General features: G+C 37.8%; 408 protein-coding genes, 25 tRNA genes, 12 rRNA genes, 5 pseudogenes and 1 riboswitch (2 of these 451 only partly in view). Of the genes and pseudogenes, 180 read left to right on the forward strand and 270 right to left on the reverse strand.

Annotation, left to right across the window (positions count from 1 at the left end; all coding sequences use genetic code 11):
- The 8 genes from OZX61_RS09585 to rdgB all read left to right on the forward strand — a co-directional run.
- On the forward strand, positions 1 to 1,637 hold the 3' portion of the coding sequence (locus OZX61_RS09585; protein ID WP_277094667.1) for a TonB-dependent siderophore receptor. Its footprint begins 610 nt before the window's first position; the window shows 1,637 of its 2,247 coding nt (coding positions 611-2,247); its start codon lies beyond the left edge, outside the window; it ends in the stop codon at positions 1,635 to 1,637.
- Between the two features lie 54 nt (positions 1,638 to 1,691).
- Complete coding sequence (locus OZX61_RS09590; protein ID WP_277094668.1) at positions 1,692 to 2,375, forward strand: Fe2+-dependent dioxygenase; 684 nt, start codon at positions 1,692 to 1,694, stop codon at positions 2,373 to 2,375.
- A 26-nt stretch (positions 2,376 to 2,401) separates the two neighbouring features.
- Positions 2,402 to 3,490: an alpha-hydroxy acid oxidase gene (locus OZX61_RS09595; protein WP_277094669.1), complete on the forward strand. Its 1,089-nt coding sequence runs from the start codon at positions 2,402 to 2,404 to the stop codon at positions 3,488 to 3,490.
- 188 nt (positions 3,491 to 3,678) lie between these two features.
- A complete protein-coding gene (gene leuA / locus OZX61_RS09600; protein ID WP_195772080.1) occupies positions 3,679 to 5,373 on the forward strand; it encodes a 2-isopropylmalate synthase in 1,695 nt (564 codons plus the stop codon).
- An 83-nt stretch (positions 5,374 to 5,456) separates the two neighbouring features.
- Entirely contained in the window at positions 5,457 to 6,623 is a 1,167-nt protein-coding gene (locus OZX61_RS09605) for a homoserine O-acetyltransferase (RefSeq protein WP_195772081.1), read from the forward strand.
- On the forward strand, positions 6,623 to 7,216 hold the full coding sequence (gene metW, locus OZX61_RS09610) for a methionine biosynthesis protein MetW (RefSeq protein ID WP_195772082.1): 594 nt from the start codon (positions 6,623 to 6,625) through the stop codon (positions 7,214 to 7,216). Before OZX61_RS09605 ends, metW begins: the two co-directional genes overlap by 1 nt.
- Positions 7,213 to 7,806 carry a tetratricopeptide repeat protein gene (locus OZX61_RS09615; RefSeq protein ID WP_195772083.1) on the forward strand — a complete coding sequence of 198 codons (594 nt, stop codon included), beginning with the start codon at positions 7,213 to 7,215 and terminating at the stop codon, positions 7,804 to 7,806. Before metW ends, OZX61_RS09615 begins: the two co-directional genes overlap by 4 nt.
- 129 nt (positions 7,807 to 7,935) lie before the next feature.
- A complete protein-coding gene (rdgB, locus tag OZX61_RS09620) occupies positions 7,936 to 8,559 on the forward strand; it encodes an RdgB/HAM1 family non-canonical purine NTP pyrophosphatase (protein ID WP_277094670.1) in 624 nt (207 codons plus the stop codon).
- 4 nt (positions 8,560 to 8,563) lie between these two features.
- Here rdgB and OZX61_RS09625 read toward each other — a convergent pair whose 3' ends face one another.
- Positions 8,564 to 9,436: a permease gene (locus tag OZX61_RS09625; RefSeq protein WP_277094671.1), complete on the reverse strand. Its 873-nt coding sequence runs from the start codon at positions 9,434 to 9,436 to the stop codon at positions 8,564 to 8,566.
- Positions 9,437 to 9,602: 166 nt separating this feature from the next.
- Here OZX61_RS09625 and OZX61_RS09630 point away from each other — a divergent pair.
- From OZX61_RS09630 to msrA, 14 genes and pseudogenes are all read left to right on the forward strand, one after another.
- Positions 9,603 to 9,743 (forward strand): annotated as a pseudogene (locus OZX61_RS09630) (Sec-independent protein translocase subunit TatA); the annotation flags it as partial.
- Positions 9,744 to 9,809: 66 nt separating this feature from the next.
- Positions 9,810 to 10,208 (forward strand): Sec-independent protein translocase protein TatB, encoded by a 399-nt coding sequence (gene tatB, locus OZX61_RS09635; protein WP_277094672.1) that lies wholly within the window; start codon positions 9,810 to 9,812, stop codon positions 10,206 to 10,208.
- Positions 10,205 to 10,975 carry a twin-arginine translocase subunit TatC gene (gene tatC / locus OZX61_RS09640; protein WP_195772088.1) on the forward strand — a complete coding sequence of 257 codons (771 nt, stop codon included), beginning with the start codon at positions 10,205 to 10,207 and terminating at the stop codon, positions 10,973 to 10,975. Before tatB ends, tatC begins: the two co-directional genes overlap by 4 nt.
- Before the next feature lie 88 nt (positions 10,976 to 11,063).
- Entirely contained in the window at positions 11,064 to 13,244 is a 2,181-nt protein-coding gene (locus tag OZX61_RS09645) for a PhoX family phosphatase (RefSeq protein ID WP_277094673.1), read from the forward strand.
- 160 nt (positions 13,245 to 13,404) lie between these two features.
- Complete coding sequence (gene lgt / locus OZX61_RS09650) at positions 13,405 to 14,220, forward strand: prolipoprotein diacylglyceryl transferase (protein ID WP_195772090.1); 816 nt, start codon at positions 13,405 to 13,407, stop codon at positions 14,218 to 14,220.
- A gap of 75 nt (positions 14,221 to 14,295) precedes the next feature.
- The gene (locus OZX61_RS09655) at positions 14,296 to 14,658 is read left to right on the forward strand and encodes a hypothetical protein (RefSeq protein ID WP_195772091.1); all 363 of its coding nucleotides are present in this window, start codon (positions 14,296 to 14,298) and stop codon (positions 14,656 to 14,658) included.
- A 482-nt stretch (positions 14,659 to 15,140) separates the two neighbouring features.
- A complete protein-coding gene (thyA, locus tag OZX61_RS09660; RefSeq protein ID WP_195772092.1) occupies positions 15,141 to 15,983 on the forward strand; it encodes a thymidylate synthase in 843 nt (280 codons plus the stop codon).
- Positions 15,980 to 16,495, forward strand: a complete 516-nt coding sequence (locus OZX61_RS09665) for a dihydrofolate reductase (protein ID WP_277094674.1) — start codon at positions 15,980 to 15,982, stop codon at positions 16,493 to 16,495. Before thyA ends, OZX61_RS09665 begins: the two co-directional genes overlap by 4 nt.
- A gap of 22 nt (positions 16,496 to 16,517) precedes the next feature.
- Positions 16,518 to 17,582 (forward strand): DUF4105 domain-containing protein, encoded by a 1,065-nt coding sequence (locus OZX61_RS09670; RefSeq protein WP_277094675.1) that lies wholly within the window; start codon positions 16,518 to 16,520, stop codon positions 17,580 to 17,582.
- A gap of 149 nt (positions 17,583 to 17,731) precedes the next feature.
- The gene (locus tag OZX61_RS09675) at positions 17,732 to 18,526 is read left to right on the forward strand and encodes a ChbG/HpnK family deacetylase (RefSeq protein ID WP_277094676.1); all 795 of its coding nucleotides are present in this window, start codon (positions 17,732 to 17,734) and stop codon (positions 18,524 to 18,526) included.
- A 3-nt stretch (positions 18,527 to 18,529) separates the two neighbouring features.
- Positions 18,530 to 19,471: a glycosyltransferase family 2 protein gene (locus tag OZX61_RS09680; RefSeq protein WP_195772096.1), complete on the forward strand. Its 942-nt coding sequence runs from the start codon at positions 18,530 to 18,532 to the stop codon at positions 19,469 to 19,471.
- A gap of 11 nt (positions 19,472 to 19,482) precedes the next feature.
- Positions 19,483 to 19,863 (forward strand): GtrA family protein, encoded by a 381-nt coding sequence (locus tag OZX61_RS09685; RefSeq protein ID WP_277094677.1) that lies wholly within the window; start codon positions 19,483 to 19,485, stop codon positions 19,861 to 19,863.
- A gap of 7 nt (positions 19,864 to 19,870) precedes the next feature.
- A complete protein-coding gene (locus OZX61_RS09690; RefSeq protein ID WP_277094678.1) occupies positions 19,871 to 21,508 on the forward strand; it encodes a glycosyltransferase family 39 protein in 1,638 nt (545 codons plus the stop codon).
- A gap of 113 nt (positions 21,509 to 21,621) precedes the next feature.
- Complete coding sequence (gene msrA / locus OZX61_RS09695) at positions 21,622 to 22,140, forward strand: peptide-methionine (S)-S-oxide reductase MsrA (RefSeq protein ID WP_277094679.1); 519 nt, start codon at positions 21,622 to 21,624, stop codon at positions 22,138 to 22,140.
- Between the two features lie 34 nt (positions 22,141 to 22,174).
- On the opposite strand, the gene OZX61_RS09700 is transcribed toward msrA, so the two are convergent.
- The 5 genes from OZX61_RS09700 to OZX61_RS09720 form a co-directional block, all read right to left on the reverse strand.
- The gene (locus tag OZX61_RS09700; RefSeq protein WP_195772100.1) at positions 22,175 to 22,579 is read right to left on the reverse strand and encodes a biopolymer transporter ExbD; all 405 of its coding nucleotides are present in this window, start codon (positions 22,577 to 22,579) and stop codon (positions 22,175 to 22,177) included.
- Complete coding sequence (locus OZX61_RS09705) at positions 22,579 to 23,175, reverse strand: MotA/TolQ/ExbB proton channel family protein (RefSeq protein ID WP_277094680.1); 597 nt, start codon at positions 23,173 to 23,175, stop codon at positions 22,579 to 22,581. Before OZX61_RS09705 ends, OZX61_RS09700 begins: the two co-directional genes overlap by 1 nt.
- A gap of 39 nt (positions 23,176 to 23,214) precedes the next feature.
- Positions 23,215 to 23,985, reverse strand: a complete 771-nt coding sequence (locus OZX61_RS09710) for an energy transducer TonB (RefSeq protein ID WP_195772102.1) — start codon at positions 23,983 to 23,985, stop codon at positions 23,215 to 23,217.
- 310 nt (positions 23,986 to 24,295) lie between these two features.
- Positions 24,296 to 25,564, reverse strand: coding sequence for a dicarboxylate/amino acid:cation symporter (locus tag OZX61_RS09715; RefSeq protein ID WP_195772103.1), 1,269 nt, complete (start codon positions 25,562 to 25,564; stop codon positions 24,296 to 24,298).
- A 116-nt stretch (positions 25,565 to 25,680) separates the two neighbouring features.
- Entirely contained in the window at positions 25,681 to 26,556 is an 876-nt protein-coding gene (locus OZX61_RS09720) for an acyl-CoA thioesterase II (RefSeq protein ID WP_195772104.1), read from the reverse strand.
- 279 nt (positions 26,557 to 26,835) lie between these two features.
- Between OZX61_RS09720 and plsB the strand changes: the two genes are divergently transcribed.
- Entirely contained in the window at positions 26,836 to 29,406 is a 2,571-nt protein-coding gene (plsB, locus tag OZX61_RS09725) for a glycerol-3-phosphate 1-O-acyltransferase PlsB (protein ID WP_277094681.1), read from the forward strand.
- Positions 29,407 to 29,450: 44 nt separating this feature from the next.
- Here plsB and OZX61_RS09730 read toward each other — a convergent pair whose 3' ends face one another.
- Positions 29,451 to 30,254 carry an NAD-dependent epimerase/dehydratase family protein gene (locus tag OZX61_RS09730; RefSeq protein WP_277094682.1) on the reverse strand — a complete coding sequence of 268 codons (804 nt, stop codon included), beginning with the start codon at positions 30,252 to 30,254 and terminating at the stop codon, positions 29,451 to 29,453.
- Between the two features lie 18 nt (positions 30,255 to 30,272).
- On the opposite strand from OZX61_RS09730, the gene recG reads away from it, so the two are divergent.
- The gene (gene recG / locus OZX61_RS09735) at positions 30,273 to 32,318 is read left to right on the forward strand and encodes an ATP-dependent DNA helicase RecG (RefSeq protein ID WP_277094683.1); all 2,046 of its coding nucleotides are present in this window, start codon (positions 30,273 to 30,275) and stop codon (positions 32,316 to 32,318) included.
- 70 nt (positions 32,319 to 32,388) lie between these two features.
- On the forward strand, positions 32,389 to 32,919 hold the full coding sequence (locus OZX61_RS09740; RefSeq protein WP_277094684.1) for a phosphoribosyltransferase family protein: 531 nt from the start codon (positions 32,389 to 32,391) through the stop codon (positions 32,917 to 32,919).
- 5 nt (positions 32,920 to 32,924) lie between these two features.
- Here OZX61_RS09740 and OZX61_RS09745 read toward each other — a convergent pair whose 3' ends face one another.
- On the reverse strand, positions 32,925 to 33,494 hold the full coding sequence (locus OZX61_RS09745) for a TIGR00730 family Rossman fold protein (protein WP_195772109.1): 570 nt from the start codon (positions 33,492 to 33,494) through the stop codon (positions 32,925 to 32,927).
- Between the two features lie 154 nt (positions 33,495 to 33,648).
- Between OZX61_RS09745 and OZX61_RS09750 the strand changes: the two genes are divergently transcribed.
- Positions 33,649 to 34,659, forward strand: coding sequence for a CorA family divalent cation transporter (locus tag OZX61_RS09750; RefSeq protein ID WP_195772110.1), 1,011 nt, complete (start codon positions 33,649 to 33,651; stop codon positions 34,657 to 34,659).
- Positions 34,660 to 34,689: 30 nt separating this feature from the next.
- On the opposite strand, the gene OZX61_RS09755 is transcribed toward OZX61_RS09750, so the two are convergent.
- From OZX61_RS09755 to OZX61_RS09800, 10 genes are all read right to left on the reverse strand, one after another.
- On the reverse strand, positions 34,690 to 34,983 hold the full coding sequence (locus OZX61_RS09755; RefSeq protein ID WP_195772111.1) for an STAS domain-containing protein: 294 nt from the start codon (positions 34,981 to 34,983) through the stop codon (positions 34,690 to 34,692).
- Positions 34,984 to 35,002: 19 nt separating this feature from the next.
- Positions 35,003 to 35,626 carry an ABC transporter substrate-binding protein gene (locus OZX61_RS09760; protein WP_195772112.1) on the reverse strand — a complete coding sequence of 208 codons (624 nt, stop codon included), beginning with the start codon at positions 35,624 to 35,626 and terminating at the stop codon, positions 35,003 to 35,005.
- A 20-nt stretch (positions 35,627 to 35,646) separates the two neighbouring features.
- Entirely contained in the window at positions 35,647 to 36,318 is a 672-nt protein-coding gene (locus OZX61_RS09765) for an outer membrane lipid asymmetry maintenance protein MlaD (RefSeq protein WP_277094685.1), read from the reverse strand.
- Complete coding sequence (gene mlaE / locus OZX61_RS09770) at positions 36,318 to 37,094, reverse strand: lipid asymmetry maintenance ABC transporter permease subunit MlaE (RefSeq protein ID WP_195772114.1); 777 nt, start codon at positions 37,092 to 37,094, stop codon at positions 36,318 to 36,320. Before mlaE ends, OZX61_RS09765 begins: the two co-directional genes overlap by 1 nt.
- Positions 37,091 to 37,912, reverse strand: a complete 822-nt coding sequence (locus OZX61_RS09775) for an ABC transporter ATP-binding protein (protein WP_277094686.1) — start codon at positions 37,910 to 37,912, stop codon at positions 37,091 to 37,093. Before OZX61_RS09775 ends, mlaE begins: the two co-directional genes overlap by 4 nt.
- Before the next feature lie 218 nt (positions 37,913 to 38,130).
- A 5S ribosomal RNA gene (gene rrf, locus OZX61_RS09780) occupies positions 38,131 to 38,245 on the reverse strand.
- Between the two features lie 148 nt (positions 38,246 to 38,393).
- Positions 38,394 to 41,285 (reverse strand): 23S ribosomal RNA (locus tag OZX61_RS09785).
- A gap of 369 nt (positions 41,286 to 41,654) precedes the next feature.
- Positions 41,655 to 41,730 (reverse strand) — tRNA-Ala (locus OZX61_RS09790).
- Positions 41,731 to 41,771: 41 nt separating this feature from the next.
- Positions 41,772 to 41,848: transfer RNA gene (locus OZX61_RS09795), tRNA-Ile, on the reverse strand.
- A 59-nt stretch (positions 41,849 to 41,907) separates the two neighbouring features.
- Positions 41,908 to 43,443 (reverse strand): 16S ribosomal RNA (locus tag OZX61_RS09800).
- The 16S, 23S and 5S rRNA genes sit together here with 2 tRNA genes alongside, the layout of an rRNA operon.
- A gap of 1,037 nt (positions 43,444 to 44,480) precedes the next feature.
- Here OZX61_RS09800 and OZX61_RS09805 point away from each other — a divergent pair.
- Positions 44,481 to 45,689, forward strand: a complete 1,209-nt coding sequence (locus OZX61_RS09805; RefSeq protein WP_195772888.1) for a diguanylate cyclase — start codon at positions 44,481 to 44,483, stop codon at positions 45,687 to 45,689.
- 77 nt (positions 45,690 to 45,766) lie between these two features.
- Complete coding sequence (locus OZX61_RS09810) at positions 45,767 to 46,174, forward strand: OmpA family protein (protein ID WP_277094687.1); 408 nt, start codon at positions 45,767 to 45,769, stop codon at positions 46,172 to 46,174.
- Between the two features lie 50 nt (positions 46,175 to 46,224).
- Here OZX61_RS09810 and OZX61_RS09815 read toward each other — a convergent pair.
- From OZX61_RS09815 to secA, 7 genes are all read right to left on the reverse strand, one after another.
- A tRNA-Pro gene (locus OZX61_RS09815) sits at positions 46,225 to 46,301 on the reverse strand.
- A gap of 5 nt (positions 46,302 to 46,306) precedes the next feature.
- A tRNA-His gene (locus OZX61_RS09820) sits at positions 46,307 to 46,382 on the reverse strand.
- 34 nt (positions 46,383 to 46,416) lie between these two features.
- Positions 46,417 to 46,493 (reverse strand) — tRNA-Arg (locus OZX61_RS09825).
- Positions 46,494 to 46,536: 43 nt separating this feature from the next.
- A tRNA-Pro gene (locus OZX61_RS09830) sits at positions 46,537 to 46,613 on the reverse strand.
- 228 nt (positions 46,614 to 46,841) lie between these two features.
- Positions 46,842 to 48,059, reverse strand: coding sequence for a bifunctional glutamate N-acetyltransferase/amino-acid acetyltransferase ArgJ (gene argJ, locus OZX61_RS09835; RefSeq protein WP_277094688.1), 1,218 nt, complete (start codon positions 48,057 to 48,059; stop codon positions 46,842 to 46,844).
- Positions 48,060 to 48,178: 119 nt separating this feature from the next.
- Positions 48,179 to 48,490, reverse strand: coding sequence for a hypothetical protein (locus tag OZX61_RS09840; protein ID WP_228284819.1), 312 nt, complete (start codon positions 48,488 to 48,490; stop codon positions 48,179 to 48,181).
- A 162-nt stretch (positions 48,491 to 48,652) separates the two neighbouring features.
- Positions 48,653 to 51,370, reverse strand: a complete 2,718-nt coding sequence (gene secA, locus OZX61_RS09845) for a preprotein translocase subunit SecA (protein WP_277094689.1) — start codon at positions 51,368 to 51,370, stop codon at positions 48,653 to 48,655.
- Between the two features lie 261 nt (positions 51,371 to 51,631).
- On the opposite strand from secA, the gene OZX61_RS09850 reads away from it, so the two are divergent.
- Positions 51,632 to 52,279, forward strand: a complete 648-nt coding sequence (locus OZX61_RS09850) for a peroxiredoxin (protein ID WP_195772883.1) — start codon at positions 51,632 to 51,634, stop codon at positions 52,277 to 52,279.
- A gap of 16 nt (positions 52,280 to 52,295) precedes the next feature.
- Here OZX61_RS09850 and OZX61_RS09855 read toward each other — a convergent pair whose 3' ends face one another.
- The 6 genes from OZX61_RS09855 to trxC all read right to left on the reverse strand — a co-directional run bounded on the left by OZX61_RS09855 (position 52,296) and on the right by trxC (position 57,586).
- The gene (locus OZX61_RS09855; RefSeq protein WP_277094690.1) at positions 52,296 to 53,399 is read right to left on the reverse strand and encodes an SPOR domain-containing protein; all 1,104 of its coding nucleotides are present in this window, start codon (positions 53,397 to 53,399) and stop codon (positions 52,296 to 52,298) included.
- Entirely contained in the window at positions 53,390 to 54,670 is a 1,281-nt protein-coding gene (folC, locus tag OZX61_RS09860) for a bifunctional tetrahydrofolate synthase/dihydrofolate synthase (protein ID WP_277094691.1), read from the reverse strand. The genes OZX61_RS09855 and folC overlap by 10 nt, the downstream gene beginning before the upstream one ends.
- Positions 54,667 to 55,563, reverse strand: coding sequence for an acetyl-CoA carboxylase, carboxyltransferase subunit beta (accD, locus tag OZX61_RS09865; RefSeq protein WP_195772880.1), 897 nt, complete (start codon positions 55,561 to 55,563; stop codon positions 54,667 to 54,669). The genes folC and accD overlap by 4 nt, the downstream gene beginning before the upstream one ends.
- Positions 55,564 to 55,565: 2 nt before the next feature.
- On the reverse strand, positions 55,566 to 56,363 hold the full coding sequence (gene trpA, locus OZX61_RS09870) for a tryptophan synthase subunit alpha (protein WP_195772879.1): 798 nt from the start codon (positions 56,361 to 56,363) through the stop codon (positions 55,566 to 55,568).
- A gap of 378 nt (positions 56,364 to 56,741) precedes the next feature.
- Positions 56,742 to 57,149: an acyl-CoA thioesterase gene (locus tag OZX61_RS09875; protein WP_195772878.1), complete on the reverse strand. Its 408-nt coding sequence runs from the start codon at positions 57,147 to 57,149 to the stop codon at positions 56,742 to 56,744.
- A 2-nt stretch (positions 57,150 to 57,151) separates the two neighbouring features.
- Positions 57,152 to 57,586, reverse strand: a complete 435-nt coding sequence (gene trxC, locus OZX61_RS09880; RefSeq protein WP_277094692.1) for a thioredoxin TrxC — start codon at positions 57,584 to 57,586, stop codon at positions 57,152 to 57,154.
- A gap of 122 nt (positions 57,587 to 57,708) precedes the next feature.
- On the opposite strand from trxC, the gene OZX61_RS09885 reads away from it, so the two are divergent.
- Positions 57,709 to 58,047 (forward strand): TIGR01244 family sulfur transferase, encoded by a 339-nt coding sequence (locus OZX61_RS09885; RefSeq protein ID WP_195772876.1) that lies wholly within the window; start codon positions 57,709 to 57,711, stop codon positions 58,045 to 58,047.
- Positions 58,048 to 58,170: 123 nt separating this feature from the next.
- Positions 58,171 to 59,556: a dihydrolipoyl dehydrogenase gene (locus tag OZX61_RS09890; RefSeq protein ID WP_277095655.1), complete on the forward strand. Its 1,386-nt coding sequence runs from the start codon at positions 58,171 to 58,173 to the stop codon at positions 59,554 to 59,556.
- A 60-nt stretch (positions 59,557 to 59,616) separates the two neighbouring features.
- On the opposite strand, the gene rrf (OZX61_RS09895) is transcribed toward OZX61_RS09890, so the two are convergent.
- The 8 genes from rrf (OZX61_RS09895) to rlmJ form a co-directional block, all read right to left on the reverse strand.
- Positions 59,617 to 59,731 (reverse strand): 5S ribosomal RNA (gene rrf / locus OZX61_RS09895).
- Between the two features lie 148 nt (positions 59,732 to 59,879).
- Positions 59,880 to 62,772: ribosomal RNA gene (locus OZX61_RS09900) — 23S ribosomal RNA — on the reverse strand.
- 369 nt (positions 62,773 to 63,141) lie between these two features.
- Positions 63,142 to 63,217, reverse strand: a tRNA-Ala gene (locus OZX61_RS09905).
- Positions 63,218 to 63,258: 41 nt separating this feature from the next.
- A tRNA-Ile gene (locus tag OZX61_RS09910) sits at positions 63,259 to 63,335 on the reverse strand.
- Positions 63,336 to 63,394: 59 nt separating this feature from the next.
- Positions 63,395 to 64,931, reverse strand: a 16S ribosomal RNA gene (locus tag OZX61_RS09915).
- Between the two features lie 465 nt (positions 64,932 to 65,396).
- A complete protein-coding gene (locus OZX61_RS09920) occupies positions 65,397 to 66,449 on the reverse strand; it encodes a hypothetical protein (protein WP_277094693.1) in 1,053 nt (350 codons plus the stop codon).
- Positions 66,450 to 66,473: 24 nt separating this feature from the next.
- Positions 66,474 to 67,301, reverse strand: coding sequence for a CDP-diacylglycerol--serine O-phosphatidyltransferase (gene pssA, locus OZX61_RS09925; protein ID WP_277094694.1), 828 nt, complete (start codon positions 67,299 to 67,301; stop codon positions 66,474 to 66,476).
- 34 nt (positions 67,302 to 67,335) lie between these two features.
- The gene (gene rlmJ, locus OZX61_RS09930) at positions 67,336 to 68,193 is read right to left on the reverse strand and encodes a 23S rRNA (adenine(2030)-N(6))-methyltransferase RlmJ (protein WP_195771021.1); all 858 of its coding nucleotides are present in this window, start codon (positions 68,191 to 68,193) and stop codon (positions 67,336 to 67,338) included.
- Positions 68,194 to 68,305: 112 nt separating this feature from the next.
- Between rlmJ and OZX61_RS09935 the strand changes: the two genes are divergently transcribed.
- Positions 68,306 to 68,908, forward strand: a complete 603-nt coding sequence (locus tag OZX61_RS09935; RefSeq protein WP_277094695.1) for a 2OG-Fe(II) oxygenase — start codon at positions 68,306 to 68,308, stop codon at positions 68,906 to 68,908.
- A gap of 57 nt (positions 68,909 to 68,965) precedes the next feature.
- On the forward strand, positions 68,966 to 69,484 hold the full coding sequence (locus tag OZX61_RS09940) for a hypothetical protein (protein ID WP_195771019.1): 519 nt from the start codon (positions 68,966 to 68,968) through the stop codon (positions 69,482 to 69,484).
- 47 nt (positions 69,485 to 69,531) lie between these two features.
- Here the strand turns inward: OZX61_RS09940 and OZX61_RS09945 are convergent, their stop codons facing one another.
- The 3 genes from OZX61_RS09945 to OZX61_RS09955 all read right to left on the reverse strand — a co-directional run bounded on the left by OZX61_RS09945 (position 69,532) and on the right by OZX61_RS09955 (position 73,310).
- A complete protein-coding gene (locus OZX61_RS09945) occupies positions 69,532 to 70,518 on the reverse strand; it encodes a malate dehydrogenase (RefSeq protein ID WP_195771018.1) in 987 nt (328 codons plus the stop codon).
- A gap of 147 nt (positions 70,519 to 70,665) precedes the next feature.
- Positions 70,666 to 71,340 carry a ribonuclease I gene (locus OZX61_RS09950; RefSeq protein WP_195771017.1) on the reverse strand — a complete coding sequence of 225 codons (675 nt, stop codon included), beginning with the start codon at positions 71,338 to 71,340 and terminating at the stop codon, positions 70,666 to 70,668.
- 50 nt (positions 71,341 to 71,390) lie between these two features.
- A complete protein-coding gene (locus OZX61_RS09955; RefSeq protein ID WP_277095656.1) occupies positions 71,391 to 73,310 on the reverse strand; it encodes a lytic transglycosylase domain-containing protein in 1,920 nt (639 codons plus the stop codon).
- Positions 73,311 to 73,593: 283 nt separating this feature from the next.
- Between OZX61_RS09955 and miaB the strand changes: the two genes are divergently transcribed.
- Genes miaB through ybeY form a run of 3 tightly spaced genes read left to right on the forward strand, consistent with a single transcriptional unit; the run spans position 73,594 to position 76,645 of the window.
- On the forward strand, positions 73,594 to 75,048 hold the full coding sequence (miaB, locus tag OZX61_RS09960; RefSeq protein ID WP_277094696.1) for a tRNA (N6-isopentenyl adenosine(37)-C2)-methylthiotransferase MiaB: 1,455 nt from the start codon (positions 73,594 to 73,596) through the stop codon (positions 75,046 to 75,048).
- Positions 75,049 to 75,088: 40 nt separating this feature from the next.
- Positions 75,089 to 76,156: a PhoH family protein gene (locus tag OZX61_RS09965; RefSeq protein WP_277094697.1), complete on the forward strand. Its 1,068-nt coding sequence runs from the start codon at positions 75,089 to 75,091 to the stop codon at positions 76,154 to 76,156.
- Positions 76,157 to 76,165: 9 nt separating this feature from the next.
- Positions 76,166 to 76,645, forward strand: a complete 480-nt coding sequence (gene ybeY, locus OZX61_RS09970) for an rRNA maturation RNase YbeY (protein WP_277094698.1) — start codon at positions 76,166 to 76,168, stop codon at positions 76,643 to 76,645.
- A gap of 4 nt (positions 76,646 to 76,649) precedes the next feature.
- On the opposite strand, the gene OZX61_RS09975 is transcribed toward ybeY, so the two are convergent.
- Complete coding sequence (locus tag OZX61_RS09975) at positions 76,650 to 77,516, reverse strand: energy transducer TonB (protein WP_277094699.1); 867 nt, start codon at positions 77,514 to 77,516, stop codon at positions 76,650 to 76,652.
- A gap of 203 nt (positions 77,517 to 77,719) precedes the next feature.
- Between OZX61_RS09975 and OZX61_RS09980 the strand changes: the two genes are divergently transcribed.
- From OZX61_RS09980 to OZX61_RS09990, 3 genes are all read left to right on the forward strand, one after another.
- Positions 77,720 to 78,352 (forward strand): hypothetical protein, encoded by a 633-nt coding sequence (locus OZX61_RS09980; RefSeq protein WP_277094700.1) that lies wholly within the window; start codon positions 77,720 to 77,722, stop codon positions 78,350 to 78,352.
- A gap of 94 nt (positions 78,353 to 78,446) precedes the next feature.
- On the forward strand, positions 78,447 to 79,139 hold the full coding sequence (locus OZX61_RS09985; RefSeq protein ID WP_195771011.1) for a DUF3108 domain-containing protein: 693 nt from the start codon (positions 78,447 to 78,449) through the stop codon (positions 79,137 to 79,139).
- Between the two features lie 96 nt (positions 79,140 to 79,235).
- Positions 79,236 to 79,811 (forward strand): xanthine phosphoribosyltransferase, encoded by a 576-nt coding sequence (locus OZX61_RS09990; protein ID WP_195771010.1) that lies wholly within the window; start codon positions 79,236 to 79,238, stop codon positions 79,809 to 79,811.
- A 27-nt stretch (positions 79,812 to 79,838) separates the two neighbouring features.
- Here OZX61_RS09990 and wrbA read toward each other — a convergent pair whose 3' ends face one another.
- The gene (gene wrbA / locus OZX61_RS09995; RefSeq protein ID WP_277094701.1) at positions 79,839 to 80,435 is read right to left on the reverse strand and encodes an NAD(P)H:quinone oxidoreductase; all 597 of its coding nucleotides are present in this window, start codon (positions 80,433 to 80,435) and stop codon (positions 79,839 to 79,841) included.
- A gap of 111 nt (positions 80,436 to 80,546) precedes the next feature.
- Between wrbA and OZX61_RS10000 the strand changes: the two genes are divergently transcribed.
- A complete protein-coding gene (locus tag OZX61_RS10000) occupies positions 80,547 to 81,794 on the forward strand; it encodes a YihY family inner membrane protein (protein ID WP_277094702.1) in 1,248 nt (415 codons plus the stop codon).
- 34 nt (positions 81,795 to 81,828) lie between these two features.
- Here OZX61_RS10000 and OZX61_RS10005 read toward each other — a convergent pair whose 3' ends face one another.
- The 6 genes from OZX61_RS10005 to OZX61_RS10030 form a co-directional block, all read right to left on the reverse strand.
- The gene (locus tag OZX61_RS10005; protein WP_277094703.1) at positions 81,829 to 82,464 is read right to left on the reverse strand and encodes a fumarylacetoacetate hydrolase family protein; all 636 of its coding nucleotides are present in this window, start codon (positions 82,462 to 82,464) and stop codon (positions 81,829 to 81,831) included.
- 50 nt (positions 82,465 to 82,514) lie between these two features.
- The gene (locus tag OZX61_RS10010; RefSeq protein WP_277094704.1) at positions 82,515 to 83,018 is read right to left on the reverse strand and encodes a hypothetical protein; all 504 of its coding nucleotides are present in this window, start codon (positions 83,016 to 83,018) and stop codon (positions 82,515 to 82,517) included.
- 124 nt (positions 83,019 to 83,142) lie between these two features.
- A tRNA-Arg gene (locus tag OZX61_RS10015) sits at positions 83,143 to 83,219 on the reverse strand.
- Between the two features lie 172 nt (positions 83,220 to 83,391).
- A tRNA-Arg gene (locus OZX61_RS10020) sits at positions 83,392 to 83,468 on the reverse strand.
- Positions 83,469 to 83,506: 38 nt separating this feature from the next.
- Positions 83,507 to 83,583: transfer RNA gene (locus OZX61_RS10025), tRNA-Arg, on the reverse strand.
- 11 nt (positions 83,584 to 83,594) lie between these two features.
- Positions 83,595 to 83,684, reverse strand: a tRNA-Ser gene (locus OZX61_RS10030).
- A 253-nt stretch (positions 83,685 to 83,937) separates the two neighbouring features.
- Between OZX61_RS10030 and rnr the strand changes: the two genes are divergently transcribed.
- Positions 83,938 to 86,358, forward strand: coding sequence for a ribonuclease R (rnr, locus tag OZX61_RS10035; protein ID WP_277094705.1), 2,421 nt, complete (start codon positions 83,938 to 83,940; stop codon positions 86,356 to 86,358).
- Between the two features lie 28 nt (positions 86,359 to 86,386).
- On the opposite strand, the gene OZX61_RS10040 is transcribed toward rnr, so the two are convergent.
- Positions 86,387 to 86,953: a TetR/AcrR family transcriptional regulator gene (locus OZX61_RS10040; protein ID WP_277094706.1), complete on the reverse strand. Its 567-nt coding sequence runs from the start codon at positions 86,951 to 86,953 to the stop codon at positions 86,387 to 86,389.
- Between the two features lie 94 nt (positions 86,954 to 87,047).
- On the opposite strand from OZX61_RS10040, the gene OZX61_RS10045 reads away from it, so the two are divergent.
- The 4 genes from OZX61_RS10045 (at position 87,048) to OZX61_RS10060 (ending at position 90,218) form a co-directional block, all read left to right on the forward strand.
- On the forward strand, positions 87,048 to 87,584 hold the full coding sequence (locus OZX61_RS10045; protein WP_195771003.1) for an HPP family protein: 537 nt from the start codon (positions 87,048 to 87,050) through the stop codon (positions 87,582 to 87,584).
- 74 nt (positions 87,585 to 87,658) lie between these two features.
- On the forward strand, positions 87,659 to 89,695 hold the full coding sequence (locus OZX61_RS10050) for a M3 family metallopeptidase (RefSeq protein WP_277094707.1): 2,037 nt from the start codon (positions 87,659 to 87,661) through the stop codon (positions 89,693 to 89,695).
- A gap of 37 nt (positions 89,696 to 89,732) precedes the next feature.
- Positions 89,733 to 89,939: a YheV family putative zinc ribbon protein gene (locus OZX61_RS10055; protein WP_195771001.1), complete on the forward strand. Its 207-nt coding sequence runs from the start codon at positions 89,733 to 89,735 to the stop codon at positions 89,937 to 89,939.
- A 15-nt stretch (positions 89,940 to 89,954) separates the two neighbouring features.
- On the forward strand, positions 89,955 to 90,218 hold the full coding sequence (locus OZX61_RS10060; protein ID WP_195771000.1) for a hypothetical protein: 264 nt from the start codon (positions 89,955 to 89,957) through the stop codon (positions 90,216 to 90,218).
- A gap of 110 nt (positions 90,219 to 90,328) precedes the next feature.
- On the opposite strand, the gene OZX61_RS10065 is transcribed toward OZX61_RS10060, so the two are convergent.
- The 31 genes and pseudogenes from OZX61_RS10065 to OZX61_RS10215 all read right to left on the reverse strand — a co-directional run bounded on the left by OZX61_RS10065 (position 90,329) and on the right by OZX61_RS10215 (position 105,591).
- Entirely contained in the window at positions 90,329 to 90,751 is a 423-nt protein-coding gene (locus tag OZX61_RS10065) for a hypothetical protein (protein WP_277094708.1), read from the reverse strand.
- Positions 90,744 to 91,013, reverse strand: coding sequence for a succinate dehydrogenase assembly factor 2 (locus OZX61_RS10070; protein ID WP_277094709.1), 270 nt, complete (start codon positions 91,011 to 91,013; stop codon positions 90,744 to 90,746). Before OZX61_RS10070 ends, OZX61_RS10065 begins: the two co-directional genes overlap by 8 nt.
- A gap of 54 nt (positions 91,014 to 91,067) precedes the next feature.
- A complete protein-coding gene (rplQ, locus tag OZX61_RS10075) occupies positions 91,068 to 91,445 on the reverse strand; it encodes a 50S ribosomal protein L17 (RefSeq protein ID WP_195770998.1) in 378 nt (125 codons plus the stop codon).
- A gap of 18 nt (positions 91,446 to 91,463) precedes the next feature.
- A complete protein-coding gene (gene rpoA / locus OZX61_RS10080) occupies positions 91,464 to 92,471 on the reverse strand; it encodes a DNA-directed RNA polymerase subunit alpha (RefSeq protein ID WP_195770997.1) in 1,008 nt (335 codons plus the stop codon).
- An 18-nt stretch (positions 92,472 to 92,489) separates the two neighbouring features.
- Positions 92,490 to 93,113, reverse strand: a complete 624-nt coding sequence (gene rpsD / locus OZX61_RS10085; RefSeq protein ID WP_195770996.1) for a 30S ribosomal protein S4 — start codon at positions 93,111 to 93,113, stop codon at positions 92,490 to 92,492.
- 12 nt (positions 93,114 to 93,125) lie between these two features.
- Entirely contained in the window at positions 93,126 to 93,512 is a 387-nt protein-coding gene (rpsK, locus tag OZX61_RS10090; protein ID WP_023273382.1) for a 30S ribosomal protein S11, read from the reverse strand.
- A gap of 19 nt (positions 93,513 to 93,531) precedes the next feature.
- Positions 93,532 to 93,888 carry a 30S ribosomal protein S13 gene (gene rpsM, locus OZX61_RS10095; protein ID WP_023273383.1) on the reverse strand — a complete coding sequence of 119 codons (357 nt, stop codon included), beginning with the start codon at positions 93,886 to 93,888 and terminating at the stop codon, positions 93,532 to 93,534.
- 107 nt (positions 93,889 to 93,995) lie between these two features.
- Positions 93,996 to 94,112 (reverse strand): 50S ribosomal protein L36, encoded by a 117-nt coding sequence (gene rpmJ, locus OZX61_RS10100; protein ID WP_000867907.1) that lies wholly within the window; start codon positions 94,110 to 94,112, stop codon positions 93,996 to 93,998.
- Positions 94,113 to 94,133: 21 nt separating this feature from the next.
- Positions 94,134 to 95,453 carry a preprotein translocase subunit SecY gene (gene secY / locus OZX61_RS10105; RefSeq protein ID WP_277095657.1) on the reverse strand — a complete coding sequence of 440 codons (1,320 nt, stop codon included), beginning with the start codon at positions 95,451 to 95,453 and terminating at the stop codon, positions 94,134 to 94,136.
- A gap of 45 nt (positions 95,454 to 95,498) precedes the next feature.
- The gene (gene rplO / locus OZX61_RS10110) at positions 95,499 to 95,939 is read right to left on the reverse strand and encodes a 50S ribosomal protein L15 (protein ID WP_195770995.1); all 441 of its coding nucleotides are present in this window, start codon (positions 95,937 to 95,939) and stop codon (positions 95,499 to 95,501) included.
- Positions 95,940 to 95,942: 3 nt separating this feature from the next.
- Positions 95,943 to 96,119, reverse strand: a complete 177-nt coding sequence (rpmD, locus tag OZX61_RS10115; RefSeq protein ID WP_000849088.1) for a 50S ribosomal protein L30 — start codon at positions 96,117 to 96,119, stop codon at positions 95,943 to 95,945.
- Between the two features lie 6 nt (positions 96,120 to 96,125).
- Positions 96,126 to 96,623 (reverse strand): 30S ribosomal protein S5, encoded by a 498-nt coding sequence (rpsE, locus tag OZX61_RS10120; RefSeq protein ID WP_023273387.1) that lies wholly within the window; start codon positions 96,621 to 96,623, stop codon positions 96,126 to 96,128.
- Between the two features lie 2 nt (positions 96,624 to 96,625).
- On the reverse strand, positions 96,626 to 96,976 hold the full coding sequence (rplR, locus tag OZX61_RS10125; RefSeq protein WP_195770994.1) for a 50S ribosomal protein L18: 351 nt from the start codon (positions 96,974 to 96,976) through the stop codon (positions 96,626 to 96,628).
- Positions 96,977 to 96,990: 14 nt separating this feature from the next.
- Entirely contained in the window at positions 96,991 to 97,524 is a 534-nt protein-coding gene (rplF, locus tag OZX61_RS10130) for a 50S ribosomal protein L6 (RefSeq protein ID WP_195770993.1), read from the reverse strand.
- Positions 97,525 to 97,537: 13 nt separating this feature from the next.
- The gene (gene rpsH, locus OZX61_RS10135) at positions 97,538 to 97,933 is read right to left on the reverse strand and encodes a 30S ribosomal protein S8 (RefSeq protein ID WP_195770992.1); all 396 of its coding nucleotides are present in this window, start codon (positions 97,931 to 97,933) and stop codon (positions 97,538 to 97,540) included.
- A gap of 12 nt (positions 97,934 to 97,945) precedes the next feature.
- Positions 97,946 to 98,251 carry a 30S ribosomal protein S14 gene (rpsN, locus tag OZX61_RS10140; protein WP_023273391.1) on the reverse strand — a complete coding sequence of 102 codons (306 nt, stop codon included), beginning with the start codon at positions 98,249 to 98,251 and terminating at the stop codon, positions 97,946 to 97,948.
- A 9-nt stretch (positions 98,252 to 98,260) separates the two neighbouring features.
- Positions 98,261 to 98,797, reverse strand: a complete 537-nt coding sequence (gene rplE, locus OZX61_RS10145) for a 50S ribosomal protein L5 (RefSeq protein WP_023273392.1) — start codon at positions 98,795 to 98,797, stop codon at positions 98,261 to 98,263.
- Positions 98,798 to 98,812: 15 nt separating this feature from the next.
- Complete coding sequence (gene rplX / locus OZX61_RS10150) at positions 98,813 to 99,133, reverse strand: 50S ribosomal protein L24 (RefSeq protein WP_277094711.1); 321 nt, start codon at positions 99,131 to 99,133, stop codon at positions 98,813 to 98,815.
- A gap of 9 nt (positions 99,134 to 99,142) precedes the next feature.
- The gene (gene rplN / locus OZX61_RS10155) at positions 99,143 to 99,511 is read right to left on the reverse strand and encodes a 50S ribosomal protein L14 (protein WP_023273394.1); all 369 of its coding nucleotides are present in this window, start codon (positions 99,509 to 99,511) and stop codon (positions 99,143 to 99,145) included.
- An 89-nt stretch (positions 99,512 to 99,600) separates the two neighbouring features.
- Positions 99,601 to 99,858, reverse strand: a complete 258-nt coding sequence (rpsQ, locus tag OZX61_RS10160) for a 30S ribosomal protein S17 (protein WP_195770990.1) — start codon at positions 99,856 to 99,858, stop codon at positions 99,601 to 99,603.
- Positions 99,855 to 100,052, reverse strand: coding sequence for a 50S ribosomal protein L29 (gene rpmC, locus OZX61_RS10165; protein WP_023273396.1), 198 nt, complete (start codon positions 100,050 to 100,052; stop codon positions 99,855 to 99,857). Before rpmC ends, rpsQ begins: the two co-directional genes overlap by 4 nt.
- Entirely contained in the window at positions 100,052 to 100,465 is a 414-nt protein-coding gene (rplP, locus tag OZX61_RS10170; protein ID WP_023273397.1) for a 50S ribosomal protein L16, read from the reverse strand. The genes rpmC and rplP overlap by 1 nt, the downstream gene beginning before the upstream one ends.
- A pseudogene (gene rpsC, locus OZX61_RS10175) lies at positions 100,405 to 101,218 on the reverse strand (30S ribosomal protein S3). The gene rplP and the pseudogene rpsC overlap by 61 nt, the downstream one beginning before the upstream one ends.
- 1 nt (position 101,219) lies before the next feature.
- Positions 101,220 to 101,549, reverse strand: a complete 330-nt coding sequence (rplV, locus tag OZX61_RS10180) for a 50S ribosomal protein L22 (RefSeq protein ID WP_195770989.1) — start codon at positions 101,547 to 101,549, stop codon at positions 101,220 to 101,222.
- Positions 101,550 to 101,560: 11 nt separating this feature from the next.
- Positions 101,561 to 101,836: a 30S ribosomal protein S19 gene (gene rpsS / locus OZX61_RS10185; RefSeq protein ID WP_004869548.1), complete on the reverse strand. Its 276-nt coding sequence runs from the start codon at positions 101,834 to 101,836 to the stop codon at positions 101,561 to 101,563.
- 20 nt (positions 101,837 to 101,856) lie between these two features.
- A complete protein-coding gene (gene rplB, locus OZX61_RS10190) occupies positions 101,857 to 102,681 on the reverse strand; it encodes a 50S ribosomal protein L2 (protein ID WP_195770988.1) in 825 nt (274 codons plus the stop codon).
- Between the two features lie 11 nt (positions 102,682 to 102,692).
- Positions 102,693 to 103,013: a 50S ribosomal protein L23 gene (gene rplW / locus OZX61_RS10195; protein WP_023273401.1), complete on the reverse strand. Its 321-nt coding sequence runs from the start codon at positions 103,011 to 103,013 to the stop codon at positions 102,693 to 102,695.
- The gene (gene rplD / locus OZX61_RS10200) at positions 103,010 to 103,612 is read right to left on the reverse strand and encodes a 50S ribosomal protein L4 (protein ID WP_237410661.1); all 603 of its coding nucleotides are present in this window, start codon (positions 103,610 to 103,612) and stop codon (positions 103,010 to 103,012) included. Before rplD ends, rplW begins: the two co-directional genes overlap by 4 nt.
- 11 nt (positions 103,613 to 103,623) lie before the next feature.
- A complete protein-coding gene (gene rplC, locus OZX61_RS10205; RefSeq protein WP_195770986.1) occupies positions 103,624 to 104,262 on the reverse strand; it encodes a 50S ribosomal protein L3 in 639 nt (212 codons plus the stop codon).
- Between the two features lie 57 nt (positions 104,263 to 104,319).
- Entirely contained in the window at positions 104,320 to 104,631 is a 312-nt protein-coding gene (rpsJ, locus tag OZX61_RS10210; RefSeq protein ID WP_000070912.1) for a 30S ribosomal protein S10, read from the reverse strand.
- A 225-nt stretch (positions 104,632 to 104,856) separates the two neighbouring features.
- Positions 104,857 to 105,591 (reverse strand): type 1 glutamine amidotransferase, encoded by a 735-nt coding sequence (locus tag OZX61_RS10215; RefSeq protein ID WP_277094712.1) that lies wholly within the window; start codon positions 105,589 to 105,591, stop codon positions 104,857 to 104,859.
- A 235-nt stretch (positions 105,592 to 105,826) separates the two neighbouring features.
- Here OZX61_RS10215 and yihA point away from each other — a divergent pair, with 235 nt between their 5' ends.
- On the forward strand, positions 105,827 to 106,606 hold the full coding sequence (gene yihA / locus OZX61_RS10220; RefSeq protein WP_195770985.1) for a ribosome biogenesis GTP-binding protein YihA/YsxC: 780 nt from the start codon (positions 105,827 to 105,829) through the stop codon (positions 106,604 to 106,606).
- Positions 106,607 to 106,648: 42 nt separating this feature from the next.
- On the opposite strand, the gene purU is transcribed toward yihA, so the two are convergent.
- A complete protein-coding gene (purU, locus tag OZX61_RS10225) occupies positions 106,649 to 107,512 on the reverse strand; it encodes a formyltetrahydrofolate deformylase (protein WP_277094713.1) in 864 nt (287 codons plus the stop codon).
- A gap of 77 nt (positions 107,513 to 107,589) precedes the next feature.
- Positions 107,590 to 108,282, reverse strand: a complete 693-nt coding sequence (locus tag OZX61_RS10230; protein ID WP_195770983.1) for a TetR/AcrR family transcriptional regulator — start codon at positions 108,280 to 108,282, stop codon at positions 107,590 to 107,592.
- 588 nt (positions 108,283 to 108,870) lie between these two features.
- On the opposite strand from OZX61_RS10230, the gene rpmB reads away from it, so the two are divergent.
- The 3 genes from rpmB to OZX61_RS10245 all read left to right on the forward strand — a co-directional run bounded on the left by rpmB (position 108,871) and on the right by OZX61_RS10245 (position 111,091).
- Positions 108,871 to 109,107: a 50S ribosomal protein L28 gene (gene rpmB, locus OZX61_RS10235; protein ID WP_000048256.1), complete on the forward strand. Its 237-nt coding sequence runs from the start codon at positions 108,871 to 108,873 to the stop codon at positions 109,105 to 109,107.
- Positions 109,108 to 109,119: 12 nt separating this feature from the next.
- Positions 109,120 to 109,275 carry a 50S ribosomal protein L33 gene (rpmG, locus tag OZX61_RS10240; protein ID WP_001205031.1) on the forward strand — a complete coding sequence of 52 codons (156 nt, stop codon included), beginning with the start codon at positions 109,120 to 109,122 and terminating at the stop codon, positions 109,273 to 109,275.
- Positions 109,276 to 109,384: 109 nt separating this feature from the next.
- Positions 109,385 to 111,091, forward strand: coding sequence for a cation:proton antiporter (locus tag OZX61_RS10245; RefSeq protein WP_277094715.1), 1,707 nt, complete (start codon positions 109,385 to 109,387; stop codon positions 111,089 to 111,091).
- Positions 111,092 to 111,142: 51 nt separating this feature from the next.
- Here OZX61_RS10245 and OZX61_RS10250 read toward each other — a convergent pair whose 3' ends face one another.
- From OZX61_RS10250 to OZX61_RS10285, 8 genes are all read right to left on the reverse strand, one after another.
- Positions 111,143 to 111,421 carry a hypothetical protein gene (locus OZX61_RS10250; RefSeq protein WP_195770981.1) on the reverse strand — a complete coding sequence of 93 codons (279 nt, stop codon included), beginning with the start codon at positions 111,419 to 111,421 and terminating at the stop codon, positions 111,143 to 111,145.
- Positions 111,422 to 111,543: 122 nt separating this feature from the next.
- Complete coding sequence (locus OZX61_RS10255) at positions 111,544 to 112,050, reverse strand: DUF6586 family protein (protein WP_277094716.1); 507 nt, start codon at positions 112,048 to 112,050, stop codon at positions 111,544 to 111,546.
- 76 nt (positions 112,051 to 112,126) lie between these two features.
- Positions 112,127 to 112,369, reverse strand: coding sequence for an RNA-binding protein (locus tag OZX61_RS10260; protein WP_195770979.1), 243 nt, complete (start codon positions 112,367 to 112,369; stop codon positions 112,127 to 112,129).
- Between the two features lie 60 nt (positions 112,370 to 112,429).
- A complete protein-coding gene (locus OZX61_RS10265; protein WP_277094717.1) occupies positions 112,430 to 114,400 on the reverse strand; it encodes an ATP-dependent helicase in 1,971 nt (656 codons plus the stop codon).
- A gap of 49 nt (positions 114,401 to 114,449) precedes the next feature.
- Positions 114,450 to 115,205 carry a hypothetical protein gene (locus OZX61_RS10270; RefSeq protein ID WP_277094718.1) on the reverse strand — a complete coding sequence of 252 codons (756 nt, stop codon included), beginning with the start codon at positions 115,203 to 115,205 and terminating at the stop codon, positions 114,450 to 114,452.
- A 61-nt stretch (positions 115,206 to 115,266) separates the two neighbouring features.
- Positions 115,267 to 117,912, reverse strand: a complete 2,646-nt coding sequence (gene topA / locus OZX61_RS10275) for a type I DNA topoisomerase (RefSeq protein WP_277094719.1) — start codon at positions 117,910 to 117,912, stop codon at positions 115,267 to 115,269.
- Positions 117,913 to 117,939: 27 nt separating this feature from the next.
- Positions 117,940 to 118,380, reverse strand: coding sequence for an ammonium transporter (locus OZX61_RS10280; protein ID WP_195770975.1), 441 nt, complete (start codon positions 118,378 to 118,380; stop codon positions 117,940 to 117,942).
- A 148-nt stretch (positions 118,381 to 118,528) separates the two neighbouring features.
- The gene (locus OZX61_RS10285; RefSeq protein WP_023273416.1) at positions 118,529 to 118,771 is read right to left on the reverse strand and encodes a SlyX family protein; all 243 of its coding nucleotides are present in this window, start codon (positions 118,769 to 118,771) and stop codon (positions 118,529 to 118,531) included.
- 35 nt (positions 118,772 to 118,806) lie between these two features.
- On the opposite strand from OZX61_RS10285, the gene OZX61_RS10290 reads away from it, so the two are divergent.
- From OZX61_RS10290 to truA, 9 genes are all read left to right on the forward strand, one after another.
- Complete coding sequence (locus tag OZX61_RS10290) at positions 118,807 to 120,702, forward strand: ATP-binding cassette domain-containing protein (protein ID WP_277094720.1); 1,896 nt, start codon at positions 118,807 to 118,809, stop codon at positions 120,700 to 120,702.
- 257 nt (positions 120,703 to 120,959) lie between these two features.
- On the forward strand, positions 120,960 to 121,292 hold the full coding sequence (locus tag OZX61_RS10295; RefSeq protein ID WP_277094721.1) for a darcynin family protein: 333 nt from the start codon (positions 120,960 to 120,962) through the stop codon (positions 121,290 to 121,292).
- A 48-nt stretch (positions 121,293 to 121,340) separates the two neighbouring features.
- On the forward strand, positions 121,341 to 121,730 hold the full coding sequence (locus OZX61_RS10300; protein WP_277094722.1) for a tautomerase family protein: 390 nt from the start codon (positions 121,341 to 121,343) through the stop codon (positions 121,728 to 121,730).
- A gap of 94 nt (positions 121,731 to 121,824) precedes the next feature.
- Complete coding sequence (locus OZX61_RS10305; RefSeq protein ID WP_277094723.1) at positions 121,825 to 122,760, forward strand: lauroyl acyltransferase; 936 nt, start codon at positions 121,825 to 121,827, stop codon at positions 122,758 to 122,760.
- Positions 122,761 to 123,027: 267 nt separating this feature from the next.
- Positions 123,028 to 124,146 (forward strand): aspartate-semialdehyde dehydrogenase, encoded by a 1,119-nt coding sequence (gene asd, locus OZX61_RS10310; RefSeq protein WP_195770970.1) that lies wholly within the window; start codon positions 123,028 to 123,030, stop codon positions 124,144 to 124,146.
- Between the two features lie 110 nt (positions 124,147 to 124,256).
- The gene (locus tag OZX61_RS10315) at positions 124,257 to 125,300 is read left to right on the forward strand and encodes a FimV/HubP family polar landmark protein (RefSeq protein ID WP_277094724.1); all 1,044 of its coding nucleotides are present in this window, start codon (positions 124,257 to 124,259) and stop codon (positions 125,298 to 125,300) included.
- Positions 125,301 to 125,352: 52 nt separating this feature from the next.
- On the forward strand, positions 125,353 to 126,519 hold the full coding sequence (locus tag OZX61_RS10320) for a hypothetical protein (RefSeq protein ID WP_277094725.1): 1,167 nt from the start codon (positions 125,353 to 125,355) through the stop codon (positions 126,517 to 126,519).
- Positions 126,520 to 126,573: 54 nt separating this feature from the next.
- The gene (locus OZX61_RS10325; RefSeq protein ID WP_277095658.1) at positions 126,574 to 127,545 is read left to right on the forward strand and encodes an asparaginase domain-containing protein; all 972 of its coding nucleotides are present in this window, start codon (positions 126,574 to 126,576) and stop codon (positions 127,543 to 127,545) included.
- Positions 127,546 to 127,558: 13 nt separating this feature from the next.
- Positions 127,559 to 128,356 (forward strand): tRNA pseudouridine(38-40) synthase TruA, encoded by a 798-nt coding sequence (gene truA / locus OZX61_RS10330; RefSeq protein ID WP_277094726.1) that lies wholly within the window; start codon positions 127,559 to 127,561, stop codon positions 128,354 to 128,356.
- On the opposite strand, the gene OZX61_RS10335 is transcribed toward truA, so the two are convergent.
- Positions 128,353 to 129,378 (reverse strand): AraC family transcriptional regulator, encoded by a 1,026-nt coding sequence (locus OZX61_RS10335; protein ID WP_277094727.1) that lies wholly within the window; start codon positions 129,376 to 129,378, stop codon positions 128,353 to 128,355. The genes truA and OZX61_RS10335 overlap by 4 nt on opposite strands.
- 211 nt (positions 129,379 to 129,589) lie before the next feature.
- On the opposite strand from OZX61_RS10335, the gene infA reads away from it, so the two are divergent.
- The gene (infA, locus tag OZX61_RS10340; protein ID WP_004718087.1) at positions 129,590 to 129,811 is read left to right on the forward strand and encodes a translation initiation factor IF-1; all 222 of its coding nucleotides are present in this window, start codon (positions 129,590 to 129,592) and stop codon (positions 129,809 to 129,811) included.
- A gap of 181 nt (positions 129,812 to 129,992) precedes the next feature.
- Here infA and OZX61_RS10345 read toward each other — a convergent pair whose 3' ends face one another.
- From OZX61_RS10345 to leuC, 5 genes are all read right to left on the reverse strand, one after another.
- Positions 129,993 to 130,190, reverse strand: coding sequence for a hypothetical protein (locus OZX61_RS10345; RefSeq protein WP_277094728.1), 198 nt, complete (start codon positions 130,188 to 130,190; stop codon positions 129,993 to 129,995).
- Between the two features lie 78 nt (positions 130,191 to 130,268).
- Complete coding sequence (gene leuB, locus OZX61_RS10350) at positions 130,269 to 131,345, reverse strand: 3-isopropylmalate dehydrogenase (protein WP_195770964.1); 1,077 nt, start codon at positions 131,343 to 131,345, stop codon at positions 130,269 to 130,271.
- Between the two features lie 76 nt (positions 131,346 to 131,421).
- Positions 131,422 to 131,997 (reverse strand): hypothetical protein, encoded by a 576-nt coding sequence (locus tag OZX61_RS10355; protein ID WP_195770963.1) that lies wholly within the window; start codon positions 131,995 to 131,997, stop codon positions 131,422 to 131,424.
- A gap of 93 nt (positions 131,998 to 132,090) precedes the next feature.
- Entirely contained in the window at positions 132,091 to 132,741 is a 651-nt protein-coding gene (leuD, locus tag OZX61_RS10360) for a 3-isopropylmalate dehydratase small subunit (protein ID WP_277094729.1), read from the reverse strand.
- 11 nt (positions 132,742 to 132,752) lie between these two features.
- Entirely contained in the window at positions 132,753 to 134,171 is a 1,419-nt protein-coding gene (gene leuC / locus OZX61_RS10365) for a 3-isopropylmalate dehydratase large subunit (protein WP_277094730.1), read from the reverse strand.
- Between the two features lie 259 nt (positions 134,172 to 134,430).
- Here leuC and OZX61_RS10370 point away from each other — a divergent pair, with 259 nt between their 5' ends.
- Positions 134,431 to 135,300 (forward strand): LysR family transcriptional regulator, encoded by an 870-nt coding sequence (locus OZX61_RS10370; RefSeq protein WP_195770960.1) that lies wholly within the window; start codon positions 134,431 to 134,433, stop codon positions 135,298 to 135,300.
- Here OZX61_RS10370 and OZX61_RS10375 read toward each other — a convergent pair.
- Complete coding sequence (locus OZX61_RS10375; RefSeq protein ID WP_277094731.1) at positions 135,297 to 135,953, reverse strand: HAD family hydrolase; 657 nt, start codon at positions 135,951 to 135,953, stop codon at positions 135,297 to 135,299. The genes OZX61_RS10370 and OZX61_RS10375 overlap by 4 nt on opposite strands.
- Positions 135,954 to 136,138: 185 nt before the next feature.
- Between OZX61_RS10375 and OZX61_RS10380 the strand changes: the two genes are divergently transcribed.
- Both OZX61_RS10380 and ptsP (OZX61_RS10385) read left to right on the forward strand, forming a co-directional pair.
- Positions 136,139 to 136,621, forward strand: coding sequence for an RNA pyrophosphohydrolase (locus OZX61_RS10380; protein ID WP_195770958.1), 483 nt, complete (start codon positions 136,139 to 136,141; stop codon positions 136,619 to 136,621).
- Between the two features lie 86 nt (positions 136,622 to 136,707).
- A complete protein-coding gene (gene ptsP / locus OZX61_RS10385; RefSeq protein ID WP_195770957.1) occupies positions 136,708 to 139,002 on the forward strand; it encodes a phosphoenolpyruvate--protein phosphotransferase in 2,295 nt (764 codons plus the stop codon).
- 47 nt (positions 139,003 to 139,049) lie between these two features.
- Here ptsP (OZX61_RS10385) and katG read toward each other — a convergent pair whose 3' ends face one another.
- Positions 139,050 to 141,236, reverse strand: coding sequence for a catalase/peroxidase HPI (gene katG, locus OZX61_RS10390; protein ID WP_277094732.1), 2,187 nt, complete (start codon positions 141,234 to 141,236; stop codon positions 139,050 to 139,052).
- A 320-nt stretch (positions 141,237 to 141,556) separates the two neighbouring features.
- On the opposite strand from katG, the gene OZX61_RS10395 reads away from it, so the two are divergent.
- Complete coding sequence (locus OZX61_RS10395; RefSeq protein WP_195770955.1) at positions 141,557 to 143,074, forward strand: catalase; 1,518 nt, start codon at positions 141,557 to 141,559, stop codon at positions 143,072 to 143,074.
- 44 nt (positions 143,075 to 143,118) lie between these two features.
- Here OZX61_RS10395 and OZX61_RS10400 read toward each other — a convergent pair whose 3' ends face one another.
- Entirely contained in the window at positions 143,119 to 144,171 is a 1,053-nt protein-coding gene (locus OZX61_RS10400) for an MBL fold metallo-hydrolase (protein WP_277094733.1), read from the reverse strand.
- Between the two features lie 373 nt (positions 144,172 to 144,544).
- Between OZX61_RS10400 and OZX61_RS10405 the strand changes: the two genes are divergently transcribed.
- Complete coding sequence (locus OZX61_RS10405) at positions 144,545 to 145,441, forward strand: LysR substrate-binding domain-containing protein (protein ID WP_277094734.1); 897 nt, start codon at positions 144,545 to 144,547, stop codon at positions 145,439 to 145,441.
- A 50-nt stretch (positions 145,442 to 145,491) separates the two neighbouring features.
- Here OZX61_RS10405 and OZX61_RS10410 read toward each other — a convergent pair whose 3' ends face one another.
- Both OZX61_RS10410 and OZX61_RS10415 read right to left on the reverse strand, forming a co-directional pair.
- Positions 145,492 to 146,139 (reverse strand): HAD-IA family hydrolase, encoded by a 648-nt coding sequence (locus tag OZX61_RS10410; RefSeq protein ID WP_277094735.1) that lies wholly within the window; start codon positions 146,137 to 146,139, stop codon positions 145,492 to 145,494.
- A 5-nt stretch (positions 146,140 to 146,144) separates the two neighbouring features.
- A complete protein-coding gene (locus OZX61_RS10415) occupies positions 146,145 to 147,074 on the reverse strand; it encodes an RluA family pseudouridine synthase (protein WP_195770951.1) in 930 nt (309 codons plus the stop codon).
- Between the two features lie 721 nt (positions 147,075 to 147,795).
- On the opposite strand from OZX61_RS10415, the gene OZX61_RS10420 reads away from it, so the two are divergent.
- The 3 genes from OZX61_RS10420 (at position 147,796) to OZX61_RS10430 (ending at position 151,666) form a co-directional block, all read left to right on the forward strand.
- Positions 147,796 to 151,242 (forward strand): Rne/Rng family ribonuclease, encoded by a 3,447-nt coding sequence (locus tag OZX61_RS10420; RefSeq protein WP_277094736.1) that lies wholly within the window; start codon positions 147,796 to 147,798, stop codon positions 151,240 to 151,242.
- A gap of 252 nt (positions 151,243 to 151,494) precedes the next feature.
- Positions 151,495 to 151,570: transfer RNA gene (locus OZX61_RS10425), tRNA-Lys, on the forward strand.
- Between the two features lie 20 nt (positions 151,571 to 151,590).
- Positions 151,591 to 151,666: transfer RNA gene (locus OZX61_RS10430), tRNA-Lys, on the forward strand.
- Positions 151,667 to 151,705: 39 nt separating this feature from the next.
- Here OZX61_RS10430 and OZX61_RS10435 read toward each other — a convergent pair.
- On the reverse strand, positions 151,706 to 152,329 hold the full coding sequence (locus OZX61_RS10435) for a hypothetical protein (protein WP_277094737.1): 624 nt from the start codon (positions 152,327 to 152,329) through the stop codon (positions 151,706 to 151,708).
- 253 nt (positions 152,330 to 152,582) lie between these two features.
- Here OZX61_RS10435 and OZX61_RS10440 point away from each other — a divergent pair, with 253 nt between their 5' ends.
- From OZX61_RS10440 to glyS, 3 genes are all read left to right on the forward strand, one after another.
- The gene (locus tag OZX61_RS10440) at positions 152,583 to 152,834 is read left to right on the forward strand and encodes a PspC domain-containing protein (RefSeq protein WP_195770948.1); all 252 of its coding nucleotides are present in this window, start codon (positions 152,583 to 152,585) and stop codon (positions 152,832 to 152,834) included.
- A gap of 105 nt (positions 152,835 to 152,939) precedes the next feature.
- The gene (gene glyQ / locus OZX61_RS10445; RefSeq protein ID WP_277094738.1) at positions 152,940 to 153,917 is read left to right on the forward strand and encodes a glycine--tRNA ligase subunit alpha; all 978 of its coding nucleotides are present in this window, start codon (positions 152,940 to 152,942) and stop codon (positions 153,915 to 153,917) included.
- Entirely contained in the window at positions 153,917 to 155,986 is a 2,070-nt protein-coding gene (gene glyS / locus OZX61_RS10450; RefSeq protein WP_277094739.1) for a glycine--tRNA ligase subunit beta, read from the forward strand. The genes glyQ and glyS overlap by 1 nt, the downstream gene beginning before the upstream one ends.
- 51 nt (positions 155,987 to 156,037) lie before the next feature.
- Here glyS and OZX61_RS10455 read toward each other — a convergent pair whose 3' ends face one another.
- Entirely contained in the window at positions 156,038 to 157,300 is a 1,263-nt protein-coding gene (locus OZX61_RS10455) for a hypothetical protein (protein ID WP_277094740.1), read from the reverse strand.
- A 339-nt stretch (positions 157,301 to 157,639) separates the two neighbouring features.
- On the opposite strand from OZX61_RS10455, the gene OZX61_RS10460 reads away from it, so the two are divergent.
- Positions 157,640 to 158,221 carry a hypothetical protein gene (locus OZX61_RS10460; RefSeq protein WP_195770944.1) on the forward strand — a complete coding sequence of 194 codons (582 nt, stop codon included), beginning with the start codon at positions 157,640 to 157,642 and terminating at the stop codon, positions 158,219 to 158,221.
- 38 nt (positions 158,222 to 158,259) lie between these two features.
- On the opposite strand, the gene OZX61_RS10465 is transcribed toward OZX61_RS10460, so the two are convergent.
- Complete coding sequence (locus OZX61_RS10465; protein WP_277094741.1) at positions 158,260 to 159,108, reverse strand: aldo/keto reductase; 849 nt, start codon at positions 159,106 to 159,108, stop codon at positions 158,260 to 158,262.
- A gap of 167 nt (positions 159,109 to 159,275) precedes the next feature.
- Here OZX61_RS10465 and OZX61_RS10470 point away from each other — a divergent pair, with 167 nt between their 5' ends.
- Positions 159,276 to 160,073: a class I SAM-dependent methyltransferase gene (locus OZX61_RS10470; protein ID WP_277094742.1), complete on the forward strand. Its 798-nt coding sequence runs from the start codon at positions 159,276 to 159,278 to the stop codon at positions 160,071 to 160,073.
- 1 nt (position 160,074) lies between these two features.
- Positions 160,075 to 160,590 (forward strand): hypothetical protein, encoded by a 516-nt coding sequence (locus OZX61_RS10475; RefSeq protein ID WP_277094743.1) that lies wholly within the window; start codon positions 160,075 to 160,077, stop codon positions 160,588 to 160,590.
- On the opposite strand, the gene OZX61_RS10480 is transcribed toward OZX61_RS10475, so the two are convergent.
- Together OZX61_RS10480 and OZX61_RS10485 are read right to left on the reverse strand one after the other, a co-directional pair.
- Positions 160,587 to 161,000: a protease inhibitor I42 family protein gene (locus tag OZX61_RS10480; protein ID WP_277094744.1), complete on the reverse strand. Its 414-nt coding sequence runs from the start codon at positions 160,998 to 161,000 to the stop codon at positions 160,587 to 160,589. The two genes, OZX61_RS10475 and OZX61_RS10480, sit on opposite strands and share 4 nt — an antisense overlap.
- Before the next feature lie 173 nt (positions 161,001 to 161,173).
- Entirely contained in the window at positions 161,174 to 161,638 is a 465-nt protein-coding gene (locus OZX61_RS10485) for a Holliday junction resolvase-like protein (protein ID WP_277094745.1), read from the reverse strand.
- A gap of 142 nt (positions 161,639 to 161,780) precedes the next feature.
- Between OZX61_RS10485 and OZX61_RS10490 the strand changes: the two genes are divergently transcribed.
- The 5 genes from OZX61_RS10490 (at position 161,781) to yccS (ending at position 167,881) form a co-directional block, all read left to right on the forward strand.
- Positions 161,781 to 162,425: a ParA family protein gene (locus OZX61_RS10490; RefSeq protein WP_195770938.1), complete on the forward strand. Its 645-nt coding sequence runs from the start codon at positions 161,781 to 161,783 to the stop codon at positions 162,423 to 162,425.
- Between the two features lie 56 nt (positions 162,426 to 162,481).
- Positions 162,482 to 163,555: an AI-2E family transporter gene (locus OZX61_RS10495; RefSeq protein ID WP_277094746.1), complete on the forward strand. Its 1,074-nt coding sequence runs from the start codon at positions 162,482 to 162,484 to the stop codon at positions 163,553 to 163,555.
- Between the two features lie 200 nt (positions 163,556 to 163,755).
- Positions 163,756 to 164,364 (forward strand): NAD(P)-dependent oxidoreductase, encoded by a 609-nt coding sequence (locus OZX61_RS10500; protein WP_277094747.1) that lies wholly within the window; start codon positions 163,756 to 163,758, stop codon positions 164,362 to 164,364.
- A gap of 117 nt (positions 164,365 to 164,481) precedes the next feature.
- Positions 164,482 to 165,657 carry a glycosyl hydrolase family 28 protein gene (locus OZX61_RS10505; protein WP_277094748.1) on the forward strand — a complete coding sequence of 392 codons (1,176 nt, stop codon included), beginning with the start codon at positions 164,482 to 164,484 and terminating at the stop codon, positions 165,655 to 165,657.
- Between the two features lie 64 nt (positions 165,658 to 165,721).
- Positions 165,722 to 167,881, forward strand: a complete 2,160-nt coding sequence (yccS, locus tag OZX61_RS10510; RefSeq protein WP_277094749.1) for a YccS family putative transporter — start codon at positions 165,722 to 165,724, stop codon at positions 167,879 to 167,881.
- 52 nt (positions 167,882 to 167,933) lie between these two features.
- Here the strand turns inward: yccS and OZX61_RS10515 are convergent, their stop codons facing one another.
- Complete coding sequence (locus tag OZX61_RS10515) at positions 167,934 to 169,163, reverse strand: MFS transporter (RefSeq protein ID WP_195770933.1); 1,230 nt, start codon at positions 169,161 to 169,163, stop codon at positions 167,934 to 167,936.
- A gap of 328 nt (positions 169,164 to 169,491) precedes the next feature.
- Here OZX61_RS10515 and OZX61_RS10520 point away from each other — a divergent pair, with 328 nt between their 5' ends.
- A complete protein-coding gene (locus OZX61_RS10520; RefSeq protein WP_277094750.1) occupies positions 169,492 to 171,297 on the forward strand; it encodes an aminopeptidase P family protein in 1,806 nt (601 codons plus the stop codon).
- Positions 171,298 to 171,345: 48 nt separating this feature from the next.
- Here the strand turns inward: OZX61_RS10520 and OZX61_RS10525 are convergent, their stop codons facing one another.
- The gene (locus OZX61_RS10525) at positions 171,346 to 172,752 is read right to left on the reverse strand and encodes an FAD-binding oxidoreductase (RefSeq protein WP_277094751.1); all 1,407 of its coding nucleotides are present in this window, start codon (positions 172,750 to 172,752) and stop codon (positions 171,346 to 171,348) included.
- A gap of 88 nt (positions 172,753 to 172,840) precedes the next feature.
- On the opposite strand from OZX61_RS10525, the gene serA reads away from it, so the two are divergent.
- Complete coding sequence (serA, locus tag OZX61_RS10530; RefSeq protein WP_277094752.1) at positions 172,841 to 174,073, forward strand: phosphoglycerate dehydrogenase; 1,233 nt, start codon at positions 172,841 to 172,843, stop codon at positions 174,071 to 174,073.
- 74 nt (positions 174,074 to 174,147) lie between these two features.
- Positions 174,148 to 175,089: an EamA family transporter gene (locus OZX61_RS10535; protein ID WP_277094753.1), complete on the forward strand. Its 942-nt coding sequence runs from the start codon at positions 174,148 to 174,150 to the stop codon at positions 175,087 to 175,089.
- 15 nt (positions 175,090 to 175,104) lie between these two features.
- On the opposite strand, the gene OZX61_RS10540 is transcribed toward OZX61_RS10535, so the two are convergent.
- The 14 genes from OZX61_RS10540 to ispH all read right to left on the reverse strand — a co-directional run bounded on the left by OZX61_RS10540 (position 175,105) and on the right by ispH (position 187,570).
- Positions 175,105 to 175,872, reverse strand: coding sequence for a TSUP family transporter (locus tag OZX61_RS10540; protein ID WP_277094754.1), 768 nt, complete (start codon positions 175,870 to 175,872; stop codon positions 175,105 to 175,107).
- A 15-nt stretch (positions 175,873 to 175,887) separates the two neighbouring features.
- Entirely contained in the window at positions 175,888 to 176,802 is a 915-nt protein-coding gene (gene truB, locus OZX61_RS10545; protein WP_277094755.1) for a tRNA pseudouridine(55) synthase TruB, read from the reverse strand.
- Positions 176,803 to 176,957: 155 nt separating this feature from the next.
- Positions 176,958 to 177,326 carry a 50S ribosomal protein L19 gene (gene rplS, locus OZX61_RS10550; RefSeq protein ID WP_195770926.1) on the reverse strand — a complete coding sequence of 123 codons (369 nt, stop codon included), beginning with the start codon at positions 177,324 to 177,326 and terminating at the stop codon, positions 176,958 to 176,960.
- A 139-nt stretch (positions 177,327 to 177,465) separates the two neighbouring features.
- Positions 177,466 to 178,206: a tRNA (guanosine(37)-N1)-methyltransferase TrmD gene (trmD, locus tag OZX61_RS10555; RefSeq protein ID WP_277094756.1), complete on the reverse strand. Its 741-nt coding sequence runs from the start codon at positions 178,204 to 178,206 to the stop codon at positions 177,466 to 177,468.
- 46 nt (positions 178,207 to 178,252) lie between these two features.
- Positions 178,253 to 178,801, reverse strand: a complete 549-nt coding sequence (rimM, locus tag OZX61_RS10560; RefSeq protein ID WP_195770924.1) for a ribosome maturation factor RimM — start codon at positions 178,799 to 178,801, stop codon at positions 178,253 to 178,255.
- Positions 178,802 to 178,820: 19 nt separating this feature from the next.
- On the reverse strand, positions 178,821 to 179,078 hold the full coding sequence (gene rpsP, locus OZX61_RS10565; RefSeq protein WP_277094757.1) for a 30S ribosomal protein S16: 258 nt from the start codon (positions 179,076 to 179,078) through the stop codon (positions 178,821 to 178,823).
- A gap of 128 nt (positions 179,079 to 179,206) precedes the next feature.
- Complete coding sequence (locus OZX61_RS10570; RefSeq protein ID WP_277094758.1) at positions 179,207 to 179,635, reverse strand: type IV pilin protein; 429 nt, start codon at positions 179,633 to 179,635, stop codon at positions 179,207 to 179,209.
- A complete protein-coding gene (locus tag OZX61_RS10575; protein ID WP_213014634.1) occupies positions 179,635 to 180,093 on the reverse strand; it encodes a prepilin-type N-terminal cleavage/methylation domain-containing protein in 459 nt (152 codons plus the stop codon). Before OZX61_RS10575 ends, OZX61_RS10570 begins: the two co-directional genes overlap by 1 nt.
- A 15-nt stretch (positions 180,094 to 180,108) precedes the next feature.
- Positions 180,109 to 183,921 carry a pilus assembly protein PilY gene (locus OZX61_RS10580; protein ID WP_277094759.1) on the reverse strand — a complete coding sequence of 1,271 codons (3,813 nt, stop codon included), beginning with the start codon at positions 183,919 to 183,921 and terminating at the stop codon, positions 180,109 to 180,111.
- A gap of 13 nt (positions 183,922 to 183,934) precedes the next feature.
- Positions 183,935 to 184,642, reverse strand: a complete 708-nt coding sequence (locus OZX61_RS10585; RefSeq protein ID WP_277094760.1) for a pilus assembly protein PilX — start codon at positions 184,640 to 184,642, stop codon at positions 183,935 to 183,937.
- A gap of 1 nt (position 184,643) precedes the next feature.
- Positions 184,644 to 185,510 (reverse strand): prepilin-type N-terminal cleavage/methylation domain-containing protein, encoded by an 867-nt coding sequence (locus tag OZX61_RS10590; protein ID WP_277094761.1) that lies wholly within the window; start codon positions 185,508 to 185,510, stop codon positions 184,644 to 184,646.
- A 2-nt stretch (positions 185,511 to 185,512) separates the two neighbouring features.
- Complete coding sequence (gene pilV / locus OZX61_RS10595; protein ID WP_277094762.1) at positions 185,513 to 186,022, reverse strand: type IV pilus modification protein PilV; 510 nt, start codon at positions 186,020 to 186,022, stop codon at positions 185,513 to 185,515.
- Positions 186,019 to 186,507: a GspH/FimT family pseudopilin gene (locus OZX61_RS10600; RefSeq protein WP_277094763.1), complete on the reverse strand. Its 489-nt coding sequence runs from the start codon at positions 186,505 to 186,507 to the stop codon at positions 186,019 to 186,021. The genes pilV and OZX61_RS10600 overlap by 4 nt, the downstream gene beginning before the upstream one ends.
- 112 nt (positions 186,508 to 186,619) lie before the next feature.
- Entirely contained in the window at positions 186,620 to 187,570 is a 951-nt protein-coding gene (gene ispH, locus OZX61_RS10605) for a 4-hydroxy-3-methylbut-2-enyl diphosphate reductase (protein ID WP_277094764.1), read from the reverse strand.
- 131 nt (positions 187,571 to 187,701) lie between these two features.
- Here ispH and gmk point away from each other — a divergent pair, with 131 nt between their 5' ends.
- The 6 genes from gmk (at position 187,702) to bfr (ending at position 192,436) form a co-directional block, all read left to right on the forward strand.
- On the forward strand, positions 187,702 to 188,325 hold the full coding sequence (gene gmk, locus OZX61_RS10610; RefSeq protein ID WP_195770915.1) for a guanylate kinase: 624 nt from the start codon (positions 187,702 to 187,704) through the stop codon (positions 188,323 to 188,325).
- A 72-nt stretch (positions 188,326 to 188,397) separates the two neighbouring features.
- On the forward strand, positions 188,398 to 188,676 hold the full coding sequence (gene rpoZ, locus OZX61_RS10615) for a DNA-directed RNA polymerase subunit omega (protein WP_195770914.1): 279 nt from the start codon (positions 188,398 to 188,400) through the stop codon (positions 188,674 to 188,676).
- Between the two features lie 201 nt (positions 188,677 to 188,877).
- The gene (locus tag OZX61_RS10620; protein WP_195770913.1) at positions 188,878 to 190,980 is read left to right on the forward strand and encodes an HD domain-containing protein; all 2,103 of its coding nucleotides are present in this window, start codon (positions 188,878 to 188,880) and stop codon (positions 190,978 to 190,980) included.
- Positions 190,981 to 190,989: 9 nt separating this feature from the next.
- On the forward strand, positions 190,990 to 191,370 hold the full coding sequence (locus OZX61_RS10625; protein WP_195770912.1) for a RidA family protein: 381 nt from the start codon (positions 190,990 to 190,992) through the stop codon (positions 191,368 to 191,370).
- Positions 191,371 to 191,522: 152 nt separating this feature from the next.
- Positions 191,523 to 191,717 (forward strand): bacterioferritin-associated ferredoxin, encoded by a 195-nt coding sequence (locus tag OZX61_RS10630; RefSeq protein ID WP_195770911.1) that lies wholly within the window; start codon positions 191,523 to 191,525, stop codon positions 191,715 to 191,717.
- 245 nt (positions 191,718 to 191,962) lie between these two features.
- Positions 191,963 to 192,436, forward strand: coding sequence for a bacterioferritin (bfr, locus tag OZX61_RS10635; protein ID WP_195770910.1), 474 nt, complete (start codon positions 191,963 to 191,965; stop codon positions 192,434 to 192,436).
- Between the two features lie 28 nt (positions 192,437 to 192,464).
- On the opposite strand, the gene OZX61_RS10640 is transcribed toward bfr, so the two are convergent.
- Positions 192,465 to 194,132, reverse strand: a complete 1,668-nt coding sequence (locus tag OZX61_RS10640) for an O-antigen ligase family protein (RefSeq protein ID WP_277094765.1) — start codon at positions 194,130 to 194,132, stop codon at positions 192,465 to 192,467.
- 177 nt (positions 194,133 to 194,309) lie between these two features.
- On the opposite strand from OZX61_RS10640, the gene OZX61_RS10645 reads away from it, so the two are divergent.
- Positions 194,310 to 195,086 carry an META and DUF4377 domain-containing protein gene (locus OZX61_RS10645; protein ID WP_196337595.1) on the forward strand — a complete coding sequence of 259 codons (777 nt, stop codon included), beginning with the start codon at positions 194,310 to 194,312 and terminating at the stop codon, positions 195,084 to 195,086.
- A gap of 42 nt (positions 195,087 to 195,128) precedes the next feature.
- On the opposite strand, the gene OZX61_RS10650 is transcribed toward OZX61_RS10645, so the two are convergent.
- The 6 genes from OZX61_RS10650 to OZX61_RS10675 form a co-directional block, all read right to left on the reverse strand.
- The gene (locus OZX61_RS10650) at positions 195,129 to 195,992 is read right to left on the reverse strand and encodes a pirin family protein (protein ID WP_277094766.1); all 864 of its coding nucleotides are present in this window, start codon (positions 195,990 to 195,992) and stop codon (positions 195,129 to 195,131) included.
- 110 nt (positions 195,993 to 196,102) lie between these two features.
- Positions 196,103 to 196,888, reverse strand: coding sequence for an ATP-binding cassette domain-containing protein (locus OZX61_RS10655; protein WP_195770906.1), 786 nt, complete (start codon positions 196,886 to 196,888; stop codon positions 196,103 to 196,105).
- An 11-nt stretch (positions 196,889 to 196,899) separates the two neighbouring features.
- Entirely contained in the window at positions 196,900 to 197,679 is a 780-nt protein-coding gene (ssuC, locus tag OZX61_RS10660; RefSeq protein WP_195770905.1) for an aliphatic sulfonate ABC transporter permease SsuC, read from the reverse strand.
- Positions 197,676 to 198,839: an FMNH2-dependent alkanesulfonate monooxygenase gene (ssuD, locus tag OZX61_RS10665; protein ID WP_277094767.1), complete on the reverse strand. Its 1,164-nt coding sequence runs from the start codon at positions 198,837 to 198,839 to the stop codon at positions 197,676 to 197,678. The genes ssuC and ssuD overlap by 4 nt, the downstream gene beginning before the upstream one ends.
- A gap of 1 nt (position 198,840) precedes the next feature.
- Positions 198,841 to 199,818: an aliphatic sulfonate ABC transporter substrate-binding protein gene (locus OZX61_RS10670; RefSeq protein ID WP_277094768.1), complete on the reverse strand. Its 978-nt coding sequence runs from the start codon at positions 199,816 to 199,818 to the stop codon at positions 198,841 to 198,843.
- A 341-nt stretch (positions 199,819 to 200,159) separates the two neighbouring features.
- A complete protein-coding gene (locus OZX61_RS10675) occupies positions 200,160 to 200,519 on the reverse strand; it encodes a helix-turn-helix domain-containing protein (protein WP_195770902.1) in 360 nt (119 codons plus the stop codon).
- Positions 200,520 to 200,621: 102 nt separating this feature from the next.
- On the opposite strand from OZX61_RS10675, the gene OZX61_RS10680 reads away from it, so the two are divergent.
- Together OZX61_RS10680 and OZX61_RS10685 are read left to right on the forward strand one after the other, a co-directional pair.
- A complete protein-coding gene (locus OZX61_RS10680; protein ID WP_277095659.1) occupies positions 200,622 to 201,626 on the forward strand; it encodes a zinc-binding alcohol dehydrogenase family protein in 1,005 nt (334 codons plus the stop codon).
- Between the two features lie 12 nt (positions 201,627 to 201,638).
- The gene (locus OZX61_RS10685) at positions 201,639 to 201,923 is read left to right on the forward strand and encodes a putative quinol monooxygenase (RefSeq protein WP_277094769.1); all 285 of its coding nucleotides are present in this window, start codon (positions 201,639 to 201,641) and stop codon (positions 201,921 to 201,923) included.
- Between the two features lie 75 nt (positions 201,924 to 201,998).
- Here the strand turns inward: OZX61_RS10685 and OZX61_RS10690 are convergent.
- From OZX61_RS10690 to tpiA, 3 genes are all read right to left on the reverse strand, one after another.
- Positions 201,999 to 202,083: transfer RNA gene (locus OZX61_RS10690), tRNA-Leu, on the reverse strand.
- Positions 202,084 to 202,136: 53 nt separating this feature from the next.
- Complete coding sequence (gene secG, locus OZX61_RS10695) at positions 202,137 to 202,460, reverse strand: preprotein translocase subunit SecG (RefSeq protein ID WP_195770900.1); 324 nt, start codon at positions 202,458 to 202,460, stop codon at positions 202,137 to 202,139.
- 20 nt (positions 202,461 to 202,480) lie between these two features.
- Complete coding sequence (gene tpiA, locus OZX61_RS10700; RefSeq protein WP_277094770.1) at positions 202,481 to 203,275, reverse strand: triose-phosphate isomerase; 795 nt, start codon at positions 203,273 to 203,275, stop codon at positions 202,481 to 202,483.
- A gap of 270 nt (positions 203,276 to 203,545) precedes the next feature.
- Here tpiA and pilB point away from each other — a divergent pair, with 270 nt between their 5' ends.
- The 4 genes from pilB to coaE are packed head-to-tail and all read left to right on the forward strand — an operon-like array spanning position 203,546 to position 207,971.
- Positions 203,546 to 205,264 carry a type IV-A pilus assembly ATPase PilB gene (gene pilB / locus OZX61_RS10705; RefSeq protein WP_277094771.1) on the forward strand — a complete coding sequence of 573 codons (1,719 nt, stop codon included), beginning with the start codon at positions 203,546 to 203,548 and terminating at the stop codon, positions 205,262 to 205,264.
- A gap of 22 nt (positions 205,265 to 205,286) precedes the next feature.
- Entirely contained in the window at positions 205,287 to 206,510 is a 1,224-nt protein-coding gene (locus OZX61_RS10710; RefSeq protein ID WP_277094772.1) for a type II secretion system F family protein, read from the forward strand.
- Positions 206,510 to 207,367 (forward strand): A24 family peptidase, encoded by an 858-nt coding sequence (locus tag OZX61_RS10715; RefSeq protein WP_277094773.1) that lies wholly within the window; start codon positions 206,510 to 206,512, stop codon positions 207,365 to 207,367. Before OZX61_RS10710 ends, OZX61_RS10715 begins: the two co-directional genes overlap by 1 nt.
- A gap of 1 nt (position 207,368) precedes the next feature.
- Complete coding sequence (gene coaE / locus OZX61_RS10720) at positions 207,369 to 207,971, forward strand: dephospho-CoA kinase (RefSeq protein ID WP_195770895.1); 603 nt, start codon at positions 207,369 to 207,371, stop codon at positions 207,969 to 207,971.
- Here the strand turns inward: coaE and rlmB are convergent.
- Positions 207,968 to 208,711 carry a 23S rRNA (guanosine(2251)-2'-O)-methyltransferase RlmB gene (rlmB, locus tag OZX61_RS10725; protein ID WP_277094774.1) on the reverse strand — a complete coding sequence of 248 codons (744 nt, stop codon included), beginning with the start codon at positions 208,709 to 208,711 and terminating at the stop codon, positions 207,968 to 207,970. The genes coaE and rlmB overlap by 4 nt on opposite strands.
- Positions 208,712 to 208,820: 109 nt before the next feature.
- Positions 208,821 to 209,144 carry a pyrimidine/purine nucleoside phosphorylase gene (locus tag OZX61_RS10730; protein WP_195770893.1) on the reverse strand — a complete coding sequence of 108 codons (324 nt, stop codon included), beginning with the start codon at positions 209,142 to 209,144 and terminating at the stop codon, positions 208,821 to 208,823.
- Positions 209,145 to 209,475: 331 nt separating this feature from the next.
- On the opposite strand from OZX61_RS10730, the gene recN reads away from it, so the two are divergent.
- The 3 genes from recN to ruvX all read left to right on the forward strand — a co-directional run bounded on the left by recN (position 209,476) and on the right by ruvX (position 212,215).
- On the forward strand, positions 209,476 to 211,137 hold the full coding sequence (gene recN / locus OZX61_RS10735; RefSeq protein ID WP_195770892.1) for a DNA repair protein RecN: 1,662 nt from the start codon (positions 209,476 to 209,478) through the stop codon (positions 211,135 to 211,137).
- A 93-nt stretch (positions 211,138 to 211,230) separates the two neighbouring features.
- Complete coding sequence (locus OZX61_RS10740; RefSeq protein WP_195771025.1) at positions 211,231 to 211,785, forward strand: YqgE/AlgH family protein; 555 nt, start codon at positions 211,231 to 211,233, stop codon at positions 211,783 to 211,785.
- Positions 211,778 to 212,215: a Holliday junction resolvase RuvX gene (gene ruvX, locus OZX61_RS10745; protein ID WP_195770891.1), complete on the forward strand. Its 438-nt coding sequence runs from the start codon at positions 211,778 to 211,780 to the stop codon at positions 212,213 to 212,215. The genes OZX61_RS10740 and ruvX overlap by 8 nt, the downstream gene beginning before the upstream one ends.
- A 30-nt stretch (positions 212,216 to 212,245) precedes the next feature.
- Here the strand turns inward: ruvX and OZX61_RS10750 are convergent, their stop codons facing one another.
- Genes OZX61_RS10750 through OZX61_RS10760 form a run of 3 tightly spaced genes read right to left on the reverse strand, consistent with a single transcriptional unit; the run spans position 212,246 to position 215,557 of the window.
- Complete coding sequence (locus OZX61_RS10750; RefSeq protein ID WP_195770890.1) at positions 212,246 to 213,247, reverse strand: HlyD family secretion protein; 1,002 nt, start codon at positions 213,245 to 213,247, stop codon at positions 212,246 to 212,248.
- A gap of 22 nt (positions 213,248 to 213,269) precedes the next feature.
- Positions 213,270 to 213,476 (reverse strand): DUF1656 domain-containing protein, encoded by a 207-nt coding sequence (locus tag OZX61_RS10755; protein ID WP_195770889.1) that lies wholly within the window; start codon positions 213,474 to 213,476, stop codon positions 213,270 to 213,272.
- The gene (locus OZX61_RS10760) at positions 213,473 to 215,557 is read right to left on the reverse strand and encodes an FUSC family protein (RefSeq protein WP_277094775.1); all 2,085 of its coding nucleotides are present in this window, start codon (positions 215,555 to 215,557) and stop codon (positions 213,473 to 213,475) included. The genes OZX61_RS10755 and OZX61_RS10760 overlap by 4 nt, the downstream gene beginning before the upstream one ends.
- Positions 215,558 to 215,910: 353 nt before the next feature.
- Between OZX61_RS10760 and OZX61_RS10765 the strand changes: the two genes are divergently transcribed.
- Positions 215,911 to 216,714 carry an IclR family transcriptional regulator gene (locus tag OZX61_RS10765; protein WP_277094776.1) on the forward strand — a complete coding sequence of 268 codons (804 nt, stop codon included), beginning with the start codon at positions 215,911 to 215,913 and terminating at the stop codon, positions 216,712 to 216,714.
- 114 nt (positions 216,715 to 216,828) lie between these two features.
- Positions 216,829 to 218,550 carry a gamma-glutamyltransferase gene (gene ggt / locus OZX61_RS10770; protein ID WP_277094777.1) on the forward strand — a complete coding sequence of 574 codons (1,722 nt, stop codon included), beginning with the start codon at positions 216,829 to 216,831 and terminating at the stop codon, positions 218,548 to 218,550.
- 114 nt (positions 218,551 to 218,664) lie between these two features.
- Here the strand turns inward: ggt and OZX61_RS10775 are convergent, their stop codons facing one another.
- From OZX61_RS10775 to lpxO, 4 genes are all read right to left on the reverse strand, one after another.
- Complete coding sequence (locus tag OZX61_RS10775; RefSeq protein WP_277094778.1) at positions 218,665 to 219,273, reverse strand: alpha-ketoglutarate-dependent dioxygenase AlkB; 609 nt, start codon at positions 219,271 to 219,273, stop codon at positions 218,665 to 218,667.
- A 50-nt stretch (positions 219,274 to 219,323) separates the two neighbouring features.
- Positions 219,324 to 219,914 carry a CDP-diacylglycerol--glycerol-3-phosphate 3-phosphatidyltransferase gene (gene pgsA, locus OZX61_RS10780; RefSeq protein ID WP_195770885.1) on the reverse strand — a complete coding sequence of 197 codons (591 nt, stop codon included), beginning with the start codon at positions 219,912 to 219,914 and terminating at the stop codon, positions 219,324 to 219,326.
- A 155-nt stretch (positions 219,915 to 220,069) separates the two neighbouring features.
- Positions 220,070 to 221,869, reverse strand: coding sequence for an excinuclease ABC subunit UvrC (gene uvrC / locus OZX61_RS10785; protein WP_277094779.1), 1,800 nt, complete (start codon positions 221,867 to 221,869; stop codon positions 220,070 to 220,072).
- 154 nt (positions 221,870 to 222,023) lie between these two features.
- On the reverse strand, positions 222,024 to 222,944 hold the full coding sequence (gene lpxO, locus OZX61_RS10790; protein ID WP_277094780.1) for a lipid A hydroxylase LpxO: 921 nt from the start codon (positions 222,942 to 222,944) through the stop codon (positions 222,024 to 222,026).
- Between the two features lie 292 nt (positions 222,945 to 223,236).
- Between lpxO and OZX61_RS10795 the strand changes: the two genes are divergently transcribed.
- The 6 genes from OZX61_RS10795 (at position 223,237) to OZX61_RS10820 (ending at position 229,080) form a co-directional block, all read left to right on the forward strand.
- On the forward strand, positions 223,237 to 225,378 hold the full coding sequence (locus OZX61_RS10795; protein WP_277094781.1) for a 3-hydroxyacyl-CoA dehydrogenase NAD-binding domain-containing protein: 2,142 nt from the start codon (positions 223,237 to 223,239) through the stop codon (positions 225,376 to 225,378).
- Positions 225,378 to 226,487 (forward strand): acetyl-CoA C-acyltransferase, encoded by a 1,110-nt coding sequence (fadA, locus tag OZX61_RS10800; RefSeq protein WP_277094782.1) that lies wholly within the window; start codon positions 225,378 to 225,380, stop codon positions 226,485 to 226,487. The genes OZX61_RS10795 and fadA overlap by 1 nt, the downstream gene beginning before the upstream one ends.
- Before the next feature lie 122 nt (positions 226,488 to 226,609).
- Entirely contained in the window at positions 226,610 to 227,311 is a 702-nt protein-coding gene (locus tag OZX61_RS10805) for a DsbA family oxidoreductase (RefSeq protein WP_195770880.1), read from the forward strand.
- A 114-nt stretch (positions 227,312 to 227,425) separates the two neighbouring features.
- Positions 227,426 to 227,620: a hypothetical protein gene (locus tag OZX61_RS10810; RefSeq protein ID WP_195770879.1), complete on the forward strand. Its 195-nt coding sequence runs from the start codon at positions 227,426 to 227,428 to the stop codon at positions 227,618 to 227,620.
- Positions 227,617 to 228,081 carry a hypothetical protein gene (locus OZX61_RS10815; protein ID WP_195770878.1) on the forward strand — a complete coding sequence of 155 codons (465 nt, stop codon included), beginning with the start codon at positions 227,617 to 227,619 and terminating at the stop codon, positions 228,079 to 228,081. The genes OZX61_RS10810 and OZX61_RS10815 overlap by 4 nt, the downstream gene beginning before the upstream one ends.
- Before the next feature lie 51 nt (positions 228,082 to 228,132).
- Positions 228,133 to 229,080 (forward strand): hypothetical protein, encoded by a 948-nt coding sequence (locus OZX61_RS10820; protein WP_277094783.1) that lies wholly within the window; start codon positions 228,133 to 228,135, stop codon positions 229,078 to 229,080.
- A gap of 50 nt (positions 229,081 to 229,130) precedes the next feature.
- On the opposite strand, the gene htpG is transcribed toward OZX61_RS10820, so the two are convergent.
- Positions 229,131 to 231,053, reverse strand: coding sequence for a molecular chaperone HtpG (gene htpG, locus OZX61_RS10825; protein ID WP_277094784.1), 1,923 nt, complete (start codon positions 231,051 to 231,053; stop codon positions 229,131 to 229,133).
- A 282-nt stretch (positions 231,054 to 231,335) separates the two neighbouring features.
- The gene (locus tag OZX61_RS10830; RefSeq protein ID WP_277094785.1) at positions 231,336 to 231,947 is read right to left on the reverse strand and encodes an OmpW family outer membrane protein; all 612 of its coding nucleotides are present in this window, start codon (positions 231,945 to 231,947) and stop codon (positions 231,336 to 231,338) included.
- 399 nt (positions 231,948 to 232,346) lie between these two features.
- On the opposite strand from OZX61_RS10830, the gene OZX61_RS10835 reads away from it, so the two are divergent.
- Positions 232,347 to 233,714 carry an amino acid permease gene (locus tag OZX61_RS10835; RefSeq protein ID WP_211140192.1) on the forward strand — a complete coding sequence of 456 codons (1,368 nt, stop codon included), beginning with the start codon at positions 232,347 to 232,349 and terminating at the stop codon, positions 233,712 to 233,714.
- Positions 233,715 to 233,796: 82 nt separating this feature from the next.
- Positions 233,797 to 234,987 carry an MFS transporter gene (locus tag OZX61_RS10840; RefSeq protein WP_277094786.1) on the forward strand — a complete coding sequence of 397 codons (1,191 nt, stop codon included), beginning with the start codon at positions 233,797 to 233,799 and terminating at the stop codon, positions 234,985 to 234,987.
- Positions 234,988 to 235,019: 32 nt separating this feature from the next.
- Here OZX61_RS10840 and rpoC read toward each other — a convergent pair whose 3' ends face one another.
- The 22 genes from rpoC to hemC all read right to left on the reverse strand — a co-directional run bounded on the left by rpoC (position 235,020) and on the right by hemC (position 256,690).
- The gene (gene rpoC / locus OZX61_RS10845) at positions 235,020 to 239,213 is read right to left on the reverse strand and encodes a DNA-directed RNA polymerase subunit beta' (protein WP_277095660.1); all 4,194 of its coding nucleotides are present in this window, start codon (positions 239,211 to 239,213) and stop codon (positions 235,020 to 235,022) included.
- Positions 239,214 to 239,304: 91 nt separating this feature from the next.
- On the reverse strand, positions 239,305 to 243,390 hold the full coding sequence (gene rpoB / locus OZX61_RS10850) for a DNA-directed RNA polymerase subunit beta (protein WP_195771592.1): 4,086 nt from the start codon (positions 243,388 to 243,390) through the stop codon (positions 239,305 to 239,307).
- 310 nt (positions 243,391 to 243,700) lie between these two features.
- On the reverse strand, positions 243,701 to 244,069 hold the full coding sequence (rplL, locus tag OZX61_RS10855) for a 50S ribosomal protein L7/L12 (protein ID WP_195771591.1): 369 nt from the start codon (positions 244,067 to 244,069) through the stop codon (positions 243,701 to 243,703).
- A gap of 42 nt (positions 244,070 to 244,111) precedes the next feature.
- The gene (rplJ, locus tag OZX61_RS10860; protein ID WP_195771590.1) at positions 244,112 to 244,618 is read right to left on the reverse strand and encodes a 50S ribosomal protein L10; all 507 of its coding nucleotides are present in this window, start codon (positions 244,616 to 244,618) and stop codon (positions 244,112 to 244,114) included.
- Between the two features lie 245 nt (positions 244,619 to 244,863).
- Positions 244,864 to 245,556 carry a 50S ribosomal protein L1 gene (gene rplA / locus OZX61_RS10865; RefSeq protein WP_195771589.1) on the reverse strand — a complete coding sequence of 231 codons (693 nt, stop codon included), beginning with the start codon at positions 245,554 to 245,556 and terminating at the stop codon, positions 244,864 to 244,866.
- A gap of 4 nt (positions 245,557 to 245,560) precedes the next feature.
- Positions 245,561 to 245,989 (reverse strand): 50S ribosomal protein L11, encoded by a 429-nt coding sequence (gene rplK, locus OZX61_RS10870; protein ID WP_277094787.1) that lies wholly within the window; start codon positions 245,987 to 245,989, stop codon positions 245,561 to 245,563.
- A 96-nt stretch (positions 245,990 to 246,085) separates the two neighbouring features.
- Positions 246,086 to 246,619, reverse strand: a complete 534-nt coding sequence (gene nusG, locus OZX61_RS10875; RefSeq protein ID WP_195771587.1) for a transcription termination/antitermination protein NusG — start codon at positions 246,617 to 246,619, stop codon at positions 246,086 to 246,088.
- A 6-nt stretch (positions 246,620 to 246,625) separates the two neighbouring features.
- The gene (gene secE, locus OZX61_RS10880; protein ID WP_195771586.1) at positions 246,626 to 247,066 is read right to left on the reverse strand and encodes a preprotein translocase subunit SecE; all 441 of its coding nucleotides are present in this window, start codon (positions 247,064 to 247,066) and stop codon (positions 246,626 to 246,628) included.
- Positions 247,067 to 247,142: 76 nt separating this feature from the next.
- A tRNA-Trp gene (locus tag OZX61_RS10885) sits at positions 247,143 to 247,218 on the reverse strand.
- Between the two features lie 46 nt (positions 247,219 to 247,264).
- The gene (tuf, locus tag OZX61_RS10890) at positions 247,265 to 248,455 is read right to left on the reverse strand and encodes an elongation factor Tu (protein WP_195771585.1); all 1,191 of its coding nucleotides are present in this window, start codon (positions 248,453 to 248,455) and stop codon (positions 247,265 to 247,267) included.
- Between the two features lie 149 nt (positions 248,456 to 248,604).
- Positions 248,605 to 248,679: transfer RNA gene (locus OZX61_RS10895), tRNA-Thr, on the reverse strand.
- A gap of 13 nt (positions 248,680 to 248,692) precedes the next feature.
- A tRNA-Gly gene (locus tag OZX61_RS10900) sits at positions 248,693 to 248,768 on the reverse strand.
- Between the two features lie 34 nt (positions 248,769 to 248,802).
- A tRNA-Tyr gene (locus tag OZX61_RS10905) sits at positions 248,803 to 248,886 on the reverse strand.
- A 57-nt stretch (positions 248,887 to 248,943) separates the two neighbouring features.
- Positions 248,944 to 249,019, reverse strand: a tRNA-Thr gene (locus OZX61_RS10910).
- Between the two features lie 98 nt (positions 249,020 to 249,117).
- Positions 249,118 to 250,611 carry an anthranilate synthase component I gene (gene trpE, locus OZX61_RS10915; protein WP_277094788.1) on the reverse strand — a complete coding sequence of 498 codons (1,494 nt, stop codon included), beginning with the start codon at positions 250,609 to 250,611 and terminating at the stop codon, positions 249,118 to 249,120.
- Between the two features lie 96 nt (positions 250,612 to 250,707).
- Positions 250,708 to 251,373 (reverse strand): phosphoglycolate phosphatase, encoded by a 666-nt coding sequence (locus tag OZX61_RS10920; protein WP_195771583.1) that lies wholly within the window; start codon positions 251,371 to 251,373, stop codon positions 250,708 to 250,710.
- Between the two features lie 54 nt (positions 251,374 to 251,427).
- Entirely contained in the window at positions 251,428 to 252,030 is a 603-nt protein-coding gene (locus tag OZX61_RS10925; RefSeq protein WP_277094789.1) for an FHA domain-containing protein, read from the reverse strand.
- Between the two features lie 232 nt (positions 252,031 to 252,262).
- On the reverse strand, positions 252,263 to 252,586 hold the full coding sequence (locus OZX61_RS10930; RefSeq protein ID WP_195771581.1) for an H-NS histone family protein: 324 nt from the start codon (positions 252,584 to 252,586) through the stop codon (positions 252,263 to 252,265).
- A gap of 325 nt (positions 252,587 to 252,911) precedes the next feature.
- Positions 252,912 to 254,111: a heme biosynthesis protein HemY gene (locus OZX61_RS10935; protein WP_277094790.1), complete on the reverse strand. Its 1,200-nt coding sequence runs from the start codon at positions 254,109 to 254,111 to the stop codon at positions 252,912 to 252,914.
- 11 nt (positions 254,112 to 254,122) lie between these two features.
- A complete protein-coding gene (locus tag OZX61_RS10940; RefSeq protein ID WP_195771579.1) occupies positions 254,123 to 254,995 on the reverse strand; it encodes a hypothetical protein in 873 nt (290 codons plus the stop codon).
- Positions 254,995 to 255,765, reverse strand: a complete 771-nt coding sequence (locus OZX61_RS10945; RefSeq protein WP_277094791.1) for a uroporphyrinogen-III synthase — start codon at positions 255,763 to 255,765, stop codon at positions 254,995 to 254,997. Before OZX61_RS10945 ends, OZX61_RS10940 begins: the two co-directional genes overlap by 1 nt.
- 4 nt (positions 255,766 to 255,769) lie before the next feature.
- Complete coding sequence (gene hemC, locus OZX61_RS10950) at positions 255,770 to 256,690, reverse strand: hydroxymethylbilane synthase (protein ID WP_277094792.1); 921 nt, start codon at positions 256,688 to 256,690, stop codon at positions 255,770 to 255,772.
- Between the two features lie 378 nt (positions 256,691 to 257,068).
- On the opposite strand from hemC, the gene argH reads away from it, so the two are divergent.
- Together argH and OZX61_RS10960 are read left to right on the forward strand one after the other, a co-directional pair.
- The gene (argH, locus tag OZX61_RS10955; protein ID WP_277094793.1) at positions 257,069 to 258,505 is read left to right on the forward strand and encodes an argininosuccinate lyase; all 1,437 of its coding nucleotides are present in this window, start codon (positions 257,069 to 257,071) and stop codon (positions 258,503 to 258,505) included.
- An 11-nt stretch (positions 258,506 to 258,516) separates the two neighbouring features.
- Positions 258,517 to 258,786 (forward strand): oxidative damage protection protein, encoded by a 270-nt coding sequence (locus tag OZX61_RS10960; RefSeq protein ID WP_277094794.1) that lies wholly within the window; start codon positions 258,517 to 258,519, stop codon positions 258,784 to 258,786.
- Between the two features lie 249 nt (positions 258,787 to 259,035).
- Here OZX61_RS10960 and phoU read toward each other — a convergent pair whose 3' ends face one another.
- Positions 259,036 to 259,758, reverse strand: coding sequence for a phosphate signaling complex protein PhoU (gene phoU / locus OZX61_RS10965; protein WP_195771574.1), 723 nt, complete (start codon positions 259,756 to 259,758; stop codon positions 259,036 to 259,038).
- Between the two features lie 365 nt (positions 259,759 to 260,123).
- Here phoU and OZX61_RS10970 point away from each other — a divergent pair, with 365 nt between their 5' ends.
- The 6 genes and pseudogenes from OZX61_RS10970 to gluQRS all read left to right on the forward strand — a co-directional run bounded on the left by OZX61_RS10970 (position 260,124) and on the right by gluQRS (position 266,498).
- Positions 260,124 to 261,197, forward strand: coding sequence for a hypothetical protein (locus OZX61_RS10970; protein ID WP_277094795.1), 1,074 nt, complete (start codon positions 260,124 to 260,126; stop codon positions 261,195 to 261,197).
- A 36-nt stretch (positions 261,198 to 261,233) separates the two neighbouring features.
- Positions 261,234 to 261,351: riboswitch (TPP riboswitch) on the forward strand.
- 87 nt (positions 261,352 to 261,438) lie between these two features.
- A pseudogene (gene thiC / locus OZX61_RS10975) lies at positions 261,439 to 263,205 on the forward strand (phosphomethylpyrimidine synthase ThiC); the annotation flags it as partial.
- Positions 263,206 to 263,448: 243 nt separating this feature from the next.
- Positions 263,449 to 264,066 carry an NUDIX domain-containing protein gene (locus tag OZX61_RS10980; RefSeq protein ID WP_277095661.1) on the forward strand — a complete coding sequence of 206 codons (618 nt, stop codon included), beginning with the start codon at positions 263,449 to 263,451 and terminating at the stop codon, positions 264,064 to 264,066.
- Positions 264,067 to 264,095: 29 nt separating this feature from the next.
- On the forward strand, positions 264,096 to 264,869 hold the full coding sequence (cpdA, locus tag OZX61_RS10985; RefSeq protein ID WP_195771571.1) for a 3',5'-cyclic-AMP phosphodiesterase: 774 nt from the start codon (positions 264,096 to 264,098) through the stop codon (positions 264,867 to 264,869).
- A 213-nt stretch (positions 264,870 to 265,082) separates the two neighbouring features.
- Positions 265,083 to 265,607, forward strand: a complete 525-nt coding sequence (gene dksA, locus OZX61_RS10990; protein WP_277094796.1) for an RNA polymerase-binding protein DksA — start codon at positions 265,083 to 265,085, stop codon at positions 265,605 to 265,607.
- Positions 265,608 to 265,610: 3 nt separating this feature from the next.
- On the forward strand, positions 265,611 to 266,498 hold the full coding sequence (gene gluQRS, locus OZX61_RS10995; RefSeq protein ID WP_277094797.1) for a tRNA glutamyl-Q(34) synthetase GluQRS: 888 nt from the start codon (positions 265,611 to 265,613) through the stop codon (positions 266,496 to 266,498).
- Positions 266,499 to 266,547: 49 nt separating this feature from the next.
- Here the strand turns inward: gluQRS and ftsW are convergent, their stop codons facing one another.
- The 5 genes from ftsW to OZX61_RS11020 all read right to left on the reverse strand — a co-directional run bounded on the left by ftsW (position 266,548) and on the right by OZX61_RS11020 (position 271,636).
- A complete protein-coding gene (gene ftsW / locus OZX61_RS11000; RefSeq protein ID WP_195771568.1) occupies positions 266,548 to 267,759 on the reverse strand; it encodes a putative lipid II flippase FtsW in 1,212 nt (403 codons plus the stop codon).
- 2 nt (positions 267,760 to 267,761) lie between these two features.
- A complete protein-coding gene (gene murD, locus OZX61_RS11005; RefSeq protein WP_277094798.1) occupies positions 267,762 to 269,108 on the reverse strand; it encodes a UDP-N-acetylmuramoyl-L-alanine--D-glutamate ligase in 1,347 nt (448 codons plus the stop codon).
- A gap of 147 nt (positions 269,109 to 269,255) precedes the next feature.
- Positions 269,256 to 269,513 (reverse strand): DUF6587 family protein, encoded by a 258-nt coding sequence (locus tag OZX61_RS11010; protein ID WP_277094799.1) that lies wholly within the window; start codon positions 269,511 to 269,513, stop codon positions 269,256 to 269,258.
- A gap of 12 nt (positions 269,514 to 269,525) precedes the next feature.
- Positions 269,526 to 271,379: a ferrous iron transport protein B gene (gene feoB / locus OZX61_RS11015; RefSeq protein ID WP_277094800.1), complete on the reverse strand. Its 1,854-nt coding sequence runs from the start codon at positions 271,377 to 271,379 to the stop codon at positions 269,526 to 269,528.
- A complete protein-coding gene (locus OZX61_RS11020; protein ID WP_195771564.1) occupies positions 271,376 to 271,636 on the reverse strand; it encodes a FeoA family protein in 261 nt (86 codons plus the stop codon). Before OZX61_RS11020 ends, feoB begins: the two co-directional genes overlap by 4 nt.
- A gap of 138 nt (positions 271,637 to 271,774) precedes the next feature.
- Here OZX61_RS11020 and xerD point away from each other — a divergent pair, with 138 nt between their 5' ends.
- The 4 genes from xerD (at position 271,775) to thrC (ending at position 276,234) form a co-directional block, all read left to right on the forward strand.
- A complete protein-coding gene (gene xerD, locus OZX61_RS11025; RefSeq protein WP_195771563.1) occupies positions 271,775 to 272,695 on the forward strand; it encodes a site-specific tyrosine recombinase XerD in 921 nt (306 codons plus the stop codon).
- Positions 272,696 to 272,807: 112 nt separating this feature from the next.
- Positions 272,808 to 273,623, forward strand: a complete 816-nt coding sequence (locus OZX61_RS11030; RefSeq protein ID WP_277094801.1) for a DsbC family protein — start codon at positions 272,808 to 272,810, stop codon at positions 273,621 to 273,623.
- Positions 273,624 to 273,721: 98 nt separating this feature from the next.
- Positions 273,722 to 275,023 (forward strand): homoserine dehydrogenase, encoded by a 1,302-nt coding sequence (locus tag OZX61_RS11035; protein WP_195771561.1) that lies wholly within the window; start codon positions 273,722 to 273,724, stop codon positions 275,021 to 275,023.
- Between the two features lie 65 nt (positions 275,024 to 275,088).
- The gene (gene thrC, locus OZX61_RS11040; protein WP_195771560.1) at positions 275,089 to 276,234 is read left to right on the forward strand and encodes a threonine synthase; all 1,146 of its coding nucleotides are present in this window, start codon (positions 275,089 to 275,091) and stop codon (positions 276,232 to 276,234) included.
- Between the two features lie 78 nt (positions 276,235 to 276,312).
- Here the strand turns inward: thrC and OZX61_RS11045 are convergent, their stop codons facing one another.
- Positions 276,313 to 277,314 carry a serine hydrolase gene (locus tag OZX61_RS11045; RefSeq protein ID WP_195771559.1) on the reverse strand — a complete coding sequence of 334 codons (1,002 nt, stop codon included), beginning with the start codon at positions 277,312 to 277,314 and terminating at the stop codon, positions 276,313 to 276,315.
- A 226-nt stretch (positions 277,315 to 277,540) separates the two neighbouring features.
- Here OZX61_RS11045 and OZX61_RS11050 point away from each other — a divergent pair, with 226 nt between their 5' ends.
- Genes OZX61_RS11050 through OZX61_RS11060 form a run of 3 tightly spaced genes read left to right on the forward strand, consistent with a single transcriptional unit; the run spans position 277,541 to position 281,194 of the window.
- Complete coding sequence (locus OZX61_RS11050) at positions 277,541 to 278,176, forward strand: response regulator (protein ID WP_195771558.1); 636 nt, start codon at positions 277,541 to 277,543, stop codon at positions 278,174 to 278,176.
- Between the two features lie 8 nt (positions 278,177 to 278,184).
- Positions 278,185 to 279,747 carry a HAMP domain-containing sensor histidine kinase gene (locus OZX61_RS11055; RefSeq protein ID WP_277094802.1) on the forward strand — a complete coding sequence of 521 codons (1,563 nt, stop codon included), beginning with the start codon at positions 278,185 to 278,187 and terminating at the stop codon, positions 279,745 to 279,747.
- A 16-nt stretch (positions 279,748 to 279,763) separates the two neighbouring features.
- Complete coding sequence (locus tag OZX61_RS11060; protein WP_277094803.1) at positions 279,764 to 281,194, forward strand: sigma-54 dependent transcriptional regulator; 1,431 nt, start codon at positions 279,764 to 279,766, stop codon at positions 281,192 to 281,194.
- On the opposite strand, the gene OZX61_RS11065 is transcribed toward OZX61_RS11060, so the two are convergent.
- The 4 genes from OZX61_RS11065 to lptF all read right to left on the reverse strand — a co-directional run bounded on the left by OZX61_RS11065 (position 281,191) and on the right by lptF (position 286,203).
- Positions 281,191 to 282,363 carry a S41 family peptidase gene (locus OZX61_RS11065; protein ID WP_277094804.1) on the reverse strand — a complete coding sequence of 391 codons (1,173 nt, stop codon included), beginning with the start codon at positions 282,361 to 282,363 and terminating at the stop codon, positions 281,191 to 281,193. The genes OZX61_RS11060 and OZX61_RS11065 overlap by 4 nt on opposite strands.
- 10 nt (positions 282,364 to 282,373) lie before the next feature.
- Positions 282,374 to 283,924 carry a 2,3-bisphosphoglycerate-independent phosphoglycerate mutase gene (gene gpmI / locus OZX61_RS11070; RefSeq protein WP_277094805.1) on the reverse strand — a complete coding sequence of 517 codons (1,551 nt, stop codon included), beginning with the start codon at positions 283,922 to 283,924 and terminating at the stop codon, positions 282,374 to 282,376.
- Between the two features lie 107 nt (positions 283,925 to 284,031).
- The gene (gene lptG / locus OZX61_RS11075; RefSeq protein ID WP_277094806.1) at positions 284,032 to 285,102 is read right to left on the reverse strand and encodes an LPS export ABC transporter permease LptG; all 1,071 of its coding nucleotides are present in this window, start codon (positions 285,100 to 285,102) and stop codon (positions 284,032 to 284,034) included.
- Positions 285,103 to 285,111: 9 nt separating this feature from the next.
- Entirely contained in the window at positions 285,112 to 286,203 is a 1,092-nt protein-coding gene (lptF, locus tag OZX61_RS11080) for an LPS export ABC transporter permease LptF (RefSeq protein WP_195771552.1), read from the reverse strand.
- A gap of 268 nt (positions 286,204 to 286,471) precedes the next feature.
- Here lptF and OZX61_RS11085 point away from each other — a divergent pair, with 268 nt between their 5' ends.
- From OZX61_RS11085 to OZX61_RS11095, 3 genes are read left to right on the forward strand one after another with little or no spacing between them, the layout of a single operon-like run.
- Positions 286,472 to 287,893, forward strand: a complete 1,422-nt coding sequence (locus OZX61_RS11085) for a leucyl aminopeptidase (protein WP_277094807.1) — start codon at positions 286,472 to 286,474, stop codon at positions 287,891 to 287,893.
- A complete protein-coding gene (locus OZX61_RS11090; RefSeq protein WP_277094808.1) occupies positions 287,893 to 288,300 on the forward strand; it encodes a DNA polymerase III subunit chi in 408 nt (135 codons plus the stop codon). Before OZX61_RS11085 ends, OZX61_RS11090 begins: the two co-directional genes overlap by 1 nt.
- Positions 288,301 to 288,328: 28 nt before the next feature.
- Positions 288,329 to 288,964 carry a hypothetical protein gene (locus tag OZX61_RS11095; RefSeq protein ID WP_277094809.1) on the forward strand — a complete coding sequence of 212 codons (636 nt, stop codon included), beginning with the start codon at positions 288,329 to 288,331 and terminating at the stop codon, positions 288,962 to 288,964.
- An 11-nt stretch (positions 288,965 to 288,975) separates the two neighbouring features.
- On the opposite strand, the gene OZX61_RS11100 is transcribed toward OZX61_RS11095, so the two are convergent.
- The 6 genes from OZX61_RS11100 to glnK all read right to left on the reverse strand — a co-directional run bounded on the left by OZX61_RS11100 (position 288,976) and on the right by glnK (position 294,396).
- A complete protein-coding gene (locus tag OZX61_RS11100) occupies positions 288,976 to 289,635 on the reverse strand; it encodes a riboflavin synthase (RefSeq protein ID WP_277094810.1) in 660 nt (219 codons plus the stop codon).
- 13 nt (positions 289,636 to 289,648) lie between these two features.
- The gene (locus tag OZX61_RS11105; RefSeq protein ID WP_195771547.1) at positions 289,649 to 290,947 is read right to left on the reverse strand and encodes a DNA adenine methylase; all 1,299 of its coding nucleotides are present in this window, start codon (positions 290,945 to 290,947) and stop codon (positions 289,649 to 289,651) included.
- Positions 290,944 to 292,035 (reverse strand): bifunctional diaminohydroxyphosphoribosylaminopyrimidine deaminase/5-amino-6-(5-phosphoribosylamino)uracil reductase RibD, encoded by a 1,092-nt coding sequence (gene ribD / locus OZX61_RS11110; RefSeq protein ID WP_277094811.1) that lies wholly within the window; start codon positions 292,033 to 292,035, stop codon positions 290,944 to 290,946. Before ribD ends, OZX61_RS11105 begins: the two co-directional genes overlap by 4 nt.
- Complete coding sequence (gene nrdR, locus OZX61_RS11115; RefSeq protein ID WP_195771545.1) at positions 292,032 to 292,502, reverse strand: transcriptional regulator NrdR; 471 nt, start codon at positions 292,500 to 292,502, stop codon at positions 292,032 to 292,034. The genes ribD and nrdR overlap by 4 nt, the downstream gene beginning before the upstream one ends.
- A 118-nt stretch (positions 292,503 to 292,620) precedes the next feature.
- Positions 292,621 to 294,000, reverse strand: a complete 1,380-nt coding sequence (locus OZX61_RS11120; RefSeq protein ID WP_277094812.1) for an ammonium transporter — start codon at positions 293,998 to 294,000, stop codon at positions 292,621 to 292,623.
- 57 nt (positions 294,001 to 294,057) lie between these two features.
- Positions 294,058 to 294,396 (reverse strand): P-II family nitrogen regulator, encoded by a 339-nt coding sequence (gene glnK / locus OZX61_RS11125; RefSeq protein ID WP_023273577.1) that lies wholly within the window; start codon positions 294,394 to 294,396, stop codon positions 294,058 to 294,060.
- A gap of 220 nt (positions 294,397 to 294,616) precedes the next feature.
- On the opposite strand from glnK, the gene OZX61_RS11130 reads away from it, so the two are divergent.
- Together OZX61_RS11130 and OZX61_RS11135 are read left to right on the forward strand one after the other, a co-directional pair.
- Positions 294,617 to 294,847 carry an accessory factor UbiK family protein gene (locus OZX61_RS11130; protein ID WP_195771543.1) on the forward strand — a complete coding sequence of 77 codons (231 nt, stop codon included), beginning with the start codon at positions 294,617 to 294,619 and terminating at the stop codon, positions 294,845 to 294,847.
- Between the two features lie 53 nt (positions 294,848 to 294,900).
- Entirely contained in the window at positions 294,901 to 296,391 is a 1,491-nt protein-coding gene (locus OZX61_RS11135) for a YifB family Mg chelatase-like AAA ATPase (protein ID WP_277094813.1), read from the forward strand.
- Between the two features lie 30 nt (positions 296,392 to 296,421).
- Here the strand turns inward: OZX61_RS11135 and OZX61_RS11140 are convergent, their stop codons facing one another.
- Positions 296,422 to 297,210, reverse strand: a complete 789-nt coding sequence (locus OZX61_RS11140) for a TorF family putative porin (protein ID WP_195771541.1) — start codon at positions 297,208 to 297,210, stop codon at positions 296,422 to 296,424.
- A 320-nt stretch (positions 297,211 to 297,530) separates the two neighbouring features.
- On the opposite strand from OZX61_RS11140, the gene OZX61_RS11145 reads away from it, so the two are divergent.
- Entirely contained in the window at positions 297,531 to 298,817 is a 1,287-nt protein-coding gene (locus OZX61_RS11145) for an OprD family outer membrane porin (protein WP_277094814.1), read from the forward strand.
- A 62-nt stretch (positions 298,818 to 298,879) separates the two neighbouring features.
- On the opposite strand, the gene OZX61_RS11150 is transcribed toward OZX61_RS11145, so the two are convergent.
- The 3 genes from OZX61_RS11150 to OZX61_RS11160 form a co-directional block, all read right to left on the reverse strand.
- Positions 298,880 to 299,158, reverse strand: coding sequence for a hypothetical protein (locus tag OZX61_RS11150; protein WP_277094815.1), 279 nt, complete (start codon positions 299,156 to 299,158; stop codon positions 298,880 to 298,882).
- A gap of 197 nt (positions 299,159 to 299,355) precedes the next feature.
- Positions 299,356 to 299,880 (reverse strand): inorganic diphosphatase, encoded by a 525-nt coding sequence (gene ppa, locus OZX61_RS11155; protein ID WP_195771538.1) that lies wholly within the window; start codon positions 299,878 to 299,880, stop codon positions 299,356 to 299,358.
- A gap of 106 nt (positions 299,881 to 299,986) precedes the next feature.
- Positions 299,987 to 300,385 (reverse strand): MAPEG family protein, encoded by a 399-nt coding sequence (locus OZX61_RS11160; protein WP_195771537.1) that lies wholly within the window; start codon positions 300,383 to 300,385, stop codon positions 299,987 to 299,989.
- 125 nt (positions 300,386 to 300,510) lie between these two features.
- Between OZX61_RS11160 and OZX61_RS11165 the strand changes: the two genes are divergently transcribed.
- Positions 300,511 to 301,062 carry a DUF1440 domain-containing protein gene (locus OZX61_RS11165; protein WP_277094816.1) on the forward strand — a complete coding sequence of 184 codons (552 nt, stop codon included), beginning with the start codon at positions 300,511 to 300,513 and terminating at the stop codon, positions 301,060 to 301,062.
- A 64-nt stretch (positions 301,063 to 301,126) separates the two neighbouring features.
- Positions 301,127 to 301,525 (forward strand): hypothetical protein, encoded by a 399-nt coding sequence (locus tag OZX61_RS11170; RefSeq protein ID WP_277094817.1) that lies wholly within the window; start codon positions 301,127 to 301,129, stop codon positions 301,523 to 301,525.
- Positions 301,526 to 301,542: 17 nt separating this feature from the next.
- On the opposite strand, the gene OZX61_RS11175 is transcribed toward OZX61_RS11170, so the two are convergent.
- The 6 genes from OZX61_RS11175 to OZX61_RS11200 all read right to left on the reverse strand — a co-directional run bounded on the left by OZX61_RS11175 (position 301,543) and on the right by OZX61_RS11200 (position 309,788).
- A complete protein-coding gene (locus OZX61_RS11175; RefSeq protein ID WP_195771534.1) occupies positions 301,543 to 303,219 on the reverse strand; it encodes an AMP-binding protein in 1,677 nt (558 codons plus the stop codon).
- 93 nt (positions 303,220 to 303,312) lie between these two features.
- The gene (gene parC, locus OZX61_RS11180) at positions 303,313 to 305,526 is read right to left on the reverse strand and encodes a DNA topoisomerase IV subunit A (RefSeq protein ID WP_277094818.1); all 2,214 of its coding nucleotides are present in this window, start codon (positions 305,524 to 305,526) and stop codon (positions 303,313 to 303,315) included.
- 124 nt (positions 305,527 to 305,650) lie between these two features.
- Positions 305,651 to 306,847, reverse strand: coding sequence for an MFS transporter (locus tag OZX61_RS11185; RefSeq protein WP_195771532.1), 1,197 nt, complete (start codon positions 306,845 to 306,847; stop codon positions 305,651 to 305,653).
- A gap of 87 nt (positions 306,848 to 306,934) precedes the next feature.
- Positions 306,935 to 307,576, reverse strand: a complete 642-nt coding sequence (locus tag OZX61_RS11190; protein ID WP_195771531.1) for a trimeric intracellular cation channel family protein — start codon at positions 307,574 to 307,576, stop codon at positions 306,935 to 306,937.
- Positions 307,577 to 307,664: 88 nt separating this feature from the next.
- Entirely contained in the window at positions 307,665 to 308,135 is a 471-nt protein-coding gene (locus OZX61_RS11195) for a YchJ family protein (protein ID WP_277094819.1), read from the reverse strand.
- 57 nt (positions 308,136 to 308,192) lie between these two features.
- Positions 308,193 to 309,788 (reverse strand): TerC family protein, encoded by a 1,596-nt coding sequence (locus OZX61_RS11200; protein ID WP_277094820.1) that lies wholly within the window; start codon positions 309,786 to 309,788, stop codon positions 308,193 to 308,195.
- A gap of 327 nt (positions 309,789 to 310,115) precedes the next feature.
- Here OZX61_RS11200 and OZX61_RS11205 point away from each other — a divergent pair, with 327 nt between their 5' ends.
- Positions 310,116 to 310,889, forward strand: a complete 774-nt coding sequence (locus OZX61_RS11205; RefSeq protein WP_277094821.1) for a hypothetical protein — start codon at positions 310,116 to 310,118, stop codon at positions 310,887 to 310,889.
- A gap of 131 nt (positions 310,890 to 311,020) precedes the next feature.
- Positions 311,021 to 311,611 carry a TIGR00730 family Rossman fold protein gene (locus tag OZX61_RS11210; RefSeq protein ID WP_277094822.1) on the forward strand — a complete coding sequence of 197 codons (591 nt, stop codon included), beginning with the start codon at positions 311,021 to 311,023 and terminating at the stop codon, positions 311,609 to 311,611.
- Between the two features lie 96 nt (positions 311,612 to 311,707).
- Here the strand turns inward: OZX61_RS11210 and guaA are convergent, their stop codons facing one another.
- Positions 311,708 to 313,276: a glutamine-hydrolyzing GMP synthase gene (gene guaA / locus OZX61_RS11215; protein WP_277094823.1), complete on the reverse strand. Its 1,569-nt coding sequence runs from the start codon at positions 313,274 to 313,276 to the stop codon at positions 311,708 to 311,710.
- Positions 313,277 to 313,554: 278 nt separating this feature from the next.
- Here guaA and OZX61_RS11220 point away from each other — a divergent pair, with 278 nt between their 5' ends.
- Together OZX61_RS11220 and OZX61_RS11225 are read left to right on the forward strand one after the other, a co-directional pair.
- The gene (locus tag OZX61_RS11220) at positions 313,555 to 314,220 is read left to right on the forward strand and encodes an exopolysaccharide biosynthesis polyprenyl glycosylphosphotransferase (protein ID WP_195771522.1); all 666 of its coding nucleotides are present in this window, start codon (positions 313,555 to 313,557) and stop codon (positions 314,218 to 314,220) included.
- Positions 314,221 to 314,255: 35 nt separating this feature from the next.
- On the forward strand, positions 314,256 to 315,668 hold the full coding sequence (locus OZX61_RS11225) for a mannose-1-phosphate guanylyltransferase/mannose-6-phosphate isomerase (protein WP_195771521.1): 1,413 nt from the start codon (positions 314,256 to 314,258) through the stop codon (positions 315,666 to 315,668).
- A 28-nt stretch (positions 315,669 to 315,696) separates the two neighbouring features.
- On the opposite strand, the gene OZX61_RS11230 is transcribed toward OZX61_RS11225, so the two are convergent.
- The 15 genes from OZX61_RS11230 to OZX61_RS11300 are packed head-to-tail and all read right to left on the reverse strand — an operon-like array spanning position 315,697 to position 331,807.
- Positions 315,697 to 316,752, reverse strand: coding sequence for a glycosyltransferase (locus OZX61_RS11230; RefSeq protein WP_277094824.1), 1,056 nt, complete (start codon positions 316,750 to 316,752; stop codon positions 315,697 to 315,699).
- A complete protein-coding gene (locus tag OZX61_RS11235) occupies positions 316,749 to 317,801 on the reverse strand; it encodes a glycosyltransferase family 1 protein (protein WP_277094825.1) in 1,053 nt (350 codons plus the stop codon). Before OZX61_RS11235 ends, OZX61_RS11230 begins: the two co-directional genes overlap by 4 nt.
- Positions 317,802 to 317,827: 26 nt before the next feature.
- On the reverse strand, positions 317,828 to 318,961 hold the full coding sequence (locus OZX61_RS11240; protein ID WP_277094826.1) for a hypothetical protein: 1,134 nt from the start codon (positions 318,959 to 318,961) through the stop codon (positions 317,828 to 317,830).
- A gap of 45 nt (positions 318,962 to 319,006) precedes the next feature.
- Positions 319,007 to 320,185 (reverse strand): glycosyltransferase, encoded by a 1,179-nt coding sequence (locus OZX61_RS11245; RefSeq protein WP_277094827.1) that lies wholly within the window; start codon positions 320,183 to 320,185, stop codon positions 319,007 to 319,009.
- Positions 320,185 to 320,967, reverse strand: a complete 783-nt coding sequence (locus OZX61_RS11250; RefSeq protein WP_277094828.1) for a hypothetical protein — start codon at positions 320,965 to 320,967, stop codon at positions 320,185 to 320,187. The genes OZX61_RS11245 and OZX61_RS11250 overlap by 1 nt, the downstream gene beginning before the upstream one ends.
- A gap of 20 nt (positions 320,968 to 320,987) precedes the next feature.
- A complete protein-coding gene (locus tag OZX61_RS11255; protein WP_277094829.1) occupies positions 320,988 to 321,824 on the reverse strand; it encodes a glycosyltransferase family 2 protein in 837 nt (278 codons plus the stop codon).
- Positions 321,821 to 323,113: an oligosaccharide flippase family protein gene (locus OZX61_RS11260; RefSeq protein WP_277094830.1), complete on the reverse strand. Its 1,293-nt coding sequence runs from the start codon at positions 323,111 to 323,113 to the stop codon at positions 321,821 to 321,823. The genes OZX61_RS11255 and OZX61_RS11260 overlap by 4 nt, the downstream gene beginning before the upstream one ends.
- Positions 323,110 to 323,676 (reverse strand): dTDP-4-dehydrorhamnose 3,5-epimerase, encoded by a 567-nt coding sequence (gene rfbC, locus OZX61_RS11265; RefSeq protein WP_277094831.1) that lies wholly within the window; start codon positions 323,674 to 323,676, stop codon positions 323,110 to 323,112. Before rfbC ends, OZX61_RS11260 begins: the two co-directional genes overlap by 4 nt.
- 33 nt (positions 323,677 to 323,709) lie before the next feature.
- The gene (gene rfbA / locus OZX61_RS11270; protein WP_277094832.1) at positions 323,710 to 324,603 is read right to left on the reverse strand and encodes a glucose-1-phosphate thymidylyltransferase RfbA; all 894 of its coding nucleotides are present in this window, start codon (positions 324,601 to 324,603) and stop codon (positions 323,710 to 323,712) included.
- Positions 324,600 to 325,505, reverse strand: a complete 906-nt coding sequence (gene rfbD, locus OZX61_RS11275; protein ID WP_277094833.1) for a dTDP-4-dehydrorhamnose reductase — start codon at positions 325,503 to 325,505, stop codon at positions 324,600 to 324,602. Before rfbD ends, rfbA begins: the two co-directional genes overlap by 4 nt.
- Positions 325,506 to 325,526: 21 nt before the next feature.
- The gene (gene rfbB / locus OZX61_RS11280; protein WP_277094834.1) at positions 325,527 to 326,594 is read right to left on the reverse strand and encodes a dTDP-glucose 4,6-dehydratase; all 1,068 of its coding nucleotides are present in this window, start codon (positions 326,592 to 326,594) and stop codon (positions 325,527 to 325,529) included.
- 19 nt (positions 326,595 to 326,613) lie between these two features.
- Entirely contained in the window at positions 326,614 to 328,056 is a 1,443-nt protein-coding gene (locus OZX61_RS11285; protein WP_277094835.1) for a capsule assembly Wzi family protein, read from the reverse strand.
- A gap of 30 nt (positions 328,057 to 328,086) precedes the next feature.
- Entirely contained in the window at positions 328,087 to 330,270 is a 2,184-nt protein-coding gene (locus OZX61_RS11290; protein ID WP_277094836.1) for a polysaccharide biosynthesis tyrosine autokinase, read from the reverse strand.
- Between the two features lie 10 nt (positions 330,271 to 330,280).
- Positions 330,281 to 330,715, reverse strand: a complete 435-nt coding sequence (locus OZX61_RS11295) for a low molecular weight protein-tyrosine-phosphatase (protein ID WP_196337686.1) — start codon at positions 330,713 to 330,715, stop codon at positions 330,281 to 330,283.
- Between the two features lie 3 nt (positions 330,716 to 330,718).
- Entirely contained in the window at positions 330,719 to 331,807 is a 1,089-nt protein-coding gene (locus tag OZX61_RS11300; RefSeq protein ID WP_277095662.1) for a polysaccharide biosynthesis/export family protein, read from the reverse strand.
- A gap of 346 nt (positions 331,808 to 332,153) precedes the next feature.
- Here OZX61_RS11300 and OZX61_RS12935 point away from each other — a divergent pair, with 346 nt between their 5' ends.
- The gene (locus OZX61_RS12935) at positions 332,154 to 332,726 is read left to right on the forward strand and encodes a CHAP domain-containing protein (RefSeq protein ID WP_196337687.1); all 573 of its coding nucleotides are present in this window, start codon (positions 332,154 to 332,156) and stop codon (positions 332,724 to 332,726) included.
- On the opposite strand, the gene OZX61_RS11310 is transcribed toward OZX61_RS12935, so the two are convergent.
- From OZX61_RS11310 to OZX61_RS11320, 3 genes are all read right to left on the reverse strand, one after another.
- On the reverse strand, positions 332,727 to 333,419 hold the full coding sequence (locus tag OZX61_RS11310) for an aspartate/glutamate racemase family protein (RefSeq protein ID WP_277094837.1): 693 nt from the start codon (positions 333,417 to 333,419) through the stop codon (positions 332,727 to 332,729). It abuts the gene before it with no gap.
- 65 nt (positions 333,420 to 333,484) lie between these two features.
- A complete protein-coding gene (locus OZX61_RS11315) occupies positions 333,485 to 334,705 on the reverse strand; it encodes a bifunctional succinylornithine transaminase/acetylornithine transaminase (RefSeq protein ID WP_196337689.1) in 1,221 nt (406 codons plus the stop codon).
- Between the two features lie 141 nt (positions 334,706 to 334,846).
- Positions 334,847 to 336,118: a Glu/Leu/Phe/Val dehydrogenase gene (locus OZX61_RS11320; RefSeq protein ID WP_195772442.1), complete on the reverse strand. Its 1,272-nt coding sequence runs from the start codon at positions 336,116 to 336,118 to the stop codon at positions 334,847 to 334,849.
- Positions 336,119 to 336,648: 530 nt separating this feature from the next.
- Here OZX61_RS11320 and OZX61_RS11325 point away from each other — a divergent pair.
- Positions 336,649 to 338,316, forward strand: a complete 1,668-nt coding sequence (locus OZX61_RS11325) for a thiamine pyrophosphate-binding protein (protein WP_277094838.1) — start codon at positions 336,649 to 336,651, stop codon at positions 338,314 to 338,316.
- A gap of 47 nt (positions 338,317 to 338,363) precedes the next feature.
- Here OZX61_RS11325 and OZX61_RS11330 read toward each other — a convergent pair whose 3' ends face one another.
- From OZX61_RS11330 to OZX61_RS11345, 4 genes are all read right to left on the reverse strand, one after another.
- Entirely contained in the window at positions 338,364 to 338,606 is a 243-nt protein-coding gene (locus OZX61_RS11330; protein ID WP_195772444.1) for a hypothetical protein, read from the reverse strand.
- 42 nt (positions 338,607 to 338,648) lie between these two features.
- Positions 338,649 to 339,035, reverse strand: coding sequence for a hypothetical protein (locus OZX61_RS11335; RefSeq protein WP_277094839.1), 387 nt, complete (start codon positions 339,033 to 339,035; stop codon positions 338,649 to 338,651).
- Positions 339,036 to 339,150: 115 nt separating this feature from the next.
- Positions 339,151 to 340,845, reverse strand: a complete 1,695-nt coding sequence (locus OZX61_RS11340) for an NAD-dependent malic enzyme (protein ID WP_277094840.1) — start codon at positions 340,843 to 340,845, stop codon at positions 339,151 to 339,153.
- 190 nt (positions 340,846 to 341,035) lie between these two features.
- Complete coding sequence (locus OZX61_RS11345) at positions 341,036 to 341,293, reverse strand: type B 50S ribosomal protein L31 (protein ID WP_195772458.1); 258 nt, start codon at positions 341,291 to 341,293, stop codon at positions 341,036 to 341,038.
- Positions 341,294 to 341,447: 154 nt separating this feature from the next.
- Between OZX61_RS11345 and argS the strand changes: the two genes are divergently transcribed.
- On the forward strand, positions 341,448 to 343,238 hold the full coding sequence (gene argS, locus OZX61_RS11350) for an arginine--tRNA ligase (protein WP_195772447.1): 1,791 nt from the start codon (positions 341,448 to 341,450) through the stop codon (positions 343,236 to 343,238).
- A gap of 17 nt (positions 343,239 to 343,255) precedes the next feature.
- A complete protein-coding gene (locus OZX61_RS11355) occupies positions 343,256 to 343,849 on the forward strand; it encodes an SPOR domain-containing protein (protein WP_195772448.1) in 594 nt (197 codons plus the stop codon).
- Positions 343,850 to 343,868: 19 nt separating this feature from the next.
- On the opposite strand, the gene OZX61_RS11360 is transcribed toward OZX61_RS11355, so the two are convergent.
- Complete coding sequence (locus tag OZX61_RS11360; protein ID WP_277094841.1) at positions 343,869 to 344,783, reverse strand: DMT family transporter; 915 nt, start codon at positions 344,781 to 344,783, stop codon at positions 343,869 to 343,871.
- Between the two features lie 164 nt (positions 344,784 to 344,947).
- Between OZX61_RS11360 and OZX61_RS11365 the strand changes: the two genes are divergently transcribed.
- Complete coding sequence (locus OZX61_RS11365) at positions 344,948 to 345,802, forward strand: AraC family transcriptional regulator (RefSeq protein WP_195772450.1); 855 nt, start codon at positions 344,948 to 344,950, stop codon at positions 345,800 to 345,802.
- Here the strand turns inward: OZX61_RS11365 and OZX61_RS11370 are convergent.
- From OZX61_RS11370 to OZX61_RS11380, 3 genes are all read right to left on the reverse strand, one after another.
- Entirely contained in the window at positions 345,778 to 346,236 is a 459-nt protein-coding gene (locus tag OZX61_RS11370) for a DUF523 domain-containing protein (RefSeq protein WP_277094842.1), read from the reverse strand. The genes OZX61_RS11365 and OZX61_RS11370 overlap by 25 nt on opposite strands.
- A 1-nt stretch (position 346,237) precedes the next feature.
- Positions 346,238 to 346,888, reverse strand: coding sequence for a glutathione S-transferase (locus OZX61_RS11375; RefSeq protein WP_277094843.1), 651 nt, complete (start codon positions 346,886 to 346,888; stop codon positions 346,238 to 346,240).
- 95 nt (positions 346,889 to 346,983) lie between these two features.
- A complete protein-coding gene (locus OZX61_RS11380) occupies positions 346,984 to 348,273 on the reverse strand; it encodes an MFS transporter (protein WP_277094844.1) in 1,290 nt (429 codons plus the stop codon).
- A gap of 242 nt (positions 348,274 to 348,515) precedes the next feature.
- Between OZX61_RS11380 and dinB the strand changes: the two genes are divergently transcribed.
- Both dinB and OZX61_RS11390 read left to right on the forward strand, forming a co-directional pair.
- A complete protein-coding gene (dinB, locus tag OZX61_RS11385) occupies positions 348,516 to 349,571 on the forward strand; it encodes a DNA polymerase IV (protein ID WP_277094845.1) in 1,056 nt (351 codons plus the stop codon).
- Positions 349,572 to 349,650: 79 nt separating this feature from the next.
- Positions 349,651 to 350,004: a RidA family protein gene (locus OZX61_RS11390; RefSeq protein WP_277094846.1), complete on the forward strand. Its 354-nt coding sequence runs from the start codon at positions 349,651 to 349,653 to the stop codon at positions 350,002 to 350,004.
- A 21-nt stretch (positions 350,005 to 350,025) separates the two neighbouring features.
- Here OZX61_RS11390 and cysK read toward each other — a convergent pair whose 3' ends face one another.
- From cysK to def, 9 genes are all read right to left on the reverse strand, one after another.
- Entirely contained in the window at positions 350,026 to 351,018 is a 993-nt protein-coding gene (gene cysK / locus OZX61_RS11395; protein ID WP_277094847.1) for a cysteine synthase A, read from the reverse strand.
- Between the two features lie 133 nt (positions 351,019 to 351,151).
- Positions 351,152 to 351,266, reverse strand: a 5S ribosomal RNA gene (gene rrf, locus OZX61_RS11400).
- Between the two features lie 148 nt (positions 351,267 to 351,414).
- A 23S ribosomal RNA gene (locus OZX61_RS11405) occupies positions 351,415 to 354,306 on the reverse strand.
- Between the two features lie 369 nt (positions 354,307 to 354,675).
- Positions 354,676 to 354,751: transfer RNA gene (locus OZX61_RS11410), tRNA-Ala, on the reverse strand.
- 41 nt (positions 354,752 to 354,792) lie between these two features.
- Positions 354,793 to 354,869, reverse strand: a tRNA-Ile gene (locus tag OZX61_RS11415).
- 59 nt (positions 354,870 to 354,928) lie between these two features.
- Positions 354,929 to 356,463, reverse strand: a 16S ribosomal RNA gene (locus OZX61_RS11420).
- 512 nt (positions 356,464 to 356,975) lie between these two features.
- Entirely contained in the window at positions 356,976 to 359,564 is a 2,589-nt protein-coding gene (locus OZX61_RS11425) for an autotransporter domain-containing protein (protein ID WP_277094848.1), read from the reverse strand.
- Positions 359,521 to 360,024, reverse strand: a complete 504-nt coding sequence (locus tag OZX61_RS11430; protein ID WP_277094849.1) for a hypothetical protein — start codon at positions 360,022 to 360,024, stop codon at positions 359,521 to 359,523. Before OZX61_RS11430 ends, OZX61_RS11425 begins: the two co-directional genes overlap by 44 nt.
- Positions 360,025 to 360,163: 139 nt before the next feature.
- Positions 360,164 to 360,688, reverse strand: coding sequence for a peptide deformylase (def, locus tag OZX61_RS11435; protein ID WP_195771821.1), 525 nt, complete (start codon positions 360,686 to 360,688; stop codon positions 360,164 to 360,166).
- 113 nt (positions 360,689 to 360,801) lie between these two features.
- Between def and OZX61_RS11440 the strand changes: the two genes are divergently transcribed.
- From OZX61_RS11440 to OZX61_RS11450, 3 genes are read left to right on the forward strand one after another with little or no spacing between them, the layout of a single operon-like run.
- The gene (locus OZX61_RS11440) at positions 360,802 to 361,968 is read left to right on the forward strand and encodes a LysM peptidoglycan-binding domain-containing protein (protein WP_277094850.1); all 1,167 of its coding nucleotides are present in this window, start codon (positions 360,802 to 360,804) and stop codon (positions 361,966 to 361,968) included.
- Between the two features lie 14 nt (positions 361,969 to 361,982).
- Complete coding sequence (dprA, locus tag OZX61_RS11445) at positions 361,983 to 363,104, forward strand: DNA-processing protein DprA (protein WP_195771823.1); 1,122 nt, start codon at positions 361,983 to 361,985, stop codon at positions 363,102 to 363,104.
- Between the two features lie 11 nt (positions 363,105 to 363,115).
- Positions 363,116 to 363,685, forward strand: a complete 570-nt coding sequence (locus OZX61_RS11450; RefSeq protein WP_277094851.1) for a Sua5/YciO/YrdC/YwlC family protein — start codon at positions 363,116 to 363,118, stop codon at positions 363,683 to 363,685.
- Between the two features lie 287 nt (positions 363,686 to 363,972).
- On the opposite strand, the gene OZX61_RS11455 is transcribed toward OZX61_RS11450, so the two are convergent.
- Positions 363,973 to 364,893: a DMT family transporter gene (locus OZX61_RS11455; protein WP_277094852.1), complete on the reverse strand. Its 921-nt coding sequence runs from the start codon at positions 364,891 to 364,893 to the stop codon at positions 363,973 to 363,975.
- Positions 364,894 to 365,022: 129 nt separating this feature from the next.
- Between OZX61_RS11455 and OZX61_RS11460 the strand changes: the two genes are divergently transcribed.
- Entirely contained in the window at positions 365,023 to 365,769 is a 747-nt protein-coding gene (locus tag OZX61_RS11460; RefSeq protein WP_277094855.1) for a helix-turn-helix transcriptional regulator, read from the forward strand.
- Between the two features lie 44 nt (positions 365,770 to 365,813).
- The gene (locus OZX61_RS11465; protein WP_277094856.1) at positions 365,814 to 366,356 is read left to right on the forward strand and encodes a glutathione peroxidase; all 543 of its coding nucleotides are present in this window, start codon (positions 365,814 to 365,816) and stop codon (positions 366,354 to 366,356) included.
- Between the two features lie 32 nt (positions 366,357 to 366,388).
- Here the strand turns inward: OZX61_RS11465 and OZX61_RS11470 are convergent, their stop codons facing one another.
- The 11 genes from OZX61_RS11470 to OZX61_RS11520 all read right to left on the reverse strand — a co-directional run bounded on the left by OZX61_RS11470 (position 366,389) and on the right by OZX61_RS11520 (position 375,515).
- The gene (locus OZX61_RS11470; RefSeq protein WP_277094857.1) at positions 366,389 to 367,237 is read right to left on the reverse strand and encodes a D-hexose-6-phosphate mutarotase; all 849 of its coding nucleotides are present in this window, start codon (positions 367,235 to 367,237) and stop codon (positions 366,389 to 366,391) included.
- A gap of 87 nt (positions 367,238 to 367,324) precedes the next feature.
- Positions 367,325 to 367,744 carry a F0F1 ATP synthase subunit epsilon gene (locus tag OZX61_RS11475; RefSeq protein WP_195771829.1) on the reverse strand — a complete coding sequence of 140 codons (420 nt, stop codon included), beginning with the start codon at positions 367,742 to 367,744 and terminating at the stop codon, positions 367,325 to 367,327.
- A 17-nt stretch (positions 367,745 to 367,761) separates the two neighbouring features.
- Positions 367,762 to 369,156, reverse strand: a complete 1,395-nt coding sequence (atpD, locus tag OZX61_RS11480; protein ID WP_195771830.1) for a F0F1 ATP synthase subunit beta — start codon at positions 369,154 to 369,156, stop codon at positions 367,762 to 367,764.
- Positions 369,157 to 369,187: 31 nt separating this feature from the next.
- Positions 369,188 to 370,057, reverse strand: a complete 870-nt coding sequence (gene atpG, locus OZX61_RS11485; RefSeq protein WP_195771831.1) for a F0F1 ATP synthase subunit gamma — start codon at positions 370,055 to 370,057, stop codon at positions 369,188 to 369,190.
- An 87-nt stretch (positions 370,058 to 370,144) separates the two neighbouring features.
- Positions 370,145 to 371,689: a F0F1 ATP synthase subunit alpha gene (atpA, locus tag OZX61_RS11490; RefSeq protein ID WP_195771832.1), complete on the reverse strand. Its 1,545-nt coding sequence runs from the start codon at positions 371,687 to 371,689 to the stop codon at positions 370,145 to 370,147.
- Positions 371,690 to 371,731: 42 nt separating this feature from the next.
- Positions 371,732 to 372,268, reverse strand: a complete 537-nt coding sequence (locus OZX61_RS11495; RefSeq protein WP_195771833.1) for a F0F1 ATP synthase subunit delta — start codon at positions 372,266 to 372,268, stop codon at positions 371,732 to 371,734.
- Positions 372,269 to 372,280: 12 nt separating this feature from the next.
- Positions 372,281 to 372,751, reverse strand: coding sequence for a F0F1 ATP synthase subunit B (locus tag OZX61_RS11500; RefSeq protein ID WP_195771834.1), 471 nt, complete (start codon positions 372,749 to 372,751; stop codon positions 372,281 to 372,283).
- Between the two features lie 38 nt (positions 372,752 to 372,789).
- Positions 372,790 to 373,044 carry a F0F1 ATP synthase subunit C gene (gene atpE / locus OZX61_RS11505; RefSeq protein WP_023274009.1) on the reverse strand — a complete coding sequence of 85 codons (255 nt, stop codon included), beginning with the start codon at positions 373,042 to 373,044 and terminating at the stop codon, positions 372,790 to 372,792.
- Positions 373,045 to 373,125: 81 nt separating this feature from the next.
- Complete coding sequence (atpB, locus tag OZX61_RS11510) at positions 373,126 to 374,001, reverse strand: F0F1 ATP synthase subunit A (protein ID WP_195771835.1); 876 nt, start codon at positions 373,999 to 374,001, stop codon at positions 373,126 to 373,128.
- A 100-nt stretch (positions 374,002 to 374,101) separates the two neighbouring features.
- The gene (locus OZX61_RS11515; protein WP_195771836.1) at positions 374,102 to 374,503 is read right to left on the reverse strand and encodes an ATP synthase subunit I; all 402 of its coding nucleotides are present in this window, start codon (positions 374,501 to 374,503) and stop codon (positions 374,102 to 374,104) included.
- 172 nt (positions 374,504 to 374,675) lie between these two features.
- Entirely contained in the window at positions 374,676 to 375,515 is an 840-nt protein-coding gene (locus OZX61_RS11520; protein WP_195771866.1) for a zinc ABC transporter substrate-binding protein, read from the reverse strand.
- A 129-nt stretch (positions 375,516 to 375,644) separates the two neighbouring features.
- Between OZX61_RS11520 and OZX61_RS11525 the strand changes: the two genes are divergently transcribed.
- Genes OZX61_RS11525 through znuB form a run of 3 tightly spaced genes read left to right on the forward strand, consistent with a single transcriptional unit; the run spans position 375,645 to position 377,713 of the window.
- A complete protein-coding gene (locus tag OZX61_RS11525) occupies positions 375,645 to 376,136 on the forward strand; it encodes a transcriptional repressor (protein ID WP_195771837.1) in 492 nt (163 codons plus the stop codon).
- Complete coding sequence (gene znuC, locus OZX61_RS11530; protein WP_277094858.1) at positions 376,115 to 376,906, forward strand: zinc ABC transporter ATP-binding protein ZnuC; 792 nt, start codon at positions 376,115 to 376,117, stop codon at positions 376,904 to 376,906. Before OZX61_RS11525 ends, znuC begins: the two co-directional genes overlap by 22 nt.
- Positions 376,907 to 376,909: 3 nt before the next feature.
- The gene (znuB, locus tag OZX61_RS11535; RefSeq protein WP_195771839.1) at positions 376,910 to 377,713 is read left to right on the forward strand and encodes a zinc ABC transporter permease subunit ZnuB; all 804 of its coding nucleotides are present in this window, start codon (positions 376,910 to 376,912) and stop codon (positions 377,711 to 377,713) included.
- A gap of 11 nt (positions 377,714 to 377,724) precedes the next feature.
- Here the strand turns inward: znuB and OZX61_RS11540 are convergent, their stop codons facing one another.
- Both OZX61_RS11540 and OZX61_RS11545 read right to left on the reverse strand, forming a co-directional pair.
- Positions 377,725 to 377,967 (reverse strand): hypothetical protein, encoded by a 243-nt coding sequence (locus OZX61_RS11540; RefSeq protein ID WP_195771840.1) that lies wholly within the window; start codon positions 377,965 to 377,967, stop codon positions 377,725 to 377,727.
- A gap of 39 nt (positions 377,968 to 378,006) precedes the next feature.
- Entirely contained in the window at positions 378,007 to 379,062 is a 1,056-nt protein-coding gene (locus tag OZX61_RS11545) for a DNA/RNA non-specific endonuclease (protein WP_277094859.1), read from the reverse strand.
- 260 nt (positions 379,063 to 379,322) lie between these two features.
- On the opposite strand from OZX61_RS11545, the gene OZX61_RS11550 reads away from it, so the two are divergent.
- Positions 379,323 to 379,586, forward strand: coding sequence for a hypothetical protein (locus tag OZX61_RS11550; protein WP_195771842.1), 264 nt, complete (start codon positions 379,323 to 379,325; stop codon positions 379,584 to 379,586).
- A 42-nt stretch (positions 379,587 to 379,628) separates the two neighbouring features.
- Here the strand turns inward: OZX61_RS11550 and OZX61_RS11555 are convergent, their stop codons facing one another.
- Positions 379,629 to 381,509 carry a potassium transporter Kup gene (locus tag OZX61_RS11555; protein WP_195771843.1) on the reverse strand — a complete coding sequence of 627 codons (1,881 nt, stop codon included), beginning with the start codon at positions 381,507 to 381,509 and terminating at the stop codon, positions 379,629 to 379,631.
- Positions 381,510 to 381,629: 120 nt separating this feature from the next.
- On the opposite strand from OZX61_RS11555, the gene OZX61_RS11560 reads away from it, so the two are divergent.
- Positions 381,630 to 381,719, forward strand: a tRNA-Ser gene (locus tag OZX61_RS11560).
- Positions 381,720 to 381,824: 105 nt separating this feature from the next.
- Here OZX61_RS11560 and ybaK read toward each other — a convergent pair.
- On the reverse strand, positions 381,825 to 382,289 hold the full coding sequence (ybaK, locus tag OZX61_RS11565; protein WP_195771844.1) for a Cys-tRNA(Pro) deacylase: 465 nt from the start codon (positions 382,287 to 382,289) through the stop codon (positions 381,825 to 381,827).
- A gap of 295 nt (positions 382,290 to 382,584) precedes the next feature.
- On the opposite strand from ybaK, the gene ptsP (OZX61_RS11570) reads away from it, so the two are divergent.
- The 6 genes from ptsP (OZX61_RS11570) (at position 382,585) to OZX61_RS11595 (ending at position 392,852) form a co-directional block, all read left to right on the forward strand.
- The gene (gene ptsP, locus OZX61_RS11570; RefSeq protein WP_195771845.1) at positions 382,585 to 385,431 is read left to right on the forward strand and encodes a phosphoenolpyruvate--protein phosphotransferase; all 2,847 of its coding nucleotides are present in this window, start codon (positions 382,585 to 382,587) and stop codon (positions 385,429 to 385,431) included.
- Between the two features lie 2 nt (positions 385,432 to 385,433).
- On the forward strand, positions 385,434 to 386,366 hold the full coding sequence (gene pfkB / locus OZX61_RS11575) for a 1-phosphofructokinase (protein ID WP_195771846.1): 933 nt from the start codon (positions 385,434 to 385,436) through the stop codon (positions 386,364 to 386,366).
- 9 nt (positions 386,367 to 386,375) lie between these two features.
- Complete coding sequence (locus OZX61_RS11580; protein ID WP_195771847.1) at positions 386,376 to 388,106, forward strand: fructose-specific PTS transporter subunit EIIC; 1,731 nt, start codon at positions 386,376 to 386,378, stop codon at positions 388,104 to 388,106.
- Between the two features lie 267 nt (positions 388,107 to 388,373).
- A complete protein-coding gene (mqo, locus tag OZX61_RS11585) occupies positions 388,374 to 389,996 on the forward strand; it encodes a malate dehydrogenase (quinone) (RefSeq protein ID WP_277094860.1) in 1,623 nt (540 codons plus the stop codon).
- 648 nt (positions 389,997 to 390,644) lie between these two features.
- Complete coding sequence (locus OZX61_RS11590; RefSeq protein WP_277094861.1) at positions 390,645 to 391,526, forward strand: homocysteine S-methyltransferase family protein; 882 nt, start codon at positions 390,645 to 390,647, stop codon at positions 391,524 to 391,526.
- Entirely contained in the window at positions 391,527 to 392,852 is a 1,326-nt protein-coding gene (locus OZX61_RS11595; protein ID WP_277094862.1) for a basic amino acid/polyamine antiporter, read from the forward strand.
- A 52-nt stretch (positions 392,853 to 392,904) separates the two neighbouring features.
- On the opposite strand, the gene gltP is transcribed toward OZX61_RS11595, so the two are convergent.
- On the reverse strand, positions 392,905 to 394,191 hold the full coding sequence (gene gltP, locus OZX61_RS11600) for a glutamate/aspartate:proton symporter GltP (protein WP_277094863.1): 1,287 nt from the start codon (positions 394,189 to 394,191) through the stop codon (positions 392,905 to 392,907).
- A 463-nt stretch (positions 394,192 to 394,654) separates the two neighbouring features.
- Between gltP and OZX61_RS11605 the strand changes: the two genes are divergently transcribed.
- Positions 394,655 to 396,025 (forward strand): phosphomannomutase CpsG, encoded by a 1,371-nt coding sequence (locus tag OZX61_RS11605; RefSeq protein WP_277094865.1) that lies wholly within the window; start codon positions 394,655 to 394,657, stop codon positions 396,023 to 396,025.
- Positions 396,026 to 396,159: 134 nt separating this feature from the next.
- On the forward strand, positions 396,160 to 397,008 hold the full coding sequence (locus OZX61_RS11610) for a DnaJ domain-containing protein (RefSeq protein WP_277094866.1): 849 nt from the start codon (positions 396,160 to 396,162) through the stop codon (positions 397,006 to 397,008).
- A 9-nt stretch (positions 397,009 to 397,017) separates the two neighbouring features.
- Here the strand turns inward: OZX61_RS11610 and galE are convergent, their stop codons facing one another.
- From galE to galU, 4 genes are read right to left on the reverse strand one after another with little or no spacing between them, the layout of a single operon-like run.
- A complete protein-coding gene (gene galE / locus OZX61_RS11615; RefSeq protein WP_277094867.1) occupies positions 397,018 to 398,034 on the reverse strand; it encodes a UDP-glucose 4-epimerase GalE in 1,017 nt (338 codons plus the stop codon).
- Positions 398,027 to 399,664, reverse strand: coding sequence for a glucose-6-phosphate isomerase (pgi, locus tag OZX61_RS11620; RefSeq protein ID WP_277095663.1), 1,638 nt, complete (start codon positions 399,662 to 399,664; stop codon positions 398,027 to 398,029). The genes galE and pgi overlap by 8 nt, the downstream gene beginning before the upstream one ends.
- Before the next feature lie 35 nt (positions 399,665 to 399,699).
- Positions 399,700 to 400,959, reverse strand: a complete 1,260-nt coding sequence (locus OZX61_RS11625; RefSeq protein WP_195771856.1) for a nucleotide sugar dehydrogenase — start codon at positions 400,957 to 400,959, stop codon at positions 399,700 to 399,702.
- Between the two features lie 14 nt (positions 400,960 to 400,973).
- Complete coding sequence (galU, locus tag OZX61_RS11630) at positions 400,974 to 401,849, reverse strand: UTP--glucose-1-phosphate uridylyltransferase GalU (protein WP_277094868.1); 876 nt, start codon at positions 401,847 to 401,849, stop codon at positions 400,974 to 400,976.
- Between the two features lie 430 nt (positions 401,850 to 402,279).
- Between galU and OZX61_RS11635 the strand changes: the two genes are divergently transcribed.
- The 5 genes from OZX61_RS11635 to OZX61_RS11655 all read left to right on the forward strand — a co-directional run bounded on the left by OZX61_RS11635 (position 402,280) and on the right by OZX61_RS11655 (position 407,455).
- Positions 402,280 to 402,993, forward strand: coding sequence for an FKBP-type peptidyl-prolyl cis-trans isomerase (locus OZX61_RS11635; protein WP_195771858.1), 714 nt, complete (start codon positions 402,280 to 402,282; stop codon positions 402,991 to 402,993).
- A 329-nt stretch (positions 402,994 to 403,322) separates the two neighbouring features.
- Positions 403,323 to 404,177, forward strand: coding sequence for an FKBP-type peptidyl-prolyl cis-trans isomerase N-terminal domain-containing protein (locus OZX61_RS11640; RefSeq protein WP_277094869.1), 855 nt, complete (start codon positions 403,323 to 403,325; stop codon positions 404,175 to 404,177).
- Positions 404,178 to 404,277: 100 nt separating this feature from the next.
- Positions 404,278 to 404,973 (forward strand): FKBP-type peptidyl-prolyl cis-trans isomerase, encoded by a 696-nt coding sequence (locus tag OZX61_RS11645; RefSeq protein ID WP_277094870.1) that lies wholly within the window; start codon positions 404,278 to 404,280, stop codon positions 404,971 to 404,973.
- A gap of 378 nt (positions 404,974 to 405,351) precedes the next feature.
- The gene (locus OZX61_RS11650) at positions 405,352 to 406,818 is read left to right on the forward strand and encodes a catalase (protein WP_195771867.1); all 1,467 of its coding nucleotides are present in this window, start codon (positions 405,352 to 405,354) and stop codon (positions 406,816 to 406,818) included.
- Between the two features lie 73 nt (positions 406,819 to 406,891).
- Complete coding sequence (locus tag OZX61_RS11655) at positions 406,892 to 407,455, forward strand: ankyrin repeat domain-containing protein (protein ID WP_196337850.1); 564 nt, start codon at positions 406,892 to 406,894, stop codon at positions 407,453 to 407,455.
- Here the strand turns inward: OZX61_RS11655 and OZX61_RS11660 are convergent.
- From OZX61_RS11660 to OZX61_RS11680, 5 genes are all read right to left on the reverse strand, one after another.
- Positions 407,452 to 408,729 carry a hypothetical protein gene (locus OZX61_RS11660; RefSeq protein WP_277094871.1) on the reverse strand — a complete coding sequence of 426 codons (1,278 nt, stop codon included), beginning with the start codon at positions 408,727 to 408,729 and terminating at the stop codon, positions 407,452 to 407,454. The genes OZX61_RS11655 and OZX61_RS11660 overlap by 4 nt on opposite strands.
- A gap of 227 nt (positions 408,730 to 408,956) precedes the next feature.
- A complete protein-coding gene (gene ilvD / locus OZX61_RS11665) occupies positions 408,957 to 410,786 on the reverse strand; it encodes a dihydroxy-acid dehydratase (RefSeq protein ID WP_195771863.1) in 1,830 nt (609 codons plus the stop codon).
- 514 nt (positions 410,787 to 411,300) lie between these two features.
- Positions 411,301 to 412,113, reverse strand: a complete 813-nt coding sequence (locus OZX61_RS11670; protein WP_237411614.1) for an OmpA family protein — start codon at positions 412,111 to 412,113, stop codon at positions 411,301 to 411,303.
- A gap of 87 nt (positions 412,114 to 412,200) precedes the next feature.
- The gene (locus tag OZX61_RS11675; RefSeq protein ID WP_277094872.1) at positions 412,201 to 424,092 is read right to left on the reverse strand and encodes an ESPR-type extended signal peptide-containing protein; all 11,892 of its coding nucleotides are present in this window, start codon (positions 424,090 to 424,092) and stop codon (positions 412,201 to 412,203) included.
- A 314-nt stretch (positions 424,093 to 424,406) separates the two neighbouring features.
- Positions 424,407 to 432,044: an ESPR-type extended signal peptide-containing protein gene (locus OZX61_RS11680; RefSeq protein WP_277094873.1), complete on the reverse strand. Its 7,638-nt coding sequence runs from the start codon at positions 432,042 to 432,044 to the stop codon at positions 424,407 to 424,409.
- Between the two features lie 341 nt (positions 432,045 to 432,385).
- Between OZX61_RS11680 and fmt the strand changes: the two genes are divergently transcribed.
- Both fmt and rsmB read left to right on the forward strand, forming a co-directional pair.
- Positions 432,386 to 433,357: a methionyl-tRNA formyltransferase gene (fmt, locus tag OZX61_RS11685; RefSeq protein WP_277094874.1), complete on the forward strand. Its 972-nt coding sequence runs from the start codon at positions 432,386 to 432,388 to the stop codon at positions 433,355 to 433,357.
- Positions 433,354 to 434,646: a 16S rRNA (cytosine(967)-C(5))-methyltransferase RsmB gene (gene rsmB / locus OZX61_RS11690; RefSeq protein WP_277094875.1), complete on the forward strand. Its 1,293-nt coding sequence runs from the start codon at positions 433,354 to 433,356 to the stop codon at positions 434,644 to 434,646. The genes fmt and rsmB overlap by 4 nt, the downstream gene beginning before the upstream one ends.
- A gap of 145 nt (positions 434,647 to 434,791) precedes the next feature.
- Here the strand turns inward: rsmB and rrf (OZX61_RS11695) are convergent.
- From rrf (OZX61_RS11695) to OZX61_RS11730, 8 genes are all read right to left on the reverse strand, one after another.
- Positions 434,792 to 434,906: ribosomal RNA gene (gene rrf / locus OZX61_RS11695) — 5S ribosomal RNA — on the reverse strand.
- A gap of 148 nt (positions 434,907 to 435,054) precedes the next feature.
- A 23S ribosomal RNA gene (locus OZX61_RS11700) occupies positions 435,055 to 437,947 on the reverse strand.
- A gap of 369 nt (positions 437,948 to 438,316) precedes the next feature.
- Positions 438,317 to 438,392, reverse strand: a tRNA-Ala gene (locus tag OZX61_RS11705).
- Between the two features lie 41 nt (positions 438,393 to 438,433).
- Positions 438,434 to 438,510 (reverse strand) — tRNA-Ile (locus tag OZX61_RS11710).
- Between the two features lie 59 nt (positions 438,511 to 438,569).
- Positions 438,570 to 440,105: ribosomal RNA gene (locus OZX61_RS11715) — 16S ribosomal RNA — on the reverse strand.
- 512 nt (positions 440,106 to 440,617) lie between these two features.
- Positions 440,618 to 441,172 (reverse strand): peptidylprolyl isomerase, encoded by a 555-nt coding sequence (locus OZX61_RS11720; protein ID WP_195772805.1) that lies wholly within the window; start codon positions 441,170 to 441,172, stop codon positions 440,618 to 440,620.
- A gap of 124 nt (positions 441,173 to 441,296) precedes the next feature.
- Complete coding sequence (locus tag OZX61_RS11725) at positions 441,297 to 441,533, reverse strand: hypothetical protein (RefSeq protein ID WP_277094876.1); 237 nt, start codon at positions 441,531 to 441,533, stop codon at positions 441,297 to 441,299.
- 339 nt (positions 441,534 to 441,872) lie between these two features.
- On the reverse strand, positions 441,873 to 442,736 hold the full coding sequence (locus OZX61_RS11730) for an MBL fold metallo-hydrolase (protein WP_277094877.1): 864 nt from the start codon (positions 442,734 to 442,736) through the stop codon (positions 441,873 to 441,875).
- 103 nt (positions 442,737 to 442,839) lie between these two features.
- Between OZX61_RS11730 and OZX61_RS11735 the strand changes: the two genes are divergently transcribed.
- The 5 genes from OZX61_RS11735 (at position 442,840) to OZX61_RS11755 (ending at position 447,835) form a co-directional block, all read left to right on the forward strand.
- The gene (locus OZX61_RS11735) at positions 442,840 to 443,742 is read left to right on the forward strand and encodes a LysR family transcriptional regulator (RefSeq protein ID WP_195772803.1); all 903 of its coding nucleotides are present in this window, start codon (positions 442,840 to 442,842) and stop codon (positions 443,740 to 443,742) included.
- Positions 443,743 to 443,912: 170 nt separating this feature from the next.
- Positions 443,913 to 444,464 (forward strand): nucleotide exchange factor GrpE, encoded by a 552-nt coding sequence (gene grpE, locus OZX61_RS11740; RefSeq protein WP_277094878.1) that lies wholly within the window; start codon positions 443,913 to 443,915, stop codon positions 444,462 to 444,464.
- Positions 444,465 to 444,585: 121 nt separating this feature from the next.
- Positions 444,586 to 446,532, forward strand: coding sequence for a molecular chaperone DnaK (gene dnaK / locus OZX61_RS11745; protein WP_277094879.1), 1,947 nt, complete (start codon positions 444,586 to 444,588; stop codon positions 446,530 to 446,532).
- Between the two features lie 88 nt (positions 446,533 to 446,620).
- Positions 446,621 to 447,145, forward strand: a complete 525-nt coding sequence (locus OZX61_RS11750; RefSeq protein WP_195772800.1) for an FUSC family protein — start codon at positions 446,621 to 446,623, stop codon at positions 447,143 to 447,145.
- Between the two features lie 282 nt (positions 447,146 to 447,427).
- Positions 447,428 to 447,835, forward strand: a complete 408-nt coding sequence (locus OZX61_RS11755) for an NUDIX domain-containing protein (protein WP_277094880.1) — start codon at positions 447,428 to 447,430, stop codon at positions 447,833 to 447,835.
- Between the two features lie 9 nt (positions 447,836 to 447,844).
- Here OZX61_RS11755 and OZX61_RS11760 read toward each other — a convergent pair.
- The 5 genes and pseudogenes from OZX61_RS11760 to OZX61_RS11780 form a co-directional block, all read right to left on the reverse strand.
- A pseudogene (locus OZX61_RS11760) lies at positions 447,845 to 448,978 on the reverse strand (lytic murein transglycosylase); the annotation flags it as partial.
- Between the two features lie 400 nt (positions 448,979 to 449,378).
- Positions 449,379 to 450,503, reverse strand: a complete 1,125-nt coding sequence (locus tag OZX61_RS11765; protein ID WP_277094882.1) for a 5-(carboxyamino)imidazole ribonucleotide synthase — start codon at positions 450,501 to 450,503, stop codon at positions 449,379 to 449,381.
- A gap of 15 nt (positions 450,504 to 450,518) precedes the next feature.
- Positions 450,519 to 451,031 carry a 5-(carboxyamino)imidazole ribonucleotide mutase gene (gene purE, locus OZX61_RS11770; RefSeq protein WP_195772796.1) on the reverse strand — a complete coding sequence of 171 codons (513 nt, stop codon included), beginning with the start codon at positions 451,029 to 451,031 and terminating at the stop codon, positions 450,519 to 450,521.
- Between the two features lie 188 nt (positions 451,032 to 451,219).
- Positions 451,220 to 451,591, reverse strand: coding sequence for a BLUF domain-containing protein (locus OZX61_RS11775; protein WP_277094883.1), 372 nt, complete (start codon positions 451,589 to 451,591; stop codon positions 451,220 to 451,222).
- A 72-nt stretch (positions 451,592 to 451,663) separates the two neighbouring features.
- Positions 451,664 to 452,098, reverse strand: coding sequence for a BLUF domain-containing protein (locus OZX61_RS11780; RefSeq protein WP_277094884.1), 435 nt, complete (start codon positions 452,096 to 452,098; stop codon positions 451,664 to 451,666).
- Between the two features lie 213 nt (positions 452,099 to 452,311).
- Here OZX61_RS11780 and OZX61_RS11785 point away from each other — a divergent pair, with 213 nt between their 5' ends.
- The 7 genes from OZX61_RS11785 (at position 452,312) to OZX61_RS11815 (ending at position 459,299) form a co-directional block, all read left to right on the forward strand.
- Entirely contained in the window at positions 452,312 to 452,566 is a 255-nt protein-coding gene (locus OZX61_RS11785) for a hypothetical protein (protein WP_277094885.1), read from the forward strand.
- 354 nt (positions 452,567 to 452,920) lie between these two features.
- Positions 452,921 to 454,039 (forward strand): S-(hydroxymethyl)glutathione dehydrogenase/class III alcohol dehydrogenase, encoded by a 1,119-nt coding sequence (locus tag OZX61_RS11790; RefSeq protein ID WP_277094886.1) that lies wholly within the window; start codon positions 452,921 to 452,923, stop codon positions 454,037 to 454,039.
- Between the two features lie 178 nt (positions 454,040 to 454,217).
- Positions 454,218 to 455,585, forward strand: a complete 1,368-nt coding sequence (mpl, locus tag OZX61_RS11795; protein ID WP_277094887.1) for a UDP-N-acetylmuramate:L-alanyl-gamma-D-glutamyl-meso-diaminopimelate ligase — start codon at positions 454,218 to 454,220, stop codon at positions 455,583 to 455,585.
- A 272-nt stretch (positions 455,586 to 455,857) separates the two neighbouring features.
- Positions 455,858 to 456,829 carry a TerC family protein gene (locus tag OZX61_RS11800; protein WP_277094888.1) on the forward strand — a complete coding sequence of 324 codons (972 nt, stop codon included), beginning with the start codon at positions 455,858 to 455,860 and terminating at the stop codon, positions 456,827 to 456,829.
- Between the two features lie 103 nt (positions 456,830 to 456,932).
- Positions 456,933 to 458,261, forward strand: a complete 1,329-nt coding sequence (gene guaD / locus OZX61_RS11805) for a guanine deaminase (protein WP_277094889.1) — start codon at positions 456,933 to 456,935, stop codon at positions 458,259 to 458,261.
- A 119-nt stretch (positions 458,262 to 458,380) separates the two neighbouring features.
- On the forward strand, positions 458,381 to 458,908 hold the full coding sequence (hpt, locus tag OZX61_RS11810; RefSeq protein WP_195772788.1) for a hypoxanthine phosphoribosyltransferase: 528 nt from the start codon (positions 458,381 to 458,383) through the stop codon (positions 458,906 to 458,908).
- A 139-nt stretch (positions 458,909 to 459,047) separates the two neighbouring features.
- On the forward strand, positions 459,048 to 459,299 hold the full coding sequence (locus OZX61_RS11815; protein WP_195772787.1) for a GlsB/YeaQ/YmgE family stress response membrane protein: 252 nt from the start codon (positions 459,048 to 459,050) through the stop codon (positions 459,297 to 459,299).
- A 50-nt stretch (positions 459,300 to 459,349) separates the two neighbouring features.
- On the opposite strand, the gene OZX61_RS11820 is transcribed toward OZX61_RS11815, so the two are convergent.
- Positions 459,350 to 460,051: a DsbC family protein gene (locus OZX61_RS11820; RefSeq protein ID WP_277094890.1), complete on the reverse strand. Its 702-nt coding sequence runs from the start codon at positions 460,049 to 460,051 to the stop codon at positions 459,350 to 459,352.
- A gap of 203 nt (positions 460,052 to 460,254) precedes the next feature.
- Between OZX61_RS11820 and OZX61_RS11825 the strand changes: the two are divergent.
- Positions 460,255 to 460,992 (forward strand): annotated as a pseudogene (locus OZX61_RS11825) (SDR family oxidoreductase).
- A gap of 29 nt (positions 460,993 to 461,021) precedes the next feature.
- Positions 461,022 to 461,373: the beginning of an aldo/keto reductase gene (locus OZX61_RS11830; RefSeq protein WP_277094891.1), read on the forward strand. 671 nt of this gene lie beyond the right edge of the window; only the first 352 of its 1,023 coding nucleotides appear in the window; it begins with the start codon at positions 461,022 to 461,024; its stop codon lies beyond the right edge, outside the window.

The following is a 461,373-nucleotide window of genomic DNA, read 5'->3' on the forward strand; positions in this document are numbered from 1 at the left end:
TTCGCTTAAATGTGATGGGACACAAAAACAACTATGCTGGTCGCGATGAAGAATTAAAGCGTTGGGGTATTGCACCATCTGTAACCTTTGGTATTGGCGAAAATACTAAAGCGACCCTATCTTATGTTCATCAAGAAGACGATAATGATCCACAATATGGTGTGCCTTATTATAACGGACGTGCTGTTCCGGGTATCTCAAATAAAAATAATTATGGATATACAGACTTAGATAATGTTCGAATTACAAATAATACTGGTTTATTAAAAGTAAAAACCGAAATTACAGACAATATTCAATTTAACTCAGTCACTCGCTTAAGCGACATACATCAAGTTTCTGTCATTTCAGCACCACAAGGAACGTTCTGTTTAGCCAATGGAATGGCACCAACAGCTTATACTAATTCAAATACAACAGGTTATACAAAATGCTCTGCCCCTAGCCAATATATTGTCAGTGGCCCACGTGGATTTAAAAGAGATACAGAAACCAAGCAAATTGCAAATGATAGTAACTTTAAAATTAAGTTTGGTTCAGACTATATAAAAAATACACTCATTGTAGGTGGTGGATTTAGCCAAGAAGATTACATGCTCAAAAGTGGAAGTTATTTAAATAATGCAAATGGTTCAACCAGTACTCGTCCGAATATGGATGTTTACAACCCAAACCATGTTTGGAATAACTCAACAAATTATATCCAAGCAGACAGCCGCAGTGGCTCTGGAAGCTTAGATACCTATTATGGCTATATTTTTAATAACACTAAATTTGGTTCACACTGGCTACTCGACTTAGGTGCTCGCTACGATCGTACAGATGGTGTTTACCGCGATATTAATGGTGCTGTTACTGGTTCTCAAAATGCCAACCTATTTAGCTATAGTGGCGGCATTACATTTAAACCGACAGAATCGACTAGCCTATATATCAGCTATGCGAACTCTCAAAAGCCAACCATTGGTGTTGCAAGTGAAACCTGTACAAATACTTCTGCAAACAACACATGTAATGTTAAGCCTGAAAGCGCTGTAAACTATGAGATTGGGGCAAAGTGGGAGGTCAACCCAGACCTACTTCTTACTATTGCAGGATTTAGAAACGAACGTAATAAAGTGCGTGTTCAAGGGAATGATGGATTTAACTACGTCCTAAATGGTAAAAACTATGTAAATGGTGTAGAAGCTGGCTTAGTCGGAAACATCACGCCTCAGTGGGACATTACTGCAAGTATGGCTTGGATGAAAGGAAAATATGACCAAACCGCAGCAAATGGTGTTCAGGACTTTTCTAAAGGTGATTACTTAACTCAAGTCCCTGAATATTCAGGCAGTCTTTGGACGAACTATAAACTGAATAGTCAATGGCAAGTAGGCTATGGTGCTACATACCAAGGTAAAATGTACTTAAGCACACATACATCTGCAGCCAACAACAAAATTGCTCAAGTACAATCTGAGGACTATCTACTCCACAATGCATCAATTACATATACAATGAATAAAAACTTAAACTTCCAGTTAATTGGGCGCAACCTTACAAATAAGGTATATTACACTCACATTAGAAATAATGGTTGGGCAATGCCTGGTGAAGGAAGACAAGCTGTATTTAACATCAACTATAGTTTCTAATTTGATGCCTTGAATGCTTGCCTTTAACTAGGCAAGCATTTATTTAGGAAAATTATGATTATTCAAATTCCCAATTTAATTGGTCTTAAGCATCTCAATGAATGTCGACAACTTTTACAAAAATCACCGTGGATCAATGGCAAAGAAACAGCAGGTCATCAATCTGTACACTTAAAAAACAACTTACAATTACCTATAGATTGTGATGAAGCGCAATATATGGGGCATATCATTCAAACTGCCTTAAAAAATAATCCCCTTGCATTTAGTGCGAGTCTCCCAAAAAAAATTCTCCCCCCCATGTTCAATTGTTATCAAGATCAAGGACATTTTGGCAATCACATTGATAATGCCATTCGCTATAATTCAGAAACACAGGAATATTTAAGAACAGATATTTCATGCACTGTATTTTTCACCAATCCTGACGAATATGAAGGTGGTGAGTTGGTCATTGAAGATACCTATGGAAGCCACAGCATCAAACTTCCCGCAGGACATGCTATTTTGTACCCTTCGACAAGCTTACACAGAGTCATGCCTGTCACAAATGGTGCTCGTATTTCATCTTTCTTTTGGATTCAAAGTTTTGTTGCATCAGATTCTAAACGCCAGATGCTCTTCGAATTAGATCAGTCCATCCAATCTTTAACTCAAGAGTTAAATACAAATCATAAGGATATTGTGAAGCTGACCGGTTTGTACCATAATTTATTGAGACAATGGAGTGACATGTAATATTCACCGCTAAAGCGATAACTACCATGCCCATAGAACCACACTTAACAAAAATCCCACCTCATCTACTCACCTTACTCGACTATGAACGGGAGGCAAAAAAACATCTCCCCACCTCTTATTGGGCATATTTACAAAGTGGTGCCATGAATGAAATTAATTTAAAGAGAAATCTACAACAATTCGCCGATGTTAATATTTTACCGCGTGTCCTTAATGATCTTACACACGGTAATACGCATCTAGAAATATTTGGGCAAGACTATCCACACCCTATTTTTCTTGCACCTATTGGTCATCAAGCCCTCTTTCATCCCGAGGCAGAGCAAGCAACCGCATTAGCTGCCGAAGTAATGCAAAGTAATATCATATTAAGTACCTTTACCAATACACCATTACAGGCACTTAAAAAGGAAAACCCTTTTAAGTGGTTTCAACTGTACTGGCAAGGCAACCGAGAAAAATCATTACAACTCATTCGACTTGCAGAGGAACATAACTACAAAGCCATTGTCATTACAGTAGATGCACCACATAAAGGTATTAGAGATACTGAAAGACAGGCACAGTTTGACCTACCTCCAAACATGTACCATCCGCATACAAAAGCACATTTAGTCGCAGAAAATTTACAGCCTCATCAACATCCTCTTTTTGATGGCCTGATGCAACTTGCGCCAAAATGGGCAGATATTCACTGGTTAGTAAAACAGACAAAATTACCTATTGTTTTAAAAGGGATTCAACATCCTGCCGATGCCAAAATTGCGCTAGAACAAGGTATTCAAGGCATTATTGTTTCAAATCATGGTGGCCGAGTACTAGATACTACCCCCACCACACTTTCATCATTAAAAAAAATTCGTCAAGTCGTTCCTCATAATTATCCACTTCTACTCGATGGTGGTATTCGACGTGGAACCGATGTATTTAAAGCAATTGCTTTTGGGGCAAATGCTGTACTTATTGGTAGGCCATATATTTATGGCTTGGCAACCGCTGGCGCTTTAGGCGTTGCACATGTCATTCGTACACTCAAAGAAGAGTTTGAAATTACTATGGCTTTGGCAGGAACAGCTACCTTAAAAGATATTTCTTCAGACTACATTGCGTAAGAAAACCATTGACAGCTTTTTAAATATCACTTAATTTAAGGACACACCCCCCTAAAACTTACTCCCTAATAAAATTAGATTGTCTATCTACATAGATGATACAGACAGCCTAATGCCACAAAATTTAATAATGTAGCTTTGCAATAACTCTACCCATCATGTATGGCTACAAACAGGAGTACTTCAAAATGTTGGCTGACCCAAGCACAAAATATCGTCGCATGTATCAACGTGTTGACTTGCCAGATCGTCAGTGGCCAAATAAAGAAATTACACAGGCCCCTATTTGGATGAGCACGGATCTGCGTGATGGGAACCAAGCAATTTTTGAACCAATGAACATCGAACAAAAATTTAAAATGTTCCAAATGCTTGTCAAGATTGGTTTTAAACACATTGAAATTGGTTTTCCATCTGCATCTCAAACAGATTTTGACTTTACAAGAAAACTCATCGAAGAAAACCACATTCCTGAAGATGTATATATTGAGGTTCTTGTACAAGCACGCGACCATTTAATTGCACGCACTTTCGAAGCCCTTCAAGGTGCAAAACGTGCAATTGTGCATATTTATAATTCGAACTCTCCAACATTTCGTGAAAAAGTACTGAACGTAGATATTGCTGGTGCAAAAAAACTTGCAACCAATGCTGCCGAAAAAGTGAAAGAATATGCATCAAAACAACCTGAAACTGAATGGGTTTTTCAATACAGTCCAGAATGTTTCTCTGCTACAGAACTAGAAGTTGCAAAAGATATCTGTGATGCTGTGACAGAAATTTGGGATGCACGCCCAGAGCAAAAGGTTATTTTAAACCTTCCTGCAACTGTTGAAGTTTCAGGTCCAAACGTTTATGCAGACCAAATTGAGTGGATGCATCGTAACTTAGCACGTCGTGAAGGTGTACTTATTTCCGTGCATTGTCACAATGACCGTGGCTGCGGTATCGCAGCGTCTGAACTTGCCATTTTGGCAGGTGCAGACCGTGTCGAAGGTTGTGTCTTTGGTAATGGTGAGCGTACAGGTAACGTCGACATCGCAGCTATTGCATTAAATATGTATACACAAGGTGTTTCTCCAAAGTTAGATTTCTCAAACATTAACGAAATCATTGCAACTGTAGAAGAATGTACTGGACTTCCTGTTCATCCACGCCACCCATATGCAGGTGACCTTGTATTTACAGCCTTCTCTGGTTCACACCAAGATGCAATTAAGAAGGGTTTCGAATTCCAAAAAACACAAGAAATTTGGGATATGCCTTACTTGCCAATCGATCCTAAAGATTTGGGTCGTGACTACGATGCGGTTATTCGTGTAAATAGCCAGTCTGGTAAAGGTGGTATAGCTTACTTATTAGAATCTAATTTTAATGTTACCTTGCCTCGTCGTGTACAAATTGAGTTTAGTCAAATTGTACAAGCACATACAGACAATACGTCTAAAGAAATTACAGCAGACGAAATTTGGAAGCTATTCAAAGCAACCTATGTCGATATTAAAGATAAACATTACAGTGCAAAAACATATCGTCTTTCTACAGAAGACAATGATCAAGTCATCGACTTAGAAATTGAAGTAAATGGTGAAACGCAACATTTACAAGGTCGTGGCAATGGTCCAATTTCTGCGATTATTAATGCACTTCAACTTCCAATTGATGTCTTAAACTATGAAGAGCGTAGTATTAGTTCTGGTGCAGATGCAAAAGCACTCGCATTACTTGAAATTCAAGTAAAAGGCAGTGGTCGTAGTGCATTTGCGGCAGGTATTCACAGCAATACCATTACTTCACCTATTGAAGCGATTATTGCGTGTACAAACCGCTTGATCGATCAAGGCGTTCTTAGCACAGCAGATATTGTTTCCGAAGCTGTTTAACAAAAATAGTTATTTTAAAAGGATACCCAAGTTGGTATCCTTTTTATTATTCATGATTTACAAAAATAAGGCGATTCATACTCGTGTCTTTTGCATCTGATTCTGTGGGTATCGTAACTCCACAAAAATATTCTTTTGAACAGCCTCTTCAACTTGAATGTGGTCGAGTCCTACCACGTTTTGAGCTTATGGTAGAGACCTATGGAGAACTTAATGAAACCAAATCAAATGCAATTTTAATTTGTCATGCGCTGTCAGGTCATCACCATGCTGCAGGTTATCACCATGAAGATGATAAAAAACCTGGTTGGTGGGATGCTTGTATTGGCCCTAATAAAGCAATAGATACAAATAAATTTTTCGTAGTTGCTGTTAATAATATTGGTGGTTGTCATGGTTCTACAGGGCCCACTTCTCCTAACCCTGAAAACGACAATTTACCTTATGGCCCAGACTTCCCACTCGTTACCGTTCGTGACTGGGTAAATACGCATATTCTTCTTTCTGATCGCCTTGAAATAGAGAAATGGTACGCCATCGTTGGTGGTTCGCTCGGTGGGATGCAAGCACTTCAATGGTCTATTGATTACCCTGATCGCTTAGAACGCTGTGCAATTATTGCAAGTGCACCAAAACTTTCGGCACAAAATATTGCATTTAACGAAGTTGCACGACAATCTATTTTATCAGATCCAGACTTTCATCAGGGCTACTACCTTTCCAAAGACAGCTACCCAAGGCGTGGGCTTATTTTAGCTCGAATGGTTGGTCATATTACCTACCTTTCCGAAGAAGCCATGAAACAAAAATTTGGACGTGACTTAAAATCTGGCAAGTTTATGTATGGTTTTGATGTTGAGTTTCAAGTTGAAAGTTATTTACGCTATCAAGGTGAACGCTTTAGCCGTAACTTCGATGCGAACACCTATCTAATTATGACGAAAGCACTCGATTACTTTGATCCATCTCGAGAATATGAATCTTCATTAACAAAGGCATTAGCCAATACAAAATGTCGATTCTTAGTCATTTCATTTACAACAGATTGGCGTTTTAGTCCTCAACGCTCAGAAGAAATTGTAAATGCACTCATTACCAACCACAAACCTGTAAGTTATCTCGATATTGATGCAGAACAAGGCCACGATTCCTTCTTATTCCCTATTCCACTTTATGTAAATACCCTACGTGCGTTTTTAGGGGGTGAAGCTCATCTTCGTTCAGCCAGTACATTTCAGGAGCCTAAATAATGCGATTAGACCAACAATTGGCAGAAAAATGGATTAGTCCTGGTTCAAAAGTACTCGATTTAGGCTGTGGCGATGGTGAACTACTTGCACATATGAGCAAAAAACATAATATTAGTGCTTATGGACTAGAAATCGATCAAGAAAAGATTGCAATTGCAGTCAGTCGAGGGTTAAATATTATACAACAAGATCTCAACCTTGGTTTACATCGTTTCGATGACCAAACGTTCGATTACGTTGTAATGGCACAAGCTTTGCAAGCAGTAGATGCACCTGATGTTTTATTACGGGATATGGTGCGTGTAGGGAAACAAGCAATTATTACCTTCCCCAACTTTGCGCATTGGAAGACTCGTTCTTATCTTGCGTTTAAAGGAAGAATGCCTGTTTCTAATGCACTACCTTATATGTGGTACAACACGCCGAATATCCATTTATGTACTTTCCGAGATTTTGAAGCACTTTGTGCCGAAAATAATATCCGGATTATTAATCGACTGGCTGTCAATGTAACTCAAAAAGACAGCCTTCTTAGCAAACGAATACCAAACTTGTTTGCTGAGGTCGCTATTTATCGAGTGAGCGCCCTATGAAGAAATTTTTTGTAAGTACCCTGTTGTTTGGACTGGCTGTATTATCACATGCAGACTATTTGACAACACCTCAGCAACAACCGACAGCATCATCTCAAGCTGCTCGTTACTCAACAATGGGTTTTAATGATTTATTGAATGAAGCAAAAGCTGGACAAGCTGCTGCACAATTTTATGTTGCAACACACTACCAACAAGGTAAAGGTATTCAAAAAGATTTAAATCAAGCTTTTGCTTGGTATAAAAAAGCAGCAGATCAAGGTATTCCATCTGCTCAATTGAATGTTGGTCGTATGCTTGCAGATGGAATGGGTACAAGCAAAAATATGATCTTGGCACGCACATACCTAGAAAAGGCAGCGAGCCACGGCGACAACCGTGCGAGCTTCAACCTTGCACTGATGGAAGAACAAAAGAAAGATTATATGGGTGCATACCAATGGTATGAACTTTCAACACGCGATGGCATGCTAGACAATAAAGTCATTAATATGTCAGAAAACAAAAAGACTGCTTTGGCTGCGAACTTGACACCAGATCAAATTCGTCAGGCAGTTGATCGTGCTGATAAATGGATTCAAGCGCAATAATCTATTTCTCAGCTCACTCATAGAACAGCACTTTTTGTGCTGTTTTTTTATGCTTTAAAGAGTGTACTCATTGGTAACATGCTCTAATTTGTGCATAATCGAATCATATTTTTTAATTATATTTTCGATATGACACAATTAAGATGGCTGAGTGCTGGTGAACTTATACTTGCAAGTAATAACAAAGGAAAAATTGCAGAGTTTGAGAATTTATTTCAAGACTTAAACTTACCAATTGACGTTATTCCACAAGGTAAATTAAATATTCCTGATGCTATTGAAGATGGCTTAAGCTTTATAGAAAATGCGATTTTAAAAGCACGTCATGCATCTAAACTCTCAGGCAAGCCGGCTATCGCAGACGATTCAGGATTATGTGTTCCTTTACTCGGCGGTGCACCAGGTATCTATTCTGCTCGTTATGCAGGTCATCATGGAAATGATGATGCAAATAATCAAAAGTTGCTTGAGGCTCTTACACCTTATCGCCAAACGAATACACCTATTGAAGGAATGTTTGTATGTGTTTTAGCATTTGTTGAACATGCAGATGATCCTCTACCTCAAGTTTTCCAAGGAACTTGGCATGGCGAAATCCTTCCTGAAATACGTGGTGAAAATGGATTTGGTTATGACCCACTCTTTTGGCTACCAGAACTTCAAAAAACCAGTGCTGAATTATCAAAAGCAGACAAAAATAAAATAAGTCATCGCGGTCAGGCAATGCAAAAATTTCGCGAAAGTTTGAAATAAATCGTTATATAAAGTAGAGACCTGCAAAGATAATCATTACCATCATACTCACAATCGTACCTGCTGCAATATAACGCGCTGAATGCCCCGTTCCTTGATAATGAGTTTCTATAGCGACAATATTAGCAGCAGGCGGTAGACAAAATAAGAAAAATAAAACTGCAATATGTGCTTTAAAATATGCAATAGGTAATGCAAAATAGCATACCGAGCAAATGATCATACCGATAATTAGCTTGTAAAACATCACACGTAAACTAAACTTAAGATCAGCTAAATTGACTTTCGTTTGACTTAACCAAATTCCTAAAATTGCCATTCCTGCAAAGACCATTCCAAACTTTGCAAAGCTATATAAGTTTGAAACCCACCCTCCTAAATGCCAATTTTGTATACCGACCAATCTTAAACACAGCGCCAACAGTAAAGCAATCACAGGTGGAGACTGTAATAGTTTACGAAGTGTTTGCTGTATGGGCAATTTTTCAGTACTTACAGCATTTATAGCCCAAACATTACCAAATATTGAACCGCCAATATATAAAGCAATCATTGCTGCACTCACAGATTGACCAAAAATAAGAAGTGCAAAAGGAAAACCCAACCAGCCTATGTTAACATAGCTACCACATAGCGCAACAAGGCGATCTTTAAATATACTCACTAAAAAAATATAAGAAATAATCGCAGCGACACCACTAAATAGCATGAGTGAAAAACTTCCTGCTTGGTAGTACACCATGTTATAGATAATGACAAAAGGAATAAAAAACCGCGCCAAGCTAGTTGCTAATATTTTTTTTAAAAACGTAACGAAAGAGTATGGCGAGCTGATCCAGCCAAAAAAGAAAGCAACGATAGGAAGTAGTACAGACATTTTTTCATCATTTTTATTGTGTATTTTCTTTATTACACATTTCTTGAACTCAAGCAAGCTTTTATAAACCACTAAAAACATTCTATTTTTCTTTAAAATGAAATTAAACTGTCATTGAAATGTCACGCTAAACTGCTGAGATAGTGTCAAACTTAAGGAGCTTCTTATGGCAGGTTTATCAATTTGGCACGTCATTATTTTTCTTATTGTCGTGGTTTTATTGTTTGGCACATCTAAACTTAAAAACATTGGTAAAGATGTTGGAGGTGCAGTTAAAGATTTCAAGAAATCTATGAATGAAGATGATACCCATCCAAAAGCATCATCAGAAAATAACGCAAAAACAGCTTCATCGGCAAAGCCAGAGTAATTTATGTTTAATGTGGGTATTTCCGAGCTATTTGTATTTTCAATCATTGCGCTAATTATTTTGGGGCCAGAAAAACTACCTCAAGCCATTCGATTTATAGGCCAATGGTATGCTAAGAGCAAAAGATTCGTTGGAAATATTCAAAATGATATTGACCGTGAATTACGTTTATCTGAGTTAAAGGCACAAATGGATCAAGAGATTGAGAAAATTCGTGCTCTTGAAAAGAAGTTAAATGATCAGTCTATGAATCTTGAAAAAAAAATGATACCTACAACTCAGCTAACATTTACCAAGAAATCATTTTCCCCTATTCAAAAAATTTACTATGGCTACCACCCCAATTATCCATTCATCGCATCATCCATAAATACACCACCTAAATTAAAGATTGCGGTATGACAACGACTCCAGAATCTACAAATCAGCCACTACCTCCACTTGAGGAAATGCCTATTCATAAACACCTTGTGATTTTAAGGAAACATTTATTTAAAATCATGATTGCATTGATCGGACTTTTTTTATGTTTATTGCCATTTGCTAATCAAACGTACCAACTTTTATCTGAGCCTCTTCGCGCACAACTACCTATGCATTCAACCATGATTGCAACAGATGTGACAGCTACCTTTTTAGCGCCATTTAAACTGAATTTATTTGTGTCGCTCATGTTAATTATGCCATTTATTCTTCACCAAATTTGGGCATTTGTTCGACCTGCACTGCATGATAAAGAACAAAATATTACTTTTCCATTAATGGTCGGTAGCGTTGGCTTATTTTATAGTGGCATTGCCTTTGCTTATTTTATCGTCCTTCCGTCCATGCTACATTTTTTTATCAGTGTTTCACCTGAAAGTGTTGCACCGATGACAGATATCAACAGTTATCTTACCTTTTGTCTTAAACTCTTTTTAGTTTTTGGCATTACCTTCGAAATTCCAATTATTACCTTACTGCTCATTTTAGCAGGCATTGTTAGCACGAAAAGCCTCATAGAAAAAAGAAGATTTATTATTGTTGGATGTTTTTTTGTGGCTATGTTTGCTACACCACCCGATGCTATCTCTATGATTATGCTTGCAATACCCATGTGGTTGCTTTTTGAAGTAGGGCTATTTTTTGGAAAAATGTTAGAAAAAAAACATACTTCATCTCTTTCATAATTTTGTCATCAAACTGTCAGCGATGTTTCACAACCAAACGATAGATTATAAAAAATTTAATTATTTTCAATAAAATATAGGAAACATCATGACCGAGCAGACGCCATATCATGAAGAGCAAGAGCTAAATAACAACACATCGAGCAATACTCACTTTAATGATATTTTAGACCATTATATCTCTCGTCGTGATCTTATTAAAAAAACGACGAATGGTGCAATTGCCTTAGCACTTGCAAGTAGCGTAACTGGCTATGCCAATGCTCAGTCAACTAAGTCAGATCAGCAACACTCATCTCAAACCAAACGACCAGAAAAGTTGACCTTCCAACCTGTTGCTAAAAATAAAAAAGATATTGTTACTGTACCTGAAGGATATCAAGTCAATGTTCTTTACAAATTAGGAGATGCGATACATCCCGCTTACGCAGACTGGGATGATCAAAACATTCCTTCGGGACCGAGCTTTCAATTCCGTTCAGGAGACTGTCATGATGGAATGCACTATTTTGGTTTAAATAAAAAAACCAAACATATGGATGAAAGTGTTTCTTCTGAAGGGTTGCTAGTCATGAACCATGAATACATTAATCCAACGTTCTTACACCCTAAAGGGCCAACTAAAATTGATGGACATCGACCTGAAGATGAAGTTATTCGTGAGACCAATGTTCATGGTGTATCAATTATTCATATTAAAAAAGATCCCATTACCCAGCATGTTTCTCTAATTAAAGATTCTTTATTTAATCGTCGTATTACAGCAACTACACCTATGGATTTTTCTGGAGTTGCAAAAGGCTCTGAGCGCTTAGCTACAGTTTTCTCACCTAAAGGCTTAAAAACGAGAGGCACACACAATAATTGTGGTAATGGATACACACCATGGGGAACTTACTTAACAACAGAAGAAAACTTTATTGGCTATTTTCAACGCAATGCCAATGACGACCAACAGCGCCAAGCACACGAAATTGTAGCGTTAAAACGTTATGGCCTAAAAGCCGGCTCAAGTTCAAAATATGAATGGGACACCGCGATTGGACATGTTCAATCTCAGGACTTATACGATCGCTGGAAAGCAAATGTAACACAATCCTCTGCTTCTGAAGACTATCGCAATAGCCCAAATACATTTGGTTGGATGGTTGAAATTGATCCATTTGATGTAAAACATAATCCTGTAAAACGAACATCTATGGGTCGTTTTGCACATGAAGATAGTGCTTGCCGTGTGGTTGAAGGAGAGCCTCTTGCTTTTTATATGGGCGACGACTCAAAAGGAGAATACATTTATAAATTCGTCTCAGATGCGAAATGGAATGTAAAAGATACGAATGGTGGCTATCAAGCAGGTGATAAATATTTAGACAAAGGAACATTATATGTCGCAAAATTTAACCAAGATGGTTCAGGGCAATGGATTGAACTCACTTATGGTAAAAATGGCTTAGATCTTACCAATCCTATTTATCCTTTTAGTGATCAAGCTGATATTGTCACTTTCGCACGACTTGCGGCAGATAGCGTTGGTGCAACAAAAATGGATCGTCCAGAATGGTGTACTGTACATCCTGAAAATGGCGAAGTGTATGTCACGCTCACTAACAATTCAAATCGTGGAATTGAATATCCGATAGATGCAGCCAACCCAAGAAGCTATGAAGACCTATATGCAGATAAAAAACTGCAAAAAGGTAATGTAAATGGGCATATTATTCGATTTAAAGAAAAAAATAATAAAACTACAGATACTACATTTGAATGGGATATCTACTTATTCGGTGCAGAGTCTGCAATGCCATCGAATATTAATCTGTCAGGTCTAACTGACAATAATGACTTTTCTAGTCCAGATGGTATGTGGTTCGATTCACGTGGTGTCCTTTGGTTAGAAACCGATGATAGCGCTTATACAGATGTGACAAACTGCATGATGTTGGCTGCTCTACCTGGACATGTTGGTGATGGTACAACGGCGACAACGTCTAATGGACAAGAAACTATTGTCGGTGCAAAAGTTAATGATGAGAATTTAAGACGCTTTTTAGTTGGTCCTAAAGAATGTGAAATTACGGGTATTGCAATGACACCTGATAACAAAGCGATATTTGTAAATATTCAACATCCAGGTGAAGAATCTAAAAGTTTTGATCAACCAAATAGCCATTGGCCTGCAACACAATTTGATCCAACCAATACAACTGCAAGACCAAGATCAGCAACAATTGTGATTACACGAACAGACGGCGGTACAATTGCGGGTTAATATCGATCAGACTAACCTTTTTCTTTAGAGGTTAGTCTTTTTAAATCGAATCGCATCATTCGATAATGTCGAAAATGCAGTCATTTTACACATTGAAAATACAACATTTTTAAGAATGTTCAGATAGAATCCTCTCAATCATAAATGAAAAGGATTATCCATGCTGACCTACCCCAATATTAACCCTATTGCGCTCGAGCTTGGGCCATTAAAAGTTCATTGGTATGGCATCATGTACTTACTTGCTTTTTTATGTGCATGGGGTCTTGCTACATACCGCAGTAAACAACGTACAGATTGGGGATCTGAAATGATTTCAGATCTTATTTTTTATGGTGCACTTGGTGTGGTCGTAGGTGGACGTATTGGATATGTCATCTTTTACGAATTTGATCAGTTTATTGCCAATCCTTTATGGTTGTTTCAAGTATGGACAGGTGGCATGAGTTTTCATGGCGGCTTTATTGGCGTTATGGTTGCCATGATTTTATGGTGTCATAAATATAAAAAAACGTGGTTTCAAACCATGGACTTCATTGCTCCATGTGTCCCGACAGGTTTAATGTTTGGGAGACTAGGTAACTTTATTGGTGGTGAGTTATATGGACGTGCTGTAACAGACCCAAACTATCCTTTTGGGATGATTTTTCCTACAGACCCACTTCATTTGGTTCGTCATCCATCGCAAATTTATCAAGCACTATGCGAAGGGCTTTTACTTTTCATTATCTTATGGTGGTTTAGCTCAAAACCTCGTCCACGCATGGCAGTATCTGCACTTTTTCTTATTGGTTATGGTTTCGCACGCTTTGCCATGGAGTTCTTTAGAGAGCCCGATGCAGACCAAGGCTACATTTTATTTGGTTGGATGACTAAGGGACAACTATTATCATTACCAATGGTTATTGCAGGCATTCTACTTATGGTTATTGCATATAAACGTAAAATCTATGACTGGAACATAAATAAAGTTTAATACTAGACCAAAGCAAGGGAGTAAAAACTCCCTTGAATATGTTAAAATAAGTAAAAAATTTGATAATCCTTTGCCATGCTTGAATTTTGGTTTAATCGCAATAATTCTAAATTGCATAAGTTATTTTTTCTTGTTATTGCAATATTCATTGCTATTACATTGCACTATCTCTTTCCAATGCCAATTAACTTAACACTACTATTTATTGGTGCAGGAGTTATTTTTTTAATTTGCCGTTTTTGTAAAATTCATATCACAAAAAATAATCCTAAAGAGTTGTTATACCGTGTATTTACATGGATTCCACTCGCTTTTCTATGTGCCATCATTTTTACTCATGCTACCCAAAACATTTTAGACTGGGGCATTCAAGGTATTGTACAAATGATTATTACAATTTGTATTTTATCCATTCATCACCTTTTTATAAAAAAATAGATAAATACTATGTTTATGTATTGGTATTCTAAAAAATGTACAAGACAAACTAAATTTATTGTCACCATTTTAACGTGTGTGCTCATTTTGCTCTTACAAGCCGTCATTGAGCTGGCACCACTATGGGTCATTATCAGTACTCTTGTGGGTATTGTTATGTATATTTATATGCACTTTCATACTCAGCTCAAATTACCCTATTGGTGTATTTGGCTTGCCCCAATTTTATTTTTTGTTTTGTTTTACACACTTACTCACAACACATCTATTTTTCTGTTTGGACAAATTATTTTATTTTGTTTTTTAGGCTTTTCACTTGCCTCTATTTATGCAAACAAACAGCCAAGAAATTCGTCTGAATAAGCTATACTATATGTGAAAGTATGACATTGCGTACGCTAGCAATGATTGCATATGATGCATCACAATTTTGATTTTTTAAAATTGCTCCAAATATATTTGAGCAACATGATAGGAATATTATGAGAACGTATCTTAACTTACTCCAACATATCTTAGATAACGGTGGTAATAAAGGTGACCGCACAGGTACAGGCACTCGCTCCGTATTTGGACACCAGATGCGTTTTGACCTTACAAAGGGCTTCCCACTTCTTACAACTAAAAAAGTTCACTTTCGTTCGATTGTGATAGAACTTTTATGGTTTCTCAAAGGCGATACCAATGTTAAATACTTACAAGACAATAAAGTAAGTATTTGGGACGAATGGGCAACTGCCGAACAAACTGCTCGATTTAACCGTCCAGCAGGAGAGCTTGGGCCAGTATATGGTCATCAATGGAGAAACTTTGGTGCGACACAATTGGATCAGGGGCAATATGCGCAAGATGGATTTGACCAAATTCAGTGGTTAATCCACGAAATTAAAACCAATCCAGATTCACGTCGCTTAATCGTTTCGGGATGGAATCCCCAAGAAGCCAATAAAGTTGCACTTCCTCCATGTCATACCCTATTCCAGTTTTTTGTACATGATGGAAAGTTGTCTTGCCAACTTTACCAACGTAGTGCAGATGTATTCTTAGGTGTACCATTCAATATTGCTAGCTACGCATTATTAACACATATGATTGCACAAGTTTGTGACCTAGAAGTAGGTGACTTTGTTTGGACCGGTGGCGATACTCATTTATATGCCAATCATTTTGAGCAAGCAAAGCAACAATTGTCTCGTGATCCTCTTGAACTATGTCAGTTATATTTAAATCCAGAAATTAAAAATATTTTTGACTTTACGTTTGAAGATATTGAAATCAGAAACTATCAATCTCATCCTGCAATTAAAGCACCGGTGGCTGTATGAGTATAAACAATATAGAAATTGTGCATGTTGTTGCAATGGATCAACAATACTGTATTGGCAAAAATAATGACTTACCATGGCACCTCCCCTTAGACCTCAAACACTTTAAAGAGGTTACACAAGGGGGCGTCATTGTTATGGGACGCAAAACATTAGAGTCTATGGGCCGAGCATTGCCCAAACGTATAAATTGGGTCATTACACGTGATCCATCGTGGCAGTTTAAAAATGTAAAAACTGCCGACTCTATTGAAAATGCATTAGCTCAAGCAATAGAAGATGTTCCACACAGTGAACAACCTTCAAAAATCTTTATTATTGGTGGTGGTGAAATATTTAAACAGACTATTCATCTTGCAGATTGTTTAGAACTCACGCATATTGACTTAGTCGTTGAAAATGGTAATGCTTACTATCCAACGATTCCAAGTGAATTTAAAAAAATAGCCAGTTCCAAACACTATGATGAGGCCAGTAATACTCATTTTGAGTTTGCAACTTATAGAAAATAACAACTTATATTTCAATACAATAATGATAAAAAATATTGATTTCCACCCATCTATTTCAGCCCTATCTATAGGGCTGGTTCATTTTTTATTTAGCTTCTTTGTGTTGAGCTTTAGTATTTGGCTCATCTTTGCATTGTGGGTACATAAACCCGTTGGTAGGTCTTTAACTTTGGTGCTTATTGCTGTTTGGGTTTCGTTCGCACTGAGTATTTTGGGTATCTATTTCACCTCTTTTTTCTTTACCCCAATGATTGATATTGCCATTTTTCTAACGGGTGTTCTTCTGAGTTTACTTTGGTACTTTCATATTCAGCCACAGCAAGATAGAGCTTGGAGTCCAGAAGTTTCTAAACTACTCACTTATTCTAAGTATAAGAATACAATCACTTTAAATAATGTACGTAATTTTAAGTGGCATACAGATAAAACCTACGAAGTATGTTGGGAAACTAGAGTTTTTAATCTTGACCACATTACAGGAGTAAACATTATTACATCCTATTGGATGGGTCCTCAAATCGCACACACATTAGTAAGTTTTAACTTTTCAGATCAACGCCCGATTGTCTTTTCAATTGAGATTAGAAAACAAATACATGAGGGTTTTTCTGCTATTGGAGGGTTTTTCAGACAATTTGAGCTGAGTCTTATCGCTTCTGATGAAAAAGATATTCTGTATACACGCAGTAATATTCGTAAGGAGAAAGTTTATTTTTTCCCTATACGCATGCAAAAACATCAAATGCAACATCTCTTTCAAGAATATCTAACAACCGCAGATGAGCTTAAAGCCTCACCTCGATGGTACAATACCCTTACGAGTAACTGTACAACCATTGTATTTGATATGGTACAAGCTGTGAATCCACATCAACTACCTAAAGATTATCGAATACTACTGTCAGGCTACTTACCAAATTATTTATATGACAGTGGCGTACTTGATCACCAATGGAATATTGAAGAATGGTATGAGCATGCTTATATTAATCCACGCACTAAAAACTTCACATATCTTGAAGATCAAAGTAGCGAGCACTTCTCATATCTTATCCGATTAGGTTTACCACAAGCCATTTCTTCATAAAAATAGTATTTCTAGTGGAAATCCCATATTTCCTGCATGTAATTACAAAAATTTAATCAAGACTTAATCCAGCTCGGCAATAGTAAGTCACTACTTCTCGTGAAACTGTTCGCGAATTTCTCCTTTATATTGCCATCTGGAACTGTAACATGAAATTGGTTTGTTATTGTGCAGATGATTTTGCCATGAATGCCGAAATCACACATGCCATCCTTCATCTACTTCATCAGAAAGTCATACAAGCCACCTCATGTATGACTCAGTCTCCTTATTGGTTCGACCATGCAACTAAATTATTAGATATTCAACAGCCCTTTAATATTGGATTGCATCTGAATTTCACACACAACTTTAACGATGAAGATTATATTTACTCTCTTAATACATGTATTAGAAAAGCATGGAGCCATAGGCTTAGTCGACATCACATACGTCAAAGTATTGAAAAACAATGGGGAAATTTTATAGAGGCAACAGGTAAACAACCTGATTTTATTGATGGGCATCAGCATGTACATCAGTTCCCTGTAATTCGAGAAATCTTGATCAGTTTTTTAAAAGAAAAAAAATTTAAAGGATGGATTAGAAGTCTAAACCAGCCCCTTTATATTCAAGGTTATCAACTCAAAACATATATTTTACATACATTAGGAGCAAAGAAACTCCAATCGCTATGTACTACACATCACATCCCAACAAATGCTTACTTTGCTGGTATTTATAATTTTTCAACGACTGTCGACTATGCTTTCCTTAATCAAAAATGGTTGAAACATGCTCAAGAAAACACCCTAATTATGTGTCACCCTTCCCTTACAACAACACAGCTAGAAGATCCAATTTACCTTGCGCGTATTAACGAATACAACTACTTAAGCTCTCCTCAATTTTTAGAAGACTGTCATCGCTTTAACGTTCAATTAGCACCTATCGGAGCAATATAGATAATGAGCAGAGAAACTCCTTTTTTATCTTGTATCGTTCCCGCTTTTAATGAAAGTGAGAATTTACAGAAGTTTATCCCTGCTTTGGCAAAGACGCTTGAAGCTGAAAATATTCAATTTGAAATTTTAGTCGTCGATGATGGGAGCAAAGATAATTCTATTGCAACCTTATCTTCTATGTTAGATAAATATCCATTACGTATTCTAGAATTATCTCGAAATTTTGGTAAAGAGGCTGCACTCAGCGCAGGTATAGATCATGTTTCAGATAGACATCTAGCACTATTAATTGATGCAGATTTTCAGCATCCTTTAGATGCCATTCCAACCATGCTTTCTCTTTGGAAGGAAGGATATGACATGGTGTATGGCATTCGTAACCGTAATACTGAATCACCTCTTAAGAAATTCCTCACCAATATCTATTACAAAATTTTAAACTTTAGTTCAGACATTGAAATTCCAGAAAATGCAGGCGACTTTAGATTATTAGATCGTAAAGTTGTTACAGCTCTCAAGGCACTACCTGAAAAAAACCGTTATATGAAAGGACTTTTTGCATGGGTAGGTTTTAAATCTATTGGTATACACTTTTCTGAGCTTGAGCGAGAAAATGGACAAACACATTTTAATATTAAAGCCCTGTTTAATTTAACTCTTGCAGGCTTAACAGGCTTTTCAAATCTTCCATTAAGACTGTGTATGGGGTTTGGTGCATTACTGGCTTGTTGCTCTATGAGCTATGGTATATGGATTATTATCGAAACTTTATTTCAAGGCATTGATGTTCCCGGTTGGGCAACCCTTATTGTCGCTATTAGCCTATTGGGTGGCATTCAACTCTTATTTTTGGGGATCGTGGGAGAATATATTAGTCGAATATATACTGAAACAAAGGGTCGACCACAATATATTATTGCTCAAGAACATCATCATCACCGATAACCCAATTTTTTATGTTTGAACTCATTAGATTTTTTTGTGTAGGAATATGTGCGGCACTGACTCACTATTTTATTGTCATATGTTTATATCAATATTTTAGTATTGCCTTAAGTTTAAGCAATTTTATTGCTTTTTGTATTGCCCTATGGGTCAGCTACTTTGGTCATAAATATTTTACATTTCGGACTCAAACCCAAAACTCTGGCCATACATTTTTGAAGTTTATTCTTGTGGCCACTATAGGATTTCTTTTTAACGAAGGTCTTCTTCTTATAGGCCACGCTATTTTTCATACAGCTCCTATACAGTGGATCGTTATTGTTGCCATCTTTCTTACAGCAATACTGACTTTCATACTTAATAAATTTTTTACATTTAAAATATTGGAATAACATCCATATGCTTCCTTCATTTAAGTCTTCAAACATACTTCTTGGTCTTCTTTCAATATGGCTTTTTATTTTGTCTATGATTCGACCAATGTCAGTACCAGATGAAGGTCGTTATGCAGATATTAGCCGTCGTATGATGGAAACAGGAGACTGGTTAATTCCTCGGCTCAATGATTTACCATTTATGCATAAGCCTCCTCTCTTACACTGGTTAACTGCAGCTTTAATGGAAGTGTTTGGACCTCATTTATGGGTTGCTCGTCTTGTTCCAACGTTATCCGCTATTCTTTTTATGTATGGTCTTTTTATATTCACTAAAAAGTATATCCATGAAGGTATTGCACAAATAGCTGTAGGTATTTTTGCAACCAATCTACTGATCTTTGGCAGTGCACAATATGTTAATCATGACTTACTCGTTGCTACATGGATTAGCCTGACTGTTTTTTGTTTTGTAGACTTTATTCTTTCAGGTAAAAAAACTATTCTTTATTTAGGGTATATTTTTTGTGCTTTGGGCTTTTTAAGTAAAGGACTGATTGGTATTCTTATTCCAGGTATGATTATTTTACCTTGGATGTTGATGCTTAAAGAATATAGAAAGATTCTTACTGTACTTCACCCATTTGGTTTGATTCTTTTTGCATGCATTGCCCTACCATGGGTCATTAATGTACAAATTAATTATAATAATTTTTTAAATTACTTTTTTATAGAACAGCAGTTTAGCCGTTTTAACTCAGGTGAATTTAATAACAAGCAACCTTGGTTCTTTTACGCACTCATTGTATTTGTGAGTTTCGTTCCTTCACTGCTTATTAATGGTTTTAAACTACCTAAAGTCGCTTTAAACTCTATTCCACGACCTATCTTAATTTTATGCATATGGTGGAGTATTTCTGTTCTTACCTTCTTTTCAATTCCACCGTCTAAATTGGCAGGTTATATTCTTCCTGTAATTGCACCACTTATCATTCTAATCGCTACCTTTACTTTTTATAATACTCATCAGATAAAAAGTAAACTACAGGTCTATGCAGTTCCAATACTTCTTTTTTTCAGTATAAGTGGCCTTGCCCTTACCCCTATATTTAAAAAAAATAATCCTTTTATTCAAAACCAACAATGGGCGATATGGATTACTACCACTGCCCTTATTTGTGTTTTAAGTATACTAATTATACTATACAAAAATAGAAGGCTCACTTTCTTAAATTATAGTTTAGATGCCTTACTTTTATTGTGTACGACCATTACTTTTGCCGTAAACTTTTTAGATATAAAGTCAAATCGTGATCAAATTGGTTTTGCACCAATAATTCGAGCAGAGAGTAAAATTGTTTTTTATCAGTTCTACTTTTATGATTTACCTTTCTTACTCGACTTAAAATCTCCTGTATATGTTGTAAATAGATGGAAGGACATTAATACAGACAGCTCAGCTTTAGAGCTAAAAGATGGGTTACGCTTTGCACCTGAAAAAGAAAAATACTTATGGAATGACTCAGAGTTTCAAAAGCAACTAGATACACAGCAAAAACTCACCGTATTTGCAAAATCAGGTAGCCTCAATCTTTCTTCAAGCAAATATTCATACCGTATTCTGCATTTTAGAAACTACGATATTTATCTCTTCAATCAATAAGTACATCTAACAATAGGCATTAAAAATTACGCTATTTTTCAACAAAACATCATTTCTATTTTATTTTAAAATTTATATGATAATGAATAAATTCATATGAAAGAGAATATCTCATGCAACAAGCATTGTTCGGAGGCGGTTGTTTTTGGTGTATCGAAGCCGTTATACGTGAGCTAAAAGGTGTAACTAAAGTAGAAAATGGATATGCAGGTGGAATAACAACAAATCCAACCTACGAGTCTGTATGTGAAGGTACAACTGAACATGCTGAGGTTGTTTATGTAGAATATGATGAGAGCCAAATCACCTACCAAGATTTACTCAATGTATTCTTTGGTATGCATGATCCGACAACACTTAATCGTCAAGGTAATGATATTGGTACACAATATCGTTCAGTTATTTTCTATTATAACCACGAACAAAAACAGACTGCTGAAGAAATGATAAACACATTAAAAGCAGATGGTATTGATATAGTTACACAACTAGAAAAAGTGCCTACTTTTTATCGAGCTGAAGAATATCATCAAAATTTTTATGCAAAAAATCCCGAGCAAGGCTACTGTAATTTTTCCATTCCACCAAAACTTTTAAAACTTCGTAAAAAATTCCAAAATCTAATGAAGTAAAAAAAAAGACTGGTTAAAACCAGTCTTTTTTTATTTAATTTTCACTTACAAAGGAAATATCACTCAATCCTGCTTCGCTCGCACGTGACATGACTTGCGCTACAGTATCATAACGAGATTCTTTATCCGCACGAAGCTGTACAGTTGGTTTTTGTTCTGCTGTACCTGCCTCATGAAATCGTTTCGCTAACTCATCTAATGAGATCATTTGGTCATTCCAAGCGACCTGCCCCTTAGCATCAATACTTACTGTAATTGCTTTGGGTGGCGGAGTCGTTATTTCCGCTGTCGTTTTGGGTAAAGTCAGCGGAATTGATGGATTCGCAACAGTTGCAGTTACTAAGAAAATGATCATCAATACCAGCATAATATCAATCAATGGAATGAGGTTCATCTCATTCATGCCAGAATCTTGATCTTCACCCAATTGAAAGCCCATTATGCATGACCTCCAGTATGTTTTTGAGGATTATTCTCTGAAGATAACATAGCGTCAATGAGTAAGTGATGCGCTTTGTCTTGTAAACCATGTGCAAGAGAACGGTTTGCACGTAAACAGATGTTGTATGCAAGTACCGCAGGAATTGCAACTGCAAGGCCTAACCCTGTCATAATGAGTGATTCACCTACAGGCGTTGCAACTTGTGCAAGCCCAGCCTGACCACTGCTACCTACAGCAACCAATGCATGGAAAATTCCCCAAACCGTACCAAACAAACCAACGAATGGCGCAAGAGATGCGATTGTTCCTAACACAGGAACACCCTTTTCTGCTACAGATTTTTGCTCTGAAATCTCACGTAACAACGCCTGTTCAGCAACCGCTTTACGCTGATCTAAATCTAAATGCGTAAACTTTGTTTTAAATGCTGCCAGAGATTGCTCTAGTTTATCAAAAGCATGTTGTTTAAGTTGGCGCGTGCCCATCAAACGTACAATAAATAATGTCCATGTAATGATAGACATTGCAATAAGAATAAAATAAAGCGTTTTACTTACTGCATCTGCACTCTGCCAGTAAACTGAAAAGTTCATTATTAGATTTCCTGATTTTAAATTAGCCGTAATTTTAAATTAAGTTAAGTCAAATGGTTGTTGTGCTTTAATTGGGTAAGCAACACCATTTTCCATGTATGGTTTAAATTTCGCACCACGTACAGCACGTAAGATTTTCTCATCTAGTGCAGGTAAGCCACTACTTTTGACAATCGTCACATTGACGATCTTCCCTTTTTCATCGGCCTGAATGAGTACAACTATCGATCTCGGAGAACCTTTTAAGTCACTCTGTTCATAAGATGGCTTCGGAGAGCGACTCCATTGCACACCGTTACCACCAATTGCAACATCTTTAGCTGTTTTCTCGGCAGGCTCAGCAGGTGCTTGAGGTGCAGGCGCTGGCTCAGGTTTTGGTGCAGGAGTTGGTGCAGGTTCAGGCTGTGGTTTAGTTTCTACATGTGAAATTACAGGGGGAACAGGCGTAGGTTGAGGTTTTTCTACCTGTTGTACTACCTTTTTCGGTTCTTCTTTTTTCACATGTTGAATTTTTTCCACTTTTTTAGGTGGTGGCGGTGGATCTTTAACAATTTTAACTTCTTTCACTTCTTTCTTCGGTTTAGGTTTTTCCTTTGGCTCAGGCGGAAGTGGTTTCGGTGGTTGCTGTATCTTAACGAAGTGAACTTGCATTGGATCTTTATGAATTGGCTTTAACTCAGCGGGTTTCATCTGACTTAGAGCCAATAAAACACCAATGTGCCCTATAACTACTGCTGTAATAGCAATAATCACTTTTTTCTTCATATTATTAGGAGGAGGATTCGCATTTAGTACGGAAGAATGACTCATAGCACAATGATGACCTGTGGCATACAATACGGTTTATACAGATATAAAGTATTGTACGTTTCGAATTAAATAGTGATTCTCAATATAATAAATGAGAATAGTTTTTATTTGCAACCTCTTTTAAGAAATCTATTTCTTCTCAAAAAGTTACACCAATTTATAAAATTTAGTAAAATGTGTAGTTATAACATAACAAAAATAGTCGTATTTTTATAGAGTTATCCTAAATAATTTTCAATTGCATTTAAACATATCTTATAGAAATACCACATTTAAATGCATTGAAATATTTATTTATTCAACATATTACTTATGTTTTTAAATCTTGTTGATGATCAACCAAAGTTTCATCATCATTTTTAGTAAATCGATCCACTACAACACTAATCATCATATCGCCTTGCACATTCACTACCGTACGTACGGTATCTAAAATACGATCGATAGGTAATAAAATTGCAATCGCTTCTGCAGGCAATCCCACAGATTGCAGAACCATAATCATGGTAACCATACCTGCACTTGGAATACCGGGTGCACCTAAAGAGGAAATCATGGCAGTTAAACAAACAATAAGTTGCTGCCCTAGACTTAAATCTAATCCAATAAGATTTGCAATAAATAATGCAGCTGCAGCCTCATATAAGGCTGTACCATCCATATTTAGATGAGAACCTAATGGAATAACAAAACCAGAGATTTGTGGACGTACCCCAAGATTTTCTTGTACACACTTCATACTTAAAGGCATCGTTGCAGAACTTGAGCTTGTTGCAAATGCTGTAATCAGCGCAAGTCTTGTACCTTTAAAGAACTTTAACGGCGACATTTTTCCAAAAATCCAAAGTAAGGTTGGCAAAACCACCAGACCATGGAAAATTGTTGTCCCTGTCACAACAGTGGCAAACTCTGCAAGACGACTTAGTACTGTTAGGTCTTCTTTTGCAATAAGTTTTGCCATCAATGCAAAAATACCAATAGGGGCAAGTTTCATGACCCACGATACCAGCATCATCACAAGATGAAAAAACTCTTCGTTCACCTCTCTAATTCTTTGAAAGCGCTGACCACCGTAAACCAATGCCAAGCCAATCAGCATTGCAAACACAACAACAGCTAAAACATTTCCTTCACTAAATGCTTGAAATGGATTAATTAATGTATGTTGAATAAAATTCGTAATAAAAGAAGAAGCGTCTAAATGAGGTGCAGAAGAATGATATTGATCCATAGAATTTTTGAACAAAGCAATATCGACACCTTTTCCTACTTCGAAGAAATGTGCACATCCTAAACCTAGCAAAAGGGAAAGGCTTACTGTTGTAAAACTACATAACAACGTGACTTTCCAAACTTTCCCAAGTTGTTGACCAGATTCTAAACTTGCAACGCCTACCACAATAGAGGTAAAAATTAATGGCACTAAAAGCATTTTTAGAAAGCCAATAAATATACTGCTTAGAATGCTTAAACCATATACACCACTTGTAAAGAAGCTGGTGTCTGGGTATAAACGCAATACAAAACCAAGGCAGATACCTAGTATTGCCGCAATAAAAATTTGAGTATTTAAGCTCATCTTTATCCATTTTGTCTTTTTCTTATCGGCCATCATACGACATGCTCAACATTTTCTATTTCTTTTTTTTACATAAGTATATAAAAGCCACATAGAAGTGGCTTATTTCAAGAGGTTTATTGTATATCGCTTTCGCGGAGTCGCATTAAACCTTCTTGTGTACTACTACAAACCAATTGCCCGTTCTGCCACATATAGCCATAGTTCAAACCTCTAGAATTCGATGTAATGGTGGCTTCCATATCGTAAAGCATCCATTCATCTGCACGTACAGGTTTATGAAAATAAAGACTGTGGTCAATACTTGCACACTGCAAATGTGGTGACAAATAGCTTAAACCATGAGGACGTAATGCTGTAGTCATTAATGTAAAGTCTGAATAAAATGCAATAATAGCCTGATGTAGACCAATAGTATCTTGTTCATCTTTTAGCTTTTCATGCGTTTTGACATAGTGAGCATAAAATGGAGGTTCAGGCTGAGGGTTAAAAAAATTTCTGACATCGTGAATGGGTCTAAGTTCAATATGTCGCTCTTTCATAAAGCTGTCTTGTAAACTCTTTGGAATAAATCGAACTAAACTTTCTTTTAATTGTTGTTCAGTCTGTAAATCATTTGGTGCAGGATAATTGGGTGCTTCTTTTTGAAATTCTAAACCTTGCTCTGGTACGGCGAATGAAATCATTGCCGTAAAAATCATACGCCCATTTTGAATTGCCCGTACTTGTCTACTTACAAAGCTTTTTCCATCTCTTAAACGATCAACTTCATAAATAATAGGTGCATTAATATCACCTCCAAATAAAAAGTATGCATGCAATGAATGTGCAGGTCGATCTGTTGTATACGATGCCGCACGTAAAGCCTGTCCTAATATTTGACCACCAAATACACGTTTACCTACAATATTACGGCTCTGCCCACGATAAATATTTTCATCTAACTTTTCTAAAGTGAGTAATTCAACGAGCTCTTGAGTCAGTTTTGTCATCATTAACCTTAATTTTATATAGAATATTTGAAAGACAATATGGCATTGCTATGATCATTTTTCGTTATTTTGCCACAAATAAGGACTTGTTATTGAGATATTTACCCATATCAAATGGCCTAAATCATCGTTTTACTGAATAAAAACTGCTTTTTTCAACTTTAGTTGTCCTAAAATGCCAATTTTTGGTTAAAATTGCACATCCGAATTTTCTATACGATAAAATTCGTCACTTTAAAATATAGCTGTCACCAAGTGGCGTTTTAACTAGGAGTCTTTATGTCCAAGAATAGCTTTGGTCAGGTCTATCGCAGATTATCAAGTAAAGTACTTGATCTTGTGGTGAAGCCACGTGTTCTTGGCGAAGTTCCATTAAAAAAATCAGTCGAAACAGTGGTAGATCAACAGCCATCTGCACATGCTGTATGCTATGTTTTGCAAACCTACTCTCGTAGCAATGCACTTGTTATTGATGGCGAAACACGTCGCTTAGGTTTGCATCCAGCTTTAGAACCCTTAGAAATTAACGAATTTAGTGAGAAAACCTCTGTATTTTTCTTACAACAAAAAGAAACAAGCTATGCAACAGAAAGTAAGCATTCTCTCCCACCAAAGCTTGTTCATTTTGTCGAATTCTTAGAAAAAAACCCAGAAGCAGATATTCAGCTTATTCCTGTCACGGTATTATGGGGACGTGCACCAGATAAAGAGGACTCTTTACTTAAGCTTTTATTTACAGATACATGGGCAACCCCAAGTAAATTTAAGCAACTGGTCAATATTGGTGTCCACGGTCGTCAATCATTCTTAGAGTTTCATCCAGAACAGTCACTCAGAACACTTATTCAAACAGCAAAAGAACAAAATACAAATCTAGCACCAAGTACCTATATTCTTAATCACCTAAACCAATATTTAGATCGTCAGCGTGAAGCTGTTCTAGGGCCAGATTTATCGGATCGTCGTAATGTTATTCAATCCATTATTAAATCGACCAATATTCAAGATGCAATTCGTCGTGAAAGCTTAAGAAGTAAAATTAGTTTATTTGAAGCAGAAAGACGCGCAGTTGGATATATCAATGAAATCGTTTCGGACTACTCTTACTCTACAGTACGTTTTGCTGATATGGCACTCACGCGTCTATGGACACAACTCTATGACGGCGTAGAAGTACATAATTTTAATACTGTACGTGAACTTGCTAAAGATTATGAGGTGGTCTATACCCCGTGTCATCGTAGTCATATCGACTATCTACTTCTTTCTTATATTATTCATCGACGCGGTTTAATGGTGCCATATATTGCTGCGGGCGATAATTTAAATCTACCTTTAGTCGGACAATTTCTTCGTGGTGGTGGTGCATTTTTTATTCGTCGCTCTTTCCGTGGCAATGGTCTTTATACATCTGTATTTAAAGAATATTTATATAACATTGTTTCAAGAAATACACCCTTAGAATACTTTATCGAAGGTGGTCGCTCACGTACAGGACGTTTATTACCACCAAAAACAGGTATGCTTGCCATGACTGTGCATAGCCACTTGCGCAATAAAGGCAAAAATAAACCAATTGTATTTATTCCTACCTATATTGGTTATGAGCGCCTCATGGAAGGTTCTACCTATATTGGTGAATTGCAAGGAAACCCTAAAGAAGCTGAATCTATTTTAGGTTTAGTTAAAACGCTTCGTAAAATTGAGCGTATTTTTGGTAAAGTTCACTTAAACTTTGGTGAACCTGTTTTTTTAGATGACGTACTCAAAGCCCATAAAGCCGATGAAATTACAATTGCAAAGAATGATGACCCTATTCCACCTGAGGTTTCAACAGCAATTACAAGCTCAGCATATGAAATCTTAGAAAAAATTAATAATGCAGCCGTAATCAATCCAGTTTCTCTTATTTCCCTTATTCTACTTGCAACAGAAAAACATACACTTGATGAAGAGCTATTTATTAAACAGCTCGATACGTACCGTAACTTAGCAACTCAATTGCCTTATGATACTCGTACAGAAGTGACTTCACTTTCAGGCAAAGAAATTATTCGTCATGGTATTAAGTTAAAGTTACTTAAACGTGTGCAACATGCGCTTGGCGACATTATTGCAATTGAAGACAACCAAGCTGTATTACTCACGTACTTCCGAAATAACATTTTACATGCGTTCATTTTGCCATCGCTCATTGCATCATTGGTTGAACTAAATGGAAAAATTGGTCGTAAAGACTTAGTAAACGTCATTAGTATGCTCTACCCTTTCTTAAAAGCTGAATTATTTATGAAATGGGAAGGTGATACGCTTAAACCTGCGATTGAGCAATATATCGATGCCCTTACTGATGCTCAACTTATTATCAATGAAGACAATGTGCTCTACAGTCCACAACCAAACACCATTGCACATAATCAACTTGTCATTTTAGGCGCGTCTGTTAAACAAAGCCTAGAACGCTACTACATGACATTGGCTATTATTACGCAACGTGGTTCAGGTAACATTTCAGCCAAACAGGCTGAAGATTTGAGTTACCTGCTTGGTCAACGTTTCTCAGTATTATATGAATACAACTCACCTGAATTCTTTGACAAATCACTTTTCCAAGGCTTCTTAAAAGTTCTGAGCCAAAAAGACTATATTCGCACCAATGAAAAAGGCTTCATTGAGTTTGATGAATATCTAACTAATGTCGCTCAATATGCCAACCTTGTTCTTGATGATGTCACATTACAAATGCTTCAGCACATTACACAATTTAGCGATGAAGAGTTAAAAGAAGCACTTGATGCTTTAGCCGCGCAAAATGCAAAAAGGCGCTTAAAGCGTAAAGCCAAAAAATAATTGGCTTTTACTAGAAATATGAAAATAGGTATGCATAGACATACCTATTTTTTTAATAAATGCTCATAATCCTGAAAAAAATCTTGATGTGAAAGCTTAAAGCCTGAGGCCTGCAATGCGGTCGCATAGATTTTTTTACCTGACACATGATTAGGTTCGTACTTAAGTAAGGGTAAGTTCAGTTGCTTTTGAAACCATTGGATTACCTCATGTAAAGGGTATGGTTTTGAATTGCTAACAATATAGCTACTTTCTACACATTCTTTTGTTGCTAAAAAAACTAAAAAACTCGCCAAATCGTCAATATGAATACGATTGCTCCAATGACACTTGCTATAGCTTGTTGTTTTATTTGCTAAAGCAATCATACGCGCAACACTTTCACCGTAAATTCCAGAAGGGCGAACAATAATGGCCTCTTTAGGATACACACTTTGATAAAGCTGTTCCATTGTTTGTAGCAACTTGCCTTGTTCATCATTAGGTTGAAGATGTGTTAAATCACTTACTTCTTGCCCTTCATCTGCACCATACACACGTGTTGAAGAAACAATAAAAATCCTTTTAATAGTATGCATCTGTAAAGCTTTTACGATAGGCGCGACTGTATCAACATAAGTCTGCCGATATCCTTCAATACTACTTTCTTTAGGACTAAGTAAAACATATGCCAGATCAATCGGCTTTAAACCATTTAAATCGAGTGCTTTAACATCTTGCTGTAGATGACAAATCTCTGTATCTGTCTTGTTTGTCGTGCTTATGGCTGTAATTTGATGGCCTTGTGCAAATAATTGTTTTGCAATACGCTTCGATGTTTTACCATAACCAATAAATAAAATATGCATGCTATTACCTGAGTTGAAATGGCTTTAATTCATGAAATCAAAGGCATTGGTCGTGCTGCCAGTGTGTTACTCGAAAAACTTCATATTTTTACGACAGATGATCTGTTATTTCATCTGCCTCGAGACTATGAAGATCGTACGACTATTGTACCTATGAATCAAATTCATGTAGGTCGAAGCTATTTGCTTGAAGGGGAAGTTCAATCTGTCGATTTTCCCCCAGGCAAACGAAAATCTATGGCTGTGTCACTTGCTGATTCATCTGGAAAAGTAACTCTACGCTTTTATCATATCTACAAATCACTAATAGATCGATTACAACCACATCAACGCGTGCGTATTTTTGGAGAGGTTCGTCTTGGTGCTCGTGGCTTAGAGCTTTATCACCCAGAAATACAAAAAGCTGACCATTATGAGCCACCACAAAATATTCGTCTTACTGCTATTTATCCAAGTACAGATGGTTTAACTCAGCCCAAACTTAGAGAATATATTCAGCAAGCTCGAGCATACCATAGCCACCAGCTTCCCGAGTTATTGCCTTCCAAATTTACCCACAACTATTCACTTAAAGATGCACTTGACTACATTCATGAACCACCTTTAAGTGCCAATATGCAACAACTTACGCAAGGTACTCATCCTGCACAACAAAGACTTATCTTTGAAGAATTAGTCGCACATCAAGTTAGCTTACTCACACGACGTGCATATATTCAACATATTCAAGCACCTTGTTTTGACGAAAGTATCAATTTAGCACCTCAACTTTTGTCAGCTTTACCTTTCCAACTCACAGGCGCACAGCAACGTGTGTCTAAAGAAATACTTCAAGACCTTTCAAAGAACAAACCGATGCTACGTCTTGTACAAGGTGATGTCGGTGCAGGAAAAACACTTGTAGCCGCAATCGCTGCATGCCATGCTTTAGAGTCTCATTGGCAAATTGCACTTATGGCACCCACTGAAATTTTAGCAGAACAACACTACCTTAATTTTCAGAAATGGTTTGAACCTTTAGGTAAGAAAGTCGCATGGCTTTCAGGTAAACAAAAGGGTAGGAAACGTTCAACCACAGAAGAAAGTATTGCCAATGGCGAAGCACATATCATTGTCGGTACACATGCTATATTTCAAGAAAGTGTCCAGTTTGCACAATTAGGTTTAGTTATTATCGATGAGCAACATCGTTTTGGCGTAAACCAACGCCTCGCCCTAAGAGACAAAGGTTATGCAGGCACAACACCACATCAATTGGTCATGACTGCGACACCAATCCCTCGTACACTTGCGATGAGTGCTTATGGTGACTTAGATACATCTATTATTGATGAATTACCACCCGGACGTACCCCCATTCAAACCGTGACCATTCCTCTCGAACGACGCGAAGAAGTCTTACAACGTATTGCAAACAATTGCTTATCAGGTAAACAAGCTTATTGGGTCTGTACTCTTGTTGAACAATCTGAAACGCTAGATGCTCAAGCTGCAGAAGCAACGTATGCAGAGATTCAAGAAAAATTCCCACAGCTTGCAATTGGTTTAGTTCATGGAAAAATGAAAGCTTCAGAGAAACAAAATGTCATGCAAGCTTTTAAAAACAATGAATTGCAACTTCTTATTGCCACCACGGTCATTGAAGTCGGTGTAGATGTACCCAACTCAACCATTATGGTTATTGAAAATGCGGAAAGACTCGGCCTTTCTCAATTACACCAATTGCGTGGCCGTGTAGGCCGTGGTGCTCAAGCAAGCTTTTGTGCATTACTCTATAAAACACCACTCTCTCAAAATGGACATGAGCGTTTATCTATTTTAAGAGAAAGTAATGATGGGTTCGTGATTGCAGAAAAAGATCTAGAAATTCGCGGGCCGGGAGAACTTCTTGGTACAAAACAAACAGGTGATATGGGGTTTCGTGTCGCCAATTTAGAAAGAGATGGACATCTTCTTCATCAAGCACATTATGTTGCGCAAGAAATTATTAAAAACGAAAAGGACAAAGCAGAAGCCTTGCTGAACCGTTGGCTTCCACACGCACCAAGATATGCTTATGTTTAACTTGCTCAATCGCCTCAAACCTTGCTCTCTCTGTGGTGAGTTCAATATCCATAATACGCAAAGTTTATGCATGGCCTGTTGGCAACAGCTAAAAATCAAACCAAGATATATTCAAAAGCAAGAAGTATCCGTTCTTATTGCTGCATCCTACCAATTTCCACTCAATCGAGTTATTCAGAAGTTCAAGTACAATCAGGAACTCCAGTATATCGATATATTTAAACAAATTTGCAGCGAAATAAACCTATCTCAAGACTTTCAGGCGATTGTTCCAATGCCTATTTCAACATCACGTTTACATCAAAGGGGTTACAACCAAGCCCATTTAATTGCAAAGCATCTATCTCAAAAATATAATATTCCCCTTTGGACACCCATAAAAAGAAAACATGAGCATAGTCAAAAAGGCCTTTCTCGCGTAGAACGGCTAACACATATTGAAGATCAATTTGAAATTGCACCCTCTAGTCCGCTACGCTATAGAAAAGTTCTCATTGTTGATGATGTCATCACGACAGGTAGTTCAATTTTTGCGCTCAAAAATAAGCTACATACATTAGGGTGTAATCATGTAGAGGCTTTTTGCATTGCAGCTGCCTAAATAACTTATTGTACGCCCCATTTTGGTTCGGGAGCTTGATAGTTTTCAAACTTTTCTAAAATCTCTTCAATAGACTCTGAATGAAACAAATGATCTGCAAATCGTGCTTGTGTAAAGCCTGTATCTACAGTTTTAGAAATCATGTCCAATAGTGGTGTATAAAAGTCGTTAATATTTAAAAAAGCACATGGTTTTAAGTGGATGCCTAATTGTGCCCATGTCCATTGTTCAAATATTTCTTCTAATGTTCCAGCTCCACCGGGTAAAGCAATAAAGCCATCGGCAAGTTCTGCCATTTTTGCTTTACGCTCATGCATCGTACTCACTATATGTAACTCTGTAAGTTGAGGATGCGCAAGCTCTCGATCAACCAATGTTGTAGGGATTACGCCAATCACCTTACCACCAGCCTGTAATGTACTATCAGCGATAACACCCATTAAACCTGTTCTACCGCCCCCGTAAATCACCGTCTTACCCTGCTCTGCCAAATATTGGCCAACTTTTTGTGCATGCTCGACAAATATCGGGTTATTTCCTGCCTTAGAACCACAAAAAATTGCTACTGTATTCATACTATTGTCCTTTTTTTTAATCATAATGTCCCTAATATAGTCTAAAATACTTTTTTTTATTAAAAAACGAAAGTTAGTCGTGTTTTTAATGTACAGCTTCTCTAAAATACACACATTGTTTTAACCCTGTCCGACCTAAGGGAGAAAGACTTCAATGCTCGAAGCTTTTTATGCTACAACACGTGGCAGTTTAGAAGATGCAACCATTAATGGTGGTTTCGACTTACATCAAGACTTAGTTTGGATTGACTTAATTGCACCCTCACAAGAGGAACAGCAATGGGTTATTGATGCCTATCATCAAAACTTACCTACACTTAAATCACTAGAGGATATTTCTTCATCTGCACGTTTTTATAGAGATGACGATGGTATCTTACATATTAGTACCTACTTCCTCACAAAAAATAAGAATTACCAAGCCGATAGTGAACATGAAGATGAAAGCATGCTAGCCACTGTTCAAACAGTTGCTTTCATTTTAAAAAAAGACAGATTAATCACTCTACGTGGTGAAAAACTTTTGGCTTTTCGCGCTTTTCGTTCGCGTGCACGTAGAAATGACTATGATATTAACTACCAAGATCCTATTTGGACTTTGTTGGGTTTATTCGAAGCAAAACTTGATGAACTCGCAGACATTCTAGAAGACATTCATAAAGACCTAGAAAAATACTCTACCGAAGTACTTAACAATCATAATCGAGAGAATAACCTCGATCTCGATGACATGATTACACGTCTAGCACAACAAGAAGATATGCTCGGTAAAGCACAGCTTTGTTTAATTGATTTACGTCGTCTACTCAGCTTCTTATCACGCCCTCGTGCATTAGGTAGTCATATTTATGATGCAGAAATTCGCGAAATGAGTGAAGATGTTCGCTCTTTAATTGAACACAATGCATTTTTATTTCAAAAAGTCCATTTTCTCATGGATACAACCTCAGGCTTTATTAATACTGAACAAAACGATACGATCCGTCGCTTCTCTATTTTACCAAGTATGCTTGCGCCACCCATGCTCATTTCAAGCGTATATGGGATGAATATTGAAGAGTTACCTTATGCACATAGCCCTGTTAGTTTAATTATCGTAGGTAGTTTCTTAGGTGCATCTTTTATTGGTCCATACTTTTATTTTAAATGGAAAAAATGGATTTAAAAAAAAGCATCTTTACAGATGCTTTTTTATTTAGCTTACCATCTGAAGTTCTTTTTCAAGATGGCACGATTGAATAATCTTGAGCATTTTATCTGGAACAGCCTTAAAAATGAGTCCATTTAACTCAGGTGTATGGCGTAACCACTGCACAAATACCGCAAGCGCTAAAGTATTTCCATGTTCTAACTGAGATAAATCAACAAAAATTTTATCTTGTTTATTTTGCAATATTAAAGATAACCCTTGCTGATATACAGTTTCTGCATTTTTAAAGTCTATTGTACCAACCAATATTAAATTCTGCTGTTTAAACTGTATATCCATTGGGCTTATTCCTTTGAAATTATTTGCTTGTTGCTGCATTAGCATCTGGTTTAAACGTTGCAATGGCTTTATCTAGATTGCCACCATTACGCTGTACCGTAGAAGCGAATTGATTTCTAAACTGTAAACCCAAATCAATCCCGGCAACATTCATATTACGAATTTTCCATTGAGAACCATGGTCTGCCAATTGGAATGCTACTGGTGTCTTTTGACCTTGACTAATAAAGTCTAATGTCACGACTTGATAAGCACCTGCAGATGGTTTATATGGACGAATAGCGTAACCCTGATTTGAATACTTCGCTAAAGCAGAACCATAATTTTGAATTAAACTTTGGCGTAAATTAGATTCAAATGCAGCACGTTGTTGAGGTGTACTACTTTGAGGAGACGCATATGTTCCCATAACAATACGTGTGAATGCTTGCGCATCAACATAAGGTTCTAAGTTCTGTTTTACAATTGCATTGATTGTTGCAGGATTGTTCAAATGATCATGCTCTGCTTTTAGCTTACCAATTAAACTGTCTGCTACTGTTTTAATAAAATCAGAAGGTGCCTGAGCAGGTGCAGCAATTGCTGAGCCTACCATTGTTGCTAGAACACCTGCCATCATTGTTTGTTTTAATGATGTTTTCATATGACGCTCCTACTTGAGGTTTATTCTGTAAATGATGGTTGAGTTGAGCTATTACTTTGAGTTGTACTTGAAGATTGAGATGTAGAAGATTTATTACCACTTCCCATACCTGTCACAAATTTGCTAATCAAATCTTCTAAATCCATTGTTCCTTGAGTATTGCTAATACTTGCACCACGCTTTAAGTAACTAATGCCACCGCCAGGTACAATTTTCAAATACTTCTCGCCCAATAATCCGTTCGTTGCTACCATAATATAAGCATCTGAATCTATATTTGTAATGGATTTCATATTGTCTAATAGTTGTTGTTCCATTACTTTTCGTTTCGCATCATCAGCTTGCTGATAATCATCGCTATATTTCAGCTCTTCTAAGGAATCTTTTTGAACAGTTTGTAACTCAGCAGGTGTAAATGTTGTTAACTTTCCATCCAAATCAAATGTTACTTTTGCTAATCTAGAAATTGGATCCAATGTAATTGAGTCAACACGTCCTATTGTTACACCACTCATGGTTACTTTAGCACGGGGTTTTAATCCATTTACATTATCAAATGTTGCTGACATTTGATAACCTGCGCTTAAATTATTTCCAGATAGTCCACTTACTTTCATTGCTAAAAAAAATAGTGCTGTACCGAAAATTATTACGAAAATTCCTACGGTCAACTCACTTGCACGTGATTTCATCAAACGCCTCCAAACATGACCGCAGTCAACACAAAATCAAAACCTAAAACACATAAAGATGAATAAACAACTGTTCTTGTTGTTGCAGTTGCAATACCTTCTGATGTTGGATTACAAGCATATCCTTGATAGACAGCAATCCATGTACAAATCACAGCAAAACAAACACTTTTTAAAATACCATTTATTACATCATGTCTAAATTGAACGGCACTTTGCATTCCACTCCAAAAAGACCCTTCATCCACACCTAAGAAATCTACACCCACCAGTTTGCCGCCAAAAATACCAATTGCCGCAAAAATGACCGTCAGCATAGGTAAACTAATAATACCTGCCCAAAGACGTGGAGAAACAATACGTTTTAAAGGATCGACACCTATCATTTCCATACTAGATAACTGTTCTGTGGCTTTCATCAAACCAATTTCAGCAGCTAAAGCAGATCCAGCACGGCCAGCAAATAAAAGTGCAGCTACTACAGGTGCTAGTTCTCTTAATAAAGTCAGTGCAACCATAGTACCGAGCATTGATTCACTACCAACATTAACAAGGATTGTATAACCTTGTAAGCCAATTACTAAACCAATAAATAATCCAGAAACAGCAACAATCAATAATGATAAGACACCGACTCTATACATTTGGTAAATAAATAATTTAAATCCTAAACGTGTAGGTAAAGAACAAATAATTTGTATCAATAAGATTGTCGCAATACCGATACCATGTACACTATCAATTACTCTTCTGCCTAATAAGGCTATCGCATTCATGTACCCACCTCGTGGTTTAGGTATTTTTTTTGGCTAAATTGAAAATCGACAGGACCTTCGACAGAGCCATTTAAAAACTGCTGAACAAATGCAGAATGATGTGTTCTTAGCTCTTCAGGTGTTCCCTCACCTTGGATTTTTCCATCCGCAACAATATAAACATAATCTGCTATAGACATCGTCTCATCTACATCATGCGACACAATAATCGTTGTTAAATCTAAAGCATCTCTTAAAGAGCGAATAAGCCTTGTGAGCACTCCCATGACAATAGGGTCTTGACCTGCAAAAGGCTCGTCATACATAATTAATTCAGGATCTAAAGCGATTGCTCTTGCTAAAGCCACTCGCCTATTCATACCACCTGATAATTCAGAGGGCATAAGAAACTCAGCTCCACTTAGGCCAACAGATTCTAACTTTAATGAAACAAGCTCACCAATAAGATTCTCAGGCAATTTCGTATGCGCACGTATTGGAAAGGCAATATTTTCATATACAGACATATCAGTGAATAAAGCACCACTTTGGAAGAGCATTCCCATTTTTGCACGAGCAGCAAAAAGTTCATGGCGACTCATTTTTGAAATATCTTTACCTTCTAATAGTATCATTCCCTTTTGTGGTATTAATTGACCACCTATAAGACGTAAAAGTGTCGTTTTCCCTGTACCAGAAGGTCCCATAATTGCAGTGACTTGACCTTTACGAATACAGAGATCGATATTGTCATAAATAACTCTCTCATTTCGGTTAAAGCTAAGACCTTTAACTTCAATAAAATTCTGAGTTTTTATGGCAGGAGTTTTTTTATCCATGATCAATGTTCACTTCTTACTTACCGCCATTCATTTAAGAGGATAGGTTAATCAAATAGTAGGAGGTTATCTATTTATTTCTCACTAGAAAATATTATAGTTTTGAAACTATAAAACATTATGTATAAATTATACGGAAATTATTAATTTGAATAAATATATGTTTATATTCTATAAGCAAAAAAAAGCCTCCTTGTGGAGGCTTTTTAGGAATTAGATGCTGGCGATGACTTACTCTCACATGGGTAACCCCACACTACCATCAGCGCTAAGAGGTTTCACTTCTGAGTTCGGGAAGGGATCAGGTGGTTCACTCTCGCTATTGTCGCCAGCATAACTTTTATGGAGAACATTGAGGTCTTAATTATTGCCTCTGTTCCACCAAATTTGGCATAACAGTTTATTCAATTGGTCTGTATTGTAACTAGGTTTATCACTAAATCAAGCTATTTGAAGAGAAATACAACTGTTTGGGTGTTGTATAGTCAAGCCTCACGAGCAATTAGTATTGGTCAGCTTCATGTATCGCTACACTTCCACATCCAACCTATCAACGTCCTAGTCTTGAACGGCTCTTTAGGTGACATAAAGTCACAGGGAAATCTAATCTTGAGGTAGGCTTCCCGCTTAGATGCTTTCAGCGGTTATCCCTTCCGAACATAGCTACCCGGCGATGCGACTGGCGTCACAACCGGTACACCAGAGGTTCGTCCACTCTGGTCCTCTCGTACTAGGAGCAGATCCTCTCAAATTTCCAACGCCCATGGTAGATAGGGACCGAACTGTCTCACGACGTTCTAAACCCAGCTCGCGTACCTCTTTAAATGGCGAACAGCCATACCCTTGGGACCTGCTTCAGCCCCAGGATGAGATGAGCCGACATCGAGGTGCCAAACACCGCCGTCGATATGAACTCTTGGGCGGTATCAGCCTGTTATCCCCAGAGTACCTTTTATCCGTTGAGCGATGGCCCTTCCATACAGAACCACCGGATCACTAAGACCTACTTTCGTACCTGCTCGACTTGTTGGTCTCGCAGTTAAGCGCGCTTTTGCCTTTATACTCTACGCGTGATTTCCGACCACGCTGAGCGCACCTTCGTACTCCTCCGTTACTCTTTAGGAGGAGACCGCCCCAGTCAAACTACCCACCAGACATGGTCCTCGACCCAGATTATGGGTCAGAGTTAGAACCTCAACATTACCAGGGTGGTATTTCAAGGATGGCTCCATAGTAACTGGCGTTACTACTTCAAAGCCTCCCACCTATCCTACACAAGTAAGGTCAAAGTTCAATGTCAAGCTGCAGTAAAGGTTCACGGGGTCTTTCCGTCTAGCCACGGGTACACGGCATCTTCACCGCGATTTCGATTTCACTGAGCCTCTGCTGGAGACAGCGCCGCCATCATTATGCCATTCGTGCAGGTCGGAACTTACCCGACAAGGAATTTCGCTACCTTAGGACCGTTATAGTTACGGCCGCCGTTTACTGGGGCTTCGATCAAGAGCTTCGCTTACGCTAACCCCATCAATTAACCTTCCAGCACCGGGCAGGCATCACACCCTATACGTCCACTTTCGTGTTTGCAGAGTGCTATGTTTTTAATAAACAGTTGCAGCGGCCTGGTTTCTGCGGCTGCCGACAGCTCAGGAAGCAAGTTCCATCACCATCAGCAGCGTACCTTCTCCCGAAGTTACGGTACCATTTTGCCTAGTTCCTTCAGCAGAGTTCTCTCAAGCGCCTTGGTCTACTCGACCTGACCACCTGTGTCGGTTTCGGGTACGATTCCTGTGTAACTGAAGCTTAGAGACTTTTCTTGGAAGCATGGTATCAGCCACTTCGTAGGTAAACCTACTTGCTATCGACTCTCAGCATAGAGCACCCCGGATTTGCCTAAGATGCATGCCTACTGTCTTCCACCTGGACAACCAACGCCAGGCTGACTTAACCTTCTCCGTCCTCTCATCGCATTACACAGAAGTAATGGAATATTAACCATTTTCCCATCGACTACGCCTTTCGGCCTCGCCTTAGGGGTCGACTCACCCAGCCCCGATTAACGTTGGACTGGAACCCTTGGTCTTTCGGCGAACGGGTTTTTCACCCGTTTTATCGTTACTCACGTCAGCATTCGCACTTCTGATACCTCCAGCATGCTTCTCAACACACCTTCATCGGCTTACAGAACGCTCCCCTACCACTTACGCTAATGCGTAAATCCGCAGCTTCGGCACATAGTTTTAGCCCCGTTACATCTTCCGCGCAGGCCGACTCGACTAGTGAGCTATTACGCTTTCTTTAAAGGGTGGCTGCTTCTAAGCCAACCTCCTAGCTGTCTATGCCTTCCCACATCGTTTCCCACTTAACTATGATTTTGGGGCCTTAGCTGGCGGTCTGGATTGTTTTCCTCTTGACTACGGACGTTAGCACCCGCAGTCTGTCTCCCGGATAGTACTCATAGGTATTCGGAGTTTGCATCGGTTTGGTAAGTCGGGATGACCCCCTAGCCGAAACAGTGCTCTACCCCCTATGGTATTCGTCCGAGGCGCTACCTAAATAGCTTTCGGGGAGAACCAGCTATCACCAGGCTTGATTAGCCTTTCACCCCTATCCACAAGTCATCCCCTGGCTTTTCAACGACAGTGGGTTCGGTCCTCCAGTTAGTGTTACCCAACCTTCAACCTGCTCATGGATAGATCGCCTGGTTTCGGGTCTATACCCAGCAACTAAACGCCCTATTAAGACTCGATTTCTCTACGGCTCCCTATACGGTTAACCTCGCTACTGAATATAAGTCGCTGACCCATTATACAAAAGGTACGCAGTCACATAACAAAGTATGCTCCCACTGCTTGTATGCATGCGGTTTCAGGATCTATTTCACTCCCCTCACAGGGGTTCTTTTCGCCTTTCCCTCACGGTACTGGTTCACTATCGGTCAGTCAGGAGTATTTAGCCTTGGAGGATGGTCCCCCCATATTCAGACAAGGTTTCACGTGCCTCGCCCTACTCGATATCATTATCTAAGCCCTTTCGTGTACGGGACTATCACCCTTTATAGTCACACTTCCCAGAGTGTTCCACTAAAACTTAGATAACTTAATGGGCTGATCCGCGTTCGCTCGCCGCTACTGACGGAATCTCAATTGATTTCTTTTCCTAAGGGTACTGAGATGTTTCACTTCCCCTCGTTCGCCTCAACAACCTATGTATTCAGTTATTGATACCTACCTTATGGTAAGTGGGTTCCCCCATTCAGAAATCTCCGGATCATAGGATATTTGCCGCCTCCCCGAAGCTTATCGCAGGCTATTACGTCTTTCATCGCCTCTGACTGCCAAGGCATCCACCACATGCACTTAATTACTTGACTATACAACCCCAAACAGTCGCTTACGCGAACTTCAAGGTGTACAGCTTCAATCTCATACCAAAACGCTTGATTCAGTTAATTTGCTAGTTCTCATCTCATTTCAATTTGTCTCAATCTAAATTAATTAAAATTTCAATTAAAACGCTTCAAAATGTATGAGTGAACAATTTATTTCAGACTCAAATTGAATAATCTGTTAATGATTTTACATGCCTTCGTCAGGTCATGTACCGTGATTACTCACAGAGGTTAATATCAAGGTCGCATATCTTACACAATCTTTCTACTAAGCTCTATAAGCAAATAAGCTGTTTGCTTATTTATTAGCTTAATCTTAATTAAATTGAAATATCAATCGAACTAAAATCATGGTGGAGACTAGGAGAGTCGAACTCCTGACCTCCTGCGTGCAAAGCAGGCGCTCTACCAACTAAGCTAAGTCCCCAGCTTAAAATCATTTGTGAATTGTACATTATCTTTCGTCTTTGGTGGGTCTGACAAGACTTGAACTTGTGACCCCACGCTTATCAAGCGTGTGCTCTAACCAACTGAGCTACAGACCCTCAGATAATATACCGAAGAACAACTTGTTGTGGATTCTTACCAAGTCTCACCTTTTCGTTAAGGAGGTGATCCAGCCGCAGGTTCCCCTACGGCTACCTTGTTACGACTTCACCCCAGTCATTGGCCACACCGTGGTAAACGTCCTCCCGAGGGTTAGACTATCTACTTCTGGTGCAACAAACTCCCATGGTGTGACGGGCGGTGTGTACAAGGCCCGGGAACGTATTCACCGCGGCATTCTGATCCGCGATTACTAGCGATTCCGACTTCATGGAGTCGAGTTGCAGACTCCAATCCGGACTACGATCGGCTTTTTGAGATTAGCATCACATCGCTGTGTAGCAACCCTCTGTACCGACCATTGTAGCACGTGTGTAGCCCTGGCCGTAAGGGCCATGATGACTTGACGTCGTCCCCGCCTTCCTCCAGTTTGTCACTGGCAGTATCCTTAAAGTTCCCATCCGAAATGCTGGCAAGTAAGGAAAAGGGTTGCGCTCGTTGCGGGACTTAACCCAACATCTCACGACACGAGCTGACGACAGCCATGCAGCACCTGTATCTAAGTTCCCGAAGGCACCAATCTATCTCTAGAAAGTTCTTAGTATGTCAAGGCCAGGTAAGGTTCTTCGCGTTGCATCGAATTAAACCACATGCTCCACCGCTTGTGCGGGCCCCCGTCAATTCATTTGAGTTTTAGTCTTGCGACCGTACTCCCCAGGCGGTCTACTTATCGCGTTAGCTGCGCCACTAAGTCCTCAAAGGACCCAACGGCTAGTAGACATCGTTTACGGCATGGACTACCAGGGTATCTAATCCTGTTTGCTCCCCATGCTTTCGCACCTCAGTGTCAGTATTAGGCCAGAAGGCTGCCTTCGCCATCGGTATTCCTCCAGATCTCTACGCATTTCACCGCTACACCTGGAATTCTACCTTCCTCTCCTATACTCTAGCCATCCAGTATCGAATGCAATTCCCAAGTTAAGCTCGGGGATTTCACATTTGACTTAAATGGCCACCTACGCGCGCTTTACGCCCAGTAATTCCGATTAACGCTTGCACCCTCTGTATTACCGCGGCTGCTGGCACAGAGTTAGCCGGTGCTTATTCTGCGAGTAACGTCCACTTAGCCTAGATATTAGCTAGGTAAGCCTCCTCCTCGCTTAAAGTGCTTTACAACCATAAGGCCTTCTTCACACACGCGGCATGGCTGGATCAGGCTTGCGCCCATTGTCCAATATTCCCCACTGCTGCCTCCCGTAGGAGTCTGGGCCGTGTCTCAGTCCCAGTGTGGCGGATCATCCTCTCAAACCCGCTACAGATCGTCGCCTTGGTAGGCCTTTACCCCACCAACTAGCTAATCCGACTTAGGCTCATCTATTAGCGCAAGGTCCGAAGATCCCCTGCTTTCCCCCGTAGGGCGTATGCGGTATTAGCGCTCCTTTCGGAACGTTGTCCCCCACTAATAGGCAGATTCCTAAGTATTACTCACCCGTCCGCCGCTAGGTCCAGTAGCAAGCTACCTTCCCCGCTCGACTTGCATGTGTTAAGCCTGCCGCCAGCGTTCAATCTGAGCCATGATCAAACTCTTCAGTTAAAATCATTAATTCCTTAAGGGAATCAATCTGGCTCATTAATCACTAGCAAAAATATTCGCTCTCAAATAAATTTTCGAGTAAATTTCTACTTTTAATCAATGAATCTTAAATATATTCAGTGATCACTCAGTAAAAATCCACACAAGTTGTTCTTCAATTCTATTAATGATTCGCATCACTGATTCGTCATCAGCAAGCTAGGTCGGCTATATTACTCTCTTTTTAAAGAAAGTCAACTGCAATCTGAAAGTTTTTTATCCCCTTCATCAAACTCTAACCTCAATCAATCTAAGAACTAAATCTCAAACCAATCAACTAAGTTATTGTTTATCAAGAAGTTTCTTTCAACATCACCGCCGATGGATACGCATTATAGACCAATCAATTCCAAACACAACCCCCTAAGCCATTTTATTTCTATTTTATTTGTCAACGGAACAATAGTTGATCATTTTTTGAAAAAAAGTGTATTTTTGGTGATTATCTCATCACTTTTTAGTAAGATTTCAATAATTATATAACATGAGTCTTATATGTATTTTTTAAAATTTAAAAAAATATGCCTATGCTTATGTTTATTGATCATCTCACTTCCAAGTTTTGCAATTTCAATGAAAAGTTTTTATGAACTTACTTTATCTATTTTAAGCTATGTCCAATGGGATACAGAGGATCATATTTTTTGTGTGATCAATAGTGAAGAATTAGCTAAAAACTTCAACCAAACTGCGAAGCAAAATAAGTACAGTTATAAAATTATTTCTTTTAGTCATACAATACCTCTAAATATAGGCTGCAATATTGTATTTTTCTCATCAGATACACCTATCCAATCTCAAAATACTATTTTGAGGCAACTAAAATATAGTCCACTATCTTTTACGATGAATGATCATGATTGTGATACAGCCATCACCTTTTGCTTATACCGAAGAAAAGATGATTTTACATTTAACATTAATTTAGATGCACTCAGTCATTCAAAGTATCATTTAGACTCACGGGTTCTTCTACTAGTTAAGGAAAATAACTAGTTATGAGTCATAAAACTGCGTCCTTAAAACAACTCTTTCATAGATCACAAATATGTGTCATTACTTTTATACTGGTTATTGGCACGTTTACATTCATTGCAATCTCAACGTTTACAATGAATACTTATGTACAGCAAAACCTTTCTTTACTCGGCCATACACTGAGTGAGCGCCTCCAGCCCGCAATTTTATTTAAAGATAGCTTAATGCTTAGGCAAGTAACAAAGGAGTATACCGAAGGCCACTCCATACGGATTATTTACGTTTTTGATGAAAAGAATAATTTATTAGAAAGCAATGCTTCAAATCCGAAACATTTTTCAGACGTTGAACAAATATTTAATAAATGGTTTCTTAGTGATCCTTCTAGTTTTCCAATTTATCATCAAAATAAAGTAATTGGAAAAATACAGATTTATGGGAGTTCAGAGAAAGCTCTTGATTTCTTATTTACTATTTTTATTGGTATTTTGATATGTATGTTACTTATGGCATTGACACTTTGGATCTCGACAAAGTTAACCTATAAGTTCATTATACGCTCAATTACACCACTCACTCAAATTGCTCAACTTGTCAGCACTCAAAAAGCATATAACTTAAGATTTCCAAACACTTCTATTCGTGAATTACAAGATCTTAATTCAACCTTTAATGAACTTTTATCAGAAATAGAAGTTTCTCATACTCAATTGAAAGATGAAAATAAACAATTATCTTTAGAAGCAAAACACGATCCCTTAACTAAACTCCCTAACCGCGCTTATTTCCATCAGAGATTATTAAATATTTTTAATTCTCCCTATCATCGTAGTAATTCTGCTCTATTTTTTATTGATAATAATAATTTTAAAGAGATCAATGATAAATATGGTCATCTTGCTGGAGATAATGTACTTATTGAAATGTCAAATCGATTAAAGAATCGATTACGAGATAGTGACTTTATAGCAAGGTTAGGTGGTGATGAGTTCGCAATTATTTTAAAATCTGTTCCGCCACAATATATAGACAAAATATCTCAAGATTTGCTTCAAACCTCAGATTTGCCATTAATTTTTAATGGCGAACAAATATATTTTAGTTTTAGTGTCGGTATTTCATTATCTTTGTATGCAAGTAGTCCTGAAGATTGGATTAATCGAGCAGATCAAGCAATGTATAAAGCAAAAAGTCTTCACGTTAATAAAAGTTTATCTATTTCATTATGATTAAAAAGACCTATACCTCACTACTACTTATCTTGCCTGCCTTATTGTGTGGCTGTTTACATACTGGTGGTGTAAGCATGAAACAAGCACACCTGCTAAAACAAGAAGGATTTAAGCTAGATCACCACAATGAATGGGCACTTGGACTTCCAAGACGACTTTTATTCAACTTTGATGATGCAAAGCCATCTAAAATAGATTCTGAAAATGTAAAGGAACTCGCTTATAAATTAAAACAATACAACTTAAATAAACTCAAAATTATTGGTCACGCAGACGATATAGGAAGCGAAAGTTATAATATAGATTTATCTAAACAACGTGCGGATAATATTGCTTCTATTTTTTATAAGAATGGATTCAAAAAGGAAAATATTCGTACTTTAGGAAAAGGATCAAGCCAACCTATTTCTTTTACAAAAGATCATTACAGCAGAGTGAACAATCGTCGTGTCACAATTGTAATTGTTCCGAATTCTTTTTAGTACCTAGGATTTTTAAACAAAAAAAAACCGCTTAACGCGGATCTTTTTATTGGTCGGAGCAGTAGGATTCGAACCTACGACCCCCTGGTCCCAAACCAGGTGCACTACCAGGCTGTGCTATGCTCCGTAAATTGGGGTGAATGATGGGGCTCGAACCCACGACAACCGGAATCACAATCCGGGGCTCTACCAACTGAGCTACATCCACCGTAGTGCTTTAGTTCTACTTACCAGACAACTAATGGCGCGCCTGACAGGATTCGAACCTGTGACCATCCGCTTAGAAGGCGGATGCTCTATCCAACTGAGCTACAGGCGCATGATCGATGATACTAATATCATGCGATAATCTCGCCGATTTTTGGTCGGAGCAGTAGGATTCGAACCTACGACCCCCTGGTCCCAAACCAGGTGCACTACCAGGCTGTGCTATGCTCCGCTTAATCTCAGCTTTTTTGTATCACACATCGTGCGGTACGGTGTGCATTCTAGGCGTGAAGTTGTTTTAGGTCAAGCCCTATATTTAAAAAAAAACAACTTTATTTAATCAAAAGTCTATTTATTCATCACTTTACTTTAAAAAGTATTATTTTTATACGTTTTCAATGACTTATTTCTTTTTAATTAAAAAAACCAGCAAATTAAGCTGGTTTTTTATCAGGAAGTCTTATGAACGATAGTCTGCATTGATCTTCACATAGTCATAAGATAAATCGCAGGTATAAACTGTGTCTGTTGCTTCACCACGACCTAAATCTACACGAATCGTAATTTCAGTTTTTGACATAGCCTCAACGCCAGCTTCCTCTGTATATGTCGATGCAAGGCCGCCATCTTGGCAGATTTGTACCTCATCTAGCCAAACTTGTACATTTTCTACATTTAGGTTTTCTACATTTGCATAGCCAATCGCGCATAATATTCTTCCCCAGTTAGGATCAGAGGCAAATAATGCAGTTTTTACAAGTGGGGATTGAGCAATACTATATGCCACATTACAGCACTCATCTGTATTTACACCTCCCTCTACTTTTACTGTAATAAACTTTGTTGCACCCTCACCATCTCTTACAATCAATTGAGCTAAGCGTTTCATAACTCTAAATAGAACTTCTTTAAGTACTAAATATCTAGGATCTTGCTCATGTTCAATTGTTTTACCACCAGCTTGGCCTGTTGCAGCAAAAATACATGAATCATTTGTCGAGGTATCTCCATCAATCGTAATCCGATTGAATGACTGATCTGCTGACTCTTTAAGTAACTTATTCACGAGATTCTGATGAATAGGGGCATCCGTAACAACAAAACTGAGCATTGTAGCCATATTGGGACGGATCATACCCGCACCTTTGCTAATTCCTGTCATAACATAAGGAATGCCATCTAACTCAAAAGTTTCTGATGCGCCTTTAGGTGTAGTATCAGTTGTCATAATACCTTTTGCTGCATCACCCCATGCATCTTCTTTACCTAATAGCGCTTTAGGTACAGCATCTACTATACGTTCGATTGGTAATTGCTCACCAATCACTCCTGTTGAAAACGGAAGTACTTGATTGGGCTGAACATGACTAGCTTCTGCTATGGCATTACACATTTTTAAGGCATTTTCCATGCCTGTTTTGCCTGTTCCTGCATTTGCATTTCCAGTATTGATAATGAGATAACGAATATCTCCAGTTTGCAAATTTTTCTTACTTACATGAACAGGTGCCGCACAAAATGCATTTTGTGTAAAAACACCAGCAACATTTGTGCCTTCTACAAACTCGAAAATAACCAAATCACGTCGATTGGGGTAACGTACATGTGCTTCTGTCACACCTATTTTAACCCCTTTTACCACATGCATTTGTGGCATTGCGATATCACCAACAGCCATCGGATATTCCATTTATAATTAATAAGAGCTTCTAGCTTATGCAATCTATTTTTAAAAATCGAGTACTTCATATATAAAAAAACCAGTGATCACACTGGTTTTTATAAAACTACTTAGCTTTAAGGCATATCTGCCAATACTTTAGCTGCTTTTTCTTGACTCTCAGTAGAAATTGCAGGGTTCACTGCAATAATACGGTCAGCATTAGTACTATTTGCAGCAGCAATTGCATCGGTTTGGAGGATAATAGAGCGACCTTCAGTATTTCCCAAAGTATAGCTAATACCAGTACGTGGGCTAATAATAGTAAGTGAATTCCCTTTTGATGATACCTCAGCTTGTTGAGGGCCAAGAGCGGCTTTTACATTGCTTACAGATGTCGTGAAAGGCTCTGTATTTGCTGTTGTAGTCGCTAATGCCAGAGTTGGCATAAGAAATGCTGAAAGAATAAAGGTTTGTTTTATTTTGTTCATAGTTTTACCAATAGCTATCTATTTTTACCATACTTTTAGAAAAGTTTACTGCAAATTGAATATCTATCCTATGTTTGACTGCAAAAAAAAGCAGAACTCTTGTTCTGCTTTTGTAAAATCTTAAATTTTACCGTGACACTGTTTGTATTTAAGACCAGAACCACATGGGCATGGTGCATTACGACTCATCGGCGGTATTACGTCTGACTCTTCTTTCTGAGTAGATAGTTGCTCTTCTGAGGCAGTCACTGTACCTGTCAAACCATCGACATCATCATGTTCAAAAGATAGATTCATTGATTCGGCATGCTGAAGCTGTTGTGCTTCCAAAGCAGCAGCTTCTTCAGGTGATGGAACATGTACTGTTGAAAGATCATTAACAACATCGTTCTTCACAACACCAAGCATATTGACAAATAGATTGAATGCTTCTTTTTTATACTCTTGTTCAGGATTTTTCTGAGCATATCCACGTAAATGAATACCCTGTCTTAAGTAATCCATAGCTGCAAGATGATCTTTCCAGTGGCGATCTAAAGCATTTAACGTAAAATGACGCTCAAGCATCGCTGCTGATTCTTCACCCATTTGTGCACGACGGTCGCGATATCGTGTTACAACGGCATCCGTAATTCTAGCAACTAAGCCTTCTTCATCTAAACGGCGATCTTCATCTAACCATTGCTGAATTGGAAGTTCAATTCCTAAATCTGTTTTTAATGCTGTTTCAAGTCCTGCCACATCCCATTGATCATGAATAGATTCAGGTGGGATAAAGTTAGCGATAAAACCTTGCAAGACCTCATCATGCATTTCTTCAATATAATTTTGTAATGAACTTTCAGCTAAGATTTCATCACGCTGTGAATAGATAATCTTACGTTGTTCATTGTTTACATCATCATATTTGAGAAGATTCTTACGAATATCAAAGTTGCGCGCTTCGACTTTACGTTGAGCATTTTCAATAGAACGACTTACCATTTTATGTTCAATCGCTTCGTCTTCTTTTAAGCCCATTGCTCTCATCATACCAATGACTCGATCGCCTGCGAAAATACGCATTAAGTCATCTTCTAGAGAAAGATAAAAACGTGAAACGCCAGGGTCTCCTTGACGTCCCGCACGACCACGCAATTGGTTATCAATACGGCGAGATTCATGACGCTCAGAACCAATAATATGTAAACCACCTGCATTCAGGACAGTCTCATGATCATGTTGCCATTCTTGTTTTAATCGTTGCTCATCTGCTTCTGTTGGATTTTCAATTTTTGCAAGCTTCGCTTTCCAGTTACCCCCCAGAAGGATATCTGTACCTCGTCCTGCCATATTTGTCGCAATTGTGACCGAGCCAGGACTTCCTGCTTGAGCAATAATATCTGCTTCACGCTCATGTTGTTTGGCATTTAGTACCTCATGAGAGATACCTGCTTGCGTAAGTTTATGTGCAAGGACTTCACTGGCTTCAATCGTTGCAGTACCTACAAGAATTGGGGCACGTGTTTCTTGTATACGCTTAATTTCAGCAACAATCGCATCATACTTTCCATTTCTATTTAAGAAAATTAGATCATTATGATCTTTACGCACCATAGGACGATGTGTAGGAATAAGTACAACATCTAATCCATAAATTTCTTTCATCTCTGAAGCTTCGGTATCTGCTGTACCAGTCATTCCAGATAGTTTTTTATATAAACGGAAATAGTTTTGGAAAGTTGTTGTCGCGAGTGTTTGGTTTTCTGGTTGAATTTCTAGATTTTCTTTTGCTTCTACAGCTTGGTGTAATCCTTCAGACCAACGGCGACCTGGCATTGTACGGCCTGTATGCTCATCTACAATAACGACTTCACCATCGTGAATAATATAATGCACATCTCTTTGGAAAAGAAAATGAGCACGAATCGCAGCAGAAACGTGATGAACTAGATTTAAGTTGGTCGCAGAATAAAGGCTATCGCCTTCTTCAAGTAATCCTAAAGCAATCAGTTCACGCTCTACCGCTTCATAACCGACTTCTGTCATTTCTACTGAGCGTTGTTTTTCATCAATCCAAAAGTGCCCACCATCTGCAACTTTTTCCTCTTTTTGAGGATGAAGCTTTGGTGCGATTGCATTAATTGCTGCATATAATTGAGAAGAGTCTTCACTTTGTCCCGAAATAATAAGCGGTGTACGTGCTTCATCAATTAAAATTGAATCGACTTCATCGATAATTGCGTAAGATAAACCACGTTGCTTTTTCTCAGCAAGTGAAAAGACCATGTTATCTCGAAGATAGTCGAAACCAAATTCATTGTTTGTACCATAGGTGATATCTGCTTGATAAGCCAGACCTTTTTCATCAGGTGCCTGCATCGAATAAATCGTACCTACTGTTAAGTCTAAAAACTCAAACAATGGTCTATTTAGTTCAGCATCACGTTGTGCCAAGTAGTCATTGACTGTAATAACATGTACACCTTCACCACTCAATGCATTTAAATAACAGGCAAGTGTTCCCATAAGGGTTTTACCTTCACCTGTACGCATTTCCGCGATCTTTCCTTCATGTAAAGTGATACCGCCAATCAACTGTACATCGTAATGGCGCATACCCATAATGCGCTTACCTGCCTCACGACAAACTGCAAAGGCTTCAGGAAGTAATGCATCTAAACTGGTGCCTGATTGATAACGCTCTTTAAACTCTTGAGTCTTTGCAGATAATTCGGTATCGCTAAGCGCAGATATCGTCGGTTCAAGCGCATTTATTTTATCTACAATTTTACGCATGCGTTTGAGCTCGCGCTCATTTTTAGTACCGAAGATACCTCCGATCAGACTTCCCAACATGAATAAGCTCTCTAATTTTTGCTAGTCAAAAATGAAATAAATTTTAATTACCAGTTATTATGGTGTTAGATTTTTGAAGTACAAGTTTTTTGAACAAAAACACGCAATTTTTTTAATGCTATTTATAAATAATTCTTTATTTTTTAAAAAATGATTATCATTTTATATAACACATAGATATATAAAGCATAAATGAAGATTTGAATCTGAGACGATTTAAGCCATATTATTTTTACTTCATCATTCAATTAGAGAACAACAATGACTTTACGATTAGGTGATATTGCACCAGATTTTATACAGCAATCTACAATTGGCGATCTTCGTTTATACGACTATTTGGGAGATTATTGGGGTATTTTATTTTCACATCCTGCAGATTACACCCCAGTTTGTACCACAGAGCTTGGCTATACATCTAAACTTCAAGAAGAATTTTCAAAACGACATGTCAAAGCGATTGCACTTTCAGTTGATGACTTAAAATCACATGAAGGTTGGATTCAAGATATTAATGAGACTCAGAATACATATGTAAACTTTCCAATTTTGGCAGATAAAGACCGTAAGGTTTCTGAACTGTATGACTTTCTTCACCCTCATGCCAGTGAAACTACAACAGTTCGATCTTTAGTAATTATTGATCCAAATAAGAAAGTTCGCCTAATTATTACTTATCCTGCATCTACTGGTCGAAATTTTCATGAAATTTTACGTGTAATTGACTCTCTTCAACTCACAGATCACTATAAAGTCGCAACACCTGCCAATTGGGAAAATGGTGAAGATGTTGTAATCCTTCCAGCTATTAAAGATGAAAATGAGTTAAATGAGCGTTTCCCCCAAGGTTATAAAACCATTACGCCCTACTTAAGATTTACCCCACAGCCTAATAAAAAGCCTACATAATTGTAGGCTTTTACGTTTAGCGTTGATCAAGAGGTACCCATTCAATCACCCAAGCATTATGCATACCCAAGCTTGAATCGGCTTGTACCTTTTTACGCGCTGTATCTGCAGCCTCTTTATCTTTGACTGGTCCAACCATAATACGAATACCTTTAGATGTTGGACTTGTCGTAATTTTATAACCTTTTGCTCTTAATTTTGAAACAATTGCATCTGCATTGGCCTGATTCGCAGCTAAAGCAACTTGAACCATCCATTTTTTATGTACAGTTGATGCAGGTTTATCCTCATCGTCTTTGTCATCATCATTTGCCATGATTTGACGCGCACGCGCGGTCTCAGACTTTTTAGAATCTTGTTCAGCTTTGTGTTTTGCAGCCTCTGCCTCAGACTTTTTCTTCAGTTCAGCTGCATGATGTTGTTTTTCATCTTGTTCAGCTTTCTTTTTTGCAGCCTGTTCTTCTGCACGGCGTTTTGCATCAAGCTCAGCCTTTTTCTTTGCATCCGCTTGTTTTTTTGCTTCTAACTCTGCTTTATGCTTTTCAGCTTGCTCTGCTGCTGCCTGCTTTTTAGCAGCTGCATCTGCTTGATGTTTTGCATCAGCTTCGGCTTTCTTTTTTGCCAAGATAGCAGCTTGCTGTTTTGCATCGACACTTTCTGTACTATTAGTCTTTGTTTTCGAGTTACTCGTCGCCGCCGTTGTCACCTCAGGTGGAATATCAGCACTTTCCTGTTCTTTCAAACGTCGAGCATTAATTTCAGCATATTCTTCAGCAGCTTTTTTTGCAGCCGCCGCTTCTGCCTGTTGCTGTTGAATCAAATATTGCTGTGTTTTTGCTTCCTGTTCAGCAACAGCTCTTTCTCTGGCGCGCTTTTGTTCCTCTAATAAGCGCTTTTCAGTTTCAACATCAACAGTGACAGGTTGTAAAGACTGCATCTCACCCATTTTTGGTTCAGATGAGATTGATGGTTTCATTTGTTGTGTATTTGGTTGAGTCTGAACTTCGGGTTTAGTTCCTTTTAACTCATTGGCGCCTTTTAATAGTAAAGCGCCTAATAGAACGCCGCCACCTAATAAAACAACACCACCCATCCAGCGCTGTTTGTTATTCATGGACATGACTCAATATACTCCCAAACCGCTTCTAATGTATGAAACGACCCACAAACTAATATGATCTGATCATCTTGTGCATCAATTAATGCAGACTGAAATGCCTGTGCGATGGTCGCACAACATTCAACATATTCGTCTTTAAGCGCATTATGAATTTCTTCAAGCTTCGCTGCACGTAATCCTGTTAATGGTGCAATTTTCCACGAATGTACAACAGGTTTCAACATGGATGTCACTGTATTTATGTCTTTATCTGCAAGCATTGAGAAAACTGTAATCACTCCGCTATACTGTTTATTGTATTGTCTAAATTTATGCAATTGATTTAACAAAAATTCTACACCATGGCCATTATGACCAGCATCAAAAACAACTGTTTTTCCAGCGACTTGGCGGATGTCAAAACGACCTGCTATTTTTGCCAAACTTACGCCCTGTTCAATGGCACGATCAGAAACAGTTAAATCGCTTAAAAGAATACTAGCTACAGCTGTTGATATATTTTCAATTGCCAATTTTCCCAAAGGTAAATTCAAGGTGACTCCTGCACTAGAGAAACACCAACCTTCTTCAGTTTCTTTATAAAAATAATCTCGGTTCACAACATATAGTTTTGCTTGGTTTTCTTCTGCTTTTTGTTGTATTGCATTTGGTAATACTTGTTGTCCTGCAAAGATAATAGGAATATTAGGACGAATAATTCCCGCTTTTTCAGTCGCTATCTTTTCTATTGTATCTCCCAACCAATCTGTATGATCTAAACCAATATTTGTAATCACGGCGAGATCTGGATCTATAACATTCACGACATCTAAACGTCCACCCAGCCCAACTTCTAAGACCCATACATCGCATTCACGATTGATAAAGATAAGAAATGCAGCTAAGGTTGTTGCTTCGAAAAAAGACAGGCTGAGACCGCAAGCCCGACGTGCTTCATCAACTTTTACAAATGCCTCAACTAATTCTAAATCAGTTGCTTCAACATCTGATATTTTCACACGCTCATTAAAACGGTAAATATGTGGGGATTGGTATAGAGCAACTTTATATCCAGCTTGATTAAGTATCGCTGCGATAGTTGTGGTTGTAGAACCTTTCCCATTGGTTCCTGCCACAGTAATTATTTTTGCTTTTGGTTTAAGTACTTTAAGTCTTTTTGCAACAGGGAGAACTCGTTCTAGACCAAGATCAATCCCCGTCACATGGACACGGCCCCAATAATTGAGCCATGTCATCAAATCATCGGTTTTTAATGGTGATTCTACGTTCAATTTACATTCATCAACTTACTTATAATTCTATATACAGTATCACGTAATGAATGACGATGAACGATTTGATCGACTACACCATGATCAAGCAAATATTCAGCTCTTTGGAATGGCTCATCTAATTTTTCGCGTACAGTTTGTTCAATTACACGCTTACCAGCAAAACCAATCATTGCTTTTGGTTCAGCTAAGTGTACATCTCCCAACATCGCTAAAGATGCAGTCACGCCGCCATATACTGGATGTGTTAAAACAACAATATAGGGTAATTTAGCTGCTTTTAGTTTTTCAATAGCAGCAGATGTTCTTGCCATTTGCATTAAAGAAAGCATACCTTCTTGCATACGGGCACCGCCTGAAGCAGCAAAACATACAAGTGGTTGCTTTTTAGCAATTGCGCTTTCAGCAGCCTGTACAAATCGGTCACCTACAACTGTTCCCATTGAACCGCCCATAAAGTCAAATTCAAAGGCACATGCGGTTACAGGCAAGCCTTTTAGTAAGCCTTGTAGAACAACCAATGCTTCAGTTTCGCCTGTCTTTTTTTGTGCCTCAGCCATACGCTGTGTATATGGTTTACTATCTACAAACTTTAATGGATCTTTAGCAACAAAATCTTGACCTAGCTCTGTATCAACTTGATCGAAAAACCAGTTTAAGCGTTCACGTGCTTTCATACGCAAATGCTCATCACACTGAGGGCAAACATATGCATTAAAAGACATTGCTGTACGTGTAGTTAATGCATGACATTCAGGACATTCAACTGTTGGTTCCGTAAAGCTAGATTTCAAAGTCTCTTGTGCATCTGGAACATGAATACCAGGTACAGGACGATTCGTCCATGGTGTCGCTGGGTTTAAGACTTTTGTCGGTTTAACTTCTTGACTCATACTTAGTTATCGAGCGCCGCTCGAAGCTCCTTGATTTTATTCACTGTTTGTTCAGCGGCTTGCTCCGCAGGTAATGTAGCAAATGGTTTAACAAGTGCACTTCCTACAATGACTGCGTCAGCAACTGCACCCATTGCTTTTGCTGATGCAGCATCATTAATACCAAAACCTACACCTACAGGAACACTTGTGCTCTGCTTAATTTTAGCAATACGCTCAGCAGCTTCTTCAACATTTAACGTTGCAGCACCTGTTACGCCTTTTAAAGAGACATAATAAATAAAGCCGCTTGCTTGTTTAATCACATGTTGAATACGATCATCTTTAGATGTTGGCGCTAAAAGGAATATCTGATTCATATCATAGTTTTTAAGGACTTGATTAAAACCATCGGCCTCTTCAGGTGGTAAGTCTACAAGTAAAATACCATCCACTCCGCTTTCATGTGCTTTAGCAACAAAATTTTCATAGCCAATAACTTCTATAGGGTTTAGATATCCCATTAAAACTACTGGCGTTTCTTTGTCTTGCTCACGAAATGTTTTCACCATGTTCAAAGCATCTAAAGTACTTGTACCAGCTGCTAAAGCTCTCTCCGCAGCCAAAGCAATGACTGGGCCATCAGCCATAGGATCAGAAAAAGGTAAGCCTAGCTCTACAACATCAACACCAGCTTCAACCATTTTGTGCAATAATGGAACAGTCACTTCTGGGTGCGGATCGCCAGCCATAACATATGAAATGAGTGCTTTACGTTGCTGAGATTTAAGCTGTTCAAAACGTTTGGCTAAACGACTCATAGAATTTCTTCCTTGCATGATAAAATAGAATGATTTTATATAAAAATCACACAACTGATTCATTGTAACGCTATTTTTCATGCATTGTACAATATCTAAAATGCGCTAATCGTATTCAACATTTTTTAATACAATTTTCAGGGTACATTAATCAATATTTAGCGCAATTTCTCAATGATCAAAGATATCTTTTTTTTGTTAATTCTTCGATTTTTTAATCAGTCAATCTAATTTAGATTTATCATTCTTACCTTTAATAACAATTACTTAAAATCAATACAGCTTTCAATGAATAATTGCAAAATACAACTTCAAATTTTATATTCAACATACCTTATTCATGTGAAGATCAGCACATAGACTGATCTTTATCATATTTTAAGTTAGATTTTCTCTCACCTCATCTGAAATTCGTCTTTTTTGACCGCTTTGATCTACTGCAACAAACGTGAATAATCCTGCTGTTACTTGTTTTGCAGGTCTAGACTCATCATGACTATTCCATACCTCTATAGCAATTTGAATTGAGGTGTTTCCGACTTTTAATATCTTTGTGTAGCAACTAATTACATCACCCACTTTTACAGGAACAAGAAACGACATCTGATTAATTGCAATTGTTGCACAACGCCCTTTGCTAAATCGTTCTGCATGAATAGCACCTGCCAAATCCATTTGAGAAACGATCCAACCACCGAAAACATCACCGCTCCAGTTTGTATCAGCAGGCATAGCAATAGTTTGTAAAGAAAGTGTACCTTCAGGTTTAATTATTTCTGATTGCATATTTATTTACCTACTTTCACAATTTGCTGATCTATCCAATCTTTTAGCTGAGGTCCTCTTAGAGCACCGCTAATCCTTGCCAACTCCTTTGTTTTTTCCATCATAACAATAGTGGGTAAACTTTTAATGTTAAATGCTTGACTGAGCCTTGGGTTCTTTTCAGTATCAATTTTGGCAAATACAACGCGATTATATTGGCTAGAGACTTGCTCAAAATGTGGTGCCATCATTTTACAAGGTCCACACCAGTCTGCCCACAGATCGATAACAATCGGTAAATCATGATATTGAATAAAGGTACTAAAATTAGTTTCGTCTAAAATAATAGGTGACTGAGGAATCAATGCAGTATGACATTGCCCACATTGTGGATTTTGGCTTAACTTATCCTCAGGTACTCGATTTTTTGCATTACATCTTACACAAACTAAAATCATTGTTCATCTAACTTTGAATATGAATATCGATAACATTCTGCTTTCATTCCATAGAGCTGTAAACATTCCATAACAAGATATGATATAAATAAGTGAATATATATAATTTTCTGGAGAAAAGAATGAGCGAAAATATCGGATTTGCAGGACAAATAGGTCCTGAACACGTTGACCAAATTGTTGCGAAAGGTTTTAAATCTCTTATCAATAATCGTCCAGATTATGAAGGTGGTACAGAACAACCTACAAGTGCACAAATTGAAGAAGCTTCTCGAGAAGCTGGTTTAGATTATGTTTATCAGCCTGTCGTTTCTGGCCAGATTACTGAATTAGATGTAAGAGAGTTTGCCAATCATTACAATGAACTACCAAAACCCATTCTCATGTTCTGCAGAACAGGCAATCGAGCAAATAATTTATATCAAATTGCAAAACAAATGGATTTACTTGACGATGAATAAACTAATCAACAGCTACACACTTCTTGTGTAGCTGTTGAATGTAAAGAAATGCAATATTCTATGAAATCTTATAAAAAAATAGCTATATTTTAATCATCACAATACTAATGAATATAAATGATGATATACGACATTATAATAATAGGTGCGGGTTCAGCAGGAATCAGTGCTTATAAACAAGCTGTTAAACATACTGATAACATTTTAATTATTAATCATGGTCCATGGGATACTACTTGTGCACGCGTCGGTTGTATGCCTAGCAAATTACTTATCTCTAGTGCGAATCGGCTACACGATGCTCAAACATTAGAAAATGTAGGTATTCAAGCCAACTTAAAAGTAGATACATCTAATGTAATGAGTCGTGTTAGAAAATACCGCGACCATTTTACATCAGCAGTTTTAGAAGATGTAAATTCTTGGAAAGATAAGCACAAAATAAATGGTATTGCATCATTTATAGATAAGTCTACTATCCAAGTTAACAATCAAACATACCAAGCAAAATCATTTATACTTGCCGTCGGTTCAGAACCAAGAAGAAATGAAGAATGGGAAAAGATTGGTAACCGCCTACTTACATCAGATACAATATTTGAGTTAGAGCAACTTCCTCAATCTATTGCAGTGATTGGAAGTGGATCAATTGCAACGGAACTGGCTGAAGCACTCTATCATTTAGGTGTGGAAGTGACTATATTTAGTAGAAGTTCACATATTGCAATTGCGACTAGTCCTAAAATACAGAGTTTAATACAAGAAAATTTTAATCAAAAATTAAATATTCACTTTGAAACCACACCAACCTCTTTAACAAAAGAAAAAGAATGGGTTTGTGTCAAGTATAAGAATCGAGAGAATCAAAATGAAGAGGAAATTAAGGTTGAATATGTATTAAATGCAACTGGACGTACCTCATTACTCAGCAGTTTAAAACTTGAAAACATTGAATCAAGCTTTAGTGATATTAAAAACTTACCTATAGATAATAGTACTAAGCAATTAAAAAACTATCCAATTTTTATTGTTGGGGATGCTTATACGACTACACCTGTTCAACATGAAGCAAGCTATGAAGGGAAGATTTCTGTAAATAACTGCCTCAGTTATCCAAATGTAAATGATAAAAAAACATACCCTCCCCTTTCGATTGTATTTTCCTCTCCAGAAATTGCAGTTGTTGGAAAGTCGTATAAACAATTAAAAGATGCTGAACATAAGTTTACTGTTGGTTTTGCTTCTTACACAGATCAAGGAAGAGCGACAGTTTTAGGTAAAAATATAGGTGGAATTGAAGTTTATTTTGATAGTACAACCCAGGAGTTCTTAGGCGCAGAGATTTATGTTACCGAAGCAGAACACCTAGCTCACTTACTCGCTTGGAGTCTAAGTGAAAAAGCCAATCTAAAACAGCTTCTTAGCAAGCCATATTATCATCCTACTTTAGAAGAAGGATTGCGAACATCTTTAAGAGATGCATATAGTCAACTAAAATCATCTGATTAGAAATTTTAAGACTATAGGGATAAAAAAAAGCCTCCTTGTGGAGGCTTTTTAGGAATTAGATGCTGGCGATGACTTACTCTCACATGGGTAACCCCACACTACCATCAGCGCTAAGAGGTTTCACTTCTGAGTTCGGGAAGGGATCAGGTGGTTCACTCTCGCTATTGTCGCCAGCATAACTTTTATGGAGAACATTGAGGTCTTAATTATTGCCTCTGTTCCACCAAATTTGGCATAACAGTTTATTCAATTGGTCTGTATTGTAACTAGGTTTATCACTAAATCAAGCTATTTGAAGAGAAATACAACTGTTTGGGTGTTGTATAGTCAAGCCTCACGAGCAATTAGTATTGGTCAGCTTCATGTATCGCTACACTTCCACATCCAACCTATCAACGTCCTAGTCTTGAACGGCTCTTTAGGTGACATAAAGTCACAGGGAAATCTAATCTTGAGGTAGGCTTCCCGCTTAGATGCTTTCAGCGGTTATCCCTTCCGAACATAGCTACCCGGCGATGCGACTGGCGTCACAACCGGTACACCAGAGGTTCGTCCACTCTGGTCCTCTCGTACTAGGAGCAGATCCTCTCAAATTTCCAACGCCCATGGTAGATAGGGACCGAACTGTCTCACGACGTTCTAAACCCAGCTCGCGTACCTCTTTAAATGGCGAACAGCCATACCCTTGGGACCTGCTTCAGCCCCAGGATGAGATGAGCCGACATCGAGGTGCCAAACACCGCCGTCGATATGAACTCTTGGGCGGTATCAGCCTGTTATCCCCAGAGTACCTTTTATCCGTTGAGCGATGGCCCTTCCATACAGAACCACCGGATCACTAAGACCTACTTTCGTACCTGCTCGACTTGTTGGTCTCGCAGTTAAGCGCGCTTTTGCCTTTATACTCTACGCGTGATTTCCGACCACGCTGAGCGCACCTTCGTACTCCTCCGTTACTCTTTAGGAGGAGACCGCCCCAGTCAAACTACCCACCAGACATGGTCCTCGACCCAGATTATGGGTCAGAGTTAGAACCTCAACATTACCAGGGTGGTATTTCAAGGATGGCTCCATAGTAACTGGCGTTACTACTTCAAAGCCTCCCACCTATCCTACACAAGTAAGGTCAAAGTTCAATGTCAAGCTGCAGTAAAGGTTCACGGGGTCTTTCCGTCTAGCCACGGGTACACGGCATCTTCACCGCGATTTCGATTTCACTGAGCCTCTGCTGGAGACAGCGCCGCCATCATTATGCCATTCGTGCAGGTCGGAACTTACCCGACAAGGAATTTCGCTACCTTAGGACCGTTATAGTTACGGCCGCCGTTTACTGGGGCTTCGATCAAGAGCTTCGCTTACGCTAACCCCATCAATTAACCTTCCAGCACCGGGCAGGCATCACACCCTATACGTCCACTTTCGTGTTTGCAGAGTGCTATGTTTTTAATAAACAGTTGCAGCGGCCTGGTTTCTGCGGCTGCCGACAGCTCAGGAAGCAAGTTCCATCACCATCAGCAGCGTACCTTCTCCCGAAGTTACGGTACCATTTTGCCTAGTTCCTTCAGCAGAGTTCTCTCAAGCGCCTTGGTCTACTCGACCTGACCACCTGTGTCGGTTTCGGGTACGATTCCTGTGTAACTGAAGCTTAGAGACTTTTCTTGGAAGCATGGTATCAGCCACTTCGTAGGTAAACCTACTTGCTATCGACTCTCAGCATAGAGCACCCCGGATTTGCCTAAGATGCATGCCTACTGTCTTCCACCTGGACAACCAACGCCAGGCTGACTTAACCTTCTCCGTCCTCTCATCGCATTACACAGAAGTAATGGAATATTAACCATTTTCCCATCGACTACGCCTTTCGGCCTCGCCTTAGGGGTCGACTCACCCAGCCCCGATTAACGTTGGACTGGAACCCTTGGTCTTTCGGCGAACGGGTTTTTCACCCGTTTTATCGTTACTCACGTCAGCATTCGCACTTCTGATACCTCCAGCATGCTTCTCAACACACCTTCATCGGCTTACAGAACGCTCCCCTACCACTTACGCTAATGCGTAAATCCGCAGCTTCGGCACATAGTTTTAGCCCCGTTACATCTTCCGCGCAGGCCGACTCGACTAGTGAGCTATTACGCTTTCTTTAAAGGGTGGCTGCTTCTAAGCCAACCTCCTAGCTGTCTATGCCTTCCCACATCGTTTCCCACTTAACTATGATTTTGGGGCCTTAGCTGGCGGTCTGGATTGTTTTCCTCTTGACTACGGACGTTAGCACCCGCAGTCTGTCTCCCGGATAGTACTCATAGGTATTCGGAGTTTGCATCGGTTTGGTAAGTCGGGATGACCCCCTAGCCGAAACAGTGCTCTACCCCCTATGGTATTCGTCCGAGGCGCTACCTAAATAGCTTTCGGGGAGAACCAGCTATCACCAGGCTTGATTAGCCTTTCACCCCTATCCACAAGTCATCCCCTGGCTTTTCAACGACAGTGGGTTCGGTCCTCCAGTTAGTGTTACCCAACCTTCAACCTGCTCATGGATAGATCGCCTGGTTTCGGGTCTATACCCAGCAACTAAACGCCCTATTAAGACTCGATTTCTCTACGGCTCCCCTATACGGTTAACCTCGCTACTGAATATAAGTCGCTGACCCATTATACAAAAGGTACGCAGTCACATAACAAAGTATGCTCCCACTGCTTGTATGCATGCGGTTTCAGGATCTATTTCACTCCCCTCACAGGGGTTCTTTTCGCCTTTCCCTCACGGTACTGGTTCACTATCGGTCAGTCAGGAGTATTTAGCCTTGGAGGATGGTCCCCCATATTCAGACAAGGTTTCACGTGCCTCGCCCTACTCGATATCATTATCTAAGCCCTTTCGTGTACGGGACTATCACCCTTTATAGTCACACTTCCCAGAGTGTTCCACTAAAACTTAGATAACTTAATGGGCTGATCCGCGTTCGCTCGCCGCTACTGACGGAATCTCAATTGATTTCTTTTCCTAAGGGTACTGAGATGTTTCACTTCCCCTCGTTCGCCTCAACAACCTATGTATTCAGTTATTGATACCTACCTTATGGTAAGTGGGTTCCCCCATTCAGAAATCTCCGGATCATAGGATATTTGCCGCCTCCCCGAAGCTTATCGCAGGCTATTACGTCTTTCATCGCCTCTGACTGCCAAGGCATCCACCACCATGCACTTAATTACTTGACTATACAACCCCAAACAGTCGCTTACGCGAACTTCAAGGTGTACAGCTTCAATCTCATACCAAAACGCTTGATTCAGTTAATTTGCTAGTTCTCATCTCATTTCAATTTGTCTCAATCTAAATTAATTAAAATTTCAATTAAAACGCTTCAAAATGTATGAGTGAACAATTTATTTCAGACTCAAATTGAATAATCTGTTAATGATTTTACATGCCTTCGTCAGGTCATGTACCGTGATTACTCACAGAGGTTAATATCAAGGTCGCATATCTTACACAATCTTTCTACTAAGCTCTATAAGCAAATAAGCTGTTTGCTTATTTATTAGCTTAATCTTAATTAAATTGAAATATCAATCGAACTAAAATCATGGTGGAGACTAGGAGAGTCGAACTCCTGACCTCCTGCGTGCAAAGCAGGCGCTCTACCAACTAAGCTAAGTCCCCAGCTTAAAATCATTTGTGAATTGTACATTATCTTTCGTCTTTGGTGGGTCTGACAAGACTTGAACTTGTGACCCCACGCTTATCAAGCGTGTGCTCTAACCAACTGAGCTACAGACCCTCAGATAATATACCGAAGAACAACTTGTTGTGGATTCTTACCAAGTCTCACCTTTTCGTTAAGGAGGTGATCCAGCCGCAGGTTCCCCTACGGCTACCTTGTTACGACTTCACCCCAGTCATTGGCCACACCGTGGTAAACGTCCTCCCGAGGGTTAGACTATCTACTTCTGGTGCAACAAACTCCCATGGTGTGACGGGCGGTGTGTACAAGGCCCGGGAACGTATTCACCGCGGCATTCTGATCCGCGATTACTAGCGATTCCGACTTCATGGAGTCGAGTTGCAGACTCCAATCCGGACTACGATCGGCTTTTTGAGATTAGCATCACATCGCTGTGTAGCAACCCTCTGTACCGACCATTGTAGCACGTGTGTAGCCCTGGCCGTAAGGGCCATGATGACTTGACGTCGTCCCCGCCTTCCTCCAGTTTGTCACTGGCAGTATCCTTAAAGTTCCCATCCGAAATGCTGGCAAGTAAGGAAAAGGGTTGCGCTCGTTGCGGGACTTAACCCAACATCTCACGACACGAGCTGACGACAGCCATGCAGCACCTGTATCTAAGTTCCCGAAGGCACCAATCTATCTCTAGAAAGTTCTTAGTATGTCAAGGCCAGGTAAGGTTCTTCGCGTTGCATCGAATTAAACCACATGCTCCACCGCTTGTGCGGGCCCCCGTCAATTCATTTGAGTTTTAGTCTTGCGACCGTACTCCCCAGGCGGTCTACTTATCGCGTTAGCTGCGCCACTAAGTCCTCAAAGGACCCAACGGCTAGTAGACATCGTTTACGGCATGGACTACCAGGGTATCTAATCCTGTTTGCTCCCCATGCTTTCGCACCTCAGTGTCAGTATTAGGCCAGAAGGCTGCCTTCGCCATCGGTATTCCTCCAGATCTCTACGCATTTCACCGCTACACCTGGAATTCTACCTTCCTCTCCTATACTCTAGCCATCCAGTATCGAATGCAATTCCCAAGTTAAGCTCGGGGATTTCACATTTGACTTAAATGGCCACCTACGCGCGCTTTACGCCCAGTAATTCCGATTAACGCTTGCACCCTCTGTATTACCGCGGCTGCTGGCACAGAGTTAGCCGGTGCTTATTCTGCGAGTAACGTCCACTTAGCCTAGATATTAGCTAGGTAAGCCTCCTCCTCGCTTAAAGTGCTTTACAACCATAAGGCCTTCTTCACACACGCGGCATGGCTGGATCAGGCTTGCGCCCATTGTCCAATATTCCCCACTGCTGCCTCCCGTAGGAGTCTGGGCCGTGTCTCAGTCCCAGTGTGGCGGATCATCCTCTCAAACCCGCTACAGATCGTCGCCTTGGTAGGCCTTTACCCCACCAACTAGCTAATCCGACTTAGGCTCATCTATTAGCGCAAGGTCCGAAGATCCCCTGCTTTCCCCCGTAGGGCGTATGCGGTATTAGCGCTCCTTTCGGAACGTTGTCCCCCACTAATAGGCAGATTCCTAAGTATTACTCACCCGTCCGCCGCTAGGTCCAGTAGCAAGCTACCTTCCCCCGCTCGACTTGCATGTGTTAAGCCTGCCGCCAGCGTTCAATCTGAGCCATGATCAAACTCTTCAGTTAAAATCATTAATTCCTTAAGGGAATCAATCTGGCTCATTAATCACTAGCAAAAATATTCGCTCTCAAATAAATCTTCGAGTAAATTTCTACTTTTAATCAATGAATCTTAAATATATTCAGTGATCACTCAGTAAAAATCCACACAAGTTGTTCTTCAATTCTATTAATGATTCGCATCACTGATTCGTCATCAGCAAGCTAGGTCGGCTATATTACTCTCTTTTTAAAGAAAGTCAACTGCAATCTGAAAGTTTTTTATCCCCTTCATCAAACTCTAACCTCAATCAATCTAAGAACTAAATCTCAAACCAATCAACTAAGTTATTGTTTATCAAGAAGTTTCTTTCAACATCACCGCCGATGGATACGCATTATAGACCAATCAATTCCAAACACAACCCCCTAAGCCATTTTATTTCTATTTTATTTGTCAATAGAGCTAAAAATATACAAAAACTAGTATTTTTACGTTTTTTTAATCGTTTTGACGGTATTTTTAGCCAAATAAGCTGAAGTAGATTGATTTGGTAATATCTTTTGCATATCTGACTCTTTGCTTTCCTGTAAAATTAATCCTCGGCTATCGATATATTCAACATAGCCTATCTTTCTTTCATATTTTTTTTGATTAATTATTACATCTACATATGCACTATCAGTAATGCCTTGGGCAAAACCTAATTTGATATCTTTTTTTGATAATGCATTTACCTCAACAGTGTAATCATCTATTTGTAATTTCCACTGATACTCTTTAGGAATATATAAATCATGCTTGGTTAAGTTTTTAATTTTAGGGTGAACACTAAATAGTGAGTATGTTACTCCCTTTCTATATGTATTTGCTTTACCTTCTTTTAGGTTGGTAACAGTGACTTTTTGAAGAGGAACAATATCTTTCTTGTATTGTATTTGCTGAAAACAAATACATAAATCATCAACTTCCACGATTAAGCGCATATAAAACGAAACGCTCAGAAAAGGAACATCTAAATATTTGGTCGTAAACAAGTAACCTTGCGTGTGTAATTCAAGCTTTTCATTTTTGTAGTAAAATAAACCCTTTAAAGCCAAGATGGATATAGATTGTTTTAAAAAATGCTGAACACCTTGCTCAGAAATAAGATTACATAATACGTTAACAATAAAGTTCGCTCGCATTACTTCATCATTTTTTTCAAAACAAAATTCATACTTGTTTATAGAGAGATTAAATAATTGCGACATCATTGTCTGGTTTGTTATTCCACTTTCTAAAAGTGAAATATAAGTATAGTGCTGGGCAAGTTGCCCGCTTGTTGTTATAAATAAATGTAATCTATTCTTATGATTTTGTAGAGGGGTATAAATTGGGGATGTTGATCTCCCACTAAGAAAATGAATAGATAAATAATGTAATGGACTAGGAAGGTTTAAGAAAACCAAACTTAAGTGTTTAATAAATAATGGAGAATAATTTAAATCAATAACTGAATTATTTTCTAAAGATATAGGGGAAGGTTGAGATTTAATATTCATAGCCTGCCCCCTGTTATTTATTATTTATTCATCTTCCAATGCTTCTTCTTTATGTGCAAATAATGTCGTAATAAACCCTGACAGTACATAAAGTGTAGATACAATGAGAATACCAACAGGTATATTGTAAGTCATCGCTGCTAAAACAAGCACAACTGGCAGCATAACAATAAAGGGCACTCTTTTTCTATCCATTTGCTTAAATGAATAATATTTCATATTTGAAATCATGAGTAAGCCAGTTACCACCATAAATACCGCGTAACCAATCTGAATTGCTTTATCTTTAACATGGAAAATTGTTGAGTAATCTTTGCTTACCCACACCAAACAAACCACAAGTATTGCAGCCAGTGGACTAGCAATACCAATAAAATAGCGTTTATCTACAACACCAATTTGTACATTAAAGCGCGCCAATCGAAATGCGGCACATGCAGCATAGACAAAACAACACGCCAATCCGATACGCCCTAGGCCATGTAAGCTCCAGCTGTACATTAAAATTGCAGGAGAAATACCAAATGCAATCAGGTCAGATAGCGAGTCGAGTTGTTCACCAAATGGACTCTGTGCTCCAATTGCACGCGCAACACGACCATCTAAACCATCTAACAATGCAGCCAAGAATATGGCATAAATTGCCTGTATATAGTGGCCATCCATGCTTGCAACAATGGAATAAAAACCTGACAATAAAGCAGCAGTTGTGATGAGATTAGGCCATAGATAGATCCCACGTTTTTTTACACGCTGACCTTCATTTGTATCCTCTTCCTCTATGACTTCAAATGTTAAACCATCATGAACATCATCAGAATAATCGCCATTGCGCTTTGGTGTCTTGGTCATATATTTAGTTCCTAGATATCCAGATTGGGGGTCATTATTCACCAACAAGCCACTTTACTGCAAATGATCCACCTGTTTCATGCATTTTCAAGTGTGGAAATAGCCACTTTAACGCCTCTTCAGCTTCTTGAGCAAACTTCCAAGGTGGATTAATCACAAGTAGGCCACATCCATTTAAACCAATCGGTGTATCATCTGGCCAAACACAGATTTCACAAACCAGTTGACGGCGAATCCCTGTTTTTATCATTTTCTTTTCAAAACGCTGAATCATGGCACGATCTTTAATTGGATACCAAACTGCAAATACGCCTGTTGGCCATTTGTTGTATGCATTTTGAATAAGCTCTACCAATTGTGGAAAGTCTTTTCTCTCTACTTCATACGGTGGATCAATCATAACCAAACCACGCTTTTCACGCGGAGGAATAACACCGAGCAATCCTTCATAGGCATCACGTTCATGCAAGCCCATCTTTTTGTCACGAATATTATGGCGTAGTTGTTCAAATACATCACTTTGCATTTCAAAAACGGTTGCCTTATCTATTTCACGTAACCCTTGTAATGCCACCCACGGCGAACCTGGGTAAGCACCCTTCCCCTCTTGTTCACGTAGTTCTTCTACAAGTTTTAAGTACTGTTGCACGCCCTCAGGAGATTTTTTAATCTGACCTGGTTGTAACTGCATAAGACGATGAATACCCGATAAAAACTCGCCTGATTTTTGCGCGGGTGCTTCAGACAGATCATACTTTCCTGCACCACCATGTGTATCAATGTAGCGGTAAGGCTTATCTTTCAAGTTTAAGCGTGTAAGTAATTGAAGTAGTAAAACGTGCTTCATTACATCTGCAAAGTTACCTGCATGAAAGTGGTGACGATAATTCATATATATGTATGTTCCTCATTTCTACAAATATATTAACATGAAAAAAAACATACATGCTCAATCATAATTTGCTCTAGAATAAGTTCCCTTTATTTTTATTGTTATTTCTAAAATGACAACCCTTTCTCTCCCACTTCATTGGGATATGGATAAAATCATTCATTCACTAGATGAATATGGTTTTAGCATTATTCCAAACGTCTACGATGACCTATATTTTGACGCATTAAATCGTGAATGTTTATCTCAGCTTGATCATTTTCGTGAGGCTGGTATTCAAAATGGTGTTATCAGCAAAATTCGTAGTGACCATATTTTATGGATTAATGACACAGAGTCTCTTGCTCAGACGCACTTATCGACCTTGAATTTATTTTCTGAAATACTTAATCAAACCTTCTTTTTAGGAATTAAAGATGTAGAAGCACATTTTGCTTGCTATCACGAAGGTGAGTTTTATGCACTACACCGAGATAATCCACAACAAAAAAATCATCGAATAATTTCTACTGTTTTTTATTTACATCGCACTTGGCATCAAAATTTGGGTGGACAACTACGCTTGCAAGATAAACAAATGAACTGGCATATTATTGAGCCCACGCCAAATAGCCTTGTTGTTTTTGACAGTAATTTACTGCATGAAGTGTTGATATCTAAAGCAAATCGTCTTTCTATTACCGCATGGCTTAGAAACGACCATACATTATGGTAACCTTTAATTTTAATAAAAACCCCTCATATCATAAAATAAGTAAATTAGGGTGCGATTATGAGCAAAGATATTATTCAAAGAATTGGTGAAACTGACCAATTATATCTAGAGGAAAACTCTGCTGAGCTTGCTTCGGAGCGTGCAGATTTGCGTCTTCAACTGGTTACACTCAGTCGCAACAAACAAGAGCAAATTCACTTCTTACATGAAGCAATTGTTTTATTGGAACAAGCAAGAATTGAATTTGAAGATCAATCAACAGCAAATTATATAGATCTTTCACTTCAACTCGTGAAAGCATATATGATCTACTACGAGTTATCTCAAGATCAAAAATTTGCACTTATTACACAGCAAATTCTTAAGCCATTAGCACACTTCCAAGATGGTAATATTTATTTTTATCTTGCTTATGCATCAGCGGTAAAAGATGAAACTGCCATGACTCGACATTGGCTGATTAAATACGCAAATACAGATTGTTTTGATCTACATCTATTAAAGCAACATCACGCTTTCCGTTTACAGCAAAAAGAGCGATGGTTTACAGATATACTCAATAAAAAATTAAATTAACTTGGCACAAAAAAAGCACCTTTATAGGTGCTTTTTTCTTATATTTTTTATTTGAGAAGATGAGCAATTGCACTACGCTCTTCTTCTAACTCTTGTAATGTAACATTCATACGTTCACGGCTAAAGTCATCGATTTCTAAACCTTCAACACGTGTATACTCACCGTTTTCACAAGTAACAGGTACACCATAAATAACACCTTCTGGAATTCCATAAGAACCATCAGATGGGATACCCATTGTCACCCATTGACCATTTGTACCTAACGCCCAATCATGAATATGATCAATTGCTGCATTTGCCGCTGATGCCGCTGAAGATAGACCACGTGCATTAATAATTGCTGCTCCACGCTTCCCTACTGTTGGTAAGAAATCGTCTTTGTTCCAAGCATCATCATTAATTTTATCTTTTAGACTTTCACCATGAACTGTAGCAAAACGATAGTCTGCATACATTGTTGGTGAGTGATTACCCCATACTGTTAATTTTTCAATATCTGCAACAGCCACATTTGCCTTCTGTGCAAGCTGTGTTAACGCACGGTTATGATCTAAACGTAACATTGCAGTGAAATTTTTTGCTGGTAAATCTGGTGCTGACTTCATTGCGATATATGCATTGGTATTTGCAGGGTTCCCTACAACCAATACTTTCACATCACGGCTTGCGTGATCATTTAACGCTTTACCTTGTACTGTAAATATTTTTGCATTTTCTTGTAATAAATCTGCACGCTCCATACCTGGACCACGTGGACGCGCACCTACTAACAAGGCATAGTCAGCATCTTTGAATGCTACATTTGGATCGTCTGTACAAATAATTTCGCTGAGTAAAGGAAATGCACAATCATCCAATTCCATTTTTACGCCTTGTAGCGCTTGTTGAGCTTTCTCAACTGGAATTTCAAGAAGTTGTAAAATAACTGGTTGATCTTTCCCTAACATTTCACCGCTTGCGATACGGAATAGTAAGCTATATCCAATTTGACCTGCAGCGCCAGTTACGGCAACACGAACGGGTTGCTTCATGTAATTATCTCCATTTGAGGTGCGTTAATATGATTAAACAGCGAGTTTCTATTTAATCTTTTTAATCATAAACGACCAATATTGTACTCCAATCTTTTTGTTGTTGCATGGTAAATCATCGCCATTTAAGACGAAAGAATTGTTCTATTAATACGTTCCTTGAATATTAAATTGACTTGGACAATTCGATGTCACATTGACTGGACATGCCTTAAATTGGCCATTATTTTTATAGCAAACGCTAATATGCGTTAAAATATTATTTCTACCATCTTTTTGGCAGTTTAACTGTATTCCTCGGGCAGGGAGTCCACGATTCAGCCCTAGAAACTGCTCCTCTAAAGATTGTTTACCAATTGCATGAGAAACTGTATCTGTGAGTACCGCAGGAATTTTTAGATTTTGAGCATAATTAATAATGGTTCTAAAATATTGCGATGCATTCATAGGTACACAGCCACCAACTGCATGCCAAAGCTGGATTCGATAAGATTCATCAGGAATAACACGCGCCACAACTTTTGCTTGTAATGGAGAAAGTATAGGTGAAGTTTCTGTTTCACAAGCTTCACTTTTATTAAAACTCTCTGGCACAAGACTACCAATCGTAAGCGCATACCCTTCTAAGCACTTTCTTTGTTTTTTCTGATTCGGATCAAATGCACAAACGGCGGGTGTCATTTGTATATTTAAGATATAACCCTCAGGCATATCAATTTTTGCTGCATAACTGATAGATGATAGCGTATACATGCTAAAAGCACTTACGATAATCATGAAACCATATGTCGAAAAATACTGTAAAGATTTACTCTTAGACATAGACTCTACCAATCAATTTTATAAACCTACTGACCATTGTATATTTCTTTCTATTGACCACGTAATGGAATCATTTTCATCCATTTACTCATGTATTGCTGTCCCTGTCCCAATATAGCACCATAATGAATTGTATTTGTCATTACATTCTTCACGTAGTTACGTGTTTCATCAAATGGAATACTTTCTATGTACTGATCTGCTGGGAGAGGCTGATCGGTAGGTTGCCAACGTAATGCACGATTCGGCCCAGCATTATACCCTGCTGTTGCAAGCACTGCATTTCCGTTGAGTTGCCCTTGTATCATGGACAAATAGTATGTGCCATAACGAACATTGGTATTCATATCACTCAGTGCTGCAGGATTATAAGTTTCACCCATTTGTCTCGCAACCAATTTGGCAGTATTTGGCATAATCTGCATCAAACCACCGGCGCCCACATTTGAACGTGCATTTGTTACAAATCGACTTTCTTGGCGCATAAGACCATATGCCCATGCAGGATCTAAGCCAACGTTTCCACTGTGTAATACAACGGCGCTCTGATGAGGCGTTAAATATCTTAAGGTGTAGTTATGCTTGTTGGTTGTTCTTTCTGCTGCATAAATTGCACGATCATACCAAGCAATATTTGAGGCTCTTTGTGCTGCCGCAAGTAGTAAGCCATCGTCTTTTCTCAAATAAGCTTGCCTTACTGCCCAATTCCACTCGCGATTTGCGTAAATTGCAGGCGCACCAATATTACGTAAAGCAAAAGCACGGCTAAAATTCACATCTTGGTTCACGCGCTGTAAATCATCCGCTAAGGGTTGAGCATTATCTACACGATTATATTTTTGTCCAATTCTTTCTTGAGCCAATAAATTATAATAATCGTCTCCACCTTCAGCCAGACTATCGTAAATTGTAGTAGCCTGTTTTTTATAGCTCGAATCGGCCTGTTGCTCATCTGCTCTTGCCAACCAATACTGCCAGCGACTTTCTTGTTGTTGGGTCACACCCATTACAGAAATAGCCCGAATTAAACTATCCCATGCTCCAAAACGAATGGCCTGACGTGCATAAATTTCTGCTTCTTCTTGGCTAAATGGAATACCATAACTTGCATCAAAATAGTTTAAAACAATACGATTGAAATTATTTTTTAAAACTGTTGTACCGCCTATATACGCTACAGTTCGATATAAATATTTCTGGACAGCAGGAGGAACCCCCTCCGCCGCACGGTTAGCAGCCGTTAAACCTGCTGTTAAATCACTTTCTGCAAGTCGACCAAGTGCAAAAATTAAATATGCATAATCTGTATCATTTGCTTTGGGTGCAGACCATAAGTACCCCAAAGGATTGGTCTGAATTTGTGTTAATTGTGCGATAGAAATATTTAGACCTAAAGACTGAGCAGTTGAAGCAGCTAACCCAATTTGTCCAGCTCTAAGCTGAGTCCATAATCGTTGTTGCTTATCTTCTGTTGTCATCAATGGGCTTGATGACATCATACGATTAAGTCCCATACATGCATCAGGCATATTACTGTTTGTACTTAGCCATAAATCTTTATACTCAGCAAACACCAAAGAATCACCCGACTTTGCACGTACTTGGGCAATCGCGCAATCTTCTGCTGTATCTGCATTAGTAACATATGGTAAAACAGGTTGAGCATCTAAATAATTAGCTTGCTTTACCTTTTCCTCAACATAATCGGCAGCTAACTTCTCTGCCATTGCAGAATTTGGATATTTTTGTGCAAACTGAACAATACTTGATGATGGTTGCATCGCTAAATTAGTATTTAACTTAAAATACTCTGGATAGTATCCTAATACATCATTTTGCATGGCAAGTGTATATTGGTCTAGCTGAGCCACGTTGCCAGCATTCGCTGCAGAAAGTGCATCATTAAACTGTTCATTTGATGCATACGCCATAGACGTTGTACAACCTAAGGACAAATGAAATAAAGCGATACCAAGATAGCATTTATTTTTTTTCTGACTCACACACCCACCCATAAATTGCACATAAAAAACACACCACTCAATGCTAAACTTTTTAATCTTAGTTTAATGTGAACACTTCTCTTATTCTTGTTATGTTGTGTAATTATTTACCATTTTTCATACGATCCAACAATCACAGGCATTGACTACTTGTTTGCTTAGAAAAATGGTAAAATAACGCTCCACTTTTTTACTGTTGTGTGAAGCCAAATTTAGCTTTCATGCTTAACCTTTTGTATCAGGAGCCTACATGACGGTTCAAACTTTCATTCCTTCGCGTGACGAAGCTGCCTCAGAAAACACTGTTCACCAGCCTTTACACACTCCAGAGATGTCTTCGATTAAGAAACTGTATATCGAAACTCAAGGGTGTCAGATGAATGAGTATGACAGTCATCGTATGGCAGACCTCTTAGGTGATTCACACGGATATGTACTTACACAGAATCCGAAAGAAGCAGACATCTTACTCATGAATACATGCTCTATTCGTGAAAAGGCCCAAGAAAAAGTATTTAGTGAACTTGGCAGATGGCGCAAGTTGAAACAACAAAATCCAGATTTAATTATTGGTGTCGGTGGCTGTGTTGCATCGCAAGAAGGCGACAATATTCAAAAACGTGCGCCGTATGTAGACATGGTATTTGGGCCTCAAACCTTACACCGTTTGCCACAATTACTTGACCAACATGAAGGCCAAGTACAAAAACCCAAAAAAGAAAAAATTAAACTGGTAGATATCTCATTTCCAGATATTGAGAAATTTGACTTTTTACCTGAGCCACGCGTAGAGGGACACAAAGCCTTCGTTTCAATCATGGAGGGTTGTTCGAAATATTGTTCTTTCTGTGTCGTACCATATACACGTGGTGAAGAAGTATCTCGCCCACTCGATGATGTACTTGAAGAAATCTCTAGTCTTGCAGAAAGAGGAGTGCGTGAAGTTTCATTACTAGGTCAAAACGTCAATGGTTACCGTGGTGAAACATTCGATGGAAATGTATGTACATTTGCAGAACTACTTCGTTTAGTGGCTGAAATTCCAGGAATTGGTCGTATCCGTTACACCACTTCTCACCCGCTTGAGTTTTCGGAAGCACTCATAGAATGTTACAGAGATCTACCACAGATGGTTTCTCATTTACATCTACCTGTGCAAAGTGGTTCAAATGATGTATTGCAAGCCATGAAACGTAATCACACCATTGATGTATACATCAAAAAAATGGAAAAATTACGTCAAATTCGTCCTGATATGCATCTTTCAAGTGATTTTATTATTGGCTTTCCTGGTGAAACTGATGAGAATTTTGCAGAAACATTACAGTTTATTAAAGATTTAGACTTTGATCATTCATATAGTTTTATCTATTCAAAACGCCCAGGAACACCTGCCGCTGAACTTGAAGATACCATTCCTGAAAGTGTGAAGAAAGAACGTCTTAGCCAAGTGCAGCAAGTCATTAAGCGCTCAAGTATCGACAAAACGGATGCCATGAAAAATACAGTTCAACGTGTTTTAATCGAGAAAGTTTCAGATAAAGATCCAAATATGCTGATTGGAACGGCGGACAATACTCGCTTAGTTACTTTAGCTGGAGATACTTCTTGGATTGGGAAATTTGCAGAGGTAAAGATTACTGAAATTAAAACATTAAATTTAGTTTACGGTGAACTCTTGAATCTTGAACCTGACGTAGCGTAATGTAGAGGAATAATCAAACAACCAAAAAAAAGGAACTCTCTTGACTGCATCTATTCGACGTACAGTAGCTTTTCCTGGTATTTCAATGGAGCATACTAAAAATATGCTTGGCGCTTATAATGGACATTTAAAACAAATTGAACAGCGCTTAGATGTAAAAATTAATCATCGAGGCGATGTTTTTTATATTGATGGTGAACTTGATGCAGTTGAAAGAACTGAATCACTTTTGAAAAAGTTGTATGAAGAAGCCACATCTGCACAAGTCAGTGCAGATGCGCTACATTTAATGATTCAAGGTAGTCAAACAGATCGGAGTGCAAACCAAGAACACACGGGTCTAGATGATGTTTGGCTACAAACCCGTAAAGGGCGTATTAATCCAAGAGGCTCGAACCAAAAACGTTATGTACAACGTATATTGCAAAGTGATATTTCTTTTGGTGTAGGGCCGGCTGGAACAGGGAAAACCTATCTTGCTGTTGCAGCCGCTGTAGATATGCTTGAACGCAATGAAATTCAAAGAATTTTATTGGTTCGTCCTGCTGTAGAAGCGGGTGAAAAGTTAGGATTTCTTCCAGGTGATTTAACCCAAAAGATCGATCCTTACTTACGCCCATTATACGATGCTTTATACGAAATGCTTGGCTTTGAAAAAGTTGCCAAACTTATTGAACGCCAAGTGATTGAAGTCGCACCTCTTGCGTATATGCGTGGACGAACACTCAATCATTCATTCGTTATATTAGATGAAGCGCAAAATACAACGCCTGAACAAATGAAAATGTTCCTCACACGTTTAGGGTTTGGTTCACGTGCCGTAATTACAGGTGATATCACGCAGGTAGACTTACCACGTGGCCAACAATCTGGCCTTGCACATGCGCTTCGTGTTCTTGAAAGTGTAACAGAAATTCATATTACTCACTTTCACTCACGCGATGTTGTCCGACATCAACTGGTACAAAAAATTGTTGAAGCCTATGATGGTTGGGATGATGCACAGCAACGTCTCAATGCACAAGAACGTGCTGAACGCAAAGCGAAACAAGAAGCGCTTATTGCTGAAAACGACTCTGCTGCAGATCAGCAACATCAATCTAGTTAAGGATTTGTTTTGAAAATTAGTATTTCACTACAACAAGATGTTTTAGCACCTGAATTGGTGCTAAAACGCGCTTATATCAAAAAAGTTATTGAAACGACACTACGTCATATTCAACTTGCACAAGATTGTGAAATTGGAATTGCATGTGTGGGTATTGATGAAAGCCATCAACTCAATTTTCAGTACCGCCAAAAAGATAAACCCACCAATGTCTTGTCATTTCCAAGTGATTTACCAGAAGATGTATTAAATGTCATTGACTGCCTCCCTCTAGGCGATCTGGTCATTTGTATTCCTGTTGTTTTACAAGAGGCCAATGAACAAGTTAAAACACCAATTGAGCATTTCACACACATGCTTGTACACGGTACATTACACCTAATTGGCTATGACCATGAAACAAGTACTGAAGATGCAGAAGAAATGGAAGCGCTTGAAGTAGAGATTCTTGCTAAGCTTGGTTTAACAAACCCTTATCTTAGTGAGTAATAACCTACTGAGCTTTAACCTCAGTTTCTCCTGTATGAAAACGCCATGTTCTTATAATTCTTAATTCTGAAAGCATATTCATCTTTGAATAGAACTTTCCAAATGGTGCGCCACGGCGTACCGATTTTTTTGCCGCCTCATCAAGTACTTTAAAACCAGAACTTTCTAATAAGTGAATTGCCTTTACCTGTCCATCAGGTTCTAAAACCACCATTAATCGAACATCGCCAGATAGCCCTCTTTGCTTTGCTGCTTGGGGATAGTCACGATTACCAAAAAGCTCTACTTTTTCTCTGAATTGTTCTAAATATTTTGCAGTAATATCTTGCTTCGCTTCAATAGAATCTACAGTCTTCGTATGTTTTAACTTTGCATATTCTTGTTGTTCTTGTAGATACTGTGCCTCTAAACTCTTAATCATGGTTTCTTTTTCAGCTTGACGACTTTCAAAATGATCTCTTGCTGTCATTTGCTCACGACTTTCAACTTGTTTTCTCCAACTTAAAGTTGTTACAAGCATCCGCTCTTGAGTTTCACTTACCGACTCTTGTTGTAAAAAGTTATCTTTGCTCACCTGAGCTTGTCCTGCACTTTGTGTATCTTCTATAGGTGGGACAATACTTGAAATCTTTTTTTTCTCTTTAAGTTTTCCACTTCCCTCTTGACTATTTTCGGCCAAGAAATCAGATTCTGTTAACTTTTGATGTGTGGGGTTCAAAACAACCGTAATATCCTGTGAAATATTATTATGATATTCTGGCATTCTAAATGAAATGAGCAACAATCCTATGTGTAGCAATATAGCAGCAACAGCGGAGAATGCTAAAACTTTATCTTTCCCTAAAGAAATATATCTAATGTATTGCCCCATATGCCGTTATTCTATATCTTTAAAAAGTGAAAAAGGTTAAAAGTACAAACTATAGCAAAGTATTGACACAATGCGAAAAAAATATGTATTTGTGCGACGTTACATCATTTTGATTAGAAAGTGTATATTTAATCTCTAGCGAAAAAAATTATTTTTTGATCTAATTTATTTATATTGTTACCCATATTTTGGAACATTTTACTATGCAAACGCTTATTACTCATATCTCTAACTATATACAAACAGTATATCAAAAGGCTGGAGGGTTTATTGAGGAGGAGCGAGAGTTTGCATTATCTCAAGTATTCCTAAATGCCACACTCAAACGCTTCGTAACAGATAATGTTGGCTTACTTAAAGACCTGCATGCCGACGTACATGATGATTGGCTACGCCTCTATGCAACGATTGATGTACAGGGTTTACATACCACCCTTTCTGTCGACTTAAAATTGCTTAAAATGGAGTTAAACAATACAGTCCAATTAATTGTCTTTGAACAAATTAGTAATACTCAAATTGTCAGTGCGAAATTTAAAAATAAACTACAAAAATGGGCCATTCATACGGCGCTTTTCTTTTACCAAAAAGTATTAAAAAAAGATCCTTTAGGGAAAATATTACAACACTTTAATGTGCTAGAGGTTAAAGATGGATTATTGCATTTAGACTTAAATAAGTGGCTAGGAAAAAACCGCTCAGTTATTGAGACACTGAGTAAAGTAAACATTAATCATGCAAAACTTAAAGAAACTGAACTTGTGGTCATGGGGAAAGTGAACTTAGAAGCAATTATGCGTATGAAAAACATGGCAAAAGAAGAACCAATGGACTAAACAGAACATACATATTCTGCACAAAACGGCCCTATCCACGTATTAATATATAAAATTGATTTTTAACGTCTGCTGAAAAAGGAATGAGATTATCATGCGCCTTCAAAAACTGATCAAAAGTACATTGTTTATTGGTAGTGCTCTACTCTCTATACACACTTTTGCACTTACACCATTTCAAGCAACGTATCAGTTTTCTTATAATGGGCACAACATCAGTACAGCAACAAGATCATTACAATCTTTAGAAAATAATCGCTGGGTTTATAAATTTTCAGCAAAGGCAGGTATTCTCGCCTCTGCAAATGAGACTAGTCAATTCACTTTCAATAACCAAAATGTGACCTCAAACAGTTTTACACGTGCTACAAAATATCTTGGCATGTCTGATGCATTAACGATTAACTTCAATCAGAGTGAAAAGAAAGTTTCTACAAATAAAGATGGTACATCACGTAGTTTCAAACTTGAAAATAATCCGCTAGATGAATTAAATGCAGAAATACAGATCAGAGAAGATCTAAAAAATAATCATTTAAAGCCTGTTTACTATATTACAGATGCTAAAGGAATTGATGCGAGGAAATTTGTTAACCTAGGCGAAGAAACCATAAAAACACAATATGGTACGTTTAAAACAATGAAGTTTAAGCTTGAGCATAACAAACCAGAGCGTAATACCTTATTTTGGCTTGCACCTGAACTTGACTATTTACCAGTAAAAGTTGCACACAATGATGGCTCCAATTCTTATGGAATCTCATTAATTAACTATAAATGGCAATAAAATAGCCACTTCTTTAAATTTTGACTTGCAATTTTTAGGATGCTTTTTAAAATACGCTTTTGCTTAAAAAGCATCCAATTTGTAGAGGTTCCGCCCGTGCAAGCACTAGAACAGAAAATCTTAACTGAAGGTATCGTTCTATCTGATAACGTTCTCAAAGTCGACGCTTTCTTAAATCACCAAATTGATCCTGTGCTCATGCAGCAAATTGGTAAAGAATTTGCGGCACGTTTTAAAGACCAAGGGATTACTAAAATCATTACCATCGAAGCATCAGGTATTGCTCCTGCCGTTATGGCTGGCTTAGAGCTTGGTGTGCCTGTCATCTTTGCACGTAAATACCAGTCGCTCACTCTTAAAGATGACCTCTATCGTTCGAAAGTTTATTCTTTTACCAAGCAAACAGAAAGTACCATCGCAATTTCAAATAAGCATATTCATAGTAGTGACCACGTGCTTATTATTGATGACTTCCTTGCCAATGGCCAAGCTGCTCTTGGATTAGCAGATCTTATTCATCAAGCCAATGCAAATATTGTAGGTATCGGGATCGTAATTGAAAAATCTTTCCAAACAGGAAGAGATCTCCTCATTGAAAAAGGATATCGCGTAGAATCACTTGCTCGTATCCAATCATTAAATGATGGCAAAGTGACTTTTATCCAAGCATAATTTTAAAAGACCGCAAAGCGGTCTTTTTTATGCTCGTTGCAATTTAAGCGTAACTTGTGCGAGTCGCTCACCTTGCGTAATACATAATTGTTTTTCATCTTCTGAAATAGGTTGATCATGGCGTGTGCCGCTGACATGTGTCGCGCCATATGGCGTTCCACCTGTTTTCGTATTTGACAATGCAGGCGTTGCATTGGTCAACCCAAGAATCATCATTCCATGATGAAGTAATGGTATATACATACTAAGCAATGTACTCTCTTGGCCTCCATGCATTGATCCTGAAGCTGTAAAGACGCATGCAGGTTTATTATGAAGTGCTCCACTTAACCATAGACTGGTCGTTTGATCCCAAAAATACTTCATTTCACTGGCCATATTTCCAAATCGGGTTGGAGAGCCCAAGGCAAGCCCTGCGCATTCCTCTAGATCTTCTAAAGTACAATAGATATCTCCTTCATCTGGAACACTCGGCGCTGCGACATTCACTACAGTAGATATATTGGGTACAGTACGAATTTTTGTAGCCATCCCTGTACGCTCGATACCATCTGCGATCAAATGAGCCATGTGTTTTGTTGTGCCATACTTACTGTAATAAAGCACCAAAATATAAGGTTGCATTGTCTTTTCATTCATTTTTTAAAAAATAAACTATACGGTATTTTTTACTATTTTTGTTGAAGACTATAAACTAGGGAACAATTCGTATTAAAAAAACCTAGGCAAAGATCTATGTTACTGCAATATTTAAAAAAACTACCCTTTTATGATAAGACATGGTTTCAATTCCTGCTTTTTGTCATCATGCGCTTCGAATCAGACCGCTGTAGAGATAAATCTGCATCTCTAACCTATACAACGCTATTTGCAGTTGTACCCATGCTGACGGTATTTTTAGTAATTATTTCATCTATTAAGGCATTAGAACCTGCACGCCAACAGCTTCAAGAACTCATTTATAGTAACTTTCTGCCTAAGAGTTCCATTGCTTTTGACCAAACACTTAACTCTTTTACCGAAAAATCGAGTAACTTAACAGCGATAGGGATTCTCTTTTTATTTGTCACTTCTGTCATGATGCTCAATAGCATTGAAGATGTATTTAACCGCATTTGGAGAATTAAGGACAAGCGCAGTGGTATTATTGGTTTTATGCGCTATTGGACGATTATTTCATTAGGGCCAATTCTTTTGGGAAGTGCCTTTGCACTCTCTTCTGCTGTTGCATCGTTGAATGTCCTTCACAATAATTTTACTGGCTATGAAATAGACAGCACTTACTTTTTAGGTTTACTGTCTTATGCTTTGACCGTCCTCGGATTTTTCTTCATTTATTGGACAATTCCTAATAGAGAAGTTCCTTTACGTTCTGCAATTGCGGGTGCACTTTTCAGTGGAACAATTTTCCAATTACTAAAATCATTTTTCGGCTATATTATGTCGAACTTTACCAGCTATGAGTTGGTCTACGGTGCCTTTGCTGCTGTTCCTATTTTCCTACTTTGGATCTTTCTTTCTTGGAATATTGTACTACTTGGTGTTGAAGTCAGTTTTGCATTAACGTCGTTTAGCACAGGGAAAGCCCAAAAACGCCACCCTATGGTAATGATGCTAGACATATTAGAATTATTCTATAAAAAGCAACTCACTGGTGAAACAGTTACCGAAAAAGAAGGACTTAAAATATTAGGTCATGGAGAGGTCGGTCGCTGGCCTACATATATTGAAATTTTAGAAAAACAACAAATCATTCGCAGAACAGACACTGATGAATATGTATTAGCAAGGAATCTCGATCATATTGATTTTTGGGATTTTTATACTGAGCTTCCTTTCGATTTACCTCTAAAAAAAGATATTGGCAATATTCATCCTGATGATGAATGGATGAAACGTCTAAGCCCTATTCTGATTGATACGGATGAATATCTATCAGCAAAACTATCTATTCCACTTGCATCACTGTTTGAGAGAAAATAAAAAAAAGACCGCTAAAGCGGTCTTTTTTAAAACCCTATTTGACATGTGTATGCCATATAAAGTCTTGATGCTTTCCTTCGAGTACCATTTTCAATTGATCACCCGAATTTAAAGCTGCAACGCCCTCAGGAGTTCCTGTCATCACAACATCACCTTCCTCAAGTGTAAATGCTTGACTCATGTCGCATAACATTTCTGCAATAGGAAAAAGAAGTAAACCAGTCTGCCCTTGTTGACGTATGTGATCATTCACATATAAACGATAAGAAATCTGGTCCCATTCAGGAACTTCTTGGATATCAACCCAGTTACCCAATGCACAAGATCCATCAAAAGCCTTGGCACGTTCCCATGGTTGGCCTTTTCCTTTCAAATCTGCTTGTAAATCTCTCAACGTCAAGTCTAAACCCAATGTGACTGCACCAATCGCTTCTAAAGCGATTTGAGGATCGGTTTCTTTCGAAAGTTTTTTATCTATCCTCAAAGTCAGTTCACACTCATGATGACAACTTCCTAAGCTCGTATTCCAATCAATACCTTCATCCAAAGTAATAAGACTACTTGGCGGTTTAATGAAAAGTACAGGTACCGTTGGCACTGCATTACCCAGTTCTTTTGCATGTGCAGCATAACTTCTTCCTACACACACAATTTTTGATGGTCTTTGCATTTTCTTTCCCTATTTATTATTTTGTTACTGTCAAAGATAAGAAAAATAAATCAACGATGTAATTTATTAAACGTATTCTCAAACAGTACACGATCACTTGTATCTAATACACGTTTTGGAACGATGTAAACTACTCGCGTTTTTAATTCAATGACGTATGTCAATTTACCTTCAGCAAAATGCTTTACTTCTTGATAGCTAAACTCTCTATCACGTCCATGAGAGCTCATTACTGCATAGTCTTGATAAAGTGCAAGCTTTTGTTCACTCTTACCAAGTTGATAGCGTACAAATTGGCGTTTAAAAATCATAGGTAATAACCAATATCTCACAGCCAACTGTATACATAAAAAGAGTGCGCCCAAGCCGACGTAATAGCGACCTGCTCCATTAAAGCCAACATAGAATCCAAAAACAATAAGACCTATACTAATTAATGGTGTAATAAATTGAGTAAATTGTTTTCTGCCCAGTGTAATTAGCTTGAAGCCATCATGTGACTCTTCTAAATTTAATATATATTGAACAGATAAAGCAGGTTTTTGCACAGTCATAACAAGTCATTTCGTTTAAATACAACTTGTTTTATTAGACCATAAAGAGAAGAACTTTAGAACGAAGATCTGATTTTACAGACACAAAAAAAACCGCTCTTTATTTAGCGGTTTCTTTTTAAGTTGGTGCGCTCAGAGAGATTCGAACTCCCGACCCCTTAGTTCGTAGCCAAGTGCTCTATCCAGCTGAGCTATGAGCGCATCGTCTTAATGGAGACGCATTATACGCACTTTACAGCAATTGATAAGTCTTTTTTTAAATTTTAGTGTTGAATGTGCTTTTATTAATCAAATTTGCTTTATTTTTAGATACTTAGCTTAATTTGTCAATTTTAGGCACAAAAAAACCGCATTTAAGCGGTATTTTTCAAATTGGTGCGCTCAGAGAGATTCGAACTCCCGACCCCTTAGTTCGTAGCCAAGTGCTCTATCCAGCTGAGCTATGAGCGCATTAATTTGTTTGCCTGAGGCATGTTCATTTCTTTACTTGGTGCGCTCAGAGAGATTCGAACTCCCGACCCCTTAGTTCGTAGCCAAGTGCTCTATCCAGCTGAGCTATGAGCGCGTTAAGTAAAGTGGCGGTGAGAGAGGGATTCGAACCCTCGATACAGTTACCCGTATGCATCCTTAGCAGGGATGTGGTTTCAGCCACTCACCCATCTCACCGGAACGACACGAATAATACAAAGGAAATGACAGTTACGCAAGTGAAGTCTTCAATTTTTTATAAAAATAATGAACAGTTAATTACTTTTTAAGCAATTTTAGCTTTTTTGTTGTATTTATAAACAACTACTTGTGTTTTTAAAAAGATATTTTAACAATAGGAAAGATATCATACAAATTTGCAATCTATCACGTGCAGTCTTTCCTTGTATGAATTATGCTAAACCTAATTGCGATAAGAAGCTAAATATATATGAAAAACTGGGTCGATCCTGAAGCAAAAGCTGAAGCTGAACGCTATGATAATCCAATTCCAAGCCGTATTCTCATTTTAGAAACACTGACTAAACTAGATAAGCCACTTTCACATGCCGAACTTGTAGACCATTTCGACATTAAAGACGAGAAAAGTATAGAAGCACTTAGCCATCGACTAAGTGCAATGATTCGTGATGGTCAATTAGGCAAAGAAGGTCAAAAATACTCTATATTGCCTGAACAACCTGCACACGATGCGACAATATATATTAATAATAAAGGTCTAGGGTCTGCCAATATTGATGGTCAAAATGACCTACTTTTGCCTGAAAGAGAAATGCGTTTGGTCTTTAACGGCGATCATATTAAAGTACGTCAGACATCAGTTGACCGTAAAGGTAAAGCGTGGGGATATATTGAGGAAGTTACACAACATCGTGTAAAACAAGTTATTGGAAAATTGTCTATCCATGATGATGAATACTTTATCCAACCTTCCACACCCAATCAACATCAACCGATTACTTTAGAAAAAGAACTGATTGAGCATGCAAAAGCGAAAGTTGGTGATGCGATTCGAGTAGCAATCGATGACTACCCAACGCGAGATACTTTTGCTACTGGTCATATCGTTCAATCCATGGCAGACAAAGCTGATACTGAAATTATTATCCCTCAAACAATTTTAGAATTTGGCTTACCTTACGAATTTCCTAAAGAAGTGGTTGAAGATGCTGAAAGCTTTAAAGAACCAACGGCAACAGACCGAAAAGGGCGCGTAGACCTACGTGACTTGCCTTTAGTAACGATTGATGGTGAAGATGCAAGAGACTTTGATGACGCAGTGTATGCTGAAAAACGCCCAGGTGGTGGTTATCGCGTTGTTGTGGCAATTGCTGACGTTAGCCACTACGTGCGTACAGACAAACCGTTAGATAATGAAGCACAAGATCGTGGAACGTCTGTTTATTTTCCACATTTTGTTTTGCCGATGTTACCTGAGGCACTTTCAAATGGATTGTGCTCATTAAATCCTCATGTAGATCGGCTTTGCATGGTATGTGATCTAACACTCTCGCGCTTAGGCCGTGTAACAGGATATGAATTTTACCCTGCCGTAATGCACTCCAAAGCACGGCTAACCTATACACAGGTCGGTTCATACTTTAATGGTGACTCTGATGCTGTGCCACAAGACCGTAATATTCAAAAATCTCTAAATACCCTATTCCAAATGTATCAAGTGTTAAAATCTCTGAGAGAACAACGCCATGCAATGGAATTTGAAACCACTGAAACCTATATGACGTTTGATGAATTAGGTGGTATTAAAGAGATTCTTCCTCGTTCTCGAAATGATGCGCATAAACTTATTGAAGAGTGTATGTTATTGGCCAATGTCGCTGCTGCTGATTTCTCATTAAAAAATGAGATCCCGATGCTTTATCGCGTACATGAAGCGCCTGAACATACAAAAATACAAAAAGTACGCGACTTTGTGAAAATGCTTGGTTTACATTTTCCAGAACAACCTACCCAAGAAGACTATCAACGTGTCATTGAAGCAACTAAAGACCGCATAGATGCACAAAGTATTCATGCTGTACTTCTCCGCTCTATGATGCAAGCCTATTATGGCGCAAAAAATGCAGGTCACTTCGGACTTGCCTATGATGCCTATACACACTTTACGTCACCGATCCGACGTTATCCTGATTTGTTATTGCATCGTGCAATTAAAGCAAACTTACAAAAGAAAGCTTACCCTATTTCAGGAGCTGCTTTAGATGATGCAGGTGAGCATTTCTCTCAGACAGAGCGCCGTGCAGATGAAGCCTCTCGTAGCGTCACATCATGGCTCAAATGTCATTACATGAAACAGCATTTAGGCGATGAGTTCATTGGCCATATTAGTGCTGTAACTGAATTTGGTCTCTTTATCACGCTAAAAGACTTATATGTAGATGGGATGATTCACATCAGCCAACTGGGCGATGACTTTTTTGTCTATGATGTTGGCAGTCAAACACTGATTGGCCAAAATAGAGGTCAAATCTTTGGATTGGGTGATGAGGTCAAAATTAAAGTCGCGGGTGTGAATTTAGATGAACGTAAAATCGATTTTGAGCTTCTTAAACAAGTTACGCATTCAGGTCGTCCTATACGCGAACGTGCACCACGAGTAACAAAGTCTACTGTTAAAGAAGAAGTTTTCACACCGACACGTACGGAAGAAGCACCGCAAAATACTTCTTCAAAGGAGCAAAAGCCGAAGAAAAAGAAAAAATCGAGTAAACCTAGTGCTTACAGTAAGAAGGCCAAATCATCTGCCAAACAAGATGTAAAAACTGATAAGAAAGCTAAGGTAAAAAAGAAAAAAAAGAAATCAAATGCAAAACCTAAAATAGCTGACTAATCACTCTATTCCGAGTATGAGATCAGTCTCATACTCGGGGTTTCCAAGATTCAAGCGAAGAAATCATGGTATTCATATTGATATATGCTTGCTCAGCAACATCAGCATCGTAGTCCTCAACGAGAAAACGACTAATCAAGCCTTCTAAAATATGATAAATCAAGTCTGCAATTATTCTATGATTTTCAAATGACTCACATGCCTGATAAATATAGCTTCTTAACCACACCTTATGTTGACGTGCACACTCAATGATTTCCTCTTGGGTTTTCACTGACTCACCTACAGCACGTACAAACATACAGCCCTTAAACGTTTTGGACTGAAACCACTCCATATGCCATTTTAAAATACCATTGATTTTCTCTTCATTTGTATGACTGTCAACATAAGTCATTAAGCTACGTCTATATCTTTCATCTCTTACACTAAGCACCTGTTTTATAAGTTCATTTTTATTTTTAAAATATGTATAGAGTGTCGTTTTTGAACAACCTGATACATCACGAATAAGATCTACACCTACACCTGTAAAGCTTTGTTCATTAAAAAGTTTTTCTGCTGTATCTAATATTTTTAAAGCTGACTTTGACATAATACCTCAATAGTACAGACCTGTACTTTTTAAAATGATATGACTATACTTCACATAATAGTACAAATCTGTACTCTCATATAGAGATATGTTTATGTTTTTTATATTTCACGGTAAAGAAAAAGTTCCTGCAAAATCATCTAATAAAGAAATTATGGTTGGTTTTTTAGGAGGAATGATGAGTATTCTTTGTTTATTATTTATTACCAAATTATCTGGACATCTTCTCATTATGGCGCCCTTTGGTGCAAGCTGTGTTCTATTGTACGCTGTTCCCCAATCACCTTTAGCTCAACCAAGAAATATTATTTTCGGACACTTTATTTCAGCTACAATTGGTTTAATTTTTCTTCATTTATTCGGAACATCTATCTTAAGTATTGCATGCGCGGTTGGTTTGTCTATTGCATGTATGCAGTTTTTCCAGTGTATTCACCCACCAGCTGGGGCAAACCCTTTAGTTATTCTACTTACCGCCCATGAAATTACATATCACTGGAGTTTTTTATTCTTCCCAGTATTGTTAGGGTCTATTATCTTAGTTATGGTTGCCTACGCGACTCACCGAATAAGTAAAACTCAATGGCCGAACTATGGTTTGGGCTTATTCAAAACACCTTCCCAAAAATAATCTAATACTTAACCTTGATTTTTCACGTAATCAGACATACATCTAATAAATAGAGACAATTTTTGGTGAATTTAATGACATTACAACAAGCAACACTACCTACCCCCGATTTTTCTAGTATTAAACTCCCTGTATTAAAAACTCAAATTGAACATGCAATTCATCAGGGTCAAAACTTTTTAGACCAATTACATGCCGTTCCTCAAGCAAATTTAGATCAGCTTAACGTCATTAATTCACTTGATGAATTGAGTAATGAGCTTGATGAGGTATTTGGATTACTCTCCCATCTGAATGCTGTAATGAATAATAATGAAACACGGGAAATCTATCAGGCTGTTTTGCCTCAATTAAGTGAATACTATACAAATATGGGACAACATACTGTTCTGTATCAGACTTATCAGCAACTCCACGATAGTAAAGTTTTCGCAACGCTATCAGAAGCCCAACAAAGTGCCATCCGTCTTGCCTTAAGAGATTTTAAGCTCTCAGGCGTTGCATTAGAGGGTGAGCAAAAGAAACGTTATGCAGAAATTTCTGCAAGACTTTCACAACTATCTTCTGACTTTTCCAATCATGTACTCGATGCCACACAAGCTTACTTTAAACCACTTCACGATGATGAATTGCTAGGACTTCCTGAAAGTAGTATTGAATTACTGAAACAATATGGGACACAAAGAGAGTTAGAACAACCCGTAGCTACTCTCGATTTTCCATCTTACTTAGCCATAATGACTTATGCAAAAGATCGTAAATTGCGTGAAACACTTTATCATGCGTATACCACCCGAGCCTCTGATCAAGCAGATCAGCCTAATCTAGACAATACTCAGATTATGGAAGAGATTCTAAAATTGCGTCAGGAGAAGGCAAAACTTCTTGGTTTTGAAAATTATGCAGATCTTTCTCTTGCTAGTAAAATGGCACCTGATGCACAAACAGTAGAAAAATTCCTATTTGATCTCGCTGAACATGCAAAAAAACCTGCTCAACAAGAAGTGAATGAACTTAAAGCGATTGCTTTAGAAGATGGCATTGAAGATCTTAAGCCATGGGATACCACTTACTACTCTGAAAAACTTAAGCAACAGCAGTTTAATCTTTCACAAGAAGAGCTTAAGCCATATTTTCCTGCACCGAAAGTAGTTAGTGGACTATTTAGTATTGTTAAAAAACTCTATAACCTTAACATTGTTGAGCGTACTGCACCTGTATGGCATCCAGATGTCAAATACTATGAAATCGAAGATAATAATACTGTAGTTGCTGGATTTTATTTAGATTTATACGCACGTAATGGTAAACGTGGTGGTGCATGGATGAGTGGTTTCAGAGCACGCATGCAAACAAATAAAGGCTTACAAAAACCAATTTGCTATATGGTATGTAACTTTACCCCACCTGTAGGTAATCAACCTGCATTGTTAACCCATGACGAAGTCATTACGCTGTTCCATGAGTTTGGCCATGGCTTACATCACATGCTTACAGAGGTCGATAATATTTCTGTTTCAGGTGTTAATGGTGTTGCATGGGATGCTGTTGAACTACCAAGCCAATTCATGGAGTTTTGGGCTTGGGGTAAAGAATCTTTAGATCAACTTACAGAACATGTGGATCATAAAGAAACTCTCCCACAAGAGTTATTAGATGCCCTACTTAACGCACGATTCTTCCAATCTGGTATGCAAACACTTCGTCAACTTGAATTTGCATTATTTGATTTTACTATTCATCAGAAATCAGCATTAAATGCTGAAGCGATTCAACATGTCCTAGATGATATTCGTAATCAAATTGCTGTTTTGCCAACCACTCGCGAAAATCGATTCCAACATGGATTCAGTCATATTTTTGCAGGAGGCTATGCTGCTGGATATTACTCATACAAATGGGCTGAAGTCCTCGCAAGCGATGCATTCGATCGATTTGAACATGAAGGTATTTTTAATACTGAAACAGGACAAGCTTTTAGATCATCAATACTTGCCGTTGGGGGTCAATATGATGCATTAACCGCATTTACACACTTCCGTGGTAGAGCACCTAAAATTGATGCATTACTTCGTCATCAAGGTTGGACACCAAGCCTACAAAACGCTTAAACTGGCAAGCAGACGTTCATTCATGAGTTACGCTAATATGAAGATAAAGAAAAGATTTATTGCAGGGGTTCGATGCCCAAAATGTAATAGCCTAGATCGAATTATTATGTTAACTCATGAACAGCGTGAATGGATTGAATGTATCGAGTGCGATTATTCAGATAATCGCCCTACACCGGAACAAATACATCCAAATACTCAAGATGATATTGGTGTGATACAGTTTAAGCCTAGAAACTATTAAATATGGAATATAAGAATGGGCTATTATAAGTCGTTTATCCTAATGATTATGGGATTATTTTTTTGTGTAAGTCATATACAGGCTCAAAGTTTACAACATGATAAAATCAGTGTTTTCAAGAAAGAGCAACAAGATAAAATTAAAGATGAAATTCTGAGATTAAAGGAAAGAAAAAAACAATTATTACAGCAAGAAAAAACTATTAATAAACTTATTCGATTAAAAGAAGAACAAATTACTGAACTAGAAAAACAGTTAAGCATAAAAAAAGTAGCATGAACGACGGTTTTGCTCATGCTACTATAAACTGAGTATTTAGAAATATGTTCTTTAGCTCGTAATTAAGATATTAATAAATTGCATTTATAAAAACATTCGCCCAAATTACATTACTTCATGTCATTTAGGTCATATAATGTAGAGTTATTATATAACTTGGAAAAATTAATTATTTGTTTTAAACTTTCAGGAGATATTTGATCACGCCAGATAATAAAATTATCTTTAGAATCATTAGTATAAATAGAAAAATATAAATAATGGTTTAAAATGCATGTAACTTTAATTTTTTTAATATCATTATTTTCAAATAGCATTGTCCAAGTTGAATTATCTAATTGAGCAATTTCTAAAATATTTTTATTATTTTTTTCATATAATATATAAGTCAAAAACAATAGGAGATTCAGCGCTAAAACATATGAAATTTCTAGCAACTGATATATTGTATAAATGGTAATAAATAATATGACACTCCAGAAAAATCTTTTAATTTTACTTTTCTGATAAATTTTCCAACAATAGTTAGCCATGTAAATATTTTTTTAATTGCCAAATCAAATGTTTTATTTCGATATTTGGAGCATTGGATACTTCCATAAACCAATCTAAAATATCTGGATCTTCATATTCAATTAACTGTTCGAAAATTCTTTGTTCTTCACTAGACGCTTTTAAATAGTATTGTTTTACATATAAGTCAAAGTATACATCTATTTCCTTAAGCCCTCTTCTTGCTCGGTAAATTGTTTTTCTCTGTACTAAACTTAACTCTTCCATTTGATGATCTTCCATTATCATTAAGCAAATAAAAAAGGCCGGAGTTCCGGCCTTTTATCAGAATAAATATTATTCTGCTGAAGTATTCACTTCACGGTCTACTAACTCAACGTAAGCCATAGGTGCTGCATCTCCAGCACGGTGACCTGCTTTAAGTACACGTAGATAACCGCCGTTACGTTCTTTATAACGAGGGCCTAGAACGGTAAATAATTTACCAACAGTTGCTGCATTACGAGTACGAGCAAACGCAATACGACGGTTTGCTACTGTATCGTTTTTAGCTAAAGTGATTAAAGGCTCAGCAACGCGACGAAGTTCTTTCGCCTTAGGCAAAGTTGTTTTAATTAACTCATGCTCAACTAGAGCATTTGTTAAGTTTTGGAACAACGCCTTACGATGGCTGCTTGTACGGCCTAATTTCACACCACTATTACGATGACGCATGGTGATAGTCCTACTTAATTAGCGGCTACGATAGGCAAAACGGTCGTCCATACGAAGACTAGCAGGTGGCCAGTTTTCTAGACGCATTCCGAGTTGTAAACCTTTCGATGCCAAAACATCTTTGATCTCAGTTAACGATTTTTTACCTAAGTTTGGAGTTTTTAACAACTCAACTTCTGTACGTTGAACAAGATCACCAATGTAGTAAATATTTTCTGCTTTTAAACAATTCGCAGAACGAACAGTAAGCTCTAGATCATCTACTGGACGAAGCAATATTGGATCAACTTCTTCGCGAGGTTCTTGAGCAACAGGTGTTTGGTCTTTCTGAAGATCAACAAAGATTGCGATCTGTTGTTGCAAGATTGTTGCAGCTTTACGAATCGCTTCTTCAGGATCAACCGTACCATTTGTTTCAAGATCGATGACCAACTTATCAAGGTCAGTACGTTGTTCCACACGTGCATTTTCTACAGTGTATGAAACACGATTGATTGGGCTATAACTTGCATCTAATTGTAAGCGACCTACAGGGCGAGTTTCGCCTTCAGGAAAGCGTGAATCAGATGTTTCATAACCACGACCTTGTGCGACTTTCAGGCGCATTTTTAATGAGCCTGTAGCGCTTAAAGTCCCGATCAAATGCTCAGGGTTAACCAATTCAACATTGTGCGGTAAACGAAGGTCAGCAGCTGTTACATCTCCTGGACCTTGTTTTTCTAATGTCAAATATGCTTCATTTTGATCGAACAGCTTAATCGACAATCCTTTAAGGTTCAGCAAGAGCTCGACGATGTCCTGCTGCAAGCCTTCTAAAGTACTGTACTCGTGCTCGACGCCTTCTATTTCTACTTCCACCACAGCTGCGCCAGGTAAAGAAGAAAGTAGGATGCGACGTAAAGCATTACCAAGAGTATGGCCAAAACCACGCTCTAAAGGTTCAAGAATCACTTTTGCCGAGGTCCCGCTTGCCGCTTCGACCTTGATCGCTTGCGGAGTTAGAAACTCGTTTGCAGTACGCGTCATTTATTGCTACCTCAAGGATTATTTAGAATACAATTCTACAATCAAGCTTTCATTGATTTCAGCAGGTAGATCAGAACGATCAGGTGCAGCTTTGAACGTACCTTCAAACTTAGAGTGATCAACTTCAACCCAAGCAGGAATACCACGTTGGCTTGCTAGCTCAACTGCATTTTTAATACGCAATTGTTCTTTCGCACCTTGATGTACAGCAACTACATCACCTGGTTTTACTTGAATAGACGCGATATTTACGCGACGGCCATTCAAAGTAATAGAACGGTGACTTACTAGCTGACGAGCTTCTGCACGTGTAGAACCAAAGCCCATGCGATAAACAACGTTATCTAGACGGCTTTCAAGCAGTTTCAACAAGTTTTCACCTGTTGCGCCTTTAACACGAGCAGCTTCTTTATAGTAATTACTAAATTGACGTTCTAAAACACCGTACATACGACGTACTTTTTGTTTTTCACGTAATTGTAGTGAATACTCTGATTGCTTAGCACGTGATTGACCGTGTTGGCCTGGTGCTTTCGCGTGTTTTTTAGTTTTGACGTCAAATGGTTTAACGCCAGATTTAAGTTGCAGGTCAGTCCCTTCGCGACGAGAGAGTTTGCATTTTGGACCAATATAACGAGCCATGAATGTATCTCCTTAGACGCGACGTTTTTTAGGTGGACGGCAACCGTTGTGAGGAATTGGAGTCACATCGGTAATGCTGCTAATCTTATAACCCACTGCTCCTAATGCACGAACCGCAGACTCACGACCTGGACCAGGTCCTTTTACAAGGACTTCCAAGTTTTTCAAACCGTAATCTAAAGCTGCTTTACCAGCAACTTCAGCAGCTACCTGAGCAGCAAACGGAGTTGATTTACGTGAACCACGGAAGCCTTGTCCACCTGAGGTGGCCCAAGCCAATGCATTACCTTGACGATCGGTAATCGTAACAATGGTGTTATTAAAAGACGCGTGAATGTGTGCAACACCTTCAGAGACGGTACGTGTGACCTTCTTGCGTGTGCGAGTATCTTTAGCCATCTTTTAGCTTCCAGAAATCTTACTTTTTAATCGGTTTGCGCGGACCTTTACGGGTACGTGCGTTAGTTTTTGTGCGTTGACCACGGACAGGCAAGCTACGACGATGACGAAGGCCACGATAGCAACCTAAATCCATTAAACGTTTAATGTTCATGGAAATTTCGCGACGTAAGTCACCTTCGGTTGGTACCTTAGCAACTTCTGCACGAATCGCATCAAGCTGAGCATCATCCAAATCACGAACTTTAGTAGTGTTTGCAATGCCAGCAGCTGCTAGAATATTTTCTGCAGTGTGACGACCAACACCAAAAATGTAAGTGAGGGAGATAACAGCATGCTTGTTATCCGGAATGTTTACACCGGCAATACGAGCCATTCACTTTCTCCAAAAAGGCAGTTGAGTTGATTAACCACCCATTAAATTCTTAAGGGGCGGATATTAACTCAATTCGCCTACTGAAATCAACAGTCTAAGTTATTTTATTAACCTTGACGCTGCTTATGACGAGGTTCAGCGCTACAAATTACGCGAATAACCCCATTACGACGGATAACTTTACAGCTACCACAAATTTTCTTTACAGAAGCTTGTACTTTCATGATGAAAACCTCTAAGTGCGCTTATCCCTTAGGATGAGCAGTCGTTTTTTTCATCAATGTTTGATTATCATACTGGTGAGATGTCAAATGTGACTGCAATTGAGCCATAAAATCCATCACAACAACTACTACAATAAGTAGTGAAGTACCGCCTACATTCATTGTCATACCAAATGAACTTTGAAGAATCATTGGCATTAAACAAATAAAGGTAATGTAGATTGCACCAATAAATGTCAAACGATTGAGAATATGATCTAAATAACGAGCAGTTTGCTCACCTGGGCGTATACCAGGCACATAAGCTCCGCTGCGTTTCAAATTTTCTGCAACTTCTTTTGGACTAAATACTAGTGCTGTATAGAAATAACAGAAAAAGATAATTAACGCACCAAAGAGCACCAAATACAAAGTATGTCCAGGCGATAAAACAAGTGCCAAATCTTGCAATGAGCGTTTAAGCATGCCAGCATTTGGATCAGCACTCCCAACCCACTGACCAAGACTTGCTGGAAATAACAGCAATGAACTTGCAAAAATAGCTGGAATTACTCCGGCCATGTTTATCTTTAGTGGTAAATGAGTTTGCTGTGCCGTAAAAATACGACGACCTTGTTGCTTTTGCGCATAATTAACTGCAATTCGACGTTGTGCTTTTTCAATAAATACAATAGCAGCCATAACAGCTAATGCAATTAATGCTAAAACCACGACCCCAATTAAGCTTGTCTGACCATTTTCAACTGCTGAGAAAGATTGCAATGCAATATTTGGCAAGTTAGCCACAATTCCCGCAAAAATAATCATTGAGATACCATTACCTACTCCACGTTCAGTAATTTGTTCTCCAAGCCACATCAAGAACATTGTACCAGCAACTAAAGATGTGACTGCAGGAATATAAAATTCTAATCCAGAAGTCAAAGTAATCCCTTGACTAATAAGACCTGCACACATACCTACAGCTTGTACAATACCTAATATAAGTGTTCCTTGACGCGTATACTGGTTAATTTTACGCTTACCTTGCTCACCTTCTTTTTTCAAAGCTTCGAGCGAAGGAATTACTGTTGACATTAACTGCACAATAATTGAGGCAGAAATGTATGGCATAATCCCTAAAGCAAGAATAGACATTCGTTGCAATGCACCACCTGAAAACATGTTAAACAAACCAAGAATAGTACCTTGGTTTGCATTAAACAGATGTTCAAGTGCTGCATTATTAATGCCTGGTACTGGAATATGCGATCCTAGTCGAAAAACCAATAGTGCGCAGATTAAAAACACCATGCGACGGATGATTTCACGATATTTCACATGAAACGGTTGGCCTTTCATCATGTGAACATGACCTGAAGAACTAGGAGACATAGACACTCGTAATTACTCCTCGACTTTACCGCCAGCAGCTTCAACAGCAGCTTTAGCGCCTTTAGTCAATGCAACACCCTTAACAGTGAATGCGCGAGTTACTTCACCAGAAAGTACGATACGAGCGCGTAATTGGTCACGACGCACAACGTTTGCAGCTTTTAAAGTTTCAAGGCTAACGATATCGCCTTCAACTTTATTTAATTCAGAAACACGTACTTCAGCAGTTTTAAGTGCCATTTGGCTAGTGAAGCCAAATTTTGGTAAACGACGATAAATCGCTGTTTGACCACCTTCAAAACCTGGACGAACACCACCACTTTTACGTGAGTTTTGACCTTTAATACCGCGACCACCTGTCTTACCGACACCAGAACCGATACCACGGCCTAGGCGGCGGTGTTCACGTTTAGCACCTTCTGCAGGTGATAATTCATTTAAACGCAGAGTCATGGCTTATTCCTCTACACTAACCATATAGTAGACTTTATTGATCATACCACGGTTAGAAGGAGTATCTTGCACTTCTACAGTATGACCGATGCGACGCAGACCCAAACCTTGTAGGCAAAGTTTGTGATTTTTCAAACGATGCGAAGAAGATTTAGTCTGGGTAACTTTAATCGTTTTCATGATTGATTACCCTTGAATTTCTTCTACAGTTTTACCACGTTTCGCAGCGACTTTCTCAGGAGAAGTCATATCACGCAAACCATTAAAAGTTGCGTTTACTACGTTAGCAGCATTTGTAGAACCATAACATTTAGCAAGTACGTTATGTACACCTGCAGCTTCTAGAACAGCACGCATAGCGCCACCAGCAATTACACCAGTACCTTCAGAAGCAGGTTGCATATAAACACGACTCGCACCATGACGAGCATTCACAGGGTGTTGTAAAGTGTTTCCGTCTAGATCTACAGTAATCATATTACGACGAGCAGCTTCAAGTGCTTTAGAAATAGCAGCTGGAACTTCACGCGCTTTACCACGACCAAAACCAACACGACCGTTACCATCACCTACCACAGTTAATGCTGTGAAAGAGAAAATACGACCACCTTTTACAACCTTGGCTACACGATCAACGGCAACCAGCTTCTCAACGAGACCTTCGTTTTGTTCAACTTTCGCCATGATTAGAACTCCAAGCCGCCTTCACGGGCAGCATCAGCCAAGGCTTTAATACGACCATGATATTTAAAACCAGAACGGTCAAATGCAACTTTTGTAATACCAGCTGCTTTAGCACGCTCTGCAATTAAAGCACCAACTTTAGTTGCTGCTTCAACATTACCAGTAGTAGTACTACGTAAAGATGCATCTAAAGTAGAAGCTTGTGCTAATACTTTTCCACCATCTGCTGAAATAACTTGAGCATAGATGTGACGCGGAGTGCGGTTTACACACAAACGAGTCGCACCCAATGCACGGATGTGCAAGCGTGTGCTTTTCGCACGACGCAAACGGGATTGTTTCTTTTCGTTCATAAGAACCTCGCGCCTTATTTCTTCTTAGCTTCTTTACGAAGAATAACTTCATCCGAATAACGAACACCTTTACCTTTATATGGTTCAGGAGAGCGATATGCACGGATATTTGCAGCTACTTGACCTAACAACTGTTTATCTGCAGATTTAAGCAGAATTTCAGTTGGAGTTGGAGTTTCTGCAGTTACACCTTCAGGCAATGTATAGTCGATTGGATGTGAAAAACCTAAGCTTAGGTTCACAACAGTTCCTTTAACTACAGCTTTATAACCAACACCTACAAGTTGTAGCTTACGTTCGAAACCTTCGCTTACACCTTTAACAAGGTTGTTTAATACAGCGCGAGCAGTACCAGCTTGCATCCAAGCATCTTGCGAGTCTTTTACTGGAGCAAGGTGAAGTTTACCTTCTTCCTGTTTTAGCTCGACCAGCGCATGCAGGTTGAAAGACAGCGTACCTTTACTGCCTTTCACTACGACCTGCCGGCCGTTCTGAGTAACTTCTACACCACTTGGTAGAGCTACTGGGGCTTTAGCCACACGAGACATGAGGAATCACCTATTAAGAAACAAAAGCAATAACTTCACCACCGATACCTGCAGCACGTGCAGCGCGATCAGTCATGATGCCTTTGCTTGTAGAAACAATTGCAATACCTAAACCTTGCTTAACGCTAGGAATTTTATCTTTACCGCGATACTGACGTAAGCCTGGACGACTTACACGTTTCACAGTTTCGATAACTGGTTTGCCTTCAAAATATTTTAGGGTAATTGTCAAAGTAGCTTTGCCTTCGTTATCAGCAACTTCTACATTTGAAATATAACCTTCTTGCTCTAATACGTTTGCAATAGAAACTTTTAGCTTAGAGCTTGGCATAGAAACAGTTTCTTTCTTAGCCATTTGTGCGTTACGAACACGTGTTAGCATGTCGGCAACGGTATCTTGCATACTCATTATAGTCGCCCCTTACCAGCTAGCTTTCACAACGCCCGGTACATCACCTTGCATTACAGTATCACGTAGTTTATTACGGCTTAAGCCAAACTTACGGAAGTAACCATGAGGACGACCAGTTAAACCACAACGGTTGCGAAGACGTACAGGAGATGCGTTACGTGGCAATGCTTGTAATTTCAACATCGCTTCAAAACGCTCTTCATCGCTAGCATTTACATTTGCAATAGTTGCTTTTAATTCAGCACGTTTTGCAGCAAATTTAGCAACTGTTTTTTCGCGTTTTAATTCGCGATTAACCATACCTTTCTTAGCCATATCGACCTCTTATTTGAACGGGAAGCCGAATGCACGCATAAGCGCACGGCCTTCGTCATCGGTGCGAGCAGTCGTAGTAATAGTAATATCCATACCACGAATACGATCAATCTTGTCAAAATCGATTTCAGGGAAAACGATTTGTTCTTTCAATCCCATTGAGTAATTACCACGACCATCAAATGATTTCGCTGAGAAACCACGGAAGTCACGAATACGCGGGATTGTGATTGAGATCAAACGATCCAAGAATTCGTACATATGTTCGCCACGTAAAGTAACTTTACAACCGATTGGCCAACCATCACGGATTTTGAAACCTGCGATCGATTTACGTGCAAGTGTTAGTACTGGTTTTTGACCAGCAATTGCTTGCATATCTGAAAGTGCGCCATCTAATAATTTTTTATCAGCTGCGGCAGCACCTACACCCATGTTTAGAGTGATTTTAGTAATGCGAGGAATTTCCATCACATTCGAAAGGCCAAGTTCTTCTTTCAACTTTGCCTTAAGTTCGTCGTTATAACGTGTTTTAAGTCTGGCCATTGCCTTTTCAACCTATTACTTCGCTACCGCCACTGATTCACCATTTGATTTATAAACACGACTTTTCGTGCCATTTTCATCACGTTGGTAACCAACACGGTCAGCCTTTTGGGTTGTAGCATTTAAAATTGCCACGTTTGAGATATGAAGAGAAGCCTCTTGAGTAACAATGCCGCCTTCAGCACCAGTTACACGGTTTGGCTTTTGATGTTTCTTCACTAAGTTAAGGCCTTCAACCTTAACACGGTCATTCGAAACAGACAAAACAGTACCTTGTTTGCCTTTTTCTTTACCTGCGATCACTATAATTTGATCGCCTTTTCTGATCTTAGCCATGATTGCCTCTTATAGAACTTCAGGAGCCAATGAAATAATTTTCATGAACTGTTCAGTACGAAGTTCACGAGTCACTGGTCCAAAGATACGGGTAGCAATCGGAGCTTTGTTTGTATTCAACAAAACTGCAGCGTTGTCATCAAAACGGATCAAAGAGCCGTCTGGACGACGAATACCGAATTTTGTACGAACTACAACCGCATTCATCACGTCGCCTTTTTTAACACGGCCACGCGGAATTGCTTCTTTTACAGTAACTTTAATAATGTCGCCAACAGAAGCATAACGACGATGTGAACCACCTAGTACTTTAATACATTGTACGCGGCGTGCACCACTGTTGTCTGCTACGTCGAGCATCGTTTCGGTTTGAATCATTGCCCTACTCCAAAACCGAGCATCACCGGTCACAATTTCGAAAGACGCATAGCGTACTCGAAATTGACCAATGATGCAACAAGAACTAATTACTCAGCAGCTGCTTCAACTACTTCCACTAAAGTCCAAGCTTTAGTTTTAGAAATTGGGCGGCTTTCTTTAATGGTTACAACATCACCGATTTTAGCAACATTGTTCTCATCATGAGCGTGTAATTTTGTTGAACGGCGAAGTGATTTGCCATACAACGGGTGTTGAACTCGGCGTTCAATAAGCACAACAATAGATTTCTCCATTTTGTCACTTACAACTTTGCCAGTTAACGTGCGGACTGTATTTTCACTCATTGTCCGTTCCCCTGTTTTTCGGTAAGGAGTGTCTTTATGCGAGCAACTGTCTTACGAGCAACCCCAACTTCGTGTGATTTACCCAACTGACCAGTTGCTTGCGCCATACGAAGACGGAATTGATTTAACTGTTGCTCATCAAGCAAAGTTTTCAACTCTTCTACCGATTTTTCACGTAGATCTTTAGTTTTCATTACATTACCGTCCGAGTCACGATAGCGGTTTTAAACGGAAGTTTAGCAGCAGCTAAAGTAAATGCTTCACGCGCTAATTCTTCGCTTACACCTTCCATTTCGTACAGGATCTTACCTGGCTTAATCTCGCTAACCCAGTATTCAACACTACCTTTACCTTTACCCATACGAACTTCTAAAGGCTTTTCAGTAATTGGCTTGTCTGGGAATACACGAATGTAGATTTTACCACCACGCTTAACGCGACGGCTAATAGTACGACGTGCAGCTTCGATCTGACGTGCAGTCATACGACCACGTTCTACAGATTTCAATGCAATAGTACCAAATGATACTGTACTTCCGCGATGTGCTAGACCAGTATTACGGCCTTTTTGCACTTTACGGAATTTCGTACGTTTAGGTTGCAACATGAATTATTCTCCTTTAGCAGCAGAACGATCATTGCGACGACCACGACGCTCTTGACCTTCACGACCACGACCACGTTTAGCTGGACGCTCTTCTTGTGGCGCAGGGTTCATGACTTGTTTCATGCCACCTAAGATTTCACCGCGGAAAATCCAAACTTTAACACCAATCGTACCGTAAGTTGTTTCAGCACGCATAGTCGCATAGTCAATGTCTGCACGAAGTGTATGCAATGGAACACGTCCTTCACGATACCATTCTGTACGTGCGATTTCAGCACCGCCTAAACGACCAGAAACCTCAACTTTGATACCTTTAGCACCAGCACGCATTGTATTTTGAACCGCACGCTTCATAGCACGACGGAACATTACACGTTTTTCTAATTGAGAAGCGATACCTTCAGCAACTAGACGCGCGTCAAGATCAGGGCGATCAACTTCATTGATAACTACTTGCGCAGGAACACCCATAATTTGAGTAAGTTCACGCTGTAATTTCTCAATATCTTCGCCTTTTTTACCAATAACGATACCAGGACGAGCTGTGCTAATTGTAATTTTAGCAGCGCCTGTAGGACGCTCGATAAGAATTTTACTTACCATCGCGCTCTTAAGTTTTTTAGTTAAAAACTCACGAACTTGTAGGTCTTTTAGTAAATATTCTGAATATTGTTTCGGATTCGCATACCAGTTAGCGTTATGACGTTTCACAACACCTAGGCGGATACCGATTGGATGAACCTTCTGACCCATATCAAACCCCTACCTTAACGGTGATGTGACAAGTACGCTTAGTGATACGATCCGCACGACCTTTCGCACGAGGCATGATACGTTTTAGGCTCATACCTTCATCAACAAAGATTGTTGTAACTTTCAGATCATCAACATCTAAGCTGTTGTTATGTTCAGCGTTTGCGATCGCAGACTCTAGTGCTTTTTTCACTAGTGTAGCCGCTTTCTTGTTGCTGAAGTTTAAAATGTCAAGCGCACGCGCAACTGATTTACCACGGACTTGATCAGCAACTAAACGCGCCTTTTGTGCCGAGATAGCGGCACCGCGTAGTTTTGCAGTAACTTCCATCATAGCACCTATTAACGTTTAGATTTCTTATCAACACCGTGACCACGATAGGTACGAGTTGGCGCGAATTCACCGAGTTTATGACCAACCATATGTTCAGAAACAATTACTGGAACATGGTTACGGCCATTGTGAACAGAAATTGTTAAACCAACAAAGTCTGGGAGGATCATCGAACGACGAGACCAAGTTTTGATCGGCTTGCGAGAATTACTAGCAACAGCCGCTTCAACCTTAGCGAACAAGTGCGCATCGACGAATGGGCCTTTTTTCAATGAACGAGGCATTAGTCAGATTCCTTTACTTGTTACTTAACGCGACGGTCGCGAATAATCATCTTAGTCGTACGCTTATTGGTACGTGTTTTGTACCCTTTAGCTTTTTGACCCCATGGGCTTACAGGTTGAATACCTTTATTACGCCCTTCACCACCACCGTGTGGGTGATCAACCGGGTTCATTGCCATACCACGTACGGTAGGACGAACACCGCGCCAGCGAGAAGCACCAGCTTTACCTAGAGAGCGCAAGTTGCTTTCTTGGTTAGATACTTCACCGATAACAGCACGACATTCAACATGAACTTTACGCATTTCGCCTGAACGTAGACGAATAATTGCATAAGAACCATCACGACCCAGTAATTGTGCAGAAGTACCAGCAGAACGAACTAATTGCGCGCCCTTACCAATCTTCAACTCAATGTTGTGAAGTGTAGAACCGATTGGCATATTACGAAGTGGTAAGCAGTTACCTGGACGAATTGGAGCATCGTTTCCAGATTGTACTTTATCACCAGCACGTAAGCCCTTAGGAGCAATAATATAACGACGCTCACCATCAGCATATTTCAATAAAGCAATATGAGCTGTACGGTTAGGATCGTATTCAATACGCTCTACAGTAGCAGGAATACCATCTTTGTTACGTTTAAAGTCAACAATACGGTAATGTTGTTTATGACCACCGCCAACGTGACGAGTAGTAATATGGCCGTTGTTATTACGACCACCAGTTCTTTTTTTGCTTTCTACCAACGCAGCAAAAGGGCGACCTTTGTGAAGGTGGTCATGAACCACTTTCTCTACAAAGCGACGTCCTGGAGACGTTGGCTTACATTTTTGAATCGGCATAATTTTCGTCCTTATTCCGCTGTGTTTTCAGCGGTATCGCCCAAGTCAGCCATTTCAACATCTTGGCCAGCTTTCAGGGTGACGTATGCTTTTTTAACATCAGAACGACGTCCTAATGTTTTACCAAAGCGTTTTGTTTTACCTTTAGTGATTGTTGTATTTACTTTAACAACTTCAACACCAAAAAGTTGCTCAACTGCTTTTTTAACTTCAAGTTTAGTTGCATTTAAATCAACTTTAAAAACTTGAACACCAGCAGTTTCACCTAAAACTTGTGCTTTTTCTGAGAATACTGGTCCACGTAGGACTTGATAGATACGTTCGTTGTTCATCCGAGTTCTACCTCAATTTTCTTAGCAGCAGCCACAGACATTACAACTTTATCGAACGCGATCAAGCTAACAGGATCGATTGCAGTTGCATCTACCACATCAACATGCGGTAAGTTGCGAGCTGCAAGGTATAAGTTCTCTTCTACTGCATCAGTTACGATCAATGCACGAGGAGCGTTCAACTCGTTTAGTTTAGCTAGCAATTCTTTAGTTTTAGGCGCAGCAACCTGCACATCTTCAACCAATACTAAGCGTTCTTGACGAACAAGCTCAGCAAGAATACATTGCATAGCACCGCGATACATTTTACGGTTAACTTTTTGAGACCAGTCTTGTGGACGAGCAGCAAATGTTTTACCACCGCCAACCCAGATTGGGCTACGAATAGAACCAGCACGCGCACGGCCAGTACCTTTTTGACGGAATGGTTTTTTACCACCACCAGAAACTTCGCCACGTGATTTTTGAGCACGAGAACCTTGACGGCCACCAGCTAAGTAAGCTGTTACCACTTGGTGTACAAGTGCTTCATTAAATTCACGTCCGAATGCAACTTCAGACAACTCAACAGCAGAGCCGGAAACAGTTTGTAAATTCACGTTATTTCCCCTCAAGCCTTGATAGTAGGACGAACTACAACGTCACCACCAGTTGAACCAGGGATAGCACCCTTAACAACAAGTACTGAGCGTTCAGCGTCAATAGATACAATCTCAAGACCTTGAACTGTTACGCGATCGTCACCTAGGTGACCAGGCATTTTTTTGCCTTTAAATACGCGTCCAGGAGTTTGGTTTTGACCTGTAGAACCTAAAGCACGGTGAGATACAGAGTTACCGTGAGTTGCGTCTTGCGTACGGAAGTTCCAACGCTTAACACCACCTTGGAAACCTTTACCTTTTGATTGTCCAGTAATGTCAACTACTTGACCAACTGTAAACAAATCAACACCGATAGTTCCACCAATTTCGCGACCTTCAAGCTCAGCTTCCGTTACACGGAATTCTTTCACTAAACGACCAGCTGCAACACCAGCTTTTGCAAAGTGACCTTTTTGAGCGTTTGTTACGCGTGATTCACGACGTTCGCCAGTTGTTACTTGAACAGCTTGATAACCATCAGTTTCAAGTGTTTTGATTTGAGTGATACGGTTCGCATCAACTTCAATCACTGTAACTGGCACAGAAACGCCGGCTTCCGTAAAGATACGGGTCATACCGCACTTACGACCGACTAAACCAATAGCCATGTGTGTAAACCTCTTAAAATGCGGCTTAATTAACAGAGTTAATCAACCGACAAGCCTTTATCCCAATGCGATCTGAACGTCAACACCAGCTGCAAGATCTAATTTCATCAATGCATCAACAGTTTTGTCTGTTGGTTGAACGATATCGATCAAACGTTTGTAGGTGCGGATTTCGTACTGGTCACGCGCATCTTTGTTTACGTGCGGTGAAGTAAGAACGTTGAAGCGTTCGATGCGAGTAGGCATCGGGATTGGACCACACACTTGTGCGCCAGTACGCTTAGCGGTTTCTACGATCTCTTGAGCAGATTGATCAATCAGACGATGATCAAAAGACTTAAGACGGATACGGATTCTCTGGTTAGACATACCAGTAAACTCCAAGCCAAAATATGTAAAGAATCACCCATGACGCATCTCACCTATTTATGGGTAAGTGTCAAGGGCAGTGAAAATCACTAAGGTCATGATCGATGCCATGACTGTCACGATATGGCTATCTTACCTAGAAGATAAGCCACCCTTCTTTTTGAAGGTGGCCTATTATAACCATTGTCTAACGATTAAGCAAATTTTTTTTAGGATTAAATCTATTTAGAGTTCATCGCGTACAACAAAACTAATGGCATCTTCAACAAGCTTATGACCCTGCCAAAAGTTAGAATCTAAGATCGTTTTCTCTAAATCATCTATTTCATGAGAGGTTAACATTCCTGTACCAATGTCAGCCTCATCATCTAAAAACAGTTTTAATGAAGATGCTGTAATTTCAGGATGAAATTGAAAGCCAAGTACATTATGACCAATCTGAAATGCTTGATTACGACATTGTATACTTGACGCCAACTGCACTGCACCTTTTGGAATCTCAAAATACTGTTTATGCCAAGATATTACTTGAATTTCCTCAGGAAAATTGAAATGAGGCTCCCCTACATCATTTACTTTTACTACCTGAATCCATCCTACTTCACTAGAATCACAATTACCCACATAGCCCCCTAAAGCATTTGCAATTAGCTGCCCCCCTAAACATAATCCTAAAACAGGTTTTTTCTGTGCTAAGTAGCGCCTGAGCCACCTTTTTTCAACTTTTAACCAGGGATATAGTGCTTCATCGTGTACACTCATTTTTCCACCCATAATAATAAGCAGATCAACTTCCTCTATTGCGGGTAGTGCTTCAATTTCTATGTATGTTTCAATAGGTAGTGCAAAAAACTCAGTCGCCGTAATAACAGCATCATGTTGTTTTAGAAAATCGTAGAAACTCCCAAACCCCTCACCAGCGATATGCTGAAAGTAGTGAACTCTTAAATTCTTTTTCATATATACTATCCATTCTTTTCCCCTCTATTTCCTTGCAAAAAGAACGCCAATAATTTATAAAACCACAGAGCCATCACAGAATTAAAAAACAATAACAAATAATTTACATCCAACCTACATATGTCTACAGACTCTCACCTATTTGAAAATATCCTAGTCATTTTATAAGAAGTTCACAGCGTGTTATTAATTTGCTTTATACTAAGCATAAATTGTTAATTGCCGTGAACTGTATATGCACCGCTATGCGAAGTCGAAAGACACCAAAGCAAAATTAGCCCCTAAACAAAAAATCAGTTATGAAAAGAAGTCAGATCCTGCTCTTACAGAATATGCAACACAGAGTTTGAACTGGCTAAGAAAAGCTGAGTTTTTAATGAGTGCACCAAAACTCAATCTCTGTGTAGAAGATAGTGGTTATGAAATTGCATTTGCAGGTCGCTCAAATGCAGGAAAATCGAGTGCAATTAACGCACTAACCAATCAAAGACAGTTGGCTCGTGCATCCAAAAAACCAGGTCGCACACAAATGATTAACTTTTTTAGTCTTGGCAATCCCGATCAACGTCTTGTTGATTTACCAGGCTATGGATATGCTGCTGTTCCAGAAGCAATGAAAATTGTTTGGCAAAAAGAGTTAGAAAACTACTTAATTCACCGTCAGAGTCTACAAGGTCTCGTACTTCTCATGGATATCCGACATCCATTACAGCACTTTGACTTAATGATGTTAGAGTGGGCGTACTCAAGAAAATTGTTTGTCCATATTCTCTTAACTAAAGCCGACAAGTTGAATCGCGGTCCTGCAAACAAAGCACTTCTTGAAGTAAAACAGCATCTTAAAAAAATGAAATTGAGCTTCTCAATTCAACTCTTCTCTTCTTTAAATAAACAAGGCTTAGAAGAACTTGCTTCAGTTATGGCAGGTCGACTTAACTTTACACTAGACAAAAATCTAGACGGAATAGATATTAGTGAAATTCCACTTGCAACTGAAGAAGATAGTGAAGGTTAAAAAAAAGGCATGCTTTAAAGCATGCCTTTTTTAACGATTTTCTTAAAAAACAACCGTTTTATTTCCATCAACAATAATGCGGTCTTCCAAATGCCAGCGAACCGCTCTTGCAAGCACATTACGCTCTACGTCTTGGCCAAGTTCACGCAATTGTTCTACGTTATACTCATGACTCACACGCTCTACATCTTGCTCAATAATCGGACCCTGATCTAGATCTGCAGTAACATAGTGCGCTGTTGCACCAATCAGCTTCACACCTTTTTCATGCGCTTGTTTATATGGATTTGCTCCAACAAATGCAGGTAAGAAGGAATGATGAATATTAATCACTTGCATTGGCCATTTCGACACAAACTCTTCACTTAAGATTTGCATATATCGAGCAAGAACTAATAAATCGTTGCCTTGCATAAGCTCATTAATTTTAGCTTCAGCTTCTACTTTATTTTCTTTTGTGACATTTACTACAGTAAATGGGATGCCAAACTGCTCTACGGAGTCACGCAATGCTTCATGATTAGAAACAACATGTGTAATTTCACATGGCAATGTTCCTCTTGCGTGGCGCCATAATAATTCAAGTAAAGCATGATCTACTTTTGAAACCAAAATACCAACTTTCTTCAAGTCGCCAACAAAAGCGAGACGCCATTGCATCTCATAACGTTCAGCAACATTTGTTCCAAATGTTTTTAATAATGTCTCTTTACGGCTTTCAAGATGATCAATCTCAAACTCAACACGCATAAAATAGCGCCCACCCTGAGCTTCAGTTGCATATTGATCAAGTGCAGTAATATTTGCACCCTGATGATACAAAAAGCTCGATACAGCTTGCACAATGCCCGGCTTATCTTCACACTTGATAAGCAAACGGGCTGTATTTGCAGTGGTCATATTCATGTTGATCTATATCACTTATACATAGAAAAAAGTCAGCCAAATATAATACCTGTTTTTCAAAGCATGACACAATATTTTTATGTACTCGCCGTTTGAGTAACGCTCGAAAATAGATTTCCATTATCAATAGAAGCCAATAACTTTTCATATGTAGCTTTGCTCTCACCTGCCAAATAAGGTGATTCAAGCAATACTAACTGTCTTAAAGCAAGGAGTGACCATTTCTCTTGCTGATGATTTTCATCATTAATATGCCCCGACATAAACAGAAAGTTTGTCCAATTGGTTAAGATAATCCAAATATTAACAATCAACGCTTCCATTTCTATAGCATTAAGTTTCATCAAACCCACATCTACAAAAGACTGATAAAGCCGTTGCACCTTTTGCATGACTTGACTAGAAAACTGAGCATAGTCTTGATTAAAAGTATCATTTTTTTCGACAAGATGATAAACATCTCTATGAAGAAAACGATATTTCCATAATTGCTCACTTAAAAGTTGGAAATATCTGATTTTATCTTCGGCAGTCACTGTTCTATCTATTGGTAATTCAAGCATTTGCAATGTTTCATACTGATAATGATGAATCAACTCTTGAATAATATCTTCTTTATTTCGATAGTGGTAATACAAGTTACCAGGACTCATTTCAAGTGCAGCAGCAATATGATTTGTTGTTACAGATCGCTCACCCTTTTCATTAAAGAGCATCAGACTAGCATCCAATATACGCTGTTTTGTTTTCGAAGTTTTGTTTTTTAGCATGCACTTATCCTTTACTATTTTACCAATAGAAGTCCATACCATTATGATAGATTCAATCAATTTTATCTAGAGTTATTGCTCTAAATTAGATTTTATATATTTTTTTATTAGCCAAAGTAATTTTTTTTAATTATAATATTGCCACTCTTATTTTTGCTTTTGAATTTACGTTTCACTATCTAATACTCAATAGATAGTTTGATCATAGTATACCTGCATTTTTTCTGTATCCATACTACACGGCAGTCTATTTCAAAAGCAATATAGTGCTATTTTTAACATATGTGTTTCTATATTTAACAGAGAAGATAATCTATATCTCTCTTATTAATTATGACACTCAACTTAAATTGTATATTGTTATTGCCTACTTTAGACAATCTACGATATAAAATTTAAGTCGTTATAAATAACACTATACGAAATGATCAAGGCATGATCTGTTACTGCAAATCATGACGTGTTTTATACAAATTCGCTTGTCTTTTAATCGCATTTTTGATATAAAACGCCCCTTGAATAAATTCAATCTGTTTGTTTTATGACTGGCCACAGATTTGCTGTTGGCTAAATCAATGGAGTTCCACCATGTCTAAGGTTTGCCAAGTTACCGGCAAGCGTCCAGTCGTTGGTAACAACGTCTCACACGCAAACAACAAAACCAAGCGCCGGTTCGAGCCGAACCTGCATCACCACCGTTTTTGGTTAGAAAGCGAAAAGCGTTTTGTACGTCTTCGTTTGACAACTAAAGGTATGCGTATCATCGACAAATTGGGCATTGAAAAGGTTGTAGCTGATCTTCGTGCTCAAGGCCAAAAGATCTAAGGAGTCATTGCAATGCGTGACAAAATTCGCCTAGTTTCTTCTGCTGGTACAGGTTATTTCTACACTACTACGAAGAACAAACGTACAATGCCGGAAAAAATGGAAATCAAAAAGTTTGATCCAAAAATCCGTCAACATGTGATTTTTAAAGAAGCTAAAATCAAATAATTTTAGTTTTGAAAATTCGGCTCCAAATGGAGTCGTTTTTTTTGCTTTTTATTTACAATCTCACTAACATTCCTCAAAACAATATTGTATTTATTTGAGGAACCTGCCTATGCCACATCATGTCGATCTTATTGTATTGCTGGCACTGGGTTTTGGCCTCGCCCTTTTCTTTGGATATATTGCAGCACGCCTGAGACTCCCTCCCTTGGTTGGCTACCTTATTGCTGGCATTGCAATTAGCCCCAATACCTATGGCCCAGTCGGAGAGTTAGCACTCGCCAATCAATTGGCTGAATTGGGTGTCATGTTTCTGATGTTTGGTGTGGGTATGCACTTTTCATTAAAAGATTTATTAGAAGTGAGACGTATTGCACTGCCAGGTGCTATCTTACAAATTCTAGTTGCAACCATTCTTGGCATATGTGTGACATCTTTTTGGGGATGGTCTTTTGGTTCATCATTGGTTTTCGGATTAACACTATCATGTGCAAGTACAGTTGTTCTTTTAAAGGCGCTAAGTGATCGCGGTTTACTCGACTCTGTTAATGGAAAAATTGCAGTCGGATGGCTATTGGTCGAAGACCTTGTAATGGTCTTAGTTTTAGTACTTTTACCTGCTGTTGCTGTTTTACTCGGAGGTAAATCTCTTGCTGGTCAAGAAAATACCTCTTCTTTACTCTGGATTATCATACTGACGTTGCTTAAAGTCGCTGGTTTCATTGCTTTTATGCTAATTATAGGCAAGCGCCTTGTACCTATGATTATGAGTTTTGTTGTACGTCTAGGCTCAAGAGAATTATTTACCTTAACTGTCGTTGCCTGTGCGGTCTCTATTGCTTATGGTGCATATGCCGTTTTTGGTGTTTCAATGGCGCTCGGTGCTTTCTTTGCAGGTATGGTTGTCAAAGAATCTGATTTTTGTCACCGTGCAGAAGAGGAATTACTGCCTTTACGCGAAGTTTTTGCAATCTTATTCTTCGTTTCTGTAGGTATGTTATTTGACCCAAGAATTATTATAGAACAACCCCTACATATTCTAAGTGTTATTGCTATTATTACCATTGGTAAAACACTTGCAGCAATGGCACTCGTGCTGTTCTTTAGATACCCTTTAAATACAGCACTGACAGTTGGTGCAAGCCTAGCACAAATTGGGGAGTTTTCGTTTATTTTAGCTGCACTTGGTATTTCTTTAGGTTTACTTACCACAGAGGCACAAAATCTTATTTTGGCAGGTGCACTCTTTTCAATTACTTTGAACTCATTTATGTTTTATGCGATAGAACCTGTTCAAAGCTGGATCCGCGCACGTTCATCTCTTGCACGCTTGCTTGAAAGAAGTAGTGACCCTTTAGCTATGTTACCTGACGAAGTAGATCAATCTTACTTACGTGATCAAGTCGTTATTGTTGGTCATGGAGAGGTAGGTAAACGTATCACCGAAACTTTAATGCAGCAAAATATAAAAGTCGTTATCGCAGAAGAAAATCGTGAAATTGTGGAAGGCCTTCGAGAAAAAGGAATTGCAGCAGTAAGTGGTTTAGCAACCGAACCTAGCGTCCTTATTCAAGCCCACATTCAACATGCCCGCCTATTGGTCATTTCTCCGATGGATCTTTTAGATATACATCGAATCGTTGACATTGCAAAACAATTAAATTCAGAAATTCAGGTCTTAATTTGTGCTGAAAATAAAGAAGAAGCAGAGGTTATCCGTACAGACAATATTGGCGATGTTTTTTATGCAAAAGAACAAATGGCAATTAATATGAGCCAACATATTCTTCATGAAATTCATAAAGCACATGTAAAATAAATACATGCAAAGAAGGGTAAGCTAAGCTTACCCTTCCTTATAAAAAATACATTAACTTAAATATTTAGGCTGTTCATCTACAATTTCGGCATCAAGCTGATTAACCTGTTTCTCAACCAGTCCCATTAATGCTGCTTGAATCATATTTTGGGCAACCATATTCGTTGTATCACCCAAAAGTTGTTTAATTTCATCATTAAATTGAATGGTCACTAATGGTTCCTCTTCAGATTGAGCATTCCGTAGAGCAAGTTCACCACTTTCAAGTTGTACCAATTCAAGTACAGCATCTTGATTACCAAATAACTCTTTTAACTGCTGTATAGACATGGAACCTCCATCCGCACATCAAAACGATGTACCCAATAAAAAAATATGAAACCTGTATTTTATATCTGTGCTAGAAATAAAATTTCAAGTCGTTTGAAAATGTATAACAGCGACACTGTGCATTAAAATTCAACCATCTCTGCACGAAAACCATCTATAAGTTCTAAGAGTTCTTGATACCACTCTCTTAGAATCTCAGTATTTGGCAACCATGACTGTGTACCTTGTGTTACTTTTATAATTAGATTTGATGAAGTCTCACTCTCAGCTTCTGGTAAAGTTGGCTCAGGTGCATACTGACATGCCCGAAAAGCACGCTGTAATTCGCCAAGAAAACCATTACTCGACAATTGCTTTAATATTTCAACTTCAGGAGACACTTGGCCTTTATCAGACATATGCATTTCTATCGAATGCAACGTAGGTTGAAAATCATTTAAACGGTAATAACGGACAAGCTCTTGTAAAAATGCAAGAAATGCACCGTGTAAATGAAATACAGCAGACTCTCTATAAGCTTGTATAATTTGGATATTGTCAGGAGCTTGCTCTGCTTGTCCGCAGGCTAAACGTGCGAAATACAATTTCTGATTTGTTCGATCTGCGTGATAACGAGCAACTCTAGACATAATTTTCCTACCTATACAAACAATCCATAGCAATTACAGATTAGCGTATGTTGTCAGATTTAGATAGATTTTTACTTTATTTTTCTTCGGCAGCTTTTACACGAATACCAATACCTTTCACTTTTAAGGTATTTAAACCTTTAATCGCTTTTACAGCTTCGCGCCCATGTGGCATTTCAACAAAAGCAAAACCTTTAGACTTACCAGTGGTCTGATCCAAAATAATCGTACAGCTTTCTACTTCACCATATGGTAAAAATAGTTCTTTAAGCTCTTGCTCACCAATAGATCTTTCTAAGTTACGCACTAAAATTTTCATTCATTCACCTTATATGACACAAAGAAGTAGTGTATCTCTTCTTTTCTAGGGTTGCCGAGTTTAATCTAAATCTATCCCAAAAGAGATCTTTTTTATAGGTTTCTTCTTATTTTCAAAAAACTCATCTCTTTTATGTATCGTCACATCCAATAAATGAGAGGGGACTTGATTAAAGAAATAACTGCTCACTGGTCTACCCTGATCATCAATTTGATCCATTGCCCATGTTGTTAAGTCTTGCTTTGTAAGAACCAACTCATTTTGTGCACGCGTTAATGCCACATATAAAACACGGCGCTCTTCCTCTACAGCATCGAAATCCCCTTGCGCTCTCGCATGTGGATACTGATTTACCGTAAGATGTGGTACATAGCATACTTTTCTTTCTGTACCCTTTGCAGAATGTATTGTAATAAGCGTGACAATATCGTGGTCTGCCGATTGTTCAACTTCTGAAGTTGAAATAGGATCTAAAACATACGCCTCTAAAAATTCGCTGATTTGAGCATGCTTTTGTGCCAATTGTTTTACAAGTTTGAAATCTTTTTCTCGACGTGACCAGTCTTGCTTTTGGTATTTTGCAGCAAGTTGTTCATGTAATGCCTCGAAAGCAAGCTCAATACATGCCACAACCGTATCGGTTAAAACTGACATTTGCTTTAAAATAAGCAATACATGTTGTGGTACTCTGCCATGATGCTCTAAATGATTACAACATTCTTCCAAGGTCTGACATTTTATTAAATTTACTGCAAGCTTACTTGCACCGACATCACCAATACCATCCCAAAGTGTAAGAAATCGCATCCATGCAATATCATCTTGAGTGTTAGACACGACCCGCAACATACTCAGTAAATCTTTCACATGTGCCGACTCCAATAGCTTTATCCCACCTATAAACTGATAAGGGACTGACATATTAATCAGTGCTCGTTCAATATGTCTTGCTGCATAGCCAGACCTAACAAGCACCATATGGTCGTTCCACTGAACATTATTTTGTTTTTTACGAATAATAAGATCTTGTGCAATCCAGTTTGCTTCTTCAAATTCATTAGAAAAAATATGAAAATGTGGCCGGCTATTATGAGATTTTGCAGCAATTAGATGTTTATCGTACTGTATAGGACTGACATCTAACAACCAGTTTGATAAGTCTAGAATGCCTTGTGTAGAACGATAATTCTTCTCAAGTGTATATATAACTGCATTAGATACGTTATCTTTAAAATAATGAATGTTTTCAAAATCTGCACCACGGAAACCATAAATAGATTGTGCATCATCACCAACACAAAATAATTGGCTTTTTCCAATAAAAGGTGACAGCAATGCCCATTGCAATGGATTAGTATCTTGCATTTCATCCACTAAAAATACACGACAAAATTGGCTAACCCAATGCACAAGTGCAGGAGATGATTGTAAATTTACAGCGACAATGCTTAGAATATCATCATAATCTAAAAATGAGCGCTCTTGCTTACGCTGTTCATAAGTTTTCATTACCTCTGCAATTTCAGATTTAAATTCCATAGCTTCAGGTAAGACTTTTTCTATTGCTACCGACAACTTACACTGAGTATTTCTTGCAAATGAATATATGTCACAAAGTTCAGCCGCTTTAGGTAATATATTATCTTTACCTTTACCTCGAAGTAAGCGAAAAATCATGATCTGATCATCACGATCAATAATACTAAAGTTTTCTAATCCAAAGGCTTGACGGTTACGGCGTAATAAATACATACAGAATGTATGAAAAGTTGAAGCACGTAAACCTTGTGCGGATGTACCCAAATACTGCTCGACGCGCGTCACAATCTCACTAGCGGCCCGACGTGTAAAGGTTAAAATCTGAATTTGATTTGCAGGTATTCCCTGAGAAATTAGATATGCTGCTCTTGCAACAATGGTCTTTGTTTTTCCACATCCTGCACCCGCCAAGACCAAACAATTTTGTGCTGTGGTCGTTGCTGCCTGATGTTGCTGATCGTTTAACTCAGCCATAAAAGACGTAGAACTCATTATTGCTGTATCCCAAAATTTTAATATTGCTGTATAAATAGTAGAGGCACTATTTCACCCATCCGATTTCACGTGCTGTTAAGTTTCCAATAACAGTTTGTTGTAAGCTGAGCGGTATTTTACTTTGTGTTTCAGTAATAGGAATATAACCCGCCATAAGCTCTGCTTGATGTTGCGGTAAGCGTGGTTGTTGAGCTGGATTCACATACCCTTGTGGATAAATGGGTTGTCCTGTATTTAGGTCATACTTATCTGTTGCACCGAATGCATGTAATAATTCATGTGCCGTTACCACTTGATTTTCTTCATTTTGCTTTACGTCAGAAAATAAATTTACGACTCCTATACGCCCTCTCTCTAATGCTGTGGAGTGCTTTAATACTTTATATTTATTTGAATCATAATAATTTAAATATAGTGTAACGGTAGCATAACCATCTACAGATTGAGTTTGTTTCCATGCATAATAACGAAATTTTAGACTCCATAAAATTGCGTTGAAAGCACTGCCATTTTCAGGGAGCTCAGGTGGTAATTGTTTTAACTCACGCCCTATTTTAAAAATAAAATGCGTATTTCGCTGATAGTTTTTTGCATTTGCAGTTAAGTACTCACTTGTCTCTGTAAAAGACTGTGCATTTAATTGCTGAATATAATTTTCCGTATTTTGTGAGCCATCTGCATTGATAGGATGAACTAATACAACAATGCTTTGATCCCAGTTTTGATTTAAGTCTTTCCATGCCTCTATAGCAACATACCCTAGAACCAAAAGTAGAATGAACACTCTGACCTTTTTCCACATAGATTTTGCTCACATGTATGAGTGCATAAAAAATGCCGATCTTTGATCGGCATTTTAAGACTTATTGCTCGACCCATTGGCCATCTGTATAAACCAGTCCCCATTTTGTGGTTTTGCCTTCCGCATTTTCAGAACCAATGTATTGGCTTTGATTTTTTCGGCTAAAACGCACAATCGTCGCATTACCTTCAGGATCTTGGTCAGGTGCTTTCAATAAGAATTGATACTTCTCATCAAGCTGGTCTGCCACAGTACGAAGTTCTGCAACTTTCGGAGCACGTGTTTCACGAATTTTTGGAAACTTGCTGGCTGCTAAGAAAAGTCCTGCCGCACCATCTCTCAACACAAAATAATCATCATTTTTGGTTGAACGTACATGTTCCATTTTAATTGGATCGACACGTGGTGGCGCAGGCTGGCCATTTTTCAAAACTTTACGCGTATTATCACATGAAGTACACGCAAAGTATGGTCCAAAACGTCCCGTTTTCAATTGCATTTCTGCATCACACTTATCGCATGGGATAGTTGGACCATCATAACCTTTAATTTTGAACTCGCCTTCTTCAACCTCAAAGCCGTCACAATCAGGGTTATTTCCACAAATATGTAACTTACGTCCGCCATCAATTAAATAACTGTCCATTGCTGTACTACATTTTGGACAACGGCGTTTTGACATTAAGTCGGCTGTTTCTGCCCCTTCATCATCCGATAAAATAGCCAATGACTCTACAGGAGACAGATTAAGTGTACCCTTACAGCGTTCTTTTGGTGGTAGGTTATAGCCTGAACACCCTAAGAAGACACCTGTTGTTCCTGTACGAATCTGCATTGGTCGTTCGCACTGTGGACAATGCACATCGGCAACTTCAACAGGCTCATTACGGCGCATGCCATCTGCACCTTGTGCAGTCGTTAAACGCTTTTTAAAATCGCCATAAAATGTATCGAGTAATTCTTTCCAATTGCGATCGCCAACTGCAACATGGTCAAGTTGCCCTTCAAGATCTGCAGTAAATGCATAGTTCATGAGGTTATTAAAACTCTCATTTAAACGCTCGGTAACAATCTCACCCATTTTTTCTGCGAATAAACGACGATTTTCAAGTTTTACATAACCACGATCTTGAATGGTTGAAATAATTGCAGCATATGTTGAAGGACGACCAATACCACGCTTTTCAAGCTCTTTTACCAAAGATGCTTCGGTAAAACGTGCAGGTGGCTTGGTAAAATGCTGACTCGGATCAAGCTTATTCAGAACAAGCGTTTCACCCACTTGAACTGCAGGCAGTAACACATCATCGTCAGACTTATTCGCACCACGGACACGTGTAAAACCATCAAATACGAGTGTACGGCCTTTGGCTTTTAAATCGATCTCAGATGCTTTGACATATAATGTAGATGACAAATACTCGGCAGGTGTCATCTGACACGCAACAAATTGACGCCAAATTAGATCATACAAACGCTGTGCATCACGCTCTGCACCTGCAAGCTGATCGCCTTTTAAAGCCACATTCGATGGACGAATTGCCTCGTGGGCTTCTTGTGCACCTGCTTTATTGCCATAACGATTTGGTTTTGCAGGTAAATATTTTTCACCATATTCAGATTGAATATGATCTCGCACCATATTTACTGCATCATCACTTAAAAAAGTTGAGTCCGTACGCATATAGGTAATAAAACCAGCTTCATACAGACGTTGAGCGAGCATCATGGTTTTCTTTACAGAGAAACCAAGGCGTGTGCTCGCTGCTTGTTGGAGCGTAGATGTAATATATGGTGCACTTGGATTAACCTTAGTTGGCTTGTCTTCACGCTGTGCAACTTTATATTCAGCCGACTTTAAAATGTCTAAAACTTCATCAGTTTCAGTTTTATTCTTTAGCTTAAGCGTTTTGCCTGCACGTTTAACTGCTTCAAGGCGAATTGCATCTGCCTTAGATTGTGTATCTGCAAAAACTTGCCAATATTCTTCTGGAATAAATGCACGAATTTCACGTTCACGCTCTACAACCAATTTTACAGCCACAGACTGTACACGCCCTGCCGATAGACCTCGTGCAATTTTTTCCCATAATAATGGAGAAATCATAAAGCCAACCACACGGTCTAAAAAGCGACGGGCTTGTTGTGCGTTTACACGGTCTAAGTCTAAGCGGGTCGGCTGTTTAAAAGCTTCTTGAATTGCATTTTTTGTAATTTCATTAAATACAACACGATGGTAACGAGAACTGTCCCCACCAATGACTTCACGTAAATGCCAAGCAATTGCTTCCCCTTCTCTATCCAAATCGGTTGCGAGATAGATTTCATCAACCTCAGAAGCGAGTTTTTTCAATTCTGCAACAACGTGCTCTTTACCTGGTAGCACTTCGTAGTGCGCATCCCAGTCATGCTCTGGGTCTACGCCCATACGCTTTACAAGTGCTTGCTGTGCTTTTACAATTTTTTGATCTTCGGTAAGTTTTGTTCTTGGTGCTGCTTTTTTCTCTGTTGTTTTACTCGCAGAACCGCCTGTCGGTAGGTCACGTACATGCCCTACTGAAGATTTAACAATATATTCAGACCCTAAATACTTATTAATTGTTTTTGCTTTAGCAGGCGACTCCACAATCACTAAAGCGCGTTTTTTTGCAGCCGAGTCAGCACTTGCTGTGGTGCGTTTTGATGTGGATCGAGGAGCATTCGCCATAATGTTATATCTTTCCTATCATTAAAATTAAATTTCTGCTAAAGAAACTAAATACGATTTCATTTGTTCGAGCTGAGTTGCATGAATGTCTGCATCCTCATCCCAATAAAGTCCAATATAGTTCGACTGCATCTCCACAGCATAAATACCTTTTAAGTCAACTTGAAGATGCTGAAACTTATCTGAACCATTTACCACAACCAACTGGTTATTTTCAACGCATGCTCGCATTAGAGGCATCGTTGCTTGTGGCAAGAGAATGCTGTAAAACGCGACCATACTTGCGCGCGTTTCTGTCATTTTTGGTATTTTTGTCCATTCAGGTGCAGGCACCAAACGTGGATGCAGTGACATTTGTCTTGCTTTATCACGCATCATACCAATGGCTTTCTCTCTAGGGTTGATGCGTAAACTAAAAATAGAACCTGCAACAAACACGATAATAATAATGGCGACCCAAAGACCCATTTTTTGTGTTATCTCCCTCTAATGCATTATTAGAGTTACATAAGATGAATAAAAAAGGCAAGTTTCATATAACATGCAACTCTCGCCGTTAAGGTGTGTATAGTAATATTGAATAACAGATTTTCAATCTTTATTCTTCAAATATCACTTAATAGTGTGGTGGTCTGTTGCTCATTGGATCAAATTCAGCAATGCCTTCTGATAAATCAGAAGCCTCTACACGACGATATAAAAGCTGCATTTGCTTTTTTAAATCGGTAATTTCTTGGCTTTGATGAGCCAACTGTTCATTTAACTGTTCAACTAAATCATCTAAAAATGAAATTCGTACTTGCAAATCTTCGATGGGTGCGGAAAATGACGCATGATCATCATAAGGTGGTTTAGTCATTTAACACTCCTCAATTTGAGACACTAGGAAACATTATGGCCTATATTACTTTAAGGGATGTCCAACTTGCATTTGGTGGGCCTGCCCTCCTCGACGGCGCAAATTTTACATTAGAACGTGGCGAGCGAGTATGTTTAATTGGACGTAATGGTGAAGGTAAGTCTACTTTACTCAAACTTATTGAGGGAAGCCTCCATGCCGACAATGGGGAAGTTTTAATTCAAAATGGCTTAACTGTTTCAATGTTAACCCAAGATGTACCGATGGATTCTGGCAAAGTTGCCGACATCGTCGCTGAAGGTGCAGGTGAAGTTGCTCAAGTACTGCAACAGTACAATACTGCAAGCGATGCATGTGTATTGGGTGACATGGAAGCTTGTGAACGCATGGGCGACTTACAGCATAAGCTTGACCAAATGGATGGTTGGACGCTTGAAAACAAAGTTAATACAATTTTAGGTAAAATGGGATTAGATCCCAATGCCGATTTGGCAGATTTGTCAGGTGGTCGTAAACGCCGTGTACTTTTAGCACGCGCTTTACTTACACAACCAGATATTTTATTACTTGACGAACCCACTAACCATTTAGATGTAGAAAGCATTGAATGGCTTGAAAAATTCTTACTCGAACAAAACAATCTTACATTGCTATTTATCTCGCATGACCGTTCTTTTGTCGACCACCTTGCTACACGTATTGTGGAACTCGACCGTGGTACGCTACGAAGTTTTGAAGGTAATTATTCTCGTTACCTTGAGCTAAAAGCACAACAGCTTGAAGCTGAAGAAAAGCAGAATGCATTGTTTGATAAAAAGCTTGCAGAAGAAGAAGCTTGGATTCGTCAAGGGATTAAAGCACGTCGTACCCGTAACGAAGGTCGTGTACGTGCATTAAAAACATTGCGTGAAGAATCTAAAGCAAGACGTTCACAGCAAGGTAAAGTGAATATGGGCGTACAAGAAGCACAACGCTCAGGAAAACTGGTCTTTGAAATTGAAAATCTTGGTGTAGATTACGACAATATATCACTCATTAAAGACTTCTCTACTGTTGTGGTACGTGGTGACCGTATTGGTCTTGTGGGTGATAATGGTGTAGGTAAAACAACACTTGTTAAAGCCATTCTTGGTGAGATTGAACATCATGGACAAGTCAAAACGGGTACACAGTTAGAAGTAGCTTACTTTGACCAATTACGTAACCAACTTGACCTTGAAAAATCTGTTTCAGATAACGTTTCAGAGGGTTCAGACTTTATTGATATTAATGGTCAGCGCCGTCATATCTTGAGTTACCTACAAGACTTCTTGTTCTCTCCTGAGCGTTCACGTACACCTGTAAAAGCCCTGTCTGGTGGTGAGCGTAATCGTATTTTATTGGCGAAGCTTCTACTCAAGCCTTCCAACCTCATTGTGATGGATGAGCCAACCAACGACCTAGATATGGTAACACTTGAGCTACTTGAAGAAATGCTTGCTGAATATAAAGGCACGTTACTTCTGATTAGCCATGACCGTGCATTTATGGATAACGTTGTTACATCTACATGGGTGTTTGATGGTAAAGGACATATTCAAGAGTACATTGGTGGTTATCAAGACTATCTTGCACAACGTCCTGAACTCAAAACTGAAACTGTGAAGAAAGATACGCCAAAATCCAATACATCGGATAAATCTGCACAGAAGAAAGTTAAACTGAGCTATAAAGATCAGCGTGAGCTTGAACAGCTACCACAAGAAATGGAGCAACTTGAAGCTGAACAATCTGAACTGACTGAAAAACTTGCTGACGGCTCTTGGTTTGTTAAAGACGCAGATGCAGCAACAAAAGCGAGTCAACGTCTTTCAGAAATTGAAGAACTTTTATTAGAAAAGTTAGAACGTTGGGATACATTAGAAAACATGGTGAAAGGTCACACCGAATAAACCTATACCGATTATAGCTAGCTCATATGAGCTAGCTATATTAAACTCTGGTTTAGAAAATTTATCATATTCTTTCTAAATAATTTTTATTTATCATATGTTTATAATCAAAAAAATTGCACTTCCCGAGCCTGTAAAAATACTAAAAAAATCAGTAGATTTTCTTTATTTTTAAATCGATTTATCTATTCAAAAGAAATAGTCATCATTTTAGTGTATTGTGAATACGCTTACCCAAAACTATAGAATTACAAATAATGAATATTATCCAAATTGTTCTCCTTGAATTTTATCCATCTTGGCTTACCCTTCCGCGTGAAATACGCCGTGAATATGCAAAATCACTCGAAAAAATTATTGCAAAACATCCTGATGTAAAAGTACGTTTTTGTGACTCAGAAGCATTTCCCGGAAGTAATTTTACAGATTTTCTTATTTGTGAAACTGAAAATTTAAAGTCTTACCATTTTATGTGGGAAGAAATTCGTGATACCGAACCTTACACTCGCGGTTATTTCAAAATTAAAGATGTCATTATGGGTGCTGAAAATGCTTTTCAAAGCTATGAAAAAGAAAGTTTAAAAATTTAAATTATTTAGGGTATCCGAGTAGTCGATACCCAAACATAGAGAGATCTCATGTCGCAAATTAAAATTTACGGTTTAACGCATACAATAAACACATATAGAAAAATACTCTCTCTAGCGATACATAGCTCTCTCATGGAAAGCTTAAACTATCCATCAGAAAAGATTTTTCAGAGATTTATAAAGCTTGAGCCTGAAGATTTTATATTTCCTCAAGACCGTAGCGAAAACTATCTGATTATCGAAATATCTATGTTTGAAGGACGCTCTACTTCTGCAAAGAAACAGCTTATTGCATTATTATTTAAAAATATAGAAACCGATTGTCAGATTTTACCGCAAGATATCGAAATCACTATTTTTGAAACACCTTTAGAAAATTGGGGAATCCGTGGCAAAGTTGCAAGTGAATTAACACTTAACTATCAAGTAAAAGTTTAGTGATGAAATTCATCATTTTAAATATCAATCTATCAACCCTAAAAGCATATCGTGCTAAAATCACGCTCACTTTTCACTGGTTCATTACACGTATATGAGTACGCAACCTGACTATATTCCTGGTAAATTTTATTGGTCTTTTTTATTGCCAAGATATTGGAATGTATGGATTTCTATTTGTCTATTGATGCTTTTGGCAGTTTTACCTTGGTCAGTTCAACGTATGATTTCACGTACGCTTGCGAAACTTGCTTGGAAACTTCTAAAGTCACGAAGAAAAACCACCATCCGCAACTTAGAAGTTTGTTTTCCTGAATGGTCTCAAGAAGAAGTTCTTCAAAAAGCTCAACAGGTTTTTGTAGATATGATGCTTGGTACATTCGAAACCCTCAATGCTTGGTATAAACCCTATTGGTTTAAAAATAGAGTTACCATCGAAGGACTTGAACATATCACTCAAGCACAAGCTTCTGGTCAAGGTGTACTTCTGCTTGGAACACACAGTACATTGCTCGATGCAGGTGGTTATATCTGCTCACAATACTTTGAACCCGATGTCGTTTATCGACCACAAAATAACCCCCTACTCGACTTAATCATTTACCGTTGTCGTGCGACTATTTATAAATCACAAATAGACCATGATGATATGCGTGGCTTGATTCGCCATTTAAAAGATGGTGATGCAATTTGGTATAGCCCTGATCAAGATTTCGGTTTAAAGCAAGGCATTATGGCACCTTTTTTTGGTGTGCCTGCGGCAACCGTTACTGCCCACCGTCGTTTATTAAAGATTTCTAAAGCGGTGGCTATTCCTTTATATTTTTACCGTTATGGCAGTGAAAAAGATCCCAAGTATCATATTTTAATTGAGCCAATTGTTGAAAATTTACCTTCTGAAGATGAATTAGATGATGCAACACGCGTGAACAAAATTATTGAAACTCAACTTCGCATTGCACCGACACAATATATGTGGTTTCACCGCCGTTTTAAAACTCGCCCTGAAGGATACGAGCGCATTTATTAAAATTAAATCTCTAATCTGCTATAGCAAAGATTCATTTTTAAGCAGATACTTGCATATATATCGCCTAAAGTCGTATATGCACCTTAATCGTGCTAAGTCACTTAAATACATCATCTTTTTTTGCCTTCAAAATAAGATGATGAAATCTCAGCTATTTACTTAAAAATTATCGTTTTTTTCAGCCATATATCGTTTGCACTTAAAAAGATGTTTGATACACTCAAAGATCACATTTATTTTTTACACACAGTACCGAGGCAAAATGACATGAAAGTAGGTCTGGTCGGTTGGCGTGGAATGGTTGGTTCCGTTCTTATGCAACGTATGGTTGAAGAAAATGATTTCGAGCACTTCGAGCCATTTTATTTTTCTACCAGTAATGCAGGTGGTGAAGCACCTGCTTTTGGCGGGAAGACCGCCCCAGCACTTATGGATGCAACAGACATTAAGAGTCTGAAGCAAATGGATGTTATTATTACCTGCCAAGGTGGAGACTATACCTCATCAGTTTATAGTCAACTCAAAGAAACCGGTTGGACAGGTTACTGGATTGATGCTGCATCGACTTTACGTATGAAAGATGATGCAATTATTGTTTTAGATCCAGTCAACTCAAACGTAATTAAAAATGCACTTGCTAAAGGCACCACAACGTTTGTAGGTGGTAACTGCACAGTTTCTCTCATGCTTATGGGTTTAGGCTCTCTTTTCCAAAACAACTTAGTTGAATGGATGAGTGCCATGACATACCAAGCTGCTTCTGGTGCAGGTGCACAGAACATGCGTGAACTACTGACAGGTATGGGTTATCTCTATAACAATACCAAATCATTGTTAGACGACCCAAAATCAGCAATTTTAGATATTGACCGTCAAGTTGCTGAACTACAACGTGGTGAACAGTTCCCGAAATCGAACTTTGGTGTACCGCTTGCTGGCTCACTCATTCCATATATTGATAAACAGCTTGAAAATGGTCAGTCAAAAGAAGAGTGGAAAGCACAAGCTGAAACCAATAAAATTTTAGGCAATACCAACATTATTCCAATTGATGGTCATTGTGTACGTATTGGTGCAATGCGTTGCCACTCTCAAGCACTTACCATTAAATTGCGTAAAGATGTGCCACTCAATGAAATTGAAGACATGATTGCACAATCAAACCAATGGGCAAAAGTGATTCCAAATACACGTGAAGCATCTATGCATGATTTATCACCAGTAGCTGTAACAGGAACACTCTCTGTACCTGTAGGCCGCTTACGTAAATTAAACATGGGTAAAGAATACCTCGGTGCCTTCACTGTAGGTGATCAACTACTTTGGGGTGCAGCAGAACCACTACGCCGCATGCTTAGAATATTGATCGAGTACAAACAAAATTAAGAAAATGCAAAAAGCTAGTTAAAATACTAGCTTTTTTTTTAAATCGTTTACATTCGATTAACATATCGCTACATTATATAGGATGCCTATTTTTTGTTTAGTAATGTCTAATGACTTCTTACCATAAGCTTTCATATGCCATTTTATGTCTTGGTATATCGCAATTTAGCCATGCGCTTACATTTGGTCAGCCTAATATTCTGTCTACAAAAGCACAGCTTTTGTATATGGAAATCCCGTATCAAGGTGCAATTTCTTCGAATATTCAAGCAGATATTGCCGATGATGATGACTTAGTCAGTTTTGATTCACTCAAAGCTGAGATTACAAGTGACCTAAACGTATTCCTACGCAGTACAGGCCCGAATACAGGGGTAATTACAGTCACATCTTCTCGGCCTATCTATAACGGTGATGTTCGCTTTGTTTTAAAAGCAAAGGATGGAAATGGTCAATACTTAAAATTAATTGAGCTTCCTTTTAAAGTTACTCATCCAAATCAAAGTAATGCACCTACAGTTCCGATTAATAAACCAAGTATTCATACAGACCAACCTCTCATTCCAATTACCATATTGAATGAAAGACAAATTTCAAAAGGATCTGTAAAGAAAAATCCAAAACAAGGCGTACAGCAAAAATCGATTGTTACCTCTCAAAAACAGGCTGAGAGCAACAATACATCTGATCATACTTATACGGTAAAGCAGCAAGATACTTTATGGTCTATTTCTGCACGTATTGCACAACAAACCAATCAATCGATTTATGCTGTCATGCAACAAATTCAACAGATGAACCAACATGCATTCATCCATGGGAATAAAAATCGTATTAAAAAAGGTGCTGTTTTAGACGTAAGTGATGTCAAAAGAGCGACTATTCTTTCTAAAACGACACATACTGAAATGACTGTCATTGCCGATAAAAATGCAAATAGCCAGTCGACAAGTAATGAATTGACTACACCAAAACAAGGTTTACCATCTGATTCTAAACAGCAAAAAGAAGTTACATCTTTAGAAAGTGAAATTGCACAACTTGAGCATGGTTTGCAAAATAAAAATATTAAGCTTGAGATATTAGATGCTAAACTAGCTAAGATTCAAGAATTGCTTAAACAGCAAAATGCGCAAAAGCATGCAGCAGAATAGAATCTGATTGTAAATTTTCAGATCTTCTAAAATTTTATGGGGTATTAATACTATGTTGCTTTCCATCATTTCAGCCGTTGTTATACTTTTAATCATTGCGGTCGTGATTATAAAAAAGCGCAATGCTGAAGCACCAAAAACACAGCCTAAAAAACCGTCAGATCTAAAAACAACAACAGAGAATCAAGCTGAACAAAAATCATCTGCTGCCTCTGAACAACCTAAAGCAGATGAAAGCCTGTATTCGCAAATTCATACATTGATTGAACAAGAGAACTATTCTGCTGCTGAAGCACTCATCAATCAATCTTTAAATAAAAATCCTAAGCAATCTAAGTTATATCTTGTATTACTTGACATTTATCAGAAACAAGACGATGAACTTGCTATTAAGCAATTAATTAATCAACTACGCTCTTCAGAACTTTTTGAATCACTTAAAGAAGTTAAAGAAAAAAATAATGCGTATAAAGAAGCAAAAAGACAAGAAGAAGAGGCTAAAAAACCAACTTCTCAAGAGGAAGTAAAGAAGGATGTTTTCTCTAAAGAGACTCAATTTACCAATCAAATTAGTCATGAAGAACTGCTTGGTCAAGCTGTAAGTCAGCCAAAACCACCAGTATCTGAACAGCCTAAAAAACAGGAAACATCTGCACCTAAAGAAACTGTAAAAGTTGAGCCTCAACCTGAACAAAGTACGACAAAAAAAGAAAGTATTCCACAAAAGGAAAAAGCTTCAGAAGACTTAATGCCACTTGACTTTACATTTAGTAAAAAAAGTGAAGATCAAAAAGAAGCACCAAAACCAGACACAACACCAGAGCCAGAGAAAAAGGCTGAACCAAAGGTAGAAGAAGCACCGACACTCAACTTCGATACAAAAGTACCCGAAGAACCAAAAGTTGAATTAGAACAACCAGCGGAAAAGTCGACCAAAGCAACTGAAGATAGCTCATCAGATACGCCAGAACTAGCTCCGCTTAACCTAGATTTTGGGAATACTTCATCTACAAAAATCGATGAAAATGATGTTCTTGTTAAAAACTTCTCAGAACTCAAAACACTTAATGAAAATGCATTAAACATTGATCTTGCAGAACAGTATATTGCATTTGGTGAAAAAGAACGTGCGAAAGAGCTTCTGACTGATCCTAAACAAGATTACTCAGCAGAAGAAAAGCTGAAAGTAGATAAGTTATTAAATAGCATAGCATCTTAAAGCGCTTCGTTTTAATATAAGCAGTCATTCTTGACTGCTTTTTTTATTTTATATATGTCTAAAATTGCATTAATTTATATGGGTGGTACATTTGGTTGTGTTGGTACACCATTGAGCCCGATGCCAGAAAGTCAATTCCTACCTCAACTCAAAAATGTGTTACCCACTTATTATCAAAATAAAACTGATTGCTTTGCAGCACCCGACATTATTGACAGTAGTGCATGTACAGCACAAGAATGGTTGAAAACAATCCAACTTATTCAAGAGTTACAAATAGATTATTCAAAGTTTATTATTGTTCATGGAACAGATACCCTCAGCTATGCAAGCGCAGTTTTTTCTTATTTTCTAGCACAATCAAGTTGTACAGTTCTTACAGGTAGTCAATACCCCCTACTTACAGTTGAGGGTAAACAAGTAAGAGAAGAGACTGATGCTTTCGATAATTTAATTTTTGCTTTAGAGCAAGTCGAAAGATACGATCGTGGCGTCTATCTTGCATTTCATCACTATCTCTACCATGGTCATACTACAATTAAACATCATACAACTGCACTACATGCGTTTGAAGGAATACCTGCTCACGAAGAAATTATAACTCCTCAACAGCAATATGTCGTAACCAATAAAGATATTACGCGTGCAACCACGCTAAATCTGATCAACTGGATGATGCAACCCGTTTCAACAGAGTTTTTAGTAAAAAATCTAAGTCTTATTGCAAATGAACCACCGCACTTTCTTATTTTGCAAGGATTTGGCACGGGAAATATTACTGTAAATGATCAAATCATTAAAATTCTTCAAAAACTGAGAGAAAGTGGCTGCTTACCGATTCTCACAACACAAGTTACTTTTGGTGAAATAGACCAGAGATATGCTGTAAGCCGTTGGGTAAGCGATGCTCAAATACTTACAGCAAATACACTAGGACATGCGCATATATATGCAAAAATTCTATATCTCTATTTGAAACATATTACAGTCGAGCAATGTGCTTTACACTGGTCTAATGAACAATAACAAAGGCAATTTTATGCAACGCTATGCTATTGGAATTGAATTCTGTGGTACCCATTATCGAGGTTGGCAAACCCAACAAACAGGCGTACGTAGCGTACAACAAACCTTAGAAGATGCGCTCAGTCATGTGGCTAACCATCGGGTAGATGTTCATGGCGCGGGTCGTACAGATGCACAAGTACACGCAACAAATATGATTGCTCATTTTGACAGTCCATCTATTCGAACAGACCGTGCATGGATTATGGGTACAAACAGTAAGCTACCTAAGGATATTTCAATTCAGTGGATTAAGCCAATGAGTATGGATTTTCATGCAAGGTTTAAAGCAGTTGCTCGGCGCTATCGATACATTATTTATAATGCACCTCAGCGCCCTGCACTGCTACATAAACAAGTCACGCATGTATATCACTCATTGAATGTTGAAAAGATGCAGTTGGCAGCCAAAAAATTTGAAGGTACACATAACTTTGAAAGTTTCCGTGCAGCCGCTTGTCAATCTAATCAACCTGTTCGTCATGTTCAGCACTGCACGCTCACACCTCATGGACCATTTTTAATTTTAGATATTCAAGCAGATGGTTTTTTACACCATATGGTTCGAAATATTGTAGGTTGCCTGTTAGAGGTTGGTCAGGACTGCTTTGATGTATCTCATATCGACAACATATTTGCAGCCCAAGACCGAAAAGCAGCAGGAGTTACAGCACCACCAGATGGATTATACTTTATACAAGCTTACTATCCTGATGCATTTGAACTTCCAAGACCATCTTTAGGTCCACAGTGGCTTAATTGGCCTGTTTAAATAGATGATGTAAGAGGACTTTGTTTACGTCTACGATATTCGATAGGCGTTTCATTGGTCCACCGTTTAAATGCTCGGTAGAAAGTGCTTGGTTCAGAAAATCCAGTTAAGCAGACAATATGATCAATACTTTCATTACTATTTTTCAGTAATTTCTTGGATAAACGGCAACGATAGTCTGTGAGTAATTCTTGAAAGCTGGTATTCGCTTCACTCAATTGATGTCTCAATTGTCTTACACTCATTCCTAAATCTGTCGCAATCATTTCAAGGGTTAATTCACCCTTCTCAAGCATTCGACCAATCACCTCTTGTACGTTGTCAATTAAGTCATAACGTACCAATTCTTCTAGTTTTTTGGTTGCAAATCTTTCATGAAGCGTAAGTAGCTCCGGTTCAGCTTGCCATAACTGATAGTCTAGAATTTTCTTATCAAAATATAATCGAGTTTCTTTTTGACCTAAGGACACAGAGCAACCATAAATTGCTTCATATTCTTTTAAATCGGCACCTTTACTAAAGTCAAAATCGATACGTAATGGTTCAAAGAGATTATCCGTCATAAATTTAAAAAACTGTATCACACCAGACATAGCACACTCTGAGAAGTGACGATTAACCAAATTATTTGGTCTGGCCTGCGTTATATTTTTTAAGTAACATAACTCACCATCAATCACTAGTTTTGCTTGAAATGCATCACTAATTAATCGCTGATACGGTAAAGTTCGTTTTAATCCTTCTCCAAAGGAAGAGCTACTCACAAAGAGCTGTTCGATAATTTGTCCACGAAATAAAGGCAGATGCTGCCCCAAATGTAAACCAATATCATTGTCACGACTCAATGCAATCATTGCTCTCCAAAACGAAAATTGTGCTCTTTGAGGGACTCTTTGATATAACCGCATATGATCTTGAGTAATACCTGCTTTTTTCAAAATATTTTCTACAGGTAAACCAGACCTTGTGATCGCTTCATAGGCTAAGCGTAGGACTACTGCCCCATCTGTTCGTTGTTTCACAACGATTATCCTTATTTATTATCATTCTTAAGCTTAGATTAACCACTATTATAAAAACTCTCAATATGAATATGTCAATTTATTGAAATATTTTGGTCCAATTTTATTCATTATCGAAAGTTATTTCTAATCATCCTTTTGGCCTTGCTTGTTTTCGATAAGTAATTTGTATATAATTTGCGCCTTGTTAATTCATTCATTCAGGTAGGCTATGGCCAATAAAGAGGAACTAATTGAGTTCGAAGGCGTTGTCACCGAGACGCTTCCTAATACTATGTTTCGTGTTCGTTTAGAAAATGGTCATGAAGTAATTGCTCATATTTCAGGAAAAATGCGCAAACACTACATCCGTATTTTAACTGGCGATAATGTAAAAGTTGAAATGACACCTTACGACTTAACAAAAGGTCGTATCACTTACCGTGCGCGTTAAGTATTAGTCGAAGCAAAAAAAGCCACTCATTTTAAAGTGGCTTTTTTTATATGTCTTATTTAAGTATTCAAAGTTTGCCAATTTGATTCTTTTGTATATGAAAAAATAAGAAAAGCCAATCATGTGCCACTAGGAAAACCTAACAGTAAAAAGCAAGCTAACATCCTTGATAAAATTTTACCTAGTTTTTCCCCTTACATACCTCGCTATATGCTTTGAAATCCATTGCAATCATGAAAACCAAGAAACACATATAACCCATTGCTATATGGTCTAACGATTGATTTGCACCAAATGACAGCACAGCAATGATGACGAGTACGAGATAGAAAATACCCACCCCTAAATGAAAAGCTGACAACTTTTTATTTAACAACACAAATTTGGCCTTAAATAAAAAATGCATAGCTCTACCTAAATATAGCCATGCATTGCATTACTCAACCCAAAACTAATCCTATAAAGCGTTTACAACCGCTTCTCCCATCGCTGCGGTTCCCACTTTCTTCATGCCTTCAGAATAAATATCTGCAGTTCTTAAGCCCTGATCTAACACAGTACCTACTGCCTCTTCTATCGCTTTTGCCGCGGCTTCTTCTTTAAACGTGTAACGTAGCATCATGGCTACAGACAAAATCGTTGCAAGCGGGTTTGCAATATCTTTCCCTGCAATATCTGGTGCCGAACCGTGACATGGCTCGTACATTCCTTTACCATTTTCATCTAATGATGCAGATGGTAGCATCCCAATTGAGCCCGTTAACATTGCAGCTTCGTCAGAAAGAATGTCACCGAACAAATTACCTGTAACAATCACATCAAATTGTTTAGGTGCACGTACCAATTGCATGGCAGCATTATCTACATACATATGAGAAAGCTGAATATTTGAATAGTTCTCAGCGTGTTCTTGGCTTACTGTTTGTTTCCAAAGCTCCGTCACTTCCAAAACATTTGCTTTATCTACCGAACATACTTTACCACCACGTAAACTCGCTAGATCAAACGCAACTTTAGCAATACGTTTAATTTCAGACTCTGAATAAACATCTGTGTTATAGCCTTGCTTTTCGCCATTTTCTAACTCACGAATCCCACGTGGTTGTCCAAAGTAAATACCACCTGTCAGCTCACGGACAATTAAAATATCTAGACCTGCTACAATTTCAGGTTTCAAGCTCGAAGCACTCGCCAATTGCGGATATAAAATTGCAGGACGAAGATTTGCAAATAGGTTGAGTTCACTACGAATTTTTAATAAGCCACGTTCAGGGCGTATAGAGCGCTCAATTTGATCCCACTTTGGTCCACCAACAGCACCTAATAAAATGGCATCGGCTTTTTTTGCTTGATCACTTGTTTCTTTTGGATATGGCTCACCATATTGATCAATTGCTGCACCACCAAGTAAACCATGTTCCCAATCTAAGTTCAGATTGAATTTATGATTAACTGCTGTAAGCACCTTCTCTGCTGCTGTAACAATTTCTGGGCCAATTCCATCACCTGCGAGAATAAGAATTTGCTTTGACATATAGGATTCCATAGATAAAAGTTATGATGATGTCATCAATCAAAAATATGCCAGCACGAGATATATTACTTACTCATTATCCTGCTTTTTGTTCTATAAACTCACCAAGCCCATTTAACACATTATAAGGCTTGCAGAAACGGCGAATGACTTTCTCATTTTCCATGAGTTTCACACACAGCGGGTCTGGTACAGAAACACTAAGTAAATTATTAGAGCGTTTAATACGATCTCGATACATGACAAACTTATAGTGTTTATTCGGTTTAAAATTTTGTATAACGTTAATTTTTTCAGCGCGGTCGGGAGATATTGGATAAAAACGAATAACGACTTCATGTTGTTGTGCAGGTAAGGTCAGAAAAATTGCATTTGAATCAAATGTAGACCTTTGCTTTAATCTGACATAACCTTGCCCGATCGCACTTGGATTAATCAAATGCGTAGACTCATCAACAATAACAATATTATTGATACGCTCAAACTCACAGTTTGCAGTCCCTTCACAATAAACCGTCGCCACTGTAGAGCCCAGCTTAGGTGCACTATAACGAATATTTGCAGTTTCTCGTGCATGTTGGAATGTCTGACAAGAGGCCAATAACATTCCACACATTCCCCAAAGTACACTTTTACCAATAATATTCCGCATGACAAATGTTCAACCTAACAACATAAAAGTAAAAATAATTCACCTTATGTTAGCAATAGTTATTCAATTTCGCCATCACTGAAATATAGCAATTTAGTCAATTAGATCTTGAAAAACCCAAGGACGTGTTTGTTTAGTTTTTGCTTCATAGCTATGAATAACATCACTATCTTGTAAAGTGAGCCCAATATCATCTAAACCATTTAATAAACAATGCTTACGGAAAGGATCAACCTCAAAATGAAACACTGTACCTGATGGCAGACGGACTTCCTGTGTCTTTAAATCGACCGTTAATGCATAACCCTCTTCAGCTTCACATTTCTTAATAATCTGATCAACTTCTTCTTCAGACAAAATGACAGGTAACATGCCATTTTTAAAGCTGTTATTAAAGAAAATATCTGCATAACTTGGTGCAATGACAGTTCTAAAGCCATATTCATTTAAAGCCCAAGGCGCGTGCTCACGACTTGAACCACAACCAAAGTTTTTACGGGTCACTAAAATTGTCGCACCACGATAACGTGGCTGATTAAGTACAAAATCTGGATTCTTTGGTCGCTTAGAGTTATCTTGACCAGGATATCCTTCATCTAAATAACGCAACTCATCAAATAAGTTATCCCCAAAACCAGTACGTTTAATTGATTTTAAGAACTGCTTAGGAATAATTAAATCTGTATCTACATTGGCACGGTCTAATGGTGCAACAATACCTTCTTCAGTCGTATAAGCTTTCATTATAAAACTCCTTAGAATGTTCTTACATCAACAAAATGACCAGCAATTGCTGCTGCTGCTGCCATGGCAGGGCTCACAAGATGAGTTCTACCCCCATTACCCTGACGACCCTCAAAGTTTCTGTTAGATGTTGATGCACAATGTTCACCTGCTTGTAATTTATCGGCATTCATTGCTAAACACATAGAACAACCAGGTTCTCTCCATTCAAATCCTGCTTCTAAGAAAATTTTATCCAAACCTTCTTTTTCTGCCTGAGTTTTAACAACACCAGACCCTGGTACAACCATCGCCTGTTTAATACTTGTTGCAACCTTGCGACCTTTAACAACTGCAGCGGCCGCACGTATGTCTTCAATACGAGAGTTCGTACATGATCCAATAAATACGCGATCTAAATGAATTTCAGATAATGGTTGACCTGCTGTTAAGCCCATATACTGATACGCACGTGTCCAGTCATTACGCTGTACATCATCTTTAGCTTGCGTTAATGTCGGTACAGCTTGCGAAACAGGTATTACCATTTCTGGAGAAGTTCCCCAAGATACTTGTGGTTCAATCTCTTCGCCTTTCATTTCAATCACTGTATCGAAATATGCATCTTCATCAGAGTGAAGTGTATTCCAATATGCAACCGCTTTATCCCAGTTTTCAGCTTTTGGCGAGTAAGGTCTATCTTTTACATATGCAATAGTTTTTTCATCAACAGCAACAAGACCTACTCGTGCACCTGCTTCAATGGCCATATTACATACTGTCATACGTCCTTCAATAGACATATCTCTAAATACTTGTCCACCAAACTCAATGGCATGACCTGTACCACCCGCTGTTCCAATTTTACCAATAATGGCAAGAACAACATCTTTCGGAGTAACACCTTGTCCTAATGTACCATCTACACGAACAAGCATATTCTTCATTTTTTTCTGAACTAAACACTGTGTTGCCAATACATGCTCAACTTCGGATGTTCCAATACCATGTGCTAAACAACCAAATGCCCCATGTGTTGCTGTATGCGAATCTCCACATACCACTGTCATGCCTGGTAATGTTAAACCTTGCTCAGGACCAACCACATGAACAATACCTTGACGCACATCATTAATACCAAACTGTACGACATTAAATGACTTACAATTATCATCTAAAGTTTGTACTTGAATACGCGATGTATTGTCTTCAATACCTGCAATACCTTGGTCACGCTCTTTTTTAGATGTAGGTACATTATGGTCAGGCGTTGCTACATTTGCACTTAAACGCCAAGGTTGACGACCTGCAAGCTGTAGACCTTCAAATGCTTGCGGTGACGTTACTTCATGAAGTAGCTGACGATCAATATAAATTAAACTTGAGCCATCATCTCTTTGCTTAACTAAATGGTCATCCCACAATTTGTCATATAAAGTTTTGCCTGCCATGTCGTGATACTCCATTGGACTGGGTGTTTATGTTGGTTATTATCTTTGATTATATAATTCAAAATTAATAAATCTAATTTATCATTTTTATAAATCAAAAAACTTTTAGGAATAAATATCTAATTAAATGAGTGTAACAATTTTAAATAGTAAGGTATGTAGTGGCTTTATTCTAAAAATGTATTTGCACATAAAAATAATAAAAAGTTATATTAAGATTAAATATGCATAACATTATATTATTTATAAGGGTGAAATTATGAATCTTGCTGCATTTGAAGCCTTTGTGAAAGTCATGGAAACAGGCTCTGTTTCTCTGGCCGCAGATCATCTATTTATTACTCAGCCTGCAGTTACCAAAAGAATTCATAGCCTAGAAGAATACTTTAATGTCACCTTATTCGAATCTGCGGGAAGAGGAATCAAACCAACACATGTTGCTTATTCACTACTGCCTAAAGTAAAAACTTGGCTCAATGAGCTTGGTGATATTCATCACAACCTAAGCCATCAACACGAGCAAGTACAAGGTCGCTTAAAATTAGGAACAAGTCATCATATTGGATTACATCATGCTCCACCTTACTTGAAAAGCTACGTACAGCAATATCCTCATGTCGAGTTAGATGTAAAGTTTGTTGACTCAGAACAAGCACACGAGCAAGTACTTACGGGTGATCTAGAACTCGCCTTTCTTACTTTACCGCCGACTGGCGATGACAGACTCTCTTATTTGCCTATTTGGGAAGATCCACTGGTTTTTGTAGCATCACCATTTCATCCCTTAGCAAAAGTTTCTAATTTAGATTTAGAGCAACTTACACATTACCCAAGTTTATTGCCTGCAGCAAAAACTTATACGAGTCAGATTACACTGGCGGAATTTGAAAAACGTGGGTTACGCCCGAAAACCAGTATGACCAATAATCCACTAGAATCTATTCGAATGCTTGCCTCTATTGGTGTAGGATGGTCTGTTTTACCAAAAACGCTCATTAACCAAGATTTAAAACAACTTGATTTAAACTTTGAACTTAAGCGTACATTGGGTCTCGTATGGCACCCTTCTCGCAGTCAGTCCAAAGCAGCAGAAGCCCTCATTCAATTGGTAAAAATGACACAGGCTTAAGCGTTTAAAGACCAATCTAAAATAGGCCACTCTTTTTCATTGGCAAGTTCAATTAATTTTTTATCAGGTGAAATAGCGGTGGCATGATCTACGTATTCAAGTAAAAAGCGATCATTAAATGAATCTGAGTACGCCCAACTTTCCGTAATGGTTCGCCCATCAAGCCATTGTTTCAGGCGAATCAACTTACCCTCTTGGAAACAAGGTGTTCCTGCCACTTTGCCAGTGTAAATACCATCTTTTTGCTCGGCTGTCGTTGCAATAACATGTTTAATGCCAAATTCATGAAAAATAGGTGCCGTAATAAAATCACTGGTTGCTGTAATTCCAACAACTTCATGGCCTAATTGCTGATGATGCTGAATCATTTTTAATCCTTCTGTTCGCATCATTGGTCGAATTACTTTTTGCATAAAAAACGCATGTAGCTCATTTAATCTATCACGACTATTTTTTGTTAAAAACTCAAATACAAATTCATTATATGCAATTGGATCTAAACACCCTGCTTTATAATCTTCATAAAATTTATCATTCATTTGTCGATGGTACGCTGGATCAACAAGTCCCTCTGTCACCAAGAACTCTCCCCAAGAGTGATCGGAGTCTGTATCTATTAAAGTATGATCAAGGTCAAACAAAGCCAATTTCATGAAAATTCTCATTTAATTTGAAAAATAAAGAAAAAAAATGTAAATCAATCACCGCTTAAGGCAAGAAATTCGTTAAGATCATAGCAATTTTAACAATATTCTGTCGTCTTTTTTATGCTGAGGTTTATCCCCTTATTAGCCTATCTAAAGAAAGACAATAAGAAACACTAGATTAAGGTAGCCAAATGATCGACTCCGAAGGTTTCCGACCAAATGTCGGGATCATTTTGGCAAACGATAACGGACAAGTTCTATGGGCAAAACGCATTGGTCATAATGCGTGGCAATTCCCTCAAGGTGGAATTCACTATGGAGAAACAGCAGAACAAGCACTTTTTCGAGAGCTTCGAGAAGAAGTTGGTTTATTGCCAGAGCACGTTCAAATTGTTGCACAAACCAAAGGCTGGTTGCGTTATCGTCTGCCACACCGATATATCCGCTCAGATTCCGAGCCTGTGTGTATCGGTCAAAAACAAAAATGGTTTTTGTTAAAGCTAATTGCTTCGACAAAACATATTCAGCTTCACTTATCGGATCCGCCAGAGTTCGATCAGTGGCAATGGGTAAGCTATTGGTATCCACTCGGTCAGGTGGTTAACTTCAAGCGAGATGTGTATAGAAAAGCAATGCTTGAGCTATGCCACAAACTCCCCATACAAAAAGCCTAAAAGAGATGCTTTTTGTGAATGCTTTTAAATTTAGATGCTGTTATAAATAAAAATCGCTTCTCACTTAACTTCGGAGCATGCAGTACATGTCCAACATGCAGTTAGATACATTAAGACGAATTGTCCAAGAAATTAATGCTTCAAATGGTTTACATGAATCACTCGATATCATGGTAAATCAAGTATCTGCTGCGATGGATGTCGATGTGTGTTCAATCTATTTATTAGATGAGCGAAATCAGTGCTATGTACTTATGGCGACTAAGGGTCTTAACAGCGAAGCGGTAGGAAATATTTCTATTCCTTTAAGTGAAGGTCTAGTTGGCCTAGTAGGACAACGTGAAGAAATTGTAAATCTTGAAAATGCTTCTGAGCATGAACGATTTGCCTATTTCCCAGAAACGGGTGAAGAAATCTTCAACTCATTTTTAGGCGTACCTGTTATGTATCGCCGTAAGGTGATGGGCGTTTTAGTTGTTCAAAGAAAACTTAAACAAGACTTTAGTGAAGCTGCAGAATCCTTTCTTGTCACATTATGTGCTCAACTTTCAGGTGTTATCGCTCATGCACATGCGGTTGGCTCAACTGATGTATTTCGAAAAGTTGCTAACACTTCAAATTATAAAATTTTTAAAGGTGTCGCGGGTTCTGGTGGAATTGCCCTAGGACGTGCAATTATTTTATATCCTCCTGCTGACCTATCTGCCGTACCAGAGCGTGAAGCAGAAGATATTAGTGAAGAATTAGAGTTACTCGAACAAGCCGTCGAATCAGTACGTAATGAAATACGCTCACTCGATGAAAAAATGCAAGACTCTCTTATGTCAGAAGAGCGCGCATTGTTTAGTGTATTTTTACGTATGCTTGACGAAAACGCTTTGCCTGAAGAAATTCAAGATGAGATTCGAGCAGGAAGTTGGGCACAAGGTGCTGTCAAACGGGTGATCGATAAACACAGCGCCCTCTTTGCACAAATGGAAGATGATTATTTAAGAGAACGTGTATCAGACCTAAAAGATCTGGGACGGCGTATTTTGGCTTGCTTACAAGAAGCAGATTCTTCACATAAAGAGCTCAGCTCAGACAGCATTCTTGTTGGAGATGAAATTAGTACGGCTGCGTTGGTTGAGCTTCCTGTAGATAAAATTGCCGCTATTGTAACCAGTGATGGGGCTGCCAATTCACATATGGTTATTGTGGCACGTGCCTTAGGCATTCCAACAGTCGTTGGTGTGACAGAACTCCCTGTAAATACGCTCGATGACGTTGAAATGATTATTGATGCTTATCAAGGCAAAGTCATTGTTAATCCGCCTCGCAGATTACGCCAACGCTACAAAGAAATTCAAAAAGAAGAAGAGTTAATAGCAAAAGACTTAAAACTGTATGAAACCAAAGATTCCATTACACCTGACGGCGTAGAAGTTCGATTATTTGTAAATACGGGTCTTATGATTGATGTTGTTCGCGGTGTCCAACGTGGTGCTAAAGGCGTTGGGCTATATCGTAGTGAAATCCCTTTCATGCTCCGTGATCGTTTCCCAGGAGAAGAGGAACAGCGTGCTATTTATCGCCAACAGCTTAGCCATTTTGCCAACAAACCCGTCATTATGCGCACCTTAGACATTGGTGCAGATAAAGAGCTTCCTTACTTCTCTATTCATGAAAATAATTCAGCACTTGGCTGGAGAGGGCTTCGCTTCACCCTCGATCACCCAGAAATTTTTTCATCACAAATTCGTGCTATGCTCAAAGCAAGTATTGGACTAAACAATCTACATATTCTCTTACCTATGGTCACCAGTGTAAGCGAGGTTGAAGAAGTGTTGTATCTTCTTGAGCGTGACTGGCTGGCTGTACAGGAAGAAGAACAAGTAAAAATTAATAAGCCTAAAATTGGAATCATGGTAGAAGTACCAAGCGTAATTTTTCAAATTCATGAATTTGTAGAATTGGTCGATTTCTTCTCAGTTGGTTCAAATGATCTTATACAATATCTTTTGGCCGTAGATCGAAATAATCCACATGTATCAGGCGTATATTCTCATTACCACCCTGCAGTTTTAAAAGCCTTAACTTATCTGGTAAATGAGTGCCACAAATATAATAAGCCAATTAGTATTTGTGGTGAAATGGCAGGCGATCCGCTTTCTGCAATTTTACTTATGGCGATGGGGTTCAATACCCTTTCCATGAGTTCAAGTAATATTCTACGCGTAAGAAAAGCAATTTGTCATACCTCTATGGAAGATGCAGAAAAACTTTTAAAGCATGTACTTACGCTAAATAATCCATTACTGGTAAAAAGCTGGATCGAACACTATTTTAGAAATAATGGTTTAGAAGATATGGTAAAAACCAATCGCCTACTGACCAATTAATTAAAAAAAGACCCCGCATCAGCGAGGTCTTTTTTAGCATTTATACCTTAAGATTTAACGTCAAAGCGGTCTGCATTCATCACTTTCGTCCATGCTTTCACAAAATCTTGAACAAATTTTTCTTTGTTATCATCTTGTGCGTATACTTCTGCATAAGAACGTAAGATTGAGTTAGAACCAAAGACTAGATCAACACGTGTTGCAGTCCATTTCACATGACCTGTTGCACGATCACGAATTTCATATACATTTTTGCCAACTGGCTTCCATGTATTGTTCATATCTGTCAGGTTTACAAAGAAGTCATTGGTAAGTACACCTTCTCTCTGTGTAAATACCCCATGTTTAGCTTGACCATGGTTCGTACCAAGTACACGCATACCACCAATTAACACCGTCATTTCAGGTGCAGTCAAACCAAGTAGCTGCGCGCGATCAAGTAACATTTCTTCAGGCTGAACCGCATAGTCTTCTTTAATCCAATTACGGAAACCATCATGCTTTGGCTCTAGATCTTTAAATGAATATTCATCTGTTTGATCTTGCGTTGCATCACCACGACCTGCAGTAAATGGTACAGTAATTTCTACACCAGCCTCTTTCGCAGCTTGCTCTACTGCAGCAGTACCACCAAGTACAATCAGATCAGCCAAGCTCACTTTTTTATCTAAAGTACTTTGCAACTGCTCAAGCGTAGCAATGACTTTGGCCAATCGTTCTGGTTCATTACCTGCCCAGTCTTTTTGTGGTGAAAGACGAATACGTGCTCCATTTGCACCACCACGATAGTCTGAACCACGATAAGTACGCGCACTATCCCATGCAGTATTAATTAATTCAGCAGATGTTAAACCACTTGCAAGCAATTTCTCTTTTAAAGATTTTACTTCATCATCAGTTAATACATAGTCCACCGTAGGAACAGGATCTTGCCAAATTAAATCTTCCTGAGGTACATGTGTACCCAAGTATCTTGCTTTTGGCCCTAAATCACGGTGAGTTAGTTTAAACCATGCACGTGCGAATACTTCCGAGAAATAAGCAGGATCTTTATAAAAACGTTCCGAAATTTTACGATATTCAGGATCTATTTTTAATGCCATATCTGCATCAGTCATAATTGGATTACGACGAACATTTGGATTGTGTGCATCAATCGGCTTATCTTCTTCTTTAATATTTACAGGTTCCCACTGCGTTGCACCCGCTGGGCTTTTTGTTAACTCCCAGTCATATGTAAAGAGTAAGTAGAAAAACTCATTATCCCACTTGGTCGGATTCGTTGTCCAAGCACCCTCAATACCACTTACCATGGTATTTGTACCATTACCTGTACCTTCAGGGTTATGCCAGCCTAAACCTTGAAACTCAACATCTGCAGCTTCTGTATCTGCACCGAGTAATTCTGCTTTACCATTACCGTGTGCTTTACCGACAGTATGCCCACCAGCCGTCAATGCAACCGTTTCTTCGTCATTCATTGCCATACGGTCAAAAGTAACACGCATGTCTTGTGCTGTTTTTAAAGGATCAGATTTACCGTCTACCCCTTCAGGATTCACATAAATTAAACCCATTTGAACAGCAGCAAGCGGATTTTCTAACGATGTACGGTCTTGGTCATCTTCATAACGGTTTTTGGTTGCATCTAACCACTGACGCTCTTCACCCCAGTAAATATCTTTTTCTGGATGCCAAATATCTTTACGACCACCGGCAAAGCCAAAGGTTTTTAAACCAGCAACTTCATAAGCGACTGTACCTGCCAAGATAATTAAATCACCCCAAGAAATTTTATTGCCATATTTCTTCTTAATTGGCCACAACAAACGACGACCTTTGTCTGTATTAACGTTATCAGGCCAACTATTTAATGGTGCAAAGCGTTGGTTACCTGTATTGGCACCACCACGACCATCTTGTTTTCTATATGTTCCTGCCAAGTGCCAGGCGGTACGTACAAACATACCCACATAGCTTCCCCAGTCAGCAGGCCACCAATCTTGGCTTGAAGAAATAAGTTCACGAATATCAGCTTTCACTGCTTCGATATCTAATGAATTAAAAGCTGCCTCATAATCAAAATTTGGATCCATCGGATCTGTTTTATGATCATGTTGAGACAAAATATCTAAATTTAACGCGTTTGGCCACCAATCTGTATTTGAGCTAGCTGCATTTGTATTTGCGCCCTCTGCATGAAATGGGCATTTCGCTTGCGATTTATTATTCACGTTACCACTCCAACTAAACAATGTTGTTTAAGTTAGTTTTTTTATCTTTAAATTGGAATCCGTATTTTTTAATAGCTTTAATAGGTAAAGCCAATCTTTAAAATTATTTTATTGAAAATATAGATTTAAGTCGCTTAATTACATTTAAGCACCTGAGAAATATCATATTTAGATGCTACATTTATTCACATAGTGCAACGCAATTGTACTTTTTAGAATGATAATAATTGTGTATTATTTACGCAAAATAAATACTAATACACTTTTTATTTTTAATAACCATATAGCAAGCCCTAACAATATAAATATAGGAGTTAGCCATGAGCAAATGCCCATATCATCAAACGACAACAGCGGGCTCACCAGTTGCTGATAACCAAAACAGCCTATCTGTTGGTCCTAGAGGTCCTTTACTGTTACAAGATTGGCAACTCATTGAAAAGTTAGCACACCAAAACAGAGAGCGTATTCCTGAACGTACTGTACATGCAAAAGGTTGGGGTGCTTTTGGTACATTTAAACTGACAAAAGACCTTTCTGAATATACACGTGCAAAAATATTTAACGGCGTTGGAAAAGAAACAAAAATGCTTGCACGTTTCTCTACAGTTGCTGGAGAAATGGGTGCTGCAGACGCAGAGCGTGATGTTCGTGGTTTTTCTTTAAAGTTCTATACAGAAGAAGGAAACTGGGATCTTGTAGGAAACAACACACCCGTTTTCTTTGTTCGTGACCCACTAAAGTTTCCAGACTTTATTCATACACAAAAACGTCATCCACGTACAAACCTACGCTCACCAACAGCAATGTGGGACTTCTGGTCACAATCCCCTGAGAGCCTGCACCAAGTTACTATTTTAATGTCAGACCGTGGCTTACCTACCGATGTTCGACACATGAACGGTTATGGCTCACATACTTATTCTTTTTGGAATGAGCAAGGCGAACGTTTCTGGGTAAAATTCCACTTTAAAACACAACAAGGTCATCGCCATTGGACAAATCCTGAAGGCCAACAAAAAGTGGGTGAAAGCCGCGAAACAACACAAGAAGATTTATACTACAGTATTGAAAATGGTGACTTTCCTAAATGGACAGTACAAGTTCAAATTATGCCAGAGCTAGAGGCAGAAAAAACACCATATAATCCATTTGATCTTACCAAAGTATGGCCACATGCAGACTACCCACCTATCGAAATTGGGGTATTAGAGCTTAACCATAATCCAGAAAACTACTTTGCCCAAATCGAGCAAGCAGCATTTTCTCCATCAAATGCCGTTCCAGGAATTGGATTTTCACTAGACAAAGTACTACAAGCACGTGTTTTCAGCTATGCAGATGCTCATCGCTATCGTTTAGGTACACATTACGAAAACATTCCTGTAAACCGACCTATTTGCCCTGTTCATCACTACCATAAAGATGGTCAAATGAATGTTCAGGAGCATTTTCCAAATCCAGATGCATACTATGAACCAAACTCGTTTGGTGGGCCAGTTGAAAACCCAGAAGTTAAAGAACCACCTCTAAAACTTGACTCAAGCATAGTTGATCGCTTTAACCACCGTGAAGATGAAGGTAACAACGATTACGTTCAAGTTACAGCGCTATTTAATATCTTTGATGAAGGCGAAAAGAGTCGTCTATTTAGTAACATTGCCGATGCAATGCAAGGCGTACCTAAAGAAATTATTGAGCGTCAGCTTGTGCACTTTAATCGTATTCACCCTGATTATGAAGCAGGTGTTCGCAAAGCTTTACATGAAAGTGGTCACAGCTCATATCAACAACAAGATGGACACATCGAAGAACAAAATAGTGGACATCCTGAATAACCCATTCGCTATTAAAAAAGCCTATCTTTAAGATAGGCTTTTTTTTAAACAATGAGTTTTTTTCCTTCATGAATACAATAAAAAGGATTCATTAACTTAGATGCATGTTCAATCGCGTGTTCAAGCACCTGCTCTGGCTGATCTCTGCCTTCATCTGTAAGCTGAAAAGTCCTATAATGAATGGCTATCGAACGTTGAGCTTGCAAATCCATATGTGCTTTTAATGCATCGTAAGGATTCATATGCACATATTTCATTAATGGTCTTGGTTCATACGCGCCAATAGGTAAAAGTGCAACACGGGGCGCACCATATTTCGCATGAATTTCTTTAAAGTGTGTTGAATAGCCTGTGTCCCCTGCAAAGTAAACATATTGCTCATCTTTACGAAGACAAAAACTTCCCCACAACGCTCGGTTTTGGTCACGTAGACCACGACCTGAACCATGTTGTGCAGGTGTATATACAATTTCAAAGTCATCTAAATAAGCAGACTGCCACCAATCTAACTCAATCACATGAAGGTGTTTAGGCAAATAATAACCATTACCTAGACCGGTATAGATCGGCATTTGAAATTTATCATGCAACCACTCTAGAGTTGCTATGTCCATATGGTCATAATGGTTATGACTGAGCAGCACCCCATGAATTGGGGGTAAATTCTCTAATGCCACGCCTGCTGGACAAACGCGACGAGGACCTGTTCCCGTCTTCGGGCCTGCATATTCTGACCATACAGGGTCAGTTAGAAAATTATGTGCTCCAATTTTAATCAATGCAGTTGCATGACCAATAAACCATACTTTCCATTGTTTCGGATCTGTATTGGATTGAATAGGCTGCATATTTGCAGATTGTGCTAATACTCTTTCAAACTCACGATCGACATCAATATTCCAAGATTTACCGTTACGCCCCATGAGCCATTTAAATATTTTAAATTTATTTGCCTTTCTGTCTGACGTATGTTCATTATGAAAACGACCATCATGATAATTTGGAGAGTGGTCAAAATGCTGATCAGGCTTTATTAACGTATGAGACCAACAGTTCTTATTAGAAAGCTGATAGTGCAATGGCGTAGATTTAGTCATACCTTCTTCTTTATATTTTTATACGATATTCTCAATAGTCTGAATGTTAAACACAAAGTCATGTTACATTTTTCGTAAACGCATCATATCACTCTCATATTTCGTTTTATATGTACATTTTATATCTGGTACATTTTTGCTACATCTTTAACATAAAAGATCATCATTTATCCCATCTAATTAAGTCTCTAATTTCAAATAAGATACCTGATTTTTTTCATTTCTTTTATATAAAAAACCTACTAAAAAAAATGGTATTTTTCAAAAAATATTTTTTATTTTTCAAAGAATTTCTTATTTTTCTAGTTTAAATTTAAAATGTTTAGACTATACTAAGTATTTAATTTAATAACAAAACACTCAGGTCAATCTCATGGAATTGCGCCACCTTAGATACTTTATAACAGTTGCAGAAGAATTAAACTTTAGTAAAGCTGCTTTACGACTTTATACCGCTCAACCTTCCCTCAGCCAACAAATTAAAGATTTAGAAGAAGAAATTGGGGTACGCTTATTTAATCGTACAAAACGCAAAGTTGAGCTAACTGAAGAAGGGGTTGTTTTTTTAGAACAAGCACGCTTGACCATGGCTCAAGCAGATAAAGCAGTTCAAATGGCTCGGCAGGTTCACTTATCTAAACAGCATATTTTACGTATTGGTTTTATTACGGCAGCAGAAATACGTATTCTCCCAAAAATTCTGCCCCATTTTCGTGTGCAGTACCCAAATTTTAAAATAGAATTACAAATACTAGATGACTTTGAACAGCACAAAGCGCTTAAGAAAGGTGAACTAGATATTATCTTTAGTCGCCAGAAAGTAAATGATGCAAAAATTGAAGATAAAATTATTTTTAAAGATGAACTTGCATTGATCTTACCGAAAAAACACCCTCTTGCAGAACTCGAAAAAATTCCATTAAAAGCGCTTGAAGATTTAAGCTTTATTGCTCCAACAACATCGACGTTCAATATTATGAACCAAGCTGTAAATCACTTTGTTAAGCAACACAATATTCGCTTAAACGTTACAGAGTACTCTACAACGATTGTAGATACACTCTCACTCATTAATGCAAATAAAGGTTGTTCAATTCTACCAAAATATGTAGATCCATTTAGTAGCTTACCCAACCTTGCTATTCGTGCATTAGAAAAAGACTTACCTACACTCGACATTATTATGAGCTATAAAAAAGAAAACACATCAATTGCGCTAAAAAGCTTACTCGATATGATGCAAACCTTTTTTGAACTTTCAAACGATTAAATAAAATAAGGTATTTGATCTCCCAATACACAAATACCTTATACCTTTACTTAAGTATAGGCCAATAGCTTTTCTGTCAGCTCATCAATACTATTTACAACACAAAGTGGATTGTAATTCATTAGAATATCTTCTGAATGCACGCCATAAGTCACACCAATAGATGGCATCTTAATATTTGATGCCATTTCTAAATCATAACTTGTGTCACCTACCATAATTGCTTCATGAACAGGAATTTGTGTATGTTCTAGAATTTCTTGAAGCATTAATGGATTTGGCTTAGATTTTGTTTCACTTGCTGCTCGTGTAATTTCAAACAGATTATTACTCTCTGTTTTAAGTAATACACGATCAAGACCTCGCCTACTTTTCCCAGTAGCTACAGCAAGTATCACACCTTTTCGCTGTAGAGCTGTCAACATCTCTGATACACCTTCAAACCATGAATCGCTCTGAGAAGACAAAACATAGTGTTCAGCATAAGCGTTCAAGATATCTTCGTGCAATTCTGGTACGGTTGGAAACAAACGTTGCATTACCTCAGGTAATCCTAACCCGATAATATCCTTACCCTCATCTGAAGTTAAAGGCTGATGATATTTTCGAGCAGCATAAAGTAAACTATCTACAATCTGGCCAATTGAATTAAATAGCGTACCATCCCAATCAAATACAACGAGTTTCGCTTTTTCCATATTTTTTATTCTTTACTCAGTGAAGTTAATACATCCTGCATATCCTCTGGCAGTGGTGCCTCAATTACAGGATAATTTGGAATATTTAAGCGCATTGCATGCAAGCATAATCTTCTAGCAACAATACCCTGATCAGATACATTATGCCCATACTTATCGTCGCCTAACAAGGGATGCCCAATACTTAAACCATGTACACGAATTTGATGCGTACGGCCAGATAACGGCGATGCATACACCAATGTGGCTGCTTTAAAACGTTGTTTTACTGTCCAAATTGTTTCACTCGCCTTACCATCTTTACTTACTCTGACACGTCTTTCTCCATTAGAAAGCTCATAACGTAATAAAGGTGCATTAATACGTTGTTCATCTAGACTGACCTGACCTTTTACAATGGCAGCATACGTTTTTTGTATTTTATGCTGACGCAATAAATCTTGAAGTACTTTCAAGACACTTCGTTTTTTACTCACCATCACTAACCCAGACGTATCTCGGTCTATACGATGAACCAGTTCTAGGTACTTTTTCCCTGTTGCTGAACGCAAAGCCTCAATTAGACCATATGCAATACCACTCCCACCATGTACCGCAATCCCAGAGGGTTTATTGATAACAATTAAACCTTCATCTTCGTATACAATACGATTAAGCAAACCCTGAGCAACTTGGTCACTCATCGGAATATCTGTCTCTTGCTTTTGTTCGTAGCGGATAGGAGCTACTCGAATCTGATCGCCTAAACTTAGTCGACTCTCCGCTTTTACACGCTTTTTGTTTACACGTACTTGCCCTTCACGAATTAAACGATAAATCCTACTTTTAGGGACACCTTTTAAACGTGAAAAAAGAAAATTATCGATACGCTGATCAATTTGATTTTCATCAACTTCAAACCAAGTGACACTTTGCCATTGCTGATTGGAATTCATACAACTATTTTTAAACCTTTATTTAACAATTTTGCGTAAAATATGACCACTTAGAAAGATTATTTCACAATAAACATCTGCTAAACCCATAGGCAGATGCCCCAAGGTTTGATATAGTCAGCGCTCGGATACCGCCGTAAATGAGGTGCTGAACAAAAAATATCCAACATTCAAATGGATAAATCATACAGTTCAAGCATTTTCATTATAAGCTCGGAGTGGTCCTAAAAGAATATGCCGATGCCAAAGGCGTTATTATATCGGCAAAACAGTAGACTATCGCGTGAAATATTGCTTTTGCATACAAAATAGTCTACCCCAAAAAGATTTGTTGCCAATTTCGATTGGTTTATTAATGTAAACTGAAACACATCGGATAAGTCGCTTCCTGAACGTTATTCAGGCTTAAACATTTGGTGTATTGAAATACTGTAGTAGATAGCCTTAATACGATGAACATTCCGTATTGAACGCCTCACAAGGACGAATACGCTTCACTATAGTCAAAGTGATTTTTACAATACAACAAATGTACTGATAAAGTTTAGGTGTTTTAGTCAAGGATATACGCGCAGTTTGAAAGATTAAAAGAGAATAAAATCCACTTGAATTTAAGTGCCTACCTATATCTGTCTCACAACCAGACATTTTTATTCTCTACATCCTCACTGCACTACATAGACTGGCTTATCGTTATGTTTCAATGATTAGGTATTTACCCATGAAACGTATGTTGATCAATGCAACACATGCCGAAGAAGTCCGTGTTGCACTCACTACAGGTCAGCGTCTATATGACTTTGACCTTGAAAACCGTACCAGAGAGCAAAAAAAATCAAATATATATAAAGGTCATGTCACTCGTGTCGAACCTTCTTTAGAAGCTGTATTTGTAGAGTATGGTGCTCAACGTCAAGGCTTCTTATCTATGCGTGAAATCGCACGTAGCTATTTAAATGCAGATGCCCGTGACAGCTCAAACATTCGAGAGCTCATTACAGAAGGTACAGAACTTTTAGTCCAAGTTGAAAAAGAAGAACGAGGCAATAAAGGTGCTGCACTTTCTACATATATTTCCCTAGCGGGACGCTACTTGGTACTCATGCCAAATAACCCTAAAGGTGGTGGCATTAGCCGTCAAATTTCAGGTGCTGTACGCGAAGAACTCAAAGAGATGCTCTCATCTTTAAATATGCCTCGCGGTATGAGTGTTATTGTTAGAACAGCAGGCATTGGTCGCAGTCAAGAAGAATTACAACTAGATTTACAGCATCTTTTAGACCTGTGGGCTCAAATTCAAAATACTGCAAGTTCTGGTCCGTCTCCAATGTTAGTACATCAAGAAGCAGGTGTTGTTACACGTGCAATTCGCGATTACTTACGTGATGATGTGTCTGAAATTCTCATCGACAATGAACAAGCATTTAATGAAGCATATAATTTCGTTAAAGTTGTTATGCCTCGTCAGTTAGAAAAGTTAAAAACATATACACTTAATGAGCCGCTCTTTGCTCACTTTGGCATAGAAAGCCAAATTCAAACGGCATATGAACGTGAAGTAAAACTTCCATCTGGTGGGTCTATTGTTATTGACCAAACAGAAGCTCTCGTCTCTATCGATATTAACTCGGCTAAATCTACACGTGGACAAGATGTAGAAGATACTGCACTCAATACCAACTTAGAAGCTGCTGAAGAAATTTCACGTCAACTTCGTTTAAGAGATATTGGTGGTTTGGTTGTTATTGACTTCATCGATATGGGTAAAGAACGCAACCAGCGTATGGTAGAGGCAAAACTACGCGATGCAACACAAAGTGATCGTGCACGCATCCAATTTGGTCAACTATCACGTTTTGGCCTTATGGAAATGAGCCGTCAACGCTTACGTCCTTCTTTAGAAGAAGCAACAGGTTATGTTTGCCCACGTTGCCATGGTACAGGTATGGTTCGCGATGTTCGTTCGCTTTCTCTATCAATTATGCGCCGTGTAGAAGAAATTGCTTTACAAGAGCGTCAAGGTGAAGTTCAAATTGAGGTTCCTGTAGAAATTGCAGCATTCCTTCTCAATGAGAAACGCCATAGTCTTGTTTACTTAGAGCAAACTTCGAATGTTCGTATTACTGTATTGCCACACCCACATTTAGAAACACCACATTACGAAATTCAATATAATCCAGAAGGTTTTGCACCAACAAGTTATGAGCGTACAGAAGCGACACGCTCTACAGAAAAAGAGTTAGGTTACGAATCTTCTGACTGGCATTTAGACGAAGTTGAACAGCAACCGATTCAACAGGCTGACACACGTAAAAATAATAATCAAAAACAAAATACACAGAAAAATGTACAAAACAAGGTATCTCAACCAGCCGTACCACCAGTGCAAAGTAATAGCCCATGTGCATGGTTAGAAAACTTATTTGTACAGAAACAAGCGCAAACGACTGATCAATCTCGTACTGCACATAATGCAGCTGCAGCAATTGAAGAAATGGTCAATAATGGTGCAGTAAGCCGTGGACAGTTTGGGAATATTGATAGCCAAAATACTGTAGTTACTGCAGAACCTGCTGTTGTACACACAAACAATAACGCATACATGGCGCGTAATACGTCCAATGTAAAAGCGGAAAAATTGGTTGAGAAAGAAGATAAACCTCAGCGTAATAATAAGAAACAGCAACGCAATCATAAACAAAAAGATCAACGTGAATATCACAATGATCAGAATACGAACCATCAGGTTCATGAAGAAGTGGTACAGCTGTCTCGTCAAGAAATGCGAGATTTAAAACGCCAGCAAAAACGTCAGCAACAACAAGACGCACCTGCTCCTCAAGCTCAAGCCGAGTCTCAGAATCAAGTACATCAGTCAGAGCCTCAGCAAACTGTTCCTCGTCGTGATCGTAATCAACAACGACCAAACAGACCAAACCGTCATCGCGATAATAGTGTGCTTGAGCAACAATCAGAAAAAACGGTTGCAGCGAAAATAGCATCGAATCAAGATATTAAAGTTGACTTGATTGATACACCGCGTTCAGAAGAAATGCCAACAGCTTTGGTCGTAAATGTTGATAAAGAGACAAAAAATATTGTCGCTTTAAATGAAACATCAGAAGTTTCTACGAAGCCAATAAATACTCCAAAGACTGAGCAGACGGCTCCTGTAGTGAAAAATGCTGTTGCACCTAAGTCACAACAACCTGTAGCACAAAAAACTAAGCAAGATGCATCAAAAACAGTTGAAGCTGAACGTGAAGTTAAAGAAGCTACCCCTCAGGTAAGCAAAGACACTACACCGAAACGTGCAACAAATGATCCACGTTCACGTCGCCGTCAGAAAGGTCAAAAAGCAAACTCTTCGGCTCCTTCTATCACAATTAAACCAACGCAAATACCTGCTTTGGCACAACATACAATAGGCAGCTTAATTCGTCAGATGTATGGTGAAGATTGTACAGTGCTCATTGAGCAATTTGGTCTAGTGCAAACATTTAACCGCGCTCTGATGAAGTTTACTGAACAGCATGCAAATACAGTGATTAATGCAGAAACCATTGTAGAAGCAGAAAAATCTCCAGTGACGCGTGATGTTGAATTACCAACACAAGCAATACAAGAGGAAGTTCCTGCGGCTGTTATTCCGTTAACACCACCAAAATCGCAACAAGTTCGTGTTGCAAATGATCCACGTGAACGTAGACGTTTAGCAAAACTTGCTGCTGAACAAGCATTGGAACAGGCTAAAGCAAAACATATTGAAGAGGAAAAAACTGCTCAACAGCAAGAAGTCATTTCCTCTGACTCTAAAGTAGCAGAACAACCTTCTGAAGAAGTTACAAGTAGTCAACCACTAGTGGTAGAAAATCAAGTGTCTACCCCTGAGGTTGCTCAAGTATCAGATACTCAAAAAGTAGATGAAACGCCTGCAACACCTTCAAGAAAGAAAGTGTCAACTAAGTCAGCTACTCAAGAAAGTGATGATAAACAGACACCTTCAAATACTGAAGATGCTACAGAAGTAACCGATGACCTCGAAGCAACACCGAAAAAAGCAACAAAAGTAAAAGCAACTGCTAAAGAAAAAGCTGTACGCCCTCGTCGTCCACGTGGCCGTCCACCAAAGAAAGCAGTTGCTCCAACTGAATCACCAGAAGAATAATTTCTTACATTATTCAAAAATAAAATAGCTGCTTTCGAGCAGCTATTTTATTTTTCAGTCTTATAAAAGAAAAAACACCATGAATGTTTATTACGTTAAAACGTATTTTTAGTCCCCTCAAGCTTAATTTTGTTGATTTTTAGCTCAAAAAATAGGTTTTTGCATTTTTTATAAACAACTAATCGTTTTTTTTCTAAATAAGACTTGTCATCATCGAATAAGTTGCTACAATACGCTCCATCAAGACGATATGGGTCGTTAGCTCAGTTGGTAGAGCAGTGGACTTTTAATCCATTGGTCCCGCGTTCGAGTCGCGGACGACCCACCATTTATCTTGAAACCCTTTATGGGTCGTTAGCTCAGTTGGTAGAGCAGTGGACTTTTAATCCATTGGTCCCGCGTTCGAGTCGCGGACGACCCACCAAGATTCAAAAAAACCTCTTAGATTTCTAAGAGGTTTTTTTTATGCTTGTTTCTTTAACTCATATTCTTGTATCGGAAAAGGATAACCTTGGCGGTACTCTTGTAAATTAATAAGTCTCGTTCTTTTTAAATCCATCATCAAACTATTATTTGGCAAAACTTTATAATAAAAATGCATACCTGTTGCATAAGATGTCACAACATACATTTGATTATTAATATATATTTGACTCCAATGATCATACCGACGATCGTTATCTACATTTTTTCTCGTATCTAACTGAATCATTCCTAAACTTTTAATAAGACGGTAAACGGAACCATCAGAAGCTAAATTTAAAATAAAATCTACAGAACCCTCTTCTTTTTCACCACACCTAGCAACAGGATCATGGCAAGGAATCGTCACGATATATCGACCTACTAATTTTTTTTCACTTTGTGTCAGAACACGTGAGTAACCATTTTTTTCATGATCTTTAGGAACCACACTCTGCCCTGCAACATGCCACAAATTTCTTTCGTCCATGTTCTGCTCAGGCGTATCATTTGAAGCAGACTGTTGTGTACTCTCTTCTACTTTACGGTCACATCCTGTGAATGTTGTTATATATACAGCCAATAGAATTACTGTAGATAATGGTTTTTTCTTATTTAGGTACATAAATTTACTTCTAGATATTACACCACACAAAACCGCGCTACGCTTTGAAGATAATATAAAATATCTTTTATTTTAAAATGCTGTTTCATATGCATGTTTGGTTTTTCATTCTAATAAATATTCGGCGATATAAGCAGAGTATTTACATAAATTAACGCTTTAGCATTCATTTATTTGTTTAATTTATAATATCTACCCTTATTTATATAAGAACAGGTGTTCTACACACTTATACCCCATAGGAGGTTATATCATGGCATCTTCAGGCTTATATCGTTCCAACAAACAATACATTGTTGCAGGTGTAATGGGTGGAATCGCAGAGCGCTTCGGTTGGAATGCAAACCTACTTCGCGTTATCTTTGTTTTAGTTTCTGTAATAAGTGCAGCCTTTCCTGGCATACTTGTTTACCTAATCCTATGGTTACTCATTCCTAAACAAAAAATAGCTATAGACCATCAGTCGAACCATCTTCGCAATGTCTATGAAGAAGGAAAACATTAATTTCCTTCTTTATTTAGCAAGAGGGTGAATGATGATTAGACTTTCCACCACCCCACAAAATCCTTATACTTAGAGGTAATTTTCTTATAATATATTGGATGCTACATGAGTCGCGCCATTTCTCATATTGATACATTTCAAGGTTTAATTCTTGCCCTTCAAACTTACTGGGCTGAGCAAGGCTGTGTTGTACTACAGCCCTACGACATGGAAATGGGTGCAGGAACATTTCATACTGCAACATTCTTACGTGCTTTAGGCCCAGAAACTTGGAATGCTGCTTATGTGCAGCCTTCTCGTCGTCCAAAAGATGGGCGCTATGGTGAAAATCCAAACCGCTTACAGCACTATTATCAATTTCAGGTTGCACTTAAACCTAATCCAGACAATATCCAACAACTTTATTTAGACTCTTTAAAAGCCATTGGAATTGACCCACTTGTACATGACATTCGTTTTGTCGAAGATAACTGGGAATCTCCAACGCTTGGCGCTTGGGGACTTGGTTGGGAAGTTTGGCTCAACGGAATGGAAGTTACGCAGTTCACCTACTTCCAACAAGTCGGTGGGATCGAATGCTACCCAGTCACTGGTGAAATCACTTATGGCCTTGAACGTTTGGCCATGTACTTACAAGGTGTCGATTCCGTATATGACCTTGTTTGGACAAAAGGACAATTCGGTACAGTGACATACGGTGATGTATTCCATCAAAATGAAGTAGAACAATCGACTTATAATTTTGAATATGCACCTGTTGAAAAATTATTTGAGCTCTTTGATTTCTACGAAGCAGAAGCAACACGCTTAACAGAAGTTAATTTACCTCTGCCAGCTTACGAACAAGTCATTAAAGCCTCACATTCATTCAACCTACTTGATGCTCGTGGTGCAATCTCTGTAACCGAGCGCCAACGCTATATCTTACGTGTACGTACGCTTTCTCGTGCTATTGCACAAAGTTATGTAGAAGCACGTGCAAAGCTTGGCTTTCCTATGGCAGAACCACATTTAAGAGATGAGGTATTGGCAGAGTTAAAATTACAAGCTGACAATGAAGCAGCAAAAGCGGAGAAAAAATAATGAATCAACATACGGTATTATTTGAACTCGGCTGTGAAGAACTCCCGCCAAAAAGCCTAAAAAAATTACGCGATGCGTTAAAAGAGAATACTGCAAAAGGCTTAAACGATGCTGGTCTAAAATTCTCTAAAATTGAAGCCTATGCTGCACCTCGTCGCCTTGCATTAAAAATTATAGATGTCGATAGTGCACAGGCAGATACAAAAAAACGATTTGATGGGCCAGCCGTGCCTGCTGCATATGACGCGGAAGGTCATCCAACAAAAGCCTTGGAAGGCTTTATGCGTGGTCAAGGTATTACCCTAGATCAAGTAGAGAAATTTCAAGCAGGCAAAGTTGAAAAAGTTTGCTATTACAAAGAGATCAAAGGGCAAGATTTAGATGCTCTACTCCCTGCTATTTTACAACATGCTTTAGATCAACTCCCTATAGCAAAACGCATGCGTTCTGCTGCAAGCCGTACAGAGTTTGTACGTCCTGTTAAATGGGTTGTTTTACTCAAAGATGATCAAGTCATTCAGGCAACCATTCAAGACCATGCAACAGATGCAATTACTTATGGTCATCGTTTCCATAATCCTGAGGCCATTACGTTAGCCCATGCCAATGACTACCTCGAAGCACTTGAAAAAGCATATGTTGTTGCCGACTTTGAAAAACGTCAAACAACTATTCAAGCGCAAGTGAAAACGTTGGCGGACGAAGTAAATGCCGTTGCAATTGTGCCAAATGATTTACTAGATGAAGTGACCGCGCTTGTAGAATGGCCTGTAGCATTACGAGCGACTTTTGAAGAGCGTTATCTTGCTGTACCACAAGAGGCACTCATTACAACCATGCAGGACAATCAAAAATATTTCTGCTTAGTAAACAGTGATCATCAATTACAACCTTACTTTATTACTGTATCCAACATTAAATCGAAAGACCCAAGTCAGATTATTGAAGGTAATGAAAAAGTTGTTCGCCCACGCTTAAGTGATGCAGAATTCTTCTTCTTACAAGATCAAAAACAGCCTTTAGCAAGCCGTTCAGAAAAGCTTGCAAAAATGGTATTCCAAGCACAATTGGGTACACTTTGGGATAAATCTGAACGTATTGCACAGCTTGCAAAGCAAATTTCTCAAATTACAGGTGCAAACATAGCAGATGCAGAAAAAGCAGCTCACCTTGCTAAGTGTGATCTGACTTCCGAACTCGTGGGTGAATTTCCTGAATTACAAGGGATTGCCGGAACCTATTACGCACGCATTGAAGGTGAAAATGATGAAGTTGCCGAAGCATTAGGTGAGCAGTATTTACCAAAATTTGCAGGTGATGCATTACCTAAAACAAAGACAGGTACAACACTTGCACTTGCAGATCGTTTAGATACGCTTGTCGGCATCTTTGGCATTGGACAAGCACCAACGGGCTCAAAAGATCCGTTTGCGCTTAGACGTTCTGCTATTGGTATACTACGTTTAATTATTGAAAACCAGTTAAACGTTACTATTGAAACTCTAGTTAACTTTGCATTAAATGCATATGGCAATGTAATTGAAGATCACGAGAAAACACGTAGCGATGCTGTGACTTTCTTAGAAGGACGCTACCGTGCAAAATATGAAGACCAAGGTGTGGCTGTAGATGTACTTCAAGCAGTACAAGCACTTTCACCAAACTCTCCTCTTGACTTTGATCGCCGTGTAAATGCAGTCAATCACTTCCGCACACTTCCAGAAGCAAGTGCTCTTGCTGCTGCAAATAAACGTGTTGCAAATATTCTTGCAAAAGAGAATGTAGCAGATGCCCCAATTGTTGAAGATAAGCTCATTGAAGATGCTGAAAAGGCACTGTATAGCGCTATTCAGCAGATTGAACCAATTGTTCAACCTCTTCTTCAAGAACAAAACTACACAGAGGCATTAACACATCTTGCAACGTTACGCACACCTGTAGATGCTTTCTTTGATCATGTGATGGTCATGGCAGATGACGAAACGTTAAAAGCCAATCGTCTACGTCTACTCACTCGCCTACGCCAGTTATTTACTGCAATTGCAGATATCTCGGTATTACAAGGTTAATCAAGACATAAAAAAAAGCGCTCTCATGAGCGCTTTTTTTATTCTTCAGTATTACACTAAAATCAGTTTTTCATTTTCACTTACTGGAGCTTCTACAAAGCTACATAATCCATGATCATCGGTATTTAGATTCAGATTCTTGTAACTAATAACATAGTAATCTAAATATTTCTTCAATACTAAAGGATTCATGTCACTTGTAAGTGCATCATCTTCTTTAAAAATTTTCATGACACGGCGATCATTCATTGCTATTAAATAGCGCTCACTATTTAACTCAACTCTCACCAAACAACTCGATTTTGCCATAAGTGGCAGTAAGTATTTATTATTTAGATCAATTGCATCTTGTGAATAGCTCTCTACTTTATTACTAATCACGTTAAATACTAAAAAATTACCGAAATTATCCTGTAATTGCTGACGACTTTCTTGTGGTAAATTAACTTTAATTCCGAGTTTTTGTAAATCTTGCTCTGTCACTTGACGACGACTTAACATGACTCGCGTAATTAACTGCTTGAGCGTCGGATCTAAATATTGTGCATCAAGTTGTAGATCATTATTCTTTAAAATTCGCCCCAGTGCTTTACTATGGCGTGACATCAAATTCCCGATCACATTACGATAATAAAACTTACTTTTTTTCTTTACTTGACGCATTTGTTCATAGAAATAAGGCTGATCTAAATCATGTCGAATAAAGTCGTTTAACAAACTCGAACTGGCCAGAACGGACAAAGCCTCATGTCCTGTAAATGGAAGATTAAGCGTCATGACATTAGGCAAAACCTGTTTTATTTTTAAGTAATGCTCTCTGTCATTTTCATAGTAAGGGTCGTAAACAATCACATAATCTATGTCTTCAGAAACATCTTGTGCTTCAATTCTCATATCACGATGTAGACTAACATCAAAAAATTCTGCGTAGCGACGATCCTCAACTTCCTGCGGATCAATGGTAAATTGTGGAACAAATGCAATTGCACGAGACATATTCAATAACTTCGAATATTTTAAAACAGCATAACCACCCATCGATCCACCATAGCCAATAATTTTTTTAAATTGAGCTATATAAGGTGTAACCGCTTCCATCATATTTTTCATGCTTTGTGCAGGAAACCATGACTTTTCTTTAGGCATAATTCCGATGACATTGTAGTCATATTTCATTAAAGATTTTTCGGCATTAATACTTAAGCCTTTTGCACGTGTGATTAAATCACCAAACGAAAAAATCAACTCTTCTGAGTTGCCTTTCAGAAAAATGACTCTGATTTGTTCGTCTTCAAAAATTATTTGCTTATCCATTACACACCGAAAAATTTAAAATAAATGGCAACTTTTATAAAGTGCCACAATAGAAATATATAAGGGCAAAACTATGTTTTAGCGTGCCAAATCAAATGAGTGATATAAATATACCATTTTTGAAAGGACTTATGTAAAAGCCCTCTCAAATACAAACAACCCAATACCTATTTTTATGAAAAATTGAGATGAATCAATAAATTAATAAAACAGAATATGTCACCTTTAATTTAATTCATAAAAAATATAATGGAATTCAATAACTTCATGAAAATGTCACATCAATTTGTAAAAGTATCGATACAAAATTAACCATCTGTCCATTTCGGAATCTAGGGCATGCAGTATATAAGAACTTCAGAAGGATTTGCGGCATTACAAAACCGTGACCGCGCTCTATCTTCAAAACAACGCCAATTACTACTCATGATTGGTACCAGTGACTTCGAAAAACTGTCTTCCGCAGTAAAAGAAAAACTGTGTACTTCTGAGGTACTCGGGGGCTTACTTTCTTTAGGTTTTATTCAACGAAAAGAAACCACTATTAAAAGTAATGTTGAACAAACGTCAATATTGCCTCATCCAACACCTCAGCAAGAAACCACTGCTACATCTAAACCGCCAGAAGTTGTTCAGCCAATCTCATCTCTACCTATAGCACCCGATTTAGAACAATATGATATTGAATTTACTTTCGAGAATATGAAAATACTCATGGTAGATGCACTTCAAAAACACTGTGGTCTTATGGGTAAAGCACATATTCGGTATATTAACGGCTGTACAACCATTTTAGAACTTAAGCGCTCACATATGACCGTGGTGACTTTACTACAAGAAAGTCGCATGCCTCAGCCTGAAATACGCCGTTTAACTAAAATATTACAACGTTTTTATGAGTTGAGTATCGAAACTGTATAAATGAAAAAGCAATGAGCGTACTCATTGCTTTTTTACTTTTAAAACTCTTCGTAAGTGGCTGGGTCTTGTGCCTGTAAACGCCCATTTGGCTGAGTGAGTGCATTAATTGCGGATACGTGTTCATCTGTTAAGAAGAAATCAAAAATAGATCTATTTTCAATCTGATTTTTTTCACTTGTCGCTTTAGGAATGGTAATAACACCCAGTTGGAACTGCCATCTCAAAATAACCTGTGGTACGGTTTTACCAACTTCTTCGGCAATTTTTTGCAAAACTGGTTCATGTAGAACCTCACTTGCACGACCTAATGGGCTCCATGCCATCGTTACAATACCATTTCTTTGGTTATATTCTCTTTGCTCTTGTTGATTAAATAATGGGTGCAACTCTATTTGATTCACAACAGGAACAATACCCGTTTCTTGTTTTAATAAATCGATATGATCTGGTAAAAAATTACTTACTCCAATCGATTTAATCTGTCCCTTTTTCTGAGCATCAATTAAAGCTTGCCACGCTTCGACAAATAGTTCTTGTTTAGGATTTGGCCAATGAATGAGATATAAATCGTAATAATTCAACTGAGCACGGAAAAGCGATTCTTCTATTGTTTTAACAGCTTCTTCGTATCGATGATGACGGCCAGGAAGTTTAGATGTTATAAAAAACTCTTCTCGCTCAATACCCGACTGCTGTAATACCTGACCTACAGCCCCCTCATTTTCGTAGTTAAATGCAGTATCTAACATACGATAGCCTTGTTGCACCGCTCCTAGCATTGTACTTACGCCTTCACTCCCGTTTAGCGTATATGTTCCAAAACCAATTGCGGGTACACTATATCCATCATGCAATGTATGAACAGGAATACTTGGTTGTAACGCCATACTCACCTCCATATTATATTTATTTCGACATATAGACTTTGTTATAAAATACCTATTTTAAAAATACTATGTTGTATACAAAATGATACTTCAATAGCTATAAACTCAAGCGTCTTTTCAGATGCTATGACTATACTTAAAAATTTAACTCATTCTTTAAATATATCATGACTCAAAACATTCACCCTACAGCACAGGATGCTTTCGATAAAAATGCACAATCTTACCAACAAGCAAGACCAGATTATCCACCTGAAATAATTCCTTGGCTTATCCAAAACTTTGAAATTGATAATTTAACAACAGCTATAGATTTAGGCGCAGGTACAGGAAAATTTACGCGTGTACTCACGCATACAGATGCACATATTCTTGCTATTGAACCAGTTGATGATATGGCTAAGCAATTTATGCATATACATCCAAATATTGAACTCATCCGCGCATTCAGTCATGCTATGCCATTGAAATCTCAAAGTGTCGATCTTGTTATGAGTGCACAGGCATTTCACTGGTTTGCTCATATAAATACGTTACAGGAAATTCATCGAATTTTAAAGCCAAATGGACATTTGGGACTCATATGGAACTACAGAGACAACTCACATGCATGGGTTCAAGAAATATCTAACTTTATAGCTACTTTTGAAGGAAATACACCAAGGTTTCATCATTTTAACTGGAAAGAAGTTTTTAACCATCAAAACTTATTCAAAGCCGTCTATGAAAAAAGGTTTAGCTACATTCATCGTGGTACGGTAGAAAAAGTTGTATGCCAGCGTTTACTCTCTACTAGCTTTATTTCAACTCTAACAAACACAGAGAAAAAAGAGATTCAGGATCATTTAGAAAGAATTATTTATCAATTTTTAAAGAAATCTCCCAAAGATCAAATAGATTTTCCATATCATACTTATGTGTATACTTTTATCCGCTTAGATTCGCCAACCAATATGAGTACCTAATATGCCGAGAAGCTTAAACTCTCCCTTTACAATGACCTTATGTCTTTTCGTCTTTTTGTTTTCAGGTTGTAAAGAAAAATTAGATGCTGTACATCAGCATCAAGACATTCACACACATAATACTGAGCACGCTTCATCGACCTCCCGTAATATTCCAGCAACTTCACAAGATCAAACAGATATTCAGGAACTCGATCAATTTAATGCTGATTTCAATACAACCACACAAGAAATTTACCAAGAACTGCAACAATTAAAACGCCAAAATATGCTTCGAACTGATTATTTAACGCAACGTAAATATGATCAGGCACGTGCTGCAGTAAATATGCTAGATGATTTAGAACTCAATACTGCTCAAGGCAAGCAGATTAAAGATTTACTTACTAAATATTGGGAACAACAAGCATTATTTCTGAAAAGTAAAACACAAGTCATGCCAATATCTCCTCAGCCAGCAGACATCAATGACTTAATTGAAGCAGAAAAACAGCTAATGAAATGGAAAACATCTTAAGAAATACGTACACGACAATGCCAAGTTTCGACAGGTGGTGACGATTGATCCCAAGGACGTATATAGACTAATCGAATCTCTTCTTCACCAGCTTTCACGGCATCGAACTGATAAATTTTTTCCGCAGGTTTTCCTACAACTGGATTACTTTCATCTTGTTTAGGTTTTTGTTCTTCTTGATCAACACTAAAAAGATTTAAGGGTGATACGATTTGCCACTGATAGCCTGTGCTTAAATTTTCAGGTGCATGAAACATCAGACTTTGTCCGACTTTCATATCTAACAATGCAGGACATTTTTGCTTAAGGGTAAAAACATGTGTTTTTCCATCAATCGTTGGGCTACTGCTGTAACAGCCCACCAAAGCAAGTGCCGTACAGAGCGTGCCCATGCAAAGTGCATACTTCATTTCTGCTCACTCATTATAATTGTTCATGTTGCTATAACTGACAAAATAGCATTGTATGAACATACATATCTTAGACTCAGATTATCGTTTTTTTAATACATAAAAAAGTATTTTTTCATATAATTCGAATCAAATTTCAAAAAATGACATGACCTATACTTATTCAACACGCTTTATATTTGATCAATACGTATAGTTTCGAATCTGACACGACCAGCACGAATCGCATTTGCAATGGCTTGCTGACCTTTACTTAAACGTGCTCTACCACTTTTAATATCAATCAATACAACCTCAATTTCATCAGCAGAAATTTCACCATCTCGAAATTCGCTATATCCATTAAATACTACATAGTCGATAGGGTCTCCTAAAAAACGAGCATCTGCAGGTAAATAATTAAATTGGGGAAATAAAGGTGCGAATTGTTCTGCCATTTTTCCTTTCAAAACTGCTCTACTGGTATTCACACTTTTTCTTCTTGCTTCCTCTAAGGCCTCTCGATGTTCAAGCTCAAGTTGGGCAATGTATTGTTCATACTCTGCTTGAATTTTTCCATTCCTAAAATTGGACAATAATAGTGTAGTCAGCACAACACCGATCAATCCTCCAATAAAGGCAGCAACCCAGATAGACATTTCTCAATTTTCCTGTTATCTCTAATATGAAGTAGTGTGCCGAATTTTTAACAAAGCAACAATGTCATCTTGGCAAGGTTCATAGGTTAAATATTCATGAAAAGAATGTTACAGTATTACAAATCAGAATATACGATATCTCATGAAAACTATTTTAGTTGCAAACCAGAAAGGCGGATGCGGAAAAACAAATACAGCGATTACCCTTGCGACGGCCCTTGCAGCCAAAGGTTATCAAGTTGCACTTGCCGATGCAGATACACAAAAATCAACGTTACAATGGCTTAAACAACGCCCAGCGTCAGCACATAAAATTCGTTCTCTCGATTGGAGAAATGAAAATTCAATTGGTGATGCACCCAAAGATTTAGAATATCTCATTATTGATGCGCCTGGAGCTGTCTCTGGTGAACATGCCGAGCAACTTATTAGTGAAAGTCATGCAATTATTACCCCTCTACAGCCTTCATTTTTTGATTTAAACAGTACCAAGAAATTTTTAAAGCGTTTACAAGATATTAAGCGTATTCGCAAAGGAAAAGTTGACATTATACTTGTTGCAAATCGTGTTAAATATCATAATATTCACTCTCCAGAAGTACTCGATTTTTTTAAAAAAGTTGAACATGAGCCCGTAGCATGGATTTCTGAACGCAGTGCTTATGGGCAACAAGCAATGCAAGGTTTAAGTATCTTTGATCATCAACAAAAACGTTTCATAGATATCCAAAAACAATGGCAACCTATCTTAGATCGTATTATCGAAGATGACACAACTTGGTTCTAAATTATATAAAGGGATGGATCTTAAATTGACTTGCGTTTGGAAAATAACTATACAGTATGTTTAAAGATTCTATCCCTCAAGTGGTACAGCGCAGTTTAATTTTTATTGTTCTACTTTTATTCATATACCTTAGTTTTTCTATTCTTAAATATTTTATTATTCCTATATTATGGGCAATAATTATTGCTTACATTACTTGGCCACTCTACCGTAAACTTCAGAAGAAAATCGGCTTACAGCATAAAATATTTAATGCATCTCTTATGCTTTTCCTATTTATGGCTGTAATTGGTTTACCCTTTTTATGTGCATTTTTGGTCTTACAACAAGAAGTACAAACCCTCTTTCATGAACTATACAAAGTTATATTTTTAGGCCCTGTTAGACTCCCCTCATCACTACAACATATTCCAATGGTCAGTGAATTTTTAGAAAAAATGATTTCTCGTATAAATGAAAACCCAGAACAATTTAGACAGAATCTGATCACTTGGTTTCAAACCCATTCCGATTATGGTCGCTCCATTTTAAATGAATTTACACAACGAGCATTTTATTTATTTTGCACACTTATCTCCCTCTTCTTCTTATACAAAGATGGAGATCAATTGCTGCAACACACTGAAATTATATTACATAACCTATTTTCTGACCGCTTTAAACCCTATTTAAGTGCCATCATGCAAACAACTCATGCAGTCGTTTATGGCATTGGATTTACTGCATTTATTCAATCTTTATTGGCAGGTCTAAGCTATGTCGTTGTTGGTATTCCCAATGCATTTCTTATGACATTACTTACTTTTATACTGGCTTTTATTCCGCTTGGCACACCTATATGTTATGGCAGTATTGCACTATGGTTAATATCGCAAAACCAAGCCACTTCAGCACTCATTATATTCTTATGGGGCTGTTTCATCGTAACCCCCTCTAGTAATATTATTCGTCCACTCTTTATTTCAAAAACGACCAATATTCCATTTTTAATCATTATGTTTGGTGTTATTGGAGGTATCACAAGTTTTGGGTTCCTTGGTATCATTTTAGGACCCGTGATTCTTGCTTTGCTACTCGCCATATGGAAAGAATGGCTTCAAAAATCGAATACATCTATGAATGAGAACTAACTTACATTTTTCTACGCATAACTGACTGTTCTACACCAATCATAATGTAAAAAATATCTACAATAATAAAAGGCCATATACATATGTTGAACCGATAAACAATCGATTATTTCATTCAGTGCAACAGTTTGTCTTAATTTAGCCTATTTAACAGACCTAATCAAAACGATAATCTAAGAATAAAACATAGGAGCAAAAATATGAAAGTTGCAATTATTGGCGCATCAGGTATGGCAGGTTCTCGCATTTTAAATGAACTTGTTTCACGTGGACATCAAGTCACTGCAATCGCAAGAAATACTGATAAAATTGAAAAAAATGATGCTGTTACCACCAAAGCAGTTGATATTAAAGATCGAGAAGTGCTTGCTGAAGCTCTAAAAGGCCACGATGCTGTAATTAGTGCTGTACGCTTTGCCGACTTAGATGGACTAGCACTTATTGATGCTGTAAGAAACTCTGGTGTAAAGCGTTATCTAGTGGTAGGTGGCGCAGGCAGTTTACTTTTACCTGATCAAACACGCCTTATTGATTCACCAGATTTTCCTCAAGAATACCGTAGTGAAGCAGAGCCAGGATGTGTTTTTCTAGATCAATTAAAAGAAGTTAAAGATTTAGATTGGACATTCGTATCACCATCTGCATTATTCCAACCTGGTGAGCGTACAGGTAAGTTTCGTATAGCAAAAGATACGCTTATTACCAATGAACAAGGTAGCCATATTTCTGCTGAAGACTATGCAATTGCCTTGGTCGATGCATTAGAAAAAAATCAATATATTCGTGAACGCTTTACCGTAGGTTACTAAATTAATCGTTGTATGGCACCATAAAAGAAACGGTATACCTAAGGTATGCCGTTTTTTATTTTAAGTTGACACATTTAAGATTGATGTATTGTATTGAATATTGATGCGATTATTCCGATGAAATTTACCAAATATATTCTCATGGGTGGCATGCTTTCATGTTTCTCGGCTCTAGTTGTTGCAATGCCTACGGCTCCCAATCGCTGTACGACACTTTTTGCACAAAATGGAGAAAGTACACAGCTCATTCAACAATCACTTGATCAATGTGAAAAAGGAAAGGCTGTTTATCTTGAGTCGAATAACAACCAACATTTTTTTATAAGTGGTCCAATTTCTATTCCTTCTGAGCGTGCATTAGTAATACAGTCAGGTGTTACTCTCAAAGCCATCAATCGTGCTTCTGCATTTGATTCAGGTAAATATACTTGTGGCACATTAGATAATCATGGAAATGGATGCCAACCTTTTATTACCTTTAATCATGTTAAACATAGTGGTTTGTATGGTTCAGGTACTATCGACGGTCAGGGCAATCTTCCTTTATTGGATCTAGCCAATACAACATGGTGGTCTTTGGCAAATGATGCTAAAGAGAAGAAGCTTAAACAAAATAATCCACGATTGATTCAAATAAATCATAGCCAAGATATTACTTTATCTAACATTCATCTTATAAATTCACCCAATTTTCACGTTGTATTTAAAGAAAGTGATGGTCTAATGGTTTGGGGTATACAGATTCAAACACCGAGCTATGCTAGAAATACAGATGGAATCGATCCAATTTCTTCAAAAAATGTCATAGTCGCTTATAGTCAGATTAGTACAGGTGACGACAATATTGCAATTAAAGCAAATACCCAAAGTGCCCAAAATATGTATTTCTTTCATAATATTTTTGGGACAGGACATGGCTTATCTATTGGTAGCGAAACAAACGGTGGCGTGTTTAATATAAAAGTGGATGACTTGGCAATGGATCATACAACCAATGGTCTTAGAATTAAAAGTGACCAATCTGCTGCTGGAGAAGTTGCCAATATTTCTTATAATCATGTACATATGCATGATGTAAAATATCCGATTGTTATTGATACCGTCTATGAAAATAAGTCTGGGCACAACCAAGCGAATTGGCACAATCTCACTTACAACGATATTACCGCAAATACGGGTACAGTACTTATTGATGGAAGTAATGCCCAAACACCCTTCAACTTAGATATGTCGCCAGTACGTTTCCCAGACAACATCATCTGGAAAATTATAAGTGCTCATGTAAAACATTAAAATATTTGACAGTACATCAAAAAAAGAACAATCTTTAGAAAAAATTAAAGGTGTTTTAACGTCTGTGAACAGCTTTCTAGAGAAATTAAATCAATATAAATCAAATGTTCTCTTTATTTATTGCCTACAAATTTTTATTGTATTTTCAGGCACATTACTTGGTTTATATTATATCGGTTGTACCGAATACATCGTTCCTGTTACGTTGGGCACGATTGCGGCCGCACTTACAGACTTTGACGATCGATTAAGCATTCGGTTACGTAATTTATTGTATGTATGCATTTTATTTTTTATTACAAGTACAATTTTAGAATTTCTTGCTCCCTATCCTCTTCTCTTTATTGTCTATCTCTCACTTTCTAGCGGATTCCTTATTCTTCTTGGAAGTTTGGGGCAACGTTACGCCGTCATTTCATTTGGTACAATACTCCTGTCTATCTACACGATGTTTGGCCTAGAAGATCATAACGTATGGTATTTTCAACCCATATGTTTTGTATTAGGTGCACTGTGGTATGGTATGACTTCTATTTTGTTTTACCTTCTTAAACCGACTCTTTTCGTTCAAGACAGTCTAGCGCAAACTTTCCTTTCAATTTCAGACCTCCTTACTCATAAATCTAAGCTGTTTGACCCAGACAATAATAAAGAACAAATTCATGATTTACTTCTAACGCTTTCAATTAAAAATGCAAATTTAGTACAACATTTGGATACAACCAAAAGCGCTTTACTTACTAGACTAAAAGCTTCCCGTGCAAATAAACACACTTTAAGCGCGTTGCATCTACACTTTTTTGCACAAGACATTCATGAGCAGGCTGCATCGAACTACCTAAGCTACGATCGCATTGGTATAAACTTTCACCGTAGCGATCTTATTTTTAGAATACAAAAAACAGTTCGCTTAACTTCCCAAGCTTGTGCAGATCTTGCAGAATCTATTTTGCACCACAGACCTTATAAAGTAAAAAAAGAACATACCATCGCACTGGCTCAACTTGAAAGTTCAATGCATGATTGGATTGAAGAAAATCCTAACAACCGCGAAGTGAAGAATCTCTGCCTCATTCTTAATAACTTAAAAAATATTTACGAACAGCTATTTCAGCTTACACTCACACAGCATAACGAGCATCAGCATACGACACATGCAGTTATTCAAGATAATACAAACTTATTAGACAATGATATTCAAGATTGGAATGATCTGGTTTTAAAATTCAAACAGCATTTAACCCCACAATCTGCATTATTCCGTCATGCTGTCAGAATTTCTTTTGTCTTTTGTATTGGTTATGGCATATCGCTGCTTCCATTCTTTAAAAATGGATACTGGATACTTTTAACGAGTCTTTTTGTCTGCCAAGTCAGTTACTTTGCAACGAAGAGCCGGTTAAAAATGCGTACATTGGGCACACTTCTTGGTGTCATCATTGGCGTACCAATCTTATACTTCATTCAAAACACAGAAAGTCAGCTCATGCTTACTGTCATCTGTGCAGTACTTTTTTTCTATCTTCGCGTAAAAAAATATGCCATGGCCACGCTCATGGCAACACTCATGGTATTGCTTATTTTTAGTCTTAAAGGCTCTGCTTATGAGATTATTCTACCAAGAATTATAGATACACTCATCGGCTGTTTTATTGCATGGTTTGCAGTTAGTTTTATTTGGCCAGACTGGCAATGCCGTAATATTTCTAAGAATATTATTAATAGTGACATCGCTACACTCGACTATTTTGACGAAATTACTTACCAATATGAATATGGTCGTGACAATGGTATGACTTATCGCACTGCACGGCGTTTTGCACACAATAGACAAACAGAGCTTGCAAATATGATTTCAAGCTTAAGTGCTGAACCGAATCCCGATAAAACACTTATTCATGATGCATTTCGTTACCTCGTACTCAGTCATAGTCAACTCAGTTATATATCAGCTTTAGGCGCACATCGACATACTGTTGATGACGAGAACATTTTGTCACTATTACAATGGTGTAGCCAAATATTAAGAGAGGTACTTATTGAGCAGTCACCTTTGTCTCAACAGAATATAGAATCTAAACTGTTAGAAATTGAAATACTTGCATCTCAGCAAAATTTATCTGCACAGTTACAACTCACCCTGAAACAAATCTCTTTGCTAATTGAAATGCTTCCTGAAATTAGTACACTCAAACATCAGCTTCTTTCACAAGAAATTAAATAAAAAAGAGGCGTATATACGCCTCTTTCTTTTTGCTCAAATACTGAAACTTTAATTATTTAGCTTCAGCCTCTGCTCTTAAACGCATACCCTTGAGTAAGGCACGGCGAGGGAACGTAAACCAAATAAGAATAATAACAATACTTGCAAGTAAGTAAGCTGCCATATGGAAATGACTATATAACGTACGCACAATTTCAATACCAACAAAGAAAGAGAGCATATTTAAAATAGACATCGCAGCTGCAACTGTTCCTTTTGGCATTTCTGAAGAAGAAAAAGCAAAACGAAAGACAACCGATACAGCAATTCCCTCACCAAAGCTTACTAGCGTTAAACCAATGAGCAGTAATGGTAAAGTTAACGATGGGATAACTAGACCCATTGCTGCAATAATTGCTCCTACCAACATAATTGGAAAACCAACTAAAATGGTCTTGCCTAATGCATAGCGATCAATCACTTTAATTAAAACGATATTACCTAAAATGAGACCACCAAAAATAGGTACTTGGAATAAACCATATTGCAAACTAGATAATCCAAGTTCGTTGACTAACATTACTGGAGAAATGGAAATCCATAACATCAGTGGTAAAACAACAAGTGGTAAAGCAATCGCTAGGCTTAAAAAATGACGATCTGAATAGACCTGTTTGAAATCACCGAATAAATTACGCATTGGTTTTTTTTCAGCAGGTGGCGCAATTTCTGGCATATATGCCTTTAAACCAAACCAACTGATCAAAGACATAAGCGCAATGAGAATAAAGCCCCAATGCCATGAAATATGGTCAATTAAGAAAGCGCCTAGAACGGGGCCTAATAATGGAGCGAGCAATGAGATATTGGTCATAATTGCCATAACTTTTACGGCATCACGCTCTTCAAATGACTCTTGTACCGCAGCATAACCCACTGCAGAAACAATCGTTAAACCTGAACCTTGTAAGAAACGCAAAATAAGAAACTGATACATATTTTGCGTGACTAAGATAATAAGGCAACATACTGTAAAAAATAATACGCCTGCCAATAAAACTTTCTTACGTCCATAACGATCTGACAATGGACCAAAGAGCCATGCAACCCCTGCACCACCCAACAGATAAAAAGACATTGCTGAAGGTGCCCATGTTGGACTAACACCAAAATATTGTGTAATTGGCAACATGGCAGGTTGAATTAAGTCATTACAAATGTAAGTCGCCAATTCAAAGAGAACAAGCGCTAGAGGGAACATTAGGGTCGCAAGACTTAATGTTTTTGCTTGAGAATTTTGCATTTTTTTCTAAAAAATAACGAGGCACAGCAAAAGCATCTTAAAACTGTCAGAGGGTGCCATTTGCTGAACGAAAGACTATGGGATTTCGCAAATCGCCCATACAGCACTAAATAAATTGAGATAAATGCGGCATCGAATTTGCTTTCTGTATATGAACCAAACAGTGACATTTTTTGATCAATTCAAGGAGCGCAACATTAGCATATTTTTAAATAAAGGTCGACTCATCTCACCTCACCCTTATCGGCATACATTGCAGCATTGGATAAACTCAGATCATACAAGATGCTATATTATTTAAGAACTCAGAATGAAGGCCGGATACTTTATGCAAAATATGTCTATACAAGAAAAGTTAAAACAACTCCGTCAGCAAATGCAGACACACCATATTAATGCCTATATTATTCTCAGTGCAGACCCACATATGTCTGAGTATCTCCCTGAACATTGGCAAAGTCGTGTCTGGCTCTCAGGTTTTACAGGCTCAGTGGGTACATTAGTGATTACACAAGAAGAAGCTGGCCTATGGGTAGATGGACGCTATTGGGTGCAGGCAGAACAACAACTTCGTCAAACAGAAATCAAATTAAAAAAACTTACTGCTGAACCAGATTCAACACATATTGCATGGCTTGTAGAGCATTTAAAACAAGATGATATTGTTGCAACAGATGGACGCACACTTTCATTAAACCAGTATCAACAACTTTCAGTAAAACTTGGCCATAAAAAGATTTCATGTCAGATAGCTAAAGATTTTATTTCACCTATTTGGAAAGATCGCCCGACATTACCTAAATTTCCTATTGATGAAATGCAATCAGGGCTAAATCATTTCACGCGTTTAGAAAAAATACAACAAGTGAGTCAGTATCTTACCCATGAACATATCGATGGGCATTTTATTTCAAGCCTTGATGACATTGCATGGCTATTAAACTGCCGCGGTCAGGATGTCGAATATAATCCTGTCTTTCTTGCTCACTTATATATCTCCAAATATGGTGAAACTACTTTATTTATTCATGAAGAGAAAATACCACAATCACTTAAAGAAGCTTTTTTAAAAGATAAAATTAATCTGCTTCCATACGAAGACAGTGGAAATTTTCTCGCACAGATAACCGATAAAAAAATACTCATTGATCCAAATAAAGTATCTATTTATCACGTTCAAGCCTTACCTCAAGCAACTCAAGTCATAGAGGAATTAAATCCGTCGACACGCTTTAAAGCAATAAAGTCACCTAGCGAGATTGAACATATTCGGCATGCGATGCTAAAAGATGGTATCGCCTTAAGTCATTTTTTTAGTTGGCTTGAACGTGCTATTAAAAATCGAGAAGTTATTTCTGAGCTTACAATTGACGAAAAAATTACTGCATATCGCGCAAAAGAAGAAGGTTTTATTGGCGCAAGCTTTGCCACGATTGCAGGGTTTAATGCCAATGGCGCCCTACCACACTATAGAGCAACAGAAGAACAATTCTCTTATATTCAAGGCAATGGTTTATTACTTATCGATTCAGGCGCACAGTATATAGATGGTACAACCGACATTACACGTGTTGTACCAGTTGGCACACCCACAGATGAACAAAAGCATGACTACACACTTGTTTTAAAAAGTCATATTGCTCTTGCACAAGCAATTTTTCCTGTCGGACTACCTGCACCACTATTAGATAGCATTGCAAGGCAACCTCTCTGGCAAGAAAAGCTTAATTTTAGACATGGTACAGGTCATGGCGTAGGCTTTGCACTCAATGTGCACGAAGGGCCTCATAGTATTTCTTATTATGCACCAGTAAACAAAAATACTGCGATGTTTGAAGGAATGATTACTTCAAATGAACCGGGTTTATATAGAGAAGGACTCTGGGGAATACGTATCGAAAACCTTATTGTAAATCAGTTGGTTCCACATGGAACACAAGAATACGGCGATTTTTTATATTTTGAGAATCTTACACTTTGCCCAATCAATACCACATGCATTCAACGAGATCTCTTAACCACTCAAGAAAAACAATGGCTCAATACATACCATGAACAGGTTCGCACGAAGCTTCTTCCACACCTGTCAGGTCATGCAAAAGATTGGCTCATTGAAAACACAGAAGCGATTTAGAACATAAAAAAGAGCGATATCACATCGCTCTTTTTTACTTAGATTTGGTTAGTCAAACAATTTACCTGGATTCATAATCGAATTTGGATCAAACACTTGTTTCAATGCTTTCATATATTCAATTTCTTCAGGACTTCTCGTCATTGCAAGATAAGGCTTTTTAGTCATACCTACGCCATGTTCTGCTGAAATAGAACCATCATATTTTTGAACTGTATTAAATACATGCTCATTTACGACCTTACATTTCGCAAAAAAGTCATCTTTATCTAAATTTTCAGGTTTTAAAATATTTAAGTGTAAATTACCATCACCAATATGCCCAAACCAACAAATCTCGAAATCTGGATAATTCTGCTCAACAATCTCTTCAATTTCTTTAATAAACGCAGGTACGTGCGTAATTAAGACAGAAATATCATTCTTGTATGGTGTAAATGGCGCAATAGACTCTGAAATATCTTCACGTAAACGCCATAAACTTTCAACCTGATCTAAACTCTGACTAAGCACACCATCAAGTACCCAGCCTTCTTCCATGCAGTGCTCAAAGATTTCCATGGCTGTGTCCATAATTGGCTCATATGGCGCTTCAAATTCAACTAGCACATAAAATGGACATTCGGTATCAAATGGACGCTGTACATGCCCATGATCAAGTACTTTTTGCATTGCAAGTTCGCCAAAAAACTCAAATGCCGTTAAATCAATTTTACTTTGAAACGCATGTAGAATTGGCATCACAGCATCAAAGTCTGGTACTCCCAATACCATCACTTGAAGGTCATGTGGTTTGCGCTCTAGCTTAATTTCAGCTTCAGTCACAATGCCTAAAGTGCCTTCACCACCAATAAATAAATGTTGTAGTGCATAGCCTGTGGCATTTTTAATCATGCCTTTGTTTAGACGAAGTATATCGCCCTTACCTGTAACAACAGTTAGGCCTAATACCCAATTGCGTGTCATACCATATTTAATAACTTTAATACCACCTGCGTTGGTTGCAATATTGCCTCCCATCTGACTTGAACCTGCAGATGCAAAATCAACTGGATAGTACATATCTTTAGATTCTGCATATTCTTGGAGTTGTTCAGTCACTACACCCGCTTGAATACGAACCATACGATCTGCTGGGAAAAAGTCTAAAACTTGATTCATTTTATCTAGACTTACAACAATCTCACCATTTGTTGCAACAGCACCTGCGGATAATCCTGTACGACCACCCGATGGCGTAATCGCAATTTGATGTGTATTCGCAAATTGAACAATTTGCTGTACCTGCTCTGTGGATGAAGGAAAAACAATCACGGATGGATTTGGTTCAAAATGCTTGGTGTAGTCCTTCCCCCAATGTTCCAAACTACTGGCATCTGTTTTCACTCGACTTTCACCGACAATTTCGGTCAATTGAGCTAATAATTGTGGCGATAACTGTGCTGCAATACTCATCTTGGCAAACCTAGCAAGAAATAAACAAGTTGTTGATCATTATGTTATCATACTGCAACCAATATTTGGCCTTTGTAGCGGAGCCGTAATGAGCCAACATCTATCTCTTGATAAAGATAAAATTCGTTTTTTACTCCTTGAAGGTGTACACCAAAATGCAATTAATACATTAAATGCAGCAGGTTACACGAATATTGAATATCACAAAACTGCATTAGAAGGCGAAGCTTTAAAAGAAGCTGTCAAAGATGCACACTTTATTGGTATTCGCTCCCGTACTCAATTAACGGAAGAAGTCTTTGAAGCAGCAAGCAAACTCATTGCTGTTGGATGTTTTTGTATTGGTACCAATCAGGTTGATTTAAAAGCAGCCATGTATCGTGGTATTCCTGTATTTAACGCACCATTTTCAAATACACGTTCGGTCGCAGAACTCGTTTTAGCTGAGACTATTCTTCTTCTTCGTGGTGTTCCAGAGAAGTCAACAACATGTCACCGTGGCGGATGGCAAAAAACAGCAGTGGGTTCATTTGAAACTCGTGGTAAGACATTGGGGATTGTCGGCTACGGTTCAATTGGCTCGCAACTTTCTGTGCTTGCAGAAAGCTTAGGTATGCAAGTCATCTACTTTGACACTGTTACTAAACTTCCTATGGGTAATGCACGCCAAGTCGGTTCATTAAATGAACTTCTTGAAACTGCAGATGTTGTTACATTACATGTGCCTGATGTGCCATCGACACGTAACTTCTTTACCAAAGCTCAGTTTGACAAGATGAAGCAAGGTTCTATCTTCTTAAATGCAGCACGCGGTACATGTGTTGTCATTGAAGATCTTGCAGATGCAATTAAATCTGGTCATTTGGCAGGTGCAGCAGTCGATGTATTCCCGAAAGAGCCTAAAGGTAACAACGAAGAGTTTCAATCTCCTCTACGCGGTTTAGACAACGTGATCTTAACACCACATGTGGGTGGTTCGACCATGGAAGCACAAGCAAATATTGGTCTTGAAGTTGCTGAAAAGTTTGTTGCATATTCAGACAAGGGTATGACACTTTCAGCGGTTAATTTCCCTGAAATTGCACTTCCATTGGCTGAAGGCAAACACCGTTTACTTCATATTCACAAGAATGTACCGGGTGTATTGTCAAAAATTAATACATTGTTCGCAGAACAGCATATTAATATTTCAAGCCAATCTCTAATGACCAAAGATGATGTTGGTTATCTTGTGATGGACGTAGATGCATCTACTTCAGCTGAAGCACTCGATATGCTTCATCAAGTTGAAGGTACAATTCGTATTCGTGTATTGTTCTAAGCACTATCTCTGCTTTAAAAAAGCCATAACTAAAAAGTTATGGCTTTTTATTTTAAATGATCTCAAAGGCCAACATGAAAGTCGAAAATCAAAATAATTATGGCTCTGCGATATTTTTACTGCTAATTGCAATTGTCAGTATTCAATGCAGTGGTTCACTCGCAAAAATCTTATTTCAAACACACGATGTACTTGTCGTTGCAACCCTTCGCTTAGGACTAGGCGGTATTATTCTAGCGATTATTGGTCGTCTATGGACAGTTCATTGGAAAAGTGTGCATTGGAAAACTGTTATGAGCTATGGCATCGCCTTAAGTGGTATGAATGCTTTGTTCTATATGTCACTAAAATATTTACCCTTAGGAATTGCTGTTTCTTTCGAGTTTATTGGCCCATTGGCAGTCGCATTGTTTCATGCAAAACAAAAATTTGACTTTATTTGGGTCGGTCTCGCTATTTTAGGTATGTGTCTGCTTTTCCCCTTTAACCAAAGTCAAGATTCTTTAAGCACGATCGGCATTGTATATGCTCTGGGTGCAGGCGCTTGTTGGGCAGGTTATATTCTGTCTGGTCAAAAGAATGCAGGTATTTCAGGAATTCATACCGCTTGCCTAGGTATGCTGATTGGTACAACCATGGTATTTCCATTTGCACTTTACCAAGGTACTTTTACACATGCTTTTGAACCCAATGCTCTGGTTTATTTTGTTTTACTTGCAATTTTAGCCAGTGCCTTGCCTTATACCCTTGAAATTATTGTACTTAAGCGTATACCACCTTTAGTTTTTGGTACACTGACCAGTCTAGATCCTGCTATTGCTGCTATTTCAGGATTTATTTTTCTACATGAACAATTACTTATTTATCAATGGCTTGCATTATTTACAATTATTATTGCATCCATTGGCTGTACTTGTTCAACACATTTTGCCAAACTAAATTTAGAAAGAAAAATGCGTAAAAAACAGAAACAGCTTGAAAAAGAATTTCAATCTCATAAAAATAAAGGATCTTAAAAGATCCTTTGCTTCCTACCCTTTAATCATTTGATAACCAATACGTACAATTAGAACAGACACCAAAACTAAAAATATTTTTCTGACAAAACCACTGCCATATTTTAATGCAACTTTTACACCTACAATAGAGCCAATGACGTTTGCAACAGCCATCATTAATCCAATCCCAATAATTGCATGCCCAGTAGGAATAAAAAAACTCAACGCTGCAAAATTGGTCATGAAATTTCCAATTTTAGATAAGGCAGATGCGTGAACAAAGTCTACCCCCAGAAAGCGAATGAAAAAGAAAATAAAAAAGCTACCTGTACCGGGGCCAAATAAACCATCATAAAACCCGATAATTAAGCTTCCAATAGCAGCATAAATAAGTACTTTCTTAGTAATCTTAAGCTGAAACTTACTTTGTCCAAAATCTTTTTTAATAAACGTATAAACGGCAATAATGATAAGTAATATAAATACAAGCGGTCTCAAAACCGACTGTGGAATAAGCGATAAACATGCAGCACCAGCAAAAGCACTCACTAACGCACAAATTGCAATTACGGCCAGTAACTTCCATTCTAACTTTACTTTCTTACCAAAAGTATATGCTGCTGATGCTGTCCCAAAAATTGATGAAAGCTTATTAGTACCAATTACTGTCGCAGGTTGCATCTGAGGGAATGTACTCATTAAACCCGGAATCTGAACAAGACCACCACCTCCAACCGCTGCATCAATTGCACCTGCAGTAAAAGCAAATCCAATCAATGTAATTGCCGTTAATACATCCATGACATGGTCTCACTTTTAAAGTTTATGTAGGTTTAAAACACGTTTGGGTACAAGACGCTTCTTATCTGTAATCTCGGCAAGACCTAAACAAAGATCACCATCAAATACCAATACTTGTTGCTCCTCAGAATGATCAATATTACTTTCCAATCCATTAGAAAAATATTTTGCTCGCCCTTCAGGAACTTGGACTTGCGTAAAGTGTTCAACAGGTGCAAATGGAGGAAGTAATAAAGCCTCCCGTTCTAATTCAGTTAAACTTTCTAAATACTCAATGGTATATTCTGGAATTAAATTAAAGTGTCCTGTGCCAACACGATGTAATGCTGAAAGATGTCCGCCACAGCCCAAAGCTGAACCGATATCTTCACCCAATACACGAATGTATGTTCCTTTTGAACAAGTTACATCTAATGTCAAAGTTTCATCTGTAAATGAAACAAGTGTTAAGTCAAATATAGTAATTGGCCTAGCTTCACGCTCTATTTCTATGCCTTGTCGGGCAAGCTCATATAAAGGCTTCCCTTGTTTCTTTAGCGCAGAGTACATTGGAGGGATCTGTTGAATATCACCCCGAAACTTTTGAAGAACTTGTTCTATTTTTTCTTTCGTCAGATGAGGAATCGGATGCTGTTCTAAAACATCACCTTCAACATCACCCGTTGTTGTAGTTACTCCAAGCTTAACCGTGGTTTCATACCGTTTTACCGAATCTAGAAGATAATGAGAAAACTTAGTCGCCTCTCCTAAACAAATTGGCAATAGACCTGTTGCTAAAGGGTCTAATGCGCCCGTATGACCTGCTTTTTCAGCACGAAACAACCATCTTACTTTCTGTAATGCACCATTTGAGCTCAAATGTAAGGGTTTATTTAGTAAAAAAACACCATGGATATGACGACGCTGAATTTTCTTCTTCTGAACTGACATATTTTGATACAACAACGAAAAGACAGACTATCTTAACAAACCTCTTTTAGATCATCAGCACAATTATCTATTTTTATAATTTTCTATTTTTATAATCATTATTTTATTATAAAAAAATGCGCCATATTGGCGCATTTTTTAAGCTCAAGTAAAGATTACGCTTTACGAGCAGGTAGCTTCTCACGAATACGTGCAGCTTTACCAGAAAGTTCACGTAGGTAATAAAGCTTAGCACGACGTACATCACCACGACGTTTAACTTCGATTTTAGCAACGATTGGTGAATGTGTTTGGAATACACGTTCAACACCAACACCGCTTGAGATTTTGCGTACAGTGAATGCAGAGTTCAAACCACGGTTTTTCTTCGCGATTACAACACCTTCAAATGCCTGAAGACGTTCACGCTCACCTTCTTTTACTTTTACTTGAACTACAACAGTATCACCTGGTGCAAAAGCAGGAATATCTGATTTTAACTGTGCGTTTTCAACAGCTTGAACTAAAGGATGTTTACCACTCATTGTGGGAATCTCCAATAATGCGGTTAAGACCTAATCTTACGACCGCTGGGGATAGAGGCTTTCACGCATATCAACCCGGTTATCTTCCCCTCTATTGTTATTTAACAATAAAGAGCCTATTTCAAATCGCTTAAACAACTTAAGCTTTTAAATCTTTTAGCCACTTCTTTTGTTGTGGACTCAACTCAACTTTTTCGACCAACTCAGGGCGACGATCCAGTGTGCGTTGATATCTTTGCAAAAAGCGCCACTTTTCAATATTGCCATGATGCCCTGATTTTAATACATCAGGTACAGACAATCCCTCAAAGTGATTGGGCTTTGTATATTGTGGGCAATCTAGAAGACCATCCACAAAAGAGTCCTGCACCGCAGATTGTTCGTCAGACATTGTATTCGGTAATCTTCGAATTAATGTATCTAACAACACCATCGCAGGGAGTTCACCACCAGAGAGAACATAATCACCAATAGACCATTCCTGATCGACATATTGCTGAATAAGACGCTCATCAATGCCTTCATAACGACCACACAGTACAATCATACCGTCATAACTTATGAGGCTGTGTACCTTGTCTTCATGAAGTGTTTTTCCTTGTGGCGACATATAAACCACAGGAACACGTGTACATCCTGCTTGCGAAGCAAGTTGTTTTGCATGATGAATTGCTTTTGCCAAAGGCGCTGCCATCATCACCATACCAGGACCACCACCAAATGGACGTTCATCCACTCTTTTATAGTTGCCCTCAGCAAAATCACGAGGATTAATGCAATGGACTTGCACAATATCGTTTTTTACTGCACGCCCGCTAATTCCGTAGGCTGTAATCGCTTCAAACATCTCAGGAAAAAGCGTAATGACTGCAAAAAACACACAGACTCTCCTCTATTTCCTGCTGTGTCTTATCCCACAAAGTGGATTAATAATCTATGCCCCAGTTGACATAAATGCGACCAGCTTCAAGATCAACGTCTTGTACAACATCTTTATGCCACGGAATCATTCGCTCTTCAGAGTCAATGCTGTCAGGTGTGGCGCGAACCACCATTACATCATTTGCTCCTGTTTCAAACAGTTCATAAATTTGACCAAGATTTACATCTTGCTCTTCTTCATTCAGACTCATTACAGTTAGACCTTTAAGGTCAGACCAGTAATATTCATCTACACCTGCTTTCGGAAGTTGCGACTTTGAGATCCAGATATCGGCACCTACCAAGCTTTCCGCTAATGTGCGATCACTCACATCCTTTAGCGCAACAACTAGGCCTTTACCGTGTGGCTTCCAACGTTTTACACTTGCTGTTTGCCATCCCGTTTTGGTTTTTATAAACCAAGGAAGATAGTCAAATATGTTGCTCATGGGTTCTGTATTTGAATACACCCATAGCCACCCATTAAGTCCATATGCTGAACGTAACTGTCCAATCTGAATACGATCTTCGGGTACATTCTGAGTTGGTTTCATGGGCTATACCTACTACAGATTATGCAGCAGTTGCAGCTTTTTTAGCTTGATTAGCTAATGCAGCAACACGTTCAGATGGCTGAGCGCCTTGAGCAACCCAGTGTGCATAGCGATCAACGTCTAGGCGAAGTTTTTCCGCTTGACCTTGAGCAGTTGGGTTGAAGAAACCAATACGTTCGATGAAACGACCGTCACGTGCATTGCGGCTATCTGCAATAACAACTTGATAGAACGGACGTTTTTTAGCACCACCGCGTGCTAGACGAATTACGACCATGTTAATACTCTCACATGTTAAGAAAACTCTTTAGATTCGGCTGAACCTAAAAAGGCGAACATTTTACGATATATTCGCCCGAAGGGAAAGGTCAATTTTTGAGTTATTCACAAATTTGAATTTATTTCTCAATCATTCCATGTCGATGTTGCACTTAAAGTGCATACATTTTGTCCTTTTGACCAAAATCTTTGACCATCTTGGTTCAGACAAACAACACCATCGCCATTTTGTCTACCAGCAACTGGTGTTGCGGTTAATGTATATCCACGATTATCTGTATTTAGCGCAAGTGTAATTGCATAGTTGGCTGTGCCTTGAGCAGGATAATTCGAAGTACCACCGATATTCGCTAAAGTCGCATTACGGTAAGTATGGTTAATTACACGATATTCTTGCAATCTGGTTGAAAGTCGCATGAGTTCACTTTGCACATCAACACGGTTAGTTTTCACAATATGCTGTGTATATAGTGGATATGCAATAGCCGCTAATATCGCAATAATAGCGACTACTATCATCATTTCCATGAAAGTAAAACCTTGAGAACTTTTCATTACCACCCCTGAGTGCCGGTACCACATGTATTAAATGTGACATTAGATGCTGCTTGGTTTTTACAACGTAATCCTTGGCTTGTTAAAAGCAAAGTAAAGTTTTGAGGATCAGTAGTTTGTGCACGTATTGCCCAAGTTTGACCTGGGCTGTTGTCATTATTCAAAGGCACAGCATTTGAGGTACTACTTCCATCAACGACTTGTACGGTATAACCATTTTGTAGAGTTACTGTATTTGTACTTTGATTGGTTCCATCTAGAGAAAAAAGTTTATAAGTGAAATTACGTGCCTTGTGACGCTCTAGAAGTACGGAGATTCTCTGCATTTCTTGAATTGCTTGACCTTCGTTATTACGCCTCATATAACTCTGATAGCTTGGAATAGCAATTGCTGCAAAAATTGCAACAATTACTACAACTACCATCAGCTCTAGAAGAGTAAAGCCATTTTGTTTCATGATTTATAGCCTCTCCTAGTTATTATTCAGCTCATACCAACTTAGCTTTTTAAGCCCTTTAGTACTTGCATAAGGTACAGGTACAGGCTGTGTATTGGTAATTAAAGTTTTACCATTTGCTATCGGATCACCATTTGTACCCACATTTGGTCCGATTGCAGGCGCAACAATTCCTGTACCTATATCTATTTTTTGTGAATAACCAGTCGGACTACTTCCACTTGCAGCAACATTATATGGTAGGTTGAATTTATACACAGAACTTCCACCTTTCACACCTGCACCGCATTGCCCTTGTATACCATCACGGCTAGAGTCGAAAGTAGTCACATATAAGCTTCCCTGAATAACAATTGGATAGCTCATTACCTTTTCAACTTGTTTTGGCGCATCAGCATTAGAACTACCAAACTCATAGAACCATCCACTTACATTATCGGAAACACTGCCAGAGTTTGCATTGCCTAGTTGATTTTTCTTAATACCAGATGTGTTATATGTCTGTGTAGTATAAATATCAGATCTTAATACATCTCTATCAAAAACATTATAGATTGCATCATTTTGGTATTCACTTCCTCTTCCTTCTTGAGCCAGTGGACGACTACGATTACCACTACCAATTGAAACCACACCAAAACGACTCGTTCCGCTTGCATAAGAGGTATATGCAGGTTTTTCATAGAATCTTGGGCTATATTGACGATTATTTAAGTTTAAGATTTTAACAGGTGTTCTGGCAAAGTTAGATGGCGATTCAGAATTATTTAAATCAATACGCCATACTTGTCCGCCTAAATCACCAAAATATAAGTGGTTAATAAGACCATTACCTGTAGTGTCAACAGCTTTTATCTCACTTGGAATACTGTATTTCATATCTGAACTTTCAGTATACTGAACACCATTGTTATTACTTACTTTATTGGCACTTGTCCACCATAACAGTTTTCCTGTTAAGGCATCGAACATATATACCCCTGCGCCCTGACCGTTAGTTTGCTGATAGTCACGATTCTCGTAACCGCCATAGCTTTTACGCGAACCATCATCATTAAAGTAACCATCGCCATTAGCCCCACCAGCATCGTAACCACCACCAACGAACATAACTAAGGTTTTTGTACCATTCCAATTTACATAACCAACCGTTGGTTTAGACCAACTTTGTGCCATAAATTTAAGCTGATCATACGAGGTATTATTAACCGTACTATCTTTAGAATATATTCTATTAGAATTAGGGTCGATACGAAATGCTAATGATGGATTATCCATATTTTGTAGATTTAAAGCATAATAGCTACGCCCACCCATACGTAAGCCACCATATGCCATTTGTAAGCCTTGTGCATTATTTGCACCCTGTCCTACAGTCACCGTATTGGCATCACTTGCAGTAGGAACATACTCGCTATATACACTCCACGGCGCATCTACACCGTAGTAGAGATCACGTATTTTATCTTCACTTGCTTCAGCGGTCAGCTTATATCCTAAGAACCCTTTTTTCTGATAATTCACCATTTCATTAGGTAAGAATGCAAATTTCTCTACACCTGTCGACTCATCAACAACATGTAATAACCCTTGAGTTGTACCAAATAAAACATAATCTTGGCGATTAGAAGTAACTACATTACCACTTGATGAAAGTCCAATGGTTCCTCCATTCGTGACAAGTAATGGCGAAGAATGCATCACGGCACCGACTTGTCTTAGCTCAGGCATTTGTTTTAATGCATTTACATTATTTGGTGGATTATTTGGATCAACACTAAAGCCAAGCAAAGAAATGATATAACCTCTATCTTTATCATCTGTAGAAGATAAATACTGATTTGTCGGTTGAATCTGAGTTAAGCTCGTTGGTGTGGAATCTCCATTAGTTGCTCGGTTCATTAATAACTTTCTATTGGCTGTATTAGCACTATTTATTCCGAGTAACAAACTTGATTTAACACCACCTACTGTACCGTCATCTTTTGCCCACAAATCTTTACTAGACTGAACAAGCTCACCGTTCGTATTAAATGCTCTATTTCCGTTAGAGTCGACAAGTATATTATTAATGACATTATATTTTTTAACATTACCTTGCCATAACTTATAAGTTTGATCTGGTGTCGGCTGAAATTGTGATAAATAAGCGATTGGACGGATAATAGACGGAACAAGTTGATCAACAGGAATTGTTGCTGAACCTGTAGTTACATTTGGAATTTCAGTTTTTACATTTCCAATAAAACTATTTACACTGTTTACAATATCCGAAGATGATGATGCAGTATACCAGCCACCTTTACCATAGACTCCCCATTTCATCGCGTTTTTTACATCATTATTTAAACCACTTACATCATCAATAATTTGTGCATTTTGACTATCACTTAAATTTGGATCGTATTGTTTGTTGGCATCAGTCATTTGCTGAAATTCGCCACCAAAGCCTACTGTTGCCGTTTTTACTTTTAATCCACTTGGGGTACCGTTGCCACTGGAAAGAACTTGAGAGAAATCAGCAATACATTGCCAGCCAGAATTTGCACTTGAGTTTTGACCAAAGTTTAGCCCAGTACAATTAAAGGAACCATTATTAAGTGCACCTTGCATTAACGATCGAGCAACTGGAATACTTGATACATTAGGATAACCATCTGTAAGCACGTAAACGCCTTGGGCACTACATGCTTGAGAAGATGAATTTTGATTCGCTATACTTGCAGGTTGTATATAAGAACGTCTTCCTCGAACAATTTCCGTATTATCTAATACATTTTGAATACCATTAGAAGTTCTACCAAGGGTAGTTGTACCAAATAAATAAGAGGCTGTATCCGCATATGCATTTGCTGTAGGTGTACCGCCTGCACCCACAAAAGCCGCAACTTTTTGCTTAATTGCATTGCGCTGTTGGGTATTTAAAGGCTTTGCAGGAGAGACAATATAACCTGTTGTATTATTATAACTATTCAAATTATATGAAAAAGCAGAAATACCTAATATTAGATCATCCGATAATTTTTGAACGCCATTTGTACCATCCAATAGATCAAACATTGCATCTTTCAAACGTGTAATACGATCATAATATTTTACAGTCTGTATCGCATACGTTGGACGGGTACCATACGTTGGACGGGTACCATACGTTGGGCGTGTACCATACGTTGGACGTGTTGCAGTTACAGGCTCGATTCTATAATAGTAAACATCCCCTCCTATCACTTCAGACTGTCCACCACCAAACAGGAATTGATTAATCGCAGTTAAAAAACTATTAATCAATCCAATATATCTATTACAATTACTTACTGAGGCTACAGTAGTATTTGCATTACAACTATAAAAACCTAGAGGGAAACCTAAGAAACTATAATCACCTCGATAATAATAAATTTTTTGTCTTTGACCAGTATCATATGTTTCCGTACCTGTCTGGTATGTTTCCGTACCTGTTTGGTATGTTTCAGTACCTGTTTGATACGTTTCAGTACCTGTCTGAACTTGCTGCTGTATACCACAATAATAACGTGTATAAGATGGGTTTGTCGTGGAGGTTTCTTGGCCTACTGTAAACGTATTCATGTACTGACGAGGGATATCACACGCAGTATACGAATCACTACGACTGAAAAAACGGTCCATATAAGTAATACTCATACTTCCCGAAACATCTAGCATGAACATGAGTGTGGTATTTGCACTCTTCGCAGGCTGATAAATTTCAGTATCACTTGCATATACTGTGGAGTATGCAATAAGTGTAGCGAATGTGGTACCGATAACAAAAGATAAGGAGGTTCTCCCCTTCTTATATGACTTCATGAAAGCTCCCCCCTTAATTTTCACTTTGGTATTCCGCAACTGCGGTATAATTCGGTACATTTAATCCTGACAAACATTCTGATACAGTATATGTCTGAGGATTACTCTCAGTCTTATTAACATAGGTAGGTCGACCACTCACTCTAGTAGACAAACAAGCATTAATAGCATCTGCATTTGCAGTAGAAAGTGTTGGTATAAACGATGTGGTATAAACGATTATTTTTACAGGCGGTACACTATTATCATTTGAACTACTATTCGTTATGACTGAAGAATTAGTCAAAGAAATCGTTGCTGAAACTTGTGTAACAACAGTTGAACGTCCCGTCGAAAAACTGTTACTTCTACAGAATCCATCATTGCCAATTGTGGTGGCTTGTGTGTTCCCTGCTATCCAATAAATTAAACTAGACTTATTTGATGTAAAAAAATCTTTTTGTAAATCCGAATAGCACCACACCACTTCTTTACCGATATTCTTTTTTATAGTAGAAAATAAAGAGTTTACAGCTGCACTACTATTTTGTTTATGGAGTTGTTCAAAGCGCAATAGGGCTGCATCAGAGTTCTGCATCATTAATTTTTGTGCTTGGGCACCTGTTGCAATATTTAAAGACACAGAGCTTTGACGAATAGCAACCGTAGCGATAATAGTTACCAATAATACAATACATAGCACAATAATGAGCGTTGCACCTCGTTGTAATGATCGATTCATCTTAATTTGTCCCCATCGCATTTCTAAAAGCAACAGTTTGCGTCATTACTTCCCTTAAAAATCCTTGCGGCGCAGTATTGCTTAAAGACACAGACTGATCGGCAACATTAAAAGTTGTTGGTAATGCTGATGGTGTGCCCACTCTTTGAGTAGATCGTGCTAATACGGCTACTTTTACACCCACAACATCACCACTGTTCTTCGTATAGCTGTTAATTGGCATTTCTTGTAAATTATTATTCGATTGACGAACGATTAATAAAACACGCATATAATCTGCACGTGGCATAATAATTTGACCATCGCGAGTTCCTATCGTTTGCGCAGTTCCTGCTTCGCATGCAAGCGACAAGGCATTATCATTGGTCTCACCATTAAAAATGCTAGCATCTTTGCGAATAAAATAACGTTCTACTACAGGTGTATTGGTATTTGTAATTTCATTACCTTGGCAATCAAATACTCTTGTTTGAGATTGTTGAGATGGTACAGGTACATATTGAATTACTAATTGATCACTCTGAACATTTACATTACTTGGCCCTGAAGTATTTCTCGATAGTTTATTAGGATTATTATTACTAATAGCGTCACTACTTAAATTGTAATCATTTAATACGACACCTGCCTGAGGTGCTTGCAAGTTAATTGCACTGCCATCATTTCCATAATTTGCAATGCGCAAATTTTTCACAATATAGTCAAAAGCAAAATTGGCATTATTTTGAATTTCTGCTGAGCTTTGTTGGACTGCTAAACTCCGCTGGGCAGAAATAAGTAACATGGTCGCAGAGGCAATAATAATTAAGCCCAAAGCTAAGGCGACCATAAGTTCAATAAGCGTAAAACCTTTCTGAGATGAATACATGATTAGTATGCCTCCATCACAATACACGTGGAATTAGGTGTATAGGTATAACTGCTACTTGTGCTTTGAGTACAAGGTACATAACCCGCCGTCGTTGCCGTATTATCAACAGGATCTGTTTTATTCCAAGCCACATAAATACACTGCCGTCCATCTTGTGCTGAAGGACAACCATTAATAGATACTTGCATCCCTAAATTTGATGCTTGAGCTGCTGTTTGTGCTAGATCAAATGCTGCCTTTTGAGTTGGACTACATGAATTAGTAAAACAATTAGAGGAGGACTGAAGATTAGATAAGCTACCCGTATAGCTGCTCTGTGCTGTGGTATTTATTCGAATTTGTTCAGCTAAGTTTCTTGCAACATTCATTGCTTGAACTCGGTTATTTGCCTCAAAAATACCTTCATTTGCTCTAAATTGCAACGCGATGAAACCAAGTACCCCAATGGCTAAAATTAGAAGAGCAACGAGAACTTCCATTAAGCCTACCCCCCTTTGATGACTCATCATGATGAACATCCCCCAGAACCTTGTATTCCACTATTTCGAATATTTCCCAAAAAGCTAATGGTAATTGTCTTAGAGTATTTTGCAGAAGTCGGCTGATTACATAAAAGTATATTTATATTGCTATTCAATGGTTTAGTAGCATCCTGTGGATCTTGAATTAATCCATCGGGTCGAAACACAATTGAACCAATACCAGTTGAACCGCTTGCTGCTTTCTGAATAGTTTGTCCACTTGGTGCCCAGTTCAGTACGGTGCCGGTATTGGCTTGCGCCTGTGTACCTAAAGTTACAGTGATATTACGTCGCTCTAAAACAGCTTTAGCTCTTGCCTGCGAAAAAGTCGCAGTTAAATTATCAGCACTACTGTTCAAATTTTGTCTTGATATCATATCTGAAAAAGAAGGTGCTGCAAGCATTGCAATAATTGCAAGCACAGCAATTGTGACCATCAGTTCAATTAATGTAAAACCCCTTACTGGTCGCATACCAGTAACCCCCATTAAAATCCAACCAACAAAAATAAAGTATAAAAATTACACTATGCAAATAGACATAGTCAAAATAAATAATAAAATTTCTAAGCTTAGGGAGTATACCCTAAGCCTGTACAACTTGTATACGAAGTTCTTTTGGTAGGCTAAATGTAATATTTTCTGCTCTACCATCTAACTCATTTGCGGAAACTGCACCCCAATCTTGTAAACGCTGAATGACTTGCTTAATTAATATCTCTGGGGCAGAAGCACCCGCAGTCACACCAATTTTACATGCACCGACAAACCAGTTTTGATCAAGCTCATCTGCATTATCCACAAGAAATGCAGTTTTCCCCATACGTTCAGCAAGTTCACGTAAACGATTTGAATTTGAAGAATTTGGAGAACCAACCACCAAAACAATATCACATTGTTGCGCTAAGTCTCTAACAGCATCTTGTCTATTTTGTGTTGCATAACAGATATCGTCTTTACGAGGCCCTTTAATCTCTGGAAATTTCTGTCTTAATGCATCAATAACTTTAGCAGTATCATCAATTGAAAGTGTGGTCTGAGTAACAAATGCTAAATATTCAGGATTAACGACCTCTAAATTTTTAACATCGTTTTCATCTTCTACCAAATAAATATGACCACCATATGTCAGGTCGTATTGCCCCATGGTTCCTTCAACCTCAGGATGCCCATGATGACCAATTAAAATGGCTTCTCTACCCTCTCTTGCGTATTTAGTTACTTCAATATGTACTTTTGTCACTAAAGGACATGTCGCATCAAAAACTTTGAGCCCTCTACGCTTAGCTTCATCCTGAACAGCCTTTGATACTCCATGCGCACTAAAAATGACAATATTATCGTCAGGAACTTCATCTAACTCATCTACAAAAATCGCACCGCGTTGTCGTAGATCATCGACGACAAATTTATTGTGTACAACTTCGTGACGCACATAAATTGGATGACTAAAGCATTCAAGTGCACGATTAACGATCGCAATGGCGCGATCTACACCTGCACAAAAACCTCGTGGATTCGCCAATACAATTTCCATAAATTCCTCAATTACACTTGAAATCACTATTTTTTTGCATTTAAACGCAAGTCTATTCAAATAAACTATTCAGTTTATGTACAGTCTACTTTAAAATAGAGAAGATATTTTATCATATCAGGAAAAATATCATGTCAGGTCTATTGTTTGTCGTTTCTGCTGCGTCAGGAACTGGCAAAACTTCCCTGGTTAAAGCCTTGCTTGAGCGTGTTACAAATTTACATGTCTCTGTTTCCCATACAACACGTGGCCAACGAACTGGCGAACTTGACGGTGTTCACTATCACTTTACATCTAAAGATACGTTTCTTGAACAAGTTGAACAAGGCGGTTTTATTGAATATGCCGAAGTTTTTGGTAACTATTACGGTACATCGCAAGAAACTGTTAGAAAACAGCTTAAACAGGGTCATGATGTCCTGTTAGAAATAGATTGGCAAGGTGCTGAACAAGTTCGTAAACTTTTTCCTGAATCGAAACAAATTTTTATTTTACCTCCAAGTCAGTTTGATCTGCGTCAGCGCTTATCGAACAGAGGTACAGATGCTGTAGATGTCATTGAACATCGTTTAAGCTGTGCTGTTGAAGATATGCATCAATATGTCAATTTCGACTATGTCATTATTAATGATGATTTCAACAAAGCACTCCATGATTTGGAATCTGTAATTAATGCAAATCGTTTGGTCATGTCACAACAAGCTCAACGACATGAAACATTAATTACACGATTATTAAGTACAGAAATTGATTAAAACTTGAGTCTGCAAGCAAAGCATTTTATACTTCGCAGTCTGGTTAATTTTAACTGATATAAGAGATATGTTATGGCACGCGTAACCGTTGAAGATTGTTTAGACCATGTAGATAACCGCTTTGAGTTAGTTCTTGTGGCGAGTAAACGTGCGCGCCAATTGTCACGTCAAGGCATGGAACCAACTGTCGAGTGGGATAATGACAAGCCTACAGTTGTTGCACTACGTGAAATTGCCGTTGGTCATGTCAGCAAAGACATATTAAAACAGCGTGAACAAGACTATCAAGCATCAAACCTTGACCTTGCTCTTTCTGCAAATAACTTAAACCTTGAGAACTTTTCTTTTTAAGTTTTATTTTGCTGAAAAAGCCTAGTTTATCCAACTAGGCTTTTTTTATTGAATGCTTTTTATGCACAATTGCCTAAAAAGATAACTATCATTGAAAAATTCTTCCTTTTTCTTCATATAAAATTTGACAAGTTCATTAGAATGTTTTTCATTAGATAGTGAATGTATTTATCTCTTGTCACTTAACGTAAGGGTGTTTTTATGCCAGGCGAAGATGTCAGCCAAGCCAAGCAACAGCTTAACCGAATTATAGATGTCTATTTGTCTGAATATGATGTCGAACGCGTATTGGCTGCATGTGACTTTGCCGACTTGGCTCATAGTGGAGTTACACGTAAAAGTGGAGAACCTTATATTCTTCATCCTATTGCCGTAAGCTGTATTTTGGCACATATGCGACTCGATTCAGAAACACTCATGGCATCATTACTTCATGATGTCATTGAAGACACTGAATTTACAAAAGATGAAATTGCTGAAAAATTTGGTAAAACCGTTTCCGAACTTGTCGATGGCGTAACTAAACTTACGCATTCTAGCGATAAAGAGTTTAATAAAGCAGCCTCTTTCAGAAAAATATTACAAGCTACTTTACAAGACCCAAGAGTCATCATTATTAAGTTAGCCGATCGCTATCATAATATGACGACACTAGGGGCTTTACGCCCAGACAAACGTGCTCGTATCGCGCAAGAAACCCATGATGTATTTGTACCTATGGCGCGTATTGTTGGTATGAATGAAATGGCAGATAACCTTGAATACCTCTGTTATCAAAACCTAGATCTAGATCTATTCAATACTGTGCAAAATGCTCTTCAAGAAACACGCCCAAAACGCTGTGAATATCAGCAAATCTGGGAAAACAACTTACATAAACTTCTTGAAGAACATCATATTAAAGGCACAATTCAAAAGAAAAATAATAATATTGAATTATTGCGCCACTTTTTAAAGAATGAAATAAACTTACAGGAACTCACACGTAGCCATAATTTCGATATCGTGTTGGAAACTATTGCAGATTGTGACCGTCTCGTAGATATTCTAAGTGAAAATTTCCAAGTTCTACAGTTTCAAGATCATATTCGACGCCCTCTACCGGGTGGTAATCAATCCCTTATGATGAAACTGAAAGGCGAAAAAACGGCTTTATCTGTAACAATTCAAACTGAACTCATGCAAAAAGCTGCCCGTTTCGGTGTTGTATTGGGTGAAAATGCACCTCAGGCAGCACGCTCTGCCATTCAAGCTTCAATGAAAAACTTGAATACACTGATTGATACAGAGTGTGCAAAAACAACCTTCAATGAGCTCCTTGATTACTTACATCAGGAAAAAATTTGGGTTTACACTCCCCATGGGCAGTTACATGAGTTACCACAAGGTGCAACCGTTGTAGATTTTGCATATTCGGCAAGTTTATTTTTAGGCAACCATGCGATTGGCGCAAAAATCGATGGTGAACATAAACCATTATCGACACCTTTAACCAATGGCCAAGTCATTGAAATCATCACCGATGTACTCGCAACACCAAATCCAGATTGGCTAAGTTTTGTAAACACTCAAAAAGCACGTAGAGCCATTCAAAATATTTTGCGCGAGCAAGATATAGAAGAGCAAAGAATTATTGGTCAGCAAGCCCTAGATCGTGCATTTAAGCTATTTAATCAATCCACTGCTTCATTATCACCACAAGAATGGAAAAGTCTTTTAGAGTGGCGCCATATTGAATCGCAAGAAACCTTGTATGAACAAATTGCTGTCGGAGATTTACTCCCTCAACTTGTTGCCAACCATCTATTTACACACGAAGCTTCTGAAGAAATAATTTCACATCATCGCCTTATTCAAGGAACTGAAGGGATTGATGTAAAATATGCACACTGTTGTAACCCTGTGTTAGGTGATCCAATACAAGGCCATTTATCTCGGCGTGGCTTAATTGTACATCGTACGCGATGCTATAACTTACTTCATGAGCAACACTTACACCCTGAAAGTATTATGTCTTTACTCTGGCATACAGATACCAATCATGAAGTGAACTTCCCTGCATTTTTATGTGTTCATATGAGCATGAACGATGAGGAAATTTCGGAGCTCATTTATCACTGTCGTAAAGCACAAACAGGGGTTGAGTCTGTACATACACAGAAACAAAAAACTTACGTCAATTTAGTTGTTCACAATAGACAAGAGATTGCTCAAGTCATTCGTGATTTAAGAATGCATTTTGGCTTCCCTCGTATTATTCGACAAGATGCGCCAATTCAATTAGAAACCAATAATCAGAACTAAGGAAAAAAGATGTCACGTCAAGTTATACATACAACAGATGCACCTGCTGCTATTGGTACATATTCACAAGCAATTCTCGTTCATAATACATTATATCTTTCTGGTCAAATTGGCTTAGATCCTGAAACAATGGTTCTTGTAGAAGGTATTGAAGCACAAATACGACGTGTATTTGATAATGTAAAAGCTGTATGTGCAGCAGCGGAATGTTCTTTGGCAGATATTACAAAACTGAATATCTACTTAACTGACTTATCACATTTTCAACTTGTGAATGAAATTATGGGTGAATATTTTTCACAGCCTTACCCTGCACGTGCAGCATTGGGGGTAGCTAGTCTTCCTAAAGGTGCACTGGTTGAAATGGATGGCTTTGCTGTTCTCCCTTAATGTATTGATATTCTTAAGACCACCTTTTATGGTGGTTTTTTTATTCAAATTTCCGATGACAATTAATAAAAAAATAAATTAATTTCATTGACAAACGATAATAGTTATCATTAATATCACTATTGTATTTATTATATCTGTAGGTATATCTGATGTACGTTTGCTTATGTCGTGGGATTACTGATCAAGACATTAAAGATGCTGTTGATCGTGGCGCTGAGAGTTTTCGTGAGGTAAGAGACTTACTTGACTTAGGCACCTGTTGTGGTCGTTGTGTACCTGAAGCACGTAGCATTATTAATGAAGAACTTGCAGAAATTGCAGCGCGTATTTCTGTTGCAGCCTAAAAGATAATTATAAAAATAAATTCTTATTAAAATTAAAGCAAAATGCCAAATTCTCCTCCCCCACTTGCCTAAAGTGGGTTTATTTTTAACAATGTATATTTGATACAATTGTTTTCGATTATGATTTCCATTTGCTGTTCAAAAAACATCTCGCTTTCATGCAAGTTGTTGTTTAGCATATGCATAACCAACTGTCTTAATCTAAATCTAGATCGAGACATCATAGATATGCGGAGTGGAAAAGAATGAAAGGCAATCGTGATGTAATTAACCAATTGAATCAGGTTTTGTATCATCATTTAACAGCAATTAATCAATATTTCCTACACTCACGCATGTTTAATGATTGGGGAATAGAACAACTTGGCTCGGCAGAATATAAAGAGTCAATTCGTCAAATGAAGCATGCAGATAAAGTTATTGCACGAATTCTTTTTCTAGAAGGACTGCCAAACTTACAACACCTTGGTAAGCTATATATCGGTCAACATACACTTGAAGTTTTAGAGTGCGATATTCGTAAGGTAAAAGAAAATATTGATGTATTGACTGCTTGTGTAGCACTTGCAGAAGAAAAACAAGACTATGTTACACGTGATCTAGTACAAGAAATTTTAGAATCTGAAGAAGAATACTTCGACTGGGCAGAAACACAAGTTGACCTGACTGATAAAGTAGGTATTGAAAACTATATTCAAAGCCAATTAGAAAAAGAATAAAAAAAGCTGCCTCAATGGCAGCTTTTTTTTATAGTCTCTTAGGCGTTATCTGATCATAATCAATTGCGATTTTATGATCAGAGTGTAAGAAAAGCTGTGATGAACTATATCTTACATGGTAAAGGCCATCAATATATGCAAGCTGCTGAATTGCCTCTTCATTCTTTCCATTAAATGCTAAAAGTTGTGCATACTTAAATAAGTCGTAATTGGTTGGCGATATAAGTACCACTTTATGTAGTTCTTTTAGTTGCTTTTCATCTACATAACTAAAACGATTTAAGTAATACCATTCTGCTCTTGCGCGATATTCAGTTAAAAATAAGATATGATTTGTTGGTTGTTTAAAAATACCTTTTTCTGCTGAATGACGTCCATTTACCAGTGCATCGACTGCATTGTTATAGTCACGCCAAATTAGCCCATAGAGCAATATAGACACAACAAGAATTGCTGTGTTTATTCCGCTTTGTAAATTATATATCTTACCCGTATATTTTTCAGCCTGAATGAGACCTAGTAAGAACCCTACTGGGAATAAAAAATATGCATAATTTTGTGGGAACTCTAACATTGAATGAACAAGTACTGGAGTTACCATCAGGGCTGCCACCAGAGCTTCTTTTGTTTTAATGAGGCGACTGAGTTTAAAAATCCAATAACTAAAATATGCAATAATAATTGAACCTAGAATCACACCATTCCAAACTAAAAGTTCTAATATAATGTTATGTGCACTATTTGTTCGTTCATCATGAGAAATAAAATTTGCGCCCATCATTTGTGCAACACTGGTCTGATTCCATCCATAACCAAACCATGGCTGTTCTCTAATCGCATAGAGCATCTGAGCCCAAATTCCTAAGCGTGCGTGGCCTGTACTTGCACGCTCGACAACAGTCGTTAAACCTGAATGAGATAGTCCCTCTTCAACCAAGGGGGTATTAATTGATGGTAATAAAATTAAACAACAGAAAAAAAGACAGGGCCATAAGAGTAAATATCTTTTCTTTAGAAGAAATGCTTGAGTATTGTACTTATAAAGAAGATAAACAGTTAAAATACAAGATGCTATCCAAGGGGTTCTAGACTGGCTTAGGGTAAGCACAATAATGATTAGTATTGCCCCCAAGACATTCAACCACGTAGGCGTCATTTTCTTTTCGAACAAGTAAAATGATGCCATTAGACTCATCATTAAAAAAGTTCCCATATTATTGGGCTGAGCAAAATTTGCGTAAGGTCTTAGTCCCTTTAAGGGCATAATGCCCCATAAGTTTTTCTCTAAACCAAAGGTCTGTAATAACGCAATAACTGCTGTAATCAGCCCAACACCAAAAGTAATTGTAGTTAAACCTTTTAATATTTTTTCTGATCCAACATCTTTACTTAAGTTAAAGCCCAATACCGTACTAGCAGCAAAGCCCATTAGGTAAAAAAAGGATAAGAGCGCCTTATTAAAGTAAAGCTCTATTCCAAAACACCATTGTCCTAAAGGGATTAAGGCAATTGCAAACCATAACCATTGTATTTGGGGTATTTTTAATGCAGTATTCCAGTAGTATGCGAGAAGACAAAATAGACTGGCATAACTAAACATTTCACTTGAAAATGTTAACCAAGGCATATAGTGATATGGAGAAAGCCAAGCCAAAGCAAGCAAAATTCCTGCAGCATATAATAAGAAACGTTGCATATATCAAAATACTATCCCAAAGAAGGAGGTATTATAGAGTAAAGTTTAAATAAACGCTTAAAATACTCATGAATTGTGTTACGACAACAAATAGAAATCATTCATGACTCAAAATAACAGTATCTTCGTCGAATCATCCTTAAGCTATAAATATATTATTTTATTGGAAAAATCCGAATGAATAAAAAGCACTTATTACTTATATCTGTTCCCTTCATTTTTTCTGCTTGTCAAAGCTTACCCACACACTTAAAAGATAATGAAGCAATGATGATTGAAGCCAAAAGCCCAAACTTACTGCAAACACTTGCTGACTATACGTGGTCTAAGCAAACCCACGAAAACCTTCCACCTATTACACTCAATTTAGATGCAGAAAAAAAATTATCTATTAGCAGTGGGTGTAACCATTTAATGGGTGTCTGGCAATTTGATGGAAAACAAATCAATACTTCTCCGCTTGCATCCACGTTAATGATGTGTCCACCACATTTAATGGCACAAGAACAATCTGCACGCCAGTTTTTTAATCAAGCACATTTAAATGTCAGTATCGATATGAGACACCCTGCTCAACCTACCCTCATACTCGAAAATATGACAGGACAAAAAATTAAATTTCAAGGAACACTCAAACCAGAAGCACAATACAAATCGACAGGTGAAGTTATTTTTCTAGAAATTTCACCAACTAAAAAAGCTTGCTCTACCTCTAACGGTTCAAAACAATGCTTACAAGTAAAACAAATTCAATATAATGATCAAGGCGTACAGACAAGAATAGATGAAAGTTGGCAGGTTCTCCCTGTGGAGATTCAAGGCTATGAGCATGATTCAGGTTTACGCCAAGTGATTCGTGTAAAACGCTTTAATACAAAACCACAAACAGCAACACCTGAATATGCATATATTTATGATATGACAGTAGAACAAGAAGTTATTCCGAAGAAGTAATATATTAGGTCACCTGTAATATCTGCAAGTGACCTATATTTTCTAAGCAAATATCCCTGCTCTAAAATCTTGAAATACTTGAACAATCTCATCTTTTGTATTCATAACAAATGGCCCATAACCTTGTATAGGTTCATTAAGAGGAGTACCTGTCAGAATCAAAAAATCTACGGATTGCGAATTTACAGTGCTTAATTCAAACTCTGTTTCTTTGTTTTTTTCAAGCAAGACAACACTATGGTCATGAACAATCTCAGCGTTATTTACGAGCAATGTTCCATGACGCACTACAATAAGTGTAGTGTGATCAACAGGCACAATAAACTTGTGAGATTGGCATTCAGATAAATGGATATCCCATACATTTAAAGGGCTGAAGGTATGTGCTTTACCCAATAACTCGTTATACTTTCCTGCAACCACACGAAGAAAGCTCCCCACTTTGTCTAACTCAACCCTTGGAATCTCTTCAGACAAAATCGTCTGATAGTTTCCTGAAGTCATTTTATACGCTGTAGGTAAATTTACCCAGAGTTGAACCATTTCAAAATTCCCACCCTTTTCAGTGAATGCTCTTGAATGAAACTCTTCATGTAAAATACCTGAACCTGCAGTCATCCACTGCACATCACCAGGTCTAATAGTCCCTCCGCCTCCTTTAGAGTCTTTATGGCTAACCTCACCCTGATAAGCTAAAGTGACAGTTTCAAAACCACGATGTGGATGTTGTTCTACACCTTTAGGTATATTTGAAGGCGTCACATATTGCTCAGCAGCATAGTCGAGCAATAGAAAAGGACTTAGCATTTGCCCAAGTTGGTTATAAGAAAACAACGTACTTACATGGAACCCATCGCCCACCCAATGTTTCTGGGTATTATGATAAATACCGATCACTTTTTTCATGTCAACGCTCACACCATAAGAACATCTTTTTATATAGCTATTTTAGTTCTTTAGGTTTGAATCGAAATACGCTGTGTAAGAGAGACCGTTTCAAAAATGAAACAACCTAATTACGTTGCTAAAACTGCTTGTAAGACTTCTTGCTCTAGCGCTGTGAACTGGGATGTTTTTTGTCTAGGTCGTGGGAGTTCTACGTGAAATGTTTGCGCAATTTCACCACGATTTAATAAAATAATACGATCTGCTAACTGCACAGCTTCACTAACATCATGTGTTACAAGTACTGTTGTGAAACCTTGTTCAACCCAGAGCTTTTCAATTAAATTCTGCATATCCAAACGTGTTAATGCATCAAGTGCGCCTAGAGGTTCGTCCAACAACAAAACTTTTGGCCGATGTAAAAGCGCACGTGCAAGTGCAGCCCGTTGGCGTTGACCACCCGACAACTGGCTTGGCCACAAATTTACTTTATCTTCTAGTCCCACGCGCTTAAGCAAAGCAACTGCTTGTGATTCTTTATCTTTTGGCAAACCAAGTTTCACATTATTGACAATACTTCTCCAAGGTAGCAAGCGAGGATCTTGGAACATCACACGTATATCATTTTTATTAATTTCATCTCGTGTAGAAAAATGAATATGACCTTGACTACTTTTTTCTAAATCGGCAATAAGTCGTAGTAAAGTACTCTTTCCACAGCCACTACGCCCAACAACTGCAACAAACTCGCCTGCGCGGATATTCAAATTTAAATTTTCTAAAACAGCTACTTGTCCATAGTATTTATGCAACTGTTCAATTTTAATCTCAACACCTGACGTAGCTGTATTTTGACGTGACTTCTCTACGCTAAATTCTACCGAGTCATCAAAATTTGTGATGCTTAAATTGGTCATGATTGTTCTCCTTATTTATTTTGATATCCCGAATGCCAGCGTAATAAATAACGCTCTAATACTTGGGCAAATACATCAGCTAATTTACCTAACAAGGCGTATAGCAAAATACCGACCAATACAATATCAGTCTGGAGAAACTCTCTTGCATTCATGGTCATATAACCAATTCCTGATTGCGCAGATATCGTTTCAGCAACAATAAGGAGCACCCAAACCAACCCTAGTGCAAAACGTAAACCCACTAAAATTGATGGCATTGCACCAGGTAATATAATTTCACGATATAACTGCCAACGCGTTAAACCATAGCTTTTCCCCATCTCAATCAATTGAGGATCTACACTTCGAATACCATGATATGTATTAATATAAATGGGAAAAAATACACCAACTGCAACTAAAAATAATTTTGCAGACTCGTCAATTCCAAACCAGAGAATAACTAAGGGAATAAGTGCTAGAGCAGGAATATTACGTACCATTTGTAACGTGGTATCGAAAAGCGTGGAAGCTATCTTAGATGAGCCATTCAGAAGACCAAAAATGAAACCTAAGCCTCCACCTACAAATAAGCCAAGCAGTGCACGTCCTGCACTTACTTTAACATCACGCCACAACTCTCCATTTACAAGTAAATGCCAAAATGCTGTTACGACGCTACTAGGTGCAGGTAGAATTTGTGCACTTAGCATTCCTGTAGATGAAGAAAACTGCCATACTCCAATTAATATAATGGGTACAATCCAAGGCAATAAACTGCCTTTTAACTGACCTCGAAGTCTACTCATGCTGACTCCTTTGCCTGTTTTGTATCAGGTGTATAGTTATTGGCAATAATTTCACCAAAGGGGCCAGTCAAATGTGGCTGTGTCAATTTCTTTTGAGTTTCAAGTGGCAAGAGTGGGAATACCAACTCAGCAAATCGAATAGACTCTTCTAGATGTGGATAGCCTGAGAAAATAAAAGTATCTATACCTAAATGGGCATATTCTTGAATTCTTGCCGCAACCGTTTGAGGATCGCCTACCAACGCAGTACCTGCTCCACCCCGTACAAGACCAATGCCTGCCCATAAATTTGGCGAGACTTCTAATTTGTCACGCTTGCCTCCATGTAAAGCCGCCATACGTTGTTGCCCAACTGAATCCATTTGCGAAATCTTACGTTGCGCTGCAGCAATCGTGTCATCATCTACATATTGTATGAGTTGTTCAGCAGCAGCCCATGCTTCCTCATTAGTCTCTCGAACAATGACATGCAGTCGAATGCCATAATTTAATACACGGCCTTTAGCAGCTGCTTTTTTACGCACCACTTCAAGTTTTTCTTTCACAGCTTCAGGTGGCTCACCCCATGTTAAATAAGTATCAACTTGTTCTGCCGCCAAATCAGTTGCCACTTCAGATGAACCTCCAAACCATAATGGTGGATATGGTTTCTGTATAGGTGGATATAAAAGTTTTGCATCATCAACGCTAAGACGCCTGCCATGAAAAGTAAATGCATCACCTGTATGGGAACGTGTTAAAATTTCACGCCAAATTTTTACATATTCATTTGCTGTCTGATAGCGTGTTGAGTGGTCTTCATATACACCATCTCCTTTTAATTCTTGCTCATCTCCCCCTGTCACCAAGTTAAGAAGAATACGACCCTGTGACAAGCGATCAAAAGTTGCAGACATACGCGCAGCCAAAGCAGGAGTCGTTACACCTGGTCTTAATGCCACTAAAAATTTTAGATTCTTTGTAGCATCAATTAAACTTGCTGCAACAATCCAAGGATCTTCACAAGAACGGCCAGTCGGAATAAGTACACCCTCATACCCAAGACTATCGACAGTAGTTGCGATCTGCTTCATATATGCATGATCAACTTGTCTTGCACCTTTTGTTGTACCTAAATAACGACTATCGCCATGTGTGGGAATAAACCAAAAAATTTTCATATTATTGTCCCTGCCAAACTGCTTGTTTAACATCAATATGTTGAGGAATTACATTATCTTTTGCGAAACGATCTGCGATATTTTGCTGTGCTGCAACAACATCATCAGTCATTGGTTTAGTGAGTGAAGGCTTATATCGTTTATCTAAAACACGCTGTGCAATCTCTGCATTTACATTAATTGCTTTTTGGTACAAGTTTCTTGTTTCTGAAGGATGTTCCACAATCCACTGAGCTGCTAAATTAGAAGCTTGTATAAAACCTTTTACTTCACTTGCATGGTTTTTTACAAAATCAGGTCGGCTAATCAAAAAGTTATATGTATTTTCAAACTTTGTACCATCAATGATTGGTCTTGCATGCCCCTCTACTTGAGCAACTGTTAAAAATGGTTCCCAAATTGCCCATGCATCGACTGAGCCCTTGTCTAATGCAGCACGAGCATCTGCGGGTGCAAGCCATACTGGCTGTATATCTGACCATGTTAAATGAGCTTTTTCTAGAACACGCCCTAACAAATCATGTGCACTCGAACCCTTTTGAACAGCTATTTTTTTCCCTTTTAATTCATTAATATTTTGAATACTGCTTTTATCTGACACTAAGATTGCTTGCCACTGTGGCTGGACATTTTCATAACCAACGTACACAATATTTTTATTACCAGCCTGCGCAAAAATAGGTGGGGTATTCCCTACAGAACCAATATCGATTGCGCCTGCTGACAGCGCTTCTAATAGTTGAGGTCCTGCTGGAAATTCACGCCATTGAACATTTAGTTGTGGAAATTCTTTTTTTAATAAACTTTGTTCTGTCTGTAAAACAATTGAACTTAAAGATGACTTTTGAAAGCCAATCGTCAATGTTTGCTGCTGTTCTTGTTCATGAATTTTGGTTTCCGTCTGAGAAGAACAACCGTATAAAACAAATGTACTCAAACCTATACTTAAAAAAGCATTATATGTATTTTGTATTTTCATCATTTAACCCATTTAAAATAAAATATATTGATTATTTAATAAGGAAAATACATTCGTTGTTGGATTTGAATAAAACGTATATATAACATTGCAGAATTACCATTCACTGTTTTTATTTACGTTAAAATGAATAAATAAAAATAAAAATAAATAAAAATAGCTTTGCTTAGTCATAAAACTGATATTCAAAAATTGTACATATAATGCATATAAATATTCATTACAAAATCAATTAAGTTATTGTTAAATATTAACTTATTTTTATTCTTATATATTATTTCTATATATGTATTTCTTTTTTTGATGATAGGTATTTAAACTTTTTAAATACCCATACGTAATTAAACCAACTTTGCTTTTCCATAAAGATCTAAATGCTCATCTCCCCACTCTTTTAATGCAAACAAAATTGGTTTTAAAGTTATACCTAATTCAGATAGTCTATACTCAACTTTAGGCGGCACTTGAGCATAAACCTTTCGCGTAATGAGACCATCTTCCTCTAGCTCTCTAAGCTGATTAGTTAACATTTTTTGTGTGACATTCGGAATTCTTCTTCTAAGCTCATTAAATCTTAAAACTTCTTCTCTTAATAAATGCCAAAGAATAATACTTTTCCATTTACCATCTAACAGTCCTATCGCTGCCTCTACAGCACACCCGGGTGCACAATCAAAGCGAGAATGTTTTGCCTTACCCATTATTTAAGTATCCTTTTTGACACTATATTACAAATTCGTCTGTATACATCATTTTCAATGTTAAATTAAACTGTTCTCACAACACAAGTAGGACACATAATGATGAAAGCAGTTTCGTTCAAAGAAGATTCGACATCTGATCTCACTAATCCATTAATAGACATAGATATAGATGCACCCACTCTTCAATCCAAAGATCTACTGGTTAAAATACATGCTATCTCTGTTAATCCAGTAGACACAAAAGTGAGAAAGAAACAAATTCCTATTCAGGATAAAAATAGAATTTTAGGATGGGATGCTGTGGGTGAAGTTATAGAGATCGGTGCAGATGTCCAAAACTTCAATATTGGAGATACCGTATGGTATGCAGGAGATCTCACTCGCTCTGGAAGCAATGCAGAACTACAAGCTGTAGATGAAAGAATTGTGAGTTTAGCTCCAAAATCTATTAGTTATGAAGAGGCTGCTGCTCTTCCATTAACTGCATTGACTGCATGGGAAATGCTGTTCGATCGCTTTGAAATTAATGAAAATGAGCACGAAAGTATACTTATTATTGGCGGTGCTGGCGGTGTCGGTTCAATTGCAATTCAACTTTTAAAAGCTAAGACAAATCTGACTATTATTGCAACTGCATCTCGTCCAGAAACTCGTGAATGGGTTACATCTCTTGGAGCAGACTACGTCATCAATCATCATCAAAACTTAGATGAACAAATAAAAAAATTAGGTATACAAGCACCTAAATATGTCTTCTCTACAAACGCGAGTGCAGATTATATAGAACAGATTGCGACCCTCATTGCACCTCAAGGTAAATTTGGACTAATTGATGATCTAGAGTCATTAAATATTATTCCATTAAAAGCAAAATCTACGTCGATCCATTGGGAATTGATGTTTACACGATCTATGTTTAATACAGCAGATATCTCGAAACAACACGAAATTTTAAAAAACCTTGCTCAATTGATAGATGATAAAAAAGTACGTAGCACCCTTAATCAGAGCCTAGGTCAGATAAGTGCATTAAATTTAACAAAAGCACATCAACTCATTGAATCTGGTCAGGCAAAAGGAAAAGTAGTTTTAATAGGCTTTTAATAGGAGTAAACGATGAGTATTTCAGTAGTTGCAACGTTTATTGCAAAACTTGGAGATGAAGCCAATATACAGACGCTTGCCATGCAAGCAATTGCGCCTACGCTCAAAGAAAATGGCTGTCTAAAATATGCTCTCCATATCAATAAAGATAATTCTCGTGAGTTTGTATTTATTGAAGAATGGAAAAGCCAAGAAGATTTAGACTTACATCTAAAAACGAAACATGTTCAAGTACTTTTTAATGGCATTCAGCCATATATTGAGTCTTCTGATATTAAAATTTATAAACCATTATAATCACATACAAAAAAGGCCTAATTCTTAGAATTAAGCCTTTAAAGTATATTCCAACAGTACAAATTATTGCATTGTTGGTGCGGAAGGGGGGACTTGAACCCCCACGCCCGAAAGCACTACCACCTCAAGGTAGCGTGTCTACCAATTCCACCACCACCGCATTTGCAGGCATTCTATTCTTTTATGAAAGAAAAGAAAAGTATTTCTAACAAATTAGTTCGCACTTTTTGTGGTGTTTGCTGAATTTGTAGCCGGTGCAGTTACTGGTGCCTGATGATCAGTCGTTAGACTATAAGCATCATTCGTTTGCTGTTTTGCAAAAATTGCAAGAGTTAAGCTGGTGACAAAAAATAACGCTGTAAGCACGCCTGTTAATCGAGTTAAAAAATTACCCGAGCCAGAAGCACCAAAAACCGTTGCCGCACCACCGCCACCAAATGACGCACCAGCATCTGCGCCTTTACCTTGTTGCACTAAAATTAGTGCAATCATAGAAACTGCCAATAAAACGTGAACTACGAGTACAAAAGTATGCATATAAAAAGGTTTCCCCTGCCCTATTTTGCTTGAGCAAAAGCTTGTGCAATTTTATAGAATGAATCTGCTTTTAAAGAAGCGCCACCAACAAGTGCACCATTAATATCTGCACATGCAGCAAGCTCTTCAGCATTTTCAGGTTTCACACTACCACCATATAAGATCGCAATCTTATCACCTGAAGACGTCAATTGTTTTAAACCTTCACGAATTTTTGCATGCATCGCTTGAGCATCATCAGCAGAGGCTGTTTTGCCTGTACCAATAGCCCAAATTGGTTCGTAAGCAATAACTATTTGTGATTGCCATTGTGTTTCATTTACAACAGATGCAATATCACAAATTTGCTGTAATACCACTTGTTCAGCGATACCCTGCTCGCGTTGTTCTAAACTTTCACCAACACAAAATACCGCAGTTAATCTTGCTTGAAGCGCATTCGTTAATTTTTTACGCAATACTTCTGTATCGTCACCTAACAATTCACGGCGTTCCGAATGTCCAATAAGTACATAATTAATCTGACTATCTTGAAGTAAAGTCGCACTCACTTCACCTGTAAAAGCACCCGTACCTTCAAAGCGAGAAACATCTTGTGCAACGGCATGTACTTTGCGTGAGTATGATGAAAAATCAGATTGTACTTTAGAAAGTGCAATAAATGTTGGCGCAATCGCAATATGGCATTGTTCTTCTGAAATTGATGCTTGCTGCAAGCATTGACCAAATTGCTCAGTCCACTCCTGAATACTTGATAATGTTGGGTTCATTTTCCAATTCCCAATCACCCAAGGTACAATTGTCGAAGCTGACATACACACACCTTTCTTTGTTTATAAAAAATAGAATGGACTTATTTTACACAGTTTTTAATACTTTGCGTTTTTTTTTGCTTTTTGCTACATTTATTGTGTTTTAAATAAAAGATTTTCAAGTAACCAGCACCTTTTTATTTTTTTGAAGTAAATTGCTTTTAACATACACATTAGTTGTGTACCTTTTTTTATCTTCTCCGTATAATAAAACGGTTAAGATTTAGGCATTTTTTATTTTACTGAATCATTTTATTTTAGGCATTACTTGTTATGGCACCTTCTTTAGTCACACCTCGGTTAACAGGTTTTGTTCGTCGACTCGTCGATGAAGGGCATTTTTCTGAAGAAAAAATGTTTGATGCTTTAGAAAAAGCAAAAAAAAACCAAGAAGATATTGTGGGGTATCTTGTTGAGAAATTAAATTTTTCTTCATTGATTCTTGCTGAAATAATTTCTAAAGAGTTTGGGGAACCTCTATTAGATCTTGCTACATACGATAAAACATTACTACCAAAAGGCTTAGTAGATACAAAACATATTCTTAAATATCGTATTGTACCACTGTTACAACGTGGTAATAACATTATCATTGCCATTAGCAATCCAACCAATCTTGAAGCGATAGATACGATTCGTCTAAACAGTAACTTACAACCAGAAATTGTAGTTGTAGAACACAATAAATTACTGAGTTTTATTCAAGAAAACTTTGACGAAAACGCACACTTTAATTTTGATGACGATGATCTTGATATCAGTATTGATGAAAACATGGATACTGATGGTGGGAATGCCGACGATGCTGATCAAGACAATGAAAATGAAGCACCTATTGTAAAATATATCAACAAATTATTGGTTGATGCAATTCGTATGGGCGCATCAGATTTACACTTCGAGCCTTATGAGAAAAGCTATCGTGTTCGATATCGTGTAGATGGGGTTCTTCGACAAATTGCAACTCCACCGTTACAACTTGCCAATCGTCTTTCAGCACGCTTGAAAGTCATGTCTCAGATGGACATTTCTGAGAAACGTGTACCACAAGATGGACGTATTAAGCTTAAACTCTCTAAAAACAAAGCTATCGATTTTCGTGTGAACTCACTACCAACACTGTTTGGTGAGAAAATTGTATTACGTATTCTAGACCCTTCAAGTGCAATGCTAGGTATTGATGCATTAGGTTATGATGAAGACCAAAAAGCATTGTTCTTAGATGCACTTCATCAACCTCAGGGAATGGTACTGATTACAGGTCCGACGGGTTCAGGTAAAACTGTTTCCTTATATACAGGCCTAAATATTTTAAATACTGAAGATTCAAATATTTCAACAGCTGAAGATCCTGTAGAAATTAACTTAGAAGGCATTAACCAAGTTAACGTCAACAATAAAGTTGGACTCAGCTTTGCGACAGCACTTAGATCTTTCTTACGTCAAGATCCAGACATTATCATGGTGGGTGAGATTCGTGACTTAGAAACAGCAGAGATCGCTATTAAAGCAGCTCAAACTGGTCATATGGTACTGTCAACCCTACATACCAATAGCGCACCAGAAACTCTCACGCGCCTAAGAAATATGGGTGTACCATCTTTCAATATTGCAACTTCTGTCAATTTGGTCATTGCACAACGTCTCGTTCGTAAACTTTGTCCATCGTGCAAGGCACCTATAGATATCCCTAAAAATAGCTTATTAGAAATGGGATTTACTGAACAAGATTTACAAGAAGATTTTACGATTTACCAACCTGTGGGTTGCTCTGAGTGTCGTGAAGGCTACAAAGGTCGTCTAGGTGTTTATGAAGTGATGAAAGTTACACCTGAAATTTCTAGACTAATTATGCAAGACGCAAATGCTATCCAAATAGCAGATGTTTCTGAAAAATTAGGTTTTAATAATTTAAGACGTTCAGGTCTTAAAAAAGTCATTCTTGGCTTAACATCATTACAAGAAGTACATCGCGTCACAAGTAGTACGTAATTTTTTTATTGGGGTTTAGACTGTGGCTAAAAAAGCAGATCAGATATTAAACTTTGCCTATACGGGCGCAGACCGTAAAGGACTTAAAGTTAAAGGGGAAATATCTTCGCGTAATATGGCACTTGCAAAAGTGACTTTACGCAAACAAGGTATTCAAGTTGCAACAATTCGACAAAAAAGAAAGAATATCCTTGAAGGTGTGATTAAAAAGAAAATCTCAACTCAAGATATTACGATTTTTACACGACAATTGGCAACCATGATGAAAGCAGGTGTACCATTAGTACAAAGCTTTGAAATCGTTGCAGGTGGTTTGGACAATCCTGCCATGCGAGATGTAGTATTAGGGATTAAATCTGAGGTTGAAGGCGGGAATACATTTACCCAAGCCCTAAGAAAGTATCCTCAGTATTTTGATAATCTCTTTTGTTCATTGGTTGAGTCTGGAGAGCAATCGGGTGCGCTAGAAACCATGCTTGACCGTGTTGCTGTTTATAAAGAAAAAAGTGAAATACTGAAGCAAAAGATTAAAAAGGCAATGAAATATCCTTTAACGGTTATTATTGTTGCACTTATTGTGACCATTATTTTGATGGTTAAAGTTGTACCAACTTTCCAAAGTATGTTTGCTTCTTTTGGTGCAGAGCTACCCGCCTTTACCCAAATGGTTGTAAACATGTCAAATTGGATGCAATCATATTGGTATATTCTCATTGGCATTATAGTGGTGAGCGTTGTTACCATACTTCAACTTCACAAACGTAGTTTAAAGTTTAGAAACTTCTTAGATAAACTTATTTTAAAACTACCAATTTTTGGTGATCTTGTTTATAAATCAATTATTGCACGTTATAGTCGTACACTTGCAACCACTTTTGCTGCAGGTGTTCCGCTGATTGAAGCACTTGAATCCACAGCACGTGCAACCAATAATGTAATCTACGAAGATGCAGTAATGCGTATACGTGATGACGTTGCTTCAGGTCAGCAACTCCAGTTTTCAATGCGTAATGCAGATCGTTTTCCAAGTATGGCCATACAAATGGTCGCGATTGGTGAAGAGTCTGGTGCATTAGATACTATGCTTGATAAAGTCGCCACATATTACGAAAGTGAAGTAGATAACGCAGTGGATGGCCTCACAGCAATGATGGAACCATTAATCATGGCAATTCTTGGTATCTTAGTTGGTGGACTTGTCGTTGCCATGTATTTACCAATTTTCAAAATGGGCTCCGTCATCTAATGCATGACATCTTAATTTTATTCCTCGAAAATCCAGCACTACTTTATGTAGTCGTTGGATTAGTTGGTCTGTGTGTAGGTAGTTTTTTAAATGTTGTTATCTTGCGCACACCAAAAATGATGGAACAAGAGTGGAAAGTAGAGTGTCAATCATTACTACACCCCGATCAACCTATCATTGACCATGAGAAATTGACACTCAACCACCCAGCCTCAACGTGTCCTCAATGTCATATGGGTATACGATGGTTCCATAATATTCCTCTCATTAGTTGGTTAGTTTTAAGAGGAAAATGTGCATCATGCAAACATCCCATTAGCATCAGATACCCTTTTATCGAAGTACTTACGGCGGTTACCTCTATAACAATTGCGATTGTATTTGGTGCCTCTGTACAAATGCTATTTGGTCTTGTATTTACATGGATTTTAATTACTTTAACTTTTATAGATTTTGATACTCAGCTACTCCCCGATCGATTTACTTTTTCTTTAATTGGTCTAGGGCTTGCTGCAAATAGTTACAGCATATTCACTACTCCAACAACAGCAATTTGGGGTACTCTCATTGGCTTCTTATGTTTATGGGTTGTTTATATTCTCTATAAACTCATTACAGGCAAAGAAGGCATGGGTTACGGCGACTTTAAACTTCTTGCAGCTTTAGGCGCATGGATGGGGCCAATGATGCTGCCGTTGATTATTTTACTATCTTCTGTGGTCGGTGTAATTATTGGACTCGTTGTCATTAAAGTCAAAAAGAATCAAGCATTTGCATTTGGGCCTTATATTGCAATCGCAGGTTGGATTGCTTTTATATGGGGATCTAAAATTATGGCAATATATTTAGGTCAATAGTATGTCTTTAGTCATTGGTTTAACTGGCGGAATAGGAAGTGGTAAGAGTACTGCCAGCCAATGGTTTGAGAAAAAAGGCATTGCTGTTGTAGATGCAGATATTGTTGCCCGAGAAATCGTTTTGCCAGGGCAACCTGCTCTAAAAGAAATTAAAGAAACTTTTGGTGAGTGGACTATCCAAAACGATGGCTATCTAAATCGTCAAGCTTTAAGGTCATATATCTTCCAACATGTAAAAGCACGCAAACAACTAGAAGAAATTACTCATCCTAAAATTAGAGCTTCTATCATTGAGCAATTAAATAGCACTCAATCCTCTTATAGCATTCTGGTTTCACCACTACTTTTTGAAACAGAACAACATTTACTTACAGATCGTACACTACTAATTGACTGCACAGAAGCAATTCAAATCTCACGAGCAGTACAAAGAGACCACCAATCTCTTGAACAAATCAAGAAAATTATTGCGGCACAAATGACAAGAATAGAAAAACAAAAACGCGCAGATGATATCGTACTCAATGAAACATCACCTGACGATCTATTTAGTCAACTTTGCCCACTACATGAGAAATATTTAGTACTCGCACATCAGGCTTAAGTACGTTGTTTAGATGCTTCATAAAGTGCCATACCTGTTGCTACACTTACATTCAAGCTTTGTAACTGACCAGACATCGGAATATATGCCGTTACATCGCACTGACTTTGTGTAATTGGTCTAAGCCCCGTATCTTCTGCACCCATCACAATTGCAACAGCACCAGTCAAATTACATTTTTCGAGTGGTTGTGCTTTTTCATCAAGCATTGTTCCAACAACGTGATAATAAAATTCTTCTTTAATATGTGCCAATGTTCTTGCAAGATTAGTTACTTGTATAAACTGAATTTTCTCGGCACCACCTGCTGCTACTTTTCGTGCAGTTGGCGTTAGACTTGCAGAGCGATCACGTGGAACTATCACTGCTTCAACACCCATCGCCGCAGCTGTACGAATACATGCACCCAAGTTATGCGGATCTGTAATTTGATCTAATGCCAATAATAAACTTTCTGGTTTCTTTGTTAATAATGCATCTAAATCTTTTTCATTTAAAACAGGATGTGGTCTCACGGCTGCAACTACACCTTGATGATAGGGTAAACCTGCAAGCTTTTCTAAGGTATCACGGCTTGCTTTTTGTACACTCACCCCAAATGGATCAGCCAATGATAAAATGTGTTTTAAACGTTGATCATCACGCCCCTTCAATGTAAATAGTGTCAGTACACGCTCTGGTTCAATTTCCAATAACGACTCTACTGAATGTACACCATAATAATATTCTGGTTTTGCCATGAATTTATAACCCTTAAAACACTAGAAAAAAATAAAATCCTGTTCAGTGAAACAAAACAGGATTTCTAACAGACTGTAGACTATTTTAGCTGATATTAATTAGATTTACCTAACCTTCTAAGTGACAAACATAATCAAGAACTTCTTGTGCTTGTATCTTAAACATGCTCTCTCCTGGCACATAAAATGACTGACCTGCTCTAAAAAGCTCTGCCTCTTCACTTTCCCCCATCCAAACGCGACACTCACCCGAGATGATTTCCATTCGTTCAGGCACATGTGCTTCAAATGTAAGTACTTGATCGCTAGGTAAGATCACACCCAATGTTTTTTTAGTACCATTTTCAAACTGGACTGTATGACTGACACATTGTCCATCGAAATAAACATTAGATTTTTTTACAACAGAAACATGATCAAACTGCGTCGACATGTATATATTCTCCACTTTATTTTACTGAGCCAGAAAAAATGTATGCATTGCGATTACCCAATGTTAACAATATTGGTTTTCTATAAAATGCTATCATTTCGTGCTATATCATTTTTATATTATTTGTATCCACAACCTATTATTATCAGAGGCATGGAAAATATAAGTATAATCATGATATATCAGATGCTATAAATCAACGGTTATCTTTGCTTAAAAGAGTGTTGGTCAATACAAGTTTTATGTATCATCTTTCTTCAAGATGAAATTTTGATGACATGTAATCATCAATCAATCTTAAGATAATACTTCGCACAATTTGGATGCGTTTATGCTCACTCATTTAACACTTATAAACTTTGCCCTTGCAGACCATCTTGCATTGGATATTCCACCAGGTTTTAATGTTTTAACCGGTGAGACTGGCGCAGGAAAATCTCTTCTACTCGATGCACTTTCTGCATGTTTAGGCGAGCGTACCGACAGTAATTTGGTTCGATTTGGATCAGATAAAGCAGATGTGACTGCAATCTTTAGCTATCATGCAAACTCGCCAGAAGCACACTGGTTAAACCAACGTGAATTAACTGACGATTCTGGAGAAATCCATTTACGTCGGGTCATTTTTACGACAGGACGTAGCAAAGCATGGATTAATGGCAGACCTAGCAATCTCACAGAGCTTAGAGAACTCGGCCGCATTATTGTTCAGTTATATAGTCAACATAGTCAACAGCAGCTATTAGAACCACCGTATCCACGCCAATGGTTAGATCGCTACAGCAACTTTAATACCACGGCACAACAAGTTAGACATGCTCATCAAGAGTGGCAAAAGAATATTCGATTACATACTGAAGCCGTCAATGCACAAGCAACAAGAGCTCAACGTATCCAATTATTAGAACTACAACTTGAAGAAATAGAACAAATTTCTCAATATAACTATGTAGAGATTGAACAAGAATTTGACCGTCTCAGTCATCATGAAACAATCATGCAAGATTGTAGTTACAGTTTAAATGTACTGGATGAGGATGAACAAAATATAACGCAAGAACTGGCAAATATTTTAAGAAAACTTGAAACTCATGCTGGTCGTAGTGAACAATTAACAGAAATATATAGCTCGCTATTAAATGCACAAAGTGAGTTAAGCGATGCTACTTCCAACTTACGTCAATTTATTGATCGTCAGAGTTTTGATCCTGAGCGCATGGAACAATTAAATCAGGAGCTTGAAGTTTTTCATCGTCTTTCTCGTAAATATCGTATCCCACCAGAAGAATTAATACTGCAGAACAATATTTGGCAAAAAGAATTAGAGGAACTACAACAATTAGAAGATCCTGAATCGTTGGCACTACAAGTAAATGAAAGCTATCAAACATTTATAAATACAGCAAACCAATTGGACAAGATGCGTAAAGACGCAGCTAAACCACTGGCAAAGCAACTGACAGAGCAAGTAAAGTCTCTTGCATTACCAGAAGCATTATTTGAATTTAAGTTCGATGCGCTCGAGCACCCTACTGCCGAAGGATTAAGTACAATTCAACTGCTTTTTACGGCAAATAAAGGTATTCCCCCTCAACCACTCGCAAAAATTGCTTCAGGTGGTGAATTGTCACGTATTGCATTGGTCATGCAAGTTATGAATGCCGAAAAAACCGAAGCTGAAATGATTGTTTTTGACGAAATTGATGTAGGTATTAGTGGAGGGACTGCGGAAATTGTGGGCCGCCTACTATCTGGCTTAGCCAAGCATGTACAAGTTCTATGTATTACACATCAAGCGCAAGTGGCAGCACAGTCTGACCATCATTTACTGGTACAAAAACAACAAACTGACCCCGCCAGTAGTCGCATTTTCCCTCTCACAGAAGAACAGCGCATACAGGAAATTGCACGCATGACTGGCGGTATTGAAATTAATCAAACGACCCTAGAACATGCAAAGCAGTTAAGAGAACTAAAGTTTCAAATGAAATAAATCATATTACTTTGTTTGGAGAATAGGACAAAGTCTTGTATGTTAAAATATAAACTTCGTCCTATAGACCTGATTTTGGGGAGAATACAATCGGTGGCAAAACAATACCTAACTCATCGCTGTTTAATTTCACCTCCTGAAACGACAGATCTCTTTTTCACCAATACACTCATTTATATCGTTCGACATGATAGTGAAGGTGCACAGGGAATTATTATTAATAGGCCGACAGATATTGAAGTAAAAGAGCTACTTCACGATCTAGAAATTAATGCAGACCATGTGAACCCACATGCAGTTTTACAAGGTGGTCCATTGCGTCCTGAAGCAGGGTTTGTTTTACATACAGGACAACCTACATGGCACTCTTCAATTGCCATTAGTGAAAATGTATGTATTACCACAAGTAAAGATATTTTAGATGCGATTGCTCATAATGAGGGCGTTGGTCGCTATCAAATTGCTTTAGGCTATGCCAGTTGGAGTAAAGGACAACTTGAAGAAGAAATTGCACATGGCGACTGGCTTATTTGCGATGCAGATATGGATCTGATTTTTAACCTTCCATACCATGATCGCTGGGATGCAGCGTATAAAAAAATTGGAATTGACCCTAACCGCTTAGTTACAGAGATTGGCCATGCCTGAACAACCTAAAATGATTATGGCTTTTGATTTTGGTACACAGAAAATGGGGATTGCTGTAGGTCAGCAAGCAATAGCTTCAGTAAATCCTCTACCCTTATTCCCAATGAAAGATGGTATTCCACAATGGGACCAATTACTAAAAATTGTTAAAACATGGCAACCAGATATTTTTCTGGTTGGACTCCCTTTAAATATGGATGACACTGAGTCAGATTTATCTCTTCGCGCTCGCAAATTCGCACGTCGCTTACGTCATCAAACAAACATTGAAACATGGATGGTAGATGAACGTTTGACTACCCGAGAAGCAAGAGAAGATTTAGCTCACTATCAACAACAAGGTCGTGGCAAATCAATTGCTGCTGACAGTCTTGCTGCATCTCTTTTTATTGAGAGTTGGTATCATACGCCATACGGTGTAAAACCATAAAAAATGCTCGGAATCCCGAGCATCTCAACGTTAAGAACCCACTATCCTTACAGTCGCGGTACGACCTGCCATAAAAGCCATCTGATTTACAGGGTCTTCGTCAAGTACAATTTTAACAGGAACACGTTGTGCCAATCTAACCCATGTAAATGTCGGATTCACATTTGCCAGTAAAGATGAACTGGTTGCACGCTCACGATCATCAATGCCTGATGCAATTCCTTGAACATGCCCTTTTAATCGATGATTATCACCCATTAGCTCAATGGTTGCTTTATCTCCAATATGAATACGATTAAGCTTAGTTTCTTCAAAATATCCCACAACATACAATTGTTTTCTATCTACCATTGCGGCCACTGCTTGGCCTGTTTTCACATAATCACCTACACGCATACTAAAATTTGTTAGCGTACCATCTGCTGGTGCAAGAACTTCTGAGCGTTGTAAATTTAACTGTGCAAGATTTAAGTTACTTTGTGCAACTTCAATTAATGCATGCTGTTGCTTAATGTTTGCTTCTGCCTGTTCAATACCTGCTTGCAATTGCTGATGTTCGGCATGTGCTTGATCACGTGTAGCAATCACTTGATCTTGATCTTTTTTAGAAATAGCCCCTTCCATAAGATCTGCATAACGTGCGGCATTACGATCTGCTAAACGCGTGTCCACACCCGATTTAATTAAATTTGCTTTCGCTTGTGCGAGACTGGCCTCACCCTGAGCAAGACCTGCTTTCGCTTTAGCTAAGTCAGATTTTGCTTGCTCTACATCAAGTAGTTGTCTGGCTGTATCAATTTTAAATAGAACTTGTCCTTTCTTAACGCTTTCATTGTCTTGCACAAGTACTTCTGTAACCAATCCAGAAACATCCGAGGAGACTTGCATGACATCACCTCGTACACGACCATCACGTGTCCAAGGTTCTGCATTATAGTAGTCCCATAAGTGCAACACCGTAAAAACAGCGATCACAACCATCACAATAATAACAATGGGTCGGACAACTTTTCGTACATCAAAAGAACTCATTTTTTTAACCTTAATTTATGAATTACACAATAAAGTAGACAAATATTTGATGAATAACCAAAAGACATACCAGATAAAGACAAAGGTTAAATACACCAGAAAATGCAATCCAGCCATTTTGTATTTGTCGATCAGTCACCTTTCTCACACAGACAAATAGAAGATAGGCTAAAATCGCTTGGATAAGAAAACTAGGGACAAACACCCCATAAATGTCAAAATCGCTCATGCTATCGCTCCGCCAACATGAATATGATTGGATGCATCTGCATGTAAAATACTACTTCGAATATTATTCAAACTACTTTTTAATCTCTGTTTTAATTGAAGCTCTTGATTCTGATTAACCAAATTCTCCACATCTTGTAACTGTGTCATCAGTTTTTGCTGAGTTTCATGACTCAGACTCAGCTTCTCTTCAAGCTCTCTAAATGTGTCATCTAGTATTTGCTGTAGTTCACCTAAAGCATGATGTAGTTGAGGTGCCAATGTATTTGAACTGGCCAATTCATCTAATCGCGCAAACTCTACAACAGCACTTGTTTCAATGAGTGCAGCATTCATTGCCATTTTTAATTGATCAGATTGAACCATTTTTGTATTTAAGATACCTATCCGATCCATCATACTGCGTAAATGAATTCTAAACTTCGTACCATATGGCAAATAAAGTGCCTCACGCATGGCTTTATAATGTCTAGTAAGAATTCGACTGGCTGTTTTTTCTGGAGACATTGCACGAATAAAATAGATTGAAATCAAAGCGCACAATACGCCTAAAATCATTCCAAACGACCCTTCTAAAAATGCAACTGCATCCATTGCATAACGGTTTTGTAAATTCATTGCCATCACACTTGTCACACCTAAAACTAGCCCTAAAGCCATTAGACTTGGTGTAGGAATAAGCAAAGCACAAACAATAAGTGTTGGGGCTAAGACAACTGCCAATTCCCAAAACTCGGTGATATTTGGAAAAATTCCAAATGCATAAATAAATACAATTACAGATGAGACCACACTTCCCCACAAAAAGATTTTTAGTGCAGGTATTGGATTATCTATTGCCGTTAAAATACATGCGCATACTGCTGCCATCTGTGCCAGCATATAGCCTGCTTTCCACCCACTCAGTATCCATATAGATATACCCAGTAATGTACTTAAAGCAGCGGCTAACCCACCACGAATAGCTACGCCGTGGTCCCGATGTAAACTCGGATATTTGGTTGTTAAAGGAATAATATTTTCTGGAAATTTCTTTCGACCTTGCTGAATCTGTTGCCAAATGAATTTCACAATGCGTACATTTTGAATATAGTGACGGACATCCATTTTGAAGCTGTATAAGATCGTTTCTTGCTCAGGCGACATATTCAACATCAGCTTGTCAAACTTCTCCTCAAAATCTGCTGGAAGTTCCAGTAAATTATTTTCATTACATTGATCTTTAGTACGTAAGAAACTCAGAACAGACTCATCAATTTGATTGAGTGTGTGTGTAAAGTCATTATCATGAAGGTCTAATTGCTTGAGTCTTTCAGACATTGAAACTAAATTTGCCACAGCCATTGAGAGCTGATGAAGCATTTCTTGTAAAGGTTTAGTCATCCCTTTAAGTTGTGATTTTTCATACCATAAATGGACAGCCATAGTATGAATTTCACTCATATCTCGTGTGACTGTGGCCAATGCCTGCGTATAATTTTGTTTTTCAATCTCATTTTTTAAAATATGAGAAAATAGCTCTTCAATACTCACTAAATTTTTATTTACACGCTGTTGAATAACAGGACCTATATGCATAGGAAAAATAACTGCAGAAACGACAGCAGTACAAATTACAGCAATTCCTATCTCTAGAAATCGTGCAAGAGCAATGTCAAAAATATTATGAGTATCAATATTATTAATTGAATTAAACACAATCATGGCCACGGTATAGCCTGAGAGCATGAGCATATAGCTTCGTGGTGTACGATCTAAAAGCGATATATACAGACAAAAGCCCACCCAGCCTGCAATAATTATTGAAAATAGCCAAGGCGTATTAATTAAACCTGGCATTAAAATAATAGCAATAACTGCCCCAATTGCCGTACCAGCCAAGCGATACAGTGCCTTAGAAGACACCATGCCAGAAAAGGGATTAGATACAATAATAACTGTACCAATTGACCACATCGGATTGAGTAAATCGAGATCAAATGAAATATATAACGCAAGCATGGCTGCAATGTAGGTTTTAATTGCAAAAATTAAATCGAGCTTACTTGGACGAAATGCCAAAAGTTGTTTAATTAATTGCATACCTTACCTCTATAGCGCGCATTCTTTAAATCTCTATCTATTTTCCATAGTGAATTTTTACCTAAGGCATAAATGCGCTAAGTACCCAACTGACAAATGTGTAAATTTAATCGTATAGAAGGTCGTATAAAGTGGTTTTTATACACCTTATTTATTCAGGCAACAGTATATTGCACTGTCTTGATTCGATATTTATGCTGACAATTTTTCCAAAAAAAAACACAATAGTCAATTAAAATATCTTATTATGATAATATACAACTTTTACTATCTTGGAGAATTGAGAATTTTATGTTAAAAGCATTTTCTTTAGGGTTGAAATATCATTTTTTATTTTAGGAATAGCACGTATTATGGCTATTACAAGTTTTGGGAAAATCTTAACGGTACTGGATCTTTTTTCAGTATCTCGCCATGTCATTAATGTAGATATTATTAGTGAGGAGCTTGGCCTATCTCGTCCAACAAGCTATCGCTACTTAAAGGAGCTTGTTTCTGCAGATTTGTTACAGCGCCTGAGTGGAACATCGGGTGATTACACCCTTGGGCCAAAAATTGCAGTCCTTGATTATGTTTCTCGTACAACAGATCCACTCGTACAAATCAGTATTCCTTTTATGAAAGAAATTGCTGAACGGACTGAGTTAAACTGCCTACTAACATTTCTAAATCATGACTATTGTATCGATTTACATGGTGAATCATTTAAAGGCAATATGGTCTTATCGTATGGTCGTGGAAGCCCAAGACCTGCTTATGTAGGCTCATCTCCTAAGATTATTATTTCCCATTTAAATAAACAGGGACTTCAGTCTTTCTACGAACGACATACTAAAGAACTGTCGAATGTAGATTTTGCAAAAGATGAAGCAACTTTCTTACAGCGTCTAAAGAAAATTAAAAAACAAGGCTATTATTTTTCTCAAGGTGAAATTCACCCAGACTATTCAGGCCTTGCTGTCCCTGTGCGCTACTCTACTAAACTGGCTCCTGTTGCACTCACCATTGTAGGTTCTAAAAATCGATTTGAATTTGTAAATATTCAGAAACTGATTTCAATGCTACAAGAAAATGCGGCAGAAATTGAAAAGAAGTACCAATACCTTGTTGCACAAGTAGAGTCTGAACATCAGGCGCATATAGTTGAAAAGATTTAAATAAACTACTATGGAGGTGAATGTTAATTTACCTCCACTTATATAAATGTACTCCAATCGTGGTACATTTCTTGCTTATCTAAAAGTGAAATAATAAGCAAGAGTCGTAAAGATATGAGTAGCCAAATTCATTCAACACAGCAAGAAAATAATAAAATGGATGATTCCATATCTGGAAAATATTGCGCGACAGCATCTGCAAGTCAAAATCCTATTTTAACCAATGCGGCTGTGACTACACCTCATTATCTCGCGACACAAGCCGCCATTGAAATACTACAACAAGGTGGAAATGCGATTGATGCTGCAATTGCTGCATCCGCTACACTTGCTGTTGTTTATCCACACATGAACTCCATTGGTGGGGATAACTTTTGGCTGATTTACAATGCTAAAAATAAAACAGTCAATGCAATTAATGCCAGTGGTCGTTCAGGTGAAAAGGCAACCATTGATTTTTATAAATCTAGAGGATTTGATAAAATACCAAGTCGAGGATATTTAGCAGCCAATACCGTTCCAGGTGTAGTTTCTGGTTGGGATTTAGCCCATCATTATGCAAAAGAACAATTTTCTAATACGGGTTTAGATTGGAAAAACCTCTTTCAAAAGCCTATCTTATATGCCGAAAAAGGCTGTGCAGTTACCCCCTCTTTTGCCAAATGGCTAACCATTAATACATCATCTCATGATCTGTCAGCACGCTATTTACAGCGCTTTAATAGCTTTAAAAAGACTTACCTCAAACCAAATGGTGACTGTTACCAAATCGGTGAAGTATTTAAACAGCCAGATTTAGCTAAAACACTTCAAACCATTGCCAATGAAGGTGCACAGGCTTTTTATAGTGGTAGTATTGCCCAAAAGATTATTGCCGACTTGTCTGAAAATGACGGCGTACTCACACTCAATGATTTTAAAGCACATGAAGCCAATTGGGTCGATCCCATTTCGGTTCCTTATCGGCAATACACTGCTTATAATTTACCACCCAACACCCAAGGAATGACTTCTCTAGAGGTATTAAACATACTCAATCAGTTTAATCTAAAAGACACCCCTGAAGGTTCAGCCGATTATTATCATTTAATTGTTGAAGCCACCAAAGAAGCATTTATTGATCGAGATTTATATTTAACAGATCCTGAATTTTCAGATATCCCTGTAGAAAAACTACTCTCCGAAAGCCATGCACAAAAGCAGGCTAAACGTATTTGCATGGATACTTCTGCCAAAAATCAATCTGCTTTAGACCCGCATGGAGATACGATTTGGTTAGGCATTGTCGATGAAGACGGCAATAGTGTATCTCTTATACAAAGCATTTATCATGATTTTGGTTCTGCAATTGTGCCAGAAGGAACTGGGGTCTTACTTCAAAATAGAGGTAGCTTCTTTTCTTTAGATCAAGCACATATTAATTGTTTACACCCTAAAAAACGCACATTCCATACCTTAAATGCAGCAATGCTATTAGATGAACACCATAGACCGACACTGATTTACGGTACTATGGGAGGCGAAGGCCAACCCCAAACACAAGCTGCAATTGCAACACGTGTTGTTGACTATCATATGACTGTACAAGAAGCAGTTGCTGCTCCCCGCTGGTTATATGGGCGGACATGGGGAATGGCTTCAAATAACTTAAAACTAGAAAATCGAATTTCTGCCGAAATTATTCAGACACTTGAAAAACGTGGCCATCTTACAGAAATCGTAGAGGGTTATACCGACTTAATGGGTCACGCAGGTGCAATTTCAGTTAATTATGAATTAGGCATCTTAAGTGCAGCAACTGACCCAAGAAGTGATGGACTTGCAAGTGGGTATTAGTAGATTTGTATTGACAAAGAGATGTATGTTTAATCATCTCTTTGTTTAAGGAAATAAATCTTTCAGACCACTTTATCAAGGTTAAAATAAAAATCTTGGCTCACCTTTAAAACCTTAATATTGAAAGTTTCTGAAGGTCAAATTAATTCGTGGCGATAAGATACTGTTCATTTTAGGTAATGAATGCAACCAAAATTGTTGTGTCTTTCCTTTCATAACAATGAGCTGCCCTGAATATAAGTTGATATCGACATATTCACCCGTAAATCTATGTTTAAATTTAAATTTACGAGTTACACCAAAACTTAAAGATGCAATGATAGGATGACTTCCTAGAAACCGATCTGCATCACTATGCCAACCCATCCCTTGACTTCCATCCATATACAAATTGGCCAAACAAGAGTTAAATGACGTATTTAATACGGTTTCAACTCTTTGTTTTACCCTTAAAAGAAATGAGTCCCATACTTCTGCACTGTGTTTAAAACCAGAATAGATATAGTCGGCCGTTTGGTCTGCGTACCATGCATATTTTCTTCCAGTTACATAGTGCTTTCCATGGATATATGCCTGATCATTCTTCCAATTTAAGTGTTTTAAAAGATAATCAAAACTTTTATTTGACTCTATAGATGTGCAAATAAGACCATAATCCTCTACATGACCATCGTAAGGTAAAAGGTTTTGGCATGGTTCAGGCATAAATAAGTCTAAATTCATATTACCTCATACTCATAAAAAAGCCTCTATAACAGAGGCTTTTTCAAATATTATGGTTGTTTTAGAAATGGCCATGCTGCCCTTAAATAAATCACCATAGACCATAGGGTTAGAATAACTGCTGTATACAATAATAAATATGCCAAAATGTCTAAGGGTTGCCAATTCAACAAAAAGACACTAATCGCAATCATTTGAAATGCAGTTTTGTATTTACCCACTGTAGATACCGCAACATTTGTTCTTGCACCGAGTTCTGCCATCCACTCTCGTAAAGCAGATACCGTAATTTCACGAGAAATAATTACTATCGCTGCAAAAGCCATCGTAATAGATGGCCTCCACTGAACCAGTACAACCAATGCAGCAGCAACCATTAATTTATCCGCAACCGGATCTAAAAATCGTCCAAATGCCGATGTCTGATTCAGTACTCTGGCCAAATAGCCATCGAACCAATCTGTCACCGCTGCAAGAAGAAATATAGAAGTTAATAACGTATGACGAAATAATATTGTTTCATTTACACCACTTACACCAACCACAGGTGGCCAATATGCAATCACCAAGAAGACAGGGATTAATACAATCCTTGCAATCGTCAAGATATTTGGAATATTCAGGATCCGCCCTGTGCTCATATACACCCGCCAATTTACTCTAGCTGATTATGCTCAACATACGTCGTGTCAAAGACATTATTATTTTACTGAAACATCTTGTCACTTTATACGAATTGACGTTTTATGTCGACTAGAAGCGTAATAAACTTTTCTCAACTCAAAGAAACCTCGAATTATTCATGCAATACCTTATAAATCGTACGTGCCATCGACGTACCAATACCTAAAACCCCCGTCAATTCCTTTTCAGATGCCCTTAAAACACCTTGAATCCCTCCAAAATGCGTTAGTAAGTCACGTCTTCGTTTAGGCCCAAGCCCCGGAATAACTTCTAATACTGAACCTGCACGGCGCTTATCTCGTTTTGCACGATGTTTTGTAATAGCAAAACGATGTGCTTCATCACGTACTTGTTGAATAAGATGTAACGCTTTGTGATCCTCTGGCAACTGTATTTTTTCACCATTTGTGAAATGTAATGTTTCTAGTCCCGGTTTTCTTCCCTCACCTTTAGAAACGCCCACCATAAAAGGATCAAGATTTAAATCTTTCATCACTTGCATTGCCATATGCAACTGCCCCTTACCTCCATCAATCAATAGTAAGTCAGGAAGTAATGCTTTTTTATAACGTCGTGTTAGTGCTTGTCGCATTGCAGCATAATCATCTCCGGCCTGAATATCTTCAATAGAAAATTGGCGATAATCTCGCTTTCTCATTCCACCTTGATCGAATACCACACACGATGCAATGGTTGCTTCGCCCATAGTATGACTAATGTCAAAACACTCAATACGATCTACTTTTTTATTTAAAACTTGTTCTAACTGATGAAAGCGTTCATTCAATTCTAAATGATGATTTAATTGCCCTTTAATCGCATGCTGAACATTCATTTGTGCCAACTCTAGCCATTCAGCTCGAGTTTCCCTCACACTATGTTTAATCGTGACCTTTTTCTTAAAGGCTTCATAAAATGCTTCTTCAAGTTGTGTTTGGTCTGTCAATTTTTGATTAACAATCAATTCTTGAGGAATTTCATCTGCAACCTGAAAATAAAAATTAGCAATAAAATCGCTCAGCATTTGCCCTAAATTACTTCCCATCATATCTGGAAAATAACTTTTTCCTCCGAGCATTTGACCATTACGCACATGCATGACTTGAACACAAGTTACACCCGCCATATAAGCAATTGCTAAAATGTCTGCCTCACCCTTAAACGTATACACCGCTTGCTGTGCAGCCACTTCACGAAGTAAGCCTAAACGATCTCTATAAAATACTGCTTTTTCAAATTCTAATTGTTCAGCAGCCATTTCCATTTTTTGAATCAATTCATGATTCAATGCTTTAGTATCACCCTGTAAAAATTGAATAGAGTTTTTAACATCTTGCGCATAACTTTCAGGTGAAATCAGTCCTACGCAAGGCGCTGTACAACGCTTAATTTGATATTGTAGACATGGTCTTTTTCGCTGTGAAAAATAGCTATTTTCACACTGCCTCACATTAAATAACTTTTGAAGTGTCAACAACATATCTCGTGCACTTTGTGCACTCGGATAAGGCCCAAAAAACTTACCTGTTTGATGATTCCCTTTGCCACGACCACTTGCAATTCTAGGGTATGGCCGATCTGCAGAAACATAAATATAGATATAAGACTTATCATCCCTAAGCATAATATTGTAAGGAGGACGATGCTCTTTAATGAGGTTTTGCTCAAGCAATAAAGCTTCAGTTTCAGAACGAACAATTAACGTTTCTATATCATAAATACGTGCGACTAATGCTTGTGTTTTTGGATGCTCAATCGTTTTAACAAAATAACTCGAAACTCGATTTTTTAAATTTTTTGCTTTTCCAACATATAAAAGCTCACCATTTTTTCCTAGCATTTTGTACACACCAGGTAGCTGTGTCATATGAAGAAGAACTTTTTCTATATGTGGACGAGCATTCGGATTCACAGTATTCCTTTTTCAATCAATTGAATTACATAACATAAGCTATGTATTGGACATCGTAGATAAAGTTTCAAGTCTCAGATACATCAAAACAATAAAAATGCACCCAATAGACCAGATTAAAATCCAATCTTTTTAGATGCACTTTTAAGCTACATTATGATTTAAAAATATAAGGACGAATAAAAATAAGGAAGAAAATGCCCAACATTAATGCCCATTTTAAAATGTAATATATTGTTTTATTGGCTTTTTTAAGTGCTTTTGCTTGTATACGAATTTGATATACATAACCAAAAGCTTTATTTAGTCCTCCAGTTTGGTCACCTGCCTCATTCGGTGAGCTTGCGGCGGTCATGACTTTCTTTCCAAACCAGTGGTTAAATTTTTCCATCCATTTTGTTTTGAGGGGACGTTCTACATCACAAAATAAAATAATACGATTTTGAGCAGTGGTATTTTCAGCATAGTGTATATAGGTTTCATCAAATACAACACTTTCACCGTTACGCCAAGAATAACGCTCACCATCAACATCAATAAAACAACGATCATCATTCGGTGTTAATAATCCCAAATGATAGCGCAATGAACCTGCATAAGGATCTCGATGACGCACCAAGCGACTATCTGGTGCAAGCTCTGTAAACATCGCAGCTTTAATACTAGGAAGGGTTTTAAGTAAGGCTGTTGTTTTTGGACAAAGTTCAGATGCAGATGGATGGCTAGATTCATACCATTTTAAATAAAACCGTTTCCATCCTGTTTTAAAAAATGAGTTAAAGCCAAGATCATTATATGTACTTGATGCTTTAATGCCTCCTCGATCATATAAAGCTTTTGCTTCATCACGAATCATTTCCCAATTGTCATCGAGTACTTTTAAATCTTTAAAATATTGAGTTTCTATATAAGGCTGATTAGGCACTTTAGAAAAGCAATACATTAAAAAATTAACTGGTGCGAGTAGTGTTGAATGATCAAAAAATTGACGATAAAACGAATGACGTACCTTACCCCGATACTGTATATACAGTGCAGATATCACAAATATCGCTAAAATAATCCATTTAGTCATAGAGCAATCACTTTTATTCTAAATACAAAAAATCACGTTAACTTTCAAGAATTCTCATTATATGAAAATCAATTAAAAAATACCTATAATTTTTCTAAAAATCCGTTAATTCCGACACTTTTTTATTAATAATGCATCCATATCACATATCGCTACTTAGCGAAAATAGAATAATACAGCAGACTTTATATAGTTATCGTAATATTCAGCAATAAGTTGATGTGCATCCATACAAATATATGCAAAATAGCAATACGTTTAATATTGGCAAAAAAATAAAGGAGATCAGCGCATGATCCATGCTGGCAATGCCATTACCGTTCGTATGTTGCAAAGCGGTATTGCAGAGTTACATTTTCATTCACACGAGTATTCAGTGAATAAGTTTGATCATGCCATCTTAGAAGAGTTCGAAACGGCGTTAGAGTGCATTGAAACTCAGCAAGATATTCAAGGTTTAATTCTTACCTTTACAAAAGATCATTGTTCTTTAGAAAATGAAATTCAAATTTATCAGCAATATACACAAGAAAATACAGACGAACTACATACACATTTAACTAAAATTCAAGATCTCACAAACCATATTGAAGACTTGCCTTTTCCTACTGTGGCAGTAATTCAGCATCATGTCACTGGCAGTGACTTCGCCATTACATTAGCATGTGATTATCGAGTTAGTGCTGAGCATTTGAAAATTGGGTTATTAACAACAACATTGGGAACGCTTCCTACATTTAGCACATTTGTTCGCTTACCACGCCTTATAGGTATTGAATCGGCAATTAATTGGTTCACAGCTACAACAGATCGGGATACAAATTCAGCTTTTAAAGATGGACTCATTGATAACCTTGTTCATGAAGATCAGGTTATTGCCAGTGCCTTAGACATTTTACAACATGCAATACATGGGCATTTTAATTGGAAAAAACAAAGAGAGAGAAAACTAAACCCTCTTGAAATGACAGAAATAGAAAAGTTTGTTTCTTTTTATACGGCAAAACATGTTATCTCTACACAAAAAGATTTAACACATAATCTCATTCTCAAACTCCAAATCAAATCACTTGAAGAAACTGTAAATCTAGCACGTAATGAAGCAATTAAAATTGAACTGGATTACTTCAAAGAAATTCTTTCACTCACACAAATGCAAGCCCTTCTTAGTGCTGTAGAAAACCAAAGTTTTTACAATCAGCAGTTTATAAGATATGAAGAAAAAACAACCCCCATTTTAAATACAGCAATTCTAGGTACAAACTTACAAGCGAGCGAGCTAGCCATTCGCAGCGCAATACAAACACAGGCTGTTTTAATTAAAGTAAATGATGCCGAGCAGGCCAATCAAGTCATGCAAAACATTCGTACTACACTTGAGAATATGCATATTTCGCCACAGAAAACAGGCGAGCTTTTATGCCGTATTCGTCCAACATATACTCACGATATGATTTCAAAGGTAGATTTTGTTATAGAATGTTTGGCTCAACATCCAAAATCGAAAGTACAAGCCATTAAGGAAATCGAAAGTCAAATTGTTACTCGAGATACGATTATTGCTTCAGATATTTCAGCGATCTCTATTACACAAATTGCAAAAACACTTCAACGACCAAGTCAGTTTATTGGCCTACATTTTCTAGATGAAATTAGTTGTAATCATTTGGTTGAAGTTGTCTACGGTGAAGAAACAGCGCAAGAAACCATAGCCACTTGCATGACATTTACCAAGTCATTAAATAAAACTCCTATTCTGGTGAAAGATAATGCAGGCTTCTTTATTCACAGAGTTTTATTTCCTTATCTCAATGCGTTTGAAACACTCGTTACCCTAGGCATAGATTTTCAACAAATCGACCAAATAATGGAAAAATCTGGTTGGAAATATGGCCCTGCAACACTCCTCGATAAAATAGGAATACCAGCTTTTTTAGATATAGCAAAGCTCCTTGCTGAAAGCTACCCTGAGCGTGTGCACTACGAGGCTGACACAAGTATCATTTCTTTATTACATGCTGCTGAACGTTTAGGTCGCCAAAATCATAAAGGGTTCTACCAATATAAAAATAATGCACAAATAAGAGATGGTGCAGTGTATGAAATATTAGAATCTGCTACAGCAGACGAACGTAAAAACTTAGATACACATACAATTATTGACCGTTTAATGATCCCATTATGCAATGAAAGCATACGCTGTTTGGAAGAAAATATTATTTCCACGGCATATGAAGTTGACCTCGCACTTACAAGTATTGGCTTTCCGCTAAATAAAGGTGGCCCTTGTCGTTATATCGAGCAACTTGGAATCAAAGAATATATTGCTTTATGTAATACCTATTCAGATTTAGGCGAAAATTATAAAGCACCCAAACTATTACAAGAACTGGTCAAAAGTGGTCAGTCTTTATTTGATGTAGGAGTAAAATAATGGCACAACCTCATCCACGTGACATTGTTATTGTCGATGCAATTCGAACACCTATGGCAAATGTAGAGAGTGGTTTTTTTAAACATACGCATGCGAGCCAGCTTTCTGCATGTCTTGTGAGACATCTTATTGAAAGAAATAATTTTGATATTCATGATATTGAAGATGTAATTTGGGGCTCAGTTTATTCAGAGAATAAAAATATTGGTGGTGAAATTAGAAGTTTAGCAAACCTTGCTAAAACAACTGGTGGTCAAACCATTAATCGCTTAGATGGTTCATCTATGCAAGCATTGCATACTGCTGCCGCACAAATTGCGATGCACCAAGGAAATATTTTTATTGTGGGTGGTACTGAAGATCAAAGCTATACCACAACACAACACAATGGATTAAGTGCTGAAATTTTTGCACGTATGAATGGCATTACCCGTGAGCAACAAGATATTTTCACCCTTCAATCACATCAACGTGCTTGGCAAGCAACACAAAATGGGATGTTTGAAAAAGAAATTATGACGACCATCGGGTACAAGAAAAATGGATTTAAAACACCATTTAAACACGATGAAGTCATTCAACCACATCTTACTCTTTCTGACTTACAAAGATACGCACCTACTTTTGACACTGCTCAGGGTATCATTACCGATGCCACGATTGCACAAGCAGCAACCGGTGCTTCTTCACTTTTACTTATGTCTTATGAGTATGCAAAATTATCTAATTTAAAACCTCGAGCTGTCGTACGCTCAATGGCTATTGCAGGGTGTGATCAAGCAATGGTGGGATATGGCGCTGTTCCTGCCACACAAAAAGCCCTCAAACGTGCAGGGCTTTCTATGAAAAATATTCAAGCCATCGAAATTCATGAGTCTTCTGCTGCTGAAACACTGGCTATACTTAAAAATTTAGATCTTTTCGATCAACAAGATAAAGTCAATATCCATGGGGGAGCCTTGGCGCTTGGACATGCAAAAGGTAACTCTGGCACACGTATGATCACCACCCTACTTCACACGATGGAGCAAAAGAAAATTCTGTTTGGACTCGCCACTTTACCTATTGGTGACGGTCAAGGAATTGCAACAATTATCGAGCGTGTTTAGCTTAAAGTGCCATCCATATCTGAGATGGCACGTAAATTAATAGTCTGTTCGTTGAAATCCACTTGCCTTTTTTATAATGATCTCCATCATATTCCTTATCAGAATTAGTTATTGAGATACTTATGCGCGTAGACATTTGGTCAGATGTAGTTTGCCCTTTTTGCTATATCGGAAAAAAACGCCTAGAACGTGTTGCAAAAGAGATGGAACTAGATCTTGAAATTCATTGGCATAGTTTCCAACTCGATGCCAAATCGCCGAGTAGCTACAATGTACCTACTACTGAATTAATTGCAAAAAAATACGGTCGTAGTATAGAAGAAATGGAACAAATGCAAACCCAAATTGCAGCAATGGCAGCGGAAGAAGGCATAGATTTCCAATGGAGAAAGACTAAAGCAGGCAATAGCTTTAATGCACATCGTGTAATACATCTTGCACAAAGTAAAGGTTTAGGTAATAAAGCAAAAGAAGCTTTCTTTTATGCATATATGACGGAAGGCTTAGCAATTGGTGAACGAGAGACTGTAGAGGAAATTGCTTCACGTATTGGTTTAGACAATGGTGAAGTAGAAGACATGTTAAATTCAGATGAATTTGCTGAATTTGTAAAATATGACGAAGATTTAGCACGTGATCAATTAAAAGTCACAGGTGTACCATTTTTTGTATTTGACCAACGTGTTGCACTTGCAGGTGCTCAGCCAGCACATGTTTTTAAAGAAGTGATTGAAAAAACACTTTCTTCTAAAGAGACAACAATAGACACATCATCTGAACAGAATAAAGCTCAGTGCAATGATGATCAATGTGATGTGAAATAAAATCCACAAATTAAACAATTCGTGACCATTTTCTCAAATTAATGGTTGCGAATGCTACTTAATTAATCAAAAAAAGACTATAATTACACTTTTAAAACAAACAAAGCATATCGTATGCAACAGGTCAATGCATTCTTACAGGAAAAAATTTCAACAGCTGAGCTAGATATAGATCAACTGATTAAATTAATTCAGCAACACTCAAGCCCTGACAGTGTCGAATATAAATTATTAGAACTTACATTAAACCAAGTTTTGGCTGAGTACTTAAGAAAAGCTGAATCTTGCATTTCAGGCATTCACTCATGAATTTATTGGAAAAAGCACGTTTAATTCAAGAAATACGTGATAATTTAAAACAAATTGAACACTCAGATACGCTTATTGAAAAAGCGAAGGCGACCTATCGCTTAAAAGAAATTATTCAAATATGTAGCCAACCAAATTTACTTCAAGCAAAAAAAAACACTACTGTTTTACCTGAGGAAAAAGACTCTATTTTAGACATTGTACAAACCTCTGAATATAAACAAAGTTATTGTGGTGCATACCATAATAAGCAAATGCTTTTAAGCCAATTGAATAAATGCAATGCTCCACAATGGGCAATTCTTTATCAAACCAATCAAACATTTTGGCAAATTTGGATTAATTTAGGTCCCCATCGCAGTATTATTTATTCTGACTGGTATCGTCAATTAAAAGACGCTTACACATGGCTTATCGAACAACAACAGTTTTTTCTACATTTAAAGAAAGACTTAAGTTAATATCGTTAGGCTTATTGTTCTCCCCTTTCCTTTAACTTTTGTATTTAGTAGATGATGTTTATCCAACGTCAAATTATCTATACTTGCTCTTGTATTGCTTTATGTACTTTACCTCAAGTGGCATATACGGCTATTTCCAAAAGCTGTTTACCCTCTCAAACCTCTCTAATTTTAAAACGTGCTCAACATCGATCTCTAACGGCACATAAAAAAAATAAGAAAAATACTTATAGTAACATTCCTCTAGATGCTGCCCCTTTAGAGGATATTACTGCGGTAGAAGAACCTCCTTTAGATTTTGACCCGTACTCGCCAGCTTTTGCCGAGCAACTCTTAGAAGTATTTGGAAAAGATTCACTGTCATTACGCTTACAAAAAGATGAAAAGAAACATACTAAACAGCGGACGCTAGGTATACATAAAAGCAAGCATAAAACCACAAAGAAAGAAAAAGAAAAGCTTTGGGTAAGTGAGGTGTTTGGCGAGCTTTCAAAAATGCTCCCATTTGAAAATGGTATGGATATCGGATCTAACTCCACAACAGATGTGTATGTTCAAGTAAGCGCAGAAAAAAACTGGGACTTATTTTTAAACTGGAAGCTTGATGCCAGTCAAACTTTCCGTTACGGTGCTCAAAGTAGAAACTATTCTGAAACTGACTTTAATTTTACTCAAAAAAGCTCCGATACAGATCTCGCATCGAATCAATTTTCTATTGTAAAAAGCTACGCGGAAGAGTTTACATGGAGCGATAAACTCTTTATGCAAAAAGAATTTTTTGGTAAAAAAAGAATTACCTACGGGATTTATACCAGTGGCATCTATAACAAAGAAAAGAAAGATGTAGAACTACAAAGTTGGGGGCCCTATTTTGGTTGGCGTGTTCCTATTTGGAGAAACTGGATTTTTTTAGAGCATGATATTTCTTATTATCGCGATAGTACTGCAACAGATGGTTATTCATTTAGTTCAAACTTACAGTTTGAAGCCAGCTTCTAAATAAAAAGCTGAACGTTTCGTAAAACGTTCAGCTTAATAAACGAGTTAGATTATTTCATGAGTAGACTATTAATACGTTTTACGTATTCAGCAGGGTCCTCAGGTAAACCACCTTCTGCAATCACAGCCTGATCAAAGATTACATTTGCAAGATCGTCGAACTGTCCTGTTTGCTCCAATTTCTTCACCAATGGATGCTCAGGATTAATTTCTAATGTTGGTTTTACATCAGGTACAGCCTGTCCTGCTTGCTTTAACATACGCACAAGTTGAGGAGAAAGTTCTCCTTCGCTAGTCACTAAACATGCTGGAGAATCAACTAAGCGTGTCGTCACACGTACTTCTTTCGTTTTATCTTTCAGCGCATCACTGAGTTTTTCTACGATTGGTTTAAATTGAGCTTGTGCTTCTTCTAACGCTTTTTTCTCTTCAGCATCTTGTAAATCACCAAGATCTACCGCACCTTTAGCAATACTCTGCATTGGCATACCATCAAACTCATGCACAAAGTTCATTGCCCATTCATCTACACGGTCAGCCATTAGTAAAACTTCAATACCTTTTTTCTTGAAAAGTTCAAGCTGTGGTGAATTTTTTGCCGCTGTTAAGCTGTCTGCAGTCACATAATAAATAGACTTTTGGCCTTCCTTCATACGTGCTTTATAGTCAGCCAATGATGTTGAAATTTCATCATTAGTCGACGTTGCAAAACGTAATAACTTTAAGATACGGTCACGATTTGAAAAATCTTCACCTAAACCTTCTTTAATGACTGAACCAAATTCAGCATAAAACTTTTTGAATTTCTCTTGGTCTTTTTCATCTTCAGATTTTGCTAAACCATCTAGCAATGTAAGTACACGACGCGCATTCCCTTCACGAATCAGTTTTACATCACGGCTTTCTTGCAATAACTCACGACTTACATTCAATGGTAAATCTGCACTGTCTACCACACCTTGAACAAAACGTAAGTAGTTTGGAATTAAGTTATCAGCATCATCCATAATAAATACACGTTTTACATAAAGCTTAATACCTGCTTTTGCATCGCGTGTAAAAATGTCTTGTGAAGCTTTGCTCGGAATGTAAAGAAGTTGTGTATATTCAGTATTTCCCTCTACACGGTTATGAGACCAAGCCAAAGGCGCCTCATAATCATGTGTCAGATTTTTATAGAACTCAACATATTGCTCTTCTGTCACATCATTTTTATTACGCGTCCACAATGCACTTGCAGAGTTCATCGCTTCCCATTCATCTGTTTTGACCATTTGACCGCCTTTAGGTTCTTCACCCTCAGCAGTTTCTTCCTCTTGCCAAACTTCTTTTTGCATTTGAATTGGAAGACTAATATGGTCTGAATATTTATTAATAATCTGCTTAACTTTATGGCTTTCTAAATACTGCAATGCATCATCACGCAAATGCAAAATAATGTCTGTACCACGAGACGTTTTTTCAATTTCTTGAACTTCAAAATCGCCTGTACCACCGCTAATCCAGCGAACTCCTTCATTTTCTTGGAGACCTGCACGACGTGATTCAACAACTATTTTATCTGCAACAATAAAACCCGAGTAGAAACCTACACCAAATTGACCTATTAACTGCGCATCAGATTTCTGATCGCCTGTTAATTTAGACATAAAATCTTTTGTCCCAGATTTAGCAATCGTACCTAAGTTATCAATCGCTTCTTGTTGGCTTAAACCAATTCCATTATCTGAAATGGTAATTGTTTTAGCATCTTTATCTAAAATAACACGTACATGAAGATCAGGATCATTTTCATAAAAATCGGGATGATTAATTCCCTCAAAACGGAGTTTGTCACATGCATCTGAAGCATTGGAAACCAACTCTCTTAGAAAGATTTCTGGATTCGAATATAAAGAATGCGTCACCAAATGCAACAGTTGAGCAACCTCTGCTTGGAAACTATAGTTTTGTGAATGACCTTCGCTACTCATGAATTACCTCTTCGTATTAATGGTACTTATTGTATGAATACCCTATGAATGGAGGAAGCATGAGTATTTTTCAAGATAATTTTTTAATTTTTTTAAACATCAATATCCTACTGTTCAGTTGACATAAAAAAACCTCACTCTAGAGGAGCGAGGTGCGCTTATTATTATAAGTAGTGACAAATGGCTCAAACACCCTTGTTATATTTATTATTATGATGCGCCTTATTATTATTTTAATTATTAGCGCTTATTATTTTTATAAAAAAATTATTATTATTTTATTTAAAAATGATAACTATAACCTAATGTATAAACCCAAGGATTTACTTTTAGGTCACCAATATTATTACCATCTAGTTTTAGTTTAGATTTTACATTTGCATAACGCACATCCGCAAATAATCCCCAGTGTGTTGACTGTTTAGGTTTAAAATTAAATCCAATTTGTCCAGCAACACCATAAGCAACTTTTGCATCTAGATCATGCCCTGCAATAGGACCTGTTGTTTTTTCACTAAATGGAAGAACTGCTGTTGCACCAATACCAACATATGGCGTGAATTGAGATACATTATTAAAGTTATACTTCACTGTTAATGTTGGTGGTAAATGCTTGAAAGATGCTATTTTTGTTCCATTACTTGTCACATCATGTTTAAACGGAGTTGCAAGTAAAAGTTCCGTAGAAATGTTTGTATTAGTAAAAAAATATTCTATAGATGGTGTAAAGCTATAAGCTGTATCTGCTTTCACATGAGGAACAGCTCCATTTGCTAAGGTATTATTATCTTCACTTGGCACTAATGCACTTGCCCCAATTTTCACTTGGAAATTCCCTGCAAAACTTGCAGAAGAAATAGAAACTAAAGCTATAAATAATGCTTTCTTAATCATTTTAAAAACTTCTTAACTACCATTAATTTAATATTATTAATATTAAATTAATTATGCAAGATTATTTTAATAATTTTTTAATAATCATTAATAAATTATTGTTTAATATTGTTTTTTATTATAATCATACTATTTTAGTCGGTTTTATATTAATCCAACCATTATAGTCGGATTAATATAACCAAGCATTATAGTAAAGTATTTTAAATAACCAAAAATATATTATATTAAAAATATAATATAAAAATAAAAAATAATTGAGCAAAATTATCGACTATGGCCACTTAGTAACAAGAGTAAAAAATAGACAGTTTTTAAGCAGTTGTTTAGGATGAATGAATATTATGTGGACTCATTGACTCGCTTCTATACAATATGTGGCAAGGATTGGAGTAAATAATGTCACAGACATCATCTTTAAAGCGTGGATTAAGTACGCGCCACATACGTTTTTTGGGGCTCGGTTCTGCTATAGGAACTGGGCTCTTTTATGGTTCAGCCTCTGCAATTCAATTGGCTGGCCCATCTGTTATTCTTGCTTATATTTTAGCAGGCCTCGCAATTTATGTTGTTATGCGAGCACTTGGAGAAATGGCAGTACATAACCCTGTTTCAGACTCTTTTAGTCGCTATGCAACCGAATACATAGGGCCACTTTGGGGGTTTACCGCAGGTTGGACTTATGTCTTTGAAATGGTCATCGTTGCTATCGCAGATGTGACCGCCTTTGGTATTTATATGGGCTTTTGGTTTCCCGATGTCCCTCGTTGGATCTGGATTCTATCACTCATTTTTTTCTTAGGTGGTATTAACCTCATTCATGTTAAAGTATATGGTGAACTCGAATTTTGGCTTTCTATTATTAAAGTCAGTGCCATTATCGCAATGATTCTCGGCGGTTTAGGAATTCTTATTTATGGATTTCATTTACCACAATCGACTGTTAATCCAAGTATCACAAACCTTTGGCAACACGGTGGCTTCATGCCAAATGGTATTGTAGGTTTTATTGCATGTTTTTCTGTTGTTGTTTTTGCTTTTGGTGGTGTAGAGGTTATCGGTATTACTGCTGGTGAATCAAAAGACCCTAAAAAAGCAATTCCACATGCAATTAATGCTGTACCTTTTCGTATTCTTTTATTTTATGTACTTACAATCTTCGTATTACTCTCTATTTTCCCATGGAATCAAATCGGCAGTAATGGTAGTCCGTTTGTACAAATCTTTGAAGGTTTAGGCATTAAATCTGCTGCGGCTGTATTAAATATTGTTGTAATTACTGCTGCAATTTCAGCAATTAATAGCGATGTATTCGGTGCTGGTCGCATGATGTATGGTATGGCTAAAAAGGGCCAAGCACCTCAAAGTTTTAGTAAAACATCTAGGTATGGTGTGCCATGGATGACCGTTGTGGTTATGGCTGGTGTACTCCTTGTTGGTGTGATATTAAACTACCTCATTCCAGAAAATGTTTTCGAAATCATTGCTTCAATTGGTACTTTTGCAACCGTTTACGTATGGCTCATGATCTTACTCGCTCACTTTGGTATGCGTAAAAAATTATCAAAAGATGAAATCAAGCAGTTAGATTTTCCTATTGTTGGCTGGCCAATTGCACCTATTTTGGCAACACTCTTTATGCTATTTGTGATTGGTTTAATTGGTTATTTTCCAAGTTTAAGACCTGCTCTTTATGTAGGTGGTGTCTGGTTAATTTTATTGGTTATAGTTTATATAATCTTTATCAAGCCTAAAAAAGCCATCTAAATAAAAGCCCACAATCGTGGGCTTTTTTATCTCTAATCCATTTATAATAAAAAAATCAAAAATACATCAAAATGATAAATAAATGAAAAACCCATCAATAGCTTGCTTAAGCATCGCTTTCGTTTTTTTAATTAATATGCTGGGTACAACCTTACCAACAGCAATTTATCCAATTTATCAAGCACATGAGCATATTACCAGCCTCACGATTACTCTAATTTTTGCAACCTACGCACTGGGTGTAATCTCTGCCTTGCTCATTATGGGCAGTTGGTCTGATCAGTTAGGTCGTAAGCCAATGCTATTTTTAGGACTTTTATTTTCCATTATTTCTGCACTTTGTTTTGCATTCGGAGATGCTTTAGGTTTTTGGTTTATTGCAAGGCTCTTTTCTGGTTTTTCAGCAGGGCTTTATGCATCAACTGCAACAGTCATGATATTAGAACTTGCTCCAAAACATTGGAGTAAGGTCGCAACACTTATCGCAAGTGGTGCAAATATTTTGGGTCTAGGTCTAGGACCAATCGTAGGAGGAATCATTATAGAAACCCTTCCTTCTCCTGAAATGATGCCTTATTTAATTCATCTTATACTTACTCTATTTGCAGGTTTAGTTCTCTACTTCATTCCAGAAAGTCGAAAAAAAGCCTCTCAAATTAAGCTAAAGGTACAAAAGCTTTCACTTCCTCATGAAGTTAAAAGTATCTTTGTTCCAGTAACTATCGCTGGATTCTCGGGTTTTATGGTCATGGGATTTTACTCCTCAATGATTCCATCCATTTTGAATCATATTTTTGAGATTCATCATGCTATTCAAATTGGCCTCACCATTTTTATTTTGTTTATTGCTTCAGTAATTGGACAAGTAAGTGAACCTTTCATTCCAAAACAAAAAAGAGAGTTTGTTGGCTGCTACACTCTTTTATTAGGGCTTATTCCATTTTTCTTTTGTATTGCCTTACAAAGCTTTACTTTGCTTTGTATTGCCACAGCTCTATGTGGCTGGGGTCAGGGACTAAGTTTTAGATCGTGTTTAGCAAACTTGGCTCAGCACAGTCCAGATGCTTATAAGGCCTCTATTACATCTAGCTTCTTCGTCATTATTTATTTAGGTATGTCTACACCTGTTATTGGTATGGGTATACTCAACCAATTTGTTACACTGAAAACTGCAACCTTTTCCTATCTGCTTGCCGTTTTTATTATTCTTACTACCGCAATTTTTTTATTGCGTCGGTACTATCAATCTATAGATATAAAAAAGGCACCCTAAGGTGCCTTTTTTGTGATTCATTCTAATTTTACTTAGAATTGCTCTTCATTTAATGCTTGGCTAAATGCTTGATCAACGTCGCTAAAGTCATTGTGAAGCTCGTATTCTGCAGCTTCAGACTCTTGACGACGACGTTCTAGGTGATACGCCAAACCAGTACCTGCTGGTATTAGACGACCTACAACAACGTTTTCTTTTAGACCACGTAAATCATCTTCTTTACCTGTTACCGCAGCTTCTGTTAAGACACGTGTTGTCTCTTGGAACGATGCAGCAGAGATAAATGAATCTGTAGATAATGATGCTTTCGTAATACCCATCAATTGACGGTCAAACTTCGCAGGGAACTTGTTTTGTGCCAATACCGCTAGGTTTTCTTGCATTACACGGATGTAATCTACTTGCTCACCTTTGATGAAGCTTGTATCACCACCGTCAACAATATCTACTTTACGAAGCATTTGACGAACAACAACTTCGATGTGCTTATCGTTGATTTTTACACCTTGTAAACGGTAAACATCTTGTACTTCATTAACGATATAGTTTGTTAATGCAACTTCGCCTTTTAGACGTAAGATGTCATGTGGATTCTGTGGACCATCAGAGATCACTTCACCACGGTTTACATGCTCGCCTTCAAATACGTTGATTTGACGCCATTTTGGAATCAATTCTTCGTAGATTTCAGCACCATCATCAGGTGTAATTACAAGACGATATTTACCTTTAGTCTCTTTACCAAAGCTTACAACACCTGAAATTTCAGCAAGGATTGCATGTTCTTTTGGCTTACGTGCTTCGAACAAGTCAGCAACACGTGGAAGACCACCGGTAATATCACGTGTACGCGATGATTCTTGTGGTACACGACCAATAACATCACCTACACCAATTGTTTCGCCGTCACGAACAGTCACAATTGTGTTTTGTGGTAGGAAGTAGAACTGCTCACCACCATCTGCTGTATCAAGTACAATCGCTGGACGTAAATCTTTACCAGAAGCAGGACGTGCTGTTACAGGTAAGATTTCAACAGTTGTCATACCTGTTGTGTCATCAGTTTTCGATGTTGCAGTCGAACCATCCACAATTTGTGAGAAGCGTGCTTTACCAGCAACTTCTGTTACAAGTGGATGTGTATGCGGATCCCATGTTGCAACGATACCGCCAGCTTCTACAGCTTGACCATCTTTAAGTAAGATGCTTGCACCGTAAGGTAGTTTATAACGCTCGCGCTCACGACCTAACTCATCTGCAATACCGACTTCACCAGAACGTGACACAGAAACTTGGTGTCCTTTCGAGTGTTGTACAGTTTTCACATTATGGAAACGTACAGTACCTTTATTACGTACTTGAACACTGTTTGCAGCAGATGTTCTGCTTGCTGCACCACCAACGTGGAACGTACGCATTGTTAACTGTGTACCCGGCTCACCAATAGATTGAGCAGCCATTACACCCACAGATTCACCTGGATTTACCAAGTGACCACGAGCAAGGTCACGACCGTAACAGTTCGCACACACACCAAATGTAGATTCACAGCTTACAACTGAACGAACCTTAACTTCATCGACACCTGCCTCTTCAAGGTAAGCAGCGATTTTTTCATCAATGAGCGTCCCTTTCGGTAAAACGATCTCATCATCAGAAGCACGACGTACATCTTCAGCAGTTACACGACCAAGTACACGATCACGTAATGCTTCAATTACATCACCACCTTGAATTAATGGTGTCATGACTAAGCCACCAGCAGTACCACAATCTGGTTCTGTGATTACTAAATCTTGTGCAACGTCTACTAGACGACGTGTTAGATAACCCGAGTTCGCTGTCTTCAATGCTGTATCGGCCAAACCTTTACGCGCACCGTGCGTTGAAATAAAGTACTGAAGTACTGTTAGACCTTCGCGGAAGTTTGCTTTAATCGGTGTTTCAATAATCGAGCCATCTGGTTTTGCCATCAGACCACGCATACCTGCAAGCTGACGAATCTGTGCAGCACTACCACGCGCTCCAGAATCCGACATCATATAGATACTATTGAATGATTTTTGTTTCTCATCTTCACCTTTCTTGTTTTTAACAAGTGTAGAAGACAAGTTATCCATCATCGCTTTAGCAACTTGGTCGTTTGTACGCGCCCAAATATCGACAACTTTGTTATAACGTTCACCAGCAGTTACGAAACCTTGCTCGAATTGATCTTCAATTTCACGAACTTCAGCTTCTGCTTTATCAATAATGGCTTGTTTTGTTGGTGGAATCACCATATCTTCCATACCTACAGACACACCTGAGCGTGTTGCTTGACGGAAACCAAGATACATTAATTGGTCAGCAAAAATAACTGAGTCTTTTAGACCAAGTTTACGGTAACAAGTGTTAATCAACTTAGAAATGTTTTTCTTTGTCATTTCAAGGTTGATCATGTCAAAGCTTAACCCTTCAGGAACAATTTCCCAAAGTAAGCAACGACCTGGTGTTGTATCAACGATAATAGTTTGTTTTTCTCTATTACCATTTTCATCAATTACAGTTTGATGAACACGTACTTTCACACGTGCATGCATGTTCACTTGACGTGTTGCTAAAGCACGGTTTACTTCGTGAGTATCTGCAAACACCATACCTTCACCTTGCGCATTCACTGCATCACGTGTGATGTAGTAAAGACCCAATACAACGTCCTGAGAAGGTACGATGATTGGTTCACCATTGGCAGGTGACAAGATGTTGTTTGTAGACATCATTAATGCACGCGCTTCAAGCTGTGCTTCAAGTGTCAATGGTACGTGAACCGCCATTTGGTCACCATCGAAGTCGGCGTTAAATGCCGCACATACGAGTGGGTGTAGACGAATCGCTTTACCTTCAATAAGTACAGGTTCGAATGCTTGTAGACCAAGACGGTGAAGTGTTGGTGCACGGTTCAACATCACTGGGTGTTGACGAATTACGTTTGCAAGTACATCCCATACTTCAGGCGTTTCACGCTCAACCATTTTCTTCGCAGCTTTAATGGTTGTTGCTTGGCCTGATGCTTGTAGTTTTGCAAAAATAAATGGTTTGAATAATTCAAGTGCCATTTTTTTCGGTAAACCACATTGATGAAGACGTAGCGTTGGACCAACTGTAATTACAGAACGACCAGAATAATCTACACGCTTACCTAACAAGTTCTGACGGAAACGACCTTGCTTACCTTTGATCATGTCTGCCAAAGATTTCAGTGGACGTTTGTTAGAACCTGTAATTGCACGACCACGACGACCGTTATCAAGCAAGGCATCTACAGATTCTTGTAACATACGTTTTTCGTTACGCACAATAATGTCTGGCGCAGCTAAGTCTAAAAGACGTTTTAAACGGTTGTTACGGTTAATCACACGACGGTATAAATCGTTTAAGTCAGATGTCGCAAAACGACCACCTTCAAGTGGTACTAATGGACGTAGATCTGGTGGAAGTACTGGAAGTACATTTAACACCATCCACTCTGGCTTATTGTTTGACTGATGGAATGCTTCCATTAATTTCAAACGTTTAGATGCTTTTTTCAGCTTAGTTTCTGAAGTTGTTTGTGGAATTTCCTCACGTAAGCGAGAAATTTCTGCTTCAAGATCGATATCTTTTAATAGATCTTGTACAGCTTCAGCACCCATTTTTGCTGAGAACTCATCGCCATGCTCTTCTAAAGCTGTATAGTATTCTTCATCGTTAAGAAGCTGATACTTTTCAAGCTCTGTTAGACCTGGATCTGTAACTACATAAGATTCAAAATACAATACGCGTTCAATATCACGTAGTGTCATGTCAAGTAGTAAACCGATACGGCTTGGCAACGATTTTAAGAACCAAATATGTGCAGTTGGCGTTGCAAGCTCAATATGGCCCATACGTTCACGACGTACTTTCGCAGTCGTTACCTCTACGCCACATTTTTCACAAATAACGCCTTTGTACTTCATACGCTTGTATTTACCACACAAGCATTCGTAATCTTTTACTGGACCAAAGATTTTGGCACAGAATAGACCATCACGTTCTGGTTTAAACGTACGGTAATTGATGGTTTCAGGCTTTTTAACTTCGCCATGAGACCATGATTTAATCATTTCTGGTGATGCAAGACCAATACGGATGCGATCAAACTCAACTGGAGTATGACCGTCAGAGTCCGTTTTTTTACGCATGATATCGAGCAAGTCTTTCAATTCTTCTCTCCGTGTGCCGAGGGAATTCATGTATTCACTCGGCAGGGTCACAAATATTGTTTATTACTGAAAATTCGTGAAGCTTTACAGCTTAGTCACCATTTTTCAGTTCAATGTTGATACCTAAAGAACGGATCTCTTTGGTCAATACGTTGAATGACTCAGGCATTCCTGGATCCATATAATGGTTCCCATCTACAATATTCTTATAGATACGTGTACGACCTTCAACATCATCTGACTTCACAGTAAGCATTTCTTGTAGCGTATACGCTGCACCATATGCTTCTAATGCCCAGACTTCCATCTCACCAAAACGCTGACCACCAAACTGTGCTTTACCACCCAATGGCTGTTGCGTTACTAACGAGTAAGAACCCGTAGAACGTGCATGCATCTTGTCATCAACCAAGTGGTTCAACTTAAGCATGTACATGTAACCCACAGTTACTGGACGGTCAAACTGTTCACCTGTACGTCCATCAAACAATGTTTGTTGACCTGTACGTGGTAGTTCAGCGAGTTCTAATAACTCTTTAATTTGTTCTTCTTCAGCACCATCAAATACTGGTGTTGCTAAAGGAACACCTTTTTTCAGGTTACCAGCAAGGATTAAGACTTCATCATCAGTTAATGTTTCAAGCTCTTCTTGCTCTCCACCAACTTTGTTATAGATTTTGTCTAAGAATTCACGTAGCTCGGCAATTGTACGTTGCTGTTTGAGCATTTTATCAATTTGCTCGCCCAGACCTTTTGCTGCTAAACCTAAATGTGTTTCAAGAATCTGACCCACGTTCATACGTGAAGGTACACCCAACGGGTTAAGTACCACATCTACAGGTACACCATTGGCATCGTGTGGCATATCTTCAACAGGTAAGATGTTTGATACAACACCTTTGTTACCATGACGACCTGCCATCTTATCACCAGGCTGAATACGACGTTTTACAGCAAGATATACTTTAACAACTTTCAATACACCTGTTGTTAGTTCATCGCCTGTAGAAAGTTTGCGTTTCTTCTCTGCAAACTTCTCATCTATTTCAGCACTTTTCTCTTTCAAGTAAGTCTGGATCTGAGTAAGACGCTCTGCAATACCTTCATCAGAAGGCTGAATTTCAAGTAGATCTACCATTTCTAGTTGAGATAACTTGTCTTCAGTGAGTTGATCACCACGCTTAGTTGTGCCACCACCGTTAGACATTTGGTCTTTCAGTAGACGTACGATACGCTCACGTGCAGCTTCTTCAAAGATTTTGTATTCTTCTTTCAAGTCTTTACGGTAAGCGTCTAACTGTGCTTTTTCAATTGCAAGCGCACGCTCATCTTTTTCAAGACCATCACGTGTAAATACTTGTACGTCAATTACAGTACCTTTAGTACCTGATGGAACACGTAACGAAGAGTCTTTTACATCTGCAGCTTTTTCACCAAAGATTGCACGAAGTAATTTTTCTTCAGGTGTTAATTGTGTTTCACCTTTAGGCGTCACTTTACCTACAAGAATATCACCCGCTGTTACTTCAGCACCGATATAAACAATACCTGATTCATCTAACTTAGATAATGCAGCTTCACCAACGTTTGGAATATCGCCAGTAATTTCTTCAGCACCAAGTTTAGTATCACGTGCAACACATGATAATTCTTGAATATGGATTGATGTTAAACGATCTTCTTGAAGAACACGTTCTGATAATAGAATCGAGTCCTCATAGTTGTAACCATTCCATGTCATGAATGCAACACGCATGTTTTGACCAAGTGCCAATTCACCACCATCTGTAGATGGACCATCAGCAAGTACATCACCACGGCCAACTTTATCGCCTAGGTTAACCAGTACTTTTTGGTTAATACATGTGTTTTGGTTTGAACGTGTGTACTTAATCAGGTTATAGATATCTACACCTGCTTCACCCGCAACCATTTCACTTTCATTAACACGAATCACCACACGAGAAGCATCAACAAACTCAATAACACCACCACGTTGTGCGATTACACATACACCCGAGTCACGTGCAACATTTGCTTCCATACCTGTACCAACAAGCGGCTTATCAGCAAGAAGTGTCGGCACCGCCTGACGTTGCATGTTCGAACCCATCAATGCACGGTTCGCATCATCGTGTTCAAGGAACGGAATTAATGATGCTGCAACAGATACTACCTGTTGTGCAGATACATCCATATGCGTTACACGCTCAGGAGGCATACGCAGTGTTTCACCTTGGTGACGCACAGTAACCATTTCTTCAAGTAAGTGACCTGCTGGATCAACCACTGCATCGGCTTGTGCAATGACAGTACCTACTTCTTCAATTGCAGAGAGGTATTCTGTATCTTCAGTCACGCGCCCATCAACAACCTTACGGTAAGGTGTTTCTAGGAAACCAAAATGGTTTGCTTTAGAGTAGACTGAAAGCGAGTTAATCAAACCAATGTTTGGTCCCTCAGGTGTTTCAATCGGACATACACGACCATAATGAGTATGGTGTACGTCACGTACCTCAAAGCCCGCACGCTCACGTGTTAAACCACCTGGTCCGAGTGCAGACACACGACGCTTGTGTGTAATCTCAGACAATGGGTTGTTTTGATCCATGAACTGAGATAACTGGCTAGAACCAAAGAATTCTTTAATTGCTGCAGCAACAGGCTTCGCATTAATTAAATCTTGTGGTGATAAGTTATCTGTTTCAGCTTGGCTTAAACGCTCTTTAACTGCACGCTCAACACGAACTAAACCTACACGGAATTGGTTTTCTGTCATTTCACCAACAGAACGCACACGACGGTTACCTAAATGGTCGATGTCATCAACTTCACCTTTACCATTACGAATATCTACTAATGTACGCATTACATCAGTAATATCTTCGTTAGATAACACACCTTCTATTTCACGCGTTTTTTGATCTGTACCAACTTCGTATGGACGTCCTAAACGACGATTAAATTTCATACGACCAACAGCAGATAGATCATAACGTTCTGTAGAGAAGAACAAGTTATTAAATAAGTTCTCTGCTGCTTCTTTAGTTGGTGGCTCGCCTGGACGCATAACTTTGTAGATTTCTACAAGAGCTTCGTCACGATCACGTGTAATATCAGCACGTAACGAGTCAGCAATATAAGAACCACGATCGATATCATTTGTGAATAGGATGTTAAATTCTTTTACGCCACCCTCTGCAATTTTCACCATAACTTCATGGCTAAGTACAGTATTGGCAGGAATTACATCACCATCACGTAACGTGATATTTTCTGCAGTAATATGCTCGTAAAGGTACTCATCTGGTACTGCAAGTTTAGTTAATCCAGCAGCTTCCATTTGACGTACATGACGTGCATTAATACGTTTGCCCTGCTCAACAATAACTTTACCGCTATTGTCTGCAATATCAAACTGTGCCATTTCGCCACGCAGGCGTTCTGGAACCAATTCAATTTGATAGCTACCCATATCTAGGTAAACAGGAACTTTTTCATAGAACAAATCAAGAATTTGTTCATCAGTATAATTTAAGGCACGTAAGATCACAGTCGCAAGAAGTTTACGACGACGGTCAATACGTACATAGACTAAATCTTTGGCATCAAATTCAAAGTCTAACCATGAACCACGGTAAGGAATGATACGTGCAGAATAAAGTGTTTTATTCGAATGTGTTTTACCTTTATCACTATCGAAGAATACACCTGGAGAACGATGCAACTGCGATACAATTACACGCTCAGTACCATTAATTACAAATGTTCCGTTATCCGTCATTAATGGGATTTCACCCATATAGACTTCTTGTTCACGTACATCTTTAATTGCTTTTGTATCACGATCTTTAATGATCAAGCGAATTTTAACGCGCATTGGTGCTGCATAAGTTGAGCCACGGAGAATACACTCACGTACATCAAACTCAGGCTTACCAAGGCTATACTCTACAAATTCTAAAGCAGCATTGCCGGAATAACTTTCAATTGGGAAAACTGAACGAAACGCAGCTTGGAGACCAATATCTTCTCGGTTTTTTGGTAATTTACCATCTTGCAAAAACGTTCTGTACGAGTCGACTTGAATCGAAAGCAAGTACGGAACATCCATTACTTGGGGCAATTTACCAAAATTCTTACGGATCCGTTTTTTTTCGGTATATGAGTATGCCATCTGGAGTCCTCGGAAAGTACAAAACTAAACCTGCCTGCAGTTCAGGTTTAGAAGGAATTACGCAGGCCGATATGGCCACCACTACTTACAAATGCTGCAAATGAGAGTGGTAATAAAACGCTTAACAATATTTTTAGAACGAAAAATATTGGTAAGCGTTTGAATTGTTTTGATTTTTTATCATTATTGCGATATATATCACAGTTCAATAAAAAACCGAGCCGATTATTGTAACGCAAAAAGGCTGATGACCCAAGAGCCATCAGCCATATCTGGAGTCAATTTTTTAACGATTGACTCCGGACGTAAATTACTTAAGTGTAACTGTAGCACCAGCTGCTTCAAGTTTCTTCTTAAGCTCTTCACCTTCTTCTTTGCTCACGCCTTCTTTAAGAACTTGTGGAGCACCTTCAACTAGATCTTTAGCTTCTTTCAGACCAAGACCAGTTGCTTCACGAACTGCTTTAATTACAGCAACTTTGTTAGCGCCAAAGCTTGTTAATTCAACATTGAATTCTGTTTGCTCTTCAGCAGCAGCAGCAGTGTCACCACCAGCAGCAACTGCAACAGCAGCAGCAGATACGTTGAATTTCTCTTCAAAAGCAGAGATTAAGTCAACAAGTTCAAGAACAGTTTTTTCAGCAACTGCGTTTAAAATTTCTTCGTTAGTTAAAGCCATGAGTATAACTCCAAATGGAAATTAAATGGTGTAGGTAATGGATTATGCAGCTTCTTGCTCGTTTTTCTCTTTGAGCGCTGTAAGTAAGCGACCCAATTTCGAAACTGGAGCTTGAAGAACGTTTGCAAGCATAGTAAGCGCTTTTTCTTGGTTTGGAAGATTTGCGATAACGCTAACTTCTGCACCTTGATAAACTTTACCGTCAAATGCGGCAGCTTTAAGTTCAAACGCTTTATTTGCTTTTGCAAAATCTTCGAACAAGCGTGCAGCTGCACCCATGTCGTCTTCAGAAGTTGAAAAACCGAGAATTGTTGGACCAACTAGGTTGTCACTTAAGATATCGAATTGAGTACCTTCAAGTGCACGTTTTGCTAGTGTGTTACGCACGATACGTGTTGAAACACCTAACTTACGAGCCTCAACACGAAGTTGAGTTAATTGCTCTACGTTTAAACCTTGGTAGTCAGCAACAACAGCAGAGAAAGCTTTGCTCGCAGTTTCGTTTACTTGAGCAACGATTTCTTTTTTGTTCTCTAATAGTAGAGCCACTGTAAAACCTCCTAAGGTGATTTATGTATTCTAAGAATACACTCCCAATTCGTAAGCCTTTCGACTTACACGCGGAGGATGAATAAATCACACCACCGCGTCTACGCAGGCTGAATTATTAAGAGAATTTCTTCTCGCCTGAGGTCTTTGACGCTAATAGGCTTTAACCTATCAATTCAAAGTCCACTCTAAAGATAGAGATAATCATCTTTATCTTTAGAGATTTAAGAATTCTGTTCTAACAATTAGTTAGATACGCTGTTTACATCAACAGTTACACCAGGACCCATTGTTGAGCTCAAAGTGATTTTTTTGATATATACGCCTTTAGAAGTCGCAGGTTTTGCTTTTTTCAAGTCAGCAACCAGTGCTTCTAAGTTTTGACGTACAGCTTCAACAGTAAAGCCAACTTGGCCAATACCAGCATGAATAATACCAGCTTTGTCTACACGGTAACGTGCTTGACCAGATTTAGCATTTTTAACTGCGGTAGCAACGTCAGGAGTTACTGTACCTACTTTAGGGTTTGGCATTAAACCACGTGGCCCTAAAATTGTACCTAACTTACCAACAACACGCATTGCATCAGGAGCAGCGATTACAACATCAAAGTCAAGATTACCTTTTTGAATGCTTTCAGCTAGGTCATCAAAACCAACAATGTCAGCGCCTTCAGCTTTAGCAGCTTCAGCAGCAGCACCTTGAGCAAATACAGCTACACGTACAGTTTTACCTGTACCTGCAGGTAAAGTTGTCGCACCACGTACAACTTGATCTGATTTACGTGGGTCAACACCTAGATTTACAGAAACATCTAATGATTCTTTAAATTTAGCTGCAGGGAAGCCATTAATTACTTCTACTGCTTCTTCCAAAGAGTAAACTTTGTTTGAATCAATAGCAGAAATCGCTTTTTGACGTTTAGTTAACTTTGCCATCTTATTACAGCTCCACTTCCAAGCCCATAGAACGTGCAGAACCAGCGATGGTACGAACACGTGCATCTAAGTCAGCACCAGTTAAATCAGGCTCTTTAGTCGTAGCAATTTCTTCTAATTGCGCACGAGTTAATTTACCAACTTTAGTTTTATGTGGCTCAGAAGAACCTTTTTGAATACCAGCAGCTTTCTTAAGAAGAATAGCAGCAGGTGGAGTTTTCATGATAAATGTAAATGATTTATCATTGTAAACTGTAATTACCACAGGAATTGGAAGACCTGGCTCAACTTTTTGTGTAGCAGCATTGAATTCTTTACAGAATGCCATGATGTTAACACCACGTTGACCTAGTGCAGGACCAATTGGTGGAGATGGATTTGCTTTACCAGCTGGGACTTGCAGCTTGATATAGCCGTCAATCTTTTTAGCCATTTTGAAATACCTCTGGGTAATAGCGCCGCTAGGCTCCCCAATGTTTGTTACATATAAATTGCCTATTTAATTAAATAGGCATTCGATCAAATTAAGTTAAATTGTTTTCTCAACTTGACGGAATTCAAGCTCAACTTGCGTTGGTCGATTAAATACATTAATCGTTAACGTCAAGCGAGATTTGTCATAGATAACCTCTTCCACAACACCTTTAAAGTCTGTGAATGGGCCATCGATAACCAATAATTCTTCACCAGGTTCAAACATCGTCTTAGGACGAGGTGCTTCACCTGTATTACGTACACGAGCTAAAATCGCATCTGCTTCTTTTTGGGTAATCGGCGCAGGTTTTTCTGGTGTTCCACCAATAAAACCAAGAACTTTTGGACATTCTTTTACAATATGCCAAGAATCGTCATCCATTTCCATTTCAATAAGCACGTAGCCTGGAAAGAATTTGCGTTCAGATTTACGCTTTTTACCATCCTTCATTTCAACGACTTCTTCAGTCGGAACTAGGACTTCACCAAAACTGTCGGCAACAGCACTTCGCTGAATTCGCTCTTTAAGTGAACGCATGACTTGTTTTTCATAACCTGAATAGGCATGAATAATGTACCAACGTTTCATAGCTTTCTACCCGATCATTAACTTTACTAACCAACCCAGCGCATAATCAAAGCACCATAGCACGATCGCAGCAACAATAATTACAAGTACAACTTGCCATGAGGTTGTTACTGTTTCTTGTTTAGTTGGCCAAGTGACTCGGCGTAGTTCTAATCGTGCATCTTTCAGCAAGCGAACAAAACCTTTGCCTTGGTGGGTGGCGTATAATAAACCTAAAGCTACAATGATACAAGCTAAAATCGCCCCAATTTGCACCCAAATATTGCTTGCTGGTGCCCAATATGCTGGAAGATATTGATTTACAAGAGAAGCTCCTATTAGCAAAATAATTGCTAAAACCCATAGAATAATATCCATAGGTGAGCCAGAACGCACAACTTCTGCTGCTGTATTTTTCTGAGGAATTGGCGCGTCGCTCAATGCGTCACGCGATTTATCATTCGACATGCTTTTACTCGTCGTAGAATTCGCGAATCATTATAAGGACAAAATAGCCAGCATCAAGCTTTAACTTTGAAATAAATGGCAGGCCAGGAGGGACTCGAACCCCCAACATTCGGTTTTGGAGACCGACGCTCTACCAATTGAACTACTAGCCTATAAAGTAAACCGAGAACCTACGTTCTCGGTTTAATATTTATTATATTACTGAATTACTTTAGAAACAACACCAGCACCTACAGTACGACCACCTTCACGAATCGCGAAGCGTAAGCCTGCGTCCATTGCGATTGGGTGGATCAATTCTACTGACATTTCAACGTTGTCACCTGGCATAACCATTTCAACGCCTTCTTTCAACTGGATTGCACCAGTTACGTCAGTTGTACGGAAATAGAACTGTGGACGGTAACCATTTAAGAATGGAGTATGACGACCACCTTCTTCTTTCGCAAGTACATATACTTCTGCGTCGAATTTAGTGTGTGGCTTAATTGCACCTGGCTTAGCCAATACTTGACCACGTTGTACGTCTTCACGCTTAGTACCACGTAAAAGAACACCACAGTTCTCGCCTGCACGACCTTCGTCTAGCAGTTTACGGAACATTTCAACGCCAGTTACAGTTGTTTTAACCGTGTCTTTAATACCAACGATTTCAACTTCTTCACCAACTTTTACAATACCTGATTCTACACGGCCAGTTACAACTGTACCACGACCAGAAATTGAGAATACATCTTCGATTGGCATTAAGAATGCTTTATCGATAGCACGCTCTGGCTCAGGAATGTAAGAGTCTAACGCTTCTACTAGAGCAATTACTGCAGATTCGCCATACTCACCTTGGTCACCATTAAGTGCAGCTAATGCTGAACCACGGATTACAGGAGTGTCATCACCAGGGAAGTCGTAAGAAGAAAGAAGTTCACGAACTTCCATTTCTACTAATTCAAGTAACTCTTCATCATCAACAAGGTCACACTTGTTTAAGAATACGATGATGAAAGGTACACCTACCTGACGAGAAAGAAGGATGTGTTCACGAGTTTGTGGCATAGGACCGTCAGTCGCAGCACATACAAGGATCGCACCGTCCATCTGAGCAGCACCAGTGATCATGTTTTTAACATAATCGGCGTGTCCTGGGCAGTCTACGTGAGCGTAGTGACGAGTTGGAGAATCATATTCTACGTGAGATGTATTAATTGTAATACCACGAGCTTTTTCTTCAGGCGCAGAGTCGATTGCTGCGTAATCTTTAGCTTCACCGCCATAAGTTTTCGCACAGATTGTTGCGATAGCAGCTGTTAAAGTTGTTTTACCATGGTCAACGTGACCAATTGTTCCCACGTTTACGTGTGGTTTATTACGTTCAAACTTGGCTTTAGCCATGATGATCATCCTCGTTCACATCGAATAAAACACTGAAAAACTCAGCACATCGACATATCGCCTAAAAATTAGACACCCAATACTTTAAAAGCAGACTAATAAGCCTGCTTTCTTAAGAAGTGTAGTTAAAACTACTAAACTGTAAAATCTGGAGCTCTTATCGAGATTTGAACTCGAGACCTCTCCCTTACCAAGGGAGTGCTCTACCACTGAGCTATAAGAGCGATACTACTTCGATGGAGCGGGAGACGAGGGTCGAACTCGCGACATGCAGCTTGGAAGGCTGCCGCTCTACCAACTGAGCTACTCCCGCATGTTGGTATAATTACCACTTCATTCGAAGTTAATGGTGGTGGGAGAAGGATTCGAACCTTCGAAACTTTCGTAGCGGAGTTACAGTCCGCCCCCTTTGACCGCTCGGGAATCCCACCTTATCACACTTACTTGGTAGTGCAGTCCTTTACTTCTGCTTTAAAACAACTTTAAAATGGTGCCGACACTCGGATTCGAACTGAGGACCTACTGATTACAAGTCAGTTGCTCTACCAACTGAGCTATGTCGGCGTTTTAAGTTGTTTCGTACATTTCGTATCGGAACGGTGTGCAGTTTAGCAAAACTTCAAAATGATGCAAGCACTTTTTTAAAAAAAGTGCAAAAAAACTTATAAAATCAATCCATTTGATGATAATTCAACCGCTTTGATCACTGCGCGAGCTTTTATTTGCGTTTCATTCCACTCTGCTTCCGGATTTGAGTCTGCAACAAGACCTGCTCCAGCTTGAACATATACCCGATTTTCTCGAATAACGCATGTTCTAATGGCAATAGACATGTCCATTTCCCCATGCCAGCCTAGATAACCCACTGCTCCACCAAAAATTCCACGTTTTACAGGTTCAACTTCATCAATAATTTGCATTGCTCTCACTTTTGGTGCACCTGAAAGCGTTCCTGCTGGGAATGTTGCTTTAAACACATCCAATGCATCTACATCATCATTCACTTCACCTTGAACATTCGAGACGATATGCATGACATGTGAATATCGTTCTACAATCATTTTATCAGTTACTTTAACTTTACCTGTTTTTGAAACACGTCCAACATCGTTACGCCCAAGATCAATGAGCATGAGATGCTCAGCAATCTCTTTTTCATCTGCAAGAAGCTCTTTTTCCAACATTAGGTCTTCTTCTGCTGTCTTACCACGAGGGCGAGTACCAGCAAGCGGACGTACTGTTGCAATTCCATTTTCTAAACGCGATAAAATTTCAGGCGAAGAACCGACAATATGAAATGGCTTTTTATCTTGGATAGTATGGCCTTGAACTAAAAATAGATAAGGCGAAGGGTTTAAATGACGTAACGCACGATAAACTTGTAAAGGCTCTCCATCAAAATCTGATACCATTCGGTGCCCAGGTACAACCTGCATCACATCTCCAGCACGAATGTACTCTTTTACTTTTTCTACAGAAGCTTTGTATGCTTCCTCACCAGTTAAAGAATGAAATTTAGGAAATGTATGTGGTTTTGTTTTAAGACGTATAGGAGTATCGAGTAAATCTTCTAAACGATTTAATTTGTTTTGTGCATCTTCATATGTTTCACCATTTTCAATATCTACATGTGCAATTAAAAATAATGTATCTTTGAGATTATCAAACACAATAACTGTTTTTGAAAGCATCATCCAAATATCAGGAAGACCAACAGGATCAGCCTCTGGCGCCATACCTTTAAGGTGTGGTTCAATATATCTTACCGCATCATATCCAAAGTACCCGACAAGTCCGCCAGTAAAATTGGGTAATTCAGGCAATTGTTGTTGCGTAGGAACTTTAAACTGACTTTGAAAGTCGCGAATGAACTGATAAGGATCTACATTTTCTTCTGTGGAAATACTTCCATCTTCAGATTGAATGTCAAGAATTCCATTATTACACGAAAAAATAGTAGATTCACCCAAACCAATAATTGAATATCTTGCCCATGTTTCTCCACCTTCAACAGATTCTAGGAGATAAGAAGGTGTATTTTTATCTAAACGGGCAAAAACTGATAACGGTGTATCTGCATCTGCAAAACGCTGTCTATAAACAGGAATTACATTAAAGCCTTGCTGTGTCAGTTGCTCAAAAATTTCTTTATTCATCGTATTACTCACTTTATTTATTCATTCAAAAATATAAATTTATAGTGAGCAACGCCATCGTAAGCACAACCTTAAACACATAAAACAATCCTATTTTCAGTTATTCAACAATTGAGTTAAGTTATCAATGACTTCTTGAGGGTGACTATCATAAATACTTTCGCCATGATTATAACCATAACTCATAATAATACAGTCAATTTGTGCAGCACGTGCTGCTTTAATATCATTCTTTGAGTCACCTATCATCAAAACATGCTTTGATTGAATTGCAAAATTTTCTATCGCATACAATAAAGGCATCGGAGAGGGTTTCTTCTCACTTAAGCTATCACCACCAATGACTAATGGAAAGTATTGAATTAAATTAAGTTGAGTCAAAATTTTAATCGCCAGTAATTTAGGCTTATTTGTAACACAAGCCATCTTAAGATGTCTTGCTCGACACACTTCAAGAAATTCAATAACACCTGAAAAGATACCACTATATATACAAAAATCTTTTTCATAGTATTTTAAGTAGTAGGCACATAGGACTTCAGGTGAAATGAATGTACACTCCATAGAAGCTAAAACAGTTCTACATAGTTTTTCACTGCCCTCACCTACCCAAACTCGAATTTGTGATTCTTGAACTAAAGGGAGATTGAAATGCGTCAGTGCCTGATTCATTGCACCAGTGATATCTTTTACTGTATCGACCAATGTACCATCTAAATCAAATAAAATGCATTGACGCTCATCTAGTTTCGCTATGGTCATTGTGAACTCCTATAAAAAAAGCATGCCTAAGCATGCTTTTAAATTCTACTGTAACTACTTAAATAGAAACCATAATAGCAATGCAACAAATAAGATCACCACAATTGTAATTAAACCAACAGAAGCATTTTTCTTAGTTTCATGATTTTCGGGCATACTCACTGAGTTTGAGTCAACTGAAGATTGCTTTGAAGCGACTGACTCTTTAGCGTGTACATCAGCACCTTCTGGAATAGGTGGTGGCTGAGGTACTTCAATATTTTGTGGTATTCCATCTTTAGATAAAGGTGTTTCTTTTGCACGCTCAGCCAATGATGGCATACCTTCATCAACTACTTTTTCTTCTAATACCGCTTTACTAGCTACATCTTCAACGAAAAGTATAAATTGCAAGGTGGCAAATTGAATCGTATCTTGGTCTTTTAAAGCTGTTTGCGCTGTAATTTTATTTCCATTCACATAAGTCCCATTCGAAGACTGAAGGTCCTCTAACCACAATGTTTGGTTTTTTATATAAAAAGCTGCATGTTTACGTGAAATTTCAGAAGACTGTAAGATGAGTCCACAACTTTGATGACGCCCAACAAGAGTATCTTCCTGAACATTGAATTCACTATTATTCAACTCACTTGAAAGAGCTTTTAGTGTCCATTTCATACTCAATATCTCTATTTAAACTTATTTTTCATAGGATAGCATGTTTCTATATATTATATAGATCAATGATATTAACTAAAATCCTTTTCAGTTAATAGATACCCGTATTATTAAACATACCTTTCTGTCTATTATTCGATACAAAAAAATATTTAATTAATTTCTTATAATCTATAAATTTTATTTTATAAATAGGAAGCCTATATTTATAAGCTTCCTATAGAATATTATCTTAGATTAGAAAGTCTTCTAATTTTGCACCTTTTGCTAACTCAGCCACCAACCAGCGTGGTTGCTTACCACGACCCGTCCATGTTTGCTCAGTATTATTATAGTTGCGATAGCGCGGTTCAACAGTTTTACGTGTTGTAACCTTACGTTTTTGCGCGCCATATTCTAAAACTTCTTCAACAGAAAGATCTAATGATGATGCGATATCAATGATTTGCTGATAAGCATCTTGAATCGCTTTATCTTTTTTTGTCGCAATTAATGCTTCAGCTTCTTGTTGTAAATGTTTTAGTTCATCCACACTTAATGTACTAATATCTTGCACTTAAATTTCTCCCAAAATAAAAATTAATATTTAAATGTATCGAATACGCGAATAATAATAAATTATAATAAATAAGTATACAGTGTAAAAGACACAATATCATTAAAACCATACTAATAGATAATATATATTAGTATTTTCATTAAGAAATAATCGATACGTTGTGAGACATTAATTCAATATTCACTTATTTAGTAACGATTATTTCACCTTATTAAAATTAAATCATACGAAGATTTAGTAATAAATAGTGTATAAAAAAGCACAATCATTATACAAAAATAAGTTTCAACTGATTGGTCTTTACTATTCTATACTATAAAACTTAAATATTTATTTTTATAAAATTTGTATTCTTTTCAAATACTTGATTTAGATCATTTAATAATGATGTATTCCCGTAAATTGATGATTTAACACGCAAATAGCTTATTAGAATATGATCGGGATATTGATCCAGTAATGCATTTGCCTGTTCATAGCGTTGAGTTTCTTGGAACAAATGCCATTTAATAAAATTAAAGATTGGCATATTGGGATATTTAACCTCCCAAGCGTTCACTTTACGCTCAACTTCATCGTATTTATTGTATGAGTTTTTCACTTTTTGTTCAAACCACATCAAAAAAACCTCTTGGTCGAACATCTCATCTAATAATTGTGTTGCAAGATATTCATATTCTTCTTCCATATTTGGTAAGCGCATTAAAACCTTCAGCCATAGAATTTTATTTTGGCGTACGGTGTCATCAATATAATCCGTTTTTAAATCGAAATAACGTAATTGAAGTTTTTCTAAATGGTCAGGGGTAGACTGCTCGAAAGTCTTTAAAATTTGTATTAGCCAGCTATTATTTGCTTCTGGTGTTAAATTTCCATAAGCTTTTGCATATAAGTACAACCATGGAAACTTGCTTGCAAACTCTCCCCAAAGGTATGCTAAATATGCCTGATAGCTAGACTCTATTTCTTTTAACCATGAGGTTTCAACCTGTTTATTAGACAATAGATCTAAATAAGCAAATGCATCTACCCCTTGACCTTCATCTAAATAAATTCTAATACGTTGTAATGTTGCTAATTCAAAAACAGCACTCGGTGTTTGATCCAGTACAGCTAAGGCCTCACTAAAGTGTCCTTCTTGTCTTAAAAAAGCCGCACGCATAATTTCATTGAGTAAGATGGAAGGTGCAAAAATATTTTCAATAACGTCTTTTTTATCTTTTTCCGCAGACAGTAACCACAAAACACCCAATTTCTCATAAGGATGAAGCGCTAAAAATTCTGCAATATCATGTTTTTTACGTTTATGTGCATAAAAGTATTTTCTTACACCATATGCAATCATTTGAATAGATAAGCTTATAAACCATATAAGAATAAAAAGCCCGAAGACCGAAGTCTGTACTTCCATATGGCTAAACAAAATATAGACATATCCTGTCTCTGTACCAAAGCTAGATAAAATACAAAATATGATAAGTACGATGAGAATAAGAATATAGGATAATAAAATTTTCTTCATTTATTGTTATCCTAATTCAATAATGTGGGTGTATGTAGTTTTGGCGTAGTATCAAAAGAAATTTTCTTCGCAATTTCTAACTGTTCACGCAGAGTATCCTGATTAAAACGCGGTGCCTGTTTCATAAGCAACAAAACTTCATCAATACTGGTGGTATAATCATCATACTGCCCCATATTCAATTGTTGATTTGCAAGAAGCAATCTTAATTGAATTTCTTTTACAACCAACCTTTGGCTGACTAAATCAGTACTCATCTGATTCAAAGGCTGTATGGATATAAGTTTTTCTACAAAACTTTTTTGCTGTGGAGGTTGATAACTTTCCACACCTTTGTCTAACAATTCTAAAAGCTCTTGATCGACCTGTGAAAGTAATTTATTGGCATAATTTAATTGTGCTTGCTGATGACGATCAAAGGCTTCAATTTGCTGTTGATCTGTCATTAAAGATGTATACAAGCTTTGTTTTAAAGCTGGAGAAATATTATAGCGATCTAGGCTTTGTATAAGCTGTTGTAAATGCTCAAGTGCATAAGTACGTTGTTGTTGATTTAAAGCAAATTGAACCAATTCTAATGCTTGCTGAATAGGTAAAATAGGGTTAATTAAAGATTGATGACTTTCAGATGAACTCGTGCCATGTTCATTTATCTTTTCTTTTGTTGTCGTGACTATTGGTTTATTTTTATGATCATCCCCTACCACTTGCGGTATTCTTTGAGCAGCGACCATTTGATCATTGACATGATTAATTGATTGCTCTGTTCGGGTAACCTGAGATCTCAGACCATCAATCGCTTGAACATACTGTTGCTGATCGTAGGTTAATTTAGATATCCATAAAAAACTTACCACCAAAAGCCCCAGACACCATTTATTCATTACTTTTCCTGCTGTGGGTACATCATAAGACGACCTAACTCATCTGCTTTTAAACTTGAAATTAAAGATATATTAGGCAGAGCAATACTTTTAGCAACAATTGTATAAACCCTTGCACCCAACACCAGATAATGACATTTATATAGTATGTTTATGTCTTTGCTGAATAAATTAAGCCAGTAATGCCAACTTGCCTCGCTACTTATACAAACATAAATTTTTTCATGATACTGTTTTAATATTTCAGCAACATGTTGAGAACTCGTAACTGTACTCTGAGGAAGACCTCTTTCATATAAAATCATATTAAGAATATGAATATTTTTCTGTGCCAGATGATCCATCATAAACTGACGTCCACCTTCACCTCGCCAAAAAGCAATGCAATTTATCTCTAATTCTTTAAGTATAGGAAGTGCCAACATGCCTTCAGACGTCTCTACATCTGGCACATGTACTTGTAATCCTATTTGATGAAACACTTCTGCAGTTTTCTCTCCTACAGCAATCCAATGTAGTTTATTTAGGTCATTAAATTCATAGCCTAATTGTTCTAAGTATTTTAATCCAATATTTGCTGCTGTAGGACTCACAACAACTACGACCTGCGCTTGAGTAGACATTATCTCAAACTGTTCAGATAGCACCAAAGAGAGATCTATTGGCTTCAATGCCAATAGTGGAAGCTCAAGTACTTCTATACCAAAGTGCTTTATACCCTTGGTCAGTGGCTCTGCCCTTTCAACAGGTCGTGTATTAATAAATAACATTAAATTATAAATGAAGATCTTTTAGTAATGGCCCTGCACCCAGTGCAAGCAAATCTTTTGCCAATTGCTGACCAATTTCAATTGCGTGCTCAGGATTACCTTGTATCTTTGCCTTTAGTAGCGTTTTACCATCTACACTTCCCACTCTACCTTCCATTGAAACTTGCCCATTTAGTAAAGTTGCATAGCCTGCTATAGGAATCTGACAACCTCCCTCTAAATATGCATTGAAAGCACGCTCTGCACGTACACATACTTCCGTTTCAAAATGTTTTAAAGGTTCAATTAATGCAAGTACATCTTGATCGTTTACTCTACACTCTAAACCAAGTGCTCCCTGACCTACCGCAGGTAAACTCACAATAGGATCAAGACCATGACGAATACGCTCATGTAATTCTAAACGCTTTAATCCTGCACTGGCTAAGATAATCCCATCATATAGACCACTGTCTAACTTAGATAATCTTGTACCAACATTGCCTCTTAGATCTTTAATTACTAGGTCTGGACGATGATTCAAAATTTGACACTTACGGCGTAAGCTTGATGTACCAACGACTGCACTTTGAGGTAATTGATCAAAGCTCTCATAGTGATTTGATACAAATGCATCGAACGGATCTTCTCTTTCACAAATTACGGGTAAATCGAGACCATCAGGCAATTGCATAGGTACATCTTTAATAGAATGTACAGCAAGGTCAGCACGACCATCAAATAATGCCTGCTCTAACTCCTTTACAAATAATCCTTTACCACCAATTTTAGCAAGAGGAGTATCTAAAATTTTATCGCCTTGCGTTACAAAGGTGACTAACTCCACTTTTAATGCTGTATGTAATTTTTCTAATCTTGCTTTAATATGTTCTGCTTGCCATAAAGCCAATGGACTTTGACGTGTCGCAATTCTTAATGTTTTCATGAGCTACCAGTAACAATTTAAATTTAAGCCTAAACTTAACGCGATTCAAAAAAAAAGCAAGTTGAATCACTCAAGTTTTATCTATAACAAGTATCGAATGAACAAATCATAAAATAATTCATTTTAAGAACAATATATTAATAACAGAAATCGTCCAACAAATTTTCTTCCAAAAAGCCAGCAACAGCCAAGTGGCAAAAATAATTTCTAATTATTATTTTATGCTGAATTTAAGCTGTATTACCAAGTTATTAGTATTTATCTATGCAAAGCTTCACTAGAGTCTTTATCCTATATATGAGATAAATAACTATAAACCTATATTTATATAGGAAAGAGCCTTAAAATAAGTCTATCAACTATTGTAATAGAGCGACTATGAGTACATCTTCAAATCATTCAAGCACACCTTTATCTCAAACTTCTGGTATGTGGGGCGGACGCTTTTCTGAAGCGACAGACGCTTTTGTTGCAGAATTTACAGCATCTGTTCAATTTGACCAACGTTTTTACAAGCAAGATATTGCTGGTTCAATTGCACATGCAACGATGCTTGCAAAAGTTGGCGTACTCACAGACCAAGAACGTGACGAAATTATTCACGGTTTAACAAATATTCAAACAGAGATTGAGTCTGGAAAGTTTGAGTGGCGCATAGACCTTGAAGATGTTCATATGAATATCGAATCTCGCCTAACACAGCTCATTGGTATTACAGGTAAAAAACTACATACAGGACGTAGCCGTAATGACCAAGTTGCCACAGATATTCGTCTATACTTACGCGACGAAATCGATGCTGTTTTAAGTACACTGAAACGTCTACAGCTAGGTATATTAACGCTCGCATCAAAACATACACATACAATTATGCCTGGCTTTACTCATTTACAAACAGCTCAACCAGTCACTTTTAGTCATCATTTAATGGCTTGGTTCGAGATGTTAGTACGTGATACCGAACGCTTACAAGACTGTCGTAAACGTGTAAACCGTATGCCTTTAGGTTCTGCTGCGCTTGCAGGGACAACTTACCCAATCGATCGCGCTTATACTGCTGAATTACTAGGCTTTGATGAGGTATCAGAAAATTCACTTGATGCTGTTTCTGATCGCGATTTTGCTATTGAGTTTAATGCTGCTGCATCTTTAATTATGATGCACTTGTCACGTATGTCAGAAGAATTAATCCTTTGGACATCCGCACAATTTAAATTTGTTCAAATTCCAGATCGTTTCTGTACAGGCTCTTCAATTATGCCTCAAAAGAAAAACCCAGATGTTCCTGAATTGGTTCGTGGTAAGTCTGGTCGTGTATTTGGAGATTTAATTAGCTTACTTACACTTATGAAAGGTCAACCATTGGCTTATAACAAAGATAACCAAGAAGACAAAGAACCGTTATTTGATGCTATTGATACTGTTCGTGGTTGCCTCATGTCATTTGCAGATATGATTCCAGCATTAATACCGAATATCGAATCTATGCGTGAAGCTGCACTTCGTGGTTTTTCTACTGCAACAGATCTTGCAGACTACTTAGTGAAAAAAGGTGTACCTTTCCGTGATTCACACGAAATTGTGGGTAAAACTGTTGCACTTGCAGTTGAAGAAGATAAGGACTTGTCTGAGCTCAGTCTCGAACAATTACAACAGTTCTCTTCACTTATTGAAGCAGATGTTTTCGATAAAGCACTCACTTTAGAAGCATCTGTAAGTGCACGTGACCATATTGGTGGCACAGCGCCAAAACAAGTAGAAGCAGCTATCACACGTGCACATACACGCATTGAAGCTTTATACGCAACGAAATAAGAGGGTTTAAAATGGCACGTCAAGTTTTTTGCCAGAAGTATCAAAAAGAAATGGATGGGCTCGATTTTGCTCCCTTTCCAGGAGTAAAAGGCGAGTTCTTTTTCGAAAATATTTCTAAACAAGCATGGCAAGAATGGCTTCAACATCAAACCACCCTCATTAATGAGAAGCGTTTAAATGTGTTTGAACCCGAATCAAAAAAATTTCTAGAAGAGCAAAGAGAAAAGTTTTTTTCAAATGATGAAACTATAGAAAAAGCTGAAGGTTGGAAACCAGAATAATTTGTATATAAAAAATAGGGAGTTAGATATTTCTCCCTATTTTTCTCATTTAATGATAATTACATACTATTACAAACAACGCTTATAAAAACACATATCCTTACAAGAAGCTTAAAGACAGATTCCTGTATTTTTCATATGATTTATCACATAGAGAGACACTAACTCTCGTAACATAACAAATATGTAAGTTATTGGTCCCAAATCTCCCCCAAGGTTTGGGATTTTTTTTATCTTTCGCTTTCGTATCTAATCATCATGTACTTTCTTCTCAATCTCATCCATGCTCGCATGACGAACATCTAATCCTTTCACAATGTAAATTACCTGTTCAGCAATATTACGTGCATGATCCCCTATACGCTCTAATGAACGTAGTACCCAAAGCACATTTAAAACACGAGATATCTGACGTGCATCTTCAATCATATAAGTCATAAGTGTACGCGTTGCTGCTTGATATTCACGATCGGTATCTACATCTGCACGTAATACTTTCAGCGCCTGCTCGGTATCTAATCTAGCGAACGCATCTAATGCTTCATGAATCATCACACGAACTTGATTTCCAATATGACGTGCTTCCATAAAGCCATAAGAATTACTTCTTTCTTCACTCAAACTTTGTGAAATCGTTGCAATCTTATTTGCTTCATCTCCAATACGCTCTAAATCAGTATTGGCTTTACTCATGGCAATAACCATACGTAAATCAATTGCAGCAGGATGACGACGTGCAAGAATAATAGTTAAGCACTCATCAATCTCTCGCTCTAAACGATTTACTGTTGTCTCTGTGTACTGAACATCTATCGCTAAAGCAATATCATTGTCTAACAATGAATGCATTGCATCAGTAACTTGCTGTTCAATGAGTCCCCCCATAGACATAAATTTTGCATTTGCTTCTTGTAACTCCTCATTAAACTGAGAAGAAATGTGATGTGCCAGCATTGGATTTTTTACACTCAAGAGGGGTATCTCCAAAAAAAATTAAAACACATTAAGTACAACACACTAAACTTAATATTTAATGACAAACATCACAATTACAAAACATGCTTATCCATTATTTATACATTTATAAATAATTCAAATTGTTTATTGTTACAATTGTTATGTTATGTGAAAATAATTCTCTCATAGAATTGTTAAAGTAATTTTATATTTTTCAATTCTTTTACTAAAAGGCTGTATTCATTTACAGTTTTCTCGGCTGAAAAAATACATAATATTATCTAGATCGACCTGTAGATTCTACAGATAAAAATCGAGATTTAGATAAGGATTACTATGCAGGTTACAACTATATGAGAGAAAGACTTGTCTTCATATTCATGATAGTTTGTTCATTACTCAGTGGTTGCCAACAAGAAAGTCACCCATCCTACCCTAAAGAGCGGCAAGATCATAAAACTTCATCGATACAAAGTCCATGCACCTACTTAAGACAAGATATACAGCATATTGACAATCGAAGTACAGTGGAAGCACTAAAAGAAGTTAACTTTCGTCTTAAACAATGTTTACCTCAATTTAGTATGAATGATCGTACCTTACTCATTTATGCCACGACAGCCATGTATCAGCGCTTTTTATTTGTAGACCGAACACCAGATCAACAACAGTATTTTGAGCAATATGCAATAAATACAAGTAGTTACCCAACCTTACAACAGAGCTATGAATCTCGTTTTTCTAAGCGAGATCAATATCTTATAGAACATCAAAGTAATGCTGCATATTATGAGTTATACGATGCAGGAAATAACTTAACGAAATATCGCAGACAACCTGACTACTTAAAAGATATTTTTGCACCCTTTTTACCTGCTGCAGAACAAATGTTTATTATTAATTTAGCAAAACAAAATAGACAACCAGTAATTTCAAATAATACCTTTAATTTAACATGGCAAGAAATTGCAGATCGTGCACAATTTTGGGAAAGCTATACCATTTCTTATCCAAATAGTATCTTTTTTGAAGATGCTCAGCGCCTTAAGTTTGCCTATACACGCTTTTTATTTCATGGTTTGCCGAATATGCCTATTTCAACCAATTATGAGGGAGAAGAAAATATTCATCCTGAAGCATTACAAGAAATTAAAGGCCTTGCAGCAAATGGACATTCTCAGCTCTCAGAGCGTGCAGTAAAATTCTTAAAATTCATTGAAATTCCTATAGCAACGCGTGATGCAAAGTTTCCAATAGAGCTCAGCCCTGTAGAACAACGCTCTAAGCGTGCTGAAACCATTAAAGACATGAAACAGTTAGATCAATATATTGGTCTATATGATCCATTAAGTTTTGATAGCACACACATTAATCGAGATTGTTTCAGTGATTCTATTTGTGTAACCCATCTAGGAAATATTTCAAGTAGCTTTGCGACAAAACAAGAGTTTTAAATTTACCCAACTCTTTAAAACGTGCTAGTCTTTGAACACCGCTTGACGGAGCGCGAGTAATGACTCGCTGAGATCACCTAAGTTTAACTTAAAGGTGAGTACCGTTGAACCTGATCAGGTTAATACCTGCGTAGGAATCAAGCCACCTCAAACTTATGCCCTATTTATTCTTTTATTAGGATACATCCGTCACCGTTTTTGGTTGAGCTTGATTCGTTGATTTTTCACAAGGATCATGGCAATGAACCAATTAACGAATCTATCTAATAACTCAAAGCAACATGAGCAAGATGCAAAGGATTTAACTCGTATTCTACCTGCATCCAGCAAAGTATATATTTCAGGCTCTCACCCTAGTATTCGCGTACCCATGCGACAAATTAGACTTTCTAATACACCCGAGGGACTAGGTGGTGAAGAAAATCATGCCATTTTAGTTTATGACACATCTGGGGTTTATACCGACCCAAATATAAATATTGATTTAAATCGAGGTTTACCCACCTTACGTAAAGATTGGATTGAAGCACGTAAAGACTCAGAGGAGCTACCACATCTAAGTTCAACCTTTGGACAACAGCGTGCAAAAGATATTCGTACAGCCAATATTCGTTTTGCACATATTCAAAACCCACGTCGTGCAAAAAAATCCAAAAATGTCACACAAATGCATTACGCCAAACAAGGCATCATTACCCCTGAAATGGAATTTGTTGCGATTCGTGAAAATCAAAAACAGCATGAGTCTGTCGACTCACGACAACATCAAGGTCAAAATTTTGGTGCAAAGAATCTGACAGAAATTACACCCGAGTTTGTGCGTCAAGAAATTGCTGAAGGTCGTGCGATTATTCCTGCAAATATTAACCATCCTGAATCTGAACCCATGATCATTGGTCGAAATTTCCTCGTGAAAATTAATGCCAATATTGGTAATTCGGCGCTAGGCTCTTCTATTGATGAAGAAGTTGCCAAGATGACGTGGGCAACGCGTTGGGGTGCCGATACCATTATGGACTTATCTACAGGCCAAAATATTCATGAAACTCGAGAATGGATTATTCGTAATTCTCCCGTACCTATTGGAACAGTACCTATTTATCAAGCCTTAGAAAAAGTAAATGGTATAGCAGAAGACCTCAATTGGGAGATCTTTAGAGATACGCTAATTGAGCAAGCTGAACAAGGTGTAGACTATTTTACAATACATGCAGGTGTACTGCGTGACTATGTGCCACTCACTGCAAACCGCCTTACAGGCATTGTTTCTCGTGGTGGTTCGATTATGGCACAGTGGTGCTTAGCACACCAAAAAGAAAACTTCTTGTATACACATTTTGATGACATCTGTGAAATTATGAAAGCCTACGATGTCTGCTTTAGTTTAGGCGATGGATTACGCCCAGGCTGTCTACAAGATGCCAACGATGAAGCACAATTTAATGAATTGCGTACACTTGGCGAGCTGACCCATAAAGCATGGGAACATGATGTTCAAGTCATGATTGAAGGCCCGGGTCATGTACCTATGCACATGATTAAAGAAAATATGGATCTGCAACTTGAAGTATGCAAAGAAGCACCTTTTTATACACTTGGCCCACTAACCACAGATATTGCCCCAGGTTATGACCACATTACCTCTGCCATTGGTGCTGCTATGATCGGTTGGTATGGTACAGCAATGCTCTGTTACGTTACGCCAAAAGAGCATTTAGGCTTGCCAAACAAAAAAGATGTCAAAGATGGCATTATTACTTATAAAATCGCTGCCCATGCTGCCGATCTTGCCAAGGGTCATCCGGGCGCACAAGTAAGAGACAACGCACTTTCAAAAGCACGCTTCGAATTCCGTTGGGAAGATCAATTTAATTTAAGCTTAGACCCTGATACAGCACGTGAAATGCATGACGAAACCATGCCAAAAGAAGCACATAAATCTGCTCACTTTTGTTCTATGTGTGGACCTAAGTTTTGTTCTATGAAAATATCTCAAAATGTGAGAAATCTAGCAACACAGGCGTAAGCTCAAACGTAATTAGTTCAAATAACACACAATCTACTTTGTATAGGTTGTGTGTATATTGTGCTATTATTTCCTTAGCATTTACAGAAAATTTATAAAAAAATAGTGAAATAACGCACATTAAAATTATCTATTTATTTTTGCTTCACATTTCTATAAAAAATAAGCATTTCCTCTCCGATATATCTCGGTTAGCATAACGACACATAGCTTTTATATAAGTTGATCATATTGATGAAGAAAGAACAATATACACAAAAGGATATAAAAGTTCTCTCAAGAGAATCAATATATCAGGGTTTTGTAAAACTAGAAAAAGTATCGATCCAGTACCGATTATTTAATCAAGATAAATTTTCTAAGGTGGTGGAGCGAGAGTTAATACATCGTAAAAAGGCTGCTGGTGTTCTGATCTATAATGATGAACAAAAACGTTTTGCATTAATTGAACAGTTTCGCATTGGGGCAATAGAGGATACAAGAACGCCTTGGCATCTTGAAATTATTGCTGGTGTATTAGATGGGGACGAATCGCCTGAAGAGTGTATTTACAGAGAAAGTATTGAGGAAGCTGGCTGTAAACTCTATGACTTAGAACATCTCTTTACGTTTTATCCTTCAGCAGGTTCATGTGATGAGTTACTCTACTTATACACAGCACAAGCAGATTTTCCTGAAAGTGGCAGTATCTTTGGCTTGGCCGAAGAGGGTGAAAATATCAAACTTCACTTATTTGATTATTCACAAATTCAAGATTTATTTCTAAACGAACAATTAAGAAATGCACCTGTAATTATTGCACTTCAATGGCTCAAACAACATATTCAGGCACTTCAAAACTAACTGCTCCTCTGTATGAGAATGTATCTTCTATGAAAACGATTATCCAAATTAGCGATACACATTTAATGGATTCATGCGATGAGCAGTTCGTTAAAATAGATCCTGAGCTTTCTTTTCATCAAGTGATGAATGATATATTAGAACAAAATCATAAAATTGATATGATCATTCATACAGGAGATATTGCACAGGTTGCCAAACCCCAAACGTATAGTCGTTACCTCAGTTATATGGAAAGTTTAAATATTCCTTTCTATCAAACCCCAGGTAATCATGATGATTTAGAAATTTTCCCGTATCCACAGAATCAACCAATTTCTTTCATTCATTTAGACCAGTGGTGTATTATTTTATTAAATAGCGCTGTTTCTGGCCGAATTGATGGATATATTGACAAACATCAGCTTCAAACACTTGAAGAACTGCTTCAAACACATTCAAACCTTCATACAATAATAGGCTGTCACCATCATCCTGTACCCATGAAATCGGAATGGATTGACGAGCATTGCTTAAAAAATGGTAATGAACTCATTGAGATACTCAAAAATTATCCTCAGGTGAAAGGTGTAATTAACGGCCATGTTCATCAAGAAACTGATGTTACACTTCATCAGATTCGCTTTCTTTCTGTCCCTTCAACAAGCATACAATTTAAGCCAAAAAGTAAAGATTTTGCTTTAGACACCATTGAACCTGGTTATCGCTGTCTTTATTTACACGATAACGGTCATTTTGAGACTCAAGTGCACCGTTTAGATGAACACCCACACCAAATAAATGAAAATATTTCAGGCTATTAACTTTTATTTTCTTAGAAATTATATTAAGTTAGCTCATCGGTAAAACTGGTTTCATATCAAATATGCTTTAAGGACTATCCAAGTCATTAAAAAGTCTTTATGATAACGAGCCCTTAAAAGTCTGGTTTTACAGCTTTGAAAGGCAATAATAAAAATTTGCATATCGCCCTAACGAGTACGTAACTTTGACGTATATGATGAGGAATGCCCTATATGGCAAATGATACTCTAAACCAAGTCTTAGATGAGCAAACAGCTGTTGAAGGTGAAGCACCCAAACGTGGTCGCAAAGCAAAACCAAAAACAGCAAGTGGCGGTTCTACTGCAAGCCTTTTTGGTATTGCACCGTATGAACCAAAGAAAAATGAAGAGTATATGTCTGATGCACAATTAGAGCACTTCAGAAAAATTCTTCTCGCATGGAAGTCTGACTTAATGTCAGAAGTTGATCGTACATTAAACACGATGCAAGATGAGTCTACAGCACTTCCTGATGTAAATGATCGTGCAACACAAGAAGAAGAGTTCGCGATTGAACTGCGTACTCGTGACCGTGAGCGTCGCTTAATTCGTAAAATTGAGAAGTCAATTGAAGCAATTAAAAATGATGATTATGGTTTCTGTGAAACATGCGGTGTTGAGATCGGTTTACGTCGTCTAGAAGCAAGACCAACTGCAACATTATGTATTGATTGCAAAACACTCGCAGAGATTAAAGAAAAACAAAATAAAGGTTAAATCATGAGTGATCAACACTCAGAACATACACCTTATCGGGGTCGGTTTGCGCCATCGCCAACTGGCCCTTTGCATTTTGGCTCTCTCATTACTGCTGTTGCGAGCTATTGCGAAGCAAAATCGAACCATGGAAAATGGCTGGTTCGCATAGAAGATACAGACATTCCTCGTATTTATCCTGGTAGCGAAACACATATTCTTCAGTGTTTAGAAGCATTTGAGTTTGAAATTGATGAGCAAATTTTGTTTCAAAAAGATCGACTCGATATCTACAATGATGTATTGGAACAACTTCATCAAAAGCACGCTATCTATGCTTGTCAGTGTACACGTAAGATGCTCGGATCAAATGCAATATACCAAGGTACATGTAAAAACCTTCACTTAGATTTTGAACATCAGGCAATTCGTGTCAAAGTCAATGAAGATCCCATTACTTTTATAGATATATTACAAGGTGAGCAAACCGCTAATCTTGCTACTGAACTCGGCGATTTTGTTTTAAAACGCCGTGACGGTATCATTAATTATCAACTTGCCGTTGTGGTGGATGACTACCTCCAAGGAATTACACATGTCGTTCGCGGTGCAGATCTTTTAGATAATACTGCCCGTCAGATTTGGCTAGGCAAATTACTTGACTATCCTCAACTTCGTTATTTACATCTTCCTCTAGCAATGAATGATCAAGGTCAAAAACTTTCTAAACAGAATTTGGCTCAAGCACTCGATCCATCCAATGCATCAAAACTCTTACAACAGGCTTTTAGTGCACTTCAACAGCCCGATGTAGCGCTAGATCGACCTTCAAATATGCTCAAGCAAGCTGTTCAACAGTGGCAAATTCATCATGTTCCTCAAACAACCATGCTCTCAGGTACCTATTTCTAGCTATAAAAAAAGCACTTCTGATCAAGTGCTTTTTTTCGCTGAGTGTATTTTAGAAATTCGAAAGCTCTTTGGTTGGATTTTCATCTTGTGTAGAAGCATCAATTTTAAGTACCAGTGTAATCATTGCTGCACACATCATGAGCGATGATCCACCATAACTAATAAAAGGTAGTGTTAAACCTTTGGTAGGTAACATCCCCATATTCATACCCGCATTCACTAAAATTTGCATGAGAAATATAAAGCTTATGCCATAAGCCAAATAACCTGCTCGAAGATAGTTATTTTTTAGTGCACGATAACCAATGCGAACACAACATGCGAGCATTAAAAATTCAAGTGTTAAAATGGTAAAAATACCAAAGAAACCAAACTCTTCACCTAAAATTGCCAACATAAAGTCTGTATGTGCTTCTGGAAGATAAGACATTTTTTGCATACTATGCCCTAGTCCTACACCAAACCACTCGCCACGCCCAAATGCCATAAGCGCATTCGATAGCTGATAACCTGCACCGAGCGGATCAGCCCATGGATTTGAAAAAGACATTAAGCGTTCAAGACGATAAGGCTCAAAGATAACCAGTGATGCCAAGGCCAATACAATAACACCACCCATAACGAGGAACTGTTTAATCGGTGCGCCTGCAAGGAAAAACACACCAACCATCATCATGACAATTACGGCCGTAGAACCAAAATCGGGCTCAAGAATAATGAGTACAATAGAAACGAACATAACCAAGGCTAAACGCATGAGTCCCATCCAACCTCGATCTCTAACCTCACTGGCACGGCGTACGACATAGTCTGCAGTAAATATTGCCATAATCATTTTAGCAACTTCAGTCGGCTGTAATGTAAAGAAACCTAAACGAATCCAACGCCTTGCACCGTTTACTTCAGTACCAATAAGGAAAGTTACGAATAATAAAGCAATCGTAATTAACCACAGAAGAAAAATACTTTTAAACCAGCTTTCTAAGGCAAATCTTGAAACGACAAAAGCAACACACATCGCAATCATAATTGAGATCATATGTCGCTCTAAGAAGTAGAACGGATTATTTTGCACATTTGCAGCATAAGGCATTGATGCCGAAGCCACCATGACCGTCCCAATCACAAGTAATGTCAGTACACAAAAAACTAAAATGTTTCTTACGGTAATTTCCTTAGGAAGGATATGACTGATACGTGTATAGAGGTCTTGTAACTTTGTACTTGGGCTTACTCCTAAGCGTTCTTTTTTTTGAATCATGCTTATAAGGTCTCTACATATTTGACAAATTGGTGCCCTCGGTCACCATAATTTTTAAACATATCAAAGCTTGCACATGCTGGCGACAATAAAACAACATCATTTGGTACAGTCATCTCTTGGCAAATATCTACAGCTTCCTGCAATGTTTTAGCGAATACAACTTCAGTTGCTCCATCAATAGCTTGAGAAATTTGAGATGCATCCTCTCCAATAAGCACAGCCACCTTCACAAAACGTTCTAATGCTGTGCGAAGCACAGTGAAATCTTGTCCCTTGCCTACACCACCTAAAATTAAGGCAACTTTACCAGCCGTATTTGATGCTAAAGCTTGACCTAAACCTTCAACCGCAGCCACAGTAGCACCCACATTTGTGCCTTTTGAGTCGTTGTAATAACGAACATCTTGTTTTGTCGTCACATATTCACAGCGATGCTCTAAGCCTTTAAATGTCTTTAAAGTATCTAACATTTTATCTTGAGGTAGGCCTATGGCTTCACCTAAAGCAAGGCAAGCCAATGCATTTGCCATATTATGCATGCCCTGAATATACATAAGATCTGTACGTAACAAGCGTTCACGGCCACGTGCTAACCACATTGTGCCATCAGTATCTCTTAAAATGCCGTATTCATTCATATCTGGTGCATTTAAACCAAAACTTTGTATAGGTGTTGAATCTGGAATAAGTGGTCTTGTCAGCGCATCATCTCGGTTATAAACCACCTTCTTCACTTGCTGAAAAATACGATGTTTTGCTTGATGATAATTCAGCATATTGCCATGACGATCTAAATGATCTTCACTCATGTTTAATACAACAGCAACTTCAGCATTTAAATTTGATGTTGTTTCTAGTTGAAAACTTGAGAGCTCCAGAATAATTAACTCAGGTTTATCTTTAAGTAAATCTAACGCTGGACGTCCAAGATTTCCACCAACCGCAACGTTTTTTCCAGCAGCCTGCGCCATCTGACCAATTAAAGTAGTTACTGTACTCTTTGCATTTGAGCCTGTAATCGCAACTACAGGTACATCCGTTGCTCGTCTAAGCAATTGAATCTCACTAATCACTGGAATGCCTTTGGTAATGGCTTGCTGAATTTCAGGCAAATCCAAAGGTAAACCTGGACTAAGAATAATTTCTTCGGCTTGTAATAAGAGTTCTTCGTCAATAGAACCAAATACTTTTTCAATATTTGCAGGAATTTTTTCACATCCAGGAGGCGTCTCTCTAGAATCTGTTACAGCGACACGATATCCCGCATCTACTAAAAAATTGACGGCAGATACGCCAGATATACCAAGGCCAACAACAACCTTTAAACCACCACGCTGTATTAACATTTATGCCCCAAGCATCATTCTTTTACTTTTATGAATGGTAGCACTTTGCTTTTTAGATTGCTTTTATAGATTAAAGAACATCACTATTTTTTTGTGTTATTCACGTAAAAAGCCATCTTTAAGATGGCTTTTTCATTATAAGAAATATTATTTCCATTTTACTGCTTCAACAGTTTCAGGAACTTTTACTTTACTTTTGCTTGGTGAACTACTGCAATCACAGCCACCACCACATCCGGCAACCATGTCAGGTCTAATCCAGTTTGCAATTTTATGCCAACCCTGCCTTTCACAGATATTGGCCAAATGATTAAATACCTTATAAGCAGATTTTGGAAAAACCTTCTTAAATGTATAAATCGCACTCCAGATTACCAATGCAGCAACGATAAGTGTTTCAACCATTTTAGCCTCCTCTTAGCCAAAATAATGTGAGGCAATTTGATAAGTTAGAAATGCCGTAAAATATGCAAGTCCAAACAAATAAATTGTCATAAAGGCAACCATTTTCCATGAGCCAGTCTCACGGCGCACAGTTGCAAGCGTAGAGATACAATGTGGTGCATAAATAAACCAAACCAGTAACGATAATCCAGTAGCAATTGTCCAACCTGAGTCAGGTGAGCTGATTAAATGTGTTAAACCTTGTGCAACTGCATCATCATCTGCACCAGAGAGTGCGTAGACCGTTCCTAAAGAAGCAACCACTACTTCTCGTGCAGCCATTGCAGGAATCAGTGCGATACAAATTTGCCAATTAAAGCCAATTGGTGCAAATAAAGGCTGAATCAGATGGCCTAATTGTCCTGCGAAGCTATAATCAATTGCAGGTAAAGTGGCATGTTCAGGGGGCTGTGGGAAAGTACTTAAAAACCAAAGGAGAATTGAAAGTGCAAAAATAATTCCACCAACACGTTTTAAGAAAATACGTCCACGATCGAGTAGACCAATACCAATACTTTTCATATTTGGAAAGCGGTAGCTTGGAAGCTCCATCAGCAATGCATATTCAGATTTATCTTTTTGAAATAACTTAATAATAAAAGCAACAATCAATGCACTTAAAATTCCTGCCATATACAGTGCAAACAATACAAGTCCTTGTAAACTTAAAAAGCCCCAAATTTGCGTATTTGGAATAAATGCTGAAATCAGTAATGCATAAACAGGAAGTCTGGCAGAACAAGTCATGAGTGGCGCAACTAAGATCGTTGTTAAACGATCACGTGGATCATTAATACTTCTCGTGGCCATAATACCTGGTACAGCACAGGCAAAACTAGACAACAACGGAATAAAAGAGCGACCACTTAACCCTGCTTTATACATCAATTTATCAAGTAGAAAAGCTGCACGAGGTAAATAACCCGTTTCTTCTAACAACAAAATAAAGAAGAACAAAATCAGAATTTGAGGTAGGAACACCACAACACTACCTGCACCCGCAATAATCCCATCTGCAACCAAACTATGAAGCATTGGCTGAGTAATGACACTACCTACAGCTTCACCTAACCACTTAAACGCACCTTCAATGGCATCCATAAAAGGAGCAGCCCAAGTAAATACAGCTTGGAATACAATAAACATGAGTAAAGCAAGACTGACCAATCCTAAAATAGGATGGAGAAAAATACGATCTAAGAAGGCTGTTCGCTTATCTTCTTTATCTGCAAAAACAATAACATCATCTAAAATTTGTTGTGCTTTCTGATGAGGATTTCCAACCAGACCACTTAACTCTGTATTCGGTGTATTAAAACGTTTTTGATCTAATGCTTTTGTTAAGTTTGCGACACCAGATGCGTTTGTTGCTACTGTTTCAGTAACAGGTACACCAAGACGTTCAGAAAGTTTTTGAATATTAATTTGAATACCACGACGGCGTGCTTCATCCATCATATTTAAAACGACTAAAACAGGTCGTCCTAAGGCAATGACTTCTAATACTAAGCCCAGATGTAAACTCAAATTTGTTGCATCAACAACACACAAAAATGCATCTTGTTCTGCTTCAGTTTCAATTTTACCTAAACAGACATCACGTGTTACCGCTTCATCTGGACTTGTAGCATCTAAACTATAGGTACCCGGTAAATCCAGTACACGTACAGCTTGACCAGAAGGTAGATTAAAGAAACCAACCTTTTTCTCTACAGTCACACCTGCATAATTACCGACTTTTTGGCGAGTTCCTGTTAACTGATTAAAAACAGATGTTTTACCACAGTTTGGGTTGCCAACCAAAGCGACTCGAAGCACCTCACTCATACAGGTGCTCCCTCATGATTCACTTCAATCTTTTCTGCTTCAAACTTTCTTAGCGCAAACCGTGTAAATCCGATCTGAATAAGAATGGGATCGCCACCAAAAACGCCTCGTGCAATAATCTTTACAAGGGTCCCTGGTAAGAATCCTAAAGTTTCCAATCGGCTCGCAATTAAATCATCTTGCCCATCCACAGCATTTAGGTGATTAATCTTTTGTATAACAGCAGCTTGCTTGACCTTTAACTCTGATAACAGCACCGCGCAGCATCCTTAACATTTTTAATTATTATAAACATAAATGAGAACAATTTACATACACATCATCAGCTATTAACTAAATGCAACATTTATCAGTTTAGTCTTCTCAATTAAATTATTTTTAATTATGATATCGCCATGCTAAACAATAAAAAACCTCGCGTACCTGCGCCTGTCAAAATACCGAAAAAGCTCTCTTTTTTAATTGGGTATAGAGATTATTTGGTTGCACAAACCGTCAGCCCACATACACGTAATGCCTATTTGTCTGACTTAATACAATGTAGTGAACTCAGTCGTTTACCCCTATCACAGTGGTGTAAAGACGATATTTCAGATGTACTTATTGAGCTGACCAAACAAGGAAAAAGCCCACGCTCTATTGCAAGGATTCTCTCTGCGCTTCGGTCTTTTTACAAATTTATGCGCGAGCAAAAACTCCGTACAGATGATCCGTTAGAAACACATAAAACACCTCAGCTTGGTCGAGCGCTTCCTAAAGACCTAAGTGAAGAAGATGTCGAAGCTTTAATTCAAGCACCCGATATTCACACACATCTTGGTCTAAGAGACCGTGCCATGCTTGAAGTACTGTATGCAAGCGGTCTACGTGTAAGTGAACTCATTAATTTACGCATCGAGCTACTCAACTTAAGACAAGGCTATTTACGCATTCTTGGTAAAGGTAATAAAGAAAGGCTCGTTCCAATCGGACAAGTCGCCACAGAGTGGATTGAAAAATATCTTAATGAAGCACGCCCTGCCCTTTATAAAACCAGTACAGACTATTTATTCTTAACCCAACATGGTGGAATTATGAGTCGACAAAATTTTTGGTATGCCATTAAACGTTACGCCCTAATTGCCAATATTCAGACTGAACTTTCGCCACATACTTTAAGACATGCTTTTGCAACACATCTCCTCAATCATGGTGCAGATTTACGTGTTGTACAGATGCTTTTAGGTCATAGCGATTTGTCCACTACACAAATTTATACGCATGTGGCACAAGTCAGATTGCAAAAAGTACATGAGACATATCATCCCCGCCCGTAACACAGGTATGTGAGATTGTCACACTTAGTAATGAAACTTCACGAACTTGATCATATTTTTTGATATGCTTAAGCATTATTTTTATTATTCTTGATCAGTTAAAGAGTTTTTTATGGCATTTCCTTATTCTAAAACACTCCTTGCTTGCACTCTCGCTGTAACTGCCATTATGTCTGGTTGTTCTAAAGACAAAGCAGAAACAACAAAATCAGATTCACTGACAGCGACAAGTCCAGCAACAGGTGACGTATCACCTATTCTAGAGCGCAATGAAAAACAACGCTTAATGAAAACATTCCAAGAGCAGTTGGAAAAAGCAAATATTAAAATTAAAGTTACCGACATTAAAAAGACGGAAGTTCCAAATATTTACTGGGTAAACTTAGAAGGTATGCCATCGGTTTATGCTACATCTGATGGTAAATATATTATTCAAGGCGATATTTTACGTTTAGGCGATACAAAACTACATAACGTAAGTGAAGGATTGCAGGCACAAGAAAACCAAAAACTCTTTGAACAATTGAATGTAAAAGATCTTATTGTTTATCCTGCTCAAGGTCAGACAAAACATATAATTTATGTATTTACAGATGCAAGCTGCCCTTACTGCCATAAACTTCATGAATCACTGCCAGAAATTACAGCAAAAGGTATTGAGGTTCGTTACATTGCATGGCCTCGTGGCGATCAGTTCCTCCCAATGATGGAAAGTATTTGGTGTAGTAAAGATCGCCAAGCTGCATTTGCTTCAGTGGTAAAAGGTGAAAATATTCCACAAACACAATGCCAAAACCCAGTCAAATCACAATATGCACTTGGCCTAAATATCGGTGTAAATGGTACACCTGCTGTATATAGTCAAGACGGTCATTACCTAGGTGGTTACCTTTCAGCCGATGATATTGTCAAAAAATTAGAAAAATAATACTAAAATAGGTGAAGATTCGCGAATCTTCACCTACACTCTGCCGATTTTTTTAGCTATGATCTAAGATCATTTGCTAATTTATTTTGGAGTGTGACGTGAAACCAGTTCGTCTGGCTATACTTGGTCTTGGTACCGTTGGTTGTGGAGTTCTTCAATTATTACAAGAAAATGCCACAGAAATTAAACGCCGTACAGGTCGAGAAATTCAAATTACTCACGTAGGCACTCGCCGTCCACGCCCAGATCTCAATTTGGAAGGTATTCAACAAAGTGCAGATCTATTTGAAATTGTTCGCCAACCCGATGTAGATATCGTTGTTGAACTCATTGGTGGTATTCAACCTGCACATGATTTAATTTTAGAAGCAATAAAACATGGAAAACAGGTTGTTACAGCAAACAAAGCTTTACTTGCTGAAGAAGGCAATGAACTCTTTGAAGCGGCTGACAATAACACCGTACAAATTGCATATGAAGCTGCGGTTGCAGGCGGTATTCCTATTATTAAAGTCATGCGTGAAGGACTTGCAGCAAACCGAATTGACTGGTTAGCTGGTATTATTAATGGTACAGGTAACTTTATTCTGACTGAAATGCGTGATAAATCTCGTCAGTTCGAAGATGTACTTGCAGAAGCTCAAGCTTTAGGCTACGCAGAAGCAGATCCTACATTCGATGTTGAAGGCATTGATGCAGCACATAAATTAACTTTACTTGCCTCTATCGCATTTGGTATTCCATTACAATTCGACAAAGTCTATACCGAAGGTATTAGTAAAATTACAGCACAAGACGTAAAATACGCAGAAGAACTTGGCTTCCGTATTAAACATTTAGGAATTGCACGTCGTGCAGAAAATGGTATTGAACTGCGTGTTCATCCAACACTTATTCCTGAAGAACAGCCTTTGGCAAATGTAAACGGTGTTCAAAATGCTGTTTCTGTTAAGGCAAGTGCTGTTGGTCAAACTATGTACTATGGTCCGGGTGCAGGTGGTGGCCCAACTGCATCTGCTGTTGTTGCAGATATTATTGACTTGGTTCGTGATATTTCGTACACCGAAGATGGCTCAGGGACAATTCCGCAGCTTGCATTTGAATCACTTGAAGATATTCAAATTCTAAAACGTGAGGAAATGACCACTGCATACTACCTACGTGTCAATGTTGATGACAACAAAGGCGTTTTAGCAGACATTACGACTATTTTAAGTCAGTGTGGGATCAGTATCGATGCCATTATGCAACAACCACGTTTAAAAAATCGTGTTCCTGTCGTCATTATGACCGATCCAATTGTTGAATCAAAAATGGATGAAGCCATTGCTAAAATCCAAGCATTGCCTGCAACACACGGCGAAGTGACTCGAATCCGCTTGGAATCTCTGGAAAATTAATTTAAGCTCAGTTGCGAGGCTGATTATTGTCTCGCATGTTTTACACATCTTCTTGGAACAACATCATGTCTAATGCCAATCGCTATACTGGACTTGTAGATCGCTACCGCGACCGTCTACCTGTATCAAAAACTACACGTGCAATCTCTTTAGGTGAAGGAAACACACCACTGATTAAACTTGAAAATATTCCACGTATTATTGGCAAAGATGTTGAAATTTATGTGAAATATGAAGGCCTTAACCCAACAGGATCTTTTAAAGACCGCGGTATGACTATGGCGGTTACAAAAGCAGTTGAAGATGGCTCAAAAGCGATTATTTGTGCATCTACTGGTAACACGTCTGCTGCTGCAGCAGCTTATGCAGCTCGTGCAGGAATTAAAGCATTCGTACTTATTCCTGAAGGCAAAATTGCAATGGGTAAAATGGCACAAGCCATGATGTACGGTGCAATTACCATGCAAATTCGTGGTAACTTTGATGATGGTATGCGTCTTGTCAAAGAAATGGCAGATCAAGCACCTGTAACAATTGTGAACTCGATTAACCCTTACCGTCTGCAAGGTCAAAAAACGATTTCTTACGAAATTGTAGAAGCTTTAGGAAAAGCTCCTGACTACCATTGCCTACCTGTAGGTAATGCAGGAAACATTACTGCGCATTGGATGGGTTATACAGAAGCTGTTGCAGATCAACCTGTAGAAGCATTTGAACAAGTTGTTTATGATCCAACAACAGATCAGTTTACAGGCCCTAAACCAGAAGGCTTACCTAAAATGGTAGGTTATCAGGCATCAGGCGCAGCTCCATTTTTACGTGGTGCTCCGATTGAGGCACCTGAAACTGTAGCGACGGCTATTCGTATTGGTAATCCACAAAGTTGGAATCATGCAAAAGCGGTTGTACGAGATTCAAATGGTTGGTTTGATGAACTACAAGACAGTGAAATTTTAGATGCACAGCGTATGCTAGCAATGTACGAAGGTGTATTTGTAGAACCTGCATCTGCAGCTTCTATTGGTGGCGCAATTCGCGACATTAAAGCAGGAAAAATTGCTGAAGGTTCAGTAATTGTATGTACTGTAACAGGTAATGGTCTTAAAGATCCAGATACAGCCATTAAACAATGTGCCGATGCAGTTATGCTTACCATTGATGCGACAATGAATGATGTGAAAAACTCAATCTTGTCTCATATGGATAAATAAACTATCTCTTCGCAATAAAAAAATCCCTGTGAGCACACAGGGATTTTTTTATTGTAAAAAGCGAGTCTATATAAAAAATCAGGTGTCTTTTGGTAAACCTGTAAGCCAGTTGAGGAGCTGTGTTGCATCTGTATTTCGAGCTTGTGTGGTTGGTTCACCCATCAACACTACTACAGCAGGACGTGAATTAACAGTGGTATGCATAACAACACAACGCCCTGCTTCATTAATAAAGCCTGTTTTTGAAAGATTAATATTCCATCCGCCATTACGTACCAATGCATTTGTGTTACTGGCATTTAGCATTCTATACCCTAAATTAAAATCGTAATGTGGTGTAGATGAGAACTGACGAATCACGCCATACTTATAAGCTTGAGTCACTAAAATTGCTAAGTCTCTTGCAGAAGAAACATTACGTGGGTCCAAACCAGTCGATTCAAAGTAATGCGTTGAACTCATTCCTAGTTCACGTGCTTTTGCGTTCATGGCTGCAATAAATGCGGGTTTTCCACCTGGATAAGTTCTTGCTAGCGCGGCAGCAGCAGGATTCTCAGACTTCATCAGTGCAACCAATAACACTTCTGCACGATTCATTTTGTCGCCAACACGCAATTTGGTACTTGCCTTTTTAGGACCATCAAAATCAATTGGCTCTAATGTAATATTTTCAGACATGTCTAAATGTGCATCTGCTGTCACGACTGCTGTCATCAACTTAGTAATCGATGCCATCGGCCTGGAAAAACTACTATTTTTACTAAACAGTACTTCACCCGTTTGTGCATCCATCACCAATGCAGAACCTGCATGAACACTTGGACCTGCATTATTCATGAAGCTAGTATCTACAACGCCTGGTTGTGCAGGACGCAATGTTGTAGATGTCGTGGTACTGCCTTGTGGCGCAATATTTATCTCATCATCATCTGCCAATAGCTCTTTGACATCATGTGTTGAAAAATTTTGATGAACAGGCGGCTTTCCATCGATTGTAAGATCTGCAAAGCTATAGCAACTTAATCCCAGTAAAAGGGGTACACTTAACATGTGTACCAAAGACTTCTTTAAACTTTTCACAATATTTCACTCGACTAAAAAGGTGATAAGATAAATTTGCTTATTACCACGAATATGCCTTACATTTGCACAAGGCACTGATTTGTATAAAACCAGTAATTATGCATAAATTTCAGGTAATATTTTAGGATAGCATTGCTAATTTTGTGTTGTGATTGCAAGTTTAATTTGCTTTATGTAACAAATTTATGTAACAAAAAAGTTCAATTCATGAGGTAACCAGAACGTGATTTCAGTTTTAGTCGTAGATGACCATGAATTGGTAAGAACAGGCATTTGCCGAATGCTCACCGATCAGGTCGATATCGAAGTAGTGGGACAAGCTGAATCAGGAGAAGATGCTCTCGTGCTTGCACGAAAAAATCAGCCAGACATTATTTTACTGGATGTAAATATGCCTGGCATTGGAGGAATAGAAACGACCCGTCGTCTCGTTCAAAGTATACCAACCACTAAAATTATTGCTGTCAGTGGGCTATCTGAAGAACCTTACCCTTCTTTGGTTTTAAAAGCAGGTGCCAAAGGCTACATTACCAAAGGCGCACCCATTGAAGAAATGGTACGTGCGATAAAAAAAGTAAGCCAAGGTGGTAAGTATTTTAGTGCGGATATTGCGGAGCAACTGGCAAGTTCATATTTAGCAGATACACAACTCTCACCATTTGATCAACTCTCTGAGCGAGAGATGCAAGTTGCCATGATGGTTGTAAGTTGTCATAGCGCGCAAGATATTGCAGACAAGCTTTTTGTCAGCGTAAAAACTGTAAATACATATCGCTATCGCATCTTTGAAAAATTAAATATCGATAGTGACGTCAAATTAACGCATCTTGCGATTCGTTATAACCTCGTTCAACCTTAAATACCATCATGCGTGTTGTTTCCGATTCTTTTAGCTTTCGCCGTCTCGGATTATGGTATGGTATTTATCGACTGATTATTGCAAGTGGTTTACTTGCAATTTTCTTTTTAAATTTATCTCAATCGACAGATGACTATAAATATCAGACATTTTATATCATCACCCTTATTGTATATACCTTTATTAGTCTACTTCAATTCTTACTCTTATATTTAAGTCAGTCGCTTTTACCTAAAAAAATTATATTTTTTAGTATTATCGATGTCTCTTGTTTTAGTTTACTCACCTTTGCACAAGGTGCGCCAAACCTTCATATCAGCTTATTATTTGCAATTACAATCTTTATTACTAATTTACTGTTATCTCATCGAAAGGCACTTTCTTTAACACTGCTTTCTATTATTTCTGTTGTTTATATTCCATTTATAGACTCATGGCTATATACCCATCATCTGAACAATATTGGTAGTACGCTTTTTCTTGCATTTTTATTTTTAGTTATTTACTTCACAGCGCAATTTACTGTCAAACGTTTTGAAAACTTAACAAAAGTAAATAACTCACAATCTATTGCTATTCTTCAACTGCAAGATCTAAATCAATATATCCTTGAACAAGTCGATATGGGATATTTAGTCATTAATGACAAACAACATGTCATTTTGGTGAATCCAGCAGCTCATGAATTATTAAATATAGAAGCAGCTCAACCCATTAAAGACACACCATTACAGAGTATTCAACCAGAATTATATGAGTACATTATCTTTAATCGGCTCAGTCAAGGAGAGCGTTTTATATTCGAGCCACAAGGGTTAACCAAGCAGATTCATATCCGAATACAGAAACTAAAAGTTCCTCAGCAGTTACTTACACTTTTTATTATGCAAGATGCACAAAAATTTAATGACCATGTACAACAATTAAAACTTGCTGCATTAGGACAGCTTTCTGCAAGCATTGCTCACGAAATTCGTAACCCTTTGGCTAGTATTGTTCAAGCCAATGAATTACTTGCAGATGCAGATGACAGTGAAAGAGCCATGTTACAAAACATGATTTCGAAACAAAGCCTTAGAATTAACCATACAATTGAATCTACTCTAGATATGGCACGAAGCCAAACCCCTATTACAAAAACAATTCTTTTAAACCATTTTCTGATAGAATGTTTAAAAGATGATTTCTCTGATGTACCTAAAGACCAAATTCAATTATCTATTTTGCTACAAATTTATATTAAATTTGATGAAACGCACCTAAGACAGATTTTGATTAATTTAATACGCAATGGATTACGTCATACTTCAAAAGAGCAGGCTACCGTAGAAGTAAAAGCTTATACAAAAAATCAATATGCTGTTATAGATATTATCGACTTTGGTTCGGGCATTCCTGAACATCACATTAGAAACTTATTTTCACCTTTTTTTACAACTGAAATTAATGGGACTGGGCTAGGCTTGTATTTATCACGTAGTTTATGTGATGCAAACCAAGCAACGTTAAACTATATAAAATTAAAGCATGCAACATGCTTTCGCATTGAGTGCCCACTGGTTGTGGTATAGAAATGATTGAGACAAGATGACAATAAATAATCCTAAAATCTTATTCGTCGATGATGAAGTGGATCTATGTATGCTCATCCAAATGAGCTTAAAACGTATTCATATTTATTGTGATATTGCACATGATGTCGCACAAGCCAAAGAGAAGCTTAGCAAACATAAGTATGATGCTTGCCTCACTGACTTAAACCTTCCCGATGAAAGTGGATTAGAATTAGTCAAATATGTGACTGATCACTATCACGATTTGCCAATTGCCGTACTTAGTGCGTATGGCAATATGGAAATTGCAATTGCTGCATTAAAAGCAGGTGCTTTTGACTTTTTGAGCAAGCCCATCAATTTAGAGTCTCTTAAAAACCTTTTGGAAAAAGCTTTTTCAAACAAGGCAGCAGAACAAAAACTAAATTCATCAGACATTGAGTATAAGTTACTTATTGGTCAATCGCCTGTGATGAATACCCTCAGAGATACTTTAAGAAAAGTAGCTAAGACACAAGCTCCTGTCTTTATTATGGGCGAATCAGGGACAGGAAAAGAAGTTATCGCAAAATTGGTTCATCTTCTTAGCCATCGTAAAGAGTCTACTTTTGTTCCAATTAATTGTGGTGCCATTCCAGCAGACCTCATGGAAAGTGAATTATTTGGCTATGTAAAAGGAAGCTTCACGGGTGCCACACAAAATAAAGTTGGTCTTATACAGTCGGCAGATGGTGGAACACTCTTTTTAGATGAAATAGCAGAGCTACCCATGAATATGCAGGTGAAGCTCTTACGTGCAGTACAAGAAAAATGTATTCGCCCGATTGGTTCAGATACCGAAATTCCTGTAGATTTCCGCATTATTAGTGCGACACATCAAAATGTAGAGCAACTTATTCAGGAAGGAAAGTTTAGACAAGATTTATTTTTCCGCTTACATGTCATGGACATTCAACTTCCTCCGTTAAGAGAACGCGGTGCAGACATTATCTTGCTTGCAAAACACTTCTTAGAAAAAATATGTACAGAATGGCAAATTCCAACAAAAGAATTTACTATTTCAGCCAAAGACTGGCTTATGAAACAACGCTATACAGGAAATATTCGCGAACTTCGCAATATTATCGAACGTGCTATTACTTTGTCCGATGGACATGCAATTAGTGATATTAATTTAAAATCTATTAATATACATAAACCTACACCACAGGTGGAAACACCTCCACAACCTATAAGTACTCCTGTCATCAACCCTACTACGTATACCGATGACTCAACTCAAATTGAAATGCAAAAGGTTTGGGCAGATGGTCTAGAACCTTACTTAGAAGCGATTGAAAAAAGAATTCTTATAGAAACGCTAAATAAAACTTACTGGAATAGAACACAGGCTGCTAAAAAACTCAATATGTCTTTTCGCTCTTTACGATATCGCCTAAAAAAGTTTGGCTTAGATGAAGGTTAATGTTTAAGTAATGCCTCAGAGATCGTCTCTATATAAACATTATCTTTCATAGTTGGCGGTCTAGGGATATTTTGATTCGGTTGTATCCCTCGGCCATCAATCATATTGTTATTCGGGGTAAAGTAATGAGAAACCGTCATTTGTACTGCTGCACCATTCGATAATGGAAATAACTTTTGTACAACCCCTTTTCCATAACTTTTTTCGCCAAGTACCCAAGCACGTTGATGTTCTTTTAATGCCGCAGTAAAAACTTCTGCTGCCGAAGCAGAACGGCCATTAATCAATATTCCTAGTTTAAGGTCATCAAATTCTTTACTGGGTAAGGCTTGAAAAGTCTGACTACCTTCCGATCGACTTCGTGTAGTGACAATCGTCCCATTATTCAAAAATAGATCTGCTGTTTCCACAGCGGCCGATAACAACCCACCGGGATTATTACGCAAGTCAAACAGTACTGCTTTTAATTTCGTATTCTTATATTGTTCCAAAATACTCTTAATTTCATTTGCCGTTTCTTGTTGGAATACAGGAATCTTAATCACCAAAACCTGATTTTTTAATAAGTTGGCAGCAATTTCTACTTCTATTTTTTTATTACGAACCACGGTCAGTGGTTGTCCAACTGGGGCAACTTGTATATTTACGACAGTCCCCACTGCACCGAATAAAATATTTTTAACCTGCTCAGGCGTAAGATCTTTAATTTCAATATTATCTAGCTTATAAACAGGCATTCCATTATGAATTCCCAGTTTTGCAGAATCTGAGTTCGAGCGGACGCCACGTATATACCATTGTTTTTGTGCACGATCTAAAATAAGCTCAAAATCAACAGTTGCAACATCTCCATCCGTATACTGAACAAGTTGCTTATATTCTTCTGGTGTAAGATATCTTGAATAACGATCTAGTCCACTGACTAAGCCTTTTATTGCTTGTTCGAACAACTCTTCATCTGAGGTTTCACGCACATAGTTATCTTTAATAAGTGCATAGATCTGAACAAATCGTTGAATTCCATCAATTGGAATTTCTTGGCTATAGAGTGCTTTCTCATTTTCATTATATTCGGGGGTTTGGCTGCCACTTGGTGTGGCAGCACTGGTATAACTCATACAACCAAGCAAACCAAGTAAAATCCTAAGTTTTTTCAGTTGGTGAATCATCCATTAACCTCTATTTCTCGTTCAACGTAATTAAATTACGGCCTTTCATTTCTTGTGGGATTGGGAGTTTCATGAGGCTAAGTAACGTAGGTGCAACATCTGCTAATACACCACCACTTGCAATTGTGGCACTGGTTGGACCAACATAAATAAATGGTACAAGCTCAGTCGTATGTTGTGTATGTACCTGACCGCTTTCGTAATCTTGCATTTGTTCAACATTACCATGGTCTGCCGTTACAAGCATATGTCCATGCTGTGCCATCACTGCGTCATATACACGACCTAAACAGGTATCTACTGCTTCAACTGCTTTAACTGCCGCATCAAATACACCTGTGTGTCCAACCATATCACCATTGGCATAGTTAATTACAATGAGATCGTATGCTTGAGAGTTAATTGCTTCAACAACTTTATCGGTTACTTCATAAGCACTCATTTCAGGCTTTAAATCATATGTAGCAACACTTGGCGATGGAATAAGAATACGTTTCTCACCTTCATATTCATCTTCACGGCCACCGCTAAAGAAGAATGTCACATGTGCATATTTTTCAGTTTCAGCAATACGTAATTGTGTTTTCCCTAAATTAGATAGGTACTCACCCAACGTATTATGTAGTGGTTCTGGCATATACGCCACAGGTGCCTGAATACTCGCTTGATAACGTGTTAACATAACAAATTCTGCAAGCTTAGGTTGAACTTTACGCTCAAATCCAGAAAAGTCTGTTTCTACAAAAGCACGTGTTAATTCACGCGCACGGTCTGCGCGGAAATTCATAAACACAACACTGTCGTTATCTTGAATTGGTGTCTTTTCACCAATACGAGTCGCTTTTACAAACTCATCTGTTTCTTCAGCCACATATGCTTGTTGTAAACCTTCTTCAGCCGTTGCAGCCACACGCACCGCCTCACCTTCTGTGAGTAAACGATATGCTTGTTCTACACGATCCCAACGATTATCGCGATCCATTGCAAAATAACGACCAATCATAGAAACAATACGACCTTGATTTGGGTATTGTTCAAATAGTGCGTCTAGTTTCTTTAATGAAGATTCTGCACTTTTTGGTGGTGTGTCACGACCATCGGTAAATGCGTGTAAATACACTTTAGCATTGCGTTTCAATGCAAGTTCACACATTGCCACAATATGATCTTCATGCGCATGTACACCGCCGTCTGAAAGCAAACCAATAATATGAACAGCGCCATCTTTTGCTTTGGCTTTTTCTACAGCATCGACCAAGACTTGGTTCTTAAAAAAATCCCCAGTACGAATATCTTTAGTAATCCGTGTAAAATCTTGATACAGCACACGTCCTGCACCAAGGTTCATATGACCAACTTCGGAATTCCCCATTTGGCCATCAGGTAAGCCAACATCTTCACCCGAACCAGAAATTAAACTATGCGGATGGTTCGCTTCCATTGCGGTCAAATTAGGTGTCTTTGCTGCAAGAAAAGCATTGTCTTGTTCTGCTTCACGATGACCTATACCATCCATAATGACTAAGATATGTGGGATCTTGCCAGCCTTCACGTCCGTCATAGTATATTCTCTTTGTTGTTTATTGAAATTTCCATATTACATACTTTTTAAACAAGCGACTATGTTACCAAGGTTGTAAGCTACAAAGCATATACAACCTTTTTTTCTTATTTTGCTCTATTGAGCAAGTACCCACCTGCAATAAAAATAAGTACAATTGGGGTAAACACAAACCACGCAGGTGATGCGTTATAAACTAAGCTGGCATACCCAAAAAAGTCTTGAATATAGTAAAAACCAAGCCCTGTAAATAATGCAATAACCAAACGAAAACCCATAGATTGTTGGCGTAGTGGTCCAAAAATAAATGAACACGCGATAATAACCAATGCAATAAGAGAAAAAGGCATGCCTACTTTCTGCCAAAATGCGAGCTGGTAAGACTTTGGAACCTGACTATAATCAGATAAATATCTTATAAATGAAACCAACTGACTTGGTGATAGATCTTCAGGATCTATGGTTACCATGTGCACATATTTTGGCTGTAGTGCAAGTGCAATCTCTGATGTTGCTAAATGTTGCTCTACTGCTCGACCATCGTCTTGTACAGTCATTTGCGTTACATCATTTAACTGCCACTGACCATTTTTTTGAAAATGCCCACCCTCAGCGTTCAAAGTTTGTCTAAGATGGTAGTTGTTATCAAAATCTAAGATTTGAATCCCTTTTAGCTCACCCTCAGAATTTGCATAATTAATATAAATGAAACGTTGTGCTTCCCTTGTCCAGTATCCACGTACTTCGCCAAGAGAGGAAATACTCTGATGCTTCTTTAGACTATCTGCCCTTTCGTTAGTATGAGGAATGACCCACTCACTTAAAGCAAATGCCAAAACCACCAAAATGAGTGCTGAGCGAACTACCCAACCAACAATACGCCATAGGCTTACACCAATCGAACGCATCACGACCAGTTCGCTGTTTGATGCAAGCGTACCTAAACCAATAACCGCACCAATTAATGCAGAAATAGGTAAAATTTTATAGAGAAAAGCTGGGGTATTCCAAAGCACATATTGCAATGCCTGTAGTGCATTATAACCATGCTTTAATGCACTCAACTCTGCAAGATATGTAAACAAGCCTTGTAACAGTGTTAACACGGCGGTTGCTCCAAGCATGGCAAGCGCTGTTGTAGAGGTCACATGTTTAGCGATAATACTACGTGCGAACATTTATAGACCTCATCTACTCAATTTCTGTTTAAGTCTTGGTGTTAAATTCGGATTACGCAAGAAAATAAAGGTAATCACACCATAAGCAACAAGTACAATAGGATACAACCAAACACTGAGATCACCACGTGATACACGTGTTCGAACCGCCATCATTAATACAATTAAACTTGCAAAAATAAGAATTGCAGGCAGTAACTTATAGTAACGTCCTTGACGCGGATTCACTTCAGACAAAGCTGTGGCAAGCATTAGTGCAATAACAATGACCCACGGACCAAAAACACGCCAACCTAACTCACTTTGAACGACTGAATCATCTCTTTTTGCCCAAAGTTTCCCAATGGTCACGGCGTTAATCGCACTGCTCCCAATCGATGACTCTTTGTCATTTTCTATACGTAAACGATAGCTTTTAAATTCAGCTTGCGAATAACGTGGCTGTCCTTGATAAATCTCATAACGGCGACCATCCAATAAATCAACTACATTGGCTGTATCATTTGGAATTTCAACACGTTTTGCTTCACGCGCAAGAATAATTAAATCGGGCTTATTGTCTTGTTCTGAGCGTTGATAAAAGATGACATCTTTTAAATTTTTTCGATCTTCAGACAAATCACTTGCATAAATCGTATAGGGGCCAGAAGATACAAATTCTTTAGGTCTAACGAGGTCAAAGCCCGTTCTCACTGCTTGCGCACTGGTTAATTGCTCAAACTTGTAAACACCCCAAGGCCCAACCCAGACCATCAGTGCAATTTGTATTGCCATAACACCTGCTGTCATGGGAATAAGTAAGCGTGCCAAATGGTTACGACTTAAACCACTACTATTGAGCACAGCCATTTCATTGTCTGTATACAAACGCCCAAACACCAACATTAAGCCAATAAAAAAGCCTAATGGTAAAATGAGTGTTAAAAACTCAGGAAGTCGATAGCCAATAATACTAAATAAAACACTGGCATCTAAACGACCTTGTGCCGCCACACCAAAATACTTAATGAGTCGACCACCCATCATAATTAAGGTTAATAAAGCCACGACAACCACGGAAGTCGACACGACTTGCTTCACAAGATAACGTCGAATAATCAAAAGGACACTTCCATTTTTACATTGAAAATTAAATATGTTGCTAGTTTAACCGAATACACAGAATAAATAACCTCTCATCAGATGCCTTCCCCTTTGTTTCCTCTATAATAAAACAAAGATTTTCTGAAATAAGTGCTGTTCGACCTTGTTTTAAATCAATCTTTTGACTTTTAGTAAAAGCCTCTATACCCATAAGGGCAAATTGGCTTAGTATGATGATAGAAGTTGTTCTAACAATTAACCCTCTATGACAAGGTTTTGCAAGCGTATGAAACTTACTTTAAAACAATCTCAAGACGCGCATTCAGTTCTATTTTCTCTTGTAAATGCACAAAACATTGAGCAAGCGAATGTTGCATCACTCGAAAACTTTAATCAAATCATTCAAAATGCAAATTTTAAAGCGCAATTGAATGAAACTTTGCCACTCATTGGACACAGTGAAGCCTATCCAAGCATTACTTTAATCGGTTTAGACAATCCTGCAAACCTTAGTGGTAGTAAAATAGCAAAAATTGCACAAAACATTATTAAAATTGCGCAGAAAAACTATTCTCAAATTACAGTAAATTTAACCGCGTTACCTGAGCAGTACCATTATACATTTGCACTTGCCTTAACACAGGCCAATTATCATTTCGATGAATTCAAATCGAATAAACATCAACAAGTTCTTGAAACACTTCAGCTTGAAGGGACAACGCTCTCAGTACAACAAATCGAACTTATTCAAGCAATTCAAAATGGCCAAACATTGGCAAGAGATTTAGGTAACCGTCCGGGTAATATTTGCTATCCAGAATACTTAGCACAAGTTGCACTTGATTTAGCAAAAGAATTCCCAGAACAGCTTAAAGTAACTGTACTAGATGAAGCTGACATGGCAGAACTTGGTATGCATTCATTCCTTGCAGTCAGCAAAGGTTCTGAACGTCCGGGCCGTATTATTACACTTGAATATAATGCACAACGCGAAGAAGCACCTGTTGTACTTGTAGGTAAAGGTGTAACTTTCGATACAGGTGGCATTTCCCTCAAGCCGGGTGCAGGTATGGATGAAATGAAATTTGACATGTGTGGCGCAGCTTCTGTATTTGGTACGTTACGTGCACTTTGTGAAGCAAAACTGCCAATTCATGTGGTAGGTGCGATTGCTGCTGCTGAAAATATGCCATCAGGTAAAGCTACTCGTCCGGGCGACATTGTTAAAACGATGGATGGCCAAACTGTAGAAATTTTAAATACAGATGCAGAAGGTCGCCTTGTACTTTGCGATACACTCACTTATGTCAAACGCTTTAATCCAGAATTAGTGATTGATATTGCCACCTTAACAGGTGCTTGTGTCGTTGCACTTGGTAAAGTCCTTACAGGTTTATTTTCACCAGATGATGCTTTGGTACAAGACTTACAACAAGCCGGTGAGCAAAGCTTTGACCGTGTTTGGCGTATGCCTGTAATTGATGACTACCAAGAGTTACTAGACTCACCTTTTGCAGATATTGCAAATATTGGTGGTCCACAAGGTGGTTCAATTACAGCAGCATGTTTCTTACAGCGTTTCACACGTGAATACCGTTGGGCACATCTGGACGTTGCAGGTACTGCTTGGCTTTCAGGCGCAAACAAAGGAGCGACAGGTCGTCCAGTACCACTTTTGACTCAATTTATTGCAAACCGCGTGAAATAATGACAGCTATTAGCTTTTATCTTTTTGAAAAAAGCGTTGAACGACAAGTACAAAGTGCTTGTCGTTTGGCACGTAAAGTTTTAAAAACCACACCAAAACTATGGTGGTATTGTCCATCGAAAGAATTACAACATACTTTAGACGATTTACTTTGGTCTTTTGATCCTACAAGTTTTATTACCCATGGTATAGATGAAACCACAGGACAAGTATGCATTTCAGGAAACTTACCTACCGAAGGTGAATGGATTATTTTTAATTTTAGTGATGATGTGATTGCTGTTAAAGATACGTTTAAACACATTATTGAGATTGTCGAAAATACAGAAGCCTCTAAAATAACAGGCCGAGATAAATTTAAGCAGTATCGTCAACTTGGTATTGAACCAAGAACATTTAAACTATAAAAAATATTTGTCATGAGGAGTTAAATTGGTGGCATTAGATATTGGTGAAGACTTTAAAACCCGTTGGTTAAATACACCGCAGGCTGCACGACAAACCTATATTGATGACCTCTCACGCATCTGTGAGCTCCTTACACCTGAAAGTGATATTGACGAATGGAAGGCATCAGACGAACTTGCTCAAACGACTTCTGAACAAAAAATTCAACACGCCTATGAAGTACTTAAAGCACAAATGATCGAAGATGCTCGTTGTCGCGAGCAAAAACGTCTTGAAAATAAAATTTTCAAACAAAGAAAAGCTGAAGATGAATATCTCAAAAACTTACAGCTTGATGAGCGCTTGCAAGAACAATCGCAAGTGGAGCAATTAAAATCTTTACAAAATAAACTGAACACTGAAACCAAGTCATATAGTAGTCGTTACCAAAAACAGAGTTTTGCTTCTGCTTCATCTCAAACCTCTGACAAAGCATTAAAACTGAATCATGTACAGCTACAACAGGTTATTGAAAATATTCAATTACGTCTTGAACTTGAAGCGGAAGGACTGATTGAACACATTCAAAAATCAGTAGAAAGCTTCAACCAAAACTTACAACAAGCAGCCGAAGAAGAAGTTAAAATTTTACTAGAAGAAAATAAAACCAAGAATTCGGCATAATGCCGAATTCTTTATTTTAAAAACCCATGATCCGCAAGAAATTCCATACTAATTTTCGAATCTTCTTTTCCAATTGCCGCACGATCACCTAAAAGTAAACGCTCCATATAGCGTGCTAGGATATCTACTTCTAAATTGACTGCTGTACCTACTTGCCATGTTGAAATATTAGTTCGCTCGGCAGTATGTGGAATTAAATTTAGACTAAGCACACAACCATTTAAGTGGTTAATTGTTAGACTAATACCATCAACAGTGATCGAGCCTTTTTCTGCTAAGTACTTTGCAATTTCTTTTGGTGCCGTCACTTCAAAATACAATGATCGTGCATCATGACGCATGAGCGTAATTTCACCAATTGCATCGACATGACCGCTCACAATATGTCCGCCAAAGCGCGTTGTAGGTAACATCGCTTTTTCAATATTTAATGGCTGTCCAACTTTCCAACGTCCTAGAGTTGTACGGTCTAAGCTTTCACGTGAAACGTCAGCCGAATACCAGTGATCGCCCCAAGCTGTTACCGTTAAACAGATACCATTGGTTGCAATCGAGTCACCTAGGTGAACATCAGACATGTCTATGTCTGTACCTACTGTTAAACGAATATCTCCACCCACATTTTGCAAGCTTTTCACTTGCCCAACACTTTCAATAATACCTGTAAACATGGTTATCTTCCTTTTACCATAATGCCAACTGAGAGCTTACACCTGTCGTATCTACACCACCTAACTCGGCATAATGGTAAAGTTGTCCGAGTAGTTGTCTCAGTGGTGGGCCAGATTTGGCCTTTGTATCTGTAATAACAATAAATTCAAGTACACGTGCGCGCTCAGACTGACGCTGTTTACTCACGCGATACCGTGGTACATCTTGTGTGAGTAACGTGACTTTGCCACGTTCTAAATTTGCTTTGAGCAAATCGGTTGCCGAAATATTTCCATCCGTCGAATAGCTCGTTAAGATAAAACGTGCATTTACCGTAGCAAGTAACTTTTCATAGGCCTCTTTGGCATATTTTGAAGAGTTATATAAGCTCGGACGCTCTTTGCGCCATGCCCGATCTATACCACTTTTAAAACCTTTCGTATCTGGAGATGGTAAATCTGTTTGATCCCATAACGTGAGCGAATTTAAAACATGATAATTACTACTATATGCATGCTGATTATATGGTGGATCTAAATAAGCCACATCAACTTCAAAATCGCTCATTTGATTTGCAAGGTGCTGTGCATCTACACACCACATTTCAGCAGCAGCCTGATTCGGACGACCAATTTCACAAAAACGACTGGGGGTTAACCACAAAAGTGACTCAATCCGTTCAAGTGCCGTCTGTGTTTTTCCACCCCAACCATGGTGAAAACTCTTAAACACGCCACTGGTATTACTCACAAAGCTGGCTGAATATAGAAGTGGTGCTAATAAAGCACTCATTTCCACATCATCAATTGCACCTTCTGCCTGCCATGTTGCAATTTGCTGACGAATTGCATCGATACGCATACCATTTCTACGTTTAAAAAATAAACGATCGCGCGCAGGATCATATTCTTCGTCGTTACGTGGGCATAAATTATGAGTCACCCAACCTTTCGCTAAAGGTAAACGATTTAAGTAATCAATCGCTTTTTGATATCCACCTAATTCTTTAAAGGCAGGAGCTTCAACACAAGAAAGAACTGCATGATTCAGTGCATGACTGTACGGCTCCCAATCATTTGCAATAACACGATAACCATTTTGACGCGCCAACCTCGAAACCACACCACTACCTGCAAAAAAATCTGCAAAAATGGGCGCACGCTTTTTTTTACCATCGGTATTTAGCGTGCCTGTCATTTCCAGTGCTTCTAAAATGAGATGAAGTAAACGGCGTTTATTGCCTAAATAAGGAACCAATTGATGGAACAAGTATTCATCTGTTGTTCGTGCCGCATGTCGGCGCTTATGATAAACCGTCGTTTCTGAACTCATAATGACTCTTGTACTGGTATCAACCTTAAGCGGAAGTCATCACCCAATTGAGTAATATCTTTCACAGTAAAACGTTGTTGCTGTGCCAACATTGAAAAATTAGCTTGGAACATCGCTCGCGCTGACTGGCCCAATAATGTTGGTGCAACATAATGTATCATTTCATCAACCAATTTTTCAGTTAAAAAGCTGGTCGAAAGCGTTGCACCTGTTTCGACAAGTACATCATGAATATGATGTTTCTGCGCAAGCACTCTTAATAAAGTATTGAGCGGTTGAACCTCAAACTGAAGAACACCTAAATCTGCCAACTCCTGACGATACGGTGTCATTACCCATGTATCTTCTGGATTCTCTAAAATTTTTGCAGTTAAAGGTAAACGCCCTTGACGATCTAATACAATTCTTTTGGGCTGTACAATTGCATCTCGTTCAATATTTTCTAACTGGCGTACATTCAATTGGCAATCATCTGCCAATACCGTTTCAATACCCGTGATTACAGCACCTGAGATTGCACGCCAATGCTGAACGTCTTGACGAGCCTCTTGTCCCGTAATCCATTTTGACTCACCTGAAGCCATAGCAGTGCGGCCATCTAGACTTGAAGCTACTTTTAGTCTAACGTATGGCATTCCCGTTGCCATTTTTTTTAAGAAGCCTTCGTTTAGTATTTTAGCTTCTTCTGCACAAAGTCCTGTATTAACCTGTATGCCTGCTGCTTCTAAAATTGAAATACCTTTGCCTGCAACAAGCGGATTAGGATCTGTATTGGCAATATATACTTGTTTCACACCTGCTTTTACCAATGCTTCTGCACATGGGGGTGTACGACCATAATGGGCACATGGTTCTAAGGTGACATATGCTGTTGCACCTTCAGATAAATGCCCTGCCTCACGTAAAGCAAATACTTCTGCATGAGGTTGTCCAGCTTTTGGGTGAAATCCTTGTCCAATGACTTCACCATTTTTTACAATAACACACCCTACATTTGGGTTTGGCTTGGTCGAATAAATTGCTTTTTTTGCCAGCTCAATGGCTTGACGCATATATACTTGGTCTTGTTGTGAAAATAGCGTATTCATGATTGGCGCTCTTTTTGCATTTGTTGCATTTGTTCAATCTGTTTTCTAAATGCTTCTACGTCTTGAAAGTCTTGATATACAGATGCAAAGCGTACATATGCCACATGATCTAATACAAATAACGCTTTCATGACAATTTCACCAATGCGCAATGAACTTACATCTCGCTCACCTAAACGACGTAATGTTTGCTGAATATCACTCAACACCGCCTCTATTTTCTCTTGTGTAACAGGGCGCTTTTGTAATGCATGCATTAAGGAACGACGAAGTTTTGCTTCATCAAACGGTTCATTTTTCCCATTTGATTTAATGACGCGAGGCATTACCACTTCATATGTTTCAAATGTAGTAAAACGCTCTGCGCATCCGACACACTCTCGACGACGGCGAATCTGACGTCCTTCGGCTGCAAGTCGAGAATCAATCACTTTACTGTCAGGAACATTACAAAATGGACAATGCATTTTAAATTCTATCTGCCAATTTATTTTTCTCTAGTGTATCAAAAAACTGACAGATACTAAATGTTGTGTCTAAAATAAAAAATAGCCCCATATAGAGGCTATTTTGATCTAAATCGGATTACTCAATACGTTCGCCGTGTTGGCTTAAATCGAGTCCCATACGTTCATCGTCATGGGGTACACGAATGCCAATCACTACATCAATAATTTTAAGAATAATGAATGTACAAATTGCACTATAAGCGATTGTTGCTAATACACCTTGGCTTTGTACCCATACCTGATGGAGCAAATTCGTAGGTGCTTTATCGCCCATAATGAATGAGCTTGCAAATACACCTGTTAAAATTGCGCCTGCAATACCACCGACTGCATGTAAACCAAAAGCGTCAAGTGAATCATCTGCTTTTAAGAAACGTTTGAGTGCTGTTGTTCCCCAGAAACAAATCAGACCACCAAGTAAACCCATAATAAGTGAACCGCCAACGGTCACATAACCTGCGGCAGGTGTAATCACCACAAGACCTGCAACACCACCAGATGCAATACCTAATACAGAGGTTTTACCACGAATTAGCTTTTCAATTAAAGACCAAGAAAGTGCTGCTGCTGCTGCTGCCACTTGAGTTGTCACTAAAGCATAAGCTGCGCCACCGTTTGCACCCAAAGCTGAACCACCATTAAAACCAAACCACCCTACCCAAAGGAGGCCTGCACCAATAACTGTAAGTGTTAAGTTATGTGGTGCCATAGATTCTTTACCAAAACCAACACGTTTACCTAACATATATGCAGCAACAAGACCTGCTACACCTGAGTTGATATGAACAACCGTACCACCAGCAAAATCTAATGCACCATCAGCTGCCAACCAGCCACCGCCCCAAACCCAATGCGCAATTGGTGCATAAACAATAAGAATCCACAGCGTTGTGAACGCAACAAATGCACCAAATTTCATTCGTTCAGCGACTGAACCACTAATGATAGCAACGGTAATAATGGCAAAGGTCATCTGAAAAATTACAAATAAAACTTCAGGAATTGTACCTTGTAAGGTATCTAAACCAATGCCAGAAAGCATTGCCTTACTGAAGCCACCAATAAAAGCATTACCTGCATCGAATGCCAAGCTATAGCCTACTGCAACCCATACAACGCTGACCAATGCTGTTGCCATTAAACTATGTGCCATGATGCCCAAGACATTTTTCTTACGCACCATACCGCCATAGAAAAGCGCAATGCCGGGAATGGTCATCAGCAATACCAATGCCGTTGAAATAAGTACCCACGCTGTATCACCTGTATCTAATTTAGGTGTTGCTACAGGTGCGGGAGCAGGTTGAGGGGCAGGTGTAGACGTACTTGCCGAATGATCTGCAGCCTGAGAAACAACCACGGTTTGAGATGGTGCAGATGCTGTATCTTCTGCCCATGCTGGTGCACCACTTAGAAGCGCACTGGTCAGACTCAGTGCCATGATAATTTTTTTCATATTCCCTACCCCATACTCATGCAAGTTAATCAGCTCTTAGCAATCTTTGTGCCAAGACTAAACTGCATCTGGACCTGTTTCGCCCGTACGAATACGAATGACTTGCTCTAAAGTAGTGACAAAAATTTTACCATCACCAATTTTTCCAGTACTTGCCACACGTGTAATCGACTCAATAACGCTATCGACCATTTCATCGCTAATAGCAATTTCAATTTTTACTTTTGGAAGAAAATCTACAACGTATTCTGCACCACGATAAAGCTCGGTATGCCCCTTTTGACGTCCAAAACCTTTCACCTCTGTTACAGTAATCCCCTGCACACCAATTTCTGAAAGTGCCTCACGAACATCATCTAACTTAAATGGTTTTACAATTGCTGTTACAAGCTTCATGTTTATATTCCTTCAGATTATTTCATTATGGTTCATTTTTTATGTTCAATTTTCATGCCAAAATTGAATTAATCTGATGAAAACTCAAGCATTAAGAATTTATTTTAAATGCTTTACATTCAAGCTACTGTTAAAGTTTATTGAATATGAAATGAATGCTTTAGAATAGTGAAGCAATTCTAAAAAAATTTACATTTTTATAGCCAAAACCGAGTTTTTTATGAAAGAACAGTTAATTCAATCTATTTTGTCTCAGATAGAACAACCTAAAGCAGATTTAGAGCATCATTTACGTGCATTACTCAATGAGGCTATTCATAAAATGGATCTCGTATCGAAAGAAGAACTCACACGACATCAGCATGCATTAACTCAAGCAAATGAACGTATTGATCAATTAAATGAGCAGATCTCTGTATTGGAGCATGCCATCTCTAAAAATGCACAATAAAAGTGCACAATTAGTTATTTTATCTCTAATGTAAAGCACCAATTTGGTTCAAAATGTCGTTCGCTAAAGTTTACAGTCGTGGTGTTCTTGGTATTTCTGCACCATGCATTGAAGTTGAAGTCCATCTAAGTCAAGGTTTACCCTCCCTGACTATTGTAGGACTTCCCGCAGCTGCTGTACGGGAAAGTAAAGACCGTGTACGCTCAGCAATTATTAATAGTGGTTTTACCTTTCCAACCAAAAGATTAACCATTAATCTTGCACCTGCAGATTTACCCAAAGACAGTGCAAGATTAGATCTTGCAATCGCGCTGGGAATTCTCATAGCCTCTGGGCAAATTTCACCAATAGAATCCGAAAATTATGAATTTATTGGTGAACTTTCTTTAGATGGTCAACTTAGACCCGTTTCTAGTGCAATTACTATTGCAATTGCATGTCAGCAATCAAAACGTGCTCTAATTCTTCCTGAACAAAATGCACAAGAAGCCAGCCGATTAAATGAATTAAAAATATATACAGCGAGTAGTTTAAAAGCAGTATGTGATCATTTTAATCATGGTTCTTCAATGTCAGTGTACGACTCAAATCAAGAAGAATATTATTCATTAAAATCAATGCTTGATTTAAAAGATGTGAAAGGTCAACTTAGACCTCGCAGAGCCTTAGAAATTGCTGCCGCAGGTGGGCATTCTTTACTGTTTAGAGGTCCTCCTGGTACAGGAAAAACGCTATTGGCCTCAAGACTTCCTAGTATTTTACCTCCCCTTAATGCACAAGATATATTAGAGGTAGCTAGTATATATTCTGTTGCAAAACAAAGTTATACTTGGGGTATGCGCCCTTTTCGTGCACCTCACCATTCGGCTTCAAGTATTGCATTGGTGGGAGGTGGTTCATCGCCTCAACCTGGTGAAATTACACTTGCACATCTAGGAGTATTATTTTTAGATGAGCTTCCTGAATTTGACCGAAAAGTCATTGAAGCCTTACGTCAACCTATTGAAGAAAAACAAGTTACAATTTCTCGTGCTTCAAGGCAAACCACTTTTCCTGCTCATTTTCAACTCATTGCAGCGATGAACCCTTGCCCCTGTGGTTACGCATTTCATCAAGATGCTCGTTGTCAGTGTAGTCCAGAAACGATTAGACGCTATCAGAGCAAGATTTCAGGGCCTATGCTTGACCGTATAGATTTACACATTGATGTTCCACCACTATCCTCTCACGACCTACAATCCAATGCGGTACCTGAAAGTTCTGAAACAGTGAGAAACCGCGTTATTGCAGCGCATACTAAACAGTTAAAACGACAAAATAAGCAAAATCATGCACTTTCGACCAGTGAACTTCAAACGTATGCATCACTTGATGCTACTGGTCAGAAAATTCTCGAACTTGCTCAAAAAAAGTTGAGCCTCTCTGCGAGAAGCTATCATCGAATTTTAAGACTTGCGCGTACAATTGCCGACTTAGACGGTACATCAAGTATAAATTCATCTCATTTAACTGAAGCGCTGTCATACCGTAGTCCTTTTCCATAAAAAAAGCACCTAAAAGGTGCTTTTTTTACTTTAAAATGATTTTGTTATACTAAATACCGCTCCTGTATCTACACCACGTTTAGTCACATGATCATAGCCGGTAGTATCGATATTTGTACCGACAGCACTTAACTCTGCAACTAAACCTGAAATTGCCTGAACGTTATAAGTGAGCCCAGCTTTCCAATCGATGTAATTATCATCATTACCATACAATCCGATTTCTCGATCAGATTTACTATATCCAAGACTACTGACTAAACCAAACCCTGTTTCTTTAATAGGTACACTATAAGCAAGATTAAAATTCCAATTATTAATACGGTGCTGATATGCATCCTTTGTAAGATTCCCACCATAATTATGACTATAAGAAATACTAGGTATTAAGCTATCACCTTTCGCAAAAAGATCTGCAAAAGTAAGACGTGCATATAATTCAGGATAATTAAGGTCATGACCGCTTGGATAATTATAGTATGCTAAACCCACATCCAAATTAGGTTGTAACGTTGCCGAAAGGGGTAACTTTGTAGTGTAACCAACAGATGGATCTAATTCTATATTCGGATTATTTGTACCAAAATCAACATTAGAAGCAAAAACACTAAAATACATACCCGAATCGTGAGCTAGGGTAAAAGTTCCTTGCAATGCTGGATCATTCTGGGTCTGTGTTTGTCCACGAAAGCGATAATCTGATGTTAAACCAACACTTCCTGAAAAACTTAGACCATAGGGCTGTAGTCCATTTTCTGAAGCGCATGTTAGACCAGACATCGTGAAAATACTGGTAGCGATTAGAATTTTTTGAAACATGTTTCCCCCTGAACATCGAATGAGTGAATCGTATTTATAAAAATTTTGTTTAATTTTTACTTTTTCACTTTAACAAGTTTTTCAGAATTATGGAAATTGGTATACTTTTTGCTAATTATTTTATCGATAGATACAGTGTAGAATGACATTAGAAAGATCAATATCGGAAAAAACACTTAGTAAATCCGCATTTTATATATGATGTACGGTAAATAAATTTGCAATTGTGGTTTTTTTTATTATAGATTAGTTGGTCTTTTGTTAAACCACTGTGTTTGATTAGCTCCAAATTACAGTTCACCTCCTTGGGGAAAGTACACATGCCAAAAATACACAAGAAACTCGCACTCGCATTTATCGTTCAAGCGACTTTGCTTTCAACAGTGACACATGCAAGCGAACAAAGCGAATCAAAAGGTTTTGTTGAAGATGCAAAAGGCTCTATTCTCCTCCGAAATGGATGGATCTATCGTGACCTATCAAATGGTCAACATGATAAAAGCTCATGGGGCCAAGGTGTAATCGGTAAGTTCGATTCGGGCTTTACACAAGGTACTGTAGGTTTTGGTGTGGGTGCACTTGGTGATTTTGCATTTAAACTTGGTGAAAATGCACATGCTGGTAACCAAATGCTCTACAAAGATGGACAAAAAGATATTTGGGCACGTGGTGGCGTAAACGTAAAAGCACGTATTTCAAATACAACCGTTGTATATGGTACACAGTTCTTACAACTACCAGTACTGTCAAGTAATGATCTACGCTTACTTCCTGAATACTTCACAGGGACGTTAGTTACAAGTCATGAAATTAAAGATTTAGAGCTTGTCTATGGTCACTTCACAAAAGACCAATATTCAAACCAAATTAATACCGATGGTAATCACTTAAAACGCGCTGATGTTTGGGGTGCAAAATATAAGTTTGATGAAAACTTACAAGGTTCATACTACGGTGCAGTATTTAAAGATGCCCTACAGCGTCACTACCTAAATGTGAACTATAAACTACCACTTGAGTCTGATAGTTCTTTAACATTTGATTTAAGCGGTTACCATACTAAATATGATGCTAGCTTAGACTCAGACAACCCTAAAGAGCGTATTCTTTCGTTCCCTACAGGCCCATATAATACAGAAAAGAAAAATAATATTTGGGCAACATCTGCAACTTATAACAAAGGCGCACATACAGGTATGCTTTCATACCAACAAAGCACAGGTGATGTCGGCTACGACTATAACATTGTAGGTGATGGTGGTATGTCAATTTGGCTACCGAACTCATATTACTCTGACTTCAATGGTAATCATGAGAAATCATTACAAGCAATGTACTCTTTAGACTTTGGTTCATTAGGCGTTCCTGGCTTAACATGGACAACTGCATATGTATATGGTTGGAACATTCATGTAGCGGGTAAAACAGACGATGCTAAAGAGCGTGAAATTTTCAACCAAGTCAAATATACCGTTCAAAGTGGTTTTGCTAAAAACTTAAGCTTTAAAGTACGTAACTCTACTTACCGTGCAAATGCAAGTTATAACGACTATGCAGGAAACACAAATGAATGGCGTTTATACCTAGAATATCCAATCAACTTCTAATTTTATTTTAGATACGATTGCCAAGCGCCTAATGTTATACATTAGGCGTTTTTTTATTAAAGTTATTTTGTATCTCGGCAAGTCCACAAACTAAAAAGATTTGCAGGAGACATTTGTTCATTTAAAACGAAACGCTGTAATTGGACAGACTTCGTTTGAGGATAGTTTGCTCTACACTTATTAAATGCAGGTGACCAATGCATAGACCATACTTGTCGCATCGTTAAATTATAATTACTGATTGCTGTTTTTACAGTAATATCGCCAATGTTTCCTGCTTGTACTATATTTATGTGAGCAGACCCGAGTAGAAATAGACCCACTAAAAAAAGTTTATTCATTTAATTACACCGTCAGATGGCTACAATTGCCATATAAAAATAAGTCTTCTAGTGTATTTATAATTCTATATTTTTATATAATAAAAATGTATTAAAATCACGATATTATTTAATTGATTGATAAAAATCACACTTAAAAGGTGGAATATAAAAAAAGCCTTCTATGAAGGCTTTTTTTATTTGATTAAAAAATCTAATTATTTTGCTGCAGCAATTGCTTTTACAATTTCAGCTTTAGCTACATCTGCACCTTCCCAACCAGAGATTTTTACCCATTTTCCAGGTTCTAAATCTTTATAATGTGCAAAGAAGTGCTCAATTTGACTAATTAATAATTTTGGTAAATCTGTATATTCTTGAATATCTGAATAGAGTGCAGATAATTTTTCATGAGGAACAGCAACTAATTTTGCATCAATTCCACCATCATCTTCCATATTCAATTTACCAACAGGACGACAACGAATCACTGAACCTGGTTCTACTGGATGAGGTGTTACAACCAATACGTCTAAAGGATCACCATCTTCTGAAAGTGTATTTGGTACATAACCGTAGTTTGCAGGATAGAACATTGTAGTTGCCATGAAACGGTCTACAAATAATGCATCAGAATCTTTGTCTACTTCATATTTGATAGGTGCTGCATTTGCAGGAATTTCAATAACAACATAAATATCGTTTGGTGCGTCTTTACCCGCAGGGATATTGTTATAACTCATTTCAATACTCTTGTATTTACGATTGGTTCTTTATCAATTATACATTTTATATTAAATTGATACAAAAAGCGTTTTTGCGATATGTATCATTCCCAATATTATTGACCTAAGTTAGGCGAATAACCAATATAAGCAAGTAGATTGGGCAACATAGAGACAAGAACCACATGATTGATCTTAAACTACTCCAATTGGCCAAATAACAAATTCCATAAAGAACACGTAAAACAATATATGCAATCCCTAAAATCATCACCACATGTTGGTCAATGACCATATATTCAGCCATTAAAATCGCTGCAATAAATAAAGGTAAATTTTCGAAACTGTTTTGTTGTACAGCGTTTGCTCGTGCTGCTATTCCTTGTGTCTGAGATAGAAACTGGCGAGGATTTTGATTATCTTTAAAGGTAAACCCACCTGCCACTTTTGCAATCATTGAAAAAGCATAAGGCAATAGACATGCAACTAAAATTAAATAAACAATGCCACTTATGCTCTGCATGAAATCCCCTCTTCACTTCTATATTGTTTAATCATAATAAATACTAAATCATGTCGTAAAGTATTTTACTAGAACATTTATGTCAGATATTATGAAACAAAAGCAATAATAATAGGGAAATTATTATGATATGGAATCGCATCAACCTCAGAATATTGGCTTTAGGTACACTGGTCGCAGGATTTATTAGCTCTCTTGTCAAATGGGGCTCTGAAGTAAATATGCCGCCACGTATTGCAGGTGAAATTTCTCCGCCTGCTGCGCATATTAATGCATGGCTAAAACCATTTGGTATTAATGCACATAGCTTGGACTATATTTATCAGGGAACTACTATTAGTGGTGCTGTAACACTTTACCATTGGGTTTTTAGTTTTATCTTTGCTTTTGTTTATATTTTTCTTGCAGCTTATTTTCCTAAAATTCGTACATTTTATGGTGCTTTATACGGTATTGTTATTACGGTAGTAATGCACGGTTTTTTAATACCTGCACTCGGATTTAGATACCCTGCATATGACAGTAATGTAAAAGGTTGGTTATGGAATTTGAATACCTATGAATTAACCAGTGAAATGCTTGGTCATATTTATTGGGCTTTTTCAATTGAAGTATCTTTTGTGTTTGTGCTCGCCCTCTTTGCAAAACCAATTAAAAATAACTTGTGGGTACGTTAGAGGCAACAAAAACTAAAAATCTCTAGTAATATAGTGGTGAATATATCTGTTTTATGAGATTTGAATGTCACAATCTGACCAACAAGAGTTATTAAAAGCACTAGATCAACATCAGCTTGCCAAAAAAAAGCTTGATCGTATTTTAATGATTGTTCTTCCTATTGTTGCCTTCTTAATTAGCATGATCTGTGCAAACTGGACATGGTTTTCAACCTTAGGAACGATTATTGTACTTACGTTTGCATTGATTGCAGTTGGTATTAAACGCTGGTCTATTTCATTGTGGCTAGCAATTATTGTGGTGTATTGCTGTATAGACAACTATTTGAGCTATGGCACACTGGTATTAAATAAGCTTGAAATGCAAGCTTTTACCATGCTTATATTTACAATTATTTTTCATGTTGCACGCCCCTATCTAGATCAGGTCATGCAGCAAAGTTTAATAAAAAAAGACCGATAAATCGGTCTTTTTTATATTTATCCTTGTTTACGTAAATCTTTACGTAAAATTTTACCCACATTCGATTTAGGCAACTCATCCATAAACTCAACAAAACGTGGACGTTTGTAACCTGTTAGATTTGCTTTTGCATATGCCAACAACTCTTCGGTCGTCAGTGAGTTATCCTTTTTAACCACAAACAGTTTAGGCACTTCACCTGAGCGCTCATCTGGCACACCTACAGCAGCTACCTCTAATACTTTTGGATGCTGTGCAATAACTTCTTCAATTTCGTTTGGATAAACATTAAAACCAGACACCAAAATCATGTCTTTTTTACGATCCACAATTTTAATATATCCACGCTCGTCCATCACACCAATGTCACCAGAGCGGAAAAAGCCATCTTTGGTCATCACTTTTTCTGTTTCATCGGGACGATTCCAATACCCTTTCATAACTTGAGGACCACGGATACAAATTTCACCCTGCTCTCCTAAAGCTACTTCTTTACCATCGTCATCTAAAATTGCGATGTCTGTAGTCGGTAATGGAATACCAATTGTTCCCGTAAACTCTTCTGAAACTGGTGGATTAAAAACAACAGCAGGTGATGTTTCTGACAATCCATACCCTTCATGAATAATAATTCCGGTATATTTTTTCCATGCTTCAGCAGTCGAAGGCAAAACAGCCATACCCCCACCAACTGCTATTTGCATCTGACTATGATCAAGTTGTTTAAACTCGTCATTGTGTACAAGCGCATTAAATAGCGTGTTTACTGCTGGAAAAAATGTCGGTTTAAACTTAGCAATTTCCTTCACCAATGCAGGTAAATCTCTTGGATTTGGAATAAGTAAGTTAGTTGCACCTTGGCATAGACCATAAAGCTCACAAATCGTAAAGGCAAAAATATGATATAGCGGTAAGGCAGCTAAAAAGCGATACTCTGGTTTTTCTACTGTACGAAATTTACTTTCAAATAAATTTCGAATCTGAAGCATATTTGCAGCTAAATTTCGGTGTGTTAGCTCTGCACCTTTAGATACACCAGTCGTACCACCTGTATATTGTAAAATAAAGGTATCATCTAAATTCAGTGAAGGACGCTTATATTGATTTGGGTTCACCTGATTAAGCGCGGTATTAAATGAGATATGTCCTGAAATATGCCATTTAGGAATTTGCTTACGCACCGTACGTAATACAAAATTAACCACTGTACCTTTTACTAAACCAAGCATATCGCCAACAGAGGCAACAACCACATGCTTCACTGGAGTATGACCAATAATTTTCTCATATACTGACGCAAAGTTTTCAAGAATAATGAGTGTTTCAGCACCTGCATCGTTTAGCTGATGCTCTAACTCTCTTGATGTATACAAGGGATTCACATTGACCAAGATGCATCCTGCACGTAGTATCCCTAAGCTGGCAACAGGATATTGCAGAACGTTTGGCATCATAATCGCAACACGTGAGCCCTTTTTTAACCCTAAGCTTTGTAAATAGCAAGCAAACTTTCGGCTTTCTAACTCAAGATCTGTATAAGTTAGCTTTTTATCCATAAAGATAAATGCATCACGCGAGCCAAATTTTTGAAAACTTTCTTCAAATAAATCAATTAAAGAAGTATTTTCAGGTGGCAATTTGATCTCGTTTTGAATACCCGTTCGCTTGTATTCATCAAACCATATCTTTTCCATAATGCCAGCTAACTCCAGTTTAAGAACGTATTAATTATTCAATTGATGTAAACGTAACATCAATGATTGATTTACAGATCAAAAGCGATGTATTTAAACATCTAGCTTATATGCTTTTTGATACCCTCTAGGGAGCACCTGCCCTTTACTTGCACGTTTGCCAATATATTTCGCTAAATCTTCTCCCTTTAACTTCAACTTTTGTTGCCCTGCTGTGACCTCTAAAGTATCTGTTAAATTGAGTGGTAAAATGGCAAGTAGTGATTCAGTTTTGTCCAATTGTACTAACTTATTCCCTTTACCTTTGTTTAGCATTGGCAATTCTGCTAATTCCATAATGAGCAAACGCCCTGAAGATGTCAAAATAGCCAAATGTGTTTGCGATTTTAAAGGCAGTAATGGAAGTACCTGAGATTTTTCAGGGAGAGTTAAAAATGCCTTCCCTGCTTTCGCATTGGTATCTAAAGACTGAGTCACCGTTTTAAAGCCAAAGCCTGCCGAACTCGCCACCATCATTTCTTGTTTTTCATCAGCAATATAAAGCTGAATAAAATTAACACCATTGGCAGGAGACAAACGAGAGCTTAATGGCTCACCGAGCCCTCGAGCAGATGGCAAGGTAGAAATTGCTAGCGCATAACTACGACCAGACTCATCTAAAATATAAACACGCTGATTCGTTTTACCAACTGCATGACTAAGATATTGATCGCCTGCCCGATAATTTAATTTTTCCGCATCTACATCTGCACCTTTTGCAGCACGAACCCAACCCGCTTGTGACAATACAACGGTCACAGGTTCTGCAGGAACAAGATCTTGTTCTTTAATTTGTACTGCATCATCGCGTTGTACAATAGGTGAACGGCGCTCATCACCAAACTTTTTGGCATCTGCTTTCAGTTCATCAATAATTAATGTTTTTAACGATTCAGGATTTTCAAGTTGCTCACGAATAATCGCAGCGCGTGCGGCAAGCTCATCTTGTTCTTTGCGAATTTCCATCTCTTCTAATTTTGCTAGATGACGCAGTTTTAGTTCTAAAATAGCTTCTGCTTGAATTTCGTCAATTCCAAACTTTGTCATTAATACAGATTTTGGCTGATCTTCTTCTCGAATAATTTCAATGACTGTATCAATATCTAAATAAGCAATCAGCAAGCCTGCCAAGATATGTAAGCGCTTTTCAATTTTATTTAAATGATATTCTAAACGATGCGTTACCGTCTGCTTACGAATAGAAATCCATTCAAGTAAAATTTGGCGAATTGATTTGACTTTAGGTCTACCATCTTCACCAATCATATTTAGGTTCACACGGTAGCTATTTTCAAGATCTGTGGTCGCAAACAGATGACTCATTACCATTGCCGCATCTACACGATTTGACCTTAAAACAATAACCAAGCGCGTCGGATTTTTATGATCAGACTCATCTCGAACATCTGAAATTAATGGCAGTTTCTTTGCCTGCATTTGGTCGGCAATCTGTGTGACTACTTTAGAGCCAGAAACTTGATAAGGTAGCTCACTAATGATAATTTCATTTTTTTCCACAGTATATACTGCACGTGCACGATAGCTACCGCGACCTGTGGTCTGTATTTTTAATAATTCTTCTTTAGATGTAATAATTTCAGCTTTTGTCGGTAAATCTGGCCCTGGAATATATTCAGCTATTTTTTGATCCGTAAGTTGTGGGTTACGAATTAATGCAATTGTGCCCTTAATCACTTCTCGCAAATTATGCGGTGGAATATCTGTGGCCATACCTACAGCAATACCCGTTGTTCCATTTAATAAAATATTTGGAACGCGAGCAGGTAAATGAACTGGTTCTTTTAATGATCCATCGAAGTTATCTTGCCAAGCACATGTTCCTTGTCCGAGCTCGGAAAGTAATAACTCGCTAAACTGTGAAAGTTTAGCTTCTGTATAACGCATCGCCGCAAACGATTTAGGATCATCAGGTGAACCCCAGTTCCCTTGCCCTTCAATAAAACGATAACGATAGCTGAAAGGCTGCGCCATTAAAACCATTGCTTCATAACATGCCGAATCACCATGCGGATGATACTTACCAAGTACATCACCTACTGTACGCGCAGATTTTTTAGGTTTCCCACTATGTTTTAAACCAAGTTCGCTCATTGCATACACAATACGGCGTTGCACAGGCTTTAAACCATCACTGATGTGAGGCAATGCACGATCCATAATGACGTACATTGCATAGTCGAGATATGCTTGTTCAGTAAATTCTGCAACTGAACGATTTTCAGTTGCGTGATGAGTCAGACTAGACATAACTATAAATGGCCAATTCGTGATTTGTTATCTGTTGCCTATGCTAGTCTGTGTGCCACCTAAGAACAAGTGTTTGCGCACTTTTCGCTGATTTATTGATAATTCTCATAGCAATATAAAATGTTCAAATTGGCTTTTGCGCATTCTTATTTAAAAAATACATTAAAATGACGGCAAGTACCGTAATAACACCTGCAACACCATATAAATCTTGCATTCCAATGAGTGGAATAAGCAACCCTGCAAACGGCCCAATAAACATAAGTGCGATGTCTAAAAATGCATTATAGACACCCAGTGCCGAACCACGATTTTTTGTTTCGACTTGTTTCACAGCCTCTACACCCAAAGCAGGAAAGACCAAAGAAAAACCTGCACCAACCAAAAAAGCACCAATATATGCCATGCTAATATGCGTACTTCCCCAGATAAAGAACAAACCGATTGCCTCAACCACGAAGGAAAATAATGACACTTTAATTCCGCCAAATTTAGGAATCATTTTTCCTAAAATCAGTCGAATAAATACAAAGCCAATACTAAATACACTTAGTGCATAAGCCGCATTTGGCCAGCCTCTTTCATTAAAGTACAATGTTATAAATGTCGAAATAACACCAAAACCGACTGTTCCCAAAGCCAATGCAGCACCGAAGACCCAAACTTTAGAAGCAACTTTTAAGAAGGCTATTTTCGTATCGACTTTGACACGAATGGTAGGCTTACGGTATGCCAATAAAAAACCAATTACAGCAAGAACAAGCGTTGTCACAGCAAAAGCGTATGTTGAAAAGTGACCATTTAAATACACACCTAAAGGTGCTCCAAATGCCATTGCAGAATAAGTCGCAACACCGTTCCATGAAATGACACGCGATGTTTCCGTACGATCAACTAGGTTCATTCCCCACAACGTTGAGCCTGTACTTGCAAAACTCTCTCCTGCCCCTAAACATAAGCGCCCAAGTGCAAAGAGAATTAAACTTAAAGCAGGTTGTTTATCTATACAAAATACGGCAATAATGGAAAAAATCCCACTCATCCCACAACAACCTAACCCAATCAGTACCACCTTACGTGCACCGAGCATATCTGCAAGTTGGCCTGCTTTCGGTCGAGTTAACAACGTTGCCAAATACTGAACACTAATAATTCCGCCCGCAATAAATGAACTATATTGCAATTGTTGACTCACCAATTGGGGTAAAATTGCCAATGGTAAACCAACCGACAAATAGGCAAAAAAAGTAAATATAACAACAGAGAGAATTTTTTTATTTAATTCATATTTCGACGTATTTGATGCTATTTGAGTATCCATACCGTTCTTTTTCACTCTATGATGAAACGATTATAATTCAATCATAGAAGTAGTTTTACTTTTGGATACAAAACTACAAGGGTTTCCCTAAATATCTTTAGAAGATGCAGACTGCTCATCATCATCTTGATAAATAAATTTTGGCATTTCTAGGCCAAAATAAATTGCAATAACGCGCAAACTGAAACCAAAAACAAGCGTAGTGACCACAGTCCATTCAAGCGTTAAACCAAAATGAATACATAACCAATAACAAATTACTGAAACAAAAGAAATACTGGCATATAACTCACGACGAAACACCAAAGGCACATCGTTACATAAAATGTCACGTAAGATTCCCCCTGAAACACCAGTCATAATTCCTGCAACAGCAGACACTACAAAACCATGCCCCATTTGAATCGCAATCTGACACCCTATAATTGTGAATCCAATAAGTCCCAATGCATCTAACAATAAAAAAATTGATCGTAAATGCCTCATCCAATTTGCAATTAAAATTGTAAACAATGCAGCACAACATGTGAGTACTAAATATTCAGGATGCTTTACCCATCCTAGCGGATAATGACCAAGCAAAACATCTCTTACAGAGCCACCTCCGAGTGCTGTAACACAAGCAATTAGAATTACGCCAAACCAATCCATACTCCGCCTTCCTGCAGACAGTGCACCTGTCATTGCCTCAGCAGTAATCGCAATAATATAAATAATGGTTAGTAGCATACTCAGTTCCTTGTACGGAGCTTTTTTATTCTTTTACAGGATAATGAATTTTAAGTTTTTTTCCATAAAATCTTTCACCTTTCGACGATTAAAGATATTTCGCACAACAATGCTTAAACTTTTTATGTGAACCACAAATACATGCTTGCTTCATGGTATATGCAATCTCAACCGTAGGATCAAGAAAGTACCATGTAGACTGATGACTCACAAAAAAAGATTTTTCATGGTGTGCCTTGGTTTGGCCTTCGACCAAATAATACGCTTTAAATTCAACACTTGCATGATTTTTATCAATAGGATAGTCATAAGCAATCACATCTAAGGATTTCCAATCTGTTTCCTGACTCCATGATAGCAGATCGCCATAGACCAGATACTTTTGTTGTTCAAGCGCTGTCGTATCTATAATGTAATTTATCTGTTGTTTTACAAATGCACTATACCTCGAACGCATCAGTTGCTCTGCATTTTTTGCCTTCTGTTGTCCTAGATGCAATGGCAAACAACATTCGGTATAAAGACCTCCACCACATGGACAAGGTTGCTGATCTTCCATAAAAATAGCCCTTATAAAAGGGCTATTTTAAAAGGCATGGTTTATTTTGCAATATGACTATTCATCTTGCGTGTCAGGTGTTTCTGTTGAAACGATATGTACTTTTTCAATTTTATGACCATCCATGGTCACAATCTCAAATTGATACCCATCGGCTTGTACAACATCACCATTTTCAGGTAAACGCCCTAGATGTAATAATAAATAGCCTGAAAGTGTTGAGTATTCTTCACTATCATCAACTAAATCTTTACCTAGCAATAAAGACAAATGACGAATATCGGTAGAGCCTTCAAGAAGTAAAGAGCCATCTTCTAAGCTTTCTGCAACAGCTTCCATTTCATCTTCATCTGGAAACTCTCCTGCGATCGCTTCAAGAATATCAATCGGTGTCACTAGACCTTCGATTGAACCATACTCATTAAGTACAACAGCCATTTGCAAAGGTGCTTGACGGAGCTGTTCCATTACCATGAGTACGTGTGCATTTTCATGCACAATCATTGGTTCACGTAAGCTTTTCTCTACGTGCAATTGCTTCGTATCTACATACTCATTTAACAACTTATGAGTAGATGCAATACCTGCTAAATTGTCTAGTTCGCCATGAGCAAAAATGACACGCGAATGCGTCATTTGCATTAAACGCTCTTGTAGCTCTTCAGGTGTATCGTCTAAATCAATCCAATCAATCTCTGGACGTGGTGTCATGACAGACTTAACAGGTCTTTCAGATAAGCCTAAAACACCTTGAACCATTACACTATGGTAAGTACTGTTTTCGCCATCAAAAATTTCATCAGCCAAAGCTTTTGTTGCTAGCACATCACTTTCTGAATCCATCGTTTCTGTAGAACTATTATTTTTTGGTTTACCACCAAGCATACGCATGACAGCAGAAGCCGTTTTATAGCGTAAATCTGTTGTTGTCACCAACTTTTCTTGATTACGGCGCGTGGTTTGATTCAAGAACTCAATCATGACTGAGAAGCCAATCGCAGCGTACAAGTAGCCTTTTGGAATATGGAAACCAAAGCCTTCGACCACCAATGAGAAACCAATCATCATTAAGAAGCCAAGACAGAGCATAACTACCGTTGGATGGCGGTTAATAAAATTCATCAGTGGCTTAGATGCCCACATCATAATACCCACCGCAATCACTACGGCAATCATCATGACAGATAAATGTTTAACCATACCGACAGCAGTAATGACACTATCTAAAGAGAAAACTGCGTCTAATACAACAATTTGAGCAATCACCATCCAAAAAGCGGCATGTACAGGATTTTCTTCCTTAACTTGCATTTTTCCTTCAAGGCGTTCGTGCAATTCCATTGTTCCTTTAAACAATAAAAAGACACCACCAAAAAGTAAAATTAGATCTCGACCTGCAAATGGATGGTCAAAAATATAAAATAGTGGTTTAGTTAGCGTAATAACCCATGCAATAGATGCAAGGAGTACCATACGCATACACAGAGCAAGCGACAAACCAATTAGGCGTGCTTTACTACGTTGCTCTGGCGGTAGCTTTTCTGCCAAGATGGCAATAAAGACAAGGTTATCTATACCAAGTACAATTTCAAGAATGACAAGTGTCGCAAGTCCAACCCATGCCGAAGGATCTGACATCCATTCAAACATCATTGACTATACTCCTGCATTGATTTTCTTTTATTGTCTTGAAATGTAAAAAATGAGAAAGGCATTACCTTAAAATGGCAAGCTTCTTCTAATTGCGGCAAAAGTTTTATCGAGCGTCGACAACCCATATTCATAAAAATGTTGTTAAACCAACAATCAGTATAGGAAAGATTTTATTTAAATTCACTAATTTTTGTTACTTTTTACAAATTGAACAAAATATAATTTTTTTAAGTATTAAAACTAGTCAATAACTTTACAATCAATAACATACATTTTTTTTACTGTCTCTTTGTGATGGTATGATGAGACTTTTTCAGGGATTTCGGAATGATTACTTCCCCTAAATTTCTTCATTTTATTCTTTTTTTTATCATTTCAGTATTTGGTACAACTCAATTACATGCAGGTTCTTATCAAAATTTTAACGCCCATTATGCATGGATCAATAATTGGAATGACCCAAATCATTTAATTCGGGGTAAATTTGGTAGACAAGCAACGCCTGAGTTAGAAGTAAATTTTAATATTTCTGAAAAAGGTCTTTATGGTTATCCCGCTATTTTACGTGGTTCACACTATGGCTGGAATCCTACAGGAGATAAATTGTTTCCAACACAAGTATCCTCTTTAAAACAAATTCCGCTTAAGTTTAACTACACTACACGTGGCAATAATATGGCTGGAAATTTCGCATATGATATTTTCTTGCGCAACGATGCAAATGGTGGCCATCCTCAACTCGAAATTATGATTTGGGGTGATCATAACTCTTGGCCACTTGGGGAAAAAACTGCATCCAATGTACTCACAGAAAATGGATACACTTTTGACCTGTGGGAAGGCTACAACGCGGCTACTGGATATTATGTATATACTTTTGTCCCTTCAAATACCGTAGGTAGAAATTTAAGTCTTCCAAAAAAGGGGGCTTTAAACTTAAATGCTAAGCCATTTTTATCATGGTTAAATATGGCACGTGGTAAAGATAACCATTTTAATGATTCTATGTATATTGATGTTATCGAAGCAGGTTTTGAGGTCGTTGGCGGACAAGGTACCATAAAAATGAAAGCGACGATTGATGCACAAAAGTATCTATAGCAATTTTGACCATAAATAAATTCTGATTAGAAACCAAATAGAAAACTTCATTTCCCTACTACCTAAAAAGATACTTGTATATTTTTAGGTAGGCATGTTAAAGAGAAGATATAGATAATATGGTGAATGCTATGGATCAAGTAAAAAAACAGACAACTAGACCGCTAATCGCTTTATATTGTGGCTCTCGCTCAGGCAATAAACCTATTTATTTAGAAAGTGCGATACAACTCGCGCAAGGACTTGCAGAACATCATTTCGATCTCGTGTATGGTGGTGCAAGTATTGGGCTTATGGGACAGGTTGCCGATACGTTTATTGAATTTGGTGGCGAAACGGTAGGCGTTATTCCTGAATTCATGTTGGACTATGAGGTTGCCCACAACGAATTGACTGAATTGCATGTCGTACAAACTATGCATGAGCGTAAAGCGATGATGGCTGAGCGTGCAAGTGCTTTTATTGCTTTGCCAGGCGGGCTAGGAACATTTGAAGAAATATTAGAAGTTGCAACATGGGGACAACTTGAGCAACACCATAAACCAATGATTCTTTATAATGTTTGTGGATACTATGATGCATTAATTTCACAACTTGATCATGCTGTAAATGAAGGTTTTCTACCACCTCAACACCGAGCAAAACTGATTGTTTGCGAAAACGTGTCAGAAATTTATACAGCTTTGAATCGTCTCAATCAGCCAAAACATGTGCTTATTTAAATCGACGTTGATCACAATTTAAAAAAGACTTTATCTACAATAGTTGGGTAAAAAAAAGCAGAAGTTTAAACTTCTGCTTTTTTTAAGACGGGAATTTTATTCCCATTCGATTGTTGCAGGTGGTTTTGATGAAACATCATAAACAACACGCGATACGTCTTTAATTTCATTCATAATACGAGTTGATATCTTATCCACAAGCTCATACGGTAAATGTGCGAAACGCGCTGTCATAAAGTCAACTGTTTCTACTGCACGTAAAGCAATGACCCATGCATAACGGCGACCGTCACCCACCACACCAACCGATTTCACAGGTTGAAATACTGCAAATGCTTGTGCTGTTTTATCGTACCAACCACTGTTACGTAATTCTTGCATGAAAATATCGTCAGCTAAGCGAAGAATATCTGCATACTCTTTTTTCACTTCACCTAGAATACGAACACCTAAACCAGGGCCAGGGAATGGATGACGATAAATCATACTATGTGGTAGGCCAAGTGTTGTACCTAGTTTACGTACTTCATCTTTGAATAAATCACGTAGTGGTTCAACCAAATCAAATGCCAAGTCTTCTGGTAACCCACCTACATTGTGGTGCGATTTAATGACATGCGCTTTACCTTGCTTACTTGCAGCAGACTCAATTACATCTGGATAAATTGTTCCCTGAGCCAAGTATTTTACGCCATCAAGCTTACGTGCCTCTTCTGCAAAGACTTCAATAAACTCACGACCAATAATTTTACGTTTTGCTTCAGGGTCCACTTCGCCTGCCAATGCAGTAAGGAAACGTTCTTCTGCATTTGCACGAATGACACGAATACCCATATTCTCTGCAAACATTTGCATCACTTGCTCACCTTCATTTAGACGAAGTAAGCCGTTGTCTACAAATACACACGTGAGTTGGTCACCAATCGCTTTATGTAACAAAGCAGCAACCACAGATGAATCTACCCCACCAGAAAGGCCAAGTAATACTTTTTCGCTACCAATCTGTTGACGTAATTGTTCTACACGTAAATCGATAATATGTTCTGAAGTCCAGAGACTACGACAACCACAAATTTTATGCACAAAGTTTGATAAAATTTCTTTGCCTTTCGAGGTATGTGTCACTTCTGGATGGAACTGAATACCATAAAAACGACGTGCTTCATCACTGACCATTGCAAACGGACAGCTTGGTGTACTTGCAGTCACTTTAAAACCTTCAGGAATTTTACTAACTTTGTCACCATGACTCATCCAGACATGGAGTTGGTTTTCTTGGTCTTGTAAGTCACCAATAAGCTGGTCACGTATTAGAATGTCAACTTCTGCATAACCAAACTCATGCACAGTACCTGGCTCAACTTTGCCGCCCAACTGTTCAGACATCGTTTGTAAGCCATAGCAAATACCCAAGACAGGTACACCTAAATTAAATACTATTTCAGGTGCACGCGGACTGCCTGCTTCATGTACGCTCTCTGGGCCACCCGAAAGAATAATACCATTTGGGTTAAACGCACGAATGTCTTCTTCAGACATATCAAAAGCATACATTTCAGAATAAACGCCAGCATCACGTACGCGACGTGCAATGAGCTGACTATATTGCGAACCGAAGTCCAAAATGAGGATACGGTCTTCAGTAATTTGAGTATTGGTCGTCATGAGATTCAACTATAGAATGCTAAAGAAGAAAGATAGCGAATAATTGTATCATTTTTCAGATGCTGAGTATATGTATATGAATTGAAACAACACAGACGATTTTTCACAAGGAAACTATATTTCTCCTCTTGCTATCGTCATATAAAATAATGTACTTTTAGCGGTATCATAATTTTAGTAAATATCTAAAGAATCTGTAAGCACCAAATATGATAACTAAATTTAAGTAATAGACTTAAATTAAATTTTTAATAAATCTGGTATATCTCTAAAAAACTATGATAATAGATGCTCATAGCCAATCGCATAAGGCAAAAAATAAACTAAATAATTTAAAGTCTCCATTTACTGGAGTAAATAAAGTTATAAAGAGAACAGAAGATATCTGTATCTCGTTTGTTATTATTTTGCTGATTTCACCACTTTTATTCATTATTGCGATTGCAGTCAAAACAACCTCATCAGGCCCTATTCTTTTTAAACAAAAAAGACATGGTTTACACGGACAAATCATTGAAGTTTGGAAGTTCAGAAGTATGTCTGTCATGGAAAATGGCGATACTGTCGTTCAAGCGAAAAAAAATGACTCACGTGTCACCAAAGTAGGTGGTTTTTTAAGAAAAACATCTTTAGATGAGTTACCACAATTCTTTAATGTTCTTTTTGGTACGATGTCTATCGTTGGGCCAAGACCTCATGCAATTAGTCATAATGAATATTATGAAACATGTATACCCGATTATATGCTACGTCATATGGTCAAGCCTGGTATTACTGGTTTGGCACAAATGAAAGGTTGGCGTGGCGAAACAGATACTTTAGATAAAATGCAACAACGCGTAAATTGTGATCTTGAATACATTCAAACTTGGAGTTTATGGTTAGACATTAAATTAATTTTTCTGACCATACTCCGTGGCTTTATACAAAAGACGGCATATTAATTAATACTTGTTTTAATAAATGGAAATATGAATAAATGACTGCAAAAATAGTACCTGTTATTATGGCTGGCGGTAGCGGAACAAGACTTTGGCCATTATCTAGAGCACAACACCCTAAGCAGTTTCTAAAACTTTCACCCGATGGTTATACTCTCCTCCAAGCAACACTTCTTAGACTCAAAAATTTATCTTGTGAAGAACCTATTCTTATTTGTAATGAAGAACATCGTTTTCTTGCAGCAGAGCAAATGCGTGAAATTGGTATTTCAGCAAAAATTATTTTAGAACCTGAGGGAAAAAATACTGCCCCTGCTGTTGCACTTGCTGCCGCATACCAAAATAAAAAAGATAAAGACAGTATTTTACTTGTACTTGCTGCAGACCATGTGATTCAAAACCAAACTGCATTTGAACAAGGTATTCATCAGGCTATCGAACTTGCCAACGATAATAAGCTTGTAACTTTCGGTATTGTTCCAACGCATGCGGAAACAGGTTACGGCTATATCGAGAAAGGTGCAGAAGTACTTTCTGGTTACAGCGTTAAAAAATTCGTTGAAAAACCAAGTCTAGACGTTGCAGAACAATATTTAGCAAGTGGTCTATTCTTATGGAATAGCGGAATGTTTATGTTTAAAACAGGAATATTCTTAGAACAATTAAGCCAGCATGCGCACGATATCTATGAAACTTGTGAAAAAAGTATAGAAGACACAACATTAGACCTCGACTTTATACGAATTAACGCAGAAATCTTTAGTCAATGTCGCTCAGATTCTATTGACTATGCTGTTATGGAAAAAACACAAGATGCTGTTGTCATTCCTTTAGATGCTGCTTGGAGCGATGTTGGTTCATGGTCAGCTTTATGGGATATACAAAATAAAGATGAACATGGCAATGTTTTACATGGCGATGTGATTAGCATCGATAGCAAAAACAGTTATTGTCATAGCAATAATAAACTTGTCAGCTTACTTGGCGTCGAAAATATTATTGTAATTGAAACAAAAGATGCGGTGTTGGTTGCAGATAAATCTAAAGTACAAGATATTAAAAAAATCGTTGAGTCGTTGAAAAAAGAAAATCGAACTGAGCACTTTAACCATCGTGAAGTATATCGCCCTTGGGGTAAATACGACAGTATCGATCATTCATCTCGTTATCAAGTTAAAAGAATTACTGTAAAACCAGGTGAAAAACTTTCTATTCAGATGCATCATCATCGCTCAGAACACTGGATTGTTGTTAGTGGTACAGCAAAAATTCATAAAGGTAAAGAGAGTTTCTTACTTACCGAAAATCAATCGACCTATATTCCACTTGGTGAAATACATGCACTTGAGAATCCAGGAAAACTACCTTTGGAACTCATAGAAGTACAATCAGGTTCTTATCTTGGTGAGGATGATATCGTTCGTTTTGAAGACATTTACGGACGCTGTTAAAATTAATATAATTATTCTAGGTTAATGTTTACTTTAACCTAGAATATAATGAGAATACTTTATCAAGCATTACTTTAGTGGAAAATCTATCTTTATAATTTTTTAAACATTCATTTTCCATACTCTTTAATTTAAAGATATCCAGCTGATTTAGAATAGATACCGCTTCACTAGCACTATCCTTTTTAAATAAAAAACCATTTTTTCCATTTTCTATAATCTCAGGAAGAGATGTACAATTAGTGGCAATAACAGGCTTACCATAACTATTTGCTTCAACCGCTACCAACCCAAATGATTCCCATCGACTAGGCATTATAATCACATCTGCTTGAGTATAGTATTTTGATAATTCTTGCTTAGTTACCCATCCAATTTTTTTTACAGGAAATGAAAATATTTCATTAAGTTTTCTATCTACTACAGAATCACCGATAATAGTAAATTCAAATCTATCATCTACCAGTTTTATTATGTCAGCTAAAATATCAACACCTTTTTGATGATCCAATCTACCTACAAATAAAACTTTAATTAAATTATTTCTATAATTATTTCTTACTTTTTCAATATGAAATGGAGGTAACACTGAATTATAGATAGTAATTAATTTATTAGTAGGCATTTTATATTGTAAACTGATATTTTTTTCATATTCACTGGTACATATGACAATATCTGTATTAATCAATAATATTTTTTCTATCCAAGCATATATAGATTTCTTGATAGAAGAATTATCCATTAGAAAAGAAAAAGCATGAGGACAATAAACAATTTTGGGTTTTCTTATAAAGAAAAATAATATTATTCGACAGATCATCCCAGCAAAACTGCTATGAATATGTACAATATCAGGCTTTACAGTATTAAAATATTTAATAAAAGCTATCATAAGATAAATAAATGATTTTAAATTTCGACCTGTTCTTTCATACAAATAAAAGTTCTTTTTATTAGATATCTCAGACTCATGAGCTTCTGGTATCAAACAAAAGCTTTCAATTCTTTCATCTAATAAAAGTTGATCAATGATAGTTGCCACACCACCCTTTACTGTTTCAGCAACATGTAAAACTTTCATACTCCTAAAACCTCTTGAATAATTAAGTTCATTTTATTCGCTGATATATTCCAATCAAAACGTTTAAGATTTATATGACCACTTTCTATTAGGTGATCTTTTAAATCTTTATTATTATATATTTCCTTAATACTATTGGTCATATCATCTATACTATTGGGATTAAAATAATGTGCACTATTACCTAAAACTTCAGGGAGAGAGGCTGTATTAGATGATAAAACAGGGCATCCACATGCTTGTGCTTCTAATGGTGGAATACCAAAGCCTTCATAAAGAGAAGGAAATATAAAGAATTCAGCATATTGATAAAGATTTATTAATTCCTCATCATTAACCCTGCCAACAAAATTAATATTCTTTGTCTTTATTTCATAATTATGGCTCTTAAAAGTGCCAGACATTGAACCTATAATTTTTAAATCTAGGTTAATATTAGCCTTCTGAAAAGCTTCTATCATAGGACCGAAATTTTTATGGAGGTTAGGAGATGATACTGCTAAGGCATAACCTTTTTTTTCAGATTGATTTAATTTTTTATCATAAAACTGATCTGAAACAGCATTATATATGACATTAATAGAGGCTCTAGGTATATTGTAGTAGTTACATATATCAATCTTGGAAAACTCACTCACAGTAATTATTTTATGACTTGTTCTCAATATCATTGGAATCATAATTCTATATACAGCTCTAAACTTCCAAGAGTAACTCTGTGGATATTTGAGAAAAGTAATATCGTGAACTGTTGAAATTTTATTTTTATAGAATACAGGAGAAGTATTACATAAATTTAGTAATAATGGATTACCTACAGAGTGGAGATATCTAGGTAAGGTAATTTGTTCCCAAATAATACCATCCCCACCTTTAACTTCAATTACTTTAAAATTTTCAAGGTTATGAAGCTTTAAGATTTTTTCTTTATTGGGTACTAAAATAACTATGTCACCTCGTATTTTACTTAGTGAGTAGAGCAACTCAATTGCAAATCTTTGTACACCTGTGATATTTTGTTTTAAAAATCTACCATTTACATAAATCATAATATTCAAACTCCGAATAAATTTAATTATTTATTAAAAATACTATTCCTACAATTTATTAAAATATAGTAATATGTTAGTATAACAAAATTATCTAAAGTAAATAGTGTTACAGTCGATGTAATTAAAACTAAGACTAGAAAGTCAAAAGTTTTTACTTTTAAAGAGAAAAGTGTAATAGCTAAAAGTATAATTCCTAATAATCCAAAATCTACCCAAATTCCATTAATACCTGTATTAGGTGTAAGGTTTCTACTATTAAGATAATTATATAAAGGCTCTTCATTATTAATAGTACAATTATAGTTTTCATTACAGCCTAATAAAAAATTACCTTCTTTCATATTAAGAACCATACTAGAAGATGACAATCTATGGGCGATTGACTCATTTATATAAAAATAACCATTATGACTTATATCTAGTTTCAAGGCTAATAATATAAATAAGCTAACAACTGTTAAAATAGAAAGAAATAATGGAATTTTATTTAAAATATTTTTAAATGGGAGTAAAAAGAAAAGAAAAACTACAGACATAGATACTTTTGAGAGACTAAAAAAATAACTTGATATATATAAAACACTTTCATAAAGATTAATTTTTTTTCTTTTAGATAGAATTAATAAAACCATTATTCCTAGTAATGAAACAAAAAAACCAGCCTCTCTTGATAAACCAGCCATTCGAGGAAATAAGAAAACAACATATTGATTTACATATGCAGGGGTTGCAAAATTTTCCCCCCAAATAAATGTACCAATATTAATACCTGCTATACTTGCAGATATAGATGGATCTATATAATATAAAAAAAACTGAGCAATACAAAAAAAGCATGAAATAATGAATGCTAACTTAATCTTTGGAAAGATAACTTTATCTTGAGTACATAAGTACAATATTCCCAAGAATAATATTGATAATTTAACTGCTATAGTAATTTTAAATTCAATTAAAGCAAGAGTAATCCAAGATAAACAAATTAAAATATATTTTAATTTAACAAATTTTAGTTTTGCTAAGAACTCAAAATCGAAGAATATTAAAACTATCCAAATATATAATGTCATTCCAAAAATATATGGATTAACTGGTGTTGCTATTAATGAAATAGCTATTAGAAATCTATTAATTTCTGTAAAAATTGATTTACTCATTTATCCCAAATACTTTGTACATTCGACTTATGTCAAATTTATATATTAAGTGAAGTATTTTTCATAACTAGTTGATTTTTCTTTTAAAACTTCAACCAAATTTATGGACATAAAATCAAGAAGTTCTAAGTTATTAATAGTAGCTACTACTTTCTCAGAAAACTTAACTAAATCTTCACGCTCAAGAATAATTACACTTTCTTTTAAATAACCTAAACCTTCTATAGATTCAGGCGTTGCAATTATTGGCATACCATATGATGCAGCCTCTAGAACTTTCATTTTAATTCCAGAACCTAAAATTATAGGTGATATAAATAATCTATTTGCTAAAAACTGATTTTGTAACTCTTCATCGCTTACCTTTCCTAAGAATTTAACGTTATTAAAATAATCAATTCCTGAAGAATTATTTTTAATATCGCTAAGTTTCATTCCACAAATATTAATAGTAATATCAGGATCTAGTTTAAATAATAACTCAGATAACTTATATAGAAGCCAACTAGCGGCTTCCTGATTAGGAAAATGATGAGCAGAACCTAAGAATAGAACTGACTTATTTGTTATATTTAAATTCCACAATTTATTTTTTAAACTAATAAATTCTGGATATAACTTAGATGGCCCAAACTTAGATAAGCTACTCATATCTTTGTCTGATATAAAAATATTTTTAATAGAGTTCTTTAAAACTTTTCTTTCAAAGAAATACATTTTAATTGCATTTAAATAATAAAATGGAATTTTTATCTTTTTAGCATATTTTATTGCATCAAAACTTAGTTTACTTTCTACATTATGGCATATATATATATATTTAAAATTAAATTTTAAATTCCCACAGGAATCAATATTTTCAAAGATAAATAAGCTTTCACTATCTTTTTTATAAATATTATAAATATCTAGAATAAGCTTATTTGACCTACCAATAAATAAACTTCTTGGTATAAGAGAAAATAATATTTGATAAATAAGTGTAAATATTGAGGTAAGGCTTCGAGGATTAAACTTCGAGCATTCTTTAGGATAAACTGTATATTTTAAATTATTTGGAAAATTTAAATCCTCTAATTCATCAATATCACTATGCATATCTACAAAAAAAGCTTCAACTTCATCATATTCATTACATATTTTTTTAATATGATTATAGCTTGCAAGCCTACCACCAGACTTTCCATTATATGGTATACACCCAGAAATATAATATGCTTTCATTAAACCACCTTAAATAATATTTTCTTAATAATTCCAATGATTCTAAATATTTTAAGTGAGTTAACATCACAAATATTACCACCTAACTTTAATACATTAATAGATAATAGTTTTTCGTTTATAATACTTTTTAATTTTTTAAGTTTATTTTTACTACTACAGTTTTTGGCATTATACCAACCATCACTATCTTTAGGATACAACCAGTTATTTAAATGTTTACTTAATTTACTATCAAAATCATCAACAAATTCTATACCATTTTTATCAGATATATTTTTTACGTATTTATTCATACTATCTTCAACAGAGTCAAATTTAAAACTCTCATGTAGAATTAAACTAGAATTAATCATAAATAAGTAGCTACTAATCCAACTTTGAGTATTTATTCCTGAAAGAATAAAATTCTCTCCAAAACTATTGACATCACCACAGATACCATTAGACTTATTTTTTAAAAAAATATTAAATGCATAGGAAAATTTAAATTTCTGATACCATTTCCATTTTCTATGGTGACAGAATGTATCATTAGCAAATATAAAATAATCATCTTCATTTATTCTATGCTTTAAAGCTTTAACTGCTGAATCCCATCCAGAAAACTCGTAAGCAGAGTTATCACCAGTTATAGAATTAGGAATATGAACAGTACTATCATTATTAACTACAATTAAGTTAAAGGATCTATCTCCTATTTTTTTAGAGATATCTTTTAATTTATTAATAGCATTTTCATAATATTTATCACCATAGACTAAAAGAATATAATAAACCATTATAATACAACCAATTAAATTTATTTAATAAGGAATTTATCAGCTATTTTTTTATATTTAGAAAAAATAGCTGAATTAGAATCAATTTCGTTTACATCATTCATTAAACGTAATTTAGCTAAAGTTGTTGCTTTATATACACCCATTAAAATAGAAAGATAAAGACCATAAAACCCATCTTTAAATCCTTTATTTCTAAAATATCGAAGAAAAAATTCTTTAATAAATTCTTTAATAATATCTACATTAGTAATTTTTTTATAATTATTTCTATAAAGTTGTTTAGCTTCAATAGTTGTATATCGGTTTAGTTTCTCTATAAAATGATTAATATCAGTATAGTTAAAATGTATAATTGAAAATTCTACTTTATCAATTATATATATACGAGCATTTTCAGAAATATGGACAAAATTATGAACTTCTGAGCCATAACTCATTACATGCTTTCTAAAAAACCTCATTTGTTTATCTTGTAATGCTCCCCACCCTGTATGTTTTATTTCCTTACCAAACATGAAATTTCGTCTTGGTATCCAAATTGCATCATGTTCATTGCCTTTAGCCAAAGAGATTAGATACTCTGATAAGTTTTTAGGGATAATTTCATCTGCATCTAATACAATAATCCACTCATTACTTGCCTTATCTAAAGCAAAAGCACGTGCTGGATCTGCATAACCTACTCGTTCAAAATAAAATATTTTGTCTGTATATTTCTTTGCTATCTCAATAGTTCTGTCATCACTATACATATCAACTATAATGATCTCATCTACCCAAGAGACTAGTGATTTCAAACAATCTTCAATATTATTTTCTTCATTAAGTGTATTAATTAATGCAGAAATTTTCATCTAATTACTCCATTTACTATTTTATATATAGCTTTCTTCCAATATATAAAAGGGTTATTTTTTGACTTATTTAAAACAATAAACATAGATAAACAAATAATTAGCTCTACAAATATATTTGCTAAAACTGCACCTGTATTAGAAAAATAGTAAACCAATAACATAAAAAATATTACATTTACTATAGATGAGTACATGATAATTTTGCTAAAGGTTCTCTCCAAACCTGCTGGTATCATAATTAAATTAGCAAATATTATTGATAACATGACTAATATTGGTAAGGGAGAAAAAATCTTTAATAAATATCCTGCCTGCTTATACTCACTACCAAAAAATAAATTAACAAAATACTCTGATGTAAAGTATGTAATTAAACTACCTATAGAAAAAATAGATAATAAAAAATAGATAATTACCATTGAATCATTGAGTGCACTTTCTTTTGACTTAGAGAAGTTTCTTACTTGTTGAGGAAATAGTGCAGTACTTATTGGAGAACACAGACTAATCGCTGCTCTAATCATTTTTTCAGCTATATAGTAATTTGCGACTAAAGTAGGTGAAAGTAATAACCCTAAAAAAAATGTATTACAACTTAGATACAGGTTTCCAAAAATATTGGGAATAAATATAATCCAACTATCTTTTACTTGTGATAGTAGTATATCTTTTGATGGCATCTTTTTAAGTGCAGGCTTTAATATATTAATAAGGGATGGAATTAATATTAATCCCGCTATTAGTCCTCCAGCACATTGAAAAAATATAGCCCAATATATATCTGACTCAGATTTCACAAAAAATAGAAGTAAGAAAAAAACTAATATTCTAGAAAAAACTTGGATAAAACTTACAAATCTTAACTTTTCCAACCCTTGAAATAGCCATTGTGGATATATGAGATTACCTATTACTAATGTATATCCTAATATATATATTAGAAAATTTTGATGTATTCTTTCAAATAAAAAATAAGATAAAATTAAAATTATTAATCCTATTAATGTTAGAAGAGTTTTTACTATAGTTACTGAAACCCATATCTCAAAGATTTTATCTATATTATCTTTATAAATTGCAATATCTCTAGATGCACTTAAATTAAAGCCGAAATCAGTTAGAACTACTAAAATTTGAGCTATTGCAATTGAAAAGACAATGTTACCTAAATTTTCTGGACCTAAAACTTTTGCTAAATAAGGTACTGCCAACAATGGTAAAACTAGATTGACTACCTGTACTACTATTAAAGAGAGTGCATTCTCAGTACTTTTATTTAATTTCATACAGTAAAATATGCCGCATCATTAAATGAACATGCTAATAGATCTTTGTCTATAATTTTTAATTTCATATTACTTATAGGCCATTCAATATTTATATCTTTATCGTTCCAAACAATTGAACGCTCACACTTTTTAGAATAATAATTGGTTGTTTTATATAAAAACTGTGTATTATCTTCTAAAGCAATAAAACCATGTGCAAATCCGGCAGGAATCCAGAACTGTTTATGGTTTTCACCAGTCAACTCTATACCTACCCACTGTCCGAAAGTTGCAGAATCTTTACGAATATCTACAGCAACATCCCATGCACGACCCTGTACTACTCTCACAAGCTTACCCTGTGCATGTGGGTCAAGTTGATAATGTAAACCTCTAAGCACACCTTTTTGTGAATAAGAGTGATTATCTTGAACAAATTTTGGAACATCCAAGCCACGATCAGTGAGTGCTTTTTCAAACACCTGCTGATTAAAACTTTCCATAAACCAACCGCGATCATCTCCAAAAACACGAGGTTCTAATATTAATAAACCTTTAATTTTTGTTTCAACAATATTCATAATTTGTACTCTTTATAGGCTTAAATATTATATTTATTTAGATTCTTGATGAAGTTTTAATAAATATTGTCCATAACCTGTTTTCTTAAAGAATTCGCCTCGTGCTAATAGTTGTTCTCGGCTAATCCAACCATTATTAAAAGAAATTTCTTCAAGACTTGCGACTTTTAAGCCCTGCCTATGTTCAATAGTTTGTACAAACTGACTTGCATCTAGTAAAGAGTCGTGTGTTCCTGTATCTAGCCATGCAAAACCACGTCCTAATACTTCAACATTTAAGTTTTCTTGTTGAAGATAGACATTATTTACATCTGTGATTTCAAGTTCGCCACGATGGGATGGTTTTATATTTTTTGCAATCTCTACCACAGCATTGTCATAGAAATATAATCCTGTAACTGCATAGTTAGATTTTGGCTGTTCAGGTTTTTCTTCGATGCTAAGCGCTTTACCTGAATCATCAAAATCAACAACGCCAAATCTTTCCGGATCATTCACATAGTAACCAAAAACTGTTGCACCTTTTTCTTGTTGAGCAGCTCGTTTTAATTGTTCACTAAAATGCTGTCCATAGAAAATATTGTCGCCTAAAATAAGGCATACATTATCGTCACCAATAAACTCTTCACCTAATATAAAAGCTTGCGCCAAACCATCTGGAGAAGGTTGAACTTTGTAAGACAGTTCTATACCTAGCTCTTTACCGGTACCGAATAGCTTTTCAAAGTTTGGTAAATCTTCAGGTGTTGAAATAATAAGGATTTCCTTAATACCTGCAAGCATTAATACAGATAAAGGATAGTAAATCATTGGCTTATCATAAATAGGTAAGAGTTGCTTTGAGGTGCCCATAGTAATTGGATACAGCCGTGTACCTGAGCCACCTGCCAATATAATGCCTTTACGATTCTTCTGTTGAGTCGTCATATGATTTCTCCAAGCGCATGCGCTACGCCTTGTTGCCAATTTGGCAAGTAAATTTTAAAATTTGTTCTAATTTTTTCAGTATTTAGCCTTGAGTTCAAAGGCCGTTGTGCAGGAGTTGGGTAATCACTTGTTGCTACTTTATGTACTTGTTTTACTTTAAGTTCAAGCCCTTTCTCTCTTGCTATAGAAAAAATAAAGTTTGCATAGTCAAACCAAGATATCTCTCCTTGAGGCGCTAAATGATAGTGCCCATGCAGTGAGTCTTGCTTATCTGTATTTGCAAAATAATAGCGTATTGCATGTGCGGTCACATCTGCAATTAAACTTGCACTTGTAGGCGCACCAATTTGGTCATGAATAATACTGAGCTCATCTTTACTTTGTGCAAGTTTAAGCATAGTTTTAATAAAGTTATGACCATGCGTGCCATACACCCAACTGGTGCGAAAGTTTAAAAACTTTGCTTTAGAGCTTTCAAGTGCAACTTCTCCCGCTCTTTTGGTTACACCATAAACATTATTGGGTGAAGTTGTATCAGTTTCTAACCATGCTTTCTTGCCAGTTCCCGCAAAGACATAGTCTGTAGAATAATGAATGAGCAATGCATCATATTGACATGCAAGATCTGCTAAAACCTGAACAGATTGGTGGTTAATTAAATCTGCATTTTCCTGTTCAGTTTCAGCTTTATCCACCGCAGTGTATGCCGTTGCATTTACAACGACATCGGGTTTTATTTGATCAAATATTTTTTGAAGTTCTTGATGATTGGTAATATCACCAGTTAAATTCAAAGTAGGACATGTATTTCTATCTAATGCGTAAACTTCACCAAGTGGCTGTAAAGCACGTTGCAGCTCCCATCCCACTTGACCATTTTTTCCTAGAAGTAAAATTTTCATAATTAGACTCAATTTAGCCAGTTATTCATCATATTGAGTTTTTACCCAATTTTGATATTCGCCACTTTGAACTCGTTGAACCCAATCGGTATTGTTTAAATACCATTGCACTGTTTTCTTTAAGCCAGTTTCAAAGCTTTCTACAGGCGTCCAGCCTAAATCTTTTTCAATCTTACTTGCATCAATAGCATAACGTAAATCGTGACCAGGTCTATCTTTCACATAAGTAATTAAGTCTAGATAGTTATTCACACCTTCTGGTTTATTTGGTGCAAGCTCTTCAAGTAACTGACAAATTGATTTTACAACATCGATATTCTTTTGTTCGTTATGTCCACCAATATTATAGGTTTCGCCTACTTCTGCTTCGGTAACTACTTTATAAAGCGCACGTGCATGGTCTTCTACATACAGCCAATCACGAATTTGCTCACCATTACCATAGATTGGTAAAGGTTTACCTGCGAGAGCATTTAAAATAATAAGTGGTATGAGTTTCTCAGGGAAATGATAAGGGCCATAGTTGTTTGAGCAGTTGGTAATCACCACAGGTAAGCCATATGTTCGATGCCAAGCACGCACTAAGTGATCTGAGCTTGCTTTACTTGCAGAATAAGGTGAACTTGGTGAGTACGGTGTTGTTTCTAAAAATAAATCTTCTGTACCTTCTAAGTCTCCATACACTTCATCTGTAGAGATATGATGAAATCTAAAAGCATTTTTCTTTGTAGACTCCAATTGACTCCAATAATGACGTGCTGCTTCTAGTAGTTGGTAGGTTCCAATAATATTTGTTTCTATAAAGTCTTTTGAACCTGTAATTGAACGATCTACATGAGACTCTGCCGCCAAATGCATCACTAAATCTGGTTGAAAATCTTTAAATAATTGATCTAAACTAACACGATCACAAATATCAGTTTGTGAAAACCGATAACGCTCATTATTTTCAATGTCTCGTAACGACTCTAAATTACCTGCATACGTTAATTTATCTACGTTTAATACATTATTTTTTGTTTCATTAATCAGATAACGTACTACAGCAGAACCAATAAACCCTGCACCGCCTGTTACTAAGATATTCATTTAACACCAGTTTTTTTATTTAGAAGTTTAAAGGGAGTTTTATACTAAGAGATGCACCGCTGTCATTTTTTAAGTAATCTGAGTCACCTAACCATGCACCCACTTGCACATGAATGTCTGATTTAACTTGAGTTTCCCAACCCAGTTCAATCGCTTTCATTTTATCATTTGTTGGAAATGCTTTATTAATTTCTAGATTAGACTGATTTAGCTTCGCATATAACAAACGACCTGTAATACGGTTGGTCGCGTTTAATTGAATATTTCCACCTAAAGAGTACATTTGACCATCACCACCCATACCATGGCCGATTGGGTAACCGTATTGATAGTATCCGTCTGTATATTGATGGTGGTTGTATGTATACCCTTCTACCTTACCACTGGTACGAGTATCTGCCCACTCGGCATATAATTGATATGGTAATTCACCATAATTTGATGAGAAATCGATACCTGCTAAATAAAGATTTCTTGAAGGTAATTTACCAGATTCATCTTCCCCAATCATTTGTCCATATAATCCTACAGGTATATTGAACAATGGCTGTAAACTTAATCGTGCGTCAAATCCACCTAATTGGTTAGATGCATTATCATTATTTACCCAACTATTGTTTTCATACGCATTGTCTCGGCCAATAAATGCATTCCAGTAGGCATCAAAATCGCTTGGTTGACCTCTGCCACCAATTTGAAATGTTCTAGATGCTCCTAGCTCTAAAGACTGGAAAGGTTGTATTGTCAATCGCATACCTATTAAATTTGCTTTAGGAACAGCAGTATAACGCTGCAATTGACCTGCAAAAATTTGATATTGCCAAGGTCCTATCCAAGAAAGCCATTTTGTTTCAAAAGCTTTTTGCTCTGCTCTTTGCATTAAGAAACCAGGAACAGGTCGAGTTGCATCGCCTCGAATAAGGCTACCGTCATGACCAGGCCCCCAAAATGTAGGGACTGAGCCAAAACTAATCCATTGATTCCAAATCTTTCCAGCTAAATAAGAACCTTCTACATTCACATTATTGCCGTTATCAATGCGTTGTCGGTCTTCTGCATTAACTTGTAAATGAGCATCCCAATTCTCTGTACTTTTTTGCAATGTAAAACTTGCACGATTTTGTGATGCATTATCATTACCAAAGGTTGCAGGTAATTTATTACGATCGGTCGATGCTTTTAATTCAACTTGACTCAGGGTATTACCCTCATCAATTTTTCTTTGAATTGAATCGAGTACTTTACGTTGTGCTGTATTTTCAGGTTTGGCATGCTGTAAAGCATCCTGAATCGCTGCTGTACTCAAAGGCCAAGTCGATGTCGTGACCTGAATAACACCTTGTTGGTTTAACCAATTCAAATCAGATTTTAAACTTGCATCATTCATTAAAAATGCTTGAGCAAATGTCGTAGAAGACACCATAGTGAGTAAAGGTATCATCCATTTTTTTTGTAATTTCATTCTTTTTACCTCAAGCAAGTTCTTTGTATTTTATTCTTTTGCCTTATAGTCATAGCTATAGTTATAGCCATATCCACCACTACGTTGAATGTCATTTAAAATAACGCCGTGAATTTGACTATCCGCATTTAAGAAACGATTTAGTGTTAACTCTAATTCTTTTTTATCAGTTTTCGCAAATCGAACTACAACCAAGTTCACATCACTAAATTGTGAAACGATGGTCGCATCTGTCACTGCAAGAACAGGAGGTGTATCAATAATGATATGGTCATACTGTGTTTTTAGCTCATCGAGCATACGCTCAAATAGGCCTGTATTTAAAATTTCAGAAGGATGTGATGGATTTTTACCACGTCCTATAAACTGTAAATTCTCTAACTCGGTATTTTTTAATACAGTCTGAGTGTTTGCCTTCTCTGTAAGAACTTCTGCTAAGCCTTGTTCATTTTCATGACTAAAGTATTTATGTAAGTAACCACGACGCATATCTCCATCTATAAGAAGAATTCGGCTGCCACTTTGCGCTAAAATAACAGCTAAGTTTGCAGAAATAAATGATTTACCTACAGCAGGCGATGCGCCTGAAATCATAATCACTTTATTTGCTGTTTTAGCAAGTGCAAAATGAATCGCTGTACGTAAGCTTCTTAGACTTTCAACTGCAATATCGTCACTGTCTTTAAGTGCAAGAACAGGGACATTTTTCTTTTTCTTAAGTATTTTATCTTTAAGTAGTTGCTGCGGAGAACGAGGTACAGTCGCATAAACAGGAATATCAAATTCACTCTCAATCTCGGAAGTATCTTTTATACCTGAACGCATCAGATTACGTACTAAAGAAATAATAACACCCAAAAATAATCCGATAATTACTGAAAGTAATAAAGTAATTAAAGAACGAGGTTTTATCGACTTTACAGGTTCTACAGCAGTGTCAATAATACGTACATTTCCAATTTCACCCGCTTTAGCGACACTCATGGTTTGATATGTATTTAAAAGATTGGTATACAACTCATTCTTAACCTCAACCTCTCGATACAACTGTAAATATTGACGCTGGGTTTCGGGTAATTTTCTTAGACTACTATTCAATTCAGAAATTTTATTATCAATTGCAGTTAATTGTGCATTCACTTGCTGCAGCATTGGGTGCTGTGCTGTATATTTTGTTGCAAACTCTGCTTGCTTTTCTTTAAGCACGATTTTTTGAGTTTCTAAATCTACACTTTGCTTTAAAAATAGCTGTGCTTCTTGATTAATATCAACGGTATTATTTTTCTCTCGAAAACGGTTAAAAGTTTTCTCTGCATCATCTAAGTCTGTACGTAACTCAGGTAATTGCTTATTTAGAAAAGATAAAGTTTGTGCTTTTTGTGCAGAGCTACTTTCAATATTTTGTTGTTTATAATTAATCAAAACATTATTTAATGCATGTGTAATTAGCTCTTTGTCTGTCCCTTGATAAGTCAGACCAATAATATTGGTTTGTTTTCCTTGTTCTTGTGCAGAAAAACCACTTAAAAAGTTAGTAGTTGCTGTTGTAATTGCATTTTTGGTTAAAAGATAATTATTTCTTAGCTGACTATTACCATCAATTTCTATTTGCCATTCCTCTCCAGAAGGAGATCTTAATGTTTCTAACTTATTTAGTTGGCCTTTCAGTAATACACTATTACTCTCCGTATCAGTTAAAGTATATGCACCGTTACTAAAAGTCAGTAAAAGTTTAGCATCTAAAAATTGCTGAGGTACTTGTAATTTTTTAACTATAAAATTTTGACCACCATCTTTAACCTCTACACCTTGCTCTGAATAACTTTTGTTAAAGTGTAGTGGACTAAATACTTTCTTAAGAAAAGAATCGTGTTCTGGTTGAATAGAAATATCTAAATTTAATTGCTTAATTGTTGCGCCAAGTACAAGACGTGACTTTAATATTTCTACTTCACCGTCTGCAACCTGATTACCTGTTGCACCAATAATACCTGAAAGATCTTTACCTAATAATGCAGATGAAGAACCACTTTTGTCTTCCACTTGTACCATTGCATCTACAGCATAGACTTTTGGGGTCACTCTTAAATATAAAACTGCGCATAATAAACTAACTAATATGCAGATACTAATAAGTTTCCATTGGGCAATCAGGGAAAAAAATAATTCTTTTAAATCAATTGTATCTTCTGTTTTTACTGTTGAATAGCTCATAGTGTCTGCATCAATTTGTTAATTTTTTCTTCCAATCTGCTACACAAGCAGCAATTAAATCGGCTGTTTCATCAAAAACATATTGTTCATGTCTGAATGGATCAGCGACATTTTTATCTTGCCAATGACCAAGACGAAATGTTTTACCTTTTGCTACAGGCCAAGTTTGTTCAACATGTCGTTGTTGTCGCGAACTCATCACAAGAATGATATCAGCATCAGACACCAATGCTTGATTAAGTTGTCTTGCAGTATGGGGTTCTAAATTAACATCAAACCTTTGGGCTGTTTGTTTAGCTTTATCATCAGCAGGATGATCGACTAAAGCAGAAATACCTGCAGAGGATATGTTCAGATCAGGACACTCTTTTTTTAAAAAATATTCAGCCATTGGGCTTCGGCAAATATTTCCGATGCAAACGACCAATACGTTCTTTATAAGCATTTTTTAGTCCTTACCTAATTGCTGAAGCGTATATAATGTGCTTGAGAATGGAATAATTTGATTCACAACACGTTGCCAACGTGTCAAACCTGTTGCATCAATATATACAATATCGTTACGTTGCATTGCAAACTGAGTTGCCAAGCCAAAATCACCAATATTTGAAAGATTTAAGTGATAAATCGCTGTACTACGTTGCTTAGGGTCCGTTCTTACTACATAAACTTTGCTCGAATTTGCAGAGCCGGGATCTAAGCCTAAACCTTCGCCAATTACATCAGCCAAGCTCATGCCTTGGTCTCGCATAGACAATGCTTGGTTCTTCCCAGACTCACCCATCAAGTATATTTTATTGTCTGCTTTAGCATTCACATACACTGTATCATTTGGCTGAATAAGTAGTTGATTTAGCGAAAATCCAGCTTTTTCTAAGGCAAGTGTGTTCAGGTTATAGGTTTGACCATTTCTAACCAGTGAAATAGATGTACTATCCCCTGTCGTTGTTACGCCACCTGCCATACCAAGTGCAGCATATAAACTTACAGGTTGATCACTTAAATAGTATTGACCACCTTTTGTTACATTACCTTGCACTGAATAACGTTTTCCTTGGTAAGAAACAACTCGAACCAACACATCTGGATTTTTTAAATAACGACTAAATAGATGCTTAACATCTTTATTAATTTGTGAAAGTGTTTTACCTTCTGCTTTATATTGTCCGATTAAAGGCAGTTGAATATAACCTTCCTGATCAACTGGATAACCATAAGCTTGTGCTGTTTGATCACTACTAATTGTTGTAGAAGGAGGCGCTATTTCAGGATAATTCCATAACTGAATAGACAGAATATCGCCAGGATACATTCTATAGATATGTTGCTGAGTATCAAAAAGTACTCTGTACTGTGCAAGATTATTAATATTTGACTGTATTCCTAGAGGAATTGTATTTTGATTTAAAGGAATTACATTTACTGTTGTACCCAAATCAGTTTTGTACATTCCTTCTGCTGGAACATTATATGTTTGTAAACCAGAAACAACTGTACAACCAGTAATACTTGTACAAAAGAAACCTATCAGAAATATTTTAGAGTAATTCACTTTTATCACTTGTCAGCAACTGTAATAAATTTTATTTGCCTTATCATAATCGATTTTTTGTATAATCCAAGCATTGCAACATAATTTATTTTCTTTGATTAAAATACGAACAAAAAATAAGCCGTAAAGTCTTATTTCTCGCCCTGCTTTTTTATAAAATATAATATTAAATGGTAACTTACAACATTTTTAAATCATGGACGTTCGATAAAAAAAATCTGCTTTTTTTATACATTAAAAAATATATTTTTAAGGTTTCCTACTTATTCTTTAAAATGATTGAAATCACGCTTAAATAAAACAATATATACAACAACTTTTAGGATAGTTTATGATTCATAGTGCATACACTTTTGATATAAGTAATATTGAATCACCAATCACACATAATTTATTTATAAGTACTCCGAGTATTCCAATGCTCTCTCAAAAAAATATATCCTCTACTTCATTTCACAAGCGATTAAAAACTTTCTTTTATTTTTCAGAAGAGTCAAAAGATTCAACACAAATAACTTACCATAACGTCCTTTCCAATATTAATATCAGCAAATTTACACAAGCGTTAGAAAATATTTCTGCGACTGTAAGCCAGTTTCAATGTGCCAAAAGTATTCGAATTGCCTTACAAACGGCGGGAGCGAAAATATTACAACATCCTATTGCCGCATCCGACTGGGGGCAAACGTTAGAAAGTTTAGGTTATAAAAAAATACAACCTGCTTTTGACCAGCCTCTAGAAGGTGACATTTATATTATAAAAAGAACAAAACGTCATAGCTATGGGCATATTGCAGGTTATACAGGAACAGAATGGGTGTCTGACTACAAACAACCTACATATGAGGTCTACCACGACAGTGGGGTAAAATATCAATACTATCGCTTAGACAGCTCATCTTAATCAATCTAGCATAAACTGAATAATCTGATTTACATGTGCTTTAGTCGTGTCAAAAAGTGGAATATTTAAAATATTTTCATCGGGAAGAAGCATTCCTATTTCTGTACACCCTAAAACAACACCCTGTATTCCTTCATTTTTTAATTTACGAATAATTTCTATGAATTGAAGTCTAGAAGACTCATGAATCTGCCCACAGCATAACTCTTCATAGATAACTTTATGCACAAATTTTCGATCTTCGACGTGAGGAATGGTAACCTTAATATCATGACTTTGTAATTGATCTTTATAAAAATTTTGCTCCATCGTAAACAGTGTGCCAAGCAAAGCAATATGTCGAATATTTTTCTGTAAAACTGCTTGAGCGGTTGCATCTGCAATGTGTAAGAAAGGTACATTCAGCTCATCTATAATTTCTGGAGCACAAATATGCATGGTATTCGTGCACAATGCGATACCATCTACACCTGCATTCTGTAGCTTAATAGCTTCTCTTGTTAAAAAATCACTTGCCTCTTTCCATTTTCCTTGTTGTTGTAATATCTCAATTTGTGCAAAATTAATACTATTTAAAATAATTTGAGCAGAATTCAAACTGCCAAGTTCACGTTGTATACCGCGATTAATTTGTTGATAGTATAGATCGGTAGACTCCCAACTCATGCCACCTAAAAGACCAATCGTTTTCATTATTATTTCCTTTAAATACAGCAGATATCAGAGAAAATATTTTGATATCTGCTGTAACGTAATACTTAAGAGGCATTTAGAAATTGCTGTACTGCCTTCGCAAAACGGATTAAACCTTCTTCTACTTCTTCTTCAGAAATAACCAATGCAGGTGCAAATCGAATGACATTTGGGCCTGCAACCAATACAAGTAAACCAAACTCACTCGCGATATTCATTAATCGGCCTGCTTGACCAGTAAATTCAGATTTTAACACTGCACCAAGCAGTAAGCCTTGACCACGAATTTCCTCAAAGATTGAAGTCGATTTATTTATTTCTTCAAGACCACGAACAAACTGTTTATGACGATTTTTGACACCTTGCAAAACAGTATCTGTGTTTACAAACTCAAATACAGCATTTGCAACAGCACTTGCCAGTGGGTTCCCACCATATGTTGTTCCATGATCACCCACTGAATACATATTCGCAAAATGATCTGTCGTCAGCATGGCACCAATTGGAAAGCCACCTCCTAATGCTTTTGCAGAAGTTAGAATATCTGGAGTTACACCTGTATTCATATAAGCATATAAACTACCTGTACGCCCTACACCTGTTTGCACCTCATCAAAAATAAGTACGGCGCCTTTTTCTGTACAGTACTCACGTAGACCTTGTAAAAACTCGAGACTTGCAGGTACAACACCACCCTCACCTTGTATCGGCTCAACAATGACAGCACACGTATTTTCTGTAATCGCAGATTTTGCAGCAGCCAAATCATTATATTCAATATGCTCTATACCTTTTGGTAACGGTGCAAAATCTTGAGAATACTTTGGTTGTCCACCTGCTGTTACTGTAAAAAGTGTTCTTCCATGAAATGAATTTTTAAAAGAGACAATCTGATTTTTATGCTCACCACCTATTTTTAAGCCAACCTTTCTTGCAAGCTTTAAAGCTGCTTCATTCGCTTCTGCACCCGAATTACAGAAAAAAACTTTATCTGCAAATGTATTGTCGACTAAATTTTTTGCTAAACGTAATACAGGCTCATTGGTATAAATATTACTCACGTGCCATAACTTCTTGGCTTGTTCTGTCAGTGCATCTACAGCAACAGGATGAGCATGACCTAAGCTATTTACAGCAATTCCACCAGCAAAATCAATATACTCTTTACCTTGTTGATCCCACACACGAGAACCCTCTCCTCGGACTGGAATAAACGCAGCAGGAGAGAATACGGGAACCATCCAATCATCAAAATTTTGACGAGTTATTTGATCTTGCGATTGCATTTTATGCCTCTATTGTATAAATGACTTTCTATATTAGTTTTATCATAAACAAAACGACTGAAAAAAATTATTTTATTTTTCATTCATCAAAAAAAATGCTTGGGATTTACCCAAGCATTTTAAAAATCTATTTAAATGAGATTAGCCTGGGAATATTCCACGTTCTTTTCGGGCTTTTAAAATACGTTCACATGCTAAAATATAAGCTGCCGTACGTAAACTACATGACTTTTCTTCAGAAGTATTCCAAACATCTTCAATTGCTTGAATCATTAACTTGTCCAAACGCTCGTTAATTTCATCTTCACTCCAGAAGTAGCTGGCCATATCTTGTACCCATTCGAAATAACTGACCGTTACACCGCCAGCATTACAAATAACATCAGGTACAACAGTAACACCACGACTTAACAATACATCATCAGCAGTTGGATATGTCGGGCCATTCGCACCTTCAAGCACCATTTTTGCAGATAATCTTTCAGCACGTTCTACTGTAATTTGTCCCTCTAAAGCAGCAGGAATGAAAATATCCATTTCTACATCCCAAAAGGCTTCATTCTCTATTTTCTGACTATTTTCAAAGCCTGCAACACCCTGATGCTCTTCTACATAGTTTTGTAGCGCTTTTACATCGAGTCCATCGGCATTAAAAATTGTTCCAGTATGATCTTGTACAGCAACAACTTTTGCACCTGCTTGACTAAACAAGTAAGCGGCCTCATTACCTACATTACCAAAGCCTTGTACTGCTACCTTGCTATTTTCAATAGATAAACCAATTTTTTTCGCAGCTTGTAAGCCAGTTACAAACACACCACGACCTGTTGCACGTACACGCCCTAGCGAGCCACCAAGATGCACAGGTTTACCTGTTACAACACCTGTTACAGTATGCCCATGCTGAGTCGAATATGTATCCATCATCCAACCCATAATATTTGGGTTTGTGCCCACATCTGGTGCAGGGATATCTTGCTGTGGACCAATAACAGGGCTAATTTCAGTCGTGAAACGGCGTGTTAAACGCTCTAACTCACGTGCCGATAGTTTTCTAGGATCAACACGTACACCGCCTTTTGCCCCACCAAAAGGTAAGTTTAATACAGCAGTTTTAATGGTCATCCATGCAGATAAAGCCATGACTTCATTTAGATCTACACTTGGATGGTAGCGTATACCACCTTTACCTGGACCACGTGACAGATTATGCTGCACACGATAGCCTTCAAAGTGTTGAATCGATCCGTCATCCATAACAATCGGTACATCAACAATTAATGCGCGCTTTGGTCTTTTCAATGTATCTATATAATTTTTGAGATCACCTAGATATGGCGCAACACGATCAATCTGCGCTAAATAAGTTTGCCAAGCATCTGTATTTTCATTTACATAAGAAAGGTTTGACATGTGTTCCTTGACCTTTTCGCTATTTCGAGCAGCTCATCACACATAAATTTTATATTGGATAAATATATTATTTATTGCAATTTACTGGGCTCATTTCTATTCAGAACTTTTTGGTTCTATATAAATAAAAGAAGTTAAATAATAAACTTATTATTTAACTTCTTTCGCTATCATATACCTGCCAATACAAAAATCAATCAATAAGAACTGATTCAAATATCAGAAATAACGATTAAAAATAATCGTTATTTATTTGTAAATAAAGCAAAATTTATACCAACCTTAGAGAGGTGAAACCATAAAAATACAATAATTTTTAGTGTTCAAAAAAGTTAAAGTTAATTATTTATGAGAAAGATATTTATAAAAATATAATCTCATTATTTATGTCTACCCATTTCTTTCGTACAAAAAAATATAAAAAGATTGCTTTTATATTACACAAGATATTTGTCTATTTTTTAAACTAAAGAATAAATACCCGCACACTAATAAAAATTAATCAAAAACAAGTCACACAAGGAATAAAAATGTATATAGCTATTGGGGATTTCCTAAACCAACGTTTAAAGCAAGCAGGTATTACTTACGTTTTTGGTGTACCTGGCGACTTTAACCTTTCTTACTTAGAACAAATAGAAGCAGATAGAGGGCTGCAATTCATTGGCACATGTAACGAGCTTAATGGAGCATATGCAGCAGATGGATATGCTCGAATTAAACAGCTTTCTGTTTTGGTCACCACCTATGGGGTTGGAGATTTAAGTGCAATTAATGGCATTGCGGGTGCTTTTGCAGAGCATGTTCCCATTGTGCATATTTCTGGCATTCCACCTTTACATGCTGTCAAGCATGGTGCTCCGCTTCACCATACACTTTTAGATGGGAACTATGATCATATTATGAATTGTATGCGACCATTTACTGTAGCACAGACAAGATTAACCCCAGAAAATATTGTCGATGAATTAGATCGTGTACTCAGTGCATGTCTACGATATAAACAACCTGTTCATATCCAACTACCATCCGACATTACTCATATTCGTATTAAACAACCGACTCAACCCTTCCAATACCAACATTACCAAACAGATAAAGACTACTTAAAACGGGTATCTCAAAAAATTCAATCCAAACTTCAAGAAGCCAAAAATCCAGTTTTATTAATAGACCATCTGGCTGATAAATTTGGTTTTGCATCGGCAATTCAACATATTTCCGAAAAACAGAAAATTCCTTTAGCCATCTTAGGTACGGCTAAAAATATTATTTCTGAATCGGCCTCTTACTACCTTGGAACATATAGTGGCATCGCATCTTTACCTAATGTCAAAGCCGCTGTAGAAACATCTGACTGTCTTATTTGCTTCGGAACTCAATTTGCAGACATCAATACTGGTTTTTTTCACTATCAATTGCCTGAAAACAGAATCACCATTCAACCCTATAGTGTTTCAATTGATGATGAGAATTTTGAAGGGATCGAAATATTAGGGCTTATTCATGAAACATTTCATATAGAAAATGACAGTCAACCTATACATCAAAGCCAGACATTGACGATTAAAAAGAATAACCCTAAAGATGCTCTAAGTCATAAAACACTTTGGCCATCAATTGCAAATTTTTTAAAACCAAACGATATTATTTTAGGGGAAGCAGGCTGTTCAAGTTCTGGCTTAAATAGTATTCCTTTACCTTTTGAAGCGAAATATATTTCTCAACCGATTTGGAGCTCAATTGGCTATACATTGCCTGCTTTATTAGGCACTTTACTTGCCAGTCCACAAGCAAGACATCTTCTATTTATTGGTGATGGTTCCTTACAATTAACTGTACAAGAGATTTCTACAATTATTCGCCATCAGCTCAAACCTATTATTTTTATTTTAAATAATGGTGGCTACACAGTAGAACGTAAAATATTAGGTCAACAAGCAAAATACAATGATATCCAAAACTGGCGTTACACCGAACTTGCTCATGTTTTCTACGGTGAAGCAAGAACGTTCCACGTGGAAACATTACAAGATTTGCAAGACACACTTAGTTATTTAGAAAATGATACTTCACAACTGACATTGATTGAAATAAAACTTCCAAAATTAGATGCACCCGAAAGCTTAAATAAATTTGGTGCAGTGGTTGCAAATTACGATTATGGAACATACGCAATGTCAAAATTTAAACACTAATTACATAGTAAAACAGGCAGATTATCTGCCTGTTTTATTTATTATTCCTAGTTCTTGTCGTGCTTCATCTCAGACATATTATGGTCATGTTGCATTGACATATGATCCATATTCATAGGCTCACTTGCAGACTGGCCATCGCCTGACCATGTTTTGGCGTATTCATTTACATTGCGTGTATCATGTTGCATTGATAAAAATAAAAAGCCTAAAAACAACACTCCACATACTGTCGCAATAATTACACCGAGCCAGCCTTTCTTACCTGAACTTTTTACATTTGTTGTCATTTCAATATCCTTTCCAATTATTTGAGTCATTACTTTTAAAATTTAAATAATTTGTGGAGGCGCTTGACTCAAAGGAAAACAATATTTTCTAATACGAATATCAGGATTTTTTAGCCGAAATACATATAAAAATAAGAATATACTTAGCCATTTTACATGCTCAAATTCAACTTGAGGAAACCACGGTAAAGCGTGACTATACAATAAGCAGAATAGGCAAACGACATGTAAAGTATGCTTTTGATGTGGTACTTGAGTGCGATGAAAATGAGAAGAATGTAAAGTATCTTGATGTGGAAAGCTAATACGAAGCTCTTCACAGAGTGAACCTTGTTGATGATCTGCAGATTGCAAAACAGGCTGTAAGAAAAAATTAAGTTGTAAACTCCATGCGCAAAGGCACAGAAAAATGCCCAAACGTTTTGTCAATGAAGTGCCAATCATCAGGTTACTGTTTGTTATATTCTAATCGACTTTCTCATGATTAAAAGTAAATTATAAAAAAACACGTGACTAGCACGTGTTTTTTACTAAAAATTCAATTTTAGAATGGTACACGCTTGTATTGACGATATTCAGGCGTCCAAAAATTATCCTGAATATTCTTTTGTAGCAATTCATCTGAAATTTCTGGTGCAACACCTGCTGCAATTGCAGCTTTAGCCACCTCAAAAGCAATCACTTTAGATACTGCTTTAATATCATTTACATCTGGCAACAAATCGCCTTGTGTATCATGCAATAACGGTGAACAGTCTGCCAATGCTGTACTTGAAGCCATTAACATACTATCTGTTACACGCGTTGCACCCGATGCAATAATACCTAAACCAATACCTGGGAAAATATACGAGTTATTACACTGCGCAATATTATGCAGTTTGCCTTGATAGTTTACTGGTGCAAATGGGCTGCCCGTTGCAATTAATGCTTTACCCTCTGTCCATTGAACAATATCGGCAGGTACAGCTTCTGCACGCGATGTTGGATTTGAAAGCGGTAATACAATCGGACGCTCACAATGTGTATTCATCGTGCGAATAATTTCTTCGGTAAATAAGCCCGGCTGACCAGATACACCAATTAATACGGTTGGTTTCGCATTTTGCACCACATCCAGCAAAGAAATAACATCTGTTGTATCCCAAGATTCAACCACAGACGCTTTTTGTGCAAGTTTCTTTTGGAAATCTAAAACATTCGGCTGATTATCTGTAATTAGACCAAAACGGTCAACCATAAAGATACGTTCACGCGCTTCTTCATCAGTTAACCCTTCTGCCACCATTTGTGCCACAATTTGTTCTGCAATACCACAACCTGCTGAACCTGCACCCAAGAAAGTGATTGTTTGATCTTTAAGTGCTTTACCCGCAGCGCGACTCGCTGCAATCAAACTACCTACAGATACGGCTGCCGTCCCTTGAATGTCATCATTAAAACAACAAATTTTATCGCGATATTTATTCAATAGTGGTAATGCATTTTTCTGTGCAAAATCTTCAAATTGAATTAATGCTTTTGGCCAACGGCGGCGAATTCCACGAATAATATGATCGACAAATTCGTAATACTCATCTCCTGTAATACGCGGTTGTCGCCATCCCATATAGATCGGATCATTGAGTAATTGTTGACTATTTGTCCCAACATCAATCGTAATTGGCAGTGTATAAGCAGGACTAATTCCACCACATGCGGTATATAAAGACAACTTACCAATTGGGATACCCATTCCACCGATTCCTTGGTCACCTAAACCAAGAATTCGCTCGCCATCTGTAATCACAATAACTTTGACATTCTTACGATTCACATTTTGTAAAATATCATCAATATGATCACGGTCAGGATAAGAGATAAATACCCCACGATGACGGCGATAAATATCAGAAAAACGCTGACATGCCTCACCCACTGTTGGTGTATAAATAATTGGCATCATTTCAGACAAATGATCTTCAATCAGTCTAAAAAATAATGTCTCATTGGTATCTTGAATATTTCTTAAATAGATGTGCTTATTAATATCACTATTAAATGCACTGTATTGTTGGTATGAACGCTGACTTTGCTCTTCAATCGTTTCAATAACGTGAGGAATTAAACCATGTAAATTGAATCGTGTTCTTTCATCTTCACTAAATGCTGAACCCTTATTCAATAAAGGAAGCTCTAATAACGTATTGCCTGCATAAGGAATATAAAGTGGACGTTTTTGGGGTAAGTCAGAATTCATACGCTCTCTCATCTTTGCCATAACTGTATAAACAGTATGCGATCATATCTTGCTCTAAGCTTAATTGTTTTTTTTAGAAATGGATATGTTTATTTATCATTGATGAGTTTTTTTATAAAAAATACCCTTAAATAACAAAGGCTCATTCTATTTAAGGGCAGGATTGGAGAAAGGTCTAACAGTCTATACTTTATGCTTTTTTCTTTGCGAAACGTCCAAACTTACGGTTAAAGTTTGCCACACGGCCTTCGTTGCTTGCCTGACGAACTTCGCCTGTATAAAACGGATGAGATGCACTTGAAATATCTAACGTCATGTATGGATATTCTTTACCTTCATAAACTTTTGTTTGCTTAGGCTGTAATGTCGAACCAATAATGAAATATGCATCTGCATTGGTGTCATGAAACAAGACTTGCTGATATTTAGGGTGAATATTTCTCATAATGAGTACCTGAATATAATTAGATTAGTGTTACTTTATAACATAACAATAAACCTTTTTATATGCGTTGTCAATTTGTCAAAATATACGAAACATTCCCTAAAGAAGCCGAAATTTGGTATATTTACTGTTTTTATGCAACAGTTTTTCTATTGATATGAATACGGCCATACAAGCAGCTTTAGACCATGCGGTGCAAACACTTATTGCTCAAGAAATTCTCCCTGCAGACTGGAAGAATGTAAGTCACCTCACCCGTACCAAAGACCGAAGCCACGGCGATTTTGCGTCAAACATTGCTATGGTTGGCTCAAAAGCTGCAGGTATGAAACCTCGAGATCTTGCAGAGAAAATATTGGCTGCGTTACCGCAAGTTTCAGAAATTAGTAAAGCTGAAATTGCAGGGCCAGGCTTTATTAACTTCTTTTTAAATGCAGATGAGCGCTATGCTGTATTAGATCAGATTCAACAACAACAAGAACAATTTGGTCGTACCACACATAATGCAGAGCAACGTGTACAAGTCGAATTTGTATCTGCGAATCCAACATCAAGCTTACACGTAGGTCATGGTCGTGGTGCAGCCTATGGTATGACAGTTGCTAATCTACTTGAAGCAACTGGCGCTACTGTCGATCGTGAGTATTATGTCAATGATGCTGGTCGTCAAATGGATATCCTTGCAACATCGACATACTTACGTTATTTAGAGCTTAATGGGCAAACACTCGTTTTTCCAAAAAATGCATATCAAGGTGACTACGTTAAAGAAATTGCACAAAGTATTCTCGACCAAGATGGAACTGAATACAATTTCCCTGTTGCAGACGTATATAAAGATGTTCCAGAAGACGTTCAATATGCAGAAGAGCTCGATAAAGATGGTAACAAAGTTATTCTATCTGGCGATAAAGAAAAGCATATTGATGGTTTAATCGCAAATGCACAAAACCTCCTTGGGCCAAACTACCGTATTTTCCATCAAGCAGCACTCGATGCCATTTTAGAAGATATTAAAGATGACCTAGGTGAGTTTGGTGTTACGTTTAATCAATGGTTTAGCGAAGCAACGCTTGCAGACAAGATTGAAGAAGCATTAGAAACGCTTGAACAGCGTGGTTTCTTATACGAAAAAGATGGCAATATCTGGTTTAAATCGACTGAATTTGGCGATGAAAAAGACCGTGTTGTAAAACGCCGTAATGGTCAGGCGACTTATTTTGCTTCAGACATCGCTTACCATTTAAATAAACTTCAACGTGGCTATACACAACTCGTAAATATCTGGGGCTCAGATCACCACGGTTATATTGCACGTGTAAAAGCGGCAATTGATGCTTTAGGCTATGACTCCTCAAAACTTACTGTCCTTCTTGTACAGTTTGTAAGCCTATGGCGTGGGGGAGAAATGTTGCAAATGTCTTCTCGCTCAGGACAATTTGTGACATTACGCGATTTGCGTAAAGAAGTTGGTAACGATGCAGCACGTTTTTACTATGTTATGCGCAAAAGTGAACAGCATATCGACTTTGACTTAGACTTAGCAGTATCACAAAGTAAAGATAACGCAATTTACTACATCCAGTATGCACATGCACGTATTTGCCGTATGCAAGAAAAGGCAAAAGAGGTCGGTATTACTTTTAATACGATAGATGCACGTCCTTTCGCAGAACACTTAACACTAGAAGCAGAAACAGCAATTTTAGCAAAACTGGCTGCTTATCCTGATGTGGTTTCACGTGCTGCTCATGCATACGAACCACATCAAGTTGGTAACTATCTTAAAGAACTTGCTGCCCTATTCCACGCTTGGTATAACGAACATAAAGTACTGAATGATGATGCAAATCTCACGCAAGCACGTCTTCTTCTTTCTGCAAATGTACAACAAGTTTTACGTAATGGTTTAACACTTTTGGGTGTATCTGCACCTGAAGCAATGTAAGTTAGAGGAATCTTAACGTGTTTGGTAAAGTGCAACGTGGTGTTTCAAAAAAACCCAAACCATCTAAATCAAAATTATTTCCTAGTTGGTTAGGGACAGTTGTGATTATTCTGATCGTACTCTTTGGTGCGGTTACTTTTGCACTTTGGAAACCTTGGGCACCTGTGCAACACCCCCAAGTCAGCCAAAATACCATGAGTAAAGATACCGAAACCAACCATGACTATCGTTTCTATGACCAGTTGCCAAAGCAACAGGTTACACCAATTCCTGAACAAGCTGTTCCAACAGGGCAGACAACGACAAATAGTATTATTGTAGAAGCACCTCAGCCAGCTTCAGATGTCGTAAATGCAGGAATAACGGGTAACGATACAGCGCCAGTTTCGTATATTTTACAGGTAAAAAGCTTCCAAGACCCAGATAGTGCCGATGCAAGACGTTCAGAAATTTTAATGAACAAATTGCCTGCCGATGTGATTACAAGCACAGAAGGTGGACAAACTTGGTATCGTGTTATCTCAGGTCCGTATCAAACACAGCAAGAAGCCATACTTGCACAGCAAACCTTACAAAACAGTGGTATCGACTCTATTGTCGTAAAAAATTAAGATTCCAAACAGGCAATCATTAGTTGATTGCCTGTTTATTTTTAAATAGCTTTAACCGCTGTAATTTGACAAAAAAGACGGCATTTCCCAATAAAATTAATACTATTCCAAACACAGCATTTGCTGTCCAAACATATCCTTCCATTACTGTAGAAATCATGAGCGCAACCAACGGAAATAGTAAAGTACTGTATGCGGCATTACTCGCACCTATACGCCCGACTAAAATAAAATAAGCACAGAAACCGATGACTGAACCAAACACAGCCAGATAAAGAATAGCCATTTGAGAAATCATTTGTATATGAGGTACGATATTTTTTCCCTGAATGATCGATAGGCTTAGCATAATTATTGCGCCGTATAACATGGCATATGCAGTCGTCGTAAAAATATCTCTCCCTTGTTTTTGATGTTGAACACTCAACATATTTCCCAGAGAAAAACCGTAAGTTCCCATCAAACATAAAACAATGCCAAGAAGCACGTCTGGCTTAAAACTAACGCCATAAATGTCATGCCAAAATAGAGCCACAATCCCTGATACACCACAACATGCTGCCATATAAAATCTTGGCGAAATTGCCTGTTTAAAGAAAATTCGACTATTAATCGCATTAAACAAAACAGCCAATGAAAAAATAATGGCTTCTAAACCACTATTTATATAATGGACGGCGTAGTAAAAACACAAAAAGTTAAATCCAAAAATACAGCATCCTTGAAGTAAACATAATAAATGGGCTTCTTTTGAAATCTTTTTTAGTCTTTTAAATAAGATAAGAACACTAAATAATAAAGCACTTGCAATTAAAAACCGCCAAAACACAGCAACTTCGGGAGAAATAAAACTACGTTGTTGTAGCGTAATCGCTTGCCATGTCGTGCCCCACAGTACAACAACAAAGCCATATAGCATTAAATTTAGCTTCATATTTATAATCTCAAGCGCTTAAATTCATATTTTCCATAAATTTATAAAGCATCGAATCCATATTCTTGCGATCGCTATCTATATTTCTGCGTATTTATACTATTTCTTATATTAGATAATCAGTTTATAGTAAAAATGAATCTACTCTCTTATAGCCCTTTGGTATGCGGTACGACATTCTAGAACAACTACAACGTTTCAAAACTCAACTGGTCAACTCTGTAGATATTGGGTCAGGGATTCAACTTGCTTATTGGAAAAATAGACACGATTGCGTGAATGTCTGCAGTAATCATCACACTCTCAGTCTATATGTGAAAGATGGCTATGAAACCTACCAAAAAACAGCACAAGGTTGGAAAAATGGTGGAGGTCCTAATAAATTTTGTTTAATGCCTCAACATTCAGAATCCACTTGGGACATTCGAGGTGATCTGTCTTTTGTACATCTGTATTACACACAACAGCATCTATCACGCGTTGCAGAACAGGTTTGGGATAAATCTCCAAATACCATCGAACTTCAGGAACACGCATTTGTTCTCGATCCAAAAGTGAGTTTTCTATACCAAAACTATTTGGTTCAGCCTGCTTGGGCACATCAAGAAAATCATTTAGAAATGAGTATGGCAGCATCACTTCTGCTCACACATATGGTTAAAAATTATAGTAATGTAAAATGGCATGCTCCTCAAATTAAAGGAGGCTTATCTCCATCAGTACTTAAATATATTTTAGCGTGGATTGATGCACATTTAGATCAAGCGCTCACACTGAATCAATTGGCGCAACAAGTACATTTAAGCGAATACCATTTTGCACACATGTTCCGTCAATCTATGGATATTTCTCCGCATCAGTATGTGATGCAAAAACGTTTAGAAAAGGTGCATCATGCACTTAGATATACATCACATACACTCATAGAAATTGCACACTTATATGGATTTAGTTCTGCAAGTCATATGAGTGATCGCTTTAATGCACACTATGGTTATAGACCCTCTACACTTAGATAATGTTCAGATACAACCTGAATATGATGTTGGCGAAATAAAGCTGTTGTTACCCCAACACCCACATTTGTTTGTCCATTAAATTCACCGTTATAAATATAATCACTCCCGCAAGAAGGGCTACCCTCTTTTAAAACAACATGCGTTACATGATGCTTTTTAGCAAACTCTAATGCTTTTCTAGCACCATCAATATATTGCTGAGTAACGTCTTTTCCTGTTTTTTCAATAACTTTGGCAAAACCTTTAAGTACATCGTGGCCATCGCCACCCTTAATTTCTGCAGGGGGTCGTGGTGTAGAGAATCCTGCCAATAACTCAGGACAGATCATTATGGCTTTTTTCTCTGCCACTAGCCTTTTAACTGTTTTATTTAATGCATCGGTTGCATTGTAGCGAACAGATTCGCCAGCCAAACATGCACTCACCAATATCACTTCAAGTGGTCTCTAGTTTTTCTTTTACACGTGCAATACGGTATGCATCTCTTTCTTCTATTCGTGCTAAATAGCGTTTAATATTTGGAATATTTAAAGAAACTTTTTTCGCAAGCACATCTAAAGGAAAACTCATTTGAATATCTGCAAAAGAAAACTCTCCTGCCAGATATTCATGATCAGCCAGATATTTCTCTATATATTGAACATGATCACTTAATCTTGGTTGAATAAAACCTCTTTTTATATTTTTTGAAAACTTCTGTGCGACAGGTCGAATAAGAAATGGTGCTCTTTGTGCGGCTAGACCAAGAACCAGACGAAATACCAATAAAGGCATTAGCGAACCTTCTGCATAATGCAACCAAAAGAGGTAATGCTGTAATTGAGCAGGTTGTTTTGGCTTAAATGTACCAGACCCATCATATGCCATCTGTAAATATTCTAAAATTGCACCTGATTCAGCAAATGCTATATCCTGATCTGTCAGAATTGGTGCTTTGCCTAAAGGATGAACTTGCTTTAATGCATCAGGTGCTAGAAAACTCGATGTTCGTTCGTAATACTTAATCTTATAATCTATACCAAGCTCTTCTAATGCCCATATAATTCTAAAAGACCGTGAGTGCTCTAAGTGATGTAACGTAATCATGCTTTTTTTCTTTAATCATTTAACTTATCTCACAAATTTAGCATGCTCTAAAATAAGTAAGCTAGTACTTATTTTAGATTCTTCAATATTACATGTTAGAGGTGGTCTAAATATTCTGGTTCTTTAGGAATGGCTAGACTACAAAAGAAACAGATAACAAGCATAACAATAACGTAGATAAAGAAAGTATTTTCCAGACCAATCGCTTTAAACTGTAAAGCGACAGAGGGTGCTGATCCGCCAAACAAGGCATTCCCTACAGCATAAGAAAAACCGACACCTAATGCTCTTACATGAGTAGGAAACATTTCAGCTTTCACTAAACCACTAATAGAAGTATAAAAACTGAGTAAAAGCATCATAAAAATAAGCAAGACTGCTACCGCAAATATATTGTGTGAAAAATAAGGCATACCTACTGCCATCACTGGATAAATTGAAATGGCAAGTAATGCACTAAATGCAAGCATAGCTGTACGACGACCGATACGGTCTGCCCAAGCCCCAAACACAGGTTGTGCCAACATAAAGACCAATAATGCAATTGTCATAATATAACCGACTGTCTTATCAGGAATACCAATACTATTCGTTAAGTAGGTCTTTGAATAAACAGTAATTGTATAAAATGCCAACGAACCTGCAGAAGTGTAGCCAACGACCAATAAAAAGGTTTTCCAATGTTTTTTCAGTAATTCAATTAAACTACCCGACTCTTCTTTTTTACTCTCATCAGTAGATAAAGTTTCCTCCAAACGACGACGTGCAATTAAGGAAATAAGTGCAGCACAGCCACCCAAAACAAAAGGAAATCTCCACCACCCTGCTTCTAATTGTTCATGCGTTAAGAAAGTTAACATAATGACGCTAAGTAAGCTTGCAAGTAATTGACCACCTGACAAGGTCACATATTGAAATGATGCAAAAAAACCACGTTGCCCCTTAAGACCTAGTTCGCTCATATATGTAGCAACAGCGCCATATTCTCCACCTACCGATAATCCTTGTAATAACCTCACGACTAACAATAAAAATGGTGCAAGAATACCAACCTGATCATAAGTAGGCAAAATTGCAAATAGGAATGAACTGACCGCCATAAAGCATATTGAAATCACCATAGATTGCTTACGCCCATGACGGTCAGCAATTCTTCCAAATAACCAACTACCTATTGGACGCATAAAGAAACTGGCAGCAAAAACACCCCAGACGTAAATCGATTTAGTCGTAGCAGTCATATCTGGTGCAGTGAGAGCATGCGTAAAATATACTGCAAATACCGCATAAATATAAAAATCGAACCACTCTACTAAGTTTCCTGACGCTGCACCAACAATTCCTCGAATACGACTACGTTTTTCTTCTACGCTATATGTATTCATTTTTCTTCCCTATGTGCATACATTAAAAGTATTTTTATTCACCCACTCTATAATATTTGGTAAAAAATATACTATTAGCCATTTGGCTATAACACATAGGAGAGGTTTTTAACTGGATCTTATTAAAAAGAAATTTGGTGGCTACGTTCTATAAATAGCAGTAGATTTATATGCTGGAGCAGATTAATTTATATAATATAATAGCGTCTCAGTTTATGATTTCTATCAACATATAATAATTTATGCGTAAGATTATTCACATCGACATGGATGCATTTTACGCGTCTGTTGAACTACGCGATCGACCTGATCTCATTGATCAGCCTGTTGTAATTGCATTTGATCATCCACGCTCAGTGCTAACAACAGCCTCCTATCCTGCTAGAAAATATGGATTGCACTCTGCCATGCCATTACATCGAGCAAAGCAACGCTGTCCACAACTTGTAATTATTGAACCAAACTTTAACAAATATCGAGAAATCTCAAACATTATTCATAATATCTTTAAAAGATATACATCTATTATTGAACCGATTTCTCTAGATGAAGCATATCTAGATGTAACGAATAATCTTAAAAGTATTGCTACAGCGACGGAGATTGCTCAGTATATACAGCAAGATATTTGGCTAGAAACACGACTCACGGCATCAGCAGGAGTAGCTCCCAATAAATTTCTTGCTAAAATCGCATCTGATTGGTACAAACCCAATGGATTATGTATTATAAAACCTGCATATATACAAAGTTTTATCTCTGCCCTCTCTCTAAAAAAAATACCTGGTGTTGGCAAAGTTACACAGGAAAAATTAGAAAAGCTTAATCTTTATACACTAGGTGACATACAGAAAATTGATGAATCTGTTTTAATTCATCATTTCGGTAAATATGGCAAGCAGCTCTACTTGTATGCTCAAGGTATCGATGATCGACCCGTACAGCATGAGCGTATACGTCAACAAATATCAAAAGAACAGACATTCGACACAAACTATTCAATAGAAAGATGTAGGCAATATATTTATGAACTTTGTGAAAAAGTTTGGGGTAGCCTAGTGCAAAAGAAAATGATTGCCTACGGAATCAGTTTAAAATTTAAGAAAAGTGACTTTCAACTTTTACAACATAGTAAAAGCTTCTCTCACGCTATTGAGTCTTTAGAGCAACTCAAACAAGCTACAGATTTACTTATTAATGAAATGAATATCCCCATAGATACTCATTTTCGGCTTGTTGGCGTTTCCACCTACCATCTTGAAATGAGTAATTCTATTTCACAGCTTTCTTTATGGTAAAAGTTCGTAGCCTTGTATTTTTAACATTAGCTGATTTACAGTATGATCACCACAATGTAATGAATGATGATCAAAAATAATGAGTATTACACGCCTACATAAAACCAATCGTTTTTGCGAAGCAGCTATCCATGGAAATCTTATTCATTTAGCGGGTCAACTTGCTGATGACACTAGCCAGAATATTACCTCTCAAACACAGCAAACATTAGATAATATTGATCGCTTCCTTGCTGATGCTGGAAGTAATAAAAGTCATATATTGTCTGTGACTATTTATTTGAAAGATATCGAAAAAGATTACCAAGCAATGAATACTTTATGGGATGCATGGATTGATCCTCAAAACCCGCCTGCGCGCACTTGTGTTGAAGCAAAAATGTATTCACCAGACGTACTAGTTGAAATGACCGTTACAGCCATTCAACCTTAAAATAGGGCTTTCGCCCTATTTTTACTCTTCTTCAGCAAATAAGACTGAGGATAAATAGCGTTCGCCACTATCAGGTAAAATGACCACAATCGTTTTATCTTTATTTTCAGGTCTCAACGCAACTTTTTCAGCTGCAGCCAATGCTGCCCCACAAGAAATTCCAACTAAGATCCCTTCTTGAGTTGCACATTTACGTGCCCAGTCAATTGCATCTTCACTACTTACTGGTAATACTTCATCTACTAAGTCTAAATCTAAATTTTTAGGAATGAAGTTGGCACCTATTCCTTGAATTTTATGAGGTGCAGGCGTAATTGTTTCTCCCGCTTTAGTTTGTGTAATAATTGGTGATTCAGTTGGTTCTACTGCAACTGAATATAAAGGTTTATTTTTAACCTGCTCAAAATATCTTGAAATCCCTGTAATTGTTCCACCTGTACCTACACCTGAAATGAGAATATCAACTTCTCCACCTGTCGCCTGCCAAATTTCAGGACCAGTTGTTTCTTCATGTATTTTAGGGTTAGCAGGATTATCAAATTGCTGCGGTAAAAAATATTTTTCAGGATTTTCATTTGCTAAACGTATTGCTTCATCTACAGCACCTTTCATACCTTTCGCTGGTTCTGTCAGTACTAGATTTGCACCAAGAGCTTTTAATACTTTACGTCGTTCTAAACTCATACTGGCAGGCATTGTTAAAGTAATTGAATACCCTTTTGCTGCTGCAACAAATGCTAGAGCAATACCAGTATTACCACTTGTAGGTTCTACAATGTGCATACCTTCTTTTAAAACACCACGTTGTTCCGCATCCTTCACTAAAGCTGCACCAACACGACATTTTACGGAAAATGCGGGATTACGACTTTCGATTTTTGCGAGAACTGTTGCTCCACCTTTTATAATTCTATTAATACGTATTAAGGGTGTATTGCCAATTGCTTCTGCATTATTCTCATATACGGCAATACCTAAATTTTTAGGTGCTTGAAAGTTCTGATCTGTTGACATCTTTTATATCCTTTAATGTATATATTTTCATATATCACCATGCCAAAAAATTGGATTAAAGTCTATTCTGAATTAGATCATAATTAAAACGCATAAAAAAAAGCCTCCTTGTGGAGGCTTTTTAGGAATTAGATGCTGGCGATGACTTACTCTCACATGGGTAACCCCACACTACCATCAGCGCTAAGAGGTTTCACTTCTGAGTTCGGGAAGGGATCAGGTGGTTCACTCTCGCTATTGTCGCCAGCATAACTTTTATGGAGAACATTGAGGTCTTAATTATTGCCTCTGTTCCACCAAATTTGGCATAACAGTTTATTCAATTGGTCTGTATTGTAACTAGGTTTATCACTAAATCAAGCTATTTGAAGAGAAATACAACTGTTTGGGTGTTGTATAGTCAAGCCTCACGAGCAATTAGTATTGGTCAGCTTCATGTATCGCTACACTTCCACATCCAACCTATCAACGTCCTAGTCTTGAACGGCTCTTTAGGTGACATAAAGTCACAGGGAAATCTAATCTTGAGGTAGGCTTCCCGCTTAGATGCTTTCAGCGGTTATCCCTTCCGAACATAGCTACCCGGCGATGCGACTGGCGTCACAACCGGTACACCAGAGGTTCGTCCACTCTGGTCCTCTCGTACTAGGAGCAGATCCTCTCAAATTTCCAACGCCCATGGTAGATAGGGACCGAACTGTCTCACGACGTTCTAAACCCAGCTCGCGTACCTCTTTAAATGGCGAACAGCCATACCCTTGGGACCTGCTTCAGCCCCAGGATGAGATGAGCCGACATCGAGGTGCCAAACACCGCCGTCGATATGAACTCTTGGGCGGTATCAGCCTGTTATCCCCAGAGTACCTTTTATCCGTTGAGCGATGGCCCTTCCATACAGAACCACCGGATCACTAAGACCTACTTTCGTACCTGCTCGACTTGTTGGTCTCGCAGTTAAGCGCGCTTTTGCCTTTATACTCTACGCGTGATTTCCGACCACGCTGAGCGCACCTTCGTACTCCTCCGTTACTCTTTAGGAGGAGACCGCCCCAGTCAAACTACCCACCAGACATGGTCCTCGACCCAGATTATGGGTCAGAGTTAGAACCTCAACATTACCAGGGTGGTATTTCAAGGATGGCTCCATAGTAACTGGCGTTACTACTTCAAAGCCTCCCACCTATCCTACACAAGTAAGGTCAAAGTTCAATGTCAAGCTGCAGTAAAGGTTCACGGGGTCTTTCCGTCTAGCCACGGGTACACGGCATCTTCACCGCGATTTCGATTTCACTGAGCCTCTGCTGGAGACAGCGCCGCCATCATTATGCCATTCGTGCAGGTCGGAACTTACCCGACAAGGAATTTCGCTACCTTAGGACCGTTATAGTTACGGCCGCCGTTTACTGGGGCTTCGATCAAGAGCTTCGCTTACGCTAACCCCATCAATTAACCTTCCAGCACCGGGCAGGCATCACACCCTATACGTCCACTTTCGTGTTTGCAGAGTGCTATGTTTTTAATAAACAGTTGCAGCGGCCTGGTTTCTGCGGCTGCCGACAGCTCAGGAAGCAAGTTCCATCACCATCAGCAGCGTACCTTCTCCCGAAGTTACGGTACCATTTTGCCTAGTTCCTTCAGCAGAGTTCTCTCAAGCGCCTTGGTCTACTCGACCTGACCACCTGTGTCGGTTTCGGGTACGATTCCTGTGTAACTGAAGCTTAGAGACTTTTCTTGGAAGCATGGTATCAGCCACTTCGTAGGTAAACCTACTTGCTATCGACTCTCAGCATAGAGCACCCCGGATTTGCCTAAGATGCATGCCTACTGTCTTCCACCTGGACAACCAACGCCAGGCTGACTTAACCTTCTCCGTCCTCTCATCGCATTACACAGAAGTAATGGAATATTAACCATTTTCCCATCGACTACGCCTTTCGGCCTCGCCTTAGGGGTCGACTCACCCAGCCCCGATTAACGTTGGACTGGAACCCTTGGTCTTTCGGCGAACGGGTTTTTCACCCGTTTTATCGTTACTCACGTCAGCATTCGCACTTCTGATACCTCCAGCATGCTTCTCAACACACCTTCATCGGCTTACAGAACGCTCCCCTACCACTTACGCTAATGCGTAAATCCGCAGCTTCGGCACATAGTTTTAGCCCCGTTACATCTTCCGCGCAGGCCGACTCGACTAGTGAGCTATTACGCTTTCTTTAAAGGGTGGCTGCTTCTAAGCCAACCTCCTAGCTGTCTATGCCTTCCCACATCGTTTCCCACTTAACTATGATTTTGGGGCCTTAGCTGGCGGTCTGGATTGTTTTCCTCTTGACTACGGACGTTAGCACCCGCAGTCTGTCTCCCGGATAGTACTCATAGGTATTCGGAGTTTGCATCGGTTTGGTAAGTCGGGATGACCCCCTAGCCGAAACAGTGCTCTACCCCCTATGGTATTCGTCCGAGGCGCTACCTAAATAGCTTTCGGGGAGAACCAGCTATCACCAGGCTTGATTAGCCTTTCACCCCTATCCACAAGTCATCCCCTGGCTTTTCAACGACAGTGGGTTCGGTCCTCCAGTTAGTGTTACCCAACCTTCAACCTGCTCATGGATAGATCGCCTGGTTTCGGGTCTATACCCAGCAACTAAACGCCCTATTAAGACTCGATTTCTCTACGGCTCCCCTATACGGTTAACCTCGCTACTGAATATAAGTCGCTGACCCATTATACAAAAGGTACGCAGTCACATAACAAAGTATGCTCCCACTGCTTGTATGCATGCGGTTTCAGGATCTATTTCACTCCCCTCACAGGGGTTCTTTTCGCCTTTCCTCACGGTACTGGTTCACTATCGGTCAGTCAGGAGTATTTAGCCTTGGAGGATGGTCCCCCCATATTCAGACAAGGTTTCACGTGCCTCGCCCTACTCGATATCATTATCTAAGCCCTTTCGTGTACGGGACTATCACCCTTTATAGTCACACTTCCCAGAGTGTTCCACTAAAACTTAGATAACTTAATGGGCTGATCCGCGTTCGCTCGCCGCTACTGACGGAATCTCAATTGATTTCTTTTCCTAAGGGTACTGAGATGTTTCACTTCCCCTCGTTCGCCTCAACAACCTATGTATTCAGTTATTGATACCTACCTTATGGTAAGTGGGTTCCCCCATTCAGAAATCTCCGGATCATAGGATATTTGCCGCCTCCCCGAAGCTTATCGCAGGCTATTACGTCTTTCATCGCCTCTGACTGCCAAGGCATCCACCACATGCACTTAATTACTTGACTATACAACCCCAAACAGTCGCTTACGCGAACTTCAAGGTGTACAGCTTCAATCTCATACCAAAACGCTTGATTCAGTTAATTTGCTAGTTCTCATCTCATTTCAATTTGTCTCAATCTAAATTAATTAAAATTTCAATTAAAACGCTTCAAAATGTATGAGTGAACAATTTATTTCAGACTCAAATTGAATAATCTGTTAATGATTTTACATGCCTTCGTCAGGTCATGTACCGTGATTACTCACAGAGGTTAATATCAAGGTCGCATATCTTACACAATCTTTCTACTAAGCTCTATAAGCAAATAAGCTGTTTGCTTATTTATTAGCTTAATCTTAATTAAATTGAAATATCAATCGAACTAAAATCATGGTGGAGACTAGGAGAGTCGAACTCCTGACCTCCTGCGTGCAAAGCAGGCGCTCTACCAACTAAGCTAAGTCCCCAGCTTAAAATCATTTGTGAATTGTACATTATCTTTCGTCTTTGGTGGGTCTGACAAGACTTGAACTTGTGACCCCACGCTTATCAAGCGTGTGCTCTAACCAACTGAGCTACAGACCCTCAGATAATATACCGAAGAACAACTTGTTGTGGATTCTTACCAAGTCTCACCTTTTCGTTAAGGAGGTGATCCAGCCGCAGGTTCCCCTACGGCTACCTTGTTACGACTTCACCCCAGTCATTGGCCACACCGTGGTAAACGTCCTCCCGAGGGTTAGACTATCTACTTCTGGTGCAACAAACTCCCATGGTGTGACGGGCGGTGTGTACAAGGCCCGGGAACGTATTCACCGCGGCATTCTGATCCGCGATTACTAGCGATTCCGACTTCATGGAGTCGAGTTGCAGACTCCAATCCGGACTACGATCGGCTTTTTGAGATTAGCATCACATCGCTGTGTAGCAACCCTCTGTACCGACCATTGTAGCACGTGTGTAGCCCTGGCCGTAAGGGCCATGATGACTTGACGTCGTCCCCGCCTTCCTCCAGTTTGTCACTGGCAGTATCCTTAAAGTTCCCATCCGAAATGCTGGCAAGTAAGGAAAAGGGTTGCGCTCGTTGCGGGACTTAACCCAACATCTCACGACACGAGCTGACGACAGCCATGCAGCACCTGTATCTAAGTTCCCGAAGGCACCAATCTATCTCTAGAAAGTTCTTAGTATGTCAAGGCCAGGTAAGGTTCTTCGCGTTGCATCGAATTAAACCACATGCTCCACCGCTTGTGCGGGCCCCCGTCAATTCATTTGAGTTTTAGTCTTGCGACCGTACTCCCCAGGCGGTCTACTTATCGCGTTAGCTGCGCCACTAAGTCCTCAAAGGACCCAACGGCTAGTAGACATCGTTTACGGCATGGACTACCAGGGTATCTAATCCTGTTTGCTCCCCATGCTTTCGCACCTCAGTGTCAGTATTAGGCCAGAAGGCTGCCTTCGCCATCGGTATTCCTCCAGATCTCTACGCATTTCACCGCTACACCTGGAATTCTACCTTCCTCTCCTATACTCTAGCCATCCAGTATCGAATGCAATTCCCAAGTTAAGCTCGGGGATTTCACATTTGACTTAAATGGCCACCTACGCGCGCTTTACGCCCAGTAATTCCGATTAACGCTTGCACCCTCTGTATTACCGCGGCTGCTGGCACAGAGTTAGCCGGTGCTTATTCTGCGAGTAACGTCCACTTAGCCTAGATATTAGCTAGGTAAGCCTCCTCCTCGCTTAAAGTGCTTTACAACCATAAGGCCTTCTTCACACACGCGGCATGGCTGGATCAGGCTTGCGCCCATTGTCCAATATTCCCCACTGCTGCCTCCCGTAGGAGTCTGGGCCGTGTCTCAGTCCCAGTGTGGCGGATCATCCTCTCAAACCCGCTACAGATCGTCGCCTTGGTAGGCCTTTACCCCACCAACTAGCTAATCCGACTTAGGCTCATCTATTAGCGCAAGGTCCGAAGATCCCCTGCTTTCCCCCGTAGGGCGTATGCGGTATTAGCGCTCCTTTCGGAACGTTGTCCCCACTAATAGGCAGATTCCTAAGTATTACTCACCCGTCCGCCGCTAGGTCCAGTAGCAAGCTACCTTCCCCGCTCGACTTGCATGTGTTAAGCCTGCCGCCAGCGTTCAATCTGAGCCATGATCAAACTCTTCAGTTAAAATCATTAATTCCTTAAGGGAATCAATCTGGCTCATTAATCACTAGCAAAAATATTCGCTCTCAAATAAATCTTCGAGTAAATTTCTACTTTTAATCAATGAATCTTAAATATATTCAGTGATCACTCAGTAAAAATCCACACAAGTTGTTCTTCAATTCTATTAATGATTCGCATCACTGATTCGTCATCAGCAAGCTAGGTCGGCTATATTACTCTCTTTTTAAAGAAAGTCAACTGCAATCTGAAAGTTTTTTATCCCCTTCATCAAACTCTAACCTCAATCAATCTAAGAACTAAATCTCAAACCAATCAACTAAGTTATTGTTTATCAAGAAGTTTCTTTCAACATCACCGCCGATGGATACGCATTATAGACCAATCAATTCCAAACACAACCCCCTAAGCCATTTTATTTCTATTTTATTTGTCAATAGAACAAATTGTAGACGAAATATGCTTAAAAAATAAAAAAACCACCAAATTTGGTGGTTTTTTATTTGGAATTTGAATTAAAACTTATATTTCAAACTCAATGTACCAGAATTATCATTCATATCTTTTGAGAATTGGCCATTATAGTTCACTCCCATTTCAAGACTTTGAGTTAAATCGGCTTTAATACCTAAATCAATAAGTCCTGTATTTTCAGCTAAAGAAGTTCCTACAACGTTATATGAACTTTGAGATCCATTTAAGCTCAGGTTTGCTTTAGAGTTTAAATCACCAAATGCATGTCTCCATCCTAAACCTGCTTGAACCGCTAAATTTTGTGACTCTAATGGTAATTTATATTCTGAACGCATCCCTAATGTAGAGAATGTCGTATTGATTGTAGACTTATTACCACTTAGGCCTGCTATACCTGCATTCTGCTCTTTAAAAGAATTTATCTGTGTCATTACATGAGATAAACGAATGTAAGGTGTTAAAGGAACTTGGGTATTTAAGTTTTTCCAATACTCTCCAAAGATTTGAATACTTTGTGTATCTAAGTCTGCCGTTGCGTGTTTTGTCATATTGGTAAAGTTAATATTACGATTTACAGAAACGTCTCCCCAACGACCCACTAAGCCAACTGTTGAACCTGAGTAATCTCCAACATAACGCCCGTAAAAACCAATTTCAGTATTATTATCTTTTGCAGTGAAATCTCGTGCAGCTACTTTGCTTGTACCACGACCTTGTCCTAATGTTGCTCCAAGGTTAGCTTTATCGCTTAATGGAATTTCCACACCAGCTAAGGCACCATAGTTACTGTATTTAGAGTCAGCAACAGCTTTACCACTATTTTGTATACTCTTCGCATAGCTCTTCATCCATACCAATGGCTGCTTTTGGTACTCATGAGAAATAAGTGATTCGCCACTTGTAAGTAAGTCTTGTGTTGCATTAATACCAAGTGAGGCATAGCCCTCACCAGAAAGTGCTTGAAATGACTGACGTGCTTGGTCTGTTGTTTGCTTAGCAACAAGGCTGTAAAGTGCATTACCCAAACCTAAACGATCTAAGCTACTTGCAACTTGGTATTGGTTATTATTTTCTGCAACGCTATTAAAACTTTGATCATTCCTTAAAAGCTGCAATGTTACAGCATTGTTGGTGTAATTAATTTTTGGTGTAAGAAAGGCATAATCACTTGATACTTTGTCAAATTTCCCTGTTATGCCTTGCTGTGCTGTAAGGATTGTATATTCAGATAGTAGATTGTAATTACTATTTATACCAACTTGTAAAACATTTCCACCATTTAGCTTTGTTGCTCCCTTAACATCAATACCACTCGCATTGCTACTACTTGAGTTTGCCATAACTTTAAAGGTTGAGCCTTGATTCATGACAAGATCGTTCATGACATTTAAACGATTTGTATTTTGGCTTAAATCTACAGTACCACCTTGTAATACTTGTAGACTCTGAAGCTGACCATTACCTGATAATGTACCGTTATTTTCAACAACTGTTGTGCCATTTAAGTGACTTTGTACATTCAGCACACCATTTTGAATATGTGTTGTTCCTTTATAGTTAGAACCATCACCATTATAGGTAAGGTTTCCACTACCCTTTTTATAAAAATGACTATTCGTATCTGAAATGAGCGTATTCATTAACGTGTCATTATTTGCTGTATTCATTTCAAGATTTGCATTTTTTAGTGTAACAGGACCCTGACCAAATGACTGTCCGTTACTACCTACTAACTTACCTGAAAGTACACTTGTACCACCTGTCCAGCTATTATGACCTGCAAGTGTAAGCGTACCTGTACCTGATTTTTCTAAAGAGCCTGTACCATTAATATCATTTAGCCAAATATCTGAAGCTGAGTAACCACCTTGTTGTGCATCCATATTAATTGTTGTTTTTTGATTAAATGCACCATATCCATTACCTGCTTTATATAAATTAAGCGTGTCATAGCCCATACCATTGTCGAGCACACCACCTGTTTTATTTGAAGTTGTGAGTAAAATTTCTCTCTGTTGATCTGCATTTAGGTAGGGATAACGTGTTTCTATAAGTAATTCCGCATTTTTAGGTACAACAGGTGTTGCTGTCGTATTACCAAGTGATGGGAAATCATTTACAAAAGTATATTTATCATAAAGTGCTTTATTGACTTGGTATTGATTGTAAAGTTGATTCAAATCGATATTTTGATAGCACCCATCTACTGAGCCACCACATTGACTACTTAAAAAAGCCTGTGCTTGTGTATAGGCTGCTTTTCTTAAGTCGGAGTTATTCGCAAGTCCATTAATAGCAATATAAGTCGCATGCATTCGCCCACCAATCACATCCAATGGGGAGTGAATACCTGCAACGACACGGTTATAGCCCATTTCCCCTGCTTTAAGTACTAAATCGCTATATTGTTGTGGGATAACATATGCAAGTGTTAAACCTGTCCAATAAGATTCATTGGTATGTCCACTTGGAAATCCACCTTCACTACCTGCTGAAGCGCGACCAACATCAACTAAAGGTTTTTCTAAAACCCAACTTAAATCTTCTCCATTTAATTTTTGTATAAATGGGCGCGGATATTTATATTTATTTTTTGGGGGGGTTAGATGATGCATTTTTAGCAATTGCATTTCTTAAGTCTAATAATTTACCTAGGTGTCCAGAGGTATTATCTCCAATGCCGCTGCCATTATCTTTTGCCGTTGTTGCAGTTAGACCATCTAAGCTTGTTATTTTTTCATAATCTATGGTTGCTTGACTGTTTGCTTCAGCACGAACAATTGTTTTTAATGGGCCTAAGGCGCCAGTTAACATATAACCTGCTTTTTGAAAATCTACAGCAAATGCCTGAAACTCTTGTTGCTTTGTTCTATTGTTTGCAATATCTCTCACAATACTCAAATTTTTATCAAGTATTGTTTGTCCTTCAGCAGTTGCTTTTCCTGTCGCCAAGCTATCGCCCGAAATCCATAACTTATTAAATCCTGATAAGACATCAGTACCTGATTGAGGCTGAGGTGTATCAGCAAAGCTCATAGAAGAAATAATACAGCTCATTGCAAGGGTGAGTTTATGCAAAGGATATTTCATAAGATTCAGCAATATAGTAAAGTTATATTACTTAATATAATTACAATTTATTACCGTATATTTACTAAACAAATACTTTATTTTTTTATTTATTGTCTCCAACACTAGATCTTTCTAGTGTTGGAAAATGAATAATCATTTATCGCTTTACTGCAACTTTCTCACGTTGACGAACCACTTTTTCAACTTTGTCTCTTGCACGTTTACGCTTAAGAGGAGAAAGATAATCTACAAAAAGTTTTCCATTGAGATGGTCCATTTCATGTTGAATACAAACAGCTAAAAGCCCCTCTGCCTCAACTTCAATAGTTTCACCCTCGAGATTTAAATATTCAATTTTGACGCGCGATGGTCTTTCAACTTTATCGTACACCTGAGGTACAGAAAGACAGCCTTCTTCATATTGCTGTGTTTCTTCTGTCAGTGGTGTAATTTTTGGGTTAATAAATACCATCGGTTGATTTTTGTCTTCTGACAAATCCATTACAATAAGTTGAATATGCTGATCAATTTGTGTTGCAGCCAACCCAATACCTGGCGCATCATACATCGTTTCGAACATATCTTGCGTCAGTTGACGAATTTCGTCTGTTACTTTTTCAACTGGTTTTGCAATGGTACGCAACCGTGGATCTGGAAAGCTTAAAATTGGTAATAAGGCCATATGCCCTCCTAAAAATTCTATTGCGTCATAATGAAGACACTTCTTCATAGCAAACTAGTGTATATTTTAGCTATTATAGCGTAACTAACTCATACTGTTTTAGGCATTACATAATGAAAGATGATTTAAATTACACTCGCACTTCTAGTGCAATGGGGCTACAAAAAAAACTTTTGTCTTTATCTCTGAAGACATTAATTACGATTGGTATCTCTATGGGAGCAGTAGAAATGGCTACTGCAAAAAGTACACTTCAACTGAACAATAATGCACCAAGCACTTACATTGTTAAATCAGGCGATACACTTTGGGGAATTGCAGGTGTCTTTTTAAAGTCACCATTAGCTTGGCCAAAAATTTGGGCAAACAACCGTGATATTAAAAACCCTAATTTAATTTACCCGGGTGATCGTTTACTATTATGTAAATATAATAATAACTCACCACTTGTAGGCAAAGATTTAGGCGATGGTTGTAGAGGTATTATCTCTAGGCATACTGGTAAAGCAAGTCGTGGTGAAATTCGATTGCAACCCCAAGTTCGCGTCCAACCATTAGATGGAGCTATTCCTGTAATTCCACTTAAAAACATTCAGGTTTGGCTAGAACGAGCTATCATTTTACCTCAAGAAACCCTAAAAGATATTCCATATGTAGTTGGGGCAGAAGAAAGCCATTTAATGGCAGGGGTAGGACAAAAAGTATATGTTAAAGGCAATGGTATTCAAACTGGGCAATACTATGGTATTTACCAACCGACTTCGCCATATATCCTTAAAGATAGTACTGGGCATGACTACAATGCAGGTAATGAGTTAACTCAAAATGCCAGAGCGCTCGCAACTAGCGTTAATAATAATATTGCAACTTTAGAAATTGTAGAAAGCTACAATCAAGAAGTCCGTGCAAACAATGTTGTACTTCCAGAGAAAGATATCCGATTACCATCAACATTCTATCCAAGCACACAAAAAATTAATGGTGGTTCAATTATTCGTGTTCTAGGTTCTATTGGTGCTGCAACAAAAAATAGTGTAGTTACTTTAGATCGTGGTGAACTTGATGGTTTAAAAGCAGGTCAAGTATTTAATATCTCGCAACCAGGTCATCAGATTAAAGACCCTAAATCGAATGAGCTCATTAATTTACCTTCTGAAAAAGCAGGTTCATTAATTGTTTTTAGAACTTTTGATCATTTGAGCTATGCTTATGTATTAGAAAGCTTTATTCCAGTTAAAGTTGGTTCTAATATTACTACACCAAACGATGTGGAAAATTAATAATTTCGTTTTATATGCTTAATCCTATTACATCACATCAAGTCGCCATAATTAAGTTATGGCACTTGGTAAATCATTCCTTAACTACCTATTATAAACTGATAGAACATTTTGGTAGTGCAAATTATGCCCTTTTACCATCAAATATTGTCAAATGGTCTATGCTTGGTATACATGCAAGTCATATTAAAAGAGCAAGTCAATTTTCAGATTTAGAAGTACAACATCACTTAGATTCAATTATTGAAAAGACAATTCAGTACTGTGATTTTGTTTGTACTCCAGCAGACTCAACCTATCCTCATCAATTACAAAACTATGCTGATAAGCCTCCCATTCTCTTTGGTCAAGGAAATAGTCAACTTTTAAATACACCATCAATCGCTATCATTGGAAGTAGAAAGGCAACGAAATACGGTGAAAAAAATGGCTATGATTTTGCTTATTATCTTTCAGAAAAAGGGTATACAGTCATTAGTGGACTCGCGGAAGGGATTGACCAAGCAGCACACTTAGGTGCCATAAGTCACCATAATACAGTTGCTATTATGGCAACAGGTATAGATCAAACTTATCCCAAACATCATCAAAAACTTAGACAAAAAATTTTAGAAACGGGAAATACTATTATTACCGAGTTTCTACCTGGAACAAAGCCACTACAACATCATTTTCCAAGAAGAAATAGACTTGTTAGTGGAATGAGTTTGGGGGTTGTTGTGGTTGAAGCACATTTACCTAGCGGCTCTTTAGGTACCGCCAAATGTGCAGCGAACCAAGGAAAGACCGTATTTGCCATACCAGGAAATATTCATGATAAAGTATATGAAGGCTGTCATGAGCTGATTCGAGAAGGCGCCACACTGGTTTTTCATCCACAACAAATTATTGAAGATCTTTCTTTTTCATTTGGAACTATCTCTCAAACTTCAGAAATACATTCATCTCATGAAGATATCTTTATTCCAGTACACTTAAAAAATTTATATGAGCAACTGTCTTGGCAAGGACAGGATTTAGACCAAATCGCTTCATCCCTTTCTTTATCTACTGCAGAAATTACAGCTCAGCTTATGGAGCTTGAGCTGTTAGAATTATGTATACAGCATGCGGGACAATATTCTCGTTTAAAATGAGTGAAATAAATATGTTCGTCAAGACCCCTTTAGAAGCCTCTGAAATTTTAAATATGGGAGAAGTTCTTGCTTATCCTACAGAAGCAGTTTGGGGATTAGGATGCGACCCTATGAATAAAGATGCCTTTTATAAAATTTTAAAACTAAAGCAAAGACCAATTGAAAAAGGGGTTATTTTACTCGCCGGTCATATTTCACAAGTTGAACCTTTATTTGAAAATATTTCACAAGAAATTCAGCAACGTATTATTGAAAGTTGGGCCGCAAAAAGCTCATCTGAACGAGCAACAACATGGCTTCTTCCCGCCAACAATTTTATTCCTGAGTGGATTAAAGGCAATCATTTATCTGTTGCAGTTCGAGTCACTCAACACCCCTTATGTCGTGAGATCTGCAACCAATTTAATAATTTTATTGTTTCAACCAGTGCCAATCCTGCAGGAGAAACTCCAGCAAAAAATTGGCAAGAAGCACAAGCCTACTTTGCTAATAACGTACATTATTTAAATGGTGAGATAGGAAAATGCACAGAGCCAAGTCAAATTATTGATGCAGTGACAGGAAAATTTATTCGAAATTAAAAAAAAGCTCAGTCGAAAAAGAGGTGACTGAGCATTGAAAACGATGTGAAATACACATCCGAGGGTTAAATCTTGATTGATTTGAATTATGTCTAAAAAAAAATATTATTAGAAATACTTTAAACATCTATTCAATATAAAACTAAAGTATCATTACATAGATAATTTGTGAATTATTTTACAAATATATCGAAAATAAACAAAGAATTAATCTCATAATAAGATAATCAATCTAAAAAAACAGTTAAATAAAAAATATATCAATTGCTAAATTTTATACTTATTTTCTATTTCTTAACGGTCTTTTCATTGATAGAACGTCTTATTTTTTGTCGTTGTGCAAGTGCAACGCCCAATAAAATAATCACACCACCGATTGTATGATATGCCGTCCATTTTTCCGACAACCAAACCCATGCAATGATAGCTGTAAATATTGGAATAAAATTCATAAATATACTAGATCGACTCGGACCAATATATTGCACAGCTAACATCCATAATAAAGGTGCAAATATAGAAGGAAATAATCCTGCATATACAATACTCCATATATTTTGCTGATTTAATTCATCAAGACCGAAATAAAAAATAAAAGGCAGATGATAAATTAATGCAAGAAAGATTTGGACATATAAACTAATCAGTATCGGTAATTTAATTTGCCATTTTTTTAAAAAAACACCATAGAAGGCGTAAAAGAAAACAGCAAATAACATTAAAATATCGCCTAGATGGGCACCAGCACTCAATAAATCTTTTAGATTACCTTGTGATACTACGTAAACCAGTCCAATCAAAGAAATAATACTACCTACAATCGCATATATACTTGGTCTTTCTTTTAAAATTATGAAAGAAACAACAATTGTAAAAATTGGAATAAAAGCATTAATTATTCCCATATTTGTTGCTGTTGTATAATGTGCTGCTGTATATGCGACTCCCTGATACATCACCATACCAAATGCACTTAATATGGCTAATTTTGGTAAATTTTTAAAAATAGATTTTCTATTTATCCATAATTTCGGTAACACAAAGGGAGTTAATACAATAAAAGCAATAAACCACCGATAAAAACTTATACTTACAGGAGAGATATAACCAGACACATAACGTGTAACAACGATATTGAATGACCAAATAATAATAGCAACCAGTGGAAGTATAAATGCCCATAAAGGCAATATTTTTTCTTTTTCCATGAATACAAACTACCAACTATACAAGATGGAGATATTTTGCTGAATGTCTGAAATAGTTTAAATATTGAATATAAGACATTTATATGGCAATTTAGCCAATATTATCAATTTCTCTACTTTAAAGATGATATGCAGAAACTAAATGAACTTATAGAAATACAAGAGTTCGTATTTTTTCCAAAAGATCATGTATCTTGGCACGCTTGTTTGTGGGGTGACTTTAATTTTAGTTTTGATGGAATTCTACAAATACAGGTAGGCGAACAGAAATTTATAACTCCCCCGTATTTTGGATTATGGATTCCTCCAAAAATTGAGCATTGCTGTATCTCTATAGATGATCAAGTTACACACTTCGTCTGTATCCGTATTCACCCATCTATCAGCCATAAAATTGCTCCGTCTATTAAGACATTAAGCCTTCAACCATTCTTTTATGCTTTAGTCAAAGAGGCAATTCGCTTAAAAAAGATAGGACAACATTCATATTATCATCACCTACTCCAAGTTATCTTGGATCAGATTTCTCTTGCAGATACTTATAATGACTACCTACCTCAAACAAATCACTCAATTTTAGCACCTATTTTCTCTGAGCTTTCTTCAGTAAATCGGTTACATGAATCAACTTCTAAAATTTTATCTGAATTTACTATAAGTGAAAGACATATACTTCGTCTAACCCATCAAGAAATGAATATTTCAATTCGTGAATGGCGCGATCGTGCGAAAATTCTATACGCAATTTCACAACTTAAACAAAATACTTCTATTAAGGAAATTAGCTATAAACTTGGTTATAGACACTGTTCAAGCTTTATTGAGTTTTTTAAGCGTCATACGGGGAAAACACCAACCCACATTTCTCGCATATAAAATGTTATAACATCTATGTTAGATATAAATTCATAGGATAAAACATGACAACTTCAATCTACGATATTCCAGTTAAAACAATTAAAGGAACAAAAAGCACCTTAGAAGAGTATAAAGGCAAAGTTTTACTCATTGTAAATACTGCCTCTAAATGTGGACTTACTCCACAATACGAAGGCTTAGAAAAACTTTATAGCCAATACAAAACAGATCAATTTGAAATTTTAGGCTTTCCTGCAAATAACTTTATGGAACAAGAGCCTGCTTCAGACGAAGAAATTGAACAATTTTGTTCTCTTAACTATCAGGTTAGTTTTCCTCTTTTCTCAAAAATTTCTGTTGCAGGTGAAGATAAACACCCCTTATATACTTATTTGACACATGCCCAACCTCATCGCCATGGTGGTGAAGCATTTGCTGAGAAACTGAAGAAGGCAAATATTTCAATCCACCCTGAGCCAGAAGTCCTATGGAACTTCGAAAAATTTATTATTAATAAAGAAGGCGACGTCATTGCTCGATTCTCACCAGATACGACTGTTGATAATCCCGAACTACTTGACGTCATAAAAAAAGCAATCGCATAACTCATTTCAAAAATGTATAGTGGATAAATTCACTATACATTTACTTCTAAAGTGAATGTATTTTTTTCCTTAGGTGCCAAGGAAATTGGTTGCGCAATTTGACCACACTCTAGGCATATAAACTCTTTCCATCCATCATCACGCATATCATTTAGGCGTTTCGATTTTTCAATCCATGGATTCCATACCACTGCACTTTCTGCATTCGTTTTTATAAAGATTGGAGAATTTGCTGTAGATGTAATTTTAAAGTTTCCTGAGGTTTTTGGGTAAATACGATCTACTTCTTCTTGTACAAAAATGTCCGTCACTTCTTGTTTGTAGTATTCGTTATTTCTTAACTGATCAATATATTCTACATTTTTTAATCCTTCTATTTTCGTTGAAAAGATATCAGTTGCAAAATAACTGTGCCATGCAAATGAGTACTCAAATTGTCCTTCGCCTTTATTTTCTAATTCGAAATCAATCGTTAATTTTTGTCCAAGATGAATAGTTTGAACTAAACAAAATTTAAATGGCCAAATTTCTCTTGTTTGTGCATTGTCTACAAGCTCAAAACGAAGGTGATGCCCGTCTTCATTATGAATAACTTCTTTTAGTTCCCATAAAAGATTTCTAGCAAAGCCATGCGATGGATAATTTTTATTTATTGGACTTGAGCCAAACCATGGGAAACATAAAGGTATACCTCCACGGATTGCTTTCTTAGACTCATACTTATTTAAGTCAGATAACCATAATTTTTCAGATATACCTTTCTGTGTTTTTAATTGGTAAGAAAGTACTTGTGCACCTTGAAAAGAAATAGCCGCTTCACAAAAATGATTATCTATTTTTAGAATATCTAGCTCACCAAATTTTTGAGTCTTTATGTTCATTTGATTTCAGTTATAAGTTAAGTATTCATTCATTATATGCCAAATAAAAAAAGCCACTCAAGTGAGTGGCTTCTTATCAATCATCAATTACATTGCACGATTTTTAATTTTACGAATCGTTTCAAGCTGTCCTGCAATCTCTGAAAGAGATGCTAATGCTGCTGCCGCGTCTAGATCACTCTTTTGATTTGCAAGCAATTGTTCTGCATTTTTACGTGCTTCTAAAATTGCCGCTTCATCTAAGTTTTCTGCGCGTGTCGCAGTATCTGCAAGTACAGTAACAACATGTGGTTGTACTTCTAGAACACCGCCAGATACATAGACGATTTCTTCTTGACCATTGTCCAAAATTACTCGGATTGGACCAGGTTGAAGTAAAGTAACAAGTGGCATATGGTTTGGCATAATACCTAACTCACCACCCGCACCTTTAGCAATCAGCATTGTTACTGCGCCAGAGTAAATTGACTCTTTTACACTTACAATATCACATTGCATAGTCGCCATGAGATCATCTCCTTAAATTAGAGTTTCTCGGCTTTAGCAATCACTTCGTCAATGCCACCAACCATATAGAACGCTTGTTCTGGAATATGATCGTATTCACCAGCGAGAAGACCTTTAAAGCCACGAATCGTTTCTTTAAGCGATACCAACTTACCAGGAGCACCAGTAAACACTTCTGCAACGTGGAATGGTTGAGAGAAGAAACGTTGGATTTTACGCGCACGGTAAACAACCAATTTATCTTCTTCAGCCAATTCATCCATACCCAAGATTGCGATAATGTCTTTTAGCTCTTTATAACGTTGCAAGATGTTTTGTACTTCACGTGCAATGCTATAGTGCTCTTGACCAACAACCAATGGGTCTAATTGACGCGAAGTTGAGTCAAGTGGATCGATCGCTGGGTAGATACCTTGTGATGCAATATCACGGCTCAATACAACTGTTGCATCTAAGTGAGCAAATGTTGTTGCTGGCGATGGATCTGTTAAGTCATCGGCAGGAACATATACTGCTTGAATAGATGTAATCGAACCTGATTTAGTCGATGTAATACGCTCTTGTAATACACCCATTTCTTCTGCAAGTGTCGGTTGATAACCTACAGCAGATGGCATACGACCAAGTAACGCAGATACTTCAGTTCCCGCTAGTGTGTAACGGTAGATATTATCTACGAATAAAAGAACGTCACGGCCTTTACCATTTTCGTCTTTTTCGTCACGGAAGTATTCAGCCATTGTTAAGCCAGTTAAAGCAACACGTAAACGGTTACCTGGTGGCTCATTCATCTGACCGTAAACCATCGCTACTTTGTCAAGAACGTTAGAGTCTTTCATCTCGTGATAGAAGTCATTCCCTTCACGCGTACGCTCACCAACGCCAGCAAACACAGATAAACCACTGTGAGCTTTAGCGATGTTGTTGATTAACTCCATCATGTTTACAGTTTTACCAACACCGGCACCACCAAATAAACCAACTTTACCACCTTTTGCAAATGGGCAAAGTAAGTCAATGATTTTAATACCAGTTTCTAGTAAATCAGTTGATGCAGCTTGTTCTGCATATGATGGTGCTTGACGGTGAATCGGTAAGTGAGACGATGCCTCAACTGGACCTGCTTCATCGATAGGACGACCTAAAACGTCCATAATACGACCTAAAGTTCCGTCACCTACTGGTACAGAAATTGGGCCATTCGTATTCGTTACAGTAAGACCACGTTTAAGGCCTTCAGTAGAACCCATTGCAATTGTACGAACTACGCCATCACCAAGCTGTTGCTGAACTTCTAAAGTAGTTTCAGTACCATCAACATGAAGCGCATCATAGATTTTAGGAACACTGTTTCGTTCAAACTCGACGTCGATAACCGCGCCGATGATCTGAATGATATGACCGCTACTCATTGCTGTCTCCTCAATTCAAATTTCAATATTGTTAAACGGCAGCGGCACCACCAACGATCTCAGAAATTTCCTGAGTAATCGCGGCTTGACGCAGCTTGTTATAAACGAGTTGTAGGTCTTTGATTAGCTGACCTGCATTGTCTGTTGCTGCTTTCATTGCAACCATACGCGCAGACTGCTCACACGCAATGTTTTCAATTACGCCTTGATAAACCTTTGACTCGATATAGCGAACCAATAAACCATTTAACAGTACTTCTGCATCTGGTTCATAAAGGTAATCCCAACCATATTCACGATTGAGCTCTTCACCTTCTTCTGCCGGAGCCAAAGGAACAAGTTGTTCAACTTTTGGCTTCTGTGTCATTGCATTTACAAAACCGTTAGATACAAGATAAACGCGATCTAATTCGCCTTTATCAAATGCATCTAGCATGACTTGTACTGAGCCAGAAAGTTGCTCAAGTTCTGGTGCATCGCCAAGTTGTGTCGTTGCCCCAACCACTTTACCGCCGTAGTTTTTGAAAAACGAAACCGCTTTTTGACCAATTAAAGCAAATTGAACTTCAATTGATTGCTCTTGTTGTTGCTGAACATGCTGAACAACTTTTTTGAACAAGTTAATGTTCAAACCACCTGCTAGACCACGATCTGAAGAAACTACGATGTAACCAACGCGTTTTACAGGACGTTCTACCATATAACGGTGTTTGTATTCAGGATTCGCTTGTACCAAGTGAGCAATAACACGGTGCATATTTTCGGCATACGGACGGCCTACAGCCATACGCTCTTGCGCACGACGCATTTTAGAAGCAGCCACCATTTGCATTGCACGCGTAATTTTTTGCGTGTTTTTAATACTGGCTACTTTGGCGCGAATTTCTTTTAAATTTGCCATACGCTTAACCTAGTCGTCGAAAGCTCAATGAAGAGCCTTCGAAGGGTGATCCGTGAACCAAACTTAAATTTAAGCTCATGCTAAAAATTAGTAAGTTTGAGTCGCTTTGAAGTTCTCTACACCTGCTTTAATTGCAGCTTCGATATCTTTGTCATATTTACCAGTTTCATCAATTTGCTTCATTAAATCAGCATGTTCTGAACGGAAATATGCAATTAATGCGGTATCAAAGTCTACAATCTTGCTTACTTGTACGTCAGTCATATAACCTTCGTTTGAAGCATAGATAGAGATTGCTTGGTCTGCGATAGAATATGGAGCATATTGTTTTTGCTTCATTAATTCAGTTACACGCTGACCATGCTCAAGCTGCTTACGCGTTGCTTCGTCAAGATCTGAAGCGAACTGAGCAAATGCTGCAAGCTCACGGTATTGAGCCAATGCTGTACGAATACCACCAGAAAGTTTCTTAATGATTTTCGTTTGAGCAGAGCCACCAACACGAGATACTGAAATACCAGCGTTTACAGCAGGACGAATACCTGAGTTAAACAATGATGTTTCTAAGAAGATCTGACCATCTGTAATCGAAATTACGTTTGTTGGTACGAATGCAGATACGTCACCCGCTTGAGTTTCAATAATTGGCAATGCAGTTAATGAACCAGTTTGGCCTTTAACTTCACCTTTAGTGAATTGCTCAACATAGTCTGCAGATACGCGAGAAGCGCGTTCAAGAAGACGTGAGTGAAGATAGAATACATCACCTGGGTATGCTTCACGACCTGGTGGACGACGAAGCAATAATGAGATCTGACGGTAAGCAACAGCTTGCTTAGACAAGTCATCATAAATAATTAATGCATCTTCACCGCGGTCACGGAAGTATTCACCCATTGTACAACCACCATAAGGCGCGAGGTACTGCATTGCTGCTGGGTCTGCTGCTGCTGCTGCAACAACAGTTGTATATTCCATTGCACCAGTTTCTTCTAGTTTACGTACAACGTTTGCAATTGTTGATTGTTTTTGACCAACAGCAACATAGATACATTTAATACCAGAATTCTTCTGAGCGATGATTGCATCGATCGCCATCGCTGTTTTACCAGTTTGACGGTCACCAATAATCAACTCACGTTGACCACGACCAATTGGGATCATGGTATCTACTGATTTATAACCAGTTTGAACAGGTTGATCTACGCTTTGACGCCAAATTACACCAGGTGCTACTTTTTCAACAGCATCTGTTAATTTTGCATCAATTGGGCCTTTACCATCAATCGGGTTACCCAAAGCATCGACTACACGACCTAAAAGTTCTGGACCAACCGGAACTTCTAACACACGGCCTGTGCAACGTGCTTTTTGTCCTTCTTGAAGACCTAAATAGTTACCTAAGACAACGGCACCCACTGAATCCTGTTCTAGGTTCAGTGCCATACCAAATAAGCCGCCGTCAAATTCGATCATTTCACCGTACATTGCATCAGCAAGACCGTGAATACGCACGATACCGTCGGACACCATAACAATGGTGCCTTCGTTTTTAGCGGTCGCGCTGGTGTCCAGATCGCTGATACGCTGTTTAATGAGCGCACTGATCTCGGATGGATTCAGTTGTTGCATTGCGCTATTCCTCAATCTTTTATTAGTTCAGTCTTATTGCGGTTAAGCAAGAAGACGAGTCCGCATTTTTTCAAGCTTGCTAAGCGCAGAATCATCTATCACTTGATCGCCTGCATGAATCACAACCCCTGCAATTAATGCAGGATTAACTTCAACTGTTACTTGAACTTTTGCATTGAAACGCTTTACGAGCGCATCTGTAAGCAATTGTTCTTGTACAGCTGTTAATGGAAATGCCGATTCAATGACAACATCCACTACATTGTTATTTTGTGATTTTAGCGCTTCATACTCATTCGCAACTTCAGGCAATAATGACAAACGGTCATTTTCAGCCAGAAGTACGATAAAGTTCGATAGTGCTTCTGACTGTTGCTCACCTAATACTTGCGTAAAAAGCTTCACCTTCTCTTTTGGAGAAAGTTCAGGGCGATTTAAATAAGCGGAAAATGCTTCATCTTGCACCGCAGCACTGAGCAGTTGAAGTGCATTAGACCAATTGTCAGTTGCACTTTGCTCAGAAGCATAAGCAAATGCTGCTTTAGCGTACGGGCGTGCCAACGTCAAGAGTTCAGCCATATTTCGCCTCTCTTATAGTTTCGCAGCCAGCTGAGTCAGCATGGCATTGTGGGCATCTGCATCAACTTGTTGGCTTAGAATTTTTTCTGCACCATCTACTGCTAACGCAGCAACTTGTTGACGTAATTGTTCACGAGCAGAGTTGATTTCTTGATCAACAGACTCTTGAGCTTGTTGACGAATGCGCTCACCTTCTGCCGCTGCTTGCGCACGAGCTTCTTCAATCATTTGTGCTGAACGACGATTTGCCTGTTCAATCAATTGAGCTGCTTGTGCTTTTGCTGCATCTAACTCATTTTTTACTTGCGTCTGAGCATCTGCAAGATCTGCTTTTGCTTTTTCAGCAGCATTTAAGCCATCAGCGATGCGACGCTGACGCTCACTAATCGCATTGATTAGTGGTGGCCAAACGAATTTCATACAAAATGCGACGAACATCGCAAATGCAATCGCTTGACCAATCAATGTGAGGTTGATATTCATTGCAATTCCTCAAACAAATAATTTCGGAATATAGCGAATTAACCTACTAAACCTACAAATGGATTAGCAAAAAGAATGAATAGACCAATACCAACGCTGATCATTGGAATCGCATCAAGAAGACCCGCAACAATGAACATACGTGTTTGAAGTTGTGGAGCTAATTCAGGTTGACGAGCTACAGCTTCTAAGAAACGACCACCTAACAATGCAAAGCCAATACCAGTACCTAGTGCAGCAAATGCGATTAAAATAGCTACTGCGATTGCAGATAATCCAACTACTAAATCCATGAAAAAATCCTCAGAGGTTAGGTTATACCAAATTAAAATATAAATTACGCCTAACCCTATTAATACAGTTAGGCAATACCATTAATGTTTTTCGCTTGCCATACTCAAGTAAACGATTGTAAGCATCATAAATACAAAAGCTTGCAGCGTAATTACGAGAATGTGGAAGATTGCCCAAGGCACAGACAATGCCCATTGCGCCCAAAATGGTAGCAATGCGATGAGGATGAAGATAAGCTCACCTGCATACATGTTACCAAATAGTCGAAGAGCCAATGAAACTGGTCGTGCTAGGAAAGTTGCTAATTCTAAAACTAAGTTTACTGGAATTAATAAAACTTTAAAAAACGGATTACTTGGGTTAAATGGGTTAAGTGCGAGCTCACCAACAAAACCACCCACACCTTTTTCACGAATGCTATAGAATAAGATTAATCCGAATACAGACAATGACATACCTAAAGTTACGTTAATGTCTGTTGATGGAACAATCTTAAAGTAAACGTGATGTGGATCCATGCCAAATACATTTGCACCGATCACTTGCGCTAAGTAAGGGATGAAATCCACAGGGATTAAATCCATTAAGTTCATGAGGAAAATCCACACGAAAATTGTTAGTGCAAGAGGCGCAATTAAGCGAGATTTACCATGAAAAGTATCGCGAACACTTGAGTCAACGAACTCAATAATCATTTCAATAGCCGCTTGAAATTTTGTAGGTACGCCAGAGTTAGCAACTTTAGCGACAGACCAAAAAATTAAGCAAAAAATGATACCAAGACCAATTGACCAACCCATTGAGTCCAAGTGAATAGCAGAAAACCCCATCTGTTGAGCTTCATTTGCATTCTCAGCCAATTTCCATGTACCGTCAGGCATTTTGCCGTAGGTTAAATTGGTCAAGTGATGCTTGATATACTCTGTCGAAGTAAGGGCATGTTCTTCAGCAGCCATAAATCACACCTGGTCAATGTCAATCATAAAAAGAGAAATGAATACCGCGTGCTGCTTGGCATCTCATGTCTCTATAATAATATTCAATTTTTGATCTATTCTACACTCGTTTTTTGTGTTGTCTGGAAACCAATAATGGCGCAACCCATGACATCGACTGAACAAGTATAAAACCACAGAACAATGCTACCGGTGACAGCGGTTTTACATTGCTTAATATCAAAAAAAATCCAACGATCATTATTGCAAATTTACCCATCATGCCTTTATACATGTTAGATAGAACCTGTCGAGATGCACGAGCACCTGCGACACGAAAAGACTGCCAAGAGAAATAACAACTTGTCAGCAAACAAACAAATGCACCAAGTGCAATACTTTTTGCTGCTGTTATATCCTTAACGATCCATGCAACTAGAGCTAAAAGGGGCACCATTATTGCCTGTAGAATAATCAAAACTTTTGCCAATCGACGATCTATTAGACGATTTACGTTAGCCATGAATACTCATTCATCATATTAATGCTTGACACGTTTAACTCACGATCATTTTTAATCGAAGGCATTATAGAGTCACCCCCCTAAACATGCAATCGTTTCCGAGCTTTCTATACACCTTTTTAGTAAAAACTCAAGTTTTTTTAATTAGACATTAAGCTAAACCCGCTCCATTTTAGTTGCGCGAAGTTTGTACGCAATCATGTACCTTCTTAGCAAGGTCACTCCATGCAGAGATGAATTGGGTTTCTCCTGCCAAACTTTCTTCTACAGACTGAAATTGAATAGGTTGTAATTTTTCATATTGATTACGACTTGTTTCACCTTCAGCCAACAAACACATACGAGGATAAGGTCGATGATCATTTAAATATTTGATCTGTGAAACCGTAGGAGGAATATGTGGATCGGAAGTTAGAACACCTGCTAACTGTAAGTTTAAAGAGCGCTCTAAATATTGATAGGCATCGTGATATGTCCAATATTGTGCAGGCACTTTATATCTACCGAACTTATGTGTCTCTGCAAGAAGTTTCTGAGAAAAATCACGTGCATTTGCCCAATATTGATCTTTAGATTCAGGATGTTGTTTCGATCGTAATGCTGCCATAAAAAATGCTATACGTACGGCGTTATTCGGTTCCAACCAAACATGTGTATCTACAGAGTTAGGAATGTTTTGTCCCTGTAAGTCACGCAAAGGAAGTGTTGCCAGTACGCCTGAACTTAGTAACGATACTGCATTGGCTTTATTAGAGAGAATTTTATCTAAAGGAGCTTCATGTGCTTTACCTACCCAAATCACAAGTTCCGCATCTTGTAATGCCTTACGGTTCTCTGGTGTGAGCTGAATATCATGCCCCGACTGGTTACCTAAGAGTAATTCAGGTTTTTCAATACCTTTTGTAACCTCTTGTGCAATCAAATACAATGGATGAATGGAAACAACAAAACCTTTTGCCCATAGTATATTGCTACACAAGCAAAGCATTATGGTTGCGATAAAACGTGTCATCATTGAAGTAATCTCTACAGCCTATAGATGTTATAATATAACGAGTAGTTATACTATAACATTAAAAAGAACTATGCTAAGCTATTGTGTTCAGCTCTTGGAGCTAAATTTATATTTTGGGTGATATTTATGGCTTCATGCACACATTCACATGATAATTCAGTTCATGGCGTTCATGACCATGGAGATTTAAGCACACGTTTAGCAGATGCAGAAAGTCTTTGTGTTTCTCATAATGCAAGATTAACGCCTTTACGCAAAGAAGTGCTCAGCCTCATCCTCAAAGCAACTGGCCCAATTGGTGCTTATGATATTTTAGCACAGATTAAAAACACATCAGATAAACCTGCTGCACCTCCTACAGTTTATCGTAGTTTAGACTTCCTATTAGATATGGGACTCATTCATCGACTCAGCTCGATTAATGCATTCATTCCATGTTGTCACCCACGTGAAGGTCATCAAGCAGCGTTTCTCATTTGTTCTAGCTGTAAATCTGTTAAAGAGGCTTCAGCAGACAATGTTCTTAGTCAACTATCAAAATTGGCAAACTCAGATCATTTCAATATAAATCATACAACCATCGAAATTTCTGGAAAATGTCAGCAGTGCAGTCAATAAGCTCCCCTCCCCTACTTCTGTCACTTAAAGAAATTAATGTAAGAATAGACGAAAGAGAAATATTAAAAAAAGTTGATTTTGAGCTATATCAGAACGAGATCGTGACTTTAATCGGCCCAAATGGTGCAGGAAAGTCTACCCTTATTAAGGTTCTACTCGGCATATTAAAACCAAACAGTGGTCAAATTTCGCAGAATACGCCACTTAAATTTTCTTATGTACCTCAAAAATTCAACCCCTCACATAGTCTACCTCTACGTGTAAAGGACTTACTTGCACTAGAAATATGTGATATCGAAACAAAGAATCAAATTATTGAAGAAACAGGAATTTTAAAACTTCAAAACGCTAAAGTACAACAACTCTCTGGCGGTGAAAGGCAACGTGTTTTACTAGCCCGTGCTTTACTGCGCAAACCAGATGTCTTGGTGCTTGATGAACCTATGCAAGGTTTAGATATTCAATCTGAAGCAGAGTTGTATGAATATGTTCGTAGTGTGCCAGAACGATATAAATGTGCTGTGGTCATGGTATCTCACGATTTACAATGGGTTATGCAAGGTACTCACCGTGTTGTCTGCTTAAACAAACATATTTGCTGTAGCGGACTACCCGAGAATGTACAACAACATCCCGAATACCAAGCAATTTTTGGTACTCAACGTGCATTTTATCAACATCATCATGACCATTGTGCACATGGCGATACACCTACAACAATATGTGAGCATGAGCATCACCCCCATATTCACCCAGAACCGGAAGCATAGCGTATGATGGAATGGTTACAGCTTTTGCTCCCAGCTTGGGTCATGGGCTTTCTGTTAATTTTTCTCACTGCTCCCCTTGGCTGCTTAATGCTTTGGAGGCGTATGTCTTTTTTTGCAGATACAATGGCACATGGCACATTACTTGGTGTTGCAGTTGCAGGAATTTTAAATCTCCCGTTGTGGATTGGCGTATCTCTTTTGGCATTTACGTTGGTGAGTCTACTTTGGTTTTTACACGATAAACGACTACCAAATGATGCACTCTTAGCATTGTGCTCTGCGACACTTCTATGCAGTGGTTTATTACTTATTCAACAACTCCCTGCTTTACGTCCAGAATTACTCAGCTATCTTTTTGGCGACCTACTTACAATTAGTTGGTCAGATCTCCCTCTTTTTGGGCTAATTGTATTAATCGCAGTTACACTTCTACGTTTTTTTTGGAGTGCACAAATTCAAATTGCGATTGATCCAGATATAGCAATGAGTGAAGGCATCAATGCCAATGTTCAACGTCTCATATTCATGATATTACTTGCTATATTTACAGTGCTGGCGTTGCGTGCTGTGGGATCTCTTCTCATGGGTGCATTACTTGTAATTCCATCACTTACAGCAAGATTACTTGCACAGTCACCTAAGCAAATGGTTTTATTCTCTTTCATTTTAGGACAAGTAGCACTTGCCATTGGTTTATGGTCTAGTGCATTACTCAACATTGCAACAGGTTTAAGTATTGTACTGACGATGTCACTGATTTTCTGTCTTATCTTTTGTTTTCAAAAAATAAAGTATCGCCTTGTTTAAAGAAAAACCCCTTATAAAAAGGGGTTTTCAATTTCTTTTGCATCTTCAATTTTAATTTTCTCAGGCAAATCTTTAGTTCCCTCTAAAGTACTTACAAGTTCATTTATAAAGTTTTGCAAAGCTTTTGCTGTTTTCAAGCCTTCTTGATCCTTAGTAATTTGTAAGTTCCCATAAATATTAATGCGATCTTCGGCATTTTCCAAAGTTAAATCATAAATTGATGAAGACTCATCACCTGCAAACGGTTTAAACATTTTATTGTCCTCTATTGTTATCTAACAAGCATAGATGTGTTATGAACTTTTCAACATTTTTAAAATAAACTCTAAAATACTCGGTAATAGTTGTTTCAAAAACTGTATCACACGCTCTTGAATACCGCTAATCGTACCACTTGCACTATTTCCTGTTCGTCCCTCGGCATAAAATTGCTTCTGCAAAGACTGTATATCTGCATCTGATACATGCTCTGCACACTCACTCTTCGCATCCCAACTTAAATAACTGGCTTTTTGTGCAGGTTTCACCTCACCACCCGTCAGTGGTAAATCATATATTTTTCGTTTTGTACTTTCATTGAGCGTTGGAAATAAATTGATACCTGTTAAGTCTTCAATCTCACACACACTCACCACTCGAACATTGAGTGAATTATTATTAGGTGCATAATAGGCACCAATAACACCTGTTTGTGGATAATAAACAGCTTTAAACACAGCAGATGGAACAAATACACCGTTACCTATGGTTGAAAGCTTCTTCCCTGAGAAAATAGGGCCTGTGATTACATAAGCATCATGTTTTTGTTTTGTTACAGTAGAACGTGTTGCTTCTTCAAGCTTTCTCCAAATATCCTGATTATTTTTAGGTGCTTGTGGCACCATATTCGCCAAAGAAAAACTATCTGCTTGTGAAAGCGTATCTGGCATATCTCCATTAGGAGACATATGCCCACGGTCAAAACCGGATCCTTTATAGTCTCTTAAAGTTGCACGAAACTGAGGACTCACTCTTTCTTCTTCATGGAAGCTATCTTCGCGTTTAATTTTATGGCTTAAACGCTGTACCGTTAAATGCTCGGCACTCCAAAGTGGCGTTTTTGACATTCCAGAATACATGACATTAAAGCCATGAAAACATAGTGCTGTCGTATTCTTTTTTAAGCTATCTCTGACTAAATATGGTGGTGTATCTTTATAAAACTCATTCAGACAAGAAGAACTGCTCCAAAAGTTCGTTCCAGCATAAACACCCTGACCACCAATAACAGCAAGTGTAGTTACTGTAGTACATGCCAAATAACGGCGTAAACGAGAAATTGCTGGAATAGAAAAAACTTTGTGAACCATTAAATATTTCATATTTTTTTCGAAAAAATGTCCTTGGGTGAGATTATCAAGCAACTTTTGGAAAGTATATTCAAGATCTCTCAATTGTCTATACATTAAACAATAGCATTTTACAAAACCACGAAATATTCATGTTTATGTATACATATGATGCTTTTATGAAAATTTTATACTTCCTAAATTGATTATAAATAAAATATATGCGAATGTAGCTTTGTTATAATTTAAACAATTTTATTGATGTGAATTGGAGTTACATGATGGGTAAAATCATAACGACAATTGGGTTAGCGACGGGTCTTCTTGCAACAACTGCTTTTGCAGAACCTGCTGTTGAGTCAGGTCAAACCTTAGAAAGTCTCTCTCAAGCACAGGTGTCGACGACTGTAAATGGACAACCGGGGTCATTAAAGAGTCTTTTACAAAGTGGGCAATATACATTGGTTTCACCAGATAGCAATGTACAACAAACTCCAAATGACAATACTGACCAACAGCCAGCATCTACGCCTGCTGGAATGTAATTGGCAAATAAAAAACCGGGCAAATTGCCCGGTTTTTTATTTTTAAATTTCTATCTGACTTCCCATTTCAACCACACGATTGGTCGGAATAAGATAAAAGTCACTCACTGGACTTGTATTGCGATACATAGAAATAAAGAGCTTTTCTCGCCAAGGTGCCATCCCCTCTCCAACGGTATGAATTAAGCGATCTCTAGAAATAAAGAAACTCATATGCATCATATCGAATTCAAAACCAAGTGATTCATACGCTTGCTGTAATGCAACTGGAATATCGGGTTGATCTTTAAAACCATAGTACATAAAGATTCGATAAAATCGATCATCTAACTTTTCAATATGTAGCCTATCTTTATCTTGAACATATGGAACATCTTGAGTAATGACAGTCACCATGATGTTTCGTTCATGTAAAACTTTATTATGCTTGATGTTATGTAACATCGCATGAGGCACAATATTAGGCGTACCCGTTAGAAATACAGCTTCGCCCGGTACGTACTTCGTGTCGTCACTTGCACGTACACTTTTTATAAATAGTTCAAGTGGAAGCGCATCTTTTTCGAGTCGCTGAATCACAATTTCTCGACCATTTTTCCATGTGATTAATATAGTAAAAACAACAAAACCAATCACTATCGGAACCCAACCGCCGACCAAAATTTTTGAAGACGTTGATGCAACAAATACCGTATCTATACATAAAAATGGAATTGCAAATGCAGCCACTTTCCACCAAGGCCACTGCCAACCACTTCTTGCATATGCAGAAACCAAAATGGTACTACACAACATCGTCATCGTTACTGCTATACCGTACGCACCAGCGAGGTTTGCACTATTGTGAAATAGCAAAATTAGAATGAGTACAGAGACATATAAGATCCAATTAATGAATGGTAAGTAAATCTGTCCTTGCTCTATATCCGATGTGTGATGTACAGCAAGACGCGGCAAATATCTCAATTGAATGGCCTGATTTGCCATTGAGAATACACCTGTAATTACTGCTTGCGAGGCAATAACTGCTGCAGCAACCGCAAGAATAATCATGGGAAATAATCCCCACTGCGGTACTAAAAGATAAAATGGATTTGAAATTGCAGTTTCATCTCTTAAAAGTAATGCACCCTGTCCTGCATAATTTAACAATAAGCAAGGACATACAATCGTAAACCATGCTAAACGAATAGGTTGTCTACCAAAATGCCCCATATCTGCATAAAGTGCTTCACCACCCGTTAGCGTTAATACCACTGCACCCATCGTTAGAAAAGCAACTTTAGGCTCACTAACTACAAAGTTTACAGCCCAGTACGGATTAATTAAAGTCAGCACGTAAGGTGTTTGAATAATACTCCAAATACCCAACAAACCAATTGAAATAAACCATGTCAGGGTAATCGGGCCAAAAAGTTTCCCCATCGTCCCTGTACCGTGGCGCTGTATCATGAATAATGCTGTTAAAATTCCAAGTGCAATAGGCATCAACCATTGGTTAAAACTTGGTGTAACAATGCTTAACCCTTCAACTGCAGATAGAACAGATACTGCAGGGGTAATAATGCCGTCACCAAAAAATAAGGAGGCACCAATAAAGCCTAATGCAATCAGATAAATCTTTTTATTATGATCAAGTCTTTTCGATCGCAAATTCAGTGCAAGGAGAGACATAATCCCACCCTCACCATTATTATCTGCTCTCATAATGAAAGTGACGTACTTAATACTAATTGTAAGCATCATTGACCAAAAGACCAATGACAACACCCCCATAACAGTCGATTGACTGATAGAAATATGTGCTGCAATAAAGCACTCTCGAATTGCATACAATGGACTGGTTCCAATGTCACCAAACACAACACCTAAAGCAGCCAGTGTCAATGCATGCATAGATGGTTTTACCGTTGAATTTTGCATAAAAAAACTACATGTTCTTCGCACATATGGCGAATATTAGCACTAAGTTAAGCCTTTTGCTTTAAATCTTATATTTCAGCTTGGCAGGTTGTATTTTTTTCGCTATCATCCTCGCCCATTGGTGAGGTGTCCGAGTGGCTGAAGGAGCACGCCTGGAAAGCGTGTATACGTTTGCGCGTATCGAGGGTTCGAATCCCTCTCTCACCGCCAAATTATAATGATTTCATTACTCAATAAATAATACTCTATTTCCCATAACTTTATTTTTCCTTAATATTTATTCTATATACATTAAACTCATTTATTTATATGAAGTTAAATAATATCTGCAAAGCTTGCATTTAAAATACTTACTAAATCATCTGGTTTAATTCCTATATCTAATCCTCGACGACCTCCACTAATATATATTTTCTCTAACGAGGTTGCTTGCATCGCAAGTAGTGTTTTTAAGCGTTTTTTTTGGCCTATAGGACTAATTCCTCCAACCAAATAACCCGTAATTCTTTCTGCATCATGTAGGTCAGCCATTACGACTTTTTTGCACCCCAATGCTTGTGCAACTTTCTTCAAATTTAATTGATGGCTAACAGGTAATACAGAAACATAGAACTGCTTCCCATCTGTAATAAGTAGCGTTTTAAATACTTCCTCAGGCTGTAAACCCAGCTTTTCAACAGCTTCCAAACCATAGCTATTGGTCGCATTTGCATCATGTATATATTCATGTATGGTATAGCTGATTCTCTTTGCTTTTAATAACTTACATGCAGGTGTCATAGGAATAAATTTCTAGTGTAGGAAAATAAATAGGATAATAGTGATGGATATTTTAAAAACAAATCAGGACTTTATTTTATATACACCTGATTTAAATGTAATTTTAAAATACAAACAAAATTATCACCCTATTTAAAGTGAATTCAAGTAAACTTTACGGGGTTTAAATCTACAATTATGTCCAATAATCAAAAAGAACTGATTTTAAGGGCGAAGCATAGTAGAATTTGCCTTTTAATTTTTCCCGGAAAGGCAGCGCCTCAACTCGATTTATGATGTTTTTCAAGGATTTTTTATGTTAGCGCTAGATGTACAACATGTTAGAATGGATCAACATGCTGTTGATAAAGCTCAGGCGTTAGAGTGTCTAGTCAACATTTTAGTTGAAGATAAACTAGTTACTCCTGAATATTTAGAAGGCTTAAAAGCACGGGAGCAACAAAGTGCGACCTACCTAGGTCAAGGTATTGCTATACCTCATGGTACGCCACAATCAAGACAATATATTTTAGAAACAGGTGTACGACTCGCCCATTTCCCACAAGGTGTGGTATGGGACGGAGAAAATAAAATTTATCTCGCTGTTGTCATCGCTGCAAAATCAGACGAACACTTACAAGTACTACAAATACTGACAAGAGCACTGATTGACGATGTTTCAGACCGTGTTAAAAATGCAACATCTGCAGAACAAATTATAGAACTCCTTCATGCACAGCCTCCCTCTTTAGCATTACACGAAAACCTTATTGCAACTCAAGTTCCTGCAAACGATACAGATGATTTACTGTGGCAGGCAACGCAATTACTCAAACAACAAAAACTTGTAGAACCAGGTTTTATTTGTGCACTCGATCCTAAACAAATGATTCATTTAGGTGAAGGTACTTGGTCTATTACAGCAAGTGAACATGTCCTTAGTCCTGCTGTTAGTATTATCAAACCTGAACACCCTATTGAGCACCAAGGCGAAAGCATTAGCACATTATTGTGTATCGCAAGCAACGATCAGTTAGATATGCCACAGTTTAACCGCTTAATGGATATTCTTTTTGATCCGAGTCAACTTGAAAAACTCACACAAGAAAATGACAGCCATCAAATTGCACAAATTATTGGTGCAGAAATTATTCCTGACTGGCCGTCACGTAGCGTAACACTCGCCAATGCACATGGTTTACATGCAAGACCTGCCACTCAATTGGTAAATATTAGTAAAACCTTTAAAGGCGACATCCAAGTCTCTGCAGATGATGGGCAACTAGTTTCTGCAAAAAGTTTAACTAAATTACTCTCATTGGGCTGTAAGCGCGGTCAAGTACTTACCTTTATTGCTGAACCAAATACTGATGCTGTTGCTGGATTAGATGACATTATCGCTGCTGTAAAAAATGGCTTAGGCGAAGAAGTAGAACCGATTGATGAACAAGAACTAGCGAACAATAATACTGATAAAGTTGAAGTGCTTACTTTTGAAGAAGAGGAATCAAACTCTGGAATTCCAGCATCTTCAGGTCTTGCTTTCGGTCCAGCACATGTCATTAAACCACGTGAGTTTAAATACGAACGTAATAGTAAAAATGTAAAAGCAGAGACTGCGAAACTTGAACAAGCAATTGCACAAGTTAAAGAAAATATTCGCCAGTTTATTGCTGAAAGCAAAGTAGAGGCAATTAAGCAAATTTTTACAGCACATCTAGAAATGTTAGATGATCCTGACCTTATTCAAGGCGTTCATAAAGGGCTAAAGCAAAATCTTTCTGCACCTGCTGCTTGGCACGAACATATTGAAGCTGCTGCAAAAGCACAAGAACAACTTAAAGATCACCTACTCGCAGAGCGTGCGGCAGACTTACGTGACATTGGTGAGCGTGTTTTGGCTGTCCTTTGTGGTGTACCAGATGTTGTAGAACCTCAAGAGCCATACATCCTAATTATGCATGATGTTGGGCCAAGTGATGTTGCTCGTTTAGATAAAGACCGCGTTGCCGGTATTTTAACAGCAGTAGGCGGTGCAAGTGCGCACAGTGCAATTGTTGCAAGAGCACTTGGTATTCCGGCTGTTGTTGGTGCGGGCAGTAGTGTTCTTAAAATTGAAAGTAATACAACTGTACTCATTAACGGCGACAATGGCGACTTTGTCATTGATCCAGCTCAATCACTTATTGAACATGCTGTTGCTGAACGCGAGCGCCAACGTCAAATTCGTATTGAAGCAGAAAAACACTGTTTAGAACCTGCAATCACACTAGATAAGCATCAAGTGGAAATTGCTGCAAATATTGGAAAAGTAAACGCAGCCGGAAAAGCTGTAAAAGATGGTGCAGAAGCAATAGGTCTTTTGCGTACAGAACTGGTCTTTATGGCACATAACAGTGCTCCAGATGAAAAGACACAAGAAGCAGACTATCGTGTTGTCCTTGATGATCTTGCAGGAAGACCACTGGTTGTACGTACGCTTGATGTAGGTGGCGATAAACCACTTCCATATTTACCAATTGCAGAAGAAGAGAATCCTTTCTTAGGTATTCGTGGTATTCGTTTAACACTGCGTAAACCAGAACTCTTACGTCAACAGCTTGTTGCACTTTTAAAAGCTTCTGATAACCGCCCACTTCGCATTATGTTCCCTATGATCGGACGTGTCGAAGAATGGCGTGCTGCAAAAGCAATTTTAGATGAAGTACGTCAAGATTACCCATGTGAGAATTTAGAAGTAGGTATTATGATTGAGGTTCCTGCTGCGGCACTTCTCTCCCCTATTCTTGCTCAGGAAGTTGATTTCTTTAGTATTGGAACCAATGACTTAACCCAATACACCATGGCAATTGACCGTGGTCACCCATTGCTTTCAGCTGAGGCAGATGGTCTGCATCCAAGTGTACTTTTACTCATTGATCAAACAGTACGTGCTGCACATCAATATGGGAAATGGGTAGGTATCTGTGGTGAACTTGCAGCAGATCCAAAAGCAGTTCCAGTACTCATGGGACTTGGTGTAGATGAGTTAAGTATGTCGAGTACAAGTATTCCTCTTGTAAAAGCACAAATTCGTACATTGAACTTTGCTGAATGCCAAAATATTGCACAAAAAGCATTACAGTGCGACAGTGCAACTGCAGTAAGACAATTAGGTGAATAAGCATGGCAAAAGTTCTAACAATTACACTCAACCCTGCAATTGATATTACTCTTCAACTAGATACTCTGAAAGTTGGAGAAGTGAATCGTCAACAATCGGCACAAAGTTTAGCTGCTGGTAAAGGACTGAATGTCGCGCAGGTTTTAAAAGATTTAGGTCATTCACCTATTGTTACTGGTTTTCTTGGACAAAGTAATCGTCAAATTTTCGATAAACACTTTGAAAAAGAAGGTTTAGACAATCACTTTATTTATATACATGGTGAAACTCGCCATAATATTAAAGTTGCTGAACAATCTGGAAGAATGACCGACATTAACGGGAAAGGATTTTTCGTTGATGAAGACGCCAAAAATCGTTTACGCGAGACGATAAGTCAATTGATTGATCAGGTAGAAATTATTGCAATTTCTGGAAGTTTACCTCAAGGTTTCTCGCCTGATGAACTTATAGAACTTATCGAATGGCTGAAAAGCAAAGGAAAGAAAGTTGCAGTAGATACCAGTGGTAAAGCACTGAGTGCTGCTATTTCAGCAAATCCATGGCTAATTAAACCAAATACAGATGAACTTAGCGAAGCATATAATGCACCTGCAAATACCTTTGCGGAACAAAAGGCTGTATTTGATAAGTTAAATGCCACAATTGAAAATATCATTGTTTCAATGGGCGAAGAAGGTGTGAATTGGTTACACCCTTCTCACCCATTACATGCAAAAGCACCCAAAGTCACTGTAAAAAGTACAGTAGGTGCTGGCGATTCTCTTGTTGCAGGAATGATTCACGGTTTTCTTACAAAAACGGCACCTGAAGAAACACTCAAAACAGCAACTGCCATCGGTAGCAATGCCGTAACTCAAATTGGTTTTGCTATTGAAGATCTATCTGCCATTGATAAGCTGAAGCAACAAATCTCAATTGATTCATTGAGTTAGGTGAGAAAAATGCAAAACACTAAACATATTTTATTTGTTCCAAATAGTCCTGAACAACCTATCAATGCATTGATTTTGGCACGTAAACTCGCCAGTGTTGCTTCATCTCTAGGATATAAAAACACTGTTGCACAATCTATGGAAACCATGGATACGCAGCAAGCAGATCATGTCATTTTTATTGGTCGCCGTCCAAGTTTGACAGATGCATTAAAAGACAAACAAGTTTCAATTGTGAGCTTAGATGTACTCCAAAATAATGCAGAAGATATTCTAAACAATGCATTAAATACATCAACAACTACAGAAGCACTTGCATCTACCAGCACTGCCTCATCAGGAAGTGCTAGTAAATTTGTTGCAATCACTGCATGTCCAACAGGTGTTGCACATACTTTTATGGCAGCAGAAGCCTTACAACAAGGTGCTGCAAAGCATGGGTATCAAATTAATATTGAGACTCAAGGTTCTGTGGGTGCAAAAAATATTCTCACTCCAGAAAGTATTGCAGAAGCAGATATTGTTATATTAGCAACGGATATTGAAGTAAATACTGATCGATTTATTGGTAAACGTGTATATCGTTGTGGTACAGGTTTTGCGCTAAAACAAACCGATAAAGCTTTTGCAAATGCAATTAAAGAAGCGACAGTTTTAGAATCAGGTACGCAACAAAGTCAAGATGAAGCAAAAAGTGAGAAGAAAGAAAAAGTAGGTGTATATAAACACTTACTTACAGGTATTTCTTACATGTTGCCTATGGTTGTTGCAGGTGGCCTCATTTTAGCCATTTCACTTTTCTTTGGCTTAAACCCAGCCGAAGGAACGTTAGCAGCCAATCTGGGACTCATTGGAAAAACAGCACTTACTTTAATGGTGCCAATGTTATCTGGCTATATCGCTTATTCTATTGCAGACCGCCCTGGTCTAACTCCGGGCTTAATTGGTGGTTTTCTTGCAGCAGGACCTTTAGGTGCAGGTTTCTTAGGTGGAATCGCATCTGGTTACATTGCAGGTTATATTGCGCTCTTTCTTGCCAAGAAAGTGAAGCTACCTCAAAGTGTCGAATCTCTAAAACCAATTCTTATTATTCCATTGTTTGCCAGTCTTATTACTGGTCTAATTATGGTTTATGTTGTAGGTCATCCAGTTGCCTATATTTTCGATGCTATGAAGCACTTCCTGAATAATATGGGTACAGGTAATGCTGTCCTTATGGGAATGATTTTAGCTGGAATGATGTGTATCGACTTGGGTGGTCCAATTAATAAAGCTGCATATGCTTTTACCGTAGGTCTACTTACAACCAACACTTACATGCCAATGGCTGCTACCATGGCAGGCGGTATGGTTCCTCCTTTAGGTATGGCTATTGCGACCTTTATTGCAAAAGCAAAGTTTGACCAAGCTGAGCGTGATGCTGGTAAAGCAGCCTTTGTTTTAGGCTTATGCTTTATCTCTGAAGGTGCGATTTCATTTGCAGCTAGAGATGCAGTTAAAGTCATTCCAAGCTGTATTATTGGTGGTGCAATTACTGGTGCACTTGTTGCCTTCTTTGGTTGTCAGTTAATGGCACCTCATGGTGGTATTTTCGTTCTACTCATTCCAAATGCAATTAACCATGCATTTTTATATCTTGCTTCTATTTTGGCAGGTAGCATTGTAACGGGCGTAGTCTACGCAGTAATTCGTAAGAAGAATCCTGAAACGCCTGTTGTAAAAACAGTAGAAACCGCATAACTCTTCATTCTTTTGTAGCTATTTAGCCGAGTAGTTTTACTCGGCTTTTTACATTTTAGAAATAAGATCTCATACTTTTTTAAGCGAATTTTAAATTTTAACTTTTATTAAAAAATAGCCATTGATATAATACTAAAGTATTGCTTGAGTCGTATCTCTCACTGTGATGGTAAATGGATATTTTACCGTGCCAATCTGCAAAATCTCCAACCTTCTTCTGAGTACTTACACTCATCTATGGACAGTTATTCATTTTAGGGAACTTACATGAAGAAATTCATGAAATATCTTCTCATACTCATTATTGTATTGGGAATTTTATTCGTTTTATTTTTATTCCGACCAATTAGTTCAAAAGCCATTGAAGTAGATGCAAAAGAGCCTACTGTTGATGTCGTCCTTATTGGCGGTGGAATCATGAGCGCCACATTGGGTACTTACTTAAACGAACTACAGCCGAATTGGAATATTCGCATGTTTGAACGTTTAGATCATGTCGCTCAAGAAAGTTCAAATGGCTTTAACAATGCTGGAACTGGGCACTCAGGCTTTATGGAAATGAATTATACCGAAGAAAAAGACGGTAAAATGGACATTTCAAAAGCTGTTAATGTGGCAAATCAGTTTGAAATTTCAAAGCAATTTTGGGCATATCAAGTTAATAACCAAGTTTTGGGTCAACCGAATACTTTCATTAATCCTGTACCACATCATGCATTCGTTTGGGGCGACAATGTCGACTTCTTAGAAAAGCGTTATGCAGCAATGATTAAAAACCCATTGTTTAAGGGTATGGAATTTACAGAAGACCCTGAAGTTATTAAGAAATGGGCACCTTTGGCCATGGAAGGACGTGATCCAAAGCAAAAAGTTGCTGCGACACGTATGGAAATTGGTTCTGATGTGAACTATGGTTCGATTACTACACAGCTCATTAATCATTTAGAAAAATCACCAAACTTTAAGCTTGCACTCTCTACAGAAGTTACAAATCTGAGTCAGAATGCAGATAAGACATGGTCTATCGAGTCTAAAAACTTAAAAACTGGTGAAATTAGCCGAATTAAAGCAAAATTTGTCTTTATTGGTGCAGGTGGCGCAGCCATTAAAATGCTTCAAAAAACAGGTTTACCTGAAGCAGAACAATATGCAGGCTTCCCTGTGGGTGGTGAGTTCTTAATTACAGATAATCCAAAAGTTGCATCTGAACATACAGCCAAACTGTATGGTCGTGCAGATCTTGGTGCACCTCCTATGTCTGTACCTCATATTGATACGCGCTACATCGATGGCAAAAAGTATGTTCTTTTTGGACCATTTGCAACGTATTCAAATAAATTCTTAAAAAATGGTTCTCAGCTAGATTTATTGGCTTCGACAAATCGCTACAACGTTCTACCAATGACAAACATTGGATTACAAAATCTTGATCTTGTTCGTTACCTTATTAGCCAAGTACTTATGTCTGACGAAGACCGTTTTAATGAATTGAAAAAGTACTATCCAAATGCAGATCCAAAAGACTGGCATTTAAGCCAAGGTGGCCAACGTGTTCAGATTATTAAGAAAGAACCTGGTAAACCTGCAAAACTTCAGTTTGGTACAGAAATCTTTGCTTCTCCTGATAAATCTGTAACAGCGTTGCTTGGTGCTTCTCCAGGTGCTTCAACATCTCCATATATTATGTTAAGCCTACTTGAGAAAGCATTCCCTGAACAAACCAAAGGTGAGTGGAATCCTAAACTTCATGAAATTATTCGTTCTTATGGACAAAAGTTACCTGAAGATGCGCATCTACTCGATCAAACACGTCACTATACGAGCCAGACACTTGGTTTAAACTATGTGACACCTGCGGATTTATTCACAGCACCAACACAAAGTAAATAACGTTGTATTCACACAAAAGGGATGAAATTAATTTCATCCCTTTTTATACTAATAAGCTCCCACAATATTAATAACAGCATGAATACTTCTCTCCTCCAATGGTTATCCAAACTAAATTTTCTTTTAATTTTTTTAATGCTGATCCATGGAGCATACATTGCTATTATTGGTGGGGCTGTAAAGTTCTTTCTCTTTAGCCTAATTGCTTTATTTATCCTGTTAGGCTCCAAGTTTACTCATCTGGTGTATAAACTCTTATTCGGTATCATTACGCTCATATCAGCCGTCTATTGGCTCATATACAAACATGATTCCGTTTTGCCACTTGGGCTCATTATTGCTTATGTAATAGGATTCTTTTTCTTAAGTAGTCATTATAAAACAAAGCTAAGAACCATCGCATTTTTTGTACTCTTTATTATTGTGGGCATATATCAATTCTCGTATTTTCAAAATTTAAAATCGCACTATGCTCAGTACAAAACCAATGAAACATGGCAGAAATATGGCGCATTATGAATGATTTTCATCCTAAAGATGAATAGGTTTCATTTTCTATTTTTTTGAATAAGATTATCAAAAACTTCATTAACTTCGTATAAAAGTTTTCAGTATACTGCCTCTATTCGTACAAAATAGATGTGTATTATGAAGATTTTAGATGGCGGTGTTGGCCGAGAACTTGCACGGCGTGGGGCACCGTTTAAACAACCAGAATGGTCTGCTTTAGCACTTTGGGAAGCACCCACTACTGTCAAAGATGTACATTTAGATTTCATCTACTCAGGTTCAGAAGTAATTACTGTAAATAATTATGCAGTTGTCCCATTTCATATTGGCGAAGAGAAATTTCATCAAGAAGGTCGCCAACTTATACAAATTGCTATTGATCAAGCCAGAGCAGCTGTTCAAGAAAGTAAAAAAGAGGTTCAAATTGCAGGTTGCCTACCACCTCTTTTCGGATCATATCGTGCAGACTTATTTCAAGAAGATCATGTCAACGAGATTGCAATACCAATTATTGAAACGCTTGCACCTCATGTAGATTTTTGGCTAGCCGAAACTCAATCTTGCCTGAAAGAAGTTGAACTTGTACACGCACTACTACCAAAAGATAATAAACCTTATTGGGTGTCATTTACCCTACAAGACGATATTTCATTGGAGAACGCTCACCTACGCTCTGGCGAAAATCTAGAGCAAACAGCGGCATTATTAAAGCGTATTGGTGCAGATGCCGTTCTATTCAATTGTTGCCAACCTGAAGTAATTCTCAAAGCAATTCAAGAGATACGATATTTATTACCAGAAATTCAAATTGGGGCTTATGCAAATGCCTTTCCACCACAAGATGAAAATGCAACAGCAAACGATGGACTTGATGAAATTCGTCAAGATTTAAGTCCTGAAGCTTACTTACATTTTGCACAAGAATGGAAAGATGCTGGCGCAAGTCTCATCGGTGGCTGTTGTGGTATTACACCTCAGCATATACAACGCCTTTCTGCGTACTTTAAAGGGTCTGTGTAAATGTCGTCTCAGAAAATTGGACTATTTTCGCTGACAGCACTCGTATTTAGCTCGATGGTTGGTTCTGGTGTATTTAGTTTACCTCAAAATATGGCGGCTGTTTCTAACGGAGCAGCACTCATAATTGCTTGGCTTATTACAGGCGTAGGAATTTTATTCTTAGCATTTGCACTTTTATTCTTATCTCGACAGTATCCAGAGTTAGATGGCGGAATCTATAACTATGCGCGTGCAGGCTTTGGAGAGCTTATCGGCTTTTGCTCTGCTTGGGGTTACTGGCTATGTACGACGATTGGTATTGTTGGATATGTTGTTATTGTTTTCGCATCATTGGGAATGTTCGTAGATACCAAAGAGCATGTCATTTTTGGTGATGGCAATACCCTTTACGCCATGATCGGCTCGTCTATTTTTGTTTGGCTTGTACACTGGTTAGTTAGTCGAGGAATTAAAGAGGCTGCAATTGTGAACTTAGTTGCAACCATTGGGAAAACTGTTCCCATGGTTGTATTTATTCTATTTACATTCTTTGCATTTAAACTCGATCTGTTTAAATTTAACTTTCACGACGTTTCCTTACAAGTACCTATTTGGCAACAAGTCAAAGATTTAATGCTTATTACCCTGTGGGTCTTTACAGGGATTGAGGGAGCTGTTGTTTTATCCTCACGTGCAAAGAATAGAAATGACATTGGTAAAGCAACAGTGTTTGGTGTATTAACTGCGCTCGCTTTTTACATTATGGTGACCGTCCTCTCCTACGGATTATCTACACGTGCAGAAATTGCAGGTATGCAAAATCCTTCAATGGCAACCATCTTGTCTCACTACATTGGTTTTTCAGGTACAGTGATTATTACGGTTGGTTTAATTATTTCTGTTGCTTCTTCTTATTTAAGTTGGACACTTTTTGCGACAGAAATTCCTTTTCTGGCTGCTAAAAATGGGGCTTTTCCGAAGAAGTTTCTAGAAACCAACGAAAATAATGTTCCAAGTGCATCTCTTTGGTTAACCTCAATCGTGGTTCAGCTTTGTCTTATTGCTGTGTATTTCTTCAATAAAAACTATACTCAGCTTTTACTCATTTCATCAGTCATGATTTTACTGCCATATTTCTTGGTTTCTGCATTTTACTTAAAAGAGTCAATCCGAAATAAACGTCAGAAGCATATTCTAATTGCCGGTGTTGCAACAATATATGCACTATGGCTTCTCTATGCTGCTGGTGTTTCACTGCTACTTCTATCAGTTGCTCTTTATGCAGTAGGTTTAGTCATATTCTTATACAGCTACATGCAACATAAAAAGCAGCTTCAAAAAACCTAAAAATAGACATAAAAAAACGGTTCATAATGAACCGTTTTTTTTAATATGAAAATTATTTAAGTGAAAGCTCATATGCTTTCGCTTTTTCCACATCAAATTGTTTTTCCCATTTACTAATAACAAGTACTGCTAAGGCATTACCAATTACGTTCAATGCAGTACGTGCCATATCTAAGATACGGTCAACACCTGCAATAAATGCAAGACCTTCTAAAGGAATACCGACAGAGCCTAACGTTGCAAGTAACACAACAAATGATACTCCTGGAACACCCGCAATACCCTTAGACGTTACCATAAGCGTTAAGACAAGGACAATCTCTTGAGTTAACGACAAGTCGATACCATAAAGCTGAGCAATAAAGATTGCTGCGATACTTTGGTAAAGTGTAGAACCGTCTAAGTTAAATGAGTATCCTGTTGGTACAACAAAGCTAGAAATTGCTTTTGGTGCGCCATATGCTTCCATTTTTTGCATAATACGTGGTAGAACTGTTTCAGAACTAGCCGTCGAGAATGCTAAAATTAATTCATCTTTTAAAATTTTAATAATAGTAAAGATATTTAAGTTACAGAATTTAGCAACTAAACCTAAAACACCTAGACCAAAAATAAAGATTGCAGCATAAACCAAAGCAACAAGTTTTGCTAAAGGCACTAATGATGAGAAACCGAAGCTTGCAACAGTTACTGCGATTAATGCAAACACACCGATTGGTGCATACATCATAACAATATGTGTTACACGGAACATTGCTTCAGAAACAGATTTCATTACATCTAATAATGGCTGTTTTGTTTCGTTTGGAAGTGCAGCTAGACCAGTACCAAAAATCACTGAGAAGAAGATAATTGGAAGCATTTGTGCACTTGCCATTGCACTAAATATGTTAGATGGAATTAAAGACAATAGTGTCTGCATAAAACCATGTGAGCCAGATTGAACTTGCTCAGTCGTATGTTCATATTGAGAAATATCAACTTTATGTAAAAGAGACATATCTACACCAGCACCAGGCTGGAATGTATTTGCTAAGAATATTCCTAAAATAATTGCAACAGTTGTAATTACTTCGAAATAAATAATTGTTTTTAATCCAAGTGTTCCTAGTTTCTTAGAATCACCTACACCAGCAATTCCTAAAATAAGTGTAGAAATTACAATTGGAACAACAATCATTTTAATCAGACTAATAAAGATCTGACCTGCAGGTTTCAAGAAATTAGTAACTGCATAATCTCTAACTTCAGGTTGATTATGTAGAATCGCCCCTACAATAACCCCTAAAACAAGGGCGATTAAGATTTGCCACGCCAGACTAATCTTCACTTTTTTCATAGGCCAAAAACCCTACTCAGTCCCATCATGTGCAATCAATATTGACATTACAGCCGCGGGAAGTGGAAAGATAAAAGCAAAAACTCATGTGTTGAGTCTTTATAATGCTCTGCTAAAAACTGAACTAATGTACTAATGGGCTATGTAAGCGTCAACATAAAATTACATATGATACCAGTTAAATAATGTATCATTTTTTATTTTCTTTAATTATCAAATGCTTATATATATCCCAATTTTCCTTATCAGTTTATATCCACTCTAATATTTTATGAAAAAATAAAAAAATCAATTATACTAAAGTCTTGTTTTACAGAAAAATTTATAATTTTATGATATGAATCAAATAACAAAAATCTATAATTCAACTGATTTTATAAATACAATATTTCTTTTGTACTTACAATTACACAAATGCTCGTTATAATCATTTTTTCATAAACATCAAAAAATACTGAGCTCTATGACAACACTAACTTGCTTTAAAGCCTACGATATTCGTGGCAAATTAGAAACTGAACTCAATGAAGATATCTCCTATAAAGTTGGACGTGCCTATGGGCAAATTTATAAACCAAAAACGATTGTTGTAGGTTGCGACGTTCGCTTAAGTAGTCAAAGTTTGAAAGAAGCACTTATTCGTGGTCTCAATGATTCAGGTGTAAATGTACTCGATCTTGGTATGACAGGCACAGAAGAAGTATATTTCGGTGCTTTCCATTTAGATGTACAAGGTGGTATTGAAATTACAGCAAGCCACAACCCGATGGACTACAATGGTATTAAACTGGTTCGTGAAAATGCGCGACCAATTAGTGCAGACACTGGTTTAAAAGATATTCAAAAACTCGCTGAAGAAAACAATTTTGAAGAGATTGCTCAAAAGGGTACGACAGAGTCATACAACATTTTACCTGAGTTTGTAGAACACCTTTTAACTTATATCGAACCTGAAAAAATTCGCCCATTAAAGCTTGTAGTAAATGCAGGAAATGGTGCAGCAGGTCATGTTATTGATGCTTTAGAAGAAAAATTTGAAGCCATGAATATTCCTGTTGAGTTTATTAAAATTCATCATGAAGCAGATGGTAATTTTCCAAATGGTATTCCTAACCCCTTACTCGTCGAAAATCGTGCAAGTACTTCAGAAGCTGTTTTAAAACATGAAGCAGACATGGGAATTGCATGGGATGGTGACTTCGACCGTTGCTTCCTTTTTGATGAAAAAGGAGAGTTTATTGAAGGTTATTACATCGTTGGCTTACTTGCACAAGCATTTTTAATCCAAAAGCCTGGTGAAAAAATTGTGCACGATCCTCGTCTCATCTGGAATACATTAGATATTGTTGAAAAATATAATGGTATTGCTGTTCAATCTAAATCAGGTCATGCATTTATTAAACAAGTAATGCGTGAAGAAAATGCCATTTACGGCGGTGAGATGAGCGCGCATCACTATTTCCGTGATTTCTCATACTGCGACAGTGGCATGATTCCATGGTTACTTGTGACTTCACTACTTTCTGAAACGCAGCAAACACTTTCCTCTTTAGTAGAAAAAATGATTGCTAAATTCCCATGTAGTGGAGAGATTAACTTTAAAGTTAATAATACAGATACAGTAATTCAACGCATCTTTGATCATTATGCTGTTCAATCACCAACGATTGACAGAACTGATGGTGTAAGCTTGGATTTTGGCGCATGGCGTCTAAATATTCGAGCTTCGAATACAGAACCATTACTGCGACTTAATATTGAAATTAATGCAGAAGCAGCAGGTCGTTCTGTACAATCTTATGTAGATGAAGTATCAGCAATTATTACACAATAAACAATTTGGCTAGCAATAGCTCGACTATTGCTAGCTCCTTTGTTTCACGTGGAACATAGGTAATGTATATAGAGTGAAATACGATCCTGCTCTAATCCATTTTTATATTTTTCAATCTTGATCTTACTCACACTATGCTTTGGATTATTCTTCTTATTATAGGAATATGCTTTTTAGGCCTCATTTTTCAATTTTGGCTCGTTATTTTATCAACGGTCATTGGGGGCACATTTTGGGGAACCACAGGAGGAATTATTGGCTTTCTGGTTGGGTGTTTTTTGCAAGCAACTCAAGAAAAAAAGTTTGTCCGTTCACGCCGTCGTCATGACAACTACTATACGCACTCAAACCAAGTGCCGTATAACATTACTCGATTAAAACCTATTATTGAACTTGTTAGTTATTATACAACATTTCCAGATCAGACATGGTCAACAGATAAAGTAAGTTATGTCAAAAATGTATTTCAAGCAGAATGCAAAGATGCAACTGACTTACGTTTACTTAAAAATCTATTGAAAGAACGAAGCGTAGATTTATCACAGATTCTTAGGGGTGTATTAAGTATTGCCTCTGATTATGAAACACGTATTACCATTTTTAAAATGTGTTGCCAAGGGTTAAACTATAATGATTATAATGATCGAGATATGGAAAGAATCCTTACAAATTTGGCAATGCACCTGCAACTGCATGCGTTTCACTATCAAACCATTATTAATATGTTTAAGTCTCACTATGAAGACAATTCTAACTATAGAAATGAAGAATCGAATACGACGAGCTTATCAGATGCTTACCGAATACTAGATCTATCCGAAACAAATGATCAAAGTGCCGTAATTAAGGCATATCGCAAAAAAATGATGCAATATCATCCAGACAAGCATCCCAATGCATCAGATCTTGAAAAAGAAAAACTCAATGAAAAAGTCAGCGAAATACAAAAGGCAAAAGAACGTATTCTTAAAGCTCTTTCATAAATGAATATATTATTTAAAGCCCATTGGATTTTGTCTTTGCCAGTTCCAACTGTCTTTTAACATATCTTCTAATTGAAATTGGGGTTGCCATTTAAGCTCTCTCATTGCACGTTCATTATCTGCAAAATAAGCAGGTAAATCGCCTACTCGGCGTGGTGCATACTCAAAAGGTATGTCCAACCGATTTACCTTTTCAAAAGTTTCTTTAATCTCTAATACAGAGTGCCCCTGCCCTGTACCAATATTCCAAGTACGACAGCCATTTGTTTTTAGACGGTTATCTAAAGCATGCAGATGTGCAGTTGCTAGATCGACCACATGAATATAATCGCGAACACATGTGCCATCGGGGGTGTTATAGTCATTACCATATATAGATAACTTTTCTCTTTTCCCTATAGCAACCTGAGTAAGATGAGGAATTAAGTTATAGGGCTTTCCTCGTGGATCTTCACCAATTTGCCCACTTTGGTGTGCACCAATCGGATTGAAATAGCGCAATAGAGCGATAGACCAACGCTGATCTGCTAATGCTAATTTTTCTAGCATTTGCTCAGTCATCAATTTTGTAAATGCATAATTATTATACGGCGTATTGGCAGGCATATTTTCATGGTATGGCGATCTATTATTTTCTCCATACACAGTCGCAGACGAACTAAATACAATATTAAATACATTGGCCTGTTCCATTGCTTTAAATAGGCTAATGCTTCCTGCAATATTATGTTCAAAATACGAAAGTGGAAATCTTTGACTCTCTCCCACTGCTTTTAAGCCTGCAAAATGAATAACAGCATCAATTGAATGATCTTTGAATATTTGTCTAAGCTTTTGATCATTACGGATATCGCACTCAATAAATATTAGTGATTTTTGAGCGAGTTTTTCTACACGTTTTAGTGGTTCTAAACAACTATTCGATAAATTATCAATAACGATTACATCATGACAAGATTCTAAAAGGGCAAGACACATATGTGAACCTATGAAACCAGCCCCTCCAGTCACTAATACATTAGACACCCTTCTTACCGAGCAGTATTTCTAATAATCCTTGTGTAGACACATCGAATGCTGACAAGTCATCTTGTTCACCATTTAAAACAGGGAGCAATTGATTTGCAATTTCCTTACCTTTTTCTACGCCCCACTGATCAAATGGATTAATATTCCAAATGACAGATTGCACGAAAACTTTATGTTCATACAGCGCAATTAACACCCCTAAAGTATATGGACTTAATTCCTGAATAAGCATTGTCGTACTGGGCTGATTCCCTTCATATTGCTTATATTCAGGTAAATGATCTAACTCTTCTTGCACAAGTGCTTGATTACCAAATGCCAGTAACCTAGATTGTGCTAAACAATTAGAAAGTGCCAAATTGTGCTGTACAGCCAATGCATCTGCATTCTCTACATACGTAAAATGTTTTGCATTATAACGTTGTACTGGTGCAATAAAGTCACAGCTTACAGAGTGTGTACCTTGGTGCAGTAACTGATAAAAAGCATGTTGGGCATTTGGACCAACTTCACCCCATACAATTGGACATGTTTTCAATTCAACTTTTTTATGATTTCTCTGAATGGATTTACCATTAGATTCCATTTCAAGCTGTTGTAAATAAGACGCAAAATACTTTAAACGACCATCATATGGTAGAACTGCATGCGTCTGCATGTCTAGAAAGTTAGTATTCCATACACCAAGTAGTCCCATTAACACAGGAATATTTTCTAAAAATGGGGCACTTTGAAAGTGCTGATCCATTGAATAGGCACCAGCAAGAAATTGCTTGAACCCTTCAACTCCGACAGTGAGTGCAATTGGTAAACCAATACATGACCAGAGTGAATAACGTCCACCTACCCAATCCCAAAGTAAAAATTGTTTTTCAGGATCAATTCCCCAAGCGGTCATTTTTTCAGGCTTTGTAGATACGCCAATAAAATGATTCTTGATTACCTTATTGGTTTGACCAAGGGCTTTTTCAAGCCACAAGCGTACTGTTTTTGCATTCGATAATGTGTCAATCGTGCCAAATGATTTTGAAGAAATAATAAAGAGCGTTGTTTCCGGGCGTAGCTGATGCAGTAGATCAGATAATTGACTACCGTCCATCGTAGAAACAAAATGAGTCTTTAATGGCGCTTTCGTCTGAACCTTAAAATCAGACAATGCATGGCTTACCATTAATGGGCCAAGATCGGAACCACCTACACCAATATTCACCACATCTTGGATGACTTCACCTGTCGCACCACGATATTGTCCTTGATGAATTTTTTCAACCAGTGCATACATTCTTTCAAGTTGTTCATTCACTTGATTCGCTAAGAGCTGATGTTGACTTCCTTGCTGTGGCAACCTGAGCGCCCAATGCATTACAGCACGATTTTCAGTATAGTTAATGGCTTCAGTCGAAAAAAGCTTACCAATCCAATCATCTAATTTTTGTTGTTTAGCAAAGTTAACGAGCTCTTCAAGCACAGGAGCTGTAATGCGCTGTTTACTATAATCAAAAATAAGATCTTCAAAAGTCTGTGAAAATTCTTGGAATCTTGATGGGTGCTGATTAAAAAGATCATTTAAATGAACATTTTGTAAACTTGTAGAAAGCTTTTTCAAGTTATTGTACGGCGTATTCATTATATCTTTTGGGAACTTTGTTATATTTTGGTCGCTCATATTCGCCCAACTCCTTCATATGCAAAGCCTTGTGCTTTGACATAATTTGCATCATATACGTTACGACCATCAAGAATGAGTGGATGGCTCATCAACTGATGTAATCTCGTATAATCTAAACTTAAATACTCTTTCCATGCTGTCAGTAAACATAAAGCATCTGCATTTTCAACAGCCTCATAACGATGTTCACACAAGATCAGATCATCACGACGACCATATTTCTTTGCAATCAATGGCAATGCCTGCGGGTCATGTAGTTGAACCGTTGCACCTTGTGCCCACAATGCAGTTAACATCTCATGAATAGGTGAAAAATTTATTCGAGCTGTATTTTCTTTAAATGAAGCACCCCAAATGGCAATCACCTTGCCTTTGAGGTTACATTGATAGTAATTCCATAGCTTACGAAATAACACTTCTTTTTGTTGTTCGTTAATATTCCAAACTTGTTCTAACAACTCACTACGTGTGCCAGTTTCTGCAATGGTTTTAGTCAGTGTAATAATATCGTGTGAAAAGTTTTCACCACCAAAGCCAACACCAGGTGCTAAATAGGATGAACCAATTCTAGAGTCAGCACCAAGGCCTAATCGAACATTTGCAATATCTACACCCATTTTTTCAGCAACTTGTGCCAAGTCATTCATATAACTGATTCGAGTTGCCAACATGCCAGAAATACTCAGCTTGGTAAATTCCGCATCTTGAATAGGCATAAATAAATAGTGATGATTTGAACTATAAAAGGGTCTTAAAATTTCTTTAATTTTAGTTTTTGCAACAGCAGTTTCGACACCTACAACAATATGTTGAACTTTGGTAATACTGTTAAGTGCATTACCCTCTTGAACCATATCTGGTAAGTAACACCAATTATCTTTCGTTGCAAAAGCTTGTAATTTTTTTGTACCTTCTAGACCAAAACTTGACCCATTAATCATAAGTTTAGGATGAATAATGGGTTGTTCTTGTAAATTTTTTAATACCTGTACCGCAAACTCATACTCATGCGAATTAAATGCAAGAAAATACGCATCCACATCGTTTGGAATATCTTCACACTCAGAAACAATTAAGTTTTTATAATTAATTTGTTTTTGTATTAAATCATTAACGGTTTTATCTTGGTATTCTACTGAACAACCATATTCTTCTACAGGATACTGACACCAATAGGCTTGGTGTCCGTATTCTGCAAATAAACCCGCCATGACGCCTGCATTTAATGTTGTTCCATAAATTGCAATTCTCATGACTTTCCTTTTTTTTAAATATTTAATTCTTCAATCATTTTTTTAAATTCTTGACCTAATTTAGGATGCTCTATTCCGTAGTGCAAAACAGCTTTCAAGTAGCCTAACTTACTACCACAGTCAAATGTTTCACCTTGCATTCTAAAAGCTTCAACCACATCGCTCGATTGCAAAGTTGCAATTGCATCTGTTAATTGAATTTCGTTTCCAGCACCTTTAGGTGTGGTTTCTAAAATATTCATAATTTTTGCAGGTAGAACGTAACGCCCAATTACAGACAGATTGCTCGGTGCCTTATCAATTGAAGGCTTTTCAACAATGCCTTTCATAACCACACTTTCACCCATTTGAGGTGTTTGATCTACATCAACAATTCCATACTGATCTACCAACTCTCGTGGTACGGCTTCGACCATAATCTGTGCAGCATTCGTTTGGCTAAAACGCGCCACCATCTGTGCAAGATCATTCTCTGAACTTCTCTCTTTTACCAATACATCTGGAAGTAGTACAGCAAAATCATCACTTCCAATAACGTCTTTTGCACAAAGTACAGCATGGCCTAAACCGAGTGGTTGAGGTTGTCTTACACTAATAATAGATACATCTTCGGGTACAATTTTTGTAATTTCATTGAGCAAATCAATTTTATTCTTTTTTTCTAATGTTGTTTCTAGTTCAAAATTACGGTCGAAGTAATTTTCAATTGATGCTTTAGAGCTATGGGTCACCAAGATAATTTGTTTGATTCCTGCAGCTACTGCTTCTTTAACTACATATTCTATTGCTGGACGATCTACAACTGTAACCATTTCTTTAGGAATAGACTTACTGGCGGGTAAAAAGCGTGTTCCTAAACCTGCAACTGGAAGAATAGCTTTTTTAATCATAACAACTCTGCTTTCATTAAGAAAAAATTTATTGGTTTGATGATATATTCTAGTTAAATTAAATTGAATATAATTTTATTCAAATTTAGTTAATTCTTTTTGTCATCTTAAAGAACTAAGGCATCATATAATATATTATAATACAGATGGAATAAATCCATAAAAAATATACATAAATAAAATTTAGAATTGTTTTATTCTAAATTTTAAAGTTCTGCCATTTTAAAAATTTCTATTAAAAAATTTCAATCACATCAGATAATTAATTCTAAATATAATTTTACATAAAGTATCAAGATGTTTTTTTACATATTTATACGCTAGTGCTATTTTAGTCATTTAAATATGTTATACCTTACTGAGGTATGCTTTTATGAACAAAGGAAATTGTTCATATGAGTTCGTATTCATGTAATTTTTTGGATTTTTTATGCGTAAAATTCTACCTATTTCAGCTGCTATTTTAGTCAGCAGTCTTACACTACTTCCGCTTACTGGTTGCTCTAAATCAGAGACAGCACAAAAAGATAATAAAGCCTCTGCAGCTGCGACTAAAGATCAAAAAAGCACAGATCCTTTAGAAGTTCTAAGCTATGCCCAAGGTTATCAACTCGGTGCCCAGCTTCCTGCTGAGATCAATACAAAGCAACTCGCTTTAGGTATTGAAGAAGGTAAAGCACATAAAGACTCAATTTATACTCAAGATGAAATTAAAGCTGCTTTTGAAAGCTATCAAAAAACTGTAGCTCAAAAAGCACAAGAAGCTGTGAAAAAGAATGAACAGTTTTTAGCAGACAATGCGAAAAAACCTGAGATAAAAACAGCACCATCTGGCTTACAGTATCAAATTCTGAAAGAAGGTACAGGTAAAGCCCCAACCGCTAACTCTACTGTTAAAGTGAACTACGAAGGAAAACTGGTTGACGGTACTGTATTTGACAGCACTTACAGCCGTAATGAGCCTGTTGAACTTGCATTAGGCTCAACTATTCCAGGCTGGATTGAAGGTATTCCTAAAATTAAAGAGGGTGGTAGCATTATGCTTTATGTACCTGCCAAACTAGGCTATGGCGAACATCCAGTTGGCAATATTCCTGCAAATAGTGTTTTAATCTTCAAAGTAGAACTTTTACAAGTGAAATAACACATAAATAAACATTTAGGGGTAGAAAATATCTGTTAATTTTCTATCCCACCTCATACTCTACCCATTAACTTACTTTACTTATCCATTGATTTTTATAATAAAAATAGATTGAAAAATTTCAAGACTAGGAATATTTTTCATAAAGCGTTAATATAAAAAAATACTACTTATTTTTAATCTATCCCGTAGTATCTTCTAACTTCATGTATAGAGCATTAGACATCTATATGGAAAACAATACCTAAATAGCCTTATTCATTCATTGATTTCAGTGTATGTAAGCTAGGTATTACTTAATTTATTTGATTTTTTTTGGGAATATCGACATGAATAAGACTATAGTTGGCCTATTTTCAGTCACATTAGCAACTACAGCAACATTGGCAACAGCAAATAGTAACAACAATGTTAGCGAACAAGAGGCTTACAGACTAGGTACGCAACTCGCAAATAATAAAGATGCATCTACTGCATTGCGTCAAGGTATTGAAGATGGGCAAAGAAGAGACTCTCGTAATCAGAATACCGATAACAACAGTAACAGACAAAACTCGAGCAGAACGAGCAACCAAGAAGATAATCGCTCTTCTCGAAATGTAAACACGAACAGTTCAAACAATCAAAACCAGAATACACGTAACGAAAGCTATGGCAGTAATAGCTCTAACCAAAATAGCAGAGATGAAGGCTATTCGAGCAACACAAACCAAAATACAAGAAACTCTAATACTGGTAACAGTAACGTAGGAAATACAAACTCACGTAATAATGCGAGTAATCAAGCTGGAAACTCGCAACAACGTGGTGCAAGCAACGTAAACGATCGTACATTCTTTGCTGAAAATGGACGTCGCTTAGGTGTGGTAACGACAAACTCTGGACTACAATATCAAGTATTGAAAGCAGGTTTAGGTCGTATTCCACGTGACCAACAGAATGTGCGTATTTCTTATGAAATTAAAGACTTAAATGACAAAACACTGGCTCGTCAAACAGATCAGTACTTAAGATTGAATCGCTTAATGCCTGCACTTGCAGAAGGTGTGCAAACAATGCGTGAAAAAGGTAAAACACGATTCTTTATTCCAACTGGTTTAACGTCAGGTATTCGTGACTTTAACTCTTCTGTTCCAGCCAATACAGCTGTAATTGTTGATGTAGATTTACAAAGTATCGAATAATTTTTGTTTGTCTCATCAAATACATTTTTAATGAAATTCACTATACAAAGGTATCTCTCCTGAGATACCTTTGTTACATTATCAATCAAAGGATAAAATAATGAAAAAAAATCTGATTTTCGCTATTTTTTCTCTCTCCTGTATCACAAATATTGCTAGTGCAACAACAATTAATACTCAAAGTGCTTTAAGTGATCAAGCAGGATATAGTCTTGGCTATTTACTAGGTAAAAATAATACTGAAGCATTACAGGGCATTAATTTAGATGCTTTTATTCAAGGCCTCACAAATGCTGCTCAGAATACTACCCCTGCCCTAAATGAAGAACAGATGGGTCAAGTACTTATGACCTATAAAAAGCAAACAGAAGCAAAAGAGTTTTTGGAGTTAAAGCAACAAGCGGAAAGTAACCAAAAATTAGGAGACAGCTTTCTTCAAAAAAATATGAAAAAATCTGGTGTGATCACCACAAAAACAGGGCTGCAATATATTACATTACAAGAAGGGACAGGTATTAGTCCTAAGTCTACCAGTACTGTTCGACTCAACTATGAAGGGCGACTCATTGATGGTACTGTATTTGACAGTTCTATTGCACGCCAGCAACCTGTCACATTACAAGTCAAGGATGTGGTTACAGGGTTAGCACAGGGTCTGCTTACTATGAAAGAAGGTGGAAAGTCTCGCTTCTTTATTCCTGCTCAACTGGGATACGGAACAATTGGCGCGGGCGACACCATACAACCGAATAGTACACTCATTTTCGATGTTGAACTCTTAAAAGTAGAAAATTAGAATTTAAGTGTTCTGTAGATAATTTGCGATAAAATGAATAATTCAATTTGTCGCAACTTTCTATTATAAAATAATATTACATACAATATATTTACAAATTCATATAAAAATTTAAAAATATGATCTGGTTCAATTGCAAAATATAATAATGCAAAACAACCATCGATCTAAATTATAATTGTGACTCTGAGTAGAGTCGTCAATAAATATAACGATCGGTTATAACTATTAATTAGATCAGTTTAATCTAATTTAAATATGAGAATAATCTGATTAAAATTAATACTCAAGCATGATATTGAGTTTTTTAGGAAAAATATGAATTTAAAACATCCTTTAGCAATCGCAATATTGATTGCTCCGACTTTTGCATCACAAATGACCATTGCAGCAGACCCACTTACTCGTGACAACGGTGCTCTCGTTGGAGATAACCAAAACTCACAAACAGCAGGTGCGAATGGTCCGACACTTCTTCAAGATGTTCAACTTATTCAAAAACTACAACGTTTTGACCGTGAGCGTATTCCTGAACGTGTTGTGCATGCTAGAGGTACAGGTGTACATGGTGTATTTACACCATCTGCAGACATCTCAGACTTAACAATTGCAAAAGTATTTAAACCAGGAACACAAACACCTGTATTTGTACGCTTTTCATCTGTAGTTCATGGAAATCATTCCCCTGAAACATTGCGTGACCCTCGTGGTTTTGCAACGAAGTTTTATACACAAGATGGAAACTGGGATTTGGTAGGTAATAACTTTCCAACTTTCTTTATTCGTGATGCGATTAAATTCCCAGACATGGTTCATGCTTTCAAACCAAACCCGCAAAATAACTTAGATGATATGGGTCGTACGTTTGATTTCTTCCAACATATTCCTGAAGCAACTCGTACCCTCACAGAGCTTTTCTCAGACAATGGTACACCAGTAGGCTACCGTTTCATGGATGGTAACGGTGTACATGCATATAAACTTGTAAATGCTAAGGGTGAAGTACACTACGTTAAATTCCACTGGAAAAGCTTACAAGGCACTAAAAACTTAACACCAAAAGAAGTTCCAGTTGTTCAAGGTCAAGATTATAGTCATATGACAACTGATCTAGTGAACAGTATTAAACGTGGTGACTATCCAAAATGGGATCTTTATATTCAGGTACTTACTCCTGAAGACTTAGACAAATTTGACTTTAACCCATTGGATGCGACAAAAATTTGGCCAAATGTTCCTGAACATAAAATTGGGCAAATGGTACTAAATAAGAATGTAGATAATTTCTTCCAAGAAACTGAGCAAGTGGCGATGGCGCCTGCAAACATCGTTCCTGGTATCGAGTTCTCTGAAGATAAACTTCTTCAAGGTCGTGTATTTGCATACTCTGATACACAGATGTATCGTTTAGGTGCAAATGGTTTAAGCCTACCAATTAACCGTCCTATGGTTGCTGTAAATAATGGAAACCAAGATGGTGCAATGAACTTCGGTCATACAACATCATCTGTTAATTATGAACCAAGTGCACGTAACCCAAGACCGCAAGTTGCATCTGCTCGCTATACTGAGTCAGCGCTAAACGGGAAAACACAGCAAACTAAAATTCAAAAAGAACAGAATTTTAAACAAGCTGGTGATTTATACCGCTCATTTACCACAGCAGAACGCCGTGACTTAATTGAGAACTTTGGTGGCGCACTTTCAGGGGCTGATGAATCTGCAAAATATAAAATTGCATCATTCTTATATAAAGCCGATCCTGAATACGGTACAGGTGTTTCAAAAATTGCAAAAGTTGATGTAAACCGTGTGAAAGCAATGGCTGCTCAATTACAAGACTAATTTTTCACAAATGTGAGAATCAACATCATGTATGTGACATGCATACATGATGTCTCATCAAAGAGGGATTGTAATGAAGTTTTTATATGTATTTTTAACAGCAGCTCTATTTGCTTATTCACCGCTCAGCCTTGCAGATACGTCGGCCTCTGTTCAGACCCAAACATCTACGTCATCACCTGAAGAAATAAAATCTAAGCTCAATCAGTATTATTTTGATGCTGCACGCCAAGGCAATACTGAGATGTTGCAAGAGTTTATTCAAGCTGGGTATAACCTAAATATTCAGGATGAAAAGGGATACACTGCCCTTATTTTAGCAGCCTATCATGGTCACCCTGAGGCAGTTAATCAGTTGCTAAAAGCAGGTGCAAACGCATGTGTACAGGATAAGACAGGTAATACCGCACTTATGGGTGCTATTTTCAAAGGTGAATTGCGTATTGCAAGAACCCTTATGAAAGCTGGTTGCTCACCCGATCAAACCAATGGTTCTGGTCAGACAGCAAGTATGTATGCTGCTCTATTTCAACGTAAAGAAATTCTTGATGCACTTGTTAAACAAGGTGCAAATACTGAACTTAAAGACAAACGTGGTAATAGTGTTGATAATTTAAGTCAGGGCAACTTTAATTAACTAGATTGATAATACTTTTCTAAGACTTGACTCAAAATACTTTCAATCATCCATACCCGATATAAACTATTAAATGTATATACACGCCCCTGTACTCTCAGTACAAGCACAGGAAAGTTTGGTTGATGCTTTGCCAAACACTCAATATCATTTTGCTTTAAACGTGCTTGTACATCTTGTTCAGTATGACGATCTATGGACAGTTCTTTGCGAACAGCCTCTACATGTGGCTTGTAAGACAAGTCTTTACCATGTACCCAAGCAGCTTCTAAAATATGGTACATGGTATCAACTTTTGCATCATCATCTACACTATAAAACAGTTTAGCCATCTCCGATGTAGCGTGCTCTGTAGGTCGACAAAACGGTGTAAATGCCACTTTGGTACGTTTAGATAATCTTACAGCGAGTGGCCAATCGAATTGATCACGTCCATGATAGCTTAATGGATAAATTCGGAGCTGAATATTATAATACTCTGCTAACTCTTCTTTAATATAAGACAACAATAACCAGCTAATTGGATCTTCTAAAGCAATGTATAAATCTAGCTCAGGTTGCATTGCTTGAATATCTGCAAGCTCTTCAGCATCATTAATTAAATGCTCACGCCATTCAATATGATTAATTAAGAAAATAGGATTATCCGTCAATAACTTTTGTTGCTTTAAACGGCGCGTTAAACGCAGCAAATCATCAAATGCATTATATTTTTTTCCACCAAACTCAAAATAGCTCGCTAGAATTGCGTCCTGATTAAATGTACGTTCTGGAAACTGTTGTGCTTTATGCTGAGTGCTGGCCATTACATACAAAATACGTAATTTGCCATATTGTTGTTGCCACAGCATATGAAATACATCTTCTAGTAAATATAAAAACTTCTCATCCCTTAAAGGTGTATTTTTTAAAATAATTTCTGCTTGTTCTAAAGCACTTTGAGAAGGCAGTTCTGGTTGATCATCGTAACCAAAACCATGCTGTTTTGCTAAATTTTTAGCATCATTAAGCGTATAATTTTGCCATTCTTCGGCAGTCATATTATTCGGTGGAACAGCCACATGCTTAGAAATTACAATTTTTAGAGGCTTTAATTCATCCACTAAAATTTCGTTCAGTTTTGCCAACTGCTGTACGATAAGATAACTATATACATCATCTAGACGCAAGTGGATTGTTAAACCCTGATCTATAGGTAATACATCCTGACGTGTTGGTTTCTTATAGAACCATTTCGAATGAATTGGATCCAACCACCGACGTAAAAAAGACATGTAATGCGCCTCTAAATATAATTTCTTCATTCAACAGTGAGGGCAACAAGTGAATCAAATGAGATTGTCACACTCAAAGTTTATTGTTGTTCGATGAATTTAAAGTTTAGCAAAAATTAAAGTTTCTGCGTGAGATATTCTATTGTAAAAGAAAATTTAAGGGTGTTTTAATTTTTATATAAAAAACCGCTATAAATGAATTATAGCGGTTTTTAAAGAGTAATTATTTACAGCGTTCTTACTGCACCTTTTGCTGCACTTGTCGTGTGTTGTGCATAAATCTTCAGTGCTTTAGAGACTTTACGCTTTCTCTCTTCTTTTGGTTTCCAACCCTTTTCTTCTTGAATTGCACGGCGTTGTGCGAGTGTTTCATCATCCACTTTCACATTCATGCTACGGTTTGGAATATCAATTTCAATAATATCACCATCTTCGATGAGACCAATTGCCCCACCCTCTGCTGCTTCAGGTGAAATATGCCCAATAGATAGACCAGAAGAACCACCCGAGAAACGACCATCCGTAATTAAGGCACAATCCTTGCCCAATCCTTTTGATTTTAAATAGCTTGTAGGGTAAAGCATTTCTTGCATGCCCGGACCACCACGAGGGCCTTCATAGCGAATGACAACCACATCACCTGCCTTGATGTCATGCCCTAAAATCGCTTCCACCGCAGCATCTTGGCTTTCAAATACACGTGCTTGACCAGTAAATTTCAAAATAGAGTCATCTACGCCTGCTGTTTTTACAATACAGCCATCAAGAGCAATATTTCCAAACAATACAGCTAAACCACCATCTTGAGAAAAAGCATGTTCTGCACTACGAATAACGCCAGTTTCACGGTTACCATCTAAAGTTGGATAGTAGCGGTTTTGTGAGAATGCAACTTGCGTAGGTACACCACCTGGAGAAGAGCGATAAAACTCATAGATTTCAGGATCTTCATGAGAAATGATATCCCACTTATTAATTGCATCTGCCAATGTTTTCTCGTGTACTGTACTTACAGATGTGTCAAGTAATTGTGCACGCTCTAACTCACCTAAAATTGCCATAATTCCACCTGCACGGTGCACATCTTCCATGTGAACATCTTGTTTTGCAGGTGCAACTTTACAAAGTACAGGAACATGACGAGACAGTTGATCGATATCAGCCATAGTGAAATCAACTTCGGCTTCATGTGCAGCCGCCAATAAGTGTAATACCGTATTGGTTGAGCCACCCATCGCAACATCTAACGTCATTGCATTTTTAAATGCTGCTTTGGTTGCAATTGAACGAGGTAATACAGATTCGTCATTTTCTTCGTAGTAGCGCTTCGCAATTTTTACAATTTGCTCACCCGCTTTTAAGAAAAGTTTTTTACGGTTGGCATGTGTAGCTACGATTGAACCATTACCTGGCAAAGACAAACCAAGTGCTTCTGTTAAACAGTTCATTGAATTTGCTGTAAACATGCCTGAACATGAACCGCATGTCGGGCATGCAGAACGTTCAAAATCTTTTACTTCTTCATCGGTATAGCTATCATCTGCTGCAACAACCATTGCATCTACAAGATCAATTGCCTTTTCATTGCCTCTAAATTTTACTTTGCCGGCCTCCATTGGGCCACCTGATACAAAAATAACAGGAATATTTAGACGCATAGATGCCATAAGCATTCCTGGCGTAATTTTATCGCAGTTTGAAATACAAACCATGGCATCTGCGCAGTGCGCGCTTACCATATACTCTACAGAGTCAGCAATTAAATCACGAGAAGGTAAAGAATACAGCATCCCATCATGACCCATTGCAATACCATCATCGACTGCAATGGTATTAAATTCTTTTGCAACACCACCAGCTGCTTGTATTTGCTCTGCAACCAATTGCCCAAGGTCTTTTAAATGTACATGACCTGGAACAAATTGCGTAAACGAGTTAACAACAGCAATAATGGGCTTACCAAAATCTTCATCTTTCATACCAGTTGCACGCCATAAACCACGTGCTCCTGCCATGTTTCTTCCATGTGTTGATGTTTTAGAACGATAATCAGGCATTAGTGTTTCCAATTTTTATGCTTGAGATGAGTTACGATCTCTGGCTAAACGTACAATTGCTGTATGAAATGAGCCAGTTCGCTTTCTCATACAAAGAGTGACAGTAAGTTAGATGTTGATTTATATAAACATGCCATCGTAACAATGAGGTAAGCATGCAACATCATAGATATGGAAAATCACGCTTATTGGAAGCAGCAATACCTATATATTAGGTTGGGTGAGCTTGCATAAGAAGCCAACAATAGTCGTTTAGACTCAAAGGCGTATTTCCAAAATCTCAATATATTCATCATCTACATTATTAATAATAAGGATCTCTTATTTATTTCCTAATTTAGATCATCATATTCTTTTTCATTCTATAGAACAGTTTTACTTTCTAAAAGGCCAAACATCATTCATTTACCCAATAAGGGATTAAACTTTAATGAATATTTTTTTATTATTGATAAATATTTTTTATAGGATATAAAAAAGCCACCTGATTCGATGGCTTTTTAAAATATATCAATTACCACTCCACAACAACGCGTCTGTTTGGAGACTCACATGATCTCTTAGCCACCGTACGCTGCTCTCCCTTACACTGCTCAAACTGACTTGTCTTATTTGCAGCAACCACATGAATGATGTCTGCAGAAATACCAGACTGAATGAGAGCTTGCTCGACTGTTTTAGCACGTGCTTGAGAAAGTTTCTGATTGTAGCTATACGAACCTTTGGTATCGGTGTAACCCGTCACTGTCACCTTCTGAGTGTCAGATTTTTTAATTTCACGAACAATAGTTTCGATAGGACTATCTGTTGAAACAATTGCTTTCTTATCTGAACGATCAAACGCAAATAATACATATGCTGTATGTGGAATCACTTCTTGTTTAACAGGAATAGGTGCAGGTACGATTACAGGATGATTATTTACACCCCAATCCATAAGCCCCTGACATTCTTCACCCTTCCAATATAAGTGCTCGCCAATATAATCCTTGTCAAAATCTATACGTAATTGGCAACGCTTATATTGTTGTGTGTTAGGTACGCGAATATCTAACACATAATTCCATGTACGAACAAAAAGTAAGCCCTCACTGAACTGAGGGTTGCCCAATAAGTGACGGTATTGGTCCTTTGTTAACCCTGTAGATAAATTTGCAATTGTGCCGTATTCGTAACGTGGAACTTGTTTTAAGTAGCTATCTTTCACATCTGGAAACTGAATATCGGAATCACTTGTTGCACTGACCTCCTCAGCTTTAGCTGACATAGACAACATCGTAAGTGTAAGTGCTGTGCTCATGAACAATGTAGATATTATTTTTTTCATTTGTTTTATACTCTTGAAATTGTGAACAGATGGTATGAGATCGCTTGTCATACGCTACAAACGATCCCAGTTTATCTAGTCTATAACTTAGTCAATCACACCTGAGATACCTACACGGAATAATGGCGAGCCATTATTACCACCTGCGACACCACCACTCATTGACCAACGACCATTGTCTGCTGTACGACGTAATGTCGCACCGATTGCACCTTGGTTATTGTAATAAGAAGCTCCTGCCGCATATGTCCATTTACCTGCAACATATGGTGCTTGCTCTAAAGCAGCGGTTGCTGCGATACCTGAAGATAGTTTGTCTTCAAGTTTATTAATACGGTTGTTCGTATAGGCAAATGCTTGGTTCAAATTGTTTTCCACATTTCCAACACGGTTATCCACAGCCGTTAATGCATCACCAACATTACTGTAGCTACTGTTCGCCACTTTATAGGTCGGGCTAGAAAGCGTTCCATCTGCATTGACTGCTGCACTACCACCTAGTGCCGCTGCGATAGAAGCATTTGCAGCGTACACTTGTGAACCATTCACAGCATCTTTAGATGTCGAACCAATGCTACCATTTGAAACATTTGTGACTTTTTGATTTCCTGCATCAATTCCTGAAGCTGTTACACTTGGACCTGTTGCTGTGCCAGATGCATCTTTAAAGCTTAAACCATTGTTGTTAATCGTTGAGCTTGTTTTATCTGCACCTGTATATGTCGTTCCTGTTGCTGTAGTGGTTGCAGAGTTTCCTTTCGCATCAGATAAACTCGCTTGTGTAGATGTATAATTTGCATTATTAATCACATTGCCTGAGCTATCTTTTGTTGCAACGTTTGTTCCTGATGCCGTTGTTGTAGAACTAACCGCATTGCCGGACGCATCTTTACCACTAAGCGTATTCGATGTTGCCGTTGTCTGATTCGTATTGCCAGAAGCATCCTTAACTGTATTACCTGTAGCCGTAGATTGGTTCGTATTACCTGTACTGTCTGTCACAGTATTTCCAGATGTTTTTAGAGAATCTAACTGGCTTTGTACTGAATACAGTTGGCTACCATTGACAGCATCTTTAGAAGTAGAAGTAACAGCACCATCTGCAACATTTGTAACTTTCTGGTTACCAGCATCTAATCCTGAAGCTGTAATACTTGGACCAGTTGCATTGCCATTTTTGTCTGCAAAGCTAACACCATTGCCACCTACTGTCGTGCTTGAACCATCTGCGTTTGTATATTTGGCATTGTTTGCACCATAGTTTGCGTTTGTTGTATTGCCGTTACTGTCTTTACCAGTAACCGATACACCATTCGCCGTAGTGGTCGTATTGTTGCCATTGGCATCAGACAAACTCGCCTGTGTCGCACTATAGTTCGCATTATTGACAACATTGCCATTGGCATCTTTTGCAGTCACTGTTGTACCAGCAGCAGAGGTATTTGAAGTTGTTGTACCCCCATTACTTGTATTACCAGAAACCGTATTGCCTGTTGCATTACTAATATTCGTATTACCGGAAGAATCACTTACTGTGTTTCCTTCAGTTTTTAAGGCAAGTATTTTGTCATCAACTGCTTTTAGCTGTGCAACATTCACCGCATCACTGTCTGCTGTTCCTGCAGCAACACCTGTAATTTGACGATAAACATTATTTTGTGAATCGCCAACTGCTATTGCACCTGTTGTTGATGTAGTTGCATTGATTGCAGACTGATTCGCACTTGTTGCACCTGTTGGAACATAACCATTTACACCAGCGCCTGTACGAGCAGCAGAGTTGTTGCCTAAAACGACTGACCCTGCAGTTGTTGCTTGAACGTTATTACCAACCACAAACGTATTGTCTGTACTTACAGTATTGTTGTTACCTAATACATAGCTTTCATTGCCAGTAATTGTGCTCGGGTCACCAAATGCACCAGAATGATTTCCAGTCACATTGTTACCAGTACCCACGCTAATAGATTGAGTACCAGAAGCAACAGCACCATCACCAATTGCAACAGATGAAGCACCCGTCACACTTGAGTTATTACCAATAACAACGGAGTTAGTCGCTGTTCCAGCAGCAGATGTACTCTTACCTAAAGCAATTGTATTATCTGCACCTGAGTTAATCACTGCATTTACACCAATTGCTGTCGAGTTTGTACCGCCTGCACTCGAGTCATTTGTCTTACCATCTACAATGTCAGTACTACCATTGGTATGTGCATATTTCACACCTTCGGTATTCATTTTCTGAACAGTTTGACCAATGGTTAAACGATCTGTCGTTTCTTGTCCCTGAGTGTTATATGTCAGGAACATAGACTCTGTATTGCTGTTATTTGGAGAGCTATTTACGACTTCACTGCTTACATTAACTTTATTGCCATTACCATCCGTTACATTCGTCACATTGTTACTAATGTTGGTTGCTAAAGCATCAAGCTGGCCTTTATTTACCGCATCTTGGGCATCTGTACCGTTGGCAACATTGGTCACTTTAGTACCTGCGGCATTAATACCAGATGTCGTAATGCTTGGACCATTGTTTATAGTTAAGCCACTAGAGTTTAATGTCGTTCCGCCTAAAGCAAGACTATCGAAACTCGCATTTCTGTCTAAACCAACTAAAATATTTCCATTGCTATCGGTCATTGTTTTTAGATTATCGGTATTGTACTGATCATCAGCTTTTGTACCTGTACCTTTAATCGTTAACGTTTCACCTAAGTTTTTATGCGTAACTGTGCCATTCGTATCAGCAAAATTTAAACCTTTATTCGTTAAATCTGTTGTTGCTGTATAGAGTTGGCTACCGTTCACTGCATCTTTAGATGTCGGACTCACTGTACCATCTGCAACATTGGTAATTTTTTCATTACCTGCATCAATACCTGATGCTGTCACACTTGGCCCTGTCTTATTGCCAGACGCGTCTGTAAAACTTAGGCCATTTTGACCAATATTCGTGCTTGTTTTATCAGATGGGTCTGCACTGCCATAGGTTGTACCAGATGCTGTTGTGGTGGTCGTATTCTTACCATCTGTGATCGTATTACTGGTAGACGTCGATGTATTGCTATTGCCATCTTTGTCTTTAATCGTCGTACCATCAGCCGTAGTCGTCGTACTGTTGCCATCTTTACCAGCAAGTGTATTGCTTGTTGCTGTTGACGTGTTGCTATTACCATCTTTGTCTTTGGTTGTCGTACCATCAGCTGTAGTGGTTGTACTGTTACCATCTTTGTCAGCAAGTGTATTGCTTGTTGCTGTTGACGTATTACTATTGCCGTCTTTGTCTTTAGTCGTCGTACCATCAGCCGTAGTCGTCGTACTGTTACCATCTTTACCTGAAACAGTATTCCCAGTAGATGTAGATGAATTTGTATTACCATCTTTATCTGTAACGGTCGTTCCAGATGCTGTTGTGCTCGAACTATTTCCAGAACTATCCTGTGTTGAACTACCTTTAGTTGAAAGATCGTCAAACTTACTGTTCATTTCTGATTGTAAGGTATTAAGCTGACCTTTATTTACAGCATCAGATGTATCTGTACCATCTGCAACATTAGTCACTTTGGTACCTGCAGCATTAATACCAGATGTCGTAATGCTTGGACCATTGTTTATAGTTAAGCCAGTTGAGTTAACTGTGGTTCCACCAGCATTTAAACTATCAAAAGTTGCATTTTTATCCAATCCAACCACAATATTGCCATTACTATCTGTGGTTGTTTTTAGATTATCAGTATTGTACTGATCATCAGCTTTTGTACCTGTACCTTTAATCGTTAACGTTTCACCTAAGTTTTTATGCGTAACTGTGCCATTCGTATCAGCAAAATTTAGACCTTTATTCGTTAAATCTGTGGTTGCTGTATAAAGTTGGCTACCGTTCACTGCATCTTTAGATGTCGGGCTCACTGTACCGTCTGCAACATTGGTAATTTTTTCATTACCTGCATCAATACCTGATGCTGTCACACTTGGCCCTGTCTTATTGCCAGACGCATCTGTAAAGCTTAGGCCATTTTGACCAATATTCGTGCTTGTTTTATCAGATGGGTCTGCACTGCCATAGGTTGTACCAGATGCTGTTGTAGTGGTCGTATTCTTACCATCTGTGATCGTATTACTGGTAGACGTCGATGTATTGCTATTGCCATCTTTGTCTTTAATTGTCGTACCATCAGCCGTTGTAGTCGTACTGTTGCCATCTTTACCAGCAAGTGTATTGCTTGTTGCTGTTGACGTATTGCTATTACCATCTTTGTCTGCAAGCGTATTGCTCGTTGCTGTCGATGTATTGCTATTGCCGTCTTTGTCTTTGCTTGTTGTACCATCGGCCGTAGTCGTCGTACTGTTACCATCTTTACCAGCAAGTGTATTGCTTGTTGCTGTTGACGTGTTGCTATTACCATCTTTGTCTGCAAGCGTATTGCTTGTTGCTGTCGATGTATTGCTATTACCGTCTTTGTCTTTACTCGTTGTACCATCGGCCGTAGTCGTCGTACTGTTACCATCTTTACCTGAAACAGTATTCCCAGTAGATGTAGATGAATTTGTATTACCATCTTTGTCTGTAACAGTTGTACCAGATGCAGTAGTTGTAGAACTATTTCCAGAACCGTCCTGCGTTGAACTGCCTTTGGTTGAAAGATCATTAAACTTATTATTAACTTCAGATTCTAAAGTATTTAGCTGGCCTTTGTTTACAGCGTCAGATGTATCTGTACCATCTGCAACATTGGTTACTTTAGTACCTGCAGCATTAATACCAGATGATGTAATACTTGGACCATTATTTATAGTTAGTCCACTATTATTTAAAGATGTATTACCTGCAGTAACGCTACCGTCACTACCCAAATTCACATCTTTAGCCAGCTTAACCTCAAGACCATCTGTGCCGTTTGCAACCACACCGATGTTATTGTCTGTCAGTTTCGTACTATCTGCACCACCTTTGATACTTAATGTATCGCCCAACTTACGTGCAACATCTGTACCGCTATCACCTGCAAAGTTTAGACCTTTGTTGGTCAGACTTGCACCCATTGCATCAACTTGGCCTTTATTTGCCGCATCCGTTGCATTGGTACCATCTTTTACATTACTAATAACCGTATTAGCAGCGTTGACTCCATCTTTACTGACACTTGGACCATCTTTAATACTAAAGCCATCTGAACCATAGGTTGTTTGTCCAGTGGTATTTCCGTTGGCATCTTTGGCTGTCACAGTTGTACCTGCAGCTGTAGTTTCACTACTATTGCCTGTTTTGTCTGTAACCGTAGAGCCCGTCGGGGTTGTACTGTTGGTGTTGCCAGAAGTATCTTTTAAAGTTGTTCCTGCTAAACCGTAGTTTGCAGATGAACCATCTTTTCCTTGAATACTTGTCCCTGAACCCGTCAGAGTGGCCGTATTACCTGAAGAATCTGTAGTCGTTAATCCACTATTATTTAAAGATGTATTACCTGCAGTAACGCTACCGTCACTACCCAAATTCACATCTTTAGCCAGTTTAACCTCAAGACCATCTGTGCCGTTTGCAACCACACCAATGTTGTTATCTGTCAGTTTGGTACTATCTGCACCACCTTTGATACTTAATGTATCGCCCAACTTACGTGCAACATCTGTACCGCTATCACCTGCAAAGTTTAGACCTTTGTTGGTCAGACTTGCACCCATTGCATCAACTTGGCCTTTATTTGCCGCATCCGTTGCATTGGTACCATCTTTTACATTACTAATAACCGTATTAGCAGCGTTGACTCCATCTTTACTGACACTTGGACCATCTTTAATACTAAAGCCATCTGAACCATAGGTTGTTTGTCCAGTGGTATTTCCGTTAGCATCTTTGGCTGTCACAGTTGTACCTGCAGCTGTAGTTTCACTACTATTGCCTGTTTTGTCTGTAACCGTAGAGCCCGTCGGGGTTGTACTGTTGGTGTTGCCAGAAGTATCTTTTAAAGTTGTTCCTGCTAAACCATAGTTTGCAGATGAACCATCTTTTCCTTGAATACTTGTCCCTGAACCCGTCAGAGTGGCCGTATTACCTGAAGAATCTGTAGTCGTTAATCCACTATTATTTAAAGATGTATTACCTGCAGTAACGCTACCGTCACTACCCAAATTCACATCTTTAGCCAGTTTAACCTCAAGACCATCTGTGCCGTTTGCAACCACACCAATGTTGTTATCTGTCAGTTTCGTACTATCTGCACCACCTTTGATACTTAATGTATCGCCCAACTTACGTGCAACATCTGTACCGCTGTCACCTGCAAAGTTTAGACCTTTGTTGGTTAGCTCAGTTTGAGTAGATTTTAATTGAGAGACATTTACTGCATCTGTATCTGCAGTACCTGCTGCAACATTTGTAACCACTGTATTCGCAGCATTAATACCACTCTTACTTGCACTTGGACCATCTTTGATACTAAAGCCATCTGAACCATAGGTTGTTTGTCCAGTGGTATTTCCGTTAGCATCTTTGGCTGTCACCGTTGTACCTGCAGCTGTAGTTTCACTACTATTGCCTGTTTTGTCTGTAACCGTAGAGCCCGTCGGGGTTGTACTGTTGGTGTTGCCAGAAGTATCTTTTAAAGTTGTTCCTGCTAAACCGTAGTTTGCAGATGAACCATCTTTTCCTTGAATACTTGTCCCTGAACCCGTCAGAGTGGCCGTATTACCTGAAGAATCTGTAGTCGTTAATCCACTATTATTTAAAGATGTATTACCTGCAGTAACGCTACCGTCACTACCCAAATTCACATCTTTAGCCAGTTTAACCTCAAGACCATCTGTGCCGTTTGCAACCACACCAATGTTGTTATCTGTCAGTTTCGTACTATCTGCACCACCTTTGATACTTAATGTATCGCCCAACTTACGTGCAACATCTGTACCGCTGTCACCTGCAAAGTTTAGACCTTTATTGGTTAGCTCAGTTTGAGTAGATTTTAATTGAGAGACATTTACTGCATCTGTATCTGCAGTACCTGCTGCAACATTTGTAATTTTCATATCTGCAGCATTAATACCAGTAGTAGTAACACTTGGACCATTATTTATTTTAAGACCCGTTGCTGTTACTTTACTTGTATTTGTACCATCTGTTGCAGATAACCCATCAGTCGCAGTTAATGTACTTTTTGCTTTTCCATTGGCAGTAGATAAGCCACTGGTTCCTACAACAACATCATTTACACCATCTGTATAGGTAGTTTGTTTTGCAGTGCTTGTTGCACTTGTTACCCCATCACTAGATGTTAATGTGTTACTGCTCGCGTTCGCAACATTGGTATTTCCACTTGCATCTTGAATATTAGAACCTGTTGCATTAACAGTCGTATTGTTGTTTGATGCATCAGTTAAAGAAGCACTGCTTGTTGTATAGTTAGCACTTGATAAACTTGTACCATTTTTAGAAGTAAGTTTTAAACCAGTTGCATCACTGCTACTTGTATTCCCATTACCATCTTTTAGTACAGAACCATTTAAAGTATAAGAAGCAGATCTATTGCCATCATTAGAAATAATTGATGTCCCTGTTCCAGATACTACCGCACTGTTTCCATCTGTATCCGTTGCTGTTACAGTCTGGAAATTTGAGTTTTGGTCAATACCAACAACGATGTCACCGTTACTATCTGTGGTTGTTTTAATATTTTTGGTATTGTACTGCGCATCAGCTTTAGTACCTGTCCCTTTAATAGTCTGCGTTTCACCTAAATTTCTATGTGTAACTGTACCATTGTTATCAGAGAAGTTAAGGCCACTTTGTTGTGTAGCATATAGCTGACTACCATTAATCGCATCTTTTGAGTCAGAACTAATTGTTCCATCTGCCACATTCGTGACTTTCATGCTTGCAGCATTAATACCTGTGGTAGTAACACTTGGACCATTATTTACAGTAAGTCCAGTGGCTGTTACTTTGCTTGTATTGGTGCCATCAGTAACATTTAAACCGTTGGTTGCAGTAACAGTACTGCTATTCGAGCCATTGCTCGCAGACAAGCCACTATTACCGACGCTAACGTTATTGGTACCATCGGTGTAAGCCGTGTTACCTGCAGTCGTTGTGGTTTTTGTATTTCCATCACTTGAGGCAATGATGTTATTGGTTGCTGTACTCGTGTTGGTATTGCCACTAGAGTCCGTCAACTTAGATTCAGTTAAATCATAATTTGCTGTCGTTTTGCCATCGCTAGATTTTACAGCTGTGCCTGTTCCAGACAATACGCTGTTGTTGCCACTCGTATCCGTTGCAGTAACGGTCTGGAAATTCGAGTTCTGATCAATACCCACCACAACGTTACCACTGCTATCCGTAGTGGTTTTAATATTGGCTGTATTGTATTGATCATCGGCCTTGGTTCCTGTCCCCTTGATGGTTAAGGTTTCACCCAAGTTTTTGTGCGTGACTGTGCCGTTATTGTCTTTAAAGTTAAGACCACTTTGTTGCGTGGCATATAGCTGACTACCATTAATCGCATCTTTTGATGTTGAATTTACATCACCATCTGCAACATTGGTTACTTTCATTTTTGCAGCATCAATACCTGTGGTAGTAACACTTGGACCATTATTTACAGTAAGCCCAGTAGCTGTTACTTTACTTGTATTGGTGCCATCAGTAACATTTAAACCGTTGGTTGCAGTAACAGTACTGCTATTTGAACCATTGCTCGCAGATAAGCCACTATTACCGACGCTAACGTTATTGGTACCATCGGTGTAAGCCGTGTTACCTGCAGTCGTCGTAGTTTTAGTTTTCCCATCACTTGAAGCAACGATGTTATTGGTTGCTGTCGTCGTGTTGGTATTGCCACTAGAGTCCGTCAACTTAGATTCAGTTAAATCATAATTTGCTGTCGTTTTGCCATCGCTAGATTTTACAGCCGTACCTGTTCCAGACAATACACTGTTGTTGCCACTCGTATCCGTTGCAGTAACGGTTTGGAAATTCGAGTTCTGATCAATACCCACCACAACGTTACCACTGCTATCCGTAGTGGTTTTAATATTGGCTGTATTGTATTGATCATCGGCCTTGGTTCCTGTCCCCTTGATGGTTAAGGTTTCACCCAAGTTTTTATGTGTGACTGTGCCATTATTGTCTTTAAAGTTAAGACCACTTTGTTGCGTGGCATATAGCTGACTACCATTAATTGCATCTTTTGATGCTGAATTTACATCACCATCTGCAACATTGGTTACTTTCATACTTGCAGCATTAATGCCTGTGGTAGTAACACTTGGACCATTATTTACAGTAAGTCCAGTGGCTGTTACTTTGCTTGTATTGGTGCCATCATTCACAGATAAGCCACTATTGCCTATGCTAACGTTATTGGTACCATCGGTGTAAGCCGTGTTACCTGCAGTCGTCGTGGTTTTAGTTTTCCCATCACTTGAAGCAATGATGTTATTGGTTGCTGTACTCGTGTTGGTATTGCCACTAGAGTCCGTCAACTTAGATTCAGTTAAATCATAATTTGCTGTCGTTTTGCCATCGCTAGATTTTACAGCTGTGCCTGTACCCGACAATACACTGTTGTTGCCACTCGTATCCGTTGCAGTAACGGTTTGGAAATTCGAGTTCTGATCAATACCCACCACAACGTTACCACTGCTATCCGTAGTGGTTTTAATATTGGCTGTATTGTATTGATCATCGGCCTTGGTTCCTGTCCCCTTGATGGTTAAGGTTTCACCCAAGTTTTTATGTGTGACTGTGCCGTTATTGTCTTTAAAGTTAAGACCACTTTGTTGCGTGGCATATAGCTGACTACCATTAATTGCATCTTTTGATGTTGAATTTACATCACCATCTGCAACATTGGTTACTTTCATTTTTGCAGCATCAATACCTGTGGTAGTAACACTTGGACCATTATTTACGGTAAGTCCAGTGGCTGTTACTTTGCTTGTATTGGTGCCATCAGTAACATTTAAACCATTGGTTGCAGTAACAGTACTACTATTCGAGCCATTGCTCGCAGACAAGCCACTATTGCCTACGCTAACATTATTGGTACCATCGGTGTAAGCCGTGTTACCTGCAGTCGTCGTAGTTTTAGTTTTCCCATCACTTGAAGCAACGATGTTATTGGTTGCTGTACTCGTGTTGGTATTGCCACTAGAGTCGGTCAATTTCGCCTGATTCAGACCGTAATTTGCTGTCGTTTTGCCATCGCTAGATTTTACAGCCGTACCTGTTCCAGACAATACGCTGTTGTTGCCACTCGTATCCGTTGCAGTAACGGTTTGGAAATTCGAGTTCTGATCAATACCAACAAGTAAATTACCACTACTATCAGTCATAGTTTTTATGTTGGCTGTATTGTACTGATCGTTACTATTGGTACCTGTCCCTTTAATCGTTAAGGTTTCACCCAATTTTTTAGTCACTGAACCATTATTACTTGTAAAAGTAATTGGCTTAACCACTTCCGTATTTAAAGTAGTCAGTGCATTTTCTACACCACTGACTTTTGTTGTGGTTCCATCTGTCTTAGTAATTGTATAAGTTGGTGTTGTCACCTGTCCTGTTGTACTGTCTAAAGCAGAAGAACCACCTAAAGCAGTAGCCGTACTCTTAGCAACATTGTCTGTATAATTTTTTGTCGCTTTTAACTGTGCGACGTTTACTGCATCAACATCATTCGTACCTGCAGCAACGCCAGTAATTTGACGACTTACTGTCGAGCCGCTACCTACAGCAACAGCTGCATTTGTAGATTTCCAAACATTGGTTGTGTTCGTACTTCCTTGACCAGTAATTGGATCATAACCAGCAACTCCAGAGGCTGTAGAAGCCACAGAGTTTGAACCTATAGCCACACCACCTGATTGTGTTGCGCTCGCCCCTAAACCAATTGCTGTAGCACTGTCTGAAGCATTTGAACCTTTACCTAAAGCTGTACCATTGGCAGCAGCAGTACTTCCTCCACCAATTGCTGTAGCATTATCTCCAGTCGCCTGAGATCCAGTAGAAGATGAACTACCAGAACCAATGGCGGTAGAATTCACACCTGAAGATTTTGCATTAATACCAATTGCAACAGAACCTGTATTTGAAGCACTTGAAACGGCACCAATAGCCAGTGCGCCTTGACCTCCAGCATTTGCCGTTGTACCTAATGCAACAGAAGCATCCCCTATAGCATTGGAAGACATACCAAACGCACTAGAAAAATTTCCAGTCGCTTTTGCACCAACACCAACAACGACTGCCCCACCACCAGATGCTGTAGTTTCAGGATATCCAGTTGGTAAGTCTACACCTGTAATTGTTTTATAAGATGAATTATAAGCAGATCTAACTTTATCAATATCGTCGCCACCAATAGCAATACTTGAGTTACCTGTAGCATTGACATTATTACCCATAGCAACAGATTGGTCTCCACTTGCTACAGCTACACTACCTACAGCCACAGATTGGCCATTACCACTACTGGCAGTAGACGCATTGTCCCCAATTGCAACAGAGCGACTTGTACCCGTGGTATTAGCAGACTTACCAATTGCAATAGATGTATCACTTCCAGCATTGGCTAAATAACCAATCGCAATTGCAGCATTACCACTTGCTGTTGCACCTGTACCTGAGTTATTACCACCACCCGCAGCAAAAGAGTTAGCACCGCTTGCTTTTGCATCATTACCAAGCGCAGTCGAACCATATCCAGTTGCTTTAGCTCCTGAACCATAGGCAGATGTACTTTGTGCACTTGCTGTTGCACTGTTACCAATCGCTGTTGCGTAGTTACCTGTGGCGGACGCGGCATTATCTCCTGAACCTTGGGCAGAATATGCAGCAAATGCATTTGGGGAGAAAACGACCATGGCAGCAATTAAAGTTGCCGAACCAATCGTCTTTGTTTTAGTTTTTGATTTCGCTAGCTCAGAAACTGCAATCCAAGTGCCTAGAGACGCATTCCAAACAATTTTATAGATTTTATTCATGATAATTATACCTAAACGATAATTTTGTTTGTTTTCTCTAGATTATCATGTCTAATTTATGATAACTAGTTTGTATATTATAAAAATTAAGTTAATTTATATTTGAAAATTCGATAAAACATGCTGAAAGGTGTAGTATATATCTATATATAATATTGATTTTAATAATATATTTTGGTTTATAATTTATTTTTACGGTTAGTAATTTTTATACTTATCACATATTAATTCATATTAAATATAATATTTAATTGTATTTAAAAAAATCTCAAGCCACGTATGACTTGAGATTAGAGAAGAAAATTAAGGTCTTATTATTTCCACTGGTAACCTACGGAAACTGCACCACTCACATTACTACGTGTGTCCGCTGATGCACCAAATTTCCAAATGTACTTATTACTATCTGTAATCGCACTTACACCTACAGATACAGCACCTTCACCACGGTAGCCACCCAGACCTGCACTCACCATACTCATACCAGCCTCGCTAGGTTGTGGTAAGTTTCCAACAGCCATTGCTCCCGCAATACCTGCATTGGTTTCATTTCTAAACTTACTGAGCTCTTGATGTGTTTGGTTAAATGCACTTTCTAAATTACCAACACGACCATTAAGATTGCTCACCGCACCATCAACTGTACTTTGTCCTGTACCACCAATGTTGCTTGTTGAAATTGTCCCATCTGCTGCAACTTTCGCATTGCCACCTAACACATTCGCAATCGATGTATTTGCCTGATATAACTGTGAGCCATTAATCGCATCACTCGACGTCGAGCTCACAGCACCTGCAGATACGCCTGTCACTGTACGACTCGCACCTGTGTTATTGGCCATATTTACTTTCGTACCACCTGAATCTTTACCAATATTAATGTCTCCATTCTTATCAGCTTGTTGAATCGTACCCGACTTACCTGTTGCTAAATCACTCACTGTACTATTCAAACTATTAATACTGTTGGTATTTGCTGTCACTTGAGACTGTACATTCGCAAGCTGACCACCATTAACAGCATCTTTCGAACCAGCAGCCACTTGACCATCTGCAACATTGGTCAGTGTTGTCGCTGTCGTTCCATCACCCAGGGTAACTCGACCTTTGTTCACAGAACCATCCGCATTCTTGTCGTATTGCACTGCCGAATCAGACAAAGTATTCACTGTGTTGCTAACCGTATTCACAGCAGCATCAAGCTGTCCTTTATTTACCGCATCTGTAGAGTTCACGCCTGCTGCAACGTTTGTAATCGTCTTACCACCAGCATCAATACCAGATGCTGTAACACTTGGCCCAGTTGCATTGCCTGTACTGTCTTTAAAGCTTAGACCATTAGTACCAATGGTTGTACTTGAATGATCAGCAGCCTGATAAACCGTACTTGTCGCACCATAGCTCGCTTTATTCCCAGCACTATCTTGTACAGAAAGACCATTGGCTGTAGTTGCACTACTGTTGCCAGAATTATCTTTAACTGTTGTTCCAGTTGGATTAGTCACACTGCTGTTTCCTGCTGAGTCACTCACAGTAACTTTAGAAACATTAATGTCTTTACCAGTTGTATTTGCACTTTCAACAGCTTGATTTAAGGCATTCAGTGCATCTGATACACTGGTTTGCGTTCCACCAGCAATATTATAAGTTGGGTTTGTAAGTGTTCCATCTTGATTGACTTGCACCCCACCAATTGCACTTGCAACACTTTGAGAAATACTTGCAACCTGACCACCATTAACAGCATCTTTAGAGTTACTTGCAATCGTACCATTTTGTACATTTGTAACTTTTAAGCTTCCTGCATCTAAGCCTGAAGCAGTAACGCTTGGACCTGTGCTATTGCCTGATGCATCTTTAAAGCTCAAACCAGTTTGGTTTACTTGGGTACTACTTAAGTTCGATGGATCAGCTTTACCATACGTTGTTCCAGATGCAGTGGTCGTGGTTGTATTGGTACCATCTGTTAAGGTGTTGCTGGTTGCCGTAGATGCATTGCTATGGCCTGCATTGTCAGAGATTGTATTTCCTTCCGTTTTTAAGGCCAATACTTTGTTATCTACAGCTTTTAATTGAGCAACGTTTACTGCATCGCTATCTGCTGTACCTGCCGCTACACCTGTAACCTGACGGTATATATTATTTTGTGCATCACCAACAGCAACGGAACCTGTTGTTGATGTTGTTGCTGTAATCGCTGCTTGATCAGCTGTTGTTGCTGCAGTTGGTGTATAACCACTCACGCCAGAAGCCGTACGAGATGCTGAGTTATTCCCTAAAACAACCGAACCTGCTGTCGTTTGAGTAATATCATTACCTAAAGCGAAAGTATTGTCTGTACTAATGGTATTGTTGTTACCCACAGAGTAACTATTTGCACCATTAATAATAGATGGGTCACCAAAGGCACCTGAATTATTTCCAGTCACTTGGTTACCTGTACCAATACTGATAGATTGGTTTCCTGAAGCAACAGCACCATCACCAATTGCTACCGATGAGGCACCCGTCACACTTGAGTTATTACCAATAACAACAGAATTGTTCGCATTTGAACCAGCAATTGCATTGACACCTAAAGCAGTCGAGTTTTCACCACCTGCGCTAGAGTCTTTACCACTTGTGCTATTGGTATGGGCGAACTTCACACCTTCTTTATTCATTTTCTGAACAGTTTCGCCAATCGTCAACTGATCAGTAGTAGTCTGACCTGCTTTATCATAGGTCAAGAAAAGTGAATCTTGGTTAGGATTTGTTGCACTATAATTTTGGTTAACCACTTGGCCAGTAACACTTACGCCATTGCCATTACCATCTTTTACGTTTGTGATGTTACTGCTAATTGCTGAATCAAGCTGTCCTTTATTCACAGCATCTGATGCACTCACACCATTTGCTACGTTTGAGATTGTTGTTCCACCACCAGTGACAACATTATTTCCATAACTATCTGTACCCGTAGTGACTGCTGTCCCTTTGCCATTGCCAGCGACAATACTATTGTAGTTTACACTACCATCACTATTGGTTGCATATTGAACACTATTGGTCCCGAGTGTTCCAAGTTGTTGTTGTAGACTTGTTTGTATCTCTGCAACTTGTCCACCCGTTACCGCATCTGTTGAACCAGACTGGATTGAACCTGCTTTAAGATTCGTAATTTCTTTTCCAGCAGCATCAATACCCGATGAAGTAATACTTGGGCCACCTGCAACGCTTAGACCATCCTTACCTACAGTAGTAAGTACTTTATTGTCTGCATCTTTATATTCTGTAGATGTCGCACCATAAGTCGCTACATTATTTGAAGTATCTTTCACAGTTGTTCCAGAAGCACCAACTTGTGTTGTATTCCCGCTTGCATCTGTAACTTTTACACCATTGGTATCTAAAGTTGTATTACCAGCAGTAATGCTATCTACATCTAAGTTACGGTTAAGTGCATAGGTAATATCATTACCTGTTTTATTGACTGTTAGGTTCTTCTCATCTTTTGCTATACCAATGTCAATCGTATCACCGGCTTTTACTGCTTGAGCATTATTCCCATTACTTGAAACAGTAAATCCTTGATCTAATGCTTTAATTGCACCTTCTACGCCTGTTTGATCTTTTCCATTTACTTGATAAACAGGACTCGATACTTTTCCAGTCGTTGCATCATATTGAGATCCACCACCCAATGCAGATGCAACCGAGTTGCCAGTTTCTGCATTTTTCGCATCGCCTGCAGAAGAAACTGCTGCAATCGCATCATTAAGTGTTGATTTACCTGTCCCGCCAATATCTGTAGTCGTAACTGTGCCATCTGTACCCACTTTAGCATTGCCACCTAGCAAAGCTTGTGTTGAGTTAGAAATTGTTGAGATCTGGCCACCTGTTACTGCGTCTGTAGAATTGGCACCAATCGTACCGTTACCTACATCGGTAACTTTCTGACCACTCGCATCAAAACCATTGGCTTTAACTACACCTGAGAATACAGGGGCATCGACAACACTGTACTTATAGGTGTTGGTTGCCGTATCAAAAGTTGCAGTTGTATTGGTTCCATCAGCAAGAGTAATTGTATCCCCTAAAGCAACATTATGAGATGTCCCATCATTCGCTTTAAAGTTTAAACCTTTATCTGCTGTGGCTTGTGCTGCTGCACCTGCAGATTTTACACTTGCAACTGCATCACTTAGATTTGATTTACCTGTCCCACCAATATCTGTAGTCGTAACTGTGCCATCTGCACCCACTTTAGCATTGCCACCTAGCAAAGCTTGTGTTGAGTTAGAAATTGTTGAGATCTGGCCACCTGTTACTGCGTCTGTAGAATTGGCACCAATCGTACCGTTACCTACATCGGTAACTTTCTGACCACTCGCATCAAAACCATTGGCTTTAACTACACCTGAGAATACAGGGGCATCGACAACACTGTACTTATAGGTATTGGTTGCCGTATCAAAAGTTGCGGTTGTATTGGTTCCATCAGCAAGAGTAATTGTATCCCCTAAAGCAACATTATGAGATGAGTCATTATTTGCTTTAAAGTTTAAACCTTTATCTGCTGTGGCTTGTGCTGCTGCACCTGCTTCTTTCACACTTGCAACTGCATCACTTAGATTTGATTTACCTGTTCCACCAATATCTGTAGTCGTAACTGTGCCATCTGTATTCACTTTGGCATTGCCACCTAGCAAGGCTTGTGTTGAGTTAGAAATTGTTGAGATCTGGCCACCTGTTACTGCATCTGTAGAATTGGCACCAATCGTACCGTTACCTACATCGGTAACTTTCTGACCACTTGCATCAAAACCATTGGCTTTAACCACACCTGAGAATACAGGGGCATCGACAACACTATATTTATAGGTATTGGTTGATGCGTCATAAGTTGCGGTTGTATTGGTTCCATCAGCAAGTGTTACAGTTTCACCAAGGGCAACATTATCTGTAGCACCATTATTTGCTTTAAAGTTTAAACCTTTATCTGCTGTAGCCTGTGCTGCTGCACCTGCTTCTTTCACACTTGCAACTGCATCACTTAGATTTGACTTACCTGTTCCACCAATATCTGTAGTCGTAACTGTGCCATCTGTACCCACTTTGGCATTGCCACCTAGCAAAGCTTGTGTTGAGTTAGAAATTGTTGAGATCTGACCACCATTCACCGCATCTGTGGAATTAGCGCCAATTGTACCGTTACCTACATCAGTGATTTTTTGACCACTTGCATCAAAACCATTGGCTTTAACCACACCTGAGAATACAGGCGCATCGACAACACTGTACTTATAGGTATTGGTTGTCGTATCAAAAGTTGCAGTTGTATTGGTTCCATCAGCAAGAGTGATCGTATCCCCTAAAGCAACGTTATGAGTCGTTCCATCATTTGCTTTAAAGTTTAAACCTTTATCTGCTGTAGCCTGTGCTGCTGCACCTGCTGCTTTCACACTTGCAACTGCATCACTGACTGTAGATTGACCTGTCCCACCAATATCTGTAGTCGTAACCGTACCGTCCGTACCCACTTTGGCATTACCGCCAAGCAACGTTTTTGTAGAGTTAGAGATGGTTGAAATTTGCCCACCATTCACCGCATCTGTAGAGTTGGTGCCAATTGTACCGTTACCTACATCAGTGATTTTTTGACCACTCGCATCAAAACCATTGGCTTTAACCACGCCTGAGAATACAGGCGCATCGACAACACTGTATTTATAGGTATTGGTTGATGCATCATAAGTTGCTGTTGTATTGGTTCCATCAGCAAGTGTTACGGTTTCACCAAGGGCAACGTTATCTGCTGTACCATTATTTGCTTTAAAGTTTAAACCTTTATCTGCTGTAGCTTGTGCTGCTGCACCTGCTGCTTTTACACTTGCAACTGCATCACTAACTGTAGATTGGCCTGTACCACCAATATCTGTAGTCGTAACTGTACCGTCCGTACCTACTTTGGCGTTACCACCTAGCAAGGTTTGTGTTGAGTTAGAAATTGTTGAGATTTGACCGCCTGTTACTGCGTCTGTGGAATTGCTACCAATCGTACCGTTACCTACATTGGTAACTTTTTGACCATTTGCATCAAAACCATTGGCTTTAACCACACCTGAGAATACAGGTGCATCGACAACACTGTACTTATAGGTATTGCTTGAAGAATCATAAGTTGCTGTTGTATTGGTTCCATCAGCAAGTGTTACAGTTTCACCAAGGGAAACTTTATCTGCTGTACCATTATTTGCTTTAAAGTTTAAACCTTTATCTGCTGTAGCCTGTGCTGCTGCACCTGCTGCTTTTACACTTGCAACTGCATCACTGACTGTAGACTGGCCTGTACCACCAATATCTGTAGTCGTAACCGTACCGTCCGTACCTACTTTGGCGTTACCACCTAGCAAGGCTTGTGTAGAATTAGAGATTGCTGAAATTTGGCTACCATTAACAGCATCTGTAGAGCTTGATGAAATGGTACCAGCAGCAACTCCAGTTACTGAGGTTCCATTTGCATTAATTCCACTTTTTGTGATACTTGGTCCATTACTAATAGTTAAACCGTTATTATTTACTGTAGTATCACCCGTAGCTAAACTATTGGCTTTTAAAGCTTTTGCTGTAGTAATTGTATAATTTGTACTACCATCAGCATTTAGGTTCGTTGCAACTTCAATATTATCGCCTTTAGTAACAGTGGTTTTTGCTTGTGTCGCTGTAGTTTGTACGCTCGCTATAGCATCATTAAGTGTACTTTTTCCCGTGCCACCGATGTTACTCATACTAATTGAGCCATTCGTTACAGAAGCATTTCCACCTAGGACATTCGCTATGCTATTTGCTAAAGTATCAGTATATGTCTTAGTTTGCTTCAGTTGTGCAACATTGACTGCATCAGTATCTTGTTGACCTGCTGCAAGACCTGTAATTTGGCGGGTAAGTGTTGAACCATTACCAACAGATGCCGCAGCAGTTGTAGATTTCCAAGCACTTGAACTATTTGACGAGTTTGAGCCTGTAGATGGGTCATAACCAGCTACACCGCTTGCAGTAGATGCAACTGAGCCAGCACCTAATGCAATACCATTTGCTATAGTCGCTTGTGAATTTGCTCCTAATGCAACTGTTTTATCTGCTGATGCACTTGAGTTTACACCAAGAGCCGTAGAGCCAGCGCCTGAAGCATTAGCAGTTGTTCCAACTGCTAAGGCAGAGTTAGCCATTGCTTTTGCTTGTGTACCAAACGCTGTAGATAAATCACCTGCTGATCTAGCATTCATTCCAATAGCCATCGATGCATCGCCCGATGCAGTTGTACGGTAACCTCCTGTCAAGCCACCATTACCATATTGACCTTTATTGGTATCTAATGCAGTACCAGTAACAGATTGATAACCCGTTTTCGTTGCATCACTCACACTGCCAATATCATCACCACCAATTGCTATAGAGGCAAAACCGATAGCATCAGAGTCATTACCAATTGCCGTCGACTCACCTTTTAAAGCACGTACACCAGAACCAATGGCTACTGTCTGAGTACCAGCAGCAGTGGTTGATTTTGTATTATAGGTTGTTCCGTTAATCGTATACGATGCATTAGCAAGTCCTCTGTTATCACTGCTACCAATTGCCACAGCACCAAAAGAATTGGTTGCAGAGTCCCCACCTTGCGCAGAATTATTGCTTGTTGCTGTTGCACCACAACCTAATGCAATATCAGCAGTATACGTTGCTGTTGGTGTAGGACATGTAGCATTGGTTGTACTTTTTGGAGTTGCACTAACACCATTTCCACTTCCCTCCCCCAACGCAAAAGCACCCTGTGAAAAAGTAATTAATGCTATTGATGCTGATGCACCAACAATAGTTCGAGCGGTTTTCTTCTTAGATTTTACAAGTTCAGAAGCAACAACCCATGTACCTAACGTTGCATTCCAGACAATTTTATAAATTTTATTCATAGTTAATACTCTTAGTTACATACTATTATTGGTGTATATTTATACATTATACTGAAATAATATCTGATAACCAGTTATCACTTATATTATATTATTTACTATAATTTATAATAAATATAAAAAATGCATCAATCAAATCATAATATGATAATAAATGAATTTATATTCATAAAATACCTATTTAAGTGATATTATTTTCTTAATAATCTGATACAAATAAACTATTTTTTTGTATAAAAAAAGTACATATGCATTATTTTTAAAATATTGAAAAAAGATTTAGAAAATTTAGGAGGTGTTATAATAAGAATTATCCAATTGTTAGAAATAGAGACTTTAGCTTGAGAATTATATTTGCAGGTACGCCTGAATTCGCTGCAACAGCCTTAAATGCACTTCTTCAAACTAACCATACTGTCGTGGCCGTTTACACCCAACCTGATCGAAAGTCTGGCCGTGGCCAAAAACTGACACCTTCAGCAGTAAAGCAAGTTGCTATAAATCATAATATTCCAGTTTTTCAACCATTAAATTTTAGAAGTTCTACTGAGGAAGGAATTCAAGCACAAAAACAATTAGGATCTCTAAATGCAGATATCATGATTGTTGCAGCATACGGAATCATTTTACCTCAAGCTATTTTGGATATGCCTAAATATGGTTGTCTGAATATCCATGCATCACTTTTACCTCGTTGGCGTGGTGCTGCACCCATTCAACGTGCAATTGCCGCTCAAGATAAAGAAACTGGTATCACGATTATGCAAATGGCAGCTGGTTTAGATACTGGGGATATGTTGCTTAAGAAATCGTGCTCAATAGAATCAAATGATAGTACATCTACGCTACATGATAAATTATCTTTGCTTGGTGCTGAAGCTATTGTTGAGACAGTATCATCTGTAACACATTTGAATAAATTATTAGCTCAACGACAAATACAAAAAGATGATGAAGTAACTTATGCCAGTAAGTTAACGAAGCAAGAAGCTCAAATTGATTGGAATGTTGAAGCGACACAAATCGTTTGTAACATCAACGCATTTAATCCATGGCCTGTTGCTTTTATACAACTCTCAGCAGAAAATATTAGAGTTTGGAAGGGAAAGGTTAGTCATCCTAAAAATAATAATGAATTAGACAATCTACAGGTTGGTACTATTTTAGATATTGACCATAGTGGAGTCAGTATTTTATGTGGTAAAAATACAGTGATTACTCTCACAAATTTACAATGGCCTGGGGGAAAACCTCTTAATTCAGAACAAATTTTACAAACTCAAAAATTAGCAGTTGGTCAGGTGCTCATATGAATCCATTACAATTTAACTTAAGAGCAAAAGTAGGCTATCTTCTATCTAAAGTTCAAGAGGGTGAATCCTTATCAAAACTTCTAGATGACCAACTAAATAATATTACAGAAAAAGATCGAGCACTTTTCCACCAACTGGTATTAGGTACACTGCGCTATTGGTATAATATAAAAGCAGCTTCACTACCCTTATTAAAAAAAGATTTAAATAACCCATACGTTGAAGGACTTATCTATCTTGGTATATACCAACTAATATTTACAAGAATTCCCCCTCATGCAAGTATATCGGAGACAGTAACCGCTGTTAAACAACTAGGTTTTTCTCCTTTAAGCGGTGTTGTAAATGCGGTTCTAAGAAAGGTTTCTAGAGATCAAGAAAACTTTAAACAGATCATTGTTAATGCACATGGACTACCAAGTTGGTTATATAAAAGATTAAAAAGAGATTGGCCAGAGCAGATACAAGATTTATGTTTGGCACTCAAAGAGCATGCTCCTCTCACTATCCGTGTTAATCAAAAACAAACTACTAGAAATAATTATTTAGCTTTATTAGAGGAAAATCATATTGAGGCTAAAAAATGTAATTTTTCTCAGAGCGGTTTACAGATTTTCTCAGCAATCCCTATAACTCAATTACCAGGATTCAAAGAAGGCCTGTTTTTTGTGCAAGATGAGAATGCTCAACTAGCTAGCGAAATATTTGATAAGAAGCTTGATGGTAAAACCATCATTGATGCATGTGCTGCACCAGGTGGAAAAACTACTCATATTCTTGAAAAATTCAAAGTAAATAAACTTATTGCTTTAGATAATAATGAAAATAGAATTCAAAGAATACAAGAAAACCTTTATCGTTTAAAACTGAATAACAGTAATATTGAGCTCATCAATTCAGATGCAACAACATGGCAGTCAAAAGAAAATATTGATATTATTTTGCTGGATGCTCCTTGTTCTGCAACTGGTGTAATCCGAAGACATCCTGATATTCAACTTTTAAGAAAAATGTCCGATATTACTCAAACAGTAGAATTACAAGAAAAAATCTTGAATAATATGTGGAACCAACTTTCCATAGGTGGATATCTTTTGTATATCACTTGCTCAATTTTAAAAATTGAAAATGAGAACCAAATGGAAAATTTCTTTTCTAATCATATAGATGCAAAAGAAATACCAATTAATAATCATTGGGGAATTAAGCAAAAATTTGGTCGACAATTACTTCCAGTCGATCAGTTTGGCGATGGATTTTACTACTGCTTAATTCAAAAAGTCATTTAATTTCATAAGAGCTATAAAAGAGATATTTATTTTTAATAATAAATATCTCAAGTTAGACTTTTAAATAATAAAATTCATTCTGAATTAGATCATAATTAAAACGCATAAAAAAAAGCCTCCTTGTGGAGGCTTTTTAGGAATTAGATGCTGGCGATGACTTACTCTCACATGGGTAACCCCACACTACCATCAGCGCTAAGAGGTTTCACTTCTGAGTTCGGGAAGGGATCAGGTGGTTCACTCTCGCTATTGTCGCCAGCATAACTTTTATGGAGAACATTGAGGTCTTAATTATTGCCTCTGTTCCACCAAATTTGGCATAACAGTTTATTCAATTGGTCTGTATTGTAACTAGGTTTATCACTAAATCAAGCTATTTGAAGAGAAATACAACTGTTTGGGTGTTGTATAGTCAAGCCTCACGAGCAATTAGTATTGGTCAGCTTCATGTATCGCTACACTTCCACATCCAACCTATCAACGTCCTAGTCTTGAACGGCTCTTTAGGTGACATAAAGTCACAGGGAAATCTAATCTTGAGGTAGGCTTCCCGCTTAGATGCTTTCAGCGGTTATCCCTTCCGAACATAGCTACCCGGCGATGCGACTGGCGTCACAACCGGTACACCAGAGGTTCGTCCACTCTGGTCCTCTCGTACTAGGAGCAGATCCTCTCAAATTTCCAACGCCCATGGTAGATAGGGACCGAACTGTCTCACGACGTTCTAAACCCAGCTCGCGTACCTCTTTAAATGGCGAACAGCCATACCCTTGGGACCTGCTTCAGCCCCAGGATGAGATGAGCCGACATCGAGGTGCCAAACACCGCCGTCGATATGAACTCTTGGGCGGTATCAGCCTGTTATCCCCAGAGTACCTTTTATCCGTTGAGCGATGGCCCTTCCATACAGAACCACCGGATCACTAAGACCTACTTTCGTACCTGCTCGACTTGTTGGTCTCGCAGTTAAGCGCGCTTTTGCCTTTATACTCTACGCGTGATTTCCGACCACGCTGAGCGCACCTTCGTACTCCTCCGTTACTCTTTAGGAGGAGACCGCCCCAGTCAAACTACCCACCAGACATGGTCCTCGACCCAGATTATGGGTCAGAGTTAGAACCTCAACATTACCAGGGTGGTATTTCAAGGATGGCTCCATAGTAACTGGCGTTACTACTTCAAAGCCTCCCACCTATCCTACACAAGTAAGGTCAAAGTTCAATGTCAAGCTGCAGTAAAGGTTCACGGGGTCTTTCCGTCTAGCCACGGGTACACGGCATCTTCACCGCGATTTCGATTTCACTGAGCCTCTGCTGGAGACAGCGCCGCCATCATTATGCCATTCGTGCAGGTCGGAACTTACCCGACAAGGAATTTCGCTACCTTAGGACCGTTATAGTTACGGCCGCCGTTTACTGGGGCTTCGATCAAGAGCTTCGCTTACGCTAACCCCATCAATTAACCTTCCAGCACCGGGCAGGCATCACACCCTATACGTCCACTTTCGTGTTTGCAGAGTGCTATGTTTTTAATAAACAGTTGCAGCGGCCTGGTTTCTGCGGCTGCCGACAGCTCAGGAAGCAAGTTCCATCACCATCAGCAGCGTACCTTCTCCCGAAGTTACGGTACCATTTTGCCTAGTTCCTTCAGCAGAGTTCTCTCAAGCGCCTTGGTCTACTCGACCTGACCACCTGTGTCGGTTTCGGGTACGATTCCTGTGTAACTGAAGCTTAGAGACTTTTCTTGGAAGCATGGTATCAGCCACTTCGTAGGTAAACCTACTTGCTATCGACTCTCAGCATAGAGCACCCCGGATTTGCCTAAGATGCATGCCTACTGTCTTCCACCTGGACAACCAACGCCAGGCTGACTTAACCTTCTCCGTCCTCTCATCGCATTACACAGAAGTAATGGAATATTAACCATTTTCCCATCGACTACGCCTTTCGGCCTCGCCTTAGGGGTCGACTCACCCAGCCCCGATTAACGTTGGACTGGAACCCTTGGTCTTTCGGCGAACGGGTTTTTCACCCGTTTTATCGTTACTCACGTCAGCATTCGCACTTCTGATACCTCCAGCATGCTTCTCAACACACCTTCATCGGCTTACAGAACGCTCCCCTACCACTTACGCTAATGCGTAAATCCGCAGCTTCGGCACATAGTTTTAGCCCCGTTACATCTTCCGCGCAGGCCGACTCGACTAGTGAGCTATTACGCTTTCTTTAAAGGGTGGCTGCTTCTAAGCCAACCTCCTAGCTGTCTATGCCTTCCCACATCGTTTCCCACTTAACTATGATTTTGGGGCCTTAGCTGGCGGTCTGGATTGTTTTCCTCTTGACTACGGACGTTAGCACCCGCAGTCTGTCTCCCGGATAGTACTCATAGGTATTCGGAGTTTGCATCGGTTTGGTAAGTCGGGATGACCCCCTAGCCGAAACAGTGCTCTACCCCCTATGGTATTCGTCCGAGGCGCTACCTAAATAGCTTTCGGGGAGAACCAGCTATCACCAGGCTTGATTAGCCTTTCACCCCTATCCACAAGTCATCCCCTGGCTTTTCAACGACAGTGGGTTCGGTCCTCCAGTTAGTGTTACCCAACCTTCAACCTGCTCATGGATAGATCGCCTGGTTTCGGGTCTATACCCAGCAACTAAACGCCCTATTAAGACTCGATTTCTCTACGGCTCCCCTATACGGTTAACCTCGCTACTGAATATAAGTCGCTGACCCATTATACAAAAGGTACGCAGTCACATAACAAAGTATGCTCCCACTGCTTGTATGCATGCGGTTTCAGGATCTATTTCACTCCCCTCACAGGGGTTCTTTTCGCCTTTCCCTCACGGTACTGGTTCACTATCGGTCAGTCAGGAGTATTTAGCCTTGGAGGATGGTCCCCCCATATTCAGACAAGGTTTCACGTGCCTCGCCCTACTCGATATCATTATCTAAGCCCTTTCGTGTACGGGACTATCACCCTTTATAGTCACACTTCCCAGAGTGTTCCACTAAAACTTAGATAACTTAATGGGCTGATCCGCGTTCGCTCGCCGCTACTGACGGAATCTCAATTGATTTCTTTTCCTAAGGGTACTGAGATGTTTCACTTCCCCTCGTTCGCCTCAACAACCTATGTATTCAGTTATTGATACCTACCTTATGGTAAGTGGGTTCCCCCATTCAGAAATCTCCGGATCATAGGATATTTGCCGCCTCCCCGAAGCTTATCGCAGGCTATTACGTCTTTCATCGCCTCTGACTGCCAAGGCATCCACCACATGCACTTAATTACTTGACTATACAACCCCAAACAGTCGCTTACGCGAACTTCAAGGTGTACAGCTTCAATCTCATACCAAAACGCTTGATTCAGTTAATTTGCTAGTTCTCATCTCATTTCAATTTGTCTCAATCTAAATTAATTAAAATTTCAATTAAAACGCTTCAAAATGTATGAGTGAACAATTTATTTCAGACTCAAATTGAATAATCTGTTAATGATTTTACATGCCTTCGTCAGGTCATGTACCGTGATTACTCACAGAGGTTAATATCAAGGTCGCATATCTTACACAATCTTTCTACTAAGCTCTATAAGCAAATAAGCTGTTTGCTTATTTATTAGCTTAATCTTAATTAAATTGAAATATCAATCGAACTAAAATCATGGTGGAGACTAGGAGAGTCGAACTCCTGACCTCCTGCGTGCAAAGCAGGCGCTCTACCAACTAAGCTAAGTCCCCAGCTTAAAATCATTTGTGAATTGTACATTATCTTTCGTCTTTGGTGGGTCTGACAAGACTTGAACTTGTGACCCCACGCTTATCAAGCGTGTGCTCTAACCAACTGAGCTACAGACCCTCAGATAATATACCGAAGAACAACTTGTTGTGGATTCTTACCAAGTCTCACCTTTTCGTTAAGGAGGTGATCCAGCCGCAGGTTCCCCTACGGCTACCTTGTTACGACTTCACCCCAGTCATTGGCCACACCGTGGTAAACGTCCTCCCGAGGGTTAGACTATCTACTTCTGGTGCAACAAACTCCCATGGTGTGACGGGCGGTGTGTACAAGGCCCGGGAACGTATTCACCGCGGCATTCTGATCCGCGATTACTAGCGATTCCGACTTCATGGAGTCGAGTTGCAGACTCCAATCCGGACTACGATCGGCTTTTTGAGATTAGCATCACATCGCTGTGTAGCAACCCTCTGTACCGACCATTGTAGCACGTGTGTAGCCCTGGCCGTAAGGGCCATGATGACTTGACGTCGTCCCCGCCTTCCTCCAGTTTGTCACTGGCAGTATCCTTAAAGTTCCCATCCGAAATGCTGGCAAGTAAGGAAAAGGGTTGCGCTCGTTGCGGGACTTAACCCAACATCTCACGACACGAGCTGACGACAGCCATGCAGCACCTGTATCTAAGTTCCCGAAGGCACCAATCTATCTCTAGAAAGTTCTTAGTATGTCAAGGCCAGGTAAGGTTCTTCGCGTTGCATCGAATTAAACCACATGCTCCACCGCTTGTGCGGGCCCCCGTCAATTCATTTGAGTTTTAGTCTTGCGACCGTACTCCCCAGGCGGTCTACTTATCGCGTTAGCTGCGCCACTAAGTCCTCAAAGGACCCAACGGCTAGTAGACATCGTTTACGGCATGGACTACCAGGGTATCTAATCCTGTTTGCTCCCCATGCTTTCGCACCTCAGTGTCAGTATTAGGCCAGAAGGCTGCCTTCGCCATCGGTATTCCTCCAGATCTCTACGCATTTCACCGCTACACCTGGAATTCTACCTTCCTCTCCTATACTCTAGCCATCCAGTATCGAATGCAATTCCCAAGTTAAGCTCGGGGATTTCACATTTGACTTAAATGGCCACCTACGCGCGCTTTACGCCCAGTAATTCCGATTAACGCTTGCACCCTCTGTATTACCGCGGCTGCTGGCACAGAGTTAGCCGGTGCTTATTCTGCGAGTAACGTCCACTTAGCCTAGATATTAGCTAGGTAAGCCTCCTCCTCGCTTAAAGTGCTTTACAACCATAAGGCCTTCTTCACACACGCGGCATGGCTGGATCAGGCTTGCGCCCATTGTCCAATATTCCCCACTGCTGCCTCCCGTAGGAGTCTGGGCCGTGTCTCAGTCCCAGTGTGGCGGATCATCCTCTCAAACCCGCTACAGATCGTCGCCTTGGTAGGCCTTTACCCCACCAACTAGCTAATCCGACTTAGGCTCATCTATTAGCGCAAGGTCCGAAGATCCCCTGCTTTCCCCGTAGGGCGTATGCGGTATTAGCGCTCCTTTCGGAACGTTGTCCCCCACTAATAGGCAGATTCCTAAGTATTACTCACCCGTCCGCCGCTAGGTCCAGTAGCAAGCTACCTTCCCCCGCTCGACTTGCATGTGTTAAGCCTGCCGCCAGCGTTCAATCTGAGCCATGATCAAACTCTTCAGTTAAAATCATTAATTCCTTAAGGGAATCAATCTGGCTCATTAATCACTAGCAAAAATATTCGCTCTCAAATAAATTTTCGAGTAAATTTCTACTTTTAATCAATGAATCTTAAATATATTCAGTGATCACTCAGTAAAAATCCACACAAGTTGTTCTTCAACTCTATTAATGATTCGCATCACTGATTCGTCATCAGCAAGCTAGGTCGGCTATATTACTCTCTTTTTAAAGAAAGTCAACTGTAATCTGAAAGTTTTTTTATCTTCTTCATCAAACCTCAACCTCAATCAATCTAAGAACTAAATCTTAAACCAATCAACTAAGTTATTGTTTATCAAGAAGTTTCTTTCAACATCACCGCCGATGGATACGCATTATAGACCAATCAATTCCAAACACAACCCCCTAAACCATTTTATTTCTATTTTATTTGTCAATAGAACAAATTGTAGACGAAACTGGGCGGTTTTTACTAAATATGGATACTTTTAAACCAAAACAAATGGAGCTAAAGCTATTTTTTAGTTTCAACCTTTATACTTTCAATATAAATCGGCTTTACAGGTACGTTTTGATACATGCCTTTATCTGTTGTTTCTACCTTTGATATTTTATCTACAATATCCATCCCTTTAGTGACTTTACCAAAAACTGCATAACCATCGTTATACATACTTTTATTTAAATTAGGATTATCAACCGTATTAATAAAAAATTGTGCCGTTGCTGAATCTGGATCGCTAGTTCTTGCCATAGCTAATGAGCCGCGAATGTTTTGTAGACCATTATATGACTCATTTTTTATAGGTGCCTGTGTTTGTTTTTCACTAAAGTTTTTGTCAAATCCACCACCTTGAATCATAAAACCCGGAATAACACGATGAAAAGTCGTATTGTCATAAAACTTAGTATTCACATAGTGTAAAAAGTTTTTTGTTGATAGGGGTGCTTGGGCATCATTAAGTTCAATCTCTACATTTCCCATAGATGTTTTCATCTCTACATAGGTATTTGCAAAAACTGACCCACATGCAAGCGTAGATAAGAATAAAAGAATCGATTTTTTCATGTACACGTGATTACTAAAATTTTATTTAACTTAATCTGTAACATGGTTTCACGTGAAACACAATTTTAAAAAGTTAAAGTGATACTACAATTTTATATGTAGGTATCACTTTACTTTCTATATTTTATTGAGCTGTTGTTGTTACGTCTGAAGCTGTAGAAGATGTCATTGGTGATGATATTTGACCAGATGTATCAGTTGAAGCCATTGGTACTGAACCTGCACTTGATGCATCTGTATTTTGTGAAGCTGTCATAGATGGCGCTGTATTTTTTGGTTCTTCTGCTTTCTGTGAAGCACAACCTACAGCCGACAAAGTGAATCCAACAACAGTTAAAGAGATTAAAGCTAGTTTTTTCATAATCAATCACTCGTTCCTAAAAGGAAAATAAATAAATACTCAACATCGGAGTATTTGCATCATGCATATTTTTTTAAACGCTCAATATGTTGAATCTGCTAAATTTTTAAAGTTTTTCTTTACCAGAGCATGTATTTTGTTAATCGATACTTATTGTCCATGCATGAATTAATTTACCTTAAGCTATTGCTATATCTATTCTTTTTTAAATTTATTCTTCTTTTATTGTTCACTTAATATCAAAATAATAATTTCATTTAGGTCATAGAAAGACACACTCAGATAACAAAGCGATATCTTTCTATATGCATAATCATGATTTTTTTGATTTTTATATTGTTATGGCCACTTCATTTCACCTTTTACAACTTTTGCTCCTAACTCTAAGCTACTTACTTCATGTAGATGAGGATATGCTTTTTTCATCTTTGAAATAAGTTGGTTTGCATCTTTGGTTTCACTTACAGCTTTCTCGTATTTTTCAAGGTATTGGATAGAAAAGTCTACAGCAGGCATATTCTGTAGTGACCCATGAGCCATATGCGCAGGAATTACAGTTTTAGGCATAAGCTTTTTAATATCTTGTAACGTCTCCAAAACCTCCTGTCTAGATGCGCGTGTTGATGTATCAGCCATCCATAAGTGAATACCTGAAGATACTGGAATACCTCCCACTACTGCTTTTAAGTGAGGTATCCATAAATAAGTTAGTTCTTTTTTACCCTTAATCTGAATATTTAATCCATCAAAATCTATTTCTTTCGCTGTATAGGTATGAGGAATAATAATTTTATGAGGTGCATTTTCTCCCATTTGCACAGACCAATAGTTTTGTTTTAGTTGATATGTATCTTGGATATGCTTAACCGTTTCAGGTGTAGCAATAATTTGTGCTTGAGGAAATATTTGTTGTAATACATCAAGGCCAAAATAATAGTCTGGATCACCATAACTCACAAAAATAGTTTTTAATGTCTTCCCACTATCTAATATATTTGCAGCGACACGTAATGCTTCAGATTTTGAAAACTGTGCATTAACTAGCATTACCTCTTTATCTGTTTCAATCAGTGTAGATGTGACTCCAAAATGTTCAGAGGATGCAAGAAAAGGTTGAATTTTAATATTTTCAGCATAAGTGTTCTGCATAAGCAGCGCACTATTAAATACTAAAGCTACCGATAACTTTTGTATGGTCGTCATATTTTTATCTCTTCTATTATGAGCAGTTTATTTTAATCTTCTTATATACGCTTTAAAGTTGCTCATTTAAGATAGTCTATTTCATTATAAGCAACAATTTTTTATGGATACCCTAAAAGCCATTCAAGTTTTTGTGACTATTCATCAATACGGAAGTTTTACTAAAGCAGCGGATCATCTTAACTATTCTCGAGCGATGGTATCTCGATATTTAGAACATCTTGAGGAAAAGTTTTCGACACGCTTATTTCAGAGAAACACGAGAAAAATATCTTTAACACCCGCAGGAGAACAAGCATTACTTTATTGTGAAAATATTTTACAACAAGAAAAGCTTCTATATGGATTGGCAGCTCATGAACAACATCAGGGCGTTATTCGAATTTCTTGCAGTAGTTTTTTGTTTCAAATGGGTGTAGATAAATGTATTGCTCAATTCCGTCAGCTTTTCCCAAAGGTAGAGTTCGATATTCAATTGAGTGAGTCCACCATTGACCTTATTGAAGATCGTGTAGATATTGCATTTAGGATTGCACAAAATATTGCAGATGGATTGATTGCAAGGCCAGTTTATCCAATCCCCTCTTCTTTTTGTGCAAGCCCTATCTATTTAAACAAGATAGATACTCTCACTCATCCAAGTCAATTGATTCAGCATGACTGTATTGTTCACTATGCTCAATTGAGTACTTGGACTTTTATTAACAGAGATCAACAACCTCAGAATTATACGGTAAAGAGTACATTTAAAAGTAATGATGTATTAGCATTACATAAAATGTGTGTAGAAGGTTGTGGAATTGCGATGTTACCGACATACGTAGTACTAAACGACCTAAAACATGGAAATCTAAATATTGTACTTCCCGAGTATACAGCACCAGATATTATGCTTTCCTTGGTATATACCTCTCGCCATCATCTTCCACTCATTTCTCAAAAATTTATTGCTTTTATTCAAGAAAACTTACCCATTCTTCTCAAAAAACATGAGGATTGTATTTAATTTGCGAATTAATAAATTTTAGTTCTTGAATTTTACTCTTGCGCCCATACCTTTAAGTTAATCATTTTACAAACTTCCCATGGCAGTTCAGCATAATGCCTGTTCAAGACTGAACGGATGCCAATTAAGGACTGTACATGTTTGAAAAACTTTTTAAACGGAGATCATCAATGGCGAACGAGCAAAAAAACCAAGCTCAAGAGAATCAGTCTGAAGTAGAAAAACACGAACAAGAAGCTCAGGTTGAAGAAAATAATGAGCAAGCTGATGTGAGCGCAGAAGATTTACAAGCCCAAATTACGAAACTTGAAGAAAGTTTAAAACTTGAAAAAGCACGTGCAGCAAATGCAATTTACGAATCTGAAAAAGTAAAAGAGCGTGTTGAGCGTGAAGCAGATACTGCGAAAAAATTTGCTTTAGAAAAATTCGCAAAAAGTTTACTAGATTCTGTAGACAATCTTGAGCGTGCAATTCAAGCAACAAGTGAAGAAAAAAGCCCTCTACTAGAAGGTGTAGAGCTTACACTTAAATCACTACTGACTACATTAGAAAAAAATGAAATCGTTGCTGTAGATACAGCCAATGGTTTTAATGCCGAGTTACACCAAGCGGTAGGTATTGATCCTGAAGCAAAAGCAGGTGAAATCGGAAATGTTTTACAAAAAGGTTACACATTATCAGGTCGTTTACTCCGCCCTGCGATGGTTACTGTTGGTCAATAATTAACTAATATTAGAGAATTTTTTTAATTTTTTTAATTTTTTTGCTTGAAAAAATTAGATTCACTCTCATATCGAATAACAAGCGAAAACATTGCAAAATAAATTTTAGAGGACACATTCAATGGCTAAGATTATTGGTATTGACTTAGGTACTACCAACTCATGTGTTGCAGTACTTGAAGGCGAAAAAGTAAAAGTAATTGATAACGCTGAAGGCGCACGCACAACCCCATCTATCATTGCATATAAAGATGGTGAAACACTTGTTGGTCAAAGTGCAAAACGCCAAGCAGTAACTAACCCAAAAAATACATTATTCGCAATTAAGCGTTTAATTGGTCGTCGTTACGAAGATTCTGCTGTACAAAAAGATATTGGTCTTGTGCCATACAAAATTGTAAAAGCAGACAATGGCGATGCTTGGGTTGAAGTAAACGATAAAAAACTTGCACCACAACAAGTTTCAGCAGAAATTTTGAAAAAAATGAAAAAAACTGCTGAAGACTATCTAGGTGAAGCTGTTACTGAAGCGGTTATTACAGTACCTGCGTACTTCAATGATGCACAACGTCAAGCAACGAAAGATGCTGGTAAAATTGCTGGTCTAGATGTAAAACGTATCATTAACGAGCCAACTGCAGCTGCACTTGCGTTCGGTATGGACAAAAAAGAAGGCGATCGTAAAGTTGCTGTATACGATTTAGGTGGTGGTACATTTGACGTATCTATCATTGAAATTGCTGACTTAGATGGCGATCAACAAATTGAAGTACTTTCTACAAATGGTGATACATTCTTAGGTGGTGAAGACTTCGATACAGCATTAATTGACTACTTAGTTGAAGAGTTCAAAAAAGAGCAAGACGTTAATCTAAAAAATGATCCTCTTGCACTACAACGTTTAAAAGAAGCAGCTGAAAAAGCAAAAATTGAACTTTCATCTTCAAATGGTACTGAAATTAACCTTCCGTACATCACTGCAGATGCAAGTGGTCCAAAACACTTAGTAATTAATGTAACACGTGCAAAACTTGAATCATTAGTTGCTGATCTAGTTGAACGTACACTTGAGCCTTGTCGTATTGCACTTAAAGATGCTGGCCTTTCAAGTAGTGAAATTTCAGATGTTATCTTAGTGGGTGGCCAAACGCGTATGCCACTTGTACAACAAAAAGTACAAGCATTCTTTGGTAAAGAGCCACGTAAAGACGTTAACCCTGATGAAGCAGTAGCAATGGGTGCTGCAATTCAAGGTGCAGTACTTTCTGGTGATAAAAATGACGTTCTACTTCTTGACGTAACACCTTTAACACTTGGTATTGAAACAATGGGTGGTGTACTTACACCAATCATTGAAAAGAACACAACGATTCCTTCTAAGAAATCACAAGTGTTCTCTACAGCAGCAGACAACCAACCTGCAGTTGATATCGCTGTTTACCAAGGTGAACGTAAAATGGCTCAACAAAACAAATTGTTGGGTAACTTTCAATTAGGTGATATTCCACCTGCACCACGCGGTGTGCCACAAATTGAAGTTTCTTTCGATATCAATGCAGATGGTATATTAAAAGTATCTGCGAAAGATAAAAGCACAGGTAAAGAACAGTCTATTCAGATTAAAGCAAACTCTGGTTTATCTGATGAAGAAGTAGAAGCAATGATCAGAGATGCTGAGGCAAATGCTGAAGAAGATCGTAAATTCGAAGATCTTGCAAAAGCACGTAATGAAGCAGATGCACTCATTTCTAGCGCAAATAAAGCTGTAAAAGACTTAGGTGATAAAGTTACCGAAGACGAAAAAACAGCTGTAAATACTGCAGTATCTGAACTAGAAGCAGTAACAAAAGAAAATGATGCTGAAGCGATCAAAGCAAAAACTGAAAGCTTACAAAACATCTTAATGCCAATTACTCAGCGTGCTTATGAGCAAGCTCAGGGCGCTCAAGGTGGTGCACAAGGTTTTGATCCAAATGCATTTAACCAAGAAGGTGGAGCTCAGCAGAAGAAAGCTGATGATGGCGTTGTAGATGCTGAATTTAAAGAAGTAAAAGATGATAAGAAATAAGATTTCTTAAAATCTAAAAAACCGTGCAATATGCACGGTTTTTTTATGCTCTAATATATAGACGCTTAAAATTATCATGATTTTTCATATGAGCTTTACCGAAGAACAAAAAGCAAAAATTTTATATATTTTAAAAATTCTCGCATGCGCCCTGATTGTAACTTTACTTGCTATTTGTATAGATAAGGATCATGTTTCCAACTTTTTTTTATGGAGCTCATTGACTGCCTTTTTTACTATTCAATACGATGCCAATAGTCCTGTCAATTTTAATCAAGTCACAGGCAATCTCATTGGCTCTAGTATAGGTGTTATTATTTGGTTACTTGTTTCACAATTCTCTAAAGAACATACATATATTAATATTGAATACTTATTACTAATTTTGGGAATATTACTAACTACAATTACATGCATACTTCTAAAACATGCTGAATACTGTGGTATCGCACTATCAGGCTTACTTATCGTTACGGTATACGATGTATCGCATAATACATTTCATGGCGCGCTACTACGTATTTTGTTTTGCGCAATTGGCTGCCTTATCGCATACATTGTCGACAAACTTAGTCATAAAATATTGAAAAATCATATATATAATAAAGCTTAATTTTTTGTGTATGCTATAAATAAGATAAACCTCTCTATTTTCATAGAGAGGTTTATCTGCCCACCCTCTGTTGTGTATTTATGTTTATAATTATTCTTTGTTTATTTTTTGTTGGGCAAATACAGAATATTAAATTTCACAAAGATATGATGTAGTCCAAAACCTACATATGAATAAATATTAGACAATTAATTTCAAATTATTGAATTATATTAATTTTTTTAATGTTAAATTAAGTAACTATATTGTTATTAAACGTGACTAAACTTTGGAAACTATAATATGGATCAATCAAATAATTTAATTACTGTTGCTGCAGCAATTATTTTAAATGAGAAGGGTGAGCTTTTACTGGTTCGCAAAAGAGGAACTCTCTTTTATATGCAAGTCGGAGGAAAACTTGAAAATGGTGAAGCCCCAAATCAGGCTTTAATCAGAGAAATAAAAGAAGAAATTGGATTAGAGGCTACAATTATTAAAAGTTATGGTGAGTTTTATACTCAAGCTGCAAATGAGAAAGGATTTGATCTGAAAGCTTATTTGTATCATGTAAAAATCGATGGTCAACCCAAATTATGTTCAGAAATTGAAGAGATAATCTGGATTAACCCATCGGCTACTCAGGATATAAATATCGCTCCCCTCACTTTGGATATTGTATTTCCTCTTGTCAGGAGAGAGCTTTCATAAAATACCAGTTTAATTTTTTAAACTACGAATTTTATTTAGAAACATCTGACCAGCTCGTCCATTTGGATTTAACCCTAACTTTTGCTGTTCTTGTGAAATGGCTTGACGTGTTTTGTCACCAATTAAGCCATCTGCTTCACCAATGTCATAACCTTTAGAGATCAAATAGGTTTGAATTTCTCTTCGTTCTGCTCTAGAAGTTCCTGCATCATCTGTTGGCCAAGGTGCAATAATAGGTCCATTGCCTTTTAAACGATCTGACAAATAAGCAATTGCTAAAGCATAGCTTTCCGCGGCATTATAACTATAAATTGCATCGAAATTTTTAAATACTAAAAATTTAGGACCACTACTACCTGCAGGCATGAGTAAACCTGCTACGGTATTCTCAGTAATATTACCTTGAACTAATGGGCTCCCATCTATTCTCGTTATTCCTTTAGAAAGCCATTCTGACAAAGGTTTTTTATTACGTCTTCCTTCATTATTAAATATAAATCCTGATGGAACTTTTACTTCAAAGCCCCAAGGCATGCCTGTCTGCCAACCTGATTTTTTAAGAAAATTTGCAGTAGATGCCAACGCATCAGAAGTATTAGAAACCAGATCTCTACGCCCATCACCATCAAAATCAACAGCCAATCTCTCATAGGTTGAAGGCATAAATTGTGTTTGACCAAATGCTCCAGCCCACGAGCCTATTAATTGATTTTCGGTTAAATCGCCACTTTGCAAAATTCTAATTGCAGCAAAAAACTCTCCTCTAAAATAGGATTGTCTTCGTCCTTCACAACTTAATGTACCTAAAGACTGTAATAAAGGATATTTACCAACAATGTTACCAAAATTACTTTCTACGCCCCAAACAGCAACAACGACTTCAGGTGGAACTCCGTATCTGTTTTGTATTTGACTTAGAACTTGTTGATGCTGATTTAACTGTGATCGACCTAAAGCGATACGTTCATCATCAACAAGACCCGATAGATAATCCCAAATAGGGGTAGAAAATTCTGGTTGATAATTTAACTTATCTAAAACAGAGTAATCTGGTGTTAAATTTTTTGTATATTGATCATATATATCATTTTGGATACCAGATGCCAGTGCTAGAGGCTTTATTTGAGCGAGACATTGCTGAAACTTAAGATCCGAATCTCCCTGTTGTACAGCAGTTTTGACAATTTTATCATTCACAACCAAAGGCATAATTTTTTGTGTATCTGACTTAATAACAAGCTCTGCATGAGACATCGTACTTATAGCAACAATAGGAAAAATAAATAAATTCAAATAATTTTTCATCTATACAATCCTTGGTTAATTTTTAGATTAATTTTTTTAGAATATCAGGATTTTTTTTAAATCTAATATATAAATCGTAACTTTGAATTCAAAAAACATATCCATAGATTTTGAATTCAAGTTTTCAAATTTAAAATAATGATTAAATTTAAATAAGAAAACTGTGGATAAAATAATAAATATAAAAAAGCGACTCAGAGGTCGCTTTTTTATATTTTTATGAGAAATGAATATGTAGCTAAATATTCATATCACTTTGTAATGCTAATGGTTCAGGTAAAATCTTAGCCAATTTTCTACACAAATCAGTTAAATTTTCTGAATCATGAGGCATTAATGTAATATGTCCTAGCTTACGGCCTACACGTTCAGACTTATTATACAGGTGTAAATGTGCTCCCTCTAAACGAAGAACATCGTCTATTTTAGGATGCTGACCAATAATATTCACCATAACTGTAGGACGAATACAATCCGTTTCACCCAGCGGTAACCCTGCTACAGCGCGAATATGGTTTTCAAACTGAGAACATGTTGATCCTTCAATAGACCAATGACCAGAGTTATGAACCCTAGGTGCCATTTCATTTGCATACAAACCTTGCGAAGTCACAAATAGTTCTAATGTAAGTACACCAACATAATCTAAATGATTTAAAAGTCTTGTAATGTACTCTTGTGCAACAGGTTGTAAGCTTTCACTTTTTGGTGCAGGCACAATAGAATGAGATAGAATACCTTGATGATGATGATTCTCAGCCAATGGCCAAGTTTTTACATCTCCATCTTGTCCGCGTACAGCAATAATTGAAACTTCTCGAGAAAACTGAACAAAGCTTTCCGCAATTAGACTTTTCGCTGCACCCAATTCTTCCCATGCTTGTGAAATTTGGTCATGCGTACGAATAATAAATTGCCCTTTACCATCGTATCCACCCATTGCTGTTTTAAGAACAATTGGTAATCCCAACTTTTCCACAGCTATGTGTATATCTTCTAAGTTATCCACAGCAAGGAATGGCGCAACGGGGATATCTAATGCTTTAAAGAGATTTTTTTCAGATAATCTATTTTGTGCAATAGCCAAAGCTTGTCTTGGTGGATAAATTTTCTTACCACTTTGCACAAGCTCATCAACTTCATTTAAAGGCGTATTTTCAAACTCTAAGCTAAATACAGGCGCACTTTCTATAAATGGTTTTAAATCTTTACTTTCATGACTTGTAAATACTTTTCCCAATATTGCAGAAGGGCACGTTACATTTGCTTCGTAAAATGTACAATGAATATTAAGAGGTAGTGCAGCTTGGGCCATCATACGACCTAATTGACCACCTCCAAAGATACCAATCGTTGTATCCATAAATTATTCCTCTAATTATACATTCCCAGGAATATTATTATTCGCAACCTTTTCAGTTTGCGATGCTCTAAATGATGCAACATTATTCGCAATTTCAGTATGAGTTAAACCCAAAATCTGTGCAGCCATAATTGCAGCATTTGTTGCTCCCGCAGGTCCAATAGCTAGTGTACCTACAGCAATACCCGCTGGCATTTGAACAATTGAAAGTAGAGAATCTACACCATTTAAAATTGAAGATTTTACAGGAACACCTAATACTGGAAGATCAGTTTTAGCAGCGCACATACCTGGTAAATGGGCTGCACCACCTGCACCGGCAATAATAACTTGAATACCGCGATCACGTGCAGTTTCTGCATATTCAAATAAACGGTCTGGAGTACGATGTGCTGAAACAACCTCTGCCTCAAAAGGAACGCCTAATTTTTCAAGCATCTGTGCAGTATGTTCAAGCGTTGCCCAATCTGACTGGGATCCCATAATAATTCCAACTAATGGTGTTGCTTCAACTTTAGCCATGTTCATTTAAAATTCCGAGAGTAGAAAATAGAGGCGATTACTTCTTATAAGTAATACTTTAAACTCATTTTATTATAACTGTTTTTTCTATCGCTCCCAACCCAACAACAAGTTAAAGTTTTTATGCAAAAAATAGAATAAAAGTGTCATTTCATTCACTTAAAAACTTTCAATTTCATTTATTTTTTCATCATTTAATAAAAGTTTTTTCCTCTATTTTTATATCCTTTGGCATGTTTCATTGTCCAGTCTATATAATGATGATTTTGAATTTCAATTTCTTCTATTTTATTTATTTCAGTTATTTTATCACTTGTAGCTAAATATTTAACCAGCTTATCAACTGTATTTTTATTTCCTTCTATACAGTGAAAAAATGATTGGTTGGCATAATAGAATACTCCAGATACATTATATTTATGATTATATTTAGATACAACTTCATAAATAAACCGAAGTTTATCTACAAGTGTTTCATTCTCCTGACGACTCACTAGGCCAAAATAGCAGTATCGCACTTTCATATTTTTAACCAACCTTAACCACACTAACCATTTTTTCGTCAAGAATTCCAATTACACCATACCAATATAATGAAATAAATGTACTCCCATCCCAAAATCCATTGAAATCAATCATCATTTTTTGGGAAGCGTATCTTGCTCAGCAAGAACTAACTCATCCAAAAAATCTGATAGATTACTGTCATTTAAACCTAAAGACATTAATGTTTTCTCACCGCGATTTTTAAAAAATAATTCAACTCGCGAATTTCTTTGTACATACTTCATAGACCAACCATTAAATCTACGCTTTTGTATCGCTCTTGTCCCAAAATAATGAACATAATGATGACGAGGATCTACGGCAATACGATCGAATAAATCTTCAATTACTCTTTCAAGTCCTTCTATATACTGAAAAAATCGCCCTCCAGAGTAGTATAAAACCCCTGTAACATTATGTTTATTATTAAATTTCTTTGCGACTTCTAGTATATCATGGATTTCATCTAATAAAGTTTCATGGCTCCCTTTACGCACACTGCAATAGCATAAAGCATGTAATTTCACACAATTTGCTCCCTTGTTGAAACGTCTGTGATTAGTATGGAACATATTCACAAAACATGAAAGATAAAAATAAAATAGAATAAAAAACATCCAAATCTTGTAAGCTTTTGCTTACATATTTTTATTTTTTTAACAAATATAATAGGATAAGATCAGAAAAATATATTTGAAGAGATTAATATTTTAATTTGGCTACTTCAGATCAGGAAAAACATGAATAATTTATACATTACATTGGTGTCAGATGACATGCATGTTTTGCATTTACAAAAAATTGAAGATATGACGAAGACAAATGATCATATATCAATGAATACATTATGGATGGATATCGATGATGCAAGTCTTATCGATTTTTCAGTCTATTCAGCATTAGCAAATGCCCAACGTGGTGATGTCATTAGTCTTAAAGATAAAAGTTATCGTGTCAGTCAGATTTCTTATAATAAACCTAGAGAGATAAGCTAATTTACTTCAATCTATTTTCTATTTTTAATATAAATATTTCTCTTATTTTTGTTTTACACGGTAAATATAGGTTTATATCATATGTCTAATATAAAGACATAGATAGATAGAAATGACCTTTAAACATATTCATTATAATACAGCAGAAATTAACTGTATTCGGCAATTAAAAAATTAATTATTTATATATCAACTATTATTAAGAATAAAATATAATACTATTATAATTATAAAATCTTAGCTTATTTCTTCACATAAATTTACAGCCTTTTTTCCTTATCCTTATGCAATAATAAAATGAGAAGCACCGAACTATACCCATAATTTTATACTTAAATTTATAGGAAATTTATCATGAAATCTCGTGCAGCTGTTGCATTTGGTCCAGGCCAGCCTTTAAAAATTGTAGAAGTTGATGTTGCACCACCTCAAAAGGGTGAGGTACTTATTCAAATTAGTCATACAGGCGTTTGCCATACAGATGCCTTTACACTTTCAGGAGAAGATCCAGAAGGGGTATTTCCTGCAATTTTAGGTCATGAAGGCGCAGGTATTGTGGTTGAAGTCGGTGAGGGTGTAACAAGTGTACAACCTGGTGATCACGTCATTCCGTTATATACCGCCGAATGTAAAGAATGTCTTTTCTGTAAATCAGGTAAAACCAATCTGTGTACCGCGGTGAGAGCGACTCAAGGTAAAGGCGTAATGCCAGATGGTACAACACGATTTTCCTATGAAGGACAGCCTATCTATCACTATATGGGTTGCTCTACATTTAGTGAATATACTGTCGTTGCAGAAGTATCTCTTGCAAAAATTAATCCTGAAGCAAACCATGAACAAGTTTGTCTTTTAGGGTGTGGCGTGACGACAGGTATCGGTGCAGTTCACAATACAGCCAAAGTACAAGAAGGTGATAGTGTCGCCGTCTTTGGTTTAGGTGGTATTGGTCTTGCGGTCGTACAAGGTGCTCGGCAGGCTAAAGCAGGTCGAATCATTGTTGTAGACACAAATCCTGAAAAGTTCAAACTTGCAGAATCGTTCGGAGCAACTGATTTTCTTAATCCTAAAGATTTTGATCACCCCATTCAACAGGTTATTGTTGAAATGACAGGATGGGGAGTCGATCACTCTTTTGAATGTATTGGCAATGTAAATGTCATGCGCTCAGCACTTGAATCGGCACATCGTGGTTGGGGACAGTCAGTCATTATTGGGGTTGCTGGTGCAGGACAGGAAATCTCAACCCGTCCATTCCAACTCGTAACAGGACGAACTTGGAAGGGGACTGCTTTCGGTGGTGTTAAGGGTCGTAGTCAGTTGCCTACTATGGTTGAAGATGCAATGAAAGGAGATATTCAACTTGAACCATTTGTCACACATACCATGCCACTTGAACAAATTAACGATGCATTTGAACTGATGCATAAAGGACAATCTATTCGTACTGTAATTCATTACCAAGCAAAATAATAAATCGTCTTGCAACTACTACACTACACCGTTGTAGTGGTTGCTATTTCAGCTTTTCTTCACCAATTATAACTATCTTTTCTACAATAGCCTTGCTATGGTTTCTTCAATTAAGATCAGCACCTTACTCATGTTCACATCAGAAAAGAACAGAGTAAAATTTGGAGAAAATTAAATCATGCATCTGCATATTTTAGGTATTTGTGGCACATTTATGGGCTCTTTGGCACTGCTTGCACGAGATTTAGGGCATAAGGTAACAGGGTCAGATCAAAATGTTTACCCACCCATGTCTACACAGCTTGAGAATGCAGGTATTGAACTCATGCAAGGCTACCATCGTGAACATTTAGACCCAAGACCTGATTTAGTGATTGTTGGTAATGCAATGGTTCGAGGGATTGATGCTATCGAATATATTCTTAATGAAGGTGTACCATATACTTCAGGCCCTCAGTTTTTAGCTGAACATGTACTACAAGATAAACATGTATTGGCTGTTGCAGGAACGCATGGAAAAACGACGACTACAACTATGCTTGCATGGGTACTTGAACAAGCAGGCTTAAATCCTGGCTTTCTTATTGGTGGCGTACCCCTTGGTTTTAGCCATAGCGCACGTTTAGGAGGTGGGCAATACTTCGTTGTTGAGGCAGATGAGTATGATTCTGCTTTCTTCGATAAACGTTCTAAATTTGTTCACTACCACCCTAAAACAGCAATTTTAAATAACTTAGAGTTTGACCATGCAGATATTTTTGATGATCTAGCTGCCATTCAAAAACAATTTCATCATCTTGTTCGTACTATTCCGAGTGAAGGCAAAATTATTGCACCCATTACCGAATCAAATATTGATGATGTACTCAAACAAGGTTGTTGGACACCCGTAACAAGAACGGCGCTCACATCACATAACGATGCTGAAATATATGCAGAGCTCATTGAAGCAGATGGCTCTCATTTTAAGGTATATCATCATCAACAGTTTGTTGGTGAAGTGAAATGGAATATGACAGGCCAACACAGTGTTGCTAACGCTCTAGCTTCAATTGCTGCTGCAAACCATGTAGGTATTGACATTGGACAAGCATGTGAGGCTTTGTCTAAGTTTGGGGGTGTAAAGCGTCGTATGGAGTTGCTAGATACGATTGATGGTATAGAAATATATGACGATTTTGCTCATCATCCAACAGCAATTGCAACAACATTGGATGGCGCTCGCAAAAAATTGGGTAAGCGCCGTTTATGGGCAGTGATTGAACCTCGTTCAAATACAATGCGTCTTGGAACCCATAAACAAGGTCTTGCACATGCAACTGAACTTGCAGATCAGGTCATTTGGTACCAACCCGAAGGTCTTAATTGGGACTTACAGCCTGTCATTGATGCTTCAAAAAATGAAGCTTACGTAACTCATTCATTAGATGACATCATCAAACACATTGTTAAAGATGCACATGAAGGTGATGCGGTTATTATTATGTCAAATGGTGGTTTTGGTGGCTTACATCAAAAGCTTATCAAAACCTTAAAAAAACAATAATATTTGCTTTTAATTAGACAATATGACAAAATATTTCTATTGAATGAACACTATTCAAACAGAATTGAACAAGGGGAGTAGCCTCCTTAACTTAGTAAAGTACTAAGTGTCAGGTTTCGTCATTACACTTTGCAAAAACAAAGTCGGTACCTGAGCGCTGTCATCATACAGTGTAGGCAAGACCTTGATCATGTTGTCACAGAGGGTAAATAAATCATCTGGCAACTGGTCAAGGTTTTTTTATGGCCAAATGCAAGATGAAGGAGTAAAACATGGACTCTGTCGGAAACTTTTGGCTATACGGGGTATTCTTTTGCCTTGTTGCCGTGATGTTACTGATTGACTTTTTAAGTTTCAAACAAAAAGATACTAAAGATGGAACACAGGGTGTTTCATTAAAACAAGCGGGGATTTGGAGTGCTGCATGGGTCACTGTTGCATTACTCTTTGCAGGAGGTCTTTGGGCATACCTACAAAATACCGTTGGAACAGAAATCGCAAATCAGAAAACCTTAGAATATATTACAGGTTACTTGCTTGAAAAATCTTTAGCAATTGACAACGTATTTGTCTGGCTCATGATTTTCTCTGCATTTGCTATTCCACCTATTTTACAACGCCGTGTCTTATTATATGGTGTGCTTGGCGCGATCATTTTAAGAACTATTTTTATTTTTATTGGCGCATGGCTTATCCAAGAATTCTCGTGGATTCTCTATATCTTTGGTGTTTTCCTTGTTTATACAGGCTATAAGTTCTTAAAAGGGCAAGATGAAGACCCAGATATTGAGGACATGAAACTTCTCAAATGGTTAAGAAAAAAACTACCTATTACACCAACCTTGCGTGAAGATAAATTCACCATTCGTGAAAAAGGTAAGTTGTTTGTTACACCATTACTTATCGTACTCATTTTGGTAGAAGTTTCTGATGTTATTTTTGCCGTTGACTCTATCCCTGCAATTTTTGCAGTAACGAGCGATCCATTTATTGTACTGAGTGCAAACCTCATGGCAATTTTGGGTTTACGTGCAATGTTCTTCCTATTGGCTGGTGCAGCACAAAAAATGCATTATCTACCTTATGGATTAGGCGTTATTCTTATATTCATTGGTTTTAAAATGCTCATGTTGATGTTTAATATCCATATTCCGATTTGGTTATCTTTAGGTGTGATTGCGGTTGTCCTTATTATTACCACGATTCTTTCACTCCGCTACGACAAAAAACAACAGCAATCTTAATAAAAAAGGCATGCAAAGCATGCCTTTTTTATTTTCGCATGACATCAACCCATTCTAAAAATAAGTTACAATCTATTGAAAAAATAATATAGATAGGCACACCATGTCTTTGAAACACTCTCCTCAATCTTCTGTTATTCGTGGTAATTTTTTAGATATTACACAGACCGTCACCCAAGCGAATGATATTAAAAATCATGTCCGCTATATTGAAGACGGCGTAATGATTACTTGTGAAGGCAAAATCACATGGTTTGGTACATGGGACGATGGACAGCCATATTTACCTCAAGGTGTAACCGTACAACATTATCCAAATGAACTTATTCTTCCCGGCTTTATAGATACTCATATCCATTACCCTCAAACAGAAATGGTAGGTGCCTATGGTGAACAGCTATTAAGCTGGCTAAATACATATACATTTCCTACTGAACTTAAGTTTAAAGATAAGACATATGCAGATAAAATTGCAGCAATCTTTATCCAAGAATTATTGAAAAATGGTACTACCACTGCATTGGTTTTTGGTACGGTTCATCCTCAATCCATAGATGCACTATTTGAAGAAGCTGAAAAATTTGATATGCGCCTTATTGCAGGAAAGGTCATGATGGATCGACATGCACCTGAAGATCTGTGTGATACCGCTGAACAGTCTTACCAAGACAGTAAAGCACTCATTGAAAAATGGCATGGGAAGGGAAGAGCACTCTATGCAATTACACCACGATTTGCACCAACCTCTACCCCTGAACAACTTAGTAAAGCAGGACAACTAAAACAAGAATTCCCTGACGTGTATGTACATACACACCTGAGTGAAAACAAAGACGAAATTACATGGGTAAAATCACTATTTCCGGAAAGAAAAAATTATTTAGATGTCTATAACTATTATGGTCTTACAGGGAACCGTTCTGTATTTGCTCACTGCGTACATCTTGAAGAGGATGAATGGCAATGTATGCAGCAAACAGATTCAGCAATTGCCTTTTGTCCAACATCGAATTTGTTCTTAGGTAGTGGCTTATTTTCTTTAAAACAAGCTTGGGATAAACAGGTCAAAGTGGGACTCGGCACAGACATTGGTGCAGGAACATCTTTTTCACAATTACAAACACTGAATGAAGCATATAAAGTTCAACAATTGCAAGGTGAAAAGCTTTCAGCATTTGAATCGCTTTATCATGCAACACTCGGTGGCGCAAAGTCACTCGATCTAGATGATAAGTTAGGAAATTTCAATATTGGCAAAGAGGCAGACTGTATTGTTATACAATTCAATGCTACTGCTTTACAGCAATTGAGGCAATCAGAAGCTAAAGGTATTGAAGACCGATTATTTGCACTCTTTACCATGGGAGACGATCGAAACATTCACACCACATACATTCATGGAAAAATTGCATATACGCAAAAACCTCATTAAAGAAATAGCATCTCATCAATCTAAAGATGCATATTGCTATCTTTTGCATTAAACTAGTATGAGTTTTTTTAGGTGTTGCAACGCAACACCTTTTTTATTCAGACAAGTAGGACCTTCCCATGACTGTTCCAATGCGTGTGATGATTTCCGCAGACGAAATTCAAACCAAAGTTAAACAGCTAGGTGAGCAAATTAACCAGTTCTATGCCAATAGCGATAAAGAGCTTGTATTGATTGGTTTATTACGTGGCTCTGTTATTTTTATGGCTGACTTATGCCGTGCAATTGAGAAAACGCATGAACTCGACTTTATGACAGTTTCCAGTTACGGTGGAGGCACTGTTTCAAGCCGAGATGTTAAAATCTTAAAAGATCTCGATGGAGATATCCAAGGCAAAGATGTCTTAGTGGTTGAAGATATTATTGACTCAGGAAATACGCTAAGTAAAGTATTAGAAATGCTACAAACACGTCGTCCAAATTCAATTGAATTATGTACGCTTGTAAGCAAACCTTCACGCCGTGAAATTGAACTAGATGTCAAATTTTTAGGTTTTGAGGTAGAAGATCGCTTTATTGTGGGATATGGTCTCGACTATGATCAAAAATACCGACATATTCCATATATTGGCGAAATCGGTTTATAACAAAAAGTGGCAAAAGCCACTTTTTTATGCACAAAACAACAACATTCATCTTTGATTCTTTGTCTATTATAATTTTAAGAAAACGTAAATACTAAAACGCAATACTAAAATAAACCAAGACTTTAAGGAGCATCTTATTATGTGGAGCCTAATCGTCACCATTTTTATTGGATTCTTAGCCGGGTTAATTGCTCGTGCTTTACATCCAGGTAATGACAAAGCAGGATTTTTGGTCACCACACTGTTAGGGATAGCAGGTTCTTTAGTTGCAACATACGGCGGTCGCATGTTGCATTTATATGGTCCTAATTCATCAGCGGGCTTTATTGCCTCTGTCATCGGCGCAGTGATCGTATTATTTGCTTATAACTTTTTTACCAAAAGTGACTAAACCATAAAATTTTTAAAAAAGCAGTATATTTATATACTGCCTTTTTTTATTTATATTCCTGTATTTTTCAAAATCTTTTCAATTTCATCTGCAGACATATAACCTAGTGTTTTAAAACCATTTGAAAAAATAATTCCCGGTGTACCTTCTATTCCTATTTTTTTACCTAGAAGTAAATTCTTTTGAATAGGGTTATTACAACTGGCATCGTTTTGAGGATTAATATTTTCACGAATTAACTTGTTCCAATAATAAGGTCGACTTGTGCTACACCACACTTGCTTTGAAGAAAAGACAGATTCAGGGCGAACAGGATAAAGAAATACGTAAATTGTAACATTCGTCAAACGATCTAATTCTGGCTCTAACTTTTTACAGTAAGGACAGTTAGGATCAGAAAAAATAGCTATTTTATGCTGACCGTTTCCTTTTACAATCTTAATAGCATCTTGTAAGGGTAGGGTATCCCAATCTACTTTATTGTTTTGTATCATTAAATCCTTTGTAAGATTCTTTTGATCTTTTAAACGAATCATAGAACCGACTAGTATATGCTCAGCGCGCTCGTCTACATAGACAATTTGTTGGTCTAATGACGCACTATAAACTCCTTTCATTTCTGTAGATTGAAGATGTTGAAAATCCAAATTTGGATATTGTTTTTTTAATTGAACACTTAAAGTACTTACATCTGAAAATAGGCTGGTTGATACCAATAAATTCATCAGTAAGACTGACCTTATTTTCCACATAACTCATCACATCATAAAATCACTAGAAATTCAGTTTACCCACATTTATACAAATATTCTGTTTAAAGTTATATTAGACAATGTTCCACGTGAAACACATGATAATTATCAACTTCAGGTTATATATTATTTAACGTCTTGTCGTATTTTATTTTTTAGTTGGGAAAAGAATAATAATCCAAACACTAAAATGGCATATAAATATGATGAATATAAATCAAAAAGTTATTGTAATTACAGGTGCTTCTTCAGGTCTAGGATATGAAATGGCTAAACATTTAGCACGTCACGGCGCAAATGTCATTTTGGGTGCACGCCGTATTGAAAGACTACATGAGCAAGCAAATGAGTTAAATATTTCTCACGATCATTGCGTTCAAACAGATGTACGAGATTTGGTATAAGTTCAAAATCTGGTTGCACAAGCGATAAAACTATATGGCAGAGTTGATGTCCTAATAAACAATGCAGGCGTAATGCCACTATCACTTTTAGAAGAACTCAAAGTTGATGAATGGAATCTAATGATTGATGTCAATATTCGTGGTGTCTTACATGGTATTGCCGCAGTATTGCCAATAATGAAAGAACAGAAAAATGGACAGATTATTAATATATCTTCTGTTGCAGGCCATGTTTTTGGGCCACTCTGTGCTGTATATAGTGCAACAAAATCGGCTGTCTTAGCTATTTCAGAAAGTTTAAGAAAGGAGGTGAAACCCTATAATTTACGCACGACAGTTATTTCACCAGGTGCAGTTGCAAGCGAATTAAAATATGGCTCATCTTCAGAAATGTCTCTTAGTGCGACGCAAAGCTTTTATGAGCAAAATGAGATTCCTGCGTCAAGCTTTGCTAATGCTGTACTTTTTGCTATTCAACAACCTAAAAATTTAGATATTAATGAAATTATTTTCAGACCAACCATTCAAGAAGTATAAAATTTAGATGGCAAAGTAAGGACTTTAGAATGTTATATACCTATCTTGGTACAAGCGACTTATATGTTTCACGAATATGTATAGGCTGTATGGGATTTGGAAACCCTGAAACTGGACAACATCAATGGACTTTAAATGAAGAGAAAACAAGGTCGGTCATTAAATATGGGTTAGAGCAGGGTATTAATTTTTTCGATACAGCTATTGCATATCAAAACGGTTCTAGTGAGCGTTATCTTGGTAAAGCTATACGAGATATGGCAAAGCGTGAAGATATTATTATAGCTACAAAATTTTTACCACGTACGCCACAGCAAATTGAATCTGGGATTTCAGGTAAAGAGGCCATTACACAATCTTTAAATCAAAGCCTGAAAAATC

It is taken from the genome of Acinetobacter sp. ESL0695 (assembly GCF_029392135.1).
Classification (GTDB): domain Bacteria; phylum Pseudomonadota; class Gammaproteobacteria; order Pseudomonadales; family Moraxellaceae; genus Acinetobacter; species Acinetobacter pollinis.

Excerpts from the sequence above, each read along its gene's own strand:
- gmk (WP_195770915.1), top strand. The coding sequence starts at position 187,702 with ATGTCAGGTCTATTGTTTGTCGTTTCTGCTGCGTCAGGAACTGGCAAA.
- rpsD (WP_195770996.1), bottom strand. The coding sequence starts at position 93,113 with ATGGCTCGTTATATTGGTCCAAAATGCAAACTCTCTCGTCGCGAAGGG.
- rpoZ (WP_195770914.1), top strand. The coding sequence starts at position 188,398 with ATGGCACGCGTAACCGTTGAAGATTGTTTAGACCATGTAGATAACCGC.
- OZX61_RS11645 (WP_277094870.1), top strand. The coding sequence starts at position 404,278 with ATGAAAAAAAATCTGATTTTCGCTATTTTTTCTCTCTCCTGTATCACA.
- OZX61_RS10320 (WP_277094725.1), top strand. The coding sequence starts at position 125,353 with ATGTTGCTTTCCATCATTTCAGCCGTTGTTATACTTTTAATCATTGCG.
- OZX61_RS09715 (WP_195772103.1), bottom strand. The coding sequence starts at position 25,564 with ATGAGCTTAAATACTCAAATTTTTATTGCGGCAATACTAGGTATCTGC.
- OZX61_RS11230 (WP_277094824.1), bottom strand. The coding sequence starts at position 316,752 with ATGAAAGTTTTACATGTTGCTGAAACAGTAAAGGGTGGTGTGGCAACT.
- OZX61_RS09710 (WP_195772102.1), bottom strand. The coding sequence starts at position 23,985 with ATGAGTCATTCTTCCGTACTAAATGCGAATCCTCCTCCTAATAATATG.
- OZX61_RS10575 (WP_213014634.1), bottom strand. The coding sequence starts at position 180,093 with ATGAAACAAAATGGCTTTACTCTTCTAGAGCTGATGGTAGTTGTAGTA.
- OZX61_RS10055 (WP_195771001.1), top strand. The coding sequence starts at position 89,733 with ATGAAGATAAAGAAAAGATTTATTGCAGGGGTTCGATGCCCAAAATGT.
- OZX61_RS11255 (WP_277094829.1), bottom strand. The coding sequence starts at position 321,824 with ATGAAAATTTCTGCATTAATTAATACACTTAATGAAGAAAATAATATT.
- argS (WP_195772447.1), top strand. The coding sequence starts at position 341,448 with ATGAATACGGCCATACAAGCAGCTTTAGACCATGCGGTGCAAACACTT.
- trxC (WP_277094692.1), bottom strand. The coding sequence starts at position 57,586 with ATGATTTTAGTTTGTGTAAGATGTAATGCAAAAAATCGAGTACCTGAG.
- rplK (WP_277094787.1), bottom strand. The coding sequence starts at position 245,989 with ATGGCTAAAAAGATTGACGGCTATATCAAGCTGCAAGTCCCAGCTGGT.
- OZX61_RS10935 (WP_277094790.1), bottom strand. The coding sequence starts at position 254,111 with ATGAAGAAAATTTTATTATCCTATATTCTTATTCTCATCGTACTTATC.
- OZX61_RS12935 (WP_196337687.1), top strand. The coding sequence starts at position 332,154 with ATGATTCATAGTGCATACACTTTTGATATAAGTAATATTGAATCACCA.
- ggt (WP_277094777.1), top strand. The coding sequence starts at position 216,829 with ATGAGTAGCCAAATTCATTCAACACAGCAAGAAAATAATAAAATGGAT.
- OZX61_RS09655 (WP_195772091.1), top strand. The coding sequence starts at position 14,296 with ATGCTTGAATTTTGGTTTAATCGCAATAATTCTAAATTGCATAAGTTA.
- OZX61_RS11675 (WP_277094872.1), bottom strand. The coding sequence starts at position 424,092 with ATGAATAAAATCTATAAAATTGTTTGGAATGCGTCTCTAGGCACTTGG.
- topA (WP_277094719.1), bottom strand. The coding sequence starts at position 117,912 with ATGGCGAATGCTCCTCGATCCACATCAAAACGCACCACAGCAAGTGCT.
- OZX61_RS10370 (WP_195770960.1), top strand. The coding sequence starts at position 134,431 with ATGAATCTTGCTGCATTTGAAGCCTTTGTGAAAGTCATGGAAACAGGC.
- argJ (WP_277094688.1), bottom strand. The coding sequence starts at position 48,059 with ATGGCTGTTGGTGATATCGCAATGCCACAAATGCATGTGGTAAAAGGG.
- rplB (WP_195770988.1), bottom strand. The coding sequence starts at position 102,681 with ATGCCGATTCAAAAATGTAAGCCAACGTCTCCAGGACGTCGCTTTGTA.
- OZX61_RS10640 (WP_277094765.1), bottom strand. The coding sequence starts at position 194,132 with ATGCAACGTTTCTTATTATATGCTGCAGGAATTTTGCTTGCTTTGGCT.
- dnaK (WP_277094879.1), top strand. The coding sequence starts at position 444,586 with ATGGCTAAGATTATTGGTATTGACTTAGGTACTACCAACTCATGTGTT.
- OZX61_RS10215 (WP_277094712.1), bottom strand. The coding sequence starts at position 105,591 with ATGAAAAAGAATTTAAGAGTTCACTACTTTCAGCATATCGCTGGTGAG.
- OZX61_RS11730 (WP_277094877.1), bottom strand. The coding sequence starts at position 442,736 with ATGACGACCATACAAAAGTTATCGGTAGCTTTAGTATTTAATAGTGCG.
- OZX61_RS10290 (WP_277094720.1), top strand. The coding sequence starts at position 118,807 with ATGGCCTATATTACTTTAAGGGATGTCCAACTTGCATTTGGTGGGCCT.
- OZX61_RS10585 (WP_277094760.1), bottom strand. The coding sequence starts at position 184,642 with ATGAATCGATCATTACAACGAGGTGCAACGCTCATTATTGTGCTATGT.
- rpsK (WP_023273382.1), bottom strand. The coding sequence starts at position 93,512 with ATGGCTAAAGATACTCGCACACGCAAGAAGGTCACACGTACCGTCTCT.
- OZX61_RS11800 (WP_277094888.1), top strand. The coding sequence starts at position 455,858 with ATGGACTCTGTCGGAAACTTTTGGCTATACGGGGTATTCTTTTGCCTT.
- OZX61_RS09615 (WP_195772083.1), top strand. The coding sequence starts at position 7,213 with ATGAAGAAATTTTTTGTAAGTACCCTGTTGTTTGGACTGGCTGTATTA.
- miaB (WP_277094696.1), top strand. The coding sequence starts at position 73,594 with ATGACGGTTCAAACTTTCATTCCTTCGCGTGACGAAGCTGCCTCAGAA.
- OZX61_RS11285 (WP_277094835.1), bottom strand. The coding sequence starts at position 328,056 with ATGAAATTACAAAAAAAATGGATGATACCTTTACTCACTATGGTGTCT.
- OZX61_RS10255 (WP_277094716.1), bottom strand. The coding sequence starts at position 112,050 with ATGTCTAGAGTTGCTCGTTATCACGCAGATCGAACAAATCAGAAATTG.
- secY (WP_277095657.1), bottom strand. The coding sequence starts at position 95,453 with ATGAAAGGCCAACCGTTTCATGTGAAATATCGTGAAATCATCCGTCGC.
- OZX61_RS10040 (WP_277094706.1), bottom strand. The coding sequence starts at position 86,953 with ATGTCAAAGTCAGCTTTAAAAATATTAGATACAGCAGAAAAACTTTTT.
- OZX61_RS11465 (WP_277094856.1), top strand. The coding sequence starts at position 365,814 with ATGACAACTTCAATCTACGATATTCCAGTTAAAACAATTAAAGGAACA.
- leuC (WP_277094730.1), bottom strand. The coding sequence starts at position 134,171 with ATGGCAGGCAAAACTTTATATGACAAATTGTGGGATGACCATTTAGTT.
- ilvD (WP_195771863.1), bottom strand. The coding sequence starts at position 410,786 with ATGCCTGATTATCGTTCTAAAACATCAACACATGGAAGAAACATGGCA.
- rpsP (WP_277094757.1), bottom strand. The coding sequence starts at position 179,078 with ATGGTCGTAATTCGTCTAGCACGCGGTGGTGCTAAAAAACGTCCGTTC.
- OZX61_RS09760 (WP_195772112.1), bottom strand. The coding sequence starts at position 35,626 with ATGAAAACATCATTAAAACAAACAATGATGGCAGGTGTTCTAGCAACA.
- OZX61_RS10490 (WP_195770938.1), top strand. The coding sequence starts at position 161,781 with ATGAAAACTATTTTAGTTGCAAACCAGAAAGGCGGATGCGGAAAAACA.
- rfbD (WP_277094833.1), bottom strand. The coding sequence starts at position 325,505 with ATGAAAATTTTACTTCTAGGAAAAAATGGTCAAGTGGGATGGGAGCTG.
- OZX61_RS10715 (WP_277094773.1), top strand. The coding sequence starts at position 206,510 with ATGCATGACATCTTAATTTTATTCCTCGAAAATCCAGCACTACTTTAT.
- guaD (WP_277094889.1), top strand. The coding sequence starts at position 456,933 with ATGTCTTTGAAACACTCTCCTCAATCTTCTGTTATTCGTGGTAATTTT.
- rplO (WP_195770995.1), bottom strand. The coding sequence starts at position 95,939 with ATGACTCTGCGTTTAAATGAATTATCACCTGCAGAAGGTGCTAAACGT.
- OZX61_RS11540 (WP_195771840.1), bottom strand. The coding sequence starts at position 377,967 with ATGTTTAAACCGTTTGCAGGTGATGAGTCTTCATCAATTTATGATTTA.
- OZX61_RS11100 (WP_277094810.1), bottom strand. The coding sequence starts at position 289,635 with ATGTTTACAGGTATTATTGAAAGTGTTGGGCAAGTGAAAAGCTTGCAA.
- dprA (WP_195771823.1), top strand. The coding sequence starts at position 361,983 with ATGCTTAATCCTATTACATCACATCAAGTCGCCATAATTAAGTTATGG.
- OZX61_RS10295 (WP_277094721.1), top strand. The coding sequence starts at position 120,960 with ATGAATATTATCCAAATTGTTCTCCTTGAATTTTATCCATCTTGGCTT.
- cpdA (WP_195771571.1), top strand. The coding sequence starts at position 264,096 with ATGAAAACGATTATCCAAATTAGCGATACACATTTAATGGATTCATGC.
- OZX61_RS09590 (WP_277094668.1), top strand. The coding sequence starts at position 1,692 with ATGATTATTCAAATTCCCAATTTAATTGGTCTTAAGCATCTCAATGAA.
- bfr (WP_195770910.1), top strand. The coding sequence starts at position 191,963 with ATGAAAGGCAATCGTGATGTAATTAACCAATTGAATCAGGTTTTGTAT.
- OZX61_RS11150 (WP_277094815.1), bottom strand. The coding sequence starts at position 299,158 with ATGAATAAACTTTTTTTAGTGGGTCTATTTCTACTCGGGTCTGCTCAC.
- ssuD (WP_277094767.1), bottom strand. The coding sequence starts at position 198,839 with ATGAAAATTTTTTGGTTTATTCCCACACATGGCGATAGTCGTTATTTA.
- OZX61_RS10655 (WP_195770906.1), bottom strand. The coding sequence starts at position 196,888 with ATGACCAATTTAAGCATCACAAATTTTGATGACTCGGTAGAATTTAGC.
- OZX61_RS10400 (WP_277094733.1), bottom strand. The coding sequence starts at position 144,171 with ATGACTAAATCTACGCCATTGCACTATCAGCTTTCTAATAAGAACTGT.
- OZX61_RS10355 (WP_195770963.1), bottom strand. The coding sequence starts at position 131,997 with ATGCGGAATATTATTGGTAAAAGTGTACTTTGGGGAATGTGTGGAATG.
- OZX61_RS11090 (WP_277094808.1), top strand. The coding sequence starts at position 287,893 with ATGACAGCTATTAGCTTTTATCTTTTTGAAAAAAGCGTTGAACGACAA.
- OZX61_RS10505 (WP_277094748.1), top strand. The coding sequence starts at position 164,482 with ATGAAATTTACCAAATATATTCTCATGGGTGGCATGCTTTCATGTTTC.
- OZX61_RS10455 (WP_277094740.1), bottom strand. The coding sequence starts at position 157,300 with ATGGATAAGCAAATAATTTTTGAAGACGAACAAATCAGAGTCATTTTT.
- OZX61_RS10650 (WP_277094766.1), bottom strand. The coding sequence starts at position 195,992 with ATGAAAAAAGTGATCGGTATTTATCATAATACCCAGAAACATTGGGTG.
- coaE (WP_195770895.1), top strand. The coding sequence starts at position 207,369 with ATGTCTTTAGTCATTGGTTTAACTGGCGGAATAGGAAGTGGTAAGAGT.
- rpsQ (WP_195770990.1), bottom strand. The coding sequence starts at position 99,858 with ATGAGTGAAAATACAGTCCGCACGTTAACTGGCAAAGTTGTAAGTGAC.
- OZX61_RS10590 (WP_277094761.1), bottom strand. The coding sequence starts at position 185,510 with ATGTATTCATCTCAGAAAGGTTTTACGCTTATTGAACTTATGGTCGCC.
- OZX61_RS11655 (WP_196337850.1), top strand. The coding sequence starts at position 406,892 with ATGAAGTTTTTATATGTATTTTTAACAGCAGCTCTATTTGCTTATTCA.
- OZX61_RS09685 (WP_277094677.1), top strand. The coding sequence starts at position 19,483 with ATGTTTGAACTCATTAGATTTTTTTGTGTAGGAATATGTGCGGCACTG.
- purE (WP_195772796.1), bottom strand. The coding sequence starts at position 451,031 with ATGAACATGGCTAAAGTTGAAGCAACACCATTAGTTGGAATTATTATG.
- rpmC (WP_023273396.1), bottom strand. The coding sequence starts at position 100,052 with ATGAAAACTAAAGATCTACGTGAAAAATCGGTAGAAGAGTTGAAAACT.
- recN (WP_195770892.1), top strand. The coding sequence starts at position 209,476 with ATGCTCACTCATTTAACACTTATAAACTTTGCCCTTGCAGACCATCTT.
- OZX61_RS11360 (WP_277094841.1), bottom strand. The coding sequence starts at position 344,783 with ATGAAGCTAAATTTAATGCTATATGGCTTTGTTGTTGTACTGTGGGGC.
- thrC (WP_195771560.1), top strand. The coding sequence starts at position 275,089 with ATGTCTAATGCCAATCGCTATACTGGACTTGTAGATCGCTACCGCGAC.
- rplV (WP_195770989.1), bottom strand. The coding sequence starts at position 101,549 with ATGGAAGTTACTGCAAAACTACGCGGTGCCGCTATCTCGGCACAAAAG.
- OZX61_RS10840 (WP_277094786.1), top strand. The coding sequence starts at position 233,797 with ATGAAAAACCCATCAATAGCTTGCTTAAGCATCGCTTTCGTTTTTTTA.
- OZX61_RS09730 (WP_277094682.1), bottom strand. The coding sequence starts at position 30,254 with ATGCATATTTTATTTATTGGTTATGGTAAAACATCGAAGCGTATTGCA.
- OZX61_RS11220 (WP_195771522.1), top strand. The coding sequence starts at position 313,555 with ATGATAATAGATGCTCATAGCCAATCGCATAAGGCAAAAAATAAACTA.
- OZX61_RS11175 (WP_195771534.1), bottom strand. The coding sequence starts at position 303,219 with ATGGAAAAGATATGGTTTGATGAATACAAGCGAACGGGTATTCAAAAC.
- OZX61_RS09810 (WP_277094687.1), top strand. The coding sequence starts at position 45,767 with ATGAAACAAGCACACCTGCTAAAACAAGAAGGATTTAAGCTAGATCAC.
- ispH (WP_277094764.1), bottom strand. The coding sequence starts at position 187,570 with ATGGAAATTGTATTGGCGAATCCACGAGGTTTTTGTGCAGGTGTAGAT.
- OZX61_RS10010 (WP_277094704.1), bottom strand. The coding sequence starts at position 83,018 with ATGACTGTGCAAAAACCTGCTTTATCTGTTCAATATATATTAAATTTA.
- OZX61_RS11580 (WP_195771847.1), top strand. The coding sequence starts at position 386,376 with ATGCAAAACACTAAACATATTTTATTTGTTCCAAATAGTCCTGAACAA.
- OZX61_RS10630 (WP_195770911.1), top strand. The coding sequence starts at position 191,523 with ATGTACGTTTGCTTATGTCGTGGGATTACTGATCAAGACATTAAAGAT.
- ftsW (WP_195771568.1), bottom strand. The coding sequence starts at position 267,759 with ATGATTCAAAAAAAAGAACGCTTAGGAGTAAGCCCAAGTACAAAGTTA.
- ppa (WP_195771538.1), bottom strand. The coding sequence starts at position 299,880 with ATGAGTTATAACAATATCCCTGCGGGTAAAGACGCACCAAACGATATT.
- rpmG (WP_001205031.1), top strand. The coding sequence starts at position 109,120 with ATGCGTGACAAAATTCGCCTAGTTTCTTCTGCTGGTACAGGTTATTTC.
- OZX61_RS11290 (WP_277094836.1), bottom strand. The coding sequence starts at position 330,270 with ATGAGCTATTCAACAGTAAAAACAGAAGATACAATTGATTTAAAAGAA.
- OZX61_RS11750 (WP_195772800.1), top strand. The coding sequence starts at position 446,621 with ATGAGCTTTACCGAAGAACAAAAAGCAAAAATTTTATATATTTTAAAA.
- grpE (WP_277094878.1), top strand. The coding sequence starts at position 443,913 with ATGGCGAACGAGCAAAAAAACCAAGCTCAAGAGAATCAGTCTGAAGTA.
- OZX61_RS11135 (WP_277094813.1), top strand. The coding sequence starts at position 294,901 with ATGTCGTTCGCTAAAGTTTACAGTCGTGGTGTTCTTGGTATTTCTGCA.
- OZX61_RS10815 (WP_195770878.1), top strand. The coding sequence starts at position 227,617 with ATGAATTTATTGGAAAAAGCACGTTTAATTCAAGAAATACGTGATAAT.
- wrbA (WP_277094701.1), bottom strand. The coding sequence starts at position 80,435 with ATGCAACCTTATATTTTGGTGCTTTATTACAGTAAGTATGGCACAACA.
- thyA (WP_195772092.1), top strand. The coding sequence starts at position 15,141 with ATGAGAACGTATCTTAACTTACTCCAACATATCTTAGATAACGGTGGT.
- rpoA (WP_195770997.1), bottom strand. The coding sequence starts at position 92,471 with ATGACGCGTACTGCAAACGAGTTTCTAACTCCGCAAGCGATCAAGGTC.
- OZX61_RS11590 (WP_277094861.1), top strand. The coding sequence starts at position 390,645 with ATGAAGATTTTAGATGGCGGTGTTGGCCGAGAACTTGCACGGCGTGGG.
- pfkB (WP_195771846.1), top strand. The coding sequence starts at position 385,434 with ATGGCAAAAGTTCTAACAATTACACTCAACCCTGCAATTGATATTACT.
- OZX61_RS10000 (WP_277094702.1), top strand. The coding sequence starts at position 80,547 with ATGTTACTGCAATATTTAAAAAAACTACCCTTTTATGATAAGACATGG.
- rnr (WP_277094705.1), top strand. The coding sequence starts at position 83,938 with ATGAAAAACTGGGTCGATCCTGAAGCAAAAGCTGAAGCTGAACGCTAT.
- OZX61_RS10260 (WP_195770979.1), bottom strand. The coding sequence starts at position 112,369 with ATGAAAATTTTAGTGCGTAACTTAGAAAGATCTATTGGTGAGCAAGAG.
- rfbC (WP_277094831.1), bottom strand. The coding sequence starts at position 323,676 with ATGAATATTGTTGAAACAAAAATTAAAGGTTTATTAATATTAGAACCT.
- OZX61_RS10625 (WP_195770912.1), top strand. The coding sequence starts at position 190,990 with ATGTCACGTCAAGTTATACATACAACAGATGCACCTGCTGCTATTGGT.
- glyS (WP_277094739.1), top strand. The coding sequence starts at position 153,917 with ATGAATCAACATACGGTATTATTTGAACTCGGCTGTGAAGAACTCCCG.
- OZX61_RS11160 (WP_195771537.1), bottom strand. The coding sequence starts at position 300,385 with ATGCAGAGCATAAGTGGCATTGTTTATTTAATTTTAGTTGCATGTCTA.
- OZX61_RS11640 (WP_277094869.1), top strand. The coding sequence starts at position 403,323 with ATGAATAAGACTATAGTTGGCCTATTTTCAGTCACATTAGCAACTACA.
- pilV (WP_277094762.1), bottom strand. The coding sequence starts at position 186,022 with ATGATGAGTCATCAAAGGGGGGTAGGCTTAATGGAAGTTCTCGTTGCT.
- OZX61_RS10600 (WP_277094763.1), bottom strand. The coding sequence starts at position 186,507 with ATGCGACCAGTAAGGGGTTTTACATTAATTGAACTGATGGTCACAATT.
- OZX61_RS11815 (WP_195772787.1), top strand. The coding sequence starts at position 459,048 with ATGTGGAGCCTAATCGTCACCATTTTTATTGGATTCTTAGCCGGGTTA.
- OZX61_RS10760 (WP_277094775.1), bottom strand. The coding sequence starts at position 215,557 with ATGCAATTAATTAAACAACTTTTGGCATTTCGTCCAAGTAAGCTCGAT.
- tpiA (WP_277094770.1), bottom strand. The coding sequence starts at position 203,275 with ATGTCAGCTTCGACAATTGTACCTTGGGTGATTGGGAATTGGAAAATG.
- OZX61_RS10970 (WP_277094795.1), top strand. The coding sequence starts at position 260,124 with ATGATAGTTTGTTCATTACTCAGTGGTTGCCAACAAGAAAGTCACCCA.
- OZX61_RS09935 (WP_277094695.1), top strand. The coding sequence starts at position 68,306 with ATGACAACCCTTTCTCTCCCACTTCATTGGGATATGGATAAAATCATT.
- gpmI (WP_277094805.1), bottom strand. The coding sequence starts at position 283,924 with ATGACGGACGTGAAGGCTGGCAAGATCCCACATATCTTAGTCATTATG.
- ribD (WP_277094811.1), bottom strand. The coding sequence starts at position 292,035 with ATGAATACGCTATTTTCACAACAAGACCAAGTATATATGCGTCAAGCC.
- OZX61_RS09765 (WP_277094685.1), bottom strand. The coding sequence starts at position 36,318 with ATGAAATCACGTGCAAGTGAGTTGACCGTAGGAATTTTCGTAATAATT.
- OZX61_RS09720 (WP_195772104.1), bottom strand. The coding sequence starts at position 26,556 with ATGACAAAACTGACTCAAGAGCTCGTTGAATTACTCACTTTAGAAAAG.
- OZX61_RS10470 (WP_277094742.1), top strand. The coding sequence starts at position 159,276 with ATGACTCAAAACATTCACCCTACAGCACAGGATGCTTTCGATAAAAAT.
- OZX61_RS11190 (WP_195771531.1), bottom strand. The coding sequence starts at position 307,576 with ATGCTACTAACCATTATTTATATTATTGCGATTACTGCTGAGGCAATG.
- secG (WP_195770900.1), bottom strand. The coding sequence starts at position 202,460 with ATGCATACTTTTGTACTCGTAGTTCACGTTTTATTGGCAGTTTCTATG.
- OZX61_RS11205 (WP_277094821.1), top strand. The coding sequence starts at position 310,116 with ATGATTACTTCCCCTAAATTTCTTCATTTTATTCTTTTTTTTATCATT.
- OZX61_RS11055 (WP_277094802.1), top strand. The coding sequence starts at position 278,185 with ATGCGTGTTGTTTCCGATTCTTTTAGCTTTCGCCGTCTCGGATTATGG.
- OZX61_RS10820 (WP_277094783.1), top strand. The coding sequence starts at position 228,133 with ATGATGTTTATCCAACGTCAAATTATCTATACTTGCTCTTGTATTGCT.
- rplC (WP_195770986.1), bottom strand. The coding sequence starts at position 104,262 with ATGGCTATTGGTTTAGTCGGTCGTAAGTGCGGTATGACCCGTATCTTT.
- OZX61_RS10525 (WP_277094751.1), bottom strand. The coding sequence starts at position 172,752 with ATGAGTATTGCAGCACAGTTATCGCCACAATTATTAGCTCAATTGACC.
- OZX61_RS09750 (WP_195772110.1), top strand. The coding sequence starts at position 33,649 with ATGCTCGAAGCTTTTTATGCTACAACACGTGGCAGTTTAGAAGATGCA.
- rpsH (WP_195770992.1), bottom strand. The coding sequence starts at position 97,933 with ATGAGTATGCAAGATACCGTTGCCGACATGCTAACACGTGTTCGTAAC.
- OZX61_RS11130 (WP_195771543.1), top strand. The coding sequence starts at position 294,617 with ATGAAAGAACAGTTAATTCAATCTATTTTGTCTCAGATAGAACAACCT.
- znuC (WP_277094858.1), top strand. The coding sequence starts at position 376,115 with ATGTCAGCAGTGCAGTCAATAAGCTCCCCTCCCCTACTTCTGTCACTT.
- mpl (WP_277094887.1), top strand. The coding sequence starts at position 454,218 with ATGCATCTGCATATTTTAGGTATTTGTGGCACATTTATGGGCTCTTTG.
- OZX61_RS10755 (WP_195770889.1), bottom strand. The coding sequence starts at position 213,476 with ATGAGCGATTTTGACATTTATGGGGTGTTTGTCCCTAGTTTTCTTATC.
- OZX61_RS10570 (WP_277094758.1), bottom strand. The coding sequence starts at position 179,635 with ATGAAAAGTTCTCAAGGTTTTACTTTCATGGAAATGATGATAGTAGTC.
- fadA (WP_277094782.1), top strand. The coding sequence starts at position 225,378 with ATGGCACAACCTCATCCACGTGACATTGTTATTGTCGATGCAATTCGA.
- htpG (WP_277094784.1), bottom strand. The coding sequence starts at position 231,053 with ATGAGTAGCGAAGGTCATTCACAAAACTATAGTTTCCAAGCAGAGGTT.
- OZX61_RS10765 (WP_277094776.1), top strand. The coding sequence starts at position 215,911 with ATGGCTATTACAAGTTTTGGGAAAATCTTAACGGTACTGGATCTTTTT.
- OZX61_RS10395 (WP_195770955.1), top strand. The coding sequence starts at position 141,557 with ATGAGCAAATGCCCATATCATCAAACGACAACAGCGGGCTCACCAGTT.
- OZX61_RS11325 (WP_277094838.1), top strand. The coding sequence starts at position 336,649 with ATGTATATAGCTATTGGGGATTTCCTAAACCAACGTTTAAAGCAAGCA.
- OZX61_RS11785 (WP_277094885.1), top strand. The coding sequence starts at position 452,312 with ATGAATAATTTATACATTACATTGGTGTCAGATGACATGCATGTTTTG.
- OZX61_RS10480 (WP_277094744.1), bottom strand. The coding sequence starts at position 161,000 with ATGAAGTATGCACTTTGCATGGGCACGCTCTGTACGGCACTTGCTTTG.
- OZX61_RS09645 (WP_277094673.1), top strand. The coding sequence starts at position 11,064 with ATGACCGAGCAGACGCCATATCATGAAGAGCAAGAGCTAAATAACAAC.
- OZX61_RS10270 (WP_277094718.1), bottom strand. The coding sequence starts at position 115,205 with ATGTGGAAAAAGGTCAGAGTGTTCATTCTACTTTTGGTTCTAGGGTAT.
- truA (WP_277094726.1), top strand. The coding sequence starts at position 127,559 with ATGCAACGCTATGCTATTGGAATTGAATTCTGTGGTACCCATTATCGA.
- OZX61_RS11380 (WP_277094844.1), bottom strand. The coding sequence starts at position 348,273 with ATGAATACATATAGCGTAGAAGAAAAACGTAGTCGTATTCGAGGAATT.
- glnK (WP_023273577.1), bottom strand. The coding sequence starts at position 294,396 with ATGAAGCTTGTAACAGCAATTGTAAAACCATTTAAGTTAGATGATGTT.
- guaA (WP_277094823.1), bottom strand. The coding sequence starts at position 313,276 with ATGACGACCAATACTCAAATTACTGAAGACCGTATCCTCATTTTGGAC.
- atpA (WP_195771832.1), bottom strand. The coding sequence starts at position 371,689 with ATGCAACAACTGAATCCATCCGAGATCAGTGCGCTCATTAAACAGCGT.
- rplF (WP_195770993.1), bottom strand. The coding sequence starts at position 97,524 with ATGTCTCGTGTGGCTAAAGCCCCAGTAGCTCTACCAAGTGGTGTAGAA.
- secA (WP_277094689.1), bottom strand. The coding sequence starts at position 51,370 with ATGTTGGGAAGTCTGATCGGAGGTATCTTCGGTACTAAAAATGAGCGC.
- OZX61_RS11085 (WP_277094807.1), top strand. The coding sequence starts at position 286,472 with ATGAAACTTACTTTAAAACAATCTCAAGACGCGCATTCAGTTCTATTT.
- OZX61_RS10280 (WP_195770975.1), bottom strand. The coding sequence starts at position 118,380 with ATGGGTCTTTGGGTCGCCATTATTATTATCGTGTTTGTTGCAGGTTCT.
- OZX61_RS11195 (WP_277094819.1), bottom strand. The coding sequence starts at position 308,135 with ATGGAAGATCAGCAACCTTGTCCATGTGGTGGAGGTCTTTATACCGAA.
- znuB (WP_195771839.1), top strand. The coding sequence starts at position 376,910 with ATGATGGAATGGTTACAGCTTTTGCTCCCAGCTTGGGTCATGGGCTTT.
- OZX61_RS11140 (WP_195771541.1), bottom strand. The coding sequence starts at position 297,210 with ATGTTTCAAAAAATTCTAATCGCTACCAGTATTTTCACGATGTCTGGT.
- OZX61_RS10515 (WP_195770933.1), bottom strand. The coding sequence starts at position 169,163 with ATGCAAAATTCTCAAGCAAAAACATTAAGTCTTGCGACCCTAATGTTC.
- argH (WP_277094793.1), top strand. The coding sequence starts at position 257,069 with ATGAGTACATCTTCAAATCATTCAAGCACACCTTTATCTCAAACTTCT.
- rpsM (WP_023273383.1), bottom strand. The coding sequence starts at position 93,888 with ATGGCTCGTATTGCCGGTGTAAACATTCCGGATAACAAGCATGCTGTT.
- glyQ (WP_277094738.1), top strand. The coding sequence starts at position 152,940 with ATGAGTCGCGCCATTTCTCATATTGATACATTTCAAGGTTTAATTCTT.
- nrdR (WP_195771545.1), bottom strand. The coding sequence starts at position 292,502 with ATGCATTGTCCATTTTGTAATGTTCCTGACAGTAAAGTGATTGATTCT.
- rpsJ (WP_000070912.1), bottom strand. The coding sequence starts at position 104,631 with ATGTCTAACCAGAGAATCCGTATCCGTCTTAAGTCTTTTGATCATCGT.
- OZX61_RS11790 (WP_277094886.1), top strand. The coding sequence starts at position 452,921 with ATGAAATCTCGTGCAGCTGTTGCATTTGGTCCAGGCCAGCCTTTAAAA.
- OZX61_RS10440 (WP_195770948.1), top strand. The coding sequence starts at position 152,583 with ATGGCATCTTCAGGCTTATATCGTTCCAACAAACAATACATTGTTGCA.
- OZX61_RS10325 (WP_277095658.1), top strand. The coding sequence starts at position 126,574 with ATGTCTAAAATTGCATTAATTTATATGGGTGGTACATTTGGTTGTGTT.
- atpG (WP_195771831.1), bottom strand. The coding sequence starts at position 370,057 with ATGGCAAATTTAAAAGAAATTCGCGCCAAAGTAGCCAGTATTAAAAAC.
- OZX61_RS11250 (WP_277094828.1), bottom strand. The coding sequence starts at position 320,967 with ATGGTTTATTATATTCTTTTAGTCTATGGTGATAAATATTATGAAAAT.
- OZX61_RS11525 (WP_195771837.1), top strand. The coding sequence starts at position 375,645 with ATGGCTTCATGCACACATTCACATGATAATTCAGTTCATGGCGTTCAT.
- OZX61_RS11375 (WP_277094843.1), bottom strand. The coding sequence starts at position 346,888 with ATGATTACGTTACATCACTTAGAGCACTCACGGTCTTTTAGAATTATA.
- OZX61_RS11720 (WP_195772805.1), bottom strand. The coding sequence starts at position 441,172 with ATGAAAAAATCGATTCTTTTATTCTTATCTACGCTTGCATGTGGGTCA.
- OZX61_RS11545 (WP_277094859.1), bottom strand. The coding sequence starts at position 379,062 with ATGGTTCACAAAGTTTTTTCTATTCCAGCAATTTCTCGTTTACGCCGT.
- OZX61_RS11635 (WP_195771858.1), top strand. The coding sequence starts at position 402,280 with ATGCGTAAAATTCTACCTATTTCAGCTGCTATTTTAGTCAGCAGTCTT.
- OZX61_RS10405 (WP_277094734.1), top strand. The coding sequence starts at position 144,545 with ATGGAATTGCGCCACCTTAGATACTTTATAACAGTTGCAGAAGAATTA.
- rlmB (WP_277094774.1), bottom strand. The coding sequence starts at position 208,711 with ATGGCAAAACCAGAATATTATTATGGTGTACATTCAGTAGAGTCGTTA.
- OZX61_RS10520 (WP_277094750.1), top strand. The coding sequence starts at position 169,492 with ATGCAAAATATGTCTATACAAGAAAAGTTAAAACAACTCCGTCAGCAA.
- OZX61_RS09625 (WP_277094671.1), bottom strand. The coding sequence starts at position 9,436 with ATGTCTGTACTACTTCCTATCGTTGCTTTCTTTTTTGGCTGGATCAGC.
- OZX61_RS10070 (WP_277094709.1), bottom strand. The coding sequence starts at position 91,013 with ATGGAAGATCATCAAATGGAAGAGTTAAGTTTAGTACAGAGAAAAACA.
- OZX61_RS10730 (WP_195770893.1), bottom strand. The coding sequence starts at position 209,144 with ATGTCGACGCAGTTTGATCATGTTTCTGTTGTAAAAAAATCTAATGTT.
- dinB (WP_277094845.1), top strand. The coding sequence starts at position 348,516 with ATGCGTAAGATTATTCACATCGACATGGATGCATTTTACGCGTCTGTT.
- OZX61_RS09855 (WP_277094690.1), bottom strand. The coding sequence starts at position 53,399 with ATGTCCATGAATAACAAACAGCGCTGGATGGGTGGTGTTGTTTTATTA.
- OZX61_RS10300 (WP_277094722.1), top strand. The coding sequence starts at position 121,341 with ATGTCGCAAATTAAAATTTACGGTTTAACGCATACAATAAACACATAT.
- OZX61_RS10475 (WP_277094743.1), top strand. The coding sequence starts at position 160,075 with ATGCCGAGAAGCTTAAACTCTCCCTTTACAATGACCTTATGTCTTTTC.
- OZX61_RS11650 (WP_195771867.1), top strand. The coding sequence starts at position 405,352 with ATGACCATTGCAGCAGACCCACTTACTCGTGACAACGGTGCTCTCGTT.
- dksA (WP_277094796.1), top strand. The coding sequence starts at position 265,083 with ATGGCAAATGATACTCTAAACCAAGTCTTAGATGAGCAAACAGCTGTT.
- OZX61_RS11310 (WP_277094837.1), bottom strand. The coding sequence starts at position 333,419 with ATGAAAACGATTGGTCTTTTAGGTGGCATGAGTTGGGAGTCTACCGAT.
- OZX61_RS09740 (WP_277094684.1), top strand. The coding sequence starts at position 32,389 with ATGGCCTGTTGGCAACAGCTAAAAATCAAACCAAGATATATTCAAAAG.
- lgt (WP_195772090.1), top strand. The coding sequence starts at position 13,405 with ATGCTGACCTACCCCAATATTAACCCTATTGCGCTCGAGCTTGGGCCA.
- OZX61_RS09700 (WP_195772100.1), bottom strand. The coding sequence starts at position 22,579 with ATGGGCTTTCAATTGGGTGAAGATCAAGATTCTGGCATGAATGAGATG.
- OZX61_RS10005 (WP_277094703.1), bottom strand. The coding sequence starts at position 82,464 with ATGCAAAGACCATCAAAAATTGTGTGTGTAGGAAGAAGTTATGCTGCA.
- OZX61_RS10415 (WP_195770951.1), bottom strand. The coding sequence starts at position 147,074 with ATGAATTCCAATCAGCAATGGCAAAGTGTCACTTGGTTTGAAGTTGAT.
- OZX61_RS09665 (WP_277094674.1), top strand. The coding sequence starts at position 15,980 with ATGAGTATAAACAATATAGAAATTGTGCATGTTGTTGCAATGGATCAA.
- OZX61_RS10670 (WP_277094768.1), bottom strand. The coding sequence starts at position 199,818 with ATGAAAATACAAAATACATATAATGCTTTTTTAAGTATAGGTTTGAGT.
- OZX61_RS11365 (WP_195772450.1), top strand. The coding sequence starts at position 344,948 with ATGCGGTACGACATTCTAGAACAACTACAACGTTTCAAAACTCAACTG.
- OZX61_RS11430 (WP_277094849.1), bottom strand. The coding sequence starts at position 360,024 with ATGAAATATCCTTTGCATAAACTCACCCTTGCAATGAGCTGTATTATT.
- OZX61_RS11680 (WP_277094873.1), bottom strand. The coding sequence starts at position 432,044 with ATGAATAAAATTTATAAAATTGTCTGGAATGCAACGTTAGGTACATGG.
- OZX61_RS10065 (WP_277094708.1), bottom strand. The coding sequence starts at position 90,751 with ATGGCTAACTATTGTTGGAAAATTTATCAGAAAAGTAAAATTAAAAGA.
- OZX61_RS10230 (WP_195770983.1), bottom strand. The coding sequence starts at position 108,282 with ATGCTAAAAAACAAAACTTCGAAAACAAAACAGCGTATATTGGATGCT.
- hemC (WP_277094792.1), bottom strand. The coding sequence starts at position 256,690 with ATGAAAACATTAAGAATTGCGACACGTCAAAGTCCATTGGCTTTATGG.
- OZX61_RS09675 (WP_277094676.1), top strand. The coding sequence starts at position 17,732 with ATGAAATTGGTTTGTTATTGTGCAGATGATTTTGCCATGAATGCCGAA.
- tatB (WP_277094672.1), top strand. The coding sequence starts at position 9,810 with ATGTTTAATGTGGGTATTTCCGAGCTATTTGTATTTTCAATCATTGCG.
- OZX61_RS11610 (WP_277094866.1), top strand. The coding sequence starts at position 396,160 with ATGCTTTGGATTATTCTTCTTATTATAGGAATATGCTTTTTAGGCCTC.
- OZX61_RS09985 (WP_195771011.1), top strand. The coding sequence starts at position 78,447 with ATGCGCCTTCAAAAACTGATCAAAAGTACATTGTTTATTGGTAGTGCT.
- OZX61_RS11425 (WP_277094848.1), bottom strand. The coding sequence starts at position 359,564 with ATGCAATTGCTAAAAATGCATCATCTAACCCCCCCAAAAAATAAATAT.
- OZX61_RS10795 (WP_277094781.1), top strand. The coding sequence starts at position 223,237 with ATGATCCATGCTGGCAATGCCATTACCGTTCGTATGTTGCAAAGCGGT.
- OZX61_RS11550 (WP_195771842.1), top strand. The coding sequence starts at position 379,323 with ATGGGTAAAATCATAACGACAATTGGGTTAGCGACGGGTCTTCTTGCA.
- OZX61_RS09850 (WP_195772883.1), top strand. The coding sequence starts at position 51,632 with ATGACTTTACGATTAGGTGATATTGCACCAGATTTTATACAGCAATCT.
- OZX61_RS11515 (WP_195771836.1), bottom strand. The coding sequence starts at position 374,503 with ATGGCTAACGTAAATCGTCTAATAGATCGTCGATTGGCAAAAGTTTTG.
- ptsP (WP_195771845.1), top strand. The coding sequence starts at position 382,585 with ATGTTAGCGCTAGATGTACAACATGTTAGAATGGATCAACATGCTGTT.
- OZX61_RS11450 (WP_277094851.1), top strand. The coding sequence starts at position 363,116 with ATGTTCGTCAAGACCCCTTTAGAAGCCTCTGAAATTTTAAATATGGGA.
- OZX61_RS09975 (WP_277094699.1), bottom strand. The coding sequence starts at position 77,516 with ATGGGGCAATACATTAGATATATTTCTTTAGGGAAAGATAAAGTTTTA.
- OZX61_RS10315 (WP_277094724.1), top strand. The coding sequence starts at position 124,257 with ATGACTTCTTACCATAAGCTTTCATATGCCATTTTATGTCTTGGTATA.
- trpA (WP_195772879.1), bottom strand. The coding sequence starts at position 56,363 with ATGAGTCGTTTAGCCAAACGTTTTGAACAGCTTAAATCTCAGCAACGT.
- OZX61_RS10680 (WP_277095659.1), top strand. The coding sequence starts at position 200,622 with ATGAAAGCAGTTTCGTTCAAAGAAGATTCGACATCTGATCTCACTAAT.
- rimM (WP_195770924.1), bottom strand. The coding sequence starts at position 178,801 with ATGAAACCAACTCAGAATGTACCCGAAGATCGTATTCAGATTGGACAG.
- OZX61_RS10945 (WP_277094791.1), bottom strand. The coding sequence starts at position 255,765 with ATGTTATTTATTAATACACGACCTGTTGAAAGGGCAGAGCCACTGACC.
- OZX61_RS11725 (WP_277094876.1), bottom strand. The coding sequence starts at position 441,533 with ATGAAAAAACTAGCTTTAATCTCTTTAACTGTTGTTGGATTCACTTTG.
- leuD (WP_277094729.1), bottom strand. The coding sequence starts at position 132,741 with ATGAAAGCTTATACGACTGAAGAAGGTATTGTTGCACCATTAGACCGT.
- OZX61_RS10305 (WP_277094723.1), top strand. The coding sequence starts at position 121,825 with ATGAGTACGCAACCTGACTATATTCCTGGTAAATTTTATTGGTCTTTT.
- OZX61_RS10750 (WP_195770890.1), bottom strand. The coding sequence starts at position 213,247 with ATGAGTTCTTTTGATGTACGAAAAGTTGTCCGACCCATTGTTATTATT.
- gluQRS (WP_277094797.1), top strand. The coding sequence starts at position 265,611 with ATGAGTGATCAACACTCAGAACATACACCTTATCGGGGTCGGTTTGCG.
- OZX61_RS11315 (WP_196337689.1), bottom strand. The coding sequence starts at position 334,705 with ATGCAATCGCAAGATCAAATAACTCGTCAAAATTTTGATGATTGGATG.
- rpsN (WP_023273391.1), bottom strand. The coding sequence starts at position 98,251 with ATGGCTAAGAAAGGTATGGTTAATCGCGAATTAAAACGCGAAAAAACA.
- trpE (WP_277094788.1), bottom strand. The coding sequence starts at position 250,611 with ATGAATAAAGAAATTTTTGAGCAACTGACACAGCAAGGCTTTAATGTA.
- yihA (WP_195770985.1), top strand. The coding sequence starts at position 105,827 with ATGCACCGCTATGCGAAGTCGAAAGACACCAAAGCAAAATTAGCCCCT.
- OZX61_RS11555 (WP_195771843.1), bottom strand. The coding sequence starts at position 381,509 with ATGCAAAATTCAACGGTAAAACCATCTATGCATGCATTGACACTGGCT.
- OZX61_RS10045 (WP_195771003.1), top strand. The coding sequence starts at position 87,048 with ATGTTTTTTATATTTCACGGTAAAGAAAAAGTTCCTGCAAAATCATCT.
- atpB (WP_195771835.1), bottom strand. The coding sequence starts at position 374,001 with ATGGCTGCTGAAGAACATGCCCTTACTTCGACAGAGTATATCAAGCAT.
- rplL (WP_195771591.1), bottom strand. The coding sequence starts at position 244,069 with ATGGCTTTAACTAACGAAGAAATTTTAAACGCAGTTGCTGAAAAAACT.
- OZX61_RS09805 (WP_195772888.1), top strand. The coding sequence starts at position 44,481 with ATGAGTCATAAAACTGCGTCCTTAAAACAACTCTTTCATAGATCACAA.
- OZX61_RS11470 (WP_277094857.1), bottom strand. The coding sequence starts at position 367,237 with ATGAACATAAAGACTCAAAAATTTGGTGAGCTAGATATTCTAAAAATA.
- OZX61_RS09680 (WP_195772096.1), top strand. The coding sequence starts at position 18,530 with ATGAGCAGAGAAACTCCTTTTTTATCTTGTATCGTTCCCGCTTTTAAT.
- mqo (WP_277094860.1), top strand. The coding sequence starts at position 388,374 with ATGAAGAAATTCATGAAATATCTTCTCATACTCATTATTGTATTGGGA.
- OZX61_RS10050 (WP_277094707.1), top strand. The coding sequence starts at position 87,659 with ATGACATTACAACAAGCAACACTACCTACCCCCGATTTTTCTAGTATT.
- rpsS (WP_004869548.1), bottom strand. The coding sequence starts at position 101,836 with ATGCCTCGTTCATTGAAAAAAGGCCCATTCGTCGATGCGCACTTGTTC.
- asd (WP_195770970.1), top strand. The coding sequence starts at position 123,028 with ATGAAAGTAGGTCTGGTCGGTTGGCGTGGAATGGTTGGTTCCGTTCTT.
- accD (WP_195772880.1), bottom strand. The coding sequence starts at position 55,563 with ATGAGTCAAGAAGTTAAACCGACAAAAGTCTTAAACCCAGCGACACCA.
- OZX61_RS11295 (WP_196337686.1), bottom strand. The coding sequence starts at position 330,715 with ATGCTTATAAAGAACGTATTGGTCGTTTGCATCGGAAATATTTGCCGA.
- OZX61_RS09775 (WP_277094686.1), bottom strand. The coding sequence starts at position 37,912 with ATGGATAAAAAAACTCCTGCCATAAAAACTCAGAATTTTATTGAAGTT.
- OZX61_RS09940 (WP_195771019.1), top strand. The coding sequence starts at position 68,966 with ATGAGCAAAGATATTATTCAAAGAATTGGTGAAACTGACCAATTATAT.
- OZX61_RS10675 (WP_195770902.1), bottom strand. The coding sequence starts at position 200,519 with ATGGGTAAGGCAAAACATTCTCGCTTTGATTGTGCACCCGGGTGTGCT.
- OZX61_RS11225 (WP_195771521.1), top strand. The coding sequence starts at position 314,256 with ATGACTGCAAAAATAGTACCTGTTATTATGGCTGGCGGTAGCGGAACA.
- OZX61_RS10060 (WP_195771000.1), top strand. The coding sequence starts at position 89,955 with ATGGGCTATTATAAGTCGTTTATCCTAATGATTATGGGATTATTTTTT.
- OZX61_RS10465 (WP_277094741.1), bottom strand. The coding sequence starts at position 159,108 with ATGGCGTTACAACCAAGTATTCCTGTTCATACATTGCATGATGGATAT.
- secE (WP_195771586.1), bottom strand. The coding sequence starts at position 247,066 with ATGTCGAATGATAAATCGCGTGACGCATTGAGCGACGCGCCAATTCCT.
- rpsE (WP_023273387.1), bottom strand. The coding sequence starts at position 96,623 with ATGGCGAAAGTTGAACAAAACGAAGGTCTCGTTGAGAAGCTGGTTGCC.
- OZX61_RS11320 (WP_195772442.1), bottom strand. The coding sequence starts at position 336,118 with ATGTCAAACCTTTCTTATGTAAATGAAAATACAGATGCTTGGCAAACT.
- OZX61_RS11625 (WP_195771856.1), bottom strand. The coding sequence starts at position 400,959 with ATGAGAATTGCAATTTATGGAACAACATTAAATGCAGGCGTCATGGCG.
- OZX61_RS11210 (WP_277094822.1), top strand. The coding sequence starts at position 311,021 with ATGGATCAAGTAAAAAAACAGACAACTAGACCGCTAATCGCTTTATAT.
- OZX61_RS10375 (WP_277094731.1), bottom strand. The coding sequence starts at position 135,953 with ATGAAATTGGCTTTGTTTGACCTTGATCATACTTTAATAGATACAGAC.
- OZX61_RS10580 (WP_277094759.1), bottom strand. The coding sequence starts at position 183,921 with ATGAAGTCATATAAGAAGGGGAGAACCTCCTTATCTTTTGTTATCGGT.
- OZX61_RS11170 (WP_277094817.1), top strand. The coding sequence starts at position 301,127 with ATGTCACAATCTGACCAACAAGAGTTATTAAAAGCACTAGATCAACAT.
- OZX61_RS11660 (WP_277094871.1), bottom strand. The coding sequence starts at position 408,729 with ATGTCTTTTTTACGTCGGTGGTTGGATCCAATTCATTCGAAATGGTTC.
- OZX61_RS09595 (WP_277094669.1), top strand. The coding sequence starts at position 2,402 with ATGCCCATAGAACCACACTTAACAAAAATCCCACCTCATCTACTCACC.
- OZX61_RS11200 (WP_277094820.1), bottom strand. The coding sequence starts at position 309,788 with ATGATGTTTGAATGGATGTCAGATCCTTCGGCATGGGTTGGACTTGCG.
- OZX61_RS11120 (WP_277094812.1), bottom strand. The coding sequence starts at position 294,000 with ATGAAAAAAATTATCATGGCACTGAGTCTGACCAGTGCGCTTCTAAGT.
- OZX61_RS09950 (WP_195771017.1), bottom strand. The coding sequence starts at position 71,340 with ATGTCTAAGAGTAAATCTTTACAGTATTTTTCGACATATGGTTTCATG.
- OZX61_RS10920 (WP_195771583.1), bottom strand. The coding sequence starts at position 251,373 with ATGACCATAGCGAAACTAGATGAGCGTCAATGCATTTTATTTGATTTA.
- OZX61_RS11520 (WP_195771866.1), bottom strand. The coding sequence starts at position 375,515 with ATGACACGTTTTATCGCAACCATAATGCTTTGCTTGTGTAGCAATATA.
- OZX61_RS10645 (WP_196337595.1), top strand. The coding sequence starts at position 194,310 with ATGAATAAAAAGCACTTATTACTTATATCTGTTCCCTTCATTTTTTCT.
- OZX61_RS11105 (WP_195771547.1), bottom strand. The coding sequence starts at position 290,947 with ATGAGTTCAGAAACGACGGTTTATCATAAGCGCCGACATGCGGCACGA.
- OZX61_RS10485 (WP_277094745.1), bottom strand. The coding sequence starts at position 161,638 with ATGTCTATCTGGGTTGCTGCCTTTATTGGAGGATTGATCGGTGTTGTG.
- ptsP (WP_195770957.1), top strand. The coding sequence starts at position 136,708 with ATGTCCAACATGCAGTTAGATACATTAAGACGAATTGTCCAAGAAATT.
- OZX61_RS10960 (WP_277094794.1), top strand. The coding sequence starts at position 258,517 with ATGGCACGTCAAGTTTTTTGCCAGAAGTATCAAAAAGAAATGGATGGG.
- OZX61_RS11235 (WP_277094825.1), bottom strand. The coding sequence starts at position 317,801 with ATGATTTATGTAAATGGTAGATTTTTAAAACAAAATATCACAGGTGTA.
- rfbA (WP_277094832.1), bottom strand. The coding sequence starts at position 324,603 with ATGACGACTCAACAGAAGAATCGTAAAGGCATTATATTGGCAGGTGGC.
- OZX61_RS11330 (WP_195772444.1), bottom strand. The coding sequence starts at position 338,606 with ATGACAACAAATGTAAAAAGTTCAGGTAAGAAAGGCTGGCTCGGTGTA.
- nusG (WP_195771587.1), bottom strand. The coding sequence starts at position 246,619 with ATGAAACGTTGGTACATTATTCATGCCTATTCAGGTTATGAAAAACAA.
- OZX61_RS10540 (WP_277094754.1), bottom strand. The coding sequence starts at position 175,872 with ATGGATGTATTAACGGCAATTACATTGATTGGATTTGCTTTTACTGCA.
- msrA (WP_277094679.1), top strand. The coding sequence starts at position 21,622 with ATGCAACAAGCATTGTTCGGAGGCGGTTGTTTTTGGTGTATCGAAGCC.
- recG (WP_277094683.1), top strand. The coding sequence starts at position 30,273 with ATGGCTTTAATTCATGAAATCAAAGGCATTGGTCGTGCTGCCAGTGTG.
- OZX61_RS11340 (WP_277094840.1), bottom strand. The coding sequence starts at position 340,845 with ATGAATTCTGACTTACCCCAAAAACGTCCACTTTATATTCCTTATGCA.
- OZX61_RS10835 (WP_211140192.1), top strand. The coding sequence starts at position 232,347 with ATGTCACAGACATCATCTTTAAAGCGTGGATTAAGTACGCGCCACATA.
- rplN (WP_023273394.1), bottom strand. The coding sequence starts at position 99,511 with ATGATTCAAACCGAAACGATGCTCGACGTAGCAGACAACAGTGGTGCA.
- OZX61_RS11820 (WP_277094890.1), bottom strand. The coding sequence starts at position 460,051 with ATGTGGAAAATAAGGTCAGTCTTACTGATGAATTTATTGGTATCAACC.
- rplS (WP_195770926.1), bottom strand. The coding sequence starts at position 177,326 with ATGAGTGGTAAACATCCTTTAGTTCAAGCTGTTGAAAACGCACAGTTA.
- OZX61_RS10940 (WP_195771579.1), bottom strand. The coding sequence starts at position 254,995 with ATGAATAAATGGTGTCTGGGGCTTTTGGTGGTAAGTTTTTTATGGATA.
- pssA (WP_277094694.1), bottom strand. The coding sequence starts at position 67,301 with ATGACCAAGACACCAAAGCGCAATGGCGATTATTCTGATGATGTTCAT.
- plsB (WP_277094681.1), top strand. The coding sequence starts at position 26,836 with ATGTCCAAGAATAGCTTTGGTCAGGTCTATCGCAGATTATCAAGTAAA.
- rsmB (WP_277094875.1), top strand. The coding sequence starts at position 433,354 with ATGAATCCATTACAATTTAACTTAAGAGCAAAAGTAGGCTATCTTCTA.
- rplR (WP_195770994.1), bottom strand. The coding sequence starts at position 96,976 with ATGAACGAAAAGAAACAATCCCGTTTGCGTCGTGCGAAAAGCACACGC.
- OZX61_RS11185 (WP_195771532.1), bottom strand. The coding sequence starts at position 306,847 with ATGGATACTCAAATAGCATCAAATACGTCGAAATATGAATTAAATAAA.
- OZX61_RS11495 (WP_195771833.1), bottom strand. The coding sequence starts at position 372,268 with ATGGCTGAACTCTTGACGTTGGCACGCCCGTACGCTAAAGCAGCATTT.
- OZX61_RS10460 (WP_195770944.1), top strand. The coding sequence starts at position 157,640 with ATGCAGTATATAAGAACTTCAGAAGGATTTGCGGCATTACAAAACCGT.
- atpE (WP_023274009.1), bottom strand. The coding sequence starts at position 373,044 with ATGGATTTAGTAGTTGGATTATCTGCAATCGCAGTAGCTATTTTAATC.
- rpmD (WP_000849088.1), bottom strand. The coding sequence starts at position 96,119 with ATGAAAACGATTAAAGTTACCCAGACTAAATCTTCTTCGCATCGTTTG.
- truB (WP_277094755.1), bottom strand. The coding sequence starts at position 176,802 with ATGTCAGTTCAGAAGAAGAAAATTCAGCGTCGTCATATCCATGGTGTT.
- xerD (WP_195771563.1), top strand. The coding sequence starts at position 271,775 with ATGCTAAACAATAAAAAACCTCGCGTACCTGCGCCTGTCAAAATACCG.
- rplE (WP_023273392.1), bottom strand. The coding sequence starts at position 98,797 with ATGGCCAGACTTAAAACACGTTATAACGACGAACTTAAGGCAAAGTTG.
- rpmJ (WP_000867907.1), bottom strand. The coding sequence starts at position 94,112 with ATGAAAGTACAAGCTTCTGTAAAGAAAATTTGTGGTAGCTGTAAAGTT.
- OZX61_RS11240 (WP_277094826.1), bottom strand. The coding sequence starts at position 318,961 with ATGAGTAAATCAATTTTTACAGAAATTAATAGATTTCTAATAGCTATT.
- OZX61_RS09670 (WP_277094675.1), top strand. The coding sequence starts at position 16,518 with ATGATAAAAAATATTGATTTCCACCCATCTATTTCAGCCCTATCTATA.
- hpt (WP_195772788.1), top strand. The coding sequence starts at position 458,381 with ATGACTGTTCCAATGCGTGTGATGATTTCCGCAGACGAAATTCAAACC.
- OZX61_RS10500 (WP_277094747.1), top strand. The coding sequence starts at position 163,756 with ATGAAAGTTGCAATTATTGGCGCATCAGGTATGGCAGGTTCTCGCATT.
- OZX61_RS11030 (WP_277094801.1), top strand. The coding sequence starts at position 272,808 with ATGGCATTTCCTTATTCTAAAACACTCCTTGCTTGCACTCTCGCTGTA.
- OZX61_RS10535 (WP_277094753.1), top strand. The coding sequence starts at position 174,148 with ATGAAAGTCGAAAATCAAAATAATTATGGCTCTGCGATATTTTTACTG.
- ssuC (WP_195770905.1), bottom strand. The coding sequence starts at position 197,679 with ATGAGTAGACTTCGAGGTCAGTTAAAAGGCAGTTTATTGCCTTGGATT.
- OZX61_RS11165 (WP_277094816.1), top strand. The coding sequence starts at position 300,511 with ATGATATGGAATCGCATCAACCTCAGAATATTGGCTTTAGGTACACTG.
- OZX61_RS09920 (WP_277094693.1), bottom strand. The coding sequence starts at position 66,449 with ATGAATATTAAATCTCAACCTTCCCCTATATCTTTAGAAAATAATTCA.
- OZX61_RS09945 (WP_195771018.1), bottom strand. The coding sequence starts at position 70,518 with ATGAAGCAACCCGTTCGTGTTGCCGTAACTGGCGCTGCAGGTCAAATT.
- purU (WP_277094713.1), bottom strand. The coding sequence starts at position 107,512 with ATGAATATGACCACTGCAAATACAGCCCGTTTGCTTATCAAGTGTGAA.
- OZX61_RS11440 (WP_277094850.1), top strand. The coding sequence starts at position 360,802 with ATGAAAGATGATTTAAATTACACTCGCACTTCTAGTGCAATGGGGCTA.
- OZX61_RS11605 (WP_277094865.1), top strand. The coding sequence starts at position 394,655 with ATGACAACACTAACTTGCTTTAAAGCCTACGATATTCGTGGCAAATTA.
- rpmB (WP_000048256.1), top strand. The coding sequence starts at position 108,871 with ATGTCTAAGGTTTGCCAAGTTACCGGCAAGCGTCCAGTCGTTGGTAAC.
- OZX61_RS11755 (WP_277094880.1), top strand. The coding sequence starts at position 447,428 with ATGGATCAATCAAATAATTTAATTACTGTTGCTGCAGCAATTATTTTA.
- OZX61_RS10420 (WP_277094736.1), top strand. The coding sequence starts at position 147,796 with ATGAAACGTATGTTGATCAATGCAACACATGCCGAAGAAGTCCGTGTT.
- cysK (WP_277094847.1), bottom strand. The coding sequence starts at position 351,018 with ATGTCAACAGATCAGAACTTTCAAGCACCTAAAAATTTAGGTATTGCC.
- OZX61_RS09885 (WP_195772876.1), top strand. The coding sequence starts at position 57,709 with ATGAGCGAAAATATCGGATTTGCAGGACAAATAGGTCCTGAACACGTT.
- OZX61_RS11735 (WP_195772803.1), top strand. The coding sequence starts at position 442,840 with ATGGATACCCTAAAAGCCATTCAAGTTTTTGTGACTATTCATCAATAC.
- metW (WP_195772082.1), top strand. The coding sequence starts at position 6,623 with ATGCGATTAGACCAACAATTGGCAGAAAAATGGATTAGTCCTGGTTCA.
- OZX61_RS09690 (WP_277094678.1), top strand. The coding sequence starts at position 19,871 with ATGCTTCCTTCATTTAAGTCTTCAAACATACTTCTTGGTCTTCTTTCA.
- lpxO (WP_277094780.1), bottom strand. The coding sequence starts at position 222,944 with ATGACTAAATGGATTATTTTAGCGATATTTGTGATATCTGCACTGTAT.
- OZX61_RS11475 (WP_195771829.1), bottom strand. The coding sequence starts at position 367,744 with ATGGCGACTATGCAATGTGATATTGTAAGTGTAAAAGAGTCAATTTAC.
- OZX61_RS10925 (WP_277094789.1), bottom strand. The coding sequence starts at position 252,030 with ATGAAATGGACACTAAAAGCTCTTTCAAGTGAGTTGAATAATAGTGAA.
- OZX61_RS09745 (WP_195772109.1), bottom strand. The coding sequence starts at position 33,494 with ATGAATACAGTAGCAATTTTTTGTGGTTCTAAGGCAGGAAATAACCCG.
- OZX61_RS11390 (WP_277094846.1), top strand. The coding sequence starts at position 349,651 with ATGAGTATTACACGCCTACATAAAACCAATCGTTTTTGCGAAGCAGCT.
- rpoB (WP_195771592.1), bottom strand. The coding sequence starts at position 243,390 with ATGGCATACTCATATACCGAAAAAAAACGGATCCGTAAGAATTTTGGT.
- pilB (WP_277094771.1), top strand. The coding sequence starts at position 203,546 with ATGGCACCTTCTTTAGTCACACCTCGGTTAACAGGTTTTGTTCGTCGA.
- OZX61_RS10775 (WP_277094778.1), bottom strand. The coding sequence starts at position 219,273 with ATGAATTTAGACTTATTTATGCCTGAACCATGCCAAAACCTTTTACCT.
- murD (WP_277094798.1), bottom strand. The coding sequence starts at position 269,108 with ATGTTAATACAGCGTGGTGGTTTAAAGGTTGTTGTTGGCCTTGGTATA.
- ybaK (WP_195771844.1), bottom strand. The coding sequence starts at position 382,289 with ATGACACCTGCATGTAAGTTATTAAAAGCAAAGAGAATCAGCTATACC.
- OZX61_RS11010 (WP_277094799.1), bottom strand. The coding sequence starts at position 269,513 with ATGGTTGAAACACTTATCGTTGCTGCATTGGTAATCTGGAGTGCGATT.
- OZX61_RS11065 (WP_277094804.1), bottom strand. The coding sequence starts at position 282,363 with ATGATTCACCAACTGAAAAAACTTAGGATTTTACTTGGTTTGCTTGGT.
- feoB (WP_277094800.1), bottom strand. The coding sequence starts at position 271,379 with ATGAGTGAGGTGCTTCGAGTCGCTTTGGTTGGCAACCCAAACTGTGGT.
- leuB (WP_195770964.1), bottom strand. The coding sequence starts at position 131,345 with ATGTCAAAGCAAATTCTTATTCTCGCAGGTGATGGAATTGGCCCAGAA.
- OZX61_RS11245 (WP_277094827.1), bottom strand. The coding sequence starts at position 320,185 with ATGAAAGCATATTATATTTCTGGGTGTATACCATATAATGGAAAGTCT.
- parC (WP_277094818.1), bottom strand. The coding sequence starts at position 305,526 with ATGTCTAGTCTGACTCATCACGCAACTGAAAATCGTTCAGTTGCAGAA.
- OZX61_RS09755 (WP_195772111.1), bottom strand. The coding sequence starts at position 34,983 with ATGGATATACAGTTTAAACAGCAGAATTTAATATTGGTTGGTACAATA.
- OZX61_RS11460 (WP_277094855.1), top strand. The coding sequence starts at position 365,023 with ATGCAGAAACTAAATGAACTTATAGAAATACAAGAGTTCGTATTTTTT.
- OZX61_RS11060 (WP_277094803.1), top strand. The coding sequence starts at position 279,764 with ATGACAATAAATAATCCTAAAATCTTATTCGTCGATGATGAAGTGGAT.
- ruvX (WP_195770891.1), top strand. The coding sequence starts at position 211,778 with ATGCCTGAACAACCTAAAATGATTATGGCTTTTGATTTTGGTACACAG.
- OZX61_RS10495 (WP_277094746.1), top strand. The coding sequence starts at position 162,482 with ATGTTTAAAGATTCTATCCCTCAAGTGGTACAGCGCAGTTTAATTTTT.
- OZX61_RS11260 (WP_277094830.1), bottom strand. The coding sequence starts at position 323,113 with ATGAAATTAAATAAAAGTACTGAGAATGCACTCTCTTTAATAGTAGTA.
- OZX61_RS11595 (WP_277094862.1), top strand. The coding sequence starts at position 391,527 with ATGTCGTCTCAGAAAATTGGACTATTTTCGCTGACAGCACTCGTATTT.
- rfbB (WP_277094834.1), bottom strand. The coding sequence starts at position 326,594 with ATGAATATCTTAGTAACAGGCGGTGCAGGGTTTATTGGTTCTGCTGTA.
- pgsA (WP_195770885.1), bottom strand. The coding sequence starts at position 219,914 with ATGAGCACAGGGCGGATCCTGAATATTCCAAATATCTTGACGATTGCA.
- leuA (WP_195772080.1), top strand. The coding sequence starts at position 3,679 with ATGTTGGCTGACCCAAGCACAAAATATCGTCGCATGTATCAACGTGTT.
- OZX61_RS11455 (WP_277094852.1), bottom strand. The coding sequence starts at position 364,893 with ATGGAAAAAGAAAAAATATTGCCTTTATGGGCATTTATACTTCCACTG.
- OZX61_RS10830 (WP_277094785.1), bottom strand. The coding sequence starts at position 231,947 with ATGATTAAGAAAGCATTATTTATAGCTTTAGTTTCTATTTCTTCTGCA.
- OZX61_RS11765 (WP_277094882.1), bottom strand. The coding sequence starts at position 450,503 with ATGGATACAACGATTGGTATCTTTGGAGGTGGTCAATTAGGTCGTATG.
- OZX61_RS10380 (WP_195770958.1), top strand. The coding sequence starts at position 136,139 with ATGATCGACTCCGAAGGTTTCCGACCAAATGTCGGGATCATTTTGGCA.
- OZX61_RS11145 (WP_277094814.1), top strand. The coding sequence starts at position 297,531 with ATGCCAAAAATACACAAGAAACTCGCACTCGCATTTATCGTTCAAGCG.
- pgi (WP_277095663.1), bottom strand. The coding sequence starts at position 399,664 with ATGAATACGCCGTACAATAACTTGAAAAAGCTTTCTACAAGTTTACAA.
- OZX61_RS10265 (WP_277094717.1), bottom strand. The coding sequence starts at position 114,400 with ATGAGTTCTACGTCTTTTATGGCTGAGTTAAACGATCAGCAACATCAG.
- OZX61_RS10245 (WP_277094715.1), top strand. The coding sequence starts at position 109,385 with ATGCCACATCATGTCGATCTTATTGTATTGCTGGCACTGGGTTTTGGC.
- rlmJ (WP_195771021.1), bottom strand. The coding sequence starts at position 68,193 with ATGAATTATCGTCACCACTTTCATGCAGGTAACTTTGCAGATGTAATG.
- rplX (WP_277094711.1), bottom strand. The coding sequence starts at position 99,133 with ATGGCTAAGATCAGAAAAGGCGATCAAATTATAGTGATCGCAGGTAAA.
- OZX61_RS10685 (WP_277094769.1), top strand. The coding sequence starts at position 201,639 with ATGAGTATTTCAGTAGTTGCAACGTTTATTGCAAAACTTGGAGATGAA.
- OZX61_RS10410 (WP_277094735.1), bottom strand. The coding sequence starts at position 146,139 with ATGGAAAAAGCGAAACTCGTTGTATTTGATTGGGATGGTACGCTATTT.
- tuf (WP_195771585.1), bottom strand. The coding sequence starts at position 248,455 with ATGGCTAAAGCCAAGTTTGAACGTAATAAACCACACGTAAACGTGGGA.
- OZX61_RS09705 (WP_277094680.1), bottom strand. The coding sequence starts at position 23,175 with ATGAACTTTTCAGTTTACTGGCAGAGTGCAGATGCAGTAAGTAAAACG.
- OZX61_RS10285 (WP_023273416.1), bottom strand. The coding sequence starts at position 118,771 with ATGACTAAACCACCTTATGATGATCATGCGTCATTTTCCGCACCCATC.
- galU (WP_277094868.1), bottom strand. The coding sequence starts at position 401,849 with ATGATTAAAAAAGCTATTCTTCCAGTTGCAGGTTTAGGAACACGCTTT.
- OZX61_RS10805 (WP_195770880.1), top strand. The coding sequence starts at position 226,610 with ATGCGCGTAGACATTTGGTCAGATGTAGTTTGCCCTTTTTGCTATATC.
- rplW (WP_023273401.1), bottom strand. The coding sequence starts at position 103,013 with ATGAACAACGAACGTATCTATCAAGTCCTACGTGGACCAGTATTCTCA.
- rdgB (WP_277094670.1), top strand. The coding sequence starts at position 7,936 with ATGACACAATTAAGATGGCTGAGTGCTGGTGAACTTATACTTGCAAGT.
- OZX61_RS09980 (WP_277094700.1), top strand. The coding sequence starts at position 77,720 with ATGCAAACGCTTATTACTCATATCTCTAACTATATACAAACAGTATAT.
- OZX61_RS09840 (WP_228284819.1), bottom strand. The coding sequence starts at position 48,490 with ATGCCAACTCTGGCATTAGCGACTACAACAGCAAATACAGAGCCTTTC.
- def (WP_195771821.1), bottom strand. The coding sequence starts at position 360,688 with ATGGCCTTATTACCAATTTTAAGCTTTCCAGATCCACGGTTGCGTACC.
- OZX61_RS11670 (WP_237411614.1), bottom strand. The coding sequence starts at position 412,113 with ATGAAAAAAATAATATCTACATTGTTCATGAGCACAGCACTTACACTT.
- OZX61_RS10250 (WP_195770981.1), bottom strand. The coding sequence starts at position 111,421 with ATGTCTATACAGCAGTTAAAAGAGTTATTTGGTAATCAAGATGCTGTA.
- atpD (WP_195771830.1), bottom strand. The coding sequence starts at position 369,156 with ATGAGTAGCGGTCATATCATTCAGATCATCGGCGCGGTTATCGACGTC.
- rplQ (WP_195770998.1), bottom strand. The coding sequence starts at position 91,445 with ATGCGTCATCGTAATAGTGGTGTGAAATTAGGCCGTACAAGCAGCCAT.
- rplA (WP_195771589.1), bottom strand. The coding sequence starts at position 245,556 with ATGGCAAAGTTAACTAAACGTCAAAAAGCGATTTCTGCTATTGATTCA.
- OZX61_RS10810 (WP_195770879.1), top strand. The coding sequence starts at position 227,426 with ATGCAACAGGTCAATGCATTCTTACAGGAAAAAATTTCAACAGCTGAG.
- OZX61_RS10435 (WP_277094737.1), bottom strand. The coding sequence starts at position 152,329 with ATGTACCTAAATAAGAAAAAACCATTATCTACAGTAATTCTATTGGCT.
- OZX61_RS09875 (WP_195772878.1), bottom strand. The coding sequence starts at position 57,149 with ATGCAATCAGAAATAATTAAACCTGAAGGTACACTTTCTTTACAAACT.
- lptG (WP_277094806.1), bottom strand. The coding sequence starts at position 285,102 with ATGTTCGCACGTAGTATTATCGCTAAACATGTGACCTCTACAACAGCG.
- mlaE (WP_195772114.1), bottom strand. The coding sequence starts at position 37,094 with ATGAATGCGATAGCCTTATTAGGCAGAAGAGTAATTGATAGTGTACAT.
- gltP (WP_277094863.1), bottom strand. The coding sequence starts at position 394,191 with ATGAAAAAAGTGAAGATTAGTCTGGCGTGGCAAATCTTAATCGCCCTT.
- OZX61_RS10620 (WP_195770913.1), top strand. The coding sequence starts at position 188,878 with ATGCCAGGCGAAGATGTCAGCCAAGCCAAGCAACAGCTTAACCGAATT.
- serA (WP_277094752.1), top strand. The coding sequence starts at position 172,841 with ATGAGCCAACATCTATCTCTTGATAAAGATAAAATTCGTTTTTTACTC.
- OZX61_RS11500 (WP_195771834.1), bottom strand. The coding sequence starts at position 372,751 with ATGAATATCAACCTCACATTGATTGGTCAAGCGATTGCATTTGCGATG.
- infA (WP_004718087.1), top strand. The coding sequence starts at position 129,590 with ATGGCCAATAAAGAGGAACTAATTGAGTTCGAAGGCGTTGTCACCGAG.
- tatC (WP_195772088.1), top strand. The coding sequence starts at position 10,205 with ATGACAACGACTCCAGAATCTACAAATCAGCCACTACCTCCACTTGAG.
- rplP (WP_023273397.1), bottom strand. The coding sequence starts at position 100,465 with ATGTTGCAACCTAAACGTACGAAATTCCGTAAAGTGCAAAAAGGCCGT.